Genomic DNA, 447,738 nt, shown 5'->3' with positions numbered 1-447,738 from the left:
ATCCAGGCCGGCCTGATCCCGAACTGCGTCACCTACGACCCGACCTTCGCCTACGAAGTGGCGGTGATCGTGCACGACGGCATGAAGCGCATGTATGTGGAACAGCAGGACGTGTTCTACTACCTGACCGTGATGAACGAGAACTACGCGCATCCGGAGATGCCGGCGGGCGCCGAAGAGGGCATCCTCAAGGGCCTGTACAAGCTCAAGTCGGCCGGTGGTGGTCGTCTGCGCGTCAAGCTGATGGGTTCGGGCACCATCTTCAACGAAGTGATCGCCGCAGCCGACCTGCTGGCCAACGACTTCGACGTGGCTTCCGACATCTTCAGCGCCACCTCGTTCAACCAGCTGCGCCGCGACGGCATGGAAGCCGAACGCTGGAACCTGCTGCACCCGACCGAGCCGGCCAGGAAGCCGTACGTGACCGAGGTGCTGGAAGGCTTCGACGGCCCGACCATCGCCGCCACCGACTACATCCGCAACTATGCCGACCAGGTGCGCGAGTACGTGCCGGGCCGCTACGTGGTGCTGGGCACCGACGGTTTCGGCCGTTCCGACAGCCGCCAGAAGCTGCGCGAGTTCTTCGAGGTGAACCGCTACTACATCGCCGTGGCCGCGCTCAAGGCGCTGGCCGACGAAGGCAAGATCGGCATCGACAAGGTGGCCGAGGCGATCGCCAAGTACGGCCTGAAAGCCGACAAGCAGCCTTCCTGGAAGGTGTAAGCGGGGGAATGCGCGGGGAGGGCGCCGCTCTCCCCTTGCTCCCGAGTACCGTATCGACGCGGGGCGTCCTGCCGACGCTCCGCCGCACTTGAGAACGCAACCATGAGCAATCTCATCGAATTGAAAGTACCCGACATCGGCGGCCACGAGAACGTCGACGTCATCGAACTGTTCATCCAGCCCGGTGCCACCGTGGCGCTGGACGACTCGCTGATCACGCTGGAAACCGACAAGGCCACGATGGAAGTGCCGGCCAGCGCCGCCGGCGTGGTCAAGGACGTGCTGGTCAAGATCGGCGACAAGGTCAGCGAAGGCAGCGTGATCGCACGCGTCGAAGCCGCTGTGGCCGCCTCCGCTGCTGTGGCCGCCGCCTCGGCTGCCGCTTCTGCTCCTGCCGCAGCACCCGCTCCGGCAGCAGCCCCCGCGCCCGCTGCGGCTCCCGCCGCCACCGGCCGTGTCGAGATCGCCGTGCCGGACATCGGCGGCCACAGCGGTGTCGACGTGATCGAAGTGACGGTCAAGCCGGGCGACGTGATCGCCGTCGACGACTCGCTGATCACGCTGGAAACCGACAAGGCCACCATGGAAGTGCCGGCCACCGCCGCCGGCAAGGTGCTGGAAGTGAAGGTCAAGGTGGGCGACAAGGTGAGCCAGGGTGATCTGATCGTGGTGGTCGAGGGCGCTGTTGCTGCAGCTGCAGCTGCTCCGGTGGCCGCCGCACCGGCTCCGGCCGCTGCCCCCGCTCCGGCAGCCGCCCCGGCTCCGGTGGCTGCTGCGCCCGCCGCCGTGGCCCCGGCCGCCGCCGCGATCGACGAAGCCGCCTTCAGCAAGGCGCATGCCGGTCCGTCGGCACGCCGCTTCGCGCGCGAACTGGGCGTCGATCTGGGCAAAGTCAAGGGCACCGGCCGCAAGGGCCGCATCGTCGAGGCCGACATCAAGGCCTACGTCAAGGGCGTGATGCAGAACCCGGCGGCGCTGGCCCCGGTGGCCGCCCCGGCCGGTTCCGGCGCGGGTCTCGACCTGCTGCCGTGGCCGAAGGTCGACTTCGCCAAGTTCGGCCCGATCGAAACCAAGCCGCTGTCGCGCATCCAGAAGATCTCCGGCGCCAACCTGCACCGCAACTGGGTGGTGATCCCGCACGTGACGTTCAACGACGAGTGCGACATTACCGAGCTGGAAGACTTCCGCAAGCAGATCGGCAAGGAATGGGAAAAGTCCGGCCTGAAGATCAGCCCGCTGGCCTTCATCATCAAGGCCGCCGCCGAGGCGCTGAAGGCCTTCCCGACCTTCAACAGCTCGCTCGACGGCGACAACCTGGTGCTCAAGCAGTACTACCACATCGGCTTCGCCGCCGACACGCCTAACGGCCTGGTGGTGCCGGTGATCAAGGACGTGGACCGGAAGGGCATCAAAGAGATCGCCAAGGAACTGACCGAGCTGTCCGCGCTGGCGCGTGAAGGCAAGCTCAAGCCGACCGACATGCAGGGCGCCACCTTCACCATCTCCAGCTTGGGCGGCATCGGCGGCAGCAGCTTCACGCCGATCGTCAACGCGCCGGAAGTGGCCATCCTCGGCGTGTGCAAGAGCCAGATCAAGCCGGTGTGGAACGGCAAGGAATTCGCGCCGCGCCTGATGTGCCCGCTGTCGCTGTCGTTCGATCACCGCGTGATCGACGGCGCCGCTGCGGCCAAGTTCACCGTGCACCTGGGCAAGCTGTTGTCCGACGTGCGCCGCCTGATCCTCTGATCGCCGGGTGGCAGGGCAGACACCCCGGTGAGCAGGCGAGGCCGGCATGGCGTCGCGCTGGCATCACCGGGGCTGTCCCCCGCCGCAAAGCCGAATACCAGTGGGACGCCCCTGAGTGCGCAAGGCCGCAATGCCTTGCCGGAGGGGCTTCCGCCCAACATGGACGCTAAGAACAAGCCATGAGCAATCTGATCGAACTGAAAGTCCCGGACATCGGCGGCCACAGCAATGTGGACATCATCGAGGTGTTCGTCAAAGCCGGCGACGTGGTCGCCGTGGAAGACTCGCTGATCACGCTGGAAACCGACAAGGCCACGATGGAAGTACCGGCCAGCCACGCCGGCAAGATCGTCGAGATGAAGGTCGCCGTCGGCGGCAAAGTCAGCGAAGGCGACGTGATCGCCGTGATCGAAGCCGCGGGCGCCGCCGCCGAAGCGCCCAAGGCCGCCGAGCCGGCCCCGGCGGCTGCTCCCGCTGCGGCCGCCGCCCCGGCTCCGCAGGCTGCCAGCCATAGCGGCGGCGCCGATGCCGAATACGACGTGCTGGTGCTGGGTGCCGGCCCCGGCGGCTACTCCGCCGCCTTCCGCGCCGCCGACCTCGGCCTGAAAGTGGCGCTGGTCGAGCGCTACGCCACGCTGGGCGGCGTGTGCCTGAACGTCGGCTGCATCCCGTCCAAGGCGCTGCTGCACAATGCCGCGGTGATCGACGAGGTGAAGCACCTGGCCGCCAACGGCATCAAGTTCGCCGAGCCGGAAATCGACATCGACATGCTGCGCGGCTACAAGGAAAAGGTCATCGGCAAGCTGACCGGCGGTCTCGCCGGCATGGCCAAGGCGCGCAAGGTGGACGTGGTGCGCGGCGTGGGCAGCTTCCTCGACCCGTACCACCTGCAGGTGGAACTGACCAGCGGCAACGGCCAGGACAAGACCGGCGAGAAGAAGACGCTGAAGTTCAAGAACGCCATCATCGCCGCCGGCTCGCGTGTGGTGAACCTGCCGTTCATTCCGCAGGACCCGCGCATCGTCGACTCGACCGGTGCGCTGGAACTCAAGTCCGTGCCGAAGAAGATGCTGATCATCGGCGGCGGCATCATCGGCCTGGAAATGGGCACGGTGTACTCGACGCTGGGCGCGCGCCTCGACGTGGTCGAGATGCTGGATGGCCTGATGCAGGGCGCCGACCGCGACCTGGTCAAGGTGTGGGAAAAGATGAACGCCCATCGCTTCGACAACATCATGACCGGCACCAAGACCGTGGCGGTCGAAGCTCGCCCTGAAGGCATCTGGGTGACCTTCGAAGGCGCCAAGGCGCCGGTCGAACCGCAGTGTTACGACCTGGTGCTGGTGGCCGCCGGCCGCGCCCCGAACGGCAAGCTGATCGGCGCCGAGAACGCCGGCGTGGCGGTGACCGAGCGCGGCTTCATCGAGGTGGACAAGCAGCAGCGCACCAACGTGCCGCACATCTACGCCATCGGCGACATCGTCGGCCAGCCGATGCTGGCGCATAAAGCCGTCCACGAGGCGCACGTGGCGGCCGAGAACTGCGCCGGCGGCAAGTCCTTCTTCGATGCGCGTGTGATCCCGGGCGTGGCCTACACCGATCCGGAAGTGGCCTGGGTCGGCGTGACCGAGGAAATCGCCAAGCGCGACGGCATCAAGATCGAGAAGGCGGTGTTCCCGTGGGCCGCTTCCGGCCGCGCCATCGCCAACGGCCGCGACGAGGGCTTCACCAAGCTGATCTTCGACGCCGAGACGCACCAGGTGATCGGCGGCGCCATCGTCGGCACCCACGCCGGCGACATGCTGGGCGAAATCTGCCTGGCGATCGAGATGGGCTGCGACGCCACCGACATCGGCAAGACCATCCACGCTCACCCGACCCTGGGCGAGAGCATCGGCATGGCCGCCGAAGTGGCGCACGGCACGTGCACGGACCTGCCGCCGCAGCGCAAGAAATAAGCGTTCGGGCAGCAGTCTGTGACACAGCAGCGGCGGGATCATCCCGCCGCTTTTGTTTTTGGTCGGCGTTTGGTGGGCGATGGCGCGAGCCGAGGCGTCACGGCGCGCCAGTGCAGGGTACGCGCGTGGCACCGTGGTGGAACGATGAGGGGGATGGCGCGAGGGGATAGGGCGGTTGCCCGGTGATCCGGGGGCTACGTCAGGCTAGGGCACGGCCGGCGGTGTTGCCTCCGTGGAGTCCGCCCCGTCGGCTTCCAGCTCGGCCCAGTCCGGGCCGAACAGCTCGATCGGGTGCTGCGTGCGGTCGGAGCCGTTGCCGCAGCGCAACTCGTCGACCGAGCAGTACTTGTCGCATCCCCAGCAGATGCGCTCGGGATGCTTGGGATGGAGGGGAAACTTTTTTGCCATTTCACTGCACCTAGACAAACGTGGTCGGGACAAGCGTGGTCAGGGTCGTGCCCATGGCACATTTTCTCCCCCCCCGATCGGAGCTGGCCTTGACCTGAGGCATTAAAATACGCACCGTTGTGCATAGCTCCATTGGGGAGGGTTCGTTTCCGCGCCTTGGTGGTTGCCCTGCTTCCGGCCCGGGAGGACTGCCGTGCCGTGTGTTCGCTACCGCTGTTCGCCCCGCTGCATCCACTCGCGGCCAGGGCAGGCTTTCTTTACCATTAGGCTCATGACGTCTTTCCCCTTCGGCCGCCTGGCCCCGTTCTGCCGCCGTGTACTGCTGGCTGCCGCGCTGTCGCTGCCGGTCGGCCACGCCTGGGCGGCGCTGCCGTACACGGTCGAGATCGCGGCGCCGGACGATCTGGGCGAGCTGCTCACCGGCAGCCTCGAGCTGGTCGCCAGCCAGAACGACCCGGACATGGACGAGATGCAGCTCGACGCACTGCTGCGCGAGGCGCCGGGGCAGGCGCAGGCACTGCTGGAAACCGAGGGCTACTTCGGCGCCAAGATCCGGCTGGACGAGGAGAGCCGCGAGCCGCGCCGCTACCGCCTGGTGGTGGAGCCGGGCGAGCCGGTGCTGATCGACGACGTCACGCTGCGCCTGACCGGGCCGGTCAGTTCGGCCCCCGACTTCCACCCACGGCTGGCGCGCGCGCTGGAGCTGTGGCCGCTGCCGACCGCCGCGCGTTTCCGCCAGGCCGAGTGGGATAGCGGCAAGCGCGTGCTGCTGCGCCAGCTGCAGGTCGACGGCTACCCGCTGGCCAGGATCGCCACCAGCCGCGCCGACGTCGATCCCGTGACGCACCGCGCCACGCTGACGGTGGAGGTGGACAGCGGCGCGCCGGTGGCGTTCGGCCCGATCAACGTGAGCGGCCTCAAGCGCTATCCGGAGGACGTGGTGGTCGGCATGGCGCGCTTCCGGCCCGGCACGCCGTATACCCTGCAAGGGCTGCTCGACTACCAGGCGGCGCTGGAGCAGTCGCCGTACTTCTCCAGCGTGGTGGTGAGCACCGACATGAGCCGCATCGCCGACGGCCGCGTGCCGGTGGACGTGGCGGTGGAAGAGCTGCCGCGCCAGAAGCTGACGCTGGGCCTGACCTTCGAGGCCGGCGAGGGCTTCGGTACCCGCGTCGGCTACGACCACTACAACCTGTTCAAGCGCGGCTACATCGGCTCGATCCTGCTCGAACACAAACCGAGTGAGCAGGCGATCAAGTTCGGCCTGAGCTTCCCGCGCCAGGCCGACGGCTATTCGCACAGCCTCAACGCCGCCTTCAAGCACACCGACATCCAGGGGGTCGAGACCGATTCGGTGGAAGGCGGGCTGTGGCGCATCCGCACCAGCGGCAACATCGAATCGCGCATCGGCCTGGAATACCTGCTGGAGCAGGAAACCGTGGCCGACACGCTGAGCCAGGACAACCAGGCATTGCTGGCCAGCTACGGCTGGACGCGGCGTCAGCTCGACGACGTGCGCCGCCCGCGTTCCGGCACGCTGATCGACCTGCAGGTCTCCTCCACCCTGGGCGACACGCTGTCGAGCGCCGCCTTCGTGCGCGGCTACGGCAAGCTGGTGCATTACTGGAGCCCGCAGAAGAAGTGGGGCACGCTGGTTAGCCGGATCGAGCTGGGCGAGGTGTTCACCAACAACGCCGACCGCGTGCCGACCTCGCGGCTGTTCCGCACCGGCGGCGCCACCAGCGTGCGCGGCTACGAGTACCTCGGGCTCGGCCTGCCCGGCCCGGACGACTCGGTGCTGGGCGGTCGCGTGCTGGCGGTGGGCAGCCTGGAGTACCAGATCCCGGTCAGCCGCGACTGGTCGCTGGCGCTGTTCCACGACGCCGGCAACGCCGCCGACAGCTGGCAGGATTTCTCGCTGCAGCACAGCAACGGCGTGGGCCTGCGCTGGATGAGCCCGGTGGCACCCCTGGCGCTGGACATCGCCAAGGCGCAGAACGACGGCAAGATACGCTGGTACCTGAGCCTGGGGCTGGCCTTCTGAGAGCTTGTGAATAAATCTACTGCGCGCCTCCATGCTGCTCCTGTGATGCTCGCCGTACCACATGTACGGCTGTGCTTCTCGCATCAGCCTGGAGCCGCTCGCTACGATTTCTTCTACAAGCCCTAGGGACAAATGATGAAACGTTTCTGACATCACGCCATGACGCAAAAGCATTCCGATTCTCCTGACGACGCTCCGCCGTCGGCCAAGCCGCCGCCGCGCCGCAGCTGGCGCCCGCTGCGCTGGCTGGCGGGCAGCGTGCTGGCCTTGCTGCTGGCGCTGGCGGCGTTCGCCGGCTGGGTCACCGCCAGCGAGCAGGGTTTCGCCTGGGCCTGGCGCAGTGCCGCCGAGTTCAGCCACGGCCGGCTTGGTGTGGGGGCGGTGCGTGGCACGCTGTGGCGCGGCTTCGAGCTGCAGCGGCTGCGCTGGCAGGATGCGGAGCGCACGCTCGAGGTGGAACGGCTACGCCTTGGCTGGGCACCGGCGGCACTGTGGCGGCGCACGCTTCACCTGACGCGCCTGGAGCTGGGTCATGTGCGCCTCACCAGCAAGGCCGTGGCACCCGAGGCGCCGCCGCAACTGCCGGCGTCGCTGGCCCTGCCGCTGACGGTGGCGCTGGACCGTTTCTCGCTGGCCAGCCTGACGCTGTTGCCGGGCGACGTGCGGCTGTACGACGTCGCCGGCGCCTACCGTTACGACGGTGGGCGGCACCGGCTGCAGCTGGCGCGGCTGAATTCGCCCTGGGGCGGCGGGACGGCGGCGCTGACGCTGGCCGACGCGCGTCCCTTCGCGCTCTCCGGCACGCTGGCGGCGCGTGGGGCACTGGAGGACGTGGCGATCAAGGCCGACCTCGGCCTGGCGGGCAGCCTCGCCGAGCTGCAGGCGCGCGGCACCGTCGCCGGACGTGGCTTGCTGGCCGAGGTGTCCGGACGTTTCGACCCGTTCGCCAAGTCGGCGCTGAACCGCTTCCGCCGCCTCGATCTGCGCGTCGGCGGCGTCAATCCGCAGGCGCTCCAGCCGTCCTGGCCCAAGGCCCGGCTCAACTTCGCCGTGTATGCCGAGCCGGCGGCCGGCGCCACGGTGGTGGGCGGCCTGACGCTGGTCAACAGCGAGGCCGGCGCCCTGTCGGCCGAACGCCTGCCGCTGGCTTTCCTGGCCGGCGAATTCCGCGTGCGCGACGAGCGCCTGACGCTGAAAGCGCTGCAGGTGCAACTGGCCGGCGGCGGCCGGCTGGCGCTGAACGGCACCGTGGATGCCCGTGCACTGGCGCTCACGGCTCGCTTGCAGGACGTGGCACTGCGCGCCCTGCACGCCTCCGCGCCGGACGAGACCGTCGCCGGCACGCTGACGCTGACGGGAACGCCGGCGCAGCCGCGCCTGGGCGCGGCACTGCAGAGCCGGCAGCTGGCGCTGAACGCACGCGTGGCGCTGGAGCAGGGGGCCGCCCAGGCGCTGCGGCTGGAGCAGGTGCAGCTCTCCGCCGCCGGTGGCCGGCTGGCGCTGGGCGGGCGCGTCGAGCTGCAGCAGGCGCGCCGTTTCGAGGTGTCCGGCATGCTCGAAAAAGCCGACCCGGCGCGCTTCGTCAAGGGCTGGCCGGCGGGCGATCTCAATGCCCGTCTTTCCGCGCGCGGCCAGCTGGCTGCTCCGCTCGCCGCCCGCGTGCAACTGCAGTTCGCCCCGAGCCGGCTGTCCGGCGCGCCGCTTACCGGCCGTGCCGAGCTCGACCTGCAGCCAGGCCGGCTCAAGCGTCTCGACGCCGACCTGCGGCTGGCGGACAACCGTCTGCAGGCTGCTGGCGCCTACGGCGCGGCCGGCGACCGGCTCAAGCTGCTGATCGATGCCCCCAATCTGCGCTTGCTGGGGCCAGGCTTCGCCGGCCGCGTCGGCGGCCAGCTCGACCTCGCCGGCACGCCCAAGCTGCCGCTGCTGTCGGCCAACCTCAAGGCGGAGCGGCTGGCGTTGCCGGGCGGGGTCGGCGTCGAGGCGCTGACGCTGGTGGGGGACCTGCGCGCCGATGCCGCGAGCCCGTTCCGGCTGCAGCTGGACGCCCAGCGGCTGCGGCTGGCCGATTTCGGCGCCAGCGTGCTGCGGCTCAATGCCGCCGGCCAGCGCAACCGCCACCGCATCGAACTCGACGGCCGGCTGAGCCTCAAGCAGCAGCCCTACACCCTGGCGCTACGCGCCAGCGGCGGACTGGCGGCCGGCAGCACGCAGTGGCAGGGCACGCTGGAAACGCTGCAGCTCTCCGGCAAGCCCGGCCTGACGCTGCTCGCCCCGGCCATGCTGAGCGTCGGACCGCAGCGGCTGGAGCTGGGCGCGGCCCGGCTGGCGGCGCTGGGTGGCACGCTCGAGCTGCAGCAGCTGCGCCGCGACGCCAGCGGCCTGCTGAGCACGCGGGGTAGGGCGGCCGGCCTCCGCCTGGCCGAACTGGCGCCGTTGCTCGCGCTGCCGGTACAGCAGACGCTGGCGCTGTCCGGTGACTGGGCGCTCTCCGGCAGCCGCACGCTGCAGGGCCAGCTCAATCTGCAGCGTGCCGGCGGCGACGTCTGGCTGCCCGGCAGCAATGGCCGCCAGCTGGCGCTGGAATTGGGCGCCACGCGGGCCGGCCTGCGTCTGGACGGCAGCCGGGCGCTGTTCGAGCTGCAGCTGCAGAGCCGCTACCTGAACGCCAGCGGCAGCGGCTCGCTGCCGCTCAATGGCGGCATCGACGGCCGCACGCCGCTTGCCGCCACGCTGCAATTGCAGGTGCCGACACTGAAGTCCCTGGCCGGACTGGCCGGCCCCGGCCTCGAACTGGGCGGGCAGCTCGCCGCCAACGTCGCGCTGAGCGGCCCGCTCGCCGCGCCGCTGGCGCAGGGCCGCCTCGACGGCAAGGGCCTGCTGTTCGCCGATCGCAAGACCGGCCTCAGGTTGGTCGATGGGGTGCTGGAGGCGCGGCTGGATGGGCGCCGCCTGCTGCTCGACCGGCTGCGTTTCGCCAGCGGCGAGGGCGAGGCGCTGGCGAGCGGCGTGCTCGACCTCAAGGACAGTGGCCCTGACGCCACGGTGCGGCTGAGCCTGAAGCGTTTCAGCGTGTTCGACCGCCCCAACCGGCGGCTGGTGATCTCGGGCGACAGCGACATCGCTTTCGCCGACAAGAAGCTCTCGCTGACCGGACGCGTGCGCGCCGACCAGGGACGGGTGGAACTGCCCAAGCTCGGCACGCCGCAGCTCTCCGACGATGTGGTGGTCAAGGGGCGCGAGGCGCCGCCGCCGTCGGCGTTGGCCACGCTGCCGGTGACGGTGCGGCTCGACCTCGATCTGGGCGAGCGCTTCCGTTTCACCGGCCAAGGGCTGGACGTGGAATTGAGCGGCGTGGTGCGGGTCAGCGCCGCGCCGGGCGAGGCGCCGGCGGCGCGCGGCCAAGTGCGGGTGGTGAAGGGGCGCTACAAGGCTTACGGCCAGGACCTCGACATCGAGTACGGCACCATCACCTTCACCGGCACGCTCGACAACCCGGCGCTCAACGTGCGCGCCAGGCGCCGTCTGTCGCCGGTCGGCGCCGGGGTGGAGGTGAGCGGCAGCGTCGCCGCGCCGAGCGTGCGGCTGATCGCCGACGAGGCGCTATCGGAGCGCGACAAGTTGTCCTGGCTGGTGCTGGGGCGCGCCTCGGCCGGCGGCAGCGACGACGCCTCGCTGGCCGCCTCGGCCGGCGCGCTGCTGGCGGGAACCATCAACGACCGCCTCGGCCTGTTCGACGACCTGGGCCTGGTCAGCCAGCAGAAGAAGACGCTGCCGGACGGCACGGTGAGCCCGGCCGAACAGGTGGTGACGGTGGGGCGGCAATTGACGCGCGAGCTCTACCTCGGCTACGAATACGGCATCGCCAGCGCCAACCAGGCGGTCAAGCTGGCCTACCAGCTGTCCAAGGGCTGGTCGCTGGTGTTGCGTGCCGGCACCACCGCCTCGCTCGAGACGCGCTACACGCTACGCTTCGATTGAGCCAGGCGCCGCGCCACCTGCTCGGCCGGGTCCTCCGTCTGGGGTGGGGATCATCCCGTCTTCATCGCCGCGGCCGGCGAAAATATCCCTCGGGCTTGGTCCGGTTCTGCGGTAAAATGGGCGGGCGGGGAGTCAGCCAGACAGTCGCCGCGTGCCTTCAGGCACGGGGAGGAAAGTCCGGGCTCCGTAGAGCAGGATGCCGGTTAACGGCCGGACGCCGCGAGGCGATGGAAAGTGGAACAGAGAGCTGAACCGCCGATGGCTCCGTAAGGAGATCAGGCAAGGGTGAAAAGGTGCGGTAAGAGCGCACCGCGTCCGTGGCAACACGTGACGGCAGGCTAAACCCCATCCGGAGCAAGACCAAATAGGGGGGCGCTAACGTGGCTCGCGTTGTCCCCGGGTAGGTCGCTTGAGCCGGTCAGCAATGGCCGGCCTAGAGGAATGACTGTCCAAGACAGAACCCGGCTTACCGGCTGACTCCCCGTCTTATCCCGTCGCTATCGAACCTGCTCAAAAAGTAGGCAAAATGTTTTTTACCGGTCGGGCAAAAAGCATTACAATGCCGCCCTCTCGCCGCTAAATCCTTGATACAACAGATGCGCATCGGACCGTATACCCTGAAGAACCGGCTCATCGTCGCGCCCATGGCCGGGGTGACGGACCGCCCGTTCCGTATGCTGTGCAAGCGTCTGGGGGCGGGCATGGCGGTATCGGAGATGATCACCTCGAACAAGGCCTTGTGGACCACCGCCAAGACCTTGCGCCGCGCCAACCACGACGGCGAGGTCGAGCCGATCTCGGTGCAGATCGCCGGCGCCGATCCGGTGCAGATGGCGGAGGCGGCGCGCCTCAACGTCGAGCAGGGCGCGCAGATCATCGACATCAACATGGGCTGCCCGGCCAAGAAGGTGTGCAACGTCGCCGCCGGTTCGGCGCTGCTGCGCGACGAGGCGCTGGTCGGGCGCATCCTCGAGGCGGTGGTGAAGGCGGTGGACGTGCCGGTCACGCTGAAGACCCGCACCGGCTGGAGCCGCGAGCACAAGACCGCGCTCCGGGTGGCCAGGCTGGCCGAGGATTGTGGCATCGCCGCGCTGGCGCTGCACGGGCGCACGCGCGAGGACATGTACAAGGGGGCGGCGGAGTACGACACCATCCGCGCGGTGAAGCAGGCGATCTCGATCCCGCTGATCGCCAACGGCGACATCGACTCGCCGGAGCGGGCACGTCATGTGCTCGACTACACCGGCGCCGACGCGATCATGATCGGCCGCGCCGCGCAGGGGCGGCCGTGGATCTTCCGCGAGATCCAGCATTACCTCGACACCGGCGAGACGCTGCCACCGCCGCCGGTGGCGGAAATCCGCCTGCTGCTGCTCGAGCACCTGGACGAGCTGTATGGCTTCTACGGCGAGTATTCCGGCTGTCGCATCGCGCGCAAGCACATCGCCTGGTACACGCGCGGCTTGCGCGGTTCCAACGAGTTCCGCCAGGCGATGTACCAATTGGAAGACACCGCCTCGCAGCGCCGGGCGGTGGCGGATTACTTCGACCGTCTGGCCAGCGACTCCGAGCGACTCGAGTACGTTGACGCCATGGGGGACACGGATGAGGCCCTGGCGGGCTGACACCGCGTCGAGACAACTGACGACAGAACAATAACCATGCAGAACAACGATCATATTTCCCAGTCGATACGGCTGGCCATGGAGCAGTACTTCCGCGATCTGGACGGCGAGATGCCCTCGGCCATCTACGACATGGTGCTGGCCTGCGTGGAGAAACCCCTGCTGGAAGTGGTGCTGTCCCATACCCAGGGCAACCAGACGCGGGCAGCGGAGCTCCTGGGGCTCAACCGCAACACCCTGCGCAAGAAAATGAAGAGTTACGACCTGATCTAGAATGTGGAAGCAGGCCGCCCGTCCGGGCCGCCTGCTTTCGGACTTTTATGACTCCCTTGAGTGGTAGATAAACGATGACCAAGATCGAACGTGCGCTGATCAGCGTTTCCGACAAGACCGGCGTTCTCGAATTCGCCCAGGCCCTGGCTGGCTTCGGCGTGCATATCCTGTCGACCGGCGGCACCGCCAAGCTGCTGGCCGACGCCGGCGTGCCGGTGACCGAAGTGTCCGACTACACCGGCTTCCCCGAAATGCTCGACGGCCGCGTCAAGACCCTGCACCCGAAAGTGCACGGCGGCATCCTCGGCCGGCGCGACCTGCCCGAGCACGTGGCCAAGATGGCCGAGCACGACATCGGCAACATCGACCTGGTGTGCGTCAACCTGTACCCGTTCGAAGCCACCATCGCCAACCCGGACTGCCCGCTGGAAGACGCCATCGAGAACATCGACATCGGCGGCCCGACCATGGTGCGCTCCGCCGCCAAGAACTGGGCGCACGTCGCCATCGTCACCGACGCGGCCGACTACGCCACCCTGGTCGAAGAAATGAAGGCCAACGACGGCAAGCTGTCCAAGGCCACCCGTTTCGAACTGGCCAAGAAGGCGTTCACCCACACCGCCGCCTACGACGGCGCCATTTCCAACTACCTGACCAGCCTGGCCCCGGGCTCGCTCGCCGGCGTGCCGGAACGCACCGCCTTCCCGAACCGCCTGAACAGCCAGTTCATCAAGGTGCAGGACATGCGTTACGGCGAGAACCCGCACCAGGCCGCCGCCTTCTACCGCGACCTCGAGCCGGCTGCCGGCTCCATCGCCAACTACCGCCAGCTGCAGGGCAAGGAACTGTCCTACAACAACATCGCCGACGCCGACGCGGCCTGGGAAGCGGTGAAGACCTTCGACGCGCCGGCCTGCGTCATCGTCAAGCACGCCAACCCGTGCGGCGTGGCTGTGGCTGCCGATCCGCTCACCGCCTACCGCCTGGCCTTCGCCACCGACACCACCTCGGCCTTCGGCGGCATCATCGCCTTCAACCGCCCGGTGGATGCCGAGACCGTCGAAGCCGTGACCGGCCAGTTCCTCGAAGTGCTGATCGCCCCGGCCTTCAGCGAGGAGGCCAAGGCCGTCATCGCCGCCAAGAAGAACGTGCGCGTGCTGGAGATCCCGCTGGAAGCCGGCGCCAACCGCTTCGAGCTCAAGCGCGTCGGCGGCGGCGTGCTGGTGCAGACCCCGGACATCAAGAACGTCGGCCTGGACGAACTCAAGGTGGTGACCAAGCGCCAGCCTACCGAACAGGAAATGAGCGACCTCTTGTTCGCCTGGCGCGTCGCCAAGTACGTCAAGTCCAACGCCATCGTGTTCTGCAAGAACGGCCAGACCGCCGGCATCGGCGCCGGTCAGATGAGCCGCGTCGACTCCACCCGCATCGCCGCGCGCAAGGCGCAGGATGCCGGCCTGACGCTGCAGGGGGCGGTGGCCGCCTCCGATGCCTTCTTCCCGTTCCGTGACGGCATCGACGTCATCGCCGAGCAGGGCATCAAGGCCATCATCCAGCCGGGTGGCTCGATGCGCGATGACGAAGTGTTCGCCGCTGCCGACGAACACGGCATCGCCATGGTGCTGACCGGCGTGCGTCACTTCCGCCACTAAGATTGGCCCACCCGATCGTTTCCGGTGTCGCGCCCCTTGCCGTACCGACAGGTACCGTTTGCGGGCGTGCCTGGCCGGAAACGTTGGCGAGCGAATCGACAATAGGGCCCAAGGCTTCAGAGAAAGAAAACGTATGAAAGTACTGGTTATCGGCAGTGGCGGGCGCGAGCATGCGCTGGCCTGGCGCATCGCCAAGTCGCCGCGCGTGTCCAAGGTCTTCGTCGCGCCCGGCAACGCCGGCACCGAACTCGACCCACATCTGACCAACGTCGCGATCAGCGCGATTCCGGAGCTGGTCGCCTTCGTCAAGCAGGAAAAGGTCGAGCTGACCGTGGTCGGCCCGGAAGCGCCGCTGGCCGCTGGCGTGGTCGACGCCTTCCGCGCCGAAGGGCTGAAAATCTTCGGCCCGACGCAGTATGCCGCCCAGCTGGAAAGCTCCAAGGACTTCGCCAAGGCCTTCATGAAGCGCCACGGCATCCCGACCGCCGGCTACGAGACCTTCACCGACGCCGCCGCGGCGCACGCCTACGTCGACGGCAAGGGCGCGCCGATCGTGATCAAGGCCGACGGCCTGGCCGCCGGCAAGGGCGTGGTGGTGGCGATGACGCTGGACGAAGCGCACGCCGCCATCGACGACATGCTGGTCGGCAACAAGATGGGCAGCGCCGGTGCGCGCGTGGTGATCGAGGACTTCCTCGAAGGCGAGGAGGCCAGCTTCATCGTCATGGTCGACGGCGAGCACGTGCTGGCCATGGCCACCAGCCAGGACCACAAGCGCCTGAAGGACAACGACGAAGGTCCCAACACCGGCGGCATGGGCGCCTACAGCCCGGCGCCGGTGGTGACCCCGGACGTGCACGCGCGCGTGATGCGCGAGATCATCCTGCCGACGGTGCAGGGCATGAAGAAGGACGGCCACGAGTACACCGGCTTCCTCTACGCCGGCCTGATGATCGACAAGGACGGCAACCCGTTCACCATCGAGTTCAACTGCCGCTTCGGCGACCCGGAAACCCAGCCCATCATGGCGCGCCTGAAGTCCGACTTCACCGTGCTGCTGGAAGCCGGCGTCAACGGCCAGCTCGACCGCGTCGAGGCCGAGTGGGACCGGCGCGTGGCGCTGGGCGTGGTGCTGGCGGCCGAGGGCTACCCGGAAAGCCCGAAGAAGGGCGATGTGATCGACGGCCTGCCCAAGGCCACCGACGACGCCGTGGTGTTCCATGCCGGCACCGCCTTCGATGTCGAGGGCCGGGTCGTCACCAACGGCGGCCGCGTGCTGTGCGTGGTGGGCCTGGGCGACAGCGTGCGCATGGCGCAGAGCAAGGCCTACGCCGTGGCCGACCAGATCCGCTTCGCCGGCAAGCAGCTGCGCCGCGACATCGGCAGTAAGGCGCTGAGCCGCCGCGGCTGAGAGCTTGTGAAAAATTCTGCTGCGCAGGCCGATCTCAAAGCGGCGATGCTCGCCGTACCACTTGTACGGCTGTGCTTCTCGCTTTGACCTAGGCCTGCTCGCCACGAATTTTTTGCACAAGCTCTGGATCGATCGCCGCTTTGTTTCACGACGGCACCTGCGGGTGCCGTTTTTCATTGGCAGCGCCACGCCATGGGCCATACTGAAACATGTGTGGAAACAGGAGGTTGATCATGATCCGCCGCTGCCTGACCCCCATCCTGTGCGCGCTGTTCGTCTTGGCCGGCAGCGCCGGAGCCGCCCCCGCTCCCGCGTCGTTGCGCCTGCTGACCGAATCCTACCCGCCCTACAATATGAGCGCGAAGAACGGCGCGGTGGTTGGCCTGTCGACCGAAATCGTGCGCGAGATGATGAAGCGCGCCCGCGTGCCTTACACCATCGAGCTGCAGCAGTGGGTGTGGGCGTTCACCACCGCTCGCGACGACCCCGGCACCTGCGTCTATTCCACCACCCGCAACGAGGAGCGCGAGGCCCAGTTCAAGTGGGTCGGGCCGCTGGTGGACAACCCCTGGGTGCTGTACGCGCGCAACGACGACACGCGCCCGGTGCACGCGCTGGAGGACGTCCGTCCCTACCTCTTGGGCGGCTACGTCGGCGACGCCACCGCCCAGTTCCTGATGAGCAACGGCTATCGCGTCGAGTTGGTGCCGGCCGACGTGCTCAACATGCGCAAGCTCGCCGACGGCCGTATCGACTTCTGGGCCACCGGCAAGTATCAGGGTGCCTATCTGGCCGCGCAGCAGAAGCAGCGCGGCATCCGCCCGGTGCTGACCTTCAAGACGGTGCAGCTCTACCTCGCCTGCAACAAGGCGGTGGGCGACGCGCTGATCCAGAAGCTGAACGCGAGTCTCAACGGCATGCGCGAGGAAGGGCTGGTGCAGAAGATCACCGACCGCTACCTGCATTGAGCTCGGGAGCGCAGGGCCGCCCCCGGCTCTGCTAGAATGACGCTTTTGCCGTTCCACCCACCCATCGCCATGAGTCGTTCTTCTTCCCCGCCGCGCCGGGTGTTTGGCCGTCTGCCCGCCGCCGCGCTACTGCGGCGCGCCCGGGCTACGCTGCGGCAAGGCGGCGTGCTGGCCTACTCCACCGAATCCTGCTTCGGCCTCGGCTGCGATCCGCTCAACGTGCGGGCGATCCGGCGCGTGCTGGCGCTCAAGGCGCGCCCCAACCACAAGGGGCTGATCGTGATCGCCGCCTCGTTGGAGCAGGTGCGCCCGCTGATCCGTCCGCTGTCCGCGGCCGAGGAAGCGGAACTTGGCCGCTACTGGCCCGGTCCCTATACCTTGTTGCTGCCGGCGTCGCGCCGTGTGTCGCCGCTGTTGCGCGGGCGGCACGACAAGATCGCGGTGCGGGTGACGGCGCACGGCGAGGCGGCGGCGCTGTGCCGCGCCCTGGGTACGGCGCTGGTGTCGACCTCGGCCAACCGGGCCGGGCAGAAGTCGCTGAAGGCCGCGCAGGCCTGCCGGCGTGCCTTCGGTTCGGCCGTGCTGACGCTGCCGGGGCGTATCGGCGGCAGCCGCCGCCCCTCCACCATCATCGATTTTGAAACCGGCCGCGTGCTGCGCTGAGGCACACGCGCCGTTTGTAACGAGGAACTAGCTTTGCAACCGATTTCTTTCATGAGCCTGATCCTGGACGCCAGCCTGGTGGTGCAACTGGTCATGCTGGGCCTGGCGCTGCTGTCGGTGCTGTCGTGGGCGCTGATCATCAGCAAGCTCGGCACGCTGCGCTCGGCGCGGCGCCACAGCGAGAGCTTCGAGCAGAACTTCTGGGGCGGCGCCGACCTCAACCGCCTGTACGAGGACGCCCGCCAGCAGGGCGAGACGGTCGGCATGGAGCGCATCTTCCAGTCCGGCTTCGCCGAATTCCTCAAGCAGCGCGGCCGCAGCGGCGCCGAGCTGTCCGACATCATGGACGGGGCGCGCCGCGCCATGCGCGCCGCCGCCCAGCGCGAGCTGGACCGTCTCGACAGCCATACCTCCTTCCTCGCCACGGTGGGTTCGGTCAGCCCCTACATCGGGCTGTTCGGCACGGTGTGGGGCATCATGCACGCCTTCATCGGCCTCGGAAACGCCGGCCAGGCGACGCTGTCGACGGTGGCGCCGGGTATCGCCGAGGCGCTGGTGGCGACCGCCATCGGCCTGTTCGCGGCGATTCCGGCGGTGGTGGCGTACAACCGTTTCGCCGCCGACGTGGACCGCCTGGCGTCGCGTTTCGACACCTTCATGGAAGAGTTCTCCAACATCCTGCAGCGCCTCGCCACACGCTGAGAACCCGCTCTCGCGAGTGCTTGAGCCACTGTTCGCCAGCGCGAACACAGTGGTCATCCTCGCGGGCTTGTGCTTTATCGTGCCGAAGGCATGATGGGACCCTGTCCCCGAGCGATGTCCTGTCATGTCTCCGTTCCGCCTGCCTCCCCTTACCCTGGCCGCCCTCGCGGCCCTCTACCTGATCTGGGGCTCGACCTATTTCGCCATCCGTATCGGCGTCGACTCGTGGCCGCCGCTGTTGATGGCGGGGGTGCGCTTCCTGCTCGCCGGCGGCGTGCTGGCGCTGTTCCTGCTGTGGCGCGGCGAGGCGCTGCCGAACTGGCGTGAGCTCGGCAGTTCCACCCTGCTCGGCGTGCTGATGCCGGGCATGGGCAACGGGCTGGTGACGGTGGCGCAGAAGAGCGTGTCGTCCGGTGTGGCGGCGCTGATGGTGGCGACGGTGCCGCTGTTTACCACGCTGTGTGCCCGGCTGTTCGGCCAGCGCACCCGCCCGCTGGAGTGGGCCGGCATGGCGCTGGGGCTGGCCGGCATCGCGCTGCTCAACCAGGGCGCCAGCCTGTCGATGAGCCCGATGGGCGCCATCCTGCTGCTCGTGGCCTGCGCCGGCTGGGCGCTGGGGTCGGCCTGGAGCAAGCACCTGCCGCAGCCCGGCGGGCTGATGGCGAGTGCGATGATGATGCTGATGGGCGGCCTGGCGCTGCTCGCGGCCAGTGCGGCCAGCGGCGAGCGGCTGGCGGCGGCGCCTTCGTTCGAGGGTTGGCTGGCCTTGGGCTACCTGGTGGTGTTCGGCTCGCTGATCGCCTACAACGCCTATCTCTATCTGCTGGCCAACGTCAGTCCGGCCACCGCCACCAGCTACGCCTACGTCAATCCGGTGATCGCGGTGCTGCTGGGCGCGCTGTTCCTCGGCGAGCAGGTCGGCCGGCAGGAGCTGGGTGCGTTGGTGGTGATCGTCTGCGGCGTGGTGCTGATCGGCTGGAAGAAGGACGCGCCGCGCCCGGCCTAGGGTGTCACCCTAATCCACCGGCAGCGGCGGCAGGCGTGGCGCCACCGGCGTGTCGATGACGATCGAGGTCTTGGTGTCGCCGTACTGCATCAGCTCGGCGATCAGCGCCTGCAGCGAACCCATGGTGTCGACCGCCACCTTCAGCAATAGCCCGCTGCTGCCGGTGATCGACTCGCACGACACGATACCGGGCATGTCCTTGAGCTTGGCCAGCACGGCGTAGAACTCCAGGTGCTTCACCGTCAGCTCGATCACGCACTGGATGGGAAAGCCGAGCCGGGCCAGGTCGACGCCGACGTGATAGCCGGTGATGATGCCGGCACGCTCCAGCTTGTCGACGCGATCGGCCACCGCCGGCGCCGACAGGTTCACCCGCCGCGCCAGCTCGGCGAAGCTGATGCGGGCGTTTTCGTGCAGCGCGGCGAGAATCTTGTGATCGAATTTGTCCACTTTCGATTCGAAGGCATAAGCCTTAAATATGCGTTGAAACGAAAATTATAACCCGATAAATCCACGGTTTCGCTATTAATTCGCTCGGTCAGCCTACGTACAATACGTCCCGTGATGAGGCAGGGCGCTACCGTCCCCGTGACGGCGGCGCACTCCTTGGACTGGATAGATAGACCTTCCCGAGGTGTGCCCGATACGTCGGGAGTGGTCGCTGTTCTGGTGATCTCTTTGTCCCCGGTCTCAAGTCATTTTCTCTTTAGTATTGACGACGATCCTTCAAGGCCTGTCTTGCGACAGGCCTGTTTTTTTGTCCGTTCGCCCCTAACTTTATTGGCGGGACTTGGCATTTCCCGGGAAATGTCATATTTCTGTAATCCCTGCTTCTTATCCTCTGGGCAGACTCACTGCCAATGGATCATCATGCCTGCGAACATTCTGCTCGTTGAAGACGAACCGGCCATTCAGGAACTGATTGCGTTCAACCTGACCCAGGCCGGTCACCATGTCCTGCGCGCCAGTACCGCCGAGGCTGCGCTGACGCTGGTCAAGAATGCCTTGCCGGACCTGGTGTTGCTGGACTGGATGCTGCCCGGCGGCTCCGGCATCGACATCGCCAAGCGCCTGCGCGCCGACGAGCGCACGCGCCACGTGCCCATCATCATGCTGACCGCGCGCTCCGACGAGCAGGACAAGATCGCCGGTCTGGAAACCGGGGCCGACGACTACATCACCAAGCCGTTCTCGCCGCGCGAACTGCTGGCGCGCATCAAGGCGGTGCTGCGCCGCCGCGCGCCGCAGATGACCGACGACGCGGTCGAGGTCAAGGGCCTGAGGCTCGACCCCGCCACCCACCGCGTCAGTACCGACGGCCGCCCGATCGATCTCGGTCCGACCGAATTCCGCCTGCTGCACTTCTTCATGACCCACCCGGAGCGGGTGCACTCGCGGGCACAACTGCTCGACCAGGTGTGGGGCGACCACGTGTTCGTCGAGGAGCGCACGGTCGACGTGCACATCCGCCGCCTGCGCAGCTCGCTCGAAGGATCCGGCCACGACGGCCTGATCCAGACCGTGCGCGGCACCGGCTACCGCTTTTCCACGCAATCGTGAGGTAGGTTTTTTTTGCGCGAATTTGCACAGCGTACATTGCTCTGGCTGGCGGTCATCGCGCTGCTGGGGCTGGGGTTCTGGTGGGTCAGCGCGTTCGACGCCTTGCTGGTGGTGTCCATCTGCCTGGGCGGCTGGCTGGCTTACCATCTCTATCACTTGGCACTGTTGCTGCGCTGGCTCAAGCACCCGGTGGCCGAGCGCGTGCCCGACGGTTTCGGCGCCTGGCACACGGTGTTCATGACGCTGTATCGGCAGAGCAAGCTGCAGCGCCAGAGCCAGCGCAAACTGACCAACACCGTGGAGCGCTTCATCAACGCCGGCGAGGCGATGCCGGACGGGGTGGTGGTGCTGGACGAGCACGACCGCATCGAATGGCTGAACCCGATGGCGGTGGAGCATTTCGGCCTCGATCGCAAGCGCGACGTCGGCAACCACATCTTCAACCTGATCCGCCAGCCCGCCTTCAACGCCTACATGAAGGCGAACAGCTTCAGCCAGCCGCTGATCCTGCGCTTTACCCAGCCCAACGAGCGGGTGCTGAGCATCCAGCTGGTGCCGTTCGACTCCACCCGCAAACTGATCCTGTCGCGCGACATCACCTCGCTCGAGCGGGTGCAGACGGTGCACCGCGACTTCGTCGCCAACGTCTCGCACGAGCTGCGCACGCCGCTGACGGTGATCGGCGGCTTCCTCGAGACCTTGGCCGACATGCCGGACGACCCGGCGCTGTTGCGCCAGTTTCTGCCGATGATGATGGAACAGTCGCGCCGCATGCAGAGCCTGGTGGAAGACCTGCTGATCCTGTCGCGGCTGGAGAACAGCCCGAAGAGCGCCGCCAACGAGAAGGTCAACATGACCGAGCTGCTCGACACCTTGATGGTCGAGGCCGAAGGGTTGTCGCAGGGGCGCCACCAGATCCGGCTGCAGCGCGATACGCCGCTGTGGTTGTGGGGCAATGTTCAGGAGCTGCACTCGGCGTTCGGCAACCTGGTCTCCAACGCGGTGCGCTATACCCCGGACGGCGGCAATATCACGCTGAGCTGGAAGGCGGAAGGCGAGAAACTGGTGTTTTCGGTCAAGGACAGCGGTATCGGTATCCCGCGCGAGCACATCCCGCGGCTGACCGAACGCTTCTACCGTGTCGACCGCGGCCGCTCGCGCGGCAACGGCGGCACCGGCCTCGGGCTGGCCATCGTCAAGCACGTGGTGGCGCGTCATCAGGCGCGGCTCGAGGTCCAGAGCGAGCCCGAGCGTGGCAGCACCTTCAGCGTGGTATTCAACCGGACCCAGGTGGCCGAGCCGGAAGCGGCCTGAGCGCTCCCTTGGCGCGGGCCGGTATGCCGCGCTAAGATGATCTTCCTATCGTCATCGACCAACGCCTTACTCAATCGGGAAGTACGCCATGAACCGCCTGCAAGCCATCCGTCCCTTCGGCCAACGCCTGTGGCTCGACAACCTGTCGCGTGAACTGCTGGCCTCCGGCACGCTCGCGCGCCTGGTGGAGGAGGACGGCATCGCCGGCGTGACCTCCAACCCGACCATCTTCCACAAGGCCATCGCCAGCGATCCGCGCTACCAGGAGGACCTGGCGGCGCTGAAGCTGCGCGCGCTGGACGCCGAGCAGAGCTACGAGGCGCTGGTGATTCCCGATGTCCGTGCCGCCTGCGACCTGTTGGCGCCGCAGTACCGCGCCAGCGCTGGCGATGACGGCTACGTCAGCCTGGAAGTGTCGCCGTTGCTGGCCAACGACGCTGCCGGCACGCTGGCGGCGGCACGCCGGCTGTGGCAGGCGGTGGATCGCGCCAACCTGATGATCAAGATTCCGGCCACGGCGGCCGGCGTGGAGGCGCTGCGCGCGCTGACGCGCGAGGGCGTCAACGTCAACATCACGCTGCTGTTCAGCCTGCCGCAGGTCGAGGCGGTGTGGGACGGCTACATCACCGGCCTGCAGCAGCGCCTGGAGGACGGCAATGACGTCAAGCCGGTCAAGGCGGTGGCCAGTTTCTTCCTGTCGCGCGTCGATAGCCTGCTCGATCCGCAGTTGCCGGACGAGTTGCGCGGCAAGGCCGCGATCGCGCTGGCCAAGGCCGCCTACGCGCGCTATCGCCAGCGCTTTCACGGCCCGGAATTCGCCGCCTTGCGCGCCGCCGGCGCGCGCCCGCAATACCTGCTGTGGGCCAGCACCGGTACCAAGAACCCGGCCTACTCCGACGTGCTGTACGTCGAGAGCCTGATCGGCCAGGAAACCGTCAACACCGTGCCGGACGCCACGCTGGCGGCGTTCCGCGACCACGGTATCGCCACCGAAACGTTGCCGCGCGCGCTGGAAGACGCGATGACGGTGCTGCACCGGATCGGCGCCTCCGGCATCGACCTCGCCGCCCTCGGCGACAAGCTGCAGCAGGACGGCCTCAAGTTGTTCGTGGAGTCGTATCAGGCCTTGCTGGATCTGACCGCCTGAGAGTCTCTCCCAGGCGGCTGCGCCTTCGCCTACTGGGAAGACTCTGAAGCCGGTGTAGTGAGCGATAAAAAAACGGGATGGCGCGCCATCCCGTTTTTGTTGGGCAAGGAGGGTGGTTGCCGTGTCAGGCCGGGCTCTGCCGCCGCGCCGCCATGTGCTGTCCGGCGCGGTGCAGCTCCTCGTCGCTCAGGTTGGCGGCGACCAGCGGGAACAGCCAGTCTTCCTCCAGCTGGGCGTGCATGCGGTAATGCGCCGTAAAGGCGTGGATGGCTTCGGCGTCGACCCGCTCGGCTGTGCCGCCCTGCAACGCCACGAGCTGCCGCCGCAGTACCTGCCAGCGTTGGCCCAGCAGGACGTGGTCGGCCGCCAGCCGCGAGAGCGGGGTGTCGGTGTCGGGCAGGCGTTGGCGCAGCAGCGGAAACAGCTCTTCCTCCTCGTCGGCGTGGTGCGCCGGGCCGGCGACGTCGAAGTAGCGCAGGATGCCGTCGACCGAGCCCTGCAGCGCCGGGGTGACGCCGTGCTCGGCGAGATAGCCGGGCAGCTTGTCGAGCAGGCTACAGAAGTGGCGCACCTTGTCGTGGCAGGCCACGAGCATCTCCAGCGGGGCGTCGAAGCTGGGGGCGGCCGTCTGGCCGAGGTCGTCGAGTCGCAGCATGGCGGGCTCCTGAGGGGGGATGGCAGGCGTCCAGTGTGCCCGAGCCGGGCGGGCACGGCCATGACCGCGCTCAAGAAATGCCGGTCGGACTGGCCGGCCGCGGGCTTCTGCACCACAATGTCGGCATGAGCCCCCTGCTTGCGGCCATCTGTTTTCCCAATCGTCAAAAGAGCTCCTCATGGATGAACCGTTCGTCGTGCGCGTGCCCGATCTGGCCGAACCGGGCCTAGCCGACGCCGCGTTTCGCCTGCAGCTGGCGGCACACCACGTGGAATTGGATTGGCTCGGCCATCCGCCCGATCTGCCGCTGCTGTGGGACAGCCCGGCCGCCGTCGCCGCCTGCCCGTACCAGGTGCTCGCCGCGTTCGAGGGGGATGAGCTGCGCGGCCTGCTGGTGTACGACGCGGAGGGCGACACGGCGCACATCCAGCGCGTTGTGGTCGACCCGGCGCACTTCGGCCAGGGTTGGGGCTATCGCCTGGTCAACGCCTTGCTGGCGGCCGAGCCGCAGGTGACGGTGGATACCGCCGAAGCCAACGCGGCGGCGCTACGGCTCTACGCCAAGGCCGGCTTCGTGCCCGAGCAGCGCTGGCACACGCCGGACGGACTGGCGCTGTGGCGCCTGGGCTACCGCCGCCCGCCCGACGAGGCGGCGCTGCCGCCGCTGTCGCTCGACGCCGCCGGCTGGGTGGCCGAGGCGCGGCGCTGCCCCTCGCCCAACCGCGACGCGCGCGCCGACGGCGTGGCGACGGAATTGCTGGTGGTGCACAACATCAGCCTGCCGCCGTACCGCTACGGCGGGCCGGGGGTCGAGCAACTGTTTACCAACACCCTCGATCCTGCCGAGCATCCCTATTACGCCACCATCCACCAGCTGCGCGTGTCGGCGCATTTCTTCATCCGCCGTAACGGCGAGCTGGTGCAATTCGTGCCGGTGACCGAGCGCGCCTGGCATGCCGGCGTGTCGAGCTGGTGCGGACGCGAGCGCTGCAACGATTTTTCGCTCGGAGTGGAGCTGGAAGGCTGCGACTTCGAGCCGTTCACCGACGCCCAGTACCGCACGCTGATCGCGCTGGCACGCCTGCTCAAGGAGCGGCTGGGCCTCGCCGGCATGACCGGGCACGAACACATCGCGCCGGGGCGCAAGACCGACCCCGGCCCGTACTTCGACTGGGCGCGCCTGAGGAGACTGGTGGACCTGCCGGCCGAGTGAGAGTAAAAAAAACGGCCGCATCTGCGGCCGTTCGTCTCGAAGGGGGAAGGCGTTACAACTCGATCTGCGCGCCCAGTTCCACCACCCGGTTGGTCGGGATGTGGAAGAAGTCGGTGGCACGCAGCGCGTTCTTGCTCATCCACACGAATATCTGCTCGCGCCAGCGCGCCATACCGGGTCGTGCGGTGGAGAGCAGCGTCTCGCGCGACAGGAAGAACGAGGTATCCATCACCTCGAATTCCAATCCTTTCGCGGCGCAGTGGTTCATGATGTCCTGCAGGTCTGGTGTTTCCTGGAAGCCGTAGAATGCCTCCACCTGCCAGAACGAGTTGGACAGGCGGGTGACGATCACCCGTTCGCTATCCGCGACATAGGGCACGTCCTCACCGCGTATCGTCAACAGCACGATACGCTCGTGCAGCACCTTGTTGTGCTTGAGGTTGTGCAGCAGTGCGTGCGGCACGCCCTGCAACGTGCTGGTCAGGAACACGGCGGTGCCCTGTACCCGGCTGGGCGGGAAGGACTCCATGTTTTCGACGAAGCTGTCGAGCGGGATGGCCTGTTCGTTGAGACGCTCGAGCAGTATCTCGCGGCCGCGCTTCCAGGTGGTCATCAGCGTAAAGGTCGCCAAGCCGATCACCAGCGGCAGCCAGCCGCCGGCGAACAGCTTGAGCGCATTGGCGGCAAACAGCGGAATGTCGATGAACAAGAACGCGGCTCCGATGGCCAGCACCAGCGCCTTCGGCCAGCCCCAGTTGCGCAACGCCACGGTGCACGACAGGATGGCGGTAATGACCATCGTGCCGGTCACGGCGATACCGTAAGCGGCGGCCAGGTGGCTGGATGAATGGAAAGCCAGCACCACGATGATCACCGCCGCCAGCAGCACCCAGTTGATCAGCGGGATGTAGATCTGGCCGATTTCCTTATCCGAGGTGTGCTGGATGTCTATGCGCGGCATGAAACCCAGCTGCACCGCCTGACGCGTCAGCGAGAACACGCCGGAAATCACCGCCTGCGAGGCGATCACCGTGGCCAGGGCGGCCAGGATCACCAGCGGGAACAGCGCCCACTCGGGGGCCAGGTGGAAGAACGGATTCTCCACGGTCTTCGGATCGGCCAGGATCAGCGCACCTTGGCCGAAATAATTGAGCAACAGCGCCGGCAGCACGAAGCTGAACCAGGCGAGCCGGATCGGCTTCTTGCCGAAATGGCCCATGTCGGCGTACAACGCCTCGGCACCGGTAATGGCCAGCACGACCGAGCCCAGCGCCAGGAAGCCGAGCTTCTTGTGGTGGCTCATGAAATCGAAGGCGTAACCGGGGTGGACCGCCTGCAGCACGCCGGGGTGGTCGACGATGGCATTGATGCCGAGGATCGCCAGCACGCTGAACCACAGCAGCATCACCGGTCCGAACAGCTTGCCGACGCTGGCGGTGCCATGGCGCTGGATCAGGAACAGCGCGACCAGCACCGCCACCGAGATCGGCATCACGTAGGGTTCCAGCTCGGGGGTCATCACCTCCAGCCCCTCGATGGCCGACAGCACCGAAATGGCCGGTGTGATCACCACTTCGCCGTAGAAAAAGCCACCGCCCATCAGCCCCATGACCATCAGCAGCCAGCCGGTCTTGCCCGGCACGTGGCGCTTGGCCAGCGCCATCAGCGTGAGGATGCCGCCTTCGCCGCGGTTGTCGGCGCGCAATACGAAGGACAGGTACTTGATCGAGACCACCATGATCAAGGCCCAGAAAATCAGCGAGAGGATGCCGAGTACATTTTCATGGGAGGGGGCGAGGCCGAGGTGGCCGGCAAAGCATTCCTTGAGGGTATAGAGCGGGCTGGTGCCGATGTCGCCGTACACCACGCCCAGTGCGGCGAGTGTGATGCCGGCCAGCGCCTGCTTGCTGTGTGCTTGCATAATGATCTGTTTTTGCCGTTTTTTTATGGCAGCAAGCCATGTTGCCAGGGGTGGGTTGCTGCAGTGCGGTAAATGGTCAATGAGCGCGAAGCTTACTCCTGTGCCGGGAGAGTGCAAAGTGCCGGCAGACAATTGAAGCGGCAGGCCGGCGTTTGTGTCGGTAGCCTGCCACACGGCAGGGTACGCCGCCATAGCAGGTGGGGGCGAGCGTGCGGGGCAAGTGGCCCGCCGCTTCCCCCCGGTACGCGCAAGCCGCTACAATCAACGCCATTTATCGGAATTTCCAAGGACATCCCGCCATGCGCGCCTCGCAGTTTTTCATCTCCACCCTGAAAGAAGCCCCCGCCGACGCCGACATCGTCAGCCAGAAACTGATGCTGCGCGCCGGCTTCATCCGCAAGGCCGCCGCCGGCATCTACTCGTGGATGCCGATGGGGTTGCGTAGCCTGCGCAAGGTGGAAGCGATCGTGCGCGAGGAAATGAACCGTGCCGGCGCCGTCGAGCTGTCCATGCCCATCGTGCAGCCGGCCGGGCTGTGGCAGGAAACCGGGCGTTGGGACACCATGGGCGAGGAGATGCTGCGCTTCAAGGACCGCCACGAGCGCGATTTCGTGATCCAGCCGACCTCCGAGGAAGTCGTCACCGACCTGGTGCGCGGCGAATTGAAGAGCTACCGCGCGCTGCCGAAGAACTTCTACCAGATCCAGACCAAGTTCCGCGACGAGCGCCGCCCGCGCTTCGGCGTGATGCGCGGCCGCGAATTCCTGATGAAGGACGCCTACTCCTTCGACCGCAGCGCCGAGGCCGCCGGCGTTAGCTACGACAACATGTACGCCGCCTACTGCAAGATCTTCGACCGCATCGGTCTGACCTATCGCGCCGTGGCGGCCGACACCGGCGCCATCGGCGGCGACCGCTCGCACGAATTCCAGGTGATCGCCGCCACCGGCGAGGACGCCATCATCTACTGTCCGGATTCCGATTACGCCGCCAACATCGAGCTGGCCGAGGCGGTGGCCCCGGCCGGCGAGCGTCCGGCGCCTGCCCTCGCCATGGAAAAGGTGTACACCCCCAAGGTCAAGACCATCGCCGACCTGGTGGACTTCCTCAAGGTCGACATCAAACAGACCGTCAAGGCGGTGGTGGTGGAAGGCGACGGCGAAGACGGCCAGCCGGTGCTGCTGCTGGTGCGCGGCGACCATGAACTGAACGAGGTCAAGGCCGGCAAGCTCGCCGGCGTCAAGAGCCCGTTGACCTTCGCCAGCCCGGACGCCATCCGCGCCGCCTTCGGCGCCAACCCGGGCTCGCTGGGCCCGGTCGGCTTCCCCGGCAAGGTCTACGCCGACCGTACCGTGGCCAAGATGGTCGACATGATCACCGGCGCCAACGAGGATGACCAGCACTACACCGGCGTCAACTTCGGCCGCGACTGCCCGGAACCGATCGTCGCCGACATCCGCAACGTGGTCGAAGGCGACCCGAGCCCGGACGGCAAGGGCGTGCTGGCGATCCAGCGCGGCATCGAGGTGGGCCACGTGTTCTACCTCGGCACCAAGTATTCCAAGGCGATGAACGCCACCTTCCTCGACGAGGACGGCAAGCCCAAGTTCTTCGAGATGGGCTGTTACGGCATCGGCGTATCGCGTATCCTCGGCGCCGCCATCGAGCAGAACTTTGACGACAAGGGCATCATCTGGCCGGACGCCATCGCGCCGTTCACCGTGGTGGTGTGCCCGGTCGGCTACGACCGCTCGGCCGAGGTCAAGGCCGCCGCCGACCAGCTCTACGCCGATCTTATCGCCCAGGGTGTGGACGTGATCCTCGACGACCGCGGCGAGCGCCCGGGCGCGATGTTCGCCGACTGGGAACTGATCGGCGTGCCGCACCGCGTCACCATTGGCGACCGCGGCCTCAAGGAAGGCAAGGTGGAATACCAGCACCGCCGCGACACCGAAGCCATTGGCATGGCCGTTAATGCTATTCTGGAGCATGTGCTAAGCAAACTGGGTAAGTGATGCCGGAATTGCGCTCTGGACTGTTCGCGCTGCTGCTGTTGGCTATGGCTCCCGCCTGGGCCGGCGCACAGCGCGAAGAGGCGCTGTCGGCCAACGTCGCCTCGGCCATGCGCCGCTCGGTGACGGACGCCAACGCGCCGCGCCTGGTGTTCGACGACGCGCGCGAGGGCCAGGCCTGGCTCGCCGAGATGTCGCGCCGGTTGGAGAGGCGCATCCCCGACCGCTGGATGCGCGAGCGCCTGCTCACCGCCATCCAGTACGAGTCCACCCGCGCCGGCCTCGACCCGCAGCTGGTGCTGGGCCTGATCCAGGTCGAGAGTGGCTTCAAGAAGTACGCCATCTCCGGCGCTGGTGCGCGCGGGCTGATGCAGGTGATGCCGTTCTGGGTGCGCCACATCGGCACTTCCGAACATAATCTGTTCGAGCTCACCACCAACCTGCGCTACGGCTGCACCATCCTGCGCCACTACCTCGACCTGGAACGCGGTAGCCTGTTCCGCGCGCTGGGACGCTACAACGGCAGCCTCGGCCGGGCGGAATACCCCAACCTGGTGCTGGGCGCCTGGCGCGCCCACTGGCAGTGGCAACCGCCCGCCGCCCTGCGCACGGCCAAGCTAGAATCGGCCGGCGCCCGGAACTGAACATCGTCACCCATCCACGCCACCGCTCGGTGGCGTTTTTCTTTCATGGCGCTGGCGGCGCGAACTGCCATGATGGAAGAACGGACGCCGAATTCGAGGAGGCCGCCATGAAAACCGCCATCCGGGGGGCGCTGCTCACCTTCCGCCGCGACCCGCTGCTGGCCGGCGTCGAGGCCGCCATGGTCTACGAATCCGACGCGCTGGTGGTGATGGAGGAGGGCCGTATCGCCGCCGTCGGCCCGGCGTCGACGCTGCTGCCCACGCTCGGCCAGGACGTGGCCGTGACGAGCTACCCCGACAGCCTGATCCTGCCGGGCTTCATCGACTGCCACGTGCACTACCCGCAGACCGAAATGATCGCCGCCTACGGCGAGCAGCTGATCGACTGGCTCAATCACTACACCTTCGTCACCGAGCAGGGTTTCGCCGACAAGGCGCACGCCGCTGCGGTGGCCGAGGTGTTCCTCGCCGAGCAGCTGCGCCACGGCGTGACCAGCTCGGCGGTGTTCTGCACCGTGCATCCGGACTCGGTCGACGCGCTGTTCGAGGCCGCCGAGCGGCGCCAGCTGCGGATCATGGCCGGCAAGGTGTGCATGGACCAGTATGCCCCGGCGGCGCTGCTCGACAGCGCCGAGCGCGCCTACCACGAATCCAAGGAACTGATCGGGCGCTGGCACTGCCGCGGCCGGGCTGAATACGTCATCACCCCGCGCTTCGCGCCGACCTCGTCGGAGGCGCAACTGACGGCGCTGGGCGCGCTGGCGGCCGAGTACCCGGACATGGCGATCCAGTCGCACCTGGCGGAAACGCCCGGCGAGATCGCCTGGGTCAAGTCGCTGCACCCGGACTGCCCGCACTACGCGGCGGTCTACCAGCATTACGGCCTGCTGCGACCGCGCGCCATCTACGGTCACGGCGTGCACTTGGCGGAAGAGGAACTGCAGCTGCTCCACGACAGCGGCGCCAGCCTGGCGCACTGCCCCAGCTCCAACGCCTTCCTCGGCTCCGGCTGTTTCGACCTGCGCCGCGCCCGCACCGTGCCGCGCCCGGTGACGGTCGGGCTGGCCACCGACCTGGGGGCGGGCACCAGCTTCTCGATGCTGCAGACCATGCGCGCGGCCTACGAGGCGGCGCAGTCCCATGGCTACGCGCTGTCGGCACCGCAGGCGTTCTACCTCGCCACGCGTGGCAGCGCCGAGGCACTGGGGTGGGCGGATAAGGTCGGTTCGATCGAGGTCGGACTGGAGGCCGACCTGGTGGTGCTCACGCTGCGCTCGACGCCACTGATCGACTTTCGCATGCGCTACGTGCAAGACATCGAGGAGGCGCTGTTCGTGCAGATGATCCTGGGCGACGACCGCGCCATCGCCGCCACCTACGTGGCGGGCCGGTTGCAGTACCGCCAGGGGCAGGCGCGACAGGGGGATATGTGAGGGGCTAGGCCTTCTGCCGCGGCGGCAGCAGGACCTGGCGCGTGCCGGCCAGCTGGTCGTGCAGGAACTGGCGCTCCTTGTCGTGGAATGCCGCCAGGAACGGGATCAGCCACCACAGCAGCGGCAGCCAGCGCACCTCTGGGGTATGGCCGAGGGCGCGCTCCCAGCCCAGGTAGCTCAACAGCGGCAGGCCGACGAACAGCGCCAGCGCCACCAGATAGCGCCCCAGCGCCTGGGGCCAGCGTACCGGGCCGCCGTCGCGGGCGACCAGCTGGATGCGCCAGGCCTTCATTGCCACGGTCTGGCCGCGCCGCACCCACGACAGGCCGAAGTAGCCGAACAGCGCCGCCGCCAGAAACAGCCGGAACAGCTGTTCGAGCCAGAACGACGCGCCGAGCCAGGCCTTGAGCGGGGTGAACAGGGCCGAAGCGAACAGCAGCACCGCCGCCATCAGCAGCAGCTCGTACAGCAGGCAGCACAGCCGGCGGGCAACGCCGGGGAAATTTAAGGAAGATGTCATGGCGAACGGAAAGGGTTGATCCGGGGCGGGCGGCGAGGGCGCCTTCCCGCCTCTGCCGTACGCAATGGTAGCAGAGCGCGGCGATGGCGGATACCGCGCCTTGCCTGCGCTTAACCTTCGGATTTGCGTGGGTTTTGCACGTGCACAAAAGACCTTGACCGGCCTTTCCAAGATACGCTAAGGTCAGAGACTATAACGGGACAAAACCACCACATAAAAGAGGCAACGATGCAGATTTCGGGCGCGGAGATCGTAGTCCGCTGCCTGCAGGAAGAAGGAGTCGAATTTGTTTTCGGCTACCCCGGCGGCGCGGTACTAGAAATTTATGATGCCATCTTCAAACAGAACCAGTTCAAGCACGTCCTGGTGCGGCACGAACAGGCTGCGGTGCATGCCGCCGACGCCTACTCGCGCTCCAGCGACAAGGTTGGCGTGGCACTGGTCACCTCGGGTCCGGGCGCGACCAATGCCGTGACCGGCATTGCCACCGCCTACATGGACTCGATTCCGCTGGTCGTGCTGTCCGGGCAGGTGCCGACCCCGGCCATCGGTCTGGACGCCTTCCAGGAAGTCGACATGGTCGGCATCACCCGGCCGTGCGTGAAGCACAACTTCCTGGTGAAGGACATCAACGAACTGGCCGAGACCATCAAGAAGGCGTTCTACATCGCCAAGACCGGTCGCCCCGGTCCGGTGGTCGTCGACATTCCCAAGGACGTGACGCAGAAGCTGGCCGAGTTCCACTACCCGGAAAGCGTCAGCATCCGCTCCTACGTGCCGGTGCTGCGCGGCCATCCGGGCCAGATCCGCAAGGCCGTCAACCTGCTGCTGGAAGCCAAGCGCCCCTACGTCTACGTCGGCGGCGGCGCGGTACAGGGCGGGGCTCAGGACGAAGTCACCGAACTGGTGCGCTCGCTCGGCCTGCCGTGTACCAACACCCTGATGGGCCTGGGCGCCTATCCGGGTAGCGATCCGCAATTCCTCGGCATGCTCGGCATGCACGGCACCTACGAAGCCAACATGGCGATGCAGAACTGCGACGTGCTGCTCGCCGTCGGTGCGCGCTTCGACGACCGCGTGATCAGCGTGCCGTCGCACTTCCTGTCCAAGCCGAAGAAGATCATCCACATCGACGTCGACCCGTCCTCCATCGCCAAGCGCGTCAAGGTCGACGTGCCCATCGTCGGCGACGTCAAGCACGTGCTGCGCGAGATGCTCGACCAGTTCAAGGAGTGCGGCAAGAAGCCGGAGCCGGCCGCGCTGGCGGCCTGGTGGCAGCAGATCGAGGAGTGGCGCGCGCCCAACTCGCTGCTGTATGCTCCGTCCGACGAGCTGATCAAGCCGCAATACGTGGTGCAGAAACTGTACGAAATCACCGGTGGTGACGCCATCATCACTTCCGACGTCGGCCAGCACCAGATGTGGGCGGCGCAGTACTACAAGTTCGACCGGCCCAAGCAATGGCTCAACTCCGGCGGCCTCGGCACCATGGGCTTCGGCCTGCCCGCCGCCATCGGCGCGCAGCTCGCCAACCCGGACAAGGCCGTCGCCTGCATCACCGGCGAGGGCTCGATCCAGATGAACATCCAGGAGCTGTCCACCGCCAAGCAGTACCACACCCCGGTGAAGGTGCTGAGCCTGAACAACCGCTACCTGGGCATGGTGCGCCAGTGGCAGGAGCTGTTCTACGGCACGCGCTATTCGGAGTCGTACATGGACGCGCTGCCGGACTTCGTCAAGATCGCCGAAGCCTACGGCCACGTCGGCTTCAAGATCGAGAATCCGGCCGACGTCGAACCGGTGCTGCGCGAAGCCTTCGGCCCGGCGCTGAAGGAACGCCTGGTGTTCCTGGATTTCCGCACCGATCAGTCGGAAAACGTCTACCCGATGATTGGCAATGGCAAGGGCCTGGACGAAATGGACCTGCCGCCACATATGAGGAAAACCGACGAGCCGGGTGCCGAACGCGACTACGGCAACCTGTGCTGATTGAAGGGCGGACAAATGCGACATATCCTTTCCATTCTTTTGGAGAACGAAGCGGGGGCTCTTTCCCGCGTAGTGGGCCTGTTTTCGGCCCGGGCGTACAATATCGACTCCCTGACGGTGTCCACGACCGAGGACCGGACACTGTCGCGCATGACGATCGTCACGCACGGCTCCGACGACGTCATCGAACAGATCACCAAGCAGCTCAACAAGCTGATCGAGGTGGTCAAGGTGATTGACCTCAACGAATCCGAGCACATCGAACGGGAGATGATGCTGATCAAGGTGCGCGCTACCGGCAAAGACCGGGAAGAAATGAAGCGCATGGCGGATATCTTCCGCGGTCGCATCATCGACGTGACGGAAAAGACTTACACCATCGAGCTGACTGGTACGAGCGACAAGCTGAATGCCTTTATCGAGGCGATCGACCGCACAGTGATCCTGGAGACGGTTCGTACTGGCGCATCCGGCATTGGCCGTGGTGAGCGGGTTCTGAAAATCTGATAAATCGATCAATACGGACGGGCTCGAACCCGTCCGGCTGAAGGGAAAGACAACAAATGAAAGTGTACTACGACAAGGACGCCGATCTGTCGATCATCAAGGGTCTGCAGGTGACCATCGTCGGCTACGGCTCGCAAGGCCACGCCCACGCACAGAACCTGAAGGACTCCGGTGTCAACGTCACCGTGGCCCTGCGCAAGGACGGCGCCTCCTGGAACAAGGCGGTCAACGCCGGCCACCAGGTGAAGGAAGTCGCCGAGGCGGTGAAGGAAGCCGACGTCGTGATGATCCTGCTGCCGGACGAGTCGCAGCCGGACGTGTACCGCAAGGACATCGAGCCGAACCTGAAGCAAGGCGCGGTGCTGGCCTTCGCCCACGGCTTCAACGTGCACTACAACCAGATCGTGCCGCGCGCCGACCTGGACGTGATCATGGTCGCGCCGAAAGGCCCGGGCCACACCGTGCGCTCCGAGTACGTCAAGGGCGGCGGCGTGCCGACCCTGATCGCCGTGTACCAGGATAAGTCCGGCAAGGCCCGCGACGTGGCTCTGTCCTACGCTGCGGCCAACGGCGGCACCAAGGGCGGCGTGATCGAGACCAACTTCCGCGAAGAAACCGAAACCGACCTGTTCGGCGAGCAGGCCGTGCTGTGCGGCGGCGCCGTCGAGCTGGTGAAAGCCGGTTTCGAAACCCTGGTGGAAGCCGGCTACGCGCCGGAAATGGCCTACTTCGAGTGCCTGCACGAGCTGAAGCTGATCGTCGACCTGATGTACGAAGGCGGCATCGCCAACATGAACTACTCCATCTCCAACAACGCGGAGTATGGCGAGTACGTGACCGGCCCGGAAGTGGTGACCGCCGCCACCAAGGAAGCGATGAAGAAAGCGCTGTACCGCATCCAGTCGGGCGAGTACGCCAAGATGTTCATCCTGGAAGGCAAGACCAACTACCCGAGCATGACCGCTCGTCGTCGTCTGACCGCCGATCATCCGATCGAGAAGGTAGGTGCCGAACTGCGTGCAATGATGCCGTGGATCGCCAAAAACAAGCTGGTGGACCAGTCCAAGAACTGATTGACGTGCAGTTTGGTAGTGAGGCCGGGGTTTCCCCGGCCTTTTTTCATGGCGCGGCCCTGATGGAATAGGAAAGAGGGAAGTGGCAGGCGGGGCGAGGGAGAGGGCGGCCTTGGCCTGAGCTCAGTCGGCCATCGCCTCGCCCAGGCGCACCGCGCGCGCCGGGGCCCAGTCGGGGTTGAAGCGCAGCGGGCCTTGCGGGAACAGCAGCACCACGGTCGAGCCGAGCAGGAAGCGCCCCATCTCATCACCCTGTTTCAGGGTGATGTTCCGGTCGCGATAGTCCCAGTGGCGCGGGTTGGCGCTGCGCGGCGGGTTGACCACGCCGTGCCATACCGTCGCCATGCTGCCGACGATGGTGGCGCCCACCAGCACCAGGGCGAACGGGCCGTGCGGGGAGTCGAAGTGGCACACCACGCGCTCGTTGCGCGCGAACAGGTCGTCGACGCCGCGCGCGGTGGCCGGGTTGACCGAGTACAGCTCGCCCGGCACGTAGCTCATCGAGAGCAGGCGCCCGTCGCACGGCATGTGGATGCGGTGGTAATCGCGCGGGCTGAGGTAGATGGTGGCGAACAGGCCGTCGTCGAACTGGCGCGCCTGAGCATCCTCGCAGGCCAGCAAGGCGCTGCTGCTGAAGGATTTGCCCTTGGCCTGGAAGATCTGGTCGCGCTCGATGCGGCCGAACTGGCTGATCGTGCCGTCCACCGGGCAGACTAGTCGTGCCGCCGCCAGCGGGCGCACGCCGGGGCGCAGCGGGCGGGTGAAGAAATCGTTGAAGGTGGCGTAGGCGCCGGGCTCGCTCTGCGCGGCCTCCGCCATGTTGACGTCGTAGCGGGCGATGAAGCGGCGTATCATCCACTGCGTCAGCGCGCCGGCGCGCCGGCGCGCGACGAAGCCGAACAGGCGGGTGATGAGGAGCTTGGGCAGCAGGTGCTGCAACTGGACGAAGAGGCGCTCGGACAAGGGGGATTCCAAGAGTTCGGTCAAACGGCAAAGTATAGCCTATTCGCCTGCCGGCCGCGCTGAACGGACTGCGGCGGTTTGCAAGGTGTTGCACGCCGAACGCGCCGCTCGCGTTACAATAGCCGGCTAAGAACCTGTTGACGATCCTTTTGCGGCCGGTAAAACGATCGTGAACAGGTTCAATGAGACCAACCGCAACGGTGCCGTGGCGCCGTTGTCTTCTGCGGAAAGTGAAGATGCAGACTCCCGACTCCCTTAGACCGGAAAGACCGACGCTCCGCCGCCAGGGCATTTACCTGCTCCCCAACTTGTTCACGCTGGCCGCGCTGTTCGCCGGTTTCTACGCCGTGGTGCAGGGCATGAACAAGAACTTCGAATACGCCGCCATGGCAATTTTCATCGCCATGGTGCTGGACGGCCTGGACGGCCGCGTGGCGCGCCTGACGCACAGTCAGAGCGCCTTCGGCGCCGAATTCGACAGCCTCTCCGACATGGTCAGCTTCGGCGTGGCGCCGGCGCTGGTGGCGTACGAGTGGATGCTGCGCGGGCTGGGCAAGCTGGGCTGGATGGTGGCCTTCATCTATTGCGCCGGCGCCGCGCTGCGGCTGGCACGCTTCAACACCATGATCGGCACCGCCGACAAGCGCTGGTTCACCGGCATCCCGAGCCCGGCGGCGGCTGCGCTGGTGGCCGGACTGGTGTGGATCTGCCACGAGTACGGTTACAACGACCTGGCGATCCTGCCGTGGGTGGCGTTGGGCTTCACCGCGTTTGCCGGCATCTCCATGGTGACCAACGTCAAGTTCTGGAGCTTCAAGGAGATTCACCTGCGGCGCAAGGTGCCGTTCGTTGCCATGCTGGTGGTGGTGGTGGTGATCCTGCTGCTGGTGTCGAAGCCGCCGTTGGTGCTGTTCGGCTTCTTCGTCGGCTACGGCCTGTCCGGCTACGTGATGGCGCTGCTCGGCCTGTCGCGCAGCAAGAACGCCGGCAACGGCACGGCACCGCCGCAGCCGTAAGCGACAGAGCGGTTCAGTTGTGAAAGAAGGCGGCTTCGGCCGCCTTTTTTGCGTCCATGACGGGACAGAACCACATGTCGCCTTCTTTTTATTGGACTTAATGTCTAATAATTGATTGTTTGACACATGCGACCTACATGAATTTTATCTAATTAGACATTTCTGTTTGACATTATGTCGTGGCCTGGGTATCGTGAAACCCATCACGCAGCAGGAGCTGGGCATGCAATTGGACATTGAGCGGCTGATCGCCAGTTTCGGCGGACCGAGCGAGCTGGCCGAAGCGTTGAACGCGGTGTTTCCGGAAGAGCCGGTTTCCCGCGCGGCGATCTACAAGTGGCGCGAGCGCGGCAGCCTGCCGCTCGCCCAGTTGAACAAGCTGGCGCAACTGGCCGCCAGCCAGGGCAGAAGATTCGACTTCAACGACTATCTGAGCGGCACCGCGGCGGTGCCGGGACAAGAGAAAGGTTTCAACATGGGCGATCGTTTGTACATCTTCGACACCACCTTGCGCGACGGCGAGCAGAGCCCCGGCGCCTCGATGACCAAGGAAGAAAAAATCCGCATCGCCCGCCAGCTGGAACGCCTGGGCGTGGACGTGATCGAAGCCGGCTTTGCCGCGGCCAGCCCGGGTGACGCCGACGCCATCCGTGCCATCGCCGAGGTGATCAAGGAATCCACCGTCTGTTCGCTGGCGCGCGCCAACGAGCGCGACGTGCGTGCCGCCGGCGAGGCGATCAAGCCGGCCGCCAAGGGGCGTATCCACACCTTCATCGCCACCAGCCCGATCCACATGGAGAAAAAGCTGCGCATGACGCCGGATGAGGTGGTCGAGGCGGCGGTGAAGGCGGTCAAGATCGCCCGTGAGTACACCGACGACGTCGAGTTCTCGGCCGAGGACGCGCTGCGCTCGGATATCGACTTTCTCGCCCGCATCTTCGGTGCGGTGATCGAGGCCGGCGCCACCACGCTGAACGTGCCGGATACCGTCGGCTACGCCGTGCCGCGCGCCACCGAGGCGTTCTTCCGCGAGCTGATCGCCAAGACCCCGGGCGGCGACAAGGTGATCTGGTCGGCACATTGCCACAACGACCTGGGCATGGCTGTGGCCAACAGCCTAGCCGCGGTGCTGGGCGGGGCGCGCCAGGTGGAGTGCACCATCAACGGCCTGGGCGAGCGCGCCGGCAACGCCGCGCTGGAAGAGATCGTGATGGCGGTGCGCACCCGCAAGGACGTGTTCGGCGTCGAGACCCGCGTCGATGCCACCCAGATCGTGCCGTCGTCCAAGCTGGTGTCGACCATCACCGGCTACCCGGTGCAGCCGAACAAGGCCATCGTCGGCGCCAACGCCTTCGCCCACGAGTCCGGCATCCACCAGGACGGCGTGCTCAAGCACCGCGAGACCTACGAGATCATGTCGGCCGAGAGCGTGGGCTGGTCCACCAACCGTCTGACGCTGGGCAAGCTGTCCGGCCGCAACGCCTTCAAGACCAAGCTGGCGGAACTGGGCATCGTGCTCTCCAGCGAAGAGGCGCTCAACGCCGCCTTCGCCCGCTTCAAGGAGCTGGCCGACAAGAAGCGCGAGATCTTCGACGAGGATCTGCAGGCGCTGGTGTCGGACGAGATGGTGGCGATCGACCAGGAAGACTTCAAGTTCGTCTCGCTCAAGGTCAATACCGAGACCGGTGAGCTGCCGCGTGCCGAGATCGTGTTCAACGAGCACGGCGCCGAGCAGCGCGCCGTCAGCAGCGGCTCCGGTCCGGTCGACGCGGTGTTCAAGGCGATCGAGAGCGTTGCCGCGAGCGGCGCCGAGCTGGAGCTGTACTCGGTGAATGCCGTCACCAAGGGCACCGAATCGCAAGGCGAAGTGACCGTGCGTCTGGCGCGCGACGGCCGTATCGTCAACGGCCAGGGCGCCGACACCGACGTGATCGTCGCCAGCGCCAAGGCTTATCTTTCCGCGCTCAACAAGCTGGCCAGCAAGTTGGAGCGAGTCAATCCGCAAGGCGAGGTGTGACGTTACCGCGTCCCCCCATTTACTAGCCGCGAATCGGCAATCCTGATTGGCAGGCCGGGCGCCCCTCACGAGGGGGCGCCCTTTGTCGTGTCCAGGGTGTGCCGATCGGCACGATGGCTATTTCTCGAGCAAGGATTCAGTATGCAAGGCTATTTCGTCACCGGCACCGATACCGATATCGGCAAGACCCACGCCGCGGTGAAGCTGATCCGGCTGTGGCAGGGCGAGGGCAAGCGCGTGCTGGCGATGAAGCCGGTGGCGTCGGGCTGCGAGGTGCTGCCGGATGGCCGCTGGCGCAACAGCGACGTCGAGCGCTTGGTCGCCGCCACCGGCCAGACCGATCTCGAGCTGATGAATCCCTACCGCTTCCTGCCGCCGATCTCGCCGCACATCGCCGCGCGCCAGGCCGGGGTCGACATCTCGCTGGACGTGATCGGCGAGCGCTACCGGCGTTTGGCCGAGGAGGCCGACGTGGTGCTGGTGGAGGGGGCCGGCGGCTGGCTGGCGCCGCTGACCGATACGTTGTTCATGCAGGATCTGGCGCAGGCGCTGCGACTGCCGGTGATCCTGGTGGTGGGGATGCGGCTGGGTTGCATCAACCATGCCCTGCTGACGGTGCGGGCGATCGCGGCGGCAGGACTGCCGTTGGCCGGCTGGGTGGCCAACCGCGTGGTGCCGGAGCAGGCGGCCTACGCCGAGAATCTCGCGACGCTCACGGAACATATCGCCGCGCCGCTGCTGTTGGAGATCCCTTACGAAGGGTGAGGTTCCGGCATAGCCCCCATGGGCGTTTTGTCCTGACTTCGGCCAGCCTTTTTCGGTTGGCCGAAGCCGTTTCTGCGCATCGTATATTGCGGCGCATCATGACATGTTCTTGTTTCCCTGACGTTTTTTTCTATTATCGATAATAGCCGGCGTGCCAAAAGGCCGGCATCTCTAGCTTCGGCCCGGCTGGGCCGCCAAGGAACGCAAGGGGGACGCGATGTCCGGTAAGCGCATCCTGCTGTCCATGCTGGGCGGGGTTGGCATGGCCCATGCCGCCGAGTTCAATTTTCAGCCGCCGGCCAGTCCGGTGGCGCACCAGATCTACGATCTGCACACCCTGTTGCTGCTGATCACCGTCACCATCTTCGTGGTGGTGTTCGGGGTGATGTTCTACGCCATCCTGCGCCACCGCAAATCCCTCGGCCGCCAGGCTAAGCTGTTCCATGAAAACATCACGGTCGAGATCATCTGGACCGTGATCCCGTTCCTGATCCTGGTCGGCATGGCGTGGCCGGCCACCAGGGCGGTGCTGGCGCAGAAGGGGTCCCGCGCCGAAGAGATGACCATCAAGATCACCGGCTACCAGTGGAAATGGCGCTACGACTACCTCGACGACGGCATCGGCTTCATGAGTCATCTGGCGACGCCGGCCGAGGCGCAGCGCGGCGCGGCGGCCAAGGGCGCGCATTACCTGCTGGAGGTGGACGAGCCGCTGGTGGTGCCGACCGGCAAGAAGGTGCGGCTGCTGCTCACCGCCAACGACGTGATCCACTCCTGGTGGGTACCGGCGCTCGGGGTGAAGCAGGACGCCGTACCCGGCTTCGTGCGCGATACCTGGTTCCAGGCCGACCGCCCCGGCGTGTATCGCGGCCAGTGCGCCGAGCTGTGCGGCAAGGACCATGGCTACATGCCGATCGTGGTCGATGCCCGCTCGCCGCAGGACTACGCCATCTGGCTCGCCGCCAGGAAGAAGCTGGCGGCGGCCAGCGCCGACGATCCCAACAAGGTGTGGGCGCTGGCCGACCTGAAGGCGCGCGGCGAGAAGGTGTACCAGCAGAACTGCGTGGCCTGCCACCAGGCCAGCGGCAAGGGCATCCCCGGCGCCTTCCCGGCGCTGGACGGCTCGCCCATGGTCACCAAGGACAAGCCGGCGCATATCGACATCGTGCTCAACGGCAGCAAGAAGAACCCGGCGATGGCGGCCTGGGGCAAGCAGCTGTCCGATACCGACATCGCCGCCGTGATCACGTACGAGCGCAATGCTTGGGGCAACCATACCGGCGAGGTGGTGCAGCCCAAGGACATCAAGGCGGCGCGCGGTGGCAAGGCATAGCGCGCCGGGGCCGCGGCCGCGGCAGCGAATCGGGAGGACGAGCATGGCGATCAGCACCACGGCGGGGCACGCCCCGCACGAACACGGCAAGCCGGCGGGCCTCTGGCGCTGGCTGGCCGCCACCAACCACAAGGACATCGGCTCGATGTACCTGTGGTTCGCGTTCATCATGTTCCTGTCCGGCGGGGTGATGGCGCTGGGCATCCGCGCCGAGCTGTTTCAGCCGGGGCTGCAGTTCTGGCAGCCGGAGCTGTTCAACCAGCTCACCACGCTGCACGGCCTGGTGATGGTGTTCGGCGCCATCATGCCGGCCTTCACCGGGCTGGCCAACTGGCTGTTGCCGCTGATGATCGGCGCGCCGGACATGGCGTTCGCGCGCATGAACAACTGGAGCTTCTGGCTGTTGCCGCCGGCCGCCCTCTTGCTGCTGATTTCCTTCTTCGTGCCCGGCGGCGCGGCCTCCGCCGGCTGGACGCTGTACGCGCCGCTGTCCACGCAGATGGGCATGGGCATGGATCTGACCATCTTCGCCATTCACATCCTCGGGGTGAGCTCGATCATGGGCTCGATCAACATCATCGTCACCATCCTCAACCTGCGCGCGCCGGGCATGACGATGATGAAGATGCCGATGTTCGCCTGGGCCTCGCTGATCACCGCCTACCTGATCATCGCGGTGATGCCGGTGCTGGCCGGGGTGGTGACCATGGTGCTGACCGACCGCCACTTCGGCACTCATTTCTTCAACGCCGCCGGCGGCGGCGACCCGGTGATGTACCAGCACATCTTCTGGTTCTTCGGCCACCCCGAGGTGTACATCATGGCCTTGCCGGCCTTCGGCATCGTCAGCCACATCATCCCCACCTTCAGCCGCAAGCCCTTGTTCGGCTACACCTCGATGGTGTACGCCACCAGCTCCATCGCCGTGCTGTCGTTCATGGTGTGGGCGCACCACATGTTCACCACCGGCATGCCGGCTACCGCCCAGTTGTTCTTCATGTACGCCACGATGCTGATCGCGGTGCCGACCGGGGTGAAGGTGTTCAACTGGATTGGCACCATGTGGCAGGGGGCGATGAGCTTCGAGACGCCGATGCTGTTCGCCGTCGGCTTCGTCTGCCTGTTCACCGTCGGTGGCCTGTCCGGCGTCACCCTGTCCGTGGCGGCGGTGGATATCCAGCTGCAGGACACCTACTACGTGGTGGCGCACTTCCATTACGTGCTGGTGGCCGGCGCCTTGTTCAGCCTGTTTGCGGCGATCTACTATTGGTTCCCCAAGATGACCGGCAAGATGTACTCGGAACCGTTGGGCAAGTTCCACTTCTGGTGGTCGATGATCTGGTTCAACGTGACCTTCTTCCCGATGCATTTCCTCGGGCTGGCCGGCATGCCGCGGCGCATTCCCGACTACGCGCTGCAATTCACCGATTTCAACCTGGTCGCTTCGGTCGGAGCGTTCTGCTTCGGGCTGGGCCAACTGATCTTCCTCTACAACATGCTGCGTTCGATCCGTCGCGGCGAGCCGGCGCCGCACAAGCCGTGGGAAGGGGCCGAGACGCTGGAGTGGCAGATTCCGACGCCGGCGCCCTACCACAGTTTCGTCGAGGCGCCGCACGTGGAGGCGGGCGAGAACGGCGTGATCCGTTCGCTGACGGGGGGCGCTCATCACTGAGCGCGCGGCCATGGAGTCGAGCCGAGCGGACAACCGGGTATTGCTGCTGAAGCTGGGTGTGATCGCCTGCGTGATGTTTGCCTTCGCCTGGGCGCTGATCCCGCTGTATCGGGTGATCTGCGAGGTGACCGGGGTCAACCAGTTGGTCAAGTCCGATGCGCCGACCGGCGCGGCCACGATGGCCGATGATGTCGTGCCGCTGGCGACGCCGGTGCGCCTGAGCTTCGACGCCACGGTGCAGGCCGGCTTGCCGTGGCAGGTCAGGCCGCTGGTGAGGCAGATGCAGGCGCCGCGCGGCGAGTTCGTGCGGGTCGACTACGAGATCACCAACGCCAGCAACCGCGAGGTGACCGGTCAGGCGGTGCCGCGCTACCTGCCGGCCGCCGCCGGTAACTACGTCAAGAAGCTGGAATGCTTCTGCTTTCGCCAGCAGCGTTTCAAGCCGGGCGAGACGCGGCGCTTTCCGGTGGTGTTCGTGATCGACCGCGCCATGCCGGCCGAGATCGGCGAGATCACGCTGGCCTACAGCGTGTTCGACGTGCCGGGGCAGGGGGCGCCGTGAAGTGGCTGGCCGGCGTCTCGGCCGTGCTGTCGGCCTTTTTCGGCATCCGCAAGGGGCAGGCTGCCCGGCAGGACGTCAAATTGCGGTTCTGGCAGATCGCCGTGGCGGCGCTGCTGCTGCTGGCGTGTTTCATCGGCGGCTTGCTGCTGCTGGTGTCGCTGGTGACGGCTTGAGCCACCCTTAACGAGGAGGGAGCATGGAATCGATCTCGCATCAAACGCATTACTTCGTGCCGGAGCCGTCGCGCTGGCCGGTGGTGGGGGCGGTGGCGCTGTTCTTTCTGGGCTTGGGCGCGGCGTTGGCGGTCAACGGCGTCGGTTTCGGCAAGCTGTCGCTGGGGATCGGCTTCGCCATCCTGTTCTACATGCTGTTCGGCTGGTTCGGTGACGTGATCCGCGAAAGCCTGAAGGGGAATTATCACGGCAAGGAAGACCTGTCGTTCCGCTGGGGGATGGGCTGGTTCATCTTTTCCGAGGTGATGTTCTTTGCCGCCTTCTTCGGCGCGCTGTTCTACGTGCGCACGATCTCGGTGCCCGAGCTGGGCAATTTCGAACACAAGCTGCTGTACCCGGACTTCACCGCGTCCTGGCCGTTGTCCACCGGGCCCGGCATCAGCCAGCGCTACGAGGCGATGGCGGCCTGGGGGCTGCCGGCCATCAACACCCTGATCCTGCTGTCGTCCGGCGCCACCCTGACCTGGGCGCACTGGGGGCTGATCCAGGGCAAGCGCACCTCGCTGACCATCGGCTTGCTGCTGACCGTGTTGCTGGGGGTGTTGTTTCTTGGCCTGCAGGCCTACGAATACCGTCATGCCATGCATGAACTGAACCTGACGCTGGCATCGGGTGCCTACGGCATGACCTTCTACATGCTGACCGGCTTTCACGGCATGCACGTGCTGCTCGGCGCCATCATCCTGGCGGTGGTCTGGCTGCGGGTGATCCGGGGGCATTTCAATGCCGAGCACCATTTCGCCTTCGAGGCGGCGGCGTGGTACTGGCACTTTGTCGACGTGGTGTGGCTGCTGCTGTTCACCCTGGTGTACTGGCTGTAGCGGGCGTCGATAGGTCCTGATTGAGGTTGCGGCCAACTTTCAGGTTGGCCGAAACGGTATAGGGGGCTGAGGTCCACCAGCATCTGCCGGACGAGGCCGGCCTTGGTGATGCCAAGGCCAAGCCGGCAGGATCTTACACGTGATGGGGTCGCCACCAGCCGAACAGGGCTCCCAGAATCAACAGACAGAACAGGCCGATCGATAGGCCGACCCGCAGCGTCAGCGAGCGCACCACGCGTTGCGAGCCCGGTTCGGCGCGCAACAGGCCGTTCAGTCCCCAGAACAGGGTGAGGATGATGCAGGCGAGCAGAAGCAGTACGAGCAGTTTCATATCCGTTCCCCCTTTGCCAGTGTCCTCTTGTAAGCCTAGACGAAAGTCCGGCGCTTGGCAGGCCCTGGGGTTGGTGCTGCTGGCCGGCCTGCCCTGCTTCCTCTCGGTGTGGCAATGGCAGCGCGGCGAAGTTCGCGCCGCCCAGCTGGCCGCCTTCGATGCCGCCGGCCGCCGCCCGGCCACGGCATTGCTGGCGCGGCCGCTACCTGCCGCGCCGGACACGAGCCAGGTGCGGCTTCACGGTTACGCCGTGGGGGCGCCAATGCTGCTGGCCAATTCCTTGCGTGATGGCCGTCCTGGCGTGCGGCTGCTGGTGCCGGTGGCGCTCGCCGACGGTTCGGCCGTGCTGGTGGACCGGGGCTGGCTCGCCGAGGCGCAAGCCGGCGTGAGACTGCCGCCGTTGCCGGCCGAGCTCGACGGGCGCTGGATGCCCCTGCCGCAGCGCTTCACGCTGCCCGGTGCGGTCAGCGGCGCCGGGGGGAGGGTGGATGCCGTCGACCCGGTACAGCTTGCCAAGCGACTGGGCCGGCCTCTGCGCGCCGGCGTGGTGGTGTTGGGGCAGACCACCACGCCGCTGCAGCCCTGGCCCGCCCGTCCCCCTTTCGATCCGCGGCGCCACTATGGCTACGCTTTGCAATGGCTGCTGCTTGGGCTATGCCTGATAACAGGGTCGGTGCTGCTATGGAGGCGCTCATCATGATGTCGCTGCCGGTAGGGAAGGTGCGTTCTGGCACCGCAGACGGGACGCCGCGGTATTCGACACGGTACGCCCGCATCAAGCTGCTGCTGATCGCCTTGTTCTGCGCCAGCCCGGTGTTGGGGTCCTATCTGGCGTACTACCTGCTGCCGCCGGCCGGTGGCAAGAGCTATGGGCAGTTGCTGACGGTCGAACCGCTTGCCGCCGCCCGTCAGCCGGGTTGGCCCAAGGGCAAGTGGGTGCTGCTGACGGTGCAGGATGGCCGCTGCTCGGATAGCTGCAAGCAGCGGCGCTTCGTGCTGAAGCAGATCCATACGGCACAGGGTGAGGCGGCCGAGCGGTTGCGGCGCATCGAATTGCGGCCGGTTGGGGCGGGGCCGCTGCCGGCGGGCCTGCTCGGGCTGCCGCTCGACGCCGCGACCGGCCTGCGTCGCGACGGCTATTACCTGGTCGACCCGCTGGGCAACCAGGTGATGTTTTATTCCGATCAAGCCGAACCGGTGCCGGTCATCCGTGAGCTGACCCGTTTGCTCAAGACCAATAACGGCCTGGGTTGACGATTTCGCCGTGGCGCCTGGGGGCAGCAGGAGCGCGGCAGAGAGGCAACTTGTGCAGGGGGAGAGATGAGAAAACTTATCGGCCTCGCCATCCTCTTGGCTGCGATCGTGGTGCCGCTCGGCGCCTACGTTCGCCTCTCCGACGCCGGGCTGGGCTGCCCGGACTGGCCCGGCTGCTATGGCCAGCTGTCGCCCCATCATGCCGCCGACACCATTCAGCAGGCCGCTGTGGCCAACCCCGACGGCCCGGTCAGCCTGCCCAAGGCGTGGAAGGAGATGGTCCACCGCTACCTCGCGGCTGCCTTGGGGCTGGCCATCCTGCTGACGGCGCTGTCGGCCTGGCGTCTTCGTCGTGACCGGCTGCCGGCCGGCCTGCTGCTGGGTGGGGTGGTGCTGCAGGGGCTGCTCGGCATGTGGACCGTTACCCTGCTGCTCAAGCCCGCCATCGTCTCGCTGCACCTGATCGGCGGCATGAGCATCGCCGCCGGCCTGGGCTGGTTCGGCCTGCGCCGCTACTGGCCGACCATCACCGTGCCGCGTGGGGTAAGTGTGCTCGCCTGGTCGCTGGTGTTGGCCATCCTGCTGCAGATCGGGCTCGGCGGCTGGGTGTCGTCCAACTATGCGGCGTTGGCCTGCCAGGGCTTTCCCCAGTGCAATGGGTCCTGGCTGCCGCCGGCGATGCGCTTCGACCACGCCTTCCACCTGTGGCGCGAGCTGGGTGCGGCGCCGGACGGCACGCCGCTGGACAGCGCCAATCTGGTCGCCATCCACTGGCTGCATCGCGTCGGCGCCGTGCTGGTGTCTCTGCTGGTATGCGGTCTGGTACTGGGAGCCTGGCAACAGGCCGCGCTACGCCCGCGCCTGTTGCTCCTGCTGGCCGCCTGGTTGCTGCAGGTGGCGCTGGGCATCGCCAACGTCCTGCTGCTGTTGCCGTTGCCGCTGGCCGTGGCGCATAACGCCGGTGCGCTGTTGCTGTTGTCCGTGGCGCTGCTGCTCGCCGTGCAGTGTCGGGCAAGAGCGCCGTCAATCGTATTCACGCGCTCGATCCGGCTACACGGCCTGGCCAACAAAAGGAGTCTGCAATGACGACGCTGAGCCGCGACCTCACCCTGAACCACGCCCGTGCCCTGTGGCAGTTGGCCAAGCCGCGCGTGGTGGCGCTGATCGTGTTCTGCGCCGTGATCGGCATGTTCCTCGCCACCCCCGAGCTGCCTCCGGCCAGCCTGGTGATCCCCGCCACGCTGGGCATCGCGCTGGTGGCCGGCGCGGCGGCGATGATCAACTGTCTGGTCGAGCGTACCGTCGATGCGCGCATGCGCCGTACCGCCTGGCGCGCCACCGCGCGCGGCGAGGCCAGCGTGCTGGAGACCCTGCTGGTGGCCCTCACCGCCGGCGGCTTCGGCATGGCGCTGCTGGTCGCCTTCGTCAATACGCTCACCGCCTGGCTGACGCTGGCCACCTTCGTCGGCTATGCCATCGTCTATACCCTGCTGCTCAAGCCCAATACGCCGCAGAACATCGTGATCGGCGGCGCCAGCGGCGCCATGCCGCCGGTGCTGGGCTGGGCGGCCGTGACCGGCGACATCAGCGCGCTGGCGCTGGTGCTGTTCCTGATCATCTATACCTGGACGCCGCCGCACTTCTGGGCGCTGGCGTTGTACCGGCGCGACGATTACGCCCGCGCCGGCCTGCCGATGCTGCCGGTCACCCATGGTATCCGCTTCACCACACTGTCCGTCCTGCTCTATACCTGTCTGCTGGCCGGCGTGACGTTGCTGCCGGTGGCGCTACGCGGGGCCGGGCTGCTCTACTTGTTCGCCGCGCTGGCGCTCAACGCCCGCTTTATCTGGCTTGCCGCCCGTCTCCATCGCCAGTATGCTGACGCCCTCTCGCGCCGCACCTTCACCTGGTCGATCTGGTACCTGACCTGGCTGTTTGCGGCCCTGCTGATCGATCATTACTGCTGGATTGCTCCGTACTGATGCGCGCATTGATAGTCAGGCTGCTGACAGGTTTGTTGCTGGCGTCGCTGCTGGCGTGTTCCCCTGACGTCAAGAAGGCGGAATTCAAGGGCACCGACATCGCCGGTGCCCAGTTCGGCGGGGACTTTACCCTGACCGATCACACCGGCAAGGTCCGCTCGCTCAGCGATTTCAAGGGCAAGGTGGTGGCGCTGTTCTTCGGCTATACCCACTGTCCCGACGTCTGCCCCTCCACCATGCTCGAGTTCGCCTCGGCGATGAAGCTCTTGGGGGCGGAGGCCGACCAGGTCCAGGTGCTGTTCATCACGGTCGATCCCGAGCGCGACACGCCGGCGCTCCTGGCCGGCTACGTGCCGCACTTCGATGCGCGCTTCATCGGCCTGAGCGGGAGTCCGGAGGCCGTGCGCCAGGTTGAAGAGCGCTTCAAGATCGTGGCGCAGAAGCGTTCGGAGCCGGGTGGTGGCTACAGTGTGGACCATAGTGCCGGTGCCTATCTGATCGATCGGAGTGGGCGATTGCGCGTCTATCTGCCCTACGGGCTGCCCGCGGCCGATCTGGCTCATGATATAAAAGAGCTAATACGCTAAAATGGGCGTTGATGCGCCGCAAAAGATACCGAAAGTCGTGATTGTGACCGAAGAAAACAGCTCCGATAGCCCGGTCGGCCCCAGTGACGCGCTGGAGCTGGGCAACTACACCCTGGCATCGCCGGTCGAGATTGCCCATCATCTCAAGAACATTGCCCAGCAAGGGCATATGGTGACGGTGTTTTCCAACAAGGGTCGCACCTTCATCCTCACCCGCATCCTGGATGTCGATTTCCAGAACGGTACCCTGGCATTGGACTGGGGGGCCGAGGCCAGCGTCAACGAGCAGTTCCTGGCCAGCGAGCGCAATGTGTTCGTCTGTTCGCCGGACGGCGTCAAGACCCAGTTCGTCACCGGCCAGGCACGGCGCATCGATTTCGACGGACGCCCGGCCTTCGAGGTGAACCTGCCGGAACAGGTGATCAAGCTGCAGCGGCGCGAGTTCTTCCGCATCCAGACGCCGGTGGCCAACCCGGTCATCTGCCGCATTGTCGATTATCCGCAGCACACGCTGGACCTGTCGCTGTACGACATCAGCCTGGGCGGCCTGTCGTTCTGGCTGCCGTCGCCGCTCACCCCCGGTTTCGACGTCGGGCAGGTGTACAACGACTGTTCGCTCGATCTCAAGGCACTGGGCGTGCTGCAGGTCCGTCTCGAAGTGCGTCACCGCCTGCCGGTGCAGCGCCGTAACGGCCAGGACGCGATGCGTATCGGCTGCGCCTTCCAGCAGTTGCCGACCGCCATGGAGAACCTGATCCAGCGCTACGTCGGCCAGCTCGAGCGCGAGCGCCGTGCCCTGCTACCCTGATGCCCAACCTTATTGAATTGATTGTCTGAGCCCCACCATGACGTTGACGATCGCCCTGTCCAAGGGCCGCATTTTTGAAGAAACCCTGCCTCTCTTGGCCGCCGCCGGCATCGTTCCGGCCGAAGACCCGGAATCCTCGCGCAAGCTGATCATCGGCACCAACCATCCGGACGTGCGCCTAGTCATCGTGCGCGCCTCGGACGTGCCGACCTACGTGCAGTACGGCGCCGCCGACCTCGGCATCGCCGGGCGCGACGTGCTGATCGAGCACGGCGGCGCCGGCCTGTACCAGCCGCTAGACCTCAACATCGCCAAGTGCAAGATGATGGTGGCGGTGCAGAACGGCTTCGACTACGACGACGCCGTCAAGCACGGCGCGCGTCTCAAGGTGGCGACCAAGTACCCGAAGATCGCCCGCGAGCACTTTGCCCAGAAGGGCGTGCACGTCGACATCATCAAGCTCTACGGCTCGATGGAGCTGGCGCCGCTGGTCGGCCTGGCCGACGCCATCGTCGATCTGGTCTCCACCGGCGGCACGCTGCGCGCCAACAACCTGCAGGCGGTCGAGCATATCCTCGACATCAGCTCGCGGCTGGTGGTGAACCAGGCCGCACTGAAGCTGAAATACAACACCATCCAGCCGGTGCTGGATGCCTTCGCCTCGGCCGTGCCGGCCTGAGCCAGAAACGGAACCAGCATGTTGCGACTCTCTTCCTCCCAAGCCGATTTCGCCGAGCGCCTCAAGCAACTCTTGGCGTTCGAAACCGCGCAGGACCCGGCGGTCGACGCCGCCGTCGCCGCCATCTGCGACGACGTCAAGGCGCGCGGCGATGCCGCGCTGGTCGAGTACACCAACCGTTTCGACCGCACCGATGCGGCCTCGATGGCCGGGCTGACGCTGTCGCGCGACGAGCTCGAAGCCGCCTATAAGCGTCTGTCCCCCGAGGTGCGCGAGGCGCTGGAAGCCGCCGCTGGGCGCGTGCGGCGCTACCATGAGAAGCAGCTGATGCAGTCGTGGAGCTACGAGGACGAGGACGGCACGCTGCTCGGCCAGCAGGTCACCGCGCTCGACCGCGTCGGCATCTACGTGCCGGGTGGCAAGGCGGCCTATCCCAGCTCGGTGTTGATGAACGCGCTGCCGGCCAAGGTGGCCGGGGTCGGCGAGATCATCATGGTGGTGCCGACGCCGGGCGGCGAGAAGAACGACCTGGTGCTGGCCGCGGCCTACGTCGCCGGCGTCGACACGGTGTTCACCGTGGGCGGTGCGCAGGCCGTCGCCGCGCTGGCCTACGGCACCGAGAGCGTGCCGCAGGTGGACAAGATCACCGGCCCGGGCAACGCCTACGTCGCCGCCGCCAAGCGCCGCGTGTTCGGTGTGGTCGGCATCGACATGGTGGCGGGCCCGTCCGAAATCCTGGTGATCTGCGACGGCGAGACCGATCCGGACTGGATCGCCATGGACCTGTTCAGCCAGGCCGAGCACGACGAAATCGCCCAGGCCATCCTGCTGTGCCCGTCGGCCGACTACATCGCCCGGGTGGAAGCCAGCATCGCCAAGCTGCTGCCAACCATGCCGCGCCGCGCCATCATCGAGGCCAGCCTCGGCAACCGCGGTGCGCTGATCGAGGTGATGGACCTAGCCGAGGCCTGCGCCATCGCCAACTACATCGCGCCGGAACACCTGGAACTGTCGGTGGCCGAACCGGAGGCCTGGCTGCCCGGCCTCAAGCATGCCGGCGCCATCTTCATGGGCCGCTTCACGTCGGAATCGCTGGGCGACTACTGCGCCGGCCCCAACCATGTGTTGCCGACCAGCCGCACCGCCCGCTTCGCCAGCCCGCTGGGCGTGTACGACTTCCAGAAGCGCACTAGCCTGATCCGCGTCTCGCACGCCGGTGCGCAGCGGCTGGGCAAGATCGCCAGCGTGCTGGCCCATGGCGAGGGACTGACCGCCCACGCCCGCGCCGCCGAATTCCGGCTGGATAAATGAGGCGGATCGCGCCGCCCGCGAGTAGCCCAATCGTAACGAACACGGTACGATGATGCTTTGTCGCCACCCTGAGCCGGCCCCCCCCTGCGGGGCCGCAGCGTCCCGGCCGTGATCGGCCGGTTCGTGGAATCGAGATGAAACTGTCTGCACAACACCTGGTCCGCCCGGAAATCGCCGCCATGGGGGCCTATCACGTCGCCGATGCCTCGGGCCTGATCAAGCTCGATGCCATGGAAAACCCCTACCGCCTGCCGGAGCGCCTGCGCGCGGAACTGGGGCAGGCGCTGGCCGACGCGCTGATCAACCGTTATCCCGATTCGCACGGTGGCGGACTCAAGCAGCAGCTGAAGGACGCCTTCGCTATTCCGGCCGCCGCCGAGGTGCTGCTCGGCAACGGTTCCGACGAAATCATCACGCTAGTCGCGCAGGCGCTAGCCAAGCCCGGCGCGGTGATGCTGGCGGCCGAGCCGTCGTTCGTCATGTACAAGATGAACGCACTGTTTTCCCGGCTGGAGTACGTCGGCGTGCCCTTGCGGGCCGATTTCTCGCTCGACCTGCCGGCCATGCTGGCCGCCATCGAACGGCACCAGCCGGCCGTGGTGTTCCTGGCCTACCCGAACAACCCCACCGGCAACCGCTTCCCGCGCGAGGACGTGCTGGCGGTGCTGGATGCGGCGCCGGGGCTGGTGGTGGTGGACGAGGCCTACCAGGCCTTCGCCGACGATAGCTTCATGAACCTCGCCGGCCGCGTCGACAACCTGCTGGTGATGCGCACGCTGTCCAAGCTCGGCCTGGCCGGCATCCGCCTGGGCTACGCCGCCGGCACGCCGGCCTGGATCGCCGAGCTCGACAAGGTGCGCCCGCCCTACAACGTCAACGTGCTGACCCAGGCCGCCGCCAAGGTGGCGCTCAAGCACATGGACGTGTTCGATGCCCAGGCCAGCGAGCTGCGTCGCGAACGCGCCCGGCTGGCCGAAGCGCTGGCGCAGTGGCCGGCCTGCACCGTGTACCCGAGCGAGGCCAACTTCCTCACCGTTCGCGTGCCGGACGCACCGGCCCTGTTCGACTATCTGCGCCAGCAGGGTATCCTGATCAAGAACCTGCACGGCGCGCACCCCTTGCTGGCACACTGCCTGCGCTTTACCGTCGGCTCGCCGGACGAGAACTCCGCAGTGCTTGCCGCGCTCAACGCCTACTTTTCATGACCATGCGCACCGCTACCGTTACCCGTAACACGCTGGAAACCCAGATCACCGTCAGCATCAACCTGGACGGCACCGGTCATTCGCACTTCGATACCGGCGTGCCGTTCCTCGACCACATGTTGGACCAGATCGCCCGTCACGGCCTGATCGACATCGAGATCGTCGCCCGTGGCGACCTGCACATCGACGCCCACCACACCGTCGAGGACATCGGCATCACCTTCGGCCAGGCCTTCGCCAAGGCCATCGGCGACAAGAAGGGCATCCGCCGCTACGGCCACGCCTACGTGCCGCTCGACGAGGCGCTCTCGCGCGTGGTGGTCGACCTGTCCGGCCGTCCCGGCCTGCAGTACCATATCGACTTCACCCGTGCCGCCATCGGCGGTTTCGACGTCGATCTGTTTTCCGAGTTCTTCCACGGCTTCGTCAACCACTCGATGGTGACGCTGCACATCGACAACCTGCGCGGCGTCAACAGCCACCACCAGGCCGAGACGGTGTTCAAGGCCTTCGGCCGGGCGCTCCGGATGGCGGTCGAGTTCGACGAACGCATGGCCGGCGTGACGCCGTCCACCAAGGGGACGCTGACAGCATGAAAGTCGCCGTTATCGACTACGGCATGGGCAACCTGCATTCCGTGCTGAAATCCGTTGAGGCCGTCAACGAGGTCGGCGCCGAGGTGTTCCTGACGCGCGACCCCGAGGCCATCGTCAAGGCCGACAAGGTGGTGTTTCCGGGGCAGGGCGCCATGCCCGACTGCATGCGCGAGCTCAACAGCTACGGCCTGGCCGAGGCGGTGATCGAGACCACCAAGAGCAAGCCGTTCTTCGGCATCTGCGTCGGCGCCCAGCTCTTGTTCGAGCACAGCGAGGAGGGCGACACGCCCGGCCTTGGCCTGTTCCCGGGCAAGGTGGTGCGCTTCGCCGACGGCATGGTCGACGCCAACGGCGACCGCCTCAAGGTGCCGCATATGGGCTGGAACCGGGTGTTCCAGACCGCGCGCCACCCGCTGTTCGCCGGCATCGAGGATGGCGAGCGCTTCTACTTCGTGCACAGCTACCACTTCGCCCCGGCCGACGCCGGCCTGACGCTGGCCGAGAGCGAATACCCTGGCCGGTTTTCCTGCATCGTGGGCCGCGACAACGTGTTCGCGACCCAGTTTCACACCGAAAAGAGCCACCGCGCGGGACTTCAGATGATGAAGAACTTCCTCGCCTGGGATGGCAGTGTCTAACTTACCGACAAATCGCTCAGCACCATGTTGCTCATACCCGCAATCGACCTCAAGGATGGTCAGTGTGTCCGCCTCAAGCAAGGCGTGATGGAAGATGCCACCGTGTTCTCGGACGACCCGGTCCAGGTGGCCGTGCACTGGCGTGATCAGGGCGCCCGCCGCCTGCATCTGGTGGATCTCAACGGTGCCTTTGCCGGCAAGCCGAAGAACCTGGCGGTGATCCGCGACATTCTCGCCGAAGTGGGCGACGACATGCCGGTGCAGCTGGGTGGCGGCATCCGCGACCTCGACACCATCGATGCCTATCTCGGCATGGGGCTCAAGTACGTCATCATCGGCACCGCCGCCGTGAAGAACCCCGGCTTCCTGCATGACGCCTGCGACGCCTTCCCGGGCCAGGTGATCGTCGGCCTCGACGCCAAGGACGGCATGGTCGCCATCGACGGCTGGGCCAAGATCACCCAGCACAACGTGATCGATCTGGCCAAGCGCTTCGAGGATTACGGCGTGGCTTCGGTGATCTACACCGACATCGGCCGCGACGGCATGCTCAGCGGCGTCAACATCGACGCCACCGTCAAGTTGGCGCAGGCGCTGACCATCCCGGTGATCGCCTCCGGCGGCCTGACCAACCTCGACGACATCAAGCAGCTGTGCGCGGTGGAAGGCGAAGGCATCGAAGGTGCCATCACCGGCCGCGCCATTTACGAAGGCAGCATCGACTTCGCCCAGGCCCAGACCCTGGCCGACGAGTTGGGTGCCTGATTGATTCGCGGGACAGCGCCCGGCGGCCGTGCGGCCGGCGGGTTTGGTGTCCCGTCTTGCTGCGGTAACACTCGCCCATGCCATTAGCCAAACGCCTCATTCCCTGCCTCGACGTCACTGCCGGCCGCGTGGTGAAAGGGGTCAACTTCGTCGGTCTGCGTGACGCCGGCGACCCGGTGGAGATCGCCCGCCGCTACAACGAGCAGGGCGCCGACGAGCTGACCTTTCTCGACATCACCGCCAGTTCCGACGACCGCGACATCATCCTGCACGTGATCGAATCGGTCGCCGAGCAGGTGTTTATCCCGCTGACCGTGGGCGGCGGCGTGCGCAAGGTCGACGACATCCGTCGTCTGCTCAACGCCGGTGCCGACAAGGTCAGCATCAACACCGCTGCGGTGACCAACCCCGAGCTGGTGAAGGAAGCGGCCGACCGCTTCGGCTCGCAATGCATCGTGGTGGCCATCGACGCCAAGGCGGTGACGCCCGAGAACGACCGCTGGGAAGTGTTCACCCACGGCGGCCGCAACCGCACCGGGCTTGACGCCGTGGAGTGGGCGCGGAAGATGCAGGAGCTGGGCGCCGGCGAGATCCTGCTGACCAGCATGGACCGCGACGGCACCAAGATCGGCTTCAACCTGCCGCTGACGCGCGCCGTGTCGGAGGGCGTGAACATCCCGGTGATCGCCTCCGGCGGCGTGGGCAACCTGCAGCATCTGGTCGACGGCATCAAGGAAGGCAAGGCCGATGCGGTGCTGGCCGCCAGCATCTTCCACTTCGGCGAATACACCGTGCGCCAGGCCAAGGAAGCGATGCAGGCCGCCGGCATCGAAGTGCGGCTGTAAGTGCCCGAGACAGGAAAGACGATGAACTGGCTTGATGAAGTGAAGTGGGACGAGGACGGCCTGGTGCCGGCCATCGCCCAGGATGCCGCCAGCGGCCGCGTGCTGATGGTGGCGTGGATGAACCGCGAATCGCTGCAACTGACCGCCGACACCGGCATTGCCCATTACTGGAGCCGTTCGCGCCGGCGTCTGTGGAAGAAGGGCGAGGAATCCGGCCATCTGCAGAACGTCAAGGAGCTGCGCCTCGATTGCGATGGCGACGTGCTCATCATGCAGGTGGAACAGGCCGGCGGCATCGCCTGTCATACCGGCAGGGAAAGCTGCTTCTACCGCCGTTTCGAGAACGGTGGCTGGGTGGTGGTCGATGAGGTGCTGAAAGACCCCGACGCCATCTACCACTCGCATTGAGCCGGACTTCCCGTCCGCGCTTGACCCAGGATAAGCCCGGTCGTCCTTTGTTACCGGGCGGTAACAGAATCGACATATACTTGCCGGACCAACCCGCACAGGAACCCCCGACATCATGAGCCACGATGTGCTGAAAACGATAGGCGACACGCTGGAAGCCCGGCGTGAAGCCAGCCCGCAATCCTCTTATGTCGCCTCGTTGTTCCACAAGGGGGAGGACGCCATCCTGAAGAAGGTTGCCGAAGAGGCGGCCGAGACCCTGATGGCCTCCAAGGACAAGGACAAGCTGCACCTGGTGCGCGAAGTGGCCGATCTGTGGTTCCACTCGATGGTGCTCTTGACCTATCACGGCCTGCGCGCCGAAGACGTGCTGATGGAATTGAAGCGCCGCGAGGGCATTTCCGGCATCGACGAGAAAGCCTCGCGCACCCCGAGCGCCTGACACCCGAGGATTTGTGGACATGAGTGATTGCCTTTTCTGCAAGATTGCCGCCGGCGAGATTCCCTGCGACAAGGTGTACGAAGACGACGACGTGCTGGCCTTTCACGACATCCGGCCGATCGCCCCGGTACACTTCTTGCTAATCCCCAAGCAGCACGTCGCCTCGCTCTCCGACTGCGGTCCGGAGCACGAGGCCATGCTGGGGCGGCTGTTGGCGCGCGTTCCCCAACTGGCGCGCGAACAGGGGCTGGCGGCCGGTTTCAAGACCGGCATCAACACCGGCCGGGCCGGCGGGCAGGAGGTCTACCACCTGCACATCCACGTGTTCGGCCACAAGGTCTGAGCAAGCGGCAGTTGCGATCCCGCCGCCTGAACGATCGTTTCGAGTTTTAAGTAAAGGAAGTCATCATGGGTTCTTTCAGCATTTGGCACTGGCTCATCGTGTTGCTCGTCGTGGTTCTGATCTTCGGCACCAAGAAGCTGCGCAATGCCGGCGGAGATCTCGGCAGTGCCGTACGTAATTTCAAGGAAGGCATGAAGGGCGAAGCCGACAAGGACGACAAGCCGGCCGGACGTGTGATCGACGGCGAATCCGAGAAAAAGTAAGCGGCGGATCGCGCGGTGTTTGAAATCAGTTTTGGCGAACTGCTGCTGATCGGCGTCGTGGCGCTGATCGTGCTGGGGCCGGAGAGGCTGCCCACGGTGGCGCGCACCCTGGGCGCCCTGGTCGGCCGGGCGCAGCGCTTCGTCGCCAGCGTCAAGGCCGATATCCACCAGCAGGCCGATCTGACCGGCTTGAGCTCGCTGCAGCAGGAGGTGCAGGATGCCGCCGTCTCCTTGCGGCACAGCCTCGAGGCCGAGATGAAAGAGGTCGAAGGTGCGGTGCAGGAGAATGTCGCCGCGGTGCAGGCGGCTGGCGAGGAGGCCGTCGCCGCGCTCGATTCGGCCCGCACGCCCAGTGCCCCGGCTACCTTTGTTCCGGACGACCCGCTGGAGGCCGATCTGTTTGCCGCGGCCTGCGCAGGCGACGACGGCGTCGAGCCGACCGCGCCGAATACCGTTGTTCACGATGAAAACCAGCTGGATCTGTTCGACAGTCCGCCGGTGAAACCCGCTACCACTCCTGCCGAAACGCGCGAATGAACGAACAGCCTCTCCTGGCGCACCTGGTCGAGCTGCGCACGCGCCTGGTGCGTGCCGTCCTCGGCCTGCTGATTGTTTTCCTGGCCCTGTTCCACTGGTCCGGCGACATCTACCATCTGCTGGCCAAGCCGCTGCTCGACGTGCTGCCCAAGGGTAGCAACATGATCGCCACCGACGTCACCGCACCGTTTTTCGTGCCAGTCAAGGTGACCATGCTGGTGGCCTTCCTGATCTCGCTGCCCAATACCCTGTACCAGATCTGGGCCTTCGTCGCCCCCGGCCTGTACACCCATGAGAAGCGGCTGGTCCTGCCGCTGGTGGTGTCCAGCGTGGTGCTGTTCTTCATCGGCATGGCCTTTGCCTATTTCCTGGTGTTTCCGGTGGTGTTCGGCTTCATGTCCTCGGTCACCCCGGCAGGCGTGTCGATGATGACCGATATCGATAAGTACCTGTCCTTCGTGCTCGGCATGTTCGTCGCCTTCGGAGTGACCTTCGAGGTGCCCATCGTGGTGATCCTGCTCGCGCGCATGGGCATCGTGACGGTGGAGAAGCTGCGCGCCGCCCGCTCCTACGTCATCGTCGGTGCCTTCGTCGTCGCCGCCGTGGTGACGCCGCCCGACGTGCTGTCGCAGATCATGCTGGCGCTGCCCTTGTGGCTGCTCTACGAGTTTGGCATCTTCATGGCTATTTTCTTCGGGCGCCAGCCCAAGCACGAGGCAGCATGAGCGTACGTTTCTTTCATTGGGGGGCGATCGTCAGCCTGATCGCCCTGATCCTGCTGTCCCTCGGTTGGGAGCTGTGGCTGGCCCCCTTGCGTCCGGGTGGCTCGCTGCTGGCGCTGAAGGCGGTGGTGTTGCTGGCTCCGCTGATGGGGGTGTTGAAGGGCCGCATCTATACCTACCAGTGGTCCAGCATGTTCATCCTGGCCTTCTTCGCGGAGGGGGTGATGCGCGCCTGGTCCGATGCCGGTCTCTCGCAGCAGTTGGCCGGGCTGGAAGTCCTGCTGACCGTGCTGTACTTCGTGTTTGTCATCTTTTTTGTTCGCACTAGTCAATCCCGATAAAAAATAGTCCTGCCTCACCCTGCTGGAATGTCCTATAACGGACAGAAACAGCAACGACGGTCCAGACGGCCGATGTTGGCCATAGGGGGTGGGCGATGGATAGTGCTTCCATCAAGGATATCGGGATATCCCCGAGGTCCGTGCATGTGGATCCGTTGCTGGAGTGCCTGTTCCAGCTGACCCGGATCCATGGCGTGACGACGACGCACGAGGCCCTGGTGGCGGGCATCCCGCTGGCCGACAACCGGCTGACCCCGGCGCTGTTTGGCCGGGCAGCGCGGCGCACCGGCTTGGCGTCTAGGGTGAGCCGCCGACCGCTCGACGCGGTCGATCAGCAGCTGCTCCCCGCGGTGTTGCTGCTCAAGAACGACGACGCCTGCCTGTTGTGGGGGTGGAACGACGACGGTTCCGCCCGCATCAGCCTGGGGGCCTTGAGCGATGGCGAGATGTCGATGGCGCGCGCGGAACTGGAGCGGCGCTATCTCGGCTACGCCATTCTGGTCCGCCCCCGCTTCCGTTTCGAGCAGCGTGCTCCCGAGCTGGGGCGCGTGCGTTCCCGCCACTGGTTCTGGCAGGCGCTGCTGGAATGCCGGCCGTTGTACCGCGACGCGCTGGTGGCGGCCACCTTGCTCAATCTGTTCGCGCTGGCGACGCCGGTGGTCACGATGAACGTCTACGACCGCGTCGTGCCCAACCGGGCCACCGAGACGCTGTGGGTGCTCGCCGTCGGCCTGGGCTTGGTGCTGTCGTTCGATTTCCTGCTGCGCATGACGCGCAGCTACCTGATCGATATCGCCGGCAAGCGGGTCGATGTCATGCTGTCCTCCCTCATTTTCGAAAAAGTGGTCGGCTTGCGCTTCGACGCCCGGCCTCCTTCGGTCGGTGCGTTCGCGGCCAATCTGCGCGCCTTCGAGCAGGTGCGGGATTTCATCGCCTCGGCCACGGTCACGGCCTTCGTCGACCTGCCGTTCGTGCTGTTGTTCGTGCTGGTCATCGCCTGGATCTCGCCGTGGTTCCTGCTGCCTCTGTCCGCCGCCGTGGTGCTGATCCTCGGGGCGGCCTTGCTGATCCAGCCGCGCATGCAGTCGCTGACGCAGGACAGCTTCAAGGCGGCGGCGCAGCGCAATGCCTACCTGATCGAGGCGCTGGTCGGGCTCGAGGCGATCAAGACGCAATGCGCCGAGGGCGAGCAGCAGCGGCGCTGGGAGGCGGCTACGCTGTTCCTGGCCCAGATCGGTACGCGGCTGAAAGTGCTGTCGTCGCTGGCGAGCCACTTCGCCTCGTTCCAGCAGCAGGTCATCGTGGTCGGCATCTTGGTCGTCGGGGTGTACGCCATCATCAACGGCGATGCCAGCCTGGGGGCGCTGATCGCCGCGATGATGCTCAGCAGCCGGGCGCTGGCTCCCATGGGGCAGGTGGCCGCTCTGTTGACGCAGTATCACAACGCGCGCAATGCCCTGACCTCGCTGGAGGGCGTGATGAAAATGCCGGTGGAGCGGGGCAGCGAGACGCCGTTCTTCCATCGCGTGCAGTTTGTCGGCGACATCGAGTTCAACAACGTCAGTTTTACCTATCCCGGCACGCAGCAGGCGGTGCTGAAGAACGTGTCGTTCCGGATCAAGGCCGGCGAGCGGGTGGCCTTGCTGGGGAGGGTGGGGTCGGGCAAGAGCTCGATCCAGAAGTTGATGATGGGGCTGTACGCGCCTACCGAAGGGGCGGTGCGGATCGACGGCATCGACCTTCAGCAGCTGGACCCGGCCGAGCTGCGGCGGCATGTCGGCTATGCGGCGCAGGACCCGCTGCTGTTCTATGGCTCCCTGCGCCAGAACATCACCATGGGGTCGAGCTTCGTGCACGACGCCAGCGTGGTGGCGGCGACCGAGATGGTCGGCCTGAGTGAGTTCGTCAATCATCATCCGCAAGGCTTCGACATGCTGATCGGCGAACGGGGGGAATCGCTGTCGGGCGGCCAGCGCAAGGCGGTGTGCCTGGCGCGGGCGCTGGTCAACGCCCCGCGCATGCTGCTGCTCGATGAACCGACCAGCAATATGGACAGTGCCAGCGAGGCGACGGTGAAGCAGTCGCTGGCCAAGCTGGTGCATGGCCGGACGCTGGTACTGGTGACGCATCACGCCGGGCTGCTGGACCTGGTGGACCGTCTCATCGTGCTGGATCAGGGGCAGGTGGTGGCCGATGGTCCCAAGCCGCAAGTGCTGGCGGCGCTCAAGGATGGCCGGCTGGGGAGGGGGGTATGAGCGAGGATCGCGGTTGGCGCCATTGGCTGCACGGGCGGCTGTCGGGTGCCGAGGGAGGGCGGGGGCCCGCCTGGCTGGAGCGCTGGCTGGACTGGCTCACGGCGCGCGATCTGCAGGATCGGCAGGATTTTGCAGACGATGCGGACTGGGCCATCCTGGAGCAGCAGCCGGTGCGGCCGCGCTTCTTCGTCTGGCTGCTGCTGGCGATCGTGCTGGCTGCCCTGGTCTGGGCCGGGATCGCCCAAGTCGATGAAGTGGCACGCGGCGAGGGCAAGGTGGTGCCGTCGAGCCAGATCCAGCGCATTCAGAGCCTGGATGGGGGCGTGGTATCGGAGATTCTGGTGCGCGAGGGAGCCCGGGTGCAGAAGAACCAGCTGTTGTTGAAGATCGACAGCACCCGCTTCGAATCGTCGCTCAACGAGAACCGTGCGCAGTACCTGTCGCTGCTGGCCAAGGCGGCGCGGCTGCGTGCCATCACCAACGGCACCCCCTTCGTCGTTCCGCCCGAGGTACAGCGCGAGGCGCCCGATATCGGCCTGCACGAGATGGAGTTGTACGGTTCGAAACGGCGCGAGTTGGAAGCCAACATGTCCATCGCCCGCCAACAACTGGCGCAGCGCAACCAGGAGCTGGTCGAAGTGCGGGCGCGCCGGGAACAGGCCGAGCAGGGCTTGGGTTATACCTCCAAGGAACTGCAGGTGACCCGCCCGCTCAGGGAGACCGGGGCCGTTTCCGACGTCGACCTGCTGCGCCTGGAACGCGACGTCAGCCGCTTCCGCGGCGAGCGCGACATGGCGGCGGCGCAGATCCCCAAGATCCAGGCGGCGATCGCCGAAGCCCAGCGCAAGATCGAGGAGGTGGAATTGTCGTTCCGCAACCAGGCCAGCGCCGAGTTGTCCGACACGCTCGCCAAGCTTAGCAGCCTGACGGAAACCCGCGTGGCGCTGAACGACCGGGTGAAGCTGGCCGAGCTGCGCTCCCCCGTCAACGGGACGGTCAAGCAGCTGCTGGTGAACACCATCGGCGGCGTGGTGCAGCCGGGCAAGGACATCGTGGAAATCGTGCCGACCGAAGACACGCTGCTGCTCGAGGCGCGCATCCTGCCGCGCGACATCGCGTTCCTGCACCCCGGCCAGAAAGCCTTCGTCCGTTTCACCGCCTATGATTTCGCCATCTATGGCGGACTGGACGCCACGCTGGAGCAGATCGGCGCCGACACCGTCACCGACGACAAGGGCAACGCCTTCTACGTGGTGCGGGTGCGCACCCGCAAATCCTACCTGGGGAACGCTTCGCGCCCGATCATTCCGGGCATGGTGGCCGAGGTGGATATCATGACCGGCAAGAAGAGCATCCTGTCCTACCTGCTCAAGCCGGTGCTGCGGGCTCACAGCTATGCCATGACGGAGAGGTGAGGCCGATGGCCATCCTGCTCGCCACGTCCAGCCCCTATCTGCGCCAACGCTGGGCAGAGGCGCTCGCCGGTTACGGGCCGGTGGCGGTGGACGATGCCGGGCAACTGGGCCGGCAGTTGGCCGAGCAGGAGTCTGCTATTCCGCTGGTGTTGGATCTGGCGTGGCCGGACGCGCCGCGTACCGATGCGGGCTGGCAACACATCAGCCGCCACAGCCGCCCGCTGGCGCTGGCCGATGCGCCGCTAGATCAACAAGGACTGCACCTGTTTGGTCTGGGTATCCGCGGTTATGGCCATACGCTGTCTCCGGCCGCGACGCTATGTCTGATGGTCGATACCATCCTCAACGACGGGGTGTGGGTCGGGGCGACGCTGATGGCGCAGCTGATCGGTTCGCTGTCCCGCGTCATGCCGGGAACATCGCGCTCCGAGGGCTGGCGCGATCCGCTCAGCGTGCGCGAGCAGGAAGTGGTCGAGAAGCTGCTGACTGGCGCCAGCAACAAGCTCATCGCCCGTGAAATGGGCATCAGCGAACGCACCGTCAAGGCCCATCTGAGCGCGGTGTTCGAAAAGCTCGGTGTCACCGATCGATTACAGTTGTTGTTAAAAGTTCGAAGTTAGCCGGCTATTGTCCTTCAGTACAATAAGAACTTCTCTGGTGGCCTTCTATGCTACAGGTATACATCCGTCGAGCGTAGGGAGAAGGCCATGGCCATCACGACGCAGATATCCAGTCAGATCGCCCTTTCCAGCGAAGCCCGGGTCGATACTGTCCACGGCACGGTCAGAGTCATCAACGCCCAGGGACAAGTGCGTCTGCTCAAGGCCGGCGATATCGTCCATGCCGGCGAGCGGATCGTGGCGGAGGCGGATGGTTCCGTCACCCTGCTCACCGCCAGCGGCGAACCGCTGGTCATCGAAGGCGGGCGGCTGGTCGCGCTGGACGAAGCCATCCTCAACCCCCAGACCGTTCCCGATAGCTCCGCCGCCGCCCTGCAGGCCCCCTCGGTGCAGCAGCAGCAGGTGGCGGCCGATACCGATGCCATCCTGCGAGCGTTGGAGGCCGGTCAGGATCCCTTCGCCGCCTTGGCGCCTGCCGCGGCCGGTCTCAGTGGCGCCGGTGGCGAGGATGGCGGTAGCACCTTCATCCGCTTGGCGCGCATAACCGAAGGACTGACCGATGTAGGGTTGGCGGCGAGTTTCGACATCGCCAATCAGGAGCCAGCCACGCTGGCGGAACCGCTGTCGGCGGTTGAGCAAGGCAATGGTGTCAGCATCGGCGGCCTGACCCCGGCCGTGCAGGGCGGCGAAGGCTCCGTACGCGAGTCGGGCTTGGTGGGCGGCAGTGGTCCGGTGGGGGAAACCAGTTTCACCGGCTCGTTCACGGTGACGGCTATCGACGGCTTGGACACCATCGTGATTGGAGGCGTCACGATCGTCGCCGGGAATGTGCAAACGGGCAATACCACTATCACCACCGATCTCGGCAACACGCTGACGATCACCGGGTTCGACCCGAGCACCGGCGTGGTCAGCTATACCTACACCCTGACGGAGGCGGAAACGCACGCGGCAGGCGGTGGTAACAACACCTTGTTCGATAACGTATCGATCACGGCTGCGGATGTGGATGGCAGTTCCAGCAGCGGCACGCTCAGCGTTACCATCGTCGACGACGTGCCGGCGGCCCGGGCCGACAGCGCCAGCGTGACGGAAGACGGCACCCTGACGGCCAGCGCCAACGTGCTGACCAACGACACCCTGGGTGCCGACACCCCGGCGACGGTGAGCAGCGTGAACGGCTCCGCGGCCAACGTCGGCATCGCGATCGAAGGGCTGTACGGCACGCTGACGCTCGCCGCCAACGGCAGCTATACCTACTCGCTGCACAACGACAACGCGGCGGTGCAAGGGCTGAGCTCCGGCGAACACCTCACCGACAGCTTCGACTACGTGCTGAAAGACGCCGATGGCGACACCTCGCCGAGCACGCTGACGCTCACCATCAACGGCGCCGACGACGGCGTCACCATCAGCGGGCTGAGCGGGCAGGGCGCCGACCAGACGGTCGACGAAGACGACCTCGCGCCGGACGGCTCCGACCAGAGCGGCAGCACCACCGTGAGCGGCAGCTTCACGGTCGACGCCCTGGACGGCGTGACCACCCTGACGGTCGGCGGCATCGCCGTCGTCAGCGGCGGCGTCACCGCCGCCTTCCCGCAATCGGCGACCAGCCCGCTGGGCAACACCCTGACGATCACCGGGTTCGACGGCCATGCCGTCAGCTACAGCTACACCCTGCTCGACAACGCAAGCCACGCGACGGGCGCCGGCGAAAACAGCCTGACCGAAAGCTTCGCGGTCACGCTGCAAGACAGCGACGGCGACAGCACCAGCGCCAGCCTCGACATCGCCATCACCGACGACGTGCCGACGGCGCAGCTCGACAGCGCCAGCGTGACGGAAGACGGCACCCTGACGGCCAGCGCCAACGTGCTGTCCAACGACACTCTGGGTGCCGACACCCCGGCGACGGTCAGCAGCGTGAACGGTTCCGCAGGCAACGTCGGCGTCGCGATTGAAGGGCTGTACGGCACGCTGACGCTCAACGCCAACGGCAGCTACACCTACACGCTGCACAACGACAACGCGGCAGTGCAAGGGCTGAGCTCGGGCGAGCACCTCACCGACAGCTTCGACTACGTGCTGAAAGACGCCGACGGCGACACCTCGCTGAGCACGCTGACGCTCACCATCAACGGTGCCGACGACGGCATCACCATCACCGGGCTCAACCCGGACGGCGCCGAAGGCACGGTAGACGAAGCGGCGCTCGCCACCGGCAGCACCCCGAGTGCCACCACCGAAACGGTGAGCGGCAGCTTCACGGTGATGGCACTGGACGGGCTCGACGAAATCGAACTGGGCGGCGTCAAGATCGTCGACAACAACGCGCTGACGGCGAACACCACCGTCACCCCGGCGCTGGGCAACACCATCACCATCACCGGGTTCGATGCGGCGACCGGCGTGGTGAGCTACACCTATACCCTGACGGCGGCGGAAACGCACGCGGACGGGGCGGGCAACAACACCCTGCCGGACAGCACCAGCCTGGTGGTGCGGGACGTCGACGGCAGCACGGCCAGCGATACGCTCGATATCAGCATCACCGACGACGTGCCTGTCGCGGTGGACGACACTGGCGGCACCGTCAGCGAAACCAGCCTGAGCTTCAGCGGCACGGTCCTGAGCAACGACACCGAGGGCGCCGACCGCCTCGCCGCGCCGGTTACGGCCAGCACCTTCGCCGGTACCTACGGCACGCTGACGCTCAACGGCGACGGCACGTATACCTACACGCTGCACCCCGCCGACCCCGACTTCCTTGGCATCCCCGGCGGCGAAAGCCGCACCGAAACCTTCGTCTACACCCTGAACGACAGCGATGGCGACACCGACACCGCGACGCTGACGCTCACGGTGCACAATGCCGACGACGGCGTCACCATCAGCGGGCTGAGCGGGCAGGGCGCCGACCAGACGGTCGACGAAGACGACCTCGCGCCGGACGGCTCCGACCAGAGCGGCAGCACCACCGTCAGCGGCAGCTTCACGGTCGACGCGCCGGACGGCGTGACCACCCTGACGGTCGGCGGCATCGCCGTCGTCAGCGGCGGCGTCACCGCCACCTTCCCGCAATCGGCGACCAGCCCGCTGGGCAACACCCTGAGGATCACCGGGTTCGACGGCCACACCGTCAGCTACAGCTACACCCTGCTCGACAACGCAAGCCACGCGACGGGCAGCGGCGAGAACAGCCTGACGGAGAACTTCGCGGTCACGCTGCAAGACAGTGACGGCGACGAGACCACTGCCAGCCTCGACATCGCCGTCGTCGATGACGTTCCGTCTGCCTTCACGCCGGACACCGCACACATGGTCGATCAGACCGACAGCATCCATAGTGTCACCGACGAACTGAATTTCGCCGGGCATACCGGTGCCGACGGCGTGGTCAGCGTGGCGTTCAACATTACGGCAGGGGCACCAGCCCTCGACGCCTATGGCAACCAACTGAGGCTGGACGGCGCGGAACTGTTCCTCTACTACGGCGGTGTCGACGGTACGGATCAGACCCAGTTGGTGGCCAAAACGGCAGCAGGCGCTATCGGCTTCACCGTCGATATCGATCCTTCAAGCGACAGCTACACGCTGACCACCTACGGCATCATCTCGAGCGGGCCGGCGGAGGTTCAAGTCACCAGCCTGTCCAGCATCGGCGGCGGCAATGTCACCATCAAGGGGTTGCTGAATGTCGGTGGGACGACACAGGACGTGATCCTGTCGTCGACGTCCGGCACGGTGAATACCGACCAGGACGATATCGGGGTCGGCGGCGGTCAGACTCTCAGCAGTACCGACAACGTCCGGCTCGACTTCGTCAACGGGTTGAGTGTCGGCAAGAATGACTACAGCTATACCGACCACAATCTGGTGTCCGGTTTCGAGCAGGTTGTGCTGATCAACGGTAATGCCAATGCCTCCGCCAACCTGATACTGACCGCCATCGTCGCCGATAACGATCAGACCTACGGTACGGCCGATGGGGAGGAAAGTCAGCTGAATCTCAGCGTGTCGAACATCACGGTCTACGATGCGGACCACAACGTCGTAGCCAGCGGCACACAAGGGCTGACGATCACGGATCAGGGCAACAGCATCCTGCTCTCCGGCCTGAAGGACGGCTGGAGCTACGAGATCACCTCTGGCGATACCTTCAGCGCGGTGAACGTGGCCGGCGCGGCCGGAACCCATACTTTTGCGCTGGGCGCCTTCTCCTACAGCCAGACGATACCGGGGCAGCCGATCGACCTGTCGTTCGGCATCACCGCCACCGACGGGGATGGCGACCCGGTCGCCAGCCAGATCGACGCCACGCTCTACCCGTCCGAGCTCAGCCTGGAGGGCGACGGCAGCGTCAACACGCTGACCGCCACCTTGGACGATTCCTTCATCTTCGGTTACGGAGGCGACGATACGCTGGACGGTTCGCTAGGCAACGCGGTGCTGGTGGGTGGCGACGACAACGATCTCTTGATCTACGGTATCGGCGACACCATCGACGGCGGCAACGGTTTCGATACCGTGCGTATCGACAGTGCCGGGGTGTTGAATCTGGGCGGTACGCCGCTGAGCGATATCGAGCAGTTGCAGATGAACGGGGCGTCGACCAACACCACGCTGCAACTGCGGCCGGAGGATGTGCTGAACTTTACCGACCGCACCCACGACCACACACTGTTCGTGCGAGGGGATAGCGGTGATACGTTGGATTTGGTAGGGGTGACCTCGCCGACTGCTACGGGGCCGGATATTACGGTGGATGGGGTGATTTATGCTCACTATCAGTTTGATGTCAATGGCACTACGGTTACGATCAACGTCGAAAAGGCGGTGAATGTTATCTGAACTATCCAAGCAATGACTTGCTGCAATACTGTAGGGCCTCTCATATTCGAGAGGCCCATTTTGTTTATGCTTCACGGTGGTTGGCTAGGGTAGGGGGTGACTGCCGTGCTCAACCGCCCGTCACCCCCCACCTCCGGTGATGCCGTCCACCCCCAGTGCAACAGCTGAGCCCCCTCCGCCTGCGTCGTCACACCCTTGGCGTGGATCTCGAGGTCCAGCATGCGCGCTGTCGATCACGAGGTCGTCGAGTTCGACCGCGCGCAGACGGGCCGGCCGCTTGAAGCACTCGCCCGCCTTGTCAAAAACCTTCCGCCCGCATGCGTTCCTGCAGGCTCATCCAGCGCGTCAGCCGCTCCACATTGCCGGCGGGACGCGACGGATTGCCGGGCATCCACACCCCATCATTGTTGAAGCTGAACACCGGGATCAGGTCGGTGCGCTGCGAGGCCGGCTTGATGTCGGTGATCAGGTTGTCCAGCACCAAGGGCTCCGCATCGGCGCCGGGGTAGTAGGCCAGCACCATGTGCGCCTGGCTGACCGCGCTGTTCGGTCCGCCCAGCAAGGCTCGCACGTAGGTCAGCCTGAGCTTGGCCGCGGGGACGTCCAGCAAGGTCAACGTCTTGTATTTGGCGATGACGAAATCCTCGCAGTCGCCGGCCCCGCGTCCAAGGGTCTCGATCGGCGTGGCCCAGTAGTCGTCCTGATGCCAGACAGCTGTGTCATCGGTGAACTGGATGCGGCGATTAAAGAAGGTATTGACCTCGATTAACTTGGCATTTTCAGTACGATTGCCTAAAACAGAGATAAGTGATCGCCACGCTTCATAATTCTGGATGCCTCGTGAACCGAACCGCTGGATGGCCTGGGATTGCCGGGCAAAATCCAGTGCTACCCCGCTCTTCGTGGTCGCACACGCGGAGAGCAGGCTGACGATGAGCCAGACCAACACGGTCGGCCGGGCTCTCCATAACAACGGGGTCTTTTGACGAATAAGGCGATGTCGGGAAGAACGCTGTGCCATCAGGGGCTGTCCTGGTTCCAATAAGCATGCGGTAAATGAGGGCTTGCAGCACGTAACTGGTTTTCATAATAGGACGTAGCCATGAAACTGCGGAAAATATGCATCGCGTTGTTCGGGCTGGGCCTGGCCAACGGGGCATTCGGCGCCGAAGTGAGCGATATAAGAAGTGCCGTCGAAAATACCGTCATGAACAATCCCGAAGTGCAGGTGAAGTGGCGCACCTTCCGTCAGTCTGCCGAAGAAATCGGCATTGGCCGTTCCGAGTTCTTTCCCACCGTCGACGTGAACTATAAGTACGCCCACGAAGATCACAAAGAGCCCCCCTTATCGGGAGGAAATCAGGATTTCGAGCGTTATGGCTGGTCAGCCGCGCTGGTGCAAAACCTGTTCAAGGGCTTTTCCACGGTGAACCTGGTGCGCCAGCTCGACCACACCCGTCGTGCCAACTATTTCGATTTCCTGGCCGAATCCGAAAACCAGGCGCTGGAAGCGACGCGCGCCTACCTCGACGTCGTGCGTTTCCGCCAGTTGCTCGAGCTGGCCCAGTACAACTACGCCGTGCACAAGGGGATTCACCAGCAGCTGATGCAGAAAGTCGCCGCCGGGGTTGGGCGCCGCGTCGACCTGGAACAGGCGACCGGCCGCCTGGCCTTGGCGGAATCCAACCTGATCACCGAAGAGGCCAACCTGCACGACGTGACGGTGCGTTTCACCCGCATCGTCGGTATGCCCCCGCCGATGGCGCTGGGCAAGCCGGCGCCTTTCAAGCTGGCGCAGCAGGAGCCCAGTGAAATGTTCAAGCAGGCCTTCCAGCGCAATCCGCAGTATCTCTCCGCCGTCGAGAGCGTGCGGGCCGCCTCGGCGGAGGTCGACGTGCGCAAGGGCGCCTTCTCCCCGACCGCCGACCTGCGCGCGCAGTATGAGCGCACCAACAATCTGGAAGGGGTGGACGGCGTGCACAAGATCGGCGTCCTTGAAGTGGTGCTCAACATGAACCTGTTCCGCGGCGGAGCCGACCGTGCCCGGCTGCGGGCCGCGGCCGAGCGTCGCGAGGCGACGCGCGATCTTCAACTGAAGGCCTGCCGCGACATCCATCAGACGGTGCAGATCGCCTACAACGACATCCGCCGTATCGGCGAGCAGATCGATCCGCTGCGGCTGCACGCCCTGTCCACCGAAAAAGCACGCGATGCCTATCGCAGCCAGTTCGAGATCGGCCAGCGCACCCTGCTCGACCTCTTGGACAGCGAGAACGAGCTGTACGACGCCAAGCGTGCCGTGGTCAATGCCGAGAGCGACCTGCTGCTGGCGCAGGCGCGGCAACTGGCCGGCTCCGGCATGCTGCTGGAGGCGCTCGAGGTCAAACCGAAAGAGTCGCTCAGTTTCGAGGGCAGCCCTGCCGACGAGTGGCAGGTCTGCGATACCACGCTGGTGCCGAGCGCCACCGTCGACAAGAACGCCATCCAGCCGGTAGTGCTCTCGGCACCCAGCCCCAGCACCATGGATGCCCCGCCGACCATCGTCCCGGAAGCCACCAAACCGAAGCAGGCCCCTGCCAAGAAAACCCCACCCAAGACGAGCGGCTGATTTCCACCTGCTGTTGTCCTTGGAAGCCCCCGTGTTGCACGCAATTGGCACGGGGGTCATTTTTTGCCTGCTTGCTGGCCACGTCCCGGGTGGGGCGGGGCTCAACCGAGCCCGAGGACCTGCAGGGTATTGTGGTGGGTGGCTGCCCGGACGGTTTCCGGTGAGGTGCCACGCAATTCGGCCAATATCTCGGCGAAGCGCGCCAGGTTGGCGGGTCGGTTCGGCACCGCCTGCGCCCACTCCGGCCGCATGTCCGGCGCATCGGTCTCCAGTACCAGCGCCGACAGCGGCAGCGTCGCCGCCAGCCGACGGATGCGCTGCGAACCGCGAAACGTCATCGCCCCGCCGAACCCCAACTTGAACCCCAGCGCCATGAAGGCCGCCGCCTGCTGTTCGCTGCCGTTGAAGGCATGGGCGATGCCGCCCACGACAGGGAACTGGCGCAGGTATTTCAACAGCCGGTCCTGCGAGCGGCGCACGTGCAGCAGCACCGGCAGCTCGTACTTGCGCGCCAGCTTGAGCTGTTCGACGAACAGGGCTTCCTGGCGCGCCGCGTCCAGGCCGGGCAGGTAGAAATCGAGCCCGATCTCACCCACCGCCACCGGCCGGTCTTCCGCCAGCCGGCGCTCCAGGTCGGCCAGGTGCTCGTCCAGATGCTGTGCCAGGTAGATCGGATGCAGTCCGAAGGCCAGCCAGCAGCCGTAACGCTCGCGCATCGCCAGCGTCTGGGCGAACGTGGCCTGGTTGACGGCCGGCACCAGAATCTGGCCGATACCGAGCCGGACCGCCTCGGCCACGACCTCATCACGGATGCCGTCGAACTCGGCCGCGTCGAGGTGGCAGTGCGAATCGATCAGGCAATCATCGTCGGGCAGGAAACGGAACATGGCGGGACAGGGGGATCTGTAGAGAAGAGAGTTTCAGCCTAGTTGCAGTAACAAGCAAGCATGCTATGGCGAGAACCAGGAATCCCGGCGATTTGAGTCGATTTGAGAAAGCATTCATCGGTATTTCGTGCTTTGAGACGATACCAAATCGGCAGGGACAGGTGTTGGGTATGGCGATGGGATTGAATCCGCCGCGGCTTACGCTATATTCCACGTCCGAAATGTGGGAAGCCAGCACAGATTGTTTGCTATGAACAGAGCCATAGCGATTAAAAACATGTCAAACATTATCTGAATTTAATAATGCTGGACGTGCAAATACCCAATGGGATATTTAAATACAATATTTTTCATTTTCAAAAATGAATTGCAAAGACTAAAGCATATTCTAACAATTAAATTGTTGTGAACGTTGCGTAGTTGGGTTTTTTTCTGGCGTGATGCATGCAATCGTGCCGCGAGGGTTATATCTTCGCCAAACAGCCCTCATAGGGCATGGTCATGACATTTGTGCGTTCGACCGCCTTGGGCCGACCACAGCGACTGCTCATGCTTGGGAATCTTGGGGAGGGAAAGAAAAATGAAGTTCTCCCGACGAGCTTTTCTGAAATACATTGCCGGTGGCACGGTGCTCACGCTATTCGATTTCGACAAGCTCACCGGCATAAGGAGGGCGCTGGCACAGATTCCCGGCGGGACACTCGATCCCTTGTCGGTTCCGAAATTCATTACGCCATTGCTGATCCCTCCGGTGATGCCGCGGGCGGGCAGCATCAGGCAACGGAATGGCAAGAAAGTCGACTATTACGAGATCGCACTGAGGCAATTCGCGCAGCAGATCCTGCCGGAGGGACTTCCTTCGACCACCGTGTGGGGGTATGGCGCCATCAAGGCGGCCAGCAAGAACGGTCTGCTGCTCCACCACGCCCCGTCACTGACGATCGAGGCGAGATGGGGTGTGCCGGTGCGGGTAAAGTGGTCGAATGAGCTGCGCGCAGACCCTGCCGATCCGGCGTCCGCGTTCTTGCCCCACTTGCTGCCGGTCGACCCGACGCTGCATTGGGCCAACCCGCCGGGTGGTACAACTGGGCGGGATGGGCGCCCGACCTTCGCCAGCACGCCCGACGCCTACGCCGGCCCGGTGCCGATGGTCACCCACCTTCATGGCTCGGCCGGCGTGGGCGACGAGAGCGATGGCTACGCCGAGGCCTGGTTCTTGCCCGTCGCGGGCAATCTGGCCGGCAATGCTACCGATGGCACGTGGTATGACTTCTTCAAGGCCAAGGCGGCAAGCAAGGGCTATCTGGCTCCGGGTACAACGGCCTGGGAGCCTGGCACGTCGGTCTTTCAATATCCCAATAGCCAACGCGCTTCCACCCTTTGGTACCACGACCACACGTTGGGTATGACGCGGCTCAACGTTTATGCCGGTCCGGCGGGTTTCTATCTCATCCGTGGCGGCAATGCCGGTGATGACGCCGTGCTCGACAGCCGGTCCGGTAGGGGGGCCGTGTTGCCTGGCCCTGCGCCGCACGAGAACGACAAATTTCCGTCGACCAAGACCTATTACGAGATCCCGATCGCCATCCAGGATCGCTCGTTCAATCAGGACGGGTCGCTGTTCTACCCGAACACGAGGGCCTTCTTCGACGAGGTTGCCGGTCCGTACATTCCCGGCTCCGACATCTCTCCGATCTGGAACCCCGAGTTCTTCGGCAACACCATCATGGTGAATGGCAATACGTGGCCGTTCCTGAATGTGGAGCAACGGCGCTATCGCTTCCGTTTCCTGAACGGCTGCGACGCGCGCTTCCTGATCCTCGATTTCGGCCGCATCCCCGGTATCGATGCGTGGATGATCGGTAACGAGGGAGGCTTCCTTGCCACGCCGGTCAACCTGACCGAGGTCAACGGCAACCGACTGCTCATGAGTCCTGCCGAGCGTGCGGATGTGATTGTCGACTTTAGCCACGTGCCGGTGGGAAGTTATGTCCTCGGCAACGTGGGGCCAGACGAACCGTTTGGAGGAGGGGAGCCCGACGACGACTTCGATATCGCCGACCCCTACACGACAGGTCAAGTGATGCAGTTCAACGTTGGACCTGCGTTGTCCCCCGATGCGACGACTCCTCCCGCATTTCTGACGCTGCCACCGATCACGCCGCTGCATGGTGGTACGAGGAGGCAGCTCGCCTTGCTTGAGGAGATGTCGCTGTTTTTCGACGACGCGCCGGCGGAAGCGTTGCTGGGTACGGTCGCCAGCGACCCGAACGCCGGCGTCCTCACGTGGGTGGCCAGGAAATGGGAGGATCCGGTCACCGAGAGTCCGGCCGTTGGGACGACCGAGGTGTGGGAGATCTACAACGGTACCGCCGACGCCCACCCCATCCATATCCACGAACTGCTCTTCCAGGTCGTTGACCGGCAGCCGATCTCCGTCAATGAGGACGACAAGACCTTTCAGCTCGTACCGGGGTCGGCACCGCTACCGCCCGAGCCCTGGGAGGCGGGGTGGAAAGACACCGTCATCGCCTATCCAGGCCAGGTCACGCGGCTCCGATTGAGATTCGATGTAGCAGGCCAATACGCCTGGCACTGCCACATCGTCGAGCATGAGGATAACGAGATGATGCGGCCGTACCGTATCGGGCCCGAACAGCCTGGGCAGCCTGATTCATAGCGCGGCAGGCGAGGTAGGGAAAACGGCCGGCCCGCCCTCGGAGGGCGGTTGCCTGTGGCGTGTCCCCGTGCCCTGTCGAGGCACGCATCCGAGGCCGATTTCGGTCGTTTGCCCGTGATGCATGAAGATTCGCGCAACCTGTGGGAAGATACCGCCGGCAAGTTCATGTCCTCCCATTCCCGCTTCATGAGATCAACAGCGGTCGAATTCACCGTCTATAGTTCCAAGCACCAGTAGCCGACGGCGGCGCTTCGCAAGACGGTGCTCTCCCCTTCGCCGGGGATTCCCTGTTTCCGAAAAATGCCGAGTACGGTCGATTGTCCCGCCGCCCGCTCGTCGTTCCCATGGCCGCCCCGCTTGCCGGCCCCGGTTCGTGCTGCCCACCAGCGCGCTGTACGACGACCCCACCCCATTACCCCAACGCGTGAGAAGGAGATGTCATGCAAGTCCAGACCTATCTGTTTTTCGATGGCCGCTGCGAAGAAGCAATCGAGTTCTATCGCAGTGCGCTCGGTGCCGAAGTGGAGATGCTGATGCGCTTCAAGGACAGCCCCGAACCGCCCCAGCCGGGCATGGTGCCGCCCGGCGCCGAGGACAAGGTGATGCACGCGAGCTTCCGCATCGGGGAGAGCATGGTGATGGCGTCCGACGGCCGCTGCCAGGGACAGCCCAGCTTCCAGGGTTTTGCGCTGTCGTTGTCGGCGGCCGATCAGGCCGAGGCCGAGCGGCTGTTTGCGGCCCTGAGCGAGGGCGGCCAGGTGCAGATGCCGCTCGCCAAGACCTTCTTCTCGCTGTGCTTCGGCATGGTCGCCGACCGCTTCGGCGTATCCTGGATGATCATCGTGCCCGCCTGAACGCCGTGCCGGAGGGCGAGGACAGGCCGGTCCAGACCGTGCCGCCTTGTCCGCCACCGCAATCAATCACAAGGAGCCACACCATGCGATTCATGATGCTGATGATCCCCAAGGGCTACGAGAACGCCGACCCGGGCGCCATGCCGAGCGCCGAGGCTGTGGCCGCGATGATGAAATACAACGAGGAGCTGCAGCAGGCCGGCGTGCTGCTCGCGCTCGACGGCCTGCATCCGCCGTCGATGGGCGCGCGCGTCTCGTTCGAAGACGGCCAGCCCAAGGTGACCGAGGGGCCGTTCCCCGACGTGCAGGAAGTGCTCGGCGGCTACTGGATGATCCAGGTGAAGTCGCGGGAAGAAGCCGTCGAATGGGCCAAGCGCTGTCCGGCATCGGCCAACGAGGTGGTCGAGGTCCGACAGGTGCAGGAGTTCGAGGACTTTCCGGCGGACGTGCAGCAGGCGGCGGCGGGTTTCGCCGAGATGCAGGCACAGGCCGGGCAGCCGCGCGGGGGATGACCACCCCGGTCTCCATCCGGACAACAAAAAACCCGCAGAGCCTTGTGCTGTGCGGGTTTTCTGGACTTTCCTGAACATCCTCGAACTTGGATGTGGTGCCCGGGGTCGGACTCGAACCGACACGCCTTGCAGCGGGGGATTTTGAGTCCCCTGCGTCTACCGATTTCGCCACCCGGGCAGGAAAGAGAACGCAGTCTACACAATGCCGCTGCGCTTGTAAATGCGCGGCGGCTCAGTCCTTGTCCGCGTTCTTCAGCGCCAGAGCGCGGTCGTACAGCAGTTTGCGGTTGGCGCCGGTGATCTGCGCTGCCAGCGTGGCGGCCTGCTTGGTCGGCAGTTCGGCCGCCAGCACCGCGAGCGTATGCAAGGTCTGCTCGTCCAGCGCCTCCGGCTCCTCCTGCGGCGGCGCGGCATCGATGATCAGCACGATCTCGCCGCGCTGCTGGTTGCTGTCGGACGCCACCCAGTCGCGCATCGCGCCGGCCGGCAAGTGGCGCAGCGTCTCGAAGGTCTTGGTCAGCTCGCGCGCCAGCATCAGTGGCCGCTCCGGTCCCAGTTCGGCGACGATATCCTCGAGCGTGTCGAGCAGGCGGTGCGGGGCCTCGTAGCAGGCCACGCAGAACGGTGCATTGCGCCAGTCGGCCAGCACCCGGCGCCGCTCGCCCGACTTGGGGGGTAGGAAGCCGTGGAACAGGAAAGACGTCGCGGTGAGGCCGCTGGCCGAGAGCGCCGCCACCACGGCCGAGGGGCCGGGTATCGGGCACACCCGCATCCCGGCCCGGTGCACCGCTTCGGCCAGGCGGGCGCCGGGGTCGGACACCGCCGGGGTACCGGCGTCGGACACCTGCACCACGATCTTGTCCTCGGTCAGCCAGCGGATCACCTGATCGGCCATGGCGCGCTCGTTGTGCTCGCGCAGGCTCACCAGCTTGGCGCTGATGCCGTAGGCGGACAGCAAGTGGCCGGTGACGCGGGTATCCTCGGCGCAGATCACGTCGGCCACACTGAACGCGGCCAGGGCGCGCGCGGTGATGTCGGCCAGATTTCCAATGGGCGTGGCCACCACATATAATGTGCCGCGAGTGAAACTTTCCCGAGCAGATTCAAGCAAGTGAGCAAACGACGTATGCAAAGCATGGCCTCGTTGTTGGTTGGCGTGTTGACGGCCTGGCTGGGCGTGGCCCAGGCGCAGGTACCGGACTATATCATCCAACTCAACGCCGCGCCGCTCAAGGCTCAGGCGGGTGCCAAGGAGCCGGCGCAGCCGGCCGCGCCGGCGGCCAAGCCTGCCGTCGCTCCGGCCGCCCGCGGCAAGCCGCGCATCGCTGTGTTGCTGCCGCTCGGGTCGCCCCGGCTCGGTGAGGCGGCCGAGGTGGTGCGCCAGGGCGTGGAAGCCGCCGCCGCCGTCGACGGCAAGGCCGAGGTGCTGGTGGTGGCCGCCGACGAAACGAACGTCGGCGCACGCTATCAGGCCGCGCTGGCCGACGGCGCCAACGTCGTGATCGGCCCGCTGACCCGGCAGGGCATCGCCGCCGTGGCGCCGCTGGTGAAGGTGCCGACGCTGGCGCTCAACGCGCTGGAGCCGGGCCTGCCGGCCAATCCCAAGCTGTACAGCCTGGCGTTGGCGGTCGAGGGCGAGGCGCAGCAGATCGCCGGGGTGATGTACGAGGACGGCCGCCGTGCCCCGCTGGTGGTGGCCTCGCCAGATGTGTTGTCGGCGCGGCTGCGCAAGGCCTTCGTCGAGCAATGGCAGGCGGTCGGTGGCAAGAACGCCCGTGTCGTCGAACCCGGCGCCGGGCTGGCCGCCGCCGCCGCCCAGGCCGATGCGGTGTTCCTCGCCGTCGACGATCAGGAGGCCGGCGCGATCCGCCAGGCGCTGCCGCCGGAGCTGCCGGTGTATGCCACCTCGCAATTGAACAGCCGCCATCCGCCGGCGGCGCTGGACAACGTCCGGCTGATCGACATGCCGTGGTTCCTGATGCCGCAGCACGAGGCGGTCAAGCGCTACCCGCGCCCGGACAGCGCGCTGACGATGCAGACCGAGCGGCTGTATGCGCTGGGCATCGATGCCTACCGGCTGGCAGTGCTGCTGGCCAATCCCAAGACGCCTGTGGCGTCACTGCGTCTCGACGGCGTGACCGGCGACCTGCAGCTGGGCCGCGACCGCCAGTTCACCCGCCAGCTGCCGCTGGCGGTGCTCGGCGCGGGTGGTCTGCAATGAACGAACTGGGCCGGCAGGCGGAGGACCGGGCGCTGGCGTTCCTGCAGCGGCAGGGACTGCGGTTGGTCGAGCGCAACTGGCGCTGCAAGGGCGGGGAGATCGACCAGGTGATGCGCGAGGGCGCGTACTGGGTGTTCGTCGAGGTGCGCCACCGCGCCGACCAGCGCTTCGGCGGGGCGGCCGCCAGCATCACGCCGGCCAAATTGCGGAAACTCACACTGGCGGCCGGGGTCTACCTGAGTTCCAAGGGTATCGATGCCCCCTGCCGCTTTGACGCCGTGCTGTCGCACGGTAACGGAGCCCCCGAGTGGCTCAAGAACATACTGGCGTAGCTACGCCGGATACAAAAGGATGGACATGGACCTGATCGAACGCGTCAACGGACACTTTCTGGAAAGCATCGCCGCCAAGCAGGAGGCGATGGAACAGTTGTCGCCGGCAGTGGCCGCCGCCGCCGAACGGATGGTGGCCTGCCTGATGAACGAGGGCAAGATCCTGGCCTGCGGCAACGGCGGGTCGGCCGCCGACGCGCAGCACTTCGCCGCCGAGATGGTCGGCCGCTTCGAGAAGGAACGCCCGGGCCTGGCCGCCTTGTCGCTGGCCACCGACAGCTCGGCGCTGACCGCGATCGGCAACGACTACGACTTCGACATGGTGTTCTCCAAGCAAGTGCGCGCCTTGGGTCATACCAACGACCTGTTGCTGGCGATCTCCACCTCGGGCAATTCGGCCAACGTGATCGAGGCGATCTACGCCGCGCACGAGCGCGGCATGGGGGTGATCGCCCTGACCGGCAAGGACGGCGGCAAGATCGGTGAAATCCTGACCGCCGACGACATCCAGCTGAACGTGCCGGCGGGACGCACCGCGCGTATCCAGGAAGTCCACATCCTGCTGATCCATGCGCTGTGCGACGCCATCGACTACATGCTGCTCGGGGGGGAATGACATGCAAGGCAAACTTCGGGTGTTGGCCGGCGCCGCTCTGTTGAGCGTGGGCCTGAGCGCCTGCGTGCCGTTGGTGGTGGGCGGTGCCGCCGGCGCCGCCGCGGTGGCGACCGACCGTCGCACGACGGGGGCCTACGTCGACGACCAGGCCATCGAGTTGAAGGCGTCCAGCCAGGTTTCCGCCAAGCTGCCTTCGTCCCACGTCAACATCGCCAGCTACAACCGCGCCGTGCTGATGACGGGCGAGGTGCCGTCGGAAGCCGCGCGCGAGCAGGCCGAGCTGATCGTGCGCGGCACGCCCAACGTGAGCAAGGTCCACAACTACACCGTGGTGGCCGGCTCCTCGGCGCTGTCCGAGCGCAACAACGATACCTGGATCACCACCAAGGTCCGCGCCCGCCTGCTGGACGGCAAGGGTTTCTCGCCGCAGAGCATCAAGGTGGTGACCGAGCGCAGCGTGGTCTACCTGATGGGCTTGGTGACCCAGGCCGAGGGCGAGGCCGCCGCCAAGGTGGTGAGCCAGACCGCCGGGGTGCAGAAGGTGGTGACGTTGTACGAGTACATCAGCGAAGTGCAGCCCTGAGCGGGTCGTATCGCCCCCATGAGAAACGGACCGCTGGCGGTCCGTTTTTCATGAGGGGTGAGGGCAGATTCAGCTACGCGCCACCAGCACGTCGGCGCACAGCACGTGCATCGCCTCGTCGATCTCGATCGCCATCGACAGCGTCACGCAGTTGCGGGTGTCGGTCATCGATAGGTAGGGATCGCTCATGTACAGCACGCCGGGTTGGTCGATGGCGTGCTGGAAATAGGCGCGGCGTGACCAGATCGCGCCGGTGGTGTCGGTCAGCGGGGCGAGCTTTGGATCTTCCTGCGCCGGCTGCTGCAGCGAATTGAGGTTCTGGCCGATCTGGCGGCCGGCGCTGTCGAGCAGGAAGCAGCGGATCACGTCCGGCATGTTCAGCATCGGTGTGGCCGCGTGCAGGAACGGCGTACCCTGCATCAGCGCGATGGCGGTCTGCACGAAGGATTGGCGTGCCAGTTCCAGCTGGCGCCGCGTCAGTTTGCGCTTGAGCAGCTCGCGCACCATCAGCTCGTCCCAACGCGCGTCGATACGGGGGGTGATGACGGCGTCGCTCTCCGGCTGCTCGTGCGGGCGGGAAATGTAGTAGCCCTGGACCAGGTCGCAGCCGGATTCCAGCGCCACCAGCACGTCCTTCTCGGTTTCGATCCCTTCCTCGACCACCAATGCACCAATTTCGTGCATCAGGTGGACCAGCCTCGCCAGCAGGTTGCGCGTGCGCGGCTGCTTGACCGCGCTCCTGAGCAGGTTGCGATCGAACTTGACCAGATCCGGCTCCAGCATGCATACCCGGTCCAGGTTGGAATGGTTGACGCCGAAGTCGTCGATGGCGATCAGGAAACCCGCCTGGCGCAGCAGCTTGACGCAGTCGACCAGCCGGTCCTGCGATTCCAGCGCATGCTCCGGGACTTCCAGTACCACGCTGTGGGGAGGCAGGCCGGCCTGGATGATGGTGCGGGCCAGGGCCTCGGCACGGGCCGGCAGCGCCAGCGAGGCGGCATCCATGTTCAGGAACAGCCAGCGGTTTTCATGGGGGAACGAGTTGAATCCCTGGATGTGATGCTGGCACACCGCCAGGTCGAGGTGGTGGCGCTGCTCCATCGAACCCATGCTTTGATAGGCTTCGGGCGGGCTGAGCGGACTGTCGTCACGGCTAGCCCGCAGCAGTGCCTCCATGCCCACGGTACGGCGGTGCGGCAGGCTGTAGATCGGCTGGAAATGGCTGCCGAGACTCAAGCCGGTCAAGGTCGGGGTAGGGGGGGCTGAGAGGGTCATCGAGAGCTATCCTTCGTTCCTGTCTGCACTATCAAGCAAACGGTATTCCAGTCTAGCCCAGCCGGGGTGCAAATGAAAAACGGGCACCGCCGGGTGCCCGTCCAGATCAGCCGTTCACACGGCTCAGTCTTGCTGGATGCCGGCCAGCAGCCAGCGGCTGGCGTTCTTGTCCTTGACGTAGTGCCAGGTCTCGCCGAACGGCACCGGCGCGGCGTTGACCGTCTCGCTGACGCGGCCGGTAAAGCGCACGCTGGCGATGTAGCGGCCGCCCTCTTCGACGGCTTCGATCAGCTGGCAGTCCAGCTGCGGGAAGTCAGCCACGTCGTCGTTGCCGGCGATGTCGGCGCGCAGCGCCTCGAACAGATCCGGCGTCAGGTACTTGCGGATTTCCTCCAGGCTGTCCGGCGTGTTCAGGCTCTGCAGATGCAGGAAGGTGGCCTTGGCCTGGCGCAGGAAGTTCGGCGTCTCGGTACCGTCAGGCAGACGGGCGAGGCTGGCCGCGGACATCGGGCCGGCGCCGTAGGACGGGGCCGTGCCGAAGCCGGAACCGATCTTCGGAATCGGCTCGAAGCGCGCCGGTTCCTGCGGCATGCCGGTCGGCAGGCCGGCCGCCTGCGGGGCGCGCATGGCCGGGGTGGCGTTCTTGCGACGGAACAGCATCAGCCCACCGACCAGCAGCAGGCCGAGCAGGGCGATGGTGCCCCACGGCATGCCGGAGCCGGCCGGCTCGGAAGCCGGTGCCGAAGCATTGTTGTTCATGGCCGAGCCGATCATGTAGCCGGCCGCGGCACCGGCGGCGCCGGCGGCAATGGCGGTGCCCAGACCCGGACCCTTGGCCGGCGCCTGCGCCGGGGCGGTTGGCAGTGGGCGTGGGGCCGGTGCCTGATAGGAAGGCGTAGGGGCCGAGCGCATCATGCCGGAACTGCGGCTTTTGCCCAGGCGGGCGGCTTCGGCAAAGGGCGCCGCCAGCAGCGTAACCAGGGTGAAGGCGAGAACGGTCGTCTTCGCACGAGGTATCATGTTTGTTTCTCCAGTGAGAGGGGCTGTGTTGCCCCAGTTCGACCGGGGCAGCTTACTTTAGTTCTGGTCGACGCGGTCGATTTCAAGTACCTCGGCGACGCCGCCGGCAATGCGGAAACGGACATCGCAGTGATAGAGGCGTACGCCGTACACCCGCTCCGGGTCGTCCTGGTAGGCCGGGCGCGGGTCCTGTGCCAGCACCTCCTCGATCAGGGTGGCCAGTGCCGCGGCCTCGGGCTGCTCGGCCAATTGTTGGCGCGCGAGTTCGTTCCAGCGGACTTGCAGCGTTGGCGGCGGGCCGTCGACAAAGCCGCCGCGTGCCTCGGGAATGGCCTCGACGAACGGAATGTAGGGCTTGATGTCGAGTACCGGGGTGCCGTCGAGCAGATCGGCGCCGGCCAGCTGCAGCGTCACGCCGGCACTGGTGTCGACGCCGAGCAGCTCGACCAGCGACAGCCCCAGCGCATTGGGGCGGTGGGTGGAGCGGCTGGCGAACACGCCGACCTTGGCGTTGCCGCCCAGGCGCGGCGGGCGCACCAGCGGCGACCAGCCGCGCGCCAGCGTGTCGTGGAATACGAACTGCAGCCAGACGTGGGAAAACGCTTCGAGACCGCGCACGCAGTCGGGCTGGTCGAATGGCGGCAGCAGTTCCAGCGTCATGTGCGCCGATTTGGCCAGCGCCGGCTGGCGCGGAATGCCGAACTTTTCCTTGAACGGCGAGCGGATCAGTCCGATGGGGGTGAAGGTGTAGGGCTGCATGGCGCCATTGTAGGCCCAGCCGCGCCCCGTTTCACCGGTGACGTGCAAGGTTGGCCGAGGTGCCCTCGGCCAACCTCCGTGTCCGCTGCGCTCCCGTCAGCCGACGAAGTGGCGGCTGTGGCGGCCGTTGAGACGGTCCATCGGCAGCAGCATGAAGAAGTCGGCGCAGTTGAAGTCCGGGTCCCACGCCGGCTCGCCGCAAACGAAGGCGCCGGCGCGCAGGTAGCCCTTGATCAGCGGCGGCAGCGGTGCCGGCGGCGCATCGTCGTGCACGCGGTCGAGCGGCAGCGCCAGGTGCGGCGTGACGCGCCACTCGGCCGGCGCCAGATGCTTGGCCTCGATCTGGCGGTACAGGCTGACCGCCTGATGGCCGCCGTCGGCCAGGCTGACGCTGGCGCAGCCGGCCAGGTAGTCGCAGCCCTGCTGCTGCACGTAGTCGGCCAGGCCGGCCCACAGCAGCGCGATCACCGCGCCGGAGCGGAAGTCCTGGTGCACGCAGGAGCGCCCGACCTCGAGCAGGCGGTCGCGCACGTGCGCCAGGCGGCCGAGGTCGAACTCGTGTTCGGAATAGAGGCTGGGGGCGCGCCGCGCCGCCGCCGGTGGCAGCATGCGGTAGGTGCCGACCACCATGCCGCTGGCGGCATCCTCGACGATCAGGTGGTCGCACAGCGCATCGTAGTCGTCGCAATCGATGCCGAGGTGGCTGGAAGCGAGCCGGGCGCCCATTTCGCCGGCGAACACGTCGAAGCGCAGCTTCTGGGCGCGGCGGATATCCTGCGGGTTATCGGCAAGCCGCACGCTCAGGCGCGGTTTGCTGCGGGGGGCGAGGTTCTCTTTGAGCAGCATGGGGGGTCTCCCTCGTGACATGGGACCATGCTAAAGCGCCTGTTTGACGAAACCGTGTCGTCCTCGTGACAGTGGCGTGACGATGGGCGGTCAGCGCCATGACAGAGGAGAATCAAGCAAATCAATCACTTATCAGGGCGGCGGTTTTGACGTAAAATACGCCGTTTTTCGTTCGCAGCGCGCTCTCCAGCCATGATATATCCGACAACCTTCGACGTCATAGTGGTCGGCGGCGGCCACGCCGGTACCGAGGCCGCGCTGGCGGCGGCCCGTATGGGACGCAGCACCCTGCTGCTGACCCACAACATCGAGACGCTCGGCCAGATGTCGTGCAACCCCTCGATCGGCGGCATCGGCAAGGGGCACCTCGTCAAGGAAGTCGATGCGCTGGGCGGCGCCATGGCGCTCGCTACCGACATCGGCGGTATCCAGTTTCGTACCCTCAACGCCTCCAAGGGGCCGGCGGTACGTGCCACCCGCGCCCAGGCCGATCGCGTGCTGTACAAGGCGGCGATCCGCCAGATGCTGGAAAACCAGGATAACCTGACGCTGTTCCAGCAGCCGGTGGACGACTTGCTGATCGAAGGTGACCGTGTCGCCGGCGCCATCACTGCCATCGGCATCGTCTTCCGCGCCAAGACCGTGGTGCTGACCGCCGGTACCTTCCTCTCTGGCAAGATTCACGTCGGGCTGGAAAACTACACCGGCGGCCGTGCCGGCGACCAGGCCGCCTCGACGCTGGGCGCGCGCCTGCGTGAACTCGACCTGCCGGTGGGCCGGCTCAAGACCGGCACGCCGCCGCGCATCGACGGGCGCACGGTCGATTTTTCGGTGATGGAAGAACAGCCGGGCGACACGCCCGAACCGGTGTTCTCCTACCGCGGTAGCCGTAGCCTGCACCCCCAACAGCTGCCGTGCTGGATCACCCACACCAACGAACGCACCCACGACATCATCCGCTCGGGCTTCGAGCGCAGCCCGATGTTCACCGGCGTGATCGAAGGCGTCGGCCCGCGCTACTGCCCGTCGATCGAAGACAAGATCAACCGCTTCGCCGACAAGGACAGCCACCAGGTATTCCTGGAGCCGGAAGGGCTGACCACTCACGAGTTCTACCCCAACGGCATCTCGACCAGCCTGCCGTTCGACATCCAGCTGGCGGCGGTGCGCTCGATCCGCGGCATGGAGAACGCCCACATCCTGCGCCCCGGCTACGCCATCGAGTACGACTACTTCGACCCGCGCGGCCTGAAGGCCACGCTCGAAACCAAGAGTATCCAGGGCTTGTTCTTCGCCGGCCAGATCAACGGTACTACCGGCTACGAAGAGGCCGCCGCGCAGGGCTTGCTGGCCGGCCTCAACGCCGCGCTGTACAGCCGCGACCAAGAAGGCTGGTGCCCGCGCCGCGACGAGGCCTACCTCGGCGTACTGGTCGACGACCTCATCACCAAGGGCGTGTCCGAGCCCTACCGCATGTTCACCAGCCGCGCCGAATTCCGCCTGCAGCTGCGCGAAGACAACGCCGACCTGCGCCTGACCGAAACCGGCCGCCGCCTCGGCCTGGTCGGCGACGCACAGTGGGACGCCTACTGCCGCAAGCGCGACGCGGTCGAGGCGGAAAAGGCGCGCCTGAAGGCCACCTTCCTGCATCCGGCCAAGGTCGATATGGCCGCGGTGCAACAGTTGCTGGGCAAGCCGATCGAACGCGAATACAACCTGCACGACCTGCTCAAGCGCCCCGACGTGAGCTACGCCGCGCTGATGACGTTGGCCGAGGCCGGCGGCGGCGTCGATGACGACGCGGTTGCCGAGCAGGTGGAAATTCAGGTCAAATACCAGGGCTATATCGACCGCCAGAACGACGAGCTGGCCCGCCGCGACAATCTCGAGGACGTGCGCCTGCCGGCCGACATCGACTACAGCCTGGTCAAGGGACTGTCGAAAGAGGTGCAGCAGAAGCTCAACAGTCAGCGCCCAGAAACCCTGGGGCAGGCCTCGCGCATCCAGGGCATCACCCCGGCAGCGGTCGCCCTCCTCATGGTTCACCTTAAACGTGGCTTTGCCGACGCGAAAAAAACCGCATGACACATACCGCAGAACTGACCCGCGGTCTGGCCGAACTGAAGCTGGACCTGACCCAAGAACAAATCGCCCGGCTCGAGGCCTACCTCGCGCTGCTGGCCAAGTGGAACCAGACCTATAACCTCACCGCCGTGCGTGAAGAAGAGCGCATGGTCAGCTACCACCTGCTCGACAGCCTGACGCTGGTGCCGCACCTCAACGGCGGCACGCGCCTCTTGGACGTCGGCTCCGGCGGCGGCATGCCCGGCATCCCGGCGGCGATCGCGCGTCCCGACCTCAAGGTCGTGCTGCTGGATTCCAACCACAAGAAGACCACCTTCCTGCGTCAGGCCGTGATCGAGCTCAAGCTCGACAACGTCGAGGTGATCACCGACCGCGTCGAAGCCTACCAGCCGGCGGAAAAATTCGACCGCATCACCAGCCGTGCCTTCGCCGAGCTGGCCGAGTTCGTCAAGCTCACCCGTCACCTGCTGACGCCGGGCGGCCAGTATGTCGCGATGAAGGGGGTTTACCCGTACGAGGAAATCGCCCAGTTGCCGGAAGGCTTCACCGTCGCCGAAGTGGTGCCGCTCACCGTGCCGGGCCTCGACGCCGAGCGCCACCTGGTGAGGATCGTGGCGCAATGACCTGCCGCGTCATCGCAGTCGCCAACCAGAAAGGCGGCGTCGGCAAGACCACCACGGTGGTCAACCTTGCCGCCGGCCTGGCGGAAATGGGGCGGCGCGTGCTGATCGTCGACCTCGACCCGCAGGGCAACGCCACCATGGGCAGCGGCATCGCCAAGGGCGCGCTCACTGCCTCGGTCTACCAGGTGCTGCTGGGCGACGCCGGCGCGGCCGAGGCGCGCCAGCCGGCCAAGGAGGGCGGCTACCACGTGCTGCCGGCCAACCGTGATCTCGGCGGTGCCGAACTGGAGCTGGTGCACGAACTGGCGCGCGAGGCGCGGCTGAAGAACGCGCTGGCCGAAGTGGCCGGCGACTACGATTACGTGTTCGTCGACTGTCCGCCGTCGCTCAACCTGCTCACCTTGAACGGGCTGGTCGCCGCCGAGAGCGTGCTGATCCCGATGGTGTGCGAGTACTACGCGCTGGAAGGCTTGTCCGACCTCGTCACCACGCTGCGCAAGGTGCGCGTGGCGGTCAATCCCAAGATCGAGATTCTCGGCCTGTTGCGCACCATGTTCGATGCGCGCAGCAACCTGTCGCAGCAGGTGTCGCAGCAACTGGCGCGCCATTTCGGCGACAAGGTGTTCGACACCGTCATCCCGCGCAACGTGCGCCTGGCCGAAGCGCCCAGCCACGGCCTGCCCGGACTGGTGTACGACCGCAACTCGCGCGGCGCCCAGGCCTATCTCGCGCTGGCCGCCGAGCTGACGGCTCGGCTAGAATCCGCAACCCCCTCACTCTCGCACTGACACATGGCCAAACTCAAAGGACTCGGGCGCGGCTTGGACGCGCTCTTAGCCACCGTTGACGGGGCGGACGACCGCCTGCAAACCCTGCCCATCGACAGCATCCGCCCGGGCAAGTACCAGCCGCGCACGCACATGAGCGAAGACGCGCTGGACGAACTGGCGGCCTCGATCCGGGTGCAGGGCGTGATCCAGCCGGTGGTGGTGCGCGAGATCGGGCTCGGCGACTACGAACTGATCGCCGGCGAGCGGCGCTGGCGCGCCTCGCGCAAGGCCGGCCTGGCCGACGTGCCGGCGGTGATCAAGGCGGTGCCGGACGAGGCCGCGCTGGCCATGGCGCTGATCGAGAACATCCAGCGCCAGGAGCTCGACCCGATCGAAGAGGCGCGCGGCCTGCAGCGGCTGATCGACGAATTCGGCCTGACCCACGAAGCCGCCGCCGACGCCGTCGGCCGCTCGCGCAGTGCCGTTTCCAACCTGCTGCGCCTGTTGGCGCTGCCCGAGCCGGTGCAGACCATGCTGCACCAGGGCCAACTGGAAATGGGGCACGCCCGCGCCTTGTTGTCGCTCGAGGTGATCGACCAGATCGCGCTGGCGCAGCAGACGGTGGAGCAGGGCTGGTCGGTGCGCGAGGTCGAGCGCCGCATCCAGCGCCTGAACGCGCCGCGTCCCGACGCCAAGCCGCAGCCGCGGCTCGATCCCGACATCCAGCGCCTCGCCGAAACCCTGTCCGAGTCTCTCGGCACCACCGTCAGTATCCGCCACGGCGCACGCGGCCACGGCAAGTTGACGATCGAATACGCCAGTCTCGACGAACTGGACGTCGTCCTGGAAAAACTGCAAGCAAAATCAAGCGCCTGATTCGCAACGGCGCGAGTATGTCAATTGGGGATTTTGTTGACTGGCATCAAGCTCCAAGTCTATAATCGGTCGATTTTTTTGCATTGCTGACATGATCAATCGGGAAGTAAAGCGTGTCGTACGCCTGCAGGTGATGCTGACCCTGCTGGCGGTACTGGTGGGGGCGGTGATCGGCGGTTTTTCCCCGATCCTCCCGGTTTCGATCATGATCGGCGGGCTATGTGCCATCATCCCGGCGCTTCTGTACGGCAAGATCGCTTACGCGCGCCGGCATGAGCCTCCGGCAGTGTTGATGAGGGCGCACTTCAAGGCCGAGGCGGTGAAGTTCGTCACCACTCTCCTGATGTTTGGGGCGGCCCTGGTGTTTTTCAAGGATTTATCCGCAGTCGGACTGTTTGGTGGATATATGACAGCCACTTCCGGCTACTGGTTCGGGCTTCTAATCAAAAATTGAGAAAGTGCAATGGCAAGCAACGCAACTGATTACATCAAGCACCACCTAACGTTCTGGAATTCGTCGCCCGAAGGCGGTTTCTGGAGCCTCCACGTTGACACCTTCACCATCTCGCTGCTGCTTGGCTTCGTGTTCGTCGGCGTGTTCGCCTCGGTGGCGCGCAACGCCACGGTGGAAAATCCGGGTCGTCTGCAGCTGTTCGTCGAATCGCTGATTGAGCTGGTCAACACCCAGGTCACCGAAATCTTTCATGCCAAGAGCAAAGTAGTTGCTCCGCTGGCCCTGACCATCTTCTGCTGGGTGTTCCTGATGAACGCCATGGACATGCTGCCGGTCGATCTGCTGCCGTGGATTGCCCAGTGGATTGGTGCCACCTTCTTCGGCGCTGACCCGCATCACGTCTACCTGCGCGTGGTGCCGTCCGCCGACGTCAACGCCACCTTCGCCATGTCGTTGTCGGTGATGCTCTACATCATCGGCTTCTCGATCAAGGCCAAGGGCCTGGGCGGCTGGGGCAAAGAACTGCTGACCGCCCCGTTCCATGCCCACAACCCGGTGCTGGCCGTGATTCTGGCCCCGATCAACTTCGCGTTCCAGATGGTCGAGCTGGCCGCCAAGCCGATTTCGCTCTCGCTGCGTCTGTTCGGCAACATGTACGCCGGCGAACTGATCTTCATCCTGATCGCGCTGCTGCCGTGGGGCGCCCAGTGGCTGCTCGGCGCGCCATGGGCCATCTTCCACATTCTGGTGATCACGCTGCAGGCTTTCGTGTTCATGATGCTGACCACGGTGTACCTGAGCCTGGCAGTCGAAGCGCACTAAACGATTTCTCAAACCCTTTTACCAACCATCCTTGTAATACCTTTTAGGAGATATATAAATGGAAGCTCTCGTTTCTCAGATTCAGTCGATGACCGTTCTGGCTGCTGCCCTGATCATTGGCTTCGGCGCTATCGGCACCGCTCTGGGCTTCGCCATCCTCGGCGGCAAGTTCCTGGAGTCCTCCGCTCGCCAGCCGGAAATGATCCCGGTTCTGCAAACCAAGCTGTTCATCATCGCTGGTCTGCTGGATGCGATCTCCATGATCGGCGTGGGTGTTGCCATGCTGTACACCTTCAACAACCCGTTCCTGGCCGCTGCTGTTGCTGCCCTGAAAGCTGGCGCTTAATCCTTAAGCGAAAACGGTTGTTGTAGTCACCACACTGGAGGAAAACAAGCGTGGAATTCAACGCGACACTACTGGGTCAGGCGATTACCTTCGCCATCCTGGTATGGTTCACCATGAAGTTTGTTTGGCCTCCGCTGACCAACATGATGGATGAGCGTGCCAAGCGTATCGCTGATGGCTTGGCCGCGGCAGAGCGTGGCAAACAGGATCTGGAAGCGGCTGAAAAGCGTGCCGGCGACGAGCTGCGCAAAGCCAAGCAGCAAGCGACCGAAATCGTGATGGCCGCCGAAAAGCGCGCTGCCCAGATCGTGGAAGAGGCGAAGGAGACGGCCCGCACCGAAGGTGCCCGCCTGATTGCCGAAGCCAAGTCCGGGATCGATCAGGAAGTGCTGCGTGCCAAGGAGACCCTGCGTGAGCATGTGGCCGACCTGGCGGTGGCCGGCGCCGAGAAGATCCTGCGCCACGAGATCGACAAGGCCAAGCACGCTAATCTGCTTGCCTCCATCAAAGCGGAGTTTTAATTAACTCATGGCAGAACTCATTACCGTAGCAAGGCCCTACGCCCAAGCGGTATACAGCCTTGCCACCGAGCAGCAGCGACTGGACGCCTGGTCCGAGGCGCTCGGTTGGCTGGCTGCCATGGTGAGCAACCCGGACGTGGCCCAGGTGGTCACCAATCCGAAACATACCGCACAAGAGGTTGAGGCGCTGATGCTGGGCGTACTCGGCGAGCGCGCCAGCGAAGACGTCAAACGCTTCGTCGGCACGCTGATCGAGAACCAACGCCTGACGTTGCTGCCGTTCATCGCCGAACAGTTCGAGCTGCTCAAGGCTCAGGCGGAAGGGGCTATCGACGCCACTGTCGAAAGCGCCTTCCCGCTCACCGACGAGCAGAAGACCGAACTCACCACCATGCTTTCCAAGAAGTACGGCAAGACCGTACGTCTTGACGTGCATGACGCCCCCGAGCTGATTGGCGGGGTGCGGGTGCTGATCGGCGACGACGTCATCGACGCATCCGTGCGCGGCAAACTGCACACCATGGCAGCTAGCCTCAAGAATTAGGAGAGATCATGCAGTTGAACCCCTCTGAGATCAGCGATCTGATCAAAGCCAAGATCCAGAACCTGGCCGAAGGCTCCGAGACCCGTACCAAAGGTACCGTGATCTCCGTGACCGACGGTATCGTTCGTGTCCATGGCCTGGCAGACGTGATGCAGGGCGAAATGCTCGAATTCCCGGGCAACACCTTTGGCCTCGCCATGAACCTGGAGCGTGACTCCGTGGGCGCCGTAATTCTCGGCGAATACGAGCACATCTCCGAGGGCAACGAAGTCAAGTGTACCGGCCGCATTCTGGAAGTTCCGGTTGGTCCGGAACTGGTAGGTCGCGTGGTGAACGCGCTGGGTCAGCCGATCGACGGCAAGGGCCCGCTGAACGCCAAGCTGTCCTCCCCGATCGAAAAGATCGCTCCGGGTGTGATCGCCCGTAAATCGGTTGACCAGCCGATGCAGACCGGCCTGAAGTCGATCGACTCCATGGTTCCGGTAGGCCGCGGCCAGCGTGAGCTGATCATCGGCGACCGCCAGACCGGCAAGACCGCCGTGGCACTGGACGCGATCATCAACCAGAAGGGCACCGGCGTTATTTGTATCTACGTCGCCGTCGGCCAGAAGGCTTCGTCGATCGCCAACGTGGTACGCAAGCTGGAAGAGCACGGCGCCATGGGTCACACCATCGTCGTTGCCGCTGCCGCTTCCGAAGCCGCTGCCCTGCAGTTCATCGCACCGTACTCCGGCTGCACCATGGGCGAATACTTCCGCGACATCGGCGAAGACGCGCTGATCGTGTACGACGACCTGTCCAAGCAGGCCGTTGCCTACCGTCAGATTTCGCTGCTGCTGCGCCGTCCGCCGGGCCGTGAAGCCTACCCTGGCGACGTGTTCTATCTCCACTCCCGTCTGCTCGAGCGTGCCGCTCGCGTCAACGAGGAAGAGGTAGAGAAGCTGACCAAGGGCGCCGTGAAAGGCAAGACCGGTTCGCTGACCGCCCTGCCGATCATCGAAACCCAGGCCGGTGACGTGTCCGCCTTCGTTCCGACCAACGTGATCTCGATTACCGACGGTCAGATCTTCCTGGAAACCGACCTGTTCAACGCGGGTATCCGTCCGGCCATCAACGCCGGTATCTCGGTATCGCGCGTCGGTGGTGCGGCTCAGACCAAGGTGATCAAGAAGCTGGGCGGCGGTATCCGTCTGGCCCTGGCCCAGTACCGCGAACTGGCGGCGTTCTCGCAGTTCGCTTCCGATCTGGACGAAGCCACCCGCAAGCAGCTGCAGCACGGTGAAATTGTTACCGAACTGATGAAGCAGAAGCAGTTCGCCACCCTGTCGACCGCCGAAATGGCGCTGACCCTGTGGGCGGTGAACAAGGGTTACTACGAAGACGTGCCGGTCAAGAAGGCGCTGGCGTTCGAAGCCGCGTTCCTGGCCTACGTCCGTGCTAACCACGCCGACGTTCTGAAGGCGACCGACGCCTCCGGTAACCTGTCTGACGACCACGAGAAGGTACTGGCCAAGGCGATCGAATCGTTCAAGGCTGGCTACAGCTTCAACTGAGCCTTTCGGCCAACGTTGTAGTCAACTGAAAGGTTCAGGAAATGGCAGTCGGAAAAGAGATTCTCACCAAGATCCGAAGCGTGCAGAACACGCAGAAGATCACCCGCGCGATGCAGATGGTGGCAACCTCCAAGATGCGCAAAACGCAAGAGCGTATGCGCGCTGCCCGTCCTTACGCCGAGAAGGTGCGTACCGTCATGGCGCACCTCGCTCAGGCGAATGCGGATCTTGAGCATCCACTGCTTGCCCGTCGCGACGTCATCAAGCGTGCCGGCATCATTGTCGTCACCTCGGACAAGGGCTTGTGTGGCGGTTTGAACGCCAACATCCTCAAGCGCTTCTTCTCCAAGGTGAAGGAACTGCAAGATGCCGACATCAAGGTCGACGTGTGCTGCCTCGGTCAGAAAGGTCTTTCTGCCGCCCAGCGCACCCGCCTGAACGTGACGGCGAGCGCGGTCCATCTGGGCGACGTGCCCAAGATGGACAAACTGATTGGCCCGCTTACAGTGCTGTTGAAGCAGTACGCCGAAGGCGAACTGGACGCGGTCTACATCGTGTATTCCCGCTTCGTCAACACGATGAAGCAGGAGCCGGCCCTGGAACAGCTGCTTCCGCTGTCCCCGGACAACATGGTGGTCGAGCACACGCACTCGTGGGATTACCTCTACGAGCCGAATGCGGTAGACGTCATGGAGTTCCTGGTGAAGCGCTACATCGAATCGGTGGTGTACCAGTCGGTGGCCGAGAACATGGCCTCCGAACAGGCGGCGCGTATGGTGGCGATGAAGTCCGCCACCGACAACGCCGGTAACGCCATCAAGCAGCTGCGACTCGTGTACAACAAGTCGCGCCAGGCAGCGATTACCAAGGAACTGTCCGAAATCGTGGCCGGTGCCGCAGCGGTGTAAGCCGGAAACAGACTGTAAAAGTTTATTGAGTTAGGAACCGATAATGAGCCAAGGCAAAATCGTACAAATCATTGGCCCGGTGATCGACGTGGAGTTTCCGCGCGACGCCATGCCAAAGGTTTATGATGCCCTGCAGCTGGTCGACGCCGACCTGACGCTCGAAGTCCAGCAGCAGCTGGGCGACGGCGTGGTGCGTACCATTGCGATGGGCAGCTCGGACGGCCTGAAGCGTGGCATGGCAGTCAACAACACCGGCGCGGCGATCTCCGTACCGGTGGGCGCCGCCACCCTGGGTCGTATCATGGACGTGCTGGGCAACCCGGTGGACGAAGCCGGCCCGGTGGCGACCGAATCCCGTCGTGCCATTCACCAGCCGGCCCCGAAGTTCGACGAACTGTCGAGCGCGACCGAACTGCTGGAAACCGGCATCAAGGTGATCGACCTGCTGTGTCCGTTCGCCAAGGGCGGTAAAGTGGGTCTGTTCGGTGGTGCCGGTGTGGGCAAGACCGTGAACATGATGGAGCTCATCAACAACATCGCCAAGGCGCACTCCGGTCTGTCCGTGTTCGCCGGCGTGGGTGAGCGTACCCGTGAAGGTAACGACTTCTACCACGAAATGAAGGACTCCAACGTCCTCGACAAAGTGGCGATGGTCTACGGCCAGATGAACGAGCCGCCGGGCAACCGTCTGCGCGTGGCGCTGACCGGTCTGACCATGGCCGAGCATTTCCGTGACGAGAAGGACGAAAACGGCAAGGGCCGTGACGTGCTGTTGTTCGTGGACAACATCTACCGTTACACCCTGGCCGGTACCGAAGTGTCCGCTCTGCTGGGCCGTATGCCGTCCGCGGTGGGTTACCAGCCGACCCTGGCCGAAGAAATGGGCCGTCTGCAAGAGCGTATTACCTCGACCAAGGAAGGTTCGATCACCTCCATCCAGGCCGTTTACGTGCCTGCGGATGACTTGACCGACCCGTCCCCGGCGACCACCTTCGCCCACCTGGACGCTACCGTGGTACTGTCGCGTGACATCGCCTCGCTGGGTATCTACCCGGCCGTGGACCCGCTCGACTCCACCTCGCGCCAGCTGGACCCGCTGGTGGTGGGCGAAGAGCACTACGGCGTTGCCCGTGGTGTGCAGTCGACCCTGCAGCGCTACAAGGAACTGCGCGACATCATCGCGATTCTGGGTATGGACGAACTGTCCGAAGAGGACAAGCTGGTCGTGGCCCGTGCTCGTAAGATCCAGCGCTTCCTCTCCCAGCCGTTCCACGTGGCCGAAGTGTTTACCGGTTCGCCGGGCAAATACGTGTCGCTGCGTGACACCATCAAGGGCTTCAAGGCCATTCTCAGCGGTGAGTACGACCACCTGCCGGAACAAGCGTTCTACATGGTTGGCTCCATCGACGAAGCTGCTGAGAAAGCCAAGTCCCTGTAACCAAGGAGAGGGCTCATGGCCAAGATGCATGTGGAAGTGGTCAGCACCGAACAGCTCATCTACTCGGGTGAGGCCGAATTCCTCGTGGCTCCGGCCCAGGAAGGCGAGATCGGTGTGTATCCGCGACACGTGCCGCTGCTGACCCGTATCAAGCCCGGCGTGCTGCGTCTGACAGTGCCGGGCTCCAAGGACGAAGTGCTGGTGGCGGTGTCGGGGGGCATGATGGAAGTGCAACCGACCCACATCACCGTTCTGGCCGATACGGCGATTCGCGGTGAGGATATCGACGAGGCTCGTGCCAACGAAGCCAAGCGTGCCGCCGAGGAAACGCTGAAGAAGTCGGTCGACAGCCTGGATACGGCAAAGGCCCACGCCGCTCTGGCGGTGGCGATTGCCGAACTCAAGGCGCTCGACTATCTGCGCCGTCGTGTCCACTAAAAGCACGCGAGCAAATCGTGTATAGTGCAAGGCTGCCACAATGTGGCAGCCTTTTTTCATTGTTTAACACATAATCACACGCCCATGGCCCGACTCAGTATCGTCATTCTCGCTGCCGGCAAAGGCAAGCGCATGTACTCCTCCCTGCCCAAGGTGCTGCACCCGATCGGGGGCGAACCGATGCTGGCGCGGGTGATCCGCACCGCCCGTTCGCTCGATCCGGAAACGCTGGTGGTGGTGTACGGCCATGGCGGCGACAAGGTGCGCGCCGCGATCGGCGAAGAGGCGGTGACCTGGGCCGAGCAGGCCGAGCAGCTGGGCACCGGCCACGCGCTGAAGATGGCCTTGCCGGCACTGCAGGCCGACGGCAAGACGCTGGTGCTGTACGGCGACGTGCCGCTGATTTCGCACGTCACGCTGGCCGATCTGATCGCGGCGGCGGGCGACGAAGTGGCGCTGTTGACCGACGTGCTGGACAACCCGTCCGGCTACGGCCGCATCGTGCGCGACGGCGACGGCAGCATCCGCGCCATCGTCGAAGACAAGGACTGCGCGCCGGAGCAGCAGGCCATCCGCGAGATCAACACCGGCATGCTGGTGCTCCCCAACGCCCGGCTGGCCGGCTGGCTCAATGCGCTGTCCAACGGCAACGCCCAGGGCGAATACTATCTGACCGACGTGATCGAACTGGCGGTGCGCAACGGCGTGCGCGTGCACGGCGTCAAGGTGCCGGCGTCGTGGCAGGCGGCCGGGGTCAACAACAAGGTGCAGCTGGCCGAACTGGAACGCATCCTGCAGCAGAATCAGGCGCGTGCGCTGCTGGAAGCCGGCGTCACCCTGGCCGATCCGGCGCGCATCGACATCCGCGGCGTGCTGCGCCATGGCCAGGACGTCAGCATCGACGTCGGCTGCGTGTTCGAGGGCGAGGTCGAGCTGGGTGAGGGTGTCACCATCGGCGCGCACTGCGTGCTGAAGAACGTCAAGGTGGCGGCGGGCAGCAAGATCGCGCCGTTCTCGCACCTGGAAGACGCGGTGGTCGGCGCTGGCTGCAAGATCGGCCCCTACGCCCGCCTGCGCCCTGGTGCCGAGCTGGCCGACCAGGTGCACATCGGCAACTTCGTCGAAGTGAAGAAGAGCAAGATCGGCCTTGGCAGCAAGGTCAACCACCTGACCTACATCGGCGACGCCGAGATCGGCCGTGGCAGCAACGTCGGCGCCGGCACCGTCACCTGCAACTACGATGGCGTGAACAAGTTCAAGACGGTGATCGGCAACGACGTCTTCGTCGGCTCCGGCACCATGCTGGTGGCGCCGGTGACGGTGGAAGACGGTGCCACCATCGGCGCCGGTTCGGTGGTCAGCAAGACCGCCCCGGCCGAGGCGCTGACCGTGGCGCGTGCGCGCCAGACCACGATTGCCGGCTGGAAGCGCCCGCAGAAGAAGGGCTGATTTCTTGCGCTCGGTTTCCACCGAGTACACGGCGCCCGGTTTTCTCCGTCGGAGGAGGAAGCCGGGCGCCGTTTTCATTTGGGCGGCTGGCGACAGCTCGCGATACCGGGGTGGTTGCGTCATGAAAGCGACTGACCTCGCATCTCCCGAGCGTTCTTGCCAGTGGCGATTCCACGCTGTTATCATCTCGAAACTTTCGAAACGAAACAAGTGAATGACGAAACGAAATACTCAACAGCGACGCCATGCCATTGCCGCCCTGGTTCAGGAGCGCGGCGAGGTGAGCGTCGACGAGCTGACGAAACGTTTCTCGACCTCCGAGGTGACCATCCGCAAGGACTTGGCCTTGCTGGAAACGGGTGGACTGCTGCTGCGCCGTTACGGCGGGGCCGTCTCCCTGCCCAGTGAAATGGTGGTCGAAGAGGATGCCGAGCAGGTTTCACAACGAAAGATCGCCATTGCCCGTGCCGCCGCCGAGCGGATTCGCGACCATAACCGCGTCATCATCGACAGCGGCACCACCACCAGTGCCATGATTCCCTTGCTCGGCAACAAGCGCGGGCTGGTGGTGATGACCAATTCGCTCAAGGTGGCGGGAGCGCTGTGCGAGCTGGAAAACGAACCGACGCTGCTGATGACCGGCGGCACCTGGGACCCGCATTCCGAGTCTTTTCAGGGGCAGGTGGCGGAGCAGGTGCTGCGTTCCTATGATTTCGACCAACTCTTCATCGGCGCGGACGGCATCGATCTCGAGCGCGGCACCACCACCTTCAACGAATTGGTGGGCCTCTCTCGGGTGATGGCGGAAGTGGCGCGCGAAGTGATCGTCATGGTCGAGTCGGAGAAGATCGGCCGCCGCATCCCCAACCTGGAGTTGCCGTGGGAGCGGATTCATACCCTGGTGACGGACGACGCCCTCGCCATGGAGGCCAGGGAAAAGATACGGGCGAAGGGCATCACGCTGATTTGCGCGCCTTCGCCCAGTGACAATTCAAGGAGAAAATAATGTGTGGCATTGTCGGCGCGATCGCAGCGCGTAATGTGGTTCCGGTTCTGGTCGAAGGCCTCAAGCGCCTCGAGTACCGTGGTTACGACTCGGCCGGCGTGGCCGTGCTGGCGGGCGACGAGATCCGCCGCGTGCGCCGTGTGGGCCGCGTCGCCGAGATGGAAAGCGCCACCGTGGCCGAAGGCCTGGACGGCCAGCTCGGTATCGGCCACACCCGTTGGGCGACGCACGGCGGCGTGACCGAACCCAATGCCCACCCACACATCTCGCACGGCCAGATCGCCGTGGTGCACAACGGCATCATCGAAAACCACGAAGAGCAGCGCGAGCGGCTGCGCGCCTTGGGCTACAGCTTCGAATCGCAGACCGACACCGAGGTCATCGCCCACCTGGTGCACCACTATTACCAGACTGCAACCAACCTGTTCGAGGCGGTGCGCCGCGCCGTGCGCGAGTTGACCGGCGCTTACGCCATCGGCGTGATCGCGCTGGACCGTCCGGACGAGCTGATCTGCGCCCGCATGGGCTGCCCGCTGCTGGTGGGCCTGGGCGAAGGCGAGAACTTCATCGCCTCCGACGTCTCCGCCATCCTGTCCGCCACGCGCCGCGTGATCTTCCTGGAAGAGGGCGACCTGGGCCATATCACCCGCGACGGCGTCAGTCTGATCGACAAGGACGACCAGCCGGTGGAACGCGCCGTGCACGTCTCGGACGTCTCGCTGGCCTCGCTGGAACTGGGCCCGTACAGCCACTTCATGCAGAAGGAAATCCACGAGCAGCCCAAGGCCCTGTCCGACACCATCGAAGCGGTGCTCGACGCGGGCTTCGCGGCCGAGCTGTTCGGCCCCAACGCCGCCGCGCTGCTGCCGACGCTGGAAGGCGTCAAGATTCTCGCCTGCGGCACCAGCTACTATGCCGGCCTGACCGCCAAGTACTGGGTCGAAAGCATCGCCGGCGTACCGTGCGACGTCGAGATCGCCAGCGAATACCGCTACCGCGACGCCTGGGCCAACCCCAAGCACCTGGTGGTCACCATCTCGCAGTCGGGCGAAACTCTCGACACCATGGAAGCGCTGAAGTACGCCAAGTCGCTCGGCCACAGCGCTGCGCTGTCGATCTGCAACGTACGTGAATCGGCCATCCCGCGCGCGTCCGAACTGGTGTTCTACACCCGCGCCGGCGCCGAGATCGGCGTGGCTTCGACCAAGGCCTTCACCACCCAGTTGGTGGCGCTGTTTGCGCTGGCGGTAACGTTGGGCAAGGTGCGCGGCCGCGTCAGCGACGAGCAGCAGGCGCAGTACCTTGACGAACTGCGCCACCTGCCGGGCAGCGTGCAACATGCACTCAACCTCGAGCCGCAGATCAAGGCCTGGGCCGACAAGTTCGCCGCCAAGAACGACGCGCTATTCCTCGGCCGCGGCCTGCACTACCCGATCGCCCTGGAAGGCGCGCTCAAGCTCAAGGAAATCTCCTATATCCACGCCGAAGCCTACCCGGCGGGCGAGCTGAAGCACGGTCCGCTGGCGCTGGTCGACAGCAACATGCCGGTGGTGGTGATCGCGCCGAACGACAGCCTGCTGGAAAAGGTGAAGTCCAATATGCAGGAAGTGCGCGCGCGCGGCGGCGAGCTGTTCGTGTTCGCCGACCTCGACAGCCACTTCAGCGAGTCGGAAGGCGTGCACGTGATCCGCACCCCGCGCCACGTCGGCGTGCTGAGCCCGGTGGTGCACGCCATCCCGGTGCAGCTGCTGGCCTACCACGCCGCGCTGGCACGCGGCACCGACGTCGACAAGCCGCGCAACCTGGCCAAGTCGGTGACAGTCGAATGATTTTGTCATTCTTCGCGGACTATGTTCGGAAACAATAAAGCCTGTCACGAGGTAATGAAGTCTGTCATGTCGTTGACATGAATGGCTTGTTGCTGAGTTGCCTAGACAAACAAAGAGGCCCTTCGGGGCCTCTGTTTGTTTTGGGATTAAGAAAGCTGTGGCTTTCAGCCTAGACGTGGGTCTGTAGCCTTGGTGCTGATGGGAGGCACTGATGGCCGCAGTTCGGCCACGGTCTGCTGCATCATCCGCCCTGAGCGTCTGTTCAGGACCACATACCAGCCATTTCCCTTTCGCCAATCCCGAAGGTCGCCTTTTCGGTTCGGGAATGCGTACTTTCGCCCCAATCCGGCCGCTCAAGGCGGCGTTGCTCTAATGGCAGGTCTCCGAGTGTCAGGCGACATCGTAAATTGACCCCCTAGCGACACGAAGAACTGACCCCCTTGTTTGCAAGGAGGCAGTCGTTGGAAACGCAGTATTCAGCGAGTCATCCTGTACCCCGTGAGGTTTGTGGAGTACGGGAGATGTTGGAGCCGGAAGCAGTAACGGCAATCGTTCGACTGGGGCAATCCGGCTGGGGGGCGAAGCGGATTGCCAAGACGCTGGGGATCGCCCGAAATACCGTGCGGCACTATTTGCGTGCCGGCGGCCCGGTGCCATACCAGCAGCCGCAACGCAGCGGCGTGCTCACCGGGCACGAGGCCTGGCTACGTGAGCAGTTTCTAACGCACAAGGGCAACTGCGACGTGGTGCGTCAGCTACTGGCTAAGGAACACGGTATTGCCACCAGCCTGCGCACCGTTGAACGCGCCTGCCGGCCATATCGGCAGGAGCTTGAAGCCCGCCGGCGAGCGACGATCCGGTTCGAGACTGCTCCTGGCGAGCAGATGCAGATCGACTTCGGCCAAGTGCGCATCCAGATCGGTGGCGAACTGGTGCGTGTGTACCTGTTCGTGGCGACGCTTGGCTACTCGCGCCGTGGCTTTGTTTGCCCATTCCGTCACGAACGGCAGAGTGCTTGGTTTGGCGGTATCGAAGCGGCGTTCGAGCACTTCGGTGGACGGGTGCAGACTCTGCTGATCGATAACGCCAAGGCCCTCGTGGTCGAGCACGACATGCAGACCCGGCAGGTCCGCTTCAACAGCCGCTTCGAGGCGTTCTGCCGGCATTGGGATGTGCGCGTGAAGGCCTGCGCGCCGTTCCGTGCGCGCACCAAGGGCAAGACCGAGAACGGCGTTGGCTATGTGAAGAAGAATGCTATCGCCGGTTACACATTCGAGAGCTGGGCCGCATTGGAGGCTCACTTGACCCGCTGGCAGCGGGAGGTGGCCGATACCCGCATCCACGGGACGACCGGCATGGCGCCCAAGGAGCGGTTCGACGGCGAACGTCCGCATCTGCGTCCTGTTGCCGGCATAGTGCCGTTCCTGCAAGTGCGGGAGCTGATCCGTCGCGTCAATGCCGAAGGCTGTGTCGAGCTCGATACTAATGCCTACAGCGTGCCCTGGCGGCTGATCGGCGAGATGGTCACGGTCGTTGTACGAGCAGGCACGGTGACGGTCCATTACGCTGGCCAGGAAGTAGCGCATCACGCCGAGTTGGCCGGCAGTCGCGGACGGCAAATTGACCGCGCCCATCTGCTTGGGGTCGTGCCGCCGCTATCCGAGCCGGTCCCGCCACACGGCGGCGCTTTGCTGCGCCCGCTGGCAGAGTATGAGGAATTGGTCGGAGGGGGCTGGTGATGATCGAACCCGACCGACTGGAAGAACTGTTGACCCGGCTGCACTTGACGGCGATCCGGGATCAGCTGGATAGCCTGCTGGACGAAGCGAGCCGTGCCCAAATGACACTGCGCGAAGCGCTGCTGCTCCTGGCCGAGCGAGAGGTGGCCCGGCGCGATACGCGACGCATCCAGATGGGGATGAAGCTGGCTCGATTCCCCTGTGTACGCACGCTGGAGGGCTTCGACTTCGATGCGCAGCCGTCGATTGATCCCGGCCAGGTCCGGGATTTGGCCACCGGGCGCTGGATTGGCCACGGTCAAGCGTTGTTGCTGCTGGGACCGCCCGGAGTCGGCAAGACGCATTTGGCGGTAGCACTCGGGCGTGAGGCGGTAGAACGGGGTTACACGGTGCTGTTCAGTTCTGCTGCGTCTCTGATGGCTGGACTGACGAAGGCGCATGCCGATGGGCGCTTGGAGGAGAAGCTGTTGCAGCTATCGAAACCCAAGCTGCTGATCGTCGATGAATTGGGCTACCTGCCGCTGGAACCGGCGGCAGCGCACCTGTTCTTCCAGCTGGTCTCGCGGCGCTATGAGCGGGCAAGCCTACTGATCACCAGCAACCGCCCGGTGGGGGAATGGGGCCAAGTGTTTGGTGACGCAGTGGTGGCAACGGCCATCCTGGATCGGCTGCTGCATCACAGCCAGGTGGTCACGATCCGGGGAGATAGTTACCGGCTACGCGACAAGCGACGGAGCGGCCTGCTGCAGAAGGCGGCGGCCGAACCGATTACATCAACTATTAACCCGGCCCTTAAATTGGCTGTCATGGTATCATGTTTGCATGGACAAGATCGATGCACGCAAGCTGGGTTCCGAGGGACGCGAAACGTTGCGCAAGATGGTGCTGCGTTTGCGCACGCAATCGGGTATGAACGGTGTTGAACTGGCGAAGATCGCCGGGGTGCATGTACGTACCGTACAGAAATGGTTGAGAGTGGCGCGTGCAGAAGGGGCCGGGGCGCTGGTCGAGAAACCGCGTGGGCGCCCCCATGGCGCCTGCCGCAAATTGACGATGGCACAGGAGGTCTGGGTGCGCCAGCGCATCGTCGGCGCCGTTCCCGAGCAACTGAGCCTGCCCTTTGCACTGTGGACCCGGCGTGCGATCCAGGCTTTGGTGGAAATTCAGTTCGGCCTGCAATTATCCGATCGCCTCGTCGGCAAATATCTGCAGCGCTGGGGCTATACCGCACAGAGGCCAGTAAAGAAAGCGATTGAACAACGAAGCGAGTTGGTCCAGGCTTGGCTGCGCGAGCAGTATCCCGCCATCGCTGCGCGCGCCAAGGTGGAAGGGGCGCTGATCTACTGGGCCGATGAGACGGCGGTCAAGGAAGACACGAACTGGGTGCGCGGCTTTGCCCCAGCCGGACGCACGCCGGTGTTGGAGGCGTCGGCGCGCTGGCCCAAGCTGTCGATGATCTCGGCCATCACCAACCGGGGTGAGATTGCGTTCCAGATCGTCGAAGGTACGATCAATGCGGAACGCTTTATCGAGTTTCTCGCGCGACTGATCGACGGCGCCCCCGGCAAGGTGTTCCTGATTGTCGATAACTTGCGGGTCCATCACGCCAAGCTTGTCCGTGCTTGGGTCGAACCGAGGAAGGACAAGATCGAGCTGTTCTACCTGCCGCCTTATGCACCGGAGTCCAATCCGGACGAATACCTGAATCATGACTTCAAGACATCGCTGCGCCTGGAACCAGCCAGTCGTAACGACTTGGATCTCATGGAAAAGGCGATGCGGATCATGAATCGCATCGCCCAATTGCCGGAACGCATCCGGTCATACTTTCGGCACCCACATGCAACTTACGCGGCAATATAAGTGTATTTAAGGGCCGGGTTAATAGTTGATTAACCCTGGGGGTCAATTCCAGATGTCGCCAGGGGGTCAAATCCTCGTGTCGCTTGACACCGAGCGAAGCGGTCACCCAGTGTGGCTACTCATGGGCAGCAGTTTCACCGAAGCGGCCCTGATTAGTATGCATTCCACAATGGAATTCATGAATGCCAAACCTTCGTTTGTGAATTTGCTGTAATGGATTGAAACTTAAGCAAATTTAAAAGGAGGCTGGTCATGCACAAAGTACGTAGACTCCCTCGGGTTGACGGTGATCTGGGGTGGTATGAAACCGCGCCCAATCGCCAGGCGCAGCTCGGCAAGCGCCTCAAGGGCGCCCACCAATTCGATGTGGCGATTATTGGCGCGGGCTATACTGGCGTCTCGCTGGCGTATCGTTATGCCGAGATCCATCCGGGCGCCCGCATCGCCTTGATCGATGCCCTGCGGGTTGGGCAGGGGACGTCCGGCCGCAATTCGGGATTCATCATCGACCTGCCGCACAACCTGGATGCGGGCAAGCCCGATGTCGAGCACGACCGCCGCCTCTACCAGTTGAACACGTTCGCGATCGAACGGCTGCGGCAGTTCAAGAATGCTCTCGGCATCGACTGCAGTTGGCTCGACGCGGGCAAGTACATGGCGGCCCACGAGGAACGCAATCTGTCGGGGCTGGATAGCTTCATCAAGACCCTGAAGGCATCGAACTTCGAATACGAGGTCGTCGAGGGCAAAGCGCTGCAGAAGCGTCTAGGCACCAGCTATTACCGGTCGGCTGTTTATACGCCGGGCAACGTCCTAGTCAATCCTTCCGCGCTGATCCGCGGCTTGGCCGCCGGCTTGCCTAAATCCGTCACGCTGTTCGAAGAGAGCCCGGTCATGGCTTGCGAATACGGCTCTCCCCATGTTTTGAAATTCGTTGGCGGCACGATCAAGGCCAAGGTGGTCGTGCAGGCCGCCAACTCGTTCAACGAGGAGTTCGGCAAGCTGTCCAACCGGATTGCCCCGGTCTTTACTTATGCGAGCCTCACCGAGCCGTTGACGGATAAGCAATACGCGGAACATTTCAAGGCGGTCCAGCCTTGGGGGGTGACCTCGGCGCACCCGGCCGGCGCAACCGTGCGCTTTACCGCGGATCGCCGCATTTTCGTGCGGAACATGCTCGACTTCGAACCCGGCCTGCACGGCACGCAAGAGGGGTTGCACAATGCCTGGCTGCAGCATCGCCGCTCGTTCGAGGCGCGCTTCCCGCACCTGAAGTCGATGGCGTTCGAATTCACCTGGGGCGGCATGCTGTGCATGACGCTCAATCACGAGCCGGTGTTCAAGGACGCCGGCGACGGCGTGTATCTGCTCGGCGGCTGCAACGGCGTCGGCGTGGCGAAGGGCACCTACCTGGGTTACTACATGGCGGACCACATGAACGGGATCAAGAGCGACAACCTCAGTTTCATCCTCGCCAATAGCAACCCGAGCTGGGTGCCGCCCGATCCTTTCCGCACGGTCGGTGCCCGCCTGCGTCTCAAGTACGAAGCGGGCAACGCGGGTGGGGATATCTAAGCGGATGGGGCTGCTATCTGGATTGACTGCTACCCGTGCGCATTGGACGGCTCTTCCTGCAGATCGGCCAGCAGCCAGTCCCTGAATACGGTGGCGGAAGGGTTGAGCGGCCGGCTTTTGCCATAGACCAGGTAGTCGCACTTGCCCGGCGCGTAATAAAACTCGCTGACGCGCTTGATGTCCTTGTTCGCCAACAGGGCATGGGTCATGAACTCCCAGCCCAGGCCAATTCCCATGCCTTGCACGGTCGCGTCCAGGGCCAGCGTGACCTGATTGAATAGCTGGGCATTCTTGGGAATGGTGTACGCAATGCCGAAATGGGCGAACCAGTCGATCCAAGTGGGCCAGCGCCACGCACTGGGGTCGAGGTGGATCAGCTTCTGCTGGAGCAGCTCTTCCGGCGTCAGTAGTTTCTCGACGGGATAGTCGTAGCGGCTGATGGGATAAATCCGTTCCTCAAACAGCATGTGGCTGTGCATGGGCACGCGCCAGTGGTTGTCGCCATTGAGAATGCCAAGATCGAAGCGCAGGCAGGACATTTCCGTGATTTCGTTCGTCGCATAGATGTTGACGGTGATATCCGGATGCTGCGTGTTGAATCGCGCAATGTGCGGAAACAGCCAGTAGTGCGATACCGCCTGCGTGCAGGTGATGGTGACGCTCTGGCCTTCCGCCCAGCTGCGGATACGGCTGATACTCTCGGTCAATTGCTGGAGCATGGCATTCACATCGCTATGGAGCTCCTTGCCGGCGTCCGTCAGTAGCAATTGCCGCGCTTCCCGTCGGAACAAGTCGAAGCCCAGACTTTCTTCCAGAATCCTGATCTGCTTGCTGACCGCGCTCTGGGTGATGAACAGCTCGTCCGCCGCTTTGGTGAAGCTGCGGTGTCGTGCCGCCGCCTCGAAAAACACCAGGGTATTCAAGGGCGGCAGGTGCCGAAACGTGGTTTTCATGGCAACGATCCCGTAAACGGACTATTCAGAGGTTCTTTGGGAACAGTCTACCCCTTCTCAGCAAGTTTATGCATTCCATTATGGAATGTGTTGATGCCAAGAAATCCTTTGTTGCAAGAAACCGGCTGGTTCATATTTCCCTCACGAAAACCGCAGCTTATCGAGCCTTGCAAAAGGTTTGACGAGGCCGCGCGGCCCATGATGCAAGGGGCGGGATGGAATCGCCGAGTGCGAACCTCTCGTCCCGCTAACCGGAAATCGCTATGCATTACTCCGCTTGGCAGTTATTCAAAGAAGGGCTGGCACGCCATCAGCACTGGCCCGAAACCTGGCCCGACGCCAGCCCGAAGCCTCGTTACGACGTCGTCATCGTCGGCGGCGGCGGGCATGGCCTGGCGACGGCGTATTACCTCGCCAAAGAACACGGGGTGCGCAATATCGCCGTGCTCGAGAAGGGATACATCGGCGGCGGCAATTCGGGGCGCAACACCACCCTGGTGCGCTCCAACTACCTGTGGAACGAATCGTCCCGGCTTTACGAGCATTCGCTGAAGCTGTGGGAGGATCTGACCCAGGAGATCAATTACAACGTGATGTTCAGCCAGCGCGGCATCTACTCGCTCGGGCACGGGCTGCAGGAGATGCGCGACATGGAGCGCCGCGTCAACGCCAACGTGCTGAACGGCATCGACGCGGAAATGCTCAGCGTGGCCGAGCTGCGCGAGCGCATCCCGTACCTGAACCTGTCGCCCAAGGCCCGCTACCCGATCATGGGGGCGGCCTATCAGGCCCGCGGCGGCACGGCGCGCCACGATGCGGTGGTGTGGGGCTTCGCCCGCGCCGCCAGCCAATACGGGGTCGACATCATCCAGGGCTGCGAGGTGCAGGGGTTCGAGAAGGAGCACAACCGCATCAAGGGCGTGCTGACCAGCCGCGGCGAGATCCGCGCCGACAAGGTCGCCTTGGTGGTGGCCGGGCATACCTCGGTGCTGGCCAACAAGGCCGGCGTCCGGCTGCCGATCAGCAGCCACCCGCTGCAGGCCTTCGTCTCCGAACCGATGAAGCCGGTGCTCGACACGGTGGTCATGTCGAACGCCGTGCACGGCTACATCAGCCAGTCGGACAAGGGCGACCTGGTCATCGGTGCGGGCATCGACGCCTACAACGGCTACTCCCAGCGCGGCAGCCCGCATGTCATCGAACACACCGCCCAAGCGATTCTCGAACTGTTCCCCTGTTTCAGCCGGGTACGGATGAACCGGCAGTGGGGCGGCATCGTCGACACCTGCCCGGACGCCTGCCCGGTGATCGGCAAGACGCCGGTGAAGGGGCTGTACGTCAACGGCGGCTGGGGCACCGGCGGCTTCAAGGCGACGCCAGGGTCGGGGCATGTGTTCGCCTACACCATCGCCAACGACCAGCCCCATCCCTTGGCAGAACCGTTTGCTCTCGAGCGTTTCTACAGCGGCCATCTGATCGATGAGCACGGTGCGGCCGGCGTGGCCCATTGACGTCCTCTGCTTTATAGGAAGCTCACATTCATGCTCAAGATCTACTGTCCGCACTGTGGGGAAGTCCGCGAGGAGGAAGAGTTCACCTATCGCGGCGAAGCCTTTCTGGCGCGCCCTGCCGACCCCGATGCTCTCGATGACAGGGCGTTCGGCGACTACCTGTTCATGCGCGAGAACCCCAAGGGACTGATGTACGAGAACTGGTACCACTCCGGCGGTTGCCGGCACTTCCTGTTGGTCGCGCGCGACAACGTTACCAATGAGATTTTCAACAGCTGGAGCATGGCTGATGCCTCTCGGGAAGCGCGGATGAATGATGCCTCCCGCCATGCCGCTCAGGCCACCGCTGTGCAAGGAGCCCCGCTATGAGTGCTACACCGCACCGTCTGGCCAAGCCCGGCGCGCATGAAGTCATCGACCGCCAGCACGTGATTCACTTCACCTGGAATGGCGAGGCGATGCAGGGACTGGCCGGGGACACCCTGGCTTCGGCCCTGCTCGCCAACGGCGTGCGCGTCGTCGGGCGCAGCTTCAAGTACGGCCGCGCGCGCGGCGTGGTCTCGGCCGGGGTCGAAGAGCCCAATGCGCTGGTGGCGCTGGAGGACGGCGGCCATTTCGTGCCCAACATCAAGGCGACCGAAGTCGAGTTGTATGAAGGGCTGAACGCCCGTCCAGCGACCGGCCGCCCCTCCTTGAAGATGGACTACAAGCGGCTGTTCTCGCCGCTGCACCGCTTCATGCCGGCAGGGTTCTACTACAAGACCTTCCAGCAGCCGAAAAGCCTGTGGCCGCGCTACGAGCACTTCCTGCGTCAGATGGCGGGCTTCTCCGTGGCCCCGGTCGAACCGGACGCGGAAGCTTACGAGCACAACAACCTGCACTGCGATCTGGCCATCATCGGCGGTGGCGTGGCCGGTCTCGCCTCTGCGCTGGAGGCCGGGCAGGCGGGCGCTGCCGTGATTCTGATCGATGAGCGGCCCGCGCTCGGCGGCAACTGGTTCACGGAGGCGGATGCCAAGATCGACGGCGTGCCCGTGCGCGAGTGGATCGCGTGCACAGAGGCGCATCTGCGCCAGTTGCCGAACGTCCGCATCCTGACCCGCACCTGTGCTTATGCCTTGCACGACTACAACCTGATCCAGGCCCTGGAGCGGGTGCAGGATCATCTGCCGCTCAAGGCCAGGGCTGGCGGCGTGCGCCAGCGCCTGCACAAGATCCGTCCCCGGCGTGTCCTGCTGGCGACCGGTGCCCACGAGCGCTTGATCGCTTTCGACAACAACGACCTGCCCGGCATCATGCAGGCTAGCGCCGTGCAGAGCTATGTGCATCAGCACGGAGTCCTGCCCGGCCGCGACGTGGTGATTTTCACCAACAACGATAGCGGCTATGGGCTGCTCAAGGATTTGCAGGCGCTGGGTCGTCCTGTCCGCGCCATCGTGGACTGCCGAGCCGAGGTGCCCCGGCAACCCCGCGCCTTGGCGCAACACTACCGCACGCCCTTGTTCAGCGGCGCGGCCGTCGTGGCGGCGCAGGGGCGCGGGCAACTGGCGTCGGTCACCGTGCAAGGGGTGGTCCATCTGGACGATTGCCGCTGGGGCGTGACCGGTGCGCCGCAGACCATTTCGGCCGACCTGCTGGCCGTTGCCGGCGGCTGGAGCCCGGTGGTGCACCTGGACTGCCATACCGGCGCGAAGCCGACATGGTCCGACGAGGTTTGCGCCTTCCTGCCCAAGGCCACCGGCAAGGATCGCGATTACGCCGGTTCGCTGCTGGGGCTGGCTCGCCTCGATGATTGCCTGGCCTCGGGCCGCCGTGCGGCGCGCCAAAGCCTGGCGGCGCTGGGGTATCGCGTTGAGCAACTGCATGCCGTCGATTCGCCGGTGTCGCTGCATACCGCCCCGTTCTTCCGCGCGCCGGACTGGGACGGCAAGCAGTTCGTCGACCTGCAGAACGACGTGATGGCCAAGGACATCCGCCTGGCCATCCGTGAGAACTTCCGCAGCATCGAGCACATCAAGCGCTACACCGCACTGGGTTTCGGCACCGACCAGGGCAAGACCGGCAACGTGATCGGCATCGCCATCGCCAGCGAGGTCATGGGCAAGCCCATGGCCGAGGTCGGCACCACGACGTATCGCCCGGCCTATACCCCGGTGACCTTCGGCGCCATGGCCGGCGAGTACGTTGGCGAGCTGTTCGAGCCCGAGCGCCACACGCCGATGCATTTCTGGCATCTGGAGAACGGCGCCGAGTGGGAGAACGTCGGTCAGTGGAAGCGCCCCTGGTACTTCCCGAAGGCCGGCGAGGATCTGCACACGGCGGTTCAGCGCGAATGCCTGGCGGCACGCACCGGCGTGGCGATGATGGACGCCTCCACGCTGGGCAAGATCGACATCCAGGGGCCGGATGCGCGCGAGTTCCTCAATCGCGTGCTGCCGAACGACTGGAGCGCCATCAAGCCGGGGCAATGCCGCTACACCGTGATGCTGGACGAGAACGGCATGGTCAAGGACGACGGCGTCACCGCCTGCCTGGGCGAGCAGCACTTCCTGATGACCACCACCACCGGCGGTGCCGCCAGCGTGTTCCTCAACCTGGAGTCGTGGCTGCAGACCGAATGGCCGGACCTGCGCGTCTACCTGACCTCGGTGACCGACCACTGGAGCACCACCGCGGTGGTCGGCGAGCACAGCCGGGCGATCCTGCAGACACTTTGCGCCGACGTCGATTTCGCCAACGAGGCCTTCCCCTTCATGCACTGGCGCAAGGGCCGCATTCTCGGCGTGCCGGTGAACATCATGCGCATCAGCTTCTCCGGCGAGCTGGCCTACGAAGTCAACGTGCAGGCCAACTACGGCCGCGCGATCTGGGAAGCGATCCACCAGGCCGGCCAGCCGTTCGGCATCACCCCCTACGGCACCGAAAGCCTGCACGTGCTGCGCGCCGAGAAGGGCTTCCCCATCATCGGCCAGGATACCGACGGCTCGGTGTCGCCGGTCGACCTCGGCATGCAATGGATTCTGTCCAAGAAGAAGCCGCACAGCTATCTGGGCAAGCGCGCGCTGGCGCGCCCCTACATGAACCGGCCGGACCGCAAGCACTACGTCGGCCTGCTCACCGACGACCCGGCCGAGGTGATCCCGGAAGGGGCGGCGCTGATCGTCGCGCCGGACAGCCGGCAATCGCAGGGGCACGTGACGTCGAGCTACTTCAGCCCGATCCTCGGCCGCTCCATCGCGTTGGCGCTGCTCGAAGGTGGCCACGGCCGCGCCGGAGAGAAGATCTTCGCCGCGCATCATTCTGGCAAACGTATCGCTGCGCGCGTATGCGGTACGGTTTTCTACGACAAGGAAGGGGAACGGCAACATGTCTGATTCCGCTCAATACCGCACGGCGCTGGAGCCGTTCCGCGCCCCGCTGCGGCCGGCATCCGTGCCGTGGCTGCAACTGTGCGAACAGCGCGGTCTGGCTTTCATCACCGTACGGGGCCAACTCGCCGCAGACGATATTCGCCAAGCCTACGCCTCGCTCGGACTGTTTCCGCCGCCGGCACTGGGCATGACGCAGGCGGGGGAATGCCGCCTGCTGTGGCTGTCACCCAACGAGTGCCTCTTGCTGTGCCCACTGGCGGCGCAGGAACACTGGCTGACCCGCCTGCGGGCCGCCTTTGCCGGCTGCTTCGCCGCCGTGGTGGACACGTCCGGCACCTTCAGCTGTGTGGAGCTGCACGGTTCGGATGCCGCTACGTGCCTGGCCAAGGTCTGCCACTACGATTTCAGCGGGCGCAATTTCCCGGTGGGCAAGGTGGTGACCTCAGTCATCAAGGGCATTCCCTGCCAGTTCATCCGGATGGAGCAAGGTGTGATTCGGGTGCTGATGCGTTACTCCTTTGCGCATTACCTGTATCGCCTGCTGACCCACGCCGCAGCCGAATTCCAGAACCCGGGTCGTCAATGATGAGCCCCCCGAAAACTTCCACCCAAGCTTTCCTTTGGAGCCAACCATGAGCGTCAAGAAATTCGTTCTCACCCTTGCCTGCGACGACCGAAAAGCGATCGTCGCGGCCGTCGGCAACTGCATCGCGGCACAAAGCGGCAACATCATGGAGAGCGGCCAGTACGTGGACCCCGACAACCACCGTTTCTTCATGCGGGTGTGCTTCGAAGTCCATGAGAAAATGACTGTCGAAGATTTCAAGCAAGGCTTCGCTCCGGTGGCGCTGGCCTACGGGATGGATTGGCATGTCTACGATCTGGATGTCAAACCCCGGGTAATGATCATGGTGTCGCAGCTGGGGCACTGCCTGAACGACCTGCTTTACCGCAACAGCATTAACCAGCTGCCGATGGAGCTGATTTCGATCGTCTCCAACCACGAAACCTTCCGCCGGCGCGCCGAGCATGAAGGCATCCCGTTCCATCACTTGCCCATCACGGCAGAGACCAAGCTGGAACAGGAGGCAAAACTGCTCGAGCTGGTTCGTGAACAGAAAATCGATCTGGTCATCCTCGCCCGCTACATGCAGGTGCTGTCCGACGACCTGTCGCGCGAGCTGGCCGGCCACGTCATCAACATCCACCACTCGTTCCTGCCGAGCTTCAAGGGCGCCCGTCCCTACCATCAGGCGCACAAGCGCGGGGTCAAGCTGATCGGCGCCACGGCGCACTACGTGACGGCCGACTTGGACGAAGGTCCGATCATCGAGCAGAACGTGCAGCGCGTCGACCATTCGGCCACCGCCGACGACATGGTTGCCATCGGCCGCGACACCGAGTGCCAGGTGCTGGCCAAGGCCGTGAAACTCCATCTCGAACACCGGATTCTGCTCAATGAAGATCGCACCGTCATCTTTCACTAACCAGCCTTGCCTCATCGACGGCAAGGCGGCGGCCCAGGAGGTCGTCGCCGCGGTCAAGGCGGCGGTAGAGCAGGAGGGGTTGCGCCCCGGCCTGGCCGTGATCCTGGTCGGAGACGATCCCGCCAGCGCCGTGTACGTACGCAACAAGAGCCGCCGTGCCGAAGAGTGCGGCTTCCTGTCGCAGCAGTTCAGTCTCCCGGCCGACACTCGGGAGGAAGCGTTGCTGCAGCTCATTGCCCGGCTCAATGGCGATCCGGCCGTGCATGGCATCCTGGTGCAGCTGCCGCTACCCGGCCACATCGATGCGCACAAGGTGATCCAGGCCATCGATCCGCGCAAGGACGTGGATGGTTTTCATTATGAAAATGTCGGCCATCTCGCCACTGGTGGGCTGACAGAGGCCTTGGTGCCCTGCACGCCGCTGGGGGCGCTGTTTCTGATCAAACAGGTGCTCGGCGAGAGTCTGCGCGGCCTGCACGCCGTGGTGATCGGACGTTCCAACATCGTCGGCAAGCCGATGGCCAGCCTGCTGCTGCAGCACGATTGCACCGTGACCATCGTTCACAGTCGTACTTTGTCGCCCGAAGCGGTGTGCCGCCAGGCCGATATCGTCGTCGCCGCTGTCGGGGTGCCGGGCCTGGTCAAGGCTGACTGGGTCAAACCGGGAGCCGTGGTCATCGACGTGGGCATCAACCGTATCGACCAGCCGGGGGGCGATACGCGGCTGGTGGGGGATGTGGACTTCGACGGGGTGAAAACCGTGGCATCGGCCATCACTCCCGTTCCCGGTGGCGTCGGCCCGATGACCATCGCGATGCTGATGCAGAACACGCTGAATGCCGCCAGGAGAAGCCGTATCCAGCAGGCGACGGCGGGCTGAGACCATGGACCCCGCGCTCTTTTGCCCCGGCTTACTACGGCCGACGCAGATGAGCGATGGGGCAGGCCACCGCACGACCACAACGACAAAGAATGCCTACCCTGCCGCGATGCAGCTTGCGTCTTGCCATGAGGGCATGGCAGGCAACGGCAAGACACTACAAGGGATGAGCCGGGTTTCCGGCTACGACCGGTCGCGGTATCGCGGCCAATCTTCAAAACTGAAATAGTGGAGCGCAAACATGAAGCAATCGACAATGGGGATATGGGTTGCAGGGGCCTTGCTGGCCATGTCCACGGCAGCTTTGGCCGACACCGTAGTGAAAATCGGATTTTCCTCGCCGCTCTCCGGTCCTCAGGCGCATTACGGCAAGGATAACGAGAACGCCGCCAAAATGGCGATCGACGATCTCAACGCCAAGCCCATCACCATTGCTGGCCAGAAGGTGAAGTTCGAACTGGTATCCGAAGACGATCAGGCCGACCCGCGCATTGGCACCCAGGTGGCGCAACGTCTGGTCGACGCCGGTGTGAAGGCCGTCATCGGCCATTACAACTCCGGGGTGTCGATTCCGGCCTCGCGCATTTACGCTGACGCCGGCGTTCCGCAGCTGTCGGTATCCACCAATCCGGCTTACACCCAGTCCGGCTATAAGACCACCTTCCGGCTGGTGGGCAGCGATAGCCAGATCGGCGGCGCACTCGGTCGCTACGCCATCCAGCAGCTGAAGGCGCAACGCATCGCCGTGATCGACGACCGTACCGCTTACGGCCAGGGCATTGCCGACGAATTCATCAAGGCGGTGCAGGGTATGGGCAAGAAGCCGGTCCGGCGTGAATTCACCAGCGACAAGGCCACGGACTTTACCGCCATTCTCACCTCGCTCAAGGCGGTCGCTCCGGACGTGATCTTCTACGGCGGGGCCGACGCGCAGGCGGCACCAATGGCCAAGCAGATGAAGCGCTTGGGCATTAACGCCCACTTGATGGGAGGTGACATGCTCAACACCCCGACCTTCATCCAGCTGGCGGGGCCGGATGCCGCCGGTCATTTCGCGGCAGTGGCCGGCAGCGAACTGAGCGCCCGTCCGGCGGGTAAAGACTTCGAAGCCCGCTACAAGGCTCGTTTCAAGCAGGAAATCATCTCGCTGGGGCCGCAATTCTACGACGGTGTGATGCTGGTGGCGGATGCCATGAAACGCGCCAACTCCACCGAGCCGGGCAAGTTTCTGCCGATGATCGCCAACACCACCTACAAAGGGGTGACCGCCGATTTCAGCTTCGACGGCTCTGGCAACCTGAAGAAAGCGCCCGTCACCATCTCGGCGGTGGAAAATAACGACTGGAAGGTGAAGTCTACTGTGTACTGACTTGGCGCTCTTCTCCCCTGTGTAGCTTGAGTCGATTTGGCCGGTGTAAACCGGCCATTTTTTACGAATCGAACGATTATCAAGCTGCAGAAATGGGCGTAAGCCAAGCATTCCTGCAGGCAAAGCAGTGAGGCCCTCTTGGGCCTCATTATGTTGGGCCGGGAGGGTCGATAAACAAAATTAAACTATTCAAGAAAAACATTCAATTGGATTTGGCTATTATGATGCGGCACTATTCACCCGTCGACAACGACTGACCGCTGCAGACAAACCGGGCGATGCAACTGAACAAGACAACACAATGATCCAGGTTTGGCAGCACCTAACCCAATCAAGGAGTGAAGCATGTCCATCATCAACAGCCAGATCAAACCGTTTGCCACCAAAGCCTTCCATAACGGCCAGTTCATCGACGTCACCGAGCAAACCCTGTTGGGCAAATGGTCGGTCGTGTTCTTCTACCCGGCGGACTTCACCTTCGTCTGCCCGACCGAACTGGGCGACCTGGCCGACCTGTACCCGGAATTCCAGAAGCTGGGCGTGGAAATCTACGCCGTGTCCACCGACACCCATTTCACCCACAAGGCCTGGCACGACACTTCCGACACCATCAAGAAAATCCGCTACCCGATGCTGGCGGACCCGACTCACCTGATCTCCCGCAACTTCGGCGTGCTGATCGAAGAAGCCGGCCTGGCTGACCGTGGCACCTTCGTGATCGATCCGGAAGGCAAGATCCAGATCGTCGAAATCAACGCCGGTGGCGTTGGCCGCGATGCTGCCGAGCTGCTGCGCAAGATGAAGGCTGCCCAGTACGTGGCGGCCCACCCGGGTGAAGTATGCCCGGCCAAGTGGAAGGAAGGCGATGCCACCCTGGCGCCGTCCCTGGACCTGGTAGGCAAAATCTAAGCAAAGCTGCTGCGTGCCCGTGATTGCGGCTTGGGCGCTGCTCGGCATCCTCAGGTACTCAACGTACATTCCGGTGCCTGCGCTGCGGCCGCACCGCACTGACGGGCACTCACGACGCTTTGCCGCGTTTCCACATCTGGCGGAAACCACGTGGGAGAAAGACCTCCCCCCACCCGACATTCATTGCCGGGTGCCCCGGAAAGCCCCTGAGCCCAACCCTGCGGCGGTTTTCCCGGGTACCCGAAATCAAGGAGACGTACCATGCTGGACACCACGATCAAGAGCCAACTGCAAGGCTATCTGACCCACCTGCAACACCCGATCGAACTGGTGGCCTCGCTGGGCCATGGCGAAAAAGACGAAGAAGTGCGCGGCCTGCTGACTGACATCGCCTCCCTGTCCGACAAGGTGGCCATCCGTTTCGATGGCGGCGATGCGCGCAAGCCGTCGTTCACCGTGGCACGGCAGGGCGAGGCAGCCGCCCGGGTGCAGTTTGCCGGCGTGCCGATGGGCCACGAGTTCACCTCGCTGGTGCTGGCGCTGCTGCAGGTGGGGGGCCACCCGTCCAAGGCCGGCCAGGAGCTGATCCAGCAGGTGAAGGACCTGTCCGGTGAATTCAGTTTCGAAACCTATATCTCGCTGTCGTGCCAGAACTGCCCGGACGTGGTGCAGGCGCTGAACCTGATGGCGGTGCTGAATCCGAACATCCGCCACACCATGATCGACGGCGCGCTGTTCCAGGACGAGGTGGCTACCCGCCAGATCATGTCGGTGCCCGCCGTGTACCTGAACGGCGAAGCCTTCGGCCAGGGCCGCATGGGGCTGGAAGAGATCGTCGCCAAACTGGATACCGGCGCGGCCGAGCGTGAGGCCGCCAGGATCGCGGCCAAAGACACCTTCGACGTGCTGGTGGTGGGTGGAGGCCCGGCCGGCGCCGCCGCCGCCATTTACACCGCGCGCAAGGGCATCCGCACCGGCGTGGTGGCCGAGCGGTTTGGTGGCCAGGTGCTGGACACCATGGGCATCGAGAACTTCATCTCGGTGAAGGAGACCGAAGGCCCGAAACTGGCGATGGCGCTGGAACAGCACGTCAAGGAGTACGACGTCGACGTTATCAACCTGCAGCGCGCCAGCAAGCTGGTGCCGGCCAGCGCAAGCGGCAGCGGGCTGACCGAGGTGCAACTGGCCAGCGGCGCCACGCTCAAGGCCAAGTCGGTGATCATCGCCACCGGGGCGCGCTGGCGCGAAATGAACGTGCCGGGCGAGAAGGAATACCGCAACAAGGGCGTGGCCTACTGCCCGCACTGCGACGGCCCGCTGTTCAAGGGCAAGCGCGTGGCGGTGATCGGCGGCGGCAACTCCGGCGTGGAAGCCGCCATCGACCTGGCCGGCATCGTGTCCCACGTCACCCTGCTGGAATTCGGCGATGCCATGCGTGCCGACGCTGTGCTGCAGAACAAGCTGCGCAGTCTGCCCAACGTGACGGTGATCGTGCAGGCGCAGACCAGCGCAGTGACCGGCGACGGCAGCAAGGTGAACGGCCTCGACTATATCGACCGTGCCAGCGGCGAGGCGCGCCACATCGAGCTGGAAGGCATCTTCGTACAGATCGGCCTGCTGCCGAATACCGACTGGCTGAAAGGCAGCGTGGAGCTGTCCAGCCGCGGCGAGATTCTGGTCGGCCGCCACCAGGACACCACCGTGCCGGGCGTGTTTGCCGCCGGCGACGTGACCGACGTGCCGTACAAGCAGATCATCATCGCCATGGGGGAGGGCGCCAAGGCCGCGCTCGGCGCCTTCGACCACCTGATCCGCAGCGGCGTCGCTGCCCACTGATCCGGCCACCCCGGCCGCGACGCCTGGCCGGGGTTCTCAAGCGAGCTTCATTGCCCGCTCGCCCTTGTCCGTGCGCCGAAACGCCCGCGCCCGGTCTTAACCCGCCGCAGCGTCCCCCCACAGGGAGGGCGGGCAAGGAACACCGAGATGTCGCTAGCGCGCCGTGTCTTCTTACCTACACTTGAACGGTGCTTTCCGGCAGAGTGCGGGGAAGAGCGATAGCTAAGGAGAACGACATGGATGACGCCCCCAAGATTCTGGCCTTCGCCGGCAGTGCGCGTAAGGATTCCTGGAACAAGAAGCTGGTGCAGATCGCCGCTGCCGGGGCGCACGCCGCCGGGGCGGATGTCACCCTGATCGACCTGCGCGATTTCCCCATGCCGCTGTACGATGGCGACGACGAGAGCGAGAACGGCGTGCCGGCCAACGCGCTCCGCTTGCGCGAACTGATGCTGAGCCACCAGGGCCTGCTGATCGCCTCGCCGGAATACAACGGTTCGATTTCCCCGCTGCTGAAAAACGTCATCGACTGGACCTCGCGCCCGGTGGGCGGCAGCCCTGGCCTCGCGCCGTACTCCGGCAAGGTGGCCGCCTTGCTGAGCACCTCGCCCGGCGGCTTCGGTGGCCTGCGCGGCCTGGTCCATGTGCGAGCCATTCTGGGCAACATCGGCGTGCTGGTCATGCCGGAGCAACTGGCGGTGGGCGTGGCGCATGAGGCATTCGGCGCCGATGGCTCGCTGACCAATCCCAAGCAGCAGGCCGCGGTGGAGGAACTGGGCGCCGGCCTGGCGAGACTGCTGGCCAAGCTGCATGGCCTGTCGCTGGCGTCCGACTCCACCGAGCGTCGTCACGACCTGACCCGCTTCCGCTGAATCACGGTTCGGCCGCCCTCCCGGCCATGAATGATCGGCGGAAGCAGCGTGCCAATTGATTCAGAAAGCGCGTTGGCAATCGTCCGGGGCTGGACAACTAGCCGAGTTTCTCCAACTTGGCCAGCAGCTCGCCGCAGCGTTGGTTGTCGGGGGTGTAGCGGCGTGCGGTCTCGATGGCTTTGCGCGCCTCGCTGGACATGCCGTGATGCCAGCCATTCTTCTCTTGGTATTGGATCAGCAGATAGGCAAGGTTGAGTAGCAGGCGGGAGTTGTGCGGCATCAGGGTATAAGCGGCACGCATGGCCTCGATGGCTTCGTCGAGCTTGCCCTGGGCGCCGAGACGCACGCCTTTGTCCATGGTCTCGACTGCGGTACGGCGCGCCGATGCGACAAGGTCGGCGCCTTCCTCGCCCATATCCGCCTTGGTGTAGATGTCTTGGGCGCGGCTAATCAGCGTTTCGTCCTCATGGTGGTTGCGGACCACGAACTGAATCAGTTGACTGCCTACCTCCTTGTTACCGATTTCCATGAGCGATTCAGCCAGTTCCAGTGTGACGGACGGGGGCATCCCGTGCACACCGCTTTGGATCTGGGTTGATAGGGCTTCCGCACAGAGCCTTGCCTGCTCGGTATCGCCGGTTTTATGGAAGACCCGGACCTCGGCTGCCTTGGCCTGGAGCTTGATCGAATTGCCTTCGACTTCATGGGCAAGCCTCCCCAGCACGGCCAGGGCCTCCTTTGGGGCGCCTTTTTCCGTGTAGACTCTGGCCAGGCCCAGGTAGGGCCCGGCTTTTTTCATATTGGAATTGGCTCCTAGAGTAAGTGCCTTACTGTAAGCCTGCTCCGCAACATCGAGGCTGTTGCAGCGGAGCGCCACATCTCCCAGTGACTGCTGTCGGCCGATCGAATTGGGCGAGAGTGCCGTGGCGCGCTGGAGCAGGGCCTCCGCCGAACTCCACTCCTCCATGCAAACCAGCGTGCGGGCCAGCCAGTCGTAAGCTTCCAGCAGGGCGCGGTTGGTTTCGATGACCTGCTCGAGAAGTTCCCGGGCTTGTTGGTATCGGGCTTTCTGGAAATACAATTTTGCCAACCCCACTTTGGCCCAGGGGGCGTCTCTGACCGCAAGCTGCCTGTCGTAAGAGGCGCGTGCCTCTTCAAAATTACCGGTCAGCATCAGCAGGTCACAGCGAAGCCGTGCCAGATGGGCGTCGCTTCCCTTGTCTTCAGCCAAACGCTGATCACACAAGGCAATCGCCTTGAGGTATTCCTTGGAGCGAATGGCCGCCTCAATGGCCGCTAGCTGTGTCTTTTTCTGCGCCAGTTTCGCCAGTCGGGTCTGGAGAATGGCCTCGGTCAAGGGCTTGATCAGATAGTCGTCAGGGTGGTGCTCGATCGCCCCCATCACCATGTCCGAATTCTTTTCGGCCGTAATCATGATCCATATCGTGGCTGGGCCGATAAGCTTCTGGTGGCGGGCCTCTTCCAGCACCTGCTGACCGTTCTTGCCGCTGCCCAAATAGTAGTCGCAGAGCACCACGTCGTAACTGTTGCGGGTGAGGGCTGTGATTGCCTCGCGACCCTTGGTGACGGTATCGATCTGGCGGGCGCCACACTTGCGCAATAAATCGCGGAGGATGTTGCACATTCCTTCGAAGTCATCGACGATGAGAAAACGCTTTTTGGCGAAATCGATTTTGTCCGACTGATCTACCGACATGGTTGGCTCCCCGGCTTAAGGCAAGGTCATCACAAAGGCTCCACCGCCCAGTGTGCCCCCGTTTTCGAGTCGAGTTGTTCCGTGCCGGCCGCGATGTTGGTGCTGCTCGGCAACTATTGATGAGAAATAGAGGCCCAGGCCGGTGTTTCCGGTGGTAAAGCTTATGCCTCGGGTCGCAGGCAACTGCTCTTCAAGCATGCTCGCAGGGTAGCCAGGACCGTTGTCTTCCACCCTGAATTCCAGCATGCCATCCTTGATGCCTATCTGGAGGCAGACTTTGCTGCTGGTGTAGCGCACGCCATTGTTAAGAGCTTGCACAATCGCGCCGAGGACCAATTCTCGATCAAAGTACCAGTAGAGATCCGGTGCGCATTCGACATGGATATTCACCGCCCGGCATTGAGCGAGATGGGTGACGCGGGAGATGGCTTCGAGCGTGAAATCGGTGAGGTCGTGTTCTTGAGGGTCGAAGGGGTAGAGTCCCTTCCCCAACTTGTAGATGACCAGAAGTTGAAGCAGGTTGGCGGCGACACGCTGTGATTCATAGAGAACTTGGCCCACCGACTCGTGAGCAGGGCAGCAGTGATCGCTGGTTTGATCGATCACATCCTCCAGCATGGCATTGATCACGCAAAGCGAATTTTTCATGTCGTGAATCGATGCGACGAGGAAGGTGCTGATATCCAAGGGGGAGTTATCGCTCTCCAACATGGTTTCCCCTTTGCTGCGTATCCCGAGGCCCTGTCGGCCCAAGTCAGAATTCTTGTCGCTCAGGCTGGTATCTGGCCATCATCAAAGTCGATCAGACTCGGGTGCGATGCCGTGGTGAGCGCCAATTTGGCGGGCTATACCCGAGCGGCCTTCCCGGGCTTCTGGCGGAAAGCGCGTCGTCGGTCAGCGTAGGCCACCACCTGGCGTGGCGCCGAGACAGGGGGATCTTTCCTCTAACAATCTACAAGAGCAGCATGACTTTGAAATCGGCCGATGCTCTTGACCGTGGGGCTGCCTCGTCGACATCGCGGCTATCGGTGCTTGAGATGATGAATCAAGACACCAGCTTTCATGATGACATGATACTACATAGGTATCTTATTCGCTAATAAATAATGCGTATGGGATTGATATAGTTATTTGTCATTCACTGGGTGCCGCATCGTGTGAGCCTGAAATTCAACGTCATGCGATAGTGAGCTTGGGTGTGCCGCTATGTGGGAGCCGGACAAATTCATCCATGAAATGTCGTCAAGGCCGCTTATTGATCTGGAAGGCCGCGCCGCCATTGGGCGGTGGCTCGCACACCGGTCTCGGAATGATGTGAGCGCCATTGCGCTCGGACTGCTCATGGATAAGCCGGCCGGTCATGTCCGGCCAGTTGCCGTTGCCGAGGCCGAGCGTCGTCACGACCTGACCCGCTTCCGCTGAGCACGCCTCCCGCTCGTCCGGCTGCCGGCCTGCGCCGGGCTTCATGACAGGCTCCACCGGCGCCAATTCCCGAAAAACCAGCCGGCGAAGCTCTTGGTATCGTGCCAGAGCAGGGTGTGGCGCTGGGCGATGTAGAGCTGCTTGGCGCAGAGATTCGGCAGCGGCCGGCCATACTGATCAAACTGCATTTGCCTGATGTGGAGCGAGTGGCGCAGCACGGTCAGGTAGTGGTCCGTCCACGGCCAGACGATGCCGGGGATGCCTGAACCGTCTTTTGGCGGGGTGAATCCGAAAAGATCCAGCGGGGCCGTCCGGTTGATCAGGCCGGCCATCGGCCTGGCAATAGCTTGGTCATGGAGGAATTTTTCGAACGGAAGGGCCAGCAGCTCGGGCTGCTGGCTGAAGGTGACTTGCCCGATCACGATGGAGAACGGCAGCCCGTTCTGATTGCCGTCGATGCAGCACACGATGTGGCGGCAGTGGGTGACCAACTCGGTAAAAGAGGCTGCCAAACCCGACAGGGAGGGCAGAGGACTGGGGCTCAATTCCAAGGCTTGGCTCCTTTGTGCTGTGCGCGGAACGTGGGGCGGCCTGACGTTTCGCCATGTCATGGGCGCGCAGCGTCACCTGCGGTGGTGTATCCGCAAGGCGTGCGATGTTAGCATGTGAGGAAATGTGCAACTCAATACGGATGTTATGAGGAATAACTCATAACGTCAACATAAATGAGCAGAAAACCTCAAATTGGTCAGCGTCTTTATGAGGAAAGACGCAGGTTAGGGCTTTCCCAAGCCGACTGTGCCGAGGTGTGTGATGTCGCCTTGCGTACCTATCACACCTATGAGGCCGGTACGGCCACACCGAATGCAGAATCGCTCTCAAAGCTTTCTGATGCAGGATTTGACGTCCTTTATGTCGTGGCTGGCGTGCGCAACGTGGGTCAGTTGTCGGAGGAGCAACAGGCCCTGCTGACGGAGTGGGGTCTGTTGGACGCACGGGGCAGGGCGGTGGTCACGGCAGTGATGCAAACCTACAATGAGCAGGATGCCGGCGGCGGAAACTGAGTCCACAAGGTGGGCACACTCGTCGCCTGCCGCATCATGCAGCGTGCCCTCCCGCGACAGACGACGTCCCCCTCACTGATTCCACTCCAAGCATCCGGTCAGCGCAGATTTTGCTCTGGCTCAAGCCAAGCCATTCCCCTAGTAGGAATCCCCTTTAAGGTGCATTAATATGCTTACGTATTAATGCATATAGGGTAAGCCTATGGCCCGGCGCAAGGAATCCCTGTTCGAAATCCTGATGGAGATCGCGGCCAAACTGCCGTGGCAGGCTGGCCTCGCCTTGGCCCTCCTCACTTACCTCGTCTTCCATCACTTCGCCTCGCTGCCTCCCATCGTTCCCGCTCCTCTAGGCAGCAACGGCCCTGGCCCCACAGTGGGCGACAGCATGGTCCGCCAACTGCTGGTGTCCTTTTCCATGTTCTTGCAGTACATCGTCCCGTTCTGCTTCGTCCTGGGCGCTTTCGTCTCCTACCGCACCCGCCGCCGGCAAGCCGAACTGCATCGCAACGTGTCGGGCAACCCGAGCCGGGAGGCGCTGGAGAAGCTGTCGTGGAGAGAGTTCGAGCACCTCACCGCCGAACTCTTCCGGCGCGAGGGCTTTCGCGTCGTGCAGCAGGGCGGGGATGGCCCCGACGGCGGCGTGGACCTCGAACTGTACATGGGCAAGGACAAATACCTGGTGCAGTGCAAGCAGTGGAAAACCAGCAAGGTCGGCGTGGCCATCGTGCGCGAGCTGTACGGCGTCATGACCGCTCGCCAAGCGGTGGGCGGCTACGTCGTGGCGTCGGGCGAATTCACCGAGGACGCCAAGAACTTCGCCGAAGGGCGCTCCATACGCCTCATGCCCGCGCAAAAGGTGCTGGCCATGGTCCAGCAGCAGTCGGGCCAGCAGATCACGCCGCCACCGACCGTCTCCTCTGTGCCGGCGTGCCCTAGCTGCGCCAGCCCCATGGTGCTGCGCACGGCGCAGAAGGGCGAACTGGTGGGATCGAAGTTCTGGGGCTGCTCGCGATTTCCGGCGTGTCGGGGGATTAGGAAGGTGGGGTAGGCCTGATGTCGGCAAGGGAGGCGTTCAGGCCGGGTGATGCAACTGGCCCGCTCTCGCCAAGGCTCTCGGTTGAGTCCCAGAAGAATGGCGGCCGACTCATCCCTAAGCAGCTAAGTATCTAGAGAACGTGGAGTAATTCAGAGGCTTGGTGGCGCAACCATGCGCGAATACCTGATGCCTGGCAATGCTTTATGCCGTCGCGTCGATGTGCTTTACATCGTGACCGGCGTGCGCAAGAGCGCCTCGCAGTCCAATGATGAGACGGTGTTGCTGGAGCATTCACCGGGTCGAGCCGAAGATGCAGCAAAGCGTCCTGTCCATGCTGCAAACTTACAACAGCATCTGATCCGACCCTTAACATGACTCAAAAGCGGCTACGTGGCGCTTTTTGCATGTGTTACACACTATGCCAATGTGATGCCTTGTGTCATTATTTTTCGCGGGGCACCACATGCTGTGCTCTGGCTGTCTTCCACTACAAGTTGCAGCGGCAGCGCCCGCAAGTCATGGAGACACCGTGGGCATGCAAGAGGAGGCAAGGACAGATTGAAATTTATTAACGCGGGCCAAATGTGTACAATGCAACTGAAATCTAGTTGCAAGGGGTGGAGCATGGGGCTGAAGCTATCAGGGGACTCTGTATGTCCAAGGTAGACAAGGCCCTTAAGCGTTTGTGCGGCAACCCTAGGCCGAAGGATTTCATGTGGGACGAGCTTGTGCTTGTTGTGACGAACCATGGGTTCGAAGAGCAGCCAAGCGGAGGTGGATCTGGTCGCAAGTTTATCCATGTAAAGAGTGGGTATCCCTTGAGTTTGCACAAGCGCCACCCAAAGCCGTACTTGCTTGCATATGAAATTGACGCAGCAGTAAAGGCTTTAAAAGAAACGGGAGAAATACCAAATGAGTGACCTTCTTGAGTACAAAGGTTTCTTTGGCTCGGTTGGCTACAGTGCTGAAGATGCGTGCTTAACCGGAGAAGTTTTGTTCATCGATGGCACTATTGTGTATGGCGGTGAAAGTGTCGATGAAATAAAGGCCATGTTTGAAGAAGCCGTTGATGGTTATCTTGAAATGTGTGCTGCACGTAATATTGAGCCTCAAAAACCATTTAAAGGAACATTTAACGTTAGAATTGATCCAGAATTGCACAAGCAAGCTGCGATTGCGGCTAAGCGTGAATGCATTTCTTTGAATCAATTTGTGGGCCTCGCATTAAAAGAAAAATTGTCTCCTGCAAAAGAAGTGCATAACCATAGCCATATGCATGTTCATGAGGAGACTGTTTTTGAGACTCGTCGCCAATATATTGCTTCCCGCAGTGGCGCAAGGTATGTTTCTAATGAAATTGAGAAGAGCCCATGGATAATCCCATCGCATCATTGACCGAGGTTCGTCTCGATAAGCTTGCTCTTGAAAGTGGCATGAACTCAGGCCCTGCCTATGTTGAAGGGAATGTTGCGTTTGCTATTTCGACCAAATCAACCTTTACCGTTGGCGGCGAGCAAAGCGAGCCATCCTATCTTCTTGGTCGAGTTTTAATTGACGCCAATGCAGTAGTCGATAAAGATCAGAAAATCCTCAATGTGGTTGCAGAGTTTATTGGTCGGTATGAGTTCGATATTTCTGTTGACGATTCTGCGGCATCGGAGCTGGTTAAAAACAGAGATTATTGCGAGCTCCTGGGGCTGCAAATGCAGTCTTTTGTAAGTGCGAAGTTTTCAGAGCTGGTTGGCTTGGTTGGTCTGGATTTGCATTTGCCACTAAATATTATCAGGCTGGGACGGCAGCCCAAGGATGATACATCAACGTCTTGTTGATTGATTTGTCCTAGAAAGCGGGTTTTTTTATTGCGGTTAGAGATGGTGTAGCAGCGCGCTGCCAGCTGCGTGCTAAATTATCGTAAAGACAGGTGGTTATTTGATGATTCGCATTCGCTGGTCAATGTTAATAAAGGGAGATTATGCGGGCAATCAATAATGCTCTACTTAAATTGGCAAAGCGAGCAGAAACACATGACCGGCAGCATCTTATCGACTCATTTGTTGATGTTGGTCCGGTTTTTACCCTGCTTTCTAACCCCGATAACCAAATCGTTTTTGGTCGTCGCGGAACCGGAAAGACTCACGTCTTAGGTTATTTGAATAATGAAATCATCAAAGGCGGCACGGTATCTGTTCAGCTTGACATGAGGACGATCGGGTCTACCGGCGGAATCTATGCGGATACTCGATTAGCTCTTGCTGAGCGTGCTACACGTCTGCTAGTTGACACCCTACAGGCTATCCATGAAAAAATATTGAACGAAGCGATTGAGCGTGAGGCCCAAATCGATCTTTCCAAGCTTGGCCCTCACCTTGATGCCTTTGCGGATGCTTCCTCAGTTGTTGTAGTAGATGGCAATGTTGAAATAAAGGAAGGCGATACCGATACAAGCTCTAAATCAAGTTCGTTTAAGTTTGTATTTGGCGCCGGCTCGAAAGGAGTTAAGGCTTCCGCTGATGCATCTGCTGAAGATAAGGTCGGCTTTTCTCATAGTCTTGAACGCAAAAGGAATGGAGTTGAAAAACTTCGTGTTCATTTTAGTTCAGTGATGCGAGAAATTCAGAAGGTGGTTGACGAGCTGCCAAATAAAAAGCTATGGATATTGTTCGATGAATGGAGTGAAATTCCTTTAGACCTCCAGCCCTACTTGGCCGATCTGCTTCGTCGTTGTGTTATCCCTGTAAGAGGGGTGACTATCAAAATTGCGGCTATTGAGCAGCGCTGCCAGTTTAGAATTCCAGATGAGGATATCGGTCATATTGGTATAGAGATTGGTGCAGATGCCGCAGCTAGCATTAATCTTGATGAGTTTCTTGTGTTTGATAATGACACCGAACTTTCCAAGAAATTCTTTTTGGATCTTCTTCATCGCCATGTAAGCGCGTTGCTCGCTGGTGATGCTATCGTCAAGATTCCATCTACTTCCAGTGGCTTTATTGGTGAGTTGTTTACACAGGTCACGGCATTTGAAGAGTTTGTCCGGGCTGCCGAAGGTGTGCCGCGTGATGCAATTAATATTATAAGTCTTGCGGCTCAAAAGGCGCTATCGGATAAAATATCTGTCCCAATTGTCCGGGTCGCAGCAAGAACATGGTATACACGAGCTAAGCAACAAGCGGTAAGTACAAAGCCTGATGCACAGAAATTGCTCGCATGGGTTATTGATGAGGTGATTCAGCATAGAAAGGCTAGAGCTTTTCTTCTTGAGGCAGATTCGCGAGATGAGCTTATCGAATTTTTGTATGATGCGAGAGTGCTTCACCTCATAAAGCAAAGCGTTTCCGCAAGGGATGAGCCTGGCCGTCGTTATAATGTTTACTCACTTGATTATGGTTGCTATGTTGAGCTAATTAATACGTCAAGTGCACCGGCAGGGTTGTTCGAGGTCGATTTAGATGAGGCTCCTGGCTATGTGGATGTGCCACATACTGACTATCGCTCGATTCGTAGGGCAATACTAAAGCTCGATCCGTTTTATAAATCTCTTGAGCAGATAGAATCTGTCCAAAGCTTAATTCAATTGGGGTAGTTGATGTGGGAACACTCTGCCAGTTGCGGTGCAACAAAAATCAAGCTCAATCTTGATGAGCTCTGCCTTGATGTAGAAGTGACGCCTCACATGCTGGGAGGCGTTTTATTTAAAAATTGAAGCACTAAAGTATTTGGTCTATCCGCATTTCCAGCTTGCCCCCCGAGTTCGACAGTTCGCCCCCAAAAACAGGTGTCTTTGGGGGCGAACTGTCGAACTCGGGAGAGCCTGCCCCCAGACTCCCCACACCGCTGAGCACTACCGGCAATGGCTGCAGTTTTTCCCCGTCGTCCTGACGATGGCGATCGTGCCGCTGCCAGCCCTACATGGTGGCTTGATCAAAAAAGATTGAGGACATGTACGTCACTGACGTATGATTGACTCATGTACACTATTGCAGAAACTCCCATATTCACTCGGTACACAGCTGATTACTGGACTGAGGAAGGAGACGATTGATGCTAACTGAAAAGGATTTGGCGAAGCGCGATGCCAATCGAGATATCGACGCGGAGCTGCTGGAATCTGTACGCGCCATGAAGGCGGGTCAAGCTGCCCGCAAGACCCAGGTCGAGCCCACCCTTGCCTCCAGGGCTCGGGCCAAGGTTGGGGTTTCCCAAGCCGATTTGGCCCTGTTACTGCATGTCAGCAAGCGTACGCTGCAGGAGTGGGAGCAGGGGCGTCGTGAGCCGACCGGCGCGGCTCAAACGCTGTTGCGGCTAGCAGTGCAGCACCCCGAGGCGCTGAGGGACTTGCAGCCCATGTGACATCCATCTTGATGGATGAGCGAAGCCTCCCGAGTTGGGAGGCTTTCTCTTTTCTGCCAGCTCACTCCAGCAGCTGGTCTATCCCCATTTCCAGCTTTTCCCCCGCCTTCTTTGGTAAAGTCCCCGCTACGGTCTCAGCCGTAGCGGCGGGGCCTTTCCTGCCGCGCCTTTCTTCGCCCCGCCGTGTCGGGGCCGGGCATCTGCTTTGCGATGGGTCGAACAACAGCGGATAACAACACCATGCAGATCCCTTCTTCCTGGCAGGGCCGTGCTCGGGCCTTGCTGCGCATCGCCTTGAGCTATTACGTCGCCAACGGCCTGTCGGCGGCGCTCGGCCTGATGCTGATTTCGGGGGGTGTGCATCTGTTTTTGGGGGCGGCCGCCGCCTCGGCGGCGTCGGTGGGGGTGATCGTCTGTATTCCGCCCGACCTGCCGGGCCCCAAGCGCGGCAAGTTCTTCCATCTGTTGCCGGCGGCGCTGATCGGCCTGCCGCTGTTTTTCGGCGTGCAGGCGCTGCATGCCTCGCCAGGTTACCTGGGGCTGCTGCTGGTGCCCGCCAGCTTCATCGCCTTCCTGGCGGCGGCCTGGGGCAAGCGCGGGCTGCCGATTTCGATTTCGGTGATGTTCGCCATGGTGTTTTCGATGGCGGCGCCGGAGTACACCAAGAGCGGCGCGGCGCTCACCAGCACCTTGTATTTCGCCCTGGGCGCGGGTCTGTATCTGGTCTACGCCACCATCGCCCATGCGCTGCTCAACCCGCTCTACCGGGTGCAGATGCTGGCCGATACCTTGCTGACCCTGGGCGAGCTGATGCGCACGCAGGCACAGCAGTTCGCCACGGCCGGTGCCGGGGAGGAGACGGGGCGGCTGCCGCTGATCGGCCGCTTGCTGAAGCAGCAGGCGGCGCTGGCCGATCATCTGCAGTCGGCGCGCGATCTTCTGCTCGAATCGCCGCGCACGCCGCGCCGGCAGCAGTTGGCCGGCATGCTGATGCTGGTGCTGGAGTTGCGCGACCATCTTCTGGCCTGCGAGCTGGATCTCGATACCCTCAAAACCCACCCCGGCCATGAGCCGTTGCTGGACGAGCTGCGCGGGGTGTTGGAGACCCTGGCCGGCGAGGTGGAGCAATTGGCCGATGCCTTGCTGTACAACCGTCTGCCGGAACCGCTCGCGAGCCTGCGTCCGCGCCTGGCGGCCTTGCACTGGGGGGATGAGACGGCGCCGCCGGCCAGCGCCGGCATGCCGTCGCCGGCGATGCTGGCGCGCGGGCTGGCCAACCGCATCGGCCACATCAACGACGAGGTCTTGCGCCTGATCGCGCTGGCGCGTGGCGAGGCCGAGCCCGATCTCGCCGTGGTGCGTGCCGCCTGGCAGATGTTCGTGAGCCCGACCGCCTGGTCGTGGCGGCCTTTCGCCGCCTTGTGGCGCTGGGACGCGCCGCCGCTGCGCCATGCCATCCGCGCCGCGCTGGCCATCGGCACGGCCTACGCGCTGTCGCTGGTGCTGCCGTGGGGCACGCACGATTACTGGATCTTGCTGACCATCGTGGTGGTGCTGCGCGGCAGCCTGGCCCAGACGCTGGAGCGGCGCAACAGCCGGGTGGCGGGCACGCTGATGGGGTGTGTCCTGGCCGGGGCCTTGCTGGCGGCGCATGTCCCGCCGCTGGGGTTGCTGGTGGTGGTGACGCTGGCGCAGGCGGTGGCCCATGCCTTCACGATCCGGCGCTACCTGGTGACGGCGGTGGCGGCCACGGTGCTGGGTCTGGTGCAAGCGCACATGCTCAGTGCCGGTGCGAGCCCGGCCTTTGCCATGGTGGAGCGCATGGCCGATACCTTGATCGGCGTCACTATCGCCTGGCTGTTCAGTTACGTGCTGCCGTCGTGGGAGCGCCATCAGATTCCGGCGCTGGTGCGGCGCACGCTGGCGGCCCAGGCGCGGCATGCCCGCGTGGCGTTGGGGCTGGGGCAGTTGCAGGCGGTGGACAACGAGCCGGAGCTGGCCTGGCGGCTGGCGCGGCGCGAGGCCTACGATAGCCTGTCCGCCCTGGTGCAGGCGACGCAGCGTTCCTTGTCGGAGCCGCGCGCGGTGCGCCCGCCGCTGCGTCCGCTGAGCCGGCTGATGGCGCACAGCTACCAGTTGCTGGCCCAGCTCACCGCGGTCAAGACCATGCTGTTGCTGCGGCGTGATCGGCTGAACCTGGAGCAGATTCGCCCGTCGCTGCAGCAGAACGCCGAGCTGATCGGGGCGACGCTGACCGGCAGCGAGCCGGCGGCGAGCGCCGATTCCGCCCGCGAGGAAGCCGCGCCGGGGCCGGTGGCGCTGCCGGACCCGTTCGAGCACGATCTCAGTCTGTGGCTGCTGCGCCGGCTCGATCTGGCGTCGGATATCGCGGTGAAGCTGCGCGAGGAGGCCCGCCAGGTGCTGGGGCCGCTCGCCAGGTAGCGGTGCTTCTCCACGGTTGTCGTGCTTTCGATGCTGGCGGCGCGGCGGGGAGGGGGCCCCGCAGGTCGACGCTACGTCCTGCCGTCCTCGTTTGAGTTCGCGGGGCGAGTTGCCTACACTTTTCCCTGCGGCTTCCGGCCGGCGGCGGGGATGCTGCCGGTTCTTCACGCCGCCTCACTCGGCCCTGTCCGGGGGGATGGGGCATTCACTTTCTCCGAGGCTCACATGCCGACCGATCCGTCGCGCCAGGATGGCGCCCTGAAAATGACCGCCGCAAGACCCGTCATTCCGCGCACGGTGTGGGCGCTGGGCTTCGTCAGCCTGTTCATGGACGTGTCGTCGGAGCTGACCCACAGCCTGTTGCCGCTGTTTCTGGCCGGCACGCTCGGGGCCAGCGCCCTGGTGATCGGGGTGATCGAGGGCATCGCCGAGGCGACGGCCCTGATCGTGAAGATCTTTTCCGGGGCGATCAGCGATTTCATCGGCCGGCGCAAGGGCTTGCTGCTGGCGGGCTACGGGCTGGCCGCGCTGACCAAGCCCTTGTTTCCGCTGGCGTCCTCGGCCGAGACGGTGTTCGCCGCGCGTTTTCTGGACCGCATCGGCAAGGGCATTCGCGGGGCGCCGCGCGATGCGCTGGTGGCCGACGTGGCGCCGCCCGAGATCCGTGGTGCCTGCTTCGGCCTGCGCCAGTCGATGGACACGGTGGGCGCCTTCCTCGGCCCCTTGCTGGCGATCGCGCTGATGGCGGCGCTGGGCGGGGATATCAAGCTGGTGTTGTGGTTCGCGGTGCTGCCCGCCGTGGTGGCAGTGGCGCTGATCGTGGCCGGCGTGGAGGAGCCCGAGCGGGGGCCGTCGGCGCATCGCTTCCGCTCGCCGATCCATTGGGGCGTGCTGCGGCAGTTTTCCGGGGCGTACTGGTGGGTGGTGATCGTCGGGGCGGTGTTCACGCTGGCCCGGTTCAGCGAGGCGTTCCTGGTGCTGCGCGCCCAACAGCTTGGCTTGTCGGCCACCTGGGTGCCGGCGGTGATGGTGGTGATGTCGCTGGTGTACAGCCTGTCGGCCTATCCGGTGGGGCGGCTGTCGGACAGCATGAGCCGCACCGCTCTGCTGGGGGTGGGGCTGCTGCTGCTGGTGCTGGCGGACGTGGTGCTGGCGCGGGCGGGGTCGGTGACGGGCCTCTTGGCCGGCGTGGCCTTGTGGGGGCTGCACATGGGGTTCAGCCAGGGCATCCTGGCCGCGCTGGTGGCCGATACCACGCCGGACGAGCTAAAGGGCACGGCGTTCGGCGTGTTCAACCTGGTGAGCGGCGGCTGTATGCTGTTCGCCAGCGTGATCGCCGGCTGGCTGTGGCAGGTGCACGGTTCGGCGACGACTTTCTACGCCGGGGCGGTGTTCGCCGCGTGCGCCTTGCTCCTGCTGTGCGGCCGGCACGGACGGCGTTGAGTCTTGTCGTTTTATGACGATTATCGGTCGTTTTTGAGCGCGTTTGGGGCGGGGCAAGGGTCATGATGGGCGCATCGTTGCGCCTTTCCTGCCGCCGCACGCCGCCGCCTTCCGGGCGGAGGCGTCTTTGCAATGCGCACCCGCTGTGACGGGTGCTTTTGGTTTGTAATCCTGATGACGAGTTTTCCTGTGCAGGCGCCGGCCGTGAGCGGCTGGCGCACCGTCCTGCGCTCGGTGGCGGCGCTGCTGCTGGGCTATACCATCCTGATGGCCGGCAACGGCCTGTTCACCACGCTCACCGCCTTGCGGCTGATCGGCAGCGGTTTGTCCACGACGCTGACCGGTCTGGTGCAGTCGCTTTACTACGTCGGTTTCTTCGCCGGAACCTTCGCCTGCGGCGGCTTGATCCGCCAGGTGGGGCATCACCGCGCCTTCGCCGTGATGGCGGCAACCATCACCTGCGTGGCGCTGGCGCAGTCGCTCGGGGTCAGTCCCTGGCTGTGGGCCTTGTGCCGCTTGCTGACCGGCATGGCGCTGGTGGGCATCTTCATGGTGATGGAGAGCTGGCTCAACGGCTGCGCCGCCAACCATCTGCGCGGCCAGGTGATGTCGGTGTACATGATCACCGGCTATCTCGGCATCAGCGCCGGGCAGTGGCTGCTGAACGTGCCGCTGTCGGCGAGCGGCAGCCTGTTCAGCCTGGTGGGCATCTTGTTCGCGCTGTCGGCCATCCCGGTGACGCTGACCACGCCGGGGACGCATCTGGGGGTGTCGCCCAATCTGCTCGAAACCATCTTCCGCCTGCTCGCCACGGTGCGCCAGATGGCGCGGCTGGCGCCGATCGGGCTCGGCGCGACGCTGGTGGCCGGGGGGCTGAACGGGGCGTTCTATACCATGATTCCGGTGTTCTTCGCCCGCCACGGCTACGGCGAGGCGGACATCGCCGAGTTCATGGGGCTGTCGATGCTGGCGGCGCTGTCGCTGCAGTGGCCCTTGGGGCGGTTGTCGGACCGGGTGGACCGGCGCACGCTGCTGGCGCGGCTGTGCCTGGCCATCGGCAGCATCTCGCTGGTGATCGCGCTGAGCGGCAAGTCGGCCTGGCTGTTGTGGCTGATCCTGGGCTACGTCAGCGTCACCTTCACGCTGTACGGCATCGCCAGCGCCATCGTCAACGACGTGATGCCGCCCGAGTCGCGCATCGACACCAGTTCGGTGCTGCTGCTGGCCTTCGCCGCCGGGGGCATCGCCGGTCCCTTGCTGGTGTCGCTGTTCATGGACGGACTGGGGCCGGCGGGCTACTTCTATTGTTCGGCGGTATTGAGCTTCGGCCTGCTCGCCTGCATGACGGGGCGCCGGCCGACGGCCTTCGGGGGCTGAGCGGCGGGCCGGCTTGCCAGAGGCAGGGGCGGCGGCAATAATCGCGGCTCGTTGGCGAACAGGGAGACGGAGATGGTGATCGGCGAGGCGAGGGTGGAGCGGCTGGTGGTGCACCGCGTGGGCAATCCGGCGCGCGGGGAGCCGCTGCAGTTGTCGGAGCGCACCACGGAGGTGAACGATGAGGTGTCGGCGCTGATTCTCGAGGGCTATCTCAAGGGCATCGTGTCGGACAAGAAGAAGTACCAGTTCGTGCACGAGTCCGATCTCAATCTCAACGAGCTGTACCACTACTCGCGCCAGTTCTTCCGCGACGAGCTGGATTTCCTCGAGCTGTCGCGGCGCATTGCGCGCCATCTGTATGCGCGTTCGCAGCATCCCAACATCAGCGCCGGCGACTTGCTGGTGGTGTTGTTTTCCGGCCTCGCGGAGGGGGAGGAGCCGCAGCGCGCGCTGGGCGTGTTCAAGTCGGAGATTCGCGACGATTTCCTGACCGTAATCGAGTCTGGCACGGTGTTCGACCTGGGCCACGCGTCCGGCATCAACCCGAGGCTGATCGACAAGGGCGCGCTGCTGTTGGAGCACGGCCCGACGGTATACGCGGTGGACCGGCTGGGCCAGCAGGCCAAGTTCTGGCTCGACGATTTCCTGCAGGCGCTGCGCGTGCCCGATAGCGGTTCGCGCAGCCGCATGGTGGCCGAGGTGGTGGAGCAGATTTCCGGCGGGATCGACGACCCGCTGGAGCAGGCGCGCTTCAAGGACGAGTGCTTGGCGCTGTGCCAGGCGGAGGAGGCGGTGTCGGCGGGACAGGTGAGCGCGGTGGCGGAGCGCTTTGTGCCGCGCGAGCAGGTGTCGCAGGCCTTCGACACGGCCGCCGAGTCGTACGGCTTCGCGCTCGACGACAGTTCCGAACTGCCGGCGCAGGGCATGGCGAAGCGGCTGGAGCGCATGCTGAGCAAGGTGGGCGTGGGGCACGGCATGAGCCTGCTGCTGCCGTCCTCGTTCGGGTTGCAGAATTTCCACTCGCTCGACGACGGCGAGGGCGGACTGACGCTGACGATCAAGCTGCGCCGGCGCGAGTAGGGCCGGCCTCTTGGCTATAGCCCGGCGTGGCGGCCGGACTATGTCTAGACAAGTTTGGCGCGTGCTATAGTGTCAAGCATTCCCATTCTTCATCTAGATCGCGCCTCCATGTCCCAAACCGCCACCAAACCCGTTCCTGCCTACGTGCAAATCAAGGACTACGTCCGTCGCCAGATCGAGAGCGGCACCTGGCCGATGGGTAGCCTGATCCCGTCCGAGCACGAGCTGGTCAAGCAGTTCGGGGTTTCGCGCATGACGGTGCACCGCGCCTTGCGTGAGCTGACCGCCGAGCAGGTGCTCAACCGGGTGCAGGGGGCGGGCACCTTCGTCACCGGGCAGAAGTACCAGTCGACGCTGATCGAGATCAAGAGCATCGCCGAGGAGATCAAGGGACGCGGCGACGAGCACAGCAGCGAGGTGCTGATCCTGGAACGCACGACCGATCCCAAGGCGCTGGCGGCGCTGGAGCTGCCGGCCGACGCCTATGCCTTCCACTCGCGTATCGTGCATTTCGAGAACAGCGTGCCGATCCAGCTGGAGGACCGCTACGTCAACCCGCGCCTGTACCCGCATTACCTCGAGCAGGACTTCCGTCTCATCACCCCCAACGAGTACATGACGCAGGAGGCCGCGCTGCAGCGCGCCGAGTACGTCATCACCGCGCGCCTGCCGGACGCCGTGGCGCGCCATCGGCTGCAGATGGACATCGGCGACCCCTGCCTGGTGCTGCACCGCCGTACCTGGGCGCACGAGCAGGTGGCGACCGACGTGACGCTGTGGCATCCGGGCTCGCGCTTCCAGTTCAGCGGCCGCTACTGAGGTCCTTCCCTTCTTTTTCCGCCGTCTCTGCATGCGGTTCCGCACTTGTATATACAATAACGCTGCGCTACACTGGCTGAACTTGTATAGACATTGACGCGGCCATGCCGGCCGCTCCATGGGGGAGGCCAGATGAACAAGCCACAGCACGACGCCGGGATGACCGAGGCGCCGAGCCGGGTGCCCGATTACACGCTGATCCGCGGCGCCGCACTGCAAGCGCGGCCGTGGAAGAACGGCGGCGGGGTGACGCGCGAGATCGCCGCCGGGCCGGACGACGCCGGGCTGGACGATTTCGCCTGGCGCGTGAGCCTGGCCGACGTGGCCCAGGCCGGGCCGTTTTCGCGTTTTCCCGGTGTCGACCGCACCCTGGTGCTCTTGGCCGGCGACGGCATGCGTCTCGAGCAGGACGACGGCACGGTGTACGCCTTGTGCCAGCCGCTGGCGCGTGCCGTGTTCGCCGGCGAGGCGGCGATCGAGGCCACGCTGCCCGGCGGTGCCACGCGCGACTTCAACCTGATGCTGCGCCGCGATGCCGCGCAGGGCCGGGTCGAAGTCTGGCAGGGGGCCGGCCGGCACGTGCTCGACGGCGACGTGGTGCTGCTGTTCTGCGCGCAGGGCCGGGTCGAGCTATCCCTCGGCGGCGACGCGCCGCTTGCACTCGAGGCCGACGACACGCTGCGTCTCGACGCCGCCGCCGCCCTCGACTGCCGCATGGCCGGCGATGGCTCACTGCTCGCCGTCAGCATCCGCCTGCTGGCGCCTTCCTCTTCCGACCATTCCTGAGGTGGACCGATGACTTCCGCACCCCATTCCCTGTTTGCCGATCGCGCGCTGCTGCCCGAGGGCTGGCGCCGTAACGTGCTGCTGCGCTGGGACGCGTATGGCCTGCTGAACACCGTCGAGCCCGATGCGGTGCCGCCCGAGGGCGTCGAGCGCGCCGCCGGCCCGGTGATCGCCGGCATGCCGAACCTGCATTCGCACGCCTTCCAGCGCGCCATGGCCGGGCTGACCGAATACCTCGGCCACCCGCAGGACAGCTTCTGGAGCTGGCGCAGCCTGATGTACCGCTTCGCCGGGCGACTGACGCCGGACACGCTGGAGGCCGTGGCGCGCCAGCTTTACGTCGAGATGGCCAAGGCCGGCTACACCTCGGTGTGCGAGTTCCACTACGTGCACCATGACGCCAACGGCCGGCCTTACGCCAATCCGGCCGAGCATTGCGAGCGCCTGATCGCCGCCGCCGCCGATGCCGGTATCGGCCTCACGCTGCTGCCGGTGCTGTATCAGCAAAGCGGTTTCGGCGCCAAGCCGCCGCTGCCGGAGCAGGCACGCTTCGTCGCCAGCACCGACTGGATGCTCGATCTGCTGGCGCGGCTGCGCCGCGATCATCCGCAGCATGCCGGCCTGCGCTACGGCGTGGCGCCGCACTCGCTGCGCGCCGTCACGCCGGCCACGCTGGAAGCCTTGCGCAGTGGCCTGCACGGCGACGATCCCGGCGCGCCGATCCACATCCACATCGCCGAGCAGACCAAGGAGGTGGACGACTGCGTGGCCGAGCTGGGCAAGCGCCCGGTGCGCTGGCTGCTCGACAACCAGCCGCTCGACGAACGCTGGTGCCTGGTGCACGCCACCCACATGACGCCGGACGAAACCGCTGACCTGGCGGCGAGCGGCGCGGTGGCCGGCATCTGCCCGACCACCGAGGCCAACCTCGGCGACGGCATCTTCGACGGCGTGGCCTACCTCGCCGCCGGCGGCAACTGGGGGATCGGTTCGGACAGCCATGTCAGCGTGTCGCTGGTCGAGGAGCTGCGCCTGTTGGAATACAGCCAGCGCCTGCGCGACCGGCGCCGCAATGCGCTCGCCAGCGCCGACGCCCCGGTGGTGGCGGACCGGCTGTACGCCCAGGCCGTGGCCGGCGGCGCGCTGGCGACCGGGCGGCCGGTGGCCGGGCTGGCGGTCGGCCAGCGTGCCGACTTGCTGGTGCTCGACGCCGAGCACCCCAACCTGGCGCAGCGCGTGGCTGACCAACTGCTGGCCGGACTGGTGTTCTGCCAGCACGGCGAGACGCCGATCCGCGACGTCTATGCCGGCGGTCGGCGCATTGTCGCCGAGCGGCGCCACGTTTCCGAGGTGGCGGCGGCACAGGGTTACCGCCAGGCACTGGCCGAGCTGCTGGGCTGATCTCTAATCACTTCGCACGGAATTCGGACGATGGATACCCCGATCTACACCTTGCACCGCGGCAGCGCGCCGCTGTTGATCTCGATGCCGCACGTCGGCACCGAGCTGCCTGCCGAACTAACCGGGCGCCTGGCGCCGGTGGCGGCCGAACTGGACGATACCGACTGGCATCTGCCGCGGCTGTATGACTTTGCCGTCGCGCTGGGCGCGTCGATCCTGATCCCGCGCTACTCGCGCTACGTCATCGACCTCAACCGTCCGCCGGATAACGCCAACCTCTATCCGGGCCAGGATACGACGGGGCTGTGCCCGGTCGACACCTTCGCCAAGGTGCCGCTGTACCGTCCCGGCGAGGAGCCGGACGATACCGAGATCGAACGGCGCGTCGAGCGTTACTGGCGCCCTTATCACCTGGCGCTGCAGGACGAGATGGCGCGCATCAAGGCCGAACACGGCGTGGCCTTGCTGTGGGAGGCGCACTCGATCCGCTCCGAGGTGCCGCGCTTCTTCGAAGGCAAGCTACCCGACTTCAACCTGGGCAGCGCCGGCGGCGCTTCCTGCGCTGAGGGCCTGGGCGAGCGTCTGCTGGCGGTGGCGCAGGGTTTCCCGGCCTACAGCGCGGTGCTGAACGGCCGCTTCAAGGGCGGCTACATCACCCGCGCCTATGGCCAACCCGACAAGGGCCAGCACGCCATCCAGCTCGAGCTGTCGCTCGCCACCTACATGGAAGAGCAGGCGCCGTACGCCTACGACGAGGCGCGCGCGACGAAGGTGCAGCCGGTGTTGCGCGCGCTGCTGGAGAGCCTGCTGCAGTGGACTGATCAGCCGGCCTGACGGCATTCCGGAAAGATGCGCGGCCCCGTTTCCCGGCAGGGAGCGGGGCCGTTTTGTGCGTGGATGGCCTGTCGAGCGTCATTTTAGGGCGCAAGCGGCGCCATGACGGTTCTCCTCGGCGCGCTTGTCGGGCAGACTATCGCTTATCCGCCACCGCTACGCCGTTCGTTTCATGAACCCCTCGCTGTCCGTCCGCCATTACCTGCCCGAGACGCAGGCCCACAGCCACGACCACGCCCAACTGGTGTTTGGGCTGGACGGCGCGTTGCAGATGGACGTCGAGGGCCGTGCCGGCTGCGTCGCGGCGCAGCAACTGGCGGTGATTCCCTCCGCCTGCCGCCACGCTTTCGCCGGCGCCCAGGCAGCGAGCTGCCTGGTGCTGGACGTGTCGTCCGGCGTGGACGGGCTGGGTGCGTTGCTCGGCGCCGGGGCGGACGAGGCGCGCCGGTTGCTCGACACGCCGGGCACGCACGTGCTGAGCCCGGCGCTGGCATCGTTGGTGAGCGGCCTGGCGGCGCTGCCGACGCTCGACGCCGCCGTCGGCCGCCACGGGGCCGCCCTGCTGCTGGCGGGGCTGGTGCAGCAGCCGGCGGCGACGCTGCCGGGCCTGCCGCTGGCGCGGATCGATGCCTTCATCGACCGCCACTGCGCCCACCCCTTGCAGGTGCGCGACCTGGCCGAGCTGGTCGGGCTCGCGCCGTCGCGCTTTCACGAACGCTTCCTCGCCGAGACCGGGCTGCGTCCGATGGAGTACGTCCGCCGGCGCCGCCTGCGGCTCGCTCGTCTGCTGCTCACCACCACCATGCTGCCGGTGGGCGAGGTGGCGGCGCGCACCGGCTACTCTTCGCAGAGCGCCTTCACCAGCGCGCTGGTGCGCGAGTTCGGCGAGACGCCGAGCGCACTGCGCCGTGCCGCGCGGGCGGAGTCGCGCACCAAGCCGGCGTAGTCCGGCGACAGATTTTTTCTCTTTCCTTCACTACACTGCCGGGCAAATGGGGCGGAGCGCGTCCACACGCCGAGCCGCAACGGACTGACGGGAGTGAAGGTGATTCAAGGTGTGTTGTACGGCCTCGCGGCCGGTGCCCTGTGGGGCATGGTGTTTCTGGCGCCGCGCGCGCTGTCGGCGTTCTCGCCGCTGGAGCTGGCCTCGTGCCGCTACCTGAGCTACGGCGTGGTGTCCTTGCTGATGCTGCTGCCCTTGTGGCGCGGCGTGCGCGGGAAGCTGCAGCACGAGGACTGGCTGGCGCTGCTGCGGCTCTCGCTGATCGGCAACATCATCTACTACGTGCTCTTGATCAGCGCGGTGCAGCTGGTCGGCATCGCGCCGACCTCGCTGATCATCGGCGTGCTGCCGCTGCTGATGACGGTGATTGGCAGCCGCGAACACGGCGCCTTGCGCCTCTCCGCGCTGGCCTGGCCGCTGGCGCTGATCATGGCGGGCGTGGCGGCGATCAACCTCGACGTATTCCTCTACGCGCCGGACCCGGCCAACGACAGTGCCGGCTGGCTGGTCAAGCTCGGGGGGCTCGCCTGCGCCGTCGCCGCCCTGCTGTCGTGGACCTGGTACGCGGTAGCCAACGCGCGCTATCTGCGCCAGCATCCGCGTTTCAACAGCCACGAGTGGTCGCTGCTCACCGGGGTGTGCACCGGGGTGTTGGCGCTGCTGCTGGCTTTGCCGGCGGGCTGGCTGGCGCTGTCGGTGCCGGCTTCGGCCGAGCGCGACTGGGCGCTGTTCGCCGGCATCACGGTGGCGGTGGCGCTGGGCGCCTCGGTGCTCGGTACCGGCCTCTGGAACGCCGCCAGTCGCCGCCTGCCGCTGACCCTGAGCGGGCAACTGATCGTGTTCGAGACGCTGTTCGCGCTGTTCTACGGCTTCCTCTACGAATGGCGCTGGCCGCGTCCGTTCGAGAGCCTGGCGATGCTGCTGCTGCTGGGCGGCGTGCTGTGGTCGTCGTGGCTGCATCTGCAGCCCAACGAACCCCTGGCCGACGAGATGCCGGTGTGAGCGCGTGAATAAATCTGCTGCGCGCCCCGATCCCGATCCTGTGATGCTCGCCGTACCACTTGTACGGCTGTGCTTCTCGGATCGGCCTAGGGGCGCTCGCGACGATTTCTTCTACACGCTCCAATGAGGCTCAGCCCAACCGCTCGTAGCCCGGATGCTCCTGCGGCACCAGTTCCGCGGCGAGGAAGTCGATGAAGGCGCGCACTGCCGGCACCAGCCCGCGCCGGCTCGGGAACACGGCGTGCAGGATGCCGCCGGGGATGACGTAGTTCGGCAGCAGCCGTGTGAGCCGTCCTGCCGCCAGCGCCTCGTGACAGAGCTGCGCCGGCAACAGCGCCACGCCCAGTCCGGCCTCGGCCGCCTCGGTCAGCACCATCAGGTCGTCGGTGATCAGCCGCGGCTGTTCGATCTGCACGCTGTAGTTGTGGCCGACCTCGTCGAGCAGGGCGAAGTGGCCGCGTCCGTCCGGCCAGCTCATCGACAGTGCCGGCAGCGCGGCGAGCTCGGCCGGGCTCACCGGCGTGCCGTACTGTTCCAGCAAGGCGGGGCTCGCCACCAGCGCCTGGCGGGCGATGCCGAGCCGGCGCGCCACCAGGCTTGCACTGTCCTCGATCACGCTGCGCACCCGGATCGCCACGTCGATGCCTTCCTCGATCAGGTCGACGCGGCGGTTGGTCGCCTCCAGCAGCAGCCGCACCTGCGGATGGCGCTGCATGAAGCGCGGCAGAATCGGGCCAAGTTCGGTCTTGGCCAGGAGCTCGGGGCAGCTCACCCGGATCAGCCCGCGAGCCTCGGCGGTGACGCGCGAGATGCTTTCCTCGGCGGCGTCGGCCTCGGCCAGCATGGCCTGGCAGTGGGCGTAAAAGCTGGCGCCGACCTCGGTCAGCGCCAGCTTGCGCGTGGTGCGCTGGAGCAGGCGCACGCCGAGCTCTTCTTCCAGTCCGGCCACGCGCCGCGACAGGCGCGACTTGGGGATGCCCAGCACGCGGGAGGCGGCGTTGAAACCGTTGTGTTCGACCACCTTGGCGAAGAACAGCAGGTCGTTGAGGTCGCGCATGAAAATTGTCCTATCGGTGGAACAATGCTTCTTATTTTAGCCGTCTAGTGGCGATTGGCGATAAAACCTACCATGCACCTGTACCCACTTTCTACAGGAGCACCACCATGAAACTGCTGCACATCGATTCCAGCATCCTCGGCAACTCCGTTTCGCGTCAGCTGACCGCCGCCCTGGTCGACAACGTCCGTCGCCAGCATCCGGCGCTCGAAGTGAGCTACCGTGACCTGGCCGGGGCCGAAATTGCTCACCTGTCCGGCGAGATCATCGGTGCCAACTTCACGCCGGAAGCGGACTGGACCGCCACCCAGCGCAGCGAGAAGGCGCTGACCGACGAGCTGATCGCCGAGTTTCTGGCCGCCGACGTGATCGTGATCGGTGCTCCGATGTACAACTTCTCGATCCCGTCGCAGCTCAAGGCCTGGATCGACCGCGTGGCCGCCGCCGGCCGCACCTTCAAGTACACCGAGAACGGTCCGGTCGGCCTGGCCGGCGGCAAGAAGGTGCTGATCGCCTCCAGCCGCGGCGGTGTCTACTCCACCGAACAGGGCCGCCTGATGGACTTCCAGGAAGACTACCTGAAGACCGTGCTGGGCTTCCTCGGCATCACCGACGTCGAGATCGTCCGCGCTGAAGCGGTCAACATGGGCGAAGACCAGCGCGCCACCGCGATTCATGCGGCTAAGTCGGCGATTGCGGAACTGGCCGTGTAACCCATCCCATTAGGCAGCTGCGCCTGTGCATCTTGAGCGCCGGCGGTGCTCGGAATCCTCATGGACTCTGTGTCCATTCCGGTTCCTGTGCGCCGGCGGCGCTCAACCTGCTTTGGCTCGCAAGCCTACTGGGACAGGTTATATTGCCGGCGATTGTCGTCATCATGACTAAAGGGGCTTCGGCCCCTTTTTTCATGCCGTCGCCCGAGCTAGCATCAGGGGAGGAGGGCGTGGCATGGACATCCTGGCACTGATCGGCGAAAAGCGGCTGGCCGAAGCGGCGGAGAAGGGCGAACTGAGCAACTTGCCCGGCGAAGGTCAGCCGTTGCCGGAGGATGACATCAGCCCGCTGGTGCCGCCCGAGCAGCGCATGGCCTGGCGCATCCTCAAGAACGCCGGCTACCTGCCGCCGGAGCTGGAGGCGCGGCGCGAGGCGGTGCAACTGGCCATGACGCTGGCCGACGCCGAGGGCGAGGCGCTGTCGCGCGGGCTCAAGCGCCTAGCGCTGCTCAACCAGCGTCTGACCGAGGTGGGTCTCCCTCCCGTGAGTGCCGAGGGGGCGTACGGCGCCAAGCTCTTGCGCCGGCTGGAGCGCTAGCGGGACGAACGGTGCTGCCGTCGCGGCGCGCCGTTTGTTAGGATGGAGGTTTTCCAGCCATCCATCCCGTCATCCCGGTCCTGTCATGAGTCAATACTGGAGTTCCACCGTTTCCCGCCTGACGCCGTACACCCCCGGAGAGCAGCCGCAGCACCAGCGCCTGATCAAGCTCAACACCAACGAAAACCCCTACCCACCGTCGCCGCGCGCCGTCGAGGCGATGGGCCGTGAGCTGGGCGCATCGTTGCGTCTCTATCCCAACCCGGACAGCACGCCGCTCAAGGCCGCCATCGCGCACCGCCATGGCCTGACCCCGGCCCACGTATTCGTCGGCAACGGCTCGGACGAAGTGCTGGCGCATGCCTTCTGCGCGCTGCTCAAGCATGAGCTACCGCTGCTGTTCCCGGACATCAGCTACAGCTTCTACCCGACCTACTGCAAGCTCTACGACATCGATTACCGCACCGTGCCGCTGGCCGACGATTTCAGCCTCGCTATCGACGACTACCTCGAGCCCTGCGGCGGCATCATCTTCCCCAACCCGAACGCGCCGACTGGCCGCCTGCTGGCGCTCGACGCGATCGAGCGTCTGCTCGCGGCCCAGCCGCAGCGCGTGGTGGTGGTGGACGAGGCCTACATCGACTTCGGTGGCGACAGCGCGATTTCGCTGGTCGAGCGCTACCCCAACCTGCTGGTGGTGCAGACGCTGTCGAAGTCGCGCTCGCTGGCCGGGCTGCGCGTCGGCTTCGCGGTCGGCCATCCGGCGCTGATCGACGCGCTGGAGCGGGTCAAGAACAGCTTCAACTCCTACCCGCTCGACCGCATGGCGATCGTCGGCGCCACCGCCGCGATCGAGGACGAGGAGTACTTCGACAGCACGCGCCGCGCCGTGATGGCGAGCCGCGACACGCTGACGGCGGGGCTGGAAGCGCTGGGCTTCGAGGTGCTGCCGTCCGCCGCCAACTTCGTGTTCGCGCGCCACCCCGGCCATGACGCCGCCACCCTGGCTGCCGCGCTGCGCAGCGAGGGCATCATCGTGCGCCACTTCAACGCCCCGCGCATCGCCCAGTTCCTGCGCATCACCGTCGGCTCCGACGAGGAGTGCCAGGCGCTGCTGGAGTCGCTGCGCGCCAAGCTGGGCTGAGCCCGCCGCGCTGTCCGCTATCCTTCAGATAGCATCATGGCCGCCGTCGCGTGAGCGAGGGCGGCCATGTCTTTTTGTACGATCGCTCGGTCCGGGCTAACGCCGCGGTGGCAGCGGCCGGCTGGCGCCGATCACCCCGGCCACGATCAGCGCCATGCCGAGCAGCGAACCGGCGCCGGGCATTTCGCCGAACAGCGGCAGCGCCAGCAGCGAGGCCAGCACCGGGGTCAGTGCGCCGGCGGCGGAAGCCGTCTCGGCGCCGAGACGCGAGATGGCGACGGCGTAGCACAGCGTGGAGACCAGCCCCACCCCCAGCCCCTGGATCAGCCCCTGCAGCGCCCACTGACCGGCCGGCAGCGTCATCAGCCCGAGCGGAGGATGCAGCAGCAGCCACGGCAAGAGCAGCACCAGCGAACCGGTCGAGATCAGCGCCGCGCCCTCCAGCGGCGACAGCCCGGAACGGCGCAGCGCCAGCGTGTAGTTGGCCCACATCAGGCTGCCCAGCAGGAACAAGGCGTAGCCCCGTCCCAGTTCGCCCTGACCGTGGTTGAGCACCAGCAGCACCAGCACCCCGGCGCCGATCAGCAGCAGGGCCGGCAGGCGCGCAGCCGGCGGGCGCTGGCGATAGAGCAACGCCCCCAGCACGGCGACCAGCAGCGGCAGGGTGCCGGGAACCAGCGTGCTGCCGTCGGCCACCGGCGCGTGGCGCATGCCGAGGCCGGCGATCAGGAAATAGGGCAGGCCGGCGCCGACCAGGATCGACGCCAGCAGCGGCCACGGCACCGCCACGATGCGCCGCCAGCGCGCGATCAACAGCGGCAGGAAGCCGAGCCCGGCCGGGGCGAAGCGGATCAGCGCCAGTTCCTCCGGGCGCAGCTGGGCGCGTGCGCCGGCGCGCAGCGACACGAAGAAGCTGGCCCATATCAGCACGGTCACCGTCAGCGCGGCGATGCCGGCGACGAGGCCTGAGCGCGGGGCGGCGGCGGGCAGGGCGAGAGTGGCGGCGGACATGGCACGGCTCCGGGAGTGGGGGACGACTCGATTATCGGCGCGTGCGGCGAGGGGTTTCCGGCAAAATGCGGCAGGTTTAGCGTCAGTCTTGGTGGAAAACGGCGTAGAACCGGCTATAGTTGGCGGATTCAAGCAATGGAGGGCAGGCCATGGACCGCATCGACCGGCGCATGCTGGAACTGCTGCAGACCGAGGGGCGGCTGAGCACCGCCGAACTGGCCGAACGCGTGGCGTTGTCGCCGACGCCGGTGGCGCGCCGGCTGAAGCGGCTGGAGGAAGAAGGCTTCATCAGCGGCTACCGCGCGGTGCTGGACCGGCGGCGCCTCAAGCTCGCCACCACGGTGTTCGTCAGCGTGCGGCTGATGCACCACCGCGAGGACGCCTCGCGGCTGTTCGAGGATGCGGTGCAGCTGATGGACGAAGTGATCGACTGCCACGTGGTGTCGGGCGCCTACGACTACCTGCTGGAAGTGGTGGTGCCCGACCTGCCCGGCTACGAGCGTGTGGTGCGCAAGCTGCAGACGCTGAGCATGGTGCAGGACATGACCAGCAACTTCGCCATCCGCACCGTCAAGAGCGGCGCGCCGCTGCCGCTCGACGCGCTGGAGTGAGGGGGAGGATTACAGCCAGTGGGTAGGATGGGTGAAGCGTAGCGCAACCCATCACCTGATGGGTTACGGTGCCTGGCACCTCCACCCATCCTACGGTTGCAGCCGGCAGGGAGGGTGAAATCTGTAGGATGGGTGAAGCGCAGCGCAACCCATCGTCCGATGGGCTACGGGTGCATGGAGCCTTAGTCTACGGTTGCGCTCTGTATGAGGAGCGCCCGCTCACAGCCAGTCGCGCGGCGGCAGGAAGCGCTCATACAACTCCGCCTCCGGCGTACCCGGCTCGGGGTGGTAACCGTACTCCCAGCGCACCAGGGGCGGCATCGACATCAGGATCGATTCGGTGCGCCCGCCCGACTGCAGGCCGAATAGCGTGCCGCGGTCCCATACCAGGTTGAATTCCACGTAGCGCCCGCGCCGGTAGAGCTGGAACTGGCGCTCGCGCTCGCCCCACGGCATGTCCTTGCGCCGCGCCACGATTGGCAGGTAGGCGTCGAGGTAGCCGTTGCCCACCGCCTGCTGGAAGGCGAAGCACTGTTCGAAGCCCCAGGCGTTGAGGTCGTCGAAGAACAGCCCGCCGATGCCGCGCGCCTCGTTGCGATGCTTGAGGAAGAAGTACTCGTCGCACCACTGCTTGTACTTGGGGTAGACCTCGGCGCCGAACGGCAGGCACAGGTCGTGCGCCACGCGGTGCCAGTGGCGCGCATCCTCCTCGAAGCCGTAGAACGGCGTCAGGTCGAAGCCGCCGCCGAACCACCACACCGGCGCCTCGCCCGCCTTCTCGGCGATGAAGAAGCGCACGTTGGCGTGGCTGGTGGGGACGTAGGGATTCTGCGGATGCACCACCAGCGAGACCCCCATCGCCTCCCAGTGCCGGCCCGCCAGCTCCGGGCGGTGCGCGGTGGCCGACGGCGGCAGCGTGTCGCCGGTGACGTGCGAGAAATTGACCCCGGCCTGCTCGAATACCGCGCCGCCGGTCAGCACGCGGCTGCGTCCGCCGCCGCCCTGGGGGCGCTGCCAGCTGTCCTCGGCGAAATGTGCGTCGCCGTCGGCGGCCTCCAGCCCGGCGCAGATGCGGTCCTGCAGATCGGTGAGAAAGGCGTGCACCACCGTGGAGGAAAATTGGCTCATTCGCGGTATCCTAGCGTGATCGTTAGCGCGGCATTGTAACCGACAGCGCCGCCCGGCAAGGAGCATCCATGATCACGTTGTATACCTGGGGCACGCCCAACGGAAGGAAAGTCTCGATCCTGCTCGAGGAACTGGGGCTGGACTACCACGTCGAGCCGATCGACATCGGCCAGGGCGACCAGTTCTCGCCGGCCTTCCTCGAGGTCAACCCGAACGGCAAGATCCCGGCCATCGTCGACAGCGACGGCCCCGAAGGCGGCCCGATCACCGTGTTCGAGTCGGGCGCCATCATGATCTACCTGGCGGAAAAGTACGGCCGTTTCCTGCCGTCAGCCGGCTTTGCGCGCTACCAGGCGCTGCAGTGGCTGATGTTCCAGATGGGCGGTTTCGGGCCGATGCTGGGGCAGACCCACCACTTCCTGCGCTACGCCCCGGAAAAGGTGCCGTACGCGATGGAGCGCTACCACAAGGAAACCCAGCGCCTGTACGGCGTGCTCGACACGCGCTTGGCCGAAACGCCGTTCGTCGCCGGCGACTACAGCATCGCCGACATGGCGCTCTACCCCTGGGCGGCGCGCCACGAATGGCACGACATTGATCTGGCCGCCTATCCCCATGTCGAGCGCTGGTACCGCGAGGTGGGAGCGCGTCCGGCGGTAGTACGCGGCATGCAGGTACCGGCCTAAGCCTACCCCATTAGGCGGCTGCGCCTTCGTATCTTGGGTGCGTAGGATGGGTGGAGGCATTCTTCCTTCGCGACGCTTCGCTTGCCTCGCTCAGTCAGTGCCGTAACCCATCGAGCAACTGCACCCATCCCATGGGCGCTCATTTCAGCAGTAACCCGATCCCCGCATTCACCACCGCGCCGCCGACGATCAGCCAGCCGCACAGGCAGGCTGCTAGCCCGAGAGGGGCGAGCCCGGCGCGGCGGATCGCCGAAACCTGGGTGTGCAGCCCCAGTGCCGCCATCGCTGCCGCCAGCAGCAGCGTATCGAGCTGCAGCAGCCCGGCGCGCCAGGCCGGCGGCAGCCAGCCCAGCGAGTTGACCCCGGCCAGCAGCACGAAGCCCACGGCGAACCAGGGGATGGTGATGCGGCGCGTCGTGCTCCTCGTGGCGCCGCTCTCGCGCCGCGCCAGGAAGGCCGACAGCAGCAACAGGAACGGCGCCAGCATCATCACCCGGATCATCTTGGCGATCACCGCGACCTCGGCGGCCTGCTCACTCACCGCGCGCCCGGCGGCCACCACCTGCGCCACCTCGTGCAGTGTCGAGCCGGCGAACAGCCCGAAGCGCCAGCCGTCCAGCCCGCTCATCCCGGCCGCCTGCGCCAGTGTGAACAGCATCGGGTAGAGGAACATCGCCAGCGTGCCGAACACCACCACGGTGGCGACCGCCACCGCCACCTTCTCCGTCCCGCCGCGCGCCACCGGCTCGGTGGCCAGCACCGCCGCCGCGCCGCAGATGGCGCTGCCGGCGCCGATCAGCATGGCGCTGTCGCGTTCCAGCCCGAACCAGCGCGGACCGAGCCAACAGGCCAGCAGAAAGGTGCTGGTCAGCATCACCGCATCGATCAGCACCCCGGCCGGGCCGACCGCGGCGATGTCCTGCAGCGTCAGGCGCAGCCCGAACAGCACGATGCCCAGACGCAGCAGGCGCTGCTTGGCGAACTGCACCCCGGCATCGCAACGCGGCGCCAGCGCGGCATAGCCGCCGTTGCCGAGCGCGATGCCACCGACGATGGCCAGCGTCAGCGCCGACAGTCCCAGATTCTGCAGCATAGGCAGCGTGGCCAGCGCCAAGGCGCCTCCGCCGAGCAGCAGCGCCAGCGCGAGGCCGGGCAGGGTGTGGCGAAAAGAGTGCATAAACATAGTGCTAAATGGAATAAAAGCGGATATCGCCACGATAGCGCGGCGTTATTCAGTGGTAAAACGGATAATATTACTGATATTCATTAGTAAAACCGATTGATGAGGCCGTGCCATGACGCTCAAGCTCACCCTGCGCGAACTGTCCGTCTTCCTCGCCGTGGCGGAAAGCGGCGGCGTCACGCGTGCCGCCGAGGTGCTGGCGATGACCCAGTCGGCGGCGAGCCAGGCGCTGGCGTCGCTGGAAGCCGGGCTGGGCGCGACGCTGTTCGATCGCGTCGGCCGGCGCCTGCTGCTCAACGAGCACGGCCGGTTGCTGCTGCCGCGCGCCCGCGCCGTGCTCGACCAGGCGCATGGGCTGCAGGGACTGTTCGGCGGCGGCGCCATCGACCTGCGCCTCGGTGCCAGTACCACGGTGGCCAACTACCTGCTGCCGGAGCGCATCGCCGCGTTCCGCCTGGCCCATCCGCAGGCACGGGTCGAGCTGGAGGTCGCCAACACCCGCGACATCGTCGAGGAAGTGGCGGCGTTCCGTGTCGACGCCGGTTTCATCGAAGGGCCCTGCCACCATCCCGAACTGGTGGTGACGCCGTGGCTGGAGGATGAGCTGGTGCTGTTCTGTGCCGCCGGACACGAGCTGGCTGGCCGTCCACTGACGGCTGACGAGCTGGCGGCGGCGCCGTGGCTGCTGCGCGAGCCCGGCTCCGGCACGCGCGAGGAGGTGGAGCGGCTGCTGTTGCCGCACCTGGGGCGCTTCAACCTGGTGATGGAACTGGGCAACTCGGAGGCGCTCAAGCGCACGGTGGCGGCCGGGCTCGGCGTCAGTTGCCTGGCACGGCGCGTGGTGGCCGATCTGCTGCAAGCCGGCAGCCTGGTCGAAATCCGCGCCCCGCTGCCACCGCTGATGCGCCGCTTCCACCGCATCGTGCACCGCGACAAGACCCTCACCCACGGGCTGCGTCAGTTCCTCGACATGGCCGGGGACTGAGCCCGTCGCTCGGCCAGCCTCGCCCGCCATGGCTCCACCCGGCCGATCACATTGTCATCGGCGCCGACACGCGTTACTGTGGGCCGCCTGCCCGGACTCTGGCCGGGCATCCCATTCCGGAGAAAGAACATGGCATTCAGGCCCGAAACCCTGGTGGTGCACGCCGATTACGACGTCACCGACGACAAGACCGTGGCACCGTCCATCCACTATTCCGCCACCTTCAAGGCGGCCGACGCCGCCGAGTTCGCGGAGATGTCGGAAGTTCCGCAGCACCCGCGCAACTACACCCGCTACGGCAACCCGGTGCATGAGCGCGTGAAGAAGATCATGGCCGAACTGGAAGGCACCGAGACCGCACTGGTCACCGCCTCGGGCATGGGCGCGGTGGCGGCGACCCTGTTGACCTTCGTGTCCGCCGGCGACCACGTCATCGGCCAGACGCGCCACTACATGAGCACCACGCGCATCATGGACGAGATGCTGCGCCGCTTCGGTGTCGAGGTGAGCTTCGTCGAGCAGGACGACCCGGAGGCGTTCCGCCGCGCCATCCGTCCCAACACCAAATTCATCATGCTGGAGACGCCGGCCAATCCGTTGTTGACGCTGACCGACCTGGAGGCGATCACCGCTATCGCGCGCGAGCACGGTGTGCTGACCATCGCCGACAACACCTTCGCCACGCCGCTCAACCAGCGTCCGCACGATCTCGGCGTCGACATCGTCATCCACAGCGCCACCAAGTACCTGGGCGGCCACCATGACCTCACCGCCGGGGTGATCTGCTGCAGCCACGAACAGGCCGAGCGCATCTGGAAGACGCACATCACGCTGGGCTCGGTGCTGTCGCCGATGGACGCCTGGCTGCTGCTGCGCGGTCTGCGCACCCTGCCGATGCGCATCGAGCGCATCAACGCCAACGCCCAGGCGCTGGCCGAGACGCTGGCAGCGCATCCCAAGATCGAAGCAGTGCTCTACCCAGGGCTCGCCAGCCACCCGCAGCACGAGCTGGCGCGGCGCCAGATGAAGGGGGGCAGCGGTATCGTGGCATTCTCGGTGCAGGGCGGCTATGCCGAGGCCGAGCGCTTCGTCTCGCTGCTGGAACTGCCGCTCAACGCGGCCAGCCTGGGTGGGGTTGATTCGCTGGTGATCCACACCGCGGCGATGTGGGCGGGCACCATGACGCCGGAGCAGATGGCCACTGCCGGCATCCCGCTCAACGCCATCCGCTACGCGGTGGGGGTGGAGCATATCGACGACATCAAGGCCGACGTGCTGCAGGCGCTGGAGCGGCTGTAAGCGGCGGTCGGGCAAGAAAAAAAGCGGCATCCCTGTCGGGGTGCCGCTCTGGGTATCGCCAAAGCCGGGCGTGGTGTGTTTACAGCCAGAAGTCGCTGCGCGCGCGGTGCGCCTCGACCAGGCGCTGGAACACCTTGGGGTCCTTGATGTAGGTGAGCTCGCCGGCCTGCGGTTGGTACATGTCGAGCAGGCGCGAGGTCCAGAAGCGCAGCGCGGCGGCGCGCAGCATCACCGGCCAGCAGCGCTTCTCCTCGGCGTTGAGCGGGCGGGCCGCCTGGTAGCCGGCCAGGAGCGCGCGCGCCAGGTCGCCGTCGATCTCGCCGTCGGGGCGGCGCGCCCAGTCGTTGACGGCGATCGCCACGTCGTACAGCAGCACGTCGTTGCAGGCGTAGTAGAAGTCGATGAAGCCGGCGATGGCGTCGCCGTCCATCAGCACGTTGTCCTTGAACAGGTCGGCGTGGACCACCCCGGTGGGCAGGTGGTCGAAGCGGTGGCTGTCCTGGAAGTGCACCTCGGCGCGCAGGCTGGCGGCGTCGGCCTCGTCCATGTAGTGGTACACCGCGCTGGCGGTCTGGCTCCACCAGCGCGGGCCGCGCGGGTTCTGCATCCGGTGCGGGAAGGTGCCGCCGGCCAGGTGCATCTGCGCCAGCATCTCGCCCACGGCGCGGCACTGCGCCGCGTTCGGCGTCTCCACGTCGCGGCCGGACAGGCAGGTGACCAGGCAGGCCGGCTTGCCGGCCAACAGCGAGGCGAAGTTGTCGGTGTGGTCGGCGATCGGCGCCGGGCAGGCCACGCCGTGGCGCGCCAGGTGGCTCATCAGCTCGAGGTAGTAGGGCAGCTCGTCGAGCTTCAGCACCTCGAAGATGGTCAGCACGTAGCGGCCGTGCGTGGTGGTGACGAAGTAGTTGGTGTTGGTGATGCCGGCGGCGATGCCCTTGAGCTCGACCAGTTCGCCCAGCGCGTAGCGCTCAAGCCAGTGTTTCAGGGTGTCGTTGTCGACGGTGGTGTAAACCGACATGCCACCCCCGTCAGAATCGGAACAGGACCCAGCGCGGAATCACCAGACGCTGGTTCGAGTCGATCTGTCTCATGCTGCCGTTGCCTTCCTCGTCCATCAGGTAGTACGGCACGCCGTGGGCGGGCGTGACCTTGATCATGTAGAGCTGGCCGTTGATGCGGTACTCCTCGATCTTTTCCGTGCCTTTCTGGATGATGCGGATTTCCGGTTCGACGGCGGCGTTGCCGTCCACCGCCACCTCGGGCGGCGGCGGGACCACCGCCTTGGCGGGGGGCGTGTCTGCCAGGGCCGGGACGGCCACAAGCAAGAGAAGGGGGAGCAGGCGGCGCATGGCGGCGTTCCTTGAGTTTGTAAAGGTTACAGATTGAGCAATTGTTCGCGTTCTTCCGGCAGAGGCTCGAAGCCACGCGTTTCGTAGTGTTTGAAGATCGCCTCGACGATCTGCTGCGGATCGTCGATCAGCTTCAGCAGATTCAGGTCGGTCGGGTTGATCAGCTGGTCGCCGACCAGCCGCTCCTTCACCCAGTCGAGCAGGCCTTGCCAGAACTCCGTGCCGCACAAGATGATCGGGATCTTGCGGCTCTTGCCGGTCTGGATCAGCGTCAGCGCCTCGAACATCTCGTCCAGCGTGCCGAAGCCACCCGGCATCACCACGTAGGCGATGGCGTGCTTGACGAACATCACCTTGCGCGGGAAGAAGTGGTTGAACTTGATCGACAGGTCCTGGTAGTCGTTCGGCTTCTGCTCGTGCGGCAGCACGATGTTGAGCGCCACCGACGGGCTGCGACCGTAGAACGCGCCCTTGCTGGCGGCTTCCATGATGCCGGGGCCGCCGCCGGAAATGACCGAAAAGCCGGAATCCGACAAACGCCGGGCGATTTCCTCGGCCAGCTTATAATAGGTGTGGTCTCGCGGGGTGCGGGCGCTGCCGAAGATGCTGACGGCCGGCTGGATGCCCTGCAATTCTTCCGCCGATTCGACGAATTCGGCCAGAATCTTCATCACGTGCCACGCTTCGCGCGAACGGAAACGCTGCATTGCGGCGTGACGGTCGCTCGTCTGCGGCAATTTATCGGACAAGCTCATAACTATTCGCCTTCTATGAAAACGTTATTATTGATCGACGGCTCTTCTTATCTGTATCGCGCTTTTCACGCCATGCCCGATTTACGTTCTCCGGAAGGTCAACCGACGGGAGCGATCTACGGCATGGTCAACATGCTGCGTCGCCTGGAGAAGGAGGTCCGGTTCGATTATAGCGCCTGCGTTTTTGACGCAAAAGGCAAGACCTTCCGCGATGAGCTCTATCCCGAGTACAAGGCGCACCGGCCGTCGATGCCGGAAGAGCTGGCCAGCCAGATTACGGCGGTGCACGACGTGGTGCAAGCGTCCGGCTGGCCGATCCTGATGGTGGACGGCGTCGAGGCCGACGACGTGATCGGCACGCTGGCGCGCGAGGCCGAGGCCGCCGGCATGCGGGTGATCATCTCCACCGGCGACAAGGACATCGCCCAGCTGGTCACGCCGCGGGTGACGCTGGTCAACACCATGACCAACGAGACGCTGGACGAGGCCGGGGTCAAGGACAAGTTCGGCGTGCCGCCCGGGCTCATCATCGACTACCTGACCCTGATCGGCGACAAGGTCGACAATGTGCCCGGTGTGGACAAGTGCGGCCCCAAGACCGCGGTCAAATGGCTCGAGCAGTACGGTTCGCTCGATGCCGTGATCGCCAACGCCGACAGCATCTCCGGCAAGGTCGGCGACAACCTGCGCGCCGCGCTCGACTGGCTGCCCAGGGGGCGCGAGCTGATCACCATCAAGTGCGACGTGGCGCTCGACGGCGAACTGCCGCAGGGCCTGGCCACGCTGCAGCATCGCGAGCGCGACAAGCCGCGCCTGATCGAGCTGTTTACTTCCTTTGGTTTCCGCAGCTGGCTGCGCGAGGTCAGCGAAGGCAATGGCGAGGCCAAGGCCGACGCCGCTCCGGCTGCGGCCAGCCCCGGCACGAACGGCGAGCTGTTCGCCGCCGCCGAGGCGGTCGACCCGCCCGCGCCCGCCGCCAAGCTTGAGCGCCGCTACCAGACCATCCTGACCGAGGCGCAGCTCAACGCCTGGCTCGACAAACTGGAGACGGCGCCGGTGGTGTCGTTCGACACCGAAACCACCAGTCTCGACCAGATGGAAGCGCGCCTGGTGGGCATGAGCTTCTCGGTCGCGGCGGGCGAAGCCGCCTACCTGCCGCTGGCGCACCATTACGCCGGCGTGCCCGAACAGCTCGATTTCGACGCCACCCTGGCCAGGCTCAAGCCGTGGCTGGAAAACCCGGCCAGGAAGAAGCTCGGCCAGAACCTCAAGTACGACCGCCACGTGCTGGCCAACCACGGCATCCGGCTCGCCGGCGTGGTCGACGACACGCTGTTGGCCTCCTACGTGGTGGAAAGCCACCTGACGCACAACATGGACGACCTGGCGCGCCGTCATCTGAACGAGAGCACGATCAGCTACGAAGACATCTGCGGCAAGGGCGCCAAGCAGATCGGCTTCGCCGAGGTCGACATCGCCGTGGCGTCCAACTACGCCGCCGAGGACGCCGACATCACGCTGCGTCTGAACCAGGCGCTGGCCGGCAAGCTCGAGGGCCGGCTCGCCGCGGTGTACCGCGACATCGAACTGCCGGTGGCCGAGGTGCTGTTCGCGATGGAGCGCCACGGCGTGCTGATCGACCGGCAACGGCTGGCCGAGCAGAGCCACCAGCTGGGCAGCCAGATGCTGGAACTGGAGCAGGAGGCCTACCGCCAGGCCGGCCAGCCGTTCAACCTCAATTCGCCCAAGCAGCTGCAGGAAATCCTGTTCGGCAAGCTCGGCATCGACACCAAGGGCGTGAAGAAGACGCCGTCCGGCGGCTACTCCACCGACGAATCGGTGCTCGAGCAACTGGCGCTTGACCACCCGCTGCCCAAGCTGATCCTGCAGTACCGGGGCCTGGCCAAGCTCAAGTCCACCTACACCGACAAGCTGCCGACGCTGATCCGCCCGGATACCGGCCGTGTGCACACCAACTATGCGCAGGCGGTGGCGATCACCGGGCGGCTGTCCAGCTCCGATCCCAACCTGCAGAACATCCCGGTGCGCACGCCGGAGGGCCGACGCGTGCGCGAGGCCTTCGTCGCCCCGGCGGGCCACAGCATCGTCAGCGCCGACTACTCGCAGATCGAACTGAGGATCATGGCGCACCTGTCGGACGACGCCAACATGCGGGCGGCCTTCGCCAGCGGCGAGGACATCCACAAGACCACCGCTGCCGAGGTGTTCGGGGTGACGCGCGAGCAGGTGACGGCCGACCAGCGCCGCGCCGCCAAGGCGATCAACTTCGGCCTGATCTACGGCATGAGCGCCTTCGGCCTCGCGAGCCAGCTCGACATCGAACGCAGCGCGGCGCAGCAGTACATCGACCGCTACTTCATGCGCTTCCCCGGCGTGGCCGACTACATGCAGCGCACCCGCGAGACGGCGCGCGAGCAGGGCTACGTTGAGACCGTGTTCGGGCGCCGGCTCTACCTGCCGGAAATCCGCTCCGGCAACCCGGCGCGGCGCAGCGGCGCCGAACGCGCCGCGATCAACGCGCCGATGCAGGGCACCGCCGCCGACCTGATCAAGCTGGCGATGATCGCGGTGCAGCGCTGGCTGGTGTCGGAAGGACTGGCGAGCAAGCTGGTGATGCAGGTGCACGACGAACTGGTGCTGGAAGTGCCGGACGCCGAAGTGGCGCGGGTCAAGGAGCGGCTGCCGCAGATCATGGCCGGCGTGGCCGAACTCAAGGTGCCGCTGCTGGCGGAAGTGGGCGCCGGCGAGAGCTGGGAAGCGGCGCACTGAGCGTCTGGTGCCGGATGGATTCCGACAGCCGCCTGCGGGCGGCTTTTTCTTGCCCGGCGCCCGGCTCCCGCACGGGACGGCACCGCTGCCGCCGGCGTGATTGGTCGTGCTCACCGGGCGTGAATGAAATGACTGTTTGAAATGATGATGGGATAATGTTATCGTATGCAAATTTAATGACGTTAAAATAATTCAGACAAGGCCATGATGCCTTACGCCGATACCCGCCGCACTGCGGCGGGCTTTACCCTGATCGAGATGATGGTGGTGATCTCCATCGTCGCCATCCTCCTGGCGCTGGCCGTACCGGCCTTCAACGCGCTGATGGCCAGTTCACGCATGGAAAGCCGCACCCAGGCCCTGCTGTCCAGTGTGCAGTTCGCCCGCAGCGAAGCCATCCGCAGCAACGGCAACGTCTATGTCTGCGCCCTCAACAGCAAGACCAATCTCGACGTGCAGGGCTGCCAGGGCAAGGCCAAGAAGGGCGACACCTCGTGGTCCGAAGGGGTGCTGCTGTTCGCCGACCAGCCCGGCGGCACCGCTGCCGGCTATAACAGCGGCGAGCGCCGGCGCCACGTGATCTTCACCGGTCAGCCGGAAGTCAGTTCGGCGCTCGACAAGTTCATGTTGACCCCGGAAGGGCGGCCGCCGACCGGCGTCAGCCCGTCCTGGGTGGTGCGCGATGCACCGTCGGGACAGTGCGCCAGCATCATCGTGCTGGCCAACGGCCGGCCGCGGCTGTGCAAGGGGGTGGACTGTGCCGGCTGCGCCTGAGTCCCGCCAGCGTGGTTTCTCGCTGCTGGAAGTGCTGATCGCCATGTTCGTGCTGCTGGTCGGGTTGCTGGCGCTGGCCGGTCTGCAGGCGCGCACGCTGATTCAGACCCGCGACGCCGAACTGCGTACGCTGGTGGCGTTGCAGGCGGAAAGCCTGGCCGAAGCGATGCGCGCCAATCCGCTGCGCCAGCGGGACGCCAGCGGCGGCACCACGCTGTCCTGGGAGCATTACGTCGAGAGCGGCTACGCCAGCCATGACGCCAGCGCCCCCGCCGACACCTGCCGTACCGCCGCCGGTTGCAGCCAGCAGAACCTCGCCGCGCTCGATCTGTGGACCTTCAAATCGGGCCTGGCCGACGGTCTCGCGGCCGGTAACGCCTTCAAGGCCGCGGTGTGCCGTGGCAGCAGTGCGCCGACATTGGCCGACGCTGGCTGTGCCGCCAGCGGGCCGCTGTCGATCCGCGTGGTGTGGTCGTCCCGGCTCGACGCCAAGAGCCGCCGGGCCGAGGCGGCCGGCGGCCTGCGCAGCGCTTCCGAGGCCGCTTCCGCCCTGGTCGAGAACCGCTATGTCCTCGTGTTCGAACCCTGAATCGCGCCAGCGCGGCATCACGCTGATCGAGCTGATGATCGCCGTCGCCATCGGCTCGATCATCGTCGCCGTGGTGTTCGGCAGTTTCGTCTCGACCCGGCAGAGCCTGCGCGCGGCCGAGATCCGCATCGCCCGTCACCAGGACGCCCGCTCGGCGCTGCAGATCCTGGCGCGCGACCTGCGCATGGCCGGCAACTTCGGCTGCGCCGCGCTGGGGGAGCGCGGCGACGACTGGCTGGTGGTCAACCGCGGCGGGTCGAGCGCCTGGCAGCAGGTCGACCAGAACAGCAACGGCCTGCGCGGCGTCAGCAAAGGCAGCAAGGATGCCGGCACCTGGCTCGGCAGCCTGACGCCGGAGAGCGACCTGCTGATCGTCCAGTACGGGCAGGGGGCGTTTTCGGTCAGCTCCCGCACCCTCAACGCCACCGGCGACGCCGTGACCGGCCTCACCTTTCAGCCGGCCGAGCAGGGCGACTGGGCCAACTGGACCCGGCTGGTATTGGCCAGTTGCACGCGGATCGACGTGCTGGCCAGCGGCAGCGGCATGACTCTGGGCAGCTCGGGCGGGTCGCAGACGCTGACGCTGGACGAAGCGCATGCCCTGCCGCTCAAGGGCGATAGCCATCCCGACGGCCACCAGCTCGGCTCGCTGGAGGTCATGGCGCTGGTGTCGCGGGCCTATTTCGTGGCCGAGGTCGACGGCGTGAAACAGTTGCTGCGCCGCGAGATGCTGGCCGATGGCAGCCTGAGCGAGGCCACCCTGGTGGCGGACGGCGTGGCTTCGCTCGCCGTCGACTACGGCGTGTTGGACGATTGCGACGCCGACTCGACGCCGCGCCTGCATTACGCCGGCGCCGGCGAGGTGGGCGATTGGCAGCGGGTCGGCACGGTGCGCCTGACGCTGACGCTGCAGCAGCCGTCGGCGGTGCGATCCGGGCAGACGGTGAGCGCGGCGTACCCGCTGACGGTGGCGTTGCGAGGAGGGGTGCAATGCGCACACCGACCGCTGGCCGACTGAACCAGCGCGGCAGCGCGCTGGTCGTCGCGCTGCTGGTGCTGGTCATGATGACCATGGTGGTGCTGGCCTCGTCGCGGCTGATCGTCGACGAACAGCGCATCGGCAGCAACCAGAACGACCGCCAGTCCACCTTCCAGCTGGCAGAACTGGCGCTCAAGGCGGCCGAGGCCAAGGTGCTGGAGCTGGACGAGTCGCTCGGTGTGGCGAGCAAGAGCGACGAAGCCCTGTTCGGTTCGGCGGGCGTGTTCAGCGAAACCTGCCGGAACGACGCCAACCCGGCCGGCTGGAGTCGCGGGCTGTGCGCCGACAGCCAGCAGCTGGGGCGGGAGGTGGCCCAGTCCTGGGAGCGTACCGTCAGCGTCGGCGAGAAGACCGTACCGACACTGCACCCCTGCGGCAACGCGCTGGAATATCCGTTCAAGCGCAGTGTGGGGCAGGGCCACTGTCCCGACGTGGTCTCGCCCGACGGGCTGTGGGCCAACCCGCGCTACCAGATCGAGCTGGTCGACAAGAACCACCAGGACAGCGATGGCGGGGGAAGGCTGTACCGCATCACGGTGCGCGCCTGGGGGCAGAACGCCAACAGCGTGGTGACGCTGCAAAGCTATTACGTGGTGCCGTGATGAGACGCCGTTTCCTTTCCCTGCTTTCCCTTGCCGGTGGCCTGCTGCTGCCGGTACCGGTCCATCCGGCAGACAGCTGCACGCTGCCTGCCGACCACAACCCCTACCCGAGTGCGCCGCCGCAGCTCTCGACCCGGGTCACACCCAATATCCTGCTGTTCTTCGACAACTCGGGCAGCATGGCGTGGGATGTGTACGGCAACACTGGGCAGAAGCGTGAGCGGCATTGCAATTGGTGGGGCTGCTGGTATGGCGAGGTGCTCGACCCGCTGCAGGGCGAGACGCGGCTGCAGATCGCCAAGGACGTCACCAAGGGGGTGATCGACGCCTACCCCGATGTGCGCTGGGGGCTGTTCTCGTTCGACCCGTCCAACAGCAAGGACACGGTCAACGGCCTCGAAGATCTCCGCTACAGCCGTGCCGGCCGATTGGTGGCGGAGATAGGCGGCGGCAAGACCCATCTCGACACGGTCAAGAGTGCCATCGACAACCTTGGCGCCGACACCAACACGCCGTTGGCCGAAGCCTACTACGAGATGACACGTTACTACCGCGGCATGACCTCGGCCTACTTCAAGCCGGTCAATCCGGCGTCGGCCAGTCGTGGTTCCGGTAACTACGTGAGCCCGGTGCAGTACCGCTGTCAGGCCAACTTCGTGCTGATGATGACCGACGGCGAGCCGACCGAGGACAACGAATTTCCGCTGACCGCTGATCCGCTCTATGCCGGCTTCGTGCTGGGCCGGGACAACCCGCTGCCGGACTTCGCCAAGCATGCCGCCAGTGGCGACCTGTTCACCAGCGGCAGCGACAGCGAAGGGCAGGGCTGGGACAGCGCGCCGTTCGCGCGGCAGTCGCTCAAGACCTACACCATCGGCTTCACCGTCGACAACCAACTGCTGCAGGATACGGCCAAGAACGGTAGCGGGCGTTACTTCACCGCCAGCGACAAAGAGCAGCTCAAGGCCAGTTTCACCTCGGCAATGGACGACATCTATCGCCAGAATTCGACCGCGACGCCGCCGGTGAGCGGCGAACAGAAGACCACGGCGCTGCTGCATACCACCTTCGATACCCAAACCTGGACCTCGCGGCTGTTGAGCTACCCGGTCAACGCCAAGGGCAAGCCGGACTACAGCAAGCCGACCGATGCGCTGCTGCCGGACTGGGACCGGCGCACCGTCTACACGAGCTACTACGACAACCACGGCAACAACTGGGTGTGCAACAAGAGCAGTACCGGCAAGGTCTTCGACGGCAACGTGGTGGCGCAGGCGTTCAAGCCCGGCATGGCCGACAACGACAAGCTGACCTTCGGCCGCCAGCCCAACGACGTGATCCACTTCGTGCTCGGTCACGCCATGCCGGGGCAGCGCTTTGCCGGTAACAAGACGCCCTGGCTCGGCGACATCATCGATTCGCCGCTGACCACCTTCTCTTCCCGCTACGCCCAACTGGTGGCGGTGGGTGGCAACGACGGCATGCTGCACCTGTTCCGCAAGGAGAGCGGCGAGACGGCTTACCGCGAAGCGCTGGGCTACGTGCCGTTCGAGGTGCTGACCCGGCTGATCCATCTGACCAAAGCCGATTACGGCACATCGACCAACCCGCACCGCTACTACGTCAACGGCCCGAGCGTGGTGCAGACCGTGGACGACGGCCGCAGCTATCTGGCCGGCACGCTGGGGCAGGGCGGCAAGGCGCTGTTCGCGCTCGATGTCAGTTCGCTGCTGTCGGAGAGCGGCAAGGTCGCCGCGCCGGCCGAGGTGGTGCGCTGGGAGGCCGGTGCCGCCAGCGGCAGCACCGCGCTCGGCTACGTGTTCGGGCGGCCGGTGATCGCCAAGGTACGCCACCCCGCCACCGGCGCCAGCGTCTGGGCGGTGCTCAGCGGCAACGGTTACGACAGCGCCGGCGGGCAGGCCGCGCTCCTGGTGTTCGCGCTCGACAGCGGGGCGTTGCTGGGCGAGATCAAGGTCGGCGCCGCCGGCGGCAACGGCCTGTCCGGGCCGGCGGTGCTGGACGTCGACGCTGACAAGGTGGCCGATTATGTCTACGCCGGCGACCTCAAGGGCAATGTCTGGCGGTTCGATCTGCGCGGCGACTGGGCGGCGCCGGAGCGGCCGTTCTGGCAGGGCGATGCCAGCCAGCCCGTCACCGCCACGCCGGCGCTGTACAAGCGGCCGAGCGGCGGCGGCTACATGGTGCTGTTCGGCACGGGGCGACTGCTGTACGACAGCGACCGCCGCTCCACCACGCCGCAGAGCGTGTACGGGCTGTGGGATACGCCACCCAGCAGCCGGCATTACCAGTACGGCGACCGCGATGGGGCCATCCTGGCGCAGAGTCTGGACGGCGAAGCCGCCAGCACGGTGCCGATGGCCGATGGCAGCTCGCGCCGCTACACCGTGCGCCGCACCACCCGCAACGCGGTCGCCATCGGCGACGGCGCGGCCGGCGGCTGGTACCTGGATCTCGCGGCCAACAGCGGCGAGCGCCTGCTGCATCCACCGCTGCTGGTCGGCGAGCGGCTTTATTTCACCACGCAGATCCCCTTCGTCTCGAGCCTGCAGTGCTCGGTCGGCGGCGACGGCTGGATCATGTCGCTGGACCCCTTGAGCGGCGCCGCCCCGGCCAGGACCGCGTTCGACCTCAACGGCGACGACAAAGGCAGTTCCGCCGACTGGGCGGTGTTCGAAACGGGCAAGGCGGCGCAGATCCCCAGCGGGGTGCGTTCGATGGTGGGCATGCCGTCGGCGTTGAGCCTGTTCGCGAGCCAGGGCAGCAACTACCAGTGGCTGGGCTACGCCGACCAGAACGGTCAGATCAACAACCGCGACAACGCCAACATCGCCAAGGCCGGTGCGGGACTGCGGCTGGGCTTCGGTGGCAGCGCCGAGGGGATGCCGGGGGATCTCGCGATTCCCCCCGGGGCCGGCAAGCAAGGGCGGCGCCTCGCCTGGAGGGAGATATTCTGATGGAGTGCAAGGTGGGAAGAAGCCGCGGCTTCACCCTGATCGAACTGATGATCGCGCTGGCGGTGGTGGGCATCCTGGCCTCGCTGGCGCTGCCGTCGTACCGCGAGCACGTGATCCGCGCGCGCCAGAGCGAGGCGCGTGCCGCGCTGCTCGACAACGCCCACTTCCTCGAGCGCTGGTACGCCGAGAAAGGCACGTTCAAGCAATCGTCCAGCGCCTGGCCGAGCCTGCCGGTCACCGGCACCGAGTTCTACGACATCGCGTTCTCGGCCTCCGCCAGGAACACCGACGAGGGCGAGTTCCAGTTGCAGGCGTCGCCCAAGGCCGGCAAGAGCTGGATCGGCGACGCCACGCTGACGCTGGACCAGGACGGCAACATCAAGCTGTGCAAAACGGGGGACGACGGCAAGAAAACCTGCCAGCTGTAGGGCAAGGTTCACATTTAAGCCGGCCAGACCGATTCTTGCTCAGCCGCCGAGGCGGGCGAGCAGCTTGCGCAACAGGCCTTCCAGCAGCGCTTTCTCTTCCGCGCTGAAGTCGGCCCACAGCGCGCGGTTGCGCTCGCGCGCCACCGGCATGACCTGCTCGACGAAGCGGACGCCTTCCTCGGTCAACTCCAGCCGGATCTTGCGGCGGTCCTCGGCGCAGGGCAGGCGCTGCGCCCAGCCATTTCTGACCAACTCGTCCGAGATGCGGGTGGCGTTGGTACGCGAGGAGTCCAGCGTGTCGCTGATGTCCGAGGGGTACAGCACCTGCTCGGGGCGGGCATACATCGTCATCAGCGCCATCCACACCGACTCGTGGATGCCGTATTCCTTCAGCGTCTCGTTCAGGTAGGCGCTGAGCCGTGGCATGATGTGGTAATAGAGCCGGGTGAGGATCACCTCCTGGCGCGGCACGCCGGGAAAGCGGCTCTCGACGCGGTCTATCGCCTGCTCGAGCTGGTGGAAGGATTTGTTCATGGCTCGATTATAGTAACTTGTGTTACTATTTCGCAAAAAACTTTCTGCCGGTGTCCGCCTTCACTTGCCCAGCAGCGCCAGCACCCGCTCCGGCGGCCGGCCGACCACGACCTGATCGCCCTCTACGGCGATGGGGCGCTCGATCAGCCGGGGATGGTCGACCATGGCGGCGATCAGGTGACGGCGTTCCAGCGTGACGTCGTCCAGGTGCAGCGCCTGATATTCTTCTTCTTTCTGGCGCATCAGCGCGCGCGGTTCGAGGTCCAGCAGCGTCAGCAGCCGGTCGAGTTCCTCGGCGCTGGGCGGGGTTTTCAGGTACTCGACGATCTCGACGTCGGCGCCGGCGTCCTGCAGCAGCTTGAGCGCCTCGCGCGATTTGGAGCAGCGCGGGTTGTGGTAGAGGCGAATCATACGGGTCTCCCCCTTGTTGGTGGACGGCTATTGTGACCCAATTGGCCGGCCGGGGCCAAGCCGCCGCCATGATGGCAGGCACGGCCACTTCAATTTGGAATGCAACACTTGATACCTACACAGATAGTCACGGCGCAGACCGCCACGCGGTCGCGCGGCCTGGCCCTGGTGCTGGCCTTGCTGGCCACGCTCGGCCCGTTCTCCATCGACACCTTCCTGCCGGCGATGCGCGCGATCGGCGCCTCGCTCGGCGCGGGGCCGGTCGAGATCCAGCAGGCGCTGACTGTCTACCTGTTCTGCTACGGCATGATGATGCTGTGGCACGGTTCGATTTCCGACGCGGTGGGGCGGCGCCCGGTGGTGCTGGTGACGACCCTGTTGTTTGGCTTGGCCTCGGTTGGCTGCGCGCTGGCCGACAACCTGACCACCCTGTTGATCTTCCGCGGCCTGCAGGGGCTGTGCGGCGGGGCCGGACTGGTGGTGGGACGCGCGATCATCCGCGACCGTTTCGACGGCGCCGAGGCCCAGCGCATGATGTCGCAGGTGACCATGCTGTTTTCGCTGTCGCCGGCGATCGCGCCGGTGGTGGGGGGCTGGCTGTTCGGCGCCTTCGGCTGGCATGCGATCTTCGTGTTCATGGCACTGATCGGCTTCGGCCTGTTCGTCATCAGTTGGTTCTCGCTGCCCGAGACGCACGCCCACGAGCGCCGCCAGCGCCTGCACCTGGGCACGCTGTTGGCCAATTACGTCCAGGTCGGACGCAAGCGTGAGTTCCAGTTGCTGGCGGCGGCGGTGGCGTTCAACTTCGCCGGTTTCTTCGTCTACATCCCGGCGGCACCGGTGTTCCTGATGCAGCACCTGGGGCTCGGGCCGGAACAGTTCCTGTGGATGTTCGGCCCGGCGGTGGGCGGCATCATGTTCGGTGCCTTCCTGTCCGGACGCCTGGCCGGGCGGCGCGATGCGCGCCAGATCGTCAACCTGGGTTACGGCGTGATGTTCGCGGCGCTGGCGTGGAACCTGCTCTACAACCTGCTGTTCCCGCCCGCCCTGTTCTGGAACCTGGCGCCCTTGATGATCTACACCACCGGCATGTCGCTGGTGGCGCCGTCGATCACGCTCAACCTGATGGACCAGTTTCCCGAACTGCGCGGCACGGTGTCGTCGCTGCAGGGCTTCAGCCAGACCATGCTGTCGAGCCTGGTGGCCGGTGCGATTGCGCCCTTGGTGTGGGACAGCCCGCTGACGCTGGCGCTGACCATGGCGTTCTTCCTGACGTGGGGCTTCATGTTCCGCACCGCCTTCCGTCGTCGCCTGGCGCGCAACGTGGCGCTGGCAGGATCAACGCGTTGATCTAGATCAATATGAAATTCATTCTCATCTATTGCATAAGATGCCGTTCGGAATGATAATGACTCCCGTTAATTGATCGGTGCTGGCCTGATGCAGGCGGCACGCCATCCTTTTTTGGGAGAACCGAATGATCCGTCGTCTGAGCCAAATTGCGCTGGCCCTTGCCGGTGTCGCCGCCGCCTCGTCCGCCCTCGCCGCCGAATACCCGATCGGCAAACCGCAGATCAAGAACGGCATGGAAATTGCCGCCGTCTACTTGCAGCCGGTGAAGATGGAGCCGGAAGGCATGATGCGCAAGGCCTCCGAGTCCGACGTGCACATCGAGGCCGACATCCACGCCGTCAAGAACAACCCGAACGGCTTCGCCGAAGGCGACTGGATGCCGTACCTGATGATCAAGTACGAGATCAGCAAGGTCGGCAGCACTGAGACCATCAAGGGCGACTTCATGCCGATGGTGGCATCCGACGGTCCGCACTACGGCGACAACGTCAAGCTGATGGGGCCGGGCAAGTACAAGCTCAAATACATCATCCAGGCGCCGGGCGCCAACGAGCACGCCCACTTCGGCCGCCACACCGACAAGGAAACCGGTGTCGGCGCCTGGTTCAAGCCGTTCGAGGTGAACTACGAGTTCAGCTATGCCGGCACCGGTAAAAAAGGCGGTTACTAAGCCTCCGACCCGATGATACGACCGACAGCGTCGCAGGATCACTGCGGCGCTTTTTCCCTTTCTAGCAGGAGCGTTTGATGATGCGAGCATGGTTGATGGTGTGGGCCTTGCTGCTGGCTTCGGCCAGCGTCTGGGCCGAAGACCTGCCGGTCTACCGCCTCGAACTCAAGGACGGCAAGCTCAATCCCGCCCGGCTGCAGGTGGCCGCCGGCAAGAAGTTCAAGATCGAGCTGATCAACTCCGGCAAGACCCCGGTGGAGTTCGAGAGCATCCAGCTGCGCAAGGAGAAGGTGCTGGGCCCTGGCGTCGAGTCCTTCGTGGTGGTCCATCCCTTGAGTCCCGGCGAGTACAAGTTCTTCGACGAATTCCACATGGCCACGGCGCAAGGCGTGATCGTGGCCAAGTAAGCCCGAGGGCGGGAGGTAACAACCATGGGACAGGTACTGTTCATCGTCTGGCGCGAGAGCGTCGAGGCCATGCTGGTCATCGGCATCCTCTACGCCTGGCTGAATAATCACGGTGCGGCGGCGGCGCGCGGCAAGCGCTACCTGTGGGGCGGCGTGCTGGCCGGCTTGCTGTGCGCCATCGTGCTGGCGCTGGGGCTGTTCGGGGCCGCCGAACTGTTCAGTGGCGCCCAGGACATCTTCCAGACCGCGATGGTGTTCAGCGCCTCCGCGCTGATCGTGCACATGGTGCTGTGGATGCGCGAGCACGGCCGCACGCTGAAGAAGGAACTGGAAAGCGGGCTGGCCGACAACGCCGCGCGCAACAACTGGTGGGGCGTGCTGACGCTGACCGCCATCGCCGTGGCGCGCGAGGGCAGCGAAACCGTGGTGTTCCTGTACGGCATGCTGGCCGGCGCCGACGGCAGCACACTGTTGTCGATGGGCGGAGCGGCGCTGGCCGGCTTCCTGCTGGCTCTCCTGACTTTCTTCCTGCTGCAACTGGGCGGGCGCTTCCTGTCATGGCGGCTGTTCTTCCGCGTGACCGAAGTCATGCTGCTATTGCTGGCGGCGGCGCTGTTCATGAGCGGCGTCGAGCACCTGATCTCGATGGACTACCTGCCGGCGCTGGTCGACCCGCTGTGGGACAGCTCGGCGCTGCTCGACGACATGTCGCCGCTGGGGGGCGTGGTGGCGGCGCTGACCGGCTACCGTGCGCATCCGGCACTGATGAGCCTGCTGGCCTACGGCATGTTCTGGCTGCTGGTGACGGGGTTGATGAGATGGCGGCAACAGCAGTCGGCGGCGTGAACCGCCTGTTGGCGCGCACCGGCGACTGGCTGCGCGATCACGGCCGCCTGCTGCAGGGACTGCAGTGGGCGGTGGTGCTGGTCTACGCCTTCCTGCTGGTGGTGCCGGCCTGCCTGCCGCTGCCGCCGGACACGGCGCGCCTGTTCGACGACCTGACCATCTTCGCCCAGTTCGTGTTCTGGGGCATCTGGTGGCCGTTCGTGCTGCTCAGCATGGTGCTGTTCGGCCGCGTCTGGTGCGGTGTGCTGTGTCCGGAAGGGGCGCTATCTGAATGGGCGGCGAAGAAGGGACTGGGCCGGCCGATCCCGCGCTGGATGCGCTGGGGCGGCTGGCCCTTCGTCGCTTTCGTGCTGACCACGGTGTACGGCCAGCTGGTCAGCGTCTACCAGTACCCCAAGGCGGCGCTTCTGGTGCTGGGTGGCTCGACCGTGGCGGCGGTGGCGGTGGGCTTCGTCTACACCCGCGGCAAGCGCGCCTGGTGCCGCTACCTGTGCCCGGTCAACGGCGTGTTCGGCTTGCTGTCCAAGCTCGCGCCGCTGCACTTCAAGGTGCAGGAGGACGCCTGGCAGGCGTCGATCGCCAACAAGAGCGTGATCCGCATCCAGGCGGTGGACTGTGCCCCGCTGCAGCCGATCCGCCACATGAAGGGTGGCAGCGGCTGCCACATGTGCGGGCGCTGCAGCAGCCACCGCGACGCGGTGACGCTGGCGCTGCGCTCGCCCAGCGAGGAAGTGGTCGAGGTGGCCGAGCGTGAGGCCGACGGCTGGCAGACGCTGCTGATCGTCTACGGCCTGCTCGGTGTGGCGATCGGCGCCTTCCACTGGAGCGCGAGCCCCTGGTTCGTCACGCTGAAGCAGGCGGCGGCGGAGTGGCTGATCGAACGCGACGTCTGGTGGCCGTTCGAGAGCAACGCGCCGTGGTGGCTCTTGACCCATTACCCGGAGCTGAACGACAGCTTCTCCTGGCTCGACGGCGCCCTGCTGCTGGGCTACGTGTTCGCTACCGCGCTGGTCATGGGCGCGGTGATCAGCGTGCTGTTGGCGCTGGCGGTGCGGCTGGCCGGCCCGTGGCGGCGCCAGCGCTTCCACCACCTGGCGCAGGCGCTGATCCCGCTTGCCGGCTGCGGCGTGTTCCTCGGCCTGTCGGCGCTGACGGTGACGCTGCTCAAGAACGAAGGGGTGCCGGTGTTCTGGGTCAACGACTTCCGCCTGCTGCTGTTGGCGGCGGCCAACCTGTGGTCGCTGTGGCTGGCGGTGCGTATCGCGCGGCGCTGGGCCGCCGGGCTGCGCGTACTGGCGGCGCTGCTGCCGTTCGTCGCGGCGCTGGCCTGGGTGGACGCTTCCTGGGGCTGGATGTTCTGGTGGTGGTGAGTGCCTATCCCATTAGGCGGCTGCGCCTTCGCATCTTGAGCGCCGGCAGTGCGCGGAATCCTCATGGACCATGTGTCCATTCCGGTTCCTGTGCGCTGGCGGCGCTCAACCTGCTTTGGCTCGCTTGCCTACTAGGATAGGCTCCGAGGGGGGAATGACCTGCCACAAAGCCGGCGCCGTGACGCGCCGGCTTTTTTACGGCCGCTTTACGCCGCGGCGTTGACCAGCGTCGGTTTCAGCACGCGCAGCAGGTCGGCCGGGCTGATCGCCACCAGGAAGCCGCGCTTGCCGCCGTTGATGTAGATCGTGCCGAGTTCGGCGATGCTGGCCTCCATGTATACCGGCATGGCGTGGCGCGTGCCGAACGGGCTGGTGCCGCCGACCTGGTAGCCGCTGTGTTTGTCGGCGGTTTTCGGGTCGCAGGGGCTGACCTTCTTCACGCCGATCTGTTTGGCCAGCATGCCGGTGCCGACCTCGCGGTCGCCGTGCATCAGCACGATCAGCGGCTTCTTCTGTTCGTCTTCCATCACCAGGGTCTTGATCACGCAATGTTCGTCCACGCCCAGCTCGCGCGCCGACACCGTGGTGCCGCCCTTTTCCTCGTAGGCGTAGAGGTGGGGGGTAAACGCCACGCCATGTTCGCGCAGCACGCGCACCGCCTGCGTGACCGGGGTCTTGTCCTTGCTCATCGGTTCTGTTCGGGCTGTACAAAGGGCTTCAGGGTAGGGCGAAATCGGCTGTCTGCCAAGATGGGGCGGGCCTTTGCGCTGCGTCAAAACGGCATCGCTCAAGTCCTTGAAAATTCAGTGATGGCGGCCTATTTCAAGGGTGAAGCTACCGGTTTTTTCGGTAGAAAAGTGGTTGTTGATTCAAACTGACTGAAGGAGTACTGCCATGAGAGACTTGATTCGTCGCACCAGTCTTGAGCCCTTGCTCGACGACATGTTCAAGGGCTTCTTCGTGCGTCCCTTCGGCTTCGACACGGGTGCCGACCTCGTGGGCGGCATCAAGCTCGACGTCAAGGAAGGCGACAAGGAGTATACGATTCACGCCGAGATTCCCGGTGTGAAGAAGGAAGACATCAGCGTGCAGATCGATGGTGGCCGGGTGCAGATTTCGGCCGAGGTGAAGAAGGAATCGGAAACCAAAGAAGGGGAAAGGGTACTGCGTTCCGAGCGCTACTACGGCCAGATGTCGCGTAGCTTCCAACTGGCGCAGGACGTGGACGAAGCGGCGGCGACGGCTCGCTATACCGATGGCGTGCTGGAACTGACGCTGCCGAAGAAGGAAGGTAGCAGTACGCGCCGGCTGACCATCGAGTGAGTGCTACATTTCCTTCCAATGAGGCCGCCTCTCAGCGGCCTTTTATGTGCTGGGTCTGCCCTGCGTAGCCATCCTAGCTGTGCGCCAGCGCCAGTACAACCGCAGCCCCAGCAGCAGCACCAGTACGGCGGCGTAGATCAGCGGCTGGCGGATGTCCTTCTTCACCAGCCACCAGTAGTGGGTGACGCCGAGTATCGCCACCGGGTAGACCAGGCGGTGCAGCCGGCCCCAGTTGCGCTTGAGCCGGCGCAGCCAGCCGTCGGTCGAGGTGATGGCGAGCGGCGTCATCAGCACCAGCGCGGCGAAGCCGACGGTGATGAACGGGCGCTTGGCGATGTCCTTGGCGATGGCGTGCCAGTCGAAGAACTGGTCCAGCCACAGGTAGGTGGTGAAGTGCAGCGTGGCGTAGAAGAAGGCGAACAGCCCGAGCAGGCGGCGAAAGCGCTGCAGCACGTTCCAGCCGGTGAGTCGGCGCAGCGGGGTGACGGTCAGCGTGGCCAACAGCCAGACCAGCGTCCAGGTGCCGGTGGAACGGGTGATGAACTCGATCGGGTTGACCGCCTCGCCGCTGGCGACGATCCATGCCGTGCGCATCAGCGGCAGCAGGCAGGCGACGAAGACCAGCGCCTTGGCGAGGCCGAGCGTCCGTTGCCCGGCACGGGCCGGCTTGGCCGAGGCGGCCGGGCGGGCGGAGGAGGCAGGTAGGGTCTTGTCAGAAATCACGGCGCAGGTCCATTCCCCGATACAGGCCGGCGACCTGGTCGGCGTAACCGTTGAATGGCAGCGTCTTGCGCTTGAAGAACTCGCCGATGCGCCGCTCGGTGGCCTGGCTCCAGCGCGGGTGGTCGACCGTCGGGTTGACGTTGGAGTAGAAGCCGTACTCGTCCGGCGCCGCCAGGTTCCAGCTGGTCAGCGGCTGCTTGTCGGTGAGGCGGATGCGCACGATGGACTTGATGCTCTTGAAGCCGTACTTCCACGGCACCACCAGCCGGATCGGCGCGCCGTTCTGGTTGGGCAGCAGGTTGCCGTAGAGACCGACCGCCAGGATGGTGAGCGGATGCATCGCCTCGTCCAGGCGCAGCCCCTCGCGATACGGCCAGTCCAGCACGCGGCGCTGCTGGCCGGGCATCTCCGCCGGGCGCTGCAGCGTCTCGAAGGCGACGTACTTGGCCTTGCCGGTGGGCTGCACCTGCTTGAGCAGGCTGGCAAGCGGAAAGCCGATCCACGGGATCACCATGCTCCAGCCCTCGACACAGCGCAGCCGGTAGATGCGCTCCTCCTGCGGGAATTTCAGCAGCTCCTCGATGCCGAAGCTGCGCGGCTTCATCACGTCGCCGTCGACCACCACGTTCCACGGCCGGGTCTTCAGGCGGCCGGCGTTGGCGGCCGGGTCGGCCTTGTCGGTGCCGAACTCGTAGTAATTGTTGTAACTGGTGATGTCCTTCAGGCTGTTGAGTGGCTCGCTGGTCGACAGCGGGCTCTTCCTGGCGGCGAGCGCGGCCAGCGTCTCGGCCGACAGCAACAGGCCGGCGGCGCCGAGCATGAAGGCGCGGCGGTTGAGGTAGACCGGTTCCGGGGTGATCTCGGAGGGCGGGATGTCGGACGGCTTCTTGATCAGCATGGTGGCAGTCTCCATGGGGAATACGCCTTAGTCGGCGTACCCGGACTGATCTGACAGCCGGCAGCAAAAACGGTTTCGCCGTCGCGTTCAGTTGCCCGGCCAGGGGCGGCCCAGCGCGCTGCCCTGCGGCCCGCTGGCGGCCAGATTCGCGGCAATCGCCTGCAGCGCCGGCCAGCGCGGGCCGCACCATGCCGGGGCGATCAGCGTCGGGGCCTGCGCGGTGGCCGAGACGCGATGATAGACCACCTCGGGCGGGGTATGGCGGATCAGTTCGGCCGCCAGCGCGGCGTAGTGCTCCTGTGTCAGCGGGGCGATCTCGCCGCGCCGGTACTGCGCCGCCATGCGGCTGCCGCGCACGATCATCAGCGGGTGCAGCTTGAGGCCCTCCACGCCGATGTCGAGCACCGTGGCCAGGGTCTGGCGCACCTGCTCGTCGTTCTCGCCCGGCAGTCCGGCGATCAGGTGGGTGCAGACCTTGAGCCCGCGCCGATGCGCCCGCTGCACCGCGTCGCGGTAGTCGGCGAGGCCGTGACCGCGCCGGATCAGCGTCTGGGTGGCGTCGTGCGCGGTCTGCAGGCCCAGCTCGAGCCAGATCTCGTAGCCTTGCTGCTGGTAGCCGGCGAGCAGGTCGAGCGCGCTGTCCGGCACGCAATCCGGGCGCGTGCCGACGCTCAGGCCGATCACGTCGCGCTGCGCCGCCGCCTCGTCGTACAGCGCCTTGAGCGTCGCCACTTCGGCATAGGTGCTGGTGTAGGCCTGGAAGTAGGCCAGGTAGCGCCGGGCGCGGTCGGTCTTGTGTTTTTCGCGCGCAATCTGGTCCGCGATGGAGAGGGCGGCGGCGTCGCGGCCGAAGCTTCTCACGTCGCAAAAGGTGCAGCCGCCGCGGTCCAGCGTGCCGTCGCGGTTGGGGCAGGTGAAGTCGCCGGCCAGCGACAGCTTGTGCACCTTTTCCCCGAAACGGGTCTTGAGGTAGTGACCGAAGGTATGCAGGTGGCGGGTCAGATCCATGCGCGGCCGGGCTCGTCGGCGGAAAAGCCGGCAGTCTAGCGGCTTTGCGGCGCCACCGGCCTGAGCCGGATCAAGGATTCCGTGGCCGGCCGCTATAGCAGGTGGAAGCCCGCCAGGTAGAGCCCGACGAAGATCAGCGAGCTGATCAAGAGCGCCTGCGCCAGAGTCTGGATCAGCTCGCGCAGCGTCTCCTTCTGGCGGCGGTTGAGCAGCCAGCGCGCGACGGCGTAGAGCACGGCGCAGAGCACGACGAATTTGAACAGGCGACCGATCATGATGAGCTGCGCGGGGAAGGAGTGCCGATTATCCGGTGCCTGTGTGATGCGCACAAGCCGATACAGCCGGATATAATCGGTCAAAACCGCGCCGGCAGGAGCCGGTCATAACACGTATCGCCTTGAAGCCGACAAAACCATATCAAAGAGGCATTGCTTTCACTATGTCCACAACCGAATCGTCGGTCGGTATCGTCAGCGCCCAGCAGGCGCTGTTCGACGTTCCGCTCGATCTGGCCTGCGGCAAGACGCTGACGTCCTACCAGTTGACGTTTGAGACCTACGGCGAGCTGAATGCCGCCAGGAGCAACGCCATCCTGATCTGCCACGCGCTGTCCGGCCACCATCACGCCGCCGGGCGCTACCAGCCGGACGACAAGAGCCCCGGCTGGTGGGACAGCATGATCGGGCCGGGCAAGCCGATCGACACGCGCCGCTTCTTCGTGGTGGCGCTCAACAACCTGGGCGGCTGCCACGGCTCGACCGGCCCGTCCAGCATCAACCCCGAAACCGGCCGGCCGTGGGGCTCGGCCTTCCCGGTGGTGACGGTGCCGGACTGGGTGACGGCACAGGCGCGGCTCGCCGACCGGCTCGGCATCGACCGCTGGGCGGCGGTGATCGGCGGCTCGCTCGGCGGCATGCAGGCGCTGCAATGGAGCATCAACTACCCGGAGCGCGTCGCCAACGCCATCGTCGTCGCAGCAGCGCCCAAGCTCTCGGCGCAGAACATCGCCTTCAACGACGTGGCGCGCCAGGCCATCCTGACCGACCCGGATTTCCACGGCGGCGACTTCTACCAGAACGGCGCCATCCCGCGCCGCGGCCTGCGCCTGGCGCGCATGCTGGGCCACATCACCTACCTGTCCGACGACGGCATGGGCGAGAAATTCGGCCGCATGCTGCGCTCCGGCGAGTACAAGTTCGGTTACGACGTCGAGTTCGAGATCGAGTCCTACCTGCGCTACCAGGGCGACAAGTTCTCCGACTACTTCGACGCCAACACCTATCTGCTGATGACCAAGGCGCTGGACTATTTCGACCCGGCCAAGGACCATGGCGGGGACCTGGTGGCCGCGCTGAAGCAGGCGACGGCCAACTTCCTGGTGGCGAGCTTCACCTCCGACTGGCGCTTCTCGCCGCTGCGCTCGCGCGAGCTGGTGCAGGCGCTGATCGCAGCCGACAAGCGCGTGGCCTACGGCGAGATCGAATCCACCCACGGCCACGACGCCTTCCTGATGACCGACCAGCCCTACGTTGACCTGATGCGTGCCTACCTCGACCGTGTAGCCAAGGAGGTGGCGGCATGAGCCAGCACTCCGATACGACATTGCGCCCCGATCTGCAACTGATCGCCGACTGGATTCCGCCGCGTTCGCGCGTGCTCGACCTGGGCTGCGGCGACGGCGCCCTGCTGGCCCACCTGCAGTGCCACAAGCAGGTGACCGGCTACGGCGTCGAGATCGACGTCGGCAACATCGCACGCTGTGTGGCGGCCGGCGTCAATGCGGTGCAGGGCGACCTCGAGGCCGGCCTGGCGGATTTCCGCGACGCCAGCTTCGACCACGTCATCCTGTCGCAGACCATCCAGGCCATGCAGCACACCGAGGAAATCCTGCTGGAGATGCTGCGCGTCGGGCGCGAAGCCATCGTTACCTTCCCCAACTTCGGCTACTGGGAAAACCGCTGGCAGATCCTGCAGGGGCACATGCCGGTGTCCGAGACCATTCCCTACCAGTGGTACGACACTCCCAACATCCACTGGTGCATGCTGGGTGACTTCGAGGCGCTGTGCGCCAAGAACGGTATCGGCGTGCTGGAGCGGGTGGTAATGAACGAGGGGCGGCGCATCCGTGTCCTACCCAATCTGCGCGGCAGCCTGGCGTTCTACCGGGTGGCTCGCCGCGGCTAATGGTCGGACAAGGGGCCAGTCCCTTGCCGTTGTAATCTCAAGAGGTCTGCACGAATGAGCCGAGGGTTTGGCGACGAGAAACGAGAAAACACGCTGGATGCCGGCCTGGCCGGCGCACAGTCCGGCGGCAAGGCGGAGGCCGGCCGATCACGGAAGATAGACTGGCGCCATGTGATCTTCTCGCGCACCATGCTGACCTGCGTGTTCACCGGTTTCGCCTCCGGCCTGCCGCTCTACACGCTGATCAACCTGCTGCCGGCCTGGCTTCGGAGCGAGGGGGTGGACCTCAAGGCGATCGGCCTGTTCGCGCTGATCCAGCTGCCGTTCACCTGGAAGTTCGTCTGGGCGCCGCTGATGGACCGCTTCGTGCCGCCGCTGTTCGGCCGCCGGCGCGGCTGGATGCTGCTGACCCAGCTCGCGCTGATCGCCACCATGGCGGCGTTCGGGGTGTTCACGCCGCAGCAGGAGCTGTGGTCGATCGCCGCGCTGGCGCTGGCGGTGGCGTTCTGCTCGGCGAGCCAGGACATCGTGCTCGACGCCTTCCGCCGCGAGATCCTCCGCGACCAGGAACTGGGCCTCGGCAACACCATCCACATCAACGCTTACCGCCTGGCGAGCCTGATCCCCGGCTCGCTGTCGCTGATCCTCGCCGACCACCTGCCGTGGGGCACGGTGTTCTGGATCACCGCGCTGTTCATGCTGCCGGGGGTGGCGATGACGCTCGCGGTGAGCGAACCGAAACTGGCCGCGGCGGCACCGAAGACGCTGCGCGAGGCGGTGGTCGAGCCGTTCCACGAGTTCCTCACCCGCAGCGGCCTCAAGGGCGCCGCGCTGGTGCTGGGCTTCATCTTTCTCTACAAGCTGGGCGACAGCATGGCCACCGCGCTGGCCACGCCGTTCTACCTCGACATGGGCTTCACCAAGTCCGAGATCGGCTTGGTGGCCAAGCACGCCGGGCTGTGGCCGGCGGTGATCGGCGGCCTCCTGGGCGGGGTGTGGATGATCCGGCTTGGCATCAACCGTGCCTTGTGGGCCTTCGGCGTGATCCAGGTGGTGTCGATCCTGGGCTTCGCCTGGCTCGCCGGGCAGGGGCCGTTCACCAGCGTCGGCGCGGCGGAGCTGTCGCGTCTCGCGCTGGTGATCGGTTTCGAGGCGCTCGGCGTGGGGCTCGGTACCGCCGCCTTCGTCGCCTACATCGCGCGCACCACGCACCCGGCCTACACCGCGACGCAGTTCGCGCTGTTCACCAGCCTAGCGGCGGTGCCGCGCACGGTGACCAACGCCGCTACCGGCTACCTGGTCGAGGCGATCGGCTGGACGCCGTTCTTCTTCTTGTGCACGCTGCTGGCGCTGCCGGGGATGGTGCTGCTGGTGAAGGTGGCGCCGTGGGGGCGCGACGACGGCTGACAGTTCAGCCGCGTCCGGCGGCGAGCTTCAGCGCCGCCTCGGCCAAGCGCTTGCCTTGGGCGATGGCCAGGGTCTTCTCGTCCTCGCTGATGCGCCGGTCGTTGTTGAGGCCGGCCACGTGGCTGACGCCGTACGGCGTGCCGCCACTCTGGGTGATGGACAGCGCCGGCTCGGTGTAGGGCAGGCCGAGGACCAGCATGCCGTGGTGCAGCAGCGGCAGCATCATCGACAGCAGCGTCGATTCCTGGCCGCCGTGCATGCTGGCCGAGGTGGTGAACAGGCAGGCCGGCTTGCCGGCCAGGGTGCCCGCCATCCACTCGGCGCTGGTGCCGTCGAGGAAATATTTCATCGCTGCCGCCATGTTGCCGAAGCGGGTCGGGCTGCCCAGCGCCAGGCCGATGCATTCGGCGAGGTCGCGCCGTTCGGCGTAGGGGGCGCCGGCGTCCGGTACCGCGGGCTCGGTCGCCTCGCACACCGCCGACACCTTGGGCACGGTGCGCAGCCGCGCCTGGCAGCCGGGCACGCTCTCGATGCCGCGCGCGATCAGCCGGGCCAGCTCGCGTGTGGCGCCGTGCTGGCTGTAGTAGAGAACCAGAATGTCCTGCATATCGTCGTCCGAATCGTTACCATGGAGGGATAGCGCCAATCTTAGTGCAATTCGGCCGCTTTGCCGCGCCGGGCGGAATTTTCCGCCGCCTCGGGCTGTCTCTGGTGCCTTGTTCCGATATTCCGAAATCCATTCATGTGTTTTGCCAACCGACTTGAACCCTACCGCGGCTTCGCCCGCTTCCTGGCCTGCCGCGTGGGCTCGCACCGCGTGCTGCAGGTGGCCGGCAGCCTGACCTTCACCACGCTCTTGGCGCTGGTGCCGCTGTTGACCATCGTGCTGACGGTGGTGGCGGCGTTTCCGGTGTTCGCCGACTACAGCGCGCGCTTCAAGGTGATGCTGCTGTCGACGCTGGTGCCGGAGTTCGCCGGCAAGGTGATCACGGTCTACATGCGCCAGTTCGCCGACAACGCCGAGAAGCTGACTGCCGCCGGCATCGTCATGCTCGGACTGACCTCGCTGATGCTGATGGCCACCATCGAGCGCACCTTCAACGCCATCTGGAGTGTGCGCCGCAGCCGTCCCTGGCTGCAGCAGGGCATGGTGTACTGGAGCGTGCTGACGCTGGGACCGATCGCCTTCGGTGGCGGCCTGATCGGCTGGCATTGGCTGCTCAAGGCGACGCATTTCGAGCGCTATTCGCGGCTGCTGGACGAGCTGCTGCAGCGCGGCGGCAGCATTTTCCTGACCACGCTGGTGCTGTCCCTGCTGTACCGCGTGGTGCCGAACCGCTTCGTGCCCTACCGCCACGCGCTGTGGGGCGCGCTCGCCACCGCCCTGCTGCTGGAAACGACCAAGGCGGTGTTCGGCTTCTACATCGGCGAGGTGGCGTCGTACAAGCTGGTGTACGGCGCCTTCGCCAGCATCCCGATCCTGCTGTTGTGGGTGTACTGCCTGTGGCTGGTAGTGCTGACCGGCGCGGTGTTCACCGCCTCGCTGTCGTACTGGGAGGGCGAGGCCTGGCGCCGCCGTTTCGAGCCGCGGCGACGCTTCCTCGATGCGCTGGAGGTGCTGCTGTTGCTCGACGGCGCGCAGCGGGACGGCGTGGCGCTGACGCCGGTGGAGCTGCGGCGCGAGGTGCGCGTCGGTTACGACGAGCTCGGGCTGGTGCTCGACAAGCTGGCGCGCATGGGCTACGCCCAGCGCGGCCAGGGCGACGGCTGGGTGCTGATGAAGAAGCTGGAGGCGATCTCCTTGGCCGAACTGTTCCAGGCCTTCGTCTATCGTTCCGACGTCGGGCGCGACGACGATATCGGCCAGGGGCTCGACGAGCTGCTGGCGCCGGCGCTCATCCGGCTCGATCAGGAAACACTGGCCGACTTCGCGCGCCGCGTCGGGCGGAAGTAGTCGGTGTTGGCGTAGAACGCCGGGTCCTCGTTGGCCGGCCACCAGCCGGGTATCCCCAGCAGCGGCAGCGGCCACAGCTCGCGCGGCCGCGCGAGCCAGTCGTCGTCGGCCAGTGCCGTGGCCAGACGTTGGTCGAGCGCGGCCAGCTGTCGTTCGTAGGGCAGGTCGAAGAACGCCTCGTCCACGGCCAGCACCAGCGCCTTGCCGCACCAGCCCAGGTGCGGTTCGAGGCCGGTTTCGAACAGCGCGTGACCGAGCGTGAAGGCACCGATGCGCCGCCCCCAGTCGCGGCGCCGCGCCACGAACAGCTCGTGCCAGCGCATATCGTCCAGCGCCCCCGTCAGCGCGTGGTCGGCGCTGGCGACGACCACGCCGCATTCGTCCAGCAGGGTCGCGGCGTCGCGCAGCGGGCCGCGCCGCACCTCGCCGCGCGCGATGGCGCGGGCGTGGCGCGCGTTGAGCGCCGCCTTGCCGTGCGGCCACGCCAGCCACGCCAGCGCGTTGAACCAGTCGTGCCAGTTGCCGTGGCGCGTCGGCACCTCGCCGCTTTGGGCGATGTGCAGCTCGTAATAATCCTCCGGTTCCAGATCGCAGACGAAGCGCAGCCCGCACGGCACGGCGCTGCCGGCGGCGCGCGCGCGTTCGAGCAGCCGGTCGTAGTCGGCCTGGGCCGGCCAGTCGTCGTTGCCGGCGAGCGGCACGAAGGGGCGCAGCGGGGCGTACAGGGGGTGGGGCAGGTAAGCGGTGTGCCAGCGGGTCACGATGGGAACGAGGGAGGGCAAAGCCGCCATTCTACCCCGCCAGCGGCAGCGGCGGCGGGTCGTCGTCGAAGCGGATGCGGTTGCGCCCCAGCGTCTTGGCCTGATAGAGCAGGGTGTCGGCGCGGCTGAGCGGCGCGTCGATGTCCTTGTCGTCCGGGCTGACCGTGGAGATGCCGATGCTGACGGTGTAGTGCACCGCGACGCCGCACGCCATCACCGCGCTGCCGTCGACTTCGGCGCGCAGGCGTTCGGCCAGGATGCCGGCCTCGGCCAGCGTGGTGAAGGGCAGCAGCACGCCGAACTCTTCGCCGCCCACCCGGCCGATGATGTCGGCGTGGCGGAAGGTGTTGCCGCATAGTGCGGCGAAATGCTGCAGCACCTGGTCGCCGGTGGCGTGGCCGTGCTGGTCGTTGATGTTCTTGAAGTGGTCGAGGTCCATCATCATGATCGACAGTTCGTGCCCGTAGCGCTTGCTGCGCAGCACTTCGGCCTCGCCGACCTCCATGAACGAGCGGCGGTTGAGCAGCCCGGTCAGGCCGTCGCGCGTCGCCAGGAAATACAGTTGTTTCTCGTGGCGGTCGCGCTCCAGCGCGATCGACGCCAGATGCGTGCAGCGGTCGGCCAGGCGCATCTCGGCCTTGCCCGGATTGCGCGGGGTGGGGTAGTAGATGGCGAACACCCCGAGGATTTCCCGGTTGCTGGAATAGATCGGCGTCGACCAGCACGAGCGCAGGCCGTGCGGCAGCGCGAGGTAGCGGTAGCTTTCCCAGCGCGGATCGTGGGCGATGTCGCTGACCACCACCTGCTGGCCGGTGAACGCCGCCGTGCCGCAGGAGCCGGCCTCGGGGCCGATGGAAAGCCCGTGCAGGAAGCTGCTGAAGCTCGCCGGCAGCGACGGCCCCGCCGCCAGATTGAGCTCGGTCTTCTGCTCGTTGAGCAGCATGATCGAGCATACCGCCTGCGGCCGCTGCGCCTCCAGCAGCCGGCACAGCCGGGCCAGGATGTCGTCCAGCGGCTGGTTGTTGGCAATCATCTCCATCACGGCGTTCTCGTCGGCCAACAGCCGCGAGCCGAGACGCAGTTCGGTGATCTCGCGCCCGATCGCCAGGATCGACACCAGTTCGCCGTGGGCGCCCAGCTCGGGTATCAGGTGGACGCTGAAGGTGGCCGCCTTGCCGAAGACGTCGAGCTCCACTTCGAGATGGCGCGCCTCGTGCCGCGCCAGCACCGACAGGAAGGCGGGCTCCAGCGTGTCCAGCGCCGTCTGCGGCCAGCCCTGCTGGCGCAGCGTCTTGCCCAGGTGTTCGTGACGCGGCAGCGGCAGGTAGCGGGTGATGCTGCGGTTGATGAACTGGCAGCACAGGTTCAGGTCATAGCGGGCAATGACGTCGTCGGCGTTTTCCACCAGGGTGCGGAACACCTGTTCGCGCCGCAGCAGCTCGGTCTCGGCATGCTTGCGCGAGGTGATCGACTGGCACAGGCCGACGATGGCGCTGATGCGGCCCTCTTCGTGGCGCAGCTGGGCGCGTTGTTCCAGCCACTCCCAGTGGCCGTGGCCGTGACGGAAACGGAATTCGAGGTAGGCCGAGCCGCCGGCGAGTTGCTCGGGGTGCTCCAGCATGGTGCGCAACGCGTCGCGGTCGTCCGGATGCACCCGCTCGAGCCAGCTGTCGAAACCGATGTCGACCCAGCCCGGCGGCAGCCCGAGTACATTGTCCTCGGCAGGCACCCGGCCTTGTACCCGGCGCGTCGCCAAGCGATATTCGAACAGTGCCAGGCGCGAATCTTGCAAAGCCTCCCGCCACAGCTGCTGACCGCGCTCGTCGTCGAGCTGGCGGCTCACGTCGTGCAGCAGCAGCCAGGTGAAGTTCCGCTCGTCGCCGTCGAAGTCGAAGTCGGCGTGGCGTTTTTCCAGCTGCAACTGTAGCGGCGGGGCGGAAGGAAGATTCAGTTCGCAGCGGCGGGATTCGCTGCCGCCACGCCCGCGTTCGCTCAGCCAGCAGCGGATCTCGGCCGGCAGGGCCAGATCGTCGAGGTGGGTGGGCGATGTGCCGAGCAGGGCGCGGGCGACTGCGTTGGCTCGGTCGATGCGGCCATCCGGGTGCAACAGCAGGCAAGGGGACTCGACGGCGTCGCAGGCCTGTTGCCGGCGCAGTCGTTCGCGGTATCGCCGATGCCGGCTCGCGGCGTAGGCCCCCAGCGCCACGCCCGCCAGCAGGGCCAGTATCAGCAACCAGGCAGGTGACGGCATCTGCGGCGACTTCCGGGCAGAGCAAGGGGAAGGGGCGCTGCGGATACGGGCGGCGCTCCGTCGGGACAGCATGGGGGAGCGGGTGTCAAGCGGGCCTCTGCGTGGCGGTCGGTCTCTTCCAGTATCATAGGACGTCCTGTGCCGCTCCGGATGAGTTCCACGGGTCGTCGTTTTTTTACAACAATTGCAGTATGCTTGGGGCATTGATGGGAGCCGCCTGAATGGATTACTTTCCGATCTTTATGAAATTGCGCGGCGAGCCCTGCTTGGTGGTGGGGGGCGGAGAGGTCGCCTTGCGCAAGGTGCGCCTGTTGCGCTCGGCAGGGGCCGACGTGACCGTGGTGGCGCCGGATCTGGTGGCCGAACTGCAGGCCATGGCCGGTGCGGGCGATGTCCGTCACGTGGCGGGCCGTTTCAGCGGCGAACAGCTGGCCGGCATGCGCCTGGTGGTGGCCGCCACCGACGACCGCCGCGTCAACCTGGCGGTGGCGGAAGCCGGCCGCGTGCAGGGCATCCCGGTCAACGTGGTGGACGACCCGGACATCTCGAGCTACATCACCCCGGCGATCGTCGACCGCTCGCCGCTGGTGATCGCGCTCTCCACCGGCGGCGGTGTGCCGGTGCTGGCGCGTTTGCTGCGCGCCCGGCTGGAAAGCCTGATCCCCGCTGGTTTCGGCCGGCTGGCCGGCTTCGCCGCACGCTTCCGCGACCGGGTCAAGGCGCGCTTTACCGACGTGGAGACCCGGCGCATCTTCTGGGAGTCGGTGCTGGAAGGCCCGCTGGCCGACGCGGTGATGCAGGGCAACGACGAGGCGGCCTGTGCCGAGATGGAAAAGCGGCTGGCCGCCGCCGAGGATCGTCCGACCGGCGCGGTCTACCTGGTGGGCGCCGGGCCGGGCAACCCCGACCTGCTGACCTTCCGCGCGCTGCGCCTGATGCAGCAGGCCGACGTGGTGCTGTACGACAAGCTGGTGGCGCCGGAATTGCTGGAACTGGTGCGGCGCGATGCCGAGCGCATCTACGTCGGCAAGGCGCGTGCCAACCACGCTTTGCCGCAGGAGGACATCAACCAGCTGATGGTGCGGCTGGCGCAAGCCGGGCGGCGCGTGGTGCGGCTCAAGGGCGGCGACCCGTTCACCTTCGGCCGCGGCGGCGAGGAGATCGAGACGCTGGCGGCGCACGGCATTCCGTTCGAGGTGGTGCCGGGCATCACCTCGGCCAGCGGCGCGGCGGCCTACGCCGGTATCCCGCTGACCCACCGCGATTACGCGCAGTCGGTGGTGTTCGTCACCGGCCACCGCAAGGACGACAGCATCGAACTGGATTGGCCGGCGCTGACCCGGCCCGAGCAGACCGTGGTGGTGTACATGGGCGTCGCCACCGCGCGCGAGCTGTGCGAGGCGTTCATCACCCACGGCAAGCCGGCCGGCACGCCGGCGGCGGTGGTCGAGTGGGCGACCACCGCGCGCCAGCGGACCGTCACCGGCACGCTGGCCAGCCTGCCGGACGTGATCGCCCGCCATGGCGTGCAATCGCCGGCGCTGATCATCATCGGCGAAGTGGTGAAGTTGGCCGAAACCCTCAGTTGGTACCGCCGTATCGAAAGCGAGCCTGTTATAATTGAAAATTGATTTTAAAAACAAGGACTCTCCGCATTGGATGGCGGTTGCGGGAAACTGGTATAGACATGGTTGGCATACTGATTATTTCTCATGGCGCGCTGGGGGACAGCCTGGCTGACTGTGCCCGGCACATTCTGGGACGCAACCCGGACAACCTGGCGACCATGGCGGTGGACAAGAACGACGATCCGGACCGCAAGCTGGCCGAGGCCCAGATGTTGATCCGGCAGCTCGACCAGGGCGAGGGCATGCTGGTGCTGACCGACATGTACGGCGGCACGCCGTCCAATATCGCCAGCCGCCTGGTCGACAGCGGCCGGGTCGAAGCCATCGCCGGCGTCAGCCTGCCGATGTTGGTGCGGGCACTGTGTTACAGCAGCCAGCCGCTGGATCTGGTGGTCAAGAAGGCCGTGACCGGGGGGCTGGAAGGCGTGATCAATATTATTGCCGGGGAGGCAAATGCTTAAATCAGAGGTTGAAATCATCAACAAGCTTGGCCTGCACGCGCGCGCTTCCAGCAAGTTCACCCAGACCTCCAGCCGTTTCAAGAGCGAGGTCTGGATTTCCCGCAACGGCCGGCGTGTCAACGGCAAGAGCATCATGGGGGTGATGATGCTGGCCGCCGCCAAGGGGTCGACCGTGCTGCTGGAGGTGTCGGGCGACGACGAGCAGGCCGCGCTGGCCGCGCTGGTGGAGTTGATCAACAACCGCTTTGACGAGGCAGAGTGATAACTGCCGGCTAACGGAGGGACGGGGACATGAGCATCATCATGCACGGCGTCGCCATCGGCGGTGGGGTGGCCATCGGGCGGGCCCACCTGATGTCCCGCAGCATGGACGACGTGACCCACTACGTGCTGGTGGCGGACGAGGTGCCGGCGGAAATCGCCCGCTTCGACGAGGCGATCAAGGCCACCCGCAAGGAACTGGAGATGCTGTGGGGCAGCATCCCGGAGAACGCTCCGGCGGAACTGGGTGCCTTCCTGTCGCTGCACATCATGCTGCTGGGCGACGTCTCGATCTCGCGCGAACCGCGCGACATCATCGCCACCCAGCGCTGCAACGCCGAATGGGCGCTCAAGCTGCAGTGCGACGCGTTGGTCGAGCAGTTCGAAGCGATCGAGGAAGAGTACCTACGCGAGCGCAAGCACGACGTGCTGCAGGTGGTCGAGCGGATCTTCAAGAACCTCAAGGGCGAGGCCTCGTCGCTGGCCGCGCCGCCCGAGGAATTCGACGACGACGTGATCCTGGTCGCGCACGACCTGTCGCCTGCCGACATGGTGTACTTCAAGGACTCCAGCTTCGCCGCCTTCGTCACCGACGTCGGCGGCACCACTTCGCATACCGCCATCCTCGGCCGCAGCCTCGACCTGCCGTCGGTGATCGCGCTGCACCACGCGCGCGAACTGATCCGCGAAGAGGAAATGATCGTCGTCGACGGCCAGAGCGGCGTCATCATCATCAATCCGGACGAGGTGGTGCTGAGCGAGTACCGCCGCCGCCAGCGCGCCTGGCGCGATGCCCGGCGCAAGCTGTCGTCGATCCGCAAGTCCAACGCCAAGACCCTGGACGGCACCCCGATCGACCTGTTGGCCAATATCGAGCTGCCGCAGGACGTGGAGGGCGTGCTGGCCGCCGGCGCGGTCGGCGTCGGCCTGTTCCGCAGCGAGTTCCTGTTCCTCGGCCGCGACACGCTGCCGTCCGAGGACGAGCAGTTCGAGGCCTACCGCAAGGTGGCCGAGAACATGAAGGGGCTGCCGGTCACCATCCGCACCATGGACCTCGGCGCCGACAAGAACCCGCGCTGGCTCAACCACGGCGTGGCCGACAACCCGGCGCTGGGGCTGACCGGCATCCGCCTGTGCTTGGCCGAGCCCTTGCTGTTCCGCGCCCAGTTGAGGGCGCTGCTGCGCGCCTCGATGTTCGGCAAGCTGCAGATCCTGTTCCCGATGGTCAACTCGCTGCACGAGCTGAAGCAGGCGTTGGCGCAGCTGGAATACGCACGCGAGGAACTGCGCGACGAGGGCATCGCCTACGCCGAGAACGTGTCGGTGGGCGTGATGATCGAAGTGCCGTCGGCGGCGCTGGTGGTGGGCAGCTTCCTCAAGCACGTGGACTTCCTGTCCATCGGCACCAACGACCTGATCCAGTACACGCTGGCGATCGACCGCAACGACGACTCGGTGAGCCACCTCTACGACCCGGTGCACCCGGCGGTGATCAAGCTGATCCTGCACACGCTGCGCACCGCAGGCAAGGCCGGCACGCCGGTCTCGGTGTGCGGCGAGATGGCGGGCGATCCGCGCTTGACGAGGCTGTTGCTGGGCATGGGGTTGCGCAAGTTCTCGATGCACCCGGCCAACCTGCTGTCGGTCAAGGACATCGTGCTCAAGACCCACCTCGACCAGATTGCGCCGCTGGTCGGACGCATGCTCCGAAGCGAAGACCCTGATAAGATTGCCGACCTGCTACAACAACTGAACGCCGAGCCGGCCATCTAGTCGTACCGCTCTGGCGGGGCCGCGTTTGCCGACGTGAGGGTTCCGCCCGGCTTCCATCTCTGTTCCGACGTCGCCGTGCCGGTTTTCGTGCAACGGCGGCGTCGGCGTATTTCAAGGGCCCGACTGCCGGCTGTTTTTCTTATGCTCAAGGACGCCATCGATCTTGCCGCCGTGAAGCGGGTGCTGGTCATCAAGCTGCGCCATCACGGCGACGTGCTGCTGACCTCGCCGGTGTTCTCGGTGCTGCAGCAACACGCCCCACACGCCGAACTCGACGCGCTGCTCTACCACGACACGCGCGACATGATCACGCAGCACCCCGCCGTCAGCCAGGTGTTCACCATCGACCGCCAGTGGAAGCGGCTTGGGGTCGTCGGCCAGCTCAAGGCCGAACTGGCGCTGCTCGCCCGCCTCAAGGCGCGGCGCTATGATCTCGTGGTGCATCTGACGGAGCACAAGCGCGGCGCTTGGCTGACGCGGCTGCTCAAGCCGCGTTGGGCGGTGGCGCGCAGCGGCGACTATGGCAAGTTCTTCGCCAGGAGTTTCACGCACCGTTACCCGGTGGTGGCCGGCAACCGCCGCCATACCGTCGAACTGCACCTGGATGCCCTGCGCCGGATCGGCATTCAGCCGGCGGCGGACCAACGCGCGCTGACGTTGGTGCCCGGCGCCAACGCCGAAGCGCTGGCCGCCGCCAAGCTGGCTGCACTGGGCTTGCAGCCAGGCGGTTACATCTTGATCCACCCGACCTCGCGCTGGTTGTTCAAGACCTGGCCGGTGGAGCATATGGCCGCGCTGATCGACGCGCTGACCGCACGCGGCGAGCAGGTGTTGCTGACCGCCGCGCCGGACCAGGCCGAACTGGCGATGCTCGAACAGATCCAGCAGCGGCTGGCACGGCCGGTGGCGAGCCTCGCCGGGCAGCTGACGCTGAAGGAGCTGGCAGCGGTGATCGGCCAGGCGCGCCTGTTCGTCGGCATGGATTCGGTGCCGATGCACATGGCGGCGGCCCTGCAGACCCCGACCGTGGCCTTGTTCGGCCCGTCCGGCGACATCGAGTGGGGACCATGGCGGGTGCCGCACCGCCTGCTCACCGAGCCGCTGCCGTGCCGTCCCTGTGGCCGTGACGGCTGTGGCGGCGGCAAGATCAGCGAGTGCCTGACGCTGATCGGCCCCGAGCGGGCATTGGCAGCGATCGACGAGCTGCTGGCGGAGGTGAGCGCATGACCCGGCTTGCCATTGTCCGTCAGAAGTACAACCCTGCCGGCGGTGCCGAGCGTTTCGTCAGCCGCGCTTTGTCCGCCTTGCAGGCCAACGGCGAGCTCGAAGTCAGCCTGATCGCGCGGCGTTGGGAGAAGCTCGACGGCGTTGCGGCGCTGACCGCCGACCCGTTCTACCTCGGCAACGTCTGGCGTGACTGGGGTTTCGCTCACGCCGCACGCCGCCTGTGGCAGCACGAGGGCTTCGAGCTGGTGCAGTCGCACGAGCGCATTCCCGGCTGCGACATCTACCGCGCTGGTGACGGCGTGCACGCCGCCTGGCTGCAGCACCGCCGCCGCGCCTTGTCCGGCTGGTCCGTCTGCGCGCTCACGCTCAACCCCTATCATCACTACGTCTGCGCCGCCGAGCGGCGCATGTTCCTCGACCCGCGTTTGAAGCTGGTGATCTGTAACGCCCAGCTGATCAAGCGCGAGATCCAGCAGCATTTCGGCCTGCCCGACGACAAGCTGGCGGTGATCTACAACGGCGTCGACACCGACGCCTTCCACCCGCGCCTGCGTGAGCAGCATCGCACCCGGCTGCGTGCCGAGCTCGCCATTCCTGCCGAGGCGCCGACGCTGCTCTACGTCGGCTCCGGTTTCGAGCGCAAGGGCGTGGAGCGCGCGCTGCGCGCCGTGGCGGCATTGGACGGGGTGCACCTGGTGGTGGTGGGCAAGGACAAGCACGCGGCACGCTACCAGCGCCTGGCCGGCGAACTGGGTATCGCCGGGCGGGTACGTTTTACCGGCGCCCAGGGGGACGTCAAACCCTACTATGGCCTGGCCGACGCCTTCATCCTGCCGACCTTGTACGATCCGTTCCCCAACGTCTGCGTCGAGGCGCTGGCCTGTGGATTGCCACTGTTCACCACCACCACTTGCGGTGCGGCCGAGCTGATCGAACCGGGACGCAACGGCTGGGTGCACGACGCGCTGGACCAGGCCGCATTGGTCGACGCGCTACGCGCTTGGCTGGCATGCCGGGCCACCTGGCCGGCATTGTCTGCCGCGGCGCGCGCCACCGCCGAGCCGCTGACGCTGAGCGCGATGGCCGGGCAATTGGTTAACGTCTATCAACGTTTCCTCCCCGACCCCCACATCGCGGTATAATCCGCTGTTTTTACTGGATACCTCGACCCGCATGGCGGATTCCAAAGAGATCGGCAGCCTCGCGCTGTACAAACGGCTGCTGCGTTACTTGCGCTCCTACTGGCGCGTGTTCCTCGCCTCCCTGCTGGCCATGGTGGTGGCTGCCGCCACCGAGCCGGCGTTCGCCCGGCTGATGAAGCCGCTGATCGACGGCGGCTTCGTCCAGAAGGACAGCGCCGCGATGATCTGGACGCCGCTCGCCATCGTCGGCTTGTTCATCGTGCGTGGGGTGACCAGCTACATCAACGAGTACGCCACCAGCTACTTGTCCGGCCACTTGGTGCAGCGCCTGCGCGAGGAAATGTTCGGCAAGCTGATGCAGCTGCCGGTGCGCTACTTCGACGACCACCCCTCCGGTCGGTTGCTGTCGCGCATCGCCTTCGACGTCAGCCAGGTCACCGAGGCCGGCTTCAACATCATCACCGTGGTGGTCAAGGACGGCATCACCGTGCTCGGTCTGTTGGGTCTGCTGTTGTATACCGACTGGCAACTGACGCTGATCTGTCTGGCGGTGCTGCCGCTGGTGACGCTGATCGTGCGTGTGGTTGGCAAGCGTCTGCGCGGGCTGTCGCGCCAGAACCAGCACAATATGGCGCAGCTGACCCAGGTGCTGGGCGAGACCATCGACTGTCAGCGCGTGGTCAAGATCTACGGTGGCCAGGTTTACGAGGCCGAGCGCTTCCAGCACGCCGCCGAGTCGATCCGCCACAACGCGGTCAAGCAGAGCTCGATGTCCTCGCTCAACACCGGCGTCACCCAGCTGGTGATCTCGATGGCGCTGGCGCTGATCCTCTATTTCGCCACGGTGCGCGCGCAGCACGGCGCCTTCACCGCCGGCGACTTCATGTCCTTCCTCACCGCGATGCTGATGCTGTTCGCCCCGGTCAAGCGCATCACCAGCATCAGCCAGTCGCTGCAGCGCGGCCTGGCGGCCGCCGAGAGCGTGTTCGGCTTCCTCGACGAGGCGCCGGAAGCTGACCACGGTACGAAAAGGTTGGCCGAAACCCGCGGCGCGCTGTCGTTCCGCCACGTCACCTTCCGCTATCCGCACGCCGAGCGCGACGCCATCGCCGACCTGAGCCTGGACGTGAAGCCGGGCGAGACGGTGGCGCTGGTGGGCAGTTCCGGCAGCGGCAAGACCACGCTGGTGAGCCTGATTCCGCGCTTTTACGACCCCGACGCCGGCAGCATCAGCCTGGACGGCGTGCCGCTCGCCGACATCGAACTGGCCAGCCTGCGCAGCCACATCGCCTTGGTGAGCCAGGACGTGGTGCTGTTCAACGACAGCGTGGCCGCCAACATCGCCTACGGCCGCATCGGTGAGGTCAGCCGCGAGGAGATCGTCGCCGCGGCACGCGCCGCCAACGCGCTCGACTTCATCGAAGCGATGCCGGAGGGCTTCGACACCCTGATCGGCGAGAACGGCGTGCGCCTGTCCGGCGGCCAGCGCCAGCGCCTGGCCATCGCCCGCGCGCTGCTGAAGAACGCGCCGATCCTGATCCTGGACGAGGCCACCAGCGCGCTCGATACCCAATCCGAGCGGCTGGTGCAGGCGGCGCTGGAGCGGCTGATGCAGAACCGCACCACCATCGTCATCGCCCACCGTCTCTCCACCATCGAGAATGCCGACCGCATCGTGGTGATGCACCAGGGGCGGGTAGCCGAAGTGGGCAACCACGAAGAATTGATCGCACACGACGGCCTCTACGCCAACCTGCATCGCATGCAGTTCAAGGAGCCGCAGCATGGCTGAGCGGCTGACGATATTGCACACCGAGTCCTCGCTCGGCTGGGGTGGCCAGGAACACCGCACCTTCAAGGAGATGGTCGGGCTTAGCAAGCTCGGCCAGCGCCTGCTCCTGGCTTGCCAGCCCGGCGCCAAGTTCGCCGTGCGGGCACGCGAAGCCGGCTTCGAGGTGTTCGAGGTGCGCATGCGCAACGGCGTCGATCTGGCCGCCGTCGCCAAGCTGGCCGCCTTGATGCGCCGCGAGCGGGTCGACGTGGTCAACACCCACAGTGGCCGCGACAGCATCCTGGGCGGCCTGGCGGGTCGGCTTGCCGGGCGGCTGGTGGTGCGTACGCGCCATCTGGCGCTGCCGATCACCTCGCGCTTTACCTACACCACGCTGCCGCACCACGTGGTCAGCGTCAGTGAGTCGGTGCGTCGCTATCTGGTGGGCGAGGGCGTGCCGGAACCGCGCATCGGCACCGTCTACACCGGCATCGATCCCGAGGTGATGACGCTGGACGGCGCCTCCACGCTGCGCGCCGAATTGGGGCTGCCGGACGAGGCGAAGCTGGTCGGCACGGTGGCCATCCTGCGCAAGAAGAAGGGCCACCACCGCATCGTCGAGGCCGCGCCGGCCATCCTTGCCGCCTGCCCCGACGTGCATTTCGTGTTTGCCGGCGACGGCCCGCAGATGGATAACCTGAAGGCTCAGATCGCTGCCGCCGGATTGGGCGAGCGCTTCCATCTCCTGGGCCTGCGCCGCGATATCGCCAACGTGCTGGCCGGCTGCGACCTGTTCCTGCTGCCGACCGAGCAGGAGGCGCTCGGCACCTCCTTCATCGAGGCGATGGCGATGGGCCTGCCGGTGATCGGCACCCGCGTCGACGGCGTACCGGAGGTGGTGCGTCACGACGACAACGGTCTGCTGATCGAGCCGGACGACGTAGCCAGCCTGGCGGCGGCAGTGATCCGCCTGCTCGGCGACGACGCACTGCGCGCCCGCATGGCCGGCCGCAGCCGCGAGCTGGTGTCGTCGGTGTTCCACGTCGACACCATGAACCGCGACATGCTGGCGCTGTACCGCCGTCTGCTGGCCGAACGGAGGGCACGATGAAGCCCGCCCGCGCCGTGCCGGTGCTGATGTACCACCACGTCAGCCCCAACAAGGGCCTGGTGACGGTGTCGCCGGCCACCTTCGAAGCGCAGATGCGCTGGCTGGCCGAACACGGCTGGACCACCCTGTCGGCCGACGATTTCGCCGGTTTTCTTGCCGGCCGTCCGGTCCCGGACAAGAGCGTGCTGGTTACCTTCGACGATGGCTACCTCGACAACTGGGTCTACGCCCATCCAGTGCTGGAGCGCTTCGGCCAGCGCGCCACGCTGTTCACCATTACCGGCTGGATCGGCGACGGTGCGGTACGCCCGCACGCTGCCAGCGGTCAGCCCCTGCCCGACACGCCCGACCACAAGGCCTGCAAGCGCGCGGTGGACGAGGGCCGGGCGGACGCCGTGATGATGCGCTGGAGCGAGATCGAGGCGGCCCGCGCCGCCGGCACCTTCGAATTCCACAGCCACACCCACAGCCATGCCCGCTGGGACAAGCTGTGCGCCAGCGCTGCCGAGAAGCGCGACCGGCTGGCCGAAGATCTCGCCGCCTCGCGCCGCACGCTGACCGCACGGCTGGGCGGCACCAGCGACCACCTGTGCTGGCCGCAGGGCTATTTCGACGACGATTATCTGGACGTGGCGCGGGCGGCCGGGTTTCGCCATCTGTACACCGTCGACAAGCATATCAATACCACGGCGACCGACCCGTGGCGGATAGGACGCATCGTCACCAAGGAGGCCGATGACGGCTGGTTTGCCCGCCGCATGGCCATTTACCGTCGGCCGTTGCTCGGTGGGCTCTACGTGCGTTTGCGTGGAAAGTAACGATGGGCACCCGCATCCGTGAAACCCTGCTCGAGCATGGCCTCGGGCTGATCCGGCGCTTCGACCGGCGTCGCCCCGATCCCGCCGAACTAGGGACGCCGGCCATCGCCCGCATCCTGGTCATCTCGTCCACGGCGATCGGCGACACGCTGCTGTCGACACCGGCCATCCGCAGCCTGCGCCGGGCGTATCCGGCGGCGCGCATCGTGCTGCTGGTCAACGCGCCCTATCAGGGCTTGTTCGCGAGCAATCCCGATATCGACGGCACCATCGCCTATCCCGGCGGTTACCGCCGTTTCTTCCGCCTGGCACGGGCGCTGCGCCGCGAGCGTTTCGATCTGGTCGCCATCCTGCACGGCAACGAGCCGCAGGCCACCCCGCTGGCCTATCTGAGCGGGGCGCGCTGGCGTTTCAAGTGGCCCAACAACAACCGTTTCCGCTTTTTGTTGAGCAATGCCGAGCCGGTCAAGGGCTGGGACGATTTCCCGCATGGCATCGATCAGCGCCTGGCGGTCGCGCATGCCGCCGGGGCGACGGGCAGCGACCGCCACATGGTGATGCCGGTGAGCGATGCCGCACGCCGGTCGGTGGACGATTTCCTGGCGCGCCAGCACGGCATCGCCCACGGCGTACCGGTAGTGGGCTTCCAGGTCGGCGCCTCGACCGCCAGCCGGCGCTGGCGGCCAGAGCGTTATGCCGAACTGGGACGGCAATTGTTGGCGGCCTATCCGGCACTGCAGATCGTGATTACCGGCTCGCCGCAGGAGCGCGGCCTGGCCGAGCAGGTGGCACAGGCCATCGGCGATGAGCGGGTGGCGGTGACGGCAGGCTCGGTCAAGCTGGCGGAGATGCCGGCACTGGCGCAGCGCTTTGCCTGGCTGGTGACGCCGGACACCGGCATCATGCATCTGGCACTGGCGGTCGGCACGCCGATCGTCGGTCTGTTCGCCGCCGCGCATTGGTCCCGCTCGGGGCCGAGCGCGGATCTGGAGTGCCACATCGTGATCCAGAAGTGGCGCACGTGCGACCCTTGCCTGGGCAAGCGCTGTCACTACGCCGCGCCACCCTGTATGGACAATATCACCGTGGGTGAAGTCTTCGACGCCTGCCTGCAGCAGGCTGCCAGAGCGGGACTGGTCCCCGAGAGCATCACATGACACCAAAACGCATTCTGCTGCTGGATACCGGCAAGGAGTGGGGCGGCGGCACCAACAGCATGTTCGAACTGCTCAAGCGCATCGACCGCCAGCGCTTCCACGTGACCTGCCTGTTCTATCACGACTACCCCAAGGGCAAGGACAGCAGCCTTGGCCGGGAGCTGGCCAAGATCGGCATCGAACTCAAACTGCTGCCGCAGCGACGTCAACCGCTGTGGGCGAAGCTCGCCAAGGAACTGGGCCGAGGGCTGCTGGCCTGGCACAGGCCGGCGCGCGAACGCTGGGTCGCCCGGGTCGAGCAGGCCTGGCGCATCCGTCCCAACGTCAACCGGCTGGTTCACGAACTGCGCCAGGGCGGTTACGACCTGCTCTACATGAACAATCAGCCGCGTTCGAATATCGAAGGCTACCTTGCCGCCGAGACTGCCGGTATCCCGGTAGTGCAGCACTGTCGTATCGAGCCGGTGATGGATGCGTCGACTTCCCGGCTCGTCAACCGGGTGGCGCGCAAGGTCATCGGTGTCTCCAATGGCGTGGTCGATGCCTTGCTGAAAGCGGGAGTCGAACCGGCCAAATGCCTGCCGGTATTCAACGGCATCGATCCCGATCAGCCGCTGCCGGATGGTCAGACGGTGCGCAGTCGGTATGGCATTGGCGAGCAGGAGGTGGTGTTCGGTGCGGTGGGATCGCTGATCGAGCGCAAGGGCATCCGTTATGTCCTGGAAGCCGCCAGCAAACTGAATGCGGCGGCGACTCCTTTCCGCATCTTGCTGGTGGGCGATGGTCCGCAGCGAGCCGAGTTGCAGGCACTGGCCGAGCAACTGGGTATCGCCGAGCGGGTGATCTTTACCGGCTTCCAGTCGGCTCCGCTGCCTTTCGTCGCAGCGATGGATGTCTGCCTGTTGGCATCGCAGAGCGAGGGGCTGCCCCGGGTCCTGCTCGAAGCCATGTTGCTGGCCAAGCCCGCCATCGCGTCCAACGTTGTTGGGTCGCGCGAGTTGGTGGACGATCAGCAAAGCGGGCTGCTCGTCCCCTACGCCGACAGCCAGGCCCTGTCTCTGGCCATGCAGCAACTGCTGAGCGAACCGCAACGCCGTCGTCAGTTGGGCGAGCAAGGGCGAGCGATCGTCACCCGGCAGTACACCATCCGCGCCTACGTGGATGGTGTCGAACGCGTGCTGGCCGCCGCCATGGAGCGCTAAGGTGTTCTTCCTGTTATTGACCTGGCTCGTCTCGCCCTTGCTGGCTATCCGTTTGCTGCTGGCCCGGAAGCGCGAGCCGGAGCGGATCCTGCTGATCCAGACCGCCAAGATCGGCGACATGCTATGCGCCACACCGATAATCCTGGCGCTGAAGGCTCGCTATCCGGAGGCGCATCTGACCGTACTGCATGCGCCCGTCACTCACACCCTGATTGCGGGCCTGCCCGAAGTGGATCAGTGCCTGCCAGTGCAGTCCCGCGACTGGAAAGGGCTGAGCGGCAAGTTCAGGCTCGCCCGGCTGTTGGCTGCGGGCAAGCATGACATGGCGATCGTCTTGTCGCCCAACTTACCGCTGCTGTTGGCGCTGTGCTGGGCAGGCATCCCACGGCGCCTGTCGTTGTTGCCTACCCGGCCAGGGCGCTCCTACCGCTGGGCCGCCCCCTTGCTGAGCGATCATGAGACGCATGGGGGTGGTGAACTGGTCCTGGATACGGTGCGCCGGCTGCTGAACCGACAAGGCATCGACCTCGGCTTCAGTAAGACCATGAGTGTGGCCGATAGCGGGGAGAAGGTGTGCCGGGGACTGGGGCTCGATCGGGAGGGCCAAGCTATCGGCATCGCCGTCTCCAGTGCCAATAAGCTCAAGGAACTGGGCGAAGAAAAATTACGCGACTTGCTCGGGGAACTGCTGGTCCGTTTCGAGGTTCCCGTCGTCTTGATCGGGGGGGGCGAGGATGGGGCTCAGGCCGCCAGGCTGTGTGCCTCTCTGAATGGGAATCCTCGTCTGATCGATGCCACCGGCCGGTTCCGGCTGGACGAACTGCCGGCCCTGATGCAGCGTCTGAGGGTGTTTGTCGGGGTGGATTCCGGCCTGACCTATCTTGCCGATACGTTCGATATTCCGATTGTTTCCATCGTCGGGCCGACCGATCCGCGCGAGCAACGCCCGCTGGGGAAGAACGTCCGCTTCGTCATCCAGCGGCCCGCTTGCTATCCCTGTGCCTTCGTATTCAAGGCGCCCTATGCCTGCCACACCGGAACACGGGAGTGCGTTCTGTCCGTTCGTGTAGAGGATATCGTCGAGCAGATCATGGACCTTGGCGTATTCCTGCCCCGTGAGACTCGAGATATTTGACGCCTCGGCGCCTTCCCAAGCTCTTGGTCCCATCGATATGATGGGCTGTTTATAACGGCATACTGAATTATTTCATGAATCTTTTGACGGTTTGGCTCAGCCTCTATTTTTTTGCCGCAGCGACCACGGCCCTGACTGCGGTCATGAATATCGCGTTCTGGTTGGCGGTGCTGACGTTTTTCTGGCTGCGTCTGAGCAAGCGCGAGTCGTGGGCCATCAGCCCAGGGCCGGTGCCGTATGCCATGCTGGCTCTGCTTGCGGTTTTCTTGTTGAGCTTGGCCGCCAATCCGGCATGGCTGTCGAATAACCTCCATGAATTCTGGAAAGACCATGCCCGGAATCTGCTGGTGTTCCTGGTGGCCTTGAGTTCGATCCGCAACATGCAAGCGTTGCGGCCACTATTGCTGGCGGCTGTCGCGGGATTCACCGTGCGGGCCTTGCTGCTGCTGGGCTTGTACTGGGGAGACTTCCAGGCTCTGCTGCCCTACCGCAAGGGGTTTGCGCTGGATGCGACCTTCCTCTTCACGATCACGGCATCTCTGTTCCTGTTCGACAGAGGATTGTCTCCTCGCATCCGCTGGGCATTGGGGGGAGCTCTATTGGTGCAAGCGATACCGCTGATGCTGCACGGCAGTCGCACACCCTTGCTGGCGATCGCTGCCGGCTTGGCTTTGGCTGCCGTACTTGGCCGTTATTGGCGCTTGCTGCTTGCCGGGCTATTGGCCGTGGTGATTGGCTTGGTCGGCATGACTCAGGCACGCCCGGACCTGCTTGCCCGCTATGCTAGCCCCTTTCAGGGTAATACTTACCAGCAGGATGGCTCGGTATTGGAGCGCCAAGGTATCTGGTTCGTGACTGCTTCTCTTATTCGTGAGCATCCGCTGTTGGGTTTCGGTCCCGGTTGGAGGAAGTTGGCACCGCTGGCTCGTAGCGAAGGCTATGTAGAGAAACTGGCGGCTTCCACCGATTCTCGTCTGGTACTGGGCCGTGCTTATTTCCGAGATAAGGGGTATGGCAGGGCTAATCCGCACAACCTCTATTTGCAGGTGGCATTTGAAACAGGGCTGCTCGGACTTTTGGTATATCTGGGTTTCCTGGCTGGTACGTTATGGTGTGCTATTCGTCTTTGGCGTACGCAGGGGGAGGACAATGTTTCCCTGTCGCTGGCGATGATCGCTTTGCTGGTGTGCTATCTGATCACAGGTTTTGCCAACGGGTTATGGGCGGGTTCTGCAGTACTATTATTGATGGCAGCCGTAACGGCCAACCAATGCCGTAGACGCGATGTAGATGGTGCTGAATGAAGATTCTCATCATCCGTCGTGACAATATCGGCGACCTGGTCTGCACGACGCCATTATTCGATGCGTTGCGAAAGCATTTTCCGGACGCGCGAATCTGTGCCCTGGTCAACAGCTACAACCAGGGTGTGTTGGATGGCCACCTTTCGATAGACGGCGTTTACGCTTATACGAAGCTCAAGCATCAAACGGCGGGGCAGTCGGTCCTGGAGGTACTGTTCTCCAAGCTGAAACTGTATTGGATGCTGCGCCGGGAACGGTTCGACTATGCCATCTGTGCCGGGTCGGGTTACTCCGCCAATGCCGTCAGGCTGGCCAAGGCGGCCAAGCCTAAGCACATCATCAGCTATGTCAACGAGGGGCAGGATTATGACCGGGCGGTCGACACGCCGGTCACCCGTCCGACCGCGCGGCGTTGGCACGAAGTCGAAGACGTAAACCGCTTACTGACCCCGCTGGGTGTGGATGAGGCTCCGGGACCACTCTCGCTCTACGTCTCTCCCCGTGAGGTACAGCCGGTAGCTCGGTTGCTGGGCACAGCAGGGCAACCGGTGCTGGCGGTCCATATCAGTGCGCGCGAGGCTTCTCGCGAGTGGCCTTCGGTACATTATGTACAGGTGATCCGACGCATGTGCGCGCAGGGGTGGCGGGTGCTGCTGCTATGGGCTCCGGGGGCGACGAATGACCCCCGCCATCCGGGGGACGATGCCAAAGCCGAATCCATCATGGCGGCAACCGCCGGACTGCCGGTCATCCCGTTCCGGACGACACGCCTGGAGCAGCTCATGGCGGCATTTTCCCTGTCGTCCATGGCGATATGTGCCGATGGCGGTGGACTGCATGTGGCGGCTGGAGTACAGATTCCGGTGGTCGGCTTGTTTGAACATCTGGCCAAGAAGTATGAACGCTGGTACCCCTGGGGCGTGCCTTCGCGTGTCCTGACTTCGGGAAGCGATACGGACTGGGAAGTCCGGCACATTTCCCCGGAGCAGGTGATTCAGGCCTGCTTGGAACTCTCTCCCTCACCCTTGTCGGCTCCCTGAAGGTCGCCGGGGGGAGGGGCTACTTATGTCCGGGCAGGCTTGGGCGTCATGGCCGGGGCGTTGCCGTTACCTTCTTAACCGACGAGGGTTCCCAGTCCATATCGCGTAGTGGGCCGGGTAATGGAGCGCGCGTGGCGCCACCGCAGCGCATATGGTGTTTCAGCCCATCTTGCAATCCAAAGGGGAGAGCGAGGTGAAGTGTATAATTGAGCAATTTTTCGTATTGAGAGAACAGAATCGTGCCGGATCGCAAAGTCTCTGTCGTTGGCCTGGGCTATGTGGGCCTTCCTGTCGCCGTTGCTTTCGGCCAGAAAAGCCGGGTGATCGGCTTCGACATCAACCAGCAACGCTTGGCGGAACTCCGGGATGGCCATGACCGTACGCTGGAAGTGGAAGACGCCGAACTGGCGGCGGCCGATATCGTCTACACCGACGATGTGGCGGTGCTGGCCGAGGCCGATTTCCACATCGTCGCGGTACCGACGCCGGTGGACGATGCGCACCAGCCGGACCTGACGCCGGTCGAAAAAGCCTCGGAAAGCGTTGCCAGGGCGTTGCGGCCGGGGGCCATCGTGGTCTACGAGTCCACCGTCTACCCGGGTGTCACCGAAGAAGTCTGCGTGCCGATCCTGGAGCGGGTGTCCGGCCTCAAGTGCGGGGTGGATTTCACCGTCGGCTACAGTCCGGAGCGGATCAATCCGGGCGACAAGGAACACACCTTCACCAAGATCAAGAAGGTCGTCTCCGGCCAGGATGCGGCGACGCTCGAGATCGTGGCGGACGTGTACGCCTCGGTGGTGACGGCCGGCGTGCACAAGGCGCCGACCATCAAGGTGGCCGAGGCCGCCAAGGTGATCGAGAACACCCAGCGTGACCTCAACATCGCCTTGATGAACGAACTGGCGGTACTGTTCGAGAAGATGGGCATCGACACGCTGGACGTGCTGGAAGCCGCCGGCACCAAGTGGAACTTCCTGCCGTTCCGTCCGGGGCTGGTGGGGGGGCACTGCATCGGAGTCGACCCGTACTATCTGACCTACAAGGCCGAGCAACTGGGTTACATCCCGCAGGTGATCCACGCCGGACGCCGCATCAACAACGGCATGGGGACCTTCATCGCCCAGCGTGCCATCAAGGAGATGATCCACGCCGGCATCAACATCCTCGGCAGTACCGTCACGGTGCTGGGCCTGACCTTCAAGGAAAACTGCCCGGATCTGCGCAACTCGCGCGTGATCGACGTGGTGACTGAGCTGCGCGAGTTCGGCATCCAGGTGCAGGTGGCGGATCCCCAGGCGGACGCCGCCGAGGCGCGCCATGAGTACGGCGTCGACCTGGTGCCGATGGCGCAGCTGGCCCCGGCGGATGCGGTGATCGTTGCCGTGGCCCACCACGAGTTTGCTGCGCTGTCGACCGCCGACTGGCTGCGCCAGTGCCGCGGCGTGCCGGTCATCATCGACGTGAAGGGGAAGCTCGACAAGGCCGCGCTGGTGGAGGCCGGGGCGCGTTACTGGCGGCTGTAATGAAGGCGGGGCCCCCAGGGTCCTTGTTGTCGCCCAAAACGACAAAAGCCTGTCGGATGCGACAGGCTTTTGTCATTGGTTCAGAGTGCAGCCCGGCGGGTTTCAGGCATTGAACAAGGGATTGGCCGGGTCCAGGTCGCGCCCATTCTGCTGAATGGTTTTCCAGACCGGCTGGCCATGCAGGCGGGCATGCACGTCGCGCGCGAGAAGGGAATAGGCCTTGGCGTTGCGGTTGGTGGAATAGGCCCGCAACAGGGCGACCTTGGCCGCCATATTGTCCGGCTCCTCGTCCAGCACATCCTTGAGCACCCTGACCGCCTCGCCGGTCTTGCCGTAGGCCAGGAACACCTCGGCTTCGGCTACCGGATCGATCCCCCGCGCTTTCGGCGGCTTGTAGGTGGCGGCCTTCCATGCCCTTCGCAGCAGGGAAAAAACCACCATGATGGCCAAGCTTGCGGTCAATCCTCCCAGAACGTCCATTGTTTTTCCCCTTGTACTCTTTGAAAGGTGTCGGAGGATTATCAAGTGAAGTCGAGGGGCCGATCAATCCGTAGAAATTCGTAGTGCCCTGCCGCGCGCCGGTTAAGCGGTAATGTGCCCCCCGGTCAGCACCCGTTGCAGGATCTCGGGGCCGACATCGCTGCTGATGACCGCTTGGCCCAGTTGCTTCAGCAGCACGAAGCGCAGCTTGCCCTGTTCGACTTTCTTGTCGTGCCCCATGTGCCTCAGCCATTCGGCCGGCCCAAGGTTCGGGGCCTTGACCGGCAGGCCGGCGCGCTCGATGAGCCGGACGACGCGTTCCACGTCGGCCTCGCTCAGCCATCCCAGTTCGTGCGAGGTAGCGGCGGCCAGCACCATGCCGGCGGCTACGGCCTCGCCATGCAGCCATTCGCCATAGCCGAGGCCCGCCTCGATGGCATGGCCGAAGGTGTGACCCAGGTTCAGGAGGGCGCGGACGCCGCTTTCCTTTTCGTCCTGCCCGACGATGTCCGCCTTCATTTCGCAGCAACGCTTCACGGCGTACTGCAGCGAATCGGGGTCGCGGGCGCGCAACTGCTCGATGTGGCTCTCCAGCCAGCCCAGGAACGCGGCATCGCCGAGCAGGCCATACTTGATGACTTCGGCCAGGCCGGCGGACAACTCGCGATCCGGCAGCGTATCCAGCAGCGCCATGTCGGCGATGACGGCGCGCGGCTGGTAGAAGGCCCCGATCATGTTCTTGCCGAGCGGGTGGTTGATCGCCGTCTTGCCGCCGACCGACGAGTCGACTTGGGCGAGCAGGGTGGTCGGAATCTGGATGAAGGGCGCTCCGCGCTGGTAGCAGGCGGCGGCAAAGCCGGTCATGTCGCCGATCACCCCGCCTCCCAGGGCGATCAGGGTGGTCTTGCGCTCGCAATTGCCGGCCAGCAGGGCGTCGAAGATCAGGTTGAGCGTGTCCCAGGTCTTGTAGGATTCCCCGTCGGGCAGGACGATGCTGCGGCAGGCGACACCGGCGCTGCGCAGGGCCTGTTCCAGCAGCTCGAGGTAGAGCGGAGCGATGGTGGTGTTGGTGACGATCGCCACGCTGGGAATGGGCAGATGGGGCTTGAGCAGATCGACCTGGGCCAGCAGGTGGCGGCCGATGTGAATGGGGTAGTGGGCGTCGGGCAGCGTCAGGTCTAGGGTGATCATGGTCTGGAGTCTTGGCGGCGCTGGCGCTCGAGCAGTTGCGCTTCGAGCTGGTTCACCAGCAGATTGACGTTTTGCTGGGTGGTGTCGACGATCAGGTCGGCCACCTCGGTGTAGAGCGGATCGCGTTCCTTGAGCAGGCTTTCCAGCTTGGCCCGGGGGTCGGCGGTCTGCAGCAGGGGACGGTTGCGGTCGTGCTGGGTGCGGGCCAGCAGATCGTCGATATTGGCGCGCAGGTAAATCACCACGCCATGCTTCTTCAGCAACTGGCGGTTTTCCGGGCGCAGGATGGCGCCGCCGCCGGTGGCCAGGATGATGTTGTCGCGCCGTACCAGTTCGGCAATGGCGCAACTTTCCCGGTCGCGAAAGCGCTGCTCGCCTTCGATCTCGAAGATGGTGGCGACCTTGACCCCCGTCTTGGTCTCGATTTCGTGATCGGAGTCGTAAAAGGTCTTGCCGGTCTTGCGCGCCAGCGCCCTGCCTACCGTCGTCTTGCCGGCTCCCATCAGCCCGACAAGAAAAAAATTGCCTGCCAGTGTATCCATGGCAGGCATTGTAGCGGAACCGCGCGGGGTCTGTCTGCGCCGGTTTATTGACCGCCGGGGTTCAGATTGTCCACGACGCGGGGGGTGAGGAAGACCAGCAGTTCGGTGCGGTCGTCCTGCTTGGACCGGCTGCGGAACAGGGCTCCCAACAGCGGGATGTCACCCAGCAGCGGCACCTTGGTGACGCCGTCGCTTTGGTCCTGGGTATAGATGCCGCCGATCACCACCGTGCCGCCGTTCTCGACCAACACCTGGGTATTGACCTTCTTGGTCTTGAGCGAAGGCACGCCGCCCGACAGGTTGGCGAAGTCGGCGCTGTCCTTGTTGATCTGGATGTCCATCAGGATAGTGTTGTCCGGGGTGATCTGGGGTTTCACCTTCAGGCTCAACACGGCCTTCTTGAACGAGGTCGAGGTGGCGCCGCTGGAAGACGCTTCCTGGTAGGGAATTTCCTGGCCCTGCTCGATGGTGGCCTCGGAGCGGTCTGACGTCAGCACGCGCGGGCTGGCGATGATCTTGCCCTTGCTCTCGGTCTGCAAGGCTTGCAGTTCCAGGCCGATGAGGTTGCTGGCCCCCGCCCGGTAGAGTGCCCCGATGGTGCCCGCCGGCGTGCCGGTTATGGGGACATTGACCCCTGGCTGCACCACATAAGGTTTACCAGCAGCCCTGCCAGCATTGTCGATGACATTGGAGAGCGAACCGCCCAGGCTGAGGCGGCCGACCCGGTCATACGACAGCTTGACGCCCAACTCCCGGCTGAAGTTGTCGCTGGCCTCGACGATGCGCGCCTCGATCAGCACCTGCTTGACCGCCGTGTCGGTCTTCTCGATCAGATCGCGAATCTTGTCGATCACCGTCGAGGTATCGTTGATGATCAGGGTGTTGGTTTTCGGGTCGATCAGGGCGCTGCCGCGCTCCGAGAGCAGGGTATTGCGCCGGCCGCTGCCAGTGCCCCCCTTGCTGTCTTCTTCCAGGATTTTCTTGAAGTCCTCGGCGCTGCGGTAGCGCAGCACGAAGGTTTCCGAGCGCAGCGGCTCCAGCGTCGTCAGCTGGTTCTTGGCCTCGAAAGCCTGTTTGTCCCGCGCCATCAGTTCTTCGCGCGGAGCGATGCGGATGATGTTGCCGGTGCGGCGTTTGTCCAGCCCCTTGCTGTCGAGGATCAGGTCGAGCGCCTGATCCCACGGCACGTCTTTCAGGCGCAGCGTGATCTTGCCGCTGACCGAGTCGCTGGTGACGATGTTGAGGCCGGTGAATTCGGCGATGACCTGCAGCACGGTGCGGATTTCGATGTCCTGGAAATTGAGCGACAGCTTGTCACCCTTGTAAACCGGTTTTTCCAGTTCGTTTTGGGCTTTTTGATCCGCGCTCAGCTTCTTGACCTCGACCACCAGCTTGCGGTCGGTCTGGTACGACGAGTAATCCCAGTCGCCTTGCGGCTGGATCACGATGCGACTGTTCTTGCCCTGGTTCATGGCGTCGATCTTGCCAACCGGCGTGCCGAAGTCGGTGACGTCGAGTTTGCGGTCCTGCCCAGGCGGCAGATTGCTGCCCAGGATGTCCACCACGATATTCTTGCCCTGCCGTTTGATGTCCACCGGGACATCGTTGGACGGCAGGTTGATTTCGACCCGGCCCGACCCGCTGCTGCCGCGCCGGAAATCCAGTGCAAGGGGGATGCGGGAGGTGGCGACGGCCATCGTGGAGGGGCTGGCGGGCGTGGTGTCGAGCGGGGCGGCGGCCCGTTGCTCGGCCTGCAGGTTGCTGTTCAGGCTGATCAGCAGGGTATTGTTGCTGACGCGGGTGGAATAGGAGGCGTTCTTACTCAGGTTCAGCACGACGCGGGAGCGGCCATTGCTGGAGACGGCGACGGCGGAGCGTACCAAGGGGTTGCCCAGTTCGGTGAAGGTGCTGGAGAGCTTCACGTCGGTGTCGGCAAAGTCCAGCGCGATTCTGGGCGGGTTGGAGATGGCGAAACTGTTGGGCTTGGGTACCGGGCCATCGAATGTCAGCTGAAGAATCTGTTCGTCCCCGTCGGTCTTGCTGACGTTGATCCCCGTAATGGCCACGCCGGCATGGACCAGCGTGAAAGAGAGCGCCAGCCCGATGCCGGATAGCAGTTTGATGGCGTGCTTGTTCATTATTTCTGCCCTTGTTCTACGAGGTACATGGTCGTCGTGCGCTGTACCCATTCGCCGTTCAGGTCTTCCACCGTTTCGGCCAACTCGATTTCGGTTTCGGTGATGCGTTTGATCAGCCCGAAATTGGGACCCATGAAGTTACCGGGCTGCACCCGGTAGATGCTGCCCTCCGGGGAACGGATCAGTCCGTAGGTCACGCCGCCGCGTTTGAGGATGCCGACCATCTTCAGCTTGTCCAGATCGTAGTTTTCCAGCGTCTCGCGCGGGCGGTCGAAATCCGGGGCGTTGGCGCTGTTCTGCCGTTTGGCGGTCAACAGCTTTTGCGGGTCGAACGGGTCGCGCAGATCGAAGGCCTGGTACACGAAGGGCTGGTACGGCTGGGCCATGGGGATGGGGTCGATCTGGCCGGCCAGGCCCTTGCCCGCTTCGTTCATCCAGCGGTCCAGGTCATCGGTGGCGCCGCTGCCGCAGCCGGTCAGGAGCAGCAGCAGGCCCAAGAAGCCGGATTTGCTCATTTCTTGGCCTCTTTCTGGTTGATGGCGGCGATGCGCTCTTCGGGCTCCAGCGAGCGGTAGGTCTTGGCCGTGGCTTCCATGCTCAGGCGTGGGCTGGCCGTCGGGTTGGCCCGGGCGTCCAGCGGCGAGAGCTTGATGTCGCCCAGTGTGACGATCCGGGAGAGCTGGCCGACGTCGCTGACGAAGGAGGCCAGTTCCTTGTAGTTGCCGCTGAGGCGGATGCTGATGGGCAGTTCGGCCATTTCCGCCGACTTGATTTCACCACCGGGGCGGAACAGTTCGAACTGCAGGCCGCGGCCGATGCCGGCCTGGTTGATCTCGGTCAGCAGCGATTCCATTTCGGATTTGCTGGGCAACTGCTTGAGCAGGGCGCCGAACGAGCGCTGGATCTCGGCCAGTTGCTGCTCCAGTGCCTCGAGGTTGATGGCCTGGCGCTTTTTGTCGAGATAGGTCTGCTTGAGCTGCTCTTCCTGGCGCTGGGCGCTGTCGAGTTCGTCGAGCTGGTCGCCCAGCACCAGGTAATAGCCGAGGAAGACGATCAGGCCGATCAGGAACACCAGGGCGCCGGCCTGGGCCGGCAGCGGCCAGTTCGGCATGTCTTTTGGGTCGAGGTTGCGCAATTCGTCGAGCGTCATGGCCGGGCTCCATTTTTGTCCGTGGCGGGGGCGGCTTGCTCCGGCCCCTTCATGCCCAGCCGCAGGGTAAACTCGCTGACGCGCTGGTTGTTGACGATGGCGGCCTTGACCTCGACCAGGGCGGGGGCGTTGAACGTGGTGGATTGCGCCAGGGTGCGCATGTAGTTGGATACGCGTGCGCCGGACAAGGCGTAACCGGCCACATCGAAGCTGCGGCCGTTCTGCTTGAAGTCGCGCAAGTAGACGCCGTCCGGGGTCTGTCGTACCAGCTGGTCGAAGATGTGGGTGGCCTCGTTGCGGCCTTGCTGCAATTGTTCGACCAGCTGTTTGCGGGCCAGCAGGTCGTCGCGCTCTTTCTTGAGCCCCTCGATCTTCTTGATCTGGCCGTCCAATTTGGCGATCGCGTCCTGCAGGTACTGATTGCGATGCTGCTGATGGCCGATGCGGCTGTCCAGCACCAGGTAGCTCGAGGCGACGATGAGCCCGGCGGTGACGATGGCGCCGACCAGCAGGATCTGGAAGCGGTGGCGGTGAGCTTCCTTGCTCTGTTCGCGGTGCGGGAGCAGGTTGATGCGTATCATCAGTCGAACCTCCTCAGGGCCAAGCCGCAGGCGACCAGCAGCGAAGGCGCGTCGAGCAGCAGTTCCTTCAGACGGATCGAGGAGGACTGCACCATGGTGGTGAAGGGGTTGGCGATCATGGTGCTGATCTGGGTGCGTGCGGCCACGGTGTCGTCCAGCCCGGTCAGCATGCTGCAGCCGCCGGCCAGCAGGATGTAGTCGACCCGTAGGTACTGCGAGACGCTGACCGTGGTGTAGAAGAATTGCAGGGCGCGCTGGATTTCCTGCGCCAGCGCGTCGACGAAGGGGTGCAGCAGTTCCGACTCGTAGCCGTCCGGCAGCGTCATGGCGCGTTTGCCGGCTTCGGCCTCGTCGAAGGAGATGCCGTAGCGGCGCTGGATGTCGCGGGTCAACTGCTGACCGCCGAAGGCCTGTTCGCGGAAGTAGATCTGCTGGCCGTTGCGCAGTACGCTGCAGTGCAGCTTGCTGCTGCCGATATCGAACAGGGCGAAGGTCTGGTTGTGGCCTTGTTCCGGCAGGTGCTGCTGGATCTGTTCGAAGGCCGTCAGCATGGCGAAGGACTCGACGTCGACGATCTTGACCTTGAGCCCGGCCATTTCCGCCGCCGCCACCCGTTCCTCGACCTTTTCCTTGCGGGCGGCGCACAGCAGGACTTCCAGGTCGTCGACGCTGGCGGGCGAGGGCCCGAGGATCTGGTAATCGAGGTTGACCTCTTCCAGCGGGAAGGGAATGATCTGGTTGGCCTCGGTTTCGGCCAGTTCTTCAAGATCGCCCGCCTGGCTGGCCGGCACCAGGATTTTCTTGTAGATCGCCATGGTGGTGGGAATGGCGACGGCGACGTTGCGGCTCGGACTGCCCAGGCGCTGCCAGGCGCGGCGGATCGCCTCGGCCACGCCTTCGATATTGTTGATGTTTCCCTCGGTGATCGCTTCCTTGGGCAGCGGCTCGATGGCGTAACGGTCGATCTGCAGGCTGTTGCCGGAGCGGGAGAGAGCGACCAGCTTGATGGCGCTGCTGCTGATGTCGAGACCCAGCAGCGGAACATTGCCGGATTTCCCCAATCCAATTTGGCTCAACCATGTGGCGCCGAATCCAAGTTTGTCGGATAGCATCGGTGAGGGCCCCAAGTTAAGAAGTCGCGACCCGCCTGGGCGGCGTCGTTGGTCCAATGTTATGTCTTGTGCGGTCTTACAAGACGTTATAATCCGCTTTCCAGCGAAAGCCCATTTTGATCATGTTTAAACGAATTTTTGCGATTCTTGCCGGTTTGCTTATTGGTGGTTCCATTCTGGCGGCCGGAGGCCTGGCAATCGCAATCATCATAACGTATCCGCGTCTTCCCAGTCTTGACGTCCTTACCGATTACCGGCCGAAGATTCCGCTGCGTGTGTTCGCCGCGGATGGTCAGCTGATCGGCGAATTCGGCGAGGAACGGCGCTCTTTCATGCGCATCCACGATGTGCCCGTGCTGATGAAGCAGGCTGTGCTGGCTGCGGAGGACGACCGATTTTATCAGCATAGCGGGATCGATTATGTCGGAGTGATGCGTGCTGCCGTCGGCAATATCGTATCAGGCCACGCAAGGTCCGGCGCCAGTACCATCACCATGCAGGTGGCAAAAAATTTCTTCCTATCCAGTGAAAAGACTTTTACGCGGAAGTTTAACGAGGCTTTGCTGGCTTTCAAGATCGAGCACACGCTGTCGAAGGACCAGATCCTCGAGCTGTATTTCAACCAGATCTACCTGGGGCAACGTGCTTACGGTTTCGCGGCGGCGGCGCAGGCTTATTATGGCAAAGCAATCAAAGACTTGAGCGTCGCGGAAATGGCGATGCTGGCCGGCCTGCCCAAGGCGCCGTCGGCGTATAACCCGGTGGTGAACCCGGGACGGGCGCGGCTGCGCCAGCAGTACGTGCTGCGCCGCATGCGCGAGCTGAATTTCATCAGCCAGGAACAGTACGACGCCGCACTGGCCGAGAAGCTGCACTTGGCGGGACAAGGGGCCGAGGCCAGCATGCCGGCCCAGTATGTGGCGGAAATGGTACGCCAGGCCATGTACGACCGTTATCGCGACCAGGCCTATACGCAGGGGTTCCGCGTGTTCACCACCATCGACAGCCAGCACCAGCAGTGGGCGTTCGACGCGCTGCGCGCCGGCCTGATGGATTACGACCGCCGCCACAGCTACCGCGGCCCGGAGGGCTTCGTCGATCTGTCCGGCCTGGAGGGCGACGAGCGCATCGAGGCGCTGGACGAGGCGCTGGCGGAGCTGCGCGACAGTGGCGACCTGCAGCCGGGCGTGGTGCTCGAGGCTTCGGGCCGTGCCGTCAAGGTCTACCTGCGCGGCGGCGCGGTGGCGACGGTGAGCGGCCGTGGTCTCGATTTCGCGCGCCGTGCGCTGAGCAACAAGCTGACCCCGGCCCAGCAGCTGCGGCCGGGGGCCATCGTGCGGGTGAGGGCGGATAGCAAGGGGGGCTGGAACATCGCCCAGATGCCGGAGGTGGAGGGGGCGTTCGTGTCGCTCGATACCCGTACCGGGGCGATCAAGTCGCTGGTCGGTGGTTTCGACTTCAACCGCAGCAGCTTCAACCACGTCACCCAGGCCTGGCGCCAGCCCGGCTCGACCTTCAAGCCGTTCATCTATTCGGCCGGCATCGAACGCGGTTTCACGCCCTCGACGCTGATCAACGATGCGCCGTTGAGCATCGATCCGCAGGCCTTGGGCGGGCAGCGCTGGGAGCCGAAGAACGACGACGGCAAGTTCGCCGGCATGATCCCGATGCGCCGCGCCTTGGCGCTGTCGAAGAACCTGGTGTCGATCCGCGTGCTGATGGCCATCGGTACCGATTATGCCCAGCAGTACATTCAGCGCTTCGGTTTTGCCGCCAAACAGCACCCGGCCTACCTGACCATGGCGCTGGGGGCGGGGTCGGCCACGCCGCTGCAGATGGCCGAGGGTTACTCCACCTTCGCCAACGGTGGCTTCCGCGTCCGTTCCTACTTCATCGACCGCATCGAGGACGTGAATGGCCGCGTGCTGGCCAAGACCGTGCCGACCGTGGCCGGGCAGAATGCGCCGCAGGTGATCGATCCGCGTAACGCCTTCATCATGACCAGCATGATGAAGGACGTGGTGCGCTTCGGCACCGCCAACCGCGCCATGACGCTGGGGCGGCAGGACCTGGCGGGTAAGACCGGTACCACCAGCGATTTCCGCGATGCCTGGTTCGCCGGCTTCAACCCGAACCTGGCGGCGGTGGTGTGGGTCGGCTATGACCAGCCGCGCAGCCTGGGGCGCTACGGTTACGGCGGCACGGCCGCCCTGCCGATCTGGATCAACTACATGGCGAATGCGCTGAAGGGCGCGCCCGAGATCGATCTGCCGCCGCCGCAAGGGGTGGTAGTGCGTACCGGCGGGGGCTTGCGTGGTGGCGACGAGTTCTATTACGAGGAATTCCAGCATACCAACCCCGAGTTGCGGCTGGATAACTCCGGTACCGTGCCGGGTGGCGCGGCGGCTTCCGACGAGGAGAGTGTCGGCCCCGATACCCAGGGTGAGAACCCGCAGGGTACGCCGCCGGCGCGCGACGCGGTGGAGAACGTCAAGGAGCTGCTGTTCTGAGCGTTCGCCTGGATTGGGCCGGGGTATCGGCCCAGCGGTTTGGAATAAATATAAGGAATACAGCCCGATCGCGTCAGCCGCTCGGGCTGTTTTTCCGTCTGATGCGGGGTCAGCCCTTGCGTGGCTTGATGAAGCTGGCCTTGCCGCCGGTGGCGGGAGCAGGGGTGGTGCGTTTGAGCTGCAGGTAGAGCGCCTCGACCTGATCGCGCGCCCAGGGCGTGCGGCGCAGGAAGGTCAGGCTGGACTTGATGCTCGGGTCGTGGTTGAAGCAGCGGATGTCGATCAGCGCGCCCAGCCGTTCCCAGCCGTAGTGCGCCACCAGCTCGTTCAGCATTTTCTCCAGCGTCACGCCGTGCAGCGGGTTGTTCGGTTGCGGCGAACTCATGAGGTGGTTTTCTTGCGGTAGGCGCAGTAGCCGGGGCGGGGGCCGATGCGCGGGTGGTTGCGGCAGGTGTCCGGCCGCCGCTCGTAAATCGTGCAGCGTCGGGTGTGCTTGTCGAGGTAGTGACAGTCGCCGTTGGCGCGGCGCGCCAGGGTGAACAGCTCGCGCTTGAAGTTGAAGTGTTCGATCACGCCCTGCTTCGTCAGGCGTTTGGCGATGTTCTTGGGCGGCTCGCCGGTTTCGAATTCGTCCACCACGCCGATGCGGATCAGGTCGGTGAGGCGCACTTCGACCGGCATGGTGCAGCAGCTGGCCATGCAGTCGCTGCACAGCGAGTCCTTGTACTTGAACCAGGTGCTGGTGCGGTCGATGTCGGCGTACATGAGGCGTGGTGGAATCCGATGGGCGTAAGGAGGCCGGGTGATGCGAGATGGCGCCCCCACCAGGAATCGAACCTGGAACTGCCCCTTAGGAGGGGGCTGTTATATCCATTTAACTACAGGGACGGCCTGGGAAAACGGGTCAGCTGTTGCGCTCGACCGACAGCCGGGCCAGTTCGATCAGCGCCTGCTTGCTGCTGCTGTCCGGGAGATTGGCGATGACGGCGACGGCGCGTTCGGCGGCACGCACCGCCTCGCCCTTGGCGTAGTCCAGCGCGCCGCAGGATTGTACCGCAGCCAGCACTTCGTGGAAACGGTCGCCGCGGGCGTTCTCGATGGCGTCGCGCACGGTGGCGGCCGCTTCCGGGGTGCCGTGGCGCATGGTGTAGATCAGGGGCAGCGTGGGTTTGCCTTCGGCCAGGTCGTCGCCCAGGCTCTTGCCGATGGTGTCGGCGTCGCCCGAGTAGTCGAGCACGTCGTCGATGATCTGAAAGGCGGTGCCCAGGTGCATGCCGTAGTCGGCCAGCGCCTGTTCCTGTTCCGCCGTGGCGCCGGCGATCAGCGCGCCGACGCGGCCGGCGGCCTCGAACAGCTTGGCGGTCTTGTACTGGATCACCTGCAGGTATTGCGCCTCGGTGACGTCGGTGTTGCCGATGTTGAGCAACTGCAGCACTTCGCCTTCGGCGATGATGTTGGTGGCCTCGGCCATCACTTCCAGGATGGCCATGTTGCGCGTGGTGACCATCATCTGGAAGGCGCGGGTATAGAGGAAATCGCCGACCAGCACGCTGGCGGCGTTGCCGAACAGGGCGTTGGCGGTTTCGCGGCCGCGGCGCAGTGCGGATTCGTCCACAACGTCGTCGTGCAGCAGCGTGGCGGTGTGGATGAATTCGATCATCGCCGCCAGTTCGTGCAGGTGCTCGCCGCGGTAGTCCAGCGCCTTGCCGGCCAACAGCGTGAGCACCGGGCGCAGGCGCTTGCCGCCGGCGGAGATGATGTATTCCGCCACCTGGCGGATCAGGACGACATCGGAGTGCAGGCGGGCACGGATCACGCGGTCGACTGTCTGCATGTCGTCGGCGAGCAGGGAGCGGAAGAGCGGGGTGCTGGACACGTTGGTAACCGGGTTATTCGTTGTACTTGGCCAAAAAATTCGCGCTGATGTTACCAGAAAAGCCGCTGTTCCCGCCATGCACCACTCGGCTCCTGTTGTCCGGGGAAAAAAATTGACATGTTTCAGTGACTTAAGTATGATTCCCGGCTTCCTGTGTATTGGCGCAGGAATTTAGATTCCCTATTCAGGAGCTATGCGAATGTATGCGGTCGTAAAAACTGGCGGCAAGCAGTACAAAGTTGCCGTTGGCGAAAAACTTAAAGTAGAACAGATACCTGCAGACGTCGACAGCCAAATCGTACTCGAAGAAGTGCTGATGATTGCTGACGGTGAGCAGGTTGTTGTGGGCACCCCGCGCGTTGCTGGCGCGACCGTGAAGGCGACCGTGGTCGCTCACGGCCGTGGCGAGAAGGTCCGCATCTTCAAGATGCGTCGCCGTAAGCACTACCAGAAGCATCAGGGTCACCGTCAGAACTACACCGAAATCCGTATCGACGAGATTTCCAAGTAAGGAGTAAACAGTCATGGCACACAAGAAAGCAGGCGGTAGCTCCCGCAACGGTCGTGACTCCGAAGCCAAACGCCTGGGCGTTAAGGTTTACGGCAGCGAACTGATTCCGGCCGGTTCCATCATCGTGCGTCAGCGCGGCACCAAGTTCCACGCTGGCGAAAACGTCGGCATGGGCAAGGACCACACCCTGTTCGCCAAGGTTGATGGCTATGTAGAGTTCACCACCAAGGGTGCTCTGAGCCGCAAGACCGTGAACGTGGTTCCGTACACCGGTGTAGACGGCGAGTAATCGTCAGCTACCGGTTAAAAGCCCTATCCTGGCGATAGGGCTTTTTTGTTTTTTCACGAGGCGTGAGGCGTGAGCGGCTGGCCGCGGCCGTTGACGCCTGACTCCTCATTGACTTACTGGAGGACCCATGAAGTTTATCGATGAAGCCCGTATTGAAGTGATCGCCGGCAAGGGCGGCAATGGCGCGGCCAGTTTCCGCCGCGAGAAGTTCGTGCCGTTCGGCGGTCCGGATGGCGGCGACGGCGGCAAGGGCGGCAGCGTGTACGCGGTGGCGGACGAGAACGTCAACACCCTGGTGGAGTACCGCTTCGTCAAGAAGTACGTGGCACAGCACGGCGAGAAGGGGCACGGCGCGGATTGCTACGGCAAGGGCGGCGACGACATCGAGCTGAAGATGCCGGTGGGCACGGTGATTATCGACGCCGACACCGAAGAGGTAGTGGCCGACCTGGCGCGCCACGGCGAGCGTGTGATGCTGGCACGCGGCGGCAAGGGCGGGCTCGGCAACATCCACTTCAAGTCGTCCACCAACCGCGCGCCGCGCCAGTGCACGCCGGGTGAGGAGGGCGAGCGCCGCAACCTGCGGCTGGAGCTGAAGGTGCTGGCCGACGTCGGCCTGTTGGGCATGCCCAACGCCGGCAAGTCGACCTTCATCCGCGCGGTGTCCGCCGCCAAGCCGAAGGTGGCGGACTACCCGTTCACCACGCTGCACCCCAACCTGGGCGTGGTGCGCATGCAGGATACGCGCAGCTTCGTCATCGCCGACATTCCCGGCCTGATCGAAGGTGCGGCGGAAGGCGCCGGCCTCGGCCACCGCTTCCTCAAGCATTTGAGCCGCACCGGCCTGCTGTTGCACGTGGTGGATATCGCTCCGTTCGACCCCGAGGTCGATCCGGTGCGCGAGGCGCGCGCCATCGTCGAGGAGCTGAAGAAGTACGACGAGACGCTGTACAACAAGCCGCGCTGGCTGGTGCTGAACAAGGTGGACATGCTGCCGGAGGAGGAGCGCGAGCTGACGGTGAGCGCTTTCCTCGAGGCTTATGGCTGGCCGAAGCAGCAGCCCAACGACGAGTTCGAGTTCGACATGGAGACGCCGCGCGTGTTCACCGTGTCGGCGCTGACCGGCGAGGGCACCCAGGCGGTGACCTACGCCATGATGGAGTACATCGAACGCGTGCGTCAGGCCGAGCGTGCCGCCGCCGAGCTGGCCGAACGCCAGGCCGCCGAAGCCAAGGCCGCGGCCAAGGCGGCGCGCCAGAACGTCCTCACCCGTACCGCGGGCGTTGACGAGTAATCCCTCCGCTCGGACAATCCGGCTTTTGTCATGACCGGATTGTCCGTGCATTCGCTTTCCGATTTCTTCCAGCCTGGCATCGATCCGGCGACGCTGTCGTCGGTCAATCGCCTGACCGCCGCCTGGCCTTATCTGTCCGTCTTCATCACGCTGTTTCGCGGCGGCGACGAGGAGGTGCTGCTGCGCCTCCTGGTGCTGCGCGAGCTGGGTGGCCGCGCCGACGCCCCGTTGTGGACGCCGGCCGAGATTGCCCAGCGTTTCGCCTACCTCAACCCGACCAAGCTCGACACCATCCTGAAGCGCCTGCGCGAGGGCGAGTTGCTGGTGTGGGAGTCCGACGGCGGCCGCTACCAGCTCTCCGAGGGCGCACGCGTGGCGCTGGCGGCGCTGGCGACCATGGTCGACTTCGCCGGCGACGACGTGGAACTGGGTTATCTGACTAGCCAAGTCGCGGCCGGGCAGGCGGTGGGGCAGGTGTCGGATGAGGCGCTGCGTCACCTCTTAGCACGCCTCAACGAACTCTACGCCGAGTTCGAGGCGGCGCTGGAGTCGCAGTCGGAGTTCCGTATCCGCGCTGCGCAGCATCGCCTCGACGCGGTGTGGCGCTGGGTGGCTAAGTCGACCGAGGTGGTACGCCGCCTGACCGCCGACGAGACGCTGGATCTGGCCACCTTGAACCAGGCGCAGGCCATCGCGCTGGCGCAAAGCCGCATGCTGGCGCTGGCCGGCACCTTCGAGCGGCGCCTGGCGCAGCTGGCGGCGCAGCGCGTGCACCTGGGCAGTTCCGGGCTGACTTCGACCGATATCGCCGACTGGCTGCGTCGTCAGCAGGTCGGCCAGTTGGCGACGCAGCTGGCAGGCTGCCTGTCGATCTGTCCCGAACCGGCCTTTCTTGCCACTCCGGAACTGGCCGACGTGGCCGAGTTCGAGCTGTTGGCGCGTGAGCGCGCCAAGGCGGGCAACGCCACGCTGCCCGGTGCCGAGGCTGCGCCCTTGGCCGACGCGCCGGAGGTGGAGCGCCTGCTCGCCGCCGAGGCGATGTACGACGAGCTGTTGCAGTTGGGCCTGGAGCTGGGCGAGAGCGGGGCGGCCGAGCTGCCGATCGCGCGTGCGGTGCTGGCCGACAGCTACGACGAGACCGCCTACCGGTTGTCGCTGCTGTCGCTGCTCGGCGACCCGGAAAGCCGCGGCGACGCCAGCATCGTTGCCGACCTGGCGCGGCTGCCGCTGCAACTGACCGGCGGCGAGTCCGTCATCGAACCCGATCACCCGGAAGTGGCCGCGCTGTCCGACGCGTGGCTGCGGCCCCATACCCCGAACTGAGCCATGGAACTGGAACTCAAGACCCTCACCGCGCGCCTGCTGGCGCAGCGCGTACTGCCGCGCGCCGACCCGCTGGCGCGCCGAGCCCTGCTCGACGAGAGCTTCCGCAGCGAGCTGGACCGCCGTCTGGCCGACGTCGGCCTGCGCCTGGTGGAAAACCCCTACGCCGAACACGTGGCGGTGTCGCTGCTGCCGGAGATGACCGAGCCGGTGTTCGGCTCGGGCGAGGCCTGGCTCAACAACAACCTCGGCCTGCCGCGTGACGGCGTGGCCTTGCTGGTGATCCTGTGGGCGCTGATCGTGCTGCCCAAGCGCGAGCGCCAGATCGCCCGCGTCGAGGCTGGGCGCGAGAGCCAGCACGACATGTTCGGCGCGCAGAAGCCGCTGGAAACCGGCGAGTCGGTCTCCACCGGGGTGTCGGAGGAGGCGCTCTACGCCGATTTCGGCAAGGCGCTGGGCGGCCGCACCCGTTTCAACGCCAACCTCGGCCGCCTGGTCAACCTGGGCTTCGTGGTCCGCCGCAACAAGTGGCTGGACGAGGGGCCGATGCTGGATCTGATGATCGACTATGCCCAGCTCGCACCGCGCATCATCGACGGCGCGCTGGCCGAGGTGCTGCGCCAGCGCGAGGGCAGGGCGGCTCTGGCCGACAAGACGCAGGAGGCCGCGGCTACCGATGCCGGGACCGACACGCTGGCCGAAGCGCCGGCCGAGAACGGTGACGGTTCCTTGTTCGAATCCGGGTTCGAAGCCGGGGAGGTGCGCTGATGTTCCAGATGAAAGCGGTGGAAATGGTGCACTGGGACTTCTGGCAGCGGCTGACCGTGCCGCTCGATGCCCAGATCGTCACCATCATCGGCCCCAACGGCTCGGGCAAGACGACCTTGCTGGACGCGATGCGCACGCTGCTGGCGATCAAGTGCTCCGGCAAGCGCGACTACAAGCGCTACGTGCGCAACAACCGCGAGGCCTTCGCCTATTTGCGCGGCGTGGTCGACAACCCGCGGCGGCCTTCCGGCGGGCTCTACCCGACGCCGTTCTTCCCCATCGTCAGCGACGCCGTGACGCTGCTGTGCCGCATCAAGAAGCAGGGCGGCGACTGGGTGCGCCACTACGCCATCCTTGACGGCGATGTGCCGCTGGAACTGGCCGAAGGCCAGGCGCAGTGGCTCGGGGTGCAGGAATACCGCCGCCGTCTCGAGATGGCCGGGCTGACCCCGGCGGTGGCCGAGGTGCTGGCGCTGGAGCAGGGCGATACCGACAAGCTCACCGAATACAGCCCGCGCCAGCTGCTCGACCTGGTGTTCCAGGTGTTCGGCGACAAGGACGTGCTCGACAACTACCAGCGCGCGCGCGAGGAACAGCGCGCCACCGAGCTGGAGCTGGAGGCGCTGACGCGCCAGGAGGAGGTGCTGGAAGGGCGCGTCGAAACCATGAAGACGCGCGCCAACCGCCATCTGGAATGGCGCCAGTTGCAGCACAATATCGCCCGCCTGCGCGACGAGGTGCTGCCGGTGCTGGGCTATCTCGACGGCAAGGCCTCGTTTGCCGGGGTATGGCGCGGCTACCGCAGCGGCTACCACGCGCTGAACCGGGCGAGCGCCGAGCATGCCGAGACGCTGGAACTGGTGGCGCGGCTCAAGGCCGCCGAGGTTGCCGCCGACGCGGCGCGCGTCGCGGCGGAAAGCGCCCGGCAGGCGGCGCAGGAGGCTTTCATGACGGCCAAGTCGGAACACGCCGGCGTGGCCGGCCAGCTCAAGGAGCGTGACCGCCTGCGGGCGCTGGCCGACAAGGAATACGGTGCCGACGCCGCCGCGCTGGCCGAGCAACTGACCGGCTTGCGCAGCCGTGCCGACACGCTGAAGGACGGCCTGCGCGCACTCAAGCAGCAGCGCGAGGAGAAGTCGCAGCAGCTCGAGTCGCTGGAGCTGGGGCGCACGCGCGCGCCGGACGAGGTGCGCCACTTCCGCGCCGCGCTCGACGAGGCCGGCATCGGTCACGCCATGTTGTCCGAGCTGGTCGAGGTGACCGACGCGCGCTGGCAGGGCGCGGTCGAGGCGCTGCTCCGGCCCTACCGCTACGTGGTGCTGCTGGACGATCCCGCCGACCGGCGCGAGGCCTGGCAGCTGGGTGAGCGCCACCGCTACCGCCACTTCGTGGTACCCGAGCGCGCCAGCCCACCGCCAGCGAAGAAGGGCAGCCTGCTCGAGGTGGTGCGCTTCTCGGCCAACGCGCCGGACTGGCTCTACCGCCAGATGAACGGCGTCACCCGCGTCGAGGACGCCCGCGAGGGAGCAGACGTTGACGGCGACTGGATCACCCGCGACGGCTATTTCCGTGAACGGCGCGGTGCGCGCCACATCGGTGTCGCCCCGCACGACTACGCCTTCGGCGAGGCGGCGCGCCAGTCGCGCCTGTTGGCGCTGCGCGACGAGCTCAAGCGCCTCAACGTGCAGATCCTGGCCGACGAGGACGAGCTGGTGAAGGTGACGCGCGAGGCTTCCGGGCTGGCCGATTACCTGTCTGGCATGGATGCGATCCGCCAGCTCGACGACCGCGCCGAGGAGTTCGCCGCGCTGGAGGCGCGCAAGGGCTCGCTGGAGGCGGAAATCGCCCGTCTCGGCGCCGCCCTGGCCGACGCCGCGGCGGAGAAGGAGGCCGCCGACCGCCGCTACGGCGACGCCCGCCTGGCGCACGACCGCGTGTGCCAGCGCGAGCAGGACACCCTCGCCGCCTACCAGCAGCAGCGCCAGGAAGTGGACGGCGCGCGGCGCCAGCTGCGCCGCCTGCTGGCCGAACTGCGCGAGGGCGCACAGCGGCTGCCGGACGGCGCGCTGGCGCCCGAGCACGTCGCGGCGCTGGAGGACGAATTCGACAGCGCCGCCGACGCGCGCCACCAGCTCAGCTATCTCGAGGAGCGGCTGGCCAACGGCGACTGGGAAACCGACGAGGCGGTGCTGCAGCTCAAGGACAAGCTGGTGGACGACTTGGCGCAGATCGACCGCGAGCGCAGTCGGCGCCAGGCCGAGGTCGACCGCTCGCGCGAGCTCACCGACGAGGCGCGCGCCGCCTACATCGGCAAGCTGCGCGCCACGGTGCGCGCCTACGGCCAGAACGTGCGCCGCCTCGGCGAGCTGGCCGGCATCGGCGTCGAGGTCGAGCTGCCGCAGCTCGCCAACGACGATGCGGTGCTGGCGCAGGCCGGCCTGGTGCTCAAGTTCAACTTCGACCAGAAGGGCCTGATGGGCATGAACGACGGCGAGGCCTCGGGCGGCCAGCAGGTGATGAAGTCGCTGATCCTGTTGATCGGGCTGATGATGGACGAGGCCAACCCGTCCGGCTTCGTGTTCATCGACGAGCCGTTCGCGCACCTCGACATCTTCAACATCGACCGCGTCGCCGGCTTCCTCAAGGCCACCGAGGCGCAGTACCTGATCACCACGCCCAACACCCACAACGTCAACATCTTCGCGCCGTCCGAGCTCACCCTGGCGACGCGCAAGAAGCGCCCGGGCGAAACCTGGGCGCCGCCGATCCTGCAGGCGCGGCGGCGGGTGGAGGGCGCGGACAAGGCGCCGTGAGTGCGCGCCCGGCGCGGCTTGCCGTGTCCGGGCGCGGTCGATTTTTTTGCCGGGTGGCGGAAACCACCGTCGCCGACCCGGTCTATTCCTTTCTTCCCGTTCGCTTCCGGTACCGCCCATGTCCAGCTGGCTCGCCCTGATCGACCCCGACCACGTCACCCGCACCCCGCTCGGCGTGCGCGGCCACAACCTGCGGTTGACGCCGCGCGGCGAGCCGCGCGCCTTGCTGCTCGGCGCCGAGGAGCGGCAACTGATCGCCACCTGGCTCGGTTCGCGGGCGAGCCGGGTGCGCTGGACCACGCTGCTCGCCGCCACCGGTAATCCGGTGCTGGCCGAAGACCTGCTGCGCCGCTTGCTGGAAGCCGGCTGGTGCGAGGTCGAACTGCACGCCGAGGCCGGGTTGCGCCAGGCTCAGCTCGAGCCGTTCTGGGTGAGCTGGCGCGACATGTACGGCCTGCGCAGCCTGAGCGGACTCACCGACCCGCGCGAGCGCGCCGAGACGGTGGCGTTGTGGCGCGGCTGGCAGCCGGTCAACGCGCAACTGGCCGGGCTCGCCGACAGCCTCGGCAACCGCCTGCCGTCGGCCACGCTGGAGCGCCGTCTCAAGCTCGCCCAGGCGCTGGATGCCTGGCTCAGCGCTGGGCTGTGGGGCACCGAGCGTCAGTTCTCGCAGTACGCTTTCGGCCGCAGCAAGGCGTTCAACGGCGGCGACCGCGACTGGCTCGCCGCCCACGGTATCGAGCTGGAGGCCTGCGGTGTCTCGCCCCATACCCCGCACGTGTTCCTGTCCGGACCGCTGACGTTGTACGCCGGTGCCGAACCCTTGCTGGCGGCCAGCCTGCTCGGCCAGGGCGTGGCGCTGGCGCCGGAGGCGCTGCTGGCGGTGACGGCGCTGCAGGGCAGCGTGCGCGGGGTGCGCGTGGTGGAGAACCTGAGCGTGTTCGAGGTGCTGACGCGGGCGGCGCAGCCCTTCCTGACCGTCTGGGTGCCGGGTTACCCGCACCGGCGCTGGCGGGCGGCGGTCGGCCATCTGCTGGCGCGGCTGCGCCTGCCGCTGCAGGTGGCGTGCGATCTCGACCCGGACGGCATCGCCATCGCGCGGCAGGTCGGCGCCGTGGCGGAGCAGGCCGGCTGCGCCTGGCAGCCGTGGAAGATGGAGGCCGAGGCGCTGACGCTGGCCAATGGCGCCCAGCCCCTGAGCGACGAGGACGCGCACCGCCTGGCGCGGCTCGAGCGCCACGGCCTGCCGGCCATGCTGGCAGGGCTGGCCGACGCGCTGGAAGAACGGCAGCTCAAGGTCGAGCAGGAGGGGCTGTTCCTGGAGCGCCTTGCCGAGGCCTGAGCGCGGTGGGCGCGGGGCTTGCCAGCTGCCGGGGGCCATGGCAAGGTCATGCGATGACTGCCCGCACCTCCCCCTCGCTCGCCTATCTGTTCCTGACGCTGGCCCCGCTGTTCTGGGCCGGCAATTTCGTGCTGGCGCGCGCCATGCACGCCAGCGTCGCGCCGATGACCCTGTCCTTCGCCCGCTGGAGCATCGCGCTGGCGCTGCTGCTGCCGTTCGGCACCGCGCCGGCCTGGCGCCAGCGCGCACTGTGGCTGCCGCACTGGCGCCGCATCCTGCTGCTTGGCTTGCTGGGCGTGACCGGCTTCAACTCGCTGGTCTACCTTGGGGTGCAGAGCACCACTGCCACCAACGCGGTGCTGATGAACTCGTTCATTCCGATCCTGATCGTGATCTTCGGCGCGCTGGGCTTCGGCCTCAGGCTGAGCGTCCGCCAGGCGCTGGCCATCGCGGTGTCCTTCGCCGGGGTGCTCGCCATCGTCGCGCACGGCGAGCCGGCGCGGCTCTTGGCGCTCGACATCAACCACGGCGACGCCATCGTGTTCGGCGCCATGGTTGCCTGGGCGCTGTACACCCTGCTGCTGCGCGGCCTGCCGGCGGAGCTCGACCGCATCGGCATCCTCACCGTGCTGGTGGCGGTGGGGCTCATCGGCATCGCCCCGCTGTTCGCCGCCGAGCTGGCCAACGGGCGCACCACGCCGCTCAACGCCGCCACGCTGGCCACCTTCCTCTACGTCGGCACGCTGCCCTCGGTGGCGGCCTACTACTGTTACAACTACGGCGTGGCGCAGGTCGGCGCGGCGCGCGCCGGCACCTTCATCCACCTGATGCCGGCATTCGGCGCGGTGCTGTCGCTGCTGTTCCTCGGCGAGACGATCCGCGCCTACCACGTGGCCGGCATCGCGGCGATCCTGGCGGGGGTGGTGCTGTCCACCCGCGCCGCCAAGGGCTGAGCGATTTTCACAGGAGAGAGACACGATGAGCGAGCAAGACCGCGACAACGGCCGGGCGATGCGTACCCGGGTGATGGGCGAGGCCTTCGTCGAGCGCGCGATGAACAATCTGGACGGCTTTTCGCGCCCGGTGCAGGACTGGATCAACGAACACGCCTGGGGCAGCACCTGGCAGCGCGACGGCATCGACCTCAAGACGCGCAGCTTGGTCACCTGCGCCATGCTGGCCGCATTGGGACGCAGCCATGAGCTGAAAGGCCACGTGCGCGGTGCGATCAACAACGGCGCCAGCCTGGTGGAACTGCGCGAGGTGCTGCTGCACTCCGCCGTCTACGCCGGCGCCCCGGCCATGCTGGAGGCGGTGCGCGCGGCACGCGAGGTGCTGGCCGAACTGGGGCTGGAGTTGCCGGACGAGGGCTAAGGCCAGACCCTGCTGGCGTCAGGGTTGAAATCCTGGCGCCTTCCCCCACACTAACGGGACTGTTCACCCACCTCTTGAGGACACCTACCCATGGCAACCGTAACCCTGCGCGGCAACCCGGTCGACGTCGCCGGTCAGCTCCCGGCCCAAGGCGCCAGCGCCGCCGATTTCACCCTGACCGCGGCCGACCTGTCCGAAGTCAGCCTGGCTTCCTTCGCCGGCAAGAAGAAGATCCTGAACATCTTCCCGAGCATCGACACCCCGACCTGCGCCACCTCGGTGCGCAAGTTCAACGAGAAGGCCGCCGGCAAGGCCGACACCGTGGTGCTGTGCATCTCCGCCGACCTGCCGTTCGCGCAGAAGCGCTTCTGCGGTGCCGAAGGCATCGAGAACGTCACCACCCTGTCCACCTTCCGTCACCCGGAATTCGCCGAGGCGCTGGGCGTGAAGCTGGCCAGCGGCCCGCTCGCCGGCCTGACCGCGCGCGCCGTGGTGGTGCTGGACGCGAACAACACCGTGCTGCACAGCGAGCTGGTGGGCGAGATCGCCGACGAGCCGAACTACGACGCGGCGCTGGCGGTGCTGTAATTCCCGCGATCAGCCATGAAAAACGGGGCGATGCATCGCCCCGTTTTTCATGCTGGTGCGTGCCGCTCAGCCCGCGTAGGCCGGCCGCATGGCCGCCTGCGTCGCGACCGCCGGGGTGACGCTTGTCGCCAGCCCATCCAGCCGGAACCACGCCAGATTCTGATTCAGCTCACGTGCGGCGCCGGACAGCTGCTCCATCACCGGGGTGATCTCCTGCATTTGCCGGTTGATGCCGACGGCCAGCTCGGCTACCTCCTGGCCCGACAGGCGGATTTGCTGGCTGGTCTCGTCCTGCTCCTCGGTGGCCTGGCCGATGTCGTTCATCAGCCGGTTGACCTCGGAGAGCGCCTGATCCACGGCGAGCAGCGCGCCGCTCAGCGTCTGCTGTGCGGTGGTGTTCTCCACGCTGGCGCCGCGCGCCTCGTCCATGGTCTGCTGCAGCGCATGGGTGGCGTGTTCCACCTGCTGCAGCGTGCCGAAGATGCGCGTGGTGGCGTCCGAGGTGCGTTCGGACAGTTTGCGCACTTCGTCCGCCACCACGGCGAAGCCGCGTCCGGCCTCGCCGGCGCGCGCCGCCTCGATGGCGGCGTTGAGCGCCAGGAGATTGGTCTGCTCGGCGATGTCGCGGATCAGGGTGCTGATCTGCGAGATGTCGCCGATCGAGCGGCGCAGGGCCTGCATGTCGGCCAGCGCGTGCTGGATACCTTCCGCGAGCCGGTGCATGGCCTGGGCGCTGCTGGCGCCGACGCGGCGGGCCTCGTCGGTGCGGCTGGCGGCGTCCTGGGTGCCGAGGCCAGCCTGGCTGACGTGGCGCGCGATGCTGGCCGAGGCCTCGGCGATCAGCCCGACCGCGAGCCGGCTGTCTTCGCTCTTGCTGGCCTGCAGCCGGGTTTCCTCCTCCACCTGCGCGGTCAGCGCCAGCACTTGGCGACTGTGCCGCTCGCTGCTCTGCGCGTTGTCGTGCACCGCCCGGATCAGCGTAGCGAGCTGGTCGAGAAAGCGGTTGATGCGTGCCGCCGCCTGCGCCAGCTCATCCTTGCCATGCGCCGGCAGCCGCACCCCGAGATCGCCCTCGCCGAGCCGGTCGGCGGCCTGCGCCATGGCCGTGAGCTGGCGCTTGAGGTGGCGCGCCAGCGCGAGCTGGATCAGCACCACCAGGCCGCTCGCCAGCGCCAGCGGGCCCAGCACCATGATCGCCAGTTCGCCCAGCGCGTTTTGCATGCGGTCTTCTTCGGCGGTCAGCCCTTGCTGTTCGGCCTGCAGCCGGACGTCGACTAGCTCGACCAGCGGCACGATGTGCATCTGGTAGGCCTGCTCGGGTATGGACAGCGCATCCTGCGGCGCGGTCTCGGCGATGGCGATGGCGCTCTTCAGGTTCTTGGCGAACTCGCCCCAATGGCTGGCCAGCGCGCCGCCGAAGGCCTGGCGCTGGGCGGCGGGCAGGGCGGGGACGATGCGTTTCGACAGCCGAGCCACCGTGTTCTCGATAGCCGTCAGGCGCTGTGCCGTGTCCGGCAGCAGCGGGTCGGCGCGCGACAGCGACAGTACCGAGGCCTTGAGCTCGTTCAGGTTGGCCGACAGGGTCTGGCGTTCGCGGTAGTGGTCGAACTGGCGGGTGAGGGCGGTCAGCTGGTAGCCGGTCAGCGCCAGCACCAGGATCAGGCTGGCGACACTGAACAGCACCGTCAGCCACAAGCGTTTGACGAGGGTCATGGTGACGAGCGAGGCAAAGACAAGGGCCTGTAGTCTAGTGGACGACCATGACACGAAGATGAAGGCCGGTCGGCGCGCCAACTTGATCTTGGGCAATGAAGAATGGTTTTTGGGCTGCTAGGCTGAAAACAGTCTTCTGCCCGAAGTCATGTCATGACCCTGCTGCGAAAACATCTGCCCTTGCTCTGCGGCCTGCTGGCCGCTCTGTGGCTGTTTTTTGCGTCCGCCGGCATGCTGGGCGCGTGCCTCGGGCCGTTGGCCGCGGTTCAGGGGGAAGAGGTGGCCAGCGTGGCGGTCCAGCCGCGTGCCGGCCATGGCCATGATGGGGTGCAAGCCCACTCGGCCGGCCTTCCCGACAGAGGCGAGCGGCTCACCTGCGCCAAGCTGTGTGCAGATGACCTGGGCGGGGTGCTGAAACCTCCCTCGCTCGATAGCGGACAGTTCGCCATCCTGGCGTTGGCCGTGCTGTGTTTCGTACGGCCGCCTTTCCTGCCGGCGGCCGCACCCGTCAGGCGCGTTGTCGGCGCTCTTTTCGCTGCCATCGGCACGCCACCGCCGACCATCCGTTTCCACCGCTTCAACAATTAGCCTTCGGCTGCCCTTTCCCCGCGCCGGGAAAGCACTGGCTCGTCCGTCCGAAGGGCGCAGGACGATGCTTTCCCTGCCGACTATCCGACCGCGTCACCACCAAGGAGTCTCACCATGAAAAAGTCGATCGTTGTCGCCGCCGTCACCGCTTTGCCGTTGTTCGCCATTCAGGCCTGGGCAAACGAGGCCCATCATCCGGAGCAGGCCAAGCCTTCGTCCGCGCAGTTGATCAAGACGGCGGGCAAGCAGGCGGCGCCCGCCACCCCGGCACAGTCCGCCATGCCGCCGATGAAGCAGATGGACGAGCACATGAAGAAAATGCAGGAGATGCGCGACAAGATGATGGCCGCCAAGACCCCGGAAGAACGCCAGAAGCTGATGGATGAGCAGATGAAGCTGATGCAGGAAGGTATGGCCATGTCGAAAGGCATGGGCGGCATGATGGGGCAGCGCGGCATGGGCATGATGGGCGACCAGATGGGCCAAAACATGATGATGAAACGCATGGAGATGATGGAAATGATGATGCAGATGATGATGGACCGCGAGGCTGGGCGCATGCCAATGAAGCCCTGACGGCCCGAAGCTGACTGCCGCTCACGCTGATGGGTGGCGGTCTCTACACAGGCCACGCGGCGGTGCAAGCTGCCTGTCGCGGCAACCAGCCGGACCCCTCCTTAGTCGGGAGGCTTCTGGGTGCCCTCTTATTCATTTGTATTGTCGGAGTATCGACACATGTTCCCAATCCGATTCACCTTGCTGGCTAGTGCACTCCTCTTGATGGGCGGTACGGTCCTGGCGGGACCCAGCGGCACCGTGTTCACCGCCAACGAGCGCGGCGCTTCGCTCAGTGCGGTGCGGCTGGAGGACGGCAGTATCCGTACCATCCCGCTCGATATCGAGCCGCATAATGTGCAGATTACCCCGGACGGCACCGCCCTGCTGGCGGTGGGCATGAACGCCCATGCCGGCCATCACGGCGATGCGGCCGAGGCCGGGCAACTGTTGGTGTTCGATGCCAACGGCCTGGAACGGCCGCGCTTCGCCCTGCCGGCCGGCAGCCATCCGGCGCACGTGGTGAGCGACGCCACCGGCCGCTTCGCCTTCGTCTCCGACTCGGGCGCCAATGCCGTGTTGGTGTTCGATCTGACCAGCCAAGCCAAGGTGGGGTCGATCGGCACCGGCCGCTACCCGCACGGTTTGCGGCTGAGCCCGGACGGCAAGGAGCTCTACGTCGCCAACATGAAGGACGGCAGCGTGTCGGTGATCGACGTCGAGCAGCGAGCGGAGAGCGCGCGCATCGCCGTCGGGCGCGGTCCGGTGCAAGTGGGGTTCTCCCCCGATGGGAAACAGGTCTACGTCTCGCTCAGCGCCGAGAACAAGGTCGGGGTGATCGACCGCGCGCGGCGCCGGCTGGTCGGCAAGGTCGCGGTCGGCCGCCTGCCGGTGCAGCTCTTCGCCACGCCGGACGGCCGCCAGCTCTACGTCGCCAACCAGGGTACGACCGCGGCCCCCGACAACCGTGTCTCGGTCATCGACCCGGCCACGCGCCGGCTCGTCGCCACGCTTACCGTCGGCAAGGGCGCGCACGGCGTGGCTATCAGCCAAGACGGTGGCTACGCCTTCGTCAGCAATATCGAGGACGGCACCTTTTCCGTCATCGACACCGCCACCCGGAAGGTGGTGGCCACCCACACCGTCGGGGCCGGCCCGAACGGCATCAGCTACCGGGCGCCTTAGCCCTCGGCGCCGTCGCAGTCGTCCAGCGCCTGCTGGTGTTTCACCGCCAGGCGCTGGTAGTGCTCGGCCGAGTACTTCAGGAAGGCGATTTCCTTGTCGCTGAGGCGGCGCACCTGCTTCACCGGGTTGCCGAGATAGAGGTGGCCCGACTCCAGCACCTTGCCCGGCGGCACCAGGCTGCCGGCGCCGATCATCACCTGGTGCTGGATCACCGCGCGGTCGAGCACGGTGCTGCCGATGCCCACCAGCACCTCGTCGCCGATGGTGCAGCCGTGCAGCGTGACGTGGTGGCCGATGGTGACGTTCTCGCCGATCACTAGCGGCGCGCCCAGCGGGTCCTCGTCGCGCTTGTGGCTGACGTGCAGCATGGCGAAGTCCTGCACATTGCTGCCGGCGCCGATGCTGATGCTGTTGACGTCGCCACGGATCACGGCACAGGGCCAGACCGAGGCGCGCTCGCCCAGCGTCACCTCGCCGATCACCACGGCGGACGGGTCGACGAAGCAGGAGTCGGGAACATGCGGAGTGTGGCCGTCGTAGCGGCGGATATTGCGATTCATCGGAACGTCCTCATCTAGAAACGATCATTATGATACAGGGGCTCCTCGCAAAACCTCAGCTTCCGCGCATGATCCGGCGCGCATGGACCGTTTCGGCATGGCATGTCCTTGATGGACAAGGCGAAATATTCCATGGGCAATGCAGCATGCCGGCGAAGAGGAGACGATACCGAGGTGTCCATCAGCCGAACCCTCCAAGGATGCCATGCCCATGAGCCAGAATCCGCTGCTCGATTTCTCCGGTCTGCCGCGCTTCGCCGAGATCACCCCAGCCCACATCACCCCGGCCGTCGAACAACTGCTGGCCGACGCGCGCGCCACCGTGGCCCGGCTCACCGCCGACAGCGCCGCGCCGAGCTGGGACAACTTCGTCGAGCCGCTGACCGACGCCACCGAGAAGCTGTCGCGCGCCTGGGGCGTGGTCGGCCACCTCAACGCCGTGGTCAACACGCCGGAACTGCGCGATGCCTACAACGCCAACATCCCGGCCGTGTCGGCGTTCTGGACCGAACTGGGCCAGAACCTGGCGCTGTTCGCGCGCTTCAAAGCCCTGGCCGAGCAGCCCGAGTACACCGGCTACAACGCCGCCAAAAAGAAGATCATCGCCAACGACCTGCGCGACTTCCGCCTCTCCGGCGCCGAACTGCCCGAGGCCGAGAAGACCCGCTTCGCCGCGATCCAGACGCGCATGGCCGAGCTCTCGGCCCAGTTCGAGCAGCACGTGCTCGACGCCACCGACGCCTTCAGCCTGTACGTGACCGACAAGACCGAACTCTCCGGCCTGCCCGACGACGTGGTGGCGATGCTGGCCGAGATGGCCAAGGCCGACGAGCGCGCAGGCTACAAGCTCAACCTGCAGTTCCCCTGCTACCTGCCGGTGATGCAGTACGCCGACAATCGCGAACTGCGCCGCCAGCTGTACGACGCCTACGTGATGCGCGCGTCCGAGTTCGGTCCGGCCGAGCTCGACAACACCCCGGTGATCCGCGAGAAGTTGCAGCTCGCGCGTGAAGAGGCCCATCTGCTCGGCTTCGCCAACTTCGGCGAGCTGTCGCTGGCCACCAAGATGGCCGAGACGCCGGACCAGGTGATCGATTTCCTGCGCGACCTGGCGCGCCGCGCCAAGCCGTTCGCGCAGCGCGACCGCGCCGAACTGGAAGCCTTCGCGCGCGATGAGCTCGGTCTCGACACGCTGGAAGCGTGGGACCTCGCCTACGCCGCCGAGAAGCTGCGTGTGGCGCGCTACGCCTTCTCCGACCAGGAAGTGAAGCAATACTTCCCCGAGCCGCGCGTGCTGGCCGGGCTATTCGGCGTGGTCGACACGCTCTATGGGGTGACGGTGCAGGAAAGCCAGGCGCCGACCTGGCACAAGGACGTGCGCTTCTTCGACATCGTCAAGGACGGCACCGTCATCGGCAGCTTCTATTTCGACCTCTACGCGCGCGAGGGCAAGCGCTCCGGCGCCTGGATGGACGACGCGCGCGGCCGCCGCGTGCGCCACGGCGCGCTGCAGACGCCGGTGGCCTACCTCACCTGCAACTTCAGCCGTCCGGTCGGCGACAAGCCGGCGCTGTTCACCCACGACGAAGTCACCACGCTATTCCACGAATTCGGCCACGGCCTGCACCACATGCTGACCCAGGTCGACGAACTGGGCGTGGCCGGCATCAACGGCGTGGAATGGGACGCGGTCGAGCTGCCGTCGCAGTTCATGGAGAACTTCTGCTGGGAATGGGACGTGCTGCAGGGCATGACCGCCCACGTCGAGACCGGCGTGCCGCTGCCGCGCGAGCTGTTCGACAAGATGCTGGCCGCCAAGAACTTCCAGAGCGGCATGCAGACCGTGCGCCAGCTCGAGTTCGCGCTGTTCGACATGCTGCTCTACACCGCCTTCGACGCCGAACACGGCGACTGGCTGGAGCTGCTGGCCAAGGTGCGCGAGGAGGTGGCGGTGAACTTCCCGCCGGAATACAACCGCTTCCCCAACAGCTTCGGCCACATCTTCGCCGGCGGCTACGCGGCGGGCTACTACAGCTACAAGTGGGCGGAAGTGCTGTCGGCCGACGCCTACGCGGCCTTCGAGGAAGCCGGCGGCGCCAACCCCGACACCGGCCGCCGCTTCTGGAACGAGATCCTCGCCGTCGGCGGTTCGCGCCCGGCGCTGGAGTCGTTCCGCGCCTTCCGCGGCCGCGACCCGCAGATCGACGCGCTGCTGCGCCATTCCGGCATGGTGGAGACGGCGCCGCTCTGAGCGGCGGGCAGGAACCACCGGCAGGCATCCCGGCTCTAATCAAGGCTCTCAGGGCAACCCGAGCAGCAAGCGACCAGACCCTATCCTGTCCCCCTGGCAGGGTAGACGCGTCTGTTGGCCCCCGTTCCATCGATGGGGGCCTTTTTCGTATCGGCAGGAAACGGTTGCCTGGGCAGTGGCAAGGGCTCGTTAAGATTGGGCTAAGGCAAGCAGGGTAGCGTGACGGCCTCCGAGTCTCTCGGCCGTCCGCTGCGGATGGCCGCTTTTCGTGTGGGTGCCGCCGCCATGACCCTGTTCCGACCACTGCGCGCCGAGCGCATGACGCTGCTGCTGTCGCTGGCATTGCTGGCGTTCTACAACGTGCCGTTCTGGCGCGAGATGGGCCGCATCACCGCCGGCTTGGGCGGGCACGGCCCGGTGCTCCAGGCCGAAGCCTTCGTGCTGCTCCTGGCCTTCTTCAACCTGGTGCTGACCCTGCTGGCCTGGCCCTACGTGTTCAAGCCGGTGATGACGGCGCTGCTGCTGACCACGGCCTTTGCCAGCTATTTCATGAACCAGTACGGGATCATGATCGACATGCACATGATCCAGAACGTGTTCCAGACCGACCCGGCGGAAACGCGCGACCTCATCACCGTCAAGATGGGGTTGTTCGCGCTCGGGCTGGGGGCCATGCCGGCGGCCTGGCTGTGGAAGACGCCGATCGCCTATCGCCCGCCGCTGCGCGAACTGGGAGTGCGGCTGGTGGCGCTGCTGGTGAGCGTGGCGGTGCTGCTGGGCGTGGTGTTCTTCGCCTACCAGGACTTTGCCTCCCTGTTCCGCAACAACCGCCAGCTGCGCTTCATCGTCACCCCGAGCAACTACCTCCAGGCCACCAACAGCTATTTGCGCCACGTGGCCGACAGCGGCCCGGCAGTGGTGACGCCGCAGGGCACCGATGCCAAGAAGGCGCCGTCCTGGGCTGCGCATACACGCAAGACCGTGCTGGTGGTGGTGGTCGGCGAAACCGCCCGTGCCGACCATTTCGCCCTCAACGGCTACCCGCGCGATACCAACCCGCAGCTCTCCAAGCAGGCCGGGCTGCTCAATTTCACCAACGTGCACTCCTGCGGTACCGAAACCGCGGTGTCGGTGCCGTGCATGTTCTCCAACCTCGGGCGCGAGCATTACGCCGGCGACGTGGCGGAAAAACAGGAGAACCTGCTCGACGTGCTCAAGCACGCCGGCTTCGACATCCTCTGGCGCGACAACAACTCCGGCTGCAAGGGGGTGTGCAACCGGGTCCAGTATGAAGACCTGGCCAATCTCCAGAAGCCCGGGCTGTGCGACGACGGCGAATGCTACGACGACGTGCTGCTCGACGGCCTGAAGCAGCGCCTGCAGGCCCTGCAGCGCGACAGCGTGATCGTGCTGCACCAGAAGGGCAGCCACGGGCCGGCCTACTACAAGCGCTATCCCAAGGAGTTCGAGCAATTCACTCCGGTGTGCCGCACCAGCGAGCTGAGCCAGTGCTCGCAGCAGGACATCGTCAACGGCTTCGACAACACCATCCGCTACACCGATCACATGCTGTCCGGATTGATCGACCTGCTGCGCGCCAACGGTGGCATCAATAGCGGCATGATCTACCTGTCCGACCACGGCGAATCGCTGGGCGAAAACAACGTCTACCTGCACGGCATGCCCTATCTGTTCGCGCCGGAAGCGCAGAAGCACATCCCGGCGCTGATGTGGTTCTCCGACGGCTTCCGGAAGGAGCTCGGCGTCGATACCCGCTGCCTGGCGGCGAAGAAGGACCAGCCCTGGTCGCAGGACAACCTGTTCCACTCGGTGCTCGGCGTGCTCGGGGTCCAGACCCGGGTCTATGACGGCAAGCTCGACCTGTTCCAGGGGTGCAAGGCAGCGTAAAAACCGGATCATCAACAGGTTCTAAAGGACTGGCCTGACGCGGCATAAGGCGCTACCTTTAGGCCCTTTACCGAAAGTCTGGAGTCCCCCGCCATGCGTCTTGCCACCTGGAACGTCAACTCGCTGAAAGTCCGCCTGCCGCAGGTGCTGCAATGGCTGGCCGAAACCCCGGTCGACGTGCTGTGCCTGCAGGAGCTGAAGATGGACCAGGACGCCTTCCCGCTGGCCGACATCGAGGCCGCCGGCTACCGCGCCGCCTGGTTCGGCCAGAAGACCTATAACGGTGTGGCCATCCTGGCGCGCGACGGCCACACGCTGGACGACGTGGTGCCGGGCATCCCCGGCTACGACGACGAACAGCGCCGCGTCATCGCCGCCACCGTGAACGGCATGCGCGTGATCTGCGCCTACATCGTCAACGGCGAGGCGGTCGATTCCCCCAAGTACCCCTACAAGCTGGCCTGGCTCGCCGAGCTGGAGCGCTATGTGGCCGACGAGCTGACACGCCACCCCCAGCTCGCCCTGCTCGGCGACTACAACATCGCCCCGGAAGACCGTGACGTCTACGACCCGGAAGCGTGGAAAGACCAGGTGCTGTGCTCCGAGCCCGAGCGCGACGCCTTCCGCCGCCTCATCGGCCTCGGCCTGACCGACTCGTTCCGGCTGTTCAACCAGGAAGAGAAGCAATACAGCTGGTGGGACTACCGCGCCATGATGTTCCGCCGCAACCTCGGCCTGCGCATCGACCACATCCTGATCAGCGACGCGCTCAAGGCGCGCGCCACCGAGTGCATCATCGACAAGGCCCCGCGCAAGTGGGAACGCCCGTCCGACCATACCCCGGTGGTGCTGACGCTGGCGGAGTGAGGAGAACACCTCATGGATCAGCTACAAAAAACCTCGATCTTGAAAGAGCGGCATACTCGGGACGGCGAGCTATGCCGGTTCTTCGCCTCGTTCCCTCCCCTCTGACCCTGTCGACACAAGCAAGGTGGGCATATCGAGTTCGCCCACCTTGATCAAGGAATGGTATGCAAGCCGTGGTACAGGAAGACACCAGCGGTTGCGGCATCTCCAGCGTGGCGGAGCTGGCCGGGCAGAGCTATCGGCAGGTGCGACGCGTGGCCGGCGAGCTGGGCATCGACGTGCAGGACCCGCGATTGTGGTCCGACACCGTTCACGTGCTTTGCCCCCATCGCCCGTCCTCGCCCTTGCCTTCTCAACGCCGGGCTACCCCTCCTCGCGGCAGGCTCTATACTTCGAGCACTCGCATGCTAGGAGACTGTCATGTCGGATTACCCGGTTGAAGCCATCCGCACGGTTGCCCTGGTCGGGCATGGTGACAGCGGCAAGACGACGCTGGCCGAGGCACTTCTCTACAAGAGCGGGGCGATCACCTCGGCGGGCACGGTGGAGCGTGGCGATACGGTGTGCGATTTCGACCCGCTGGAGCGCGACTACCGCCATTCCCTGTCCTCGGCGCTGGCGCATTTCGGTTACGGCGGCGCCGAGATCCGCCTGATCGACACCCCGGGGTTTCACGACTTCATCGGCCAGGCGATTCCGGCGCTGGCGGCGGTGGAGACGGCGCTGGTGGTGGTCAACGCGCAGAACGGCATCGAACTCTCCACGCGCCGCATGATGGATTGGGCGGGCGAGCGCGGGCTATGCCGCATGATCGTGGTCAACAAGATCGACGCCGAGCGGGTCGACCTGCCGGGTCTGCTGGCCCAGCTGCGCGAGGCCTTCGGCAAGGAGGTGCTGCCGATCAACCTGCCGGCCGACGGCGCCCGCCGTGTGGTCGACTGCTTCTTCAACCCGGCCGGCGAGGCCGATTTTTCTTCGGTGGCCGAGGCGCACCAGGCGCTGGTCGACCAAGTGGTCGAAGTCGACGAGGAGCTGATGGCGCGCTACCTGGAGCAGGGCGAGGTCACGCCGGAAGAGCTGCACGCACCGCTCGAACGCGCGTTGCGCGAGGGGCATCTGATTCCGCTGTGCTTCGTGTCGGCGCGCAGCGGCGCCGGCGTGACCGAGCTGCTCGAGGTGCTGGCGCGGCTGGCACCGAACCCCACCGAGGGCAACCCGCCGTTGTTCTACAAGGGCGAGGGCGACGCGGCGGTGGCCTTCCGCTCCGAGCCCGACCCGGCGCGTCACGTGCTCGCCCACGTGTTCAAGGTGGTGATGGACCCGTTCGTCGGCAAGCTCGGCATATTCCGCGTGCACCAGGGCACGGTCACGCGCGACACGCAGCTGTTCGTCGGCGACGGCAAGAAGCCGTTCAAGGTCGGCCACCTGCTGCGCCTGCAGGGCAAGCGTTATGACGAGGTCGAGCGGCTGATTCCCGGCGACTTCGGGGCGGTGGCCAAGGTTGACGAGATCGAGTTCGACGCGGTCCTGCACGACTCGCACGACGAGGACCACATCCACCTCAAGCCGCTGGTGTTCCCGGTGCCGATGCAGGGGCTGGCCATCGAGCCCAAGCGGCGCGGCGACGAGCAGCGCATCACCGAGGTGTTGCAGCGTCTGGTGGCCGAGGACCCGTGCGTCAAGGTCGATTATCACCCGGCCACTCACGAGACGGTGCTGCGCGGCATGGGCGAGCTGCACCTGCGCTACCTGCTCGATCGCATGGCTGGCGGCTTCAAGCTGGAAGTCGAGACCCGGCCGCCGCGCGTGCCCTACCGCGAAACCATCACCCGCCAGGCCGAGGGGCACCATCGCCACAAGAAGCAGAGCGGCGGCGCCGGCCAGTTCGGCGAGGTGTTCCTGCGCATCGAACCGTTGCCGCGCGGGGCCGGCTTCGAGTTCGTCGACGTGGTGAAGGGCGGGGTGATTCCGGGACAGTTCATCCCCTCGGTGGAAAAGGGCGTGCGCTCGGTGCTGACGGCGGGGCCGCTGGCCGGCTACCCGGTCGAGGACGTCCGGGTGACGGTGTACGACGGCAAGAGCCACTCGGTGGACTCCAAGGACGTGGCCTTCCAGGCTGCCGGACGGCGCGCGATGCTGGCGGCGTTGCAGGCGGCAGGGGGCATCGTGCTGGAGCCGATCGTGGCGATCGAGATCACCGCGCCCGAGGCCAAGCTCGGCGATCTCACCGCCGACCTCACCGGGCGGCGCGGACAGGTGACCGGCACCGAGCCGCTGACCCAAGGCCTGACGCTGATCCGCGGGCAGGTGCCGCTGGCCGAGCTGGAGGGCTATGCGGGACGGCTCAAGTCGATCACCGCCGGGCAGGGGGCGTATACGCTGGTGTTGAGCCACTACGATCCGGTGCCGCACGAGGTGCAGCAGCGGCTGGCGGCGGGGTACAAGGCGGAGCAGGAGGAAGATTAAGAGCTTGTGAATAAATCTGCTGCGCACCCCCCATCCCGGCCCTGTGATGCTCGCCGTACCATTTGTACGGCTGTGCTTCTCGCACCGCCTGGGGGCGCGGCGATGACCGCAGGGAATCCCTGTGGGACGATTTCTTTCACAAGCTCTGAGCGTGCGAAATGATGCATTTGCCCGTTCAGATGACAAAACAGCCCAGCTGGTGCAAACCAAGCTGGGCTGTTTCTATGGCCTTGCGGCCGGGGCTTACTTCTCGACGAAGGCGCGCTCGATGGCGTAGTCGCCCGGTTCGCCCATGCGCGGCGATTCCTTGAAGCCCAGGTCGTCCAGAATCTTGCAGGTGTCTTCCAGCATCGCCGGGCTGCCGCACAGCAGCGCGCGGTCGGTCTGCGGGTTGAGCTGCGGCAGGCCGATGTCGGCGGCGAGCTTGCCGTTCACGATCAGGTCGGTCAGGCGGCCCTGGTTGTGGAACGGGTCGCGCGTCACGGTCGGGTAGTAGATCAGCTTCTCTTTCACCAGCTCGCCCAGGTACTCGTGCTCCGGCAGTTCCTTGGTGATGTAGTCGTAGTAGCCCAGCTCGCTCACCCAGCGCACGCCGTGCACCAGCACGATCTTCTCGTAGCGGTCGTAGACTTCCGGGTCCTTGATGATGGACATGAACGGCGCCAGGCCGGTACCGGTGGAGAGCAGGTACAGGTGCTTGGCGTTCGGCAGCAGGTTGTCCTGCACCAGGGTGCCGGTCGGCTTGCCGGAGATCACCACGTTGTCGCCCGGCTTGATGCTCTGCAGGCGCGAGGTCAGCGGGCCGTTCGGCACCTTGATCGAATAGAACTCGAGGTGTTCTTCCCAGTTGGCGCTGGCGACGGAGTAGGCACGGATCAGCGGCTTGCCGTTGACTTCCAGACCGATCATCACGAACTGACCGTTGATGAAGCGCAGGCCCGGGTCGCGGGTGCAGGTGAAGCTGAAGAGGGTGTCGTTCCAGTGGTGAACGCTAAGGACTTTTTCGGAAGTCAGAGTCGCCATGTGCCAGTCCGTCAAAAAACATGAAGGGAAGAATGAGCGGCATTCTACACTGTTGTTCTATAACTGTTTTGTACTGATATCTTCTGTTTTTATAGAAAAATGATATATGTCAGGATTTTCGCGGAAATATGCCGCTTTGGGACGGGATATTGCCAAAAAACGGAGGAATCGTGGTGCTTATGCTGTGTTGCTATTTTGTCTTGCGGTCTTTCCATTCTGTTGCGATAGGTGCTGTTGCACCGCCTGGCGCAGGCCGTCGGCCAGATAGCGCGTGGCGGGGCCGGCCGCCTCGGGGGCGGCGTTGACCAGGTAGAGCGAACTCTTGCGCTGCCGGCCCTGCGCCAGCTGCAGCGGGAGCAGGCGGCCGTCGGCCAGTTGCGGGCGGATGCGGTGTTCCGGCAGCCAGCCATAGGCCAGGCCGGCACTGACCACGTCGAGCGCGGTGTGCGGGCTGCTCACGGTCCAGCGCTGGCTGGCGCCGAGCCAGCCCTCGTCGCGCGGCTGGCGCGTGCCGGAGTCGCGTACCACCACTTGCGGATAGTGGCGCAGTTCGTCGCCGCCGAGCGGGTGCCCCGCCGCCAGCAAGGGGTGGCCGGGCGCGGCCACCGCGACGAAGGTGGCGTCCATCAGCCAGTCGCCCATGAAGCCGGCCGGCACCCGGGTGACGATGGCCAGTTCCACCGCGCCGGAGTAGAGCGCGTCGTCGGCGCCCGACATCACCACCTCGTGCACCTGCAGCCGGGTGTCGGGGCAGTGGCCGGCGAAGGCGGCCAGCGCGCACAGCAGGGCGTCGGTGGGAAACAGGCTGTCCACCGCCAGCCGGACCTCGGCTTCCCAGCCGGCGTCCAGCGCGCGGGCGCGCGCCTCGAGCCGCAGCGCGGCCTCGATCAGCGGGGTGGCTTCGCGCAGCAGCGCGGCCCCGGCGGCGGTCAGCTTCATGCGCCGTCCTTCCGCTTCCAGCAGGCTGATGCCGAGCTGTTCCTGCAGCCGCGCCACGTTGTAGCTGACGGCCGACTGGCTGCGTTTCAGCACGCTGGCGGCCTGGGCGAAACCGCCGTGTTCGACGATGGCTTGCAGCACGCGCCATTGTTCCAGCGAGGTGCGGGGGAGGTTCATTGATCGAATAAATGGATGTGTTGACGCTTGATTTTGCGCTTTTTTATCAAAAAAATCATGCCAATAATGCAGCACATGAGATGGAACCGCTCCGTGTCAACCACCCTCTGGAGAATGTCATGAACAAACTGGTCCTGATCGTTTCCCGCGTGCTGCTGGCGCAGCTTTTCATCGTTTCCGGCTTCGGCAAGATCGGTGGTTACGCCGGAACCCAAGGCTACATGGAGTCGATGGGCGTACCGGGGGCCTTGCTGCCGCTGGTGATCCTGGTGGAACTGGGGGGCGGTCTCTTGCTGGTGGCCGGTTTGTTCACCCGCTGGGCGGCACTGGCGCTGGCGGGCTTCAGCATCGCTGCCGCGCTGATCTTCCACACCCATTTCGCCGAGCAGATGCAGATGATCATGTTCATGAAGAACCTGTCGATCGCCGGTGGCCTGCTGTTGCTGGGCTTCCCCGAGGCGCTGACGGCCGGCAAGCCGGCGCGTTGAACCGCTATTGTTTGAGGAGTTGATGATGATTTCCACCTCTTTTGCCAGCCGCGATGTCGAACGGCTGGTTCAGGGCACCCCGGTGTCCGACGGCGCCGGCGTGAAGCTGCTGCGCGTGTTGACGCAGGATCTGCAGCGCCGGCTCGACCCGTTCCTGATGCTGGACGAGTTCCGTTCGGACAATCCGGACGACTACATCGCCGGCTTTCCCGACCATCCCCACCGCGGCTTCGAGACGGTGACCTACATGCTGGCCGGGCGCATGCGCCACCGCGACAGCACCGGCGGCGAGGGAGTGCTGGCGTCGGGCGGCGTGCAGTGGATGACCGCCGGGCGTGGCATCGTGCATTCGGAACTGCCGGAGCAGGAGGACGGCCTGATGCACGGCTTCCAGCTATGGCTGAACCTGCCGTCGGACCAGAAAATGGGCACGCCAGGCTACCGCGACATCCCGGCCGGCTCGATTCCGCGCTATACCGCCGCTGGCGGGGTCGAGGTGCAGGTGATCGCCGGCGCGGCCGACGGCGTGGCGGGGGCGGTGGAGCGGCCGGTGACGCTGCCGCTCTATCTGGATATCCACCTGCCGGCCGGCAGCACGCACGAGGTGACGATTGCCGAAGGCCACAACGCCTTCGTCTACGTCTATCAGGGCGCAGCCGGCATCGGCGAGCACGGACGCGCAGTGCATGAGCGGCAGATGGCGATCCTCGACAACCATCCGGGCCGCGGCGGGGTGGCGCTGGCCAGCGCCGAGGGCGCCCGGCTGCTGGTGGTCGCTGGCCGTCCGCTGCACGAGCCGATCGCGCAATGGGGGCCGTTCGTGATGAACACCCGCGAGGAGGTCGAGGCGGCCATCGACGATTTCCGCCACGGCCGGTTCTGATCTGTCGCCCGGGAGGGAGCATGCCATGAGTGCCATTCGTTACCTGATCGACCCCGCCGTCGCCGACGTCGGCTTCCCGGTGCAGCGGTTGCTGCCGGCTGCCGTGACGCCGGCGGTCGGGCCGTTCGTGTTCCTCGACCACATGGGGCCGGCGCGGTTCGCCGCCGCGACCACCGCCGGTGACGTGCGGCCGCACCCGCATATCGGGCTTGCCACGGTGACCTATCTGTTTTCCGGCGCGATGATGCACCGCGACAGCCTGGGCAGCGTGCAGCGCATCGAGCCGGGGGCGGTCAACCTGATGGCGGCCGGGCGCGGCATCGTCCACTCCGAGCGGGTGCCGGAAGATATCCGTGCCGCCGGTGCGGCGGTCGAGGGCATGCAGATGTGGCTGGCGCTGCCCAAGGCCTTGGAGGACATGGCGCCGGAGTTCCTGCACTACCCGGAAGAGGTGCTGCCGCAGCGGGAAGCGAGAGGCGTCTGGCTGCACCTGTTGCTGGGCGAGGCGTTCGGCATGCGCTCGCCGGTGCGCTGCTATTCCGGCACGCTGTTCGCGGCGGCCCGGCTGGGTGCCGGAACGGCCTGGAGTTTCGAGCCGGTGGCGGTGGAACGCGCGGTGTACGTGGTGTCCGGCGCGCTGGCGCTGGATGGCACGCCGGTCGGCGCCGGCCAGCTGGCGGTGTTGGAGCCCGGCGCGACCGTGGTCTTGCAGGCCGGGGAGGCGACGCGGTTGATGCTGCTGGGCGGCGATGCACTCGACGGCCCGCGCTACCTGCACTGGAACTTCGTCTCCAGCCGGCGCGAGGCCATCGTCGCGGCGCGTGAGGCCTGGCAGAACGGCCGCTTCCCGCCGGTGCCGGGCGAGATGGAGTTCATTCCGTTACCGCCGTCGGCGCGCTGGCGTTGAAAGGCTGGGAAACGGAAGAGGGCGCCCCTGTGGGTGCGCCCTCTGCTACGACATAAAGATCAGTGGATACACAAACACGCAATCAACAATGACGCTGTTACAGCTTCCTTACCTCACACCCAGGGCCTCTATCGATGAGGGTGGGTGCGGTCGAGGTCTACCTGCCAAAACGGTATAAAGGGAAAAGAACGATCAACAACACCTTGCTTCCGAACTGAACCACTGGCTACATCGGAAGCGGTTGCGACAAACCCTTGCGGGCATCCCGGACTACGGCTGCTTTACCGGCAACCCTATTCCTCACTACTGGATTAAGTCGTCTGTTCTTTCTCGATTAAACGTCTGGGCGTAATCGGTTGTTTCGGGTTCCTGCATCGGGTAGCGATGCTGGTGGCGCCCTTGGGCAGATCGAAGCCGGTCCGATTTTAGTGCCGACCGGCACTGCCCGCTTTTTGCAGGACGCGTTGAAACAAGGCAAAGCAACCGATTTTTAGCCAATGACGCATCCGTTGCCCTCCTTGTGATGTCCTGTATTTACTATAGCCCTTGTTACGGCCGGGGCAAGGTTCTTCAACGGCTTTCGCTAAGCGCCGGTAGCGGTCGCGTGATCCCTTCCGGGTTGGGGTGCAGATGGCGCTCGAACTGGCGTGCAGCTGCCGCCCACGAGTAGCCTTCCGCCACCCGGCGCACGTGGGCGCGGTCGATCTGCAAGGCTTGCAGGCAGGCCTGGCGCAGGTCGTGGTCGAGCACGCCGGCGCCGCTGTCGCCGACCACATCGAGCGGCCCGGCCACCGGGTAGGCGGCCACCGGTGTGCCGCAGGCCATCGCCTCCAGTAGCACCAGGCCGAAGGTGTCGGTCAGGCTGGGGAACACGAACACGTCGCCGGCGCGGTAGAAGCGCGCCAGTTCCGCTTGCGGGAACACCCCGGCGAAGTACACCTCGGGGTATTCCTTCTTCAGCCGCGGCAGCAGCGGGCCGTCGCCCACCACCCATTTCGCACCCGGCAGGTCGAGCTTGAGGAAGGCTTCGATGTTCTTCTCGACCGCTACCCGGCCGATGTAGACGAAGCGTGGCGGGGCCGATTCGTCGAGCCGGTCGCGCTCGCCCGGGGTGAACAGCGTGGTGTCGACGCCGCGGCTCCACAGCACCACGTTGTTGAAGCCGCGCGCTGCCAGGTCGGCGGCGATCGACGGCGTCGGCACCATCACCGCGCGGGCGGCGTTGTGGAAGCGGCGCATCCAGGCGTAGCTGATGCCCAGCGGCAGCCGGCTGCGGGCCTGGATGTATTCGGGGAAGCGGGTGTGGTAGGCGGTGGTGAAGGCCAGTTTGTGGCGCAGGCAGTAGCGCCGCGCCGCCAGCCCGAGCGGGCCTTCGGTAGCGATGTGGATGGCGTGCGGGGCGAAGCCGGCGATGTGCGCCGCCACGCCACGGTAGGGGCGCAGCGACAGGCGGATGTCGGGGTAGGTCGGGCAGGGCAGGGTGCGGAAGCCGAGGGGGGTGATCATCTCCACCTCGTGGCCGAAGCCTTTCAGCTCGCGCACGGTTTCGGTCAGCGTGCGCACCACGCCGTTGACCTGGGGCTGCCAGGCGTCGGTGACGATCAGGATGCGCATGTGGCCTCCGGGGCTTGTTCAGCGGTGGTCGATGCCGGGGCGGGCGTGGCCTTGGCGGCGTGCTTGCCGAGCAGTTGGGTCCAGAACACCACTTCCAGCCGTCCGTCCGGGTGCTCCACCAGCGCCGAGAGGCTCTCGACCCAGTCGCCGCTGTTGCCGTACAGCACGCCGTCGATGTCCTTTACCTCGGCCTTGTGGATGTGGCCGCACACCACGCCGTCGAAGCCGCGGCGGCGCGCCTCGCCGGCCAGCAGCTGCTCGAAGTCGCTGATGAAGTTCACCGCGTTCTTGACCTTGTGCTTGAGGTACTGCGACAGCGACCAGTACGGCAGGCCGAGCTGGCTGCGTACCCAGTTGTAGCCGCGGTTGAGCTGCAGGATCAGCGTGTACAGGTTGTCGCCGACGTAGGCCAGCCACTTGGCGTGCTGGATCACGCCGTCGAACTCGTCGCCGTGGATCACCAGCAGGCGCTTGCCGTCGGCGGTGTGGTGCTCGGCTTCGCGGCGGATGGCGATACCGCCGAAATCCAGCCCGCCGTACTGGCGTGCCGCCTCGTCGTGGTTGCCCGGCACGTACACCACGCGGGTGCCCTTGCGTGCCTTGCGCAGGATCTTCTGTACCACGTCGTTGTGGCTCTGCTTCCAGTACCAGGATTTGCGCAGCTGCCAGCCGTCGACGATGTCGCCGACCAGGTAGAGGTAGTCGGCGTCGTGGTGGCGCAGGAAGTCGAGGAGATGTTCGGCGCGGCAGCCGGAGGTGCCGAGGTGCACGTCCGAAATCCAGATGGCGCGGTAGCGGTAGGCGCTGGCTTGCAAGGGGGCGGGCGACATGTGACGGTATCCCAGTCCGGATGATGGCCTGATGGTGCACCGCAAACATGACGGCACGGTGAGTGTCCGGTGACGGCTGTGTGACAGTCGGCGGCGTGGGTGAAATAATGACCGCGCTTAAGGCAGGGATAAGTTGCCTCGGGTCAAATGGGTAGCGTCAAGTCGTGAACCCCCACCCTCAACCCGAGGAAACCGCCATGAAAACACTCATCCTGACCGCCCTGCTTGCCGCCGTCGCCGCTCCGGCCGCCTTCGCCGGCGCCAAGTGCGAAGCTCACCCCAAGGATAAATGGATCAAGGAAGCCGACTTCAAGCAGAAGCTGGAAAAAGACGGCTACCAGATCAAGAAATTCAAGGTGGACGGCAATTGCTACGAAATCTACGGCAAGAACAAGGAAGGCAAGAAAGTGGAGATTTATTTCGACACCGTCTCCGGCAAGGCCGTGAAGAGCGAGATCGAGGACTGATGCATCGGGCGTGTCGTCCATGGTTTCCCGCGCCACGCCGGAGCAACCACGGATGGCCCGCCCTGGCGTGCATCGTCGTTACCCCGGCCGCATTGCGCGGCCGTTTTGTTGCAGGGAACACATCATGGACAATCCGTTGCAGTACGAGTCGATCCGGGTATGGGACCGCTTCGTGCGCTTCTTCCACTGGTCGCTGGTGAGCTGCGTGGCGGCCAACCTGCTCCTGCTGGAGGAGGGCGACCCGCCGCACCGCTGGGCGGGCTACCTCGCAGCGGGACTGGTGCTGATGCGCATCGTGTGGGGGTTCGTCGGCAGCCGCCACGCGCGCTTCGCCGATTTCTTCCCCACCCCGGCCCGCCTGGCCGTGCATTGGCGCCTGCTGCGCGAAGGACGCGACGACCCGCACCCCGGACACAACCCGCTCGGCGCGCTGATGATGCTGGCGCTGATGGGACTGGTGCTGGCGCTCGGTGTCACCGGCTACCTGATGGGCGCCGACGCCTACTGGGGCGAGGAATGGCTGGAGGAGCTGCACGAGGGCCTGGCCAATGCCCTGATGGCCTGTGCCGGGCTGCATGTGCTGGGGGCGCTGGCGATGAGCCGGCTGAGTGGCGTCAACCTGGTGCGCGCCATGGTGACCGGCGTCAAGGCGAGGCCGGTGCGGCGCGATTCGCGTTAGAGTGGGTGTCCACAGGAAGGACAAGCGATGCGCATTCTGCTGATTGAAGACGATGCCCTGATCGGCGACGGGCTCAAGGCCGGGCTCGGTCAGCTGGGCTTTGCCGTGGACTGGTTCCGCGACGGTAAGGAAGGCCTGGCGGCGCTTTCCGGCGCCCCCTTCGACGCCGTGGTGCTGGACCTGGGCCTGCCCAGCCTCGACGGCATGGAGGTGCTGGCCAGCTGGCGCCGCGCCGGCCACAGCGAGCCGGTGCTGGTGCTGACCGCGCGCGACGCCCTGCCGGAGCGGCTCAAGGGGTTGGATGCCGGCGCCGACGACTACCTGATCAAGCCCTTTGCGCTGGCCGAGGTGGCCGCCCGGCTGCGCGCGCTGATCCGCCGCCGCCATGGTCAGAGCGGGCCGGTGTACAGCCACGGCGCGGTCAGTTTCGACCCGGTGGCGCGCCGCGCCACGCTGGCCGGCCAGACGCTGGAGCTGACGGCGCGCGAACTGTCGCTGTTGGAGTTGCTGCTGGTGAGCAAGGGGCGGGTGCTGACGCGCGAGCTGATCGAGGAGAAGCTGTACGGCTGGGGTCAGGAGCTGGACAGCAACGCCGTCGAGGTGCACGTCCATCACCTGCGCAAGAAGCTGGGTTCCGCCTTCATCAAGACCGTGCGCGGCGTCGGCTATACCTTGGGAGAGGGCTGATGACACACCCTAGCCTGCGCGGCCGGTTGATCCGCATGATCATGCTGGTGGTGCCGCTGGTGTGGCTGGTGGCCACGGGCCTGTCCGGCTATGCCGCCTGGCACGAGGTCAACGAGCTGTACGACGGCCAGCAGCGGCTGTTTGCCCGGCAAGTGCTGCATTCCGTGGCCTCCCTGGCGGCCCCGGCCAAGCCCTACCTGCGTGGCGAGGGAAGCCGCGAGGGCGAGGTGGACGACATGGCGCTGGCGGTGTGGGACGCCAAGGGCCGGTTGCTGTTGAGCGACGGCGAAGGCTTGGGCCTGAGCCCCCACCCCGGTTTTTCCGGTTTTTTGACGCTGGATTCCGATGGCAAGCGGTGGCGTGTGTATTACCTTAGCGACGCGCGCCGCACCGTGGCCGTGGCGCAGGAGCTGGAGGAACGCTGGGAGGTGGTGCGCGGGCTGCTCTCCGCGCAGTGGCTGCCCTGGCTGCTGCTGGTGCCGGTGCTGTTGCTGCTGCTGTGGCGCGGCGTGACGCTGGGCTTGCGTCCGCTGGAGCGGGTGCGCGAGGAGTTGCGGCATCATCCCCTCGACAGCCCGACGCCGCTGTCGCGGGAGGTGCCGGCGGAGCTGGCACCGTTGATCGACGGCATGAACGGCCTGATCGCGCGCGTGGCCGAGATGCTGGCGCGAGAACGCCGCTTCACCGCCGACGCCGCGCACGAACTGCGCACCCCGCTGGCGGCGTTGCGGGTGCAGGCCGAGGTGGCGCAGCTGAGCAGCGAGGCGCCGGCCCGCGATCATGCGCTGAGCCAGTTGACGCTCGGCATCGACCGCGCCACGCGCCTGGTCGAACAACTGCTGGCGCTGTCGCGGCTGGACCCGCTGTCGATCCCGGCCCAGAGCGCGCCGCTGCACTGGCAGGCCATCGCCGAGCGCGCCCTGGCCGAGGCCCGGCACGCGGCGGGCGAGCGCGCCATCGCCGTCGAGCTGCGCCAGAGCTGCCCCTACGCCGAGGTCTTGCCACTGTCCGGCGACGAGACCCTGGTCGGCCTGCTGCTGCGCAACCTGCTCGACAACGCCGTGCGCTACTCGCCGGACGGCACCACGGTGACGCTGGAGCTGGCTGCCGGGCATGTGGCGGTACGCGATACCGGGCCGGGCATCGCCCCGGAATGGCTGGAACGGGTGCGCGAGCGTTTCTTCCGCCCGCCGGGGCAGCCCCAGCCCGGCAGCGGCCTCGGGCTCTCCATCGTCGAGCGCGTGGCCGAACTGCACGGCCTGGCGCTGGAGCTGGAAAACCATCCCGAAGGCGGCCTGGTCGCCCGGCTGGTGCGCGCCTGAGCGCTGCGACAATCTGCCGCATTTCCTTCGCCGAGGCGGCGTACTAAGCTGGTTGTCATCGGGGGAACGCACCCCCCGCTCCAAGTGTTGGGCCCACGTTTCGGCGTGGGCCATTTTTCTTGGGGCGAGCTATTCCGGCTGGTGCCAAGCGTGATGCCTGATCCGATCCCCGTGGGACCGCCCGGCGCCGATGCCAAGGGTGCCAGCTGGCACGGGACATGCGGCATGTGCTGTTTCGTCCGATGGCGGGCTGCCATTGGCCCTGACGCTGGCTATCATTAATGCTGTGATCGAAGAAAATCTTCATCACGACGATTGAGGGTGAGCCGATGAGAACCGCACAAGATCTGGTGAGGGAGGCACGCAGCCGCATCGTCGAGCTGCCGCTGCCCGAGGCGGCGACCTGGCGACCGGATGGCGTGCTGGTGGTGGACGTGCGCGAACCGACGGAGTACGCCGCCGGCCACGTGCCCGGCGCCGTCAACCTGCCGCGCGGCGTGCTGGAGTTCCAGCTGGAGGCGTCGCCGGAGCTGGCCAACCGTCACCGCCCGGTGCTGCTGTATTGCCAGACCAGCGCCTGTGCCGCGCTGGCGGCGCAGTCGCTGCTGCAGATGGGCTACACCACGGTGTGCTCGATCGCCGGCGGCTTCGACGACTGGCTCGCCGCCGGGCTGCCGGTGGAAAAACCTGCGCCGGCCTCGACGCGGTGAGCGGACGCCCCGTGTAGAACCAAAAAAAAGCGGGAAGGCTTGCGGCCTTCCCGAAACGCTTCGTTGCTAGGATGAGTTTGCCGGCTCAGCGCTCGACGATCAGGCGCGAGCGCATCTCCAGGTGCAGCGCGTGGCAGAAGTGGGTGCAGTAGCACCAGTAGACGCCCGGCTTGTCTGCCTTGAAGGTGACCGACTTGGTCTCCTGCGGGTTGACGATGAAGTTGACGTTGTACTTGGGGATAGCGAAGCCGTGGGTCAGGTCTTCCACCTTGTCGAGGTTGGTCAGGATCACCGTCACCTCGTCGCCCTTCTTCACCTTGAATTCCCGCAGGCTGAACGCCGGCGCCTGTGAGGCGAGGTAGATCGTCACCTTGTTGCCCTTGCGCTCGACGCGGCTTTCCTTCGGGTCTTTCAGCGCCAGCGGGAACTCGTCCAGGTTGTAGACCTGGCGCGGCTTGATCTTGTCGCGCTTGACGATGATGAAGTCGTGCGGCTCCGGGTACACCGGGTGGTCGGCGACGTGGATCATCTTGTCGCCGCTGATGTCCACCAGCTGTTCGTTTTCCGGGTGCAGCGGGCCGACCGGCAGGAAGCGGTCCTTGGAGAACTTGCAGCCCACCGCCAGCCATTGGCCGTCGGCCTCGCGCGTTTCCGACATCGAGGCGTTGAGGTGGCCGGGCTGGAATTGCACGTCGAGCCGGTCCACCACGTACTTGGCATTCTTGTCGCCGCCGTAGAACTTGATCGCTTCGGCGAGGTTCCATTTCACGATCTGCGAATCGAGGAACAACGTGGTGTAGGCGTTGCCGCGGCCGTCGAAGGCGGTGTGCAAGGGGCCGAGGCCCAGTTCCACTTCGGCGACGATGGCTTTCTTGATGTCGTCGAGCTTGCCGTCGAACCAGGCCAGCACTTTCTCCAGCTCGATCACGGTGGCGGTGGGGGAGAGCTTGCCGGCGCAGATGAAGTATTTGGCGTCCGGGCTGGCGTTGACGCCGTGCGGGTTCTTCGGCACCGGCACGTAGGCGGTGAGCGCGGTCTTGGGGTCGGCGTTGGCGGCCTTGGTGCCGTCCACCACCGGTACTTTCGAATCCCCGATGGTCTTGAACTTGCCTTCCTTCACTGCTTGTTCGATGCGCGCCACGTTGAAGAACACGCAGGCGTCGCGCTCGGCCGACATCATGTCTTCGTAGCGGATGCCGTTTTCGACGTTGTACTGGTTGGAGGCGGCGAGCTTGCCGTCGAAGGAGGTGGCCACGAGATCCATGTTGCCGTCGACCTTGCACTGCCAGCGCACTTCCATGGTCTCGGCGTCGACGCAGGTGAACAGCGCGCCGTATTTTTCGCCGGCGTCGAGGTCACGGCCGTCGTTGGCGTGCGGGATGTGGAATTCGCTGCCGCAGAACACGCGGGTGGTGCGGTCGATGCTGGCGTCCACCGGGTCGCGCTTGTCCGGGAAGATGCCGTGGAAGCCCTGTACGTTGGGCAGTTCGGTGATCTTGTCGCACTCGAAGGTGTCGAGGCGGATGCGCGCCAGGCGTGAGTTGATCTTGTCGTTGACCCAGGCGTAGCGGCCGTCGTAGGTGCCCTTGGCGTACGAGGCGTGCACGTGGTGGGTGTCGCCGACCATGTACTTGGGGCTGCCGTCCGGCTTGGTGCCGAGGATGGCCTTGGATTCGTTGGTGATGCCCCAGCCGCTCATGCAGTCCATGTTGAACACCGGGATGCGCTTGATCTCGCGGCCGGACGGCAGGCCCAGCACGCGCATTTCGCCGGAGTGGCCGCCGGACCACAGGCCGTAGTAGTCGTCGAGCTGGCCGGGGGCCTTGTGCGGGTTGTGGCCGGCGCCGTGGGACGCCGCGGCCGCTTCTCCGCCCGCGTTGCCGGCGGCGGCCTGGGCGCCGCCGTCCTTGCAGCCGCTGAGCCCGGCGCTCAGGCCGATGCCGGCCAGGCCCAGCATCGTCGAGGTGCCGAGGAATTTGCGGCGGCCGATGTCGGAAACGGATTCTTCCTTCGCCATGTTATTTGCTCCAAATGTACTGAAATAGCGTGAGTTTTATGATTTTTAATTCGACGCTATTGCAATCCTTTTGACCCCGCGCTGGAATTGATGCGCATCAAGCCTTTAAAAGAAACCGGGCGGTGGGCGTATTACTGAGGCGAGCCGTTGGTAAAATGGTGCGGTCGATATTTTGGGTTTCCGCATAAGGGGATGAAAATGAAAAAGCAAGCGATGGCTCTGGCTTTTCTGAGCCTGTTGGCGTTGGCCGCCTGCGGCAAGAAAGAGGCTGCCGAAAGCACGGCGCAGGCTGCGGCACCGGCCGCCGCCGAGACCGCCCAACCGGCTGCCACCACCACGGCCGCCGCCGATCCGGCGCTGAAGGCGGGTGAGGACGTGTTCAAGAAGACCTGCGTGATGTGTCACCAGACCGGCGCCGCCGGCGCACCGATGGTCGGCGACAAGGCCGATTGGGATGCCCGCCTGGCGCAGGGCAAGGACACGCTGTACAAGCACGCCGTCGAGGGCTTCACCGGTGCGAAGGGTGCGATGCCGGCACGCGGCGGCAACAGCGCGCTGTCCGACGCCGACGTCAAGGCGGCGGTGGATTTCATGCTGTCCAAGACGTCCTGAACAGGTTTCAACCCAGCCAGGACGGCCGTGCGGGGCGTCCTGGCCGGTCTCGAACGGCGGCTGTGGCCGCCGTTTTTTTTGCGCTTGGTGGGTAGCCCGGCGTCGCCGGGCAAGAGGCTGGGATGGAACTGTCTTAGGCGCGGTGACCCAGCAGCGGATCGAGATTAAGTGCGCCGAGCAGCAGCCGCACGTTCTGTCTCAGCGGCTGGCCCGGGGTGGTGATCGGGTCGGGCCGGACCATGCCGTCGCTATCGTGCAGGTGGTGGGGATAGGTGGAGAGATCGGGGTGCAGCGGCGCGGTGTCGAGGCGCAGGACATGGCCCTGATATTTCCAGATGAAACTATATTCGCTATTCGACGCCGCTTTGATCTCGAGCAAAGTGCCATTTAATAATTCGAGGGAAATGGCGTCCTGGTACAGGATAATATCGCCGGCCAGGGTTTCGCCGTAATCATCGATAATGGCATCGCGCAGCGTTTCGTAATCCACGACAGTTTTCATGTGTTTTCCATGCAGAGTTTCATTTCGGCGCGAGCGGCTTGGTAGTGCTGATGCAATTGCTTGGCCGAGAGGTAATCGTCGTAGGCCGGGTGTTCGGCCACCCTCGATTCGCGGATGGCGTCGAGCAGGGCGTCTTCGCTGTCGACGGCGTAGCGCGCCAGGATCAGCCGGCGGCTTTCGCGCAGCTGGTACATCAGCTTGGACAGGCCGTCGATCTCTTGGGCGCGGGTGGCGTCGACGTCGCGGAAGAAGTTCTGGTAGGACATGTCGGTCTCACATATGGCTGTCATGCAGGGCGCCGCCGTCGAGCCGCACCATCTCGGGTTTGACGTCGGCGAAGGCCAGCACCTTGCCGCCGTATTGCTGGGCGAAAGCCTCGGCCTTGGCGCGCTGACCGAACGGCACCAGCGTCGGTCCCATCGAGCCCTGCTGCGACGAGCCTTGCACGTAGAAGGCCTGGCGCGCGTCGATCCAGTGCCCTTTGGGGGCCTTGATGTCGGTCTCGCCCATGTCCTGGACGTAGAGCGCGGCGATGCGGCGGGCTTGTTCCGGCTTGAGGTAGAGCGAGAACATTTCCACGGTGTCGCAGAAGAATTCGGGTTCGCCCTGGGCGTAGTGGATCTGCGCCTTGGCACCGGGGTAGTCGGCGAGCAGCATGCCGTCGAGCGCGCAGGCGGTGTCCTGCTTGATCTCGAGCGGGGTGGTCTGGGCGGGGCGTTCGTCCTGGCAGGCGGCCAGCCCGGCCAGCAGCGCCGCGAGCGCGAGCGTGGTGCGTAATGTCATCGGAATCTCCACAGGGCGGCGGCGAGCGGGGCGACGATCCAGCCCGTGAGCATGCCGCCGAGCATCAGCGGTTGGGTCATCAGGTCGGGCAGCACGCTGCCCAGCCCGTAAAAGGAGCGCAGCTCATCGCTGCTGAAGATGTTGAGGGCGCGGAACAGGTCGGCCGGGTTGAGTAGCATCAGGTAGGGCAGCCACTCGCCCAGCGGGCCGTCGCCCTGTACCACCAGCAGGCCCAGCAGCAAGAGGTCGAAGATCAGCACGAAGAAGAACCACAGCGCGATCGCCGCGCCCGAGGCGCGGGTGCGGTCGCCGGCCAGCACCGAGACCAGTACCGCCAGCGACAGGAAGGCGAGCCCCAAGAGCAGCGCCGAGAGCATGAAGCCGGCGTAGTGGTAGAGCGCGGCGGCGGGCAGCCGGGTGACGAGCAGCGCGCCCGCCAGCCCGAAGCCGGTCAGCGTGGCCACGCTCAGCGCCGCGGCGAGCCCGCCGTACTTGCCGAGGATCAGTTCGGCGCGGCTGATCGGCAGCGACAGCATGAGTTCGAGCGAGCCGCGCTCGCGCTCGCCGACGATGGCGTCGAAGCCGAGCAGCAGGGCGATGAGCGGGATCAGGTAGATCACCAGGCTCACCAGGCTGGCGATGGTGACTTCGATGCCGCGCAGGCCCACCTCGCCCTGCTGGGCCGCGCCGAAGTAGGCGATGACCAGCGCGAACAGGGTGAACACGACGCTCACCGCCAGCACCCAGCGGTTGCGCAGGCGGTCACGGAATTCCTTGGCGGCGACGGTGCGGATGGCGTTGAGTTCGATCATGGTCGTCCTCCCGCGTAGCCCAGGATCACGTCTTCCAGCGAGGGTTCGGACAGCCGCACGTCGCGCACCGCTGCGCCCAGCGCCGCCACTTCGGCCAGCAGCGCCATCTTGGCCGGGCGCGGGCAGGCAAGCCTCAGCTGGTCGGTCCCCGAGGGTTGTCTGAGCGGGGCGTGGCGGTCGAGCCGGGCCAGCTCGTCCATCGTCAGCGGCCGGCTGGTGGTGAGCGTCACGCCCAGCGGCAGCGCCGCCGCCTCGCGCAGCTGGGATACGGTGCCGAGCGCGGCGAGCTTGCCGGCCTTGAGGATGGCGACGCGGTCCACCCGTTCCTGGATCTCCGCCAGGATGTGCGAGGTCAGGATCATGCTCACGCCCTGTTCGCGCAGCTCGGCCAGGAGCTGGTAGAAGGCGTGGATCGCTTCCGGGTCGAGGCCGTTGGTCGGCTCGTCGAGGAACAGCAGTTGCGGGCTGCCGAGCAGGGCCTGGGCGAGCCCCAGGCGCTGGCGCATGCCCTTGGAGTAGGTGCCGACGCGGCGCTGGGCGGCATGCGCCAGCCCGACCCGTTCCAACAGCGGCGCCACCTGCTGTGGCTCGGCGCCCTTGAGGCGGGCGAAGTAGCTCAGCGTCTCGCTGCCGCTCAGGTTGTCGTACAGAGCCAGCTGTTCCGGCAGGTAGCCCAGGCGGCGGCGCACGGCGCGGAAGGCCGCGCCGCGGGTGGGGGCACCGAGTACCTGCACGCTGCCGGCGCTGGGGGCGAGCAGCCCCAGCATGATCTTGAACAGCGTGCTCTTGCCGGCACCGTTGTGGCCGGTGAGGCCGAACAGCTCGCCGCGCTCGACGCGGAAGCTGACGCCGTCGACGGCGGGGAGCGTTCCGAAGCGGCGTTCGACCTGGTGAAGTTCGATGACGGGTGGGTTCATGGTGGGATCACTGCGAAGTAAAGCGGTAGCGCGGCGCGCTCCAGGCCGTCCAGTTACGGTGGGCCGGGCGCATCGCCGGTTGCGGGTCGAGCACGCTGGGCGCGCGCAGCAGCGGGAACTGGCGCGCGATCAGGCGCAGGCTCTGCACCGCCGGGCTGTTCAAGAGCAGCTTGGCGCTCGGGTAGCGCCACAGCAGGCGGTCGACCAGGTCGTTGGCCTGGTAGGGCACGTCGCCGCGGCCGTTGCCGTCGCGGTCCCAGCCCAGGTAGTCGCTCCAGTGGTTGCCGCGCGGCTTGCCCCATTCCTCGTCGCGGGTGCCGACGTAGCGCACCTGCTCGCGGTTGGCGATGAAGTCGTTGTCCGCCACCACGTTGCGGGTGGAGCCGGCCGACAGGTGCACGCCGACCTGGTTGCCGGTCACCAGGTTGCCGCGCAGGCTGTTGTACTCGGCGTCGTAGACGAACAGGCCGCGCGCGTTGCCGGCCACCACGTTGTTTTCCACGCGCGAGTCCTGCAGCGTGCGCAGCATGATGCCGTGGTCGGAATTGCCCCACACCCGGTTGTTCACCACGATCTGGTTGCGCGCCTCCATCAGCGCCAGCCCGCCGCGGTTGTGGTAGACCTCGTTGCCTTCCCAGCGGTTGTAGTAGGAGTTCATGTAGTGCGTGCCGTAGCGCGCGTCGTGGATGGTGTTGCCGCGAAACAGCGCGTGGTGCGAGACGTCGACGTAGATGCCGTCGCGCACGAAGCTGATGCGGTTGCCGACGATGGCGGCGCCCTCGGTGTTGTAGAGCTGGATGCCGTTGCCGCGGTGGACCGAGGCGAAGTCGCGCTTGCCGGTGATCAGGTTGTGCTCGACGCGCGTGTCGCGCACCTTTTCGATCCACAGGCCGAACAGGCAATAGGTGAGGTCGTTGCCGCGCACCGTGACGCGGTCGGCGCCCGGTTCGAGGTAGAGGCAGGCGTTCTGGGCGCCCAGGTCGCCGCCGCTGTCGCGCACGATGAAGCCTTCCACGCGCACGTCCGGCGCGGCGATGCGGATGGTGTCGTTGCGGTTGCCGCCGGACAGCGTCGGGCGGTTGACGCCGCGCAGCGTCAGCGGCTTGGCGATGCGCAGGTTTTCGGTATAGAGGCCGCGCGCCACCTCGACCGTGTCGCCGGGGGCGGCGCGCTCCACGGCGGCCTGGATCGACGCGCCCGGCGCCACCGTCAGCACCGCGGCGTGTACCGTGCCGGCCGCCAGCAGTGCCAGCAGCATGGCGCTCAGGCCAGCCCGGAGCCGGTCCCCGCTCATGCCGTTTCCTTCTCGGGCTGAGGCCGCGCAGCCTTGGGCGTGGCCGGAAGCGGGGTGATCGGGATGAAGTAGCCGTCCTTGCCGATCGGTGTCAGCGGCTGGCCGGCCTTGGTGCGGCGCTTGCGCTCCTGTGCCAGCGGCGGGCAGGCGTGGTCGTCGTAGTACATCACCATGCAGTCGAGGCAGAGCAGGCACTCTTTCTGGTCGATGCGGCCCTTGTCGTCGATGGCGAGCGAGCCGCAGCCCACCGCGCAGGCGGCGCAGGGGCCGCACTCGGCCTTGCGCTTGAGGCCGAACAGGCGGAAGCGCGAGGGGATGGCGAGGCTGGCGCCGAGCGGGCACAGGTATTTGCAGAACGGCCGCTCGACGAACAGCGACACGCCGATGATCAGACTCCAGAACAGCACGAACGGCCAGCTGCGATGCAGCACCCCAACCAGGAAGGTGGTTTTGAACGGCTCCACCTCGGCCAGTTGCTCGGCCAGCGTCATCGAGAACAGCGACACGCCCAAGAGGCTGGCGAACACACCGTACTTGAGCCACTTGAGGCGCGCATGCAGCCGTGCGTTGGGTTTACGCTGGAAGCGCTTGAGCGGGGTGGCGGCGACGATCTTGTACAGGCCCTCGGTGAGCGAGCCGAACGGGCACAGCCAGCCGCAGAACAGCCCGCGCCCCCACAGCACCACGCTGATCAGGATGAACCACCAGAAGATGAAGATCAGCGGGTCGGACAGGAACAGCTCCCAGCGCCATTCGCCGATCAGCGCGTGTACCCAGGTCAGCACCTGCGTCACTGAGGGCTGGGCCATGGCACCGAAGCCGACGAAGGCGACGCTGATCGCCCAGGCGCTGTATTTCGGGATGCTCACCCAGCGCTTGTCCTTGCGCGAGGAGCGGCGCACCAGCTTGTCGCGCAGCGCGTAGCTCAGGCTCACCGCCAGCAGGAAGGCGACGAAAGCGGCGATCTGCCAGCGCTTCTCCTTCCACACCTTGAGCCAGGTCGGGTCGGGGCGCTCGACGTGCGGGCGGCCGCCCTGCAGGTAGCGCGCCGGCAGCCAGTACTCGCGCTCGAAGGCGGCGAAGGTTTTCTGCGCGGTCTGCTGGTCGATCTTGTTGCCGAGGAACACCAGTTGCCACGGGTAGGCGGCGGAGAAGTTCGGCGCCTGGCGCAGGATGAAGATGCCCGACTCGTGGAAGGCCGGCGCACCGGGCGCGGCGAGGTCATAGAGGTTGAGGTAGTCGAGGTCGCGGAAGGTGTAGCTGTCGAGATCTTGCTGCACCTGGATGCGGTCGTAGATGCCGCCGCGCACGAAGCCCGAGCCCTTGAACGACTCGCTGCCGTTGTTGACGATGAACAGCGCGTGCTCATTCGGCTGCAGCCGCGCCATCAGGCTCTGGTAGCCGGCCTCGCCGAGCACGGCGCGTCCCACCGTGGGCTGGTTGAGGTAGCCGAACCATAGGTCGATGTAGGGCTGGGCCGCGTCCGGCAGGCCGACCTGGGCGCGGCTGATGGTCAGGTGCTGCACCGCGCCTTCGTCGGCCAGGCGCACCCAGTCCGGCTTGTCGGCCGGATCGACAAAGCGCGCCGCCGGCTTGGGCTGCGACTTGACGATGCCGACTTGGCGCGCCACGTTCATCGCCGACTTCATCATCACTTGGTTCTGTGCGATCACCGTCACCGTGGCGCCGGTGATGCCGTCGAGCCCCACGCTGCCGGCGCCGCTGCCCTGGCCGATGTCGAGCTTGTCGGTGACGTGCTTGCCGAGGTACTGGCGGGTGAAGCGGGTCAGTTCGTTCTCCGGAATGCCCAGCAGCAGGATCGGCTCGCTGTGCTTGAGGATGGTCGAGCCGGTGTAGCGCCCGGCGTTGTCCATGCCGATCAGCGTGATCACCGGCTTGCCGGAGTAGGCCGGGATGTCGACGATATCGGTGGACAGGAACACGAAGCCGACGCGCTCGCGCTGGCCGTTCACCGTGCGGTAGCCCTCGACGAAGGGCGGCTTACCCTGGCGCTCGGAGAAGCTGTCGGCGCCGGGCAGCACGTCGCGGCAGGGGGCGTAGGTGCACAGCCGGGGGGAGTCGAACAGTTCGGGCGGGAGCTTGGCCTCGTACGAACCGGAGCCGGCCTGGCTGGCGGCGGCCAGCAGCAGTCCCAGACACAGGAGGGCAAGGCGGAACAGGGCTTTCATGACGGTTGGACTTTCGCTCGGTTTACCGTCCGGCAGCGTGGGGGCGCCGGCCGGCAAGCCTGCAAGGCAAGATGGCGCCATGATAAAAGCGTGGCCGGATAAGGAACTTGATCTGGGATAACCGAAGCCGGAGCGGGGCTGTCAATGCGGCAATCCACCGCAGCCCTGGCGCGACGGGGGATGGTAAAGTGGCGCGCATGAACGCCCCTCGCCTCACCCGTACCCTGTTCGCTCCCGATCTCGCACGCGCCATGCAGCGCCTGTCCCTGGTGCGGCGCGTGATGCTGGCGCTGTCGCTGCTGACCCTGCTCGGCTGCGCCCTGGCCGGCGTGGCGGTGCCCTGGATGCTGCTGCTGGCGGGGCTGCTCGGGCTGCTGCTGCTCAACCTCGGCCTCGACGCCTGGCTGGCACGCGGCGGCAGCCCCGGCCTGATCCTGCGCCTGGGCTTGCTGGCAGACGTGCTGGTGTTGGCGGAAGTGGTGGCGCTGACCGGCGGCGCGGTCAATCCGCTCGCTTCGCTGTTTTTGCCGCCGGTGCTGTTCGCCGCGCTGATCGCCCCCGGGCTGTTCGCTTGGCTACTGGCCGCGCTGGCGATGCTGCTCTACGGCCTGCTGATCTTCTGGCATTTGCCGCTGCCCGAGTTCGGCGAGCCGGCCATCGTCTTCAACCTGCACATCATCGGCATGTGGCTGATCTTCGCCGTGTCTGCCTGCCTGATCACCGCCTACGTCTCCTACCTGTCGCGGCTGCTGGCCGAGCGCGAGGCCGAGCTCGACGCCGCGCGCGAAACCCAGCTGCGCGACGAGCAGCTGGTGGCGGTGGGCATGCAGGCGGCCGGCGCGGCGCACTCGCTGTCCACCCCGCTCAACACGCTGACGCTGCTGGTGGACGAGCTGCACGCGAGCCACGGCGAGAACGCCGAGCTGGCCGACGATCTGCAGCTGATGCGGCGTCAGCTGGCGGTGTGCCGCGATGCGCTGGCGCGCCTCAAGCTCGGTGCCGAGCCGGCCCCCGCCGCGCTGCCGCTGTTCGCCACCCTGGCCGAGCGGCTGGACGGCTGGCGCAGCCTGCGCCCGGACGTGCGGCTCGACTGGCGGCCGCCGCCCGGCGACGACCCCCGCGTGCTGCTGGAGCCGGTGTTCTGGCCGGCCTTCTTCAACCTGATCAATAACGCCGCCGAGGCCGGCGGCGGCGAGGTGACGGTCAGCGCCCGGCTGGCGGGCGATGCGCTGCAGCTCGACATCGTCAACCGCCAGGGCTGCCTCAGCGCCGAGCAGCTGCGCCGCGCCGGGCTGACCCCGCTCGATTCCGACAAGCCGGCCGGGCTCGGCATCGGCATGCTGCTGTCACACGCCACGCTGGCGCGGCTGTCCGGTTCGCTGGAGCTGACCAACCGCGCCCAGGGCGGGGTGCATGCGCGCGTCACGCTGCCACTGACGCTGACGCACAGGGAGGAAACATGAGCGTCCCCATTCTGCTGATCGACGACGACGAGGCTTTCGGTGCGGTGCTGGCGCGCTCGCTAACGCGGCGCGGCCACACGGTGACGGTGGCGCATTCGGCCGACGCGGCGCTGGCCGTGGCGGGCTCGGCGCCGGCGCGCATCGTGCTCGACCTCAACCTCGGCGGCGACAGCGGCCTGCGCCTGCTGCCGCTATTGCGCCAGCACTGGCCCGCCGCTGCCGTGGTGGTGCTGACCGGCTACGCCAGTATTGCCACCGCAGTCGAGGCCACCAAGCTTGGCGCGGTGCAGTACCTCGCCAAGCCGGCCACGGTGGACGACATCCTCGCCGCCTTCGAGCAGGTGGCGGCCAATCCCGAACTGCCGCTCGCCTCGCAGCCGATGTCGCTCAAGCGCGTCACCTGGGAGCACCTGCAGCGGGTGCTGGCCGAGCACGACGGCAACGTCTCGGCCACCGCGCGCGCGCTCAACATGCACCGCCGCACCCTGCAGCGCATGTTGGCCAAGAAGCCGGTGAAGAGCTGAGCCTATCCTTCCGGGGCGGACCGCCGTGGCTATACTCAAGCAGCCCCGGCGCGGGCCGGGCCGACGTTTTCCGTATGAACGGCACAGAAGGGGAGACAGATGCTGCACGGACTGATGATGGACCAGCCCTTGCTGATTTCCGGGCTGTTGCAACACGCCGAACGCTGCCACGGCGATACCGAGATCGTGTCGCGCACCGTGGAAGGGCCGATCCACCGCTACACCTACCGCGACGCCGCGCGCCGCGCCCGCCAGCTGGCCAACGCGCTGGCGGCACTGGGCATCGAGTCCGGTGACCGCGTCGGCACGCTGGCCTGGAACGGCTACCGCCACTACGAACTGTATTACGCCGTGTCTGGCTCGGGCGCGGTATGCCACACCATCAATCCGCGGCTGTTCCCTGAGCAGATCGGCTACATCATCGACCACGCCGAGGACGTCGCGCTGTTCTTCGACCTCACCTTCCTGTCCCTGGTCGAACAGCTGGCGCCACAGCTCTCCGGCGTGCGCCACTTCGTGCTGCTGACCGACCGCGAGCACATGCCGCTGCACTCCACCATCGCCAACCTGCTGTGCTACGAGGAACTGCTCGACGGCCGCAGCGAACAGTACGACTGGCCGGTGTTCGACGAGAACACCGCCTCCAGCCTGTGCTACACCTCCGGCACCACCGGCCAGCCCAAGGGCGTGCTGTACTCGCACCGCTCCACGCTGCTGCACAGCTACTCCAGCTCGTTGCCGGACAGCCTCGGCCTCTCCGCGGCCGACGCGGTGCTGCCGGTGGTGCCGATGTTCCATGTCAATGCCTGGGGCCTGCCGTACAGCTGCACCATGAACGGCACCAAGCTGGTGTTGCCGGGTCCGAAGCTGGACGGCGCCAGCCTGTACGAGCTGATCGAACAGGAACAGGTGACGCTGGCTGCCGGCGTGCCGACGGTATGGCTGATGCTGCTGCAGCACTGCGAGCAGAATGGCCTGCGGCTGCCGAACCTGCAGCGGGGGATCGTCGGCGGCTCGGCGGCGCCGGCGGCGATGTTCGAACAACTGGCCGCCCACGGCGTTCAACTGCGCCAGCTGTGGGGCATGACCGAACTGTCCCCGGTGGGCACCACCACCGCGCCGCTGTACACGCACCGCGATGCCGACCCGGCCACGCTGCGCCGGCTGCAGACCCGGCAGGGGCGGCCGGTCTACGGCGTGGAGATCCGCCTGGTCGACGATGCCGGCCAGCCGCTGCCGCACGACGGTGTGGCCTTCGGCAACCTGCAGGTGCGCGGGCCGTGGGTGCTGAGCCAGTACTACCGGCGCGACCTCGACGCCAGCCTCACCGCCGACGGCTGGTTCGACACCGGCGACGTGGTGACCATCGACCCCGACGGCTACATGAAGATCACCGACCGCAGCAAGGACGTGATCAAGTCCGGCGGCGAGTGGATCAGCTCGATCGAGCTGGAGAACATCCTGGTCGGCCACCCGGCGGTGGCCGAGGCGGCGGCCATCGGCGTCGTCCACCCCAAATGGGACGAGCGGCCGTTGATGGTGGTGGTGCTCAAGCCCGGCCACAGCGCCAGCCGCGACGAGCTGCTGGCCTTCTTCGAGGGCAAGGTCGCCAAATGGTGGGCGCCGGACGAGGTGGTGATCGTCGACCAGCTGCCGCACACCGCCACCGGCAAGCTCCTGAAGACGACGCTGCGCGAGCAGTTCCGCGACTTCAACTGGCCGGCATAAGGTTAGATTGATTAAGCATTGGACGAACTAGAGCTTTTACGCTAGATTGTTCCGCGCACCTAAGAGCTCAGGCTTTTGTGTGTTAGCCCCTCGAAACATCGCAGCCGGATAAGCTCCGGCGAGGTGTTTCTTCCTCGTGTTGGCCCCTGCGGAGTGATCCCCGGGGGATTTTTTTGTCTTTTTGAAATTTCCGTCTGTTGGTCACGTGCTGACCACGGCAGGATTCCTGATACCTACCCAGTCCAAGCACTCGCGAGTGCCAACCCTCTTTGCATGCAAGCCCTCAGCCTTTGTGGGATAGCTTCTCCTCAGCCGTGCAATCTATTCATCTGTCTTGATCTTCTGGTTACTGCCTGGTCTTTGCTGTATCTTGCTGCACAGTTTTTGACAACTGTGCCAGGACTCGCCAGGTCAGCGACTGCACGAGCGGATTGCAGCTTGACTATCAAGGAAGTTGCGGAATATCTCAAAGTGGATGAGCGCACGGCATAGGGTGTTCGGTAGCGCGTGCGCTTTTCATGCTTCGAACCGGGGGCATGGCTTACCGCTCAAATGAATTTCAAGTAAGAGTTATTAAGAATGAATATTATCGAACAGCAATTCTTCAACGATCTCGAGAGGACGCTCTGGACGGCTGCCGACAAGCTGCGCTCCAACCTGGACGCGGCTGTGTACAAGCACATCGTACTTGGCCTGATCTTCCTCAAGTACGTGTCGGATGCTTTCGAGGAGCGGCAGAAGGAACTGGATGCGCAGTTTCGCGACCCCGGGCACGACTACTACATGGACCCCGCCGATTACCCGGAAGACTACGAGGCCGATATCGCCGCCGAACTCGAAGTGCGCGACTACTACACCGAGAAAAACGTGTTTTGGGTGCCGTTCGAGGCACGCTGGCAAACGCTGCGCGACTGTGCACAGATACCGCCCGGCAACGACTTGCCGTGGCAAATTCAGCAGCGCAACAAGGAAACCGGCGAACTGGTGTGGGTGCCGGAGAAAATGCGAACCGTCGGTTGGCTGATCGACAACGCGATGGAGGCTATTGAGCGCGAGAACGAGAAGAAACTCAAGAATGTGCTGGAGAAGGACCGTTATGCCCGTGCTCAGCTCGACTCGCACAAGCTGGCCGACCTGATCGCCCTGTTCTCCCGTACCAACTTCCACGCCACCGAATACCAAGGCCAGCCGCTCAACCTCAAGGCCAAGGACATCCTCGGCCACGTCTACGAATACTTCCTCGGCGAATTCGCGCTGGCCGAAGGCAAGAAAGGCGGCCAATACTACACGCCCAAGAGCATCGTCACGCTGATCGTGGCCATGCTGCAGCCCTTCAAGGGCCGCGTGTACGACCCGGCCATGGGCTCTGGCGGCTTCTTCGTGCAGAGCGAGGAGTTTATCGAGCAGCACGGGGGTAAGGTAGCAAGTGGTAAGACTGGTCAGATCAGCGTCTACGGGCAAGAGAGCAACCCCACCACGTGGCGTTTGGCCGCGATGAATATGGCCATCCGGGGCATCGACTTCAACTTCGGCGGGCAACCGGGCGACACGATGCTCAACGACCTGCACCCCGATCTGCGCGCCGACTACGTGATGGCCAACCCACCCTTCAACATGAAGGAATGGTGGAACGAAAAGCTGGCCAACGACCCGCGCTGGATTGCCGGTACGCCGCCACAAAGCAACGCCAACTTCGCCTGGCTGCAGCACATGCTCTACCACCTGGCCCCTACCGGCAGCATGGCGCTGCTCTTGGCCAATGGCTCGATGAGCAGCAACACCAATAACGAAGGCGAGATCCGCAAGAAGCTAATCGAAGACGACTACGTGGAGTGCATGGTGGCGCTGCCGGGCCAGCTGTTCACCAACACGCAGATTCCGGCCTGCATCTGGTTCCTCACCCGCGACAAGGCCAACGGCTTCAACCTTGACAAGAAAAAGCGCGACCGGCGCGGCGAGTTCCTGTTCATTGACGCTCGGCAGCTGGGTTACATGAAGGACCGCGTGCTGCGTGATTTCACCGTGGAAGACATCCAGAAAATCGCTGATACCTTCCATGCCTGGCAGCAGGGGGAAGGCTATGAAAACGTACCGGGCTTCTGCTATTCGGCCACCTTGGACGACATCCGTAAGCACGAGCACGTGCTGACGCCGGGGCGCTATGTGGGTGCGGCTGAGCAGGATGAGGACGACGAGCCGTTTGCCGACAAGATGGCAAGGTTGACCGCGCAACTGGCCGAACAGTTTGCCGAGAGTTCCAAGCTGGAGGGCGAAATTAAGAAGAACTTGGCGGGTTTGGGATATGGCAACTGATCTGCAACAGCCCCACACGACTCCCCAAATTTCTGGTCCGCTTGGTGACTTCGTTGAGTTCAAGAACGGCAGAAGTTCACCTGATCGTACAGACGATGGCGCCTTCGCTGTTTATGGTTCAAATGGAGCTATTGGGAAAGCTGATGTAACCAATGCGCCTGCTGGAACATTAGTTGTGGGACGCGTTGGATCTTACTGTGGTTCGGTTCACTACTCCCCGAATAGGTGTTGGGTAACTGATAACGCTATTATTGGCAGCAGCAAGAGTCAGAAAGATTCACGATTCTGGTTCTACAAGCTCACATCACTTGGGCTCAACAACTATCGTGCTGGTTCAGGACAGCCACTACTCAATCAACAAATACTAAACGGTATTGAGGTGTCAATTCCTGCTAGCGAGTATGATCGTTGCCAAATCGCAGAGATACTGGGGGCATTTGACGACAAAATCGACCTCAATCATCGCATCAACCAAACCCTCGAAGCGATGGCGCAAGCCATCTTCAAATCGTGGTTTGTCGATTTCGATCCGGTCAAGGCCAAGATCGCCGCCAAACAGGAAGGCCGCGACCCGATGCGCGCCGCCATGGGTGCCATCAGCGGCAAGACGGACGCCGAACTCGACGCCCTGCCGCGCGAGCAATTCGACCAACTCGCCGCCACCGCCGCGCTGTTTCCGGAGGAGATGGAAGACAGCGAGTTGGGCGAAGTGCCAAAAGGGTGGGAGGTGGAGATGCTTGGAAATGTCACAGCATACCTAAATCGAGGGATATCCCCCAAGTACCTGGAGTCAGGTGGTGTTCTGGTACTTAACCAGAAGTGCGTTCGTGACTTTAGAGTGGATATTTCAAAAGGCCGTCGGCATGACCCTGCTCAGAGAAAGATCGATGGCCGACGCCTTGAGGTTGGTGATGTCCTTGTGAACTCAACTGGTGTTGGGACATTAGGTCGAGTTGCTCAAGTACTTCATCTCGCCGAACAAACTATTGTCGACTCCCATGTGACGGTTGTTCGCGCTGGCGATGCTCTGAGCTGGCCTTATCTCGGCCAATACCTGGTTTGGAAACAGCCAGAGATTGAGGCTATGGGTGAGGGCTCTACTGGGCAAACGGAACTATCCAGAGCAAAGCTAGCCAGTCTCTCTGTTCTAATTCCAAACAAAGCAATATTAATAACGTTCGACCAGTTTGTTTCACCATTAAAGAGCAGAGTTTCGTCAAACGACCGAGGCTCGGAAAATCTTGCCGCCCTCCGAGAAACCCTGCTCCCCAAACTGCTGTCCGGCGAGTTGGCTGTTGACGCTGCTACCGATCTCGCGTTTACCGCTGGAGCAGAGTGATGGATATCAAAAAGCTCCGTGACAGCCACGATATCGTGGAGCAGCTAGAAACAGCGCTCCAAACAGCCTACGACTCGAATGAAGGGTTCAACAGTTCCGTCGACGAAGCGGATGTCGTGGTCATCCGAAGCTTGAAGGAAGCTGACCAATCCTATCTTTACAAACCCAGTGAGGTCTTATATTGGGTTGACCGTAAAGCCTATCTGGACGAGCTGGATCACTGGGAAGGCCAGCAGCAAGTTGATCAACACGAGGCTGCGAGCAACTTCATCAAACAATCGGATCAAGTTGCTGTGTTCCTCGATCTGGTTGATGCGATTCGCTTGGGTCGGATTGCCCCCTTTGTTGGCGCGGGCTTGTCTAAAGCGTGCGACTACCCGATGTGGGGCGAGGCGCTACGCAAGATTGCGCGGAAACTGGACGGGCTGGAAGTACAGGATATTGAACCGTTGATGGCGCAATACGATTACCTGCAGGCTGCGCAGGTGCTGCATGACGCGGCGGCGGATCAGGTTAACCACTTCATCAAAACTGAATTCCGCCAGCGTGTAGAGTCAGTGCGTGGTCCGGTCCTGTTGTTGCCCGAACTTGCTAAAGGCTGCATCGTAACCACGAACTTCGATTCAGTGATTGAAGCCGTCTTTCAGGAAAAGAAAGAGCTGCTGGATGGTTACATGTATGGCATGCAGCCGGGCAATGCGTTTGTGCAGCGTTTGCTGCGCGGCGAGCGTTGCATCCTGAAGCTGCATGGCGATGCTCGCCAGGAAAACACCTACGTATTTACGGAAAAGCAATATCAGGTGGCTTACGGAGAACCGCTGTCCTTCCAGAATCAATTGCCCCGCGCGCTGCGACAAATTTTCATCAGCCATTCATTGCTGTTCCTCGGATGCAGCCTGGAGCAGGACAAAACACTTGATCTGTTTAAATCGGTAGTGGATGAGGCGGCATTCGAAATTCCGGATCACTTTGCATTGCTGAGCAAGCCTTCGACACAGCAAGAGAAGGCGCAAAAGGAATCACGGTTGTTGAAGCTGAAGATTCGCCCGCTCTGGTATGACACGCCAGCGGGAGAGGATGGCAAGCCGGATCACAGTCTGCTTGAACAAATTCTTAAATTGGCTATTGCGGTCGCTCGCCGCCAGGTGGTGTTCGAATGATCGAGATCCAGTCTATCGAAGACCTCGCGTTGCTGCGTGAATCTCTCTCTCTGGAATGCAAATTGGCTGCCGGCCGCGACGGCAAGGGCGCATTGCCCGAAGACTTCTGGCCCACCTACAGCGCGTTTGCCAATACCGATGGCGGCGTGGTGTTGCTGGGCGTGCGGGAGAGGAAAGGTCAATTCGAACTGGCGGACATTCAGAACCCGGACAAGCTGCGCACCGAGCTCTTCAATAACCTGAATAACCGCCAGAAAGTCAGCGTCAACCTGCTCACGGACAGCCATGTGCAAGAGCTGCACGTTGACGGCAAGACGGTGCTGGCGATCACTATTCCACGCGCCAACCGTAAGCAGCGCCCGGTGCATCTGACCCAAAATCCCTTTGCCGGTAATACCTACCGTCGCCTGAACGAGGGTGACCGCCCGCTACCGGACGAGGAAGTCAAACGCATGCTGGCCGAGCAGGTGGAGGACAGCCGCGATGACCGCATTTTGCGCGGCTACGGCATCAGCGATTTGAGCGCGGAGACTTTGAGGGCTTACCGGCAGGTGTTTGCCAATCGCGACCCCGGTCATCCGTGGAATGCCATCGACGATCAGGAGTTTTTGCGGCAACTCGGCGGCTGGCGGCGTGATCGTGAGACCGGAGAGGCTGGGCTTACCCTGGCGGGCTTGCTGATGTTTGGCGAAATGGTCGCCATTCAGGAGGCCCTGCCTTACTACATGCTCGATTATCAGGAGCGGCCAGAGGCGAAAACCGAAAAGCGCTGGATCGACCGCCTGACGCTGGATGGCAAGTGGTCCGGCAATCTGTACGACTTTTACCGCAAGGTCTACCTGAAGCTCACGGCCGATTTGAAAGTGCCTTTCCATCTGGAAAAAGGGGAGCGCCAGGACGAAACGCCCGTACATGTGGCGCTGCGCGAGGCCTTGGCCAATGTGCTGGTGCATGCCGATTACTCCGACCGTGCATCGGTGCTGGTGGTCAAGCGGCCGGATATGTTCGGCTTCCGCAACCCCGGCTTGATGCGCATCCCGGTCGACGTGGCGTTACAGGGTGGGGAGGCGGATTGCCGCAACCGTACCTTGCACAAGATGTTCCGTTTTGTCGGCGTGGGCGAACAGGCTGGCACCGGCATCCCGAAGATTTTCCAGGGCTGGCGCTCCCAGCATTGGAACCCGCCCAAGCTCTACGAAACCTCGCAGCCCTACAACCAGACGCTGCTGGAATTGCGGATGATCGACCTCTTCCCTGAGCAAGTGATTCACAGCTTGCGGGCCAAGTTCGGTGCCGCTTTCGATGAGCTCGCTTATGACGAACGTGTCGCCTTGGCCTTGGCCGCCAGCGAGGGCACGGTGAACCATGCACGCTTGTGTACGGTTTCCACGGGGCACCCGGTAGATTTGTCGCGCACCCTGCAGCACCTGACCCAGCTTGGCATGCTGGAATCCACCGGGGGACGCGGTGCCGTGTACCACCTGCCGGGGCAGGACATGCCGACGCCGGATGATGTGTTTGGCCCAGCCTTCCCTGGTCTGCAGGCTATCGCTCCGGTTACTGTTGTCAGCTCCTCAGATTTGCCGGCGACCTCCTCAGTTTTGGCCGGTAGCTCCTCAGTTTTGGCCGGTAGCTCCTCAGATTTGGACTCGCGGCGTAGCCAGGAGGGGTACCTGCTGGCTGAACAGTTGCCGTTGCCTGTGATTGATTCGCTGAGTGCGTTGTCTCCGGACCTTCGGGCTCGCCTCGAGGGCCTTGCCCAAGAGCCGCGTACCAAGAAGAAGATGGATCGTGCCGTTCTGGAACTCGTGGTGCTGCAGGTATGTACGGGGCATTACCTGACCTTGCAGTGCCTGGCGGAGTTGGTAAACCGCCGGCCTGAATCGTTACGTAACGAGTACCTGACCCCAATGGTCCGTGCGCGGTCGTTGAGTTTGGCCTTCCCCACCACGCCTACCCATGAGCGGCAGGCGTACTGCGCTACCCTGTCATTGCCCTCTGCCGCAACCAACGGGAACCCAGTCCATGATGAATGAACAACAGCTCGAAGAACTCTGCCTCACTTGGTTCCAGGAGACCAGCTGGCAATTCGTGCATGGCCCGGACATCGCGCCTGATAGCGATCATCCCGAGCGCAGCGATTACCGACAGGTGATTTTGCGCGACCGTCTGTTGGCGGCGCTGGCTCGCATCAATCCGCAGATTCCGGCGGCAGCGCTGGAACAGGCGGCGCATGCGCTGCTGATGGTGAGTGAACCGCAGCAGGTGGTGCGCAATCGCAGCATCCACCGGATGCTGCTGTCGGGGGTGTCGGTCGAGTTCACCGACGGCGACAGCAAGAAGACCGATCTGGTGCACTTGATCGACTTTGCCAACCCGCGCAACAACGAGTTTTTGGTCGTCAATCAGTTCACCGTGGCGGGCAGCAAGCAGCCACGCCGGCCGGACATCGTCGCCTTCATCAACGGCCTGCCGCTGGCGGTGATCGAGCTGAAGAACCCGGCCAACGAGCAAACGGATGTGTGGGATGCCTTCAACCAGTTGCAGACCTACAAGGACGAAATCGCCGACCTGTTCAATTGCAATACAGCGCTGGTGGTGAGCGACGGCTGGACGGCGCGGGTGGGTTCGCTCACTGCCAACGCGGAGCGTATGCTGCCTTGGCGCACCATCTCCAACGAGGATGACCGGCCACGTCTGCAACTGGAACTGGAAACCATGGTGCGCGGCTTCTTTGAGCCGGAACTGTTCCTCGATTATGTCCGCCACTTCGTGCTGTTCGAGCAGGACGGCGATGTGATCATCAAGAAGATTGCGGGCTACCACCAGTTTCACGCGGTACGCGAAGCGGTGCGGGCAACGGTGATTGCGGCCAGTAGCCCGGACAAGGGCCTACTGGAATTGCGCGAAGAACGCGCCACTTACGGCAAGGAGGTGCGGGTTGGCTCGCGCAAGGCCGGTGTGGTGTGGCACACGCAAGGCTCGGGCAAGAGCATCACCATGGCTTGTTACGCAGGCAAGCTGCTGCAGCAACCGGAGATGAAGAACCCCACGCTGGTGGTGGTGACCGACCGCAACGATCTGGATGGCCAGTTGTTCGCTACGTTTTGCGCTGCCAGTGATTTGCTGAAGACCACGCCGGTGCAAGCGGGCAGTCGGGACGAATTGCGCGAAATGCTGGCTTCCCGTCAGGCCGGCGGCATCATCTTCACCACGGTGCAGAAGTTCGCATTGCTGGAGGATGAAGACGAGCATCCGTTGCTCTCCGACCGCTCGAACATCGTGGTGATTTCGGACGAAGCGCACCGCAGCCAGTACGGCATGAAGGGGCGCTTTGATGAGAAGACAGGGCGTTATGTCTTCGGCTATGCCAAGCACCTGCGGGATGCACTCAAAAACGCCACCTTCATCGGCTTTACCGGCACCCCCATTGCGTTGGAAGACAAGGACACCCGAGCGGTGTTCGGCGACTACGTCAGCATCTATGACATTCAGGATGCGGTGGACGATGGCGCCACGGTGCCCATCTACTATGAAAGCCGGTTAGCCAGGCTGGATGTGAACCAGTCCGAGATCGACGTACTCAATGAGATGGTCGATGAAGTGGTGGAAGACGAAGAGGACATCGCGGCCCGCGAGAAAACCAAGAGCGAGTGGGCTCAACTCGAAAAATTGGTGGGGGCCGAACCGCGCTTGGAGCAGGTGGCCAAGGATCTGGTGGAGCACTTTGAAACCCGTACCGCCACGCTCGATGGCAAGGCGATGATCGTCTGCATGAGCCGAGAGATTTGTGCCCTCCTGTATAACGCGATTGTGGCGCTGTGTCCGGACTGGCATAGCGACGATCCCGAGCAAGGGGCTATCAAGATCGTGATGACCGGCTCGGCGGCGGATAAGCCGCTGTTGCAACCGCACTTGTACAGCAAGCAGGTGAAGAAGCGCCTGGAAAAGCGTTTCAAGGACGCCAAAGACCCGCTGAAATTGGTGATCGTGCGGGATATGTGGCTGACTGGCTTCGACGCTCCTTGCTGCCACACGATGTACGTGGACAAGCCGATGAAGGGCCACAACCTGATGCAGGCCATCGCTCGCGTCAACCGGGTATTCAAGAACAAGCCGGGCGGCCTGGTGGTGGACTACATCGGCATTGCCAATGAGCTGAAGGCCGCGCTCAAAACCTATACCGAATCCAAAGGCAAGGGCGATCCCACGCACAACGCGGCCGAAGCGCTGGCGGTGCTGTTGGAGAAGATGGACATCGTGCGCGGCATGATGCATGGCTTCGATTACAGCGCGTATGAGACGGATGCGTTGAAGCTCTTGGTGCCAGCTGCCAACCACTTGCTAGGCCTGAAGGATGGTAAGCAGCGCTTTCTCGACACCATGGTCGCCGTAGCCAAGGCCTTTTCGTTGTGCGGGACTCTGGATGAGGCTGCCGCACTGCGCAAAGAGATCGCCTTCTTCTCGGCCATCAAGGCGGCCATCGCCAAGTTCACCACGGTGGACAAAAAGCGCTCGCTGGAAGAAAAGAACAGCGCACTCAAGCAAATCCTGGACAACGCCATCGTGGCCGACGGGGTGGCGGACATCTTTGCCCTGGCCGGACTGGACAAGCCCAACATCGGCTTGCTGTCGGACGAGTTCCTGGAAGACGTGCGCCAGATGGAAAGCCGCAACCTGGCTGTGGAACTGCTGGAAAAGCTGCTGCGTGACGAGATCAAGGCGCGTGCGCGCAACAACGTGGTGCAGGAAAAGAAGTACGGCGACCGGTTGCTGGAAACGCTGCGCAAGTATCACAACCGCGCCATCGAAACCGCCCAGGTCATCGAAGAGTTGATCCAGATGGCGAAGGAGTTCCAGGCGGTGCTGGAGCGGGAGGCTGCACTGGGTCTGGGGCAGGACGAAATCGCCTTCTACGACGCGCTAGCCAACAACGAGAGCGCGGTTCGTGAGCTGGGCGATGAGACTTTGAAGAAGATCGCCATCGAGATTACGGAGAAGCTACGGGCGAGCACAACGGTGGATTGGCAAGTGCGCGAAAGCGTGCGTGCAAGGCTGCGCATTCTGGTGCGCCGCACCCTACAGAAGTGGAAGTACCCGCCCGATCAACAGCCCGATGCCGTGGAGTTGGTGCTCAAGCAGGCTGAGTCGCTGTCCAACGAGTGGACGAAGTAGGGGAAATATTGCACGATCGCGACTGCTTCTCAAAAAATCATCTCACCTTCCGAAACGTCAGATTGATCCGCTCCGCGCCCAACAGCGGGTGGCTGCCTTCCTTCAGCGGCAGCACGCCGTGGTAGCGCATCCGCGCCGGGCCGCCCCATACCACCACGTCACCGTGCGCGAGCGGCACGCGTACCGTGGGGTCGTTGCGGTGCAGACCGCCGAACAGGAACAGCGCCGGTAGGCCGAGCGAGACCGAGACGATGGGAGCGACCTGGTCGCGCTCGTCTTTATCCTGGTGCAAAGACAGGCGCGCGCCGGGGACGTAGCGGTTGATCAGACAGGCATCCGGTTCGTAGCCGGGGAAGCCGGCCTCGGCGGCGGCATCGCGGGCGAGCTGGCGGAAGCTGTCCGGCATGGCCGGCCAGGGCTGGCCGCTGGTGGGGTCGAGCGGGTCGTAGCGGTAGCCGCTGTGGTCGCTGACCCAGCCGTAGCGTCCGCAGCCGCTCATCGTCACCGACATGCGATAGCCGCCCGGCGTGATCATCTGGCGGAACGGTGCGACGGCGGTGACGTCTTTGAGCGCGGCGAGCAGATCGTCGACGCGGGGCAGGGCGAAGCCGCGCAGCACCACCGCGCCCGGCGCCAGTTCCTCGCGCCAGGTGCGGGGTTCGTCGTCGAACAGGTCGAAGGTCATGGCTCGGTGCTGTCCTGGTTGCCGGCCCGCTGCTGCGCTTCCCGCTCCAGCAGCGCGCGCTTGCGCTCCACGCCCCAGCGGTAGCCGGACAGGCTGCCGTCGGTGCGTACCACGCGGTGGCAGGGGATGGCGACGGCCAGTGCGTTGGCGGCGCAGGCCCCGGCCACGGCGCGCACCGCCTTGGGGGCGCCGATACGGCGGGCGATCTCGGTGTAGCTCGCGGTGCTGCCGGCCGGAATCTCGCGTAGCGCCTGCCAGACGCGGCGCTGGAAGGCGGTGCCGCGCACGTCGAGCGGCAGGTCGAGGCCGAGCCCTGGCGCTTCGACGAAACCTACCACCTTGGCCACCAGCTGGTCGAAGCCGGCGTCGCCGCTGATCAGTTCGGCGCGCGGGAAGCGGTCCTGCAGGTCGCGCGCCAGGGCGTCGGGATCGTCGCCGATCAGGATGGCGCACACGCCGCGCTCGCTCTGGGCGACCAGGATGGCGCCGAGCGAGCATTGGGCGATGGCGAAGTGGATCCGGGCGTTGGCGCCGCCGGCGCGGTAGTCGCGCGGGGTCATGCCGAGCACCGCGTTGGCGGTTTCGTAGAAGCGGCTGTTGGCGTGGTAGCCGGCGTCGTAGATGGCGTCGGTCACGGTGCCGCTGCCGGCCAGTTGCTCGCGCACCCGTTGTTCGCGCCGCGCCGCCGCGTACTGGCGCGGGGTCAGCCCGGTGATCTGCTTGAACACGCGGTGGAAGTGATAGGCGCTGAGGCCGACGCGCTGCGCGAGTTGTTCCAGGTTCGGCGTGTCTTCCTCGGTTTCGAGGATGCGGCAGGCTTCGGTGACCTTGGCCGCGTGCTGTTCGGCCTGCGACGGCTGGTCGGGCTTGCAGCGCTGGCAGGGGCGGAAGCCGGCCTGTTCGGCGTCTTCGCGGCTGGCGTGGAAGCGCACGTTCTCCGGCCGCGCCCGCCGCGACGCGCACGACGGGCGGCAGTACACGCCGGTGGTCCGGACCGAATAGTAGAAGGTGCCGTCGGCCTGCGGATCGCGCGCGACCACGGCGGCCCAGCGCGGGTCGTTTTCGGTGGCGGCGGCGAGTTCGGCGTATTTCGCTGAGGCGTTCATGATGCGGTCCTTTCAACGACTCACAGTATGACCGTGAATCTAGCGCCCGGCACAGGGGGACGCACTCCGGACCTTGCTGTCGAATTCGACCGGCGCCGCGCGGCATTGGTTGCCGCAGCGCCGGGCTTGCTATACCGGTAACAACAGGGCGGCTCGCCTCGGGACGCTCGGGCAACGATAGCAAGAAAGGCCCGTATGGAACCTTCTCCCTGTCTCTACGACACCATGCAGCTGGACGCGGTGATCGCCGACATGGCGCGGCGGGTGGCGCCGCTGCTGGCCGTGCACGAGCGGACGGCAGTGATCGGGATTCTGCGTCGCGGCGCGCCGCTGGCCGAGCGCCTGACTGCCGCGCTGCTTGCACATCACGCACTGCCGCCGCCGTTGCGGCTCGATCTGTCGATCAAGCGCTACGCCGACGACCTGACCCTGCTGCACCCGGAAACCCGGCTCACCGAAAATGCCGCGCACGCCAGCATGGACTTGGCCGGCTACGCGCTGCTGGTGGTGGACGACGTGCTCTACACCGGCCATTCGCTGCTGCGCGCGGTGGAGTACCTGGCGCGCAAGCAGCCGGCGGCAATCTATGCCGCCATGCTGGCCGACCGCCACGTGACGTGTCTGCCGCTGCACGCCGACGTGGTGGGGGTACACCTGCAGCTGGCCCCGTCCGACATCGTCGAATGCCACGTGCCGCCGTACGAGCCCGAGTTCAAGATCGTGCTGAGGCGAGGCGCGTAGGGGCCGCGAGCCGTTCGATCCTGAACGGTAGCCCCCGGCTGGCGCCGGGGTGTCTGCCCTACAGCCAGCGCCCGGGGTTCATCAGGCCGTCGGGGTCGAGCGCCTGCTTGATGGTCTTCATCAGCTGCAGCGCCACCGGGTCCTTGTAGCGCGCGAGCCAGTGCGGCTTGAGCTGGCCGATGCCGTGTTCGGCGGCCAGGGTGCCGGCGTGGCGGTAGACCAAGTCGTAGACGATCTCGTTGACGCGCGGCTCGTCGTCGAACAGCTCGGCGTTGCCGGGGCGAGTGTAGCTGACGTTGTAGTGCAGGTTGCCGTCGCCGGCGTGACCGAAGGCGACCACTCGCACACCGGGGAAGGCCGCTTCGAGCGCCGCTCCGGCTTCGTCGAGGAAGGCCGGGATGGCCGAACTCGGCACGCCGATATCGTGCTTGATGCTGGGGCCGTCGCGTTTCTGCGTCTCCGACATCGCCTCGCGCAGTTGCCACAGTTTCTGCCGCTCGGCCTCGCTCTGCGCTACCACCCCGTCCACCATGTCCTGCTCGGCGAGCCAGGCCACCAGTCGCTCGCTCAGCTCGGCCGAGTCGCCGCTGTCGGACAATTCGATCAGCAGGGCCCACGGCGCCGTGAACGGCAACTGGCCGGGGTGGTACTTGGCGAGCAGCCGCTGGCACACCTCGGACATGATCTCGAAGGTGGTGAGGCGGTCGCCGAAGGCGTCCTTCAGCGCGTTGAGCCAGGCGATCGCCGTGGCGGCGTCCCGGACGCCGACCAAGGCGGTGGTGTGCGCCGTGGGGCGCGCGAACAGCTTGAGCGTGGCGGCGGTGATTAGGCCGAGCTGGCCTTCGGCGCCGATGAACAGCTGCTTGACGTCCAGCCCGCTGGTGTCCTTCCTGAGCCCCGACAGGGCGTTGAGGATCTGCCCGTCCGGCAGCACCACTTCCAGCCCCAGCGTCAGCTCGCGCATGGTGCCGTAGCGCAGCACCGCGAGCCCGCCGGCGTTGGTGGAAATATTGCCGCCGATCTGGCAGCTACCCTCCGAGGCCAGCGACAGCGGGAACAGCCGGTCGGCGTCGGCCGCCGCCTGCTGCACCGCCGCCAGCGTCATGCCGGCTTCGACGGTGAGGCTGTGGTTGGCGGCGTCGATGGCGCGCACGCGGTTGAGGCGCTCCAGCGCCACCAGCAACTGGTGGCCGGAGGTGTCGGGCGTGGCGCCGCCGCAGGTGGAGGTGTTGCCGCCCTGCGGCACGATGGCGACCTGGTGCTCCCGCGCGAGGCGCACCAGGGCGGCCACCTCGGCGGTGGAGCCAGGGCGCGCCACCGCCAGCGGCCGGCCGTGATAGCGGCCGCGCTGGTCGGTGGTGTAGCGCGCGGTGTCGGCCTCGGCGGTGAGCAGGTTGGCGGCACCGATCGTCTTGGCCAGACGGGCGAGGAAGTCGTTCATGGGGTGGCTCAGTCGGGGATGTCCGGCGCCATCAGTTCGTCCGGGTGCCGCCAGCCGGGCAGGGCGGCGAGGCGTTCGAGCCAGGCGGCGACATGCGGCCAATCCTTGATGCGGAGCCCGGCCTCGTCCAGCCACCACAGGTAGGCGCTGGCGCTGAGGTCGGCGATGGTGGCGCCGCTCTCCAGCAGGAAGGGCTGGCGGGCGAGGTGGGCGTCCAGCACCGCGAGGTCGTCGCAGGCGCGCAGTTCCAGCCAGGCCAGCACCTCGGCCGGAACGCTGGCGAAGCGGTGGTAGAAGCGCAGGTTGGGCACCGACAGGCCGATGCGGTTGGCCTCCCAGCCCAGCCATTCGCGGATGCCCTGGCGCTCGCCGGGACGGCCGGCCAGTACGCCTTCGCTTTCCGCCAGCCATTGCAGGATGGCGTTGGACTGCACCATGGCCACGCCGTCCACCACCAGCGCCGGCACTTCGTCCCAGCGGCTGGCGGCGCGGAAGTCGTCCGGCCGCTCGGCGCGCGGCGCGGCGAGGTCGACGTGGCGGTACTCGTGCGAGATGTCGCCCAGCATCAGTGCCAGGCGGACCTTGTAGCTGTGGCCGGAAAAGCGGTTGCCGTAAAGGGTGAGGGTGCTCATCGTGGTCCGTTCGAAAGGGCGGCGGGGTGGCCCGCCGCGCCGTGGGTGGATGACGTGCCCGCCGGCGTCACTTCTGCCAGTAGGTCTTGACGTTGACGAATTCGTAGAGCCCGAACTCCGACAGCTCGCGGCCGTAGCCGGAGGCCTTGACGCCGCCGAACGGCAGCCGGAGGTCGGAGCTGGTGTGGCGGTTGAGGTAGACGCTGCCGGCCTCGATGTCGCGCGCCAGCGCCCAGCCGCGCTCGGTGTCGGCGGTGTAGATCGAGGCGCCGAGGCCGAACGGGGTGTCGTTGGCGAGGCGGATGGCGTCGGTCTCGTCGTGTGCGCGCAGGATGCTGGCCACCGGGCCGAACACTTCCTCGTGGTAGACGCGGCAGGCCGGGTTGACGTGGTCGAGCACGGTGGCCGGGTAGTAGAAGCCGGCGCCGTGCGGCATCTGGCCGCCGCTGAGCAGGGTGGCGCCGTTGGCGCTGGCGTCCAGCACCTGGGCGTGCAGCGCCTCGCGCAGGTCGGCGCGCGTCAGCGGCGCCAGCGTGGTGGCCGGGTGGCGCGGGTCGCCAGGGATGAGGCGGGCGGCTTCGGCGAGGAAGGCCTCGACGAAGGCTTCGGCGATCTCGGGCACCACGATCATGCGCTTGGCGGCGTTGCAGCTCTGGCCGGCGTCGCGGAAGCGCGAGTGACAGGCTTCGCGCGCGGCGGTCTCGATGTCGGCGTCGGCCAGCACGATGAAGGGGTTGCTGCCGCCCAGCTCCAGCACGGTCTTCTTCAGGTGGCGCCCGGCCAGGCTGGCGATGACGCGGCCGGTGGTGGTGGAGCCGGTGAAAGCCACCGCGTCGGCGGCCTTGATCGCCTCCTCGACCTGGTCATGCTCGATCCAGGCCACGTCCAGCACCGCCAGATTGGCGGCGGCGACGATGTCGAGCAGCTTCTGCGTGCTCTGCGGCACCGACGGCGCGGGCTTCACCAGACAGGCGTTGCCGGCCATCAGCGCCGGCACGGCGAAGCGCAGCACCTGCCAGATCGGGTAGTTCCACGGCATCACCGCCAGCACCAGGCCCAAGGGCTCGAACGCCACGCCGCTGTGGCTGGCCTGGGTGGGGATGGTCTTGGCGGCCAGCAGCCCCGGCGCCAGCTCGGCGTAGTAGCGGATCAGCTGGGCCGACTTGTCGATCTCGGCCAGGCACTCGGCGGTGAGCTTGCCGACTTCCAGCGTCACCAGGTCGGCCAGCGCCACGCGCTCGGCGGTGAGGGCGTCGGCCAGTTTCAGCAGCCGCTCGGCGCGCTGGGCGACGGTCAGCCGCGCCCAGGGGTGTTGCGCGGCCTTGAGCCGGGCGACGGCGTCGGCGAGTTTGTCTTCGGGCCAGGCGGGACGGGTGAACACCACCTCGCCGTTGGCGGGGTTGCAACTGGTAAAGGCTGTCATGGCAGGGTAGGGAACACGGTATTGAACGTCACTGTAACAAAAAGCCCCGGCTTGGGGCAGCCGGGGCTATGAGCGTAGGCGACGCGGACGTTCAGACCAGCGTCAGAGCCTGTGAAAGAAATCGTCGCGAGCGGCCCTCAGCGGGGTGAAGAGCAGCGCAGGAACCAGAATGTACACAAAGTACATGAGGATTCTGAGCAGCGCATGAGCCCCGATCAGGGACGCGCAGCCGATTTATTCTCAGGCTCTCAGCCCGGCCGGCTTCTCGCCGTGCAGAAAGTACTGGATGGTCTCCTGCACGCTCTTGATGGCGTCGCCGAACGGCAGCGGCTCGGCACCGCGGAAGAACAGCCCCTTGCTCACCTCGCCGCGGAAGGCGGCGGCGAGCTTGAGGTCGATGCAGAACTGGCCGACCTTGGCGAGCCCGTCGCGCAGGCCGCATACCGACAGGCAGTTGAGCGCCTGGGTGCAGCGGCGCGGGTCGGCCTTGGCGTTGGCCTGCAGCTTGTCGAGCCGCTTGAGGTAGCTCTTGAGCCACGGCGTCAGCACGCCGCGCGCCGGCAGTCCGGCCACGCTGACGAACTCGACGATGTCCTCGGCGCGCGCACCGGCCAGGGTCTGCTTGAAGTGGGGGTGGGCATCGCCTTCCTCGGTCACGGCGAAGGCGGTGCCGATCTGCACCGCCGCGGCGCCGTAGTCGTTGAGGTAGGTCTGCACCTTCTCGTGGCTGTTGACACCGCCGGCGACGATCAGCGGAATCTTTTCGCGCTCCAGCCCCAGTGTCTTGAACAACTCGAAGGTCTCGTCCAGCACGCGCTTGAAGTCGAACTTGGCGTCCCCGATGTCGTCGAGACGTGCCGCGCCGAGGTGGCCGCCGGCGTGCTTGGGGTGTTCGATGACGATGGCGTCGGGCAGGCGGTTTTTCTTCATCCAGCGCTTGAGCACGATACCGATGCCGCGCGCCTCGGACAGGATCGGGATCAGTGCGACGTCCGGGTGCTCGGCGGTCATCTCCGGCAGGTCGAGCGGCAGGCCGGCGCCCATCACCACCGCGTGCGCGCCCGATTCGCAGGCCTGGCGTACGTAGTCGGCGTGGGCGTCGACCGCCTTCATCACGTTGACGGCGACGAGGCCCTGGCCCTCGGCGTTGGCCAGCGCGCCCTTCACCTCGCGGTCGAGCGCGATCAGGTTGAGACGGTTGAGTTCGTCGGCGCCGGCGGCGTGCTCGCTCTGTTCCATCAGGTCGGCATGCAGGTGGCGCAGGTCGACGCTGGCGATGGTGCCGACGCCGCCGGCACGGGCCACGGCACCGGCCAGGCGCTTGGCGGAGACGCCGACACCCATGCCGCCCTGAACGATGGGCAGGAGGGTGCGGCCGCGGATCACGAGGGGAGAAAACGGGTGCGTCATGGTGGGGGATTCTGGCTGCGGGGAAAGGCTTCCATTGTAGGGAGGCGGCGCGCTGGAGCTTTGACCGCAGTCAAGGAAGGGCCGGCGCTGCCGTGTTCTCCCCGTTTTCAATGCTGGCGGAAGGTGAAATCCGCAAACCTCAACGCTACGTCATGCTGGTTACCCGGCCAGCCGGGTGGCGACGGCGTCGGTAGGGGCGCGGGCGGACGGATCGCCTGCCAGCGGTAGTGGCGCACGCCGCATGCCGCCAAGTCGTCAGCCAGCCGCGCCAGCTCGGCCTCGTCGTGCCAGTGCGGGTGGATCGAGGTGCGGCACTCGTAGGCCACGCCGCTGGTAAGCAAGAGGTCAAGGCTGCGCCGCGCGGCGTGGCCGCTGCCGGGCACGCCGGTGAGCGCGTCGTAACGGTCCCATGCCGTCTTGACGTCGAAGCCCACCCAGTCGAGCAAGGGCAGGGCGGCGGCGAGCCGGGCGGGATACGCCCCGCCGCTGTGCAGACCGGTGGCGAAACCGAGCTCGCGCACCTCGGCCAGCAGCGCCGGCAGCGCGGTCTCGGTCAGCGGTTCGCCGCCGGAGAACACCACGCCGTCGAGCAGGCCGCGACGGCTCTCCAGCCAGTCGCGCAGCGCCGGCCAGTCGGCCTGGCCGTCACTGCGCCGCCACAGCTGCGGGTTGTGGCAGTAGCCGCAGCGCCACGGGCAGCCGGCGAGAAACACTACGGCGACCAGCTTGCCCGGCCAGTCACAGGCCGAGAACGGCTCCAGCCCGCCGATGCGCGCCGCCTCAACCGGCTTGGCGCTCATCGAAGTGCAGGCGCTCGTTGAACTCGCCCTGCTTGCCGATGTTGAACGCGGCCACCGGACGGTGGTAGCCCATCACGCGGGTCCACACCTCGCAGCGGGTGCGCTCGCTGTCGTCCAGTACGATGTCGAGGTGGCGTTGTTCGGACAGATTGCTCATGGTGTTGCCTTTCTTCTGGGTGAAAAGATCGGGGGCGAGAACCCCCGGAGCCTGAGTCGGTAGATAAGTAGGATGGCTGGAGCGAAGCGCAACCCATCGCCCAGTCTTAGCCCTGCCTGCGCCGTTTCTCGGCCAACAATTCCGCGTCGCAGCGCGGGCAGAACTCGTGGTGGCCGGACAGGTAGCCGTGCGTCGGGCAGATCGAGAAGGTCGGCGTGATGGTGATGTAGGGCAGGCGGAACCCCGCCAGCGCGCGCTTCACCAACTGGCGGCAGGCCTCCGGGCTCGACACCGCCTCGGTCATGTAGAGGTGCAGCACGGTGCCGCCGGTGTACTTGCGCTGCAACGCCTCCTGCCGCGTCAGCGCCTCGAACGGGTCGTCGGTGAAGCCCACCGGCAGCTGGCTCGAATTGGTGTAGTAGGGCTGCTCGGCCGTGCCGGCCTGCAGGATGTCGGCAAAGCGCTTCCTGTCCTCCTTGGCGAAGCGGTAGGTGGTGCCCTCGGCCGGCGTCGCCTCCAGGTTGTAGAGGTGGCCGGTCTGCTCCTGGAAGGCCAGCATCTGCTCGCGGATGTGATCGAGGTAGCGGCTGGCGAAGTCGTGCCCCCAGACGCTGGTGATGTCCTCGCGGTCGGCGGTGAAGTTGCGGATCATCTCGTTGATGCCGTTCACACCGATGGTGCTGAAGTGGTTGCGCAGCGAGCCCAGGAAGCGCTTGGTGTAGGGATAGAGCCCGGCGTCGATCAGTTCCTGCACCACGCGGCGCTTCGCCTCCAGGGTGTCGCGTGCCAGTTCCATCAGGCGGTCGGTTTCTGCCAACAGGCCGGGCAGGTCATTCTTGAAGCGGTAGCCCAGGCGAGCGCAGTTGAGCGTCACCACGCCCACCGAGCCGGTCTGCTCGGCGCTGCCGAACAGGCCGTTGCCGCGTTTCAGCAGCTCACGCAGGTCGAGCTGTAGGCGGCAGCACATGCTGCGCACCATGTGCGGCTCGAGGTCAGAGTTCACGAAGTTCTGGAAGTAGGGCAGGCCGTACTTGGCGGTCATCGCGAACAGCAGATCGGTGTTCTCGCCGTACCAGTCGAAATCCTTGGTGATGTTGTAGGTCGGGATCGGGAAGGTGAACACCCGGCCCTTGGCGTCGCCCTCCAGCATCACCTCGATGTAGGCGCGGTTGATCAGCGCCATCTCGCGTGCGCAGTCTCCGTAAGTGAACGGCATTTCCTCGCCGCCGATCACCGGGATCTGCGCGGCCAGGTCCTCCGGGCATACCCAGTCGAAGGTTAGGTTGGTGAACGGTGTCTGCGTGCCCCAGCGGCTCGGCACGTTGAGGTTGTAGATCAGCTCCTGGATGCACTGCTTGACCTGCTCGTAGGAGAGATCGTCTTTTTTCACGAACGGAGCGAGGTAGGTGTCGAAGGAGCTGAACGCCTGCGCCCCGGCCCACTCGTTCTGCAAGGTGCCCAGAAAGTTGACGATCTGGCCGCAGGCCGACGACAGGTGGCGCGGTGGCTGCGATTCCACCTTGCCCGGCACGCCGTTGAAGCCGGTCTGCAGCAAGGTGCGCAGCGACCAGCCGGCGCAGTAGCCGGACAGCATGTCCAGATCGTGGATGTGGAAATCCCCCTCGCGGTGCGCCGTGGCGGCCTCGGCGCTGAATACCTTGGCGAGCCAGTAGTTGGCGGTCACCTTGCCGGCCACGTTCAGGATCAGCCCGCCCAGCGAATAGCCCTGGTTGGCGTTGGCTTGCACGCGCCAGTCGGCGCGGCTCAGGTATTCGTCGATGGCGGCGACGGCGTCGACCGGGGCGAGGGGATGGGCGGACAGGCGGGTTGCTTCAGTCATGGCTCAACATATGGTGTTTGTTATGTTGAGATGCACTATAACTGGTGGGATGACGCTCGGGTGGACGAAGCTCCGAACCCTTGACCTGGATCAAGCGTCAAAACGCAGCATGTTGTGTTTTGAATGTGAAAAAGCACAGCATGCTGTGCCTTTTTGAGGTGGAGCCTGCGTCGTAGGATGGGTGGAGCGAAGCGCAACCCATCACCGCCTAGGCAAATCGATGGGTTCCGGCATTGAGTGCCTTCACCCATCCTACAGCCGGGCGCGAACGGGCCTCAGCGCTCGGCGTAGACGAAGCGCTTCCCCGCCTTGTCGAAGGCGTACACCTTGTAGGCCACCTTGCCCATGCCTTCCATGCCCGGGCTGCCCGGCGGCATGCCCGGTACGGCGAGGCCGGCGAGGTTCTTCGGCTTGTCGCGCAGCACCTTCTGCACCAGGTCGGCCGGCACGTGGCCCTCGAAGGTGTAGCCGTCGATGCGGGCGGTATGGCAGGCGCCCAGGTCGGACGGCACGCCCAGGCGCGAACGCACGCTGGCGAGTTCGCGGCTCGGCTCTGTCTGCAGCGTGATGCCCTTGGCTTTGAGGTGGTCGGCCCAGGCGGTGCAGCAGCCGCAGTTGGGGTCCTTGTACAGCGTGCCCTGGGCAGCCAGGGCGTGGCCGGAGAGAAGCAGGGCGCCGATCGTGGCGAGTCGTTTCAGGTTTTTCATGGTCGATCCTGGCAAATGACAGTTAAGAGGGCTGGCCGGTTGTCGGCCTTGGCATGTTCAAGAAACCAGGTTCAGGCGGGAGGAGGGCGGGTCGCCACCGGCGGGATGTACTGTGGCTGTCCGTCCGGCTCATGCCCCACTTGTACCGCCGCCAGCGGTGCCAGCGGCGGGTCTCCGACATTGGCATGAGAAGTTGTTGCATAAAAATGACAGCAAGCTGCCATGCCGGCCGGCATCGCCCGGGGCGCACAGCCGGCGTCATCGGCCGACAGATAGCGCGGCGCGTTGGGGCCGTGGCAGCTCGGCGGCGTGGCGCTTTGCGCTGGTGCAACCAGCGGCAGCGCCAGCCAGACGGTCAGCAGCACCAGCAGGAAGGGGCGGAAGAATCTCATGGCGAAAGCTTAGCGCAGCCGCGGCCTTCGGGTCTTGAGTTGGCACAATTCATTTCAATCTTCATTGTTTTCAAAGAATGGTGTAACCTTTTTAAAGACAACTAATATTAATTTTGTCAGCCCCTGACACCCATGCCGGACGATCCCGCTCGGGGCTAGCGGGGGCCGGCGACACCATGGAATCCGCAGCGCATGGATACCTTGAAGGCACTGATGGTCTTTATGACCACCGCCGAAAACGGCAGTTTTTCCGACGCCGCGCGCAAGCTTGGCGTTTCTCCCGCCGCCATCAGCCAGAGCATCGCCCGGCTGGAACAGGAGCTGGAAGTCCGCCTGTTCAACCGCACCACGCGCCAGCTGACGCTGACCGAGGACGGCCGGCGCTTCTACGCGCAATGCCGCGGGCCGGTCAACAACCTGGATGCGGCGATCAACCAGCTCAAGGCGAGCCGCGACGAGCCGGCGGGGCACCTGCGCATCAGCCTGCCCAACTCCTTCGGCCGGCACTTCATCCTGCCGCTGATGGGCGAGTTCTGCCAGCGCCATCCCAAGATCCGGGTGTTCTTCGGCCTCGACGACCACTTCAGCGACCTGATCGAGGACGGTTACGACGTCGGCGTGCGCGTCGGCATGATGCCCGATTCGCGGCTGTCGGCGCGCCACCTGGCGCAGCTGCCCTTGTATACGGTGGCGACCCCCGACTACTGGGCCAAGCACGGCCGTCCGCAAAAGCCGGACGACCTGGCCGGCCACAACTGCATCAACTACCAGTTCCCGACCTCGGGCCGGCTGTGCAAGTGGGAGTTCGAGCGCGAGGGCGAACGCATCCCGCTGGAAGTCAACGGCATCTACACGCTGAACGACATCGAGGCGGTGTGCGAAATGGCGCGCCTGGGTTTCGGCGTGGCGCAGGTGCCTGGGCACGAGGCGATGCCGTATCTGCGCAGCGGCGAGCTGGAGGCGGTGCTGACCGACTTCATCTCGCTGGAGCGCTCGATCTACATCTGTTTCCCGCACCGCGAGCACATCGCGCCGCGTACCCGGGTGTTCGTCGACTACGTCGCCGAGAAGCTGGCCAGCCACCCGGACATCGTCGCCGATTTGCCGGGTTTGGACCTGACCGCAAAGCGCGAGGCCGCGCAGCGCTAAGACCTTGCCTGCACCCGATCAGAAGCCCGGCACGCACCGGGCTTTTTCGTACCTGTGTTGCCTGGCTTGCCACGATTGTCGAGTATTTTGGACGTGTGTATCGTGCAGCCAAGCAGGCTTCCCTTATCCGTCTGCCGGCAAACCGACCGTCACAGGTGAACCATGGACCGCCCTCTCGAACATACCCAGTCCTACTACGCCGCCTCGCGCAATCCGACGCCGGACCGTCCCGCATTGCAAGAGGCGCTCCACTGCGACGTGTGCGTGATCGGGGCGGGCTATACCGGGCTGTCGTCGGCGCTGCATCTGGCCGAGCACGGCTACCGCGTCATCGTGCTGGAAGCGGCGCGGGTCGGCTGGGGGGCTTCCGGCCGCAACGGCGGGCAGATCGTCAACAGCTACAGCCGCGACATGGACGTGATCGAACGGCGCCACGGCCGGGAGGCCGCCGCCGCGCTGGGGAGCATGGCGTTCGAGGGCGGCCGGATCATCCGCGAGCGGGTGGCCAAGTACGGCATCCAGTGCGACCTGAAGGACGGCAACGTGTTCGCCGCGCTGACCGGCAAGCAGCTCGCCGAGCTGGAGGCCAAGAAGGCCTTGTGGGAGCGCTTCGGCCACACCGGACTTCAGCTCATCGACCAGGCCGGCATGAAGGACATTGTGGGTTCCGACCGCTACGTCGGCGCCCTGCTCGACAGCTGGGGCGGCCATCTCCACCCGCTCAACCTGGCGCTGGGCGAGGCGGCGGCGCTGGAGTCGCTGGGAGGGCAGATCTTCGAGCAGTCGCCGGTGCTGAGCGTCGAGCGGAGCGAACCGGCGGTGGTGCGCACCGCCCAGGGGCGGGTGACGGCCCGTTTCGTGATCGTGGCCGGCAACGCCTACCTCGGCAACCTGCTGCCGGAGCTGGCCGAGAAAACGCTGCCGTGCGGCACCCAGGTGATCACCACCGAGCGGCTGCCGACCGAGCTGGCGCGCTCGCTGCTGCCGGGGGATCACTGCGTGGAGGACTGCAACTTCCTGCTCGACTACTACCGGCTGACCGCCGACAAGCGCCTGTTGTATGGCGGCGGCACGGTGTACGGTGCGCGCGATCCGGGCGAGATCGTGCGGCTGATCCGCCCCAAGATGCTCAAGACCTTCCCGCAGCTGGAAGACGTCAAGATCGAGTTCGGCTGGACCGGCAATTTTTCGCTGACGCTGTCGCGCCTGCCACAGGCCGGCCGTCTCGGCAGCAACATCTACTATTCGCAAGGCTGCAGCGGCCACGGCGTGACCTACACCCACCTCGCCGGCCGCCTGCTGTCGGAGGCGATCCGCGGCCAGAGCGAGCGCTTCGACGCCTTCGCCGAGCTGCCGCACTACCCGTTCCCCGGCGGACGGCTGTTCCGCGTGCCGATGCTGACGATGGGGGCGTGGTATTACGGGATGCGCGACCGTCTGGGCGTCTGAGCGGCCCTCAGCGCAGGTCGAACCGCGCGGCCAACTCGCCCGGCGTCAGCGGCCTGGAGATGGCGTGGCCCTGCGCCGCATGGATGCCGAGCGCCTGGAGCAGGTCGCGCTGGGCCAGCGTCTCGACCCCGGCGGCCAGCAGCCGGATGCCCAGCGCATGGGCGAGCTGCGCCGTGGCGGAGATGATGGCCTGGTCGCGGGGGGAATCGACCAGCGTCTTGACGAGTGCCTGGCCGATCTTCAGCGTGCTGATCGGCAAGCGGCGCAGGATGGCCAGCTCGCCCAGCTCGCTGCCGAAGTCGTCCAGGGCCAGCCGCAGCCCCAGCGCGCCCAGGCGGTGCAGGTTGTCGATGACCTTGGGGTTGTTCTGGTCCAGCGCCGCCTCGTGGAACTCCAGCTCGATCAGCGACGGTGCCACGCCATGGTGCTCCAGCAGGTGTTCCAGCTTGTCGGGCAGCTTGTCGTCGGCCAGCTGACGCGCCGACAGGTTGATCGACAGCGGGCAGGCGTCGTCGAGCCAGCCCTCGGTCTGCCAGGCCGCGCGCTGGCGGCAGGCCAGCTCGAAGCTGTGCTCGCCGAACGGCACGATCAGGCCGCTTTCCTCCAGCAACGGCAGGAAGGTGCCCGCCGTCTGCACCGGCTGGCCCGGCGGCTGCCAGCGCAGCAGCGCCTCGATGCCGACCAGCCGGCCGTTGTGCAGGTCCAGCTGCGGCTGGTAGAGCAAGAACAGCTGGTGTTCGGAGAGCGCCTGGCGCAGTTGCTGTTCCCGGCGCAGCCGCTCCTGGACGCGCTGGTTCATTTCCGTGGTGAAGAAATGGTAGCGGTGCTGCCCTTCTTCCTTGGCGCGGTACATCGCCACATCGGCGGCCTCGACCAGGCTGGTGAAGGTGCGGCCGCAATCCGGATAGGTGGCGATGCCGATGCTGGCGCGCACCTGGATGTCGAGGCCGTCGATCACGAGCGGCGGTTCCAGCGCCGTGACGATGCGCTGGGCGCTGTAGGCGGCGCGGTCGGGGTTGTCGAGCTGTTCCAGGATGATGGTGAATTCGTCTCCGCCCAGCCGGGCGATATGGTCCTCCCGCCGCAGATTGTTGCGTAGCCGCTCCGCCACCTGCTGCAGCACGAGGTCGCCGACCTTGTGGCCGAGGCTGTCGTTGATCTCCTTGAAGCGGTCGAGATCGATGAACAGCAGCGCCAGGCCTTGATGGCTGCGCTTGGCGTGGCTGAGCGCCTTTTCCAGCGCGTTGGCGAAGCCGTTGCGGTTGAGCAGGCCGGTCAGGTAGTCGGTCAGGGCCTGCTGGCGCAGTCGGGTCTCCGTTTCCAGCTGTTGGCGGATGTCGCGGAAGATGACCACCACCCCCTGCTGCTGCCCGCCCATCGGCGAGCAGCGCAGCGAGACCGGCAGCGGGGGGCGGTCGGGCGGGTAGAGCAGAATTTCCTCCCGCAGCACCTCGATGTTGTTGCGGCTGGCGGCGGCAAACGGGCTGCTGTTCCAGTCCGCCTCTTCTTCGCCATGGCGAAACAGCTTCTGCACCGGGTAGCCGACCAGTTGCTGGGCCGACATGCCGAGCAGGCTCTGGGTGGCGGGGTTGGCGAAGCGGACGATGCCATCGGGGTCGATGCCGATGACGCCCTCGCCGGCCGAGCTCAAGAGCGACTGATAGTAGTCGCGCTGTTCGTCAAGCCGCTGGTAGGCGCTCAACAGCTGCCGTTTCTGCTGGTCGTACTCCAGCAGCAGGCGCACCTTGCTGCGCAGCGTCAGCGGATCGAAGGGCTTGACCATGTAGTCGATGGCGCCGCAGCTATAGCCGCGCTGGATATCCTGCTCTTCGCACATCGCCGCGGTGATGAACAGGATGGGGGTGCTGCGGGTCTGGCGCCGGCCGCGGATCAGCATGGCCACTTCGTAGCCGTCCATGCCGGGCATGGAGACGTCGAGCAGGATGACCGACACCGGCTGGGTGAGCAGGTACTTGAGCGCCTCCTCGCCCGAGGCGAGCGAGACCACCTGGCAGGGGAGGGGCTCCAGCACCACCTCGATGACGCGCAGATTGACCGGCTTGTCGTCGATCGACAACACCACCGGCAGCCGTTCGGACTTGGCCTGGAACGTGGGCGGGCCGCCGGAGTCGGAGGGGGTGACGGTCAATTCTGCGTGAGCCATTGGTCGATCATCCTCAGCAGCTCCTTGCTGTCCACCGGTTTGGGCAGGTAGTCGTTGGTGCCGGCCTGCAGGCATTTGGCCTTGTCGTCTTTCATCGCGTAGGCGGTCACCGCGATGATCGGCCGCTCGAAGTGCAGCTCATTGCGCAGGCGGCGGGTCGTTTCATAGCCGTCCAGCACCGGCATCGCCATGTCCATCAGCACCAGCCGGATATCGGGGTTCTGCCCGATCAGGGTGAGCGCCTCTTCGCCGTTGATCGCCGTCAGCACGTCGTAGTGGCGTTCTTCCAGCACGCTGCTCATGGCGTAGATGTTGCGGATGTCGTCGTCGACCAGTAGTAGCGTGGCGTGCTCGTTCAGCGGCGGTTTGGGGGCGGCGGGCATGTCCTCCGGGTCGGGCACCTGGTCGAGGAAGGTGCGGATGGCGTGCGACAGCTGCTGTTCGTTGGCCGCGCCCTTGCTGAGCACCACGGCGCTGTATTCGCGCATCGCCTGCAGCGTGTCGCGATCGAGATCCATGCCGGTATTGACGATGATGCGCAGCGGTCGCAGCCCCGGTTGTTCGGCGATCCATTGCAGCAGTTCGAAGCCGCTGCCGTCGGTCAGGTTGAGGTCGATGACAGCGCAGGCGAAGGTTTGCTGCAGCAGCAGGTTCTTGGCTTCGATCACATTGCCGCAGCAGTGCGGCGTGCCGCCCAGCTGCTCAATCAGCGTTTGGTAATGCTCGCGTTCCACGAGGTTGTCCTCGACCAGCAGCACCTGTCCAGGTCGATGGCCCAGTTCGGCGTGCAGTTCACGGAATACCCGCGCCAGCGTGCTCTGGTCGACCGGCTTGACCAGGTAGTCCTGGATGTCGAGCTGTTCGTACAGCTCGCTGCGGTCGAGACAGGAAATGATGTGGACCGGGGCGCTGCGCGTGGTGGCGTTGCCCCGGATCTGGCGCAGCAGCTCCCAGCCGTTCATGTCCGGCAGCAGGATGTCCAGGATGAAGGCGGCGGGCGGGCGCTGGCGCATTTCCTGCAAGGCCTCGAGGCCGGTGCCGGCGATCCGCGTCTTGAAGCCCGACTCCATCGCCTTGTTCATGATGATGCGCGAGAACTGCGGGTCGTCCTCGACGATCAGCACGTCGTTGCGGGTGCCGGGTTTGGCCGGGGGAACGGCGACGTGCGGTTCGGAGGGCGGGGGAACTTCCTTCACGCCGCCGCCGGCCGGATGCACCGGCAGGTACAGCACGAAGGTGCTGCCCACCCCGAGTTCGCTGCGCACCTCGATCGTGCCGCCCAGCAGGTGGGCCAGCTGGCGCGAGATGCTGAGCCCCAGGCCGCTGCCGCCGAACTGCCGTTTGCTGCCCTGTTCGAGCTGCTCGAAGGCCTCGAAGATGCTGTCCAGCTTGTCGGCGGGCATGCCGCAGCCGGTATCGGTCACGGCGATGGCCAGGGTGTGTTGCGGCAGGCTGTCCATCCCGTCGGGCACCCGCTGCGGCTGGTAGAAGCGCAGGTGCACCGAGCCGTGGTCGGTGAACTTGAAGGCGTTGGACAGCAGGTTCTTGAGGATCTGGAACAGCCGGGTGGAGTCGGTGACCACCACGTCGCTGGCGCTCTCTTCCTTGGTGGTCTGGAACGCGAGCTGACGGTTTTCCGCCACCGGCAGGAAGTTCTGGCGCAGGGTCGTGATCAGCTCGCTGACCTGCACTTTCTCGCGGTTGAGCGTCATGCGCCCGGCCTCGATCTTGGACAGGTCGAGGATGTCGTTGATCAGTGCCAGCAGGTCCTTGCCGGAGCGGTTGATGATGTTGGCGTGTTCCACCTGCTTGGCGGTGAGGTTGCCCTGGCGGTTTTCCGCCAGCTGGTCGGCCAGGATCAGGATGCTGTTGAGCGGGGTGCGCAGTTCGTGCGACATCGTCGCCAGGAATTCGGTCTTGTAGCGGTTGGCGCGGGAGATCTGCTCGGCCTGTTCGCGCAGGCGCTGCTCGGCCAGCTTGCGCTCGGAAATGTCGATGATGGAGCAGACGGTCTGCACTCCCGCCTCGGTCAGCATGGTGCTGAGCCCGATCTCGACCGGAATCTCGCGCCCGTCCTTGCACAAGGCGAACAGCTCGCGCCCCTCGCCCATCTGGCGTGGCTTGGAATCGGCCTTGAAGGCCTGGCGCAGCATCGGGTGATGGGCTCGGAAGCGCTGCGGCAGCAGCATCTCGATGGTCTGGCCCTGCAATTCGGCCGGCTGGTAGCCGAAATAGCGCACCGCGGCCGGATTGCTCATGGTGATGATGCCTTGCTGGTCGACCGCCAGCATGGCGTTGGGCGCCGACTGGATCACGGCGCGGAAGTGCTCCTCGCGTTTCCTGGCGGCCAGCGCGCTGGCGGCGCTGAGGGCGGCTTCGCGGCGGCGGGCGAGCAGGATGCTGCCGATGAACACGCTCAGCAGCAGGCTGGCCAGCACCCCCAGTCCCATCACCCAGAGAGAGCGGGTGCTGGCCACGCTGCGGTCCAGCTCGGGGTTGCTGGAAATGTCCAGCAGCCACTGACGGCCATCCAGGCGATAGCGGCGTTGCACATGATACAGGCCTACGCTCTGCCGGCTGGTACTGAACATCAGGCTGGCGGGGGTGGGGCGGCTGCCGTCATAGATGCGCAGGTCGAGCTGCGGCGCCGCATCGCCGAAAATCCCCCGCATCAGGTCATCGATGCGGAAGGCCGCAAACACCCAGCCGACCAGCGCGGCGCGGCGTTCGCCGACGGTATCGGCCGGGTGGTCCTTGCGGTACAGCGGCCAGTACATCAGGAAGGAGTTCTCGTCCTTGGGCTCGCTCTTCAGCATCAGTGCGACCTTGCCCGTCATCGCCGGCTCGCCGCTGTCGCGTGCCCGGTTCATGGCGGTGCGCCGGGCCGTTTCCGTGGACATGTCCAGGCCCAGCACCGGCACGCTGCGCTTGGACGGGGGATAGAGGTAGCGGATCGCGGTGTAGTCGGCGCGTGGCGTGTCCGGGTGCAGCTGGAACCCCGGTTGTTCCCGTTGCATGCGGTTCTGGTAGGACGGCAGATCCGCCGCGGAGAGCTTGTCGACGTAGCCGACGGACAGAATGCCGGGATAGTGCTGCTCCAGCCTGAGGTTGCCGAGATAGTCGTCGAATGTTTGCCGGCTCACCTCGTCCGACGCCTGGAACAGGCCGACCACGCCGTTGAGCACCAGCTGGTAGGACTGCATGCGTTCGCTGATGGCGGCTTCCATCTGGTTGGCCTGGTGATCGAAGCGCTGCCGGGCGAGGTCTTGGTCCTGGCGGGCGATCAGCTCGGCGACCAGCAGCGAGCCGCCGGCCGTCAGGAAGAACAGCAGGCCGATGGGGAGCAGGATGCCGCGCAACATCCCCGGGTCGGGCAGCAGGCCGGTCAGTCGCTTCGGGAAACGCATGGAGCACCTCCTGTCCGGGCCGCGCAGTGTGCCCTGCGTTGGTGGCCATGTTCAGATCCGGGAAGAGAGGGCGCGCCCACGGTGGCGGCTCCCCTCACGAACCGGGGAATGCTTTGAGCATAGCAAGGCGATGCGTTTTAACCAGTGATAGTTTTTGTCCGGCCGGCGAGCGGGCCGGTTCAGGAGGGGATGCACCCGGGAAGACGCCGCCGCAGGACGGTGTCTTCCGGGCCGGGGAGGGCGGCTCAGCCGGCCATGAAGCGGGCGAGCGGGGTGTCGTGCCAGTCGACGCTGTCGAGCAGGTTCTTGACGATCAGGCCCAGCTCGGTGTCGCCTTCAATCACCAGCTTGCGGTTGAAGAACAGCGTGTCCGGGTCTTCCTCGCGCAGCATCATGCGCGCGAAGTCGGCGACGCTGGCCGACAGGCGCAGGTCGGGCTCGCCGGGCTGGCGGTCCAGCGTGAAGCGGCGGGCGTCGGCGGCAAAACGCAGGCTGACGCCGGCGTCGACGAGGCGCACCTCGAAGCGGCGCCCGGAGAGCAGCTCCATGTCGGCCGGCAGCACGCCGCGCTTGACCAGCTGGTTGAGGCTGGTCACCAACAGCCAGGCCGGCGGGGTGGCCGGCAGCTTGCTCAAGAGTCGGGCGAGGCGGGTGGGGATGGTCAGGTCAGGCACGCGCATGTTCTGCTCCTTGCGAGTTGACGATGCCGGGCTGGCCCAGCCAGTAGCCATCGACCAGCGTGCCGTCGTTGGCGAGGCCGGCCGGGGCCGGCCGGGCGCTGGCTTGGCCGTCGATCACGGCGCGGAAGGCCTGCACCACGTCGGCGGTATGGACGGACTGCGGGCTGATGCGGACCGCGTTCACGCCGGCCGCGGCCATGGCCGGCAGGTGTGCCAGCAGCGACTGGCAGCCGGCCGACATGGTCTGGATGCCGTTGATGGTGAGGAAGTCCTGTCCCTCGCGCGTGGCCAGCGTCAGGCCGTCGGGGTGGTCCAGGCAGCGGAACTGGCAGTCGTCCTTGCTCAGGTTGTAATGGCGCGCGGTGAAGCAGCGCGCCGAGAACGCCAGCGGCAGCTTGCCCCAGGCGAACACCTCGGTTTCGATCGCCGGCGCGTGTTCCAGCACTTCGGCCAGCGTGGCGCGGTCCATCTCCACCGGCGGCAGCCAGCGATAGGCACCGAGGCGCTGCATCAGCGCCAGCGTCTCGCCGTTGTAGACGTTGAGGTGCGGCCCGGCGACGAAGGGCACGCCGCGTTCGCGCGCCAGCCGCGCCGCACCGAGGTCGTTGGCCTCGATGCGCACGACGCCGTTGTCGATCAGCTTGCGCAGGCGCTTGAGGTCGGATTCGCTCTCCAAGAGCGCCTGGCTCGACAGCACCGCTTCCTTGCCGGCCTCGGCCAGGTCGTGGGCGAGCCCGATCCAGTCCTGGGTGCGCAGCTGCTGGCGGCGCGAGCACACCACTTCGCCCAGGTAGATGCTATCAACCGGCCAGCTGGCGGCTTCGCTATAGAAGGTGAAGATCTCGTCGCGCGACCAGAAGAACAGCACGGGACCGAGAGTGAGTTTGAGATTGAGTGGGGTCATGGTGGTCGGCTCCCTCATTTCCACGGGCGGTTGTAGGCGCCCAGCGTCTGCTGCTGGCCCTCGGACATCTTGGCCAGTTCCTGCTGCCAGGCCGGGCGCACGCCGAAGCGCTGCCCCTCGCGTCCGGCGGCGTCGAGCGCGGCGCGCAGCGTGCGCGTCACTTGGGCGACGTAGGCCGGGCTGCGCTGGCGGCCTTCGACCTTGATCGCGGCCACGCCGATGTCGATGATCTGCGGCAGCATGGCCAGCACGTTGAGGCTGGTCGGCTCTTCCAGCGCGTAATAGGTGTCGCCCTGCACGTCGAAGCGGCCCTTGCACAGCGTCGGGTAGCCGGCCGGCTCGTCCTTGCCGTACTGGTCGATCAGCACGCCGTTGAGACGGGCGTCGAGCGCGGTGTCGCCGTGCTCCCAGCGCACGTACTTGGCCGGCGAGCACACGCCGTGGGTGTTGGGCGATTCGCCGGTGGCGTAGGACGATAGCAGGCAGCGCCCTTCCACCATCACGCACAGGCTGCCGAAGCCGAACACTTCGATCTCGACCTCGGTGTGCTCGATGACGTGGCGCACCTGATCGAGCGTCAGCACGCGCGGCAGTACCGCGCGGCGGATGCCGAACAGCTCGCGCGCCAGGTTGATCGCCTCGTAATTGGTGGCCGAGCCCTGCACCGACAGGTGCAGGCGCAAGTCGGGATGGCGGCGCACGGCGTAGTCCATCAGGCCGAGGTCGGCCAGGATCACGGCGTCGACGCCGAGGTCGGCGGCTTCGTCCACGGCGCGGTGCCAGCGCGCCACGTTGCCGCCCTGGGCGTAGGTGTTGATCGCCATCAGCACCTTGCGGCCACGCGCGCGGGCGTAGTCGATGCCGGTGCGCGCGCTGTTGTCGTCGAAGTTGAGCCCGGCGAAGTTGCGGGCGTTGGTGTCGTTCTTGAGGCCGAAGTAGACGGTATCGGCACCGTTGTCGACCGCCGCCTTGAGGGCGGGCAGGCTGCCGGCGGGGCAGACCAGTTCGGGCAGGGTCATGATCGGTTTGCGCCAGGAAACGTAAACCGGGGGACAGTAGCAGAGTGGAGCGGGGCCGCCATTGCTCTGGGTCAAGCTTCGGCCAAGCTTTCTGCTCGGATCGGCCGAAGCGGGGGATTACAGCGGCCAGATCATCTTGGTCTTGGCGATCAGCACGATCCACAACACGGTGGCGAGCGCGGCGGCGAAGGCCGTGGTACGGATGGTCTTGGTCCGCCCGCGCTTGAGCGCCACGGTGCCGAGCCCGATGTAGACCAACAGCAGCACGATCTTGGCCATCAGCCAGTCCTGCTGGGTGGGCAGGAAGTGGGCGAGCACGGCCAGCGTGATGCCCAGCGTCAAGAGCAGGGTGTCGATCACGTGCGGCAGGATGCGCAGCGGCCTGGCTTGCAGCAGCGGCGAATCCGCCAGCATCAGCGCGCCGCGCGCGGTGAACAGCAGGATGGACAGGTAGGCGCAGCCCATGTGGGCGTGTTTGATGATGGTGTACGTCGGCATGATGGTTCCCGAAGGCGAAGACTGCGATGTGACGCAGTGACGGAGCAGCGGTTCCCGGATGGTACACTGAATGCCTTCTTTTCCAAGCATCCGTCATCGCCATGCTGCACCTCTACCAGTCCAACCGCCTCGAAGCGCTGGGGGAACTGTTCACCGGCATGAGCCGTGCCGCGCCCCTGTCCGACCCGTTCCAGCCGGAAACGGTGCTGGTGCAGAGCCGCGGCATGGGGCGCTGGCTGACGCTGGAACTGGCGCGGCGCGCCGGCATCGCCGCCAACCTCGACTTCGTGCTGCCGGCGGCCTTCGCCTGGCGCCTGATGCAGGCGGTGCTGCCGGGGCTGCCGAGAAAGTCGTCGTTCGCGCCCGAGGTGCTGCAATGGCGGCTGCTGGAACTGCTGCCGACCTTGCACGGCGCGCCGTTCACGCCGCTCGAGCGCTACCTGGAGGGCGGCGAGGCGGCTGGCTTCGAGCTCGCCGGCAAGATCGCCGACATCTTCGACCAATACCTGGTGTTCCGCCCCGACTGGATCCGCGCCTGGGAGCGCGGCGAGCTATTGGACCTGGGCGAGGATGAGGCGTGGCAGGCGGCGCTGTGGCGGCAGCTGGCCGAGGCCGACCCCGGCCGCCACCGCGTGCGCCTGCTCGACGACTTCCTCGGTGGCCTGCGCCCGGAACACCTGCCGGAGCGCGTCAGCCTGTTCGGCATCGCCAGCCTGGCGCCGATGTATTTGGCGATGATCAAGCGGCTCGCGGCGCTGACCGATGTCTGCGTGTTCCTGCTCAACCCCTGCGAGGCCTACTGGGGCGACATCGTCGACGCGCGCGGCCAGCTCAAGCTGTTCCAGCAGGGCATGGAGGCGCACGACGACCACCCGCTCTTGGCCTCGCTCGGCAAGCAGGGACGGGACTTCTTCGACCAGATCGCCGAGGAGATTCCCGAGGGCCACCCGCTGTTTCTCGAACCGGATGGCGACACGCTGCTCACGCGGCTGCAGCGCGACATCCTGACGCTGACCCCGCCCGGCGCGGCGCCCGAACCGCCGGCGCCCGGCGACCGCTCGATCGAACTCAATGCCGTCCACAGCCCCATGCGCGAACTGGAAGTGCTGAAGGACCGCCTCTTGGCGCGCTTCGTCGCCGACCCGACGCTGACCCCGGCCGACGTGGCGGTGCTGACGCCGGACATCAACGCCTACGCGCCCTACATCGACGCGGTGTTCGGCCCGCGCGACGACGCGCCCAACATCCCCTACACCATTGCCGACCGCCGCATCGAGCGCGAGGAGCCGCTCTTGGCCACCTTCGCCGCTGTGCTTCGTCTCGCCGACTCGCGCTTCGCCGCCGACGCGGTGCTGGCGCTGTTGGACTGCGACGCGCTGCTGGCGCGCTTCGGCCTCACCGACGCCGACGTGCCGCTGATCCAGCAATGGGTGCGCGAATCCGGCATCCGCTGGGGGCGCAACGCCGCGCACAAGGCGGCGCTCGGGCTGCCGGCCGACCCGCTCTACACCTGGCGCTGGGGGCTCGACCGCCTGCTACTGGGCACGGTGCTGCCGCAGGCACTGGCCGGCGACGCCTCGCCGCTGTTCGGCGGCCTGCTGCCGGCGGCCGGGGCGGAAGGGCAACTGGCCGAGACGCTGGCGCGCTTCGGCCAACTATTCGACGTGCTCGACGGTTGCGCGCGCGCCTGGGCCGAACCGGCCAGCCCGGCCGAGTGGCGCACGCGACTGCAAGGGGCGGTCGAGGCGCTGTTCGCGGTGGACGAAGCCGGCGAGGCCGCGCTGACGCTGCTGTTCGACGCCCTGGCCGAGCTCGCCGACGATGCCGCGCTTGCCGCCTTCGACGCTCCGGTCGGGCTCGCGGTGGTGCGCGACTGGCTGATGCGGCGCCTGACGCTATCCGCCCCGAGCGGATTTCTCGCCGGCGGCGTCACCTTCTGCGCCATGGTGCCGATGCGCTCGATCCCGTTTCGTGTGCTGTGCTTGATCGGCATGAACGACGGCGCCTACCCGCGCGACGAGCGCCCGGTCAGCTTCGACCTGGTGGCGCGCCACCCGCGCCGTGGCGACCGCTCGCGCCGTTTCGACGACCGCTACCTGTTCCTCGAGGCGCTGCTGTCGGCACGTGAGGCGCTCTACTTGTCCTGGGTCGGGCGCTCGGTGCGCACCGACGAGCCGCTGCCGCCGTCGCCGCTGGTGGCCGAACTGCTCGACACCCTAGCCAAGATGGCCGGCCACGCCATCGCGGTGGTGCAGCACCCGTTGCAGCCGTTCGCGCGCGCCGCCTTCGACGGCAGCGACGCGCGCCGCCACAGCTTCGAGCCGAGCTACGCCGCCGCGCTCGCCGCCCCCCGCCACGACCCGGCGCCGTTCGCCGTGACGCTGCCGGACGGCGACGCCACGGTGCTGCGCCTCGACGAGCTGCTGCGCTTCTGGCGCCACCCGGCGCGCGCCTGGCTGGCGGACCGGCTCGGCGTCAAGCTCGCCGGCAGCGCCGAGGACGTGCCGGTGCGCGAGCCGTTCACCGTCGAGCGCGACACGCGCGAAACGCTGCGCCGCGAACTGGTCGGTGCGCTGGTGGCGGCCAAGCCGCTCGCCCCGGTCAAGGACCGCTTGGTCGGCGCCGGCCTGCTGCCGCCGGCGGCGCTGGGGCAGGCCTGGCTCGCTGAGGAAACTACCGCCAGCGTGCGCTTCGCCCGGCGCCTGCCGGCGGAACTGGCGCAGCCGCTGCGTGAGCCCGAGAGCATCGAACTGACGCTGGACGGCGTGACGCTGGTCGGCGAGCTTTCCGGCCTGCGCGACGCCGGCCTGCTGCGCGTGGTGGCGCGCAAGGCCTACGCCGGTGAGCTGATCGAACTGTGGCTGAGTCACCTCGTGCTGTGCGCGGCGCGCCCGGCCGGGGTGGCGCCATACTCGGCCTTGTACGACGAGGAAGGGGTACACGAACTCTGCGACGAGCCCGAGGCCGCCGAGCTGCTGCGGCCGTGGCTTCTCCGCTGGCAACAGGGCCAGAGCCAGCCGCTGCCGTTCTTCGCCCGCACCAGTTGGGCCTACGCCAAGAGCCTGGCCGAGAAACCCGACCAGCCCGAGACGGCGCTCGCCAAGGCGCTGGCGGAATGGGACCCGGCCTACGACGGCAAGACCCCGCAGAAGGACGAAGCGGCGATCCGTCTCGCCTTCCGCCATCTCGACCCGCTGGCCGATCCGCTGTTCGCGCAACTGGCCGACACCCTGCTGCTGCCGCTGGCCGAACGCCTGCTGGGCACGGATGAAGGAGACCAAGCATGAGCGCCCAGGCCCTCGACGCGCTGCACTGCGAGCTCACCGGCGTCAACCTGATCGAAGCCTCGGCCGGCACCGGCAAGACCTGGACCATCGCCGCGCTCTATACCCGCCTGCTGCTGGAAGAGCGCGACGACGCGCCGCCGCCCTCGATCGAACAGATCCTGGTGGTCACCTACACCAAGGCCGCCACCGCCGAGCTGCGCGAACGGCTGCGCCATCGCCTGGCCGAGCTGGCCGCCGTGCTCGACGGCGCGCCGACGCGCGACGGTTTCCTGTTGGCCATGGCGCAGCGCTTCGCCGAACCGGCCGCATGCGAGCTGGCACGCCAGCGCCTCACCGCCGCCATCACCGGCTTCGACGCCGCCGCCATCTACACCATCCACGGCTTCTGCCAGCGCGTGCTGACCGACGCCGCGTTCGAAAGCGGGCAGACCTTCACCGCCGAACTGATCGCCGACGACGCCGACCGGCTGACCGAGGTGGTGGACGACTTCTGGCGTCGCCGCGTGGTGGCCGACGCGCTGCTGGCGCGGGTGCTGGCCGAAGCCGGCGAGACCCCGGACAGCTGGCTCGCCGAAGTACGCCCCTTCCTCGCCAAGCCCTACCTGCGCAACCTGGCGCCGGCGCTGACGCCGCTGGCCGACTCGCTCGCCGCAGCCGACGCCGCCTGGCAACGCCTGGCCGGCGACACCGAGCTGGTCCGCGGCGGCCTCGAACTGCTGTGCGCCACCGAGGGCTTCAAAGCCAATATCTACGGCCCGGCGCAGCAGCAGACGCTGGTGCGCCGGCTGCAACAATGGACCGCTGACGCCGGCCTGCCGCTGCTGTCGAAAAACGACAAGAAACAGCTCGACAAGCTCACCCCGCCCGCGCTGGCCAAGGGCATGAAGAAGGGCTTTGCCGCGCCGGTACACCCGCTGTTCGATGCCGTGGCCGTCTGGCTCGCCGCCTGGGACGCGCACCTGGCCAACGTCGCCGCGCACGTTGCCGCGCTCAAGCTGGAGCTGATCGCCTGGGTCGACGCCGAGCTGGCGCGCCGCCGCGCCAGCGAACGCACGCGCAGCTTCGACGACCTGCTGACCGACCTCGCCGCCGCGCTCGAACACCCGGACAGTGGCCCGTTGCTGGCCGAGCACGTGGCGCGCAGCTTCAAGGTGGCGCTGATCGACGAATTCCAGGACACCGACCCGGTGCAATACAGCATCTTCCGCGCCTGCTTTGTCGGGCGCGACTGCCCGCTGTTCCTGGTCGGCGACCCCAAGCAGGCGATCTACAGCTTCCGCGGCGCCGACATCTTCGCCTACCTCAGCGCCCGCGACGACGCCCGCCGCCACTACACCCTCGACACCAACCGCCGCTCGGCCGAGCCGCTGGTGGCGGCGGTGAATGCGCTGTTCGCGCGCGAGAAGCCGTTCGTGCTGGCCGACATCGACTATCCGGCGGTGCGCGCTGCACCATCCTCCGGCTGGCGCCTGGACGTGGACGACGGACGCGCGCCGCTCACCTTCCAGTGGCTGGACTTCTCCGCCACGGCCAAGGGCGCCAGCAAGCAAGTGGCGATGGACGCGGCGGCCGAGGCCAGCGCCGACGAGATCGTGCGCCTCTTGACCCTGGCAGGGCAAGGGCGGGCGCGGCTGGTCGCCGAGAACCGGGAGCGTCCTCTGGTCGGCGGCGACATCGCCGTGCTGGTCGCCACCCACCGCCAGGGCGAGCGCGTGCGCCAAGCCCTGTCCGAACGCGGCGTCGCCAGCGTGGCGCTGACCCAGGAAAGCGTGTTCGCCAGCGCCGAGGCGCAGGACCTGCTGGCCTTGCTGCGCGCCTGGGCCGAACCGGCCAGCGAGGGGAGGCTCAGGAGCGCGCTCGCCAGTGAGCTGTTCGGCCTCGACGCCGCCCAATTGCTGGCGCGCGTCGACGACGAACCGGCCTGGGAAGCCCAACTTGCCGCCAACGCCGAGGACCACCGGCGCTGGCGCGAACACGGTTTCATGGCAGCTTGGCGCGGCTTCTTCGGCCGCGAACGGTTGGCCGAACGGCTGCTGCCGCTGCCCGACGGTGAGCGCCGCCTGACCAACCTCGCCCACCTCGCCGAGCTGCTGCAACGCGAGAGTGAGGAGCGCCAGGGCATGGCGCCGCTGTTGGCCTGGTTCGAAGGCCGCGTGGCCGATCCGCCCGGCGGCGAAGAGGCGCTGCTGCGGCTCGAGAGCGACGCCGCGCTGGTCAAGATCGTTACCATCCACACCTCCAAGGGGCTGCAATACCCGGTGGTGTTCTGCCCCTTCCTGTGGGACGGCAAGCTCGACGCCAAGGACCCCGCATTCTGGCGCTTCCGCCGCGACGGCGCCTCGTGGCTGGCGCCCGACAGCGTCGCCGACGACGACGTGCGCCTGCTGGCGCGCAGCGAAACCCTGGCCGAAAAGCTGCGCCTCTTATATGTGGCGCTGACCCGGGCGCAGTACCGCCAGTACCTGGCCTGGGGCTGGGTGCAGGGCATGGCCACGGCGGCGCTGTCCTGGCTGCTGCACGGCCGCGACAGCCGCAACCTACCCGAGCTGGAACAGCTTGCCCTCAACCCGGCCACGCTGGAGGCCGATCTGGCAATGCTGCTCGCCGCGCACGCGGGCGAGATCGGCCGTCTCGACGCCAGCCCGCTCACGCTGCGCCTGCCTCCGCCCGAACACGCCGACGCCGCGCTCGCCGCCCAGCCCTTCACGCGCAAGCTCTACACCCCATGGCGCGTGGCCAGCTTCACCTCGCTCACCGGCGGTGCGCACGCCGCCCCGGTCCCGGCTGAAGCGCCCGACCACGACCGCGGCGCGCTCGCCCTGGCCGACGACGACAGCGCCGCCTTCGACCGCTTCGCCTTCCCGCGCGGCGCGCGCGCCGGCACCTGCCTGCACGCCATACTCGAACGCATCGATTTCGCCGCGGACGATGAAACGCTGCGCGCCGCCGCCGTCGAGCAACTGGAACGCGCCGGCTTCGCCGAGCACTGGCAGGACGCCGCGCTCGACATGCTGCGCCGCACGCTGACGGTGCCACTCGACGACGGCGTGCGCCTCGCCGACGTGCCGGCCGGCCGCCGCCTGGTCGAACTCGAGTTCACCCTGCCGGTGGCACGGCTCGACGTGGCGGCGCTGATCGGGGTGCTGACCGACCCCGCCAACGGCTTGGCCGACCCCATGCGCGATGCCGCCCGCAGCCTCGATTTCTACACCGTGGCGGGCTACCTCAAGGGCTTCATCGATCTCGTGTGCGAGGCAGGCGGGCGCTGGTACCTGGTCGACTACAAGTCCAACCACCTCGGGCACGAAGACGCCGCCTACCACCGTGACGCCTTGCTCGCCTCGGTGGCACGCGAACACTATTACCTGCAATACCTGCTCTACTGCGTGGCGCTCAGGCGCTACCTCGCGGCGCGCGGCGTCGATTTTGCCGCCTGCTTCGGCGGCGTGCGCTACCTCTACCTGCGCGGGTTGACTCCCGAAGGTAGCGGGGTGTGGCGTGACTCGCCGAGCGAGCGGCTGATCGAGCGGCTCGACGCCTTATTTGGATGAGAAACCGTTTACACAGGCAGGGCGACTGAGGAACGCTCTCTGAGTGCCGCCAGTGTAGTGGTCACTGTGTGCTTCCCCTGATGTGTGGCAGCAGCGTAAAGCAAGAGTGGGACGCCCGGTTCGCTGCTGCTCATGCTGCCATTCCCTTTTCTGCAAGGCGCCGTATTCACCAGAGCCCTCACTTTGCGGCAAAAATAGCTTCAATTTCGGCGTTTTACGATATCAATCCATTTGCGCAATTGGTATGCTTTTCGCATTGCGAAGCGCACGTTGAGCCACCTGCTTCAGGGCTAGTTCGGTGTTCAGCAGCTCAATGTGTTGTTTGGATGGGTGGTGCTTTCGGCTTGCAAGAGCCGACCGACCTGAAGAGTGATGGGCTGCCTCTGTGCTGTTTGTCGAAGCGGTGGTAGAGCATGCCGCATCGCATGCCCAAGGCAGCATTGCCTTGCCACTCTATCGCTATGCGCTGCTGATGGGCTATTGATTTGTTATGTTATTTCGTAACTATTCTATGTTTTTAAAGAATGACTATTGATCATGCTCGTAAGCAAGCAACTGGCAATGACTGCCATGACTTGACATTAATGTCGTTGGCATTACCATGCCGTATGAATTTTGTTCGCCGCATCGAGAGGCTTACTTGCTGCATTCCAGACGATCGATGGTGAGCTGGGCTAGTAATTCAACCTTCGGTGTAATTGTCAGAGCTATCTTTCATGGTGGATTAACAGGAATGAAATCATCAAACTATTTGCTGGGTTTGACCTTGGTAGTTGGAATAATTTCTTCACCCTTATGCTACGCCGATTTCGCCAAGGAGAACCGGGATATTTATCTGAATGCCGATGGCAGCGAAGATTATTTCACCGAGCGCGAAATTTATGTAAAAGACAGGAAGGATGTCAAGGACCTTGGCGAATTCACATTGAATTACAATGCCGATACGATGACAGTGAAGGTGATTGAGGCGTATACGATCAAACCGGATGGCTCGCGCATCAAGCTGGCTGAAAAGGATATTCACGATCAGGCTCAAGCCGCCATCGCAGATGCTCCCGTTTTCACCAGCCTGAGAGCCAAGACCTTGGTCTTTCCTGCCTTGGAACCGGGATCCCGAATTTATATGAAGACGCATTTCCATTACATGCCGCTCTTTGCTGGGGAAGTGCAAGGTACGATCAGTTACTCTCCAAGGGAGAGCTATGATGAAGCTCGCAGTAGAATTACTGCTCCGGCTTCATTGCCATTGAGAGTCAAGGGGGAAAAGATCAGTTTGAAGGCCGGTAAGAATGCCGCCGGCGACAAGGTCTGGGAGTGGAATTTTTCTGCACCCGCCGATACGAATTTCGTACCTGAAGAAACCGTGTCTGAGGAGGACTTCAGCAAGCAGGTGCATTACAGTACGCTCAAAGACTGGAGTGCCTATGCCGAAGAGTATAGAAGGCGTACCGAGGATAAGGCCACGATCACTCCGGCTATCGCTCAGCTGGCGACGGAAATCACCAAGCCAGCAAAAAACCGCCGAGATGAAGCGAGGCTGTTGTACCAATGGGTCAGCCAGAATATCCGCTACGTGCAGGTGTACCTCAACGATGGGCATTACATCCCCCATGCGGCCGACGAGGTGCTGAAAAACCGCTATGGCGACTGCAAGGATAAAGCCGTATTGCTCAAGGCCTTGCTCAAGTCGCGCGGCATCGATAGCTCTCTGGTGCTGTTGAGTGCGTCCACCCGGTATACGTTGCCGGAACTGCCGACCATGGATGCGTTTAACCATGTCATCGTCTACTTGCCGGAATGGCATCTTTACGCCGATCCGACTCAGGAATTCCTGCCGTTTGGCGTGCTGGCAACGACTGAAACCGACAAGCCGGCGCTGCATATCGATGACGGCAAAGGAATCCAGCATATCCCGCAGTTGTTGGCTGAAGAGGACGGCATACGAAGCAAGACGTATATCAAAGTTGGCGAAGACGGCCGCATGTCGGGTTCCACAGAGCTCGAGTTCTTGGGGGCATCGAGTGTGCTGGGGCGCCAGATCAGCCAGAACGTAGGCGATGACTCGTTGCGTCAAGTGGGCCATCTAAGGGATTTCCTGGGCCAAGCCGGCTATTCGGGCAAAGGGGAGTGGCTTTCTGACGTCGAGACCGATCTCTCGATGACCAGCCTTACCCACTATTTCAAATACGAACTCGATCAAAAGCTGGAGCGGAATTCGCTGTGGAGTCTGCCACGGATGGGGTACGGGGAGAGGCTATTTCAGCGTTTGGCTACAGTCATCAACCTTCCGGAACAAACCCCACGTCGGCTCTGCTTCAACCAGATGGTCGACGAGAGCATGGAAGTGCAATTCCCGAAGGAATGGAAGGCAGAAAACCTGCCAAAGCCGGTGTCGCTGCAGACCGGTGGAGCAAGCTACCAGGCAAATTACGTGTTCGATGAATCGTCGCGCACTTTTAAGGCGAACTGGCTGGGGAAATTCAGCCATGAGGGAAATACCTGCGATGGCTCGGAATTGCGAACGGCCATGCCTTTTGTGAAGCCTCTGACCCGCAAGGATGTGCTTTTAGTCAAGTAACTGGTGGTGATTTTTCACAGCTACTTGCCTGTGCATTTAGGAAGGCCTGAAGAAATCAGCTTGTCGTGACCAAATACATTTCCGATGATAGGGATGTTGCTTTTGGGGAGGAGTTTTGTGTGGAGCAGAACTTGCATGATGACGGAGTGGCACTGGCAAAGTGCGACCCCCTTTGCTGAGGGGTGAATGAAAGCATAGTCAGGGTGTGGTTATGATTTTTGATTGTAGAGCCCTGAGCTAATTTATGTTTTTTGTGGTTGGAGGTGTGATGGTGATTTGTGCTATCCGTTTTTGTCTGGCTATTTTGTGCGTTTATAGTGTTACGGTTTTTCTGATGGGTATAGGTAATGATTATTTTTCAATGGGAATATTAGGGGGGGTGATAGGCTCTGCACTTGGTGGGGCTTCGGCATACTATATTTTTTGCGGGAATAATGGTCGAGAGAAATAATCTTATTAACTCTCGTCGTTTATTTTTTGAAATTCATAATGAGGTTGAGATATATGCAGGCACTAAATGATGTTGAGCTTGAAGTGGTGAGTGGTGGGAAAGATGGTGCTGGCGGTGGGCGATCTAGAGGCCGTAGTAGATCCGGTGGTGCTGTTAGTGGTATGTCAACGGGGAAAGGCGTCGGCGGCCTTGCTGCTGGAGCAATTACTGGGGGGCTGGCAGGTTATGCCGCAAGTCAAGGTCGTGCTTTGGGGGCATTATGTGGTGCTGCCGCAGGGGCAGCGGTAGGGGCTGCGGGGGGAAATAATGGTTCTCAAGCAACGGCTGGAGCAGCGGCTGGTGTTGCATGCACCAAAGATTCTGATAAAGGGAAGGACGATGGTGGAAGTGGCCGCGTCATCTGCACCCACTTCTACCGCAAAGGCATGCTGCCCCAAGAGGTGTGGCGCTCGGACATGGAGTTCACCCGCAAGCATCTTTCCGAGGCCACCGTCCGTGGCTACCACTACTGGGCCATTCCCTACGTTCGCCTGATGCGCAAGTCGCCTCTTGCCGAAAAAATCATGTGGCCGCTCGCCAAGTGGCGCGCGGAGGAACTGGCTTATCAGGTGGGTCGGCGCGAGAAGCCTAACTACCTGGGCAAGCTGATCCGTCTGACGCTTGAGCCCATGTGCTACCTGATCGGCTTGGTTGCGCCGCAGAAAGACTGGGAATCGCTGTGGCAGGAACGTTCTGCCCAAGGTGTATACCGCATCGGCCTGTAACTCCTAGCAGCCGAGACCCCAGGGGGGCGTTTGGGGTGTCCTGGCAAGAGCGGACAGCTCCGATTCAAGCGGCCTTGGCTGAATTCCAGTACCTCCGGGTAAATTCAGCCGGCGCCAAGTAGCCAAGCCGCGAGTGACGGCGTTGGCGGTTATAGAAGATTTCGATGTACTCCCTGATCGATGCCTCCGCCTCCGCCCGCGTTGCGTAACGGCGATGGTGGACGAGCTCGTTCTTCAACGTTCCCCAGAAGCTCTCTATCGGCGCATTGTCGAAACAGTTCCCCTTGCGTGACATCGAGCTATGCATCCTGAACTGCGTCAGCAAATCCCCGTAGGCCTTGGCGCAGTATTGGCTGCCACGATCCGTATGGTGGATCAAGCCGGCCGGCGGCCGCTGGTGCTGGACCGCCCGGAACAGCGCCTTGCTGACCAGTTCGGTCGTCATCCGCGCGCCCATCGCATAGCCAACGATCTCGCAGCTAAACACATCCTTCAGTGCCGCTAGGTACAGCCAGCCCTCGTCCGTCGGGATGTACGTTATATCACCCGTCCAGACCTGATTCGGGCGGGTCGGCTCGAACACCTGACCCAAGACATTCTCCGCGACCGGCAACGAGTGGGCCGAATTGGTGGTCGCCTTGAACTTGCGCTTCTGCCGGCACCGGATGCCTATCTGGCGTCGTAAACGGTCGATGCGATCACGCCCGGCCTCAAAGCCCATCGCCGCCAGTTCTGGCTGCAAACGGCGTACGCCATAGGTTTCCCGTGTTTTGGCATGTGCCGCCCGGATCGCCACTTTCAGCCGCTCGTCCTCTTGTTCTCGCTCAGATGGAGAACGTCCACGCCAGCCATAGTACCCAGCACGGGACACCGCTAGAACCCGGCAGGCCACCACCACCGGGAATAGGTTTCGGTGCTCTTCTATCCACGCGTACCGGGCAGTGATGCCTGAGCAAAGTACGCTGCAGCTTTTTTTATGACGTCTCGCTCCAGGCGTGCCTCTGCCAACTCCTTGCGCAGCTTGGCGTTCTCTGCTTCCAGCTCCGTGACACTGCGCGCCCCCGGCGCCGGTTGGTCACCGCCAGACCTCGCCGCTACAACCCAGTTAGCCAATGTACCCTTGGGGATACCCAGCCGCCTGGCCGCCCCTTCAAGGCTGAGCCCTTGCTCAAGTACCAGCTTTACCGCCTCAGAACGGAACTCTACTGGATATGTCTTTCTGGTCTTCATTTCACACTCCCGATTGTCAATGGTAACAATCGGAACTGTCCGCGGGAATCAGGCTACCCCACAACGCCTGCAACTGGCGCATCAGACACGGCAGCGCTTCGAGGTCTTGGCCTCTTCCGGCTTTGTGTCCCCCATCCAGTTGCAGCAAAAAGACGAAGAACGGCTGGATGTGGAGCGCAACCTGAGTGCTATTTCCCGGTCGCTGACAGCACTTGAGCGCGACAAGGAGGCATTGGCGGCGGAGTTGCGGGCCTTGCCGTTGCGGCGGGATACGCAGGAAACCGAACTGCGCCGCAATGCGACGGCCCTGAAGCAGGATCTGGCGGAAAGCGAGGCCTTGCGGGAGTTGCGCATTACCGCGCCTGAGGATGGCGTAATCACGGCGGTTTCGGCCCACGCCGGGGCCAACGTTGGACCTCAACAGCCGTTGGCGATGCTGGTGCCCAAGCGTACCGAAATGGAAGTCCATCTCTATGCCCCGAGCAAGGCCATCGGCTTTGTCCGGCCGGGCGCCAGGGTCAAGCTGCGTTACGAAGCCTTTCCCTATCAGAAATTCGGCCATGCGGACGGCGCCGTAATCGCCGTTTCCCACACCGCCTTGCTACCCAACGAGATTGCCGGCATGGCCGACGTCAAAGAACCGCTTTACCGGATACGCGTCAGGCTGGCCAAGCCGTACGTTCTGGCCTACGGCAAGCAAACGCCTGTGGTGCCTTCCATGCGGGTGGAGGGCGACATCATGCTGGAAACCCGCAAGCTGTATGAATGGGTGTTCGAGCCGTTGTACAGCGTGACCGGCAAATGGTAGGGGCGATGGATATTCACACCTTGTTCGGGCCGCGCAAGCTGCCGGTGATGCTGCAAACCGAAGCGGCCGAATGCGGCTTGGCATCGGTGGCGATGGTGGCGGCATTCCATGGCTATCAAAGCGACTTGCTGACGCTGCGCCAGCGTTTCTCCACCTCGCTCAAGGGGATGACGCTGGCGGACATGGTGCGCATCGCCGATAGTCTGGGCCTCTCGAGCCGGGCGCTCCGCCTGGAACTGGACGAGATGGGTCAGCTCAAGCTGCCTTGCATCCTGCACTGGAATCTGAACCACTTCGTGGTGCTGGCCAAGGTAGAGAAAGGCGGCATCGTCATCCATGACCCTGCGACAGGGCGGCGCCATGTCAAATGGGAGGAGGTCTCCCGCTCCTTTACCGGTATCGCGCTGGAGCTGAACCCAACGGCACAATTCCGGAAAGCGGAGGTCAAGCAACAGGTGCCGTTGCGTAGTCTGCTCTCTGGTCTGTCCGGCTTGCGCCATACCGTATTGCAAGTCTTCCTGCTGGCATTGGTGCTGGAACTCCTGGCAATCGTTTCTCCCTTATTTACCCAGTGGATGGTCGACGGCGTGTTGCTCAGTGCTGACCGGGACATGCTCAAGGTACTGGTTGCAGGTTCGCTGCTGGTAGTGATATCGCAGGTTGCCGTCTCGGCCCTCCGTTCTTGGGCGGTACTGAATTTGAGCACCGCCATGGGGCTGCAATGGATGAACCGGGTTTTCAGTCATTTGCTGCGTTTGCCCGTCGCGTATTTCGAGAAGCGTTTCATCGGTGATGTCGCTTCGCGTTTTCAGGGCGTGGCCACCATTCAGCAGACGCTGACCAGCTATTTCATCGAAGCGATCCTGGATGGCTTGCTGGCGGTAGGAACCTTGGTGCTGATGCTGATCTACAGCCCGGTGTTGACGCTGATCGCCATAGCTGGGCTGGGGGTTTACGGTCTGCTGCGCTGGGCGTGGTATGGCTATCTGAAAGAAATCACCGAGAAACAGCTTGTCATCGGCGCCCGCCAGGAGAGCCACTTCCTGGAAACGCTGCGGGGCATTCAGGCGATCACGCTGTTCCAGCGGCAGGGGGAGCGGCGCTCGGCGTGGCTCAACCTGCTGGTTGAACAAACGAATACCGCCGTTCAGGCGGAAAAAGTCGGCATTGCCTATCGCATAAGCAATACCTTGTTGGTGGGGCTGGAACAAGCTGCCGTGCTCTGGTTCGGCGCTTCGCTCGTGCTCGACAACGTGTTCTCGGTGGGGATGTATATGGCGTTTGCCTCCTACAGCGCCCAGTTCTCCAGCCGCATGGTCAGCCTGATCGACAAGGCGGTCTCGCTGAAGATGCTGCGGCTGCAGACCGAACGGTTGGCGGACATTGTCCTGACCGAGCCGGAGCCCTTGCCCAGTCTGGTGGTGGCCTTGCCCACGGAGCCCTCCATCGAGTTTCGCAATGTGTCGTTCCGCTATGCCGAGAACGAGGCATGGGTGTGCCGTCATTTGAACTTCCGGGTCGAACCGGGCGAGTCCGTGGCCTTGGTCGGCCCCAGCGGTTGTGGCAAGACGACGATACTCAAGCTGATTCTGGGGATTTTCACGCCGGAGGAGGGGGACATCCTGATTGGCGGGGTGCCGGCGAAACAGCTCGGGCCCCATGGCATCCGCGAACTGTGTGCCTGCGTCATGCAGGACGATCATTTGTTTGCGGGCTCGCTGGCGGACAACATCGCTTTCTTCGATCCCAAGCCGGACAGGCAGCGTATAGAAGCCTGCGCCAGGCTGGCAGCCATCCACGATGCCATCAGCGCCATGCCGATGGGCTACCAGACCCTGGCTGGCGATATGGGAACCACGTTGTCTGGTGGGCAAAAACAGCGGGTGCTGCTGGCGCGCGCCTTGTATAAGGCACCCTCCATCCTGCTGCTGGACGAGGCGACCAGTCATTTGGATACCGGTCTGGAGAGACAAGTCAACGATGCCGTATCGACGCTGAGCCTGACGCGACTTATCGTGGCGCATCGTCCGGAAACGATCGCCTCGGCCGACCGGGTGGTGCGTATCGGCAACGCTTCCGGACCTGGAGAGGATGAGCCAGTGGCGCGCGCGGCTCATGCCGTGCAATAAAGGCGGCGGCGCGATACCTGCCAGCCCGAGAAGCCGCGCCGCCCTGTTTTCAAATCCCTCCAATCCTCCGACAATTCCAATGTGATGGAAAATACAGCACGTTGTCGTATAGCTTGGTGGTGCCGAAATCGGCATCTTGGTGCGCCGGGCTGGTATGGATCTGACAGTAGCCTCTCTGGTTAGCGTGTTCCATCGTTTGATGCATCAGGACGTCTAACAAGTTATTGTTTGTCCGCTTCAATCATGTTTCTCAATCTGGACCGATAGCATGAAGGCCGAGTGAATTCGCAGAAAAATAAGGGGACATAGAACCAAGCAATGAATATCGCAGCCCCCCATCAGTTGGCCGGTGCCATCTGGCAGATTTGTACCCTGCTATGTGGCCCCTGCCGGCGTAACAAGGGAAGCCGCCGGGTGATTCCGGCCCCAGCGGTACTGTGGGGCTTCGGCTCCGCGCAATCCAATGAAGAAGCCGGGCACCTTACCCAGGCATCGGGTTGCTCGGTTAGGCGCATAGCGCGTATACTTCTACATAACAAAACCCGCCAAGGCTATGCGCGCGAGCGTATCCTCAAACCGGCGGGTTACTCATTTTTGGGGTACTCATCGTGGTGATGAAGCGCCCCTTCAGCAAGCCGGCGACGACCCACACCCAGCAGGTGGCGCTGCTCCAGCAACGCGGAATGATCATCGATGACCCCGCGTCTGCCGAGTTTTACCTGCAGCACCTCAACTACTATCGGCTCGGTGCCTATTGGCTGCCTTTCGAGTCGGATCATTCGACGCATGCCTTCCGCCCCGGCACCTCCTTTGGCGAGGTGCTGAACCTCTACGTGTTTGATCGCGAGTTGCGTCTGCTGGTGCTCGACGCCATTGAGCGCATTGAGGTGTCGGTACGCAGCCAATGGGCCTACCAATTGGCTCACCAGCACGGCCCGCACGCGCACCTGGACTCGGCGTTAGCCTACAAGCCGTTCCTCTGGCGAACCAACCTGGATAAATTGACCGAGGAGGTGAATCGTTCCGACGAGACCTTCATCAAGCACTTGAAGGCTGCCTACGTCGAGGCCCTGCCTCCGGTGTGGGCGGTGTGCGAGGTGATGTCGCTGGGCTTGCTCTCGCGCTGGTACAACAATCTCAAACCCATGCCCATCCGCCGCGCCATTGCAGCGGCCTATGGGGTGGACGAGAAGGTGCTCGAATCCTGGCTGCGCCACCTCTCGCTGGTGCGTAACACCTGTGCCCACCACAGCCGTCTGTGGAACCGCGAATTTACTATCACGCCGCTGCTGCCGCGCAGCAAGCCGGCAGGTTTGGCGGTGCAATGTCGGGCAGGCTCGCGCAAGCTCTACAACACCCTTGTCATTCTGCTGCATTGCATGGACGTTATTGCTCCACGGCACCATTGGCGTGGCCGGCTGAAAGAGTTGATCGCGCTCCACACCATTCCGGTCGTTGCGATGGACTTCCCCTCCGGCTGGGAGCAGATGGCTATTTGGCAAGAGAAGATGGTATGAGAGGTGCCGAGAACAAGAAAGGTAGACCGGCCAGTTCATCTGCCATTTCATTCTTCCCGATGAAAGCATCCGGCAAATAGTGTCCCCTTAAATCTGAAAACAGCTTCTCCAAGGAACACACCCCATGTTCGAATCGGCGGAAATCGGCCACAGCATCGACAAGGACAGCTACAAGGCGGCGCTGCCGGCCCTGCGCGAGGCGCTGCTCGACGTGCAGTACGACCTGCAGGAGAAGGGCGACTTCCCGGTGCTGCTGCTGATCCACGGCATCGACGGCGCCGGGCGCGGCGAGGCGCTCAACCTGCTCAACGAGTGGCTCGACCCGCGCCTGATCGAAACAGTGGCCTTCGACCAGCCCAACGACGAGGCGCGCGCGCGGCCGTGGATGTGGCGCTACTGGCGCGAGCTGCCGAAGAAGGGGCGGCTCGGCATCTTCTTCGGCTCCTACTACTCGGACGCCATGTTCGACCATGTCGACGAGCGCATCAGCAAGGACCATTTCGACCGCCAGCTGTCCGAGATCGTGCGCTTCGAGCGCATGCTCGCCAACGATGGCGCGCTGATCCTCAAGTTCTGGTTCCATCTGACGCGCGAGCAGCAGAAGAAGCGGCTGAAGGCGCTGGAGAAGGACCCGGCCACGCGCTGGCGCGTGAGCCCGAGCGACTGGCCACACTACGAGCAGTACGGCGCCATCCGGAAGAGCGCCGAGCACATGATCCGCCTCACCAACACCGCCTACGCCCCGTGGGTGACGATCGACGGACTCGACGCCAACTACCGCAACCTGACCGTCGGCCAGGTGTTGCTCTCCGCCCTGCGCCAGCGTCTGGAGCGCGACCATCCCTTCCTCGCGCGCAGCGACAGCGCACCCATCGTGCCGCCGCTCGACAACAAGCTGTTGCTGGAGACGCTGCAGCTCGACCAGGAGCTGGCCAAGGACGACTACCTGATCGAACTGGAACGGCTGCAGGGCCGGCTCAACCTGCTGACGCGCCACCCGCGTTTCGCCCAGCATTCGCTGGTGCTGGTGTTCGAGGGTAACGACGCCGCCGGCAAGGGCGGCAGCATCCGCCGCATCACCCAGGCGCTCGACGCGCGCCGCTACCGCGTGGTGCCGGTGGCCGCGCCCACCGAGGAGGAACGCGCCCAGCCGTGGCTGTGGCGTTTCTGGCGCCACGTGCCGGGCAAGGGCGGCACCGCCATCTTCGACCGCAGCTGGTACGGCCGCGTGCTGGTGGAGCGGGTCGAGGGCTTCGCCGCCGAGCCGGACTGGATGCGCGCCTACTACGAGATCAACGACTTCGAGCACCAGCTGGCCGAGAACGGCGCCATCGTGCTCAAGTTCTGGCTCGCCATCAGCCAGGACGAGCAGCTCAAGCGCTTCCAGGCGCGCGAGGAGACCGGCTTCAAGCGCTTCAAGATCACCGACGAGGACTGGCGCAACCGCGAGCGCTGGGACGACTACAAGCGCGCGGTGTGCGACATGATCGACCGCACCAGCACCAGCCAGGCGCCGTGGACGCTGGTGGAGGCCAACAACAAGTATTTCGCCCGGCTGAAGATTCTGCGCACCGTGTGTGACGCGCTGGAAGCGCGGCTGGAAAACGGCAAGGCGGCCAAGAACGGCGGCAAGAATGGCGATGGCAAGAACGACAAACCCGATCTGGACTGAGAGCAGGTGAATAAATCTGCTGCGCGGTCCCTGATCGGGGCTCATGTGCTGCTCTGTGCGTGCGAATCTCTCGCTGAGCCAAGCGAAGATTGGCGTGCAGAGATTCGCTCAGCCATGATCCTCATGTACTGTGTGTACATTCCGGTTTCTGTGCTGCTCTTCACCCCGCTGAGGGCCGCTCTCGACGATTTCTTTCACCCGCTCCGATAGCCAATGATCCTGACCGACAACCCGCTCGCCGCCCAGCTGCGGCCGCTGTTCGCCCGGCTCGACCCAGCCGCCGGCGCCGAGCTGGCCACGCTGGTCGAGCAGCTCGCCGCTGCCAACCAGGCCGGCCATGTCTGCCTGCCGCTCGGCGCGCGCGCCGCACGGCTGCCGGCTTCGCCGTTGCTCGGCCATCCCGGCGACTACGCGCCGCTGATCCTCGACAGAGCCGGGCGGCTTTATTTCGCGCGCCACTGGCACGACGAGAAGCGGCTTGCCGACCGCCTGAGTTCAATGGCAGGAGAGCGCAGCGAGGTCGACGCGGACCGCGTTTCCAAGGTGCTGGCACGGCTGTTTCCTGCCGCCGACCCGGCGCGGCCGGACCGCCAGAAGCTGGCTGCCGCCTTGGCCTTGCGCCAGCGCTTGCTGGTGATCTCCGGCGGCCCCGGCACCGGCAAGACCACCACCGTGGTGCGCCTCTTGGCGGCCTTGGCCGAGCTGTCGCCGCGTCCGCTGGCTATGGCGATGGCGGCGCCCACCGGCAAGGCGGCGGCACGGCTGACCGAATCGGTGCAGGGGGCAAGCGAGCAGTTGGCGCTCGACGCCGCGGTACGGCGCCAGCTGCCGGCCGGCGCGCAGACGCTGCACCGCCTGCTCGGCCTGCGCCCCGGCCTGACCACGCAGCGCCACCACGCCGGCCACCCCTTGCCGCTCGACGTGTTGGTGGTGGACGAGGCGTCGATGATCGACCTCGCGCTGATGGCCAAGACGCTCGATGCGCTGCCGCCGCATGCCCGGCTGATCTTGCTGGGCGACCGCGACCAGCTGGCCTCGGTCGACCCTGGCGCGGTGCTGGGCGAGTTGTGCCAGACGGTCAGCTACCGGCTGGAGACGCTGGCCTGGCTGGCTCAAGTCTGCGGCGCGCTGCCGGAGGGCCTCGCCACCGCGCCGCACGCGCTGGCCGACAGCGTGGTGCTGCTGACGCACAGCCACCGTTTCGCCGCCGACAGCGGCATCGGCGCGCTGGCGCGCGCGGTCAACGCCGGTGATGCGCCGCAGGCGCTCGCCGTGCTCGACGACGACGCCTACCCCGACGTCGGCTGGCAGCCCGGCGATCTCGCCGAAGGGCTGTGGCAGGCGCGCCAGGACTACTTCGCTGCGGTCGCCGCCGGTGCCGAACCGGACGCGTTGCAGCGCGAGTTCGGCCGCTTCATGGTGCTGGCCGCCGAGCGGCGCCAGGTCGAGGCCTGCAACCGTGCCATCGAGGCGCGGCTGGAGGCGGCCGGGCGCAAGTCGCCGGAGCGCGACAATTACCCCGGCCGGCCGCTGATGATCACCGAGAACGACTACGGCATCGGCCTGTTCAACGGCGACATCGGCTTCGCGGTGCAGCGCGCCGACGGCCTGCGCGTGGCCTTTCCGACCGCCGACGGCGGCTGGCGCGACATCGCGCCGGGCCGGCTGCCGGCGCACCAGACGGTGTTCGCGATGACCGTGCACAAGAGCCAGGGCTCGGAGTTCGAGCGCGTCTGGCTGGCGTTGCCCGAGGCCGCGTCGGCCAGCCTCAATCGTGCGCTGGTCTACACCGCGATCACCCGTGCGCGCCGCGCCTTTGCGGTGCTGGGCAGTGCCGAGATCTGGACAACGGCGCTGGAGCAGGCGCCCGAGCGCGCCTCTGGCCTGGCCGAGCGGTTCGTCGGCGGCTGACTCCCCGATCCTGCGCCACTGGTTTGTCTCGGGGCGCAGGTGGAGCTCCACGTCACGGTCGACGGCTCTCGCCGTCGACGGGGGGCGAAAGCGGCTGCATTGACCCCTCCCGAGGCCGGTTTATGCCTGTTTTTTCATGCCGTTGCGGACAAAAGTCGAGCCAGCATGGTCAAAAACACGTAAGATGCCGGGCTGTTTCGTTTAAAACAGCGTCATGGAGGAGCCATGCAAGTGGAAGCCGTGCTGGACTATCTGTCCGGCGTGACCCGCTACGATCGGTCGGTCTTTACCGACCTCGTCATCGACGGCGAGGTGCTGGGCAGCGTCAACGGCGTCTGGTTCGAGCGTCTGCTCGCCAGCGAGGCCGCGCTGTTCGTCGCCGATGAGCATGCACTGTCCTGTACCCTGACCGGCGACTACGCCCACTTCAGCCGCGAGCTCGACGCCGCCGCGCGGCGCTGGCAGCAGGCCGGCTGGCTCAACGGCTGGCGTGACGAGAATTTCACCGCCTTCCGCCTCGACGGCTCCCCGTTGTTCGAACTCGAGCGCGCCGCTTTCCGTCCGCTCGGACTGACCAGCCGCGCGGTGCACCTGAACGGCTTGGTACGCACCCCCGACGGCGCGGTGCGCATGTGGATCGGCCGGCGCAGCCCGGACAAGGCGGTCGACCCCAACCGCATGGACAACCTGATGGGCGGCGGTATCGCCGCCGGCGAGTCGATCGCGCTGGCGCTGGAGCGCGAGGGCTGGGAAGAGGCCGGCATTCCGGCCGACCGGCTCGAACTGCTGCGCCCGGTGAGCCGCATCCTGGCCGAGCGTCCGGTGCAGCGCGGCCTGCACCGCGAATGGCTGCATGTGTTCGACCTGTGGCTCAATCCCACTGACATCCCCTGTAATCAGGACGGCGAGGTGGCCGAGCACGTGTTGCTCGATCTCGCCGAGGTGGAGCAACTGATCGTCGATGAGCGCTTCATGATCGACGCCGCGCTGGTGACGATCGATTGCCTCTGCCGCCTGGGCTACTGGGGCACCGAGACGCCGCGCATTGACGCGGCGCTGGCCGAACTGCGTCATCCGGTCTGATCCCGACCTTGCCGGGACGACAGGCAGGCCTGCGCGCCTGCTTTTTTGTGTCTGCGCCAGCGCCGGACGGCAGCCGATGGTTAGCTCCGTGCCTGCCTCAGCCCTGACTTGGAGGCTTCCGCCACGGAAAGCTGATCCGCACCATCAGGCCGGACAGGTGCGGGCTATCGGCGAGTTCGATGCCGGCGCGGTGGGCGCGACAGATGTCGCGCACGATGGCGAGCCCCAGCCCGCTGCCACCGGGCGCGGCGTCCGGCAGCTGGTGGAAGCGCTCGAACACGGCCTGGCGCTGCGCCGCGGGAATGCCGGGGCCGGAATCCTCCACCTCCAGCACGAGCCGGGTGCGGCGGCTGCCCGGGCGGGTTTCTTGGCGCAGCCGCACCGTCACGGTGCCGCCGGCCGGGGTGTGGCGGATGGCGTTGTCGACCAGGTTGGCCAGCAGTTCTTCCAGCAGCACCTCGTTGCCGGGCAGGACGGCGTCGAGGCCTGGCGGCTCCCGTTCGAGGCCGAGATCAATGTCCTTGCCGCGCGCCTCCTTGAGGCGCGCCACGCACACCCTTTCGGCCAACCCCGTCAGCGCCACCGGCTCGTCGCGCCGGGCGGCGCTGGCGGGGTCGCTGGCGGCATCGAGACGGGCCAGCAGCAAGAGCTGGTTGGTGAGCCGGGTGGTGTGGTCCAGGGTGCGGCGCATGTCCTGCAGGCACTCGCGCAGCAGCGCCGGGTCGTTCTCGCGCAGCGCGTGCTCGGCCTGGGTGGTGAGTACCGCCAAGGGGGTGCGCAGCTGGTGCGAGGCGTCGGCGGCGAATCGCTGCTGGCGCGCCAGCAGCTGTTCCAGGCGGCCGGTGTGCTGGTTGATCGCCGCCACCAGCGGCACGATCTCGCGGTGAACCTCGTCCAGTGGCAGCGGGCTCAGGTCGGCCGGCTCGCGTGCCGCCACCTCGCGGCTCAGGCGGCGCAGCGGGCGCAGCATGTTGACCAGTGCCAGCGCCACGAAGCCTACCGCGCTGAATACCAGCAGTCCTTGGCTCCACAGCGTCTGGCGCAGCACCATGCCGGCGATCGCCTCGCGCGCCTCCAGCGTCTCCGCCACCTGGATCTTCACCATGCCTTGCAGGCCGCCCTCGTTGACCGGCTGGAATAGCGTGGCAACGCGGATCGGCTGCTGGCGGTAGGCGGCGTCGTGGAAGTGCACCAGCGCCGGGTAGAGGTCGGAGCGCGGGGTGCCGGCCGGCATCTCGGGCAGGTCGTCGTAGCCGGACATGAACTCGCCGTTCAGGCCGGTGACGCGGTAGTACAGGCGCCCACGGTTGTCGTACTCGAAGTTGTCGAGCGCGACGTAGGGCACCGTCACGGTGACCTTGCTGTCGCGCACCTCGAGCTGGTCGGCGATGATGCGCGCTGAGGCGAGCAGGGTGCGGTCGTAGGCGATATTGGCGGCCTCGCGCCCTCTGCGGTAGTCGAGCGCGACGTTCACCGCCCACAGCACCACCAGCGGCAGCAGCAGCCACAGCAGGAACTGCCCGAGCAGGCTGCGCCGCGCCGGCAACCAGCGCGTCATGCGCATGACGCCGCCGGGCCCCTCACGCCGGGGGCGGGCCATGACGCTGTTCCAGCAGGTAGCCCAGGCCGCGCAGCGTGGTGATGGCGACGTCGCTGCCCTCCAGCTTCTTGCGCAGGCGGTGGATGTAGATCTCGATCGCCTCCGGATTGACCTCGTCGTCAAGCGAGAACACCTGGCTGAACAGGCGCTCGCGGTTGACCGGCTGGCCGGCGCGGCGCATCAGCGCCTCCAGCACCGCGTGCTCGCGGCGGGTCAGGGTGAGCCGCTCTGTGCCCAACCGGAACACCCGCTCCTTCTTGTCGAACACCAGCGCGCCGCAGCTGAGTGGTTCGTTGTCGTGGCCCTGGTGGCGGCGCAGCAACGCCTTGAGCCGCGCTTCCAGCTCCCCCAGTTCGAACGGTTTCACCAGGTAGTCGTCGGCGCCCAGCTCCAGTCCCTCCACCTTGTCGGAGAGCTCGCCGTGCGCGGTGAGAATCAGCACCGGTAGCGTCTGGTGGCGCGCCCGGAGGCGCACCAGCACCTCCTTGCCGGACAGGCGTGGCAGGTTGAGGTCGAGCACCGCGAGGTCGTAGGGTTCGGTTTGCAAGGCGGTGTCGGCGTTCAGGCCGTCATGGATGACGTCGACGACGTAGCCGGAGGCGGTAAGCGCGCGCGCCAGCCAGCGCGCGAGATCGGCCTGGTCTTCTACAAGCAGGATGCGCATGGTTTTTTTTGCGACAGTCGGATCTGTCGGGAAAGTGGGTGAAAGGTTGATGAAAGCAAGCGCGACTAGTATCGCCCCACCAAGCCGCCCAACAGGCTTGAATCTGGCTTCCGGCCGGCCTGACTCCGGACGGGAAAAGCCGTTGACAAGGGTTGCCTCGTTCCGCCCCGCTGTCAAGTCACAATTCTTAGAGGAGACTGCAACAATGACCCCTTTCGCTCATCGTATCGCCCTGCTCGGCGCTGGCGCCACCTTGGCGCTGGCTTCCTTCGGCGCCCTGGCCGAGCCGGCACGCCCCGAATGCATCGCCCCGGCCAAGCCCGGCGGCGGTTTCGACCTGACCTGCAAGCTGGCGCAGTCGGCGCTGATGGACAGCAAGGCGTTGCAGAACCCGATGCGCGTGGTGTACATGCCGGGCGGGGTGGGGGCGGTGGCCTACAACGCCATCGTGGCGCAGCGCGCCGACGACGCCAACGCCATCGTCGCCTTCTCCGGCGGCTCGCTGCTCAACCTGGCACAGGGCAAGTTCGGCAAGTACGGCGTCGACGATGTGCGCTGGCTCGCCGCCATCGGTACCGACTACGGCATGATCGCGGTGCGCGCCGACTCGCCGTACAAGACCCTGAAAGACCTGATGGCGGCGCTCAAGGCCAATCCGTCGCAGGTGGTGTTCGGTGCCGGCGGCACCGTGGGCAGCCAGGACTGGATGAAATCCGCGCTGGTGGCGAAGAAGGCCGGGGTCGACTTCAAGCAGATGCGCTACGTCGCCTTCGAAGGCGGCGGCGAGAGCTTCACCGCCTTGCTGGGTGGCCACGTGCAGGTGGTATCGGGTGACATCGGCGAAGCCGCGCCGCAATTGGAAGCGGGCAAGATCCGCGTGCTGGCGGTGCTGGCCGACAAGCGCCTGCCGGGCGACCTGGGCTCGATTCCGACCGCCAAGGAGCAGGGCTACGACATCGCCTGGCCGATCATCCGCGGCTTTTACGTCGGCCCGAAAGTGTCCGACGCCGATTACGCCTTCTGGGAAAAGTCGTTCAAGAAAGTCATGGCCACCCCGGAATTCGCCAAGCTGCGCCAAAGCCGCGACCTCTATCCGTTCAGTATGACCGGCAAGGAACTGGACGCCTACGTCAAGAAGTCGGTCAAGGACTACCAGGCACTGGCCAGCGAGTTCGGTCTGGTCAAGTAATCTCCCCTTTCGTCGTCTCTCCTTCCCGCGTCGTTCGCCCGCCTCGTGCGTCCGGAGTCGAGCCGCCCCACTCGGGCGATCCGGCTCCCGCGTCCGGCGCTGGACGAGCACGCTGGCGGCGTGCGCCGACGGAGGGCGGCTCTCACCTCATGGCGGGGGCGGCCGGCTGGCCCGCCCCGGCTTTTCTGGATTGGAAGGACCTGGACTATGAGCGATCGCATCTTTGCCGTGCTCTGGTTGCTGCTGTGCGCCGGCATGGCGACGGTGGGCTGGGGCATCAGCACCGAGTTCGCCTACGAGCCGGTCGGCCCGCGCGCTTATCCGCTGTTGATCCTGGCGCTGATGGTCGCGTGCTCGTGCTGGCTGCTGTTCAAGCCGGGCGAGGCGGTGGACTGGCCGCGCGGCGCCTTGCTCAAGAAAGTGGCGGTGATGATTGGCGTGGTGCTGGTGTACGCGCTGATCTTCGAGACGGCCGGCTTCGCCGTGGCCACTGCCTTGATGACCGTCGCCCTCGGCCGCCTGTTCGACGGCAAGTGGCTGCACTGTGCCGTCGGCGGCGTGGTGATGGGCGTGGCGCTGTTCTATTTCTTTGACCGCCTGCTGGACGTGCCGCTACCCGGCGGCGTCCTGCTGGGCTGAGGGGACAATGCTATGGATACCCTGGGATTTCTCGGCCAAGGCTTCGTCGTGGCGATGAAGCCGGGCAACCTGCTGGTGGCGCTGATCGGCTCGTTCATCGGCACCATCGTCGGCATGCTGCCGGGCCTGGGCCCGATCAACGGCGTGGCCATCCTGCTGCCGCTGGCGTTCGCGCTGAAAATGCCGCCGGAAACCGCGCTGATCCTGCTCGCCGCAGTGTACATGGGCTGCGAGTACGGTGGCCGCATCTCGTCGATCCTGCTCAACGTGCCGGGTGACGCCGGCGCCATCATGACCGCGATGGACGGCAACCCGATGGCCAAGCAGGGCAAGGCCGGCGTGGCGCTGTCGATCTCGGCCTGGAGTTCGTTCGTCGGTTCGGTGGTGGCCATCGTCGGCCTGGTGCTGTGCGCGCCGATCCTGGCGGGCTGGTCGCTGGCGTTCGGCCCGGCCGAGTACTTCGCGCTGATGATCTTCGCCATCGCCTGCCTGGGCGGCATGGTCGGCGACAAGCCGGTGAAGACCATTCTGGCGGCGCTGATCGGCCTCTTCATGGCCACGGTGGGGGTGGACGCCAACTCCGGCGTGTACCGCTTCACCTTCGACGACATCCACCTCGCCGACGGCATCCAGTTCATCGTGGTGGTGATCGGCTTCTTCTCGGTGAGCGAAATCCTGCTGATGCTGGAGCAGACCCATACCGGCGAGACGGTGATCAAGCAGACCGGGCGCATGATGTTCAACCTGCGCGAGATGGTCGAGACCTGGTGGTGCACGCTGTACTCCTCGGCTATCGGCTTCATCATCGGCGTGCTGCCGGGCGCCGGCGCCACCATCGCCAGCGCGGTGACCTACATGACCGCCAAGCGCCTGCACGACAAGGAAGGCACCTTCGGCAACGGCGACATCCGCGGCGTGGCGGCGCCGGAGGCGGCCAACAACGCTTCGGCCTGCGGCTCCTTCGTGCCGATGCTGACCCTGGGAGTGCCGGGTTCGGGCACCACCGCAGTGATGATGGGCGCGCTGACGCTGTACAACATCACCCCGGGCCCGATGCTGTTCAGCCAGCAGCCGGACATCGTGTGGGGCCTGATCGCCTCGCTGTTCGTCGGCAACATCCTGCTCTTGATCATGAACATCCCGCTGGTGGGCGTGTTCACGCGCATGCTGTCGGTGCCGCTGTTCCTCTTGGTGCCGGGCATCGCCGCGATCAGCACGGTGGGGGTGTACGCGGTGCACAGCACCACCTTCGACCTGGTGCTGATGGCCGTGCTGGGGGTGTTCGGCTACCTCTTGCGCAAGATGAACTTCCCGATGTCGGCGCTGATCCTGGGCTTCGTGCTGGGCGAGATGCTGGAGCAGAACCTGCGCCGCGCGCTGTCGATCTCCAACGGCGACCTGCACATCCTGTGGGAGAGCCCGATTTCGCTGGGTCTGTGGGTGATGGCCGTCGCCATGCTGGTGGTGCCGCCCTTGCTGCGCCTGCGTCGCCGCCGCAAGGAGGCTCGAACCGTCGCCGTTTCCACAGTGTGACTCTCTTTGCGCCACCTCTTCGGGGGTGGCGTCTTTTTTTGTCTCTGGATGAATACGGATAGAATGCGCCTCGTTTTGGCCACGCTGTTGCTGGCTTTGCTGGCCGCTGGTCTGCTGGCTGCCTTGCGCGTGCCGCTGCCGTGGCTGGTCGGCCCCTTGCTGGCGACCGCCAGCGGGCGCCTGGGCGGCGTGGCGCTGCAGGGGCCGCGCTGGGGCAGGGCGGCGGGACAGGCCGTCATCGGTACCGCGCTCGGGCTCTATTTCACCCCTCTGGTGATGCGGCCGCTGCTGGGCCTGCTGCCCTACCTGCTGTTGGCTGGGCTGTTCGCTTTCGTGCTGGCCGTGTTGGGTGGTGCGCTGCTGCAGCGGCTGAGCGGGCTGGATCGCGGTTCGGCGTTCTTCGCCTGCATGCCGGGCGGAGCGTCTGAGATGGCCAATCTGGCCGAGCACCACGGGGTGCGCGTGGACAGGGTGGCGGCGGCGCATAGCCTGCGCATGCTGCTGGTGGTCATCGTTATCCCGGCGCTGTACACGCTGAGCGGGGTGCACGGAGGCGATCTTTACCACGCCGCCGGCCGTGCCTTGCACTACCCGGGGCTGGCCCTACTCTGTGTGCTGGGCCTCGCGGCCGGCTGGGTCTGGTCGCGTCTCGGCCAACCCAATCCGTGGATGCTGGGGCCGCTGGTGGTCACGGCGCTGTTGACCGCCAACGGTATCGAGCTGTCGGCTTTGCCGCCGTGGGCCAGTCCCACCGCCCAGCTGCTGATCGGTTGCTCGCTCGGCAGCCGTTTCTCGCCGGAGTTCCTCCGCGTAGCGCCACGCTTCCTCACGGCGGTGGCCGTCACCAGCGGCGTCCTGCTGCTGGTGGCCGCCGCGTTCGGCTGGGGCTTGGCCTGGCTCTCCGGGCTGAACCCGGCCACGGCCATGCTGGGAACCACGCCCGGCGGCATCGCCGAGATGTGTCTCACCGCCAACGCGCTGCAGCTAGGGGTACCGGTGGTCACGGCGTTCCATGTCGGCCGGGTGCTGTGCGTGCTGCTGTTGACCGATCCGATCTACAGGCGTCTGTCGAGGAGGCTGGCCTGGCGTTAGGGCATGTTTACAGTAGTTTCCCACTCCACGGCGGAGCCCGTTTATTCGGCAATGCTGTTTTTTGGTCGTTTCCCAGGCCGGCAGCCGCTCCCGGTCGGGCCCGGCTGATCCTATCCGGGGCTGGGCGCTCACGGCTGCTCTCATTTCCCGCCCCTTGCTGTTTACTTCCCTTCCTTTTCACCGGCTCGCTCCTGGGTTTTTTCACGTGCCTTCCTTTCCGATTCGGTCATAACGGCGTTCCAGGCGTGGCTATGTATTTTGGCTGACAGCGGCTATATCTTCATTTGGAACGTCATGGAATTGATTTTATTTTTCTGGCATTGCCTGGGGAGGTCGGACCCGGCGAGAGTCGCCATGAGACACGCGGCGGCCGATTGCGAGGTCTTGGCCACCTGGGCCGGGCAAGAGGAGACATGGTGACGTATTGAAACAGGATCGAACTCCGTTTTGACCGTTTTGCCGTGATTGCCGCCGTCGGTACGGCTTTTCCATCCACCCACCATGGACACTGGCATGCAACCTCCCCGCGTCAGTACCAACCGCCGCCTGCTGAACTTTGCCTGGCCGTTCATCGTGGCCGTGGTGTCGTTGGTGCTGCTGGGCGGGCTGAGCCAGAACGTGCTGTCGGCGGTACGGGCTTACGTGGCCGGCGAGAGCTTGTGGTCGAAAGGGCAGAAGGATGCGGTCTATTATCTGGAGCGCTATGCCGAGACGGCGTCGGAGCAGGCTTGGCAGCAATACCTGCAAGCCATCAGCGTGCCGCTGGGCGACAGCAGGGCACGCCAGGCACTGGATCGGCCCGATCCCGACCGGGACGCCGCGGCGGAAGGCTTCCTGCAGGGGGCCAACGATCCGGACGATATCCCCGAGCTGATCTGGCTGTTCCTGCACTTTCGCCGTATCAGCTATATTGATCAGGCCATCGGCTACTGGACCGAGGGCGACCGCCTGCTGGGCCAGCTCGCCGACGTCGCCGAGCGCCTGCGCCGGGGACGGGAGAACGGCACCCTCGGCCCGGAGGAGCTGGGGCGGCTCAAGTTTGAAATCCAGGAGATCAACCGTCGGGTCACGCCGCTGGAGAAGGCGTTTTCCAACGTCCTGGCCGAAGGCGCGCGGGCGATCCAGCGCCTGCTGTTCGTCGTCAACCTGATGACGGCGGCCATCCTGATCCTGTTCGCCCTGCTGCGCACGCGCCAGCTGATCCGGCAAAGCGAGGCCTTCGAACGGGCGCTGGGCGAGAGCGAGGAGCGTCTCAACCTGGCGGTCAGCGGCAGCGACTACGGCATCTGGGACTGGAACATCGTCGACGGCAGCGTGTACTACTCGCCCCGCTTCAAGGCCATGCTGGGTCTGGCCGAGCAGGAGCTGGAAGGCACCGCAGCGGCCTTCTGGGCGCGCCTGCACCCGGATGACGAGGCGCCGACACGGCAGGCGGTCGAGCGGCATCTGGCCGGGGAGGGCGGCTACGATGTCGAGTACCGCCTGCGCACCCGCAGCGGCGAGTACCGCTGGTTCCGGGCGCGCGGCCAGGCCTTGCGCGACAAGGCCGGGCAGGCGGTGCGCATGTCGGGCTCGATCTTCGATATCACCGACCGCAAGCTGGCTGAGAGCGCGCTGCATACCGAGAAGGAGCGCGCCCAGGTCACGCTGGCGTCGATCGGCGACGCGGTGATCACCGTCGACACCGGCGGCAGGGTCGACTACCTGAATCCGGTGGCCGAGCAACTGATCGGCCACCCGCTGCCGCAGGCGCGGGGCCGGCTGCTGGACGCGTTGTGCTGCCTGTTCGAGGAGGCCTCTCCGTCCGAACGGCCCGCCCGCCTCAACCAGCTGCTGAACGAACCGGTGCCGCCCGGCGCCGGCCGCAACCTGCAGCTGGAACGGCTCGATGGTTCGCGCGTCTCGGTGTCCATGGTCAGCGCGCCGATCCACGATGGCCAGGCCAGCGTCTCGGGCAAGGTGCTGGTATTCCACGACATGACGCTGGAACGGCTGTACATCGACAACCTGTCCTGGCAAGCCTCGCACGACGCGCTGACCGGGCTCACCAACCGGCACGAGTTCGAACGACGCCTGGCGCGGACGCTGGAAGGGGCCGCCGGCCGGCATCAGCACCATGCCTTGATGTACCTGGATCTCGACCAGTTCAAGGTCGTCAACGACACCTGCGGCCACGCCGCCGGCGACGAGCTGTTGCGCCAGGTCTGCGTGCTGCTGCAACAGCAGCTGCGCGAGGAGGACACCCTGGCGCGCCTGGGCGGGGACGAATTCGGCGTGCTGCTGCTGAACTGCCCGCCGGAAGGGGCGCTGGTGGTGGCCGAGAAGCTGCGCCAGATCGTGCTCGACCTGCACTTCAGCTGGGGCGGCCAGCCGTTCTCGATCAGCGCCAGCATCGGGGTGGTGAACATCTCCGGTGTGCCGACGACGCTCCAGGAGGTCATGCGCGCCGCCGACATGGCCTGCTACATGGCCAAGGAAAAAGGCCGCAACCGGGTGCAGCTGCATTCGACGAACGATGCCGAGCTCACCACGCGCTACGGCGAGATGGAATGGGTGCACCGCCTGCGCCGCGCCATGGAAGAAGACCGCTTCTGTCTCTACGCGCAAAAAATCATTCCGGTCGCCGACGACGAACCGGCCGGGCCGCACTTCGAACTGCTGCTCAGGCTGCGCGACGAATATGGCATGCTGGTGCCCCCCAACGCCTTCATCCCAGCCGCCGAGCGCTACAACTTGATGACGACGATCGACCGCTGGGTGGTGCGCACCGTGCTTTCCACCCTGGCGGCGCGGACCCCATCGGGCAGCCGCTGGACCTGTGCGATCAACCTGTCCGGCGCCTCGCTCGGTGACGACGAGTTTCTCGACTATCTGCGCACCGAGTTGCTGGGCAGCGGCGTCGACCCCACCTGCCTCTGTTTCGAGATCACCGAAACCGTCGCCATCGCCAACCTCGCCAGCGCCACCGAGTTCATGCGCGAGCTGCGCCAGCTGGGCTGCCGTTTCTCGCTCGACGACTTCGGCGCCGGCATGTCGTCCTTCGGCTACCTCAAGCACCTCCCGGTCGACTACCTGAAGATCGACGGCAGCTTCGTCAAGGACATGGTGGGCGACCCGATCAACCACGCGATGGTCGAGGTGATCAATCACATCGGCCACGTGATGGGCAAGCACACCATCGCCGAATTCGTCGAAGACCAGGACATCCTGGACGAACTGAAAAAAATCGGTGTCGATTACGCGCAGGGTTACGGCGTGGCCAGGCCGCTGCCCTTGGTCGAGGTGATCGCTCAGGCATTCCACCCTGCCGGGCACGACGGCACGCCGCCGCTGTCGGATGCCGTCTGCCCGCAGGGCCGTCAGCAGCACAATACTTTGGGAGATCCAGCATGAGCGAAGAGTTTGTACGGGTGGGCCCGCTCAAGGAGATCGGCAGCTATCCGATCTGGGCACGGGAGTTGATGCGGTTGTGCGAGGAAAGCAAGCGCCAGGTGGTCGAGCATGAATTGTTCCGCAAGATGCGCGACGGCGAGCTCGACACCAGCACCTTGCACCATTTCCTGATTGGCGTGTGGCCGGTGATCGAGCAGTTTCCGCAATACATGGCGCTCAACCTGCTGAAGATACGCTATGGCCGCACGCGCGGACAGGACTTGGCGCGCCGTTACCTGGTGCGCAACATCCGGGTCGAGCAGAGCCATGCCGAGCATTGGGTGGAGTGGGCGCTGGCCAGCGGCGTGAAGCGGGAGGACCTGATGTTCAGCCCGGTGCCGGTGCCGATGCTGGCGCTGTGCCACTGGTGCTGGCACACCTGCGACCGCGATACCCTGGTGCTCGGCATCGCGGCCACCAACTACGCGATCGAAGGCGCCACCGGCGAATGGGCGCTCAAGGTGTGCTCGCGTGATCTCTACGAACAGAGCTTCACTCCGGCCCACCGCGCCAAGGCGATGCGGTGGCTCAAGCTGCACGCCCAGTACGACGATGCCCACCCCTGGGAAGCGCTCGAGATCATCTGCACGCTGCTCGGCAACAACCCGACCGCGCGCGACTTCGCCCACCTGCACGCCGCCATCTGCAACAGCTATCAGTACATGCGCATGACGCTCGACTACTGTCTCGACGCCAGCGTGATGCCGCCGCCGCGCGAGGCGCGCTTCGAAGGCGAGGCGCTGTTGCCGCGGCTGCAGGGGCGTTTCGCCTATCTGGGGTGAGCGCAGGCCGGTGCGGGCTACCCCCTCAATTCCGGCAGGAACAGGTAGCCCATGCCGCGCACCGTCTGGATCCACGACGGGCTGTCGCGGTGTGGCGGCAGTTTCTGGCGGATGCTGCACGACGTCTCGCACGAGCTGCCGCTGGCCTGACGGCTAGCCCTCCTGTTCCGGCGGGTGCGTAGCCGCCGCGGCGTAGCCCGCGCGCCAGTCGAGGAAGGGGAGGCCGAGCAAGCGCGGCGCTCCAGCACTGCAGTCGTACAGCCGCAGTCGGCTATGCGGAACCGATAGCGCCACGGCCAGTGTCAGCTGCCGCTCCGGCCACTCCAGGTGGCCGCCGAACGGGGCGTCGCCGCCGGCCGCCCGCACCAGGTCGAGATCTTCCGCTTGGCTGTCCCACCCCCGCCCGGCGCGCTTGCCCAGCGCTTCCTTCAGCGTCCAGGCGCGGTAAAAGCGCTGCGCCGCCGTGAGTTCCGACCGGCGTTGCAGCCAGGCCTGCTCCGGCGCGGACAGGAACAGTTCCAGCGCCGCCTCATAGTCCCGTGCCTTCCCCACTTCGAGATCGACACCCGCCGCCTCGGCGCTGCTCGCCAGCGCGGCGACCCAGCTGCCGCGATGGCTGATCGATACCGAGCGGGCGCGGCCCGTCGTGCCGAGCAGCCGCGGCGGCGAGTCGGCGCTGAGCGCGACGCCCGATGCCCCCAGCTGGCGCAGGGCCGCCAGCGCCAGGGCGCGCCCCAGCTCGTGCTGCCGCGCGCGCCGCCCGAGAGAGGCCGGAATTCCCGCCGGAACGGCGAGGTTGGCGGCAGGATCGTCCATTTTCGCCAGGAAAACGACGGATTCATGCATTTGGGTTTTCCTTGTTGGGCCCGCCGTGTCTGATCTAGAATAGCGGCTTTTCGGGATCGCCCGGCGGGCGCGGGGCGGGGCTTCTTCACGGTGCAAGAGACGATTCTACATGTGTCCGGCTGGGCCGCCTGGTCGCCGCTGGCCAGCGAGCCCGGCGAATGGCGCGCGCTGAGGTTACCGGCGGCAGTGGTCGAGGCGGTGGACTTTCCCGCCTGCCGCTTCGTCGAGGCCGGCCTGCGTCGTCGGCTGTCGCCGCTGGCGCGCATGACGTTGCATGTGGCCCGGCAGTGCGCGGCTGATCGACCGGAACTGCGCGTGGTCTTCGCTTCCCGCCACGGCGAGGTCAATCGCACCCATCTGATGCTGGAGGCGCTGGCCGGCGACGAGGAACTGTCGCCCACGCTGTTCAGCCTGTCGGTGCACAACGCCATCGCCGGCCTGCTGTCGATCATCCGCCGCGACACCGCGCCGGCCACGGCGGTGGCGGCCGGGGCGGAGAGCCTGGGCGCGGGTCTGCTGCAGGCCGCGCTGGAGCAGATGGCCTGTCCTGAACAGCCGGTGCTGTTGCTCTACGCCGACCTGCCCTTGTTGCCCTTCTACCGCGATGTCGATCCGGCGCTGCAGCAGCCGCTGGCGCTGGCTATGCTGCTGCAGGCCGGCGGCGAGCCCTGGCGGCTGAGCCGGGATAGTGGCGCGCAGGCAGACGGGGCTCAGGGCGTGGCATTGGCCCAGGCGCTGGCCGGTGCTGCCGACGAGGCCGTGCTGGCGGGCCGGAGGCTGGCGCGTGCTTAGGCTCAATTATCTGTGGCGCCTGGCGATGACCGGGCTGGCGTTTGCGCTGTTCAGCGAGGGCGGCCTGCTGCTGACCCTGCTGGTGTTTCCGTTCCTCAAGCTGGTGCCGGCCGCCGACGGCCGGCGCTGCCGGCTGGCCCGACGTGTGATCCAGCGGGCGTTTGCCGTGTTCATCGGCTTCATGTGCCGGGTCGGCATCATGACGCTGGAGGTCAAGGATGGGGAGCGGCTGCGCGCGGCCCAAGGCATGCTGGTGCTGGCCAACCATCCGACGCTGATCGATGTGGTGGCCATCATCGCGCGGATGCGCGAGGCCAACTGCGTGGTCAAGGCCGCGCTGTGGGACAGCCCGTTCCTGGGCGGCGTGGTGCGCACCACCGGCTACATCCGCAACGACGACTCGGAAACGCTGATCGCCGATTGCGCCCGCTCGCTGCAGCAGGGCGACAACCTGGTGATCTTTCCGGAAGGCACCCGCACCGTGCCCGGTGCGCCCTTGAAATTCCAGCGCGGCGCCGCGCACATCGCGCTGGCATCCGGTGCGCCGATCCTGCCGGTGGTGCTGAGCTGCACGCCGTCCACGCTGACCAAGGACAAGCGCTGGTACCAGATTCCGCCGCAGCGCTTCCACTTCACGCTGGAAGTCGGCGAACCGCTGCAGGTCGCCGCGCTGGTGCCCCCCGATACGCCGTCCTCGCTGGCCTCGCGCCGTCTGAGCGAGGCGCTGCAACACTATTTCAGCCAGGCTCTGGCAAGGAAGGAAACCGTACATGAGTACGCTGCAACACGAGATCAAGCTGCTGATCATCTCCGCGCTTGAGCTGGAAGACGTCACCCCCGACGACATCGACGCCGACGCGCCGCTGTTCGGCGAAGGGCTGGGGCTGGACTCGATCGACGCGCTGGAACTGGGCGTCGCGCTGAAGAAGAAATACCAGATCAAGCTGGAAGCCAGCGATCCGGCCACCAAGGAGCATTTCCGCTCGGTGGCCACGCTGGCGCAGTTCGTCGCACAACAACGGGAAGCACAGGCATGAGCAGCATGAATCGCGAGCAGATCCTGGAGGAACTGCGCGTCATCCTCGAAGAGACGTTCGAAATCGACCCGGCCAAGGTCACGCCTTCGGCCAATCTGTTCACCGAGCTGGAGCTCGACAGCATCGACGCCGTCGATCTGGCGATCAAGCTGCAGCAGCTCACCGGCAAGCGCATCAAGCCGGACGAATTCAAGACCGTGCGCACCGTGGACGACGTGATCAAGGCGGTGGAAGCGCTGCTCGCCGCCTGATCGCGCATGAAGCGTCTGCTCGCCCTGCTGGGCGCCCTGGCCTATCCGCTGGCGGTGTTCCTGGCGCTGAAATACTTCGAGCCCCGCCTGGTCGGGGCCTCGTTGTTGTTGGTGCTGCTGCTGCGCTACCGGCGCCAGAGCCGCGCGCTGTGGCAGGGCTTCGCCGGGGTGCAGCGGCTGCGCCTGCTCGGCCTGATCGCGCTGTCGGCGGCGGTCACGCTGTCCGGCAGCGCCATGCTGCTGCGGCTGATGCCGGCGCTGATCAGCCTGTCGATGCTGCTGGTGTTCGGTCATACGCTGATCCATCCCCCGAGCATGATCGAGCGTTTCGCGCGCCAGATCACCCCCGATCTGCCGCCGGCCGGCGTGGCCTACACCCGCAACGTCACCCGCGTCTGGTGCGGCTTCTTCGTGCTCAACGCCGCCGTCGCCGGCTACACCGCCTTGCCCGCCGGGCAGGCGTACTGGCTGCTGTACAACGGCCTGCTGTCCTATCTGGCGATGGGCGCGCTGTTCGCCGGCGAGTGGCTGTACCGCCGCTGGCGCCACCCGGAGTCGCGCCCATGAGCTTCCTCGCCCCGGAAACGCTGTTGGCCGAGGGCCGCGCCGCCGCTCACGTCGTCGCGCTGCGCGACGGTGTGCCGCTCGCCTGGGGCGAGTTTGCCGCCGCGGTCGCCGGCCTGGCGGCCACGCTGGTGCCCGGCCGCCGCTATGTATTGATCGCCGACGACGCCTGGCACTTCGCCGTCGGCCTGTTCGCCTGCTGGCATGCCGGCAGCGCGGTGGTGATCCCCAACAATGCCTTGCCGGCCACGCTGGCCGGCCTCGCCGGCGCCTTCGACGCCGTGCTGGACGACGCCGCCATCGCCGCCGCGCCGCCGCTGGCCGGGCGGCGCCTCGCCGCGCTCGATCCGGAACGCGCCGGCGTGCTGCTGTTCACCTCCGGCTCCACCGGCGAGCCCAAGCGCATCGCCAAGAGCCTGCGCCAGCTGTCGGCCGAGGTGGCGGTGCTGGAGCGCTGCTTTGGACACGAGATGGGGGAGGCGCCGGTGCTGGCCACGGTGCCGCACCACCATATCTACGGCCTGCTGTTCCGCCTGCTGTGGCCGCTGTCCGCCGGGCGGCCGTTCGAGGTGCTGCCGCGTTTCCTACCGGAGGCGCTGCTCGACGCCGCGCGCCGCCTGGGCCGCGTCAGCGTGGTGGCGAGCCCGGCGCAACTGTCGCGCCTGCCCGATCTGATCGACTTGGCCGACCTGGCGCCGCATGTCGTGCAGTGCTTCTCCTCCGGCGGCCCCCTGCCGCCGGCCACGGCCGCACGCTTCGCCGCTGAGGCCGGCGCGGCACCGCTCGAGGTGTTCGGCAGCACCGAGACCGGCGGCATCGCCTGGCGCCGCCAGCAGCACGGCAACGTGGTGTGGACGCCGTTTCCGGTGGTGCGTTGCACGCCGGCGGACGACGGCGCGCTCGCCGTGGCCTCGCCCTACCTGCCGGACGGCGCGCCGTGGCAGTCGTCCGACGCGGTGGAATTCCTGCCGGACGGCCGCTTCGTGCTCAAGGGCCGGCTCGACCGCGTGGTCAAGCTGGAAGAGAAGCGCCTGTCGTTGCCCGAGCAGGAGCAGAGGCTGGCCGAGCACCATTGGGTGGAGGCCGCCGCGCTGCTGGTACTGTCGGCGCGCCGCCAGACGCTGTGCGCGGTGCTGCAGCTGTCCGCCGCCGGACAGACCGCCCTGGCGACCGACGGCAAGCTGGCGCTGGGTCAGGCGCTGCGCGATCATCTGGCGCGCTGGTACGAGCCGGTGCTGCTGCCGCGGCGCTGGCGCGTGGTCGAGGCGCTGCCGCTGACCGAGCGCGGCAAGCTGGACCGCGCCGCGCTGACCGCGCTGTTCGAAAAGGAATCGACGATGAAACCGGATTTCATGCCGCCGCTCAGCCGGACCGAGGTCGACGGCGCCCGCGCCCGTTTCGACATTGCGCTGCTGGCCGAACTGGCCTGTTTCGACGGCCACTTCCCCGGCTTCCCGGTGCTGCCGGGCGTGGTGCAGATCCACTGGGCGCGCCGGCTGGCCGCCTTGCACCTGGGGGTGCAGGGTGAGTTTGCCGGCATGGAACAGATCAAGTTCGCCGACATCGTCGAGCCGCACGACGCGCTGACGCTGCAACTGGACTGGGATGCCGCCGCCGGCAAGCTCGCCTTCGCCTACGAGGTGGCCGGGCGCAAGGTGTCGTCCGGCCGCCTGACGCTACGCCAGCCATGAGCTTCTCCCCCTGCCTCGTCATCCCGTGCTACAACCACGGCCGCAGCATGGCGGCGGTGCTGGCGCGGCTTACGCCGTTCGGCCTGCCGGTATGGGTGGTGGACGACGGCAGCGACGCGGCGACGCGGCGCGAACTGGAACGGCTGGCCGCGGCCGAACCCCTGCTGCATTTGCATCGGCTGCCGGTCAACGGCGGCAAGGGCGCGGCGGTGATGCACGGCATGCGGCTGGCGCATCGGGCGGGCTTCAGCCACGCCTTGCAGGTGGACGCCGACGGCCAGCACGCGCTGGACGACGTGCCGCGCTTCCTGGCCCTGGCCCAAGCTCGCCCGGCGGCCGTCATCGCCGGCCAGCCGGTGTACGATGCCAGCGTGCCCAAGGCGCGGCTGTACGGCCGCTACCTGACCCACTTCTGGGTGTGGGTGGAGACGTTGTCGTTCGCCATCGGCGACTCGATGTGCGGCTTCCGCTGCTACCCGCTGGCCGCCACCGTGAGCCTGATCGAACGCGTGGCCATCCCGACGCGCATGGATTTCGACATCGAGATCATCGTGCGGCTGTACTGGGAGGGGCTGGAAGTCGTCAATCTGCCGACGCGGGTGACCTATCCGGCCGACGGCTTGTCTCACTTCGACGCGCTCGCCGACAACGTGCGCATCAGCAGGATGCACACCCGGCTGTTCTTCGCCATGTTGCCGCGCGCGCCCGCCCTGCTGCGGCGCCGGCTCAAGGGGGCGGCATGAGCCAGTGGAGCACCGCCGCCGAGCGCGGTTCGCTGCTCGGCATGAAGGCGCTGCTGTGGCTGTTCCGCCTGGCCGGCCCGGCCGTGGTGCGCTGGCTGCTGTACCCCATCGTCGGCTACTTCTTCCTGACCGGCCGCGCCGCGCGTGCCGCCTCGCGCGACTTCCTGCAGCGGGTGCGGGTAGCCAACCGCGACCCGCGCCCGGTGACGGCAGGCGAGGTCTACCGCCACCTGTACAGCTTTGCCGACGCGGCGCTGGACAAGATGGCGGCCTGGGCCGGCCGTCCCGGCGAGGTGAACGTGCCTGGCAGCGCGGCGCTGCAGGCGCTGGCGGCGGAGGGGCGGGGGGCGCTGCTGGTCGGCGCCCATCTCGGCAACCTGGAAATGTGCCGCGCGCTGGGCCACGCCGCCGGCGTGCGCAAGGTCAACGCCGTGGTCTATACCCGCCACGCCGCGCGTTTTGCCGGTCTGCTGGCGGCGGCCAGCGGCGATTACGGCGTCAACCTGCTCCACGTGCCGGACATGGGGGTGGATACCGCCATCCTGCTCAAGGACAAGATCGACAACGGCGAATGGGTGGTGATCGTCGGCGACCGCACCCCGGCCAGCGACAACGGCCGCGTGCAGCGGGCAGCGTTTCTCGGCAGCCCGGCGCCGTTCGCCGAAGGGCCGTGGATCCTGGCGAGCCTCTTGGAGTGCCCGGTCTACCTGCTGTTCTGCCTGAAGGAAGACGGGCGCTACCGCATCGAGCTGGAGCCGTTCGCCGAGCGCATCGCGCTGCCGCGCAAGACCCGGCGCGAGGCGCTGGGGGCGGTGATCGCCCGCTATGCCGTGCGGCTGGAGCATCACGCGCGCCGCGTGCCGCTGCAGTGGTTCAATTTTTACGATTTCTGGCGCGCCTGAGGCGCGGGCCCGTCGTCGGACGGCGGGCCGCAAGGGACGAGACACATGAGCGAATACAAGCAAGCACTGAGCATCGGCAGCGGCCGCCTGTCCATCGAGGACGTGTGCCGCGTGGCGCGCGCCGGCCAGGGCGTGGCGTTGGCCGACGGCGACTTTCCGGCCCGCATCGAGCGCGGTGCCGCATTTCTCGCCGGCCTGCTGGCGGACGGCGGGGAGGTGTACGGCGTCAACACCGGCTACGGCGACAACTGCACGGTCAGCATCCCGCCGGCGCTGGTGGCCGAATTGCCGCTGCACCTGACGCGCTACCACGGCTGCGGCCTGGGCGACTACCTCGACGAGGCCGCCACCCGCGCGGTGCTGGCGGCGCGCCTCAACTCGCTGGCGCAGGGCGTGTCCGGGGTGCGCTGGGTGCTGCTGCAGAGCCTGGCCGACCTGCTCAACCACGGCGTGCTGCCGCTGATCCCGGCCGAGGGCTCGGTCGGCGCCAGCGGAGACCTCACGCCGCTGTCCTACGTGGCCGGCGTGCTGTGCGGCGAGCGCGAGGTGCGCTACCACGGCGAGATCCGCCCGGCCGCCGCGGTGCTGGCCGAACTGGGCATCGCCCCGCTCCGCCTCGCTCCCAAGGAAGGGCTGGCGCTGATGAACGGCACCGCGGTGATGACCGGGCTCGCCTGCCTCGCCTTCGAACGCGCCGAGTACCTGACGCGGCTGACCGCGCGGCTCACCGCGCTGGCCTGCCTCGCGCTCAAGGGCAACCGCGGCCACTTCGACCCGGCGCTGTTCGCGGTCAAGCCGCACGAGGGCCAGAACCAGATCGCGGCGTGGATCTACGCCGATCTCGATGATGGTGACAAGGGCGGCGCGGCGCGCGAGCAGATCCGCCTGCAGGATCGCTACTCGATCCGCTGCGCGCCGCACGTGATCGGCGTGCTGCGCGACGCGCTGCCGTGGCTGCGCCGCGACATCGAGAACGAACTGAACAGCGCCAACGACAATCCGATCATCGACCCGGAGCTGGAGCGCGTGCTGCACGGCGGCCACTTTTACGGCGGCCACATCGCCTTCGCTATGGACGGCATGAAGAACGCCGTGGCCAACCTGGCAGACCTGATGGACCGCCAGCTGGCGCTGTTGGTCGACACCCGCTACAACCACGGCCTGCCGCAGAACCTGTCCGGCTCCAGCGGCGAGCGCGCCGCCATCAACCACGGCTTCAAGGCGGTGCAGATTACCGCCTCGGCCTGCACCGCCGAGGCGCTCAAGCTGACCATGCCGGCCTCGGTGTTCTCGCGCTCGACCGAGTGCCACAACCAGGACAAGGTCAGCATGGGCACCATCGCCGCGCGCGACGCCCTGCGCGTGCTGCAGCTGACCGAGCAGGTCGCCGCCTGCCTGACCCTGGCGGTGGTGCAGGGGGTGCGGCTGCGCGAGGAGGCCGGCGAACTCGACCTAGCCGCGCTGCCTGCCGCGGTGCAGGGCTTTGTCGCCGACGTGGCGGAGCGGTCGGCCTTCCTCGCCGAAGACCGCCGCCAGGACGGCGAACTGCGCGCGTTGATCGAGCGCATCCAGCGGCAGGCCTGGGAGCTGTACCCATGAGCGCCCTGCCGCTGCCGTTCGCCGAGGTGACGCTGGACATCCCGTTCCACGACGTCGACGTGATGCACGTGGCCTGGCACGGCCACTACCTGAAGTACTTCGAGCTGGCGCGCACCGCGCTGCTGCGCCAAATCGGCTACGACTACCCGGAGATGAAGGCCTCCGGCTACGCCTGGCCGGTGACCGAGTGCCACCTCAAGTACGTGCGCCCGGCGCGTTACGGCCAGCAGGTGATCGCCCGCGCCGAAATCGTCGAGTACGAAAACCGCCTGAAGATCGCCTACCGCCTGCGCGACGCCGCCACCGGCGACAAGCTGACCCAGGGCCATACCGTGCAGGTGGCGCTGAAGATCGCCGACGACATGGCACTGCAGTTCGTCACCCCGGCGGTGCTGTGGCACAAGCTGGGCCGGGAGTACCAGGAATGAACAGGAAACCCTTCGCGCTATTGCTGACGCTGCTGCTGGCCTTGCCGGCGCACGCCGCCGAGCTGCTGGACCAGGTGGCGCAGCGTCTCTCCGCCAACAGCGTGCTGCACGCCGACTTCGCCCAGACGCGGCAGATGGCGGCGCTGAAGAAGCCGCTGCAGCTCTCCGGCCGCATGGCGTTCTCGCGCGAGGCCGGCGTGGTGTGGCAGATCGCCAAGCCCTACAGCCTGACCTACGCCATGACCGCCAGGGGCGTGACCGAGATCCTGCCGGACGGCAGCCGCCGCGAGCGCGCCGCACGCGATGTGCCGGGCATCGGCTCGGTGGACGGCCTGTTCCGCGGCCTGGTGTCCGGCGACAAGGCGCTGCTGCAGCAGCACTTCGTCGTGGCGGCGCAGGGCAGCCCCCAGGCGTGGACGCTGCAGCTGACCCCCAAGGCCGGGCCGTTGCAAAAGGCGATCCGCAGCGCGGAGCTGGCCGGCGGCGCGCAGCTGGAGCGGGTGACGCTGCAAGAAACCGGCGGCGACAGCACGGTAATCCGCTTCTCGGGCATCGACACCGCCCGCCCGCTGGCGGCGGACGAGCAGAAGCTCCTGGGTAGCCGCTGATGCGCTGGCGTTTCGTGCTGTGGCTCGCGCTGATGCTGGTCTGCCTCGGCTACCTGCTGCCCAGGCTGTCCGGCCCGTCGCCGGTACAGACCAACGTGCTGGCGATGCTGCCGGACGACGCGCGCCAGCCGGCGGTGGAGCGCGCGCTGGAGCAGCTGTCGGCGCGTGCCGGCGAGCGGCTGGTGCTGATGGTCGGCCACCGCGACGCGGCCACGGCGGATAAGCTGGCGGGCGAGCTGGAAGGCGCGCTGCGGTACGAAAGCCGGTTGCGCGAGGTGCAGGGCCGCGTCGGCGAGGTGGACCCGGCGCGATTGTTGCGTCCCTACGCCGACTACCGCTTCGGCCTGCTCTCCGCCACCGACCGCGCCGGCCTCGCGGCCGATCCCGAAGCCTACCTGCAGGGCCAGCTGGCGCGCCGCCTGTCCATGCCGGGGCAGGGCGGCTGGACGCTGCCGCTGGCGGACGACCCCTTCGGCCTGTTCGGCAACGTGCTGGCGGCATTGCCGCTGGCCTCGTCGCTGCTGGGAGTGAGCAACGGCTGGCTCTCCACCGAGCGCGGCGGCCTGCACTGGCGCCTGCTGTCGGCCCGGCTCGCCAATAGCGCCTACGAACCGGCCACGCAGCAGGCGGTGGCGGCGCTGGTGGCGGCCGAGCGGCAACGCATCCAGGCGGCCGGCGGCCGCCTGGCCGCCACCGGGGCGGTGCTGTTCGCTAGCGAGGCGCGCAGCAGCGCCGAGGCCGAAGTCAACCTGATCGGCACGGTGTCGATGATCGCCGTCATCATGCTGATGCTCGGCACCTTCCGCACGCTGCGCCACCTCGTGCTGTCCGGCATGGTGATCGCGGCCGGCACCGTGGTGGCGGTGGCGGCCACGCTGGCGCTGTACGGCCAGCTGCACCTGATGACGCTGGTGTTGGGCGCCAGCCTGATCGGCGTCGCCATCGACTACTCCACCCACCTGTTCGTCAACCAGCTGCACGACGGCAAGGACTGGGATGTGCGCCGCGCGCTGGCGGCGATCCACCCCGGCATCCGCATGGGCCTCGTCACCACGCTGCTGGGTTACGGCGCGCTGGCGGTGCTGCCGTTTCCCGGCCTGCGTCAGATCGCGTTCTTCTCCAGCGCCGGCCTGATCGGCGCCTACCTCACCGTGCTGTGGTGCGTGCCGCCGTTCGCGCGGAAGCCGGCGCCGGCCTCGGCCGCCGCCATCCTGGCGCCGACCACGCGGCTGTTCGATGCATATGGCCGCCTGCTGGCCGGCCGCCGCCTGCCGTGGCTGCTCGCCGTGCTGGCGCTGCTGACCCTGCCGGGACTGACGCGGCTGACGGCCGACGACGACATCCACCAGCTGATCCGTCCGTCGCCGGCCCTGCTCGCCGACGAAACGCTGATCCGCGAGCTGACCGGCCAGGGCAACAGCCGGCAGTTCTTCCTGCTGGAGGCAGGCAGCGAAGCGGCCTTGCTGCGGCTGGGGCGGCAGCTCGACGGCCGGCTCGACGCGCTCAAGGCACGCGGCGAGATCAGCGGCTACCAGTCGCTGTCCGCGCTGCTGCCGCCGCCGGAGCTGCAGCGTGCCGACCACGCCTTGCAGCGCGTGATGTTGACCAAGATCGGCTGTCCGCTGCTGGCGGATGCCGGCCTGCGTGATGAATTGATCGATCAATACCTGGCCGCTGCCGCCCGCCAGGCGCCGCTGCTGGATGCCCAGAGGTTGCTGGCGATGCCGTTGGCAGCCCCGTTGCGCCACCTGTGGCTGGGCGAGCACGGCGGCGTTTGGCGCATGGCGGTGATGCCGGGCGATTTCCGTGCGCTGCCGGTGCTGCGGCAGGCCGCCGACGGCTTGCCCGGCGTCACGCTGGTGGACAAGGCCGCCAGCGTGTCGGCGCTGTTCAAGCTGTTCCGCCAGTCGGCCAGCCTGATGTTCGCGGTCTCGCTGGCCGCCATCGTGCTGTTGATGTTGCGCCGCTACGGCTGGCGCCGTGCGCTGCTGGTGGCGGCGCCGGTCACGCTGTCGGTGCTGTTCACGCTGGGCGTGTTGGGCTGGCTGGGCGTGGCGCTCAACCTGTTCGTGGTGCTGGGCTTCCTGATGGTGCTGGGAGTGGGGGTGGACTACGCCATCTTCGTCGAAGAAGGGCAGCATCACCACCACCGCGCCGCGCTGCTGGCGATCCTGCTGTCGGCGATTTCCACGCTGCTGTCGTTCGGCCTGTTGGCGCTCTCCGCTACGCCGGCGGTCAGCAGCTTCGGCCTGACTCAGCTGATCGGCGTCGGCTTCGCAGTGCTGCTGGCGCCGATGGTCGGACTGGTTGGCCGGCGGGCGAGCGACCCGCTGGCCAAACGCGCGCAGGCGATGACGGCATGAGGCGCCGACTCTTCGCGCTGTGCCTGCTGCCGTGGCTGGCAGCCTGTAGTAGGCTGCCCTCTCCGTGCCCGAGCCTGCCGCAGGCGCCGCGCTACTGCCTGCGGCCGCCGCAGCCCTTGACCGAGCAGAGCCAACTGGTCACGGTGGACGGCCGCGGCCTGCACGAGCTGTCGCTGCTGCGCCTCGAAGGCGACGCATCCCGCCTGGCGCTGGCGGCCTTGTCGCCGCTGGGCCAGCCTCTGCTGGCGGCCGCCTGGGACGGCAAGGCGGTGACGGGCCACTCGCCGTTCGGCCCGCGCGTCACCGGCCAGGCCGCGGCGATGCTGGCGCTGGCACAATGGCTGAACCTGCCGGAAGCCGAGGTGCTGAAGGGCTTCGGCCGCGCCGCCGTGTGGTGGCGCCACGATGCCGACGGCAGCCGGGCGCTGATGCACCAGGGCGATACCCTGATGACCGAGGCGCCGCAGGGCGACGGCCGCGCCGTGCGCCTGCCGACCCTGGGGCTGCGGCTGGACATCCGCGAGCTGAGCGACGATACGGAGGCCAAGTGAAGGTCTATCTCAACGATCTGGCGATGATCAATGCGCTGGGCAGCGACCTGGCGACGATACGGGAGCGGCTGTTCGCCGGCGCTGGCGACGGCATGGTGCGCGAGGCCGGCTGGTTGGTGGGCGGCGGCGAGGCGCTGGTCGGCCGCGTACAGGCGACGCTGCCGGACATCCCGCCGGCCCTGGCGCGCTACGCCAGCCGCAACAACCGCCTGCTGCTGGCGGCGCTGGCGCCGTTGCGGCCGGCGCTGGACGCGATGATCGCCCGCTACGGCAAGCCGCGCATCGCCATCGTGCTGGGTACCAGCACCTCCGGCATCGAGGAAACCGAAAAGGCGGTGGCGGCCGAGGCCCAGGGCCGGCCGCGCCCGGCGAGCTACCACTACGCGCAGCAGGAGATGGGCAGCCCGGCCGAGTTCCTCGCCCGCTACCTCGACCTGCCCGGCATCGCCTACGTGGTGTCCACCGCCTGCACCTCCAGTGCAAAGGCGCTGGTGGCGGCGCAGCGCCTGCTGGCGCAGGGACTGTGCGACGCGGTGATCGCCGGCGGCGTGGACAGCCTGTGCCGGCTGACGCTGAACGGTTTCGCCGCGCTGGAGTCGGTCAGCCCCGAGCGCTGCAACCCGATGAGCGCCAATCGCCGCGGCATCAACATCGGCGAAGCGGCCGCCCTGTTCCTGCTCAGCCGCGACGCCGGGCCGGTGGTGCTGCTGGGCTGCGGCGAATCGAGCGACGCCTGGCACATGTCGGCGCCGCACCCGGAAGGCGTCGGCGCCGAAGCCGCGATGCGCCAGGCGCTGGCGCAGGCCGGCGTCGCACCGGAGCAGGTGGGCTACGTCAACCTGCACGGCACCGCCACGCCGAAGAACGACGAGATGGAAAGCCTGGCGATGCAACGGGTGTTTCCGCAGGGCGTGCCGGCCAGTTCCACCAAGCCGCTGGTGGGCCACACCCTGGGCGCGGCCGGTGCCACCGAGGCCGGGTTCGCCTGGTTGACGCTGACCGACCCTGGGCGTCGCCTGCCGCCGCACCGCTGGGACGGCGTGGCCGACCCGGCGCTGCCCCCGCTGGCACTGGTCCGCCCGGGCGACACACTCGATCCGGCGCGGCCGTTCCTGATGAGCAATTCCTACGCTTTCGGCGGCAGCAACGTGTCGCTGCTGCTGGGCGCGGAAACGTAAAAAAAGTGAAGCCATGACAATGACTTTCCCGGCGATTGCCGATATCCTCCCGCACCGGGCCGGCATGCTGTTGCTCGACGCCGTCACCGCGCACGACGCAGCCGGCGTCGCCGCCTGTGCCACGCCGCGCGCTGATGCCTGGTACGCCGACGAAGGCGGCGCCATGCCCGGCTACCTCGGCATCGAGCTGATGGCGCAGGCCGTGGCGGCCTGGGTCGGCCTCACCGCCCGCGCCGCCGGGAAGCCCGTCAAGCAAGGCGTGCTGCTGGGCACGCGCCGCTACCATGGCCATGCCCCACGCTTCGCCGCCGGCCAGCCGCTGACGGTGACGGCGAGCCCGGTGTACCGCGACGAGTCCGGCATGGGCTCGTTCGCCTGCGCCGTGCACGCCGGCGAGCGCCTGCTGGCCGAGGCCACGATCAACGTCTACGAGCCGGAAGACTTCGCCGTCTTCCTGCAAGGGAGAAACAAGCAGTGAGCAAGAGGATTCTCGTCACCGGCTCCAGCCGAGGCATCGGCCGTGCCATCGCGCTGAAGTTGGCCGAAGACGGCTTCGACCTCGCCGTGCACTGTCGCAGCCGCCGCGACGAGGGCGAAGCGGTGGCCGCCGCTGTTCGCGCTATGGGCAGGGCCGTCACCCTGCTGCAGTTCGACGTCAACGACCGCGCCGCCGCCCGCGCCGCGATCGAGGCCGACATCGAGGCCCACGGTCCGTTCTGGGGCGTGGTGCTCAACGCCGGCGTCACGCGCGACAACGCCTTCCCGGCGCTGGAAGGCGAGGACTGGGACGTGGTGGTCGACACCGCGCTGTCCGGCTTCTACAACGTGATCCACCCGCTGACCATGCCGATGGTGCGGGCGCGCCAGGGCGGGCGCATCGTCACCTTGTCGTCGGTGTCCGGCGTGATGGGCAACCGCGGCCAGGTCAACTACAGCGCCGCCAAGGCCGGGCTGATCGGCGCCACCAAGGCGCTGGCGGTGGAACTGGCCAGCCGCAAGATCACCGTCAACTGCGTGGCGCCGGGGCTGATCGCCACCGAGATGCTGGACGAACTGCCATTGGACGAGGCGCTGAAGCTGGTGCCGATGAACCGCGTCGGCCAGCCGGAAGAAGTCGCCGCGCTGGTGGCCTTCCTGATGTCCGACGGCGCCGCCTACATCACGCGCCAGGTGATCGGCGTCAACGGGGGCATCATCTGATGCGTCGCGTGGTGATCACCGGCATGGCCGGCATCAGCAGCCTGGGGCACGACTGGGCGAGCATCGCGGCCAACTTGCACGCCGGCCGCAACGGGGTGCGCGTGATGCCGGAGTGGGACGATTTCGTCGACCTCAACACCCGCCTGGGCGCGCCGGTGGACGACTTCGCGTTACCGCCGCACTACCCGCGCAAGGTGGCACGGGCGATGGGCCGCGTGGCGCAGATGGCGGTGCGTGCCAGCGAAGTGGCGCTGGCCGACGCCGGCCTGCTCGGCGACGACAGCATCAAGGACGGCCGCATGGGCGTGGCCTACGGCTCCTCGTCCGGCAGCGTCGCGCCGATCTGCGCCTTCGGCCAGATGCTGTCCACCGGTTCGATGGCCGGCGTCACCTCCACCAGCTACATCCAGATGATGAGCCATACCGCGGCGGTCAACATCGGTCTCTACTTCGGTCTGACCGGGAGGGTGATCCCGACCGCCAGCGCCTGCACCTCGGGCAGCCAGGCGCTGGGCTACGCCTACGAGGCGATCCGCTACGGCCGCCTCGACCTGATGCTGGCCGGCGGTGCCGAGGAGTTGTCGGCCGGCAGCGCGGCGGTGTTCGACACGCTGTACGCCACCAGCCAGCGCAACGACAGCCCCACGCTGACGCCGCGCCCGTTCGACCGCGACCGCGACGGCCTAGTGGTGGGCGAGGGCGCCTGTACCCTGGTGCTGGAAGAGCGCGAGCATGCGCTGGCGCGCGGCGCGACGATCTACGCCGAGATCGTCGGCTTCGGCACCAACTCCGACGGTGTGCACGTCACCCAGCCCGAGGCACCGACCATGGCCCAGGCGATGCGGCTGGCGCTCGTCGACGCCGGCCTGCCGGCCGCCGCCATCGGCTACGTCAACGCCCACGGCACCGCCACCGCGCGCGGCGACGTCGCCGAAACCCAAGCCACCGCCGAGGTGCTGGGGCGGGTGCCGATCAGCTCGCTGAAGAGCTACTTCGGCCACACCCTGGGTGCCTGCGGCGCGCTGGAAGTGTGGCAGACGGTGGAAATGATGCGTGCGGGCTGGTTCGCGCCGACGCTCAACCTCGACCACGTCGACCCCGAGTGCGGCGAGCTGGACTACCTGACCGGCGCCGGGCGTGCCATCGACACCGACTACGCCATGAGCAACAACTTCGCCTTCGGCGGGATCAACACCTCGCTGATCCTGCGCCGGGCCTGAGCAATCCATAAGGAGAACAACGATGAAAACCTGGAAATCCCTGTTGTTGGCGGCCAAGCTGGGCGAATAAGCGGAGACAGCGCGTGCGCAGGGTCGTCGTCACCGGCATCGGCATGGTCAGCTGCATCGGGCACGAGGCGGCCACGGTGACGCATGCCTTGCGCACCGGCCGCAGCGGCGTGAGCCATCGGCCCGAGTTCGCCCAGGCCGGCATGGCGAGCCAGGTGGCGGGCGTGCCCGACATCGCCCGGCTGCCGCTGCCGCCGCGCAAGCTGCGCCGCTTCATGTCCGACGCCGCGCTGTACGGCTGGCAGGCCGCGCGTCAGGCGCTGGACGATGCGGCCCTGCCGGCGCACCGGCTGAGCCACCCGCGCACCGGGCTGATCGTGGGCTCGGGCGTCGGCTCGACGGCGCTGGTGGTGGAGGCCCACGCGCTGCACGCCGACAAGGGCATGGCCAAGGTGCCGCCTTATACCGTGCCTCAGGTGATGGGCAGCACCGTGTCGGCCAACCTGGCGGCGGCGTTCGCCATCCAGGGGGTGAGCTACGGCCTGACCTCGGCCTGCGCCACCTCGGCGCACTGTCTCGGCCACGCCTGCGAGCTGATCCAGTTTGGCAAGCAGGACGTGATGATCGCCGGCGGTGCCGAGGAGGTCGGCTGGCACTCCGCCATGCTGTTCGACGCCATGGGGGTGCTCGCTCCCGGTGGCAACGATCACCCCGCGCATGCCTCGCGTCCCTACGATCGTTCCCGTAACGGCTTCGTCATCGCCGGCGGGGCGGGCGTGCTGGTATTGGAGGAGCTCGAACATGCGCTGGCCCGCGGCGCGCCGATCTACGCCGAACTGGCCGGCTATGGCGCCACCTGTGACGGCGACAGCATGGTCAACCCCAGCGGCGACGGCGCCCTGCGCGCGATGCGCCTGGCCCTGGGCGAGAGGCCCCGGCACGAGGTGGATTACGTCAACACCCACGCCACCGGCACCGAACGCGGCGACCTGGTCGAGGTCGAGGCGCTGTGCCGGCTGTTCGACGGCACGCCGCCGGCGTTCTCCTCGACCAAGGCGCTCACCGGCCACGCCATCGGCGCTGCCGGTGCGCTGGAGGCGGCGTTCTCGCTGCTGATGCTGCGCCACGGCTTCATCGCGCCGTCGGCCAACATCGCCACCCCCGACCCGGCGCTTGCCGGCCTGCCGCTGGTCACCGCCCTGTGCGAACGGCCTCTGTCCAGCGTGCTGTGCAACAGCTTCGGCTTCGGCGGCACCAACGCCTCGCTGCTGTTCTCCACGCGGCACCTGTAACCGGGTCCTCGCCGTCAATCAAAGCAAAAGGCCCGCCGAAGCGAGCCCTGTTGTCGCAGGGGACGCGGCATCAACGCGTCTTGATCACCTGCGCCTTGAACGCCACCCCGGCCATCAGGAAACCGCTGCCGCACATGTACTCCTTGTCGCTGCTGATCTCCTCCTGCTTGTAGAAGCTGCGGATGTTGATCACGGCGTTGCCCCCCTCCTTGCGCGCGCGCTCCTGGAACTCCAGCGCGGCGGACAGGAAGGCCCACTCGCACGCGGTCTTGGCATCCTTGTTGAAGGCGTTGGTCTTCTTGTTGGCGACCCACTCGCCCAGCACCTTGCCCTTGGGGTGTTTCTGGTCGCCGAAGTAGAGCTTGATCTCCGGGTCGAGCTTCTGCTGGGCCTCGGCGCTGTTCAATGCCTCCTCGATCGGGAACATCTTGCGGTCGTCGGTGGCGTGGGCGGCCTGAGCGAGGCCGAGAGCCAACATCAGGGCGCCGGCGAACGGTTTTTTCATCACGATTCATTACCTCTTTGAGTTATAAAACTCCGTCGTCATCGTGCGATTGTAAGCCGGGCTATAGCGGCTGTCATGGCCGTGGATTGTGATGGGGCTGGGGCAAGGAGGGGAAAGCAAAAAGGGCCAGCGAATATGTTTCGCTAACCCTTTGAATTTGGTGGCGCACCCGATTGGAATCGAACCAACGACATTCAGCTTCGGAGTCTAGAGTATTTCTGTTTTGTCAGATTTCGCCAAATCCCGTTGTGTTCCGTAAAACCATTGATATGCAATGATTTGAGCCATATAGTTGTATTTCTACGTGTCATGCTATCCCGTTGTGACTTGGCACGAACTTGGCACAAACTTGGCACGGAATCATGGCGAAGAAATCTCTTTTGGATGTGGCGACAATCAAAAACGCTGTCTGCCCGGAAGGCAAAGGCGTTGACTACCTCAACGATGGAGGCGGTTTGCGCGTCGCCGTTCGGCGCAACTCCAAGACATTCGTATTCCGTTACAACGGCAAAACGCTGACGCTTGGCGAGGCCGATAAAAAGACGCTGGGTGGCAAGGGGGCTTTGACGTTGGCCGAAGCGCGAGCCAAGGCGGATGCGCTGCGCCCATCGGTTCGAGGGGGCGGCAACCCGATTGACGCCAAGCGCGAGCAGGACGAGCGGCAGCGCCAGGAAGAAGCCGAGCGTCTTGCCAAGGCCGAAACGGAACGGCGAGAGCGGGAGGCGGCCGAACGTCTGGAAGCCGCCAAGCTGACCATGAACCAGCTGTTCGACGAGTGGGACACCCATCACGGCGCCACGCTCGACCCGCACTGGCGCGCTGTCCGCCAATCCCATTGGCGTGTGCACCTGGAGCCGCTGTTTGGCAGCCACAAGGTGGCCAGCGCCACCCGCCAGCAGGCGATGAAGCTGTACGACCGCATGGTGAAGGAGGGCAAAGAGGCCACGGCGCGCAAGGTGCTGGCGCTGCTGAAACAGGTCATGCACTGGGCGGTGGAGCGCGACCATGCCGCGCCAAACCATGAATTGCTTCATGCCAGCCCGCCCAAGCCCAAGCGCCGCGTGACTGACGATCAGTTGCCGGAGAACTTCGACATCGAGGCGCACCTGGCCAAGCATGGCGAAAGCGTCATTGGTGACGATGGCGAGGACGATCTGGCGGGGAGGGCGTTGCAGTTTGGCGAGCTGGTCATGCTGCTATCCGAACGGCTGCCGGCGTCTACCCAAGCGGAATCGGGCAAGCGGTTGATTAAGCTGCTGCTGGCTACGGGGTTGCGCGGCGTGGAGGGTACGCGCTTGCGTTGGAACTGGATTTCCCTGGAGCGCCGCCTGATGATCGTTCCAGCCGGTGCCGCCAAGAAGCGCCGGCAGTTGCATATCCACCTGTCCGATTACGCCCTGGAGCAGCTGCGCTTCATGGCGGACTTCCGCATTGCCGGTAACGACCATGTATTCCCGGCCCCGGAGGCGGTCGGCAAGTCCATCCGGCGCGACAACGTCGGCAATGACGTGGCCGCTCGCCAGTTCTACGACCTGCCCGATGAAAGCCCCGAGGCGCGAGCCGCCCGGCTGGCCAAGCGCCTGAAGTACAAGCGAGCCACCAAAGACATGACGCGGTACAACCTGCCCGGCGGCAAATGGACGTTCTACGACCTGCGTCGCACGGCGGCCACGCGGCTGGAGGAACTGGGTATCAGCCGGGACATCGTTGCCCGCGTGCTGAATCATGCCCGTCCTGATGCCAAGACGACGGGCCGCTATGCCCGCTACGCCAACTGGGAAGCGCGCTGCAAGGCGCTGGATTTACTTGGCAGTGCGCTGGCGGATTGTGAGGCCGGGCAACTGCCTGCCGTCGTGGATAGCAACGTGGTGCCGATGTTTAGGACGGCATGACGCTTGCCGAGTAAAAGCAATGAGCATGTGTTGTAGGAAAGACACATGCTAAACGCGCGTTCCCATTGGCTTTGCTGTAGTTGACAGGTGTAAACGCCAATTATAACTGCGGTTATTCTGTTGCTATTGCGTTTCCCCTGCGATTACTCAAGTGCAGCAAGGACTTGGCCGGCTTCTATGCTGATGCGGTTACTTGTCTGGACGAAAGCTGCGCTTAATGCCCGTTAGTGATCAGTGATTCCCGAGAGAATCAAGTTCGCGTCTACGAGAGCGAATTGGTTGTTTTCGGTGGGTGTGCCGGACTGAACGGTACGGTAAAATGCGAAGTGCGATGCAGAAAAACAAAACGGGACTCCCGCCAAGGAATCCCGTTTTGCCAGTCCCGCCAAGGACTGCGCCGGAAGGTCAGACGCCAATCTGACGCCGGCACCGCATCCAACCCGCAAGGGGATGGGCAGTGTTTAGCTGGGAGCTGAACCCCGCCTTTATACCTTTAGCTATGGCTAACTGTAAATCGGGCACGTGTCATTGCGTCGCATTCTGTTGCGACTTTGCCCCATTTACTGGCTCTAGCTGGTATTCCCTTGCGGTTTTTCAATTTATTTGGAGAACCGTATTAATGATTCAGAAATACCTTCGCGTCACCGAAACCGCCGACCGCTACCGCGTCAGCCGCTCCACCATCTACCGCTGGATGGGGGGCGATGGTGTGACCGGCTTTCCCCCGCCGATTAAATTCGGCAAGGCTACGCTGTTCGACCTCGCCCAGCTGGAAGCGTGGGAACAGTCGCAACGTGCCGGGGAGGTAGCCCAATGCGCCGCTTGATACCTACCCTGCTGCTGATGGCCCCCGAAGTCATCGCCGCCGTGTTGCTGCTGGTTACGCTGCAAGTATCGGAGGGGATCGCATGAGCGACGCCACCCCTACCGCCCAGCACTTGGCCGAACATGACGGCCAGCTTCCCGACCCCAGTGCCGAGGCACAGCGGCAACGGCTACTGGTCGCCCTGCGCCAAGGGCCGGTAACGACGCTTCAGGCTCGCCGGCTACACGATGTGCTGCACCCTGCCGCTCGAGTGCAGGAGTTGCGGGAGCGTGGCAATCGCATCATTACCTGCTGGGTCACTGACAACACCAGCGAGGGCCGCCCGCATCGCGTTGCCAAATACGTGCTGACCACGGAGGCCAGCCCGCACCTGATCCCGCGCCTCGACCGCTAACACCACCGACAACCTGAGCAAGACGCGAGGGCGTGACCATGACCGAGAGCATCGGCATAGGCATCCCCTTGCCCGGAGGTATTCAAATGTCTCAGAAAATCGACCTGCAACAAGTCCGCCGTGCCGCCTTCGGGCGCTGGCCGGACATTCTCGCCGCGCTGGGCATTCCCGCCGAGGCGCTGGCCAAGAAACGCAACCAACCGTGCCCGGCCTGCGGGGGAGTAGACCGCTTCCAGTTCATCGACAAGGGCCAGGGCCGTTTCGTCTGTCGTGCCCTGGATGGCCAAGGCGGCGACGGTTTCACCCTAGTGATGCACTGGATGAACGGCGACTTCAAGACCGCGCTGCAAGCTGTCGCTGGTGTGCTGGGGCTGGCCGAAGGCATCGGCCGGCCGTTACCGACACCAGCACCACCGGCACCGGCCAAGAGCACGCCCCCACGCGACGACAGCGCCAAGCTGGCCCGGCTGTGGAACGAGGGACGGCCGATCAGTCATGACGATCCGGTGGGGCTATATCTGCGCCGCCGTGGGCTGGTACTGGGCACCTTCCCCGAGGAGCTGCGCCATCACCCGACCTTGCCGTACTGGGCCGAAGTGGACGGGCAGCCGCACCATCTCGGCACCTTCCCGGCTATGCTCGCCGCCGTCATCTCGCCTGCTGACAAGCTGGTGGGCCTGCATCGCACCTACCTGACCCCCGACGGCAGCAAGGCCCGACCGATCCACCCAACGACCGGCGAAATCCTGGATTGCAAGAAGCTGCTCACCGCCTACGACGGCGCCACCAAGGGCGCGGCCATCCGGCTGTACCCGCCACGCAATGGCGAGCTGGCCGTGTGCGAAGGCATCGAAACCGGCTTGGCCGTCTGGCTGGGTTCTGGGTTGCCGTGCTGGCCGTGCGTGTCGGCAGGCGGGCTGGAACGGGTACGACTGCCCAAGTCGGTCAACGACGTGTTCATCATGGCCGACCACGACACCAGCGGCACCGGCCAGCGCGCCGCCCACGTCCTGGCCAAGAGGTTGGCAGCAGAAGCCCGCCGCCCCCGGGTGCTGATTCCCGACACCACCGGGAATGACTGGCTCGACGTGTACCAATCCCGAGAACTGGAGGCCGCCGCATGAGTGCCCGTGACGATCTGGAACGACTGCAACAGGCCGGCGCCGTGGCGCCAGTTGCCCCGCTGGAGCTGGAAACCGAGGAACAGCTTATCGAGCGCCTGGCCGGGCTGTCCGCCTTAGGCTACGAACGCGCCAAGAAGGCCGCCGCCGAACGGCTGGGGCTGGACCTTCCCGGCCTCAAGAGCGTGGTGACGGAGCACCGCAAGCAGCGCAAGGCGACCAACGATGAGAGCGCCGCCGGGCGCGGCATGCTGTTCGACGACGTGGAACCGTGGCCCGAACCGCTGGCCGGTGCCACGCTGCTGGACGACATCACCGCCGCCGTGCGCTGCTACGTGATCTGCCAACCGGAAACCGCCCAGGCTGCCGCGCTGTGGGCGTCCATGACCTGGCTTATCGACGTGGTGAACGTGGCTCCGATTGCCAACATCACCGCGCCGGAACGCAACTGCGGCAAGTCGGTGATGCTGTCCACGCTGGCCAAGCTCGCCAAGCGCCCGCTGATGGCGTCCAACATAACCCCCGCTGCGCTGTTCCGCGCCGTGGAGCAATGGCAACCGACGTTGTTCATCGACGAGGCCGACGCCTTCGCCGACGACAACGAGGAACTGCGCGGGCTGATCAATTCCGGCCACACCCGCGAAACGGCCTTTGTAGTACGCGTGGTGGGCGACGACCACGAGCCGCGCACGTTCACCACCTGGAGCGCCAAGGCGATGGCCGGCATCGGCAAGCGGGCCGGCACCATCGAGAGCCGCGCCATTCCGCTACAGCTACGCCGCAAGCTGCCGCACGAAAACACCGGGCGCTTGCGCTCTGCCGACGCTGACGCGCTGTTCGCCCTGCTGCGCCGCCAGATTGCCCGCTGGGCCGACGACCACGCCGCCAGGCTGGCCGAGCACGTCCCCGCGATGCCCGACGCCTTGCAGAACCGCAATGCCGACAACTGGGAGCCACTACTGTCCATTGCCGATCTGGCCGGCGGGCACTGGCCTGCTACCGCTCGCCATGCCGCGCTGACGCTGTCGGGCGTGGAGGATGCGCCGAGCGTGGATCAGGAGCTACTGGCCGACATCCGGGAAGTGTTCGAGGTCAGGGGCGTGGCGCGGCTGTTCACCGCCGATCTGCTGGCCGCGCTGCTGGAGGATGAAGAAAAATCGTGGGCCACCTACAACCGGGGCCGCCCGATGAGCGCCAAGCAACTGGCCAACCGCCTGAAGGGCTACGGCATCAAAGGCGGCACCGTCCGCACCCACCACGAGACGCGCAAGGGCTACAAGCTGGAGGATTTCGAGGACGCCTTTGCCCGTTACTTGGCCACACCCGCCGCTCTATCCGTCACACCGTCACAACCCAATAACCACGGGGCTTTCGGTGTGACGGGAGAGAACGCCGCAAGTGCCACACGTCACACTGCCGTCACGCGCAAACCCACGCCGAATAAGGCTTGTGACGTTGTGACGGGAGAAAACCCCGTATCGACACAATCCAACGATGACTGGCTGGCCGACTACGCCGGTGCCGAAGCAAGGGAGGAACTGTTTTGATGAACACCACCCTAACCATCGCCACACTACTGCACAACCTGGCCGCCGCTGGTGTGCGGCTGTCCCTGATGGATGGCGACATCCTCAAGGCCAGCGGCAACCCGGACGGCATCGCCCAGAACCGTGAGCAAATCAAGGCCCACAAGCCAGCCCTCCTCGACTACCTGCGCCAGCAGCAGCGCCAGGACGGGCCGCGCCCGGTGGCCGACCTGACCCCCGCTATCGCCACTGCCGCCGCATTCAAGCACCCGCTGCTCGACCGGAGCCTGGCCCCCACCCATCGCACCACCGCGCCGCTGCTGTTCCACCAGCCTGGCAAGGGGCCATTCCTGATCGGCGCCGGCGAGCTGGTGCACGTGTTCCCATCGCTGTTCGCCGCCAAGGCGGCCGGCCTCCCTGCCGAGGTGTGGCAGGGGCTGGGTGAATGGGCGGCACAGAAGAACGTCGAGAAGGGCTATCGGCTGGTGTGGGTCGAGGGCGACGTGCGCGGCGTGCATCCCGACCACCTGGAGGCACTGCCATGACGCTTTACCGGGTAGCACTGGACACCAGCACCTTGCTTACTCTCGTTCGCCGCCGTAATCACCAACGTTACGGCTCCATACTCGCCAGACACCATTGGTGGACGGCGAAAGTAGCACCTAATTTCCCTGATGATTTCGTATGACAAAAACACTGACCAACAATCTGCGACATGTGGATGTGCGGCGGCTGGCGCGTGATGGCCTTCTGGTGCCGGGACACTCGTTCAACTGGGAATGGTGGCGTGACGGCGCAGTGGTGTCCACGATTGGCCTGCGGGTGCATGAGGACGCGGTGACGTTCGACTATAGCATCGGCACCGGCAATGACCGGCAGAAGGTGAATCAGCGGGTACGGTTACTGACCACGCCCTGCACCTACGGCGGCACGCGGCACTGGTTCGGCTGTCCATACTGCGGCAAGCGGGTGGCACTGCTCTACATGGGCCGGCAAGTGGCCTGCCGCCGTTGCTACGGCATGGCCTACCCGGTGCAGCGCGAGAGCCGACACGACCGGGAAGCTAGACGACTGAACGCCATTCGCGCGCGACTGGGCTGGGAAGCCGGATTTCTGAATGGCAATGGCGGCAAGCCGAAGGGGATGCACTGGCGAACGTTCTACCGCCTGCACGCCGAGCATGATCGTCTTGTCGAATCAGTCGAGGCTGACATTGATCAGCGCCTTGGCCGGGTATCTTCACGGCTGAATAGGATGCGCCGAATGTGACCGACTAGCCCCGATACACACCATGGCACTTTTTTTGTTGATCACCATGCTCATTGATATAGCTTTGGTTATGCTAATAAGATAAAAGAATCAAACCCAGACCAAGGAGCCTTTGCATGTTTCGCCCCCTAATTGTCACCCTGCTTCTTGCCGCATCACCAGCGTTTGCCCAATGTATTGGCACTGGTGGCTTTTCCACATGTACGGATAACAATGGCAATTCCTACACCATCAATCGTTTTGGCGGCAGCACCTATATGAATGGGTATAACGCCAACACGGGATCTTCCTGGAGCCAGGATAGCCATACCATGGGTAATACAACGATCACCAACGGCACTTCCGCTCATGGTGGCAACTGGTCATCGACTGAAACCCAGATCGGGAACACGCGAATCATCAATGGCACGGATAGCCGCGGCCGTCCGTTCTCTGCCACCTGCAATCAGTTTGGCTGTAACTGACTGCCCCTTGGTGACCCCACCCGCCTTAGCGGGGGTTCTCCTCGTTTTGCTTGTATTAGCTCAGCCGGCCTGCCATGCCCGCCAGAGGACGCGGAGTGGATGGGAACCAGGCGAGTGAAAACGCCCCAATGCAATCAGCCTTGGCGAGTTTTCGGAGCAGTACGCGCGCGCGCATTTGAAAAATATCAATGGGAATCAAAACAGCTTGGGCTTGGCAGATTATCGGCACGCATCGCGCGCGCGCACGCGAGGCGGCGGGCGGGTATCAAAGCGCGAACTTGGCACGAACTTGGCACGAAATCACCAAGAAAAGCCGGAAATGAAAAAGGACCCGCGACCAATGATCGCAAGTCCTTGATTATCTTGGCGCACCCGATTGGAATCGAACCAACGACCTTCAGCTTCGGAGGCTGACACTCTATCCAACTGAGCTACGGGTGCTTTGCAGAGCAGGCGGATGATAGCCTAACTGTCCGTGCCCGTCCAGTGAGGGGTTTTTGCCTTGCCGTTAGGCTTCTCGTATAATGCCCCTGATTTCTTCATTGTCATTAATATTTCAGGCGAGGCTGGGAATGAGTAATGGTAACGGGATGGCCCCGGGACAGATTGTCAAAGTCCTGATCGGTGTCGTTGTCTTTCTTGTCGTGGCGATCTGGCTCTTGGCCAAGCTGGCCACCAGTGGTTTCAACGTGGATGCCGAGGTCATGACCAAGGAAGCCGTGGCCGCTCGCCTGAAGCCGGTCGGTGAATCCGTCGCCAGCGACGCGCCTCCGGGCATGCGTAACGGCGAGCAGGTCTACAAGGGTATCTGCATGTCCTGTCACGGCACCGGTCTGGCCGGTTCGCCCAAGTTCGGCGACGCCGGCGCCTGGGCTCCGCGTATCGCCCAGGGCTTCGACACCCTGGTGCAGCACGCTCTGAGCGGCTTCAACGCCATGCCTGCCAAGGGCGGCGCCGCCGACCTGACCGACGATGAAGTGAAACGCGCCGTGGCCTACATGGCCAACGCCGGTGGCGCCAAGTTCGCCGAGCCGAAGGTCGGTGGCGAGGCTGGTGGTGCGGCGCTGGACCCGAACGTGGCAGGCAAGAAGGTCTTCGACAGCGTGTGTACCGCCTGCCATTCCACCGGCGCCGCCGGTGCGCCGAAGCTCGGCGACAAGGCCGCCTGGGGCCCGCGCGTGGCCAAAGGGCTGGACGGCCTGATCGCTTCCGCGACCAAGGGCCTGAACGCCATGCCCCCGAAGGGGGGCTTCACCGGCAGCGACGAGGAATTCAAGGCCGCCGTGGAATACATGGTGAACAACTCCAAGTAAGCCTTTTCCCGCTGCAACGAAAAACGCGCCCCCCCGGCGCGTTTTTTTGTGTGGTGGAAGGGGCCGCCTCCCGCCCCCCCCATCCCTCTTCGAGCACCGATCAAGGCTTGATGGCCACGGCGTTGACCAGCGTCTCCTCGCGCTTGCCCTGGGCCGGCACCGGCAGCCCTATCCATTCCCCGAAACCGATGTCGCTGCGGCTCCACCACAGGTAGGGCAGCGAGATGCGGCTGTCCGGCAGCTCGAAACCGCTGTCCCGTATCAGTGCGATGTACCCCTCCGCCGTCTTCTGCACCTCCATCGGATGACGGAACAGCAAGCGGATTATCCAGGAGTGGATGTATTTCCGGGTCGATTCGGCAAACAGCAGCATGCCACCCGGCTTCAGCACGCGGAAGAACTCGCGCATCGCGGCATTCTGTTCGACGATGTGATGAAAGCTCTGGTGACAGTACACCAGGTCGAACGAGTCATCGGCAAACGGCATGGCCGCGGCGTCGGCAAACTGCAGCGTGACCTTGCTGGCGCAGCGTTCGGCCGTTGCCCCGGCGCGCCGCTGTAACGCCGGATCGGCATCCAGCCCGACGATCTCGTCCGGCTGGAAACGCCGCGCCAGTTCGTCGAACGAGTGGCCGAAGCCGCAGCCGACGTCCAGTATCCGGGCAAACCGTTGCCCTGGCGGAATGATGCGCTCGAGGTCGTTGAGGGCACGGCGCAGGACGTGGACTTTCCAGGTATCACTTTTCAGGAACCAGTTGCCGAAGCGGGTCTCTTCGACGAATGTGGATGCAATGGACATGTTATTGGTATGAATTAAACACAATCGCAATATTGTGAGGGCTTTCCCGGCTTTCAGCGAGTCATGTCGATTGCAAGCCTGCCCGACGAGGCTTGCCTGACCGGGGCATCCTGCTCGACCTCTGTCCGTGTCCTGCCGGTAGTGCTACCGGCGATGGCCGAGCCGCCTCACTGGCGTGGCGCGTCCTCCGCCTCCGGCCACGTCAGCCCGCGCTCCCGCAGCAAGGGCTCCAGCCAGTGACGCAGCCGGTCGCAGTGCTTGCCCTCCCAGTACAGCTTGTTGCAGCCCTGGCAACGGTAGAAGTGGCGCTGATAGGCGTAGACACGCGGTGGCGTCTCGCCGGCGACGCTGGCGCGCGTGACCGGGGCGATGGCCCCGTTGCACTGCGCGCAACGACTGAACAAGCGCAACTGCCGCCACAGGTCAAAGCGTTCCAGCACCTCGATCAGCTGCTGGCGCGGCGCGGTGGCGCGCAGGAAGGCGCCGTGGGTGACCGCGTTGCGCTTGAGCAGGCCGACGTCGCGGGTGAGCAGGGTGCGGTGCTCGGCCAGGGCGACGCTGGCCAATTCCTCGTCCGGCCAGTCGTTGCGGTACAGCGTGTCGAGCCCGAGCAGGCGCAGATAGCGTGCCAGCCGGCCCAAGTGGACGTCGAGGACGAAGGCGGGCTGGCGCAGCGGGGTCGGGCGCAGCAGGTTCAGCTCGGCGAGATCGAAGCGCTCGAAGGTAGGGTAGACCGCCACGCGTTCGCCACCATGCAGATGGTGCTGGAAATCCACCGACACCCCGTCCACCAGGATCAGATCGACTTCGGTGTGCGGCACGCCCAGCGCCTGAATGCGGTCCTTCACGGTCGGGGTGCCGCTGAAGGCGTGCCGGAAGCTGACCTTGCGCCGGGCAGGCGGCAGGAAATCGTTCAGCTCCTCGTAGAAGCGGAACTCGCAGTGCTTGAGGGTCTTCGGGGGACGGGACATGTATGCACTATAACCCTAGAAACAGCCGCTGTTTTTCCCGCCGCCGCGCTCTTGGCGCCGTGCGGGCTGGAGCGGCCGTTGTCCGGAGTGTCGAAGCGGCCCGGCGAAGGGGGCGTTGTGACCGCCTACTAGAGTGGAGGGACTGACATGGATGCTTCATGGGTTGTCGTGGCCGACAGCCGGCGCGCGCGGATTTTCCTGCCTGACGCCAGTGGCCACCGCTTGACGGAAACGACGGAAATCCTTGCCGAAGAGGAGGGCGCCACCGAACCCGCCGCCCCGCCCGAACCGCCGCGCGGCGGCCGTCTGGCAATGGTGTCGCGCAAGGATCCGCAAGAGCACGACGCGGCGGCGTTTGCGCGCAAGCTGGCACAGACGCTGGCGCAGGGCCGCGCGGACGGCAGCTTCGCCCGGCTGGTGCTGGTGGCGCCGCCGCATTTTCTCGGTCAGCTGGGCGAGTGCCTGTCCAAGGAAGTCGAGCGCATGGTCTCGCTCAAACTGTCGCAGGAGTTGACGCACCTCGACGCGGTGGCCATCCGGGAGCATTTGCCGGCGCGCTGGTGAGAGCTCCTTTCATCAGGCGGCTGCGCCTTCGCATCTTGAGCGCCGGTGGTGCGCGGAATCCTCATGTACTGTGTGTACATTCCGGTTCCTGTGCTCCAGCGGTGCTCAACCTGCCTTGGCTCGCTCGCCTGCTGAAACAAGCTCCAAGTCTTCCCCATCAGGGGCGGCGCCTTATTCGGCGCCGCCCTTGCCTTTCTTCCCTTCCAGCATCGCGCTTAGGCTGGCCAGCTTCGACTTGCCCTCGCTCTTGCTGACCACCGGTTCGGCGCCCGGCTTGCCGAAGTGGCGCAGATCGTCGCCGTCGATCTCGGCGATGAAGCGCGACGGGTCGACGAACTGCCACTCGCCGGCGCGCTTGCGCTTGACGCAGTGGGTCAGCGTCAGGCTCTTCTGGGCGCGCGTGATGCCGACGTACATCAGCCGCCGCTCTTCCTCGATCATGCCGTTTTCCACCGACTCGCTATGCGGCAGGATGCCTTCCTCGCAGCCCACCAGGAACACGTGCGGGTATTCCAGCCCCTTGGAGGCGTGCAGCGTGGACATGTGCACCGCGTCCAGCTCGCCCTCGTCGCGCCCTTCCAGCATGGTGATCAGGGCGATCAGCTGGGTCAGCTCGATCAGGTTCTTGTTGTCGGCCTCGCCCTTCCTGGCGAGCCAGGCCACCATCTCCTGCACGTTCTTCCACTTGGTCTCGGCGGCGCGCGGGCTGTCCTCGCTGTCGTACAGCCAGGTCTCGTAGCCGATGGCCTTGAGCATCTCCTGTGCTAGCTCGCCGGCCGGCTCGCGCAGCGCGCGGTACTGCAGGTGGCTGATGAAGTCGCAGAACTGCGTCAGCGGCTCGAGCTGGGCATGCTGCACCTGTAGCCGGAAACCTTCCTCGTGCGCGGCGGCGAACAGGCTCTTCTTGCGCTCCCCGGCCCAGGCGCCAAGCTTTTCCAGCGTGCCGGCGCCGACGCCGCGCTTGGGCGTGGTCAGCGCGCGGATGAAGGCCGGGTCGTCGTCCGGGTTGGTGATCAGCCGCATGTAGGCGATCACGTCCTTGACCTCGGCCTTGTCGAAGAAGCTCTGGCCGCCCGACATCTGGTAGGGGATGCGCTGGTTGCGCAACGCCTGCTCGAAGATGCGCGCCTGGTAGTTGCCGCGGTACAGGATGGCGTAGTCCTTGAACTCGGTGCGGCACTCGAACTTGTGCGCCAACAGGCGCTGCACCACCACCTCGGCCTCGTGCTCCTCGTCCTTGCAGCGGATGACGTGGATCGGCTCGCCCAGCCCCAGTTCGCTCCACAACTGCTTCTCGAACAGCTTGGGGTTGTTGGAAATCACCGAGTTGGCGGCGCGCAGGATGCGCGCGGTGGAGCGGTAGTTCTGCTCCAGCTTGATGATCTTGAGCCTGGGAAAATCCTGCTGCAGCAGGCGCAGGTTCTCCATATTGGCACCGCGCCAGGCGTAGATGCTCTGGTCGTCGTCGCCCACCGCGGTGAACATGCCGCGCACCCCGGTCAGCAGTTTGACCAGTTGGTACTGGCAGGTGTTGGTGTCCTGGTATTCGTCGAGCAGCAAATAGCGCAGCTTGTGCTGCCATTTCTGCAGCACCTCCTCGTTGCTGCGGAACAGCTCCACCGGCAGCCGGATCAGGTCGTCGAAGTCCATCGCCTGGTAGGCGGTCAGGGTGTCCTGGTAGGCGAGGTAGGTGGTAGCGCAGATGCGTTCCCACTCGTTTTCGGCCAACTGCAGCGCCTCCTCGGCGCTCTTGAAGTCGTTCTTCCACAGCGAGATCTGGCTCTGCACCTTGCGCACCTCGTCCTTGGCGGTGGTGCGCAGCAGGTCGGAGATGATCTTGCCGGCGTCGTAGGCGTCGAGGATCGAGAACTGCGGCTTGTAGCCCAGGTGCGGCGCCTCCTGGCGTAGGATTTGCATGCCCAGCGAGTGGAAGGTCGACACCGTCAGCCCGCGCACCTCGGCCGGTGTCATCAGCTTGGTCACGCGCTCCAGCATCTCGCGCGCCGCCTTGTTGGTGAAGGTGATGGCGGCGATGTTGCGCGCGTCCATCTTCGCCTCGCGGATCAGGTGCATGATCTTGAAGGTGATCACCCGGGTCTTGCCCGAGCCGGCGCCGGCCAGCACCAAGAGCGGGCCGTCGAGATAGTGGATGGCCGCGCGTTGCGGCGGATTGAGTTGCGGTGCGGACATGGCGTTTCCGGTGGGAAGGCGCGCCGGGCGGGGCGCGCCGCAAATCGGTAATGCAGGCCGGGCATTGTAGCATGGGGTATCATCGCGCTTGTGCGGACGGTCCTTTCTTCCGGTCCGCTAATCGAGGACAGTCAACCATGGCAACCTACGCAATCGGCGACATCCAGGGCTGTTTTGGCCCGTTCCAGCAACTCCTGCACCTGATCGAGTTCAACCCCGGGCGCGACACGCTGTGGCTGACCGGCGACCTGGTCAATCGCGGCCCCGAATCGCTCGATGTGCTGCGCTGGGTGTTCCGCCACAGCGACAAGGTGCAGATCGTGCTGGGCAACCACGACCTGCACCTGTTGGCAGTGGCCGAGGGCTTCGGCAAGGTGCGCTCCGACGACACCCTGCTCGACATCCTCAACGCCGGCGACGGCAAGTTGCTGCTCGACTGGCTGCGCTGCCAGCCGCTGATGATCGAACAGCAGGGCTACGCCATGGTGCACGCCGGCCTGCTGCCGGAATGGACCGTCGACCGGGCGCTGGGCCTGGCCGAAGAGGTCGAGGACAGCCTCTCGGGGCCGCGTTACCGCGAGTTCCTGTCGCGCCTCTACGGCAACAAGCCGACGCGCTGGAGCGACGAGCTCAAAGGCATCGACCGGCTGCGGCTGGTGGTCAACGCCATGACGCGCATGCGGCTGGTGACGCGCGAGGGCGAGCTGGACCTGGCGTTCAAGGGCGAACTCGACAAGGCGCCGGCCAACCTGCTGCCGTGGTTCGACGCCCCCGGGCGGCGCAGCGCCGGCACGCCGATCATCTGCGGCCACTGGTCGGCGCTCGGGCTCTACGTCACCGAAGACATCCTGTCGATCGATACCGGCTGCCTGTGGGGCGGCAGCCTGACCGCGATCAGGCTGGAGGATCGGCAGGTGTTCTCGCTGCCGTGCCGTGCAGAACTGGCGCTATCCTGAGCCCGCGTGCGATCTCGGCGCGCGCGGCCTCGGCGAGCTGGAAGCGGCTCGGCTCGCTGTCCCCGTCGCCGTCGGCGCTGATGCGGTTACCGTAGCGTAGCTCCACCCGTATCGCCGGGGTGGCTAGGATCATGCCGAGGCTCTGCAGGAAGGTAGTATCGCCGGCGTAGGCGGCGGCGGTGCAGGGCGTGTCGTGCGGCGTGCGGTAGTTGAGTGCCACCGGCTGCACCGTGCCGCGCGACTGGCGCACCGACTCGAACAGCGAGGGCTTGAACGGCAGCAGTACGCTGCCGTCCGAGGTGGTCGCCTCGGGGAACACCGCCATGCAGCCGCCGTTCTCCAGCGCCCGCGCCAGGTGCTGGTTGACGCGGCTGGCGTCACGCCGGCTGTTGCGGTCGATGAACACCGTGCCGGCGCTGGAGACCAGCCAGCCCGCTACCGGCCAACGTCGGATCTCCTGCTTGGCGACGAAGCGCGACACCGTCGCACTGTTCAGCACGAAGATATCCAGCCACGACACATGATTGGCCACCAGCAGGGTATTGCTCGGGTAGAAGCCGGGCGAATCCCCGCTCACCTCCACCGTGATCCCCAGAATCTTCAGCAACTGGCGCGACCAGCGCTGCGTCACCACGGCGCGCTCGGCGTAGGCCAGGCGCGGAAAGCGGGTGGCGACGATGGCCAGTCCGACGGCGATGTGCCATCCCATGCGGGTCAGACGGTAACAGCGGGTCGGCAGCGAGGTGGGGCGAGTCGGGCGCATTCGGTAAGGCATGGGGTGCGGAGGAGAACGGGATGCTTCGACTCTACCATGGCTGGCAGTGCGGGCAGTAGTAGGAACTCCGTTGCCCTTGGCGAATCTGACGTATCAATGAACCGCAGGCGTGGCAGGGCTCCTCGGCGCGGCCGTACACCGCGTAGGTCTGCTGGAAGTAGCCGGGCTGGCCGCTGGCGCCGACGAAGTCGCGCAGCGTGCTGCCGCCGGCATCGATGGCGCGCGCCAGGATATTCTTGATGGCATCGGCCAGGCGATCGCAGTCGGCCCGGGTCAGCCGGCGTGCGGCGCGCCCCGGCCGGATGCCGGCCTGGAACAGCGACTCGTTGGCGTAGATATTGCCCACCCCCACCACCACATGGTTGTCCATCAGCAACTGTTTGATCGCCGTGGTGCGCCCGCGGCTGGCCCGGTACAGCGTGTCGCCGCCGAACTCGTCGCCGAGCGGCTCCGGCCCCAGCGACGCCAGCAGCGGATGGAGCTCGACCGGTCCCACGTGCCACAGCATGGCGCCGAAGCGGCGCGGATCGCGATAGCGTAGCGCCGTGCGCCCGTCCAGAATGAGATCGATGTGGTCGTGCTTTTGCGGGGGCGTGTCGGCCGCCACCAGCCGCAGGCTGCCGGACATGCCGAGGTGCACCAGCAAGGTGCCGCTGGCGAACTCCAGCAGCAGGTACTTGGCGCGACGGCGCACCGCCAGCACCGGCAGGCCGGTGAGCGTGGCGGCCAGCGCCGGCGGCACCGGCCAGCGCAGCCGGGCCTCGCGCACGACGACGCCGGTGATTGTGGCGCCGGCGAGGTGCGGCTCGACACCGCGCCGGGTGGTTTCCACTTCGGGTAATTCGGGCATGTTATTCCGCGCTCCACGGCCATCAATAATATCAATGAGCGTGGTATTCTACGCTTTCGCCGGGTCAAGACTCCATGCACATGAAACCGTTAAACCGAACCCTTCCCCTCCTCTTGGCACTGCTGCTGTCCGCTTGTGCGGCTCCCCGCCAGCCTGAGCGCACTACGGCCCCGGCCGAGCCCGCGGTGGCGGCGGACAGCGCCTCCGACGACGACGGCGACGAAGCCGGCGCGGCCAAGGCCGAGGCGTCCAATGCCCGGTTGCCGAAGGTCGAGCTCGACAGCCACATCCTGTTCGGCGTGCTAGCCGGGGAGATCGCCGCCCAGCGTGGAGCGGCCGGGGCGTCGGCGGTGACCTATCTCGACCTTGCCCGCCAGACCCGCGACCCGCGCCTGGCCCAGCGCGCCGCCGAGTTCGCCCTGTTCTCGGGCCAGCTCAAGGTCGCCTCCGAGGCGCTGGCGCTGTGGGTGGAGCTCGATCCGGATTCCGGCACCGCGCGCGAACAACTGCTGATCACCCTGCTGCGCTCGGGCAAGCTGGCCGAAAGCCGGCCGCTGGTGGAAGAACTGCTCCAGCGCGAACCGGCGCGCGCCGGCGCCATCTTCGTGCAACTGGCGCGGCTCACCGCGCTGCAAGGCGACAAGAAGGGCGCCTACGACCTGATCCAGCAACTAGCGGAACGCTACCCCGAGCTGCCCGAAGCGCGCTTCTCGGTGCTGGCGGTGGCGGCCGATCTCGGCAACCAGGAGGTGGTCGATCAGGAGTTCGACCGGCTGGCCCGCATCGCGCCCAAGTGGGATCTGCCGGTAGCCTGGCAGACCGACCGTCTGCGCCGCACCGACCTCAACGCCGCCATCGCCTTCCTGAAGAAGGAACTGGAGCGGCGGCCCGAGGCCGGGCTGGAGTTGAAGATGGCCTATCCGCGCCTCCTGGTTGGCGCCAAGCGTTTCGACGAGGCGCGCCGAGCCTTCGAGGTCCTATTGCAGGCGCAGCCGAAGAATGCCGAGCTGATGTATGGCGCCGGCCTGCTCGCGCTGCAACAGCGTGACCTGCCGGTGGCCAAGCGCCATCTGGAAGCGGCGCTGGCAGAAAAACACCCCGAAAGCGACTTCATCCGCTACACCCTGGGCCAGCTGGCCGAAGAGCAGGACGACCTGCCCGCCGCGCGGCGCTGGTACGAGTCGGTCGGCCAGGGTGCACAATACCTGCCGGCGCAAGGGCGGCTGGCCGAGCTGGACGCCGCCGCCGGCAACCCCGACGCCGGTATCGCCCGGCTGCAGAAGCTCGATATCGCCGGCAACGCCCGCGTCCAAGTGGTGCTGGCGCAGTCGCAGATCGCCCGTGACGCCAAGCGCTATGACCTGGCGCACGCGCTCTTGAGCCAGGCGCTGCAAGAGGCCCCGGGCACGCCGGAACTGCTCTACGAGCGGGCGCTGGTGGCCGACCTGCTGGGCAATTACGAGGGCACCGAGAGCGACCTGCGCGCCTATCTGCGCGAGAAGCCCGATGACCCGCAAGGGCTCAACGCGCTCGGCTACACCCTGGCCAATCGCACCACGCGCTACCAGGAAGCCCTGGGGCTGATCGAAAAGGCCTTGCGGGCCGAACCGGACAATCCGATGGTGCTCGACAGCATGGGCTGGGTGCTGTTCAAGCTGGGACGACTCGAGCCGGCGCGCGAACACCTGCAGCGCGCCTTCACCGCCTCACCGGACGCCGAAATCGCCGCCCACTACGGCGAAGTGCTGTGGCAGCTCAATCGCCGCGATGAGGCACGCGAGGTGTGGAAGAAAGCCACCGGCAGCGAAGCCAGCCTCGAGATGCTGAAGGACACCGTGCATCGCCTGGAGCGGCCATGAGCCGCTGGCTGGTACTGGGCCTGTGCGGCCTGTTGCTGACCGGCTGCGCCACCCGTGACGTCGCGTTCCATCCGCAGGCTCCGGTCAACGTGCCGCAGGATACGCCGTTCTCGATCTCCGGCCGCCTGTCGGTCAAGGCCGACGGCAAGGGGCAGGTGGCCAACTTCGACTGGAATCACGACGCCCAGCGCGACCAGCTGTCGATCAACAGCCCGATCGGCTCGACTGTGGCGCGAGTCGAGCGCGACGGCAACGGCGTGACGCTGCAGGCCGATGGCAAGACCTACCAGGCGGCCGACGTCGAAAGCCTGACCGAACAGACGCTGGGCTGGCCGCTGCCGCTGTCCAACCTTGCCTGGTGGATACGCGGCCTGCCGGCGCCGGGCTGGCCGCAGAGTGTCTCCGCCGACGGCGTGCTGCACCAGCAGGGCTGGGCCATCCGCTTCGTCAGCGACGCCGCACAGCCCGGCCCGTACCCGAAGCGAGTCGAGATGGAGCGCGAGCAGTTGTCGATCCGTCTTGTTGTGCATGCTTGGCGCTGATTTCCTGATTTCATCCATTCCGTCTTCCGAATTCTTCCGACATGACCGCCGTCTTCCATGCCTATCCGGCCCCGGCCAAACTCAATCTGATGCTTAAGGTGGTGGGACGCCGTGCCGACGGCTACCACCTGCTGGAAACCGTCTTCCGTTTCATCGACTACAGCGATACCGTCGAACTGGCGGTGCGCGACGACGGCGAGATCGAATTGCTGAACCCGATCGACGGCGTGCCGGCCGAGCGCGACCTGACCGTGCGCGCGGCGCGCCTGCTGCAAGAGCACAGCGGGACTTCGCTGGGCGCCAGCATCCGTCTCACCAAGCGTATTCCGATGGGCGGTGGGCTGGGCGGCGGCAGCTCCGACGCCGCCACCGTGCTGCTGGCGCTCAACACGCTGTGGCAGACCGGGCTCTCGCGCGAGACGCTGATGCAACTGGGCCTCAAACTGGGGGCCGACGTCCCGGTATTCGTGTTCGGACGCAACGCATTCGCTACCGGCATCGGTGAGGAACTGACCGAGCTGGAATTGCCCGAAAAGTGGTACGTGGTGTTGCATCCGGGGGTGCATGTGCCGACCGCTGAAATTTTTTCGTCAAAACTGTTGACAAGGAATTCGGACCTCTCCATAATGCGAATCCTCGAAACAACGCAGCAACGACGAAACGACTTGCAGCAGGTTGTGACGAGTAAGTATCCAGCGGTAAGCGAAGCATTGAGCGAGCTTGAAAAATACGGTTCGCCGCTGATGACAGGCTCCGGAAGTTGTGTGTTTCTGGAGTGCGATTCGGAAATCGAAGCCGATAAAGTTTATAAGGCGCTGTCGCAGAAGTACAACGGATTCGTAGCAAAAGGACTCAGTGTCCACCCGTTGTTCGACAGCCTCTAGCCCAGTTACTGGGGAGTCGCCAAGTGGTAAGGCACCGGATTTTGATTCCGGCATTCGTAGGTTCGATCCCTACCTCCCCAGCCAAGAATCTCTACAATATAGAGAACGAGAAAAAAAGCGTGTAAGTTCCCCTTACACGCTTTTTCTTTATTCAGCTAAGGCATAACGAGTTATGGCGGCATACGACAGTTTGATGGTTTTCACCGGGACCGCTAACCCGGAACTCGCCCAGAACGTGGTCAAGCATCTGGACATCTCGCTCGGCCGGGCCGACGTGGGCAAGTTCAGCGACGGTGAAGTGGCTGTGGAACTGCTGGAAAACGTGCGCGGTCGCGACGTCTTCATCCTGCAGTCCACCTGCAACCCGACCAACGACAATCTGATGGAAATCCTGACCATGGCCGACGCGCTCAAGCGCGCCTCCGCCGGTCGCATCACCGCCGCCATCCCGTACTTCGGCTATGCCCGCCAGGATCGCCGTCCGCGTTCCGCCCGTGTGCCGATCTCCGCCAAGCTGGTCGCCAACATGCTGACCTCGGCCGGCATCGATCGCGTGCTGACCGTCGACCTGCACGCCGACCAGATCCAGGGCTTCTTCGATATCCCGGTGGACAACGTCTACGCCACCCCGGTGCTGCTCAAGGACATCCGCTCGCAGCGTATCGAAGACCTGATCGTGGTGAGTCCCGACGTCGGCGGCGTGGTGCGCGCGCGCGCCATGGCCAAGGCGCTGAACACCGATCTCGCCATCATCGACAAGCGTCGTCCCAAGGCCAACGTGGCCGAAGTGATGAACATCATCGGCGACGTGCAGGGCCGTACCTGTCTGATCGTCGACGACATGATCGACACCGCCAACACCCTGTGCAAGGCCGCTTCCGCGCTGAAAGAACGCGGCGCCGAGCGCGTGCTGGCCTACGCCACCCATGCCATCTTCTCCGGGCAGGCGATCGACCGCATTACCCATTCCGACATCGACATGGTGGTGGTGACCGACACCATCCCGTTGTCGGCGCAAGCCAAGGCCTGCCCGAAAATCCGGGTGGCCTCGATTGGCGGCCTCTTGGCCGAGACGCTGCGCCGCATCAACAACGAAGAGTCGGTGTCCTACCTCTTCAACGAGGATCTGGTTTCGACGGGCGCCTGCCTGCCGTAAACATCGTGTGGCTGGTCGCGGCCACACGGTGCCATTCACTTGAACTGGAGTTTTACAATGTCTTATGAACTGATTGCCGCCAAGCGTGAACAGCTGGGTACGGGTGCGAGCCGCCGCCTGCGTAACGCTGGCAAACTGCCGGCCGTGGTTTACGGCGCCAACACCGAAGCGGTTTCCGTGGTGCTGGAACACAACCCGGTCTACTACGCGCTGAAGGAAGAAGGCTTCCACACCGGCATCCTGAGCCTGGTGATCGACGGTGAGAAGCAGCCGGTGCTGCTGCGCGACTACCAGATGCACCCGTACAAGCAACTGGTGCTGCACATGGACTTCCAGCGCGTCAACCTGAACGAAAAGATGCACGTCAAGGTACCGCTGCACTTCGTCGGTGCCGAGGTGTCCGAGGCCGTCAAGCTGCAAGGCGCCAAGATCTCGCACGTGCTGAACGAAGTGGACGTGCGCGCTCTGCCGGCCCAGCTGCCGGCCTTCATCGAAGTGGACCTGTCCGGCATCAAGGCCGGCCAGACCGTTCACCTGTCCGACCTGAAGCTGCCGGAAGGCGTGGAAATCACCGCCCTGATGCGCGGTGGCGACCAGGCTGTGGCTTCCGCCAGTGGTGCCGCTGCCGCCGAGTAAGCCCGCGCTCGTGCACGAACAAGCTCGTTGCGTCGCCTGATGGCCTCGCAACGGGCTTTTTTATTGGAATGCAATCATGTCCGGGATTCGATTGATCGTCGGGCTGGGCAATCCCGGTCCGGAATACGAGAAAACCCGTCATAATGCCGGTTTCTGGCTGGTCGACGAACTCGCCTGGCAGCACAAGGCGACGCTGAAAGGCGAGGGCAAGTTCTTCGGCGAGGTGGCGCGCGCGCCGCAGCCGGGCGGCAACGACCTGTGGCTGTTGAAGCCGATGACCTTCATGAACCTGTCCGGCCAGGCGGTGGCGGCGCTGGCGCGCTTCTACAAGATTGCCCCGGAGGAAATCCTGGTGGTGCACGACGAGCTCGACCTCGCACCGGGCACGGCACGCTTCAAGCAGGGCGGCGGGCACGGCGGCCACAACGGCCTGAAGGACATCATCGCCCGTCTCGGCACGCCCAACTTCTGGCGTCTGCGCCTGGGCATCGGCCATCCGGGCGACCGCAGCGAAGTGGTCGGCTTCGTGCTGAAGAAGCCGCGCAGCGAAGAGCAGGGCGCCATCGAGGACGCCATGGCCGCCGCGCTCCGGGTCTTGCCGCAGGCCATCGCCGGCGACATGCCGGCGGCGATGAAGACGCTGCATACCGCAGCCAAGTGATTATCCGGCCGCAAGCGCGCTTCGGCCACCCTTTGCAAAGATTATCGAGAGGAACGCAGTCATGAGTCTCAAGTGCGGCATCGTCGGCCTGCCCAACGTCGGCAAGTCGACCCTCTTCAACGCGCTGACCAAGGCCGGCATCGAAGCGGCCAACTATCCGTTCTGCACCATCGAGCCCAACGTCGGCATCGTCGAGGTGCCGGACCCGCGCCTGGCCGAGCTGGCCAAGATCATCAACCCGCAGAAGATCCAGCCGGCCATCGTCGAGTTCGTCGACATCGCCGGCCTGGTGGCGGGCGCCTCCAAGGGTGAAGGCCTCGGCAACCAGTTCCTGGCCAACATCCGCGAGACCGACGCCATCGTCAACGTGGTGCGCTGCTTCGACGACGACAACGTCGTGCACGTGGCCGGCAAGGTCGACCCGGTGGCCGACATCGAAACCATCGGCACCGAACTGGCGCTCGCCGACCTCGCCACGGTCGAGAAGGCCATCGCGCGCGACGGCAAGAAGGCCAAGTCCGGCGACAAGGAGGCGATCCGCCTGATCGCCGTGCTGGAAAAGGTGCGCGCGCACCTCGACCAAGGCAAGCCGGCGCGCTCGCTCGGCCTCGACGCCGAAGAGCAGGCGCTGTTGAAGCCGTTCTGCCTGCTCACCATCAAGCCGGCGATGTACGTCGCCAACGTGGCCGAAGACGGTTTCGAGAACAACCCACACCTCGACAAGCTCAAGGCCCTGGGCGAGGCCGAAGGCGCCCCGGTGGTGGCGCTGTGCGCCGCGATCGAATCGGAAATCGTCGAACTCGACGACGCCGACAAGGCCGAGTTCCTGGCCGAGATGGGGCTGGAAGAGCCGGGCCTGAACCGCCTGATCCGCGCCGGCTATGACCTGCTGGGTCTGCAGACCTACTTCACCGCCGGGGTGAAGGAAGTGCGCGCCTGGACCATCCACAAGGGCGACACCGCACCGCAGGCGGCCGGCGTGATCCACACCGACTTCGAACGCGGCTTCATCCGTGCCCAGACCATCGCCTACGAAGACTTCATCGCCTGCGGCGGTGAAGCCAAGGCCAAGGAAGCCGGCAAGATGCGCTCCGAAGGCAAGGAGTACGTGGTCAAGGATGGCGACGTGATGAACTTCCTGTTCAACGTCTGACCGATCTCTTACGATTCGGTGAATCCTCCCGGACCGGCGGCGGTAATGTCGCGATCCGGGGAGCTGACAAGCAAGCCCGACGTCGACCCCTGTCAGGGGATGACGGCGGGCTTTTCCTTTTCCTGGCCGGACCATTCCGGCACGGTCCGGCCCGCAAGCCGATTCTCCGCCACCGCATCGATCCTGCGATCAGGACACGTCTTGCATCTCCTCAGCGCTTCGGTCCGAACACCGATTTCGGGACGCAGCCGAAGAACTTCGTGAACGCGGCGCTGAAGTTGCTGGGATGTTCGTAGCCGACGGTATACGCGGCCTCGGCGACCTGGCAGCCGGTTTCCAGCAGTTGCCAGGCCTTTTGCATTCTCAGTTCCAGCAGCAGGCGGTGAGGGCTTTTCTTGAAGCGGTGGCGAAAGCCTTCCCGTAGCTTTCCCTCGTTGAGGCCCACGTCCGCGGCGAGCTCGGAAATCGTCAGATTCTGGCCCATCCGGGCTTCCATGAGTGCCCTGGCTGCATCGAGTTTTTCGATATCCCGCTGGCTGTAACGCGGTTCGTGCTTCTGCAACGGTAGGTCCAGATGGCGCAATTGCTCGGCCAGTAGGCAGAGGACGTGAATATGGGTCTGCAAGGTGCCCAGCGATTCCTTCCCTTCGGTTTCCCGCAGCAGGGCTCCGATGTGGGCGAGGCTCGAGCCGGTCGTCGGACGATGCGCCAACTGACGGATGCCGTCTTTCCCGTCCAGTAGCCGTTTGCTGGCCGATTCGCCCAGATAGTGGTCGAGCGCCTCCGCCCCGATCAGAAGCCGCAACTGTTTGACCCGGCAATCGTGCCGGTAGTGGCGCTCGCCCTGGCTGCAGCGGAAAGCCGACACGGTGGTGTAGCCCTGCCTGAAGTGCAGTTCGGTGCCGCAGCGTCCACGGAACAGAGATTCGCCATCCAACCCCATGGTGATGGCGAGAATGGGCTGTTCCAATTGCTTGTGGCTCTCTTCCGCCAGCTCCTTTCGCGGCTGGTATCGCGTGTGGAGGAGGCTGAGACCCGGACTGATGCTGAGGCTGTCGGTCAGGCATTCGCCAAGTTCGCCCGGCAGTTGGTGCCGCACCCACCCCTGCTGCCGTGCTTCCCGTGGTTCCAAACTGTCGTGCGATATCCGGTATGGCATGTGTTCTCCCTGTATCCCGTCCCGCGCCAGGCTTCGATCCGACGGTACGGGATGCATATGAAATTCAGCGATTCGAATACTAATGAGAATAATTATCATTAATTGTTTTCGATATGATTATGCATCAGGCATTCATCGTCAACCCATGGGTGACAGGGGTGTCTGGCAGGGGGCCTGCATGCCTGGCATGCAGCGAATCGATAACGAATAGCCATTTGGAATTGTGGATATGGGATCAAGCCGTATGCATTGCCGCACCAAGCAACGTTGGCTGCTGGCTCTGCTGGCAAGCTTGGGCGTGGCGGCACATGCCGAGACCGAATTGCCGGCGGTGACCGTGACGGCCACCAAACAGCCCCAAACGCTGGGATCGGTGGCGGCCAGTGTTTCTGCATTTGCCGGCGAGGATCTGGCAGCGGCAGGAATAGACAACCTCGAGGGCGTGGCGCGGATGACGCCTGGCTTCACCTTTCAGGCCCAGGGGCAGTCGGGCCTGCAGCCGCCGGTGATGCGCGGGCTCACTGCCAACATCATCTCGTTCTCGTCCTCGGTCGCCATGGTGGTGGACGGTGTGCCGACGCTACGGGCGCAGGGTTTCGACGACAACCTGCTGGGCGTCGAGCGGGTGGAGGTGCTGCGCGGCCCGCAGTCCACGCTCTACGGACGCAATGCCGAGGCCGGCGTGGTCAATATCGTCACCCGCAAGCCGGACAACGATCCCTATGCCGTCGTCTCCGCCGAGGTCGGCAGCCGCGACAAGCACGCGCTGCGCTTCGATGCGAGTCATCCCCTGCTCAAGGACACGCTCTACCTGGGCGTCGCCGGCGAGTTCGTCGAGCAGGACGGCTTCATCGACAACGCCTTCAAGGGGCGCAAGGACGATGACCGCGAGCGCCGCAACGGCCGGTTCACGCTGCGCTGGACGCCGGGCGAGCGGACCGACGCGGCGCTGCGTTACGCCGAGCGGGCTTACCGGGACGGCGCTTCGCTCTGGGGTTCTGCTTCTTCGCCCCAGCGTGCCGTGGTGCGCTCCGGGACCGACGGCTTCAACGATTCGACCGCCCGTACCCTCTCCCTCGACGTCGTCCATGAGCTGGCGTCGGGCATGCGCCTGCGCTCGATCACCGCCAATAATGACTACACCGACCGTCTCGTCCAGGACACCGATTTCCTGCCGGCCGACCTGCTCCACGTGGCGCGTGACCACCACTTCCGGACCCTGTCGCAGGAGTTCAGACTGGAGGGCCAGTGGGGCGAGGCCCGGTGGCTGGCCGGCTTCTACGCAGACCGGGACGACCATGACCTGCGTTTCGAGCAGAAGACGCCGCTGGCCTTGACGACGACCCAGGCCGTGCAGAAGGGCGACTCGACGGCCTTGTTCACCCACTGGACCGTCCCCCTGGCCGAGCGCTGGTCGGTCACGGCGGGGGCTCGCATCGAGCGCAGCGAGGCCCGTTTCACCCTGAACGGCGGCCGCGAAGAGTCCCTGGATTCCACACGTTTCTCGCCCAAGCTGGCCCTGCAATACCAGTGGCAGCCGGAAGCGATGATCTACGCCAGCGTGGCCGACGGTTTCCGTGCCGGCGGCTTCAATGCCTTCTCCCCCGAGACTTCCCGGCGCTACGAGCCGGAGCGGGTGCGCTCCTTCGAACTCGGGGCCAAGGGGAGTCTTCTCGAGCGGCGCCTGCGTTACGGCACGTCGCTGTATCTGATGGACGTCAGCAGCATGCAAGTGCAGCAGATGGCCTTGCCGGGGCAGGTTTTCATCACCAATGCGGCATCGGCGCGGTCGATTGGCGCGGAGGCGGAACTGCAGTACCTGCTCGGTGCGGGCTGGCGGGTTCAGGCGGCGCTGGGGTTCAACCGCACCCGTTTCCGGGAATTCACCGATGGCGCCGGCAACCACGAGGGCAAGCACAACCCCTTCGCACCCGACATCACCGGCCATCTTGGCCTGCGTTACGACGCACCGCAGGGCTGGTATGCCCAGGCGGCCGTCAGCGGCGTCGGCAAGGTCTATCTGGATGCAGCCAACCGTTACCGTCAGCCCGGCTACGGCCTGGTGGACCTGGCCGCCGGCTATCCCTTGGGACGTGCCGAGCTGTCGGCCTACGTCCACAACGCCGCCAACAAGAAGTACGACGCCGTCGGCTTTCTCAATGGCCAGGCCACGGTCTACAGCCCGCCGCGGGAAATCGGCCTGCGTCTGACTTACCGCCTGTGAGGACGAGCATGAACTTCGACACGATCCATCCCCTGCAGCCGTGCTGGGATGTCGTCTTGGCCTCGGTCAAGGCCGATGCGCTCGATACGGCGCTTCATCTCGGGGTATTCGAGGCGTTAAGGAGTCCGGCGACGGCTGATAGCTTGGCGCAGTGTCTCCGTCTGGAGCCGGGAAATACCCGCCACCTGCTGGACCTGCTATGGAGCATGGGTATCGTTACCCGTCGCCCGGTCGGGGAGAAAGACCGTCAGCGATGCGAGTACGCTCTTGCCCCGGCCCTTGCCCCATTCCTGCTGTCGGGTTCGGACAGCTACTGCGGCGACGCCCTGCGCTATCGCCTGCACGCCCTGCGGCAGTTCGGTGCTCAGTTGTCCGCTTTGCTGAGAACGGGGGCGTCTCTGGAGACTTCACCGGACGCCGCAGGCTGGGCGCAGGCCGCCGAAGTGCAGATTGCCCAGGAGCAGGGAGCCGCCACCATCGACGCAGCACTGGCCTGCGTCCGTCGCTTGGAGGGGCTGAGCGGGGGACGCCGTTTTCTCGACCTGGGTGGCGGGCCGGGCAAGGTGGCCGTCGCCCTGGCGCAGCATTTCCCGGAATGGCAGGGCGTGGTCTTCGATCTGCCGGCGACGGCGGCGGTGGCGCAGCAGTCCATCCGCCGGGCCGGCCTCGAGCACCGCCTGGAAAGCAGGGGCGGGGACATCCTGCATGATGGGATCGGGGAAGGCTACGACCTCATCTGGTGCTCGTCGGTGCTCCACTTCCTGCCCGAGGTGCCGAAGATGCTGGGCAAGATTCGGGATGCGCTGGCGCCGGGCGGCTATTTCGTCAGCGTGCACGCCGAACTGCCCTCCAAGCAAGCGGCGGCGGCCAGGGTCATGCCCTACTACCTGCCGCTGATGATGCGCGGGCGGCAGGTGTGGCCGCACGGTGCCCTGGCCGATCTCATGCGGGAACTCGGCTTCGAGTCGGTCTCCTGCGACGATCTGTCCTATTTCCCGCTGGCGCCGGCCCAAGTGGTGATTGGACGAAGGGGGCGGTCATGAAGTCGTCCTATCGTTGGCACCAGTTCGTTTTCGGCTTGCTCGGCCTGGCGCTGGCGGCCCCCTCCGTTTACCTGATGCTCGGCTTGCCGCTCCTCATGCGTGAGCAGGGTTGGTCCGGCACCGAGATCGGCCTGTTCCAACTGGCGGGGCTGCCGGCCGTCTTCAAGGTAGTCCTGGCCTTGCCGGTGGAGCGCTGGCAGCCGGCGCGGTGGCCGTATCGGCGCTGGACGCTGCTGCTCGGCGGCGCCTACCTGCTCGCGCTCCTGGCGCTGGCGGCGGCCGGCATGGAAACGCCCAAGGCGCTGCTGTTCGTCTTGATCCTCGCTGGCTCGGTGCTGGCGACGTGGACGGACATTCCGGTGAGCGCCCTCGCCATCAAGATGCTTCCTCCGTCCGAACGAACGCTGGCCGGCGGGGTGCGCTCGGCGGCTTTGTTCGCCGCCGCCATCATCGGGGGCGGGGCGATGTTGCTGCTCGAACAGGCACTGGGCTGGGCGGCGCCCTTCCTGGCGATGAGTGTGTTGCTCCTGTCGGCCCTGGTGCTGCTCGGCTCTCTCGAGGAAACAGAAGGCAGTCAGTCGGGCAAGCCTTTGCCGTCGCGCGGCCGGCCCGGCGGATTCTTCCGCCAGCCCGGGGCCGGGCCCTGGGTGGTGCTGTTGCTGGGGTACTTCCCCTTCGTGGCGACCGCCTGGGTCTATCTCAAACCGCTCCTCCTCGATCAGGGATTCCCTGCGCCGCAGGTGGCCTGGATTGCCGGCATCGGCGGCGGCAGCCTCGGTGTCCTGGCCAGCCTGGCCACCGCCCGCCTGGTGAGCCGCGAGGGGTTGCCATACGTCTTGCCGCTGTCCGTGCTGGGGAATGTCCTCGTGTTGGGCCTGCTCGCCAGCGCCGTCTGGCTGGAGGTGGGCGCGGCTTGGCTCCTTGCCGCCAGCGGCCTGCTGGCGCTCGCCATGGGTGCCACCTCGTCGCTGGTGTTCAGCCTGATGATGGATTTTTCCCGCCAATACCATCAGGCGGTGGATTACGGCATCCAGGCCAGCCTGTTCGCACTGGGGCGCTTGGCCGTACCTCCCCTGGCTGGGGTGCTGCTGGATATCTACCACTATCCGGGTATGTTGCTGGCGCTCACTGTGGCGGCCTTTCTGGTCGCACTGTTAAGCGGCGCACAACGCTTTGCCGTCGCCCGGTGGGCGGGGGGACAGGCTGCTAGGTAAGTCGCTGTTTATGGGGCGAGGTGGGCTGCAACTATCGTTTCTTTCCTTTGAGTGACCGATATGACAATGAAAACAGTCTCCGCAACGCCCCCCGGGCACGAATTCGGCATTCGGACCCTGCTGGTGCTGGCCATGGCGATGCCCATGCTGCTGCTCTATGCCGTCAGTTCGCTCGGCCCGCAACTGGTGCGTGATTTGGCGATTGCTCCCGAGTCGCTCGGCTATTTCACCGTGGGATCCTTCGGTGTGGCGGCCGTGCTGTCCTTGCGGGCGGGAGCACTGGTCGATCGACTGGGGACGCGTTTTGCACTGTGCCTGTTGTTCGGCTCGGTGGCGCTCACCTTCGCGCTGATGGCCAGCCTCCCCGGCTTTTACAGCCTGCTGCCGGCCACCGCCTTGCTCGGCCTGGCGCAAGCGCTGGCCAATCCCGCCACCAATCTGCTGATCGCCCGGCGCGTGGCGCCGCAGCACAAGGCATTCGTGGTCGGCCTCAAGCAGTCCGGGGTGCAACTGGCCGCTCTCTTTGCCGGCGCGGTCTTGCCGGTTTGCGCGCTGAAACTGGGCTGGCGGGGAGCGTTCGCCTTGGTGGTGCCGCTGGCCCTGGTGCTCGCCCTGTGGTCGCTGCGCCAGACCGGGCAGCCATCCTCGCCGCGTACCGCAAGAGGACCGCTGGCGCTGAATGCGCGGCTGGGATTGCTGATGGCCGTCCAGTGCTGTGTGGGAATCATCTTGTCGGCCTTTGTCACCTTCCTGCCGCTCTATGCCGTGGGCTTGGGGATGGCGCAGACCGAGGCCGGTTTGCTGGTGGCGCTGTTCGGTGCGATGGGCATGATGTCGAGGCTGGTGATGACGCCTTTGGGGGGGCGCTTGCGGGAAGAGGCCTTCCTGTTGGCGGGACTCCAGCTGATTTCGGGGCTGTCGATCGCCATTGCCCTGCAAGCCGATACGACGAGCACTACCCTGTTGTGGCTGGCCGTCTCGGGAGTTGGGCTGAGTGCGGTTGCGACCAACGCCATCGCCATGAGCATGCTGATCCGCGATCAGGCCTTTGGCGGCGTCGCGACAGCTTCCGGGATGGTATCGGCGGCCTTCTTCGCCGGATTCGCCATCGGCCCCGCATGTGTCGGCGAGCTGGCGCGCCGCAGTGGTTCGGTGGCCAGTGCCTGGGGAGCCTTGCTGGCGGTGCTGGCGCTGGCCGTCGTGCTGTCGCTGTGCCTGGCGCAACTGCGCAGCCGAGGAGGTGTCACCACGGTATGATCGCCTCGGTCGATGACGTTTGGTCTGCGGAGGAGGGCTGCCATGCCCCGCACCGACATGCCCATGGACTGGCATCGTGATGAAAGGGGGGGCGAAATGGGGTATCCTCTGGCGCTGATGCCGATTCCTTTACGGATTTATTCGTCTTTCATATTTGAATTACTGGCTTTTACCATGCAAGGGGTGGGGCTTTCACTTTGACCCTTCCTAGAGGGGGCCACACCTTTTGCCGAAGACCGCCTTCCATCCCCGGACGGCGGTTTTTTTGCTGGAAGCGGGCTAGGCAGCGTTACGGAGAATTGCTATAGTTCTCAATGTTATGTTGTTTCTTTTATTTGAAACTAAAGGTTATATTAAAATGAAGAAACTGATCGCCCTGCTGGCCCTCGTTGGCTCGACCACACATGCCTTCGCCGCCGACCTGCTCGACACCGTGCAGCAGCGCGGCACGCTGAAGATCGCCCTGGAAGGCACCTACCCGCCGTTCAACTTCAAGGACAAGGACCAGAAGCTGACCGGCTTCGAAGTCGAGCTGGGCGAAGCCATCGCCAAGAAACTGAAGGTGAAGCCGGAATTCGTCACCGGCGAATGGAGCGGTCTGCTGGCCGGTCTGCAGGGCGGCAAGTTCGACGTGGTGCTGAACCAGGTGTCGATCACCGACAAGCGCAAGGAAGTGTTCGACTTCTCGCAGCCGTACACCATCTCCAGCGCCCAGCTGATCGTGCGCAAGAACGAAACCCGCAGCTTCAAGAGCCTGGACGATCTGAAGGGCAAGAAGATGGGCGTGACCCAGGGCAGCAACTACGCCGAGATGGTCAAGGCGCAGGGTGGCATCGAGTCCAAGTTCTACCCGTCGGCGGCGGAAATCTTCCAGGATCTGGCTTCCGGCCGCATCGACGCGGCGATCAACGACAGCCTGCTGATCCCGTTCGCGATCAAGGAAGCCAAGCTGCCGCTGAAGGCCGGGGCACCGGTGGGCACCACCACCCAGATGGGTATCCCGTTCGCCAAGGGCAACCCCAAGTTCAAGGCCGCCATCGACGGCGCGCTGGCTTCCTTGCACAAGGACGGCAGCTTCAAGAAAATCTCGGTGAAGTGGTTCGGCATCGACGTGTCGAAGGCACCGGGCTCGCGTTGAGCCGTGGCGTGATGCCAGGCTGATGGTGCTCTGGCCATCTGCCGGACGGTCGAACCGGACGCCTCCGCCGCCTGCGGAGGCGTCGCTGTTTTTGAGGATGAGTGATGGAATGGCTTGAACTGGCGCGGGAGGCGCTGCCGGTACTGATCAAGGGCACGGGCTACACCGTGTTTTTCGCGCTCAGCACCATGGTGCTGGGGCTGCTGCTGGGCTTCGTCGTGGCGCTGGTGCGCATCGCCCGCGTGCCGTTGCTGGCACCGCTGTTGGCGTTCTACGTCAGCGTGATGCGCGGTACGCCGCTCTTGGTGCAGATCTTCGTCATCTACTACGGCCTGCCGTCGGTCGGCATCGAGTTCGAGCCGGTCACCGCCGGCGTGCTGTCGCTGACGCTGAACGTGGCCGCCTACCTGTCGGAAAGCCTGCGCGGGGCCATCGCCGGCGTCGAGCGCGGGCAGTGGGACGCGGCACAGTCGCTGGGCCTCTCCTGGTGGCAGGCGATGCGCCACGTCATCGCGCCGCAGGCGCTGCGGCTGGCGGTGCCGAGCCTCGCCAACAGCCTGATCTCACTGATCAAGGACACCTCGCTGGTGTCGGTGATCACCGTGTCCGAGCTGATGATGGCGACCAAGGACGTGATCGCGCAGACCTTCCAGCCCCTGCCGCTGTACCTGATGGCGGCGGGCATCTACTGGGTGCTGAGCGCGCTGTTCGAACAAGTGCAGAAGCGGCTGGAGCTGCGCCTGGGGCAGGCCTACCACCGCTGACGGCGGCGGCAGCCAGTGTAAGCTCTCTCCATTACCGATCACGACAAGCGGGCTCTCGATGAAATTCGCCACCAAGACCATCCACAGCGGCTACGACCACCACCAGCACAACCGGGCGCTGATGCCGCCGGTGTACCAAACCTCGGCCTTCGCCCACGACCACGTCGGCGAGGCGCTGGAGTTCGGCTACGCGCGTACCGGCACGCCGACGCGCGCGGCGCTGGAAGCCTGCATCGCGGCGCTGGAAAATGCCAGCCACGGCTTCGCCTTCGGCAGTGGCATGGCCGCCATCGACGCCGTGCTGCGCGCCACGCTGCAGCCAGGCGACGAAGTGCTGGCCGTGGCCGACCTGTACGGCGGCGCCTACCGCCTGCTGACCAGGGTGATGGCGCCGGCCGGCATCAAAGTGCGCTTCGCCGATCTCTCCGATCCGGCCCGTCTGGCTAACTCGCTCACCCCGGCCACCAAGCTGCTGTGGCTCGAGTCCCCGACCAACCCGTTGCTCAACCTGGTCGATATCGCCGCGCTGGCGGCGATCGCCCGGCCGCATGGCGTCAAGGTCGCGGTCGACAACACCTTCGCCACGCCTTACCTGCAAAATCCGCTCGATCTCGGGGCCGACATCGTGGTGCACTCGGCCACCAAATACCTGGGCGGCCACTCCGATGTGCTGCTCGGTCTGGTGGCGGTCAAGGACGAGACGCTCGCCAAGGCTATCCGTTTCATCCAGAACGCCACCGGCGGCGTGCCCGGCCCGCAGGACTGCTTCCTGACGCTGCGCGGCATCAAGACGCTGCATCTGCGCATGGAGCGCCACTGCGACAACGCCGAGCGCGTGGCGGCCTTCCTGGCGGCGCATCCGGCCATCGAGCAGGTGTTCTACCCCGGCCTGCCCAACCATCCGCAGCACGAGTTGGCCCGCCGCCAGATGCGCCGCTTCGGCGGCGTCGTCACGGTCTACCTCAAGGACGACAGCCGGGCCGCCGCCAGCCGTGTCGCCGAGCGTCTGCAGTATTTCCTGCTGGCCGAGTCGCTGGGCGGGGTGGAGTCGCTGGTCAACCATTCCTACACCATGTCGCACGGCGGCATGCCACCCGAGCAGAAGGCGACACTCGGCATCCGCGAGGGGCAGCTGCGCTTCTCGGTCGGCATCGAGGACATCGACGACCTGCTGGCCGACTTGGCCCAGGCACTGGCCTGAGCGCCGATGAATCGACCACTGCACCTGCTGTTCGACTGGGGCGACACCCTGATGGCCGACCTGCCGGCCCAGCAGGGCAGCATGTGGCGCTGGCCCGAGGTGCGCGCCATGCCCGGCGCGTCGGAAACACTGGCGGTGCTGGCGGCTCGCAGGCCTTGCCACCTCGCCACCAACGCCGCCGAATCGGGCGGCGACGAGGTGCGCCGCGCGCTGGCAAGGGTGGGGCTGGACGGCCTGATCGGGCACGTGTTCTGCCGCCGCGAGCTCGGCCTGGCCAAGTCCGACCCGGCGTTCTACCGCCGCATCGCGGCCGAACTGGGCGTGGCACCGGGGGCGCTGTGGATGATCGGCGATTCGCTCGCCCACGACGTCCAGTCGGCGCGCGCCGCCGGTTTGCACGCCGTCTGGCTCAACCCGGCCAGGCTACCGGTGCCGGCCGGAGTGACGGCGATCGCCGCGCTGCCGGAATTGATCGGGCTGCTGCCGGACTGAAGCCTGCTTCCCCCGACGCCCTGATCGCATGTTTGCCCGGACGGCCAGAATGGGCTTCCCCGCCCTCACTGGCAGCCTTCTCCGGAGTGGGGTAATATCCGACAAAAATACTCGGCTATTACGGAGAACCCCATGGCCACGACCGCCGTGAAATACACCACCGAGCGCATCCTCTGGAAGCGGCACTGGACCGACCGGCTGATGAGCATCCGTCTCACCCGCGACCCCGCCTTCCGCTTCACCCCGGGTCAGTTCGCCCGGCTCGGCCTGCAGATCTCCGAGACCGGCTTCCTGTGGCGCGCCTACTCCATCGTCTCGGCGAGCTGGGACGAATACCTGGAGTTCTATTCCATCGTGGTGCCCGAGGGTGAGTTTTCACCGCGCCTGGCGCGGCTCGAGGTCGGCGATGAGGTGCTGGTCGATAAGACCGCGTATGGCTTCTTCACCGCCAACCGCTTCCCCGACGGCGAAGACCTATGGCTGCTCGCTACCGGTACTGCACTGGGACCCTACCTCTCCATCCTGCACGAGGCCGCGGTGTGGCAACGCTTCCGCCATATCGTGCTGGTGCACAGCGTGCGCGAGGCGGCCGAACTGAGCTACCAGAACGAGATCGCCGCACTGCAGCGCCATCCGTTGTGGGCCGAGCACGGCCACAAGCTGCAATACCTGCCGGTGGTGACGCGCGAGGCGGTGCCCGGCGCGCTGTCGCGGCGCATCCCGGCCATGCTGCAGGATGGCACGCTGGAGCGCACCGCCGGACTGACGCTATCCCCCGAGCGTTCGCGCATCATGATCTGCGGCAGCCCGCAGATGGTGGAAGACACCCATCGCCTGCTCAAGACCATGGGCTATGCCCTGAGCCGGCTGTCGGCCCCGGCACAGCTGGCGCTGGAGAACGGTTGGTAACGGGGGTTTTCCTGCCGCTTCGATCTCCCTCGGCTGCCCTGCCGCCGGGCGTCGTTTCCGCTAGAGTCATTCAGGCGCGGTTCGCGGCTACAGGCCGCACCTTATCCGCTCCTCTGTTTCTACCGTTTCCCGCTTGCGTTGGAGTGCACTCCAACTTTTAACATCCCGAGCCATGACGATGCTGACCATAGGCGCGGTGGCCGCGCACACCGGGCTTACCGAACATACCCTGCGCTACTATGAAAAGGTCGGGCTGATCGATCCGATTCCACGCGGCCCCGGCGGGCCACGCCGCTACCGCGAGCAGGACTTGCGCTGGCTCGAATTCCTGTTGCGCCTGCGGGCGACCGGCATGCCGCTGTGCGACATGTTGGCGTACGCCGAGCAGCGCCGCGTCGGCAACACGGCCGAGAGCCTGGCGCTACGCCGTGAACTGTTGACCGCGCATGCCGGCAAGGTGGCCGGGGAGATCGCCTCGCTGCAGGCAACCCTCGAGTTGCTACAGGCCAAGATTGCCATATACCGCGAATGGGAAGCCTCGTTGCCGTCATCCCCTGAACTTGGCGAGGAGTGATTCCATGCAACCCCAAAACGATTCTTACCAACGCGGCTGGCAGCGCCTGCGCGAGGTCGACGATACCGCCGGCGAGGCGGTGGTGGCCGCCCTGTAAGACATCGCCCCCGACTTTGCCCGCCAGATCATCGAATTTGGCTTCGGCGAGGTCTACAACCGTCCCGGGCTCAGTCTGCGCCAGCGCGAACTGGCGACGATCGCCGCACTCGCAGCCATCGGCCATGCCCAGCCGCAGCTCAAGGTGCACCTGCACGCGGCCTTGAACGTCGGCCTTTCCCGCGAGGAGATTCTCGAAACCCTCCAGCAGCTATGCCTCTATGCCGGCTTCCCGGCGGCACTCAACGCGCTGTTCGCTGCGCGCGACGTGTTCCGCGAACACGTTCCCGCCGCGGTGCCCCTCGCCCCGATGGCCGTGGTGCGTTGCTTTCTGCAAGGGCTGCAGCAGGGCGTGCTGCGCGAGGAACTGCTGGGCGAGGCGGTGGAATGGCATATTCCTGGCGATCCGGCCAGGGTGCCCTGGGCAGGGCAGAGGAAAGGGCGCGCCGCGGTGCGAGAGGTGTTTGCCCTGATCGTGGCCGAGGCCGAACCGCTGTGCTTCGAGCCGCTGCGCTGGCTCGACGCCGAGAACGAAGTGTTGGTACGAGGCCGGTTTGCTTACCGTTATCGCTCCGGCAAGGAGTATCAAGGTGATTTCGTCATGCGTTTCGACGTCGCCGACGGACTGATCCGTCGTTACGAAATCTTCGAGGACAGCTGGGCGATTGCCGAGGCCATGCAAGCGGCGTAGTCATAGCCTGCCGCAAGGCGCAACATGGCAATGCCAATAAAAGAGGGCCTTCCGGAGTGGAAGGCCCTCGTGTGTTTCAGTGCAAAAGAGGTGGACTTACTGCTTCACGCAATCGACGCAGTACACCTTCTTGCCGTCCTTCTCCACCGCCACCAGGCCGTGCACGTCGGTCTCGAAGCCCGGCAGTTCGCGGTTGAACTCCTGGGCAAAGCGCAGGTAGTCGACGATGGTCTTGTTGAAGCGCTCGCCTGGGATCAACAGCGGGATGCCCGGCGGGTACGGCGTCAGCAGCACCGAGGTGACGCGGCCTTCCAGCTCCTCCACCGGCACGCGCTCGATCTCGCGGTGCGCCATCTTGGCGAAGGCGTCGGCCGGACGCATCGCCGGCTCCATCTCCGACAGATAGATCTCGGTGGTCAGGCGCGCGATGTCGTGCTTGCTGTATAGCTGGTGAATGCGCTGGCACAGATCGCGCAGGCCGACGCGCTCGTACTGCGGGTACTTGGCGACGAACTCCGGCATGATGCGCCACATCGGCTGGTTTTTGTCGAAATCGTCCTTGAACTGCTGCAGCAGCGAGATCAAGGTGTTCCAGCGGCCCTTGGTGATGCCGATGGTGAACATGATGAAGAAGCTGTAGAGGCCGGTCTTCTCCACCACCACGCCGTGCTCGGTCAGGTACTTGGTGACGATGGCGGCCGGAATGCCCATCTCCTCGAAGCTGCCATCCACGTCCAGGCCCGGGGTCAGGATGGTGGCCTTGATCGGATCGAGCAGGTTGAAGCCCTCCTCGATGCCGGCAAAGCCGTGCCAGCGCTCGCCGGGCTCCAGTTCCCAGTCGGCCGGGTCGCAGATGCCGTCGTCGGACAGCTCGTTCGGGCCCCACACCTTGAACCACCAGTCGTGGCCGTACTCCTCGTCCACCTTGCGCATGGCGCGGCGGAAATCGAGCGCTTCCACCAGCGATTCCTCCACCAGCGCCTGGCCGCCCGGCTGCTCCATCATCGCCGCCGCCACGTCGCAGCTGGCGATGATCGCGTACTGGGGGCTGGTCGAGGTATGCATCAGGTAGGCTTCGTTGAACCAGGCGGTGTCGAGCTGACGGTTCTGCGGGTCCTGCACCAGGATCTGCGACGCCTGCGAGATGCCGGCCAGCAGCTTGTGGGTGGACTGGGTCGAGAAGATCATCGAATCCTTGCAGCGCGGGCGGCCCTCGCCGATGGCGTGGAAGTCGCCGTAGAAGTCGTGGAAGCTGGCGTGCGGCAGCCAGGCCTCGTCGAAGTGCAGCGTGTCGACCTCGCCGTCCAGCATGCCCTTGATCTCCTCGACGTTGTACAGGATGCCGTCGTAGGTGGACTGGGTGATGGTCAGGATGCGTGGCTTGGCGTTCGGGTTCTTCTCCAGCGCCTCGCGTGCGAACGGGTTGGCCAGGATCTTCTTCCTGATGTTGTCGAGCTGGAACTCCGATTTCGGAATCGGCCCGATGATGCCGTAGTGGTTGCGCGTCGGCATCAGGAATACCGGGATCGCGCCGGTCATCATGATGGCGTGCAGGTTCGACTTGTGGCAGTTGCGGTCCACCAGCACGATGTCGCCGGCGGCGACGGTCGAGTGCCAGACGATCTTGTTCGAGGTCGAGGTGCCGTTGGTGACGAAGAACAGATGGTCGCAGCTGAAGATGCGCGCCGCGTTGCGCTCGGACGCCGCCACCGGGCCGGTGTGGTCGAGCAATTGGCCCAGTTCGTCCACCGCGTTGCACACGTCGGCGCGCAGCATGTTCTCGCCGAAGAACTGGTGGAACATCTGGCCCACCGGGCTCTTCAGGAACGCCACGCCGCCCGAGTGGCCCGGGCAGTGCCAGGAGTAGGAGCCGTCGTGGGCATAATCGACCAGGGCGCGGAAGAACGGCGGCGCCAGGCTGTCGAGGTAGGACTTGGCCTCGCGGATGATGTGGCGCGCGACGAACTCCGGCGTATCCTCGTGCATGTGGATGAAGCCGTGCAGCTCGCGCAGGATGTCGTTCGGGATGTGGCGCGCAGTGCGCGTCTCGCCGTACAGGTAGAGCGGGATGTCCGGGTTGCGGCGGCGGATTTCCGCGACGAAACCGCGCAAATGGGCCAGCGCGTCGAGCGTCTCTTCCGGCGTGCCGGAGCCGAACTCCTCGTCGTCGATCGACAGGATGAAGCCGGCGGCACGGCTCTGTTGCTGGGCAAACGACGTCAGATCGCCGTAGCTGGTGTAACCCACGACTTCCATGCCTTCTTTTTCCATCGCGGCGGCCAGCTCACGGATGCCGGAGCCGCTGGTGTTTTCGGAACGGAAGTCCTCGTCGATGATGACGATGGGGAAATGGAAACGCATGCCTGTGTCCTCATACACGGCGTGCTGGCGATGTCGCCGGCACGCTGGGAAAAGGGCGCTTAGCACCGCGGTACGCATGGGATTGCAGGGGCAATCGTTTCGCCAGCCGGCTTAGGTCAACCCGAAAGAAAAGCGCGTAGTGTAGCGGATAATCGTGAACAATGTTGCACTACGGAAAGCGTGTTTTCACGCCCCTTGCCGCCGCTCCAGCCGCTGCATGCCGACGTGCTGGCGACAGGGGCGGCAAACACCCCCCAATTGGCCGTGCCACGGGCCTTTCAGCCATCCGCGGGCGGTTTATCCTCAGACTTCGTTGGTGGCCCCAAGGTGCCCGGCGGCTGTCGCTTTTTTTTCCATCGCGCACGGTACAGGCCCAGCGACTTCAACACCACCGCCCCCCCGGACAGCACCAGCAGTAGCGCTAGGGGGCCCGCGATCAGGTAGGGGAAAAACGCGCTGACCAGCGCCAGCGCCAGTAGTGCCGTGCCGATGGTGAGGAAGGAACTGGCCTCGCTCGCCTCCACCGTGCGCGTGCCGCGCACCGCCGCGCCCAGCGCATCGCCGATACGCGCCGCCTGACGGGCGGCCGCCGAGGCCCCCAGCGCCGCCGCGCCCGGCTTGGGCAACAGCAGGCTCTGGTAGTCGCGCTGGCGCGGCCGGCTCAGCACCGGGCGGTGGCGGTGCGCCGACAGTCGCACCTCGGTGGCGTGCTCCAGGTCGTCGAGGAACTTGTCGGCCAGCTTGCCGGCGATCCCTTCATCCTCGATCGCCACGTCGATCTCGCGGTTGGCGAGCCAGCTCGACAGGTTCAGGTTGGACGACCCGAGGCGCGCCCAGCGCCCGTCCGCCACGGCGGTCTTGGCGTGGATCATCGGCCCGTCCCACTCGAACACCCGCACCCCGGCCTCCAAGAGCGGCCGGTACAGCGTGCGCGACACCGTGGCGATCCAGCCGATGTCGCTGGAGCGTGGTACCAGCAGCCGTACGTCCACGCCGTCCTTGGCAGCGTTCTGCAGTGCCGTCAGGTAGGTGCTGGTGCCCATGAAATAGGCGTCGGTCAGCCACAGCGAACGGCGCGCAAAACTGGCGATCAACAGGTCCAGCCGCATCAAATTCGCCGTGGCCGGCGTGGTGGCGATCAGCCGCGCCGCCACTTTGCCCCGGCTCGTGTTCAGGCGCGCCTGGCGCAGGCTCTCGTCCAACCCCTCGCCGCAACTGGCCCAGCTGTCGGCGAAGGCATCGATGGCGTCCTGCAGCACCGGACCGCAGAGCCGTGCACCAGTATCGCGCCACGGCTCCCCGCCTTTGTCCGGTTTCCCCTCCCAACGCGAACTGATGCCCAACCCGGAAATGAAGGCCACCGCGCCGTCGACGATGATCAGCTTGCGGTGGTTGCGTCCCAGCGGACTGCCGCCCGACAGACTGGGGCGGTTGTAGATCCGCACCTCGGCTCCGGCGGCCAGCAAGGGCTTGAAGAAGCCGCGCATATGCGCCTTCCAGCTGCCCAGCCAGTCGACCAGCAAGCGCACCTGAACGCCCTTGGTGGCCTGCTCTGCGAGGATTTCCCGCACGCGATGACCGAAGGCGTCGTCGGCGAAGATGTACGTTTCGATCAGGATGGAATCGCAGGCTTGCGACAGTGCCGTTTCCCAGGCTGGAAAGTTCTCGCGGCTATCGAAAAGCAGGTCAATGGTGTTGCCATTGATCAACGGCGCGCCCGCCGAACGGGCGAATGCCTGGTCGGCCAGTTGCCGGACGAAATCCAGCGCGGCAGGCGAGGGTTTAGAGTTGGGCATGGCCGGTTTGTATATTGTCCGACATGGCGTGAACCAAGGTGATGCATATGCACCAAGTCAAGCACCAAAATGGTGCTTTCCGTGTCGTTTATATGAAATTCGGTGTCACAAAGATGAAAAATAATTCTTTAAAAAATTCCGGAATTCTCGATTTTTTCGTCCAAAAATTTGTCGTAAGTATTTGATTTAAAAGCCATTGTTCGGCGCACAAAAAGCGGTTGCAGGAGGGCGCGGCTTGACCTTAGAATCAAAGACATTCGCTTCACATTATAATCAGGTAGACGGTATGGAAAGACAGCAATGGCTGCAGGGCACTTTGTATCGCCCGGATTTCGAGCAGGATAGCTGTGGTTTTGGTTTGATCGCCCAATTGGAGGACAAACCGAGCCACTGGCTGGTGCAGACCGCAATTTCCTCGCTCGCCAAGTTGACTCACCGCGGTGCGGTGGCTGCCGACGGCAAATCGGGTGATGGTTGCGGCCTGTTGTTCCGTAAGCCGGACGGTTTCCTGCGTGAAGCCGCGCACGAGGCCGGCATCGCCCTCAAGGCGAGCTACGCCGCGGGCTTGGTGTTCCATCATCCGGAGCAGGAGCAGGGCCAACGCAGCCTGCGCCGTCTGAAAGAATTCCTCGAAACGCAGGAGCTCGAAGTCGCCGGCTTCCGCACCGTGCCGGTGGACGTGTCCGCCTGTGGCGAATACGCCATCAAGACCCTGCCCGCCATCGTGCAGGTGTTCGTCAACTGCCCGTTCGGCATGGACGATACCACGTTCCAGCGCCGCCTCTACATGGCGCGCCGCCAGACCGAAAAAGCCAACAAGGCCGAAGACGGCTATTTCTACCTGCCGACCCTGTCGCCGCACACTCTGTCCTACAAGGGTCTGGTGACGCCGGAAAACCTGCCGAAGTTCTTCCTCGACCTGCAGGACGAGCGTTTCGAAGCCAGCCTCGCGGTGTTCCACCAGCGCTTCTCCACCAACACCTGGCCGCAGTGGAAGCTGGCGCAGCCGTTCCGCTTCCTCGCCCACAACGGCGAGATCAACACGGTACAGGGCAACCGCTACTGGTCGCGCGCGCGCGAGCGCATCATGTCGACGCCGCACCTCGACATGGACGCCATCCGCCCGATCGTGCAGACCGACGGCTCCGACTCGATGAGCCTCGACAACATGCTCGAAGGCCTGCTGATGGGCGGCATCCCGCTGTTCCGCGCCCTGCGCCTCCTGGTGCCGCCGGCCTGGCAGAACGTCGACTCCACCGACAAGGACCTGCGCGCCTTCTACGAATTCAACTCGATGCACATGGAGCCGTGGGACGGCCCGGCCGGCATCGTGCTGACCGACGGCCGCTACGCCGCCTGTCTGCTGGACCGCAACGGCCTGCGTCCGGCGCGCTGGGTGCTGACCCGCGACAACATCCTCACCATCGCCTCCGAAGTCGGCGTGTGGGACTACAAGCCGGAAGAAGTCGTGCGTAAGGGCCGCGTCAAGCCGGGTCAGCTGTTCGCCGCCGACCTCTCCACCGGCGAGCTCCTGATGCCGGAAGACATCGACGCCCAGCTGAAGAGCGCCAAGCCGTACCGTCAGTGGATCAAGGACAGCGGCAAGTACCTCGAGCTGTCGATCGAGGACGACTCCGCGCTGGAGGCGATGCCGAAGGACGAACTGCTCAAATACCAGAAGCTGTTCAACGTCAGCTTCGAAGAGCGCGACCAGGTGCTTCGCGTGCTGGCCGACGACGCTCAGGAAGCCATCGGTTCGATGGGCGATGACACCCCGATGGCCGTGCTGTCGCAGAAGGTCCGCTCGCCGTTCGACTACCTGCGCCAGCAGTTCGCCCAGGTGACCAACCCGCCGATCGACCCGATCCGCGAAGCGGTGGTGATGTCGCTCAACACCGTGTTCGGTCCCGAGCGCAACATGTTCGAAGAGAGCGCCGAGCACGCCAAGCGTCTCGAAGTGCGCTCGCCGGTGCTGTCGCACGAGAAATTCGTGCGCGTCACCACGCGTCCGGAACCCTACCTCAAGTCGACCTCCTTCGACCTCTGCTACGACCCGTCCGAAGGCGGCCTGAAAGACGCCATCGAGCGGCTCTGCCAGCACGTGGTGGACGCCGTGCGCGAAGGCACCGTGGTGGTGGTGCTGTCCGACCGCACCATCAGCGAAAACCGTCTGCCGATTCACGCGCTGTTCGCCACCGGTGCGGTGCACCACGCGTTGATCGACGCCGGCCTGCGCTGCAAGAGCAATATCGTGGTGGAAACCGGCACCGCGCGTGACGCCCACCAGATCGCCTGTCTGCTCGGCTACGGCGCAACCGCCGTCTACCCCTACCTGGCCTACCAGATCATCGCCGAGCTGGTGCAGTCGGGCGAGGTGGCGCTGAAAACCAACGAAGCACTGCAGCACTACCGCAAGGGCATCAACAAGGGACTGTTGAAGGTGCTGTCGAAGATGGGTATCTCGACCGTCGCCTCCTACCGCGGTGCGCAGCTGTTCGAAGCCGTCGGCATTCACGAAGAAGTCGTCGAACTGTGCCTGAAAGGCACGGTGAGCCGCGTCTCCGGCGCCAACTTCGACGATTTCGAAGACGACCAGCGGAAGCTGGTGCGCCTGGCCTTCAACCCGATGCGCCCGATCACCCAGGGCGGTCTGTTGAAGTACGTGCATGGCGAGGAATACCACGCCTACAACCCGGACGTGGTGATGCAACTGCAGAAGGCGGTGCAGAACGACGACTACAACGCCTATCTGAAGTACGCCGAGCTGGTCAACGAGCGCCCGGTGGCGATGATCCGCGACCTGATGCAGCTGAAGCTGGCCGACAACCCGATCCCGCTCGACGAAGTGGAGTCGATTGAGTCCATCGTCAAGCGCTTCGACTCCGCCGGCATGTCGCTGGGCGCGCTGTCGCCGGAAGCGCACGAGGCGCTGGCCACCGCCATGAACCGCCTCGGCGGCCGCTCCAACTCCGGTGAAGGCGGGGAAGACCACTCGCGCTACGGCACCGAGAAAATGTCCAAGATCAAGCAGGTGGCGTCCGGCCGTTTCGGCGTCACCCCGCACTACCTGGTCAACGCCGAGGTGCTGCAGATCAAGATCGCCCAGGGTGCCAAGCCGGGCGAGGGTGGCCAGCTGCCGGGCGACAAGGTGTCGCCGCTGATCGCCAAGCTGCGCCACTCCAAGCCGGGCATCAGCCTGATCTCGCCGCCGCCACACCATGACATCTACTCGATCGAAGACCTGGCGCAGCTGATCTTCGACCTGAAGCAGGTCAACCCCGAGGCGCTGGTGTCGGTGAAGCTGGTGGCCGAGCCGGGTGTCGGCACCATCGCCGCCGGCGTGGCCAAGGCCTACGCCGATTTGATCACCATCTCCGGCTACGACGGCGGCACCGGCGCCAGCCCGCTGACCTCGGTCAAGTACGCCGGCACCCCGTGGGAACTGGGCCTCTCCGAAGCCCAGCAAGTACTGCGCGCCAACGGCCTGCGCGGCCGGGTGCGGGTTCAGACCGACGGCGGCCTGAAGACCGGCCTCGACGTGGTCAAGGCCGCCATCCTGGGCGCCGAATCGTTCGGTTTCGGTACCGGCCCGATGGTGGCGCTGGGTTGCAAATACCTCCGTATCTGCCACCTGAACAACTGTGCCACCGGCGTCGCCACGCAGGAAATGAAGCTGCGCTCCAAGTACTTCATCGGCCTGCCGGAAATGGTGATGAACTACTTCCTGTTCATCGCCCGCGAAACCCGCGAATGGATGGCCAAGCTTGGCGTGCGCAGCATGGAAGAACTGATCGGCCGCATGGACCTGATGGACCTGCTGCCGGGCGAAAGCGAGCGCCAGCAGCGTCTCGACCTGTCGCCGCTGCTCAACCAGGGCACCATCCCGGACAGCGAACCGCGCTTCTGCATCGATGACCGCAACCCCTCGTTCGACAAGGGCGAACTGGCCGAAGCCATCCTCAAGGATGCCCTGCCGGCGATCCAGTCCAAGCAGATGCTGCGCCTGGAATACCCGATCGAGAACATCCATCGCTCCATCGGCGCCCGCCTGTCCGGCGAAATCGCCAAGGTACACGGTGCCGCCGGCCTGCCGGAAGGCTGCCTGACCGTCAAGTTCACCGGCTCGGCCGGCCAGAGCTTCGGTGTGTGGAACGCCTCGGGCCTGCACCTGGAAGTGGAAGGCGATGCCAACGATTACGTCGGCAAGGGCATGGCCGGTGGCCGCGTGGTGGTCTATCCGCCGAAAGGCGCGGCGTACAAGTCGCACGAGTCGATCATCATCGGCAACACCTGCCTGTATGGTGCCACCGGTGGCCAGCTGTACGCCTCCGGCATCGCCGGCGAGCGTTTCGGGGTGCGTAACTCCGGCGCGCTGGCCGTGATCGAAGGTGCGGGCGACCACTGCTGCGAATACATGACCGGCGGTTGCGTGATTTCGCTGGGCGAAACCGGCTACAACTTCGGTGCCGGCATGACCGGGGGCTTCGCCTTCGTCTACGACCCGAACGAGCGCTTCGCCTACCGCTACAACAACGAGCTGATCGACATCCACTTGATCAACGGCGAAGCCATGGGTATGTACCGTGCCTTCCTGCTCGACAAGCTGGCCAAGCACGTCGAATACACCGGCTCCGATATCGGCCGCAACATGCTGGAAAACTTCGACGACTATGTCGACTACTTCTGGCTGGTCAAGCCGAAGGCCGCCAAGCTCGATAGCCTGCTGAAGGATTGATTCCGGGTGGGGCGTGGCCCCACCCTCTTCGGCAGCAGCACTGAATCACACAGATATGATAGTTAGCGGGCGGCGTGCAGCAGCACGCCTTGCCCCGGCAAGAGGAAGCCACCATGGGTGACGTATTCCAGTTCATGACGCTCACGCGCAACCCCGGCGACAAGGTTCAAGCCGAGGTGCGCAAGATCGAATTCAAGGAAATCTACCGGCCGCTGAACAGCGCCGATGCGGCCGAACAGGCCGGGCGCTGCCTGTCCTGCGGCAACCCCTACTGCGAATGGGAATGCCCAGTACACAACTTCATCCCCAACTGGCTGAAGATGGTCAACGAAGGCCGCCTGTTCGAAGCGGCGGAACTCTCCCACAAGACCAACAGCCTGCCGGAAATCTGCGGCCGCGTCTGTCCGCAAGACCGCCTGTGCGAAGGCGCCTGCACCCTCGAACAGGGCGGTTTCGGCGGCGTGACCATCGGCTCCATCGAGAAATACATCACCGACGAAGCCTACAAGGCCGGTTGGCGCCCTGATATGTCCAAGGTCGTGTGGACCGACAAGAAAGTCGCCGTCATCGGTGCCGGTCCGGCTGGTCTCGGCTGTGCCGACGTGCTGGTGCGCAACGGCGTCAAGCCGGTGGTGTTCGACCGCTACGAGGAAATCGGCGGCCTGCTGACTTTCGGCATCCCCGAATTCAAGCTGGAAAAAACCGTGGTCAAGCGTCGCCGCGAGATCATGGAAGGCATGGGTGTCGAATTCCGCCTCAACACCGAAATCGGCCGTGACATCCAGATCGAAGAACTGCTGGAACAGTACGACGCCGTGTTCATGGGCATGGGCGCCTACAAGTACATGAAGGGCGGTTTCGATGGCGAAAGCCTGCCGGGCGTGCTGGAGGCCCTGCCGTTCCTGATCAACAACGTGCGCCAGCACCTGGGCACGCTGCCGGCCGATGAGACCCCGCTGTCGATGAAGGACAAGCGCGTGGTGGTGCTGGGCGGCGGCGATACCGCCATGGACTGCAACCGCACCTCCATCCGCCAGGGCGCCGAGCGCGTGATCTGCGCCTATCGCCGCGACGAAGCCAACATGCCGGGTTCCAAGCGCGAAGTCGCCAACGCCAAGGAAGAGGGCGTCGAGTTCCTGTGGAACCGCCAGCCGCTGGGCATCGAGCAAGCCGCCGACGGCAGCCTGCGCCTCAAGCTGGCCGAAACCCGCCTCGGCGCGCCGGACGCCAAGGGCCGTCGCAGCGCAGAAATCGTGCCGGGCAGCGAAGAAATCATCGAGTGCGACCACGTCGTCATCGCCTTCGGCTTCCAGGCCGAAGCCGCCGACTGGTTCGAGCGCCACTCCATCAAGGTGGACGAACGCGGCCGCACCCTGGCCTCCGGCCGTGCCAAGTACAAGTACCAGACCAGCAACGCCAGGATCTTCGCCGGAGGCGACCAGGTGCGTGGCGCCGACCTCGTCGTCCGCGCCGTTTACGAAGGCCGCCAGGCTGCCGAAGGCATGCTGGAGTACCTGCAGGTTTGGTAAGAAAAAGAATGTTCGACCTAGCTTATAACCCGCCGAAAGGCGGGTTTTTTTTATCAACAACTGCACTGCGTAGCCGATTTCTAAAACATCGCATGGGCTCCCTAAGATCCAGATGTCAACATATGGCCTAATCCTTGCTTCATGGCTGGTGGCTGCTTGACTGGGATTACAAACATTCTCCATCGGGAGTAGGGGTGTGTTATAGGTCGCCGGCTTCTTGATGGTTTGTGGAAGGTGATTGCCGTTCTGTAACAATAGCTTGTGACAATGCCATGTATCAGTACCAAGTTTAAACAGTTTATGTCAAGGCAATTGTCGTTCGTAGTGCACTATGAATAGATCACTGCCATATTTAATGGCTTTGTGATTTTCTGATAATATGACGATGGCTATACTGTATCGCCCTACGTTGTTCTTGAAGGTAGTTCGCCAGGCGTGGTCATGCCTATGTATCAGTATCTGCAAGAAATGGAGCTCTTAAGATGAAAAAATCCCTGATGTTGGTTCTGATGTCCAGCCTGCTCGCAGGTCAAGTTTTGGCTGCTGAAGTTGCCCCGATCGCCGCAGGCGCCCAATCTGGTGCTGCTGCTGGTAGTGGTGCCGCTGCTGGTGCCGCTGGCGCTGCTGCTGGTACCACTGCTGCGGCTGCGGGCGCCGCTGGCGTTACTGCTGCTGCTGGTCTGTCCGTTGGCACCATCGCGGCTATCGGCGCCGGTGTGGCTGCTGCCGTGGCGGCTGCTTCGAACTCCGATTCGTCGACTTCCCACTCCTCCACCAGCCACCACTAATCGTGAAGTGGTTTGAACAAGGCCAGATGTTGCTTGCACGGGCATCTGGCCTTTCTCTGTCCGTCTCCAAAAAACATTGTGTCTAAATCCTTTGCTCTCCTGAGCAGCAGCACTCCCTTCCTGGTCTGCAGCCTCGCTTTTGGCGCCCCAAACCTGTCCGGTCAGGATGGCTATATCAACATGCCCAGCGCCTATACCGGGGAAGATGGCACCTGGAGCATCGGTTACAGCTACGATAAGCCTTATAGTTCATTGTGGACGTCCGCCACCATTCTGTCGCCCTTGCAAGTGACGGCCCGCTACGTGGGTGTTGCTGGCGTTGCCGGCTTTGACGACCAACAATACGGTGGCAACTACGGCCGTTACAAAGACAAAGTGTTCGATGCCAAGCTGCAATTGCTGCCGGAGGGCGAATACACCCCGGCCATTGCCGTTGGCCGCACCGATTTGTTTGGTACCGGTCTGTTCCGTGGAGAGTATGTTGCCGCCAGCAAGAAACTGAGCGACGTGGAGGCGACAGTCGGCGTCGGCACCAACCGCATAGAGGGCCCCTTTGCCGGGGTGCGCTGGACCCCATCACAGTACCCGAACTGGGCGCTACTGGCCGAGTACGACGCCAACGATTATCAAAAAGACTTCCGCGCCAGTGAAACCTTTGCCAAAGAGCGTACTTCCGGCGTCAAGGCCGGGTTGGAATACCGCTGGGGCTGGCTTTCCATGCAGGCGGCCTATCAGCGCAGCCACAGCAGCCTCAATGCCATGGTGAATATCCCGCTCAATGAGCGGGAATTCGTGCCCAAGATCCAAGAACCGTCTTATTACGCGCCGAAAGAGATTCCTGTCCGCCCCAGTGCCGAAGAGTGGCGCAGCAACCCGGAGCACGCCCAGGCACTGCAAAGAGTGCTGCAAAAGCAGGACTACACCCTGGTCAGCATTGCCTACCGTCGCGGCACGCTCACGCTGAATCTGGGCAACAGCCGCATCTCCGATGTCGGGCGTGCCGTGGGGCGCGCCGTGCGTACGGCGCTCTATTACGCGCCGCGCGAAACGCGCACCATCAAGGTCACCTATACCGAGCTGGACCTGCCCGTTGCCACCTATGAGTTCTTCGACATGGCGGCCTTGCACGATTATCTGGCAGGCAAGATCAGCCGCGAACGTTTCAGGGTATTTGTGCTGGTCCGCTCCGCTGACCCGCATGACCGTATCGCCCATGGCGGTGACAATGGCGCCCTTGCCGCTGGCTTGTCCGACGATGCCGGGTTGTCCGTCCTGCTCTCTGAGGACGGGGACATCGTTCAACTGCGACAGAAGGATTCGCTGCTCAACCGTTTCAAGATCGCCCCCAAGCTGGCGTTCTACTTCAACGATCCCAGCGGTGCCCTGCATTACGACCTCAGCCTGGCTAGCAATATCGATCGACGGTTGGGCGAGGGGCTTTACCTGAATACCGGTATTGGCGCCACGGTCGTGGAAGATGTCAGTGACGTGAAACAATCATCCAACAGCCTGTTGCCCCATGTGCGTTCCGACGTTGCCGAGTACAAGAGAGGCAACAGGGTCAAACTGTTCAAGGCCGTGCTCAACCAGTACTACAAACCGGCAACCAACTGGTACGCCCGTCTCTCAGGAGGCTTCTATGAAGAAATGTTTGGCGGTGTTGGTGGGCAGGTATTGTATGTGCCACCGGGCAAGCGCTGGGCGGCTGATCTCAGCGTGGATGCTGTCCGGCAGAGGGATGTCGATGGCTGGTTTGGCATGCGGGATTACAAGACGGTAACGTCGCTGGCCTCGCTGCATTACCGCCTGCCTTACGGCACCACGGCCACGTTGCGTGTCGGCCGCTTCCTGGCCAAGGATAATGGTGCTCGGCTCGAGTTCAAGCGGCGTTTCCGGTCGGGAGTGGAAATCGGTGCTTGGTACACTCGTACCAATGGCAACGATATTACCAATCCAGGAACACCCGCCTCGCCCTATCACGACAAAGGCATTTTCTTCTCGATTCCACTCGATGCCATGCTGACTGTTGACTCCCGCTCCAAGGGGAATTTTTCCATTTCCCCGTGGACGCGGGACGTGGGCCAGATGGTGGCGAGCCCAGGCGATCTGTATGGCATTGTCGAGGGTGACGAACAGCAGGTGCAGGCATTCGACGGACTCGGCAACTTTGCCGAGCACCCGTCCGAGAGTGAACACCCCGCCATCAATCGACCGATCGAGCGCTTTAACCCATGGCCAAACATCAAGCTGCGGCTGGATGACTCGGCCAGTGCCTTCCCGGAACTGGCGCCTTTGGCCAAAGGCGCTTTGCTGGCAGGCGGGGCAATCGGCTTGGCCTCATTGTCCGACAAGAGGTGGGACGATCTGGTCTCGCGGCGGCAGGACAGCAGCGTGCTGAAAGCATGGAACAATTTCGGCAAAGCAGCTCCCTGGCTAGCCGTCGGTGGTGCCGGCATGGCCCTCGCTCTGGGGGATACCCGTTTGCAAAATACCGGCTTCATCAGCCTGCAATCGGCCTTGGTGGCTGGAGCAGGCAGCATATTGCTGAAGCAGGCCGTGGGGCGTAGCCGTCCTGAAGACAATAATGGGCACTGGAGCAGTGTGTCCGACGGCACATCCCGCCAGGACAGCTCGTTCCCGTCCAACCATGCCGCCGTGACGTTTGCCGCGTTGACTCCGTTTGCCAGCGAATACGATGCCCCATGGCTCTATGGCGTGGCCGCTGCGGCCTCCTTGGGCCGTACCGCCGGGCGCAAGCATTGGCTCTCGGACACGGTTGCAGGGGGTCTGCTCGGTTATGCGACGGGTCAATGGTTGTGGACTGCTCAACGTCACAATAGCCGCTACCAGGCGTTGTTCGATTTTGGTCGGGATAAGGCCGGGGTTACCATCAAGGCCCGCTATTAGACCACATGCGTATGTCTTCTTTTTATCATTTTCTAGACAAGGTTTTTAAATGCACCAACAACGGTTTGCCAGAAAGCTGCTGATTGCAGGTTCCTCTTGCCTGTTACTGGTCCAGTCCGCTGGCGCGGCCACACAAGCCAGCCCGCAAGCATTCGCTTCTCAAGAAGGGCTGCCGATGTTGTCTGTGCCGGCACAACAAGCCGTCAAGACCGCTCAGCCCCAGGCGCCTCTGCTGAGCCAAGCAGAAATCATCGCTCGTCAGAAGAGCCCGTTCGTCGATTTCACCAAGAATGTGGCAGGAGCGGAACTGCCGGTCTTTGGCCAGGAACTGTTCCGGAGTGCCTTGTCCACCTTCGCACCGTTGGATGCAACCCAGGTCAATGGTGATTATCTGATCGGCCCTGGCGACGAGATCCAGCTTCGCGGCTGGGGCATGGTGGATATCGACATCACCAGCACCGTAGACCGCAACGGCAGCATCTACCTGCCCAGTGTGGGGTCGATCAAGGTGGCGGGCATCAAATACCGCGATTTGCAGGGGTATCTTAAGAAAGCCATCAGCCGGGTCTTCACCAACTTCGATCTGACTGTCAGTGTGGCGCAGACCCGCTCGGTACAGATTTACGTCGTCGGTCACGCCGTGCGCCCCGGTACCTATACACTCAGCTCGATGAGTACGCTGCTCAATGCGCTCTTCAGCTCGGGAGGTCCTTCCGGTTCGGGCTCCATGCGCGCCATCCAGGTCAAGCGGGGCGGGGACATCGTCACCACGTTTGACCTCTATGACATGCTGGCCCGTGGCGACAAGAGCAAGGATATCGCCCTGCAGGATGGAGACGTGGTTTACATTCCGCCGGTGGGCCCGCAAGTCGCCATCGTGGGAGATGTAAAGCGCCCCGCCGTGTTCGAACTGAAAGACAAGACCTCGCTGGCCGATGCCGTGGAATGGGCGGGGGGCTTTTTGTCCTCTTCTCCGCAGCGTGAAGTCATTGTCGAGAAGAGCGTCGATAACCGTTATCAGACCGTGGCCGAGTTCAGAGGCACCGCCACGGATATCCGCGGCAAGCTGGCCACGCTGCCGCTCTCATCGGCAGATGTGGTGCGCATCGTGGCACCGGGGACCGTACCGGTAGAAGCACAAAAGCAGCGTGAATTCGTCAAGGTTGCCGGCGAAGTGCGCAGCACAGGCGTGTTCCAGATCCAAAAGGGGGAAACCCTGCGTGAACTCCTGGCCCGCTTGGGAGGAGTGACCGACAACGGCTACGTATTTGCCATGAGCGTTAACCGAGAGAGTGTTCGGGCCCAGCAACAAGCCAAGTTGGATGAAATCGCCGATCGTTTCGAAAAAGAAATTCAGGCGGCGGCCACGCAAAGAATGGCCGGCACGACCGACAAGGACCTAGCGGCAACCACAGCAGCAGAACTGGAGCGCCAGCAACGTCTGGTAAACAAGATGCGCTCGGTAAAAGCCAGTGGCCGTATCGTGCTGGAACTGGATGACGCCAACGCCGGCATCAAGAACCTGCCCGATCTGGTGCTGCAGGATGGCGACAGCATCTACGTGCCGAGGGTGCCGGGCACGGTAGACGTGCTGGGGTCGGTATACCAACAAAACACGTTTATCTACAAACCGGGCCGTAGCATCAACGACTATCTGGCTCTGGCGGGCGGTCCTACTCAAAGTGGTGACAAGTCGGAGATGTACGTGCTCCGTGCCGACGGCACGGTGCGTAGTGTCAACAGTGCGGGCTGGTTCTCTCGCCTCGGTGGGCAACAAGTCAATCCTGGTGACGCTGTCGTGCTGCCGGAGAAGATCGAGCGCAGCAGCTGGACTCAGTCTCTCAAAGAGTGGACCTCGATCCTGTACCAGTTCGGCTTGGGTGCTGCTGGCCTCAAGGTATTGAAAGACTGATCACACGTTCGGCGGCCGTGTGCACGGCAGCCATCAGCACGGATACGCAACATGTCTGAACACAACACGCAACCAGCAACACCTCAGGACGACGAAATCGATCTGATGGGCATCGTCGTCGCCCTGGCTCGGCAAAAAAACTGGCTCATCGGCTGCACGGTGGGCGTTGGTGCCTTGGCCTTGGCGGCCAGCCTGCTGATGACGCCCATCTTTACCTCTACGGCGCGTATTTTACCGCCGCAGCAACAGTCTTCCGGGATTAGCGCCGCTCTTGGCCAGCTTGGTGCGTTGGCAGGGGCCGCAGGCGGCTTGGCTGGCATCAAGAACCCCAATGATCTGTATGTCGGGATGATGCAAAGCGATACCGTAGCCGACAACTTGATCAAGCAGTTCAAGCTGCAGGAGCGCTATGAGACCGACAGCATGGTCGCCACCCGCAAGGCCTTGGAAGGTGTTAGCAAGATCAACAGCGGCAAGGATGGGCTGATCAGCATCAGTGTGGACGACAAAGACCCGGTCTTTGCCGCCAAACTCGCCAATGCCTATGTGGACGAGCTAAAGAAGCTGACGCAGACCCTGGCCGTAACCGATGCTGCACAGCGCAGGCTGTTCTATGAGAAACAGTTGAAGCAGGTCAAGGACGATCTGGCCCAGGCAGAGATCAATCTCAAGAAGACCCAGGAAAAAACGGGCATGCTGCAGCCGGAGGGGCAGATTCAGGCCATTATTTCCAATGCGGCTCAGCTCAAGGCAACCATTGCGGCCAAAGAAGTCCAACTGGCGGCAATGAAGAGTTTTGCCACCGAGCAGAACCCCAACTATCAGCGTACCCAACAGGAAATTGCTGGCCTGAAACAGCAACTGGCCAAACTGGAACAGGGCCAACCCGAAGTGGGCGACTTCATGGTACCCACCGGCAAAGTGCCGCAAACCGGGTTGGAATACATTCGGGCGCTGCGCGACGTCAAGTATTACGAAACCATGTTCGAGCTTTTGGCCAAACAGTTCGAAGTGGCCAAGCTGGAAGAGTCTCGCGATAGCTCTACCATCCAGGTACTGGACAAGGCCACACCTCCGGACTGGAAGTCCAAGCCCAAGCGTGCCCAGATCGTCGCCATGGGGCTGCTGGGTGGCTTCTTTGTGGGAGTGCTACTGGGGCTGGTGCGCGAACACATGCGCAAGAGTCAGGAGGCCGGAAGCAGCCGCTGGCATGAAGTTAAAAACGCATGGCAAGGAAATTAGTGATGCATCCTAACGTTGGTATGGCCTGCCCTGTATTAGAAAAGCCACTGTAAATAGGCCGTGGCTGAGGCAGCTTGGCAGGTTGGATGCAAAGAGTTTGGTGAAAGCTCGGTGTAGTGGGTACACCGATAACGGTACTATAAGCTTTAAGACCGATTAACGCCTTTTCTGGAGTACTGATGATTTCTACTATTCAGCGCAATCTTGAAGAACACATCGAGCTGTTCTCGCGTATCTCGTCTCTTTCATCATCGGTATTGCAAGCTGGGGAGATGATCGCCAGCACCTTGAAATCAGGCAATAAACTGATGTTATGTGGCAATGGCGGTTCCGCAGCGGATAGCCAGCATATTGCAGCAGAGCTGACTGGTCGTTTTGTCAAGGATCGAGTTCCGCTGGCCGCCATGGCGCTGACCACCGATTCATCTGCGCTGACCTGCATTTCCAACGATTATTCGTATGACGAGGTATTTGCTCGCCAAGTCCTAGGTCTTGGCCGCGAGGGTGACTGCTTGTTGGCGATATCCACATCAGGTAACTCCAAGAACGTGATGGAGGCGGTGAAGGCTGCTCGTGCAATGGGCATCCGAAGCATTGGGCTGCTGGGTAAGGATGGGGGGACTCTTCTAGGCATGTGCGATCTCGCCATAGTCATACCCAGCAACACGACAGCCCGCATACAAGAGGCCCATATTTTTATCGGTCATACTCTTTGTGGCATGGTTGAAGAGCTTCTCGGGTACGCTTGATTAAAAGGACATGCTTTGAAGCCAACAAGAAATGACCTTGCCAATTGCCGTATCTTGGTGGTCGGCGATGCCATGCTGGATCGTTATTGGTACGGTGAAGTGGAGCGCATCTCGCCGGAAGCACCTGTACCGGTGGTTCGTGTCGCTCGGAAAGAGGAGCGCTTGGGCGGCGCAGCGAACGTGGCGCTCAATGTCAAGAAGCTTGGCGCCCAAGCCACCTTGCTCACCGTTGTGGGTGACGACGAGCCCGCACATAAACTGCGGTACCTTCTTGAACACGAAGGTGTGAATGCGCTTTTGGGAAGTGATCCACAACTCCACACTATTGTCAAACTGCGCATTATCGGCCGCTCGCAGCAACTCATCCGCGTAGACTTCGAGAATATGCCGGACCATGAAGTGTTAGCCCAGATGCTGGCTGACTATGAGCGCGCCTTGATCGAGCACGACGTTGTGTTGTTTTCGGACTATGGGAAGGGGGGGCTAACACATATCCCGCGCATGATTGAGTTGGCACGTGAAGCCGGCAAGCCGGTGCTGGTAGACCCCAAGGGAAGCGACTACGCGCGTTATGCCGGCGCAAGTGTGATTACACCAAATCGAGCTGAACTGGCGCAGGTGGTCGGGGCTTGGGCAGATGAGACCACACTGCACCGGCGTGCCTTTGCACTTCGCGAGCAACTAGGGTTGGAGGGGGTGTTGCTTACTCGCTCGGAAGAAGGCATGTCGTTGTTCGACCAGTGGGGACACTTGCATGTGGCGGCTCAGGCACGCGAGGTGTTCGACGTTACAGGGGCCGGCGACACCGTGATTGCCGCTCTAGCGGCGATGTTGGCCTGTGGCTTGAAGCTGAACGAAGCCGTACCAATTGCCAACCGGGCAGGCAGTATTGTGGTAGGAAAATTCGGCACAGCCAGCGTGAGTTACGAAGAACTGTTTTTGTAAAGCCAAATAGCAGTTGGCGTAGTTGGTTTTATTAACAGAAAGAAAAGCGTACGCTACCTTTCCCCCAGGAAGTGGGTAAGAGTATATGGCATGATTCTCATGCTCAACCATTTTGAGGTTTGTGAAGTCACTGACCATATAAAGTGAATTGCAATTCCTGTCACGTCACTCTGTGCTGACTTAATATGGCATTATTTCATTGGATTGCTGCAATGTTCAGAATTGCATGGCGCCCATGGTATTCCTAGGGGTTTTATAATAATGCATCGTGAATCATTGACTTATATTGTTGTTTTGAATTGGAATAACTGGGGGGATACAATTGAGTGCTTAGAATCAGTCCTCAGGCTTGATTGTCCAAGATTTCGTGTGATTGTTTGTGACAATCAATCAGAAGATGGGTCAGTTGAAATTATTTCCGAATGGGTAAAAGGAAAAGTCTGCGCTATTGCAGAATCCTCTTCCATGAAGCAATGGATTATGCCGCCTGTCGATAAGCCGATAGATTTTCAAATCCAGGATTATCCCGCGATCCAAAAGCCTGACTGCAGGCTGACAATATTGAGAACAGGTGCCAACCGTGGGTTTGCAGGAGGCTGTAATACAGGAATCAAATTGGCCTTGCAGGATAAAGCATGTACTCATGTCTGGCTATTGAATAACGACACCATTGCCTGCCCAGACACGCTGCGAAATCTTCTTGATGAAATGTCTGCCCATCCAGATATGGGGTTATGCGGATCACTGCTTTATTACTATCACTCTCCAGACAAAATACAGGCTGCGGGTGGGCGCTATCAGCGTTGGCTCGGCACCTCGGGTCATATTTCTCTTGAAGAGTATGAAAAGGGGGGGCTGGATTATGTTGTTGGGGCCTCTATGCTGGTGTCGCGCGATTTTCTGGAGAAAGTTGGCATGATGGATGAGTCATATTTTCTGTATTATGAAGAGAATGATTGGGCTGTGCGGGGAAAGAAACATTTCCAGATTGGGACGGCTACCAAGAGCATTGTGTTTCATAAAGAAGGAGCCTCTACGAAGGCTGGGTCAAGATTTGGCAAGCGCCAATCACCATTAGCGGATTTCTATGGTATGCGTAATCGGCTTTTATTTGGCCGAAAGCATTTTCCTCATTATTACCCATTCGTCTGGCTGGCGACTACCCTTCCTATTATCAAGAGACTGCTCCGTGGAGAGTTTTCTAGGGCATGGAGAGTGTTGACGCTAATGTGGAATCCTAATCAGGACTATCAATCTCGATGAGTGCATCGCAGTTTCTACGCCTGCTATTTGTCAAGATCGGTGCGATCGGTGACTTGATCATGATGCTGCCAACAATTCGGCAGGCACGGCAGGATCACCCTGATGCTTATATTACCCTTATTGTGGGTAAGGGCCTATTGCCTCTGGCGGAACTGATCCCGGAAATAGATGAGCTAGTGCCGGTGGATGAGCAGGCGTTGTACCGTGGTTCAGTCTTGAAAAAGCTTGGTGCCGTCCTCGATACTGCTGTGCGCTTGCGCTGGCGTCGGGTAGACAGGGTGATGATTGGCCACGGCGACGCACGGTATCGAGTGTTTGCTCGGCTGGTCAGGGCGGTACGCGTCGATAGCTGGCACACCTATGGCAAGCGACTGCTGCCAGTTCCTGGTAGATTGCATGCGAACGAGTACCTGCGGCTATACCATGGCCGGGACGATGATTCGATTCCCTCCAGCCTCCCCTATATCCTTGAGCAACGCCTTGCCTTGACGCCAGATATTGCAGAGCGACTCCCTGGCCAAGCTTGGGTTGCGCTGGCTCCTGGCGGGGCACGTAATACGGTGAGCGATGATCGCCATCGTCGCTGGCCGGTTGAGCATTATGTGGAGCTGGCACAACGGCTGTTGGCTGCCAGCATCCCGGTGGTCTTGACCGGGGGGCCGCAGGACGAGTGGGTTAAACCTTATTTTGGCACGCTTCCAGTCTTGGACCTGATTGCTCAGACTCGCCTTCCTCAATTGGTTGCACTGTACCAGCGAACGGCATTGGTGGTTACGCATGATAGTGGACCCTTACATCTGGCCGGTCTTGCCGGCTGTCGGCGTATTGCCCTGTTTGGTGCCACCAATCCAAGCGAAAAAGTCCAAACGGATCTGCGTACGCAAGTTCTGTGGGGAGGCGAGAACCTGGCTTGCCGTCCCTGCTACGACGGCCATAGCTATGCCAAGAACTGCCAGAATATTCGCTGTTTGGCAGAGTTGTCAGTCGACCTCGTGATGCATGCCATCCAGCGTTATCTCCCCCTTTCCTCGCCGCAAAGCTGACCGATATGTCCTACTTTCTCAACAAGTTGCTGATGCATGGCCGGATGACCTTCACTCTGCCAAGGTACCGGCTGGCAACAGGCATTTATGGCACCATTCCTGCGCAATGGAACAGCATTGGGCTGGATCTGGCCGACCCCGCCTATATACATCTGGGAGACCAATTGTTTTACGAGCCGATGGTCCGGGCCCTGCTGGCCTCCGGCAAGGACGTTTGTTTTGCCCCGATACCGGCCATGCGCGGCTATTTTGGTGGTTTGGGCTATCCGCTGTCCGAGCCAGAGGAGGCGCGGGCTTGCGATGTGGTGATTACGCCGGTGTGGGCACTGCCACAGCATCCCGCGGAAACACGTTACCGGAACCGGCTGTACGTGCACGCCGCGGACTCCAGGATCGACGCCCCGATTGCTCAATATCTGGCCCAGACCCTCACCAGCCTGCTGGGGCTTCCGATCCCAACCGATGACTTCGAGCCACATTACTGGCCGAATCCAAGCAGCCCTATCATGCTGGATGATGATTGCTCCTATGTGTTGTTCAACAACTACGTGGATTCGAGCCGTTTACGTATTGGCCAAGCCGAGCAGCAGGCATTGCTGGATGAGCTGGCAAAACTGAAAGCTCAACATAATGTCTGTGTGCTGCATGTGGGCTCTAACCGGGACAAGGCTGGTGATCTCAGAGACTACGGTAGCCTGGTGGACCGGGATCTGCGCGGGCAGACCACGATCGAAACACTATTCCACCTTGCTCTCCACCCCTCAGTCAGAGCGGTCGTGTCGTTTGACAATTTCATTATGCATTTGGGTCTGTTGGCACGAAAAGCCTGCCACATCCGACTTCGACGCCATCAGCCTGTTATGCGGCGCTATCTGGAGTGTTTTGTAAATCCACCTTTCCCTTCTGAGGAAGCGAGGGCATTACTTCACTATCTATAAATTTGGTGCTTCACAGAAAGTGGCTTTGCTTCTCTGCAAAGTTCAGTCGCTGTCTGGAGAGTTGTAAGCCCATCGCTTCACGACTTTGATCTGCTTGTTGATCCCTCAGGGCTGGCTGGCATGCGCCGGCCAGTTCATTTGCTCAAGATGTCTTGCCGTAACAAGATAGGCATCTGTCAAATTGGCCAGTGAATTGGCCCCGTTTTCTTTGCGTGGGCGCCCCTCCATCATGCGGCGCTATTTCTCCCTTACAACGCTTTCGATTCCGCTTTCATCGGTGGACCATCATCAGCATACGATTTGCCATAGTTAGGGGAAGTAGTTCGGTCAGTTAGTGTTTTAACTCTCCTTATCCATTTTGCTGACCATTCGTATATCTAGCCGTCCATCGAAGTTATAACATTGAATATAGATTGCTACTTGGCAGTGGCGAGGTATTAAAGTGTTCTGGAAAATGTATTTAGCATCATGGAGGGGCGATAATCAGTTTATCTGAGGAGGTTGAGGTAGCTGAGGAGGTTTTCGGATTGTGGAAACGTGTGTTGATATCAATGGCCGCTAATTGGCTAAATCTGGTTAATTGAAATACTTGTCAGGCATTATTGTTTACGCAATTGGCGTTTTGCTTGATTCTCCAGGAAAGAGAGGATATGGCTAGACCAAAAAAGACCCAAACATAGGCGCGAAGATAATTGGAATCTAAATTCATCATGATAAATATTATTATTCCGGCTGCGGAAACAATTTTTGAGTCATCGCTGTGGTGCGATCTTAGCCGGTTTTTTTTTATGATATAAAAAAATGGCACAGTCAGGAGGATGACGGCGAGAATTCCTGCATTGACCCCGGCTTCAATAAATGCATTTGTCGGCGGCTGACCTTCTGGATCGATCCAGGGTATATCCTTTGTGATATGTGAGAAATTACGACCATCTATGTGGCTAATGTAATTTGTGGGGCCAATTCCAGTAAATGGATTTTCCCAAAATATTTCAAGCGCAACCTGCATTCGCGGCACTCTATTTCCACCCCGTTCAGCAATCGCAATTGCCGAGTCAATGCTGGCACCTGAAGTTAGAATCGCTTTGGCTGTTGCATGATTAATATTTGACTCGTCGTGTAGGAGGTAGTACGTGAAAAGTAAGCCACCGAGAAATATCAAAAATAACAACTTCAATTTTCTCATGTTCAATCCGCCCATGAGAAAACGAAGAAGGCCAGCTAAAAGCAGTACGACGAGGAAATTCCCAGATTGGCTGCTGATGATATAAGAGATTAATGCAGCTACATCAATTCCTTTGATATTGCGGAGGTGAAATATAGTGGCAACATATGGGATCAATGCTATTGCCATATATGACGGCTCGTAATAAATAAAATTCGCTCTTTCTTGTATGCCAGTCAAGTAAAGTAAGAATGCGAAAAAGATTTGTAGGCGCCCATTAACAAGAATGACATTCCAAGTTTGTGCTTGCAATATATTACATGCGCTACATGCAAAGTGAAGGAAAAATAGATAGGTGAAAACAATCCAAAATGAATAAAGCAATCCTTGTAATGGGTTGTCACTAAGGAGTGAGCTGAATACATGGACCAAGTAAAAAAGAATAATGAAGGCTAAAGCAGTTTTTTTGTGCTTGGCAATTGGGATAAGAAGTGGGATTGCTAGTAACAAAATCCAAGCCAGCCGAACGCTGAACCCAGAGATATTGATGGCGCTAAGGTCCCATCCTGCTGTAAAAAGTAATATGTGCAAAGAAAGTACGGCTTTGCTTTTTATGTTTGCTGATGGTGTTTTATCGCCATCCAAAACGCAAGTGAATGTTGACATTTTTACAATTTTGATCAGTGATCTGCTCGGTTGGTGTTAAATGCATCGCATTTGGTTGGGGAAGTAATCTGGGTGTGGTGGCGAAAATTAACTTGCGTTTGGTAAAATATGTGTTTTTTTGTTCTTCAAGGATTTGGCGCTCTTGTATGTTAAATACAAGATGTTAAGTATTGGTCTTGGGATAAGGGAGATGCCCAATAGAATTGCTGTTTTCCTAATGCCTATTGTGTCAGGCAATATTGAGATGTATTTTTGTATTGCGCCGAAGCGTGCCCCGCCAAGAGCGCTGAATAATAGTATGCTTTTTATATTAAAAAGATTTGAATAGTCTGAGTGTTTTCTTATGCAGATTTTTTTTGCATCAATGTCATATTGTGGTGATAGGGACATCACGCCGTAATACCAGTTTTTTATGAAAATTTCACAGGTATTTTTTAGCCATGTCGAGCTGGTCTGTGTGGCATAGGAATGGATGACGTCTTGAGCGTGCCAGTAAATGCGAAATGGGGCTTTGCTTATATATTCCAGTATTGAGAATGTTTGTGAAAAACGGGTTCCTTCGAATCGATCAAAGTCCATTTTTTTGAGCGATTCTTTATGGTAAATGAGGGTGGAGAGCATCGTCATATGCCAGCCAAGATCGATAATTACAGATTCTTTGTTGGTGTAAGTTTGTGATGGGATGTCTTGTACCCGATTCTCCGCATTTACCACGATAAAGTCGTAGGACTCCTCGGATGTGATTTTTTCGTATACAGATCGAAATGTAGCCCTGTCTTTTATTTTGTAATGATCACCGAGTAGCCATCTGTATTTTGTATCCGGTAAGCCGAGTACCCTAACCGTATTGTTTTCTGGGCCTATGTTTTCTTCATTGGAGAAGTAGTACAGCGCGCTGTATTCGCGCATGAGTTGCTGAATGACTTCTGCCGTATTGTCTGTCGATTTATTGTCACAAATATAGATGGGGATTTGCCACTCTTTTACAATGTCTATAAGGGCTGGGATGGACTCTTTCAGTACATCGGCCCGATTATAGGTCGGAATGCAGAATGCGATTTCTTTATTGTCTTCCATGCTTTAGGTGGCTTTAATGAGATTCAATATTTTTCTGAGAAATTCTGTTCTTTTGATTTTGGCTGCAGCCCTCTACCGAAAAGAATGAATTTCGTCTTTTAAGGTAAATGTAATTTCCACCGATAAATGTCACACCAATTATGGCAATTATTTGTGCGTAAACGGCGCCAGGCAGGCCCATCGTCGGGATTAGCGCAAATGAGCTTGACAATATGGTAGCTCCATGGATGATGGAGAGTATGAAGAAAGGCTCTTCTTTATGGGCGCGCAGATAGACTGCCTCGGCAGAAGTGATATGTGAGAGCGCCCCGGTGATTGCCATTAATAAAAGCAATTTATATGGTAATAGCCTGTTGGTGACATTCGGGAAATACTTGCCCAATATGAGAAGTGATATCAGGAAACCCAAAAAACATACTAGCAAAAAGACGGAAGACTGGAGCAGGTCGCGTTTGAAGGCCTGGTCTAGCTCGATTTCCTTTTTTCTTGCAACTAGTTGCCCATAGGATGGGGCTTTGGTAGAAATCCACGCAAGGGCTGTTGCATTTATTGCGCCAATAACTTGCAGGCTCATTCCCATTTGACCTGCCGCAACAGGCCCACTGAAATGGAATATCAATGGGTTGAAGAGCTGCGTAATGAAGTAACCACTCATCCAGCTGACGGCGATGCGCCAATGAAATGGCCAAATTTCCTTGCGCCAATTCATGGGAGGGAGGTCAGTAGGGTGACACAGCAGATCTTTCAGGAAAGCTCGGTAGCGTTTCCATAGCCAGGCAGAGACAACTAAAGTGCTGGCAGCGCTACTGGCGGATAACGCGAACAGACCACCTTGCATGCTCAATATCAGCCAGATCGATATGCCAGTAATCACTGCTTGTCGCAGTCTTAAGCCAGCGACCTGTGCGACATGGCCACAACCTTCCAGCAGAGCAACTGTTGATGTCAGCAGCAAGTTGAGGGCAGCGAAAATAACTAGTAATGTCCAGGCAACTGTGACGTTATTCGGAACTTCTTGGCTAGCATTATTTTGGTGAAAAAATACCAGGCCTATAGGTAAAAGCACTGCAATCATCAGTGCCGCGGCGACTCCAAACCAAACAAGCGAGAATTGCAGCAATGATTGCAAGCGCCTTTTCGCCAAAGGGCTTCCATTGATCGTGTAATTTGTTTGCCATGTCAAATGTGCCATTTCATGGCTGGCAAACTGGATGATGGCATAATTTAGGCCAAGCTCAACGAAAATTTGCAGTGCGATAAGACTGTTGAACGTATAGTAATATCCTTGCTCTGCAGGAGTGAGGAAGCGGCCGACAAAATAAATACTCACCAAGCCTGACAGTACTACCCACCCTCTGGAAAAGAGAGTGAGAAATACTGCCCGGTCGATGCCCATGCGGTGGAAAAGACGCTTGATCACCCCAGTCCGCCAATCCTGTTTAATGTTGCCTGGCTTGCTACTTTGCCAAAGATACTGTCAGACAGTGCCCTTATTTCGATCTGGGTTTGGACGCGCCCCATCGTGGCTGTTTCTGCCAGCCAACTGCCAAAGCCACCATCAACAATGTGGTCCTCTACCGTGATGACCTCATCCCATGCCGCCAGTTGCTCAACCTGTCGGGTTTTACTTTGCATCCCCCAAAGAGGCATGGAGTGGAGGGAATGGCCATCGTAGAGCCCTTGTCGCAACCAGGATTGTGCTATGGCTAAAGGGGCCCCAGTCGTCAATAATGTCTTTCCTTTGCGCCCTTTAACTATCTCAAGCCATTTACCCGGCTCAACTTCAGGTACAGTGGCATGCAAGCATGCTTCACCTGCCTTGGCCAAGCGCAGATAAGAAGGGCCAGGGTTATCCACCAGATAGCGCATGCATGCCCGCACTTCCATAGGATCGCCAGGGGCAGCAATGGTCATATTCGGCATCAAGCGCATGAGTCCATAGTCTTGGACAGCATGATGCGAATAGCCTAGATTGCCATAAGCGAGGCCACCACCTACGGCCACAATTGTTACCGGCAAGTTGTGGTAGTCGACGTCGTTCCTGATCTGCTCAGCGCAGCGAAAGGTCGGGAAGTTGGCAATGCTGTAGATGAAAACATGATAACCTTCCGAGGCCATTCCTGCCGCCAGCCCCATCATGTTTTGCTCTGCAATCCCGGCATTAATAAAACGATCTGGGAATCGGTCTGCAAATGGTTCTATTACCGAATAACCTAGGTCGCCAACAATTAATGCAATATTTTCCCGCTGCTCAGCTAAAGTGACTAATTCGTCAATGAAAGCATTACGCATGAACCATCTCCAATTCGCGTAAGGCTTGTTCTAGTTGCTCTTTGTTAGGGCTTCTATAATGCCAGTCGACACTGTTTTCCATGAAGCTGACGCCTTTCCCCTTGATTGTGCGAGCAATAATGGCAGTGGGTTTCCCCATTTCTGCCGGCAGTTTTGCAAAAGCCTCATGAAGCGCTCGATGGTCATGGCCATCGATCTCAATGACTGAGCAGCCAAATGCGCTTAATTTATCTGCCAGTGGTTCTAGAGCAAGTGTGTTTTCGATAGTGGTCAGGCTTTGCAAGTTGTTGAAGTCAATGATTGCAACAAGATTGTCCAGCTTATGGTGTGCAGCAAACATCAAGGCTTCCCAGTTGCTACCCTCATCCATTTCGCCATCGCCAAGCAGCACAAAGGTGCGCCATGTCTTCTTCAATTTTTTTGCAGCTAAGGCTTTTCCTACCCCAAATGGGAGCCCATGACCAAGCGAGCCTGTTGAAAATTCGACACCTGGAACTTTGTGACTGATATGGTTCATCAAGTCAGAAAAATCTTGGCCATAGCTATCAACAGCAGCCTTGGATATAAATCCTTTTTCTGCTAATGCAGCGTATACGGCAACACAGGCATGGCCTTTGCTCAGAATAAGGCGATCTCTATTTTGAGCATTTGGGGCATCAGGGTCGCAGTTGAGATGGCTGTGGTAAAGGACGGCCAATATGTCCGCTATCGATAATGCGCTTCCAATATGAGACGCTTTGGCATTGTGTACCATTTGCAGGGCAGTGCAGCGCACTGCCCTTGCAAAAGCAAGGGCATCAGCCATCTTGTTTATCCCTTAAGAATCTCTTTTATTTGCTGGCAAGCGTACATGACTTCGTCTTTGCTTAAGCAAACACCGCTCGGCAAGTTCATCGCTTGCGAACCAACATGCAATGCATTTGGTTGCGCTTCCTGAGCGCGTGGCCAGATTGGATACTGACTGATTGCCGGGAACACTGGTCGGCTATCGACATTTCTTGCCTTCAATTGCTGCATTAATTGATCTCGACTAATCGGCATAGCCTTGTCCAGCAATAAGCTACTCATCCAGTAAATGCTTTTTGCACCCTCAACTTCCTTGTTGAGAGTAATGCCAGGTACCGACTCTAGCCCTTCCTGGTACCAAGAGAAAATCCTGCGCTTCATTTCGATCAGTTCATCGACGCGCTCAAGTTGCCCCAATCCAAGAGCAGCTTGAATATTGGACATCTTGAACTTGACACCATCAGCATCGATCCAGAATGTCCGCGAAGGATTCCTGCCTTGATCCCAGATCTTCAATGCTTTCTGATAGAGGGCATCGTCATTGGTGACAAGCATGCCGCCTTCACCGGTAACCATCAATTTCGCGCCTTGGAAGCTGAAAGCAGCAAAGTCGCCGAAACTACCACAGCGCTGTCCTTGCCATTCCGCTCCAATGGCAGGTGCTGCATCTTCGACAACTTTAAGGTTGTATTTCTTGGCAATGGCCAAGATATTGCTCATCCGTGCTGGGTGCCCATACATATGGACAGCCATAATAGCTTTTGTCTTTGGTGTAATCAGGCTTTCAACGGAATTTGCATCTATATTCCAAGTATCCAGTTCGATATCTGCAAATACGGGGATGGCCCCTGTGTAACGAACGGCATTGGCGGTAGCTACCCAAGTCTGATCCGGCACGATGACTTCGTCGCCTGGGCCGACATCCAGAGCCATCAGTGCGATCTGAAGTGCGCCAGTGCAGCTAGAGGTAGCCAAGGCATATTTGACGCCAACGTACTCTGCAAATTTTTTCTCAAAAGTTGTGAGGTACTTTGACCAGTTGTTGTTCCAGCCATTCAGTGCCGCATCAAAAGAGTACACCGCCTCCTTGGCTGAAATGGATGGACCGGCTGTCAGGATAAGCTTTTCCCCGATGTGCTGGGTGGACGGCTTGAATGCCATGCGAACAAACTCTTGTTGACTGCCCTCACCAGGCATTGCTTCCCGATATGAAACAAAATCTCCGTTTTGCTCTTTTACCAGAGGGATATGTTGCTCTACTTCAAAGCCATTTTTTTTGTAGAAATTGATGGCATGTGGGTTGTCGGCCATTACCCTGAGATAGAAGCCTTCAACATTGATGGTTTTCCGTGCCCATTCCATCAGCGCTTTAATTGCTACGGAGAAAATGCCTTTCTCTTTCCCCTCGACGCCACGTACGACGTTATCAATCTCGAACAGCATGCCTTCGTTGTGGCAGCCATTAAAGCCTATATGCCCAAGGATTTTCCCTTGCATGTCAGCGACCAAAAACAGCATACGGTCTTCGACGGCAAGAAGGCGCTTGTCCAGCCATGAGCTGGTGCTTTCCTCTGTCGCTATGAATTGCGTCGGATAAACTTGTACGTTCTCGTTGCGCCAAGCAGTGAACTTCCGGATTAATTCCAAGTCGTTCTTATGTGCCTTGCACACAGGAAGCAAAAACCCAATATCTGCAAGAGGAATGGCGCGCAGATAGGCTTCTTGAATGTTTTTGGCATCCTTTAAGAAATTAAAATTCTCTGTGACAGCCTTTTTATAAATAGACAATGCATTCTTATTCATGAAGCTCTCCTTAGAAATTTGCGCCCACAATTGTTTCAATTTTTTCGACGGCAAAGTCGAGCATGTCGCGAGTCATGCCTGGGTGTACACCAATCCAGAAGGTGTTATTCATAATTAGATCGGTATTGGTCAATTCACCGCTGACACGATATACCTGGCCATCCATATAAGGTTGGCGGGTGAGATTACCGGCAAACAGCAGTCGGGTGCCCACGCGATGTTCATCCAGGTACTTGAGCACATCCACACGGCTGATGCCGCTGTCGGGACGGATGGTAATCGGGAAACCGAACCACGACGGGCTGCTGTTCTCGGTCGCTTCCGGCAGGATCAGGAACTCGGTACAACTTTGCAGGCGCTCGGTCAGATAGGCAAAGTTGTCTTTGCGGGCTTGGATAAAGCCTTCCAGTTTGTCGAGCTGGGCCAGTGCGCAGGCGGCCTGCATGTCGGTGATCTTGAGGTTGTAGCCCAAGTGACTGTAGGTGTACTTGTGATCGTAGCCAGCGGGCAGGCTGCCCAACTGCCATCCAAAGCGCTTGCCGCAGGTATTGTCGCAACCCGGCGCGCAGTAACAGTCGCGGCCCCAGTCGCGGAAGGACTCGATGATTTTTTTCAGTTCGGAGTCGTTGGTGAATACGGCACCGCCTTCACCCATGGTGATGTGGTGGGCAGGATAGAAGCTCAGGGTGCCGATGTCGCCAAAGGTGCCGGCGAGCTTGCCATCGTAGGTACTGCCCAGCGCATCGCAACAATCTTCAATCAGCCAGAGATTGTATTTTTCGCACAACGCCTTGATGGCCTTCAGGTTGTACGGGTTACCCAAGGTGTGGGCCAGCATGATGGCCTTGGTTTTCGGGGTAATGGCAGCCTCAATCAGCTCTGCCTTGATATTGTAGGTGGGGATGTCCACATCGACAAACACCGGCACGGCACCGAACTGGATGATGGGGTTGACGGTGGTGGGGAAGCCTGCCGCCACACCGATGACTTCATCCCCTTTCTTGATGGCGCGGGCACCCAGCTTGGGCGAGGTCAGTGCCGAGAAAGCGAGCAGGTTGGCCGACGAGCCAGAGTTGGTGGTTAGCAGATGTTTTACACCCAGGAAATCGGCCAGGCGTTTCTCGAACATGTCGTTGAAGCGGCCGGTAGTCAGCCAGCCATCCAGCGAGGCCTCAACCATGTTCTTCAGTTCGGCGCCATCGATCACTTTACCCGACGGCGGAATGACGGTCCTGCCAGGCTCGAAGTTACGTGGAGCCATGGCAATGGCGGCGTATTCGTCGACGAGCTGGGCAATTTGCTGACGGAGTTGTTGAGCTTTGTCTTGTTGGTTCATCGCAATCATTCACTAGTTTGGTTGGTGCCTTGGTAGGCGTCGATCTGCTGCAGCGTAACTTGCTGCATGTCTTGTCCAGAACGGTGGGCTTGGTGCCAACTGCAGATATGCTTCAACGTCGTGGCGAGCGACCAGCGCGGTTGCCAGCCAAGATGGGTGTGAGCTTTGGCACAGTCGAGCTTAAGATAATGTGCTTCATGGAGATTGGCCGCTGCGGTGTCGATGACATAGCGGGCCCCGTCGCCCCACTCTTGGGTAAGGGTTTTGACAATCCACTCCACTGGCTTGGCATCGCTCTCTTGAGGGCCGAAATTCCATCCTTCGGCATAGGCTGGACCTTCGGTATAAAGCTTTTCAGCCAGAGTGAGATAACCCGATATGGGCTCCAGCACGTGTTGCCAAGGACGGATGGCGTGAGGGCTGCGGATGGTGACTGCTTCGCCGGCCTCGATGGCGCGCATGATGTCGGGAATCAGCCGGTCACCAGCCCAGTCACCCCCGCCAATCACGTTGCCGGCACGGGCACTGGCCAGCGCTACTCCATGGCGAGCATAGTCTGCCGGGTTGAAAAAGGAGTTGCGATAGGCACTGGTAACGAGTTCAGCGCAGCCTTTGCTGTTGCTGTACGGGTCGTAGCCGCCCATCGCTTCGTTCTCGCGGTAACCCCACACCCATTCGCGATTTTCGTAGCACTTGTCACTGGTGACGTTGACGACGGCGCGAACTGAGGAGGTGGCACGAACGGCCTCCAGCAGATGAACCACGCCCATCACGTTGGTGGAATAGGTTTCCACCGGGTTGGCGTAGGAGTAGCGAACCAATGGCTGGGCAGCCATGTGGATGACGATATCCGGCCGGCTGTTTTGCATGGCTTGAGTGAGTGCAGCAAGATCGCGCACGTCGCCCAGGATGGAATGCATGCTGTCGGCCACGCTGGCTTCTTCAAACAAGCTGGGTGTGGTGTTGGGGGCCAATGCATAGCCGGTTACCTCTGCCCCCATGTGTTGGAGCCATAGCGAGAGCCAGCTGCCTTTGAAGCCGGTATGCCCGGTGAGGAAAACCCGCTTTCCTTGCCAGAATGCCGAATTCATTCCCATACCTTCCACGGTGCCTTGCCGCTTTGCCAAAGCTCTTCAAGATAAATCTTGTCTCGCAGCGTATCCATTGGCTGCCAGAAGCCTTCATGGGGGAAGGCGGCTAGCTGATTGTGTTGAGCCAATCTCTCCAATGGTTCGCGTTCCCAGATGCTGGCATCGTCATCGATCAGATCGATCACTTTGGGTGACAGAATAAAGAAGCCCCCGTTGATCATGCCGCCGTCGCCCTTGGGTTTTTCTTTGAATGTGATGACTTTGCCATCCTGCATGTCCAACGCACCGAATCGGCCAGGAGGGTAAGTGGCTGTCAGAGTGGCGTTTACACCTTGACTTTTATGGAATTCGATCAGCTTTGTGATATCGACATCGCTGACTCCATCGCCATAGGTGAAACAGAACGCTTCGTCGTTTTCGACATAATTACGTATCCGCTTGAGGCGGCCACCAGTCATGGTGTTTTCGCCGGTATCCACCAGGGTGACACGCCAAGGCTCAGCATAGCGCTGATGGACTTCCATCTTGTTATTCGACATGTCGAAGGTGACGTCGGACATGTGCAGGAAGTAGTTGGCGAAATACTCCTTGATCACATAGCCCTTATAGCCACAACAGATCACAAACTCGTTAATCCCATAATGGGAGTAGATCTTCATGATGTGCCAAAGAATCGGTTTGCCTCCGATTTCTACCATTGGCTTGGGGCGATGAGTAGTTTCTTCGCTGATGCGGGTACCGAGGCCACCGGCCAGAATGACTGCTTTCATTTTGCTCTCGTTATTCAATCAAAAAAGGGTGCTGTCGGAAAAAGATAGGCCTGCAAGTCCTTGGCAGAGAGCGAAGGTTGCCCCGCAATAGGCCATCCAATGTTCAACTCTGGGGCATTCCAGATAATGCTGCACTCACTGTGGGGTGCATAATAATCGGTCGTCTTGTATAAGAATTCGGCATGCTCGCTCAGCGTCAAAAAACCATGTGCGAAGCCCTCAGGGATCCACAACTGGCGTTTGTTCTCGGCTGACAGGTTCACCCCAACCCACTGGCCAAACGTCGGTGACGATTGGCGGATGTCGACTGCAACATCAAACACTTCTCCTAGCACACAGCGTACCAGTTTGCCTTGGGCATGCGGGGGCAACTGGTAGTGCAGCCCGCGCAGTACACCTTTGACCGAACGGGAGTGGTTGTCCTGTACAAAGTGGACTTGGCGGCCGATGGCTTCCTCAAATCTTTTCAGGTTGAAGCTCTCGAAGAAGAAACCGCGCTCATCACCGAACACGGCCGGCTCGATGATCTTGACGTCGGGGATGGCGGTATCGATGACCTTCATCAGAACACCCTTTCTTTGAGCACGCTGAGCAAGTACTGCCCATAGCCGTTCTTTTTCAGCGGGTCGGCGAGCCTTTCCAGTTGTGTGGCATCGATATGGCCAAGGCGGTAGGCGATTTCTTCCGGGCAGGCTACTTTCAGCCCCTGGCGCGCTTCGATGGTGGCGATGAATTGACTGGCCTCAAGCATCGATTCATGAGTGCCGGTGTCGAGCCAGGCGTAGCCACGTCCCATCGTTTGCACATCCAGCAGACCCTCTTTCAAATACACCGCGTTGACGTCGGTGATTTCAAGTTCGCCGCGCGCCGAGGGCTTGATCGATTTGGCGATGTCGACCACTTGCTGGTCGTAGAAGTACAGCCCCGTGACCGCATAGTTCGATTTGGGTTGGGCCGGCTTCTCTTCGATGCTGATTGCCTTGCCGGCGCCATCGAATTCGACTACCCCGTAGCGTTCCGGGTCGTGGACATGGTAGGCGAACACGCAGGCCCCGGCTTTCTTGGCCGCGTTCTGGAGCAATTTGGCAAAGTCGTGGCCATAGAAGATGTTGTCGCCAAGCACCAAGGCCGATGAATCGCCGGCGATGAACGATTCGCCGAGGATGAAGGCCTGAGCCAGGCCATCTGGGCTGGGTTGTACGGTGTACTGCAGGTTGATGCCCCACTGACTGCCGTCGCCGAGCAGTTGCTCAAAGCGGGGTGTGTCCTGTGGGGTGGAGATGATCAGAATGTCGCGTATGCCGGCCAGCATTAGAGTACTGAGCGGGTAGTAGATCATCGGCTTGTCGTAGATCGGCAGCAACTGCTTACTGACCGCCAGGGTGGCCGGGTAGAGGCGTGTGCCGGAGCCTCCGGCGAGAATAATGCCTTTGCGTTTCATGCTTCGCTTCTTCTGATCTTATTTGTAAAGCTGTGTGACCACGTGGGCGACGCCCTGTTGCCAGTGCGGCAGGGCCAGCCCGAAGTGACGGGACAGCTTGCTGCAGTCCAGTCGCGAATTGGCCGGACGCGGTGCGGGCAGCGGATAGCCAGATGTCGGAATCGGTCGGATGGCGCTGGCGGCGAGCCGGAGCGGGTAACGCTGCTGTTCGGCCAGTTGCACCACGAAGCGTGCATACTCAAACCAGCTGGTTTCTCCGCTAGCCGTCAGGTGATAGGTGCCATAGTCGAACTTGTGGGTTGGCAGCCGGTAGCGGCTGATGAGCTGCGCCGTGACGTCGGCAATCAGCGCGGCTGGGGTCGGGGCGCCGATCTGGTCCGCCACCACGTTGAGGCTATCGCGTTCGTGCGCCAGCCTCAGAATGGTCTTCAGGAAATTGCCACCATGAGCTCCGACCACCCAACTGGTGCGCAGAATCAGGTGGTGGGCGGTGCGGGCGCGAATGGCCTCTTCGCCCTCCCACTTGCTGCACCCATAGACAGACTGCGGGTTGACTGCGTCGTCTTCGCAATAGGCTCCTTCTTTGCGGCCATCGAAGACGTAGTCGGTCGAGTAATGAATCAGCAACGCGTCGTGCCGTTCCGCCCACTCGGCTATCACGCCCGGTGCCTGGGCGTTGACGGCCATGGCGAGCTCAACCTCGGTCTCGGCCTTGTCGACGGCGGTGTAAGCTGCCGGGTTGACAATGATGGCGGGCTGATGGCGATCCAGTGCGGCCAGCACGCTGGCTGGGTCGGCCAGATCCATCTCTTGTCGGGTCAGGGCAATGACTTCTCCCAGAGGCGCCAGCGCACGTTTCAGCTCGAAACCCACCTGACCGTTGGCGCCCGTAATCAGGATACGACTCATACCGCCACTCCGTATTGCTGGGCGACCCAGTCGCGATAAGCACCACTGGTAACGTTGTGGACCCAAGCCTGGTTGTCCAGATACCACTGCACCGTCTTGCGGATGCCTGTTTCGAAGGTCTCGGCCGGTTTCCAGCCCAATTCGCGCTCCAGCTTGCGGGCATCGATGGCATAACGGCGGTCGTGGCCGGGACGATCCTGCACGAAAGTAATCTGGCCTGCATACGACTCACCATCTGCGCGCGGTTGCAGTTCATCAAGAATCGAGCAAATGGTGTGGACTACGTCCAGATTGGGCTTCTCGTTCCAGCCGCCGACGTTGTACGTTTCGCCAGGGGTGCCAGCTTCCAGCGCGCGGCGGATGGCGCTGCAATGATCTTTGACGTACAACCAGTCGCGTATCTGTTGCCCGTCGCCGTAAATCGGCAGCGGCTTGCCGGCCAGCGCGTTGAGGATTACCAACGGGATCAGCTTCTCGGGGAAGTGGTATGGCCCATAGTTGTTGCTGCAATTGGTGGTTAGCACCGGTAAGTCATAGGTGTGATGCCAGGCACGGACCAGGTGATCGCTGGCAGCCTTGCTTGCTGAATACGGGCTGTTTGGTTCGTAGGCATTGGTTTCGGCAAACGGTGGATCGCTAGGCGACAAGGTGCCGTATACCTCGTCAGTTGAGACGTGCAGGAAGCGGAACGCTTGCTTGTCTGCTGCGGGCAGGTCATTCCAATACCCCCGGACAGCCTCGAGCAGATTGAAGGTGCCGACCACGTTGGTCTGGATAAACTCACCCGGTCCGCTGATCGAACGGTCGACGTGTGATTCGGCGGCAAAGTTGATTACGGCACGTGGACGATGTTCGGCCAGCAGATCTGCAACCAACTTACGGTCGCCAATATCACCGCGTACGAACAGATGGCGTGGATCGTCTTTGAGCAAGGCTAGCGTGTCGAGATTGCCGGCATAGGTCAGTTTGTCGAGATTAATGACTTGCTCGTCGCTGTGTGCCAGCCAATCGAGGACGAAGTTCCCGCCAATGAAGCCGGCGCCGCCTGTAACAAGAATCATGTCTTTGCCAGTGCTTTTTCTTAAAGAGGTTTAAGGATAACCGACTGGATTCTGGCTTTGCCAGCGCCATGCATCTTCGCACATTGCTTGGAGATCTCTCTGTGCTCGCCAGCCCAGGATTTCATGAGCCGAAGTCGGGTTGGCCCAGCATGCGGCAATGTCGCCGGGGCGACGGGCAACAATTTCATACGGCACAGGCTTGCCGCAGGCTGCTTCGAATGCTTTTACCATGTCGAGTACCGAATAACCTTGGCCTGTCCCCAGGTTGACGGTAATCAGTCCTCCTAGGGTCAGCAGCGCCTGCAGTGCTTTGAGATGACCGTCTGCCAAGTCGACCACGTGGATGTAGTCTCTTACACCGGTGCCGTCAGGAGTGGGGTAGTCGTTGCCGAACACATTGAGTTTGGGGCGTTGGCCAATGGCAACTTGGCTGATGAATGGCATCAGATTGTTGGGGATGCCATTGGGGGCTTCTCCGATCTGTCCGCTTTCGTGGGCGCCGACTGGGTTGAAGTAGCGCAGAATGGCGATGTTCCACTGGGGCTCAGCGGATGCTAAATCCCGCAGGATGTCTTCCGCCATCAGCTTGCTGCGGCCGTAGGGGTTGGTGGCCGAGAGAGGAAAGTTTTCGTGGATAGGGACGCTGGCCGGGTCACCGTACACTGTCGCTGAAGAACTGAATACCAAGGTGCGCACGCCATGGCGACGCATCGCCGCCAAGAGCGACAGTGTGCCGGTGACGTTGTTGTCGTAGTACTCCAGTGGCTTGGCGACCGATTCACCTACCGCCTTTAAGCCAGCAAAGTGGATGACGGCCTCTATCGGATGGCGAAAGATGGCATCCAGAACGGTTGCATCGCGGATATCTCCCTGGACAAACTGCAGGTTCTTACCCGCCAGCTTTTGCACGCGTTGCAAGGCTTCCAGTTTGCTGTTGCTCAGGTTGTCCAGTACGACCAGTTCATACCCAGCCTCCAAGAGATGCAGGCCGGTGTGCGAACCGATGTAGCCGGCGCCGCCGGTGACCAAAATCATGATTATGCCTTATGACTCAAAGTCTAATAAATGCGTGTTTTGAATAAATATGTAATTCTAACTGTGGATGGTCGCCGTTCGTGTTGCTGGATTGAAAATTCCATGTTGATTGGTCAAGGCGCCATTATGATGCATGCCATTGACGTTATTTTTAACCGATATTGTTATAAATATTTAACTATTCTTAATTATGGCTATGTTAGTATTTTGGCATATCTTGTCTGGATTGTGGAGTGCCGCTGAGCTAAAATTCATTTTGGCCAGGCGCGGGCAGCCTCTACATCTTGCCTGTCTTATGACTTGCCGGGGCGCCAACCCAGGCTGCAGCTGTGCGACGGTTGACTCAGTGGTGTTCTCGGGCTGCGATTCTAAGGCTTGATTATGACAATTGTTAGCGTTTCTTCTTGAGGAGTTGGATGTGTTCATCGGCCTATTTTTTGGGGCGCTCCTAGCCGCTATGTTGGTGGCTATTGCAATTATCCGCAGTGCCCATCTGCACGCTCACTTGTCAATGGATGGAGACTTGTCCGGCCCGCAAAAATTCCACACAGCACCTACCCCCCGGGTGGGCGGCGTGCCCGTCATGGCCGGCTTGCTGCTGGGGGCTGGAGGTGCTTGGTATGAGGGCTTGCCAGAGTTTGCCTATCTGTTGTTGGCCGGTCTTCCCGTGTTTTTGGCTGGCTTTGCCGAGGATTTGACCAAACGGGTGCGTCCGCTGTACCGGCTGCTCTTCGCTTTCGGTTCTGCCGCCATGGCTGCGTGGTTGCTGGGGGCTGTGTTGCCATCGCTCGGCATTGCCGGTTTGGATGAGGCCTTGATGGCTCTGCCTTGGCTGGCGCTGCTGGTGACAGTATTTGCCGTGGGGGGGGTGTGCCACGCGGTTAACATCATTGACGGCTACAATGGCCTGATGGGTGGAGTGGCGATGGCGATTTCCGCCGCTCTGGCTTATGTTTCGTTTACGGTGGGTGATGCTGCGCTGTTGGCTGTTTCCCTCTGCTTGTTAGGCGCTGTTTTGGGCTTCTTCGTGTGGAATTTTCCGCGAGGGATGATCTTTGCCGGTGATGCCGGAGCCTATCTGGTCGGTTTCTTGCTGGCGGAAGTGTCTGTCTTGCTGGTGGTGCGTCACCCAGGAGATGTGTCTCCGTGGTTCCCCATGCTGTTGATGATCTACCCGGTTTTTGAGACTGTCTTCTCTATCTATCGCAAGAAGTTTGTTCGCCAGATGTCGCCCGGCATGCCTGACGGCTTGCACTTTCATATGTTGATCTACAAGCGCTTGGTACGATGGATGGTGGGTAAGCGCGAGGCCAAACATCTGCTGCGTCGTAACAGTCTTACCGCTCCTTATCTGTGGGGCGTGGCCCTGTTCTCGGTCATGCCGGCGACCTTGTTCTGGCAATACGAATGGGTTCTGCAGCTATGTTGTGTCTTGTTCGTCTTGCTGTACGTTTGGCTTTATCGCCGGATTGTGCAGTTCCGCGCGCCGCGTTGGCTTGTGTTGCGTCGTGCCGAGGGTGATGTGCGTCCCAAGCTTGTCACTAGTTCCCGCTAATTCTTCTGTCTGCCTGAGCCCTGTCGGTTTTCCCGTCGGCGGGGCTCTTTCTTTGCCGGTGTGTGTGATAAATTCTATCGGCATGGTCATCCTGATTGATAAAAATTCGTCCGCCATTGCCCTTGAAAACCCCTTGCCCCGTCCCTATCATTAGCACTCGCAAGCGCCGAGTGCTAACGCGCTTGGCCAATCTGCTGATTTGATTGATTTTTCATTCTCACCAGCCACTGCTAACAGGAGAGAACAATGGCAATTCGTCCTTTGCACGACCGTGTAGTAATCAAGCGCCTTGAGGCGGAAGAGAAGACGGCTTCCGGCATCGTTCTGCCGGGTGCGGCAGCTGAGAAGCCGGACATGGGCGAAGTGATCGCCGTGGGCAACGGCAAGATTCTGGAAAACGGCGAGCGCCGCCCGCTGGAGCTGAAGGTCGGCGACAAGGTGATCTTCGGCAAGTATTCCGGTCAGACCGTCAAGGTTGACGGCGAGGAAGTCCTCGTGATGCGCGAGGAAGACGTTATGGGCATTGTTGAGTAATCCATCCCCACAACTGAGAGTGTGTGAATAAATCTGCTGCGCACCCCCATTCCGGCCCTGCGATGCTCACCGTACCCCTTGTACGGCTGCGCTTCTCGAACCGGCCTTGGGGCGCTCGCAACGATTTCTTAACACACACTCTGACCGAAACAGATTCTGGAGAAGTTAAGAATGGCTGCTAAAGACGTAAAATTCGGTGATTCCGCCCGCGCCAAGATGGTTGCCGGTGTCAATATTCTGGCCGACGCCGTTAAAGTGACCCTGGGCCCGAAAGGCCGCAACGTGGTGCTGGACCGCTCCTTCGGCGCGCCGACCATCACCAAGGACGGCGTGTCCGTTGCCAAGGAAATCGAACTGAAGGACAAGTTCGAGAACATGGGCGCCCAGATGGTCAAGGAAGTCGCTTCCAAGACCTCCGACGTGGCCGGTGACGGTACCACCACCGCAACCGTGCTGGCCCAGGCCATTGTGCAGGAAGGCATGAAGTTCGTTGCCGCCGGCATGAACCCGATGGACCTGAAGCGCGGTATCGACAAGGCCGTAATCGCCCTGGTGGGCGAGCTGGCCAAGATCGCCAAGCCGTGCACCACCTCCAAGGAAATCGCTCAGGTGGGCTCGATTTCCGCCAACTCCGACCTGGATATCGGCCAGATCATCGCCGACGCCATGGAAAAAGTGGGCAAGGAAGGCGTGATCACCGTTGAAGACGGCAAGTCGCTGAGCAACGAGCTGGACGTGGTGGAAGGCATGCAGTTCGACCGCGGCTACCTGTCCCCGTACTTCATCAATAATCAGGAAAAACAGATCGCCGCACTGGACAACCCGTTCGTGCTGCTGTTCGACAAGAAGATCTCCAACATCCGCGACCTGCTGCCGGTGCTGGAACAGGTAGCCAAGGCTAGCCGCCCGCTGCTGATCATCGCCGAAGACGTGGAAGGCGAAGCCCTGGCCACGCTGGTGGTGAACACCATCCGCGGCATCCTGAAAGTGGTGGCCGTCAAGGCTCCGGGCTTTGGCGATCGCCGCAAGGCCATGCTGCAGGACATCGCCATCCTGACCGGCGGTACCGTAATCGCCGAAGAAGTGGGCCTGACCCTGGAAAAAGTCACCCTCGACATGCTGGGCCAAGCCAAGCGCATCGAAGTGGGCAAGGAAAACACCATCATCATCGACGGTGTGGGTGAGCACGCTACCATCCAGGCTCGCGTTGGCGAAATCCGCCGCCAGATCGAAGAAGCCACTTCCGACTACGACAAAGAGAAGCTGCAAGAGCGCGTGGCCAAGCTGGCCGGCGGCGTTGCCGTGATCAAGGTCGGTGCCGCGACCGAAGTGGAAATGAAAGAGAAGAAGGCCCGCGTCGAAGACGCGCTGCACGCCACCCGCGCTGCCGTGGAAGAGGGCGTGGTGCCTGGCGGTGGCGTGGCCATCCTGCGCGCCCGCGCTACCCTGGAATCGCTGACCACCGACAACGCCGATCAGGACGCCGGTGTGAAGATCGTGCTGAAGGCGATCGAGGCTCCGCTGCGCCAGATCGTTCAGAACGCCGGCGATGAACCGTCGGTTGTCGTGAACAAGGTGCTGGAAGGCAAGGGTAACTTCGGTTACAACGCCGCCACCGGCGAATACGGCGACATGATCGAAATGGGCGTGCTGGATCCGGCCAAGGTGACCCGTACCGCGCTGCAACACGCGGCTTCGGTATCCGGCCTGATGCTGACCACCGACTGCATGATCGCCGAGCTGCCGGAAGACAAGCCGGCTGCCCCGATGGGCGGCATGGGCGGCATGGGCATGGACGGCATGATGTAATCAGTTAGAGTAGGGCGCAATCGAAGCGCATTGCGCCGACCTGCTGAACCGAAAAACCCCGCGAGTTTCGCGGGGTTTTCTTTTTTTCGGCCAACCTTGTCGGCTTGGCCGAAGGCCATACGAGCCGCACTTTCTGGCACAATTCGCCCATTGATAATCGGGAAAGACCCATGCAACTGAGCGAATTGCAGCGCGTACTGGATGCGCAACTGGAGCCCTGGCGTTTCAAGGATTATGCCCCCAATGGCTTGCAGGTCGAGGGCAGGGCCGAGGTACGTACCATCGTTACCGGGGTGACCGCGTCGCAGGCACTGATCGATGCCGCCATCGCGCAGCAGGCTGACGCCATCTTGGTGCATCACGGCTATTTCTGGAAGAACGAAGACCCGCGCCTGGTCGGGATCAAGAAGCGCCGCCTGCAAAGTCTGCTGGCGCACGACATCAGCCTGCTGGCTTACCATCTACCGCTCGACGCCCATCCGGAACTGGGCAATAACGCGCAGTTGGCGCGAGAGCTAGGTTGGCAGGTCGAGGGCCAGTCGGGTGATCAGGGGCTGTTGTGGTACGGCAGCGTGCCGGTTCCGCAACGTGCCGACGAGTTTGTCCGCGCCACCGGGGAGAAACTCGGGCGCGAGGCCCTGCTGCTGGGGCGACCGGACAAGCCGGTGCGGCGCGTGGCCTGGTGTACCGGTGGGGCGCAGGGCTATTTTGCTGAGGCCGTGGCGCTGGGCGTCGATGCGTTCGTGACCGGCGAGGTGTCGGAGCAGCAACATCATATGGCTTTGGAGTATGACGTGGCTTTTGTTGCTGCGGGGCATCATGCGACCGAACGCTATGGGATCCGAGCTTTGGGAGCGTGGCTCTCAAATAATCATGATGTTAGTGTGGTTTTTATCGATGTGGCCAATCCGGTCTGACGTGGGGAGGTGGAACTTGCGCAATTAATTTGCATCGCCGCTTCAAGTCCTTGCCGGTAATCGGGTAAAATCGGCAGGATTTGAGCTCGGTTTCCACGTTTGAGGATGACTGTAATGAGTGAGCAACACGTCGATGCGGGGCGCCGTCGTTTCCTGACGGTAGCAACCAGCGCGGTTGGTGGTGTGGCGGTGGCCGGGGTGGCCACGCCATTTCTGATGAGTTTCTTCCCGTCCGAGAGGGCCAAGGCGGCGGGGGCGCCGGTCGAGGTCGACATCAGCAAGCTGGAACCGGGCCAGAAGATCAACGTCGAATGGCGCGGCAAGCCGGTATGGGTTCTTTCCCGTACGCCGGAGCAGCTGAAAAACCTGCCCAAGAACGATCCTAAACTACTCGATCCCAAGTCGGAAGTCGAGCAGCAGCCGCCCTATTGCAAGAACGAATACCGTTCGATCAAGCCGGAGATCCTCGTCGCCGTGGGTATCTGTACCCACTTGGGCTGTTCGCCGACCTACCGTCCGGATCTGGCTCCGGCCGACCTCGGCCCGGACTGGCTGGGTGGCTTCTACTGCCCCTGTCACGGCTCCAAGTTCGACCTGGCGGCCCGAGTCTTCCAGGGTGTCCCGGCACCGAAGAACCTGGAGATCCCGCCGCACAAGTATCTGTCCGATACCCGCCTCCTGATTGGCGAAGACAAATAAGCTGAGGGCGAAAAATGAGCAAAGGACAAAGCATTCTGAACTGGGTGGACGAACGCTTCCCGCTGTCGTCCACCATGAAGGCGCACATCACCGAATACTATGCGCCCAAAAACTTCAACTTCTGGTACTTCTTCGGCAGTCTGGCCATGCTGGTGCTGGTGATCCAGATCGTCACCGGCATCTTCCTGACGATGAACTACAAGCCGGACGCCAACCTGGCCTTCCTGTCCGTCGAGTACATCATGCGCGACGTGGCCGGCGGCTGGATCATCCGCTACATGCACTCCACCGGCGCCTCGATGTTCTTCGTGGTGGTCTACCTGCACATGTTCCGCGGCCTGATCTACGGTTCGTACAAGCAGCCGCGCGAACTGATCTGGGTGTTCGGCTCGCTGATCTTCCTGTGCCTGATGGCCGAAGCCTTCATGGGCTACCTGCTGCCGTGGGGCCAGATGTCGTTCTGGGGCGCCCAGGTGATCGTGAACCTGTTCGGTTCCATTCCGGTGATCGGTCCTGACCTGTCGGTGTGGATCCGTGGCGACTACGTCGTGTCCGATGTCACGCTGAACCGCTTCTTCGCGCTGCACGTGATTGCCGTGCCGCTGGTGCTGCTGGCGCTGGTGGTGGCTCACCTGGTGGCCCTGCACGAGGTCGGCTCCAACAACCCGGACGGCGTCGAGATCAAGAAGAACAAGGACCCGAAGACCGGCATCCCGCTCGACGGCATTCCGTTCCACCCGTACTACACCGTCAAGGACGTGCTGGGCGTGGTGGTGTTCCTGATCGTGTTCTCCGCTATCGTGTTCTTCATGCCGGAGATGGGCGGTTACTTCCTCGAACACCCGAACTTCGACCCGGCCGACCCGCTGAAAACCCCGCCGCACATTGCGCCGGTCTGGTACTTCACGCCGTTCTACGCCATCCTGCGCGCCATCCCGTCCTTCCTTGGCACCCAGGTGTGGGGCGTGCTGGGCATGGGGGCCGCCGTGGTGCTGATCGCCTTCCTGCCGTGGCTGGACAAGTCGCCGGTGAAGTCGATCCGTTACCGTGGTCCGAAGTTCAAGTTCATGCTGACCCTGTTCATCATCGCCTTCATCGGCCTGGGTATCCTGGGGGCGATGCCGTCCACCAACACCCGTACCGTGATCGCCCAGGTGCTGTCCGCCGTCTACTTTGCCTTCTTCCTGGGCATGCCGATCTACACCAAGAACGACGTAGGCAGCGAGCCGGTGCCGACCCGCGTCACCGAGACCAACGCCAAGCGTCAGATTCGTTTCCTGGTGCTGGTGGCGGTGACCATCGCCGGCGCAACGCTGTTTGCCATGAACGTGTAACGAGGGGGATGACTCATATGAAAACCAAAATCCGTCATCTGATCGCCGCGGCCGCGTTCATGCTGCCGTTGGGGGCCGCCGTGGCCTCCGAAGGGGGAGTGAAGCTCGACAAGGCGCCGATCGATATCCAGGATACCGAGTCGCTGCAACGCGGCGCCCAGATCTTCACCAACTACTGTCTGTCGTGCCACTCGGCCAACGCCATGCGCTTCAACAGGCTGATGGACATCGGCTTGAGCGAGCAGCAGATCAAGGACAACTTGCTGCCGCCGGATACCAAGATCGGCGACACCATGAGCATCGCGATGAAGGTGAAGGATGCCAAGGTGTGGCTCGGTGCCGCGCCGCCGGATCTGTCGGTGATCGCACGCTCGCGTGGGGCCGACTACCTGTACTCCTACATGCGTGGCTTCTATCGTGACGAGACTCGTCCTACCGGCTGGAACAACCTGGTGTTCCCCGGTGCCGGCATGCCGCACATCTTCTGGGAGTGGCAGGGCGACCAGATGCTGAAGACCGTCAAGGGCGAGGGCGGTCATGAAGAGCATCAGCTCGAGCTGGTCAAGGCCGGCACCATGACCAAGCTGGAAAACGGCAAGGCCAACACGGTGGAATACGACCGCCGCATGGCCGACCTGACCAACTACCTGGTGTACATGGCCGAGCCGGTGCAGGTGAAGCGTCACCAGATCGGTTACGTGGTGCTGATGTTCCTCGGCTTGCTGCTGCTGCCGCTGGCGTACTTCCTGAAGAAGGAATACTGGAAAGACGTGCACTGAGTCTGACGCTTGACCGAAACCGAGGGCGGGGTTGATCCCGCCCTTTTTCTTTTTCAAACAGGAGCTTAACGGCTAAAACTGGAAAAGCGTAGTGGCAAAATGGTAAACTTGACAATTGTTGCCAATCAAAAGGATGCGCTTTTAGCCATGATGACCTTGTACTCCGGTATCACCTGCCCGTTCAGCCAGCGTTGCCGCATCGTATTGTATGAAAAGGGAATGGATTTCGAGATCATTGATGTGGATGTCCACAACAAGCCCGAAGATCTCGCGGTGATGAACCCGTACAACGAGGTGCCGGTGCTGGTCGAGCGCGATTTGATCCTGCACGAATCGAACATCATCAACGAATACATCGACGAGCGCTTCCCGCACCCGCAGCTGATGCCGGCCGATCCGGTGATGCGCGCTCGGGCACGTCTGTTCCTGTTCCGCTTCGAGCAGGAGTTGTTCTGCCACGTCAAGACGCTGGAAGCCGGTGCCACCGGCAAGGAAGCCGCCAAGGCGCGTGATGCCATTCGTGATGGCCTGATCATGATCGCCCCTATCTTTGCCAAGCAGAAGTTCATGCTGGGCGAGGAGTTCTCCATGATCGACGTGGCCATCGCCCCGCTGATGTGGCGTCTGGAGCACTACAACATCGATCTGGGCAAGAGCGCCGCGCCGATTCTCAAATATGCCGAACGGATCTTCCAGCGTCAGTCCTTCATCGACTCGCTGACTCCGTCCGAAAAGGCCATGCGCAAGTAAGGGCAGCTATGAGCTCTTCAACCAAGCCTTACCTGATCCGTGCCTTGCACGAGTGGTGTACCGATAACGGGCATACCCCGTATATCGTGGTGTGGGTTACCGAGCAGACTTCGGTGCCGCGCGAGTTCGTCAAGAACAACGAAATCGTGCTCAACATCGCGCACACGGCCTGCAAGGGGCTCAAGATCGATAACGACTGGATTTCGTTTTCGGCCCGCTTTGGCGGGGTGGCGCGCGACATCTGGATTCCGGTCGGCAACGTCATGTCCATCTTCGCCCGGGAGACGGGAGAGGGGATGGGCTTCGAAGTGGAGGCTCCCCCTGAATCAGCGGGGAATGCTGAATCCTCTCCGACGTTGAAACCGGTAGAAGGCCAGGGTGGGGAAGCCGGGCAGGGGGCGGACTCCTCCTCCCGCTCCACCGGGCGTCCCAGCTTGCGCATCGTCAAGTAATAGTGCTGTTTCGCATTACCCCATGAACAAAAGCCAGCCTCGTGCTGGCTTTTGTTCATGGGGAGGGCGTATGCAAAAAAATGGGGCGCCGCAGCGCCCCCAAGTCCCTTACCACAACAAGACAACTTGCTGATCTTTTGTCTTACTCCACGCGTTCGCCGTGGAGAGCCACATCCAGACCTTCGCGTTCCTCTTCGCTGGAGACGCGCAGGCCGATGACCAGATCGATGATCTTCAGCAGGACAAAGCTGGCGATGCCGCAGTACACCGCAGTCGCTACGACACCGAGCGCCTGGGTGGCGAGGCTGCCTTCGACGCCGCCGATGTCTTTCACCGCGAACACGCCGGTGAGCAGGGCGCCGACGATACCGCCGACACCATGTACGCCGAAGGCGTCGAGCGAGTCGTCATACTTCAGGGCGTGTTTCAGGCCGGTGGCGCCCCAGTAGCACACGACGCCGGCGATCAGGCCGATGGCCAGGGCGCCCTTGGCGTCCACGAAACCAGCTGCCGGAGTGATGGCTACCAGGCCGGCCACGGCACCGGAGGCGATGCCCAGTACCGACGGTTTGCCCTTGGCGATCCATTCGGCGCTCATCCAGGCCAGCGCTGCCATGCCGGTGGCGATCTGAGTCACCATCATGGCCATGCCGGCGCGGCCGTCCGCGGCTACGGCGGAACCGGCGTTGAAGCCGAACCAGCCCACCCACAGCATGGATGCACCAATCAGGGTCAGCACCAGGTTGTGCGGCGCCATCGCTTCCTTGCCGAAGCCGACGCGCTTGCCCAGCACCAAGGCGGCTACCAGGCCGGCTACACCGGCATTGATGTGCACCACGGTGCCGCCGGCAAAGTCGAGGACGCCCTTGTCAAACATCCAGCCGCCCGGAGCCCATACCCAGTGAGCAACCGGCACATAGACCAGCAGAGCCCACAGAGCCATGAACACCATCATGGCGGAAAACTTCATGCGCTCAGCGAAGGCGCCGGTAATCAGAGCGGGGGTGATGATGAAGAAGGTCATCTGGAACATCATGAACACCGGCTCCGGAATGGTCGGGGCCAGCGGATTGACGGTCAGCTTGCCCTGATCCTTCAGGAAGGTCAGTCCTTCCATCAGCACGCGGTCGAAACCACCGATCAGCGAGTTGCCCGGCGTAAACGTCAGGCTGTAGCCGATGACGGTCCACAGCACGGTCATCAGGGCGCAGATGGCAAAGCTCTGCATCAGCGTCGCCAGCACGTTTTTCTTGCGGACCATGCCGCCGTAGAACAGGGCGAGTCCGGGGATGGTCATGAACAACACCAACGCCGTCGAGGTCATCATCCAGGCGGTGTCTCCGCCGCTGATGGTGGAGGCTGCAACCAGAGTCGGTCCATCTGCGGCGAGTGCCGGCAGGGAGGAGAGCAGGGCGAGTGAGCCCAGTGTGACCAGATTCCTTTTCATTGGCATTCCCCTTCTGTTCCGTTATGGATTAGACGGCATCGGCACCGGTTTCGCCGGTACGGATGCGTACGACTTGCTGCAGGTCGAACACGAAGATCTTGCCATCGCCGATCTTGCCGGTGCGGGCGGACTTCTCGATTGCTTCCACCACTTGATCCAGCAAGGCGTCGTCGATGGCGATTTCCAGTTTCACTTTAGGCAAGAAGTCGACTACGTACTCCGCCCCACGATACAGCTCGGTATGACCTTTCTGGCGTCCGAAGCCTTTCACCTCGGTCACGGTAATGCCTTGAACACCGATGGAGGAGAGGCCTTCACGCACTTCGTCAAGCTTGAACGGCTTGATAATGGCTGTGACCAGTTTCATGTGCATTCCTTTCTGACGTATCCGAATCGTTTTTTGCTACTGTGCCTCAAGGTAAGCAGGTTTCGTGCCAACCCGGCCAGGGAGGTCATGGCATGGATTGGCGGCTGTGTAGTGGCGCGAGAATGGGGCAGTTGCCCGGCTTGGCACCGTCTTGGCGCGGTTGAAGGTCCGGTGGTGCACCAATTCTGTGCGGTTGCCCAACGCTGCAGCAGTAAATCCTTTTTGCTACACTCAAGCCTATGCAACATGACGCAGTCAAGGAGGACTCAGATGTTGAGCCAGAAATTGTTTGAAGAAATCACCGCCAAGATCAGCGAGACCATTGCGGCCAGCCCGGTCAAGGATGTCGAAAAGAACGTCAAGGCCATGATGGCGTCGACGTTCTCCCGCATGGATCTGGTCACCCGCGAAGAATTCGACGTCCAGCAGGAGGTCCTGCTGCGAACCCGCGAGAAACTGGAGCAGATGGAGGCTCGCCTGGCGGCGCTGGAAGCGGCGGTGTTCCCGGATAAGGCGGCCGAACAGGTCGACACGCAAGCCTCCCTCGGTCACTCCTGAAGTTCCGCCGATGACGTTGGCTGTCGTACATAGCCGGGCCTTGTCCGGCATGGAGGCTTCCGAAGTCTCCGTCGAAGTGCATATGGCCAACGGACTGCCGGCGTTTGCCATCGTCGGTCTGCCGGATACCGAGGTAAAGGAAAGCCGCGACAGGGTCCGTGCCGCCATCCTGACCTCGGGGTTCACGTTTCCCGCGCGGAAGATCACCGTGAATCTGGCCCCGGCCGATCTGCCGAAGGATTCCGGTCGGTTCGACCTGCCGATTGCCATCGGTATCCTCGTCGCTTCCGGCCAGGTGCGGGGCGACTCGCTGGCCGGTTACGAATTCGCCGGTGAGCTGGCGCTGAGCGGTCAGCTGCGTGCGATTCGGGGTGCCTTGGCGATGATGTGCCATGCCCGGCGTGCCGGACGGGCTTTCGTGCTTCCCGCATCCTGCGCGGCCGAAGCTGCTCTGGTTTCCGGTGCCACGGTGTATTCGGCCGAGACACTGCTTGACGTGTGCGCCCATCTGAACGGTTTGCAGCGCTTGCCCATTGCGCAGCCCGAAACCACCGCTGCCTCGTTGTGTTATCCCGACCTTGGCGACGTCAAAGGGCAGGGGGCGGCCCGCGAGGCGCTGGAGATTGCGGCAGCAGGAGGCCACAGCCTGCTGCTGATCGGCCCGCCAGGGACAGGAAAATCGATGCTGGCTTGCCGTTTGCCCGGGATATTGCCCCCGATGCAGGATGACGAGGCGCTGGAAACGGCGGCCGTCCAGTCATTGGGGTCGCAAGGCTTCTCGGCACAGGCCTGGCGCGCCCGGCCATTTCGCTCGCCCCATCACACGGCCTCTGCCGTGGCCTTGGTCGGGGGTGGATCCGAGCCCCGTCCCGGGGAGATCAGTCTGGCTCATCGAGGGGTGTTGTTTCTGGACGAACTGCCGGAATTCGACCGTCGTGTGCTGGAGGTGCTGCGGGAACCTCTGGAAAACGGCATGATCCATATCTCCCGTGCCGCCCGGCAAGCGACTTTCCCTGCCCGTTTTCAACTCGTGGCGGCAATGAATCCCTGCCCTTGCGGCTATCTCGGGCATCATTCCGGCCGCTGTCAGTGCACGCCGGAGCAGATTGCCCGATATCGCGGTAAAATCTCCGGCCCCTTGCTCGACAGGATCGACATGCATATCGAAGTGCCGACGCTGTCGTCGGACGAACTGACAAGCCAGGAGCAGGGCGAGGCGAGTGCAGCGGTGCGCGAGCGGGTGATCGCTGCCCGCCGCAGGCAGTTGGCACGGCAGGGGAAGGCGAATGCCGACCTGTCCGGTGCCGAGCTCGATCAGCATGCCTTGGCCGAGGCCTCGGCTCTGGAAACCTTGCTCCAGGTGTTAGAGCGGCTCCATCTTTCCGCACGCAGTTACCATCGCATCCTGCGTGTGGCCAGAACGATTGCAGATTTGAAGGGGGCGGAACGCATTTCGCGCAAGGAAGTGTTGCAGGCGGTACAACTGCGTCGCGCCGGCTTGCCAAATGGCTGAGCTTTTCGACGTAGTGGTCTTAATTATTGGATAATGTGGCGATTGCATGATGCATCTCCGTGCCCATGGGTAACCTTGATTTGAAACATTCTTCCCGTTCTTCTTCTTCTTCTTCATCTTCTTCGCGCCGCAAGCCGTCCGGTGCCGCGCGTAGTGGCGGTGGCGGCTTGATGGCTGGCATTGTCATCGGGTTGATCGTCGGGGTGGCTGTCGCTGTCGGTCTGGCCATGTATCTCAATCGCTCCGCCTCGCCATTTGCGACGCCTGGCAAACCGGGCCAGAAGCCGGCTGCTCAGGCGTCCGAACCTGCCTTGTTGTCACCGGGGAGTAAGATCGCCGAGTTGTCGGCGGCATCATCCGCTCCCGCTGCTCAGCCGGCCGTGCCGCCCTCTGCGGCAGCTCCGGCTGCCAAGCCGGTTGCCCCCGCCAAGAGTCAGGACGAGCAGCGTTTCGATTTTTACAAGATTCTTCCGGGGCAGTTAGATGCCGTCCCCAGCGAGAATGAGAAGTCGGCCAAGAATGGGGAACCTTCCGCCCCGGCCGTGGTTCAAAAGTCCTACTTGCAATTGGGCGCCTTCCAGAATGAAGACGAGGCCGACAATCTGAAAGCCCGCTTGGCCATGCTGGGTGTCGAAGCCTCGATACAGTCCGTCACCATTCCAGAAAAAGGGCTGGTGCATCGAGTCCGGGTCGGGCCGTTCACGCGTCAGGAGGATCTGGAGCGAGTTCGTGCCCAGCTCAAGCAGGACGGCTTGAATGGCGCTGTCGTCAAGTCGGGTAATTGATTTTACAAGGGGATAACATGAAGAAGTGGTTGCTTGTCGGGCTGTTGCTGGTCAGTTCCCTGGCCAATGCCGCGATCGAGCTTGGCAAGGATTACACGGTGCTGGCCAATCCGCAGCCGGTGGCGACTCCCGGCAAGGTGGAGGTGATCGAGTTTTTCTCCTACCATTGCATCCATTGCTTTCATCTCGATCCGGCGCTGACGGCGTGGAGCAAGAAACTGCCGGCCAATGTCAGCTTCCGCCGCGAGCAGATCGTCTGGGACAAGCAGATGGAAGGTTTGGCGCGTCTGTTTGCCACTTTCAATGCCACCCGGACCTTGGACAAGCTTCATGCGTCCGCGCTGAGTGCGATGGTGGAGAAAAAGGTTAACCTGGCCAACGAGGCCGAAATGAGCAAATGGCTGGCTACCCAGCCCGGCATCGATACCAAAGCCTTCATGGCGACCTATAAGTCGTTCGGCATCAATGCCCAGGTGGCCCGGGCCACCAAGATCACGCGCGACTATCGCATCGAGGGCACGCCGACCATCGTGGTCGCCGGCAAGTACGCTACCATGGCTGCCGAGCCGGCACGACTGTTGCAGGTGGTGGATGAGCTGATTGCCAAGGCGAGCCGGGAAATGAAAAAGTAAGGGGATTACGTTTCTGCTAACAGGCAAAGGCAGCATGGCTGCCTTTGTTTTTGGCTTTGCTGAGTTGCGTGTGGAAGCCCTGCGTGGCTTCTCATAACCGGCGTCTTGGCGATTGCTTCAAAGACTGGAGTGATGCCGTTATGCCCGGATTTCCGCTGATGGGTTGCGTGATACATACGAAACAGTGTCTTGCTTTACCCTGATATCAAAAGTCGAAAGGTTTTATCGTGGATGTGCTGTTGTTAGTCAAGGCGCTGCTGATGGGAGTTGTCGAAGGATTGACCGAGTTTCTCCCGATCTCCAGTACCGGGCATTTGATCGTGGCTGGGGACTTGATCAATTTCCATACCGAGACCAGCACGGTGTTCGAGGTGGTGATCCAACTGGGTGCCATTCTGGCGGTGGTCTGGGAATACCGGACACGTTTTCTCGGTGTTGCGGCAAATTTCGGAAAGGAGGCTTCGGCACAGAGGTTTGTCGTCAATCTGCTGCTGGCCTTTTTGCCCGCCGCCCTCATCGGCTTTCTGTTCATCAAGGTGATCAAGCTCTACCTGTTCAACGCGGTCAGCGTGGCGCTGGCGTTCATTGTTGGTGGCTTGGTGATCCTGCTGGTCGAGCGCAGGGAGTATAAGGCCCAGGTGCATAGCGTGGACGCGATGACCTGGCGGGATGCTCTCAAGGTGGGGATGGCGCAGGTGTTTGCCCTGATTCCGGGGACCTCGCGCTCTGGTGCCACTATCATCGGCGGCATGTTGTTCGGCCTCGATCGCAAGGTGGCCACCGAGTTTTCCTTTTTCCTGGCGGTGCCGACCATGTTCGCGGCGACCATCTACGATGTGTACAAGCATCGCGAGCTGTTCGTCCTTAGCGATGCGCCGGTATTTGCCGTGGGTTTCGTCGCGGCCTTTTTCAGTGCCTTCCTGGCGGTGCGCGGCTTGATCCGCTATGTCTCCGGCCATAATTTCAATGCGTTCGCCTGGTACCGTATCGCTTTCGGCGTGCTGATCCTGCTGACGTGGCAAATGGGCTGGGTAGGCTGGGTGGCTTGAGCGCGTCTTGCTGCCGATAATTGCGCCCAGCTCTTGACGCGGACAAATATAGTCAGTATTATGCATTTCTTCAGACGCGGGGTGGAGCAGTCTGGTAGCTCGTCGGGCTCATAACCCGAAGGTCGTAGGTTCAAATCCTGCCCCCGCAACCAGAATTCAGAAAACCAGAGCAATCGCTCTGGTTTTTCCATTTCCAGCGCCCCAGTTCGGTGCGTTTTGCTTGTCGTATTATTTCTTCCAAGTCACTTCAGGCCCACGTTTCCCAACGGGGCCTTTCTTTTTGGCTCGAATCACTGTTCCAGTGCCAATTCGGTCTGGACCAGGCGCTCATAAAAAACGCGCCACCGGCTTGGTGGCGCGTCTTGCTGGATGGGGCTGGACGGCGTCAGATGCGCTTGGCCAGTTCCACCGCCTTGCCGATGTAGCTGGCAGGGGTCAGTTCCAGCAGGCGGGTTTTCTCCTGCTCCGGAATGTCCAGGCCCTTGATGAAGGCGGACAGGGTGTCGCGGGTGATGCCGTCCTTGCCGCGAGTCAGCTCCTTGAGCTGCTCGTACGGGTTGGCGATGCCGTAGCGGCGCATCACGGTCTGGATCGGCTCGGCCAGCAATTCCCAGCTGGAGTCCAGGTCGGCAGCCAGGGCGGCCGGGTTGATTTCCAGCTTGTTCAGGCCGCGCAGGCAGGCGTTGAAGCCGAGCAGGGTGTAGCCGAAGCCGACGCCCATGTTGCGCAGCACGGTGGAGTCGGTCAGGTCACGCTGCCAGCGCGAGATCGGCAGCTTCTCGGCCATGAAGCCGAGTACGGCGTTGGCCATGCCGAGGTTACCCTCGGAGTTTTCGAAGTCGATCGGGTTGACCTTGTGCGGCATGGTCGAGCTGCCCACTTCGTCCTTCTTCACCTTCTGCTTGAAGAAGCCAAGCGAGATATAGCCCCAGACGTCGCGGTTGAGGTCGATCAGGATGGTGTTGACGCGGCCCATGGTCTGATAGAGCTCGGCCATGTAGTCGTGCGGCTCGATCTGGATGGTGTAGGGATTGAAGGTGAGGCCGAGGCCGGTCACGAAGCGGCCGCACAGGCTTTCCCAGTCGACGTTCGGGTAGGCGATCTGGTGGGCGTTGTAGTTGCCGACGGCGCCGTTGATCTTGCCGAGGATTTCCTGCTTGACCAGTTGTTCGCGCTGGCGGCTCAGGCGGTACACCACGTTGGCCAGTTCCTTGCCCATGGTGGACGGCGTGGCCGGCTGGCCGTGGGTGCGGCTCATCATCGGCACGGCGGCCAGTTCGTGCGCCAGGTTCTGCAGGCGCTGGATCACGCTGTCGAGAGCCGGCAGCACCACGGTGTTGCGCGCCGTCTTCAGCATCAGGGCGTGCGACAGGTTGTTGATGTCTTCCGAGGTGCAGGCGAAGTGGATGAACTCGCTGGCAGCCATCACTTCCGGATTGCCGGACAGGCGCTCTTTCAGCCAGTACTCGATGGCCTTCACGTCGTGGTTGGTGCGGGCTTCGATGGCCTTGATCTCTTCACCGTGCTCGACGTTGAAGTTGGCGATGACGTCATCGATTTCGCGCAGGGTCGCTTCGGAGAACGGCTTGACCTCTTCGATGCCCGGCTCGGCAGCCAGCATTTTCAGCCACTCCAGCTCTACCTTGATGCGGAACTTCATCAGGCCGTACTCGGAGAACAGGGAGCGCAGCGGTTCGGCCTGGTTGGCATAGCGGCCATCGAGAGGGCTCAGGGCGGTCAGCGTGGTCAGATTCATGACGAGGTATTTCCAAGCGTGTGTGCCGGTTGCCCGGCGGTTTCAGTACAAAAAGATAAAAGAGCGGCCACGGCTCAACCGCGCAGGCGGCGAGCCACGCCTTCGGCCAGCCGGTCGGCGGCTTCCGGGTGAAAACGGAAGAACAGCTCCGGCTCGATCATTTCCAGTTCCATGATGGCCAGTTGGCCGTCGTTGTCGCGGATCGTGTCGACGCGGGCGTACAGCACGTCGAACGGCACCGCGGCGACGGCCGCTTCAGCGAAGGTAATCTCCTCCTGGCTCGGCGTGTAGTCGTGCACCTGGCCGCCGTGGTCGTCCTGCACCCGGAAGTCGCCGGACTTGGGGGTCTTGCGGATGGCGTGGGTGTAGCGGCCATCGATGATCATCAGCGAGGTTTCCCCCTGCTCGAGCACATTGCGCTGGAACGGCTGCAGCATCATCGCTTCCTGTTCGATCAGCTCGCCGTAGCTGCATTCCAGCTCGGCGCTGTCGGTGTGGTGAAAGCGGTAAGTATGCCGCGCCGCTCCTGAGACAACCGGCTTCAGGATCAGTTCGTCCCAGCCGGTGCTCTCGACCACGTTGAGCAGCGAACGCTTGTCGCCCTTTTCAATGTAGAGCGTCGGCACGATGTTGATATCCTTTTCTGCCAGGGCGCCGAGATAATGCTTGTCGATGTTCCAGCGGATCAGTGCGGCCTCGTTGAACAGCCGGGTCTGGGCGCTGGTGCGCTGCAGCCACGGGGTGAACTCGGCGTAGCGGTCGAAGTAGTCCCAGGTGGTGCGAAACAGCGCCGCGCGCGTCCGGCTCCAGTCCATGTCGGGGTCGGCCCAGTCGAGGCGGGCGACGGTGAATCCCTGTCGCTCCAGGGCGCGCATCACCAGACCGTCCTCGGTGTGTACCTGGCGGGTATACCAGTCGGCCTCGTTGGGGGCGAGATAGCGGCTTTCGGTCAGGACGACCACATCGTAGTGCATGGGGATTCCGTGTTCTGCTCGTGTTACATGCCGCCGGGCAGCATGCCCTTCATGCCGCGCATCATCTTCATCAGCCCGCCCTTGGACGAGAACTGCTTCATCATCTTCTGGGTCTGTTCGAACTGGTTCAGCAGGCGGTTGACTTCCTGCACCGTCACGCCCGAACCGGCGGCAATGCGGCGCTTGCGGCTGGCCTTGAGCAGCTCCGGTTTGCGGCGTTCTTCCGGGGTCATCGAGTTGATGATGCCCTCGATGCGGCGCATCGATTTTTCGGCTTCGGCGCCCTGCACCCCCTTGGCCATCTGGCCGAGCTGCCCCGGCATTTTCTCCAGCAAATTGGCCATGCCGCCCATCTTCTTCATCTGCTGCATCTGCGCCTTGAAGTCTTCCAGGTCGAAGCCCTTGCCCGACTTGAGCTTCTTGGCCATCTTGGCGGCTTCATCCTGGTCGATGCCCTTCTGGACCTCTTCGATCAGGCTGAGCACGTCGCCCATGCCGAGAATACGGCTGGCCATGCGCTCGGGATGGAAGGGCTCGAGGCCGGTCAGTTTCTCGCCGACGCCGATGAACTTGATCGGCTTGCCGGTGACGTGCCGCACCGACAGCGCGGCCCCCCCGCGGGCGTCGCCGTCCATCTTGGTCAGGATCACGCCGGTGAGCGGCAGTGCCTCGTTGAAGGCCTGGGCGGTGTTGACGGCGTCCTGGCCTTGCATGGCGTCGACCACGAACAGCGTTTCGATCGGATTGAGTGCGGCGTGCAGGGCCTTGATTTCCTGCATCATGGCATCGTCGATCGCCAGGCGGCCGGCGGTGTCCACCATCAGCACGTCGAAGAAATGGCGCTTGGCGTGGTCGACGGCGGCGCGGGCGATCGCCTCCGGCTTTTGCGTGCCGTCGGAGGGGAACCACTCCACGCCGATCTGGCCGGCCAGAGTCTTGAGCTGCTCGATGGCGGCCGGGCGATAGACGTCGGCCGATACCACCAGCACTTTCTTCTTCTGCGTTTCTTTCAGCAGCTTGGCGAGCTTGCCAACCGTGGTGGTCTTACCGGCACCTTGCAGGCCGGCCATCAGCACGATGGCGGGCGGAACGGCGGCCAGGTTCAGCGCATCGTTCTTCTCGCCCATCAATCGGGTCAGTTCTTCGTTGACCACGCCGACCAGGGCCTGGCCCGGGGTCAGGCTGCCCATCACTTCCTGGCCGAGGGCGCGCTCCTTGACGTGGCTGATGAAGGTCTTGACCACCGGCAGGGCGACGTCCGCTTCCAGCAGCGCCATGCGGACTTCGCGCATCGCGTCCTGGATGTTGGAGTCGGTCAGGCGAGCCTGGCCGCGCAGGTTCTTGATGACGCCGGACAGGCGGTTGGTAAGGTTATCAAGCATGGGGCGTCCTTCTGCCTGCCAACGATGGGCAGCTTGGTGTAGACTTTCAAACTGCTCATTTTACACGACCCATCGGGCTTGCGCCCGGTTCACGAGTGCAATTACTTCATGACCAGTTTTCTGCTCGTCATCACCTTGCTTCTGATTCTGGCCTACGGTGCGTTTTCCTGGCATTTCATCGGGCATTGGCGTGGCGTCGGCATCCTGCCGCGCCACCCCCGTCGCGAGCACATGCTGCTGGGTTTTTTGCTGTTGCTGCACGCCATGGCGGTGATGGGGCCGTTGCGGGAAGGGGCGCTGTTGTCGCTCGGGGTTGGCCGGGCACTGTCGGTGCTGGTGTGGCTGATGCTGTTGATCTATTGGACCTGCGGCTTTTTCTACCGGGTGGAGGGCTTGCAGCTGTTCATGATGCCGCTGGCGGTGGTGACGCTGGTCTTCAGCCTGGTGTTTCCCGGTCAGCATCTGCTCGGCGACCTGTCCAACCCCGCCTTGCTGATGCACATCCTGGTCTCGATGCTCGCCTATAGCCTGCTCGCCATCGGTGCGCTGGTGGCGGTGCTGATGCTGGCCCTGGACAAGGCGCTGCACGACAAACGCTGGATGAGCCTGGTGCGCCAGCTGCCGCCGCTGCTGTCGCTGGAAACCATGATGTTCCAAGTGCTGGGTGTGGGTTTTTTGCTACTGACCGCGAGTCTGCTCAGCGGCGTGGTGTTCTCCGAGGAGGTATTCGGCAAGCCGGTGGCATGGTCGCACAAGATCGTGTTTTCCATCATCGCGTGGGGCTTGTTCGGTGCGCTGCTACTGGGGCGCAAGTTCTATGGCTGGCGTGGCAAGCTGGCCGTGCGCTGGACGCTGATTGGATTTGTGGCGCTGATGTTTGCCTATATCGGCAGTAAGGTGGTGCTCGAACTGGTTTTGCATCGCTGACAATTGTTTGTCATATTGGCGGCGGTTCTCCCTTATTCGTGCACCTAAGGCGTCGATATGAAGAAGTTGCTGCTCATTCTCACCAGCCTGCTGGTATTTTGCTCCTCGGCCATGGCGGCCATTAACCTTAATACCGCTTCGCAGCAGGAACTCGAGTCGCTCAACGGCATCGGTCCGGCCAAGGCCAAGGCGATTCTGGACTACCGGACCAAGCAGGGGCCGTTCAGGAGTGTCGACGAGTTGAAGAACGTGTCGGGTATCGGCGACAAGACCCTGGAAAAACTGCGCCAGGACATTGCAGTTACCGGCAATGGCATGGCGACGCAAGCCAAACCGGGGGCGACTCTGGCTGCTCCGGCCAGACCGGCGGTCAAGCCAGTCATGCCGCCCAGGCAATAGCCCGCCTCGTTCTTGCTGGAATGCCCCGCCCGGGGCGTTCATGCTTTGTGGCGCTGCCCGAACAGCACCAGTGCTTTCTCCCGTTGCACGGAGTGGTCGACGATTGGTGCAGGATAATCATGCCCCAGCCTGAATCCCGGAGGCAGCATCTTGGCCTGCCATGGGGCATGGATGGCTTTGTTGTCGAGCCCGGCCAGCTCGGGCAGATAACGGCGGATGAACTTGCCCTCCGGGTCGAATTTCTGTGATTGGGCCACCGGGTTGAAGATGCGGAACCACGGCTGGGCATCGCAGCCGGTCGAGGCGGCCCACTGCCAGCCGCCGTTGTTGGCGGCCAGATCGTAGTCGATCAGCTTTTCGGCGAAATGGCGCTCTCCCCAACGCCAGTCGATCAGCAGGTCCTTCACCAGAAAGCTGGCCGTCACCATGCGCAGCCGGTTGTGCATGTAACCGCTGTATTCCAGTTGGCGCATTGCTGCATCGATCAGAGGGTAACCGGTGCGCCCTCTGCACCAGGCGGCGAACAGATCTTCATCGTTGGGAAAGGCGAGCTGGCGGTATTCCGGCTTGAAGCTTTCCTCTGCTACCCGTGGGTAATGCCACAGCAGTTGCTGGTAGAACTCGCGCCAGATCAGTTCGTCAAGCCACTTCAGAGCGCCGGCATTGCCTTGCTGCCAGGCAAACTGTGCCAGTTGCCGGATCGAGATGGTGCCGAAACGCAGGTGGGCCGACAGATACGACACCCCCTTGGCGGCAGGGAAGTCGCGCCATTGCTGGTAACGGTCGATGCGTTGGGCGAAGTCGGAGAACAAGGTTGCGGCGCCCGACATGCCGGGGTGGATGCCTAATCGCTTCAGTCCACTGTCGGCAAATCCCAATTCGGCCAGGGTGGGCAGAGGTGTTTCGTCCAGTTTCGCCAGCCTATCCAGGTAATGTGTGCTGGGATAGGCCTGTAGATAAAACGGGGTGAGTTTTTTCAGCCAGGCGTTGCGATACGGAGTGAAGACGGTATAAGGCTTGCCGCTGCCGTTCAACACTTCGTCCTGTTCGAAAATAACCCGGTCCTTGACCGTTTTCAGCCGAATGCTGTGCCGTGCCAGTTCGGCGGCAACCTCCTCATCGCGCTGACGGGCGGCCGGCTCGCAGTCGCGGCTGGCCCAGACCGTGCCGGCGCCGTATTCCCGTGCCAGTGCCGGAATGTCCTCGACAGCCCGGCCATGGCTCACCACCAGATCGCTGCCGCACTGGCGCAAGGCCTGCTTCAGTTCGACGAGCGCATGCCAGATGAAGTCCACCCGGCGGTCCTGTCGTGGCAGACCCTCCAGGATGTCGCGGTCGAACACGAACACGCAGATCACCCGCTCGCTGTGGCGCAAGGCAGCGTGTATGGCCGCGTGGTCGTCAAGGCGCAGGTCGCGGCGGAACCAGCACAAGGAAGTGGTCGTCATGGCAGGGAAGGGTTAGGAGGGGATGGTGCTATTTTGTCGTCTCTTTGATCCGGATGCCATGTGCTCATCGCCACGGCCGGGAATGCATGGAGTGACTTTTTTGCAACAGTTTTTGTCATAACTGGTGGCATTGTGGCAAATTGACAACAAAGTCACGTTCCTTATTTTTTAAATAAAAACAATGACTTGCTGTTTTTTGTTGCATGCCCGTCAAACCGGACTTGATGGGTTTGCAACGCGATTTTGTATTTTCGCAACGCCAGATTTATAGTCTCGACAGAAATCGCCGGAAGTAATCGGTGGTGCAGAAATGTTCGGACCGGCCTGCTCTCAAGGCGGCCTGGAACCGGACAAACCCAACTGACTTAAACAAGGAAGAACGCGATGAACAAAAAGCTGATCGCTGTTGCTCTGGCCGCCCTGCCGGTTGCCGCCATGGCCGACGTGACCCTGTACGGCAAGATCAAGATGGGTGTGGAAAACGTGAAGGAAGGCGACTCTTCCTCCGTTAACCGCATCGACGATATCGGCACTCGTATCGGTTTCAAGGGCTCCGAAGATCTGGGCAACGGCCTGAAGGCCATCTGGCAGGTCGAGCAGAAGGTGTCGATCGACGACAAGGGCGCCGCTGGCGGTACTTGGGCGTCGCGTGACAGCTTCTTGGGCTTCCAAGGCGACTTCGGTAAGGTGAAGTTCGGCCGTCTGAGCACCTTCCAGAACTCCGACATGGAAGACGTTGACCCGTACGAGTACGGCAACAATGCCATGGGTCTGGGGACCTTCACCCGCAACGACGGCCGCGTAAACAACGCCGTGCGTTACGACAGCCCGGAATTCGCTGGCTTCAACGCCACCGTGTTGTACGGCGCTGACGAAACCGCTGGTGTGAACAAGGATACCTGGAACCTGGGCCTGGGCTACAAGTTCGACGCCTTCTTCGCCAAGTACAGCTACCTCCGTCAGAACAGCCAAAATCCGGCCGCTGACAAGGACAACCAGAGCCACCGCGTAGAAGCCGGCTACAGCGCCAACAACCTGCTGGTGGCCGTGGGCTACCAGCAGACCAAGAGCTACGTGACTGCTGCTGGCGACTCTCTTGCCTTCAACATTGGTTCCGCAGTTGCTGGCGACGAAGTCAAGGACCGCGAAGCCGTGCTGACCGTGGCCTACACCATGGGCGCGCTGACCCCGAAACTGTCGCTGGCCAAGGGCTGGGACGTAAAGGTTGACGGCGACAAAGAGTCCGACACCGGTTACAAGCAGTACGTGGTTGGCGTTGACTACGCCCTGTCCAAGCGCACCGTGCTGGGCGCCCAGTATGGCAAGCTGAACTTCGACGGCGGCTCCTCGGATGACATCCGCGCCTTCGGTGTGAACGCCGTTCACTCCTTCTAATCTGTAAGCCCTTACAGATTGCCGAAAAGGCCGCGCAAGCGGCCTTTTTTCATGCCTATTGCTTGCGTAGAATGCCATCGACCACGGCTCGCCGGATCTTGCTTGATTGCCTGAGTGAGCGGCGTACTGGTCGTGCCTTTCTCCTGGCCGTTTCATGCAGGCCGGGTGGATTTGCGCTACAGTCCGGAGTGTGCCGCTGTCATCGTGCTGCGGGTAGGTGGTGACGATGAGCGGGCAGATGATCGCGTCGTTCGAACAAGGAACGTTATGGAAGTTTCTGCAGGCGTTTCCGGCCTCGGCCGTGCCCTGGTGCAACACAACAGCCTGCTGCTGCAGGACGCCGAGGCGATCCAGCGCCAAGCGCAAAGCTCATCGATCAGTTTCGTCGAGCAGCTCATCCTCAGCAAGAAAATGACGGCGCTGGAGGTGGCGACCTTTGCCTCGCAGGTCTTCGGCTTTCCATTGCTGGATCTGGCCGCCGTCGAGCCCGAGCAGCTACCGCAGGGCCTTGTCGACGAGGAGTTGATCGGCAGCCGCCGCTTGTTGCCGCTCTACAAGCGAGGCAGCCGGCTGTTCATTGGCACGTCCGATCCGACCCAGACCTCGGCCTTCCACGCCATCACCTTCAAGACCAGTTTGTCAGTCGAGGTGGTGGTGGTGGAGGACGACAAGCTGGGCAAGCTGATCGGCAGTTACAAGACTGACGGGACCGCTGCGATCAAGGCGTTGGTGGACGAGGATTTCGGTGACCTGGAGTTCGCCGACCCGGATGCCGAGCCGGAAAAAACCGTCGCCCAGACCGAGGTGGACGATGCGCCGGTAGTCAAGTTCATCCACAAGGTGTTGCTGGATGCGATCAACGGCGGCGCGTCGGACGTTCATTTCGAGCCGTACGAGAAATACTACCGCATCCGCTACCGGGTCGACGGCGTGCTCAAGGAAGTGGCACAGCCGCCCTTGCTGTTGAAGGAGAAGATCGCTTCGCGCATCAAGGTGATCTCGCGGCTGGATATTTCCGAGAAGCGCGTGCCGCAGGATGGGCGCTTGAAGCTGGTGCTGTCCAAGACGCGTGCCATCGATTTCCGGGTCAGCACGCTGCCGACGCTGTTCGGCGAGAAGATCGTGATGCGTATCCTCGACCAGTCGGCGGCCACGCTGAATATCGAGCAGTTGGGGTTCGAGCCGGAGCAGAAGGCCATGCTGCTGGAGGCCATCGCCCGACCCTACGGCATGGTGCTGGTCACCGGCCCGACCGGCAGCGGCAAGACGGTGTCGTTGTATACCTGCCTGAACATCCTCAACAAACCGGACACCAATATCTCCACGGCGGAGGACCCGGTCGAAATCAACCTGCCGGGGATCAACCAGGTCAACGTCAACGAGCGTGCCGGCTTGACCTTCTCGTCCGCGCTGAAGGCCTTTCTGCGCCAGGACCCGGACGTGATCATGGTGGGCGAGATACGCGACTTCGAGACCGCCGATATCGCCATCAAGGCGGCGCAGACCGGTCACATGGTGTTTTCCACGCTGCACACCAACAACGCTCCCGCCACGCTGACGCGGTTGCTGAACATGGGGGTGGCGCCGTTCAACGTGGCCAGTTCGGTGCTGCTGATCATGGCACAGCGTCTGGCCAGACGTCTGTGCAATCACTGCAAGAAGCCGATGGACATCCCGCGGGAGGCCTTGCTGCGTGCCGGCTACCGAGAGGAGGAACTGGACGGCAGCTGGCAGGCGTATGGCCCGGTGGGGTGCCGCGAGTGCCGCGATTCGGGCTACCGCGGGCGGGTGGGCATTTATGAGGTGATGCCCATCACCGATGCCATGACTCGGCTTATCATGAAAAACGGCACGGCGGTAGATATCGCCGATCTGGCGCGCCAGGAGGGCATGGTCGATCTGCGCCATGCCGGTCTGCTCAAGGTGAAGCAGGGAATCACCTCGCTGGCGGAAATCGAAGCCGTCACCAACGAATAATACTGCAGGGAAGTGAGACGCCATGGCGACGCTGACAAAGAAACTGCCCACGGCGGCGGTCCACATCTGGGAGTGGGAAGGCAAGGACCGTACCGGTAAGGTGGTGCGGGGGGAGATGCGCGCCGAGTCCGAAATGGTGGCCAAGGCCCAGTTGCGGCGTCAGGGCATCACGGTGCTGAAGCTGAAGAAGCGCAAGGCGGGGTTCGGGCGGCGCATCACCGAGCGCGACATCACGCTGTTTACCCGTCAGCTGGCCACGATGATGAAGGCCGGGGTGCCGCTGTTGCAGGCCTTCGATATCTCGGCCAAGGGCCATAGCAACCCGGCCGTGACCAAGATGCTGCTGGAGGTGCGCGCCGATGTGGAAACCGGCATGTCGCTGGCCGAGGCCTTTCGCAAGCGCCCGTTGTACTTCGACAAGCTGTTCTGCAACCTGATTGCCGCCGGGGAGACCGGCGGGGTGCTGGATTCGCTGCTGGACAAGCTGGCGACCTACCGCGAAAAAATCATGGCGATCAAGGGCAAGATCAAATCGGCGATGATCTATCCCTCGGCCATTATCGCCACCGCCTTCATCATCACCACCATCATCATGTTGTACGTGATTCCGGCGTTCAAGGATCTGTTTTCCAGTTTCGGTGCCGATCTGCCGGCGCCGACGCTGTTCGTCATCTGGCTGTCCGATGCCTTCGTCAGCTATTGGTGGTTGATCTTTGCCGTCGTCTTCGGGGGCATCTTCGGCGCCATGTTCTTCTTCAAGCGTTCGCCCAAGTTCCAGGAACAGGTCGACCGCTTGCTGCTCAAGCTGCCGGTGCTGGGCGAGGTGGTGCAGAAGGCGACCATCGCTCGCTGGGCGCGCACGTTGGCCACCATGTTCACGGCCGGGGTGCCGCTGGTGGAGGCGCTGGATTCGGTGGGGGGGGCTTCCGGCAACCAGGTTTACGTTGAGGCGACCAAGCGCATCCAGTCGGAGGTCAGTATCGGTTCCAGCCTCAGTTTCGCCATGCAGCGCACCAATTTGTTCCCCAATATGGTGATGCAGATGACGGCGATCGGCGAGGAGTCGGGCTCGCTTGACCACATGCTCGAGAAGGTGGCGGATTTCTACGAGGAAGAAGTCGATAATGCGGTGGCGGCGATGTCCAGTCTGCTGGAGCCGGTCATCATGATCGTTCTGGGGGTGCTGATCGGCGGCCTGGTGATCGCCATGTACATGCCGATCTTCAAGATGGGGCAGGTGGTCGGTTGATGATGACGGAGATGGATGAGGTACTGTCGGCCAACCCGGTGTTGATGACCGGGGTGGTGGCCTTGCTGGGTTTGCTGGTGGGCAGTTTCCTGAACGTGGTGATCCACCGCCTGCCCAAGATGCTGGAGCGGGAGTGGCAGCAGGAGTGTGCGTTGTTGAGCGGTCAGCCGGCGGAGGAGGGACCGCGCTTCAACCTGCTGACGCCGGCCTCGCATTGCCCTTCGTGCCAGGCACCGGTGCGGGCCTGGCAGAATATCCCGGTGTTGAGCTTCCTGCTGTTGCGCGGGCGGTGCGGGAACTGCGGGGCGACGATCGCGCGGCGTTATCCGCTGGTGGAGTTGATGTGCGGTCTGATGTTCGCGGCACTGGCCTACCGTTTCGGCTGGACGCTCGATCTGCTGGGCTACGCCGCCCTGACCGCGACGCTGATCGCCTTGGCGTTCATCGATGCCGATACCCAGTTGTTGCCGGACTCGCTGACCCTGCCCTTGTTGTGGGGGGGCTTGCTGTTCAGTCTGTTGGGCGGACGCGTGCCGCTCGACGAGGCGGTGATCGGTGCCATGGCGGGCTATGCGTCGCTGTGGCTGATCTTCTGGCTGTTCAAGCTGGTGACGGGCAAGGAGGGCATGGGTTACGGCGACTTCAAGCTGCTGGCGGCGCTGGGTGCCTGGCTCGGCTGGAAGATGCTGCCGCTGGTGATCCTGCTGTCTTCGCTGGTGGGGGCCGTGTTCGGCATCGCCATGATCCTGCTGGCCCGCTTGGGCCGTGGGCAGCATTTGCCGTTCGGGCCCTACCTGGCGTTGGCGGGGTGGATCGCCTTGCTGTGGGGAGAACAGATTGTCGGGTGGTACCTTGGCGGCCGCTAAGGTGGTCGGGCTGACCGGCGGCATCGGGTCGGGCAAGAGCGCCGCTGCCCGCTGTTTTGCTGATCTCGGTGTGGCGGTGGTCGATACCGACGAGCTGTCGCATGCCCTGACGGCCCCCGGGGGGCGGGCGATGCCGCTGATCGTGGAGCGCTTCGGGGCGGGTTTTCAGCGGGCAGACGGGGCGCTCGATCGTCAGCGCATGCGCGAGCTGGTGTTCGAGCAGCCCGAGGCGAGGAAAGAGCTCGAGGCCATCCTGCACCCGCTGATTCTCGAAGACAGTTTGGCCCAACTGGCCCAGGTGGAGGGGACGTACGCCTTGCTGGTGGTGCCCTTGCTGTTTGAAAGCCAGGCTTATCGCGAGGTGGTGGATCGCAGCTTGCTGATCGATTGCGACGAAGAGGTTCAGGTGGCCAGGGTGATGCAGCGCAACGGCTTGAGCGAGCCGCAGGTGCGTTCCATCATGGCGGCGCAGATGCCGCGCGCGGTCAAGCGGCAGCTCGCCGACGATATTATTGACAATAGCGGCACGCTGAGTGAACTTGCGCTTCAAGTCGAGGCCAAACATCGTTATTATCTGTCGAGCCTCGCCAGGGCTCGGGGCCAGTGATGAGGCCGACTGCGCTCCGCTTCATGACCGGCGCAAACAATTACTCCAATAAAAGCCATCTAGAAGGGCCGTGGTGCCGTGATCAGTTTTGAATTTCCCGTTACCGAGAAAACTCGGATGCTGCTGCGCTTGGAGCAGTTGTACGCGCGCCTGGCCTTTTTCATTTCCCAAGATCATCCCTTCGAGCACCATTCCGCCATCCTGACGCTGTTCGAGTTGATGGAGACGGCGTCACGCGCCGATCTCAAGGCCGAGCTGCTGCAGGAGCTGGAACGGCAGAAGCAGATTCTCGAGGCCCTGCGCGACAATCCGAATGTGTCCGAAGACATGCTGGAAGGGGTCATCGACGAGATCGAGAGCACGGCGGGGAATCTGTTGGATCTGACCGGCAAGTTCGGCCAGCATCTGCGGGAAAACGAGTGGCTGATGGCGATCAAGCAGCGGGCCGGCATCCCCGGCGGAACCTGCCAGTTCGACCTGCCGTCGTATTATCTCTGGCAGCTCAAGCAGCCGGATGAGCGCCGTGTCGATCTGCAGCGCTGGGCCGCGCCGCTGATGCCGACGGCCGAGGCATCGCGCATCCTGCTCAAGCTGCTGCGCAACGGCGGCAAGTCGCACCAGTACGTGGCGCGGCGCGGGGTGTTCCAGCAGATGTCCGGCGGCAAGGTGGTGCAGCTGATCCGCATCGGTTTCGACGAGTCGCTCGGCGCCCTGCCGGAGCTGTCGGCCAACAAGTATGCGCTGAACATCCGCTTCATCAACGCGGCCACCGGCGAGAGCCGGCCCAAGCCGACCGAGGCCGATGTCGAATTCACCCTGACCCATTGCAAGTTCTGAGTATCGTCATGAGCGAGAAGGTACGAATCGTCGCCTGCCCGACCTGTGGTGCCGCCGTGCGCTGGGAGCCGCAGAGCCGCTACCGGCCGTTTTGCAGCGAGCGCTGCAAGCTGATCGATCTGGGGCAGTGGGCGGACGAGAGCTATCGTCTGCCGGCGGAGGAAGAGCATCCGGATAGTGAGCCGCCGAGCGATCTGCGCTGAAAAATGCTTCTTAAGGACAAAGCACATGGCCCGCATCAGCGGGCCATGTGCTTTGCGGTCTTGTCGAAACGCCTCAGACGCGCGCCAGCGCCGCGCCTTGGGCAAAGTAGCTGCGTACGCCGCCGAAGATGCTTTCGGCCACCTTCTGCTGGAAGGTGCTGTCCATCAGCCGGCGTTCTTCTTCCGGATTGCTGATGAAGGCGGTCTCGACCAGGATGGACGGGATGTCCGGCGCCTTCAGCACGGCGAAGCCGGCCTGTTCCACTTCGTCCTTGTGTAGCCGGTTGAGCTCGCCGATCTTGCTGAGCACGCTCTTGCCGAGCTTGAGGCTGTCGTTGATGGTGGCGGTCTGGGTCAGGTCGAACAGGGTGTGCGCCAGGTAGCGGTCCTTGCTGGTGATCTTCACCCCGCCGATCAGGTCGGCGTCGTTCTGCGTCTTGGCCAGGTAGCGCGCCGCGGTACTGGTGGCGCCTTGCTCCGACAGCGCGAACACCGACGAACCGCGCGCGCTGGGGTTGAGGAAGGCGTCGGCGTGGATCGAGATGAACAGGTCGGCGCCCAGCTTGCGCGCCTTGGCCACGCGCACGCCAAGCGGGATGAACACGTCCTCGTCGCGCGTCATGTAGGCCTTCATATTGCGTTCGGCGTCGATCATGCGCTTGAGCTGCTTGGCGATCTTCAGCACCACGTCCTTCTCGCGGGTGCCGGAGGGGCCGACTGCGCCGGGGTCTTCGCCGCCGTGGCCTGGGTCGAGCATGATCAGGATCGGGCGGCTCTTGTCGGGTTTGTTCTTCGACTTGAGCGGCGGCTGTTCCAGCTTGCCCTTGTTGTAGTCTTCCAGCAGCGCCAGCAGCGGGTCGTCCTGCTGGGCCGTGGGGTAGAGATCGATGACCAGCCGGTGGTGGTATTCCGCTACCGGCGCCAGGGTGAACACCTGTGGTTTGATGTCGGACTTCAGGTCCAGCACGATGCGCACGGTATCGGGGGTGAACTGGCCGGCACGGGCCGTCTGGATGAACGGGTCGGCGGTGCTGATCTGGCTGCCGATGTCCTTGAGCACCGCGTTGAGTTGCACGCCTTCGATGTCGATCACCAGCCGGTCGGGGTTGGGGATGCTGAAGTACTTGTATTTGAGCGCCTCGTTGGCTTCCAGCGTGACGCGGGTGTAGGTGGACGACGGCCAGACCCGCAGGGCGACGAGCTGGCTCGGGGCAGCCAGGCCGACGCGGCTGACCGTCAGCAGGAAGGTCGCGGCGGCGGCGCCGATCAGGCGGCGGCGGGCGGGATCGAAAGGCGGGTGAGGCATGACTGTCCAATGTCCGTTTGGGCGGTGATTTTATACTTCCGACCGCTGCCGGCGACGGCCAGTTCCACGATCAGGTCGGCGCGCGGCAGCAGGCCTTCTGCCTTGTCCGGCCACTCCACCAGGCAGAGCGTGTCGGGGCCGAAATAGTCGCGAAAGCCGGCATCCTCCCACTCTTCCGGGTCGGCGAAGCGGTAGAGGTCGAAATGGTGTACCGTGAGAGTGGCGAGCAGGTAGCTTTCCACCAGGGTATAGGTCGGGCTCTTGACCCGGCCGTGGTGGCCGAGTCCGGCGAGCAGGCCGCGGCTGAGCGTGGTCTTGCCGGCGCCCAGGTCGCCCCACAGGTAGATGACGGTGCCGGGGACGACGGCGCGCGCCAGTGCCCCGCCCAACGCTAGCGTGGCGGGCTCATCGGGCAGGCTGCCCTGTCGAACACTGGTATCATCCATCTCCATGACCGAGAAGTCCTTGCAAAAACCGGATTATCCCGAATTGGCGCGGCAAATCAAAGCGTGGGCGGGCGAATTGGGCTTTGCCGATGCCCGCATCACCCGACCGCAGCTGCCGCCCGAGGCCGAAGCGACGCTGCTGGCGTGGCTGGCCGAAGGCTGTCATGGCGAGATGGACTACATGGCGCGCCACGGCGTGCTCAGGCTGCGTCCGGCGGAGCTGGTACCGGGGACGCTGTCGATCGTCTCGCTACGCATGCATTACTGGCCGGGCGCGGCGCGTGACGCCGACGCGGTGCTGGCCGACGGCGAGCGCGCCTATCTGTCGCGCTACGCGCTGGGCCGCGATTATCACAAGGTGTTGCGCAATCGTCTGCAGAAGCTGGCGGAAAGGGTGCAGGCGGTGGTGGGCGAGTTCGGCCATCGGGTGTTCACCGACAGCGCGCCGGTGGCCGAGGTGGCGCTGGCGGCGCAGGCCGGACTCGGCTGGCGTGGCAAGCACACGCTGCTGCTCAACCGCCGGCACGGCTCGCTGTTCTTTCTCGGCGAACTGTTCACCGACCTGCCCTTGCCGCCCGACGAGGCGGAAGAGGAGCATTGCGGCCGCTGCACGCGCTGCCTCGATGTGTGCCCGACGCTGGCCATCGTCGAGCCCTACAAGGTCGATGCGCGCCGCTGCATTTCCTACCTGACCATCGAACTGGCTGGGGCGATTCCGCCGGAGCTGCGGCCCTTGATCGGCAACCGCGTGTACGGCTGCGACGACTGCCAGCTGGCCTGTCCGTGGAACCGCTTTGCCGTGCCGACCGAGGAGGCGGACTTCGCGGTGCGCCACGGGCTCGACGACGTCTCGCTGGCCGAGCTGTTCGGCTGGAGCGCGGACGACTTCGCCGCGCGCATGGCCGGCAGCCCGATCTACCGCATCGGCTACGAGCGCTGGTCGCGCAACCTGGCGGTCGGCCTCGGCAACGCCCCGAGCGCGCCGGCGGTGTTGGCGGCGCTGAAGGCCAGGGAGAACGATCCGTCGGAGCTGGTGCGTGAGCATGTGCAATGGGCGCTGGCACAGCATGCTGCCAGAGCCGCAGGGGGTGACGATGAGGCGTGCTAAGATGCGCGCCTTGTTTGCTTGAGGAAACGTCATGACAGCAGCCAAAGCGCGTCGTCCGATTGGGGTGTTCGATTCCGGTGTGGGCGGGCTGACCGTGGTGCGGGCCCTGATGGACCGCCTGCCGTTCGAGGACATCATCTATTTCGGCGACACCGCGCGCGTTCCCTACGGCGTCAAGTCGGTGGCAACCATCCGCGCCTTTTCCGGTCAGATCGTCGAGTTCCTGCTGCAGCATGAGGTCAAGGCGCTGGTGGTGGCGTGCAACACCATTTCGGCGGTGGCGCTCGAGCAGGTGCGCGAGCAGGCCGGCGACATCCCGGTGATCGGCGTGATCGAGGCCGGCGCGCAGGCGGCGGTCAAGGTGAGCCAGAGCCACGAGATCGGCGTGATCGCCACGTCCACCACCGTCAACAGTAACGCCTACGCCCGCGAGATCCACCGCCTCCAGCCCGAGGCGCGGGTGTACTCCCAGGCCTGTCCCCTGTTCGTGCCGCTGGTCGAGGAGGGCTGGGTCGATCACCCGGTGACCCGCCTCACCGCCGAGGAGTACCTGAAAACGGTGCTGGTGGAAAACGTCGACACGCTGGTGCTGGGCTGCACCCATTACCCGCTGATCAAGCCGCTGCTGGCCGAGGTGACCGAGGGCCGGATCGAACTGGTCGACTCGGCGCTGACCACGGCCGAAGCCACCGCCGAGGTGCTGGGCGGGCTCGACTTGCTCAATCCGCAACGCGGCACGCCGGAATACCGCTACTACGTCACCGACATCCCGCTCAGGTTTCAGACCATCGGCGAGCGCTTCCTGGGGCGCAGCATCCGTGACCTCGAGATGGTCAAGCTGGGCTGATCGGACAAGGCCGGTCGGTGCAAAGTCAAAGAGCCGTACTCCGGTACGGCTCTTGTGAGGGGAGGCGTCGCCGTTCAGCTTGCTGCGCGCGACGGCGCGATCACCAGCGATTCGCCTTCCAGCACTACCTTGCCGCCGACCAGGCACTGGGTGGAGAACTGGACGCGTTTCTTGACCGGGTCCAGTTCGATGACGGTGGCGCGGGCGGTGACGGTATCGCCGATCTTGACCGGCGCCTTGAAGCGGGTCGATTGCGACAGGTAGATGGTGCCTTCGCCCGGCAGCCGGGTGCCGACCACGGTGGAAATCAGTCCCGCCGTGAGCATGCCGTGGGCGATGCGCGTGCCGAACGGGGTCTGCTCGGCGTATTCCTGGTTCAGGTGTACCGGATTGTTGTCTCCCGAAACGGCGGCGAACATCAGGATGTCCGCCTCGGTGATGGTCTTGGCGTATTCGGCGCTCTGGCCGATCTCGATATCCTCGAAATAAATCGTGGTCATGCGGTGCCCCTGCATTTGTCATGGAGATGTTGCACTGCATCTTGTCATACTTTCCACAGCATGCAAATCGAGCGGAAACAAGGTAGTATTTGAAATTCAGTTGCGTTTTTGAGACGGTCCACCCATCCTTTCTCTACCAAACGCTCGTTTTATTTTTGCGAACGTGCATAATCGACGCAACTGCATGTCACGCATGCTTGGGCATGCCGTCCAATACCAGACAGACGACACTTGCTGGAGGAATATGAAAGTTCTAGTCGCTGTGAAACGCGTTGTCGATTACAACGTGAAAGTCCGGGTCAAGGCCGATGGCTCCGGGGTGGATATCGCCAACGTCAAGATGTCGATGAACCCGTTCGACGAAATCGCCGTGGAAGAGGCGGTGCGTCTCAAGGAAGCCGGCAAGGTCAGCGAGGTAGTGGCCGTCTCGCTGGGCGTGAAGCAATGCGAAGAGACGCTGCGCACCGCGCTGGCGATGGGCGCCGACCGTGCCGTGCACGTCGAGACCGAGGCCGAGCTGCAGCCCTTGGCCGTGGCCAAGCTGCTCAAGGCCGTGGCCGAGAAGGAACAGCCGCAGCTGATGATCCTCGGCAAGCAGGCGATCGACGACGACGCCAACCAGACCGGCCAGATGGTCGCCGCGCTCTTGGGCTGGGGCCAAGGCACCTTCGCCTCCAAGGTGGACCTGGCGGCCGAAACCGTCGACGTCACCCGCGAGGTGGACGGCGGCCTGGAAACCGTCAAGCTGCGCCTGCCGGCGGTGGTGACCACCGACCTGCGCCTGAACGAGCCGCGCTACGTCAAGCTGCCCAACATCATGGCCGCCAAGAAGAAGCCGCTCGACAAGCTGACGGTGGAAGAACTGGGCGTCGACGTGACGCCGCGCCTGAAGACCCTCAAGGTGGCCGAGCCGGCCAAGCGCTCCGCCGGCATCAAGGTGGCCAACGCCGCCGAACTGGTCGCCAAACTCAAGAATGAAGCAAAGGTGCTGTGATCATGGCCATTCTCGTTATCGCTGAACACGACAACCAGAGCCTGAAGGCAGGCACCCTCAACACCGTCACCGCCGCCACCAAGATCGGTGGCGAGGTGCACCTGCTGGTCGCCGGCCATAACTGCGGCGCGGTAGCCGACGCGGCCAAGGCCGTCGCCGGTGTCGCCAAGGTACTGGTGGCCGACGCCGCCCCGTACGCCCACGGCCTGGCCGAAAACCTGGCCGCGCTGGTAGTGGAGCTGGCCCGTGGCTACAGCCACGTGCTGGCCCCGGCCGGCACCTCGGGCAAGAACTTCCTGCCGCGCGTTGCCGCGCTGCTGGACGTGGCGCAGATCTCCGACATCGTCGCCGTCGAATCGACCGACACCTTCGTGCGCCCGGTCTACGCCGGCAACGTGCTGGCCACGGTGCAGTCGTCCGACAGCATCAAGGTGATCACCGTGCGCACCACGGCGTTCGATGCGGCGGCGCTGGGCGGTGCGGCCAGCGTGGAGAGCGTGACGGCAGCGGCCGAGGCGCAGCTGTCGAGCTTCATCAGCCAGGAACTGACCAAATCCGACCGTCCGGAACTGGGTGCGGCCAAGGTGATTGTCTCCGGCGGTCGCGCGCTGGGTTCGGAAGAGCAGTTCAAGGCCATCATCGAGCCGCTGGCCGACAAGCTGGGCGCCGCTGTCGGCGCCTCGCGTGCCGCCGTGGACGCCGGCTACGCCCCGAACGACTACCAGGTCGGCCAGACCGGCAAGGTGGTGGCGCCGCAGCTGTACATCGCCGTGGGCATTTCCGGCGCCATCCAGCACTTGGCCGGCATGAAGGACTCCAAGGTGATCGTCGCCATCAACAAGGACGAAGAGGCGCCGATCTTCCAGGTGGCCGATTACGGCATCGTCGGTGACCTGTTCACCGTGGTGCCGGAGCTGATCGCCGAGCTGTCCAAGTAAGCGGCAGGCAGTAGCGATATCAGAAACACAACAAGGCCGGCGTCAGACCGGCCTTTTTTTACATCACGAGAAAACACGAGAAGCGAGGTGCTGACATGACTTACCATGCTCCCCTGAAAGATATCCGTTTCGCCCTCAACGAGTTGGCCGAACTGACCGCAGTCTGCTCCCTGCCGGGCTATGAGGACGCCAGTGTGGAACTGGTCGACGCCATTCTGGAGGAGGGCGCCAAGTTCGCCGAGAGCGTGCTGGCGCCGATCAATGCCTCCGGCGACAAGGGGGCGAAGCTCGACAACGGCGTGGTCAGCGCCGCGCCCGGTTTCAAGGAGGCTTGGCAGCAGTACGTCGACGCCGGCTGGGTGGGGCTGCGTGCTCCGCTCGAATTCGGCGGCCAGGGCCTGCCGGCCTTGGTGGCCATCGCCGCCGAGGAAATGTGGTGTTCGGCCAATTTGGCGTTCTCGCTGGCGCCGCTCTTGACGCTGGGCGCGGTGGAGGCGATCAACCACCACGCTTCGGACGAGATCAAGGCCGTCTATCTGCCGAAGATGGCCACCGGCGAGTGGACCGGCACCATGAACCTGACCGAGCCGCAGGCCGGCTCCGATCTGGCACAGGTGCGCACCCGTGCCGTGCCGCACGGTGACGGCAGCTACCGCATCAGCGGGCAGAAGATTTTCATCACCTGGGGCGAGCACGACCTGGCCGAGAACATCGTGCATCTGGTGCTGGCGCGGCTGCCGGACGCTCCGGCCGGCGTCAAGGGCATCTCGCTGTTCGTCGTGCCCAAGTACCTGCTCAATGCCGACGGCAGCCTGGGGGCGCGCAACGATCTGCGCTGCGTGTCGCTGGAGCACAAGCTGGGCATTCACGGCAGCCCGACGGCAGTGATGAGCTTCGGCGACCAGGGCGGTGCGGTCGGCTACCTGGTGGGCGAGCCGAACAAGGGGCTCTCCTACATGTTCACCATGATGAACCACGCCCGGCTCGGCGTCGGCATCGAGGGCATGGCGGTGTCGGAGCGGGCCTACCAGAAGGCCGTCGAGTACGCCCGCGAACGCGTGCAGAGCCGGGCCATCGGTTCGCCCGATGCTTCCGGCGTGGCCATCATCCGGCACCCGGACGTGCGGCGCATGCTGATGACGATGAAGGCGCAGATCGAGGCGCAGCGCGCCCTGGCGTTCGTCGCCGCCGCGGCGCTGGATCGTGCCGCGCGCCACCCCAATCCGCAGGAGAAGGCGCGCAACCAGGCGCTGGTCAACTTCCTGATCCCCATCGTCAAGGGCTGGAACACCGAGCAGGCCAACGAGATCACCTCGCTGGCGCTGCAGGTGCACGGCGGCATGGGCTATATCGAGGAAACCGGCGTGGCGCAGTACTACCGCGACGCGCGCATCACCGCCATCTACGAAGGCACCACCGGCATCCAGGCGCTGGACCTGATCGGGCGCAAGACCGCGGCGGAGAACGGCGCCACCGCGCGTGCGCTGCTGGCCGAGGTGCAGTCCACGGCGGACAAGCTCGCGGCAACCGGTTTTGATAACCTGTCGGCGAACCTGAAGAGCGCGGCGGCGGAAGCCGAGCGCTGCGTGGCGTTCATCCTGGAATCGTTCGCCAGCGAACCGGAACGGGCCGCCGCCGGCTCGGTGCCGTTCCTCAAGCTGATGGGTATCCTGCTTGGCGGCTGGCAGATGGGGCGTGCTGCGCTGATCGCCCGCGAGCGTTTGGCCGACGAAGGCGCCGATGCCGATTTCCTCACGGCCAAGCAAGTGACGGCACGCTTCTTCGGCGAGCACCTGCTGCCGCAGGTGAGCGGCCTGGCGGCAGCCATCCTGCACGGGGCCGACAGTGTGCTGGAACTGGACGAAGCGCAGTTCTGACCGGCGCTTGCCGCCGGCATGGGGGTGGCTCCCCCTGTGCCGGTGGCAAACGCTTCTTTGCTGTCGCCTGTTCGATAGGTGGAGTCGCCTTGCCAGAAATAGCTAAAAAAATTATACTGTTAAGGTTTAACAAAACGGGACAGGCGTTACGACGCGGTGTCCCGTTCTTCACATAAAAGCTTCGAAAACAGAGCAAACGGAACAGGAGCCAGTCAGTGTCATCCGTACCCGCGATTCTTGTCTTGGCTGACGGAACCCTCTTCAAGGGCAGTGCCATCGGTGCCACCGGCTATACGGTCGGCGAAGTGGTATTCAATACCGCCATCACCGGCTACCAGGAAATCTTGACGGACCCTTCTTACACCAAGCAGATTGTCACCCTGACCTATCCGCATATCGGCAACGTCGGCGCGAATGCGGAAGACACCGAGTCGCGCGCCGTCTACGCGGCCGGCTTGATCGTGCGCGATTTGCCGCTGCTGCACAGCAACTTCCGCGCCGAGGCGTCGTTGTCGGACTACCTCAAGGCCCACAACGTGGTGGCCATCGCCGACATCGACACCCGCAAGCTGACCCGCATCCTGCGTGAAAAAGGCGCCCAGCCGGGCTGCATCATGGCCGGCGAGATCGACGAGGCGCGCGCGCTGGAACTGGCGCGCGGCTTCGGCACGATGGCCGGTCAGGATCTGGCCAAGGTGGTCAGCTGCGACTCGATCTACCAGTGGGATACCCGCGAATGGCGCCTGGGCGAGGGCTACACCGCGCAGACCGAACCAAAGCACCACGTGGTGGCCTACGATTTCGGCGTCAAGCACAACATCCTGCGCATGCTGGCCGAGCGCGGCTGCAAGCTGACCGTGGTGCCGGCGCAGACCCCGGCCAAGGACGTGCTGGCGCTCAAGCCGGACGGCGTGTTCCTGTCCAACGGTCCGGGAGACCCGGAGCCGTGCGATTACGCCATCGGCGCGATCAAGGAAATCCTCGACACCAAGCTGCCGGTGTTCGGCATCTGCCTGGGCCACCAGCTGCTGGGTCTCGCCACCGGCGGCAAGACGTCCAAGATGAAGTTCGGCCACCACGGCGCCAACCATCCGGTGCAGGATCTGGATACCGGGCGCGTGATGATCACCAGCCAGAACCACGGCTTCCAGGTGGACGAGAACAGCCTGCCTGCCAACGTGCGCGTCACCCACCGCTCGCTGTTCGACGGTACCGTGCAGGGCATCGCGCTGACCGACCGCCCGGCCTTCAGCTTCCAGGGGCACCCGGAAGCGAGCCCCGGCCCGAACGACGTGGCGTATCTGTTCGACAAGTTCATCAAGGCGATGGACGAACGCGGCTGAGAGGCCGCATGAGGCCGGCGCGCAAGCGTGCCGGCCCACGACGGGAGTCAGAACATGCT

General features: G+C 64.4%; 409 protein-coding genes, 5 tRNA genes, 1 other RNA gene and 1 pseudogene (2 of these 416 running past the window's edge). 298 read left to right on the top strand and 118 right to left on the bottom strand.

The window, feature by feature from the left end:
* From aceE to lpdA, 3 genes are all read left to right on the top strand, one after another.
* Positions 1-723: the 3' end of a pyruvate dehydrogenase (acetyl-transferring), homodimeric type gene (aceE, locus tag PSEMAI1_RS0119070; protein WP_024304411.1), read on the top strand. Its footprint begins 1,944 nt before the window's first position; the window shows 723 of its 2,667 coding nt (coding positions 1,945-2,667); its start codon lies off the left edge, out of view; the stop codon is at positions 721-723.
* Positions 724-825: 102 nt separating this feature from the next.
* Positions 826-2,469 (top strand): dihydrolipoyllysine-residue acetyltransferase, encoded by a 1,644-nt coding sequence (gene aceF, locus PSEMAI1_RS0119065; protein ID WP_024304410.1) that lies wholly within the window; start codon positions 826-828, stop codon positions 2,467-2,469.
* A gap of 179 nt (positions 2,470-2,648) precedes the next feature.
* On the top strand, positions 2,649-4,427 hold the full coding sequence (gene lpdA / locus PSEMAI1_RS0119060) for a dihydrolipoyl dehydrogenase (protein ID WP_024304409.1): 1,779 nt from the start codon (positions 2,649-2,651) through the stop codon (positions 4,425-4,427).
* A 204-nt stretch (positions 4,428-4,631) separates the two neighbouring features.
* Here lpdA and PSEMAI1_RS0119055 read toward each other — a convergent pair whose 3' ends face one another.
* Positions 4,632-4,835, bottom strand: coding sequence for a DUF3079 domain-containing protein (locus PSEMAI1_RS0119055; protein WP_024304408.1), 204 nt, complete (start codon positions 4,833-4,835; stop codon positions 4,632-4,634).
* A 271-nt stretch (positions 4,836-5,106) separates the two neighbouring features.
* Between PSEMAI1_RS0119055 and PSEMAI1_RS0119050 the strand changes: the two genes are divergently transcribed.
* From PSEMAI1_RS0119050 to yedA, 11 genes are all read left to right on the top strand, one after another.
* Positions 5,107-6,879, top strand: coding sequence for an autotransporter assembly complex family protein (locus tag PSEMAI1_RS0119050; RefSeq protein WP_024304407.1), 1,773 nt, complete (start codon positions 5,107-5,109; stop codon positions 6,877-6,879).
* Between the two features lie 159 nt (positions 6,880-7,038).
* Positions 7,039-10,860 carry a translocation/assembly module TamB domain-containing protein gene (locus tag PSEMAI1_RS0119045; protein ID WP_024304406.1) on the top strand — a complete coding sequence of 1,274 codons (3,822 nt, stop codon included), beginning with the start codon at positions 7,039-7,041 and terminating at the stop codon, positions 10,858-10,860.
* 128 nt (positions 10,861-10,988) lie between these two features.
* An RNA gene (gene rnpB, locus PSEMAI1_RS21030) (RNase P RNA component class A) lies at positions 10,989-11,345 on the top strand.
* Positions 11,346-11,456: 111 nt separating this feature from the next.
* Complete coding sequence (dusB, locus tag PSEMAI1_RS0119040) at positions 11,457-12,485, top strand: tRNA dihydrouridine synthase DusB (RefSeq protein ID WP_024304405.1); 1,029 nt, start codon at positions 11,457-11,459, stop codon at positions 12,483-12,485.
* A 36-nt stretch (positions 12,486-12,521) separates the two neighbouring features.
* Entirely contained in the window at positions 12,522-12,758 is a 237-nt protein-coding gene (locus PSEMAI1_RS0119035) for a helix-turn-helix domain-containing protein (protein ID WP_024304404.1), read from the top strand.
* A gap of 74 nt (positions 12,759-12,832) precedes the next feature.
* Positions 12,833-14,410 (top strand): bifunctional phosphoribosylaminoimidazolecarboxamide formyltransferase/IMP cyclohydrolase, encoded by a 1,578-nt coding sequence (gene purH, locus PSEMAI1_RS0119030; RefSeq protein ID WP_024304403.1) that lies wholly within the window; start codon positions 12,833-12,835, stop codon positions 14,408-14,410.
* 133 nt (positions 14,411-14,543) lie between these two features.
* Positions 14,544-15,821, top strand: coding sequence for a phosphoribosylamine--glycine ligase (gene purD / locus PSEMAI1_RS0119025; RefSeq protein ID WP_024304402.1), 1,278 nt, complete (start codon positions 14,544-14,546; stop codon positions 15,819-15,821).
* A 233-nt stretch (positions 15,822-16,054) separates the two neighbouring features.
* Positions 16,055-16,789, top strand: coding sequence for an ABC transporter substrate-binding protein (locus PSEMAI1_RS0119020; protein WP_024304401.1), 735 nt, complete (start codon positions 16,055-16,057; stop codon positions 16,787-16,789).
* Positions 16,790-16,858: 69 nt separating this feature from the next.
* A complete protein-coding gene (locus tag PSEMAI1_RS0119015; protein ID WP_232219957.1) occupies positions 16,859-17,452 on the top strand; it encodes an L-threonylcarbamoyladenylate synthase in 594 nt (197 codons plus the stop codon).
* A gap of 42 nt (positions 17,453-17,494) precedes the next feature.
* Positions 17,495-18,154 carry a protein TolQ gene (tolQ, locus tag PSEMAI1_RS0119010; RefSeq protein WP_369793201.1) on the top strand — a complete coding sequence of 220 codons (660 nt, stop codon included), beginning with the start codon at positions 17,495-17,497 and terminating at the stop codon, positions 18,152-18,154.
* A gap of 124 nt (positions 18,155-18,278) precedes the next feature.
* Entirely contained in the window at positions 18,279-19,160 is an 882-nt protein-coding gene (yedA, locus tag PSEMAI1_RS0119005) for a drug/metabolite exporter YedA (protein WP_024304398.1), read from the top strand.
* A 9-nt stretch (positions 19,161-19,169) separates the two neighbouring features.
* Here the strand turns inward: yedA and PSEMAI1_RS0119000 are convergent, their stop codons facing one another.
* Entirely contained in the window at positions 19,170-19,610 is a 441-nt protein-coding gene (locus PSEMAI1_RS0119000) for an Lrp/AsnC family transcriptional regulator (protein WP_024304397.1), read from the bottom strand.
* A 417-nt stretch (positions 19,611-20,027) separates the two neighbouring features.
* Between PSEMAI1_RS0119000 and phoB the strand changes: the two genes are divergently transcribed.
* The 3 genes from phoB (at position 20,028) to tal (ending at position 23,181) form a co-directional block, all read left to right on the top strand.
* Positions 20,028-20,720: a phosphate regulon transcriptional regulator PhoB gene (gene phoB, locus PSEMAI1_RS0118995; protein WP_369793200.1), complete on the top strand. Its 693-nt coding sequence runs from the start codon at positions 20,028-20,030 to the stop codon at positions 20,718-20,720.
* A 12-nt stretch (positions 20,721-20,732) separates the two neighbouring features.
* The gene (gene phoR, locus PSEMAI1_RS0118990; RefSeq protein WP_024304395.1) at positions 20,733-22,034 is read left to right on the top strand and encodes a phosphate regulon sensor histidine kinase PhoR; all 1,302 of its coding nucleotides are present in this window, start codon (positions 20,733-20,735) and stop codon (positions 22,032-22,034) included.
* Between the two features lie 88 nt (positions 22,035-22,122).
* The gene (gene tal, locus PSEMAI1_RS0118985) at positions 22,123-23,181 is read left to right on the top strand and encodes a transaldolase (RefSeq protein WP_024304394.1); all 1,059 of its coding nucleotides are present in this window, start codon (positions 22,123-22,125) and stop codon (positions 23,179-23,181) included.
* Positions 23,182-23,305: 124 nt separating this feature from the next.
* On the opposite strand, the gene PSEMAI1_RS0118980 is transcribed toward tal, so the two are convergent.
* On the bottom strand, positions 23,306-23,836 hold the full coding sequence (locus PSEMAI1_RS0118980; RefSeq protein ID WP_024304393.1) for a hemerythrin domain-containing protein: 531 nt from the start codon (positions 23,834-23,836) through the stop codon (positions 23,306-23,308).
* Between the two features lie 178 nt (positions 23,837-24,014).
* Between PSEMAI1_RS0118980 and PSEMAI1_RS22260 the strand changes: the two are divergent.
* Together PSEMAI1_RS22260 and ampD are read left to right on the top strand one after the other, a co-directional pair.
* Positions 24,015-24,434 (top strand): annotated as a pseudogene (locus PSEMAI1_RS22260) (GNAT family N-acetyltransferase); the annotation flags it as partial.
* 66 nt (positions 24,435-24,500) lie between these two features.
* Entirely contained in the window at positions 24,501-25,049 is a 549-nt protein-coding gene (gene ampD, locus PSEMAI1_RS22255; RefSeq protein WP_232219985.1) for a 1,6-anhydro-N-acetylmuramyl-L-alanine amidase AmpD, read from the top strand.
* A gap of 52 nt (positions 25,050-25,101) precedes the next feature.
* Here ampD and kup read toward each other — a convergent pair whose 3' ends face one another.
* Entirely contained in the window at positions 25,102-26,970 is a 1,869-nt protein-coding gene (gene kup, locus PSEMAI1_RS0118970; protein ID WP_024304391.1) for a low affinity potassium transporter Kup, read from the bottom strand.
* Between the two features lie 299 nt (positions 26,971-27,269).
* On the opposite strand from kup, the gene PSEMAI1_RS0118965 reads away from it, so the two are divergent.
* From PSEMAI1_RS0118965 to guaD, 3 genes are all read left to right on the top strand, one after another.
* Positions 27,270-28,985 carry a proline--tRNA ligase gene (locus PSEMAI1_RS0118965; protein ID WP_024304390.1) on the top strand — a complete coding sequence of 572 codons (1,716 nt, stop codon included), beginning with the start codon at positions 27,270-27,272 and terminating at the stop codon, positions 28,983-28,985.
* Positions 28,985-29,626 carry a lytic transglycosylase domain-containing protein gene (locus tag PSEMAI1_RS0118960; RefSeq protein WP_024304389.1) on the top strand — a complete coding sequence of 214 codons (642 nt, stop codon included), beginning with the start codon at positions 28,985-28,987 and terminating at the stop codon, positions 29,624-29,626. Before PSEMAI1_RS0118965 ends, PSEMAI1_RS0118960 begins: the two co-directional genes overlap by 1 nt.
* A gap of 107 nt (positions 29,627-29,733) precedes the next feature.
* Entirely contained in the window at positions 29,734-31,059 is a 1,326-nt protein-coding gene (guaD, locus tag PSEMAI1_RS0118955) for a guanine deaminase (protein WP_024304388.1), read from the top strand.
* A gap of 4 nt (positions 31,060-31,063) precedes the next feature.
* Here the strand turns inward: guaD and PSEMAI1_RS0118950 are convergent, their stop codons facing one another.
* Positions 31,064-31,579, bottom strand: coding sequence for an RDD family protein (locus tag PSEMAI1_RS0118950; RefSeq protein ID WP_024304387.1), 516 nt, complete (start codon positions 31,577-31,579; stop codon positions 31,064-31,066).
* Positions 31,580-31,807: 228 nt separating this feature from the next.
* Here PSEMAI1_RS0118950 and ilvB point away from each other — a divergent pair, with 228 nt between their 5' ends.
* The 3 genes from ilvB to ilvC are packed head-to-tail and all read left to right on the top strand — an operon-like array spanning position 31,808 to position 35,148.
* On the top strand, positions 31,808-33,568 hold the full coding sequence (gene ilvB, locus PSEMAI1_RS0118945; protein WP_024304386.1) for a biosynthetic-type acetolactate synthase large subunit: 1,761 nt from the start codon (positions 31,808-31,810) through the stop codon (positions 33,566-33,568).
* 15 nt (positions 33,569-33,583) lie between these two features.
* Complete coding sequence (ilvN, locus tag PSEMAI1_RS0118940) at positions 33,584-34,075, top strand: acetolactate synthase small subunit (RefSeq protein ID WP_008952097.1); 492 nt, start codon at positions 33,584-33,586, stop codon at positions 34,073-34,075.
* A gap of 56 nt (positions 34,076-34,131) precedes the next feature.
* Positions 34,132-35,148 (top strand): ketol-acid reductoisomerase, encoded by a 1,017-nt coding sequence (gene ilvC, locus PSEMAI1_RS0118935; protein WP_024304385.1) that lies wholly within the window; start codon positions 34,132-34,134, stop codon positions 35,146-35,148.
* A gap of 123 nt (positions 35,149-35,271) precedes the next feature.
* On the opposite strand, the gene asd is transcribed toward ilvC, so the two are convergent.
* Positions 35,272-36,111 carry an archaetidylserine decarboxylase gene (gene asd, locus PSEMAI1_RS0118930; RefSeq protein ID WP_024304384.1) on the bottom strand — a complete coding sequence of 280 codons (840 nt, stop codon included), beginning with the start codon at positions 36,109-36,111 and terminating at the stop codon, positions 35,272-35,274.
* Positions 36,112-36,347: 236 nt separating this feature from the next.
* On the opposite strand from asd, the gene pssA reads away from it, so the two are divergent.
* The 8 genes from pssA (at position 36,348) to PSEMAI1_RS0118890 (ending at position 44,530) form a co-directional block, all read left to right on the top strand.
* The gene (gene pssA / locus PSEMAI1_RS0118925; protein ID WP_024304383.1) at positions 36,348-37,127 is read left to right on the top strand and encodes a CDP-diacylglycerol--serine O-phosphatidyltransferase; all 780 of its coding nucleotides are present in this window, start codon (positions 36,348-36,350) and stop codon (positions 37,125-37,127) included.
* A 223-nt stretch (positions 37,128-37,350) separates the two neighbouring features.
* A complete protein-coding gene (locus PSEMAI1_RS0118920) occupies positions 37,351-39,144 on the top strand; it encodes a 2-isopropylmalate synthase (protein ID WP_024304382.1) in 1,794 nt (597 codons plus the stop codon).
* Positions 39,145-39,285: 141 nt separating this feature from the next.
* Positions 39,286-39,909, top strand: coding sequence for a dethiobiotin synthase (gene bioD, locus PSEMAI1_RS0118915; RefSeq protein ID WP_024304381.1), 624 nt, complete (start codon positions 39,286-39,288; stop codon positions 39,907-39,909).
* A gap of 217 nt (positions 39,910-40,126) precedes the next feature.
* Positions 40,127-41,242 carry a cytochrome c oxidase subunit II gene (coxB, locus tag PSEMAI1_RS0118910; RefSeq protein WP_024304380.1) on the top strand — a complete coding sequence of 372 codons (1,116 nt, stop codon included), beginning with the start codon at positions 40,127-40,129 and terminating at the stop codon, positions 41,240-41,242.
* Between the two features lie 43 nt (positions 41,243-41,285).
* On the top strand, positions 41,286-42,914 hold the full coding sequence (ctaD, locus tag PSEMAI1_RS0118905; protein WP_024304379.1) for a cytochrome c oxidase subunit I: 1,629 nt from the start codon (positions 41,286-41,288) through the stop codon (positions 42,912-42,914).
* Positions 42,915-42,924: 10 nt separating this feature from the next.
* Positions 42,925-43,476 (top strand): cytochrome c oxidase assembly protein, encoded by a 552-nt coding sequence (locus tag PSEMAI1_RS0118900; RefSeq protein ID WP_024304378.1) that lies wholly within the window; start codon positions 42,925-42,927, stop codon positions 43,474-43,476.
* The gene (locus PSEMAI1_RS21570) at positions 43,473-43,649 is read left to right on the top strand and encodes a DUF2970 domain-containing protein (RefSeq protein ID WP_084612737.1); all 177 of its coding nucleotides are present in this window, start codon (positions 43,473-43,475) and stop codon (positions 43,647-43,649) included. Before PSEMAI1_RS0118900 ends, PSEMAI1_RS21570 begins: the two co-directional genes overlap by 4 nt.
* Positions 43,650-43,672: 23 nt before the next feature.
* Positions 43,673-44,530 (top strand): cytochrome c oxidase subunit 3, encoded by an 858-nt coding sequence (locus PSEMAI1_RS0118890; RefSeq protein ID WP_024304377.1) that lies wholly within the window; start codon positions 43,673-43,675, stop codon positions 44,528-44,530.
* Between the two features lie 133 nt (positions 44,531-44,663).
* Here the strand turns inward: PSEMAI1_RS0118890 and PSEMAI1_RS0118885 are convergent, their stop codons facing one another.
* A complete protein-coding gene (locus PSEMAI1_RS0118885) occupies positions 44,664-44,861 on the bottom strand; it encodes a DUF2909 domain-containing protein (RefSeq protein WP_024304376.1) in 198 nt (65 codons plus the stop codon).
* A gap of 73 nt (positions 44,862-44,934) precedes the next feature.
* Here PSEMAI1_RS0118885 and PSEMAI1_RS20760 point away from each other — a divergent pair, with 73 nt between their 5' ends.
* The 24 genes from PSEMAI1_RS20760 (at position 44,935) to PSEMAI1_RS20755 (ending at position 67,728) form a co-directional block, all read left to right on the top strand.
* Entirely contained in the window at positions 44,935-45,561 is a 627-nt protein-coding gene (locus PSEMAI1_RS20760; protein WP_232219984.1) for an SURF1 family protein, read from the top strand.
* A complete protein-coding gene (locus PSEMAI1_RS0118875; protein WP_029770838.1) occupies positions 45,558-46,115 on the top strand; it encodes a hypothetical protein in 558 nt (185 codons plus the stop codon). The genes PSEMAI1_RS20760 and PSEMAI1_RS0118875 overlap by 4 nt, the downstream gene beginning before the upstream one ends.
* Positions 46,116-46,181: 66 nt before the next feature.
* On the top strand, positions 46,182-47,201 hold the full coding sequence (locus PSEMAI1_RS0118870; protein ID WP_024304373.1) for a heme A synthase: 1,020 nt from the start codon (positions 46,182-46,184) through the stop codon (positions 47,199-47,201).
* The gene (gene cyoE, locus PSEMAI1_RS0118865; protein ID WP_024304372.1) at positions 47,198-48,097 is read left to right on the top strand and encodes a heme o synthase; all 900 of its coding nucleotides are present in this window, start codon (positions 47,198-47,200) and stop codon (positions 48,095-48,097) included. The genes PSEMAI1_RS0118870 and cyoE overlap by 4 nt, the downstream gene beginning before the upstream one ends.
* The gene (locus tag PSEMAI1_RS0118860) at positions 48,097-48,684 is read left to right on the top strand and encodes an SCO family protein (RefSeq protein ID WP_024304371.1); all 588 of its coding nucleotides are present in this window, start codon (positions 48,097-48,099) and stop codon (positions 48,682-48,684) included. The genes cyoE and PSEMAI1_RS0118860 overlap by 1 nt, the downstream gene beginning before the upstream one ends.
* Positions 48,685-48,721: 37 nt before the next feature.
* A complete protein-coding gene (locus PSEMAI1_RS0118855; RefSeq protein WP_232219956.1) occupies positions 48,722-49,492 on the top strand; it encodes a flagellar brake protein in 771 nt (256 codons plus the stop codon).
* A 37-nt stretch (positions 49,493-49,529) separates the two neighbouring features.
* Positions 49,530-50,171 (top strand): ATP phosphoribosyltransferase, encoded by a 642-nt coding sequence (gene hisG, locus PSEMAI1_RS0118850; RefSeq protein WP_024304369.1) that lies wholly within the window; start codon positions 49,530-49,532, stop codon positions 50,169-50,171.
* Positions 50,172-50,189: 18 nt separating this feature from the next.
* Complete coding sequence (gene hisD / locus PSEMAI1_RS0118845; protein ID WP_024304368.1) at positions 50,190-51,482, top strand: histidinol dehydrogenase; 1,293 nt, start codon at positions 50,190-50,192, stop codon at positions 51,480-51,482.
* 134 nt (positions 51,483-51,616) lie between these two features.
* Positions 51,617-52,687 carry a histidinol-phosphate transaminase gene (hisC, locus tag PSEMAI1_RS0118840; protein ID WP_024304367.1) on the top strand — a complete coding sequence of 357 codons (1,071 nt, stop codon included), beginning with the start codon at positions 51,617-51,619 and terminating at the stop codon, positions 52,685-52,687.
* The gene (gene hisB / locus PSEMAI1_RS0118835; protein ID WP_024304366.1) at positions 52,684-53,283 is read left to right on the top strand and encodes an imidazoleglycerol-phosphate dehydratase HisB; all 600 of its coding nucleotides are present in this window, start codon (positions 52,684-52,686) and stop codon (positions 53,281-53,283) included. Before hisC (PSEMAI1_RS0118840) ends, hisB begins: the two co-directional genes overlap by 4 nt.
* On the top strand, positions 53,280-53,921 hold the full coding sequence (gene hisH, locus PSEMAI1_RS0118830) for an imidazole glycerol phosphate synthase subunit HisH (protein WP_024304365.1): 642 nt from the start codon (positions 53,280-53,282) through the stop codon (positions 53,919-53,921). Before hisB ends, hisH begins: the two co-directional genes overlap by 4 nt.
* Positions 53,922-53,945: 24 nt before the next feature.
* A complete protein-coding gene (hisA, locus tag PSEMAI1_RS0118825; RefSeq protein WP_024304364.1) occupies positions 53,946-54,686 on the top strand; it encodes a 1-(5-phosphoribosyl)-5-[(5-phosphoribosylamino)methylideneamino]imidazole-4-carboxamide isomerase in 741 nt (246 codons plus the stop codon).
* 77 nt (positions 54,687-54,763) lie between these two features.
* Complete coding sequence (gene hisF / locus PSEMAI1_RS0118820; protein WP_024304363.1) at positions 54,764-55,531, top strand: imidazole glycerol phosphate synthase subunit HisF; 768 nt, start codon at positions 54,764-54,766, stop codon at positions 55,529-55,531.
* A 21-nt stretch (positions 55,532-55,552) separates the two neighbouring features.
* Positions 55,553-55,939 (top strand): phosphoribosyl-AMP cyclohydrolase, encoded by a 387-nt coding sequence (hisI, locus tag PSEMAI1_RS0118815; RefSeq protein WP_024304362.1) that lies wholly within the window; start codon positions 55,553-55,555, stop codon positions 55,937-55,939.
* Positions 55,940-56,054: 115 nt separating this feature from the next.
* Positions 56,055-56,381 carry a phosphoribosyl-ATP diphosphatase gene (locus PSEMAI1_RS0118810; protein WP_029770837.1) on the top strand — a complete coding sequence of 109 codons (327 nt, stop codon included), beginning with the start codon at positions 56,055-56,057 and terminating at the stop codon, positions 56,379-56,381.
* Between the two features lie 19 nt (positions 56,382-56,400).
* On the top strand, positions 56,401-56,724 hold the full coding sequence (locus PSEMAI1_RS0118805; RefSeq protein ID WP_024304360.1) for a histidine triad nucleotide-binding protein: 324 nt from the start codon (positions 56,401-56,403) through the stop codon (positions 56,722-56,724).
* Between the two features lie 65 nt (positions 56,725-56,789).
* Positions 56,790-56,987 (top strand): Sec-independent protein translocase subunit TatA, encoded by a 198-nt coding sequence (gene tatA / locus PSEMAI1_RS0118800; RefSeq protein ID WP_024304359.1) that lies wholly within the window; start codon positions 56,790-56,792, stop codon positions 56,985-56,987.
* A gap of 15 nt (positions 56,988-57,002) precedes the next feature.
* Positions 57,003-57,524 (top strand): Sec-independent protein translocase protein TatB, encoded by a 522-nt coding sequence (tatB, locus tag PSEMAI1_RS0118795; RefSeq protein WP_024304358.1) that lies wholly within the window; start codon positions 57,003-57,005, stop codon positions 57,522-57,524.
* Positions 57,521-58,249 (top strand): twin-arginine translocase subunit TatC, encoded by a 729-nt coding sequence (tatC, locus tag PSEMAI1_RS0118790; RefSeq protein WP_024304357.1) that lies wholly within the window; start codon positions 57,521-57,523, stop codon positions 58,247-58,249. Before tatB ends, tatC begins: the two co-directional genes overlap by 4 nt.
* Positions 58,246-58,587: a DUF2069 domain-containing protein gene (locus PSEMAI1_RS0118785; protein ID WP_024304356.1), complete on the top strand. Its 342-nt coding sequence runs from the start codon at positions 58,246-58,248 to the stop codon at positions 58,585-58,587. The genes tatC and PSEMAI1_RS0118785 overlap by 4 nt, the downstream gene beginning before the upstream one ends.
* Before the next feature lie 146 nt (positions 58,588-58,733).
* Positions 58,734-60,842, top strand: coding sequence for a type I secretion system permease/ATPase (locus PSEMAI1_RS0118780; RefSeq protein ID WP_369793190.1), 2,109 nt, complete (start codon positions 58,734-58,736; stop codon positions 60,840-60,842).
* Positions 60,839-62,257, top strand: coding sequence for an HlyD family type I secretion periplasmic adaptor subunit (locus PSEMAI1_RS0118775; protein WP_024304354.1), 1,419 nt, complete (start codon positions 60,839-60,841; stop codon positions 62,255-62,257). The genes PSEMAI1_RS0118780 and PSEMAI1_RS0118775 overlap by 4 nt, the downstream gene beginning before the upstream one ends.
* Before the next feature lie 5 nt (positions 62,258-62,262).
* Positions 62,263-62,877 (top strand): response regulator transcription factor, encoded by a 615-nt coding sequence (locus tag PSEMAI1_RS0118770; RefSeq protein ID WP_024304353.1) that lies wholly within the window; start codon positions 62,263-62,265, stop codon positions 62,875-62,877.
* A gap of 87 nt (positions 62,878-62,964) precedes the next feature.
* On the top strand, positions 62,965-67,728 hold the full coding sequence (locus PSEMAI1_RS20755; RefSeq protein ID WP_024304352.1) for an S-layer family protein: 4,764 nt from the start codon (positions 62,965-62,967) through the stop codon (positions 67,726-67,728).
* 298 nt (positions 67,729-68,026) lie between these two features.
* On the opposite strand, the gene PSEMAI1_RS0118755 is transcribed toward PSEMAI1_RS20755, so the two are convergent.
* On the bottom strand, positions 68,027-68,749 hold the full coding sequence (locus tag PSEMAI1_RS0118755) for a transglutaminase-like cysteine peptidase (RefSeq protein ID WP_024304351.1): 723 nt from the start codon (positions 68,747-68,749) through the stop codon (positions 68,027-68,029).
* An 81-nt stretch (positions 68,750-68,830) separates the two neighbouring features.
* Between PSEMAI1_RS0118755 and PSEMAI1_RS0118750 the strand changes: the two genes are divergently transcribed.
* On the top strand, positions 68,831-70,336 hold the full coding sequence (locus PSEMAI1_RS0118750; RefSeq protein WP_024304350.1) for a TolC family outer membrane protein: 1,506 nt from the start codon (positions 68,831-68,833) through the stop codon (positions 70,334-70,336).
* 101 nt (positions 70,337-70,437) lie between these two features.
* Here PSEMAI1_RS0118750 and PSEMAI1_RS0118745 read toward each other — a convergent pair whose 3' ends face one another.
* The gene (locus tag PSEMAI1_RS0118745; RefSeq protein WP_024304349.1) at positions 70,438-71,223 is read right to left on the bottom strand and encodes a TatD family hydrolase; all 786 of its coding nucleotides are present in this window, start codon (positions 71,221-71,223) and stop codon (positions 70,438-70,440) included.
* Between the two features lie 580 nt (positions 71,224-71,803).
* Here PSEMAI1_RS0118745 and PSEMAI1_RS0118740 point away from each other — a divergent pair.
* The 3 genes from PSEMAI1_RS0118740 to PSEMAI1_RS0118730 all read left to right on the top strand — a co-directional run bounded on the left by PSEMAI1_RS0118740 (position 71,804) and on the right by PSEMAI1_RS0118730 (position 75,269).
* Positions 71,804-73,903 carry a multicopper oxidase family protein gene (locus tag PSEMAI1_RS0118740; RefSeq protein WP_024304348.1) on the top strand — a complete coding sequence of 700 codons (2,100 nt, stop codon included), beginning with the start codon at positions 71,804-71,806 and terminating at the stop codon, positions 73,901-73,903.
* A 440-nt stretch (positions 73,904-74,343) separates the two neighbouring features.
* On the top strand, positions 74,344-74,757 hold the full coding sequence (locus PSEMAI1_RS0118735; protein WP_024304347.1) for a VOC family protein: 414 nt from the start codon (positions 74,344-74,346) through the stop codon (positions 74,755-74,757).
* 83 nt (positions 74,758-74,840) lie between these two features.
* Entirely contained in the window at positions 74,841-75,269 is a 429-nt protein-coding gene (locus PSEMAI1_RS0118730; protein WP_024304346.1) for a YciI family protein, read from the top strand.
* A gap of 93 nt (positions 75,270-75,362) precedes the next feature.
* Here PSEMAI1_RS0118730 and PSEMAI1_RS0118725 read toward each other — a convergent pair.
* Both PSEMAI1_RS0118725 and rsmI read right to left on the bottom strand, forming a co-directional pair.
* A tRNA-Leu gene (locus tag PSEMAI1_RS0118725) sits at positions 75,363-75,447 on the bottom strand.
* Positions 75,448-75,501: 54 nt separating this feature from the next.
* A complete protein-coding gene (gene rsmI / locus PSEMAI1_RS0118720) occupies positions 75,502-76,335 on the bottom strand; it encodes a 16S rRNA (cytidine(1402)-2'-O)-methyltransferase (protein ID WP_024304345.1) in 834 nt (277 codons plus the stop codon).
* A 45-nt stretch (positions 76,336-76,380) separates the two neighbouring features.
* Here rsmI and PSEMAI1_RS0118715 point away from each other — a divergent pair, with 45 nt between their 5' ends.
* The 4 genes from PSEMAI1_RS0118715 to PSEMAI1_RS0118700 are packed head-to-tail and all read left to right on the top strand — an operon-like array spanning position 76,381 to position 79,021.
* A complete protein-coding gene (locus PSEMAI1_RS0118715; RefSeq protein WP_232219955.1) occupies positions 76,381-77,490 on the top strand; it encodes a penicillin-binding protein activator in 1,110 nt (369 codons plus the stop codon).
* Positions 77,487-77,822, top strand: coding sequence for a YraN family protein (locus PSEMAI1_RS0118710; protein ID WP_024304343.1), 336 nt, complete (start codon positions 77,487-77,489; stop codon positions 77,820-77,822). Before PSEMAI1_RS0118715 ends, PSEMAI1_RS0118710 begins: the two co-directional genes overlap by 4 nt.
* Positions 77,823-77,847: 25 nt before the next feature.
* Positions 77,848-78,438: a phosphoheptose isomerase gene (locus PSEMAI1_RS0118705; RefSeq protein ID WP_024304342.1), complete on the top strand. Its 591-nt coding sequence runs from the start codon at positions 77,848-77,850 to the stop codon at positions 78,436-78,438.
* Between the two features lies 1 nt (position 78,439).
* On the top strand, positions 78,440-79,021 hold the full coding sequence (locus PSEMAI1_RS0118700; RefSeq protein ID WP_024304341.1) for a BON domain-containing protein: 582 nt from the start codon (positions 78,440-78,442) through the stop codon (positions 79,019-79,021).
* 69 nt (positions 79,022-79,090) lie between these two features.
* Here PSEMAI1_RS0118700 and PSEMAI1_RS0118695 read toward each other — a convergent pair whose 3' ends face one another.
* The 4 genes from PSEMAI1_RS0118695 to PSEMAI1_RS0118680 form a co-directional block, all read right to left on the bottom strand.
* Positions 79,091-80,296 carry an EAL domain-containing protein gene (locus PSEMAI1_RS0118695; protein ID WP_024304340.1) on the bottom strand — a complete coding sequence of 402 codons (1,206 nt, stop codon included), beginning with the start codon at positions 80,294-80,296 and terminating at the stop codon, positions 79,091-79,093.
* A gap of 123 nt (positions 80,297-80,419) precedes the next feature.
* Positions 80,420-81,316, bottom strand: a complete 897-nt coding sequence (locus PSEMAI1_RS0118690) for a Tim44 domain-containing protein (protein WP_024304339.1) — start codon at positions 81,314-81,316, stop codon at positions 80,420-80,422.
* A gap of 57 nt (positions 81,317-81,373) precedes the next feature.
* The gene (gene tsaA, locus PSEMAI1_RS0118685; RefSeq protein ID WP_024304338.1) at positions 81,374-82,075 is read right to left on the bottom strand and encodes a tRNA (N6-threonylcarbamoyladenosine(37)-N6)-methyltransferase TrmO; all 702 of its coding nucleotides are present in this window, start codon (positions 82,073-82,075) and stop codon (positions 81,374-81,376) included.
* Between the two features lie 96 nt (positions 82,076-82,171).
* On the bottom strand, positions 82,172-82,921 hold the full coding sequence (locus PSEMAI1_RS0118680) for a GNAT family N-acetyltransferase (RefSeq protein ID WP_024304337.1): 750 nt from the start codon (positions 82,919-82,921) through the stop codon (positions 82,172-82,174).
* Positions 82,922-83,113: 192 nt separating this feature from the next.
* Here PSEMAI1_RS0118680 and mnmG point away from each other — a divergent pair, with 192 nt between their 5' ends.
* The 20 genes from mnmG to PSEMAI1_RS0118580 all read left to right on the top strand — a co-directional run bounded on the left by mnmG (position 83,114) and on the right by PSEMAI1_RS0118580 (position 103,760).
* On the top strand, positions 83,114-85,006 hold the full coding sequence (gene mnmG, locus PSEMAI1_RS0118675; RefSeq protein ID WP_024304336.1) for a tRNA uridine-5-carboxymethylaminomethyl(34) synthesis enzyme MnmG: 1,893 nt from the start codon (positions 83,114-83,116) through the stop codon (positions 85,004-85,006).
* Positions 85,003-85,629, top strand: coding sequence for a 16S rRNA (guanine(527)-N(7))-methyltransferase RsmG (gene rsmG, locus PSEMAI1_RS0118670; RefSeq protein WP_024304335.1), 627 nt, complete (start codon positions 85,003-85,005; stop codon positions 85,627-85,629). The genes mnmG and rsmG overlap by 4 nt, the downstream gene beginning before the upstream one ends.
* Positions 85,626-86,417 carry a ParA family protein gene (locus PSEMAI1_RS0118665; protein WP_024304334.1) on the top strand — a complete coding sequence of 264 codons (792 nt, stop codon included), beginning with the start codon at positions 85,626-85,628 and terminating at the stop codon, positions 86,415-86,417. Before rsmG ends, PSEMAI1_RS0118665 begins: the two co-directional genes overlap by 4 nt.
* A 3-nt stretch (positions 86,418-86,420) precedes the next feature.
* Positions 86,421-87,275 (top strand): ParB/RepB/Spo0J family partition protein, encoded by an 855-nt coding sequence (locus PSEMAI1_RS0118660; protein ID WP_024304333.1) that lies wholly within the window; start codon positions 86,421-86,423, stop codon positions 87,273-87,275.
* Positions 87,276-87,366: 91 nt separating this feature from the next.
* On the top strand, positions 87,367-87,729 hold the full coding sequence (locus PSEMAI1_RS0118655) for an ATP synthase subunit I (RefSeq protein ID WP_024304332.1): 363 nt from the start codon (positions 87,367-87,369) through the stop codon (positions 87,727-87,729).
* Between the two features lie 9 nt (positions 87,730-87,738).
* A complete protein-coding gene (atpB, locus tag PSEMAI1_RS0118650; RefSeq protein ID WP_024304331.1) occupies positions 87,739-88,551 on the top strand; it encodes a F0F1 ATP synthase subunit A in 813 nt (270 codons plus the stop codon).
* 58 nt (positions 88,552-88,609) lie between these two features.
* On the top strand, positions 88,610-88,897 hold the full coding sequence (gene atpE / locus PSEMAI1_RS0118645) for a F0F1 ATP synthase subunit C (RefSeq protein WP_008952158.1): 288 nt from the start codon (positions 88,610-88,612) through the stop codon (positions 88,895-88,897).
* 50 nt (positions 88,898-88,947) lie between these two features.
* The gene (locus PSEMAI1_RS0118640) at positions 88,948-89,418 is read left to right on the top strand and encodes a F0F1 ATP synthase subunit B (RefSeq protein WP_024304330.1); all 471 of its coding nucleotides are present in this window, start codon (positions 88,948-88,950) and stop codon (positions 89,416-89,418) included.
* 7 nt (positions 89,419-89,425) lie between these two features.
* A complete protein-coding gene (locus PSEMAI1_RS0118635) occupies positions 89,426-89,962 on the top strand; it encodes a F0F1 ATP synthase subunit delta (RefSeq protein WP_024304329.1) in 537 nt (178 codons plus the stop codon).
* Positions 89,963-89,970: 8 nt separating this feature from the next.
* Positions 89,971-91,515: a F0F1 ATP synthase subunit alpha gene (atpA, locus tag PSEMAI1_RS0118630; protein WP_024304328.1), complete on the top strand. Its 1,545-nt coding sequence runs from the start codon at positions 89,971-89,973 to the stop codon at positions 91,513-91,515.
* A 41-nt stretch (positions 91,516-91,556) separates the two neighbouring features.
* On the top strand, positions 91,557-92,423 hold the full coding sequence (gene atpG, locus PSEMAI1_RS0118625) for a F0F1 ATP synthase subunit gamma (RefSeq protein ID WP_024304327.1): 867 nt from the start codon (positions 91,557-91,559) through the stop codon (positions 92,421-92,423).
* A gap of 43 nt (positions 92,424-92,466) precedes the next feature.
* Positions 92,467-93,861: a F0F1 ATP synthase subunit beta gene (atpD, locus tag PSEMAI1_RS0118620; protein ID WP_024304326.1), complete on the top strand. Its 1,395-nt coding sequence runs from the start codon at positions 92,467-92,469 to the stop codon at positions 93,859-93,861.
* Between the two features lie 15 nt (positions 93,862-93,876).
* On the top strand, positions 93,877-94,299 hold the full coding sequence (locus PSEMAI1_RS0118615; protein ID WP_024304325.1) for a F0F1 ATP synthase subunit epsilon: 423 nt from the start codon (positions 93,877-93,879) through the stop codon (positions 94,297-94,299).
* Positions 94,300-94,383: 84 nt separating this feature from the next.
* On the top strand, positions 94,384-95,748 hold the full coding sequence (gene glmU / locus PSEMAI1_RS0118610; protein WP_024304324.1) for a bifunctional UDP-N-acetylglucosamine diphosphorylase/glucosamine-1-phosphate N-acetyltransferase GlmU: 1,365 nt from the start codon (positions 94,384-94,386) through the stop codon (positions 95,746-95,748).
* A 214-nt stretch (positions 95,749-95,962) separates the two neighbouring features.
* On the top strand, positions 95,963-96,754 hold the full coding sequence (locus PSEMAI1_RS0118605; protein ID WP_024304323.1) for a DeoR/GlpR family DNA-binding transcription regulator: 792 nt from the start codon (positions 95,963-95,965) through the stop codon (positions 96,752-96,754).
* Positions 96,754-98,583: a glutamine--fructose-6-phosphate transaminase (isomerizing) gene (glmS, locus tag PSEMAI1_RS0118600; protein ID WP_024304322.1), complete on the top strand. Its 1,830-nt coding sequence runs from the start codon at positions 96,754-96,756 to the stop codon at positions 98,581-98,583. The genes PSEMAI1_RS0118605 and glmS overlap by 1 nt, the downstream gene beginning before the upstream one ends.
* A gap of 521 nt (positions 98,584-99,104) precedes the next feature.
* Positions 99,105-100,322: an IS21 family transposase gene (gene istA, locus PSEMAI1_RS0118595; RefSeq protein WP_029770833.1), complete on the top strand. Its 1,218-nt coding sequence runs from the start codon at positions 99,105-99,107 to the stop codon at positions 100,320-100,322.
* Positions 100,322-101,245 (top strand): IS21-like element helper ATPase IstB, encoded by a 924-nt coding sequence (istB, locus tag PSEMAI1_RS0118590; RefSeq protein ID WP_024304320.1) that lies wholly within the window; start codon positions 100,322-100,324, stop codon positions 101,243-101,245. Before istA ends, istB begins: the two co-directional genes overlap by 1 nt.
* Positions 101,145-102,185: an IS630 family transposase gene (locus PSEMAI1_RS0118585; RefSeq protein WP_024301107.1), complete on the top strand. Its 1,041-nt coding sequence runs from the start codon at positions 101,145-101,147 to the stop codon at positions 102,183-102,185. The genes istB and PSEMAI1_RS0118585 overlap by 101 nt, the downstream gene beginning before the upstream one ends.
* A 252-nt stretch (positions 102,186-102,437) precedes the next feature.
* The gene (locus PSEMAI1_RS0118580; RefSeq protein WP_024304319.1) at positions 102,438-103,760 is read left to right on the top strand and encodes an FAD-binding oxidoreductase; all 1,323 of its coding nucleotides are present in this window, start codon (positions 102,438-102,440) and stop codon (positions 103,758-103,760) included.
* A 29-nt stretch (positions 103,761-103,789) separates the two neighbouring features.
* Here PSEMAI1_RS0118580 and PSEMAI1_RS0118575 read toward each other — a convergent pair whose 3' ends face one another.
* A complete protein-coding gene (locus PSEMAI1_RS0118575) occupies positions 103,790-104,713 on the bottom strand; it encodes a LysR substrate-binding domain-containing protein (protein WP_024304318.1) in 924 nt (307 codons plus the stop codon).
* A 263-nt stretch (positions 104,714-104,976) separates the two neighbouring features.
* Here PSEMAI1_RS0118575 and PSEMAI1_RS0118570 point away from each other — a divergent pair, with 263 nt between their 5' ends.
* From PSEMAI1_RS0118570 to PSEMAI1_RS0118525, 10 genes are all read left to right on the top strand, one after another.
* Complete coding sequence (locus PSEMAI1_RS0118570; RefSeq protein ID WP_029770830.1) at positions 104,977-106,224, top strand: sarcosine oxidase subunit beta family protein; 1,248 nt, start codon at positions 104,977-104,979, stop codon at positions 106,222-106,224.
* A 30-nt stretch (positions 106,225-106,254) separates the two neighbouring features.
* Positions 106,255-106,593: a sarcosine oxidase subunit delta gene (locus tag PSEMAI1_RS0118565; RefSeq protein WP_024304316.1), complete on the top strand. Its 339-nt coding sequence runs from the start codon at positions 106,255-106,257 to the stop codon at positions 106,591-106,593.
* Positions 106,590-109,598: a sarcosine oxidase subunit alpha family protein gene (locus PSEMAI1_RS0118560; protein WP_024304315.1), complete on the top strand. Its 3,009-nt coding sequence runs from the start codon at positions 106,590-106,592 to the stop codon at positions 109,596-109,598. Before PSEMAI1_RS0118565 ends, PSEMAI1_RS0118560 begins: the two co-directional genes overlap by 4 nt.
* Complete coding sequence (locus tag PSEMAI1_RS0118555; protein ID WP_024304314.1) at positions 109,591-110,181, top strand: sarcosine oxidase subunit gamma; 591 nt, start codon at positions 109,591-109,593, stop codon at positions 110,179-110,181. The genes PSEMAI1_RS0118560 and PSEMAI1_RS0118555 overlap by 8 nt, the downstream gene beginning before the upstream one ends.
* A 46-nt stretch (positions 110,182-110,227) precedes the next feature.
* The gene (purU, locus tag PSEMAI1_RS0118550; RefSeq protein WP_024304313.1) at positions 110,228-111,082 is read left to right on the top strand and encodes a formyltetrahydrofolate deformylase; all 855 of its coding nucleotides are present in this window, start codon (positions 110,228-110,230) and stop codon (positions 111,080-111,082) included.
* On the top strand, positions 111,054-111,962 hold the full coding sequence (locus PSEMAI1_RS0118545) for a bifunctional 5,10-methylenetetrahydrofolate dehydrogenase/5,10-methenyltetrahydrofolate cyclohydrolase (protein WP_024304312.1): 909 nt from the start codon (positions 111,054-111,056) through the stop codon (positions 111,960-111,962). The genes purU and PSEMAI1_RS0118545 overlap by 29 nt, the downstream gene beginning before the upstream one ends.
* 241 nt (positions 111,963-112,203) lie before the next feature.
* Positions 112,204-113,331, top strand: a complete 1,128-nt coding sequence (locus PSEMAI1_RS0118540; RefSeq protein ID WP_024304311.1) for a branched-chain amino acid ABC transporter substrate-binding protein — start codon at positions 112,204-112,206, stop codon at positions 113,329-113,331.
* Between the two features lie 345 nt (positions 113,332-113,676).
* Positions 113,677-114,240, top strand: a complete 564-nt coding sequence (gene ahpC / locus PSEMAI1_RS0118535) for an alkyl hydroperoxide reductase subunit C (RefSeq protein WP_024304310.1) — start codon at positions 113,677-113,679, stop codon at positions 114,238-114,240.
* A 261-nt stretch (positions 114,241-114,501) separates the two neighbouring features.
* Positions 114,502-116,076: an alkyl hydroperoxide reductase subunit F gene (gene ahpF / locus PSEMAI1_RS0118530; protein WP_024304309.1), complete on the top strand. Its 1,575-nt coding sequence runs from the start codon at positions 114,502-114,504 to the stop codon at positions 116,074-116,076.
* Positions 116,077-116,312: 236 nt separating this feature from the next.
* Entirely contained in the window at positions 116,313-116,948 is a 636-nt protein-coding gene (locus PSEMAI1_RS0118525; protein WP_024304308.1) for an NADPH-dependent FMN reductase, read from the top strand.
* Between the two features lie 97 nt (positions 116,949-117,045).
* Here PSEMAI1_RS0118525 and PSEMAI1_RS0118520 read toward each other — a convergent pair whose 3' ends face one another.
* From PSEMAI1_RS0118520 to PSEMAI1_RS0118505, 4 genes are all read right to left on the bottom strand, one after another.
* On the bottom strand, positions 117,046-118,665 hold the full coding sequence (locus tag PSEMAI1_RS0118520; RefSeq protein ID WP_024304307.1) for a tetratricopeptide repeat-containing response regulator: 1,620 nt from the start codon (positions 118,663-118,665) through the stop codon (positions 117,046-117,048).
* 15 nt (positions 118,666-118,680) lie between these two features.
* Entirely contained in the window at positions 118,681-119,376 is a 696-nt protein-coding gene (locus PSEMAI1_RS0118515; RefSeq protein WP_024304306.1) for a sensor histidine kinase KdpD, read from the bottom strand.
* A 531-nt stretch (positions 119,377-119,907) separates the two neighbouring features.
* The gene (locus PSEMAI1_RS0118510) at positions 119,908-120,132 is read right to left on the bottom strand and encodes a hypothetical protein (RefSeq protein WP_024304305.1); all 225 of its coding nucleotides are present in this window, start codon (positions 120,130-120,132) and stop codon (positions 119,908-119,910) included.
* Positions 120,129-120,638 carry a hypothetical protein gene (locus PSEMAI1_RS0118505; RefSeq protein ID WP_156943170.1) on the bottom strand — a complete coding sequence of 170 codons (510 nt, stop codon included), beginning with the start codon at positions 120,636-120,638 and terminating at the stop codon, positions 120,129-120,131. Before PSEMAI1_RS0118505 ends, PSEMAI1_RS0118510 begins: the two co-directional genes overlap by 4 nt.
* Before the next feature lie 174 nt (positions 120,639-120,812).
* On the opposite strand from PSEMAI1_RS0118505, the gene PSEMAI1_RS0118500 reads away from it, so the two are divergent.
* From PSEMAI1_RS0118500 to PSEMAI1_RS0118420, 18 genes are all read left to right on the top strand, one after another.
* Positions 120,813-121,151: a helix-turn-helix domain-containing protein gene (locus PSEMAI1_RS0118500; RefSeq protein ID WP_024304303.1), complete on the top strand. Its 339-nt coding sequence runs from the start codon at positions 120,813-120,815 to the stop codon at positions 121,149-121,151.
* A gap of 202 nt (positions 121,152-121,353) precedes the next feature.
* Positions 121,354-122,199 carry a restriction endonuclease gene (locus tag PSEMAI1_RS0118495; RefSeq protein ID WP_024304302.1) on the top strand — a complete coding sequence of 282 codons (846 nt, stop codon included), beginning with the start codon at positions 121,354-121,356 and terminating at the stop codon, positions 122,197-122,199.
* A 159-nt stretch (positions 122,200-122,358) separates the two neighbouring features.
* A complete protein-coding gene (locus tag PSEMAI1_RS21925) occupies positions 122,359-122,562 on the top strand; it encodes a hypothetical protein (RefSeq protein ID WP_156943169.1) in 204 nt (67 codons plus the stop codon).
* Positions 122,563-122,840: 278 nt separating this feature from the next.
* On the top strand, positions 122,841-123,107 hold the full coding sequence (locus tag PSEMAI1_RS21920) for a type II toxin-antitoxin system HicA family toxin (protein ID WP_156943168.1): 267 nt from the start codon (positions 122,841-122,843) through the stop codon (positions 123,105-123,107).
* Positions 123,100-123,582, top strand: a complete 483-nt coding sequence (locus PSEMAI1_RS21565; protein WP_084612736.1) for a type II toxin-antitoxin system HicB family antitoxin — start codon at positions 123,100-123,102, stop codon at positions 123,580-123,582. Before PSEMAI1_RS21920 ends, PSEMAI1_RS21565 begins: the two co-directional genes overlap by 8 nt.
* On the top strand, positions 123,558-124,016 hold the full coding sequence (locus PSEMAI1_RS21915) for a hypothetical protein (RefSeq protein WP_036986341.1): 459 nt from the start codon (positions 123,558-123,560) through the stop codon (positions 124,014-124,016). The genes PSEMAI1_RS21565 and PSEMAI1_RS21915 overlap by 25 nt, the downstream gene beginning before the upstream one ends.
* A gap of 143 nt (positions 124,017-124,159) precedes the next feature.
* Positions 124,160-125,770, top strand: coding sequence for a hypothetical protein (locus PSEMAI1_RS21560; protein ID WP_084612735.1), 1,611 nt, complete (start codon positions 124,160-124,162; stop codon positions 125,768-125,770).
* 458 nt (positions 125,771-126,228) lie between these two features.
* On the top strand, positions 126,229-126,537 hold the full coding sequence (locus PSEMAI1_RS0118470) for a DNA-binding transcriptional regulator (RefSeq protein ID WP_024304299.1): 309 nt from the start codon (positions 126,229-126,231) through the stop codon (positions 126,535-126,537).
* A gap of 240 nt (positions 126,538-126,777) precedes the next feature.
* Entirely contained in the window at positions 126,778-128,979 is a 2,202-nt protein-coding gene (locus PSEMAI1_RS0118465; protein ID WP_024304298.1) for an FUSC family membrane protein, read from the top strand.
* Positions 128,980-129,204: 225 nt separating this feature from the next.
* Positions 129,205-130,422, top strand: coding sequence for an MFS transporter (locus PSEMAI1_RS0118460; RefSeq protein ID WP_024304297.1), 1,218 nt, complete (start codon positions 129,205-129,207; stop codon positions 130,420-130,422).
* A 174-nt stretch (positions 130,423-130,596) separates the two neighbouring features.
* A complete protein-coding gene (locus PSEMAI1_RS0118455) occupies positions 130,597-131,799 on the top strand; it encodes an MFS transporter (protein ID WP_232219954.1) in 1,203 nt (400 codons plus the stop codon).
* Positions 131,800-131,871: 72 nt separating this feature from the next.
* Complete coding sequence (locus PSEMAI1_RS0118450) at positions 131,872-132,879, top strand: nucleoid-associated protein (RefSeq protein ID WP_024304295.1); 1,008 nt, start codon at positions 131,872-131,874, stop codon at positions 132,877-132,879.
* Positions 132,880-132,987: 108 nt separating this feature from the next.
* Complete coding sequence (hutC, locus tag PSEMAI1_RS0118445; RefSeq protein WP_024304294.1) at positions 132,988-133,698, top strand: histidine utilization repressor; 711 nt, start codon at positions 132,988-132,990, stop codon at positions 133,696-133,698.
* 132 nt (positions 133,699-133,830) lie between these two features.
* Complete coding sequence (locus PSEMAI1_RS0118440) at positions 133,831-134,484, top strand: HutD family protein (RefSeq protein WP_084612734.1); 654 nt, start codon at positions 133,831-133,833, stop codon at positions 134,482-134,484.
* Positions 134,485-134,493: 9 nt separating this feature from the next.
* Positions 134,494-135,885: a formimidoylglutamate deiminase gene (locus PSEMAI1_RS0118435; protein WP_024304292.1), complete on the top strand. Its 1,392-nt coding sequence runs from the start codon at positions 134,494-134,496 to the stop codon at positions 135,883-135,885.
* Between the two features lie 30 nt (positions 135,886-135,915).
* The gene (hutG, locus tag PSEMAI1_RS0118430; protein WP_024304291.1) at positions 135,916-136,719 is read left to right on the top strand and encodes an N-formylglutamate deformylase; all 804 of its coding nucleotides are present in this window, start codon (positions 135,916-135,918) and stop codon (positions 136,717-136,719) included.
* 172 nt (positions 136,720-136,891) lie between these two features.
* Positions 136,892-137,665 carry an AraC family transcriptional regulator gene (locus PSEMAI1_RS0118425; protein ID WP_024304290.1) on the top strand — a complete coding sequence of 258 codons (774 nt, stop codon included), beginning with the start codon at positions 136,892-136,894 and terminating at the stop codon, positions 137,663-137,665.
* A gap of 93 nt (positions 137,666-137,758) precedes the next feature.
* Positions 137,759-138,724 carry a DMT family transporter gene (locus tag PSEMAI1_RS0118420; protein WP_232219953.1) on the top strand — a complete coding sequence of 322 codons (966 nt, stop codon included), beginning with the start codon at positions 137,759-137,761 and terminating at the stop codon, positions 138,722-138,724.
* 130 nt (positions 138,725-138,854) lie between these two features.
* Here the strand turns inward: PSEMAI1_RS0118420 and PSEMAI1_RS0118415 are convergent, their stop codons facing one another.
* Positions 138,855-139,781, bottom strand: coding sequence for a LysR substrate-binding domain-containing protein (locus PSEMAI1_RS0118415; protein WP_024304288.1), 927 nt, complete (start codon positions 139,779-139,781; stop codon positions 138,855-138,857).
* A 107-nt stretch (positions 139,782-139,888) separates the two neighbouring features.
* Here PSEMAI1_RS0118415 and PSEMAI1_RS0118410 point away from each other — a divergent pair, with 107 nt between their 5' ends.
* The 3 genes from PSEMAI1_RS0118410 to hisC (PSEMAI1_RS0118400) all read left to right on the top strand — a co-directional run bounded on the left by PSEMAI1_RS0118410 (position 139,889) and on the right by hisC (PSEMAI1_RS0118400) (position 142,236).
* Positions 139,889-140,494, top strand: coding sequence for an FMN-dependent NADH-azoreductase (locus tag PSEMAI1_RS0118410; RefSeq protein ID WP_024304287.1), 606 nt, complete (start codon positions 139,889-139,891; stop codon positions 140,492-140,494).
* 235 nt (positions 140,495-140,729) lie between these two features.
* Complete coding sequence (locus PSEMAI1_RS0118405) at positions 140,730-141,092, top strand: DnaJ family domain-containing protein (protein WP_024304286.1); 363 nt, start codon at positions 140,730-140,732, stop codon at positions 141,090-141,092.
* 85 nt (positions 141,093-141,177) lie between these two features.
* A complete protein-coding gene (gene hisC, locus PSEMAI1_RS0118400; RefSeq protein ID WP_024304285.1) occupies positions 141,178-142,236 on the top strand; it encodes a histidinol-phosphate transaminase in 1,059 nt (352 codons plus the stop codon).
* 96 nt (positions 142,237-142,332) lie between these two features.
* On the opposite strand, the gene PSEMAI1_RS0118395 is transcribed toward hisC (PSEMAI1_RS0118400), so the two are convergent.
* Positions 142,333-143,247 (bottom strand): DMT family transporter, encoded by a 915-nt coding sequence (locus PSEMAI1_RS0118395; RefSeq protein WP_024304284.1) that lies wholly within the window; start codon positions 143,245-143,247, stop codon positions 142,333-142,335.
* 149 nt (positions 143,248-143,396) lie between these two features.
* Between PSEMAI1_RS0118395 and PSEMAI1_RS0118390 the strand changes: the two genes are divergently transcribed.
* The gene (locus tag PSEMAI1_RS0118390) at positions 143,397-143,858 is read left to right on the top strand and encodes an Lrp/AsnC family transcriptional regulator (RefSeq protein ID WP_024304283.1); all 462 of its coding nucleotides are present in this window, start codon (positions 143,397-143,399) and stop codon (positions 143,856-143,858) included.
* 219 nt (positions 143,859-144,077) lie between these two features.
* Here PSEMAI1_RS0118390 and hemF read toward each other — a convergent pair whose 3' ends face one another.
* Positions 144,078-144,986, bottom strand: coding sequence for an oxygen-dependent coproporphyrinogen oxidase (gene hemF, locus PSEMAI1_RS0118385; protein ID WP_024304282.1), 909 nt, complete (start codon positions 144,984-144,986; stop codon positions 144,078-144,080).
* Between the two features lie 68 nt (positions 144,987-145,054).
* Here hemF and PSEMAI1_RS0118380 point away from each other — a divergent pair, with 68 nt between their 5' ends.
* Positions 145,055-145,672 carry a glutathione S-transferase N-terminal domain-containing protein gene (locus PSEMAI1_RS0118380; RefSeq protein ID WP_024304281.1) on the top strand — a complete coding sequence of 206 codons (618 nt, stop codon included), beginning with the start codon at positions 145,055-145,057 and terminating at the stop codon, positions 145,670-145,672.
* Positions 145,673-145,811: 139 nt separating this feature from the next.
* On the opposite strand, the gene PSEMAI1_RS0118375 is transcribed toward PSEMAI1_RS0118380, so the two are convergent.
* Positions 145,812-146,849, bottom strand: coding sequence for a YeiH family protein (locus tag PSEMAI1_RS0118375; protein ID WP_232219952.1), 1,038 nt, complete (start codon positions 146,847-146,849; stop codon positions 145,812-145,814).
* A 118-nt stretch (positions 146,850-146,967) separates the two neighbouring features.
* Between PSEMAI1_RS0118375 and PSEMAI1_RS0118370 the strand changes: the two genes are divergently transcribed.
* Together PSEMAI1_RS0118370 and PSEMAI1_RS0118365 are read left to right on the top strand one after the other, a co-directional pair.
* Complete coding sequence (locus PSEMAI1_RS0118370) at positions 146,968-147,840, top strand: LysR family transcriptional regulator (RefSeq protein WP_024304279.1); 873 nt, start codon at positions 146,968-146,970, stop codon at positions 147,838-147,840.
* A gap of 129 nt (positions 147,841-147,969) precedes the next feature.
* Positions 147,970-149,139: a PLP-dependent aspartate aminotransferase family protein gene (locus PSEMAI1_RS0118365; protein WP_024304278.1), complete on the top strand. Its 1,170-nt coding sequence runs from the start codon at positions 147,970-147,972 to the stop codon at positions 149,137-149,139.
* Positions 149,140-149,218: 79 nt separating this feature from the next.
* On the opposite strand, the gene thrB is transcribed toward PSEMAI1_RS0118365, so the two are convergent.
* Genes thrB through PSEMAI1_RS0118350 form a run of 3 tightly spaced genes read right to left on the bottom strand, consistent with a single transcriptional unit; the run spans position 149,219 to position 151,243 of the window.
* Complete coding sequence (thrB, locus tag PSEMAI1_RS0118360) at positions 149,219-150,157, bottom strand: homoserine kinase (protein ID WP_024304277.1); 939 nt, start codon at positions 150,155-150,157, stop codon at positions 149,219-149,221.
* 10 nt (positions 150,158-150,167) lie between these two features.
* Positions 150,168-150,488, bottom strand: a complete 321-nt coding sequence (locus PSEMAI1_RS0118355; protein WP_024304276.1) for a DUF2782 domain-containing protein — start codon at positions 150,486-150,488, stop codon at positions 150,168-150,170.
* A 26-nt stretch (positions 150,489-150,514) separates the two neighbouring features.
* Entirely contained in the window at positions 150,515-151,243 is a 729-nt protein-coding gene (locus tag PSEMAI1_RS0118350; protein WP_024304275.1) for a TIGR00730 family Rossman fold protein, read from the bottom strand.
* Between the two features lie 15 nt (positions 151,244-151,258).
* Between PSEMAI1_RS0118350 and polA the strand changes: the two genes are divergently transcribed.
* The 7 genes from polA (at position 151,259) to PSEMAI1_RS0118315 (ending at position 160,440) form a co-directional block, all read left to right on the top strand.
* Positions 151,259-154,033, top strand: coding sequence for a DNA polymerase I (polA, locus tag PSEMAI1_RS0118345; RefSeq protein ID WP_029770825.1), 2,775 nt, complete (start codon positions 151,259-151,261; stop codon positions 154,031-154,033).
* Between the two features lie 204 nt (positions 154,034-154,237).
* A complete protein-coding gene (locus PSEMAI1_RS0118340) occupies positions 154,238-154,807 on the top strand; it encodes a GspH/FimT family pseudopilin (RefSeq protein ID WP_232219951.1) in 570 nt (189 codons plus the stop codon).
* Complete coding sequence (gene pilV / locus PSEMAI1_RS21020; RefSeq protein ID WP_024304272.1) at positions 154,791-155,396, top strand: type IV pilus modification protein PilV; 606 nt, start codon at positions 154,791-154,793, stop codon at positions 155,394-155,396. Before PSEMAI1_RS0118340 ends, pilV begins: the two co-directional genes overlap by 17 nt.
* Entirely contained in the window at positions 155,374-156,414 is a 1,041-nt protein-coding gene (locus tag PSEMAI1_RS0118330; RefSeq protein ID WP_024304271.1) for a PilW family protein, read from the top strand. Before pilV ends, PSEMAI1_RS0118330 begins: the two co-directional genes overlap by 23 nt.
* Positions 156,387-157,037 carry a PilX N-terminal domain-containing pilus assembly protein gene (locus PSEMAI1_RS0118325; protein ID WP_024304270.1) on the top strand — a complete coding sequence of 217 codons (651 nt, stop codon included), beginning with the start codon at positions 156,387-156,389 and terminating at the stop codon, positions 157,035-157,037. Before PSEMAI1_RS0118330 ends, PSEMAI1_RS0118325 begins: the two co-directional genes overlap by 28 nt.
* A complete protein-coding gene (locus tag PSEMAI1_RS0118320; RefSeq protein ID WP_024304269.1) occupies positions 157,037-160,012 on the top strand; it encodes a pilus assembly protein in 2,976 nt (991 codons plus the stop codon). The genes PSEMAI1_RS0118325 and PSEMAI1_RS0118320 overlap by 1 nt, the downstream gene beginning before the upstream one ends.
* 11 nt (positions 160,013-160,023) lie before the next feature.
* A complete protein-coding gene (locus PSEMAI1_RS0118315; protein ID WP_304412737.1) occupies positions 160,024-160,440 on the top strand; it encodes a type IV pilin protein in 417 nt (138 codons plus the stop codon).
* 39 nt (positions 160,441-160,479) lie between these two features.
* On the opposite strand, the gene PSEMAI1_RS0118310 is transcribed toward PSEMAI1_RS0118315, so the two are convergent.
* Together PSEMAI1_RS0118310 and arsC are read right to left on the bottom strand one after the other, a co-directional pair.
* On the bottom strand, positions 160,480-160,974 hold the full coding sequence (locus PSEMAI1_RS0118310; protein ID WP_024304267.1) for a MarR family transcriptional regulator: 495 nt from the start codon (positions 160,972-160,974) through the stop codon (positions 160,480-160,482).
* 60 nt (positions 160,975-161,034) lie between these two features.
* Complete coding sequence (gene arsC / locus PSEMAI1_RS0118305) at positions 161,035-161,385, bottom strand: arsenate reductase (glutaredoxin) (RefSeq protein WP_024304266.1); 351 nt, start codon at positions 161,383-161,385, stop codon at positions 161,035-161,037.
* 108 nt (positions 161,386-161,493) lie between these two features.
* Between arsC and PSEMAI1_RS0118300 the strand changes: the two genes are divergently transcribed.
* The 5 genes from PSEMAI1_RS0118300 to PSEMAI1_RS0118280 all read left to right on the top strand — a co-directional run bounded on the left by PSEMAI1_RS0118300 (position 161,494) and on the right by PSEMAI1_RS0118280 (position 166,031).
* On the top strand, positions 161,494-162,735 hold the full coding sequence (locus PSEMAI1_RS0118300; protein WP_232219950.1) for a multidrug effflux MFS transporter: 1,242 nt from the start codon (positions 161,494-161,496) through the stop codon (positions 162,733-162,735).
* 127 nt (positions 162,736-162,862) lie between these two features.
* Complete coding sequence (locus PSEMAI1_RS0118295; RefSeq protein ID WP_024304264.1) at positions 162,863-163,408, top strand: iron transporter; 546 nt, start codon at positions 162,863-162,865, stop codon at positions 163,406-163,408.
* 77 nt (positions 163,409-163,485) lie between these two features.
* Positions 163,486-163,815 carry a cupredoxin domain-containing protein gene (locus PSEMAI1_RS0118290; RefSeq protein WP_024304263.1) on the top strand — a complete coding sequence of 110 codons (330 nt, stop codon included), beginning with the start codon at positions 163,486-163,488 and terminating at the stop codon, positions 163,813-163,815.
* A 24-nt stretch (positions 163,816-163,839) separates the two neighbouring features.
* A complete protein-coding gene (locus tag PSEMAI1_RS0118285; RefSeq protein ID WP_024304262.1) occupies positions 163,840-164,661 on the top strand; it encodes an FTR1 family protein in 822 nt (273 codons plus the stop codon).
* The gene (locus tag PSEMAI1_RS0118280; RefSeq protein ID WP_024304261.1) at positions 164,634-166,031 is read left to right on the top strand and encodes a 4Fe-4S binding protein; all 1,398 of its coding nucleotides are present in this window, start codon (positions 164,634-164,636) and stop codon (positions 166,029-166,031) included. The genes PSEMAI1_RS0118285 and PSEMAI1_RS0118280 overlap by 28 nt, the downstream gene beginning before the upstream one ends.
* A gap of 206 nt (positions 166,032-166,237) precedes the next feature.
* On the opposite strand, the gene ybaK is transcribed toward PSEMAI1_RS0118280, so the two are convergent.
* Complete coding sequence (gene ybaK, locus PSEMAI1_RS0118275; protein WP_024304260.1) at positions 166,238-166,720, bottom strand: Cys-tRNA(Pro) deacylase; 483 nt, start codon at positions 166,718-166,720, stop codon at positions 166,238-166,240.
* Between the two features lie 205 nt (positions 166,721-166,925).
* Between ybaK and PSEMAI1_RS0118270 the strand changes: the two genes are divergently transcribed.
* The gene (locus PSEMAI1_RS0118270) at positions 166,926-167,354 is read left to right on the top strand and encodes an Hsp20/alpha crystallin family protein (RefSeq protein ID WP_024304259.1); all 429 of its coding nucleotides are present in this window, start codon (positions 166,926-166,928) and stop codon (positions 167,352-167,354) included.
* A gap of 42 nt (positions 167,355-167,396) precedes the next feature.
* Here the strand turns inward: PSEMAI1_RS0118270 and PSEMAI1_RS0118265 are convergent, their stop codons facing one another.
* The 4 genes from PSEMAI1_RS0118265 to PSEMAI1_RS0118250 form a co-directional block, all read right to left on the bottom strand.
* A complete protein-coding gene (locus tag PSEMAI1_RS0118265; RefSeq protein WP_024304258.1) occupies positions 167,397-168,077 on the bottom strand; it encodes a sulfite oxidase heme-binding subunit YedZ in 681 nt (226 codons plus the stop codon).
* Complete coding sequence (msrP, locus tag PSEMAI1_RS0118260) at positions 168,067-168,975, bottom strand: protein-methionine-sulfoxide reductase catalytic subunit MsrP (protein WP_024304257.1); 909 nt, start codon at positions 168,973-168,975, stop codon at positions 168,067-168,069. Before msrP ends, PSEMAI1_RS0118265 begins: the two co-directional genes overlap by 11 nt.
* An 87-nt stretch (positions 168,976-169,062) precedes the next feature.
* Entirely contained in the window at positions 169,063-169,983 is a 921-nt protein-coding gene (locus PSEMAI1_RS0118255) for a TIGR01212 family radical SAM protein (protein WP_024304256.1), read from the bottom strand.
* A 92-nt stretch (positions 169,984-170,075) separates the two neighbouring features.
* A complete protein-coding gene (locus tag PSEMAI1_RS0118250; protein WP_024304255.1) occupies positions 170,076-170,258 on the bottom strand; it encodes a hypothetical protein in 183 nt (60 codons plus the stop codon).
* Positions 170,259-170,422: 164 nt separating this feature from the next.
* On the opposite strand from PSEMAI1_RS0118250, the gene PSEMAI1_RS0118245 reads away from it, so the two are divergent.
* The 3 genes from PSEMAI1_RS0118245 to PSEMAI1_RS0118235 all read left to right on the top strand — a co-directional run bounded on the left by PSEMAI1_RS0118245 (position 170,423) and on the right by PSEMAI1_RS0118235 (position 173,574).
* Positions 170,423-171,565 (top strand): homoserine O-acetyltransferase, encoded by a 1,143-nt coding sequence (locus PSEMAI1_RS0118245; RefSeq protein ID WP_024304254.1) that lies wholly within the window; start codon positions 170,423-170,425, stop codon positions 171,563-171,565.
* The gene (gene metW, locus PSEMAI1_RS0118240) at positions 171,562-172,167 is read left to right on the top strand and encodes a methionine biosynthesis protein MetW (protein ID WP_024304253.1); all 606 of its coding nucleotides are present in this window, start codon (positions 171,562-171,564) and stop codon (positions 172,165-172,167) included. The genes PSEMAI1_RS0118245 and metW overlap by 4 nt, the downstream gene beginning before the upstream one ends.
* Positions 172,168-172,356: 189 nt before the next feature.
* Positions 172,357-173,574 carry an AmpG family muropeptide MFS transporter gene (locus tag PSEMAI1_RS0118235; RefSeq protein ID WP_051460281.1) on the top strand — a complete coding sequence of 406 codons (1,218 nt, stop codon included), beginning with the start codon at positions 172,357-172,359 and terminating at the stop codon, positions 173,572-173,574.
* A 4-nt stretch (positions 173,575-173,578) separates the two neighbouring features.
* On the opposite strand, the gene wrbA is transcribed toward PSEMAI1_RS0118235, so the two are convergent.
* Entirely contained in the window at positions 173,579-174,181 is a 603-nt protein-coding gene (gene wrbA, locus PSEMAI1_RS0118230) for an NAD(P)H:quinone oxidoreductase (protein WP_024304251.1), read from the bottom strand.
* A 135-nt stretch (positions 174,182-174,316) separates the two neighbouring features.
* Here wrbA and PSEMAI1_RS0118225 point away from each other — a divergent pair, with 135 nt between their 5' ends.
* Entirely contained in the window at positions 174,317-175,528 is a 1,212-nt protein-coding gene (locus tag PSEMAI1_RS0118225; protein WP_024304250.1) for a YihY family inner membrane protein, read from the top strand.
* Here the strand turns inward: PSEMAI1_RS0118225 and PSEMAI1_RS0118220 are convergent.
* On the bottom strand, positions 175,483-176,319 hold the full coding sequence (locus PSEMAI1_RS0118220; protein WP_232219948.1) for a DUF3025 domain-containing protein: 837 nt from the start codon (positions 176,317-176,319) through the stop codon (positions 175,483-175,485). The two genes, PSEMAI1_RS0118225 and PSEMAI1_RS0118220, sit on opposite strands and share 46 nt — an antisense overlap.
* A gap of 1 nt (position 176,320) precedes the next feature.
* Complete coding sequence (locus PSEMAI1_RS0118215; protein WP_024304248.1) at positions 176,321-178,540, bottom strand: diguanylate cyclase; 2,220 nt, start codon at positions 178,538-178,540, stop codon at positions 176,321-176,323.
* Between the two features lie 221 nt (positions 178,541-178,761).
* Between PSEMAI1_RS0118215 and cysG the strand changes: the two genes are divergently transcribed.
* The 15 genes from cysG (at position 178,762) to PSEMAI1_RS0118140 (ending at position 196,093) form a co-directional block, all read left to right on the top strand.
* Positions 178,762-180,171: a siroheme synthase CysG gene (gene cysG / locus PSEMAI1_RS0118210; protein WP_024304247.1), complete on the top strand. Its 1,410-nt coding sequence runs from the start codon at positions 178,762-178,764 to the stop codon at positions 180,169-180,171.
* Positions 180,172-180,227: 56 nt separating this feature from the next.
* Positions 180,228-180,629 (top strand): PTS sugar transporter subunit IIA, encoded by a 402-nt coding sequence (locus tag PSEMAI1_RS0118205; RefSeq protein ID WP_024304246.1) that lies wholly within the window; start codon positions 180,228-180,230, stop codon positions 180,627-180,629.
* Entirely contained in the window at positions 180,622-180,891 is a 270-nt protein-coding gene (locus PSEMAI1_RS0118200; protein ID WP_024304245.1) for an HPr family phosphocarrier protein, read from the top strand. Before PSEMAI1_RS0118205 ends, PSEMAI1_RS0118200 begins: the two co-directional genes overlap by 8 nt.
* A gap of 29 nt (positions 180,892-180,920) precedes the next feature.
* Positions 180,921-182,663 carry a phosphoenolpyruvate--protein phosphotransferase gene (ptsP, locus tag PSEMAI1_RS0118195; protein WP_024304244.1) on the top strand — a complete coding sequence of 581 codons (1,743 nt, stop codon included), beginning with the start codon at positions 180,921-180,923 and terminating at the stop codon, positions 182,661-182,663.
* Positions 182,664-182,804: 141 nt separating this feature from the next.
* Entirely contained in the window at positions 182,805-183,890 is a 1,086-nt protein-coding gene (gene rfaQ, locus PSEMAI1_RS0118190) for a putative lipopolysaccharide heptosyltransferase III (protein WP_024304243.1), read from the top strand.
* Complete coding sequence (locus PSEMAI1_RS0118185; protein WP_024304242.1) at positions 183,887-185,032, top strand: glycosyltransferase family 4 protein; 1,146 nt, start codon at positions 183,887-183,889, stop codon at positions 185,030-185,032. The genes rfaQ and PSEMAI1_RS0118185 overlap by 4 nt, the downstream gene beginning before the upstream one ends.
* 31 nt (positions 185,033-185,063) lie before the next feature.
* Positions 185,064-186,824, top strand: a complete 1,761-nt coding sequence (gene msbA / locus PSEMAI1_RS0118180) for a lipid A export permease/ATP-binding protein MsbA (protein WP_024304241.1) — start codon at positions 185,064-185,066, stop codon at positions 186,822-186,824.
* Positions 186,817-187,914: a glycosyltransferase family 4 protein gene (locus PSEMAI1_RS0118175; protein ID WP_024304240.1), complete on the top strand. Its 1,098-nt coding sequence runs from the start codon at positions 186,817-186,819 to the stop codon at positions 187,912-187,914. Before msbA ends, PSEMAI1_RS0118175 begins: the two co-directional genes overlap by 8 nt.
* Entirely contained in the window at positions 187,911-188,732 is an 822-nt protein-coding gene (locus PSEMAI1_RS0118170; RefSeq protein WP_024304239.1) for a polysaccharide deacetylase family protein, read from the top strand. Before PSEMAI1_RS0118175 ends, PSEMAI1_RS0118170 begins: the two co-directional genes overlap by 4 nt.
* Positions 188,733-188,734: 2 nt before the next feature.
* Entirely contained in the window at positions 188,735-189,889 is a 1,155-nt protein-coding gene (locus tag PSEMAI1_RS0118165; protein WP_024304238.1) for a glycosyltransferase family 9 protein, read from the top strand.
* Positions 189,886-191,091: a glycosyltransferase gene (locus PSEMAI1_RS0118160; protein ID WP_024304237.1), complete on the top strand. Its 1,206-nt coding sequence runs from the start codon at positions 189,886-189,888 to the stop codon at positions 191,089-191,091. Before PSEMAI1_RS0118165 ends, PSEMAI1_RS0118160 begins: the two co-directional genes overlap by 4 nt.
* Before the next feature lies 1 nt (position 191,092).
* Positions 191,093-192,226, top strand: a complete 1,134-nt coding sequence (locus PSEMAI1_RS0118155) for a glycosyltransferase family 9 protein (protein WP_024304236.1) — start codon at positions 191,093-191,095, stop codon at positions 192,224-192,226.
* A 74-nt stretch (positions 192,227-192,300) separates the two neighbouring features.
* Positions 192,301-193,530: an O-antigen ligase gene (locus PSEMAI1_RS0118150; RefSeq protein WP_024304235.1), complete on the top strand. Its 1,230-nt coding sequence runs from the start codon at positions 192,301-192,303 to the stop codon at positions 193,528-193,530.
* Entirely contained in the window at positions 193,527-194,570 is a 1,044-nt protein-coding gene (locus tag PSEMAI1_RS0118145) for a glycosyltransferase family 9 protein (RefSeq protein ID WP_024304234.1), read from the top strand. The genes PSEMAI1_RS0118150 and PSEMAI1_RS0118145 overlap by 4 nt, the downstream gene beginning before the upstream one ends.
* A 239-nt stretch (positions 194,571-194,809) precedes the next feature.
* A complete protein-coding gene (locus PSEMAI1_RS0118140; protein ID WP_024304233.1) occupies positions 194,810-196,093 on the top strand; it encodes a nucleotide sugar dehydrogenase in 1,284 nt (427 codons plus the stop codon).
* Between the two features lie 102 nt (positions 196,094-196,195).
* Here PSEMAI1_RS0118140 and PSEMAI1_RS0118135 read toward each other — a convergent pair whose 3' ends face one another.
* The 8 genes from PSEMAI1_RS0118135 to PSEMAI1_RS0118100 all read right to left on the bottom strand — a co-directional run bounded on the left by PSEMAI1_RS0118135 (position 196,196) and on the right by PSEMAI1_RS0118100 (position 203,251).
* Positions 196,196-196,534 (bottom strand): FimV family protein, encoded by a 339-nt coding sequence (locus PSEMAI1_RS0118135; RefSeq protein ID WP_024304232.1) that lies wholly within the window; start codon positions 196,532-196,534, stop codon positions 196,196-196,198.
* 141 nt (positions 196,535-196,675) lie between these two features.
* Positions 196,676-197,764: a 3-dehydroquinate synthase gene (gene aroB, locus PSEMAI1_RS0118130; protein ID WP_024304231.1), complete on the bottom strand. Its 1,089-nt coding sequence runs from the start codon at positions 197,762-197,764 to the stop codon at positions 196,676-196,678.
* Positions 197,761-198,315: a shikimate kinase AroK gene (aroK, locus tag PSEMAI1_RS0118125; protein WP_198019641.1), complete on the bottom strand. Its 555-nt coding sequence runs from the start codon at positions 198,313-198,315 to the stop codon at positions 197,761-197,763. Before aroK ends, aroB begins: the two co-directional genes overlap by 4 nt.
* Before the next feature lie 35 nt (positions 198,316-198,350).
* Positions 198,351-200,444 (bottom strand): type IV pilus secretin PilQ, encoded by a 2,094-nt coding sequence (gene pilQ, locus PSEMAI1_RS0118120; RefSeq protein WP_024304229.1) that lies wholly within the window; start codon positions 200,442-200,444, stop codon positions 198,351-198,353.
* Positions 200,444-200,959: a pilus assembly protein PilP gene (locus tag PSEMAI1_RS0118115; RefSeq protein ID WP_024304228.1), complete on the bottom strand. Its 516-nt coding sequence runs from the start codon at positions 200,957-200,959 to the stop codon at positions 200,444-200,446. The genes pilQ and PSEMAI1_RS0118115 overlap by 1 nt, the downstream gene beginning before the upstream one ends.
* The gene (locus tag PSEMAI1_RS0118110; protein WP_024304227.1) at positions 200,956-201,594 is read right to left on the bottom strand and encodes a type 4a pilus biogenesis protein PilO; all 639 of its coding nucleotides are present in this window, start codon (positions 201,592-201,594) and stop codon (positions 200,956-200,958) included. The genes PSEMAI1_RS0118115 and PSEMAI1_RS0118110 overlap by 4 nt, the downstream gene beginning before the upstream one ends.
* Positions 201,591-202,175, bottom strand: a complete 585-nt coding sequence (locus tag PSEMAI1_RS0118105) for a PilN domain-containing protein (RefSeq protein ID WP_024304226.1) — start codon at positions 202,173-202,175, stop codon at positions 201,591-201,593. Before PSEMAI1_RS0118105 ends, PSEMAI1_RS0118110 begins: the two co-directional genes overlap by 4 nt.
* Positions 202,175-203,251, bottom strand: a complete 1,077-nt coding sequence (locus PSEMAI1_RS0118100; protein WP_232219947.1) for a pilus assembly protein PilM — start codon at positions 203,249-203,251, stop codon at positions 202,175-202,177. Before PSEMAI1_RS0118100 ends, PSEMAI1_RS0118105 begins: the two co-directional genes overlap by 1 nt.
* Before the next feature lie 158 nt (positions 203,252-203,409).
* Between PSEMAI1_RS0118100 and PSEMAI1_RS0118095 the strand changes: the two genes are divergently transcribed.
* Positions 203,410-205,797 (top strand): penicillin-binding protein 1A, encoded by a 2,388-nt coding sequence (locus PSEMAI1_RS0118095; RefSeq protein WP_024304224.1) that lies wholly within the window; start codon positions 203,410-203,412, stop codon positions 205,795-205,797.
* 109 nt (positions 205,798-205,906) lie between these two features.
* On the opposite strand, the gene PSEMAI1_RS20745 is transcribed toward PSEMAI1_RS0118095, so the two are convergent.
* The 4 genes from PSEMAI1_RS20745 to ispB form a co-directional block, all read right to left on the bottom strand.
* On the bottom strand, positions 205,907-206,182 hold the full coding sequence (locus PSEMAI1_RS20745; RefSeq protein ID WP_024304223.1) for a VF530 family DNA-binding protein: 276 nt from the start codon (positions 206,180-206,182) through the stop codon (positions 205,907-205,909).
* A complete protein-coding gene (locus tag PSEMAI1_RS0118085) occupies positions 206,179-206,562 on the bottom strand; it encodes a YkgJ family cysteine cluster protein (RefSeq protein ID WP_024304222.1) in 384 nt (127 codons plus the stop codon). Before PSEMAI1_RS0118085 ends, PSEMAI1_RS20745 begins: the two co-directional genes overlap by 4 nt.
* A gap of 48 nt (positions 206,563-206,610) precedes the next feature.
* Positions 206,611-206,685, bottom strand: a tRNA-Arg gene (locus PSEMAI1_RS0118080).
* A 16-nt stretch (positions 206,686-206,701) separates the two neighbouring features.
* A complete protein-coding gene (gene ispB / locus PSEMAI1_RS0118075; protein ID WP_084612731.1) occupies positions 206,702-207,751 on the bottom strand; it encodes an octaprenyl diphosphate synthase in 1,050 nt (349 codons plus the stop codon).
* A gap of 121 nt (positions 207,752-207,872) precedes the next feature.
* Between ispB and rplU the strand changes: the two genes are divergently transcribed.
* From rplU to tpx, 10 genes are all read left to right on the top strand, one after another.
* The gene (gene rplU, locus PSEMAI1_RS0118070; RefSeq protein WP_024304220.1) at positions 207,873-208,184 is read left to right on the top strand and encodes a 50S ribosomal protein L21; all 312 of its coding nucleotides are present in this window, start codon (positions 207,873-207,875) and stop codon (positions 208,182-208,184) included.
* Between the two features lie 13 nt (positions 208,185-208,197).
* Positions 208,198-208,473, top strand: a complete 276-nt coding sequence (gene rpmA, locus PSEMAI1_RS0118065; protein ID WP_008952322.1) for a 50S ribosomal protein L27 — start codon at positions 208,198-208,200, stop codon at positions 208,471-208,473.
* Positions 208,474-208,600: 127 nt separating this feature from the next.
* Positions 208,601-209,767 (top strand): GTPase ObgE, encoded by a 1,167-nt coding sequence (gene obgE / locus PSEMAI1_RS0118060; protein ID WP_024304219.1) that lies wholly within the window; start codon positions 208,601-208,603, stop codon positions 209,765-209,767.
* A 30-nt stretch (positions 209,768-209,797) separates the two neighbouring features.
* The gene (locus tag PSEMAI1_RS0118055; RefSeq protein ID WP_024304218.1) at positions 209,798-211,090 is read left to right on the top strand and encodes a hypothetical protein; all 1,293 of its coding nucleotides are present in this window, start codon (positions 209,798-209,800) and stop codon (positions 211,088-211,090) included.
* Between the two features lie 3 nt (positions 211,091-211,093).
* Complete coding sequence (locus tag PSEMAI1_RS0118050) at positions 211,094-211,858, top strand: hypothetical protein (RefSeq protein ID WP_024304217.1); 765 nt, start codon at positions 211,094-211,096, stop codon at positions 211,856-211,858.
* Positions 211,858-214,671, top strand: a complete 2,814-nt coding sequence (locus tag PSEMAI1_RS0118045) for an ATP-binding protein (protein ID WP_024304216.1) — start codon at positions 211,858-211,860, stop codon at positions 214,669-214,671. Before PSEMAI1_RS0118050 ends, PSEMAI1_RS0118045 begins: the two co-directional genes overlap by 1 nt.
* Positions 214,672-214,789: 118 nt before the next feature.
* The gene (locus PSEMAI1_RS0118040; RefSeq protein ID WP_024304215.1) at positions 214,790-216,013 is read left to right on the top strand and encodes a DUF2399 domain-containing protein; all 1,224 of its coding nucleotides are present in this window, start codon (positions 214,790-214,792) and stop codon (positions 216,011-216,013) included.
* Between the two features lie 53 nt (positions 216,014-216,066).
* Positions 216,067-216,966, top strand: a complete 900-nt coding sequence (locus PSEMAI1_RS0118035) for a DMT family transporter (protein WP_024304214.1) — start codon at positions 216,067-216,069, stop codon at positions 216,964-216,966.
* A gap of 25 nt (positions 216,967-216,991) precedes the next feature.
* Entirely contained in the window at positions 216,992-217,387 is a 396-nt protein-coding gene (locus PSEMAI1_RS0118030) for a carboxymuconolactone decarboxylase family protein (RefSeq protein WP_024304213.1), read from the top strand.
* A gap of 90 nt (positions 217,388-217,477) precedes the next feature.
* Entirely contained in the window at positions 217,478-217,975 is a 498-nt protein-coding gene (gene tpx, locus PSEMAI1_RS0118025) for a thiol peroxidase (protein ID WP_024304212.1), read from the top strand.
* A gap of 66 nt (positions 217,976-218,041) precedes the next feature.
* Here the strand turns inward: tpx and PSEMAI1_RS0118020 are convergent, their stop codons facing one another.
* Positions 218,042-219,688: a methyl-accepting chemotaxis protein gene (locus PSEMAI1_RS0118020; protein ID WP_024304211.1), complete on the bottom strand. Its 1,647-nt coding sequence runs from the start codon at positions 219,686-219,688 to the stop codon at positions 218,042-218,044.
* Positions 219,689-219,841: 153 nt separating this feature from the next.
* Here PSEMAI1_RS0118020 and PSEMAI1_RS0118015 point away from each other — a divergent pair, with 153 nt between their 5' ends.
* The 3 genes from PSEMAI1_RS0118015 to PSEMAI1_RS0118005 all read left to right on the top strand — a co-directional run bounded on the left by PSEMAI1_RS0118015 (position 219,842) and on the right by PSEMAI1_RS0118005 (position 222,016).
* On the top strand, positions 219,842-220,276 hold the full coding sequence (locus PSEMAI1_RS0118015) for a hypothetical protein (RefSeq protein WP_024304210.1): 435 nt from the start codon (positions 219,842-219,844) through the stop codon (positions 220,274-220,276).
* A gap of 114 nt (positions 220,277-220,390) precedes the next feature.
* Positions 220,391-220,852, top strand: coding sequence for a hypothetical protein (locus PSEMAI1_RS0118010; protein WP_024304209.1), 462 nt, complete (start codon positions 220,391-220,393; stop codon positions 220,850-220,852).
* A 159-nt stretch (positions 220,853-221,011) separates the two neighbouring features.
* Positions 221,012-222,016, top strand: coding sequence for a YncE family protein (locus tag PSEMAI1_RS0118005; protein ID WP_024304208.1), 1,005 nt, complete (start codon positions 221,012-221,014; stop codon positions 222,014-222,016).
* Here the strand turns inward: PSEMAI1_RS0118005 and PSEMAI1_RS0118000 are convergent.
* The gene (locus PSEMAI1_RS0118000; protein WP_024304207.1) at positions 222,013-222,576 is read right to left on the bottom strand and encodes a gamma carbonic anhydrase family protein; all 564 of its coding nucleotides are present in this window, start codon (positions 222,574-222,576) and stop codon (positions 222,013-222,015) included. The genes PSEMAI1_RS0118005 and PSEMAI1_RS0118000 overlap by 4 nt on opposite strands.
* A gap of 211 nt (positions 222,577-222,787) precedes the next feature.
* On the opposite strand from PSEMAI1_RS0118000, the gene PSEMAI1_RS0117995 reads away from it, so the two are divergent.
* The 4 genes from PSEMAI1_RS0117995 to fusA all read left to right on the top strand — a co-directional run bounded on the left by PSEMAI1_RS0117995 (position 222,788) and on the right by fusA (position 230,068).
* Complete coding sequence (locus PSEMAI1_RS0117995; protein WP_024304206.1) at positions 222,788-224,827, top strand: M3 family metallopeptidase; 2,040 nt, start codon at positions 222,788-222,790, stop codon at positions 224,825-224,827.
* Positions 224,828-225,046: 219 nt separating this feature from the next.
* Positions 225,047-226,735 (top strand): phosphoethanolamine transferase, encoded by a 1,689-nt coding sequence (locus PSEMAI1_RS0117990; RefSeq protein WP_232219946.1) that lies wholly within the window; start codon positions 225,047-225,049, stop codon positions 226,733-226,735.
* A 93-nt stretch (positions 226,736-226,828) separates the two neighbouring features.
* Positions 226,829-227,602, top strand: a complete 774-nt coding sequence (gene xth, locus PSEMAI1_RS0117985) for an exodeoxyribonuclease III (protein WP_024304204.1) — start codon at positions 226,829-226,831, stop codon at positions 227,600-227,602.
* Between the two features lie 420 nt (positions 227,603-228,022).
* Positions 228,023-230,068, top strand: a complete 2,046-nt coding sequence (fusA, locus tag PSEMAI1_RS0117975; protein ID WP_024304203.1) for an elongation factor G — start codon at positions 228,023-228,025, stop codon at positions 230,066-230,068.
* A 243-nt stretch (positions 230,069-230,311) separates the two neighbouring features.
* Here fusA and PSEMAI1_RS0117970 read toward each other — a convergent pair whose 3' ends face one another.
* Together PSEMAI1_RS0117970 and PSEMAI1_RS0117965 are read right to left on the bottom strand one after the other, a co-directional pair.
* Positions 230,312-231,091: a ferredoxin--NADP reductase gene (locus PSEMAI1_RS0117970; RefSeq protein ID WP_024304202.1), complete on the bottom strand. Its 780-nt coding sequence runs from the start codon at positions 231,089-231,091 to the stop codon at positions 230,312-230,314.
* A gap of 177 nt (positions 231,092-231,268) precedes the next feature.
* Complete coding sequence (locus tag PSEMAI1_RS0117965) at positions 231,269-232,207, bottom strand: LysR family transcriptional regulator (protein ID WP_024304201.1); 939 nt, start codon at positions 232,205-232,207, stop codon at positions 231,269-231,271.
* Between the two features lie 119 nt (positions 232,208-232,326).
* Here PSEMAI1_RS0117965 and PSEMAI1_RS0117960 point away from each other — a divergent pair, with 119 nt between their 5' ends.
* Genes PSEMAI1_RS0117960 through PSEMAI1_RS0117950 form a run of 3 tightly spaced genes read left to right on the top strand, consistent with a single transcriptional unit; the run spans position 232,327 to position 234,485 of the window.
* The gene (locus PSEMAI1_RS0117960) at positions 232,327-232,695 is read left to right on the top strand and encodes a DoxX family protein (protein WP_029770820.1); all 369 of its coding nucleotides are present in this window, start codon (positions 232,327-232,329) and stop codon (positions 232,693-232,695) included.
* Positions 232,696-232,717: 22 nt separating this feature from the next.
* A complete protein-coding gene (locus PSEMAI1_RS0117955) occupies positions 232,718-233,578 on the top strand; it encodes a pirin family protein (protein WP_369793189.1) in 861 nt (286 codons plus the stop codon).
* 25 nt (positions 233,579-233,603) lie between these two features.
* Entirely contained in the window at positions 233,604-234,485 is an 882-nt protein-coding gene (locus tag PSEMAI1_RS0117950) for a pirin family protein (RefSeq protein WP_024304198.1), read from the top strand.
* A gap of 570 nt (positions 234,486-235,055) precedes the next feature.
* Here the strand turns inward: PSEMAI1_RS0117950 and PSEMAI1_RS0117945 are convergent.
* Positions 235,056-236,099, bottom strand: coding sequence for a glycosyltransferase family 1 protein (locus PSEMAI1_RS0117945; protein ID WP_024304197.1), 1,044 nt, complete (start codon positions 236,097-236,099; stop codon positions 235,056-235,058).
* Positions 236,087-236,929: a UDP-2,3-diacylglucosamine diphosphatase gene (locus PSEMAI1_RS0117940; protein WP_024304196.1), complete on the bottom strand. Its 843-nt coding sequence runs from the start codon at positions 236,927-236,929 to the stop codon at positions 236,087-236,089. The genes PSEMAI1_RS0117945 and PSEMAI1_RS0117940 overlap by 13 nt, the downstream gene beginning before the upstream one ends.
* Before the next feature lie 197 nt (positions 236,930-237,126).
* Here PSEMAI1_RS0117940 and PSEMAI1_RS0117935 point away from each other — a divergent pair, with 197 nt between their 5' ends.
* The 5 genes from PSEMAI1_RS0117935 to PSEMAI1_RS0117915 all read left to right on the top strand — a co-directional run bounded on the left by PSEMAI1_RS0117935 (position 237,127) and on the right by PSEMAI1_RS0117915 (position 240,794).
* Complete coding sequence (locus PSEMAI1_RS0117935) at positions 237,127-237,396, top strand: PepSY domain-containing protein (RefSeq protein WP_024304195.1); 270 nt, start codon at positions 237,127-237,129, stop codon at positions 237,394-237,396.
* Positions 237,397-237,520: 124 nt separating this feature from the next.
* Positions 237,521-238,075 (top strand): cytochrome b/b6 domain-containing protein, encoded by a 555-nt coding sequence (locus PSEMAI1_RS0117930; protein WP_024304194.1) that lies wholly within the window; start codon positions 237,521-237,523, stop codon positions 238,073-238,075.
* A gap of 27 nt (positions 238,076-238,102) precedes the next feature.
* Complete coding sequence (locus PSEMAI1_RS0117925) at positions 238,103-238,762, top strand: response regulator (RefSeq protein WP_024304193.1); 660 nt, start codon at positions 238,103-238,105, stop codon at positions 238,760-238,762.
* Positions 238,762-240,084 (top strand): ATP-binding protein, encoded by a 1,323-nt coding sequence (locus PSEMAI1_RS0117920; RefSeq protein ID WP_024304192.1) that lies wholly within the window; start codon positions 238,762-238,764, stop codon positions 240,082-240,084. Before PSEMAI1_RS0117925 ends, PSEMAI1_RS0117920 begins: the two co-directional genes overlap by 1 nt.
* Positions 240,085-240,413: 329 nt before the next feature.
* Positions 240,414-240,794, top strand: a complete 381-nt coding sequence (locus PSEMAI1_RS0117915; RefSeq protein WP_024304191.1) for a rhodanese-like domain-containing protein — start codon at positions 240,414-240,416, stop codon at positions 240,792-240,794.
* An 85-nt stretch (positions 240,795-240,879) separates the two neighbouring features.
* Here PSEMAI1_RS0117915 and nosZ read toward each other — a convergent pair whose 3' ends face one another.
* Positions 240,880-242,811, bottom strand: a complete 1,932-nt coding sequence (gene nosZ, locus PSEMAI1_RS0117910; RefSeq protein ID WP_024304190.1) for a TAT-dependent nitrous-oxide reductase — start codon at positions 242,809-242,811, stop codon at positions 240,880-240,882.
* 198 nt (positions 242,812-243,009) lie between these two features.
* On the opposite strand from nosZ, the gene PSEMAI1_RS0117905 reads away from it, so the two are divergent.
* The gene (locus tag PSEMAI1_RS0117905) at positions 243,010-243,423 is read left to right on the top strand and encodes a cytochrome c5 family protein (RefSeq protein WP_036986329.1); all 414 of its coding nucleotides are present in this window, start codon (positions 243,010-243,012) and stop codon (positions 243,421-243,423) included.
* A 133-nt stretch (positions 243,424-243,556) separates the two neighbouring features.
* Here the strand turns inward: PSEMAI1_RS0117905 and PSEMAI1_RS0117900 are convergent, their stop codons facing one another.
* Genes PSEMAI1_RS0117900 through PSEMAI1_RS0117870 form a run of 7 tightly spaced genes read right to left on the bottom strand, consistent with a single transcriptional unit; the run spans position 243,557 to position 249,920 of the window.
* Positions 243,557-243,925, bottom strand: coding sequence for a DUF6516 family protein (locus tag PSEMAI1_RS0117900; protein ID WP_051460248.1), 369 nt, complete (start codon positions 243,923-243,925; stop codon positions 243,557-243,559).
* A complete protein-coding gene (locus PSEMAI1_RS0117895) occupies positions 243,922-244,215 on the bottom strand; it encodes a hypothetical protein (protein WP_198019640.1) in 294 nt (97 codons plus the stop codon). Before PSEMAI1_RS0117895 ends, PSEMAI1_RS0117900 begins: the two co-directional genes overlap by 4 nt.
* The gene (locus PSEMAI1_RS0117890; RefSeq protein ID WP_024304186.1) at positions 244,199-244,708 is read right to left on the bottom strand and encodes a nitrous oxide reductase accessory protein NosL; all 510 of its coding nucleotides are present in this window, start codon (positions 244,706-244,708) and stop codon (positions 244,199-244,201) included. The genes PSEMAI1_RS0117895 and PSEMAI1_RS0117890 overlap by 17 nt, the downstream gene beginning before the upstream one ends.
* On the bottom strand, positions 244,705-245,520 hold the full coding sequence (locus tag PSEMAI1_RS0117885; RefSeq protein WP_198019639.1) for an ABC transporter permease: 816 nt from the start codon (positions 245,518-245,520) through the stop codon (positions 244,705-244,707). The genes PSEMAI1_RS0117890 and PSEMAI1_RS0117885 overlap by 4 nt, the downstream gene beginning before the upstream one ends.
* The gene (locus PSEMAI1_RS0117880) at positions 245,517-246,437 is read right to left on the bottom strand and encodes an ABC transporter ATP-binding protein (RefSeq protein ID WP_024304184.1); all 921 of its coding nucleotides are present in this window, start codon (positions 246,435-246,437) and stop codon (positions 245,517-245,519) included. The genes PSEMAI1_RS0117885 and PSEMAI1_RS0117880 overlap by 4 nt, the downstream gene beginning before the upstream one ends.
* 7 nt (positions 246,438-246,444) lie before the next feature.
* Positions 246,445-247,731 (bottom strand): nitrous oxide reductase family maturation protein NosD, encoded by a 1,287-nt coding sequence (locus PSEMAI1_RS0117875; RefSeq protein WP_024304183.1) that lies wholly within the window; start codon positions 247,729-247,731, stop codon positions 246,445-246,447.
* Positions 247,728-249,920 (bottom strand): NosR/NirI family protein, encoded by a 2,193-nt coding sequence (locus PSEMAI1_RS0117870; protein WP_024304182.1) that lies wholly within the window; start codon positions 249,918-249,920, stop codon positions 247,728-247,730. The genes PSEMAI1_RS0117875 and PSEMAI1_RS0117870 overlap by 4 nt, the downstream gene beginning before the upstream one ends.
* 197 nt (positions 249,921-250,117) lie before the next feature.
* Here PSEMAI1_RS0117870 and PSEMAI1_RS0117865 point away from each other — a divergent pair, with 197 nt between their 5' ends.
* From PSEMAI1_RS0117865 to PSEMAI1_RS0117830, 8 genes are all read left to right on the top strand, one after another.
* Entirely contained in the window at positions 250,118-251,383 is a 1,266-nt protein-coding gene (locus PSEMAI1_RS0117865; RefSeq protein ID WP_024304181.1) for an ATP-binding protein, read from the top strand.
* Positions 251,380-251,907, top strand: coding sequence for a response regulator transcription factor (locus PSEMAI1_RS0117860; protein ID WP_024304180.1), 528 nt, complete (start codon positions 251,380-251,382; stop codon positions 251,905-251,907). Before PSEMAI1_RS0117865 ends, PSEMAI1_RS0117860 begins: the two co-directional genes overlap by 4 nt.
* 99 nt (positions 251,908-252,006) lie before the next feature.
* Complete coding sequence (locus PSEMAI1_RS0117855; protein WP_024304179.1) at positions 252,007-253,635, top strand: 3-(methylthio)propionyl-CoA ligase; 1,629 nt, start codon at positions 252,007-252,009, stop codon at positions 253,633-253,635.
* Positions 253,636-254,214: 579 nt separating this feature from the next.
* On the top strand, positions 254,215-255,948 hold the full coding sequence (locus PSEMAI1_RS0117850; RefSeq protein ID WP_024304178.1) for a class I SAM-dependent DNA methyltransferase: 1,734 nt from the start codon (positions 254,215-254,217) through the stop codon (positions 255,946-255,948).
* Positions 255,938-257,287 carry a restriction endonuclease subunit S gene (locus PSEMAI1_RS20740; RefSeq protein WP_084612730.1) on the top strand — a complete coding sequence of 450 codons (1,350 nt, stop codon included), beginning with the start codon at positions 255,938-255,940 and terminating at the stop codon, positions 257,285-257,287. The genes PSEMAI1_RS0117850 and PSEMAI1_RS20740 overlap by 11 nt, the downstream gene beginning before the upstream one ends.
* The gene (locus tag PSEMAI1_RS0117840) at positions 257,287-258,447 is read left to right on the top strand and encodes an SIR2 family protein (RefSeq protein WP_024304176.1); all 1,161 of its coding nucleotides are present in this window, start codon (positions 257,287-257,289) and stop codon (positions 258,445-258,447) included. Before PSEMAI1_RS20740 ends, PSEMAI1_RS0117840 begins: the two co-directional genes overlap by 1 nt.
* Positions 258,444-260,483, top strand: coding sequence for an RNA-binding domain-containing protein (locus PSEMAI1_RS0117835; protein ID WP_024304175.1), 2,040 nt, complete (start codon positions 258,444-258,446; stop codon positions 260,481-260,483). Before PSEMAI1_RS0117840 ends, PSEMAI1_RS0117835 begins: the two co-directional genes overlap by 4 nt.
* On the top strand, positions 260,473-263,622 hold the full coding sequence (locus PSEMAI1_RS0117830) for a type I restriction endonuclease subunit R (RefSeq protein WP_084612729.1): 3,150 nt from the start codon (positions 260,473-260,475) through the stop codon (positions 263,620-263,622). Before PSEMAI1_RS0117835 ends, PSEMAI1_RS0117830 begins: the two co-directional genes overlap by 11 nt.
* A gap of 37 nt (positions 263,623-263,659) precedes the next feature.
* Here PSEMAI1_RS0117830 and alkB read toward each other — a convergent pair whose 3' ends face one another.
* Positions 263,660-264,307, bottom strand: a complete 648-nt coding sequence (gene alkB / locus PSEMAI1_RS0117825; RefSeq protein WP_024304173.1) for a DNA oxidative demethylase AlkB — start codon at positions 264,305-264,307, stop codon at positions 263,660-263,662.
* Entirely contained in the window at positions 264,304-265,413 is a 1,110-nt protein-coding gene (gene ada, locus PSEMAI1_RS0117820) for a bifunctional DNA-binding transcriptional regulator/O6-methylguanine-DNA methyltransferase Ada (protein ID WP_024304172.1), read from the bottom strand. The genes alkB and ada overlap by 4 nt, the downstream gene beginning before the upstream one ends.
* 195 nt (positions 265,414-265,608) lie before the next feature.
* On the opposite strand from ada, the gene PSEMAI1_RS0117815 reads away from it, so the two are divergent.
* Entirely contained in the window at positions 265,609-266,154 is a 546-nt protein-coding gene (locus tag PSEMAI1_RS0117815) for a phosphoribosyltransferase family protein (protein WP_024304171.1), read from the top strand.
* A 58-nt stretch (positions 266,155-266,212) separates the two neighbouring features.
* Here PSEMAI1_RS0117815 and PSEMAI1_RS0117810 read toward each other — a convergent pair whose 3' ends face one another.
* From PSEMAI1_RS0117810 to PSEMAI1_RS21905, 9 genes are all read right to left on the bottom strand, one after another.
* Positions 266,213-267,595, bottom strand: a complete 1,383-nt coding sequence (locus PSEMAI1_RS0117810) for an FAD-binding oxidoreductase (protein ID WP_024304170.1) — start codon at positions 267,593-267,595, stop codon at positions 266,213-266,215.
* Positions 267,596-267,603: 8 nt separating this feature from the next.
* Positions 267,604-268,227: a glutathione S-transferase family protein gene (locus tag PSEMAI1_RS0117805; protein ID WP_024304169.1), complete on the bottom strand. Its 624-nt coding sequence runs from the start codon at positions 268,225-268,227 to the stop codon at positions 267,604-267,606.
* A 67-nt stretch (positions 268,228-268,294) separates the two neighbouring features.
* A complete protein-coding gene (locus tag PSEMAI1_RS0117800; protein ID WP_024304168.1) occupies positions 268,295-269,650 on the bottom strand; it encodes an aldehyde dehydrogenase family protein in 1,356 nt (451 codons plus the stop codon).
* A 240-nt stretch (positions 269,651-269,890) separates the two neighbouring features.
* Complete coding sequence (locus PSEMAI1_RS0117795) at positions 269,891-271,060, bottom strand: nitronate monooxygenase family protein (protein ID WP_024304167.1); 1,170 nt, start codon at positions 271,058-271,060, stop codon at positions 269,891-269,893.
* Between the two features lie 107 nt (positions 271,061-271,167).
* Positions 271,168-271,860, bottom strand: coding sequence for an anaerobic ribonucleoside-triphosphate reductase activating protein (locus PSEMAI1_RS0117790; protein WP_024304166.1), 693 nt, complete (start codon positions 271,858-271,860; stop codon positions 271,168-271,170).
* Positions 271,841-272,017 (bottom strand): anaerobic ribonucleoside-triphosphate reductase, encoded by a 177-nt coding sequence (gene nrdD / locus PSEMAI1_RS21910; RefSeq protein ID WP_024304165.1) that lies wholly within the window; start codon positions 272,015-272,017, stop codon positions 271,841-271,843. The genes PSEMAI1_RS0117790 and nrdD overlap by 20 nt, the downstream gene beginning before the upstream one ends.
* A 106-nt stretch (positions 272,018-272,123) precedes the next feature.
* Positions 272,124-273,857: a ribonucleoside triphosphate reductase gene (locus tag PSEMAI1_RS0117780; RefSeq protein ID WP_024304164.1), complete on the bottom strand. Its 1,734-nt coding sequence runs from the start codon at positions 273,855-273,857 to the stop codon at positions 272,124-272,126.
* Positions 273,858-274,132: 275 nt separating this feature from the next.
* Positions 274,133-274,564 (bottom strand): DUF411 domain-containing protein, encoded by a 432-nt coding sequence (locus PSEMAI1_RS0117775; RefSeq protein WP_024304163.1) that lies wholly within the window; start codon positions 274,562-274,564, stop codon positions 274,133-274,135.
* Positions 274,565-274,635: 71 nt separating this feature from the next.
* Complete coding sequence (locus PSEMAI1_RS21905) at positions 274,636-274,956, bottom strand: hypothetical protein (protein WP_156943167.1); 321 nt, start codon at positions 274,954-274,956, stop codon at positions 274,636-274,638.
* A 192-nt stretch (positions 274,957-275,148) separates the two neighbouring features.
* On the opposite strand from PSEMAI1_RS21905, the gene PSEMAI1_RS0117770 reads away from it, so the two are divergent.
* Together PSEMAI1_RS0117770 and PSEMAI1_RS0117765 are read left to right on the top strand one after the other, a co-directional pair.
* On the top strand, positions 275,149-276,105 hold the full coding sequence (locus tag PSEMAI1_RS0117770; RefSeq protein ID WP_024304162.1) for a LysR family transcriptional regulator: 957 nt from the start codon (positions 275,149-275,151) through the stop codon (positions 276,103-276,105).
* A gap of 162 nt (positions 276,106-276,267) precedes the next feature.
* Positions 276,268-277,554 (top strand): FAD-binding oxidoreductase, encoded by a 1,287-nt coding sequence (locus PSEMAI1_RS0117765; RefSeq protein WP_024304161.1) that lies wholly within the window; start codon positions 276,268-276,270, stop codon positions 277,552-277,554.
* Between the two features lie 7 nt (positions 277,555-277,561).
* Here the strand turns inward: PSEMAI1_RS0117765 and PSEMAI1_RS0117760 are convergent, their stop codons facing one another.
* The 6 genes from PSEMAI1_RS0117760 to PSEMAI1_RS0117735 form a co-directional block, all read right to left on the bottom strand.
* On the bottom strand, positions 277,562-279,718 hold the full coding sequence (locus PSEMAI1_RS0117760) for an EAL domain-containing protein (RefSeq protein WP_024304160.1): 2,157 nt from the start codon (positions 279,716-279,718) through the stop codon (positions 277,562-277,564).
* Positions 279,700-283,125, bottom strand: coding sequence for a CHASE domain-containing protein (locus PSEMAI1_RS0117755; protein WP_024304159.1), 3,426 nt, complete (start codon positions 283,123-283,125; stop codon positions 279,700-279,702). Before PSEMAI1_RS0117755 ends, PSEMAI1_RS0117760 begins: the two co-directional genes overlap by 19 nt.
* A 245-nt stretch (positions 283,126-283,370) precedes the next feature.
* Positions 283,371-283,805, bottom strand: a complete 435-nt coding sequence (locus PSEMAI1_RS0117750; protein ID WP_024304158.1) for an SCP2 domain-containing protein — start codon at positions 283,803-283,805, stop codon at positions 283,371-283,373.
* The gene (locus tag PSEMAI1_RS0117745) at positions 283,792-284,709 is read right to left on the bottom strand and encodes a U32 family peptidase (protein WP_024304157.1); all 918 of its coding nucleotides are present in this window, start codon (positions 284,707-284,709) and stop codon (positions 283,792-283,794) included. Before PSEMAI1_RS0117745 ends, PSEMAI1_RS0117750 begins: the two co-directional genes overlap by 14 nt.
* 14 nt (positions 284,710-284,723) lie before the next feature.
* Positions 284,724-285,731 (bottom strand): peptidase U32 family protein, encoded by a 1,008-nt coding sequence (locus tag PSEMAI1_RS0117740; protein WP_156943200.1) that lies wholly within the window; start codon positions 285,729-285,731, stop codon positions 284,724-284,726.
* Positions 285,732-285,845: 114 nt separating this feature from the next.
* Positions 285,846-286,226, bottom strand: coding sequence for a SirB2 family protein (locus PSEMAI1_RS0117735; RefSeq protein WP_024304155.1), 381 nt, complete (start codon positions 286,224-286,226; stop codon positions 285,846-285,848).
* A 101-nt stretch (positions 286,227-286,327) separates the two neighbouring features.
* Between PSEMAI1_RS0117735 and recC the strand changes: the two genes are divergently transcribed.
* From recC to PSEMAI1_RS0117710, 5 genes are all read left to right on the top strand, one after another.
* Positions 286,328-289,513 carry an exodeoxyribonuclease V subunit gamma gene (recC, locus tag PSEMAI1_RS0117730; RefSeq protein WP_024304154.1) on the top strand — a complete coding sequence of 1,062 codons (3,186 nt, stop codon included), beginning with the start codon at positions 286,328-286,330 and terminating at the stop codon, positions 289,511-289,513.
* Entirely contained in the window at positions 289,510-293,064 is a 3,555-nt protein-coding gene (gene recB, locus PSEMAI1_RS0117725) for an exodeoxyribonuclease V subunit beta (RefSeq protein WP_024304153.1), read from the top strand. Before recC ends, recB begins: the two co-directional genes overlap by 4 nt.
* Positions 293,065-293,797: 733 nt before the next feature.
* Positions 293,798-295,642 carry a DUF3857 and transglutaminase domain-containing protein gene (locus PSEMAI1_RS0117720; RefSeq protein ID WP_024304152.1) on the top strand — a complete coding sequence of 615 codons (1,845 nt, stop codon included), beginning with the start codon at positions 293,798-293,800 and terminating at the stop codon, positions 295,640-295,642.
* Positions 295,643-296,195: 553 nt separating this feature from the next.
* Positions 296,196-296,381, top strand: coding sequence for a hypothetical protein (locus PSEMAI1_RS21015; RefSeq protein WP_024304151.1), 186 nt, complete (start codon positions 296,196-296,198; stop codon positions 296,379-296,381).
* Positions 296,382-296,518: 137 nt separating this feature from the next.
* Entirely contained in the window at positions 296,519-296,857 is a 339-nt protein-coding gene (locus PSEMAI1_RS0117710) for a hypothetical protein (RefSeq protein ID WP_051460246.1), read from the top strand.
* 64 nt (positions 296,858-296,921) lie between these two features.
* Here the strand turns inward: PSEMAI1_RS0117710 and PSEMAI1_RS21555 are convergent.
* A protein-coding gene (locus PSEMAI1_RS21555) for an IS3 family transposase (protein WP_156943102.1) occupies positions 296,922-298,087 on the bottom strand; the annotation gives its coding sequence in 2 pieces (ribosomal slippage) (positions 296,922-297,823 and positions 297,823-298,087; 1,167 coding nt in all).
* A gap of 106 nt (positions 298,088-298,193) precedes the next feature.
* Here PSEMAI1_RS21555 and PSEMAI1_RS0117695 point away from each other — a divergent pair.
* The 6 genes from PSEMAI1_RS0117695 to PSEMAI1_RS0117670 all read left to right on the top strand — a co-directional run bounded on the left by PSEMAI1_RS0117695 (position 298,194) and on the right by PSEMAI1_RS0117670 (position 307,207).
* On the top strand, positions 298,194-298,895 hold the full coding sequence (locus tag PSEMAI1_RS0117695) for an HlyD family efflux transporter periplasmic adaptor subunit (RefSeq protein WP_024304149.1): 702 nt from the start codon (positions 298,194-298,196) through the stop codon (positions 298,893-298,895).
* 5 nt (positions 298,896-298,900) lie between these two features.
* Positions 298,901-301,024, top strand: coding sequence for a peptidase domain-containing ABC transporter (locus PSEMAI1_RS0117690; protein ID WP_156943165.1), 2,124 nt, complete (start codon positions 298,901-298,903; stop codon positions 301,022-301,024).
* A 614-nt stretch (positions 301,025-301,638) separates the two neighbouring features.
* On the top strand, positions 301,639-302,541 hold the full coding sequence (locus tag PSEMAI1_RS0117685) for an Abi family protein (protein ID WP_024304147.1): 903 nt from the start codon (positions 301,639-301,641) through the stop codon (positions 302,539-302,541).
* Between the two features lie 124 nt (positions 302,542-302,665).
* Entirely contained in the window at positions 302,666-304,213 is a 1,548-nt protein-coding gene (gene pap, locus PSEMAI1_RS0117680) for a polyphosphate:AMP phosphotransferase (RefSeq protein ID WP_024304146.1), read from the top strand.
* 213 nt (positions 304,214-304,426) lie between these two features.
* Positions 304,427-306,124 (top strand): exodeoxyribonuclease V subunit alpha, encoded by a 1,698-nt coding sequence (recD, locus tag PSEMAI1_RS0117675; RefSeq protein WP_024304145.1) that lies wholly within the window; start codon positions 304,427-304,429, stop codon positions 306,122-306,124.
* 225 nt (positions 306,125-306,349) lie between these two features.
* A complete protein-coding gene (locus tag PSEMAI1_RS0117670) occupies positions 306,350-307,207 on the top strand; it encodes a DUF4743 domain-containing protein (RefSeq protein WP_024304144.1) in 858 nt (285 codons plus the stop codon).
* A gap of 97 nt (positions 307,208-307,304) precedes the next feature.
* Here the strand turns inward: PSEMAI1_RS0117670 and PSEMAI1_RS22430 are convergent, their stop codons facing one another.
* Together PSEMAI1_RS22430 and PSEMAI1_RS0117660 are read right to left on the bottom strand one after the other, a co-directional pair.
* Complete coding sequence (locus PSEMAI1_RS22430) at positions 307,305-308,807, bottom strand: sensor histidine kinase (RefSeq protein WP_029770812.1); 1,503 nt, start codon at positions 308,805-308,807, stop codon at positions 307,305-307,307.
* Entirely contained in the window at positions 308,788-309,471 is a 684-nt protein-coding gene (locus PSEMAI1_RS0117660) for a response regulator (protein WP_024304142.1), read from the bottom strand. The genes PSEMAI1_RS22430 and PSEMAI1_RS0117660 overlap by 20 nt, the downstream gene beginning before the upstream one ends.
* Before the next feature lie 205 nt (positions 309,472-309,676).
* On the opposite strand from PSEMAI1_RS0117660, the gene PSEMAI1_RS0117655 reads away from it, so the two are divergent.
* From PSEMAI1_RS0117655 to PSEMAI1_RS0117640, 4 genes are all read left to right on the top strand, one after another.
* Positions 309,677-310,660, top strand: a complete 984-nt coding sequence (locus PSEMAI1_RS0117655; RefSeq protein ID WP_024304141.1) for a tripartite tricarboxylate transporter substrate binding protein — start codon at positions 309,677-309,679, stop codon at positions 310,658-310,660.
* A gap of 207 nt (positions 310,661-310,867) precedes the next feature.
* Positions 310,868-311,299, top strand: coding sequence for a tripartite tricarboxylate transporter TctB family protein (locus PSEMAI1_RS0117650; protein ID WP_024304140.1), 432 nt, complete (start codon positions 310,868-310,870; stop codon positions 311,297-311,299).
* Between the two features lie 12 nt (positions 311,300-311,311).
* Complete coding sequence (locus tag PSEMAI1_RS0117645; protein ID WP_024304139.1) at positions 311,312-312,832, top strand: tripartite tricarboxylate transporter permease; 1,521 nt, start codon at positions 311,312-311,314, stop codon at positions 312,830-312,832.
* A gap of 63 nt (positions 312,833-312,895) precedes the next feature.
* A complete protein-coding gene (locus tag PSEMAI1_RS0117640; RefSeq protein ID WP_029770810.1) occupies positions 312,896-313,924 on the top strand; it encodes an AbrB family transcriptional regulator in 1,029 nt (342 codons plus the stop codon).
* Between the two features lie 272 nt (positions 313,925-314,196).
* Here PSEMAI1_RS0117640 and PSEMAI1_RS22075 read toward each other — a convergent pair whose 3' ends face one another.
* Entirely contained in the window at positions 314,197-314,439 is a 243-nt protein-coding gene (locus PSEMAI1_RS22075; protein WP_198019637.1) for a hypothetical protein, read from the bottom strand.
* Between PSEMAI1_RS22075 and PSEMAI1_RS0117630 the strand changes: the two genes are divergently transcribed.
* On the top strand, positions 314,438-317,317 hold the full coding sequence (locus PSEMAI1_RS0117630; protein WP_024304137.1) for an EAL domain-containing protein: 2,880 nt from the start codon (positions 314,438-314,440) through the stop codon (positions 317,315-317,317). The two genes, PSEMAI1_RS22075 and PSEMAI1_RS0117630, sit on opposite strands and share 2 nt — an antisense overlap.
* Positions 317,314-318,138, top strand: coding sequence for a TenA family transcriptional regulator (locus tag PSEMAI1_RS0117625; protein WP_024304136.1), 825 nt, complete (start codon positions 317,314-317,316; stop codon positions 318,136-318,138). Before PSEMAI1_RS0117630 ends, PSEMAI1_RS0117625 begins: the two co-directional genes overlap by 4 nt.
* 153 nt (positions 318,139-318,291) lie before the next feature.
* Here PSEMAI1_RS0117625 and PSEMAI1_RS21010 read toward each other — a convergent pair whose 3' ends face one another.
* Positions 318,292-318,984, bottom strand: coding sequence for a 4'-phosphopantetheinyl transferase superfamily protein (locus PSEMAI1_RS21010; protein ID WP_024304135.1), 693 nt, complete (start codon positions 318,982-318,984; stop codon positions 318,292-318,294).
* Positions 318,985-319,095: 111 nt separating this feature from the next.
* Here PSEMAI1_RS21010 and PSEMAI1_RS21005 point away from each other — a divergent pair, with 111 nt between their 5' ends.
* From PSEMAI1_RS21005 to PSEMAI1_RS0117530, 18 genes are all read left to right on the top strand, one after another.
* A complete protein-coding gene (locus PSEMAI1_RS21005) occupies positions 319,096-319,776 on the top strand; it encodes a beta-ketoacyl synthase chain length factor (RefSeq protein ID WP_024304134.1) in 681 nt (226 codons plus the stop codon).
* Positions 319,769-320,596, top strand: a complete 828-nt coding sequence (locus tag PSEMAI1_RS0117605) for a 1-acyl-sn-glycerol-3-phosphate acyltransferase (RefSeq protein WP_024304133.1) — start codon at positions 319,769-319,771, stop codon at positions 320,594-320,596. Before PSEMAI1_RS21005 ends, PSEMAI1_RS0117605 begins: the two co-directional genes overlap by 8 nt.
* Positions 320,547-320,813, top strand: a complete 267-nt coding sequence (locus PSEMAI1_RS0117600) for a phosphopantetheine-binding protein (RefSeq protein WP_024304132.1) — start codon at positions 320,547-320,549, stop codon at positions 320,811-320,813. The genes PSEMAI1_RS0117605 and PSEMAI1_RS0117600 overlap by 50 nt, the downstream gene beginning before the upstream one ends.
* Positions 320,810-321,064 carry an acyl carrier protein gene (locus PSEMAI1_RS0117595; protein WP_232219944.1) on the top strand — a complete coding sequence of 85 codons (255 nt, stop codon included), beginning with the start codon at positions 320,810-320,812 and terminating at the stop codon, positions 321,062-321,064. Before PSEMAI1_RS0117600 ends, PSEMAI1_RS0117595 begins: the two co-directional genes overlap by 4 nt.
* A 6-nt stretch (positions 321,065-321,070) precedes the next feature.
* Positions 321,071-321,631 (top strand): hypothetical protein, encoded by a 561-nt coding sequence (locus PSEMAI1_RS0117590; RefSeq protein ID WP_024304130.1) that lies wholly within the window; start codon positions 321,071-321,073, stop codon positions 321,629-321,631.
* Complete coding sequence (locus PSEMAI1_RS0117585) at positions 321,628-323,319, top strand: AMP-binding protein (RefSeq protein WP_024304129.1); 1,692 nt, start codon at positions 321,628-321,630, stop codon at positions 323,317-323,319. The genes PSEMAI1_RS0117590 and PSEMAI1_RS0117585 overlap by 4 nt, the downstream gene beginning before the upstream one ends.
* The gene (locus PSEMAI1_RS22070; protein ID WP_198019636.1) at positions 323,316-324,062 is read left to right on the top strand and encodes a glycosyltransferase family 2 protein; all 747 of its coding nucleotides are present in this window, start codon (positions 323,316-323,318) and stop codon (positions 324,060-324,062) included. The genes PSEMAI1_RS0117585 and PSEMAI1_RS22070 overlap by 4 nt, the downstream gene beginning before the upstream one ends.
* Positions 324,059-324,964, top strand: coding sequence for an acyltransferase (locus tag PSEMAI1_RS22065; protein WP_198019635.1), 906 nt, complete (start codon positions 324,059-324,061; stop codon positions 324,962-324,964). The genes PSEMAI1_RS22070 and PSEMAI1_RS22065 overlap by 4 nt, the downstream gene beginning before the upstream one ends.
* A gap of 45 nt (positions 324,965-325,009) precedes the next feature.
* A complete protein-coding gene (gene hutH / locus PSEMAI1_RS0117575; protein WP_024304128.1) occupies positions 325,010-326,563 on the top strand; it encodes a histidine ammonia-lyase in 1,554 nt (517 codons plus the stop codon).
* Complete coding sequence (locus tag PSEMAI1_RS0117570) at positions 326,560-326,991, top strand: thioesterase family protein (RefSeq protein WP_024304127.1); 432 nt, start codon at positions 326,560-326,562, stop codon at positions 326,989-326,991. The genes hutH and PSEMAI1_RS0117570 overlap by 4 nt, the downstream gene beginning before the upstream one ends.
* Complete coding sequence (locus PSEMAI1_RS0117565) at positions 326,988-327,599, top strand: outer membrane lipoprotein carrier protein LolA (protein ID WP_084612724.1); 612 nt, start codon at positions 326,988-326,990, stop codon at positions 327,597-327,599. The genes PSEMAI1_RS0117570 and PSEMAI1_RS0117565 overlap by 4 nt, the downstream gene beginning before the upstream one ends.
* Entirely contained in the window at positions 327,599-329,962 is a 2,364-nt protein-coding gene (locus PSEMAI1_RS0117560; protein ID WP_024304125.1) for an MMPL family transporter, read from the top strand. The genes PSEMAI1_RS0117565 and PSEMAI1_RS0117560 overlap by 1 nt, the downstream gene beginning before the upstream one ends.
* Entirely contained in the window at positions 329,959-330,513 is a 555-nt protein-coding gene (locus PSEMAI1_RS0117555; protein WP_024304124.1) for a DUF3261 domain-containing protein, read from the top strand. The genes PSEMAI1_RS0117560 and PSEMAI1_RS0117555 overlap by 4 nt, the downstream gene beginning before the upstream one ends.
* Complete coding sequence (locus PSEMAI1_RS0117550) at positions 330,510-331,691, top strand: beta-ketoacyl-[acyl-carrier-protein] synthase family protein (RefSeq protein ID WP_024304123.1); 1,182 nt, start codon at positions 330,510-330,512, stop codon at positions 331,689-331,691. Before PSEMAI1_RS0117555 ends, PSEMAI1_RS0117550 begins: the two co-directional genes overlap by 4 nt.
* A 13-nt stretch (positions 331,692-331,704) precedes the next feature.
* Entirely contained in the window at positions 331,705-332,169 is a 465-nt protein-coding gene (locus PSEMAI1_RS0117545) for a hotdog family protein (RefSeq protein WP_029770803.1), read from the top strand.
* The gene (locus PSEMAI1_RS0117540) at positions 332,166-332,891 is read left to right on the top strand and encodes a 3-ketoacyl-ACP reductase FabG2 (RefSeq protein WP_024304121.1); all 726 of its coding nucleotides are present in this window, start codon (positions 332,166-332,168) and stop codon (positions 332,889-332,891) included. Before PSEMAI1_RS0117545 ends, PSEMAI1_RS0117540 begins: the two co-directional genes overlap by 4 nt.
* The gene (locus PSEMAI1_RS0117535) at positions 332,891-334,111 is read left to right on the top strand and encodes a beta-ketoacyl-ACP synthase (RefSeq protein WP_024304120.1); all 1,221 of its coding nucleotides are present in this window, start codon (positions 332,891-332,893) and stop codon (positions 334,109-334,111) included. Before PSEMAI1_RS0117540 ends, PSEMAI1_RS0117535 begins: the two co-directional genes overlap by 1 nt.
* Before the next feature lie 83 nt (positions 334,112-334,194).
* Positions 334,195-335,412 carry a beta-ketoacyl synthase N-terminal-like domain-containing protein gene (locus tag PSEMAI1_RS0117530; RefSeq protein WP_024304119.1) on the top strand — a complete coding sequence of 406 codons (1,218 nt, stop codon included), beginning with the start codon at positions 334,195-334,197 and terminating at the stop codon, positions 335,410-335,412.
* A 70-nt stretch (positions 335,413-335,482) separates the two neighbouring features.
* Here PSEMAI1_RS0117530 and PSEMAI1_RS0117525 read toward each other — a convergent pair whose 3' ends face one another.
* A complete protein-coding gene (locus PSEMAI1_RS0117525; RefSeq protein ID WP_024304118.1) occupies positions 335,483-335,917 on the bottom strand; it encodes a hypothetical protein in 435 nt (144 codons plus the stop codon).
* 362 nt (positions 335,918-336,279) lie between these two features.
* Between PSEMAI1_RS0117525 and PSEMAI1_RS20715 the strand changes: the two genes are divergently transcribed.
* The 8 genes from PSEMAI1_RS20715 to PSEMAI1_RS21545 all read left to right on the top strand — a co-directional run bounded on the left by PSEMAI1_RS20715 (position 336,280) and on the right by PSEMAI1_RS21545 (position 343,409).
* The gene (locus tag PSEMAI1_RS20715; protein ID WP_084612723.1) at positions 336,280-337,809 is read left to right on the top strand and encodes an integrase family protein; all 1,530 of its coding nucleotides are present in this window, start codon (positions 336,280-336,282) and stop codon (positions 337,807-337,809) included.
* Between the two features lie 619 nt (positions 337,810-338,428).
* Positions 338,429-338,635 carry an AlpA family transcriptional regulator gene (locus PSEMAI1_RS22060; protein ID WP_024304116.1) on the top strand — a complete coding sequence of 69 codons (207 nt, stop codon included), beginning with the start codon at positions 338,429-338,431 and terminating at the stop codon, positions 338,633-338,635.
* An 82-nt stretch (positions 338,636-338,717) separates the two neighbouring features.
* Positions 338,718-339,029, top strand: a complete 312-nt coding sequence (locus tag PSEMAI1_RS0117505; RefSeq protein WP_024304115.1) for a helix-turn-helix domain-containing protein — start codon at positions 338,718-338,720, stop codon at positions 339,027-339,029.
* An 86-nt stretch (positions 339,030-339,115) separates the two neighbouring features.
* Entirely contained in the window at positions 339,116-340,153 is a 1,038-nt protein-coding gene (locus PSEMAI1_RS0117500) for a toprim domain-containing protein (RefSeq protein WP_024304114.1), read from the top strand.
* Positions 340,150-341,697 (top strand): DUF3631 domain-containing protein, encoded by a 1,548-nt coding sequence (locus PSEMAI1_RS0117495; protein ID WP_024304113.1) that lies wholly within the window; start codon positions 340,150-340,152, stop codon positions 341,695-341,697. The genes PSEMAI1_RS0117500 and PSEMAI1_RS0117495 overlap by 4 nt, the downstream gene beginning before the upstream one ends.
* On the top strand, positions 341,697-342,221 hold the full coding sequence (locus PSEMAI1_RS0117490; protein ID WP_024304112.1) for a hypothetical protein: 525 nt from the start codon (positions 341,697-341,699) through the stop codon (positions 342,219-342,221). Before PSEMAI1_RS0117495 ends, PSEMAI1_RS0117490 begins: the two co-directional genes overlap by 1 nt.
* 139 nt (positions 342,222-342,360) lie before the next feature.
* Positions 342,361-342,945 carry a hypothetical protein gene (locus tag PSEMAI1_RS0117485; RefSeq protein WP_024304111.1) on the top strand — a complete coding sequence of 195 codons (585 nt, stop codon included), beginning with the start codon at positions 342,361-342,363 and terminating at the stop codon, positions 342,943-342,945.
* Positions 342,946-343,061: 116 nt separating this feature from the next.
* Positions 343,062-343,409, top strand: a complete 348-nt coding sequence (locus tag PSEMAI1_RS21545; protein WP_084612722.1) for a hypothetical protein — start codon at positions 343,062-343,064, stop codon at positions 343,407-343,409.
* A 364-nt stretch (positions 343,410-343,773) separates the two neighbouring features.
* On the opposite strand, the gene PSEMAI1_RS0117480 is transcribed toward PSEMAI1_RS21545, so the two are convergent.
* Positions 343,774-343,850, bottom strand: a tRNA-Arg gene (locus PSEMAI1_RS0117480).
* 131 nt (positions 343,851-343,981) lie between these two features.
* On the opposite strand from PSEMAI1_RS0117480, the gene PSEMAI1_RS0117475 reads away from it, so the two are divergent.
* Positions 343,982-344,722, top strand: coding sequence for a cytochrome c5 family protein (locus PSEMAI1_RS0117475; protein WP_024304110.1), 741 nt, complete (start codon positions 343,982-343,984; stop codon positions 344,720-344,722).
* 100 nt (positions 344,723-344,822) lie between these two features.
* Here PSEMAI1_RS0117475 and PSEMAI1_RS0117470 read toward each other — a convergent pair whose 3' ends face one another.
* A complete protein-coding gene (locus tag PSEMAI1_RS0117470; RefSeq protein WP_024304109.1) occupies positions 344,823-345,521 on the bottom strand; it encodes a class I SAM-dependent methyltransferase in 699 nt (232 codons plus the stop codon).
* Positions 345,522-345,688: 167 nt separating this feature from the next.
* Positions 345,689-346,492, bottom strand: a complete 804-nt coding sequence (locus PSEMAI1_RS0117465) for a Mut7-C RNAse domain-containing protein (protein ID WP_024304108.1) — start codon at positions 346,490-346,492, stop codon at positions 345,689-345,691.
* 147 nt (positions 346,493-346,639) lie between these two features.
* Here PSEMAI1_RS0117465 and PSEMAI1_RS0117460 point away from each other — a divergent pair, with 147 nt between their 5' ends.
* Entirely contained in the window at positions 346,640-347,056 is a 417-nt protein-coding gene (locus tag PSEMAI1_RS0117460) for a host attachment protein (protein ID WP_024304107.1), read from the top strand.
* A gap of 171 nt (positions 347,057-347,227) precedes the next feature.
* Here the strand turns inward: PSEMAI1_RS0117460 and PSEMAI1_RS0117455 are convergent, their stop codons facing one another.
* Entirely contained in the window at positions 347,228-349,246 is a 2,019-nt protein-coding gene (locus PSEMAI1_RS0117455) for a UvrD-helicase domain-containing protein (RefSeq protein WP_024304106.1), read from the bottom strand.
* Between the two features lie 137 nt (positions 349,247-349,383).
* Between PSEMAI1_RS0117455 and PSEMAI1_RS0117450 the strand changes: the two genes are divergently transcribed.
* Positions 349,384-350,202 (top strand): symmetrical bis(5'-nucleosyl)-tetraphosphatase, encoded by an 819-nt coding sequence (locus tag PSEMAI1_RS0117450; RefSeq protein WP_024304105.1) that lies wholly within the window; start codon positions 349,384-349,386, stop codon positions 350,200-350,202.
* On the opposite strand, the gene PSEMAI1_RS0117445 is transcribed toward PSEMAI1_RS0117450, so the two are convergent.
* Both PSEMAI1_RS0117445 and mutM read right to left on the bottom strand, forming a co-directional pair.
* Positions 350,141-350,965 (bottom strand): 1-acyl-sn-glycerol-3-phosphate acyltransferase, encoded by an 825-nt coding sequence (locus PSEMAI1_RS0117445; protein ID WP_024304104.1) that lies wholly within the window; start codon positions 350,963-350,965, stop codon positions 350,141-350,143. The two genes, PSEMAI1_RS0117450 and PSEMAI1_RS0117445, sit on opposite strands and share 62 nt — an antisense overlap.
* Positions 350,966-351,008: 43 nt before the next feature.
* On the bottom strand, positions 351,009-351,827 hold the full coding sequence (mutM, locus tag PSEMAI1_RS0117440) for a bifunctional DNA-formamidopyrimidine glycosylase/DNA-(apurinic or apyrimidinic site) lyase (RefSeq protein ID WP_024304103.1): 819 nt from the start codon (positions 351,825-351,827) through the stop codon (positions 351,009-351,011).
* Positions 351,828-351,907: 80 nt separating this feature from the next.
* On the opposite strand from mutM, the gene PSEMAI1_RS0117435 reads away from it, so the two are divergent.
* From PSEMAI1_RS0117435 to ychF, 8 genes are all read left to right on the top strand, one after another.
* Positions 351,908-353,686 carry a tetratricopeptide repeat protein gene (locus tag PSEMAI1_RS0117435; RefSeq protein ID WP_232219943.1) on the top strand — a complete coding sequence of 593 codons (1,779 nt, stop codon included), beginning with the start codon at positions 351,908-351,910 and terminating at the stop codon, positions 353,684-353,686.
* Entirely contained in the window at positions 353,683-354,228 is a 546-nt protein-coding gene (gene lolB / locus PSEMAI1_RS0117430) for a lipoprotein insertase outer membrane protein LolB (RefSeq protein WP_024304101.1), read from the top strand. Before PSEMAI1_RS0117435 ends, lolB begins: the two co-directional genes overlap by 4 nt.
* Before the next feature lie 41 nt (positions 354,229-354,269).
* On the top strand, positions 354,270-355,112 hold the full coding sequence (ispE, locus tag PSEMAI1_RS0117425) for a 4-(cytidine 5'-diphospho)-2-C-methyl-D-erythritol kinase (protein WP_024304100.1): 843 nt from the start codon (positions 354,270-354,272) through the stop codon (positions 355,110-355,112).
* A 9-nt stretch (positions 355,113-355,121) separates the two neighbouring features.
* Positions 355,122-355,196, top strand: a tRNA-Gln gene (locus PSEMAI1_RS0117420).
* Positions 355,197-355,284: 88 nt separating this feature from the next.
* Positions 355,285-356,268: a ribose-phosphate pyrophosphokinase gene (locus PSEMAI1_RS0117415; protein WP_024304099.1), complete on the top strand. Its 984-nt coding sequence runs from the start codon at positions 355,285-355,287 to the stop codon at positions 356,266-356,268.
* A gap of 57 nt (positions 356,269-356,325) precedes the next feature.
* Complete coding sequence (locus PSEMAI1_RS0117410; protein WP_024304098.1) at positions 356,326-356,904, top strand: 50S ribosomal protein L25/general stress protein Ctc; 579 nt, start codon at positions 356,326-356,328, stop codon at positions 356,902-356,904.
* 76 nt (positions 356,905-356,980) lie between these two features.
* The gene (gene pth / locus PSEMAI1_RS0117405) at positions 356,981-357,565 is read left to right on the top strand and encodes an aminoacyl-tRNA hydrolase (protein WP_024304097.1); all 585 of its coding nucleotides are present in this window, start codon (positions 356,981-356,983) and stop codon (positions 357,563-357,565) included.
* Positions 357,566-357,626: 61 nt separating this feature from the next.
* Entirely contained in the window at positions 357,627-358,718 is a 1,092-nt protein-coding gene (gene ychF / locus PSEMAI1_RS0117400) for a redox-regulated ATPase YchF (protein WP_024304096.1), read from the top strand.
* Between the two features lie 211 nt (positions 358,719-358,929).
* Here ychF and PSEMAI1_RS0117395 read toward each other — a convergent pair whose 3' ends face one another.
* On the bottom strand, positions 358,930-359,817 hold the full coding sequence (locus tag PSEMAI1_RS0117395; protein WP_051460243.1) for an AraC family transcriptional regulator: 888 nt from the start codon (positions 359,815-359,817) through the stop codon (positions 358,930-358,932).
* A 304-nt stretch (positions 359,818-360,121) separates the two neighbouring features.
* Here PSEMAI1_RS0117395 and PSEMAI1_RS0117390 point away from each other — a divergent pair, with 304 nt between their 5' ends.
* From PSEMAI1_RS0117390 to PSEMAI1_RS22235, 12 genes are all read left to right on the top strand, one after another.
* Positions 360,122-362,101, top strand: a complete 1,980-nt coding sequence (locus PSEMAI1_RS0117390; protein WP_024304094.1) for a TonB-dependent receptor — start codon at positions 360,122-360,124, stop codon at positions 362,099-362,101.
* An 8-nt stretch (positions 362,102-362,109) separates the two neighbouring features.
* Positions 362,110-363,144 (top strand): methyltransferase, encoded by a 1,035-nt coding sequence (locus tag PSEMAI1_RS0117385; protein WP_024304093.1) that lies wholly within the window; start codon positions 362,110-362,112, stop codon positions 363,142-363,144.
* The gene (locus PSEMAI1_RS0117380) at positions 363,141-364,358 is read left to right on the top strand and encodes an MFS transporter (RefSeq protein ID WP_024304092.1); all 1,218 of its coding nucleotides are present in this window, start codon (positions 363,141-363,143) and stop codon (positions 364,356-364,358) included. The genes PSEMAI1_RS0117385 and PSEMAI1_RS0117380 overlap by 4 nt, the downstream gene beginning before the upstream one ends.
* A 66-nt stretch (positions 364,359-364,424) precedes the next feature.
* Positions 364,425-365,615: an MFS transporter gene (locus PSEMAI1_RS0117375; RefSeq protein WP_156943162.1), complete on the top strand. Its 1,191-nt coding sequence runs from the start codon at positions 364,425-364,427 to the stop codon at positions 365,613-365,615.
* Positions 365,616-365,657: 42 nt separating this feature from the next.
* The gene (locus PSEMAI1_RS21890) at positions 365,658-365,816 is read left to right on the top strand and encodes a hypothetical protein (protein WP_156943161.1); all 159 of its coding nucleotides are present in this window, start codon (positions 365,658-365,660) and stop codon (positions 365,814-365,816) included.
* Between the two features lie 157 nt (positions 365,817-365,973).
* Positions 365,974-366,753, top strand: coding sequence for a transporter substrate-binding domain-containing protein (locus PSEMAI1_RS0117365; RefSeq protein ID WP_024304089.1), 780 nt, complete (start codon positions 365,974-365,976; stop codon positions 366,751-366,753).
* A 104-nt stretch (positions 366,754-366,857) separates the two neighbouring features.
* The gene (locus tag PSEMAI1_RS0117360; RefSeq protein WP_024304088.1) at positions 366,858-367,517 is read left to right on the top strand and encodes an amino acid ABC transporter permease; all 660 of its coding nucleotides are present in this window, start codon (positions 366,858-366,860) and stop codon (positions 367,515-367,517) included.
* Positions 367,518-367,575: 58 nt separating this feature from the next.
* On the top strand, positions 367,576-368,718 hold the full coding sequence (locus tag PSEMAI1_RS0117355; protein WP_024304087.1) for a PLP-dependent aspartate aminotransferase family protein: 1,143 nt from the start codon (positions 367,576-367,578) through the stop codon (positions 368,716-368,718).
* A gap of 6 nt (positions 368,719-368,724) precedes the next feature.
* Positions 368,725-369,210 (top strand): HAD family hydrolase, encoded by a 486-nt coding sequence (locus PSEMAI1_RS0117350; RefSeq protein WP_024304086.1) that lies wholly within the window; start codon positions 368,725-368,727, stop codon positions 369,208-369,210.
* Between the two features lie 132 nt (positions 369,211-369,342).
* A complete protein-coding gene (locus PSEMAI1_RS0117345; protein ID WP_024304085.1) occupies positions 369,343-370,119 on the top strand; it encodes a ferredoxin--NADP reductase in 777 nt (258 codons plus the stop codon).
* A 178-nt stretch (positions 370,120-370,297) separates the two neighbouring features.
* Positions 370,298-370,693, top strand: a complete 396-nt coding sequence (locus tag PSEMAI1_RS0117340; RefSeq protein ID WP_198019633.1) for a MerR family transcriptional regulator — start codon at positions 370,298-370,300, stop codon at positions 370,691-370,693.
* A gap of 100 nt (positions 370,694-370,793) precedes the next feature.
* Positions 370,794-371,480 carry a carboxymuconolactone decarboxylase family protein gene (locus PSEMAI1_RS22235; protein WP_255327069.1) on the top strand — a complete coding sequence of 229 codons (687 nt, stop codon included), beginning with the start codon at positions 370,794-370,796 and terminating at the stop codon, positions 371,478-371,480.
* Positions 371,481-371,576: 96 nt separating this feature from the next.
* Here the strand turns inward: PSEMAI1_RS22235 and PSEMAI1_RS0117325 are convergent, their stop codons facing one another.
* A complete protein-coding gene (locus tag PSEMAI1_RS0117325; RefSeq protein WP_024304083.1) occupies positions 371,577-373,841 on the bottom strand; it encodes an arginine/lysine/ornithine decarboxylase in 2,265 nt (754 codons plus the stop codon).
* 278 nt (positions 373,842-374,119) lie between these two features.
* Positions 374,120-375,637, bottom strand: a complete 1,518-nt coding sequence (locus PSEMAI1_RS0117320) for a phosphatidylserine/phosphatidylglycerophosphate/cardiolipin synthase family protein (RefSeq protein WP_024304082.1) — start codon at positions 375,635-375,637, stop codon at positions 374,120-374,122.
* Between the two features lie 286 nt (positions 375,638-375,923).
* Here PSEMAI1_RS0117320 and gltB point away from each other — a divergent pair, with 286 nt between their 5' ends.
* From gltB to PSEMAI1_RS0117275, 11 genes are all read left to right on the top strand, one after another.
* Positions 375,924-380,372, top strand: coding sequence for a glutamate synthase large subunit (gene gltB, locus PSEMAI1_RS0117315; protein WP_024304081.1), 4,449 nt, complete (start codon positions 375,924-375,926; stop codon positions 380,370-380,372).
* Positions 380,373-380,485: 113 nt separating this feature from the next.
* Positions 380,486-381,901 (top strand): FAD-dependent oxidoreductase, encoded by a 1,416-nt coding sequence (locus PSEMAI1_RS0117310; RefSeq protein ID WP_024304080.1) that lies wholly within the window; start codon positions 380,486-380,488, stop codon positions 381,899-381,901.
* Between the two features lie 549 nt (positions 381,902-382,450).
* On the top strand, positions 382,451-382,705 hold the full coding sequence (locus tag PSEMAI1_RS21535) for a hypothetical protein (RefSeq protein ID WP_156943160.1): 255 nt from the start codon (positions 382,451-382,453) through the stop codon (positions 382,703-382,705).
* A gap of 62 nt (positions 382,706-382,767) precedes the next feature.
* A complete protein-coding gene (locus PSEMAI1_RS0117305; protein WP_156943159.1) occupies positions 382,768-385,596 on the top strand; it encodes a YjbH domain-containing protein in 2,829 nt (942 codons plus the stop codon).
* 49 nt (positions 385,597-385,645) lie between these two features.
* Entirely contained in the window at positions 385,646-387,508 is a 1,863-nt protein-coding gene (locus PSEMAI1_RS0117300) for an SLBB domain-containing protein (RefSeq protein ID WP_084612721.1), read from the top strand.
* 51 nt (positions 387,509-387,559) lie between these two features.
* Positions 387,560-388,750, top strand: a complete 1,191-nt coding sequence (locus tag PSEMAI1_RS0117295; RefSeq protein WP_024304077.1) for a Wzz/FepE/Etk N-terminal domain-containing protein — start codon at positions 387,560-387,562, stop codon at positions 388,748-388,750.
* Positions 388,751-388,932: 182 nt separating this feature from the next.
* On the top strand, positions 388,933-389,499 hold the full coding sequence (locus PSEMAI1_RS0117290; RefSeq protein ID WP_369793199.1) for an SIS domain-containing protein: 567 nt from the start codon (positions 388,933-388,935) through the stop codon (positions 389,497-389,499).
* Positions 389,500-389,514: 15 nt separating this feature from the next.
* Positions 389,515-390,444 carry a D-glycero-beta-D-manno-heptose-7-phosphate kinase gene (gene rfaE1 / locus PSEMAI1_RS21530; RefSeq protein WP_024304075.1) on the top strand — a complete coding sequence of 310 codons (930 nt, stop codon included), beginning with the start codon at positions 389,515-389,517 and terminating at the stop codon, positions 390,442-390,444.
* A gap of 261 nt (positions 390,445-390,705) precedes the next feature.
* On the top strand, positions 390,706-391,707 hold the full coding sequence (locus PSEMAI1_RS21525) for a glycosyltransferase family 2 protein (protein WP_084612720.1): 1,002 nt from the start codon (positions 390,706-390,708) through the stop codon (positions 391,705-391,707).
* Entirely contained in the window at positions 391,704-392,750 is a 1,047-nt protein-coding gene (locus PSEMAI1_RS0117280; RefSeq protein WP_024304074.1) for a glycosyltransferase family 9 protein, read from the top strand. Before PSEMAI1_RS21525 ends, PSEMAI1_RS0117280 begins: the two co-directional genes overlap by 4 nt.
* 5 nt (positions 392,751-392,755) lie before the next feature.
* Positions 392,756-393,688: a hypothetical protein gene (locus PSEMAI1_RS0117275; protein ID WP_024304073.1), complete on the top strand. Its 933-nt coding sequence runs from the start codon at positions 392,756-392,758 to the stop codon at positions 393,686-393,688.
* 592 nt (positions 393,689-394,280) lie between these two features.
* On the opposite strand, the gene PSEMAI1_RS21875 is transcribed toward PSEMAI1_RS0117275, so the two are convergent.
* The 14 genes from PSEMAI1_RS21875 to galE form a co-directional block, all read right to left on the bottom strand.
* The gene (locus PSEMAI1_RS21875; protein ID WP_156943158.1) at positions 394,281-395,519 is read right to left on the bottom strand and encodes an O-antigen ligase family protein; all 1,239 of its coding nucleotides are present in this window, start codon (positions 395,517-395,519) and stop codon (positions 394,281-394,283) included.
* Between the two features lie 87 nt (positions 395,520-395,606).
* A complete protein-coding gene (locus tag PSEMAI1_RS21520) occupies positions 395,607-396,596 on the bottom strand; it encodes a glycosyltransferase family 2 protein (RefSeq protein ID WP_084612719.1) in 990 nt (329 codons plus the stop codon).
* Between the two features lie 13 nt (positions 396,597-396,609).
* A complete protein-coding gene (locus PSEMAI1_RS0117270) occupies positions 396,610-398,016 on the bottom strand; it encodes a lipopolysaccharide biosynthesis protein (protein ID WP_024304072.1) in 1,407 nt (468 codons plus the stop codon).
* The gene (locus tag PSEMAI1_RS0117265; RefSeq protein ID WP_024304071.1) at positions 398,013-398,888 is read right to left on the bottom strand and encodes a transketolase family protein; all 876 of its coding nucleotides are present in this window, start codon (positions 398,886-398,888) and stop codon (positions 398,013-398,015) included. The genes PSEMAI1_RS0117270 and PSEMAI1_RS0117265 overlap by 4 nt, the downstream gene beginning before the upstream one ends.
* A complete protein-coding gene (locus PSEMAI1_RS0117260; RefSeq protein ID WP_024304070.1) occupies positions 398,881-399,693 on the bottom strand; it encodes a transketolase in 813 nt (270 codons plus the stop codon). The genes PSEMAI1_RS0117265 and PSEMAI1_RS0117260 overlap by 8 nt, the downstream gene beginning before the upstream one ends.
* Positions 399,694-399,698: 5 nt before the next feature.
* Positions 399,699-401,477, bottom strand: a complete 1,779-nt coding sequence (locus PSEMAI1_RS0117255) for a bifunctional GNAT family N-acetyltransferase/PLP-dependent aspartate aminotransferase family protein (protein ID WP_198019631.1) — start codon at positions 401,475-401,477, stop codon at positions 399,699-399,701.
* Between the two features lie 10 nt (positions 401,478-401,487).
* The gene (gene rfbH / locus PSEMAI1_RS0117250) at positions 401,488-402,813 is read right to left on the bottom strand and encodes a lipopolysaccharide biosynthesis protein RfbH (protein WP_024304068.1); all 1,326 of its coding nucleotides are present in this window, start codon (positions 402,811-402,813) and stop codon (positions 401,488-401,490) included.
* A 5-nt stretch (positions 402,814-402,818) separates the two neighbouring features.
* Complete coding sequence (rfbG, locus tag PSEMAI1_RS0117245; protein ID WP_024304067.1) at positions 402,819-403,904, bottom strand: CDP-glucose 4,6-dehydratase; 1,086 nt, start codon at positions 403,902-403,904, stop codon at positions 402,819-402,821.
* Positions 403,901-404,674 carry a glucose-1-phosphate cytidylyltransferase gene (gene rfbF / locus PSEMAI1_RS0117240; RefSeq protein WP_024304066.1) on the bottom strand — a complete coding sequence of 258 codons (774 nt, stop codon included), beginning with the start codon at positions 404,672-404,674 and terminating at the stop codon, positions 403,901-403,903. The genes rfbG and rfbF overlap by 4 nt, the downstream gene beginning before the upstream one ends.
* A 14-nt stretch (positions 404,675-404,688) precedes the next feature.
* On the bottom strand, positions 404,689-405,237 hold the full coding sequence (gene rfbC / locus PSEMAI1_RS0117235; protein ID WP_024304065.1) for a dTDP-4-dehydrorhamnose 3,5-epimerase: 549 nt from the start codon (positions 405,235-405,237) through the stop codon (positions 404,689-404,691).
* Positions 405,237-406,115: a glucose-1-phosphate thymidylyltransferase RfbA gene (gene rfbA / locus PSEMAI1_RS0117230; RefSeq protein WP_024304064.1), complete on the bottom strand. Its 879-nt coding sequence runs from the start codon at positions 406,113-406,115 to the stop codon at positions 405,237-405,239. Before rfbA ends, rfbC begins: the two co-directional genes overlap by 1 nt.
* An 18-nt stretch (positions 406,116-406,133) precedes the next feature.
* On the bottom strand, positions 406,134-407,024 hold the full coding sequence (rfbD, locus tag PSEMAI1_RS0117225; RefSeq protein ID WP_029770793.1) for a dTDP-4-dehydrorhamnose reductase: 891 nt from the start codon (positions 407,022-407,024) through the stop codon (positions 406,134-406,136).
* Positions 407,021-408,085 carry a dTDP-glucose 4,6-dehydratase gene (gene rfbB / locus PSEMAI1_RS0117220; protein ID WP_024304062.1) on the bottom strand — a complete coding sequence of 355 codons (1,065 nt, stop codon included), beginning with the start codon at positions 408,083-408,085 and terminating at the stop codon, positions 407,021-407,023. Before rfbB ends, rfbD begins: the two co-directional genes overlap by 4 nt.
* A gap of 30 nt (positions 408,086-408,115) precedes the next feature.
* Positions 408,116-409,123, bottom strand: coding sequence for a UDP-glucose 4-epimerase GalE (galE, locus tag PSEMAI1_RS0117215; protein WP_198019682.1), 1,008 nt, complete (start codon positions 409,121-409,123; stop codon positions 408,116-408,118).
* Positions 409,124-409,538: 415 nt separating this feature from the next.
* On the opposite strand from galE, the gene PSEMAI1_RS0117210 reads away from it, so the two are divergent.
* The 9 genes from PSEMAI1_RS0117210 (at position 409,539) to PSEMAI1_RS0117170 (ending at position 417,949) form a co-directional block, all read left to right on the top strand.
* Complete coding sequence (locus PSEMAI1_RS0117210) at positions 409,539-410,675, top strand: glycosyltransferase (protein WP_232219942.1); 1,137 nt, start codon at positions 409,539-409,541, stop codon at positions 410,673-410,675.
* 246 nt (positions 410,676-410,921) lie between these two features.
* On the top strand, positions 410,922-411,209 hold the full coding sequence (gene groES, locus PSEMAI1_RS0117205) for a co-chaperone GroES (RefSeq protein WP_024304059.1): 288 nt from the start codon (positions 410,922-410,924) through the stop codon (positions 411,207-411,209).
* A 171-nt stretch (positions 411,210-411,380) separates the two neighbouring features.
* The gene (groL, locus tag PSEMAI1_RS0117200; protein ID WP_024304058.1) at positions 411,381-413,018 is read left to right on the top strand and encodes a chaperonin GroEL; all 1,638 of its coding nucleotides are present in this window, start codon (positions 411,381-411,383) and stop codon (positions 413,016-413,018) included.
* A 170-nt stretch (positions 413,019-413,188) separates the two neighbouring features.
* Positions 413,189-413,935, top strand: coding sequence for a Nif3-like dinuclear metal center hexameric protein (locus PSEMAI1_RS0117195; RefSeq protein WP_024304057.1), 747 nt, complete (start codon positions 413,189-413,191; stop codon positions 413,933-413,935).
* Between the two features lie 114 nt (positions 413,936-414,049).
* Positions 414,050-414,634, top strand: coding sequence for a ubiquinol-cytochrome c reductase iron-sulfur subunit (petA, locus tag PSEMAI1_RS0117190; RefSeq protein WP_024304056.1), 585 nt, complete (start codon positions 414,050-414,052; stop codon positions 414,632-414,634).
* 14 nt (positions 414,635-414,648) lie between these two features.
* The gene (locus PSEMAI1_RS0117185; RefSeq protein WP_024304055.1) at positions 414,649-415,968 is read left to right on the top strand and encodes a cytochrome bc complex cytochrome b subunit; all 1,320 of its coding nucleotides are present in this window, start codon (positions 414,649-414,651) and stop codon (positions 415,966-415,968) included.
* A 17-nt stretch (positions 415,969-415,985) separates the two neighbouring features.
* Positions 415,986-416,747 (top strand): cytochrome c1, encoded by a 762-nt coding sequence (locus tag PSEMAI1_RS0117180; protein ID WP_024304054.1) that lies wholly within the window; start codon positions 415,986-415,988, stop codon positions 416,745-416,747.
* Between the two features lie 147 nt (positions 416,748-416,894).
* Positions 416,895-417,497, top strand: coding sequence for a glutathione S-transferase N-terminal domain-containing protein (locus PSEMAI1_RS0117175; protein WP_024304053.1), 603 nt, complete (start codon positions 416,895-416,897; stop codon positions 417,495-417,497).
* 8 nt (positions 417,498-417,505) lie between these two features.
* Positions 417,506-417,949 (top strand): ClpXP protease specificity-enhancing factor, encoded by a 444-nt coding sequence (locus tag PSEMAI1_RS0117170; protein WP_024304052.1) that lies wholly within the window; start codon positions 417,506-417,508, stop codon positions 417,947-417,949.
* Positions 417,950-418,091: 142 nt separating this feature from the next.
* Here the strand turns inward: PSEMAI1_RS0117170 and PSEMAI1_RS0117165 are convergent, their stop codons facing one another.
* Positions 418,092-419,396, bottom strand: a complete 1,305-nt coding sequence (locus PSEMAI1_RS0117165; protein WP_024304051.1) for an ammonium transporter — start codon at positions 419,394-419,396, stop codon at positions 418,092-418,094.
* 28 nt (positions 419,397-419,424) lie between these two features.
* On the bottom strand, positions 419,425-419,763 hold the full coding sequence (gene glnK / locus PSEMAI1_RS0117160; RefSeq protein ID WP_008952462.1) for a P-II family nitrogen regulator: 339 nt from the start codon (positions 419,761-419,763) through the stop codon (positions 419,425-419,427).
* Positions 419,764-420,033: 270 nt separating this feature from the next.
* Here glnK and PSEMAI1_RS0117155 point away from each other — a divergent pair, with 270 nt between their 5' ends.
* The 6 genes from PSEMAI1_RS0117155 (at position 420,034) to PSEMAI1_RS0117130 (ending at position 424,452) form a co-directional block, all read left to right on the top strand.
* Positions 420,034-420,321 (top strand): accessory factor UbiK family protein, encoded by a 288-nt coding sequence (locus tag PSEMAI1_RS0117155; protein WP_024304050.1) that lies wholly within the window; start codon positions 420,034-420,036, stop codon positions 420,319-420,321.
* A gap of 10 nt (positions 420,322-420,331) precedes the next feature.
* Positions 420,332-421,834 (top strand): YifB family Mg chelatase-like AAA ATPase, encoded by a 1,503-nt coding sequence (locus PSEMAI1_RS0117150; protein WP_024304049.1) that lies wholly within the window; start codon positions 420,332-420,334, stop codon positions 421,832-421,834.
* Between the two features lie 65 nt (positions 421,835-421,899).
* Positions 421,900-422,619, top strand: coding sequence for an SPOR domain-containing protein (locus tag PSEMAI1_RS0117145; RefSeq protein ID WP_024304048.1), 720 nt, complete (start codon positions 421,900-421,902; stop codon positions 422,617-422,619).
* Between the two features lie 17 nt (positions 422,620-422,636).
* On the top strand, positions 422,637-423,251 hold the full coding sequence (locus tag PSEMAI1_RS0117140) for a thiol:disulfide interchange protein DsbA/DsbL (protein ID WP_024304047.1): 615 nt from the start codon (positions 422,637-422,639) through the stop codon (positions 423,249-423,251).
* Positions 423,252-423,478: 227 nt separating this feature from the next.
* Positions 423,479-424,300, top strand: coding sequence for an undecaprenyl-diphosphate phosphatase (locus PSEMAI1_RS0117135; RefSeq protein WP_024304046.1), 822 nt, complete (start codon positions 423,479-423,481; stop codon positions 424,298-424,300).
* A gap of 75 nt (positions 424,301-424,375) precedes the next feature.
* Positions 424,376-424,452 (top strand) — tRNA-Met (locus tag PSEMAI1_RS0117130).
* A gap of 233 nt (positions 424,453-424,685) precedes the next feature.
* Here PSEMAI1_RS0117130 and purB read toward each other — a convergent pair.
* The 3 genes from purB to ffh all read right to left on the bottom strand — a co-directional run bounded on the left by purB (position 424,686) and on the right by ffh (position 428,412).
* Positions 424,686-426,056 carry an adenylosuccinate lyase gene (purB, locus tag PSEMAI1_RS0117125; protein ID WP_024304045.1) on the bottom strand — a complete coding sequence of 457 codons (1,371 nt, stop codon included), beginning with the start codon at positions 426,054-426,056 and terminating at the stop codon, positions 424,686-424,688.
* 74 nt (positions 426,057-426,130) lie between these two features.
* Positions 426,131-427,030, bottom strand: a complete 900-nt coding sequence (locus PSEMAI1_RS0117120) for a RimK family alpha-L-glutamate ligase (RefSeq protein WP_024304044.1) — start codon at positions 427,028-427,030, stop codon at positions 426,131-426,133.
* Positions 427,031-427,053: 23 nt separating this feature from the next.
* Complete coding sequence (gene ffh, locus PSEMAI1_RS0117115) at positions 427,054-428,412, bottom strand: signal recognition particle protein (RefSeq protein ID WP_024304043.1); 1,359 nt, start codon at positions 428,410-428,412, stop codon at positions 427,054-427,056.
* A gap of 108 nt (positions 428,413-428,520) precedes the next feature.
* Between ffh and PSEMAI1_RS0117110 the strand changes: the two genes are divergently transcribed.
* Both PSEMAI1_RS0117110 and PSEMAI1_RS0117105 read left to right on the top strand, forming a co-directional pair.
* Entirely contained in the window at positions 428,521-429,339 is an 819-nt protein-coding gene (locus PSEMAI1_RS0117110) for an inner membrane protein YpjD (protein WP_024304042.1), read from the top strand.
* A gap of 57 nt (positions 429,340-429,396) precedes the next feature.
* Positions 429,397-429,738, top strand: a complete 342-nt coding sequence (locus PSEMAI1_RS0117105; protein WP_024304041.1) for a ComEA family DNA-binding protein — start codon at positions 429,397-429,399, stop codon at positions 429,736-429,738.
* Between the two features lie 38 nt (positions 429,739-429,776).
* On the opposite strand, the gene PSEMAI1_RS0117100 is transcribed toward PSEMAI1_RS0117105, so the two are convergent.
* Positions 429,777-431,186, bottom strand: a complete 1,410-nt coding sequence (locus PSEMAI1_RS0117100; RefSeq protein WP_024304040.1) for a deoxyribodipyrimidine photo-lyase — start codon at positions 431,184-431,186, stop codon at positions 429,777-429,779.
* A gap of 384 nt (positions 431,187-431,570) precedes the next feature.
* On the opposite strand from PSEMAI1_RS0117100, the gene PSEMAI1_RS0117095 reads away from it, so the two are divergent.
* The 7 genes from PSEMAI1_RS0117095 to yacG all read left to right on the top strand — a co-directional run bounded on the left by PSEMAI1_RS0117095 (position 431,571) and on the right by yacG (position 438,320).
* Complete coding sequence (locus tag PSEMAI1_RS0117095; protein ID WP_024304039.1) at positions 431,571-432,581, top strand: porin; 1,011 nt, start codon at positions 431,571-431,573, stop codon at positions 432,579-432,581.
* Between the two features lie 267 nt (positions 432,582-432,848).
* A complete protein-coding gene (gene pilB, locus PSEMAI1_RS0117090) occupies positions 432,849-434,558 on the top strand; it encodes a type IV-A pilus assembly ATPase PilB (protein ID WP_024304038.1) in 1,710 nt (569 codons plus the stop codon).
* Between the two features lie 22 nt (positions 434,559-434,580).
* Entirely contained in the window at positions 434,581-435,807 is a 1,227-nt protein-coding gene (locus PSEMAI1_RS0117085) for a type II secretion system F family protein (protein ID WP_024304037.1), read from the top strand.
* An 11-nt stretch (positions 435,808-435,818) separates the two neighbouring features.
* Positions 435,819-436,673, top strand: a complete 855-nt coding sequence (locus PSEMAI1_RS0117080) for an A24 family peptidase (protein WP_024304036.1) — start codon at positions 435,819-435,821, stop codon at positions 436,671-436,673.
* Positions 436,660-437,280 carry a dephospho-CoA kinase gene (coaE, locus tag PSEMAI1_RS0117075; RefSeq protein WP_024304035.1) on the top strand — a complete coding sequence of 207 codons (621 nt, stop codon included), beginning with the start codon at positions 436,660-436,662 and terminating at the stop codon, positions 437,278-437,280. The genes PSEMAI1_RS0117080 and coaE overlap by 14 nt, the downstream gene beginning before the upstream one ends.
* A gap of 78 nt (positions 437,281-437,358) precedes the next feature.
* Positions 437,359-438,117, top strand: coding sequence for a cell division protein ZapD (gene zapD, locus PSEMAI1_RS0117070; protein WP_024304034.1), 759 nt, complete (start codon positions 437,359-437,361; stop codon positions 438,115-438,117).
* An 8-nt stretch (positions 438,118-438,125) separates the two neighbouring features.
* The gene (gene yacG / locus PSEMAI1_RS0117065; protein ID WP_024304033.1) at positions 438,126-438,320 is read left to right on the top strand and encodes a DNA gyrase inhibitor YacG; all 195 of its coding nucleotides are present in this window, start codon (positions 438,126-438,128) and stop codon (positions 438,318-438,320) included.
* A gap of 73 nt (positions 438,321-438,393) precedes the next feature.
* On the opposite strand, the gene PSEMAI1_RS0117060 is transcribed toward yacG, so the two are convergent.
* Positions 438,394-439,626 (bottom strand): N-acetylmuramoyl-L-alanine amidase, encoded by a 1,233-nt coding sequence (locus PSEMAI1_RS0117060; protein WP_024304032.1) that lies wholly within the window; start codon positions 439,624-439,626, stop codon positions 438,394-438,396.
* Positions 439,587-440,078: a tRNA (adenosine(37)-N6)-threonylcarbamoyltransferase complex ATPase subunit type 1 TsaE gene (tsaE, locus tag PSEMAI1_RS0117055; RefSeq protein WP_024304031.1), complete on the bottom strand. Its 492-nt coding sequence runs from the start codon at positions 440,076-440,078 to the stop codon at positions 439,587-439,589. The genes PSEMAI1_RS0117060 and tsaE overlap by 40 nt, the downstream gene beginning before the upstream one ends.
* On the opposite strand from tsaE, the gene queG reads away from it, so the two are divergent.
* Both queG and murI read left to right on the top strand, forming a co-directional pair.
* Complete coding sequence (gene queG, locus PSEMAI1_RS0117050) at positions 440,077-441,180, top strand: tRNA epoxyqueuosine(34) reductase QueG (RefSeq protein WP_024304030.1); 1,104 nt, start codon at positions 440,077-440,079, stop codon at positions 441,178-441,180. The genes tsaE and queG overlap by 2 nt on opposite strands.
* A gap of 31 nt (positions 441,181-441,211) precedes the next feature.
* Positions 441,212-442,027 (top strand): glutamate racemase, encoded by an 816-nt coding sequence (gene murI, locus PSEMAI1_RS0117045; protein ID WP_024304029.1) that lies wholly within the window; start codon positions 441,212-441,214, stop codon positions 442,025-442,027.
* Positions 442,028-442,101: 74 nt separating this feature from the next.
* On the opposite strand, the gene PSEMAI1_RS0117040 is transcribed toward murI, so the two are convergent.
* Positions 442,102-442,527 (bottom strand): MaoC family dehydratase, encoded by a 426-nt coding sequence (locus PSEMAI1_RS0117040; protein WP_024304028.1) that lies wholly within the window; start codon positions 442,525-442,527, stop codon positions 442,102-442,104.
* Between the two features lie 244 nt (positions 442,528-442,771).
* Here PSEMAI1_RS0117040 and PSEMAI1_RS0117035 point away from each other — a divergent pair, with 244 nt between their 5' ends.
* The 5 genes from PSEMAI1_RS0117035 to leuE form a co-directional block, all read left to right on the top strand.
* Positions 442,772-443,521, top strand: a complete 750-nt coding sequence (locus PSEMAI1_RS0117035; RefSeq protein ID WP_024304027.1) for an electron transfer flavoprotein subunit beta/FixA family protein — start codon at positions 442,772-442,774, stop codon at positions 443,519-443,521.
* Between the two features lie 2 nt (positions 443,522-443,523).
* Positions 443,524-444,459 carry an electron transfer flavoprotein subunit alpha/FixB family protein gene (locus PSEMAI1_RS0117030; RefSeq protein ID WP_024304026.1) on the top strand — a complete coding sequence of 312 codons (936 nt, stop codon included), beginning with the start codon at positions 443,524-443,526 and terminating at the stop codon, positions 444,457-444,459.
* Positions 444,460-444,554: 95 nt separating this feature from the next.
* The gene (locus tag PSEMAI1_RS0117025) at positions 444,555-446,336 is read left to right on the top strand and encodes an acyl-CoA dehydrogenase C-terminal domain-containing protein (RefSeq protein WP_024304025.1); all 1,782 of its coding nucleotides are present in this window, start codon (positions 444,555-444,557) and stop codon (positions 446,334-446,336) included.
* A 215-nt stretch (positions 446,337-446,551) separates the two neighbouring features.
* Positions 446,552-447,679 (top strand): glutamine-hydrolyzing carbamoyl-phosphate synthase small subunit, encoded by a 1,128-nt coding sequence (gene carA / locus PSEMAI1_RS0117020; RefSeq protein ID WP_024304024.1) that lies wholly within the window; start codon positions 446,552-446,554, stop codon positions 447,677-447,679.
* A 54-nt stretch (positions 447,680-447,733) separates the two neighbouring features.
* Positions 447,734-447,738, top strand: partial view of a leucine efflux protein LeuE gene (gene leuE, locus PSEMAI1_RS0117015; RefSeq protein WP_024304023.1) — the 5' portion only. The gene runs 643 nt beyond the window's last position; only the first 5 of its 648 coding nucleotides appear in the window; its start codon is at positions 447,734-447,736; the stop codon falls past the right edge of the window.

The organism is Pseudogulbenkiania sp. MAI-1 (assembly GCF_000527175.1).
Classification (GTDB): Bacteria; Pseudomonadota; Gammaproteobacteria; order Burkholderiales; family Chromobacteriaceae; genus Pseudogulbenkiania.
The sequence above is the reverse complement of the archived record's forward strand: the minus strand, read 5'-3'. Positions and strand labels throughout refer to the sequence as shown.

What these genes read in the sequence shown, in the direction of transcription:
- PSEMAI1_RS0118705 (WP_024304342.1), top strand. Translation starts at nt 77,848, where the DNA reads ATGGACCTGATCGAACGCGTCAACGGACACTTTCTGGAAAGCATCGCC.
- hisF (WP_024304363.1), top strand. Translation starts at nt 54,764, where the DNA reads ATGCCATTAGCCAAACGCCTCATTCCCTGCCTCGACGTCACTGCCGGC.
- hisA (WP_024304364.1), top strand. Translation starts at nt 53,946, where the DNA reads ATGTTGCTCATACCCGCAATCGACCTCAAGGATGGTCAGTGTGTCCGC.
- hisH (WP_024304365.1), top strand. Translation starts at nt 53,280, where the DNA reads ATGAAAGTCGCCGTTATCGACTACGGCATGGGCAACCTGCATTCCGTG.
- PSEMAI1_RS0117340 (WP_198019633.1), top strand. Translation starts at nt 370,298, where the DNA reads ATGCTGACCATAGGCGCGGTGGCCGCGCACACCGGGCTTACCGAACAT.
- PSEMAI1_RS0117155 (WP_024304050.1), top strand. Translation starts at nt 420,034, where the DNA reads ATGTTGAGCCAGAAATTGTTTGAAGAAATCACCGCCAAGATCAGCGAG.
- glmU (WP_024304324.1), top strand. Translation starts at nt 94,384, where the DNA reads ATGGCCCGACTCAGTATCGTCATTCTCGCTGCCGGCAAAGGCAAGCGC.
- PSEMAI1_RS0118545 (WP_024304312.1), top strand. Translation starts at nt 111,054, where the DNA reads ATGAAGATCGCACCGTCATCTTTCACTAACCAGCCTTGCCTCATCGAC.
- PSEMAI1_RS0117410 (WP_024304098.1), top strand. Translation starts at nt 356,326, where the DNA reads ATGTCTTATGAACTGATTGCCGCCAAGCGTGAACAGCTGGGTACGGGT.
- ahpC (WP_024304310.1), top strand. Translation starts at nt 113,677, where the DNA reads ATGTCCATCATCAACAGCCAGATCAAACCGTTTGCCACCAAAGCCTTC.
- PSEMAI1_RS0118295 (WP_024304264.1), top strand. Translation starts at nt 162,863, where the DNA reads ATGATCCGTCGTCTGAGCCAAATTGCGCTGGCCCTTGCCGGTGTCGCC.
- lolB (WP_024304101.1), top strand. Translation starts at nt 353,683, where the DNA reads ATGAGCCGCTGGCTGGTACTGGGCCTGTGCGGCCTGTTGCTGACCGGC.
- PSEMAI1_RS0117505 (WP_024304115.1), top strand. Translation starts at nt 338,718, where the DNA reads ATGAGCGACGCCACCCCTACCGCCCAGCACTTGGCCGAACATGACGGC.
- PSEMAI1_RS0118045 (WP_024304216.1), top strand. Translation starts at nt 211,858, where the DNA reads ATGTTCCAGATGAAAGCGGTGGAAATGGTGCACTGGGACTTCTGGCAG.
- PSEMAI1_RS0117030 (WP_024304026.1), top strand. Translation starts at nt 443,524, where the DNA reads ATGGCCATTCTCGTTATCGCTGAACACGACAACCAGAGCCTGAAGGCA.
- PSEMAI1_RS0117195 (WP_024304057.1), top strand. Translation starts at nt 413,189, where the DNA reads ATGCAACTGAGCGAATTGCAGCGCGTACTGGATGCGCAACTGGAGCCC.
- purH (WP_024304403.1), top strand. Translation starts at nt 12,833, where the DNA reads ATGACCAAGATCGAACGTGCGCTGATCAGCGTTTCCGACAAGACCGGC.
- PSEMAI1_RS0118585 (WP_024301107.1), top strand. Translation starts at nt 101,145, where the DNA reads ATGGACAAGATCGATGCACGCAAGCTGGGTTCCGAGGGACGCGAAACG.
- mnmG (WP_024304336.1), top strand. Translation starts at nt 83,114, where the DNA reads ATGATATATCCGACAACCTTCGACGTCATAGTGGTCGGCGGCGGCCAC.
- PSEMAI1_RS0117570 (WP_024304127.1), top strand. Translation starts at nt 326,560, where the DNA reads ATGAGCGCCCTGCCGCTGCCGTTCGCCGAGGTGACGCTGGACATCCCG.
- PSEMAI1_RS0117320 (WP_024304082.1), bottom strand. Translation starts at nt 375,637, where the DNA reads ATGCCCAACTCTAAACCCTCGCCTGCCGCGCTGGATTTCGTCCGGCAA.
- PSEMAI1_RS0117735 (WP_024304155.1), bottom strand. Translation starts at nt 286,226, where the DNA reads ATGCCGACGTACACCATCATCAAACACGCCCACATGGGCTGCGCCTAC.
- PSEMAI1_RS0118270 (WP_024304259.1), top strand. Translation starts at nt 166,926, where the DNA reads ATGAGAGACTTGATTCGTCGCACCAGTCTTGAGCCCTTGCTCGACGAC.
- hisC (WP_024304285.1), top strand. Translation starts at nt 141,178, where the DNA reads ATGAGTCAATACTGGAGTTCCACCGTTTCCCGCCTGACGCCGTACACC.
- PSEMAI1_RS0118205 (WP_024304246.1), top strand. Translation starts at nt 180,228, where the DNA reads ATGGTTGGCATACTGATTATTTCTCATGGCGCGCTGGGGGACAGCCTG.
- PSEMAI1_RS0117690 (WP_156943165.1), top strand. Translation starts at nt 298,901, where the DNA reads ATGGATATTCACACCTTGTTCGGGCCGCGCAAGCTGCCGGTGATGCTG.
- PSEMAI1_RS0117590 (WP_024304130.1), top strand. Translation starts at nt 321,071, where the DNA reads ATGAAGCGTCTGCTCGCCCTGCTGGGCGCCCTGGCCTATCCGCTGGCG.
- xth (WP_024304204.1), top strand. Translation starts at nt 226,829, where the DNA reads ATGCGTCTTGCCACCTGGAACGTCAACTCGCTGAAAGTCCGCCTGCCG.
- PSEMAI1_RS0118310 (WP_024304267.1), bottom strand. Translation starts at nt 160,974, where the DNA reads ATGAACAAATCCTTCCACCAGCTCGAGCAGGCGATAGACCGCGTCGAG.
- PSEMAI1_RS0117600 (WP_024304132.1), top strand. Translation starts at nt 320,547, where the DNA reads ATGAGTACGCTGCAACACGAGATCAAGCTGCTGATCATCTCCGCGCTT.
- PSEMAI1_RS0117720 (WP_024304152.1), top strand. Translation starts at nt 293,798, where the DNA reads ATGAAATCATCAAACTATTTGCTGGGTTTGACCTTGGTAGTTGGAATA.
- PSEMAI1_RS0119020 (WP_024304401.1), top strand. Translation starts at nt 16,055, where the DNA reads ATGATCCGCCGCTGCCTGACCCCCATCCTGTGCGCGCTGTTCGTCTTG.
- tatC (WP_024304357.1), top strand. Translation starts at nt 57,521, where the DNA reads ATGAACGAACAGCCTCTCCTGGCGCACCTGGTCGAGCTGCGCACGCGC.
- PSEMAI1_RS0117920 (WP_024304192.1), top strand. Translation starts at nt 238,762, where the DNA reads ATGACACACCCTAGCCTGCGCGGCCGGTTGATCCGCATGATCATGCTG.
- PSEMAI1_RS0118405 (WP_024304286.1), top strand. Translation starts at nt 140,730, where the DNA reads ATGGACATCCTGGCACTGATCGGCGAAAAGCGGCTGGCCGAAGCGGCG.
- PSEMAI1_RS0118165 (WP_024304238.1), top strand. Translation starts at nt 188,735, where the DNA reads ATGGGCACCCGCATCCGTGAAACCCTGCTCGAGCATGGCCTCGGGCTG.
- PSEMAI1_RS21525 (WP_084612720.1), top strand. Translation starts at nt 390,706, where the DNA reads ATGCATCGTGAATCATTGACTTATATTGTTGTTTTGAATTGGAATAAC.
- atpA (WP_024304328.1), top strand. Translation starts at nt 89,971, where the DNA reads ATGCAGTTGAACCCCTCTGAGATCAGCGATCTGATCAAAGCCAAGATC.
- PSEMAI1_RS0117035 (WP_024304027.1), top strand. Translation starts at nt 442,772, where the DNA reads ATGAAAGTTCTAGTCGCTGTGAAACGCGTTGTCGATTACAACGTGAAA.
- atpD (WP_024304326.1), top strand. Translation starts at nt 92,467, where the DNA reads ATGAGCCAAGGCAAAATCGTACAAATCATTGGCCCGGTGATCGACGTG.
- tsaE (WP_024304031.1), bottom strand. Translation starts at nt 440,078, where the DNA reads ATGGAGATGGATGATACCAGTGTTCGACAGGGCAGCCTGCCCGATGAG.
- PSEMAI1_RS0117470 (WP_024304109.1), bottom strand. Translation starts at nt 345,521, where the DNA reads ATGTCCATTGCATCCACATTCGTCGAAGAGACCCGCTTCGGCAACTGG.
- PSEMAI1_RS0117960 (WP_029770820.1), top strand. Translation starts at nt 232,327, where the DNA reads ATGAACAAACTGGTCCTGATCGTTTCCCGCGTGCTGCTGGCGCAGCTT.
- PSEMAI1_RS0117265 (WP_024304071.1), bottom strand. Translation starts at nt 398,888, where the DNA reads ATGCGTAATGCTTTCATTGACGAATTAGTCACTTTAGCTGAGCAGCGG.
- PSEMAI1_RS22075 (WP_198019637.1), bottom strand. Translation starts at nt 314,439, where the DNA reads ATGCCAGTGTCCATGGTGGGTGGATGGAAAAGCCGTACCGACGGCGGC.
- PSEMAI1_RS0117630 (WP_024304137.1), top strand. Translation starts at nt 314,438, where the DNA reads ATGCAACCTCCCCGCGTCAGTACCAACCGCCGCCTGCTGAACTTTGCC.
- PSEMAI1_RS0118950 (WP_024304387.1), bottom strand. Translation starts at nt 31,579, where the DNA reads ATGACATCTTCCTTAAATTTCCCCGGCGTTGCCCGCCGGCTGTGCTGC.
- PSEMAI1_RS0119045 (WP_024304406.1), top strand. Translation starts at nt 7,039, where the DNA reads ATGACGCAAAAGCATTCCGATTCTCCTGACGACGCTCCGCCGTCGGCC.
- PSEMAI1_RS0118135 (WP_024304232.1), bottom strand. Translation starts at nt 196,534, where the DNA reads ATGGTGGTTTTTTCCCTGCTGCGAAGGGCATGGAAGGCCGCCACCTAC.
- PSEMAI1_RS0117750 (WP_024304158.1), bottom strand. Translation starts at nt 283,805, where the DNA reads ATGCGCGTGCCTGACCTGACCATCCCCACCCGCCTCGCCCGACTCTTG.
- PSEMAI1_RS0117080 (WP_024304036.1), top strand. Translation starts at nt 435,819, where the DNA reads ATGGATGAGGTACTGTCGGCCAACCCGGTGTTGATGACCGGGGTGGTG.
- PSEMAI1_RS22430 (WP_029770812.1), bottom strand. Translation starts at nt 308,807, where the DNA reads ATGGCCCGCCCCCGGCGTGAGGGGCCCGGCGGCGTCATGCGCATGACG.
- PSEMAI1_RS0118870 (WP_024304373.1), top strand. Translation starts at nt 46,182, where the DNA reads ATGAGAAAACTTATCGGCCTCGCCATCCTCTTGGCTGCGATCGTGGTG.
- ychF (WP_024304096.1), top strand. Translation starts at nt 357,627, where the DNA reads ATGAGTCTCAAGTGCGGCATCGTCGGCCTGCCCAACGTCGGCAAGTCG.
- PSEMAI1_RS0118110 (WP_024304227.1), bottom strand. Translation starts at nt 201,594, where the DNA reads ATGACGCTCGACGAATTGCGCAACCTCGACCCAAAAGACATGCCGAAC.
- PSEMAI1_RS0117780 (WP_024304164.1), bottom strand. Translation starts at nt 273,857, where the DNA reads ATGACTGAAGCAACCCGCCTGTCCGCCCATCCCCTCGCCCCGGTCGAC.
- PSEMAI1_RS0117925 (WP_024304193.1), top strand. Translation starts at nt 238,103, where the DNA reads ATGCGCATTCTGCTGATTGAAGACGATGCCCTGATCGGCGACGGGCTC.
- PSEMAI1_RS0118340 (WP_232219951.1), top strand. Translation starts at nt 154,238, where the DNA reads ATGATGCCTTACGCCGATACCCGCCGCACTGCGGCGGGCTTTACCCTG.
- PSEMAI1_RS0118325 (WP_024304270.1), top strand. Translation starts at nt 156,387, where the DNA reads ATGCGCACACCGACCGCTGGCCGACTGAACCAGCGCGGCAGCGCGCTG.
- PSEMAI1_RS0118015 (WP_024304210.1), top strand. Translation starts at nt 219,842, where the DNA reads ATGACCCTGCTGCGAAAACATCTGCCCTTGCTCTGCGGCCTGCTGGCC.
- PSEMAI1_RS0117915 (WP_024304191.1), top strand. Translation starts at nt 240,414, where the DNA reads ATGAGAACCGCACAAGATCTGGTGAGGGAGGCACGCAGCCGCATCGTC.
- PSEMAI1_RS0118255 (WP_024304256.1), bottom strand. Translation starts at nt 169,983, where the DNA reads ATGGATCTGACCCGCCACCTGCATACCTTCGGTCACTACCTCAAGACC.
- guaD (WP_024304388.1), top strand. Translation starts at nt 29,734, where the DNA reads ATGAAAACCGCCATCCGGGGGGCGCTGCTCACCTTCCGCCGCGACCCG.
- PSEMAI1_RS0118235 (WP_051460281.1), top strand. Translation starts at nt 172,357, where the DNA reads ATGCTGACCTGCGTGTTCACCGGTTTCGCCTCCGGCCTGCCGCTCTAC.
- PSEMAI1_RS0118095 (WP_024304224.1), top strand. Translation starts at nt 203,410, where the DNA reads ATGTTTAAACGAATTTTTGCGATTCTTGCCGGTTTGCTTATTGGTGGT.
- rfbH (WP_024304068.1), bottom strand. Translation starts at nt 402,813, where the DNA reads ATGAACCAACAAGACAAAGCTCAACAACTCCGTCAGCAAATTGCCCAG.
- nosZ (WP_024304190.1), bottom strand. Translation starts at nt 242,811, where the DNA reads ATGGCGAAGGAAGAATCCGTTTCCGACATCGGCCGCCGCAAATTCCTC.
- PSEMAI1_RS0117940 (WP_024304196.1), bottom strand. Translation starts at nt 236,929, where the DNA reads ATGTCGCCCGCCCCCTTGCAAGCCAGCGCCTACCGCTACCGCGCCATC.
- PSEMAI1_RS0118040 (WP_024304215.1), top strand. Translation starts at nt 214,790, where the DNA reads ATGTCCAGCTGGCTCGCCCTGATCGACCCCGACCACGTCACCCGCACC.
- PSEMAI1_RS0118370 (WP_024304279.1), top strand. Translation starts at nt 146,968, where the DNA reads ATGACGCTCAAGCTCACCCTGCGCGAACTGTCCGTCTTCCTCGCCGTG.
- PSEMAI1_RS0117060 (WP_024304032.1), bottom strand. Translation starts at nt 439,626, where the DNA reads ATGCCTCACCCGCCTTTCGATCCCGCCCGCCGCCGCCTGATCGGCGCC.
- PSEMAI1_RS0117145 (WP_024304048.1), top strand. Translation starts at nt 421,900, where the DNA reads ATGGGTAACCTTGATTTGAAACATTCTTCCCGTTCTTCTTCTTCTTCT.
- PSEMAI1_RS0118785 (WP_024304356.1), top strand. Translation starts at nt 58,246, where the DNA reads ATGAGCGTACGTTTCTTTCATTGGGGGGCGATCGTCAGCCTGATCGCC.
- atpG (WP_024304327.1), top strand. Translation starts at nt 91,557, where the DNA reads ATGGCAGTCGGAAAAGAGATTCTCACCAAGATCCGAAGCGTGCAGAAC.
- PSEMAI1_RS0118580 (WP_024304319.1), top strand. Translation starts at nt 102,438, where the DNA reads ATGCACAAAGTACGTAGACTCCCTCGGGTTGACGGTGATCTGGGGTGG.
- PSEMAI1_RS0118730 (WP_024304346.1), top strand. Translation starts at nt 74,841, where the DNA reads ATGCGATTCATGATGCTGATGATCCCCAAGGGCTACGAGAACGCCGAC.
- PSEMAI1_RS0118965 (WP_024304390.1), top strand. Translation starts at nt 27,270, where the DNA reads ATGCGCGCCTCGCAGTTTTTCATCTCCACCCTGAAAGAAGCCCCCGCC.
- PSEMAI1_RS0117755 (WP_024304159.1), bottom strand. Translation starts at nt 283,125, where the DNA reads ATGCGTTTCCCGAAGCGACTGACCGGCCTGCTGCCCGACCCGGGGATG.
- petA (WP_024304056.1), top strand. Translation starts at nt 414,050, where the DNA reads ATGAGTGAGCAACACGTCGATGCGGGGCGCCGTCGTTTCCTGACGGTA.
- PSEMAI1_RS0117770 (WP_024304162.1), top strand. Translation starts at nt 275,149, where the DNA reads ATGGATACCTTGAAGGCACTGATGGTCTTTATGACCACCGCCGAAAAC.
- PSEMAI1_RS0118510 (WP_024304305.1), bottom strand. Translation starts at nt 120,132, where the DNA reads ATGAAGCCCGGCGCAGGCCGGCAGCCGGACGAGCGGGAGGCGTGCTCA.
- PSEMAI1_RS0119050 (WP_024304407.1), top strand. Translation starts at nt 5,107, where the DNA reads ATGACGTCTTTCCCCTTCGGCCGCCTGGCCCCGTTCTGCCGCCGTGTA.
- PSEMAI1_RS0118750 (WP_024304350.1), top strand. Translation starts at nt 68,831, where the DNA reads ATGAAACTGCGGAAAATATGCATCGCGTTGTTCGGGCTGGGCCTGGCC.
- aroB (WP_024304231.1), bottom strand. Translation starts at nt 197,764, where the DNA reads ATGATCACCCTAGACCTGACGCTGCCCGACGCCCACTACCCCATTCAC.
- ptsP (WP_024304244.1), top strand. Translation starts at nt 180,921, where the DNA reads ATGAGCATCATCATGCACGGCGTCGCCATCGGCGGTGGGGTGGCCATC.
- pilQ (WP_024304229.1), bottom strand. Translation starts at nt 200,444, where the DNA reads ATGAACAAGCACGCCATCAAACTGCTATCCGGCATCGGGCTGGCGCTC.
- PSEMAI1_RS0117535 (WP_024304120.1), top strand. Translation starts at nt 332,891, where the DNA reads ATGCGTCGCGTGGTGATCACCGGCATGGCCGGCATCAGCAGCCTGGGG.
- PSEMAI1_RS0118365 (WP_024304278.1), top strand. Translation starts at nt 147,970, where the DNA reads ATGGCATTCAGGCCCGAAACCCTGGTGGTGCACGCCGATTACGACGTC.
- PSEMAI1_RS0118330 (WP_024304271.1), top strand. Translation starts at nt 155,374, where the DNA reads ATGTCCTCGTGTTCGAACCCTGAATCGCGCCAGCGCGGCATCACGCTG.
- ahpF (WP_024304309.1), top strand. Translation starts at nt 114,502, where the DNA reads ATGCTGGACACCACGATCAAGAGCCAACTGCAAGGCTATCTGACCCAC.
- ctaD (WP_024304379.1), top strand. Translation starts at nt 41,286, where the DNA reads ATGGCGATCAGCACCACGGCGGGGCACGCCCCGCACGAACACGGCAAG.
- PSEMAI1_RS0117180 (WP_024304054.1), top strand. Translation starts at nt 415,986, where the DNA reads ATGAAAACCAAAATCCGTCATCTGATCGCCGCGGCCGCGTTCATGCTG.
- PSEMAI1_RS0117565 (WP_084612724.1), top strand. Translation starts at nt 326,988, where the DNA reads ATGAACAGGAAACCCTTCGCGCTATTGCTGACGCTGCTGCTGGCCTTG.
- ybaK (WP_024304260.1), bottom strand. Translation starts at nt 166,720, where the DNA reads ATGAGCAAGGACAAGACCCCGGTCACGCAGGCGGTGCGCGTGCTGCGC.
- PSEMAI1_RS0117875 (WP_024304183.1), bottom strand. Translation starts at nt 247,731, where the DNA reads ATGAGCGGGGACCGGCTCCGGGCTGGCCTGAGCGCCATGCTGCTGGCA.
- PSEMAI1_RS0118690 (WP_024304339.1), bottom strand. Translation starts at nt 81,316, where the DNA reads ATGATACCTCGTGCGAAGACGACCGTTCTCGCCTTCACCCTGGTTACG.
- PSEMAI1_RS0118470 (WP_024304299.1), top strand. Translation starts at nt 126,229, where the DNA reads ATGCTAACTGAAAAGGATTTGGCGAAGCGCGATGCCAATCGAGATATC.
- PSEMAI1_RS0117865 (WP_024304181.1), top strand. Translation starts at nt 250,118, where the DNA reads ATGAACGCCCCTCGCCTCACCCGTACCCTGTTCGCTCCCGATCTCGCA.
- kup (WP_024304391.1), bottom strand. Translation starts at nt 26,970, where the DNA reads ATGCAAGCACACAGCAAGCAGGCGCTGGCCGGCATCACACTCGCCGCA.
- PSEMAI1_RS0117965 (WP_024304201.1), bottom strand. Translation starts at nt 232,207, where the DNA reads ATGAACCTCCCCCGCACCTCGCTGGAACAATGGCGCGTGCTGCAAGCC.
- PSEMAI1_RS0118395 (WP_024304284.1), bottom strand. Translation starts at nt 143,247, where the DNA reads ATGTCCGCCGCCACTCTCGCCCTGCCCGCCGCCGCCCCGCGCTCAGGC.
- PSEMAI1_RS0118700 (WP_024304341.1), top strand. Translation starts at nt 78,440, where the DNA reads ATGCAAGGCAAACTTCGGGTGTTGGCCGGCGCCGCTCTGTTGAGCGTG.
- PSEMAI1_RS0118875 (WP_029770838.1), top strand. Translation starts at nt 45,558, where the DNA reads ATGATGTCGCTGCCGGTAGGGAAGGTGCGTTCTGGCACCGCAGACGGG.
- PSEMAI1_RS21545 (WP_084612722.1), top strand. Translation starts at nt 343,062, where the DNA reads ATGTTTCGCCCCCTAATTGTCACCCTGCTTCTTGCCGCATCACCAGCG.
- PSEMAI1_RS0118115 (WP_024304228.1), bottom strand. Translation starts at nt 200,959, where the DNA reads ATGAGCAAATCCGGCTTCTTGGGCCTGCTGCTGCTCCTGACCGGCTGC.
- rplU (WP_024304220.1), top strand. Translation starts at nt 207,873, where the DNA reads ATGTATGCGGTCGTAAAAACTGGCGGCAAGCAGTACAAAGTTGCCGTT.
- PSEMAI1_RS0118160 (WP_024304237.1), top strand. Translation starts at nt 189,886, where the DNA reads ATGACACCAAAACGCATTCTGCTGCTGGATACCGGCAAGGAGTGGGGC.
- recD (WP_024304145.1), top strand. Translation starts at nt 304,427, where the DNA reads ATGATCCTGACCGACAACCCGCTCGCCGCCCAGCTGCGGCCGCTGTTC.
- PSEMAI1_RS0118755 (WP_024304351.1), bottom strand. Translation starts at nt 68,749, where the DNA reads ATGGCACAGCGTTCTTCCCGACATCGCCTTATTCGTCAAAAGACCCCG.
- dusB (WP_024304405.1), top strand. Translation starts at nt 11,457, where the DNA reads ATGCGCATCGGACCGTATACCCTGAAGAACCGGCTCATCGTCGCGCCC.
- PSEMAI1_RS0117640 (WP_029770810.1), top strand. Translation starts at nt 312,896, where the DNA reads ATGCGCCTCGTTTTGGCCACGCTGTTGCTGGCTTTGCTGGCCGCTGGT.
- PSEMAI1_RS0117710 (WP_051460246.1), top strand. Translation starts at nt 296,519, where the DNA reads ATGCTGCCCCAAGAGGTGTGGCGCTCGGACATGGAGTTCACCCGCAAG.
- PSEMAI1_RS0118655 (WP_024304332.1), top strand. Translation starts at nt 87,367, where the DNA reads ATGATCAATCGGGAAGTAAAGCGTGTCGTACGCCTGCAGGTGATGCTG.
- PSEMAI1_RS0117255 (WP_198019631.1), bottom strand. Translation starts at nt 401,477, where the DNA reads ATGAATAAGAATGCATTGTCTATTTATAAAAAGGCTGTCACAGAGAAT.
- PSEMAI1_RS0119015 (WP_232219957.1), top strand. Translation starts at nt 16,859, where the DNA reads ATGAGTCGTTCTTCTTCCCCGCCGCGCCGGGTGTTTGGCCGTCTGCCC.
- aroK (WP_198019641.1), bottom strand. Translation starts at nt 198,315, where the DNA reads ATGCCTGCCATGGATACACTGGCAGGCAATTTTTTTCTTGTCGGGCTG.
- PSEMAI1_RS0117350 (WP_024304086.1), top strand. Translation starts at nt 368,725, where the DNA reads ATGAATCGACCACTGCACCTGCTGTTCGACTGGGGCGACACCCTGATG.
- PSEMAI1_RS0118635 (WP_024304329.1), top strand. Translation starts at nt 89,426, where the DNA reads ATGGCAGAACTCATTACCGTAGCAAGGCCCTACGCCCAAGCGGTATAC.
- cysG (WP_024304247.1), top strand. Translation starts at nt 178,762, where the DNA reads ATGGATTACTTTCCGATCTTTATGAAATTGCGCGGCGAGCCCTGCTTG.
- PSEMAI1_RS0117095 (WP_024304039.1), top strand. Translation starts at nt 431,571, where the DNA reads ATGAACAAAAAGCTGATCGCTGTTGCTCTGGCCGCCCTGCCGGTTGCC.
- tal (WP_024304394.1), top strand. Translation starts at nt 22,123, where the DNA reads ATGAACCGCCTGCAAGCCATCCGTCCCTTCGGCCAACGCCTGTGGCTC.
- PSEMAI1_RS0117995 (WP_024304206.1), top strand. Translation starts at nt 222,788, where the DNA reads ATGAGCCAGAATCCGCTGCTCGATTTCTCCGGTCTGCCGCGCTTCGCC.
- rfbD (WP_029770793.1), bottom strand. Translation starts at nt 407,024, where the DNA reads ATGAGTCGTATCCTGATTACGGGCGCCAACGGTCAGGTGGGTTTCGAG.
- PSEMAI1_RS0118960 (WP_024304389.1), top strand. Translation starts at nt 28,985, where the DNA reads ATGCCGGAATTGCGCTCTGGACTGTTCGCGCTGCTGCTGTTGGCTATG.
- thrB (WP_024304277.1), bottom strand. Translation starts at nt 150,157, where the DNA reads ATGTCGGTTTACACCACCGTCGACAACGACACCCTGAAACACTGGCTT.
- PSEMAI1_RS0118150 (WP_024304235.1), top strand. Translation starts at nt 192,301, where the DNA reads ATGAATCTTTTGACGGTTTGGCTCAGCCTCTATTTTTTTGCCGCAGCG.
- atpB (WP_024304331.1), top strand. Translation starts at nt 87,739, where the DNA reads ATGGCAAGCAACGCAACTGATTACATCAAGCACCACCTAACGTTCTGG.
- obgE (WP_024304219.1), top strand. Translation starts at nt 208,601, where the DNA reads ATGAAGTTTATCGATGAAGCCCGTATTGAAGTGATCGCCGGCAAGGGC.
- PSEMAI1_RS21010 (WP_024304135.1), bottom strand. Translation starts at nt 318,984, where the DNA reads ATGCATGAATCCGTCGTTTTCCTGGCGAAAATGGACGATCCTGCCGCC.
- rfbF (WP_024304066.1), bottom strand. Translation starts at nt 404,674, where the DNA reads ATGAAAGCAGTCATTCTGGCCGGTGGCCTCGGTACCCGCATCAGCGAA.
- PSEMAI1_RS0118355 (WP_024304276.1), bottom strand. Translation starts at nt 150,488, where the DNA reads ATGCGCCGCCTGCTCCCCCTTCTCTTGCTTGTGGCCGTCCCGGCCCTG.
- PSEMAI1_RS0117885 (WP_198019639.1), bottom strand. Translation starts at nt 245,520, where the DNA reads ATGATCGAACTCAACGCCATCCGCACCGTCGCCGCCAAGGAATTCCGT.
- metW (WP_024304253.1), top strand. Translation starts at nt 171,562, where the DNA reads ATGAGCCAGCACTCCGATACGACATTGCGCCCCGATCTGCAACTGATC.
- PSEMAI1_RS0117375 (WP_156943162.1), top strand. Translation starts at nt 364,425, where the DNA reads ATGAAAACAGTCTCCGCAACGCCCCCCGGGCACGAATTCGGCATTCGG.
- hisC (WP_024304367.1), top strand. Translation starts at nt 51,617, where the DNA reads ATGAAACTGTCTGCACAACACCTGGTCCGCCCGGAAATCGCCGCCATG.
- bioD (WP_024304381.1), top strand. Translation starts at nt 39,286, where the DNA reads ATGCAAGGCTATTTCGTCACCGGCACCGATACCGATATCGGCAAGACC.
- polA (WP_029770825.1), top strand. Translation starts at nt 151,259, where the DNA reads ATGAAAACGTTATTATTGATCGACGGCTCTTCTTATCTGTATCGCGCT.
- mutM (WP_024304103.1), bottom strand. Translation starts at nt 351,827, where the DNA reads ATGCCCGAATTACCCGAAGTGGAAACCACCCGGCGCGGTGTCGAGCCG.
- PSEMAI1_RS0117175 (WP_024304053.1), top strand. Translation starts at nt 416,895, where the DNA reads ATGATGACCTTGTACTCCGGTATCACCTGCCCGTTCAGCCAGCGTTGC.
- PSEMAI1_RS0118885 (WP_024304376.1), bottom strand. Translation starts at nt 44,861, where the DNA reads ATGAAACTGCTCGTACTGCTTCTGCTCGCCTGCATCATCCTCACCCTG.
- PSEMAI1_RS0117835 (WP_024304175.1), top strand. Translation starts at nt 258,444, where the DNA reads ATGATCGAGATCCAGTCTATCGAAGACCTCGCGTTGCTGCGTGAATCT.
- PSEMAI1_RS0118245 (WP_024304254.1), top strand. Translation starts at nt 170,423, where the DNA reads ATGTCCACAACCGAATCGTCGGTCGGTATCGTCAGCGCCCAGCAGGCG.
- tatA (WP_024304359.1), top strand. Translation starts at nt 56,790, where the DNA reads ATGGGTTCTTTCAGCATTTGGCACTGGCTCATCGTGTTGCTCGTCGTG.
- PSEMAI1_RS0117555 (WP_024304124.1), top strand. Translation starts at nt 329,959, where the DNA reads ATGAGGCGCCGACTCTTCGCGCTGTGCCTGCTGCCGTGGCTGGCAGCC.
- PSEMAI1_RS0118410 (WP_024304287.1), top strand. Translation starts at nt 139,889, where the DNA reads ATGAAACTGCTGCACATCGATTCCAGCATCCTCGGCAACTCCGTTTCG.
- PSEMAI1_RS0118680 (WP_024304337.1), bottom strand. Translation starts at nt 82,921, where the DNA reads ATGCTGCTCAAAGAGAACCTCGCCCCCCGCAGCAAACCGCGCCTGAGC.
- PSEMAI1_RS0117790 (WP_024304166.1), bottom strand. Translation starts at nt 271,860, where the DNA reads ATGAGCGCCAAGCCGGTTGAGGCGGCGCGCATCGGCGGGCTGGAGCCG.
- purD (WP_024304402.1), top strand. Translation starts at nt 14,544, where the DNA reads ATGAAAGTACTGGTTATCGGCAGTGGCGGGCGCGAGCATGCGCTGGCC.
- purB (WP_024304045.1), bottom strand. Translation starts at nt 426,056, where the DNA reads ATGAATCTGACCACGCTGACCGCCCTGAGCCCTCTCGATGGCCGCTAT.
- PSEMAI1_RS0117435 (WP_232219943.1), top strand. Translation starts at nt 351,908, where the DNA reads ATGAAACCGTTAAACCGAACCCTTCCCCTCCTCTTGGCACTGCTGCTG.
- PSEMAI1_RS0118920 (WP_024304382.1), top strand. Translation starts at nt 37,351, where the DNA reads ATGCAATTGGACATTGAGCGGCTGATCGCCAGTTTCGGCGGACCGAGC.
- PSEMAI1_RS0117100 (WP_024304040.1), bottom strand. Translation starts at nt 431,186, where the DNA reads ATGACGACCACTTCCTTGTGCTGGTTCCGCCGCGACCTGCGCCTTGAC.
- glmS (WP_024304322.1), top strand. Translation starts at nt 96,754, where the DNA reads ATGTGTGGCATTGTCGGCGCGATCGCAGCGCGTAATGTGGTTCCGGTT.
- PSEMAI1_RS0118050 (WP_024304217.1), top strand. Translation starts at nt 211,094, where the DNA reads ATGGAACTGGAACTCAAGACCCTCACCGCGCGCCTGCTGGCGCAGCGC.
- PSEMAI1_RS0117810 (WP_024304170.1), bottom strand. Translation starts at nt 267,595, where the DNA reads ATGAACGACTTCCTCGCCCGTCTGGCCAAGACGATCGGTGCCGCCAAC.
- hisI (WP_024304362.1), top strand. Translation starts at nt 55,553, where the DNA reads ATGAACTGGCTTGATGAAGTGAAGTGGGACGAGGACGGCCTGGTGCCG.
- PSEMAI1_RS0118565 (WP_024304316.1), top strand. Translation starts at nt 106,255, where the DNA reads ATGCTCAAGATCTACTGTCCGCACTGTGGGGAAGTCCGCGAGGAGGAA.
- pilB (WP_024304038.1), top strand. Translation starts at nt 432,849, where the DNA reads ATGGAAGTTTCTGCAGGCGTTTCCGGCCTCGGCCGTGCCCTGGTGCAA.
- PSEMAI1_RS0117120 (WP_024304044.1), bottom strand. Translation starts at nt 427,030, where the DNA reads ATGCACTACGATGTGGTCGTCCTGACCGAAAGCCGCTATCTCGCCCCC.
- PSEMAI1_RS0118175 (WP_024304240.1), top strand. Translation starts at nt 186,817, where the DNA reads ATGGCTGAGCGGCTGACGATATTGCACACCGAGTCCTCGCTCGGCTGG.
- PSEMAI1_RS0117040 (WP_024304028.1), bottom strand. Translation starts at nt 442,527, where the DNA reads ATGACCACGATTTATTTCGAGGATATCGAGATCGGCCAGAGCGCCGAA.
- PSEMAI1_RS0118250 (WP_024304255.1), bottom strand. Translation starts at nt 170,258, where the DNA reads ATGATCGGTCGCCTGTTCAAATTCGTCGTGCTCTGCGCCGTGCTCTAC.
- ilvB (WP_024304386.1), top strand. Translation starts at nt 31,808, where the DNA reads ATGCAGATTTCGGGCGCGGAGATCGTAGTCCGCTGCCTGCAGGAAGAA.
- PSEMAI1_RS0117855 (WP_024304179.1), top strand. Translation starts at nt 252,007, where the DNA reads ATGCTGCACGGACTGATGATGGACCAGCCCTTGCTGATTTCCGGGCTG.
- PSEMAI1_RS22065 (WP_198019635.1), top strand. Translation starts at nt 324,059, where the DNA reads ATGAGCCAGTGGAGCACCGCCGCCGAGCGCGGTTCGCTGCTCGGCATG.
- hisG (WP_024304369.1), top strand. Translation starts at nt 49,530, where the DNA reads ATGACGTTGACGATCGCCCTGTCCAAGGGCCGCATTTTTGAAGAAACC.
- hutC (WP_024304294.1), top strand. Translation starts at nt 132,988, where the DNA reads ATGTCCCAAACCGCCACCAAACCCGTTCCTGCCTACGTGCAAATCAAG.
- PSEMAI1_RS0118770 (WP_024304353.1), top strand. Translation starts at nt 62,263, where the DNA reads ATGGCCATCCTGCTCGCCACGTCCAGCCCCTATCTGCGCCAACGCTGG.
- PSEMAI1_RS20715 (WP_084612723.1), top strand. Translation starts at nt 336,280, where the DNA reads ATGGCGAAGAAATCTCTTTTGGATGTGGCGACAATCAAAAACGCTGTC.
- yedA (WP_024304398.1), top strand. Translation starts at nt 18,279, where the DNA reads ATGTCTCCGTTCCGCCTGCCTCCCCTTACCCTGGCCGCCCTCGCGGCC.
- PSEMAI1_RS0117950 (WP_024304198.1), top strand. Translation starts at nt 233,604, where the DNA reads ATGAGTGCCATTCGTTACCTGATCGACCCCGCCGTCGCCGACGTCGGC.
- purU (WP_024304313.1), top strand. Translation starts at nt 110,228, where the DNA reads ATGAGCGTCAAGAAATTCGTTCTCACCCTTGCCTGCGACGACCGAAAA.
- PSEMAI1_RS0117800 (WP_024304168.1), bottom strand. Translation starts at nt 269,650, where the DNA reads ATGACAGCCTTTACCAGTTGCAACCCCGCCAACGGCGAGGTGGTGTTC.
- ada (WP_024304172.1), bottom strand. Translation starts at nt 265,413, where the DNA reads ATGAACGCCTCAGCGAAATACGCCGAACTCGCCGCCGCCACCGAAAAC.
- PSEMAI1_RS0118570 (WP_029770830.1), top strand. Translation starts at nt 104,977, where the DNA reads ATGCATTACTCCGCTTGGCAGTTATTCAAAGAAGGGCTGGCACGCCAT.
- PSEMAI1_RS0117185 (WP_024304055.1), top strand. Translation starts at nt 414,649, where the DNA reads ATGAGCAAAGGACAAAGCATTCTGAACTGGGTGGACGAACGCTTCCCG.
- PSEMAI1_RS0117830 (WP_084612729.1), top strand. Translation starts at nt 260,473, where the DNA reads ATGATGAATGAACAACAGCTCGAAGAACTCTGCCTCACTTGGTTCCAG.
- wrbA (WP_024304251.1), bottom strand. Translation starts at nt 174,181, where the DNA reads ATGCAGGACATTCTGGTTCTCTACTACAGCCAGCACGGCGCCACACGC.
- PSEMAI1_RS0118460 (WP_024304297.1), top strand. Translation starts at nt 129,205, where the DNA reads ATGCCGACCGATCCGTCGCGCCAGGATGGCGCCCTGAAAATGACCGCC.
- PSEMAI1_RS0118055 (WP_024304218.1), top strand. Translation starts at nt 209,798, where the DNA reads ATGACCGGATTGTCCGTGCATTCGCTTTCCGATTTCTTCCAGCCTGGC.
- msbA (WP_024304241.1), top strand. Translation starts at nt 185,064, where the DNA reads ATGGCGGATTCCAAAGAGATCGGCAGCCTCGCGCTGTACAAACGGCTG.
- PSEMAI1_RS0117150 (WP_024304049.1), top strand. Translation starts at nt 420,332, where the DNA reads ATGACGTTGGCTGTCGTACATAGCCGGGCCTTGTCCGGCATGGAGGCT.
- PSEMAI1_RS0118805 (WP_024304360.1), top strand. Translation starts at nt 56,401, where the DNA reads ATGAGTGATTGCCTTTTCTGCAAGATTGCCGCCGGCGAGATTCCCTGC.
- PSEMAI1_RS0117465 (WP_024304108.1), bottom strand. Translation starts at nt 346,492, where the DNA reads ATGTCCCGTCCCCCGAAGACCCTCAAGCACTGCGAGTTCCGCTTCTAC.
- PSEMAI1_RS0118145 (WP_024304234.1), top strand. Translation starts at nt 193,527, where the DNA reads ATGAAGATTCTCATCATCCGTCGTGACAATATCGGCGACCTGGTCTGC.
- PSEMAI1_RS0118215 (WP_024304248.1), bottom strand. Translation starts at nt 178,540, where the DNA reads ATGCCGTCACCTGCCTGGTTGCTGATACTGGCCCTGCTGGCGGGCGTG.
- pssA (WP_024304383.1), top strand. Translation starts at nt 36,348, where the DNA reads ATGCAGACTCCCGACTCCCTTAGACCGGAAAGACCGACGCTCCGCCGC.
- PSEMAI1_RS21520 (WP_084612719.1), bottom strand. Translation starts at nt 396,596, where the DNA reads ATGGAAGACAATAAAGAAATCGCATTCTGCATTCCGACCTATAATCGG.
- PSEMAI1_RS0118560 (WP_024304315.1), top strand. Translation starts at nt 106,590, where the DNA reads ATGAGTGCTACACCGCACCGTCTGGCCAAGCCCGGCGCGCATGAAGTC.
- PSEMAI1_RS0117450 (WP_024304105.1), top strand. Translation starts at nt 349,384, where the DNA reads ATGGCAACCTACGCAATCGGCGACATCCAGGGCTGTTTTGGCCCGTTC.
- PSEMAI1_RS0117485 (WP_024304111.1), top strand. Translation starts at nt 342,361, where the DNA reads ATGACAAAAACACTGACCAACAATCTGCGACATGTGGATGTGCGGCGG.
- murI (WP_024304029.1), top strand. Translation starts at nt 441,212, where the DNA reads ATGACAGCAGCCAAAGCGCGTCGTCCGATTGGGGTGTTCGATTCCGGT.
- PSEMAI1_RS0118500 (WP_024304303.1), top strand. Translation starts at nt 120,813, where the DNA reads ATGAGCAGAAAACCTCAAATTGGTCAGCGTCTTTATGAGGAAAGACGC.
- PSEMAI1_RS0119035 (WP_024304404.1), top strand. Translation starts at nt 12,522, where the DNA reads ATGCAGAACAACGATCATATTTCCCAGTCGATACGGCTGGCCATGGAG.
- ffh (WP_024304043.1), bottom strand. Translation starts at nt 428,412, where the DNA reads ATGCTTGATAACCTTACCAACCGCCTGTCCGGCGTCATCAAGAACCTG.
- PSEMAI1_RS0118105 (WP_024304226.1), bottom strand. Translation starts at nt 202,175, where the DNA reads ATGATACGCATCAACCTGCTCCCGCACCGCGAACAGAGCAAGGAAGCT.
- pth (WP_024304097.1), top strand. Translation starts at nt 356,981, where the DNA reads ATGTCCGGGATTCGATTGATCGTCGGGCTGGGCAATCCCGGTCCGGAA.
- yacG (WP_024304033.1), top strand. Translation starts at nt 438,126, where the DNA reads ATGAGCGAGAAGGTACGAATCGTCGCCTGCCCGACCTGTGGTGCCGCC.
- rfbG (WP_024304067.1), bottom strand. Translation starts at nt 403,904, where the DNA reads ATGAATTCGGCATTCTGGCAAGGAAAGCGGGTTTTCCTCACCGGGCAT.
- msrP (WP_024304257.1), bottom strand. Translation starts at nt 168,975, where the DNA reads ATGCTGATCAAGAAGCCGTCCGACATCCCGCCCTCCGAGATCACCCCG.
- aceF (WP_024304410.1), top strand. Translation starts at nt 826, where the DNA reads ATGAGCAATCTCATCGAATTGAAAGTACCCGACATCGGCGGCCACGAG.
- PSEMAI1_RS22070 (WP_198019636.1), top strand. Translation starts at nt 323,316, where the DNA reads ATGAGCTTCTCCCCCTGCCTCGTCATCCCGTGCTACAACCACGGCCGC.
- PSEMAI1_RS0117595 (WP_232219944.1), top strand. Translation starts at nt 320,810, where the DNA reads ATGAGCAGCATGAATCGCGAGCAGATCCTGGAGGAACTGCGCGTCATC.
- PSEMAI1_RS0118200 (WP_024304245.1), top strand. Translation starts at nt 180,622, where the DNA reads ATGCTTAAATCAGAGGTTGAAATCATCAACAAGCTTGGCCTGCACGCG.
- PSEMAI1_RS0118525 (WP_024304308.1), top strand. Translation starts at nt 116,313, where the DNA reads ATGGATGACGCCCCCAAGATTCTGGCCTTCGCCGGCAGTGCGCGTAAG.
- PSEMAI1_RS0117945 (WP_024304197.1), bottom strand. Translation starts at nt 236,099, where the DNA reads ATGCGCATCCTGATCGTCACCGACGCCTGGCAGCCCCAGGTCAACGGC.
- PSEMAI1_RS0117880 (WP_024304184.1), bottom strand. Translation starts at nt 246,437, where the DNA reads ATGAACCCACCCGTCATCGAACTTCACCAGGTCGAACGCCGCTTCGGA.
- PSEMAI1_RS0118225 (WP_024304250.1), top strand. Translation starts at nt 174,317, where the DNA reads ATGTGTTTTGCCAACCGACTTGAACCCTACCGCGGCTTCGCCCGCTTC.
- PSEMAI1_RS0117415 (WP_024304099.1), top strand. Translation starts at nt 355,285, where the DNA reads ATGGCGGCATACGACAGTTTGATGGTTTTCACCGGGACCGCTAACCCG.
- PSEMAI1_RS0118515 (WP_024304306.1), bottom strand. Translation starts at nt 119,376, where the DNA reads ATGTTGGAGAGCGATAACTCCCCCTTGGATATCAGCACCTTCCTCGTC.
- PSEMAI1_RS0117460 (WP_024304107.1), top strand. Translation starts at nt 346,640, where the DNA reads ATGGATGCTTCATGGGTTGTCGTGGCCGACAGCCGGCGCGCGCGGATT.
- PSEMAI1_RS0118980 (WP_024304393.1), bottom strand. Translation starts at nt 23,836, where the DNA reads ATGCTGCGACTCGACGACCTCGGCCAGACGGCCGCCCCCAGCTTCGAC.
- PSEMAI1_RS0118735 (WP_024304347.1), top strand. Translation starts at nt 74,344, where the DNA reads ATGCAAGTCCAGACCTATCTGTTTTTCGATGGCCGCTGCGAAGAAGCA.
- PSEMAI1_RS0117025 (WP_024304025.1), top strand. Translation starts at nt 444,555, where the DNA reads ATGACTTACCATGCTCCCCTGAAAGATATCCGTTTCGCCCTCAACGAG.
- PSEMAI1_RS20745 (WP_024304223.1), bottom strand. Translation starts at nt 206,182, where the DNA reads ATGAGTTCGCCGCAACCGAACAACCCGCTGCACGGCGTGACGCTGGAG.
- hisB (WP_024304366.1), top strand. Translation starts at nt 52,684, where the DNA reads ATGACCATGCGCACCGCTACCGTTACCCGTAACACGCTGGAAACCCAG.
- PSEMAI1_RS0118435 (WP_024304292.1), top strand. Translation starts at nt 134,494, where the DNA reads ATGACTTCCGCACCCCATTCCCTGTTTGCCGATCGCGCGCTGCTGCCC.
- PSEMAI1_RS0117930 (WP_024304194.1), top strand. Translation starts at nt 237,521, where the DNA reads ATGGACAATCCGTTGCAGTACGAGTCGATCCGGGTATGGGACCGCTTC.
- PSEMAI1_RS0119055 (WP_024304408.1), bottom strand. Translation starts at nt 4,835, where the DNA reads ATGGCAAAAAAGTTTCCCCTCCATCCCAAGCATCCCGAGCGCATCTGC.
- PSEMAI1_RS0118900 (WP_024304378.1), top strand. Translation starts at nt 42,925, where the DNA reads ATGGAGTCGAGCCGAGCGGACAACCGGGTATTGCTGCTGAAGCTGGGT.
- PSEMAI1_RS0118605 (WP_024304323.1), top strand. Translation starts at nt 95,963, where the DNA reads ATGACGAAACGAAATACTCAACAGCGACGCCATGCCATTGCCGCCCTG.
- PSEMAI1_RS0118740 (WP_024304348.1), top strand. Translation starts at nt 71,804, where the DNA reads ATGAAGTTCTCCCGACGAGCTTTTCTGAAATACATTGCCGGTGGCACG.
- PSEMAI1_RS0118555 (WP_024304314.1), top strand. Translation starts at nt 109,591, where the DNA reads ATGTCTGATTCCGCTCAATACCGCACGGCGCTGGAGCCGTTCCGCGCC.
- PSEMAI1_RS0118350 (WP_024304275.1), bottom strand. Translation starts at nt 151,243, where the DNA reads ATGAGCTTGTCCGATAAATTGCCGCAGACGAGCGACCGTCACGCCGCA.
- PSEMAI1_RS0117495 (WP_024304113.1), top strand. Translation starts at nt 340,150, where the DNA reads ATGAGTGCCCGTGACGATCTGGAACGACTGCAACAGGCCGGCGCCGTG.
- PSEMAI1_RS0117455 (WP_024304106.1), bottom strand. Translation starts at nt 349,246, where the DNA reads ATGTCCGCACCGCAACTCAATCCGCCGCAACGCGCGGCCATCCACTAT.
- PSEMAI1_RS0117900 (WP_051460248.1), bottom strand. Translation starts at nt 243,925, where the DNA reads ATGAAAACTGTCGTGGATTACGAAACGCTGCGCGATGCCATTATCGAT.
- PSEMAI1_RS0117365 (WP_024304089.1), top strand. Translation starts at nt 365,974, where the DNA reads ATGAAGAAACTGATCGCCCTGCTGGCCCTCGTTGGCTCGACCACACAT.
- PSEMAI1_RS0118495 (WP_024304302.1), top strand. Translation starts at nt 121,354, where the DNA reads ATGGCCCGGCGCAAGGAATCCCTGTTCGAAATCCTGATGGAGATCGCG.
- PSEMAI1_RS0117105 (WP_024304041.1), top strand. Translation starts at nt 429,397, where the DNA reads ATGAAGAAGTTGCTGCTCATTCTCACCAGCCTGCTGGTATTTTGCTCC.
- hemF (WP_024304282.1), bottom strand. Translation starts at nt 144,986, where the DNA reads ATGAGCCAATTTTCCTCCACGGTGGTGCACGCCTTTCTCACCGATCTG.
- PSEMAI1_RS0117840 (WP_024304176.1), top strand. Translation starts at nt 257,287, where the DNA reads ATGGATATCAAAAAGCTCCGTGACAGCCACGATATCGTGGAGCAGCTA.
- PSEMAI1_RS0118615 (WP_024304325.1), top strand. Translation starts at nt 93,877, where the DNA reads ATGGCCAAGATGCATGTGGAAGTGGTCAGCACCGAACAGCTCATCTAC.
- PSEMAI1_RS21890 (WP_156943161.1), top strand. Translation starts at nt 365,658, where the DNA reads ATGCCCCGCACCGACATGCCCATGGACTGGCATCGTGATGAAAGGGGG.
- PSEMAI1_RS0118030 (WP_024304213.1), top strand. Translation starts at nt 216,992, where the DNA reads ATGAGCGAGCAAGACCGCGACAACGGCCGGGCGATGCGTACCCGGGTG.
- queG (WP_024304030.1), top strand. Translation starts at nt 440,077, where the DNA reads ATGACCGAGAAGTCCTTGCAAAAACCGGATTATCCCGAATTGGCGCGG.
- PSEMAI1_RS0118000 (WP_024304207.1), bottom strand. Translation starts at nt 222,576, where the DNA reads ATGAATCGCAATATCCGCCGCTACGACGGCCACACTCCGCATGTTCCC.
- PSEMAI1_RS0117390 (WP_024304094.1), top strand. Translation starts at nt 360,122, where the DNA reads ATGCATTGCCGCACCAAGCAACGTTGGCTGCTGGCTCTGCTGGCAAGC.
- PSEMAI1_RS21925 (WP_156943169.1), top strand. Translation starts at nt 122,359, where the DNA reads ATGCGCGAATACCTGATGCCTGGCAATGCTTTATGCCGTCGCGTCGAT.
- istB (WP_024304320.1), top strand. Translation starts at nt 100,322, where the DNA reads ATGATCGAACCCGACCGACTGGAAGAACTGTTGACCCGGCTGCACTTG.
- ispB (WP_084612731.1), bottom strand. Translation starts at nt 207,751, where the DNA reads ATGGCGGGAACAGCGGCTTTTCTGGTAACATCAGCGCGAATTTTTTGG.
- rfbC (WP_024304065.1), bottom strand. Translation starts at nt 405,237, where the DNA reads ATGAAGGTCATCGATACCGCCATCCCCGACGTCAAGATCATCGAGCCG.
- lpdA (WP_024304409.1), top strand. Translation starts at nt 2,649, where the DNA reads ATGAGCAATCTGATCGAACTGAAAGTCCCGGACATCGGCGGCCACAGC.
- PSEMAI1_RS0117890 (WP_024304186.1), bottom strand. Translation starts at nt 244,708, where the DNA reads ATGACATTACGCACCACGCTCGCGCTCGCGGCGCTGCTGGCCGGGCTG.
- PSEMAI1_RS0118220 (WP_232219948.1), bottom strand. Translation starts at nt 176,319, where the DNA reads ATGGCGGCTTTGCCCTCCCTCGTTCCCATCGTGACCCGCTGGCACACC.
- PSEMAI1_RS0117165 (WP_024304051.1), bottom strand. Translation starts at nt 419,396, where the DNA reads ATGAAAAGGAATCTGGTCACACTGGGCTCACTCGCCCTGCTCTCCTCC.
- groL (WP_024304058.1), top strand. Translation starts at nt 411,381, where the DNA reads ATGGCTGCTAAAGACGTAAAATTCGGTGATTCCGCCCGCGCCAAGATG.
- recC (WP_024304154.1), top strand. Translation starts at nt 286,328, where the DNA reads ATGCTGCACCTCTACCAGTCCAACCGCCTCGAAGCGCTGGGGGAACTG.
- PSEMAI1_RS0118575 (WP_024304318.1), bottom strand. Translation starts at nt 104,713, where the DNA reads ATGAAAACCACGTTTCGGCACCTGCCGCCCTTGAATACCCTGGTGTTT.
- rfbB (WP_024304062.1), bottom strand. Translation starts at nt 408,085, where the DNA reads ATGATTCTTGTTACAGGCGGCGCCGGCTTCATTGGCGGGAACTTCGTC.
- rfbA (WP_024304064.1), bottom strand. Translation starts at nt 406,115, where the DNA reads ATGAAACGCAAAGGCATTATTCTCGCCGGAGGCTCCGGCACACGCCTC.
- PSEMAI1_RS0117085 (WP_024304037.1), top strand. Translation starts at nt 434,581, where the DNA reads ATGGCGACGCTGACAAAGAAACTGCCCACGGCGGCGGTCCACATCTGG.
- PSEMAI1_RS0118320 (WP_024304269.1), top strand. Translation starts at nt 157,037, where the DNA reads ATGAGACGCCGTTTCCTTTCCCTGCTTTCCCTTGCCGGTGGCCTGCTG.
- PSEMAI1_RS0118185 (WP_024304242.1), top strand. Translation starts at nt 183,887, where the DNA reads ATGACCCGGCTTGCCATTGTCCGTCAGAAGTACAACCCTGCCGGCGGT.
- PSEMAI1_RS0117655 (WP_024304141.1), top strand. Translation starts at nt 309,677, where the DNA reads ATGACCCCTTTCGCTCATCGTATCGCCCTGCTCGGCGCTGGCGCCACC.
- PSEMAI1_RS0117645 (WP_024304139.1), top strand. Translation starts at nt 311,312, where the DNA reads ATGGATACCCTGGGATTTCTCGGCCAAGGCTTCGTCGTGGCGATGAAG.
- istA (WP_029770833.1), top strand. Translation starts at nt 99,105, where the DNA reads ATGTTGGAGCCGGAAGCAGTAACGGCAATCGTTCGACTGGGGCAATCC.
- PSEMAI1_RS0118425 (WP_024304290.1), top strand. Translation starts at nt 136,892, where the DNA reads ATGAACCCCTCGCTGTCCGTCCGCCATTACCTGCCCGAGACGCAGGCC.
- PSEMAI1_RS0117560 (WP_024304125.1), top strand. Translation starts at nt 327,599, where the DNA reads ATGCGCTGGCGTTTCGTGCTGTGGCTCGCGCTGATGCTGGTCTGCCTC.
- alkB (WP_024304173.1), bottom strand. Translation starts at nt 264,307, where the DNA reads ATGACCTTCGACCTGTTCGACGACGAACCCCGCACCTGGCGCGAGGAA.
- tpx (WP_024304212.1), top strand. Translation starts at nt 217,478, where the DNA reads ATGGCAACCGTAACCCTGCGCGGCAACCCGGTCGACGTCGCCGGTCAG.
- PSEMAI1_RS22060 (WP_024304116.1), top strand. Translation starts at nt 338,429, where the DNA reads ATGATTCAGAAATACCTTCGCGTCACCGAAACCGCCGACCGCTACCGC.
- PSEMAI1_RS0117625 (WP_024304136.1), top strand. Translation starts at nt 317,314, where the DNA reads ATGAGCGAAGAGTTTGTACGGGTGGGCCCGCTCAAGGAGATCGGCAGC.
- PSEMAI1_RS0117325 (WP_024304083.1), bottom strand. Translation starts at nt 373,841, where the DNA reads ATGCGTTTCCATTTCCCCATCGTCATCATCGACGAGGACTTCCGTTCC.
- pap (WP_024304146.1), top strand. Translation starts at nt 302,666, where the DNA reads ATGTTCGAATCGGCGGAAATCGGCCACAGCATCGACAAGGACAGCTAC.
- PSEMAI1_RS0117295 (WP_024304077.1), top strand. Translation starts at nt 387,560, where the DNA reads ATGTCTGAACACAACACGCAACCAGCAACACCTCAGGACGACGAAATC.
- PSEMAI1_RS0118775 (WP_024304354.1), top strand. Translation starts at nt 60,839, where the DNA reads ATGAGCGAGGATCGCGGTTGGCGCCATTGGCTGCACGGGCGGCTGTCG.
- nrdD (WP_024304165.1), bottom strand. Translation starts at nt 272,017, where the DNA reads ATGAGCAATCTGTCCGAACAACGCCACCTCGACATCGTACTGGACGAC.
- PSEMAI1_RS0117860 (WP_024304180.1), top strand. Translation starts at nt 251,380, where the DNA reads ATGAGCGTCCCCATTCTGCTGATCGACGACGACGAGGCTTTCGGTGCG.
- PSEMAI1_RS21905 (WP_156943167.1), bottom strand. Translation starts at nt 274,956, where the DNA reads ATGAGATTCTTCCGCCCCTTCCTGCTGGTGCTGCTGACCGTCTGGCTG.
- rsmG (WP_024304335.1), top strand. Translation starts at nt 85,003, where the DNA reads ATGACACATACCGCAGAACTGACCCGCGGTCTGGCCGAACTGAAGCTG.
- ilvC (WP_024304385.1), top strand. Translation starts at nt 34,132, where the DNA reads ATGAAAGTGTACTACGACAAGGACGCCGATCTGTCGATCATCAAGGGT.
- PSEMAI1_RS0118540 (WP_024304311.1), top strand. Translation starts at nt 112,204, where the DNA reads ATGAAGCAATCGACAATGGGGATATGGGTTGCAGGGGCCTTGCTGGCC.
- PSEMAI1_RS0117670 (WP_024304144.1), top strand. Translation starts at nt 306,350, where the DNA reads ATGCAAGTGGAAGCCGTGCTGGACTATCTGTCCGGCGTGACCCGCTAC.
- PSEMAI1_RS0118710 (WP_024304343.1), top strand. Translation starts at nt 77,487, where the DNA reads ATGAACGAACTGGGCCGGCAGGCGGAGGACCGGGCGCTGGCGTTCCTG.
- PSEMAI1_RS0117585 (WP_024304129.1), top strand. Translation starts at nt 321,628, where the DNA reads ATGAGCTTCCTCGCCCCGGAAACGCTGTTGGCCGAGGGCCGCGCCGCC.
- PSEMAI1_RS0117545 (WP_029770803.1), top strand. Translation starts at nt 331,705, where the DNA reads ATGACAATGACTTTCCCGGCGATTGCCGATATCCTCCCGCACCGGGCC.
- PSEMAI1_RS0117745 (WP_024304157.1), bottom strand. Translation starts at nt 284,709, where the DNA reads ATGACCCCACTCAATCTCAAACTCACTCTCGGTCCCGTGCTGTTCTTC.
- PSEMAI1_RS0118085 (WP_024304222.1), bottom strand. Translation starts at nt 206,562, where the DNA reads ATGTACGCCGACATCGACCGCACCAGCACCTGGTTCAAGTACAAGGAC.
- PSEMAI1_RS20755 (WP_024304352.1), top strand. Translation starts at nt 62,965, where the DNA reads ATGGCCATCACGACGCAGATATCCAGTCAGATCGCCCTTTCCAGCGAA.
- cyoE (WP_024304372.1), top strand. Translation starts at nt 47,198, where the DNA reads ATGACGACGCTGAGCCGCGACCTCACCCTGAACCACGCCCGTGCCCTG.
- PSEMAI1_RS0117475 (WP_024304110.1), top strand. Translation starts at nt 343,982, where the DNA reads ATGAGTAATGGTAACGGGATGGCCCCGGGACAGATTGTCAAAGTCCTG.
- PSEMAI1_RS0118380 (WP_024304281.1), top strand. Translation starts at nt 145,055, where the DNA reads ATGATCACGTTGTATACCTGGGGCACGCCCAACGGAAGGAAAGTCTCG.
- hutG (WP_024304291.1), top strand. Translation starts at nt 135,916, where the DNA reads ATGGATACCCCGATCTACACCTTGCACCGCGGCAGCGCGCCGCTGTTG.
- PSEMAI1_RS0118290 (WP_024304263.1), top strand. Translation starts at nt 163,486, where the DNA reads ATGATGCGAGCATGGTTGATGGTGTGGGCCTTGCTGCTGGCTTCGGCC.
- PSEMAI1_RS0118390 (WP_024304283.1), top strand. Translation starts at nt 143,397, where the DNA reads ATGGACCGCATCGACCGGCGCATGCTGGAACTGCTGCAGACCGAGGGG.
- glnK (WP_008952462.1), bottom strand. Translation starts at nt 419,763, where the DNA reads ATGAAACTGGTCACAGCCATTATCAAGCCGTTCAAGCTTGACGAAGTG.
- PSEMAI1_RS21920 (WP_156943168.1), top strand. Translation starts at nt 122,841, where the DNA reads ATGTCCAAGGTAGACAAGGCCCTTAAGCGTTTGTGCGGCAACCCTAGG.
- PSEMAI1_RS0118280 (WP_024304261.1), top strand. Translation starts at nt 164,634, where the DNA reads ATGGCGGCAACAGCAGTCGGCGGCGTGAACCGCCTGTTGGCGCGCACC.
- PSEMAI1_RS0118020 (WP_024304211.1), bottom strand. Translation starts at nt 219,688, where the DNA reads ATGACCCTCGTCAAACGCTTGTGGCTGACGGTGCTGTTCAGTGTCGCC.
- PSEMAI1_RS0117815 (WP_024304171.1), top strand. Translation starts at nt 265,609, where the DNA reads ATGGAACCTTCTCCCTGTCTCTACGACACCATGCAGCTGGACGCGGTG.
- rpmA (WP_008952322.1), top strand. Translation starts at nt 208,198, where the DNA reads ATGGCACACAAGAAAGCAGGCGGTAGCTCCCGCAACGGTCGTGACTCC.
- PSEMAI1_RS0117170 (WP_024304052.1), top strand. Translation starts at nt 417,506, where the DNA reads ATGAGCTCTTCAACCAAGCCTTACCTGATCCGTGCCTTGCACGAGTGG.
- PSEMAI1_RS0118285 (WP_024304262.1), top strand. Translation starts at nt 163,840, where the DNA reads ATGGGACAGGTACTGTTCATCGTCTGGCGCGAGAGCGTCGAGGCCATG.
- groES (WP_024304059.1), top strand. Translation starts at nt 410,922, where the DNA reads ATGGCAATTCGTCCTTTGCACGACCGTGTAGTAATCAAGCGCCTTGAG.
- PSEMAI1_RS0117895 (WP_198019640.1), bottom strand. Translation starts at nt 244,215, where the DNA reads ATGACAGCCATATGTGAGACCGACATGTCCTACCAGAACTTCTTCCGC.
- PSEMAI1_RS0117300 (WP_084612721.1), top strand. Translation starts at nt 385,646, where the DNA reads ATGCACCAACAACGGTTTGCCAGAAAGCTGCTGATTGCAGGTTCCTCT.
- PSEMAI1_RS0118415 (WP_024304288.1), bottom strand. Translation starts at nt 139,781, where the DNA reads ATGCGCGACCTCAACGACCTGCTGTTCTTCGCCAAGGTGGTCGAACAC.
- ilvN (WP_008952097.1), top strand. Translation starts at nt 33,584, where the DNA reads ATGCGACATATCCTTTCCATTCTTTTGGAGAACGAAGCGGGGGCTCTT.
- arsC (WP_024304266.1), bottom strand. Translation starts at nt 161,385, where the DNA reads ATGATTCGCCTCTACCACAACCCGCGCTGCTCCAAATCGCGCGAGGCG.
- PSEMAI1_RS0118005 (WP_024304208.1), top strand. Translation starts at nt 221,012, where the DNA reads ATGTTCCCAATCCGATTCACCTTGCTGGCTAGTGCACTCCTCTTGATG.
- PSEMAI1_RS0117935 (WP_024304195.1), top strand. Translation starts at nt 237,127, where the DNA reads ATGAAAACACTCATCCTGACCGCCCTGCTTGCCGCCGTCGCCGCTCCG.
- PSEMAI1_RS0118465 (WP_024304298.1), top strand. Translation starts at nt 126,778, where the DNA reads ATGCAGATCCCTTCTTCCTGGCAGGGCCGTGCTCGGGCCTTGCTGCGC.
- PSEMAI1_RS0118660 (WP_024304333.1), top strand. Translation starts at nt 86,421, where the DNA reads ATGGCCAAACTCAAAGGACTCGGGCGCGGCTTGGACGCGCTCTTAGCC.
- PSEMAI1_RS0118665 (WP_024304334.1), top strand. Translation starts at nt 85,626, where the DNA reads ATGACCTGCCGCGTCATCGCAGTCGCCAACCAGAAAGGCGGCGTCGGC.
- PSEMAI1_RS0117360 (WP_024304088.1), top strand. Translation starts at nt 366,858, where the DNA reads ATGGAATGGCTTGAACTGGCGCGGGAGGCGCTGCCGGTACTGATCAAG.
- PSEMAI1_RS0117445 (WP_024304104.1), bottom strand. Translation starts at nt 350,965, where the DNA reads ATGCGCCCGACTCGCCCCACCTCGCTGCCGACCCGCTGTTACCGTCTG.
- PSEMAI1_RS0118375 (WP_232219952.1), bottom strand. Translation starts at nt 146,849, where the DNA reads ATGCACTCTTTTCGCCACACCCTGCCCGGCCTCGCGCTGGCGCTGCTG.
- PSEMAI1_RS0118695 (WP_024304340.1), bottom strand. Translation starts at nt 80,296, where the DNA reads ATGACCCTCTCAGCCCCCCCTACCCCGACCTTGACCGGCTTGAGTCTC.
- PSEMAI1_RS20740 (WP_084612730.1), top strand. Translation starts at nt 255,938, where the DNA reads ATGGCAACTGATCTGCAACAGCCCCACACGACTCCCCAAATTTCTGGT.
- PSEMAI1_RS0117650 (WP_024304140.1), top strand. Translation starts at nt 310,868, where the DNA reads ATGAGCGATCGCATCTTTGCCGTGCTCTGGTTGCTGCTGTGCGCCGGC.
- PSEMAI1_RS0118455 (WP_232219954.1), top strand. Translation starts at nt 130,597, where the DNA reads ATGACGAGTTTTCCTGTGCAGGCGCCGGCCGTGAGCGGCTGGCGCACC.
- PSEMAI1_RS0117345 (WP_024304085.1), top strand. Translation starts at nt 369,343, where the DNA reads ATGGCCACGACCGCCGTGAAATACACCACCGAGCGCATCCTCTGGAAG.
- atpE (WP_008952158.1), top strand. Translation starts at nt 88,610, where the DNA reads ATGGAAGCTCTCGTTTCTCAGATTCAGTCGATGACCGTTCTGGCTGCT.
- PSEMAI1_RS0117955 (WP_369793189.1), top strand. Translation starts at nt 232,718, where the DNA reads ATGATGATTTCCACCTCTTTTGCCAGCCGCGATGTCGAACGGCTGGTT.
- PSEMAI1_RS0118810 (WP_029770837.1), top strand. Translation starts at nt 56,055, where the DNA reads ATGAGCCACGATGTGCTGAAAACGATAGGCGACACGCTGGAAGCCCGG.
- PSEMAI1_RS0117525 (WP_024304118.1), bottom strand. Translation starts at nt 335,917, where the DNA reads ATGAAAAAACCGTTCGCCGGCGCCCTGATGTTGGCTCTCGGCCTCGCT.
- PSEMAI1_RS0117310 (WP_024304080.1), top strand. Translation starts at nt 380,486, where the DNA reads ATGGGTGACGTATTCCAGTTCATGACGCTCACGCGCAACCCCGGCGAC.
- PSEMAI1_RS21875 (WP_156943158.1), bottom strand. Translation starts at nt 395,519, where the DNA reads ATGTCAACATTCACTTGCGTTTTGGATGGCGATAAAACACCATCAGCA.
- PSEMAI1_RS0117970 (WP_024304202.1), bottom strand. Translation starts at nt 231,091, where the DNA reads ATGGCGACTCTGACTTCCGAAAAAGTCCTTAGCGTTCACCACTGGAAC.
- fusA (WP_024304203.1), top strand. Translation starts at nt 228,023, where the DNA reads ATGTCGGATTACCCGGTTGAAGCCATCCGCACGGTTGCCCTGGTCGGG.
- PSEMAI1_RS21915 (WP_036986341.1), top strand. Translation starts at nt 123,558, where the DNA reads ATGGATAATCCCATCGCATCATTGACCGAGGTTCGTCTCGATAAGCTT.
- PSEMAI1_RS21015 (WP_024304151.1), top strand. Translation starts at nt 296,196, where the DNA reads ATGGTGCTGGCGGTGGGCGATCTAGAGGCCGTAGTAGATCCGGTGGTG.
- PSEMAI1_RS0117280 (WP_024304074.1), top strand. Translation starts at nt 391,704, where the DNA reads ATGAGTGCATCGCAGTTTCTACGCCTGCTATTTGTCAAGATCGGTGCG.
- tsaA (WP_024304338.1), bottom strand. Translation starts at nt 82,075, where the DNA reads ATGCAGCCCTACACCTTCACCCCCATCGGACTGATCCGCTCGCCGTTC.
- gltB (WP_024304081.1), top strand. Translation starts at nt 375,924, where the DNA reads ATGGAAAGACAGCAATGGCTGCAGGGCACTTTGTATCGCCCGGATTTC.
- PSEMAI1_RS0117355 (WP_024304087.1), top strand. Translation starts at nt 367,576, where the DNA reads ATGAAATTCGCCACCAAGACCATCCACAGCGGCTACGACCACCACCAG.
- hutH (WP_024304128.1), top strand. Translation starts at nt 325,010, where the DNA reads ATGAGCGAATACAAGCAAGCACTGAGCATCGGCAGCGGCCGCCTGTCC.
- PSEMAI1_RS0117795 (WP_024304167.1), bottom strand. Translation starts at nt 271,060, where the DNA reads ATGACGCACCCGTTTTCTCCCCTCGTGATCCGCGGCCGCACCCTCCTG.
- PSEMAI1_RS0117775 (WP_024304163.1), bottom strand. Translation starts at nt 274,564, where the DNA reads ATGAAAAACCTGAAACGACTCGCCACGATCGGCGCCCTGCTTCTCTCC.
- PSEMAI1_RS0117805 (WP_024304169.1), bottom strand. Translation starts at nt 268,227, where the DNA reads ATGAGCACCCTCACCCTTTACGGCAACCGCTTTTCCGGCCACAGCTAC.
- PSEMAI1_RS0117275 (WP_024304073.1), top strand. Translation starts at nt 392,756, where the DNA reads ATGTCCTACTTTCTCAACAAGTTGCTGATGCATGGCCGGATGACCTTC.
- PSEMAI1_RS0118440 (WP_084612734.1), top strand. Translation starts at nt 133,831, where the DNA reads ATGAACAAGCCACAGCACGACGCCGGGATGACCGAGGCGCCGAGCCGG.
- PSEMAI1_RS0117660 (WP_024304142.1), bottom strand. Translation starts at nt 309,471, where the DNA reads ATGCGCATCCTGCTTGTAGAAGACCAGGCCGATCTCGCGCGCTGGCTG.
- coxB (WP_024304380.1), top strand. Translation starts at nt 40,127, where the DNA reads ATGTCCGGTAAGCGCATCCTGCTGTCCATGCTGGGCGGGGTTGGCATG.
- ispE (WP_024304100.1), top strand. Translation starts at nt 354,270, where the DNA reads ATGACCGCCGTCTTCCATGCCTATCCGGCCCCGGCCAAACTCAATCTG.
- PSEMAI1_RS0117260 (WP_024304070.1), bottom strand. Translation starts at nt 399,693, where the DNA reads ATGGCTGATGCCCTTGCTTTTGCAAGGGCAGTGCGCTGCACTGCCCTG.
- PSEMAI1_RS0117850 (WP_024304178.1), top strand. Translation starts at nt 254,215, where the DNA reads ATGAATATTATCGAACAGCAATTCTTCAACGATCTCGAGAGGACGCTC.
- PSEMAI1_RS21560 (WP_084612735.1), top strand. Translation starts at nt 124,160, where the DNA reads ATGCGGGCAATCAATAATGCTCTACTTAAATTGGCAAAGCGAGCAGAA.
- recB (WP_024304153.1), top strand. Translation starts at nt 289,510, where the DNA reads ATGAGCGCCCAGGCCCTCGACGCGCTGCACTGCGAGCTCACCGGCGTC.
- PSEMAI1_RS0117490 (WP_024304112.1), top strand. Translation starts at nt 341,697, where the DNA reads ATGAACACCACCCTAACCATCGCCACACTACTGCACAACCTGGCCGCC.
- PSEMAI1_RS0118860 (WP_024304371.1), top strand. Translation starts at nt 48,097, where the DNA reads ATGCGCGCATTGATAGTCAGGCTGCTGACAGGTTTGTTGCTGGCGTCG.
- PSEMAI1_RS0117870 (WP_024304182.1), bottom strand. Translation starts at nt 249,920, where the DNA reads ATGAAAGCCCTGTTCCGCCTTGCCCTCCTGTGTCTGGGACTGCTGCTG.
- PSEMAI1_RS21565 (WP_084612736.1), top strand. Translation starts at nt 123,100, where the DNA reads ATGAGTGACCTTCTTGAGTACAAAGGTTTCTTTGGCTCGGTTGGCTAC.
- PSEMAI1_RS0117140 (WP_024304047.1), top strand. Translation starts at nt 422,637, where the DNA reads ATGAAGAAGTGGTTGCTTGTCGGGCTGTTGCTGGTCAGTTCCCTGGCC.
- hisD (WP_024304368.1), top strand. Translation starts at nt 50,190, where the DNA reads ATGTTGCGACTCTCTTCCTCCCAAGCCGATTTCGCCGAGCGCCTCAAG.
- PSEMAI1_RS0117685 (WP_024304147.1), top strand. Translation starts at nt 301,639, where the DNA reads ATGAAGCGCCCCTTCAGCAAGCCGGCGACGACCCACACCCAGCAGGTG.
- rfaQ (WP_024304243.1), top strand. Translation starts at nt 182,805, where the DNA reads ATGCTCAAGGACGCCATCGATCTTGCCGCCGTGAAGCGGGTGCTGGTC.
- PSEMAI1_RS0118035 (WP_024304214.1), top strand. Translation starts at nt 216,067, where the DNA reads ATGACTGCCCGCACCTCCCCCTCGCTCGCCTATCTGTTCCTGACGCTG.
- PSEMAI1_RS0117760 (WP_024304160.1), bottom strand. Translation starts at nt 279,718, where the DNA reads ATGGCTCACGCAGAATTGACCGTCACCCCCTCCGACTCCGGCGGCCCG.
- PSEMAI1_RS0118520 (WP_024304307.1), bottom strand. Translation starts at nt 118,665, where the DNA reads ATGTCGGTAGATCAGTCGGACAAAATCGATTTCGCCAAAAAGCGTTTT.
- PSEMAI1_RS0118010 (WP_024304209.1), top strand. Translation starts at nt 220,391, where the DNA reads ATGAAAAAGTCGATCGTTGTCGCCGCCGTCACCGCTTTGCCGTTGTTC.
- PSEMAI1_RS0118745 (WP_024304349.1), bottom strand. Translation starts at nt 71,223, where the DNA reads ATGTTCCGTTTCCTGCCCGACGATGATTGCCTGATCGATTCGCACTGC.
- PSEMAI1_RS0117110 (WP_024304042.1), top strand. Translation starts at nt 428,521, where the DNA reads ATGACCAGTTTTCTGCTCGTCATCACCTTGCTTCTGATTCTGGCCTAC.
- PSEMAI1_RS0118890 (WP_024304377.1), top strand. Translation starts at nt 43,673, where the DNA reads ATGGAATCGATCTCGCATCAAACGCATTACTTCGTGCCGGAGCCGTCG.
- PSEMAI1_RS0118450 (WP_024304295.1), top strand. Translation starts at nt 131,872, where the DNA reads ATGGTGATCGGCGAGGCGAGGGTGGAGCGGCTGGTGGTGCACCGCGTG.
- PSEMAI1_RS0117500 (WP_024304114.1), top strand. Translation starts at nt 339,116, where the DNA reads ATGTCTCAGAAAATCGACCTGCAACAAGTCCGCCGTGCCGCCTTCGGG.
- PSEMAI1_RS0117765 (WP_024304161.1), top strand. Translation starts at nt 276,268, where the DNA reads ATGGACCGCCCTCTCGAACATACCCAGTCCTACTACGCCGCCTCGCGC.
- PSEMAI1_RS0117380 (WP_024304092.1), top strand. Translation starts at nt 363,141, where the DNA reads ATGAAGTCGTCCTATCGTTGGCACCAGTTCGTTTTCGGCTTGCTCGGC.
- PSEMAI1_RS0117905 (WP_036986329.1), top strand. Translation starts at nt 243,010, where the DNA reads ATGAAAAAGCAAGCGATGGCTCTGGCTTTTCTGAGCCTGTTGGCGTTG.
- PSEMAI1_RS0117385 (WP_024304093.1), top strand. Translation starts at nt 362,110, where the DNA reads ATGAACTTCGACACGATCCATCCCCTGCAGCCGTGCTGGGATGTCGTC.
- PSEMAI1_RS0118170 (WP_024304239.1), top strand. Translation starts at nt 187,911, where the DNA reads ATGAAGCCCGCCCGCGCCGTGCCGGTGCTGATGTACCACCACGTCAGC.